The 461,373-nt window shown below is 37.3% G+C and carries 409 protein-coding genes, 2 tRNA genes and 1 pseudogene (1 of these 412 only partly in view); 122 read left to right on the forward strand and 290 right to left on the reverse strand.

What is annotated here, in order from left to right; all coding sequences use genetic code 11:
- The coding region (locus ACM40_RS04930) for an RHS repeat-associated core domain-containing protein (protein ID WP_048501746.1) at positions 1 to 1,506 on the forward strand (1,506 nt) is incomplete at its 5' end.
- A gap of 12 nt (positions 1,507 to 1,518) precedes the next feature.
- Positions 1,519 to 1,872 carry a hypothetical protein gene (locus tag ACM40_RS04935; RefSeq protein ID WP_048501747.1) on the forward strand — a complete coding sequence of 118 codons (354 nt, stop codon included), beginning with the start codon at positions 1,519 to 1,521 and terminating at the stop codon, positions 1,870 to 1,872.
- A 33-nt stretch (positions 1,873 to 1,905) separates the two neighbouring features.
- Here the strand turns inward: ACM40_RS04935 and ACM40_RS04940 are convergent, their stop codons facing one another.
- From ACM40_RS04940 to pckA, 8 genes are all read right to left on the reverse strand, one after another.
- Complete coding sequence (locus ACM40_RS04940; RefSeq protein ID WP_048501748.1) at positions 1,906 to 2,310, reverse strand: hypothetical protein; 405 nt, start codon at positions 2,308 to 2,310, stop codon at positions 1,906 to 1,908.
- Positions 2,311 to 2,483: 173 nt separating this feature from the next.
- On the reverse strand, positions 2,484 to 2,648 hold the full coding sequence (locus tag ACM40_RS20490; RefSeq protein WP_165579275.1) for a hypothetical protein: 165 nt from the start codon (positions 2,646 to 2,648) through the stop codon (positions 2,484 to 2,486).
- Between the two features lie 390 nt (positions 2,649 to 3,038).
- Positions 3,039 to 3,206, reverse strand: coding sequence for a VOC family protein (locus ACM40_RS20730; protein WP_228376139.1), 168 nt, complete (start codon positions 3,204 to 3,206; stop codon positions 3,039 to 3,041).
- 303 nt (positions 3,207 to 3,509) lie between these two features.
- A complete protein-coding gene (locus ACM40_RS04950) occupies positions 3,510 to 4,106 on the reverse strand; it encodes a methyltransferase domain-containing protein (RefSeq protein ID WP_048501749.1) in 597 nt (198 codons plus the stop codon).
- Positions 4,103 to 4,474, reverse strand: a complete 372-nt coding sequence (locus ACM40_RS04955; RefSeq protein ID WP_048501750.1) for a glycine cleavage system protein H — start codon at positions 4,472 to 4,474, stop codon at positions 4,103 to 4,105. Before ACM40_RS04955 ends, ACM40_RS04950 begins: the two co-directional genes overlap by 4 nt.
- A gap of 33 nt (positions 4,475 to 4,507) precedes the next feature.
- Positions 4,508 to 5,605, reverse strand: a complete 1,098-nt coding sequence (gene gcvT, locus ACM40_RS04960) for a glycine cleavage system aminomethyltransferase GcvT (protein ID WP_048501751.1) — start codon at positions 5,603 to 5,605, stop codon at positions 4,508 to 4,510.
- On the reverse strand, positions 5,606 to 5,989 hold the full coding sequence (gene gcvH / locus ACM40_RS04965) for a glycine cleavage system protein GcvH (protein WP_048501752.1): 384 nt from the start codon (positions 5,987 to 5,989) through the stop codon (positions 5,606 to 5,608).
- A gap of 53 nt (positions 5,990 to 6,042) precedes the next feature.
- Positions 6,043 to 7,626: a phosphoenolpyruvate carboxykinase (ATP) gene (gene pckA, locus ACM40_RS04970; protein WP_048501753.1), complete on the reverse strand. Its 1,584-nt coding sequence runs from the start codon at positions 7,624 to 7,626 to the stop codon at positions 6,043 to 6,045.
- Between the two features lie 129 nt (positions 7,627 to 7,755).
- Here pckA and ACM40_RS04975 point away from each other — a divergent pair, with 129 nt between their 5' ends.
- The 3 genes from ACM40_RS04975 to ACM40_RS20495 all read left to right on the forward strand — a co-directional run bounded on the left by ACM40_RS04975 (position 7,756) and on the right by ACM40_RS20495 (position 9,332).
- The gene (locus ACM40_RS04975) at positions 7,756 to 8,439 is read left to right on the forward strand and encodes a Crp/Fnr family transcriptional regulator (RefSeq protein WP_048501754.1); all 684 of its coding nucleotides are present in this window, start codon (positions 7,756 to 7,758) and stop codon (positions 8,437 to 8,439) included.
- A 329-nt stretch (positions 8,440 to 8,768) separates the two neighbouring features.
- Entirely contained in the window at positions 8,769 to 9,053 is a 285-nt protein-coding gene (locus tag ACM40_RS04980; RefSeq protein ID WP_048501755.1) for a hypothetical protein, read from the forward strand.
- A gap of 117 nt (positions 9,054 to 9,170) precedes the next feature.
- Positions 9,171 to 9,332 carry a hypothetical protein gene (locus ACM40_RS20495; RefSeq protein ID WP_165579276.1) on the forward strand — a complete coding sequence of 54 codons (162 nt, stop codon included), beginning with the start codon at positions 9,171 to 9,173 and terminating at the stop codon, positions 9,330 to 9,332.
- A gap of 267 nt (positions 9,333 to 9,599) precedes the next feature.
- Here the strand turns inward: ACM40_RS20495 and ACM40_RS04985 are convergent, their stop codons facing one another.
- The 5 genes from ACM40_RS04985 to ACM40_RS05005 all read right to left on the reverse strand — a co-directional run bounded on the left by ACM40_RS04985 (position 9,600) and on the right by ACM40_RS05005 (position 13,664).
- Positions 9,600 to 10,082, reverse strand: a complete 483-nt coding sequence (locus tag ACM40_RS04985) for a DUF6691 family protein (protein WP_228376140.1) — start codon at positions 10,080 to 10,082, stop codon at positions 9,600 to 9,602.
- Positions 10,083 to 10,094: 12 nt separating this feature from the next.
- The gene (locus ACM40_RS04990; protein WP_048501757.1) at positions 10,095 to 10,658 is read right to left on the reverse strand and encodes a YeeE/YedE family protein; all 564 of its coding nucleotides are present in this window, start codon (positions 10,656 to 10,658) and stop codon (positions 10,095 to 10,097) included.
- A gap of 13 nt (positions 10,659 to 10,671) precedes the next feature.
- Positions 10,672 to 12,090 (reverse strand): MBL fold metallo-hydrolase, encoded by a 1,419-nt coding sequence (locus ACM40_RS04995; RefSeq protein WP_048501758.1) that lies wholly within the window; start codon positions 12,088 to 12,090, stop codon positions 10,672 to 10,674.
- A 74-nt stretch (positions 12,091 to 12,164) separates the two neighbouring features.
- Positions 12,165 to 12,959: a sulfite exporter TauE/SafE family protein gene (locus ACM40_RS05000; RefSeq protein ID WP_048501759.1), complete on the reverse strand. Its 795-nt coding sequence runs from the start codon at positions 12,957 to 12,959 to the stop codon at positions 12,165 to 12,167.
- 72 nt (positions 12,960 to 13,031) lie between these two features.
- Positions 13,032 to 13,664 (reverse strand): Crp/Fnr family transcriptional regulator, encoded by a 633-nt coding sequence (locus tag ACM40_RS05005; RefSeq protein ID WP_048501760.1) that lies wholly within the window; start codon positions 13,662 to 13,664, stop codon positions 13,032 to 13,034.
- A gap of 388 nt (positions 13,665 to 14,052) precedes the next feature.
- Between ACM40_RS05005 and ACM40_RS05010 the strand changes: the two genes are divergently transcribed.
- A complete protein-coding gene (locus ACM40_RS05010) occupies positions 14,053 to 14,895 on the forward strand; it encodes a helix-turn-helix domain-containing protein (RefSeq protein ID WP_165579277.1) in 843 nt (280 codons plus the stop codon).
- 121 nt (positions 14,896 to 15,016) lie between these two features.
- Positions 15,017 to 15,907, forward strand: coding sequence for an alpha/beta hydrolase (locus ACM40_RS05015; RefSeq protein ID WP_048501762.1), 891 nt, complete (start codon positions 15,017 to 15,019; stop codon positions 15,905 to 15,907).
- Positions 15,908 to 16,255: 348 nt separating this feature from the next.
- Here ACM40_RS05015 and ACM40_RS05020 read toward each other — a convergent pair.
- Positions 16,256 to 16,327: transfer RNA gene (locus ACM40_RS05020), tRNA-Arg, on the reverse strand.
- A 264-nt stretch (positions 16,328 to 16,591) separates the two neighbouring features.
- On the opposite strand from ACM40_RS05020, the gene ACM40_RS05025 reads away from it, so the two are divergent.
- Positions 16,592 to 17,686, forward strand: coding sequence for an alpha/beta hydrolase (locus ACM40_RS05025; protein ID WP_048501763.1), 1,095 nt, complete (start codon positions 16,592 to 16,594; stop codon positions 17,684 to 17,686).
- Between the two features lie 182 nt (positions 17,687 to 17,868).
- Here ACM40_RS05025 and ACM40_RS05030 read toward each other — a convergent pair whose 3' ends face one another.
- Together ACM40_RS05030 and ACM40_RS05035 are read right to left on the reverse strand one after the other, a co-directional pair.
- A complete protein-coding gene (locus ACM40_RS05030; RefSeq protein WP_048501764.1) occupies positions 17,869 to 19,638 on the reverse strand; it encodes a TonB-dependent receptor in 1,770 nt (589 codons plus the stop codon).
- Positions 19,639 to 19,718: 80 nt separating this feature from the next.
- Positions 19,719 to 22,682 (reverse strand): tetratricopeptide repeat protein, encoded by a 2,964-nt coding sequence (locus ACM40_RS05035; RefSeq protein WP_048501765.1) that lies wholly within the window; start codon positions 22,680 to 22,682, stop codon positions 19,719 to 19,721.
- Between the two features lie 237 nt (positions 22,683 to 22,919).
- Between ACM40_RS05035 and ACM40_RS05040 the strand changes: the two genes are divergently transcribed.
- From ACM40_RS05040 to ACM40_RS05050, 3 genes are all read left to right on the forward strand, one after another.
- Positions 22,920 to 25,160, forward strand: a complete 2,241-nt coding sequence (locus ACM40_RS05040; RefSeq protein WP_083996793.1) for a CocE/NonD family hydrolase — start codon at positions 22,920 to 22,922, stop codon at positions 25,158 to 25,160.
- Between the two features lie 111 nt (positions 25,161 to 25,271).
- A complete protein-coding gene (locus tag ACM40_RS05045; protein WP_048501766.1) occupies positions 25,272 to 26,948 on the forward strand; it encodes an APC family permease in 1,677 nt (558 codons plus the stop codon).
- Positions 26,949 to 27,093: 145 nt separating this feature from the next.
- Positions 27,094 to 27,447 carry a DUF962 domain-containing protein gene (locus tag ACM40_RS05050; protein WP_048501767.1) on the forward strand — a complete coding sequence of 118 codons (354 nt, stop codon included), beginning with the start codon at positions 27,094 to 27,096 and terminating at the stop codon, positions 27,445 to 27,447.
- A 119-nt stretch (positions 27,448 to 27,566) separates the two neighbouring features.
- Here the strand turns inward: ACM40_RS05050 and ACM40_RS05055 are convergent, their stop codons facing one another.
- On the reverse strand, positions 27,567 to 28,022 hold the full coding sequence (locus ACM40_RS05055; RefSeq protein ID WP_053077093.1) for a lipocalin family protein: 456 nt from the start codon (positions 28,020 to 28,022) through the stop codon (positions 27,567 to 27,569).
- A gap of 151 nt (positions 28,023 to 28,173) precedes the next feature.
- On the reverse strand, positions 28,174 to 30,195 hold the full coding sequence (locus tag ACM40_RS05060) for a hypothetical protein (protein ID WP_048501768.1): 2,022 nt from the start codon (positions 30,193 to 30,195) through the stop codon (positions 28,174 to 28,176).
- A 135-nt stretch (positions 30,196 to 30,330) separates the two neighbouring features.
- Here ACM40_RS05060 and ACM40_RS05065 point away from each other — a divergent pair, with 135 nt between their 5' ends.
- The gene (locus ACM40_RS05065) at positions 30,331 to 30,678 is read left to right on the forward strand and encodes a DUF4377 domain-containing protein (protein WP_048501769.1); all 348 of its coding nucleotides are present in this window, start codon (positions 30,331 to 30,333) and stop codon (positions 30,676 to 30,678) included.
- A 54-nt stretch (positions 30,679 to 30,732) separates the two neighbouring features.
- Here the strand turns inward: ACM40_RS05065 and ACM40_RS05070 are convergent, their stop codons facing one another.
- On the reverse strand, positions 30,733 to 32,088 hold the full coding sequence (locus tag ACM40_RS05070; protein WP_048501770.1) for a deoxyguanosinetriphosphate triphosphohydrolase: 1,356 nt from the start codon (positions 32,086 to 32,088) through the stop codon (positions 30,733 to 30,735).
- Positions 32,089 to 32,158: 70 nt separating this feature from the next.
- Here ACM40_RS05070 and ACM40_RS05075 point away from each other — a divergent pair, with 70 nt between their 5' ends.
- Together ACM40_RS05075 and ACM40_RS05080 are read left to right on the forward strand one after the other, a co-directional pair.
- Complete coding sequence (locus ACM40_RS05075) at positions 32,159 to 32,893, forward strand: DNA-formamidopyrimidine glycosylase family protein (protein WP_048502827.1); 735 nt, start codon at positions 32,159 to 32,161, stop codon at positions 32,891 to 32,893.
- Between the two features lie 141 nt (positions 32,894 to 33,034).
- Complete coding sequence (locus ACM40_RS05080) at positions 33,035 to 33,661, forward strand: class I SAM-dependent methyltransferase (RefSeq protein ID WP_048501771.1); 627 nt, start codon at positions 33,035 to 33,037, stop codon at positions 33,659 to 33,661.
- A 1-nt stretch (position 33,662) separates the two neighbouring features.
- Here ACM40_RS05080 and ACM40_RS05085 read toward each other — a convergent pair whose 3' ends face one another.
- Both ACM40_RS05085 and ACM40_RS05090 read right to left on the reverse strand, forming a co-directional pair.
- Positions 33,663 to 34,388, reverse strand: a complete 726-nt coding sequence (locus ACM40_RS05085) for a LytR/AlgR family response regulator transcription factor (RefSeq protein ID WP_048501772.1) — start codon at positions 34,386 to 34,388, stop codon at positions 33,663 to 33,665.
- Positions 34,385 to 35,461 (reverse strand): sensor histidine kinase, encoded by a 1,077-nt coding sequence (locus ACM40_RS05090; protein WP_048501773.1) that lies wholly within the window; start codon positions 35,459 to 35,461, stop codon positions 34,385 to 34,387. Before ACM40_RS05090 ends, ACM40_RS05085 begins: the two co-directional genes overlap by 4 nt.
- A gap of 149 nt (positions 35,462 to 35,610) precedes the next feature.
- On the opposite strand from ACM40_RS05090, the gene ACM40_RS05095 reads away from it, so the two are divergent.
- Positions 35,611 to 36,084 carry a hypothetical protein gene (locus ACM40_RS05095; RefSeq protein ID WP_228376141.1) on the forward strand — a complete coding sequence of 158 codons (474 nt, stop codon included), beginning with the start codon at positions 35,611 to 35,613 and terminating at the stop codon, positions 36,082 to 36,084.
- A gap of 30 nt (positions 36,085 to 36,114) precedes the next feature.
- Here ACM40_RS05095 and ACM40_RS05100 read toward each other — a convergent pair whose 3' ends face one another.
- Positions 36,115 to 36,450: a DMT family transporter gene (locus ACM40_RS05100; protein ID WP_048501774.1), complete on the reverse strand. Its 336-nt coding sequence runs from the start codon at positions 36,448 to 36,450 to the stop codon at positions 36,115 to 36,117.
- 1,129 nt (positions 36,451 to 37,579) lie between these two features.
- On the opposite strand from ACM40_RS05100, the gene ACM40_RS05105 reads away from it, so the two are divergent.
- Both ACM40_RS05105 and ACM40_RS05110 read left to right on the forward strand, forming a co-directional pair.
- On the forward strand, positions 37,580 to 38,296 hold the full coding sequence (locus ACM40_RS05105) for an AAA family ATPase (RefSeq protein WP_048501775.1): 717 nt from the start codon (positions 37,580 to 37,582) through the stop codon (positions 38,294 to 38,296).
- Between the two features lie 139 nt (positions 38,297 to 38,435).
- Positions 38,436 to 38,843: a DUF4440 domain-containing protein gene (locus ACM40_RS05110; protein WP_131705330.1), complete on the forward strand. Its 408-nt coding sequence runs from the start codon at positions 38,436 to 38,438 to the stop codon at positions 38,841 to 38,843.
- A gap of 268 nt (positions 38,844 to 39,111) precedes the next feature.
- Here the strand turns inward: ACM40_RS05110 and ACM40_RS05115 are convergent, their stop codons facing one another.
- Positions 39,112 to 39,462, reverse strand: coding sequence for a winged helix-turn-helix transcriptional regulator (locus ACM40_RS05115; protein WP_048501776.1), 351 nt, complete (start codon positions 39,460 to 39,462; stop codon positions 39,112 to 39,114).
- Between the two features lie 125 nt (positions 39,463 to 39,587).
- Here ACM40_RS05115 and ACM40_RS05120 point away from each other — a divergent pair, with 125 nt between their 5' ends.
- A complete protein-coding gene (locus ACM40_RS05120; protein WP_048501777.1) occupies positions 39,588 to 40,382 on the forward strand; it encodes an SDR family oxidoreductase in 795 nt (264 codons plus the stop codon).
- 68 nt (positions 40,383 to 40,450) lie between these two features.
- Entirely contained in the window at positions 40,451 to 40,768 is a 318-nt protein-coding gene (locus ACM40_RS05125) for a hypothetical protein (protein WP_048501778.1), read from the forward strand.
- Between the two features lie 411 nt (positions 40,769 to 41,179).
- Here ACM40_RS05125 and gcvP read toward each other — a convergent pair whose 3' ends face one another.
- The 5 genes from gcvP to ACM40_RS05150 form a co-directional block, all read right to left on the reverse strand.
- Positions 41,180 to 44,038, reverse strand: a complete 2,859-nt coding sequence (gcvP, locus tag ACM40_RS05130) for an aminomethyl-transferring glycine dehydrogenase (RefSeq protein ID WP_048501779.1) — start codon at positions 44,036 to 44,038, stop codon at positions 41,180 to 41,182.
- Positions 44,039 to 44,629: 591 nt separating this feature from the next.
- Positions 44,630 to 45,277: a J domain-containing protein gene (locus ACM40_RS05135; RefSeq protein WP_048501780.1), complete on the reverse strand. Its 648-nt coding sequence runs from the start codon at positions 45,275 to 45,277 to the stop codon at positions 44,630 to 44,632.
- 341 nt (positions 45,278 to 45,618) lie between these two features.
- Positions 45,619 to 45,882, reverse strand: a complete 264-nt coding sequence (locus tag ACM40_RS05140; protein WP_048501781.1) for a hypothetical protein — start codon at positions 45,880 to 45,882, stop codon at positions 45,619 to 45,621.
- Between the two features lie 92 nt (positions 45,883 to 45,974).
- Positions 45,975 to 46,319, reverse strand: coding sequence for a hypothetical protein (locus ACM40_RS05145; RefSeq protein WP_048501782.1), 345 nt, complete (start codon positions 46,317 to 46,319; stop codon positions 45,975 to 45,977).
- A gap of 13 nt (positions 46,320 to 46,332) precedes the next feature.
- A complete protein-coding gene (locus tag ACM40_RS05150) occupies positions 46,333 to 46,911 on the reverse strand; it encodes an RNA polymerase sigma factor (protein WP_040994467.1) in 579 nt (192 codons plus the stop codon).
- Positions 46,912 to 47,227: 316 nt separating this feature from the next.
- On the opposite strand from ACM40_RS05150, the gene ACM40_RS05155 reads away from it, so the two are divergent.
- Together ACM40_RS05155 and ACM40_RS05160 are read left to right on the forward strand one after the other, a co-directional pair.
- A complete protein-coding gene (locus ACM40_RS05155; RefSeq protein WP_048501783.1) occupies positions 47,228 to 48,562 on the forward strand; it encodes a sensor histidine kinase in 1,335 nt (444 codons plus the stop codon).
- Entirely contained in the window at positions 48,555 to 49,238 is a 684-nt protein-coding gene (locus ACM40_RS05160) for a response regulator transcription factor (protein WP_165579278.1), read from the forward strand. Before ACM40_RS05155 ends, ACM40_RS05160 begins: the two co-directional genes overlap by 8 nt.
- A 187-nt stretch (positions 49,239 to 49,425) precedes the next feature.
- Here the strand turns inward: ACM40_RS05160 and ACM40_RS05165 are convergent, their stop codons facing one another.
- The 20 genes from ACM40_RS05165 to tpx (ACM40_RS05260) all read right to left on the reverse strand — a co-directional run bounded on the left by ACM40_RS05165 (position 49,426) and on the right by tpx (ACM40_RS05260) (position 64,706).
- A complete protein-coding gene (locus tag ACM40_RS05165) occupies positions 49,426 to 50,664 on the reverse strand; it encodes a retropepsin-like aspartic protease (protein ID WP_048501785.1) in 1,239 nt (412 codons plus the stop codon).
- 148 nt (positions 50,665 to 50,812) lie between these two features.
- Positions 50,813 to 52,816, reverse strand: a complete 2,004-nt coding sequence (locus ACM40_RS05170) for an alpha/beta hydrolase family protein (RefSeq protein ID WP_048501786.1) — start codon at positions 52,814 to 52,816, stop codon at positions 50,813 to 50,815.
- Between the two features lie 132 nt (positions 52,817 to 52,948).
- Positions 52,949 to 53,407 (reverse strand): membrane protein, encoded by a 459-nt coding sequence (locus ACM40_RS05175; RefSeq protein ID WP_048501787.1) that lies wholly within the window; start codon positions 53,405 to 53,407, stop codon positions 52,949 to 52,951.
- A 116-nt stretch (positions 53,408 to 53,523) separates the two neighbouring features.
- Complete coding sequence (locus ACM40_RS05180) at positions 53,524 to 53,967, reverse strand: SRPBCC family protein (RefSeq protein WP_048501788.1); 444 nt, start codon at positions 53,965 to 53,967, stop codon at positions 53,524 to 53,526.
- Positions 53,968 to 53,991: 24 nt separating this feature from the next.
- A complete protein-coding gene (locus tag ACM40_RS05185) occupies positions 53,992 to 54,420 on the reverse strand; it encodes an ATPase (protein WP_048501789.1) in 429 nt (142 codons plus the stop codon).
- 105 nt (positions 54,421 to 54,525) lie between these two features.
- Positions 54,526 to 55,359 (reverse strand): SDR family oxidoreductase, encoded by an 834-nt coding sequence (locus ACM40_RS05190; protein ID WP_048501790.1) that lies wholly within the window; start codon positions 55,357 to 55,359, stop codon positions 54,526 to 54,528.
- A gap of 106 nt (positions 55,360 to 55,465) precedes the next feature.
- Entirely contained in the window at positions 55,466 to 56,320 is an 855-nt protein-coding gene (locus ACM40_RS05195) for a VOC family protein (protein ID WP_048501791.1), read from the reverse strand.
- Between the two features lie 73 nt (positions 56,321 to 56,393).
- Positions 56,394 to 57,260 (reverse strand): VOC family protein, encoded by an 867-nt coding sequence (locus ACM40_RS05200; RefSeq protein WP_048501792.1) that lies wholly within the window; start codon positions 57,258 to 57,260, stop codon positions 56,394 to 56,396.
- Positions 57,261 to 57,341: 81 nt separating this feature from the next.
- Entirely contained in the window at positions 57,342 to 57,581 is a 240-nt protein-coding gene (locus tag ACM40_RS05205) for a DNA-directed RNA polymerase subunit alpha C-terminal domain-containing protein (RefSeq protein WP_048502830.1), read from the reverse strand.
- Positions 57,582 to 57,616: 35 nt separating this feature from the next.
- Positions 57,617 to 58,030: an SRPBCC family protein gene (locus ACM40_RS05210; protein ID WP_048501793.1), complete on the reverse strand. Its 414-nt coding sequence runs from the start codon at positions 58,028 to 58,030 to the stop codon at positions 57,617 to 57,619.
- 74 nt (positions 58,031 to 58,104) lie between these two features.
- A complete protein-coding gene (locus tag ACM40_RS05215; protein WP_048501794.1) occupies positions 58,105 to 58,536 on the reverse strand; it encodes a VOC family protein in 432 nt (143 codons plus the stop codon).
- A gap of 207 nt (positions 58,537 to 58,743) precedes the next feature.
- Positions 58,744 to 59,520: an alpha/beta fold hydrolase gene (locus ACM40_RS05220; protein ID WP_048501795.1), complete on the reverse strand. Its 777-nt coding sequence runs from the start codon at positions 59,518 to 59,520 to the stop codon at positions 58,744 to 58,746.
- Positions 59,521 to 59,523: 3 nt separating this feature from the next.
- Complete coding sequence (locus ACM40_RS05225; RefSeq protein WP_048501796.1) at positions 59,524 to 60,048, reverse strand: hypothetical protein; 525 nt, start codon at positions 60,046 to 60,048, stop codon at positions 59,524 to 59,526.
- Positions 60,049 to 60,119: 71 nt separating this feature from the next.
- Positions 60,120 to 60,581, reverse strand: a complete 462-nt coding sequence (locus ACM40_RS05230; protein ID WP_048501797.1) for a hypothetical protein — start codon at positions 60,579 to 60,581, stop codon at positions 60,120 to 60,122.
- Positions 60,582 to 60,668: 87 nt separating this feature from the next.
- The gene (locus tag ACM40_RS05235; RefSeq protein WP_048501798.1) at positions 60,669 to 61,082 is read right to left on the reverse strand and encodes a VOC family protein; all 414 of its coding nucleotides are present in this window, start codon (positions 61,080 to 61,082) and stop codon (positions 60,669 to 60,671) included.
- A gap of 76 nt (positions 61,083 to 61,158) precedes the next feature.
- Positions 61,159 to 61,749 carry a Crp/Fnr family transcriptional regulator gene (locus tag ACM40_RS05240; protein WP_048501799.1) on the reverse strand — a complete coding sequence of 197 codons (591 nt, stop codon included), beginning with the start codon at positions 61,747 to 61,749 and terminating at the stop codon, positions 61,159 to 61,161.
- 234 nt (positions 61,750 to 61,983) lie between these two features.
- Complete coding sequence (locus ACM40_RS05245) at positions 61,984 to 63,192, reverse strand: DUF763 domain-containing protein (RefSeq protein ID WP_048501800.1); 1,209 nt, start codon at positions 63,190 to 63,192, stop codon at positions 61,984 to 61,986.
- A gap of 138 nt (positions 63,193 to 63,330) precedes the next feature.
- Complete coding sequence (locus ACM40_RS05250; protein WP_048501801.1) at positions 63,331 to 63,735, reverse strand: glyoxalase superfamily protein; 405 nt, start codon at positions 63,733 to 63,735, stop codon at positions 63,331 to 63,333.
- 36 nt (positions 63,736 to 63,771) lie between these two features.
- A complete protein-coding gene (locus ACM40_RS05255; RefSeq protein ID WP_228376142.1) occupies positions 63,772 to 64,119 on the reverse strand; it encodes a VOC family protein in 348 nt (115 codons plus the stop codon).
- Between the two features lie 86 nt (positions 64,120 to 64,205).
- The gene (tpx, locus tag ACM40_RS05260; RefSeq protein ID WP_048501803.1) at positions 64,206 to 64,706 is read right to left on the reverse strand and encodes a thiol peroxidase; all 501 of its coding nucleotides are present in this window, start codon (positions 64,704 to 64,706) and stop codon (positions 64,206 to 64,208) included.
- 162 nt (positions 64,707 to 64,868) lie between these two features.
- Here tpx (ACM40_RS05260) and ACM40_RS05265 point away from each other — a divergent pair, with 162 nt between their 5' ends.
- The 4 genes from ACM40_RS05265 (at position 64,869) to ACM40_RS05275 (ending at position 68,766) form a co-directional block, all read left to right on the forward strand.
- Positions 64,869 to 65,321 carry a T9SS type A sorting domain-containing protein gene (locus ACM40_RS05265; protein WP_048501804.1) on the forward strand — a complete coding sequence of 151 codons (453 nt, stop codon included), beginning with the start codon at positions 64,869 to 64,871 and terminating at the stop codon, positions 65,319 to 65,321.
- Positions 65,322 to 65,331: 10 nt separating this feature from the next.
- Positions 65,332 to 65,631 carry a hypothetical protein gene (locus ACM40_RS05270; RefSeq protein WP_053077096.1) on the forward strand — a complete coding sequence of 100 codons (300 nt, stop codon included), beginning with the start codon at positions 65,332 to 65,334 and terminating at the stop codon, positions 65,629 to 65,631.
- Positions 65,632 to 65,639: 8 nt separating this feature from the next.
- A complete protein-coding gene (locus ACM40_RS20165) occupies positions 65,640 to 66,440 on the forward strand; it encodes a hypothetical protein (protein ID WP_131705331.1) in 801 nt (266 codons plus the stop codon).
- A 106-nt stretch (positions 66,441 to 66,546) separates the two neighbouring features.
- Positions 66,547 to 68,766: an NADP-dependent isocitrate dehydrogenase gene (locus ACM40_RS05275; RefSeq protein WP_048501805.1), complete on the forward strand. Its 2,220-nt coding sequence runs from the start codon at positions 66,547 to 66,549 to the stop codon at positions 68,764 to 68,766.
- A 45-nt stretch (positions 68,767 to 68,811) separates the two neighbouring features.
- On the opposite strand, the gene ACM40_RS20805 is transcribed toward ACM40_RS05275, so the two are convergent.
- A complete protein-coding gene (locus tag ACM40_RS20805; RefSeq protein ID WP_262483708.1) occupies positions 68,812 to 68,940 on the reverse strand; it encodes a hypothetical protein in 129 nt (42 codons plus the stop codon).
- Positions 68,941 to 69,030: 90 nt separating this feature from the next.
- Here ACM40_RS20805 and ACM40_RS05280 point away from each other — a divergent pair, with 90 nt between their 5' ends.
- The 6 genes from ACM40_RS05280 to ACM40_RS05305 all read left to right on the forward strand — a co-directional run bounded on the left by ACM40_RS05280 (position 69,031) and on the right by ACM40_RS05305 (position 73,836).
- Complete coding sequence (locus ACM40_RS05280) at positions 69,031 to 70,011, forward strand: heme-binding domain-containing protein (protein WP_048501806.1); 981 nt, start codon at positions 69,031 to 69,033, stop codon at positions 70,009 to 70,011.
- Positions 70,011 to 70,451: a hypothetical protein gene (locus tag ACM40_RS05285; RefSeq protein WP_048501807.1), complete on the forward strand. Its 441-nt coding sequence runs from the start codon at positions 70,011 to 70,013 to the stop codon at positions 70,449 to 70,451. The genes ACM40_RS05280 and ACM40_RS05285 overlap by 1 nt, the downstream gene beginning before the upstream one ends.
- A gap of 187 nt (positions 70,452 to 70,638) precedes the next feature.
- Positions 70,639 to 71,655 (forward strand): sensor histidine kinase, encoded by a 1,017-nt coding sequence (locus ACM40_RS05290; RefSeq protein WP_048501808.1) that lies wholly within the window; start codon positions 70,639 to 70,641, stop codon positions 71,653 to 71,655.
- Positions 71,636 to 72,397 (forward strand): LytR/AlgR family response regulator transcription factor, encoded by a 762-nt coding sequence (locus tag ACM40_RS05295; RefSeq protein ID WP_048501809.1) that lies wholly within the window; start codon positions 71,636 to 71,638, stop codon positions 72,395 to 72,397. Before ACM40_RS05290 ends, ACM40_RS05295 begins: the two co-directional genes overlap by 20 nt.
- 120 nt (positions 72,398 to 72,517) lie before the next feature.
- Complete coding sequence (locus tag ACM40_RS05300) at positions 72,518 to 73,294, forward strand: DUF1223 domain-containing protein (protein ID WP_048501810.1); 777 nt, start codon at positions 72,518 to 72,520, stop codon at positions 73,292 to 73,294.
- Between the two features lie 149 nt (positions 73,295 to 73,443).
- On the forward strand, positions 73,444 to 73,836 hold the full coding sequence (locus tag ACM40_RS05305) for a DoxX family protein (protein ID WP_048501811.1): 393 nt from the start codon (positions 73,444 to 73,446) through the stop codon (positions 73,834 to 73,836).
- Between the two features lie 303 nt (positions 73,837 to 74,139).
- On the opposite strand, the gene ACM40_RS05315 is transcribed toward ACM40_RS05305, so the two are convergent.
- The 4 genes from ACM40_RS05315 to ACM40_RS05330 all read right to left on the reverse strand — a co-directional run bounded on the left by ACM40_RS05315 (position 74,140) and on the right by ACM40_RS05330 (position 77,744).
- Complete coding sequence (locus ACM40_RS05315) at positions 74,140 to 75,132, reverse strand: MBL fold metallo-hydrolase (protein WP_048501813.1); 993 nt, start codon at positions 75,130 to 75,132, stop codon at positions 74,140 to 74,142.
- 66 nt (positions 75,133 to 75,198) lie between these two features.
- The gene (locus ACM40_RS05320; RefSeq protein ID WP_048501814.1) at positions 75,199 to 76,200 is read right to left on the reverse strand and encodes an aldo/keto reductase; all 1,002 of its coding nucleotides are present in this window, start codon (positions 76,198 to 76,200) and stop codon (positions 75,199 to 75,201) included.
- An 88-nt stretch (positions 76,201 to 76,288) separates the two neighbouring features.
- Positions 76,289 to 77,191 (reverse strand): helix-turn-helix domain-containing protein, encoded by a 903-nt coding sequence (locus ACM40_RS05325; protein ID WP_048501815.1) that lies wholly within the window; start codon positions 77,189 to 77,191, stop codon positions 76,289 to 76,291.
- 109 nt (positions 77,192 to 77,300) lie between these two features.
- Positions 77,301 to 77,744, reverse strand: coding sequence for a hypothetical protein (locus ACM40_RS05330; RefSeq protein WP_048501816.1), 444 nt, complete (start codon positions 77,742 to 77,744; stop codon positions 77,301 to 77,303).
- Between the two features lie 431 nt (positions 77,745 to 78,175).
- Between ACM40_RS05330 and ACM40_RS05335 the strand changes: the two genes are divergently transcribed.
- A complete protein-coding gene (locus ACM40_RS05335; protein ID WP_040994411.1) occupies positions 78,176 to 78,463 on the forward strand; it encodes a GNAT family N-acetyltransferase in 288 nt (95 codons plus the stop codon).
- A 1-nt stretch (position 78,464) separates the two neighbouring features.
- Here the strand turns inward: ACM40_RS05335 and ACM40_RS05340 are convergent, their stop codons facing one another.
- Positions 78,465 to 79,556 (reverse strand): MBL fold metallo-hydrolase, encoded by a 1,092-nt coding sequence (locus ACM40_RS05340; protein ID WP_316932871.1) that lies wholly within the window; start codon positions 79,554 to 79,556, stop codon positions 78,465 to 78,467.
- Positions 79,557 to 79,696: 140 nt separating this feature from the next.
- Here ACM40_RS05340 and ACM40_RS05345 point away from each other — a divergent pair, with 140 nt between their 5' ends.
- Entirely contained in the window at positions 79,697 to 81,250 is a 1,554-nt protein-coding gene (locus ACM40_RS05345) for a S41 family peptidase (protein WP_228376143.1), read from the forward strand.
- Between the two features lie 42 nt (positions 81,251 to 81,292).
- Here ACM40_RS05345 and ACM40_RS05350 read toward each other — a convergent pair whose 3' ends face one another.
- The 5 genes from ACM40_RS05350 to ACM40_RS05370 form a co-directional block, all read right to left on the reverse strand.
- A complete protein-coding gene (locus tag ACM40_RS05350) occupies positions 81,293 to 81,883 on the reverse strand; it encodes a hypothetical protein (RefSeq protein ID WP_048501818.1) in 591 nt (196 codons plus the stop codon).
- Positions 81,884 to 81,900: 17 nt separating this feature from the next.
- On the reverse strand, positions 81,901 to 82,395 hold the full coding sequence (locus ACM40_RS05355) for an RNA polymerase sigma factor (protein ID WP_048501819.1): 495 nt from the start codon (positions 82,393 to 82,395) through the stop codon (positions 81,901 to 81,903).
- A gap of 506 nt (positions 82,396 to 82,901) precedes the next feature.
- Positions 82,902 to 83,717 (reverse strand): hypothetical protein, encoded by an 816-nt coding sequence (locus ACM40_RS05360; RefSeq protein WP_048501820.1) that lies wholly within the window; start codon positions 83,715 to 83,717, stop codon positions 82,902 to 82,904.
- The gene (locus tag ACM40_RS05365; RefSeq protein WP_048501821.1) at positions 83,708 to 84,238 is read right to left on the reverse strand and encodes an RNA polymerase sigma factor; all 531 of its coding nucleotides are present in this window, start codon (positions 84,236 to 84,238) and stop codon (positions 83,708 to 83,710) included. The genes ACM40_RS05360 and ACM40_RS05365 overlap by 10 nt, the downstream gene beginning before the upstream one ends.
- A 155-nt stretch (positions 84,239 to 84,393) precedes the next feature.
- Complete coding sequence (locus ACM40_RS05370) at positions 84,394 to 86,022, reverse strand: NADP-dependent glyceraldehyde-3-phosphate dehydrogenase (RefSeq protein ID WP_048501822.1); 1,629 nt, start codon at positions 86,020 to 86,022, stop codon at positions 84,394 to 84,396.
- Positions 86,023 to 86,199: 177 nt separating this feature from the next.
- Here ACM40_RS05370 and tpx (ACM40_RS05375) point away from each other — a divergent pair, with 177 nt between their 5' ends.
- Positions 86,200 to 86,757, forward strand: a complete 558-nt coding sequence (gene tpx, locus ACM40_RS05375; protein ID WP_083996795.1) for a thiol peroxidase — start codon at positions 86,200 to 86,202, stop codon at positions 86,755 to 86,757.
- A 62-nt stretch (positions 86,758 to 86,819) separates the two neighbouring features.
- Here the strand turns inward: tpx (ACM40_RS05375) and ACM40_RS05380 are convergent, their stop codons facing one another.
- Entirely contained in the window at positions 86,820 to 87,545 is a 726-nt protein-coding gene (locus ACM40_RS05380) for a TonB-dependent receptor plug domain-containing protein (RefSeq protein ID WP_048501823.1), read from the reverse strand.
- Between the two features lie 104 nt (positions 87,546 to 87,649).
- On the opposite strand from ACM40_RS05380, the gene ACM40_RS05385 reads away from it, so the two are divergent.
- The 3 genes from ACM40_RS05385 to ACM40_RS05395 all read left to right on the forward strand — a co-directional run bounded on the left by ACM40_RS05385 (position 87,650) and on the right by ACM40_RS05395 (position 90,016).
- Positions 87,650 to 88,045 carry a hypothetical protein gene (locus tag ACM40_RS05385; RefSeq protein ID WP_131705332.1) on the forward strand — a complete coding sequence of 132 codons (396 nt, stop codon included), beginning with the start codon at positions 87,650 to 87,652 and terminating at the stop codon, positions 88,043 to 88,045.
- A gap of 550 nt (positions 88,046 to 88,595) precedes the next feature.
- Positions 88,596 to 89,078, forward strand: a complete 483-nt coding sequence (locus ACM40_RS05390) for a hypothetical protein (protein WP_048501825.1) — start codon at positions 88,596 to 88,598, stop codon at positions 89,076 to 89,078.
- A 143-nt stretch (positions 89,079 to 89,221) separates the two neighbouring features.
- Positions 89,222 to 90,016, forward strand: coding sequence for a leucine-rich repeat domain-containing protein (locus ACM40_RS05395; protein WP_117614856.1), 795 nt, complete (start codon positions 89,222 to 89,224; stop codon positions 90,014 to 90,016).
- Between the two features lie 125 nt (positions 90,017 to 90,141).
- Here the strand turns inward: ACM40_RS05395 and ACM40_RS05400 are convergent, their stop codons facing one another.
- The 6 genes from ACM40_RS05400 to ACM40_RS05425 form a co-directional block, all read right to left on the reverse strand.
- Complete coding sequence (locus ACM40_RS05400; protein ID WP_048501826.1) at positions 90,142 to 92,127, reverse strand: urocanate hydratase; 1,986 nt, start codon at positions 92,125 to 92,127, stop codon at positions 90,142 to 90,144.
- A gap of 232 nt (positions 92,128 to 92,359) precedes the next feature.
- Complete coding sequence (locus tag ACM40_RS05405) at positions 92,360 to 92,797, reverse strand: endonuclease domain-containing protein (RefSeq protein ID WP_048501827.1); 438 nt, start codon at positions 92,795 to 92,797, stop codon at positions 92,360 to 92,362.
- A gap of 153 nt (positions 92,798 to 92,950) precedes the next feature.
- The gene (locus ACM40_RS05410) at positions 92,951 to 93,241 is read right to left on the reverse strand and encodes a hypothetical protein (RefSeq protein WP_048501828.1); all 291 of its coding nucleotides are present in this window, start codon (positions 93,239 to 93,241) and stop codon (positions 92,951 to 92,953) included.
- A 52-nt stretch (positions 93,242 to 93,293) separates the two neighbouring features.
- A complete protein-coding gene (locus ACM40_RS05415; protein WP_048501829.1) occupies positions 93,294 to 94,277 on the reverse strand; it encodes a 2-hydroxyacid dehydrogenase in 984 nt (327 codons plus the stop codon).
- A gap of 85 nt (positions 94,278 to 94,362) precedes the next feature.
- Complete coding sequence (locus ACM40_RS05420; protein ID WP_048501830.1) at positions 94,363 to 94,626, reverse strand: hypothetical protein; 264 nt, start codon at positions 94,624 to 94,626, stop codon at positions 94,363 to 94,365.
- Between the two features lie 308 nt (positions 94,627 to 94,934).
- Positions 94,935 to 95,585, reverse strand: a complete 651-nt coding sequence (locus ACM40_RS05425; protein ID WP_048502834.1) for a protein-L-isoaspartate(D-aspartate) O-methyltransferase — start codon at positions 95,583 to 95,585, stop codon at positions 94,935 to 94,937.
- A 138-nt stretch (positions 95,586 to 95,723) separates the two neighbouring features.
- Here ACM40_RS05425 and ACM40_RS05430 point away from each other — a divergent pair, with 138 nt between their 5' ends.
- From ACM40_RS05430 to ACM40_RS05460, 7 genes are all read left to right on the forward strand, one after another.
- Positions 95,724 to 96,686, forward strand: a complete 963-nt coding sequence (locus ACM40_RS05430; RefSeq protein WP_048501831.1) for a Gfo/Idh/MocA family protein — start codon at positions 95,724 to 95,726, stop codon at positions 96,684 to 96,686.
- Positions 96,687 to 96,930: 244 nt separating this feature from the next.
- Positions 96,931 to 98,661: a cellulase family glycosylhydrolase gene (locus ACM40_RS05435; RefSeq protein WP_048501832.1), complete on the forward strand. Its 1,731-nt coding sequence runs from the start codon at positions 96,931 to 96,933 to the stop codon at positions 98,659 to 98,661.
- Positions 98,662 to 98,723: 62 nt separating this feature from the next.
- Positions 98,724 to 99,602 (forward strand): CGA/CIA family class A beta-lactamase, encoded by an 879-nt coding sequence (gene bla-A, locus ACM40_RS05440; protein ID WP_048501833.1) that lies wholly within the window; start codon positions 98,724 to 98,726, stop codon positions 99,600 to 99,602.
- Positions 99,603 to 99,671: 69 nt separating this feature from the next.
- Positions 99,672 to 100,082 carry a hypothetical protein gene (locus ACM40_RS05445; protein ID WP_117614862.1) on the forward strand — a complete coding sequence of 137 codons (411 nt, stop codon included), beginning with the start codon at positions 99,672 to 99,674 and terminating at the stop codon, positions 100,080 to 100,082.
- A gap of 13 nt (positions 100,083 to 100,095) precedes the next feature.
- Positions 100,096 to 100,986, forward strand: a complete 891-nt coding sequence (locus ACM40_RS05450) for a 3-hydroxybutyryl-CoA dehydrogenase (RefSeq protein ID WP_185097186.1) — start codon at positions 100,096 to 100,098, stop codon at positions 100,984 to 100,986.
- Positions 100,987 to 100,991: 5 nt separating this feature from the next.
- Entirely contained in the window at positions 100,992 to 102,308 is a 1,317-nt protein-coding gene (locus ACM40_RS05455) for a hypothetical protein (RefSeq protein WP_048501836.1), read from the forward strand.
- Positions 102,309 to 102,346: 38 nt separating this feature from the next.
- The gene (locus tag ACM40_RS05460; RefSeq protein ID WP_007845674.1) at positions 102,347 to 102,586 is read left to right on the forward strand and encodes a hypothetical protein; all 240 of its coding nucleotides are present in this window, start codon (positions 102,347 to 102,349) and stop codon (positions 102,584 to 102,586) included.
- Between the two features lie 48 nt (positions 102,587 to 102,634).
- Here the strand turns inward: ACM40_RS05460 and ACM40_RS05465 are convergent, their stop codons facing one another.
- The 3 genes from ACM40_RS05465 to dnaN all read right to left on the reverse strand — a co-directional run bounded on the left by ACM40_RS05465 (position 102,635) and on the right by dnaN (position 107,234).
- Positions 102,635 to 103,045 (reverse strand): META domain-containing protein, encoded by a 411-nt coding sequence (locus ACM40_RS05465; protein ID WP_048501837.1) that lies wholly within the window; start codon positions 103,043 to 103,045, stop codon positions 102,635 to 102,637.
- A 355-nt stretch (positions 103,046 to 103,400) separates the two neighbouring features.
- Positions 103,401 to 105,803, reverse strand: a complete 2,403-nt coding sequence (pheT, locus tag ACM40_RS05470; protein ID WP_048501838.1) for a phenylalanine--tRNA ligase subunit beta — start codon at positions 105,801 to 105,803, stop codon at positions 103,401 to 103,403.
- 300 nt (positions 105,804 to 106,103) lie between these two features.
- Positions 106,104 to 107,234, reverse strand: a complete 1,131-nt coding sequence (gene dnaN, locus ACM40_RS05475; RefSeq protein ID WP_048501839.1) for a DNA polymerase III subunit beta — start codon at positions 107,232 to 107,234, stop codon at positions 106,104 to 106,106.
- A gap of 255 nt (positions 107,235 to 107,489) precedes the next feature.
- Here dnaN and ACM40_RS05480 point away from each other — a divergent pair, with 255 nt between their 5' ends.
- Positions 107,490 to 107,846: a diacylglycerol kinase family protein gene (locus ACM40_RS05480; RefSeq protein ID WP_048501840.1), complete on the forward strand. Its 357-nt coding sequence runs from the start codon at positions 107,490 to 107,492 to the stop codon at positions 107,844 to 107,846.
- A 29-nt stretch (positions 107,847 to 107,875) separates the two neighbouring features.
- On the opposite strand, the gene ACM40_RS20735 is transcribed toward ACM40_RS05480, so the two are convergent.
- The 6 genes from ACM40_RS20735 to purB all read right to left on the reverse strand — a co-directional run bounded on the left by ACM40_RS20735 (position 107,876) and on the right by purB (position 114,850).
- Positions 107,876 to 108,058 (reverse strand): bacteriocin-like protein, encoded by a 183-nt coding sequence (locus ACM40_RS20735; protein WP_228376144.1) that lies wholly within the window; start codon positions 108,056 to 108,058, stop codon positions 107,876 to 107,878.
- 68 nt (positions 108,059 to 108,126) lie between these two features.
- Positions 108,127 to 108,459, reverse strand: coding sequence for a gamma-glutamylcyclotransferase family protein (locus tag ACM40_RS05485; RefSeq protein WP_048501841.1), 333 nt, complete (start codon positions 108,457 to 108,459; stop codon positions 108,127 to 108,129).
- A complete protein-coding gene (locus tag ACM40_RS05490; protein ID WP_083996796.1) occupies positions 108,459 to 109,085 on the reverse strand; it encodes an SGNH/GDSL hydrolase family protein in 627 nt (208 codons plus the stop codon). Before ACM40_RS05490 ends, ACM40_RS05485 begins: the two co-directional genes overlap by 1 nt.
- Before the next feature lie 45 nt (positions 109,086 to 109,130).
- On the reverse strand, positions 109,131 to 109,547 hold the full coding sequence (locus ACM40_RS05495) for a ribonuclease inhibitor (protein ID WP_048501842.1): 417 nt from the start codon (positions 109,545 to 109,547) through the stop codon (positions 109,131 to 109,133).
- Positions 109,525 to 113,220, reverse strand: coding sequence for a phosphoribosylformylglycinamidine synthase (locus tag ACM40_RS05500; protein ID WP_048501843.1), 3,696 nt, complete (start codon positions 113,218 to 113,220; stop codon positions 109,525 to 109,527). The genes ACM40_RS05495 and ACM40_RS05500 overlap by 23 nt, the downstream gene beginning before the upstream one ends.
- Positions 113,221 to 113,422: 202 nt before the next feature.
- Positions 113,423 to 114,850, reverse strand: coding sequence for an adenylosuccinate lyase (purB, locus tag ACM40_RS05505; protein WP_048501844.1), 1,428 nt, complete (start codon positions 114,848 to 114,850; stop codon positions 113,423 to 113,425).
- Between the two features lie 242 nt (positions 114,851 to 115,092).
- Between purB and ACM40_RS20500 the strand changes: the two genes are divergently transcribed.
- On the forward strand, positions 115,093 to 115,242 hold the full coding sequence (locus ACM40_RS20500; protein ID WP_165579279.1) for a hypothetical protein: 150 nt from the start codon (positions 115,093 to 115,095) through the stop codon (positions 115,240 to 115,242).
- A 90-nt stretch (positions 115,243 to 115,332) separates the two neighbouring features.
- On the opposite strand, the gene ACM40_RS20505 is transcribed toward ACM40_RS20500, so the two are convergent.
- The 8 genes from ACM40_RS20505 to ACM40_RS05540 all read right to left on the reverse strand — a co-directional run bounded on the left by ACM40_RS20505 (position 115,333) and on the right by ACM40_RS05540 (position 125,605).
- Positions 115,333 to 115,473: a bacteriocin-like protein gene (locus ACM40_RS20505; protein ID WP_165579280.1), complete on the reverse strand. Its 141-nt coding sequence runs from the start codon at positions 115,471 to 115,473 to the stop codon at positions 115,333 to 115,335.
- A 47-nt stretch (positions 115,474 to 115,520) separates the two neighbouring features.
- Complete coding sequence (locus tag ACM40_RS05510) at positions 115,521 to 115,925, reverse strand: hypothetical protein (protein ID WP_048501845.1); 405 nt, start codon at positions 115,923 to 115,925, stop codon at positions 115,521 to 115,523.
- A 221-nt stretch (positions 115,926 to 116,146) separates the two neighbouring features.
- A complete protein-coding gene (locus ACM40_RS05515) occupies positions 116,147 to 116,533 on the reverse strand; it encodes a hypothetical protein (RefSeq protein ID WP_048501846.1) in 387 nt (128 codons plus the stop codon).
- Between the two features lie 86 nt (positions 116,534 to 116,619).
- Positions 116,620 to 118,947 carry a beta-glucosidase BglX gene (bglX, locus tag ACM40_RS05520; protein ID WP_048501847.1) on the reverse strand — a complete coding sequence of 776 codons (2,328 nt, stop codon included), beginning with the start codon at positions 118,945 to 118,947 and terminating at the stop codon, positions 116,620 to 116,622.
- Positions 118,948 to 119,059: 112 nt separating this feature from the next.
- Positions 119,060 to 119,767, reverse strand: coding sequence for a prolyl oligopeptidase family serine peptidase (locus ACM40_RS05525; protein WP_048501848.1), 708 nt, complete (start codon positions 119,765 to 119,767; stop codon positions 119,060 to 119,062).
- 115 nt (positions 119,768 to 119,882) lie between these two features.
- Positions 119,883 to 121,274 carry a glucoamylase family protein gene (locus tag ACM40_RS05530; protein ID WP_048501849.1) on the reverse strand — a complete coding sequence of 464 codons (1,392 nt, stop codon included), beginning with the start codon at positions 121,272 to 121,274 and terminating at the stop codon, positions 119,883 to 119,885.
- Between the two features lie 74 nt (positions 121,275 to 121,348).
- Entirely contained in the window at positions 121,349 to 122,764 is a 1,416-nt protein-coding gene (locus ACM40_RS05535) for a RagB/SusD family nutrient uptake outer membrane protein (protein WP_228376145.1), read from the reverse strand.
- 12 nt (positions 122,765 to 122,776) lie between these two features.
- Positions 122,777 to 125,605: a SusC/RagA family TonB-linked outer membrane protein gene (locus tag ACM40_RS05540; RefSeq protein WP_083996797.1), complete on the reverse strand. Its 2,829-nt coding sequence runs from the start codon at positions 125,603 to 125,605 to the stop codon at positions 122,777 to 122,779.
- 344 nt (positions 125,606 to 125,949) lie between these two features.
- On the opposite strand from ACM40_RS05540, the gene ACM40_RS05545 reads away from it, so the two are divergent.
- Both ACM40_RS05545 and ACM40_RS05550 read left to right on the forward strand, forming a co-directional pair.
- Positions 125,950 to 126,621, forward strand: a complete 672-nt coding sequence (locus ACM40_RS05545) for a DUF4197 family protein (protein ID WP_048501851.1) — start codon at positions 125,950 to 125,952, stop codon at positions 126,619 to 126,621.
- Positions 126,622 to 126,662: 41 nt separating this feature from the next.
- Positions 126,663 to 126,968, forward strand: coding sequence for a DUF493 family protein (locus ACM40_RS05550; RefSeq protein ID WP_040994336.1), 306 nt, complete (start codon positions 126,663 to 126,665; stop codon positions 126,966 to 126,968).
- Between the two features lie 38 nt (positions 126,969 to 127,006).
- Here the strand turns inward: ACM40_RS05550 and ACM40_RS05555 are convergent, their stop codons facing one another.
- The 24 genes from ACM40_RS05555 to ACM40_RS05670 all read right to left on the reverse strand — a co-directional run bounded on the left by ACM40_RS05555 (position 127,007) and on the right by ACM40_RS05670 (position 151,062).
- The gene (locus ACM40_RS05555; RefSeq protein WP_048501852.1) at positions 127,007 to 127,357 is read right to left on the reverse strand and encodes an ArsC/Spx/MgsR family protein; all 351 of its coding nucleotides are present in this window, start codon (positions 127,355 to 127,357) and stop codon (positions 127,007 to 127,009) included.
- 87 nt (positions 127,358 to 127,444) lie between these two features.
- Positions 127,445 to 128,059 (reverse strand): deoxynucleoside kinase, encoded by a 615-nt coding sequence (locus ACM40_RS05560; RefSeq protein WP_040994332.1) that lies wholly within the window; start codon positions 128,057 to 128,059, stop codon positions 127,445 to 127,447.
- A gap of 28 nt (positions 128,060 to 128,087) precedes the next feature.
- Positions 128,088 to 129,056 (reverse strand): hypothetical protein, encoded by a 969-nt coding sequence (locus ACM40_RS05565; protein ID WP_048501853.1) that lies wholly within the window; start codon positions 129,054 to 129,056, stop codon positions 128,088 to 128,090.
- On the reverse strand, positions 129,053 to 130,180 hold the full coding sequence (locus ACM40_RS05570) for a serine hydrolase domain-containing protein (RefSeq protein WP_048501854.1): 1,128 nt from the start codon (positions 130,178 to 130,180) through the stop codon (positions 129,053 to 129,055). Before ACM40_RS05570 ends, ACM40_RS05565 begins: the two co-directional genes overlap by 4 nt.
- 109 nt (positions 130,181 to 130,289) lie before the next feature.
- Positions 130,290 to 131,312, reverse strand: coding sequence for a glutaminyl-peptide cyclotransferase (locus ACM40_RS05575; protein ID WP_048501855.1), 1,023 nt, complete (start codon positions 131,310 to 131,312; stop codon positions 130,290 to 130,292).
- A 35-nt stretch (positions 131,313 to 131,347) separates the two neighbouring features.
- A complete protein-coding gene (locus tag ACM40_RS05580) occupies positions 131,348 to 131,731 on the reverse strand; it encodes a bleomycin resistance protein (protein WP_048501856.1) in 384 nt (127 codons plus the stop codon).
- Positions 131,728 to 132,237, reverse strand: a complete 510-nt coding sequence (locus ACM40_RS05585; RefSeq protein WP_048501857.1) for a GNAT family N-acetyltransferase — start codon at positions 132,235 to 132,237, stop codon at positions 131,728 to 131,730. The genes ACM40_RS05580 and ACM40_RS05585 overlap by 4 nt, the downstream gene beginning before the upstream one ends.
- A 5-nt stretch (positions 132,238 to 132,242) precedes the next feature.
- On the reverse strand, positions 132,243 to 132,668 hold the full coding sequence (locus ACM40_RS05590) for an SRPBCC family protein (protein WP_048501858.1): 426 nt from the start codon (positions 132,666 to 132,668) through the stop codon (positions 132,243 to 132,245).
- A gap of 27 nt (positions 132,669 to 132,695) precedes the next feature.
- Positions 132,696 to 133,310 carry a hypothetical protein gene (locus ACM40_RS05595; RefSeq protein WP_048501859.1) on the reverse strand — a complete coding sequence of 205 codons (615 nt, stop codon included), beginning with the start codon at positions 133,308 to 133,310 and terminating at the stop codon, positions 132,696 to 132,698.
- A gap of 17 nt (positions 133,311 to 133,327) precedes the next feature.
- Positions 133,328 to 134,941, reverse strand: a complete 1,614-nt coding sequence (locus ACM40_RS05600; protein ID WP_048501860.1) for a Na+/H+ antiporter — start codon at positions 134,939 to 134,941, stop codon at positions 133,328 to 133,330.
- A gap of 77 nt (positions 134,942 to 135,018) precedes the next feature.
- Positions 135,019 to 136,023, reverse strand: coding sequence for a bestrophin family protein (locus ACM40_RS05605; RefSeq protein WP_048501861.1), 1,005 nt, complete (start codon positions 136,021 to 136,023; stop codon positions 135,019 to 135,021).
- Positions 136,024 to 136,112: 89 nt separating this feature from the next.
- Positions 136,113 to 136,790 carry a DUF2490 domain-containing protein gene (locus ACM40_RS05610; protein WP_048501862.1) on the reverse strand — a complete coding sequence of 226 codons (678 nt, stop codon included), beginning with the start codon at positions 136,788 to 136,790 and terminating at the stop codon, positions 136,113 to 136,115.
- A gap of 109 nt (positions 136,791 to 136,899) precedes the next feature.
- Positions 136,900 to 137,292 (reverse strand): DUF1398 domain-containing protein, encoded by a 393-nt coding sequence (locus tag ACM40_RS05615; protein WP_048501863.1) that lies wholly within the window; start codon positions 137,290 to 137,292, stop codon positions 136,900 to 136,902.
- A 137-nt stretch (positions 137,293 to 137,429) separates the two neighbouring features.
- Positions 137,430 to 137,879 carry a VOC family protein gene (locus ACM40_RS05620; protein WP_048501864.1) on the reverse strand — a complete coding sequence of 150 codons (450 nt, stop codon included), beginning with the start codon at positions 137,877 to 137,879 and terminating at the stop codon, positions 137,430 to 137,432.
- 40 nt (positions 137,880 to 137,919) lie between these two features.
- Positions 137,920 to 138,462, reverse strand: a complete 543-nt coding sequence (locus ACM40_RS05625; protein WP_048502837.1) for an SRPBCC family protein — start codon at positions 138,460 to 138,462, stop codon at positions 137,920 to 137,922.
- Positions 138,463 to 138,472: 10 nt separating this feature from the next.
- The gene (locus tag ACM40_RS05630; RefSeq protein WP_048501865.1) at positions 138,473 to 138,844 is read right to left on the reverse strand and encodes a VOC family protein; all 372 of its coding nucleotides are present in this window, start codon (positions 138,842 to 138,844) and stop codon (positions 138,473 to 138,475) included.
- A 6-nt stretch (positions 138,845 to 138,850) separates the two neighbouring features.
- A complete protein-coding gene (locus ACM40_RS05635) occupies positions 138,851 to 139,246 on the reverse strand; it encodes a hypothetical protein (protein ID WP_048501866.1) in 396 nt (131 codons plus the stop codon).
- Between the two features lie 2 nt (positions 139,247 to 139,248).
- A complete protein-coding gene (locus ACM40_RS05640) occupies positions 139,249 to 139,719 on the reverse strand; it encodes a hypothetical protein (protein WP_048501867.1) in 471 nt (156 codons plus the stop codon).
- A gap of 11 nt (positions 139,720 to 139,730) precedes the next feature.
- Entirely contained in the window at positions 139,731 to 140,186 is a 456-nt protein-coding gene (locus ACM40_RS05645; protein WP_048501868.1) for a DUF1569 domain-containing protein, read from the reverse strand.
- 264 nt (positions 140,187 to 140,450) lie between these two features.
- The gene (locus ACM40_RS05650; RefSeq protein WP_048501869.1) at positions 140,451 to 141,641 is read right to left on the reverse strand and encodes an ABC transporter permease; all 1,191 of its coding nucleotides are present in this window, start codon (positions 141,639 to 141,641) and stop codon (positions 140,451 to 140,453) included.
- 2 nt (positions 141,642 to 141,643) lie between these two features.
- Positions 141,644 to 142,600 carry an HlyD family secretion protein gene (locus tag ACM40_RS05655; RefSeq protein WP_048502838.1) on the reverse strand — a complete coding sequence of 319 codons (957 nt, stop codon included), beginning with the start codon at positions 142,598 to 142,600 and terminating at the stop codon, positions 141,644 to 141,646.
- 17 nt (positions 142,601 to 142,617) lie between these two features.
- The gene (locus tag ACM40_RS05660; protein WP_048501870.1) at positions 142,618 to 144,027 is read right to left on the reverse strand and encodes a TolC family protein; all 1,410 of its coding nucleotides are present in this window, start codon (positions 144,025 to 144,027) and stop codon (positions 142,618 to 142,620) included.
- A gap of 456 nt (positions 144,028 to 144,483) precedes the next feature.
- Positions 144,484 to 144,972 carry a serine protease inhibitor ecotin gene (gene eco, locus ACM40_RS05665; protein WP_048501871.1) on the reverse strand — a complete coding sequence of 163 codons (489 nt, stop codon included), beginning with the start codon at positions 144,970 to 144,972 and terminating at the stop codon, positions 144,484 to 144,486.
- A gap of 213 nt (positions 144,973 to 145,185) precedes the next feature.
- Positions 145,186 to 151,062 carry an alpha-2-macroglobulin family protein gene (locus ACM40_RS05670; protein ID WP_048501872.1) on the reverse strand — a complete coding sequence of 1,959 codons (5,877 nt, stop codon included), beginning with the start codon at positions 151,060 to 151,062 and terminating at the stop codon, positions 145,186 to 145,188.
- 78 nt (positions 151,063 to 151,140) lie between these two features.
- On the opposite strand from ACM40_RS05670, the gene ACM40_RS05675 reads away from it, so the two are divergent.
- The 4 genes from ACM40_RS05675 to ACM40_RS05690 are packed head-to-tail and all read left to right on the forward strand — an operon-like array spanning position 151,141 to position 153,874.
- Positions 151,141 to 151,836, forward strand: coding sequence for a hypothetical protein (locus ACM40_RS05675; RefSeq protein ID WP_316932867.1), 696 nt, complete (start codon positions 151,141 to 151,143; stop codon positions 151,834 to 151,836).
- 3 nt (positions 151,837 to 151,839) lie between these two features.
- Positions 151,840 to 152,943: a DNA replication/repair protein RecF gene (gene recF, locus ACM40_RS05680; RefSeq protein ID WP_048501874.1), complete on the forward strand. Its 1,104-nt coding sequence runs from the start codon at positions 151,840 to 151,842 to the stop codon at positions 152,941 to 152,943.
- Positions 152,944 to 152,963: 20 nt separating this feature from the next.
- Positions 152,964 to 153,581 (forward strand): hypothetical protein, encoded by a 618-nt coding sequence (locus ACM40_RS05685; protein ID WP_131705333.1) that lies wholly within the window; start codon positions 152,964 to 152,966, stop codon positions 153,579 to 153,581.
- Positions 153,578 to 153,874, forward strand: coding sequence for a hypothetical protein (locus ACM40_RS05690; RefSeq protein ID WP_048501876.1), 297 nt, complete (start codon positions 153,578 to 153,580; stop codon positions 153,872 to 153,874). Before ACM40_RS05685 ends, ACM40_RS05690 begins: the two co-directional genes overlap by 4 nt.
- Positions 153,875 to 154,212: 338 nt before the next feature.
- On the opposite strand, the gene ACM40_RS05695 is transcribed toward ACM40_RS05690, so the two are convergent.
- The 3 genes from ACM40_RS05695 to ACM40_RS05705 are packed head-to-tail and all read right to left on the reverse strand — an operon-like array spanning position 154,213 to position 157,989.
- Positions 154,213 to 156,243, reverse strand: a complete 2,031-nt coding sequence (locus ACM40_RS05695; protein WP_048501877.1) for a recombinase — start codon at positions 156,241 to 156,243, stop codon at positions 154,213 to 154,215.
- Positions 156,244 to 156,256: 13 nt separating this feature from the next.
- Positions 156,257 to 156,901, reverse strand: coding sequence for a monofunctional biosynthetic peptidoglycan transglycosylase (mtgA, locus tag ACM40_RS05700; protein WP_048501878.1), 645 nt, complete (start codon positions 156,899 to 156,901; stop codon positions 156,257 to 156,259).
- Between the two features lie 41 nt (positions 156,902 to 156,942).
- Entirely contained in the window at positions 156,943 to 157,989 is a 1,047-nt protein-coding gene (locus ACM40_RS05705) for an ABC transporter substrate-binding protein (RefSeq protein ID WP_048501879.1), read from the reverse strand.
- Positions 157,990 to 158,048: 59 nt separating this feature from the next.
- Here ACM40_RS05705 and ACM40_RS05710 point away from each other — a divergent pair.
- Positions 158,049 to 158,122, forward strand: a tRNA-Arg gene (locus tag ACM40_RS05710).
- 190 nt (positions 158,123 to 158,312) lie between these two features.
- Here ACM40_RS05710 and ACM40_RS05715 read toward each other — a convergent pair.
- The 4 genes from ACM40_RS05715 to ACM40_RS05730 all read right to left on the reverse strand — a co-directional run bounded on the left by ACM40_RS05715 (position 158,313) and on the right by ACM40_RS05730 (position 163,743).
- Entirely contained in the window at positions 158,313 to 158,477 is a 165-nt protein-coding gene (locus ACM40_RS05715; protein ID WP_047388376.1) for a hypothetical protein, read from the reverse strand.
- Positions 158,464 to 159,954, reverse strand: a complete 1,491-nt coding sequence (locus ACM40_RS05720) for a recombinase family protein (RefSeq protein WP_048501880.1) — start codon at positions 159,952 to 159,954, stop codon at positions 158,464 to 158,466. Before ACM40_RS05720 ends, ACM40_RS05715 begins: the two co-directional genes overlap by 14 nt.
- Positions 159,955 to 160,297: 343 nt before the next feature.
- The gene (locus tag ACM40_RS05725; protein ID WP_048501881.1) at positions 160,298 to 162,850 is read right to left on the reverse strand and encodes a DEAD/DEAH box helicase; all 2,553 of its coding nucleotides are present in this window, start codon (positions 162,848 to 162,850) and stop codon (positions 160,298 to 160,300) included.
- The gene (locus tag ACM40_RS05730) at positions 162,850 to 163,743 is read right to left on the reverse strand and encodes a DUF1837 domain-containing protein (protein WP_048501882.1); all 894 of its coding nucleotides are present in this window, start codon (positions 163,741 to 163,743) and stop codon (positions 162,850 to 162,852) included. Before ACM40_RS05730 ends, ACM40_RS05725 begins: the two co-directional genes overlap by 1 nt.
- A gap of 380 nt (positions 163,744 to 164,123) precedes the next feature.
- Between ACM40_RS05730 and ACM40_RS05735 the strand changes: the two genes are divergently transcribed.
- The 4 genes from ACM40_RS05735 (at position 164,124) to ACM40_RS05750 (ending at position 172,876) form a co-directional block, all read left to right on the forward strand.
- A complete protein-coding gene (locus ACM40_RS05735; RefSeq protein ID WP_048501883.1) occupies positions 164,124 to 169,967 on the forward strand; it encodes an ATP-binding protein in 5,844 nt (1,947 codons plus the stop codon).
- A gap of 326 nt (positions 169,968 to 170,293) precedes the next feature.
- The gene (locus ACM40_RS05740) at positions 170,294 to 171,196 is read left to right on the forward strand and encodes a bacteriophage abortive infection AbiH family protein (protein ID WP_048501884.1); all 903 of its coding nucleotides are present in this window, start codon (positions 170,294 to 170,296) and stop codon (positions 171,194 to 171,196) included.
- Positions 171,197 to 171,220: 24 nt separating this feature from the next.
- A complete protein-coding gene (locus ACM40_RS05745) occupies positions 171,221 to 172,159 on the forward strand; it encodes a hypothetical protein (protein ID WP_048501885.1) in 939 nt (312 codons plus the stop codon).
- 21 nt (positions 172,160 to 172,180) lie between these two features.
- Complete coding sequence (locus tag ACM40_RS05750; RefSeq protein ID WP_131705334.1) at positions 172,181 to 172,876, forward strand: hypothetical protein; 696 nt, start codon at positions 172,181 to 172,183, stop codon at positions 172,874 to 172,876.
- Positions 172,877 to 173,019: 143 nt separating this feature from the next.
- Here the strand turns inward: ACM40_RS05750 and ACM40_RS05755 are convergent, their stop codons facing one another.
- Positions 173,020 to 173,946: a hypothetical protein gene (locus ACM40_RS05755; protein ID WP_117614857.1), complete on the reverse strand. Its 927-nt coding sequence runs from the start codon at positions 173,944 to 173,946 to the stop codon at positions 173,020 to 173,022.
- 4 nt (positions 173,947 to 173,950) lie between these two features.
- Positions 173,951 to 176,032 (reverse strand): ABC transporter ATP-binding protein, encoded by a 2,082-nt coding sequence (locus ACM40_RS05760; RefSeq protein ID WP_048501888.1) that lies wholly within the window; start codon positions 176,030 to 176,032, stop codon positions 173,951 to 173,953.
- Between the two features lie 246 nt (positions 176,033 to 176,278).
- Here ACM40_RS05760 and ACM40_RS05765 point away from each other — a divergent pair, with 246 nt between their 5' ends.
- The 3 genes from ACM40_RS05765 to ACM40_RS05775 all read left to right on the forward strand — a co-directional run bounded on the left by ACM40_RS05765 (position 176,279) and on the right by ACM40_RS05775 (position 179,219).
- Positions 176,279 to 176,710, forward strand: coding sequence for a hypothetical protein (locus ACM40_RS05765; RefSeq protein ID WP_048501889.1), 432 nt, complete (start codon positions 176,279 to 176,281; stop codon positions 176,708 to 176,710).
- Positions 176,620 to 178,047: a hypothetical protein gene (locus ACM40_RS05770; protein ID WP_131705335.1), complete on the forward strand. Its 1,428-nt coding sequence runs from the start codon at positions 176,620 to 176,622 to the stop codon at positions 178,045 to 178,047. The genes ACM40_RS05765 and ACM40_RS05770 overlap by 91 nt, the downstream gene beginning before the upstream one ends.
- A gap of 539 nt (positions 178,048 to 178,586) precedes the next feature.
- Entirely contained in the window at positions 178,587 to 179,219 is a 633-nt protein-coding gene (locus tag ACM40_RS05775) for a hypothetical protein (protein WP_048501891.1), read from the forward strand.
- 429 nt (positions 179,220 to 179,648) lie between these two features.
- Here the strand turns inward: ACM40_RS05775 and ACM40_RS05780 are convergent, their stop codons facing one another.
- From ACM40_RS05780 to ACM40_RS05810, 8 genes are all read right to left on the reverse strand, one after another.
- Positions 179,649 to 180,110: a cupin domain-containing protein gene (locus ACM40_RS05780; protein ID WP_048501892.1), complete on the reverse strand. Its 462-nt coding sequence runs from the start codon at positions 180,108 to 180,110 to the stop codon at positions 179,649 to 179,651.
- Positions 180,111 to 180,197: 87 nt separating this feature from the next.
- On the reverse strand, positions 180,198 to 181,298 hold the full coding sequence (locus ACM40_RS05785; protein WP_048502839.1) for an alpha/beta hydrolase: 1,101 nt from the start codon (positions 181,296 to 181,298) through the stop codon (positions 180,198 to 180,200).
- Between the two features lie 19 nt (positions 181,299 to 181,317).
- A complete protein-coding gene (locus tag ACM40_RS05790) occupies positions 181,318 to 182,058 on the reverse strand; it encodes a carboxymuconolactone decarboxylase family protein (protein ID WP_048501893.1) in 741 nt (246 codons plus the stop codon).
- 31 nt (positions 182,059 to 182,089) lie between these two features.
- Positions 182,090 to 182,719, reverse strand: coding sequence for a flavodoxin (locus tag ACM40_RS05795; protein ID WP_048501894.1), 630 nt, complete (start codon positions 182,717 to 182,719; stop codon positions 182,090 to 182,092).
- 78 nt (positions 182,720 to 182,797) lie between these two features.
- Complete coding sequence (locus ACM40_RS05800) at positions 182,798 to 183,787, reverse strand: alpha/beta hydrolase (RefSeq protein ID WP_228376146.1); 990 nt, start codon at positions 183,785 to 183,787, stop codon at positions 182,798 to 182,800.
- A gap of 186 nt (positions 183,788 to 183,973) precedes the next feature.
- A complete protein-coding gene (locus ACM40_RS05805; RefSeq protein ID WP_048501896.1) occupies positions 183,974 to 184,957 on the reverse strand; it encodes an aldo/keto reductase in 984 nt (327 codons plus the stop codon).
- A gap of 12 nt (positions 184,958 to 184,969) precedes the next feature.
- A complete protein-coding gene (locus ACM40_RS20510) occupies positions 184,970 to 185,140 on the reverse strand; it encodes a hypothetical protein (protein WP_007845923.1) in 171 nt (56 codons plus the stop codon).
- Between the two features lie 29 nt (positions 185,141 to 185,169).
- Positions 185,170 to 186,021, reverse strand: coding sequence for an aldo/keto reductase (locus ACM40_RS05810; protein WP_048501897.1), 852 nt, complete (start codon positions 186,019 to 186,021; stop codon positions 185,170 to 185,172).
- Between the two features lie 196 nt (positions 186,022 to 186,217).
- Here ACM40_RS05810 and ACM40_RS05815 point away from each other — a divergent pair, with 196 nt between their 5' ends.
- Complete coding sequence (locus tag ACM40_RS05815) at positions 186,218 to 187,114, forward strand: helix-turn-helix domain-containing protein (protein ID WP_048501898.1); 897 nt, start codon at positions 186,218 to 186,220, stop codon at positions 187,112 to 187,114.
- A 623-nt stretch (positions 187,115 to 187,737) separates the two neighbouring features.
- Here the strand turns inward: ACM40_RS05815 and ACM40_RS05820 are convergent.
- The 3 genes from ACM40_RS05820 to ACM40_RS05830 form a co-directional block, all read right to left on the reverse strand.
- Positions 187,738 to 191,346, reverse strand: coding sequence for a T9SS type A sorting domain-containing protein (locus ACM40_RS05820; RefSeq protein WP_083996798.1), 3,609 nt, complete (start codon positions 191,344 to 191,346; stop codon positions 187,738 to 187,740).
- 769 nt (positions 191,347 to 192,115) lie between these two features.
- Positions 192,116 to 192,799 carry a type 1 glutamine amidotransferase domain-containing protein gene (locus tag ACM40_RS05825; protein ID WP_048501900.1) on the reverse strand — a complete coding sequence of 228 codons (684 nt, stop codon included), beginning with the start codon at positions 192,797 to 192,799 and terminating at the stop codon, positions 192,116 to 192,118.
- 514 nt (positions 192,800 to 193,313) lie between these two features.
- A complete protein-coding gene (locus tag ACM40_RS05830; protein ID WP_048501901.1) occupies positions 193,314 to 194,225 on the reverse strand; it encodes a LysR family transcriptional regulator in 912 nt (303 codons plus the stop codon).
- A gap of 176 nt (positions 194,226 to 194,401) precedes the next feature.
- Here ACM40_RS05830 and ACM40_RS05835 point away from each other — a divergent pair, with 176 nt between their 5' ends.
- From ACM40_RS05835 to ACM40_RS05845, 3 genes are all read left to right on the forward strand, one after another.
- Positions 194,402 to 195,403 carry a polysaccharide deacetylase family protein gene (locus ACM40_RS05835; RefSeq protein ID WP_048501902.1) on the forward strand — a complete coding sequence of 334 codons (1,002 nt, stop codon included), beginning with the start codon at positions 194,402 to 194,404 and terminating at the stop codon, positions 195,401 to 195,403.
- A gap of 17 nt (positions 195,404 to 195,420) precedes the next feature.
- Complete coding sequence (locus tag ACM40_RS05840) at positions 195,421 to 195,801, forward strand: Dabb family protein (RefSeq protein ID WP_048501903.1); 381 nt, start codon at positions 195,421 to 195,423, stop codon at positions 195,799 to 195,801.
- Positions 195,802 to 195,865: 64 nt separating this feature from the next.
- A complete protein-coding gene (locus ACM40_RS05845) occupies positions 195,866 to 197,149 on the forward strand; it encodes a serine hydrolase domain-containing protein (protein ID WP_053077098.1) in 1,284 nt (427 codons plus the stop codon).
- 553 nt (positions 197,150 to 197,702) lie between these two features.
- Here the strand turns inward: ACM40_RS05845 and ACM40_RS05850 are convergent.
- Positions 197,703 to 198,221 (reverse strand): DUF2911 domain-containing protein, encoded by a 519-nt coding sequence (locus ACM40_RS05850; protein ID WP_048501904.1) that lies wholly within the window; start codon positions 198,219 to 198,221, stop codon positions 197,703 to 197,705.
- Between the two features lie 25 nt (positions 198,222 to 198,246).
- Positions 198,247 to 198,861: a hypothetical protein gene (locus ACM40_RS05855; RefSeq protein WP_131705336.1), complete on the reverse strand. Its 615-nt coding sequence runs from the start codon at positions 198,859 to 198,861 to the stop codon at positions 198,247 to 198,249.
- A 1,159-nt stretch (positions 198,862 to 200,020) separates the two neighbouring features.
- On the opposite strand from ACM40_RS05855, the gene ACM40_RS05860 reads away from it, so the two are divergent.
- A complete protein-coding gene (locus ACM40_RS05860; protein WP_048501906.1) occupies positions 200,021 to 200,242 on the forward strand; it encodes a hypothetical protein in 222 nt (73 codons plus the stop codon).
- Between the two features lie 145 nt (positions 200,243 to 200,387).
- On the opposite strand, the gene ACM40_RS05865 is transcribed toward ACM40_RS05860, so the two are convergent.
- From ACM40_RS05865 to ACM40_RS20515, 16 genes are all read right to left on the reverse strand, one after another.
- Positions 200,388 to 202,691: a DUF262 domain-containing protein gene (locus ACM40_RS05865; protein WP_048501907.1), complete on the reverse strand. Its 2,304-nt coding sequence runs from the start codon at positions 202,689 to 202,691 to the stop codon at positions 200,388 to 200,390.
- A gap of 1 nt (position 202,692) precedes the next feature.
- On the reverse strand, positions 202,693 to 203,991 hold the full coding sequence (locus ACM40_RS05870) for a putative phage abortive infection protein (protein WP_048501908.1): 1,299 nt from the start codon (positions 203,989 to 203,991) through the stop codon (positions 202,693 to 202,695).
- Between the two features lie 513 nt (positions 203,992 to 204,504).
- On the reverse strand, positions 204,505 to 205,176 hold the full coding sequence (locus tag ACM40_RS05875) for a hypothetical protein (protein WP_048501909.1): 672 nt from the start codon (positions 205,174 to 205,176) through the stop codon (positions 204,505 to 204,507).
- Positions 205,177 to 205,290: 114 nt separating this feature from the next.
- Positions 205,291 to 205,935, reverse strand: coding sequence for a response regulator transcription factor (locus tag ACM40_RS05880; protein WP_048501910.1), 645 nt, complete (start codon positions 205,933 to 205,935; stop codon positions 205,291 to 205,293).
- Positions 205,935 to 206,672: a sensor histidine kinase gene (locus ACM40_RS05885; protein ID WP_048501911.1), complete on the reverse strand. Its 738-nt coding sequence runs from the start codon at positions 206,670 to 206,672 to the stop codon at positions 205,935 to 205,937. Before ACM40_RS05885 ends, ACM40_RS05880 begins: the two co-directional genes overlap by 1 nt.
- A gap of 702 nt (positions 206,673 to 207,374) precedes the next feature.
- On the reverse strand, positions 207,375 to 208,808 hold the full coding sequence (locus tag ACM40_RS05890) for a hypothetical protein (protein WP_048501912.1): 1,434 nt from the start codon (positions 208,806 to 208,808) through the stop codon (positions 207,375 to 207,377).
- 10 nt (positions 208,809 to 208,818) lie between these two features.
- A complete protein-coding gene (locus tag ACM40_RS05895) occupies positions 208,819 to 211,620 on the reverse strand; it encodes a hypothetical protein (protein WP_228376147.1) in 2,802 nt (933 codons plus the stop codon).
- Between the two features lie 9 nt (positions 211,621 to 211,629).
- Positions 211,630 to 212,430, reverse strand: a complete 801-nt coding sequence (locus tag ACM40_RS05900) for an Fn3-like domain-containing protein (RefSeq protein ID WP_228376148.1) — start codon at positions 212,428 to 212,430, stop codon at positions 211,630 to 211,632.
- Between the two features lie 80 nt (positions 212,431 to 212,510).
- Positions 212,511 to 213,056: a hypothetical protein gene (locus ACM40_RS05905; protein WP_048501914.1), complete on the reverse strand. Its 546-nt coding sequence runs from the start codon at positions 213,054 to 213,056 to the stop codon at positions 212,511 to 212,513.
- A 199-nt stretch (positions 213,057 to 213,255) separates the two neighbouring features.
- Positions 213,256 to 213,801 carry a hypothetical protein gene (locus tag ACM40_RS05910; RefSeq protein WP_048501915.1) on the reverse strand — a complete coding sequence of 182 codons (546 nt, stop codon included), beginning with the start codon at positions 213,799 to 213,801 and terminating at the stop codon, positions 213,256 to 213,258.
- Between the two features lie 642 nt (positions 213,802 to 214,443).
- Positions 214,444 to 214,989, reverse strand: coding sequence for a hypothetical protein (locus ACM40_RS05915; protein ID WP_048501916.1), 546 nt, complete (start codon positions 214,987 to 214,989; stop codon positions 214,444 to 214,446).
- 205 nt (positions 214,990 to 215,194) lie between these two features.
- Positions 215,195 to 215,737, reverse strand: coding sequence for a hypothetical protein (locus tag ACM40_RS05920; protein WP_048501917.1), 543 nt, complete (start codon positions 215,735 to 215,737; stop codon positions 215,195 to 215,197).
- A 389-nt stretch (positions 215,738 to 216,126) separates the two neighbouring features.
- A complete protein-coding gene (gene gwsS, locus ACM40_RS05925) occupies positions 216,127 to 217,227 on the reverse strand; it encodes a grasp-with-spasm system SPASM domain peptide maturase (RefSeq protein ID WP_048501918.1) in 1,101 nt (366 codons plus the stop codon).
- A 114-nt stretch (positions 217,228 to 217,341) separates the two neighbouring features.
- Positions 217,342 to 217,530, reverse strand: coding sequence for a hypothetical protein (locus ACM40_RS05930; RefSeq protein WP_048501919.1), 189 nt, complete (start codon positions 217,528 to 217,530; stop codon positions 217,342 to 217,344).
- The gene (gwsG, locus tag ACM40_RS05935) at positions 217,499 to 218,491 is read right to left on the reverse strand and encodes a grasp-with-spasm system ATP-grasp peptide maturase (RefSeq protein WP_048501920.1); all 993 of its coding nucleotides are present in this window, start codon (positions 218,489 to 218,491) and stop codon (positions 217,499 to 217,501) included. The genes ACM40_RS05930 and gwsG overlap by 32 nt, the downstream gene beginning before the upstream one ends.
- Positions 218,492 to 218,549: 58 nt before the next feature.
- Positions 218,550 to 218,726, reverse strand: coding sequence for a hypothetical protein (locus ACM40_RS20515; protein WP_165579281.1), 177 nt, complete (start codon positions 218,724 to 218,726; stop codon positions 218,550 to 218,552).
- 243 nt (positions 218,727 to 218,969) lie between these two features.
- On the opposite strand from ACM40_RS20515, the gene ACM40_RS05940 reads away from it, so the two are divergent.
- Positions 218,970 to 219,242, forward strand: a complete 273-nt coding sequence (locus ACM40_RS05940; RefSeq protein WP_053077099.1) for a helix-turn-helix transcriptional regulator — start codon at positions 218,970 to 218,972, stop codon at positions 219,240 to 219,242.
- Between the two features lie 18 nt (positions 219,243 to 219,260).
- Here the strand turns inward: ACM40_RS05940 and ACM40_RS05945 are convergent, their stop codons facing one another.
- The 5 genes from ACM40_RS05945 to ACM40_RS05965 all read right to left on the reverse strand — a co-directional run bounded on the left by ACM40_RS05945 (position 219,261) and on the right by ACM40_RS05965 (position 224,118).
- Complete coding sequence (locus ACM40_RS05945; RefSeq protein ID WP_048501921.1) at positions 219,261 to 220,031, reverse strand: alpha/beta hydrolase; 771 nt, start codon at positions 220,029 to 220,031, stop codon at positions 219,261 to 219,263.
- A gap of 7 nt (positions 220,032 to 220,038) precedes the next feature.
- Positions 220,039 to 220,455 carry an organic hydroperoxide resistance protein gene (locus ACM40_RS05950; RefSeq protein WP_048501922.1) on the reverse strand — a complete coding sequence of 139 codons (417 nt, stop codon included), beginning with the start codon at positions 220,453 to 220,455 and terminating at the stop codon, positions 220,039 to 220,041.
- Positions 220,456 to 220,626: 171 nt separating this feature from the next.
- On the reverse strand, positions 220,627 to 221,679 hold the full coding sequence (locus tag ACM40_RS05955) for an alpha/beta fold hydrolase (protein WP_048501923.1): 1,053 nt from the start codon (positions 221,677 to 221,679) through the stop codon (positions 220,627 to 220,629).
- A gap of 376 nt (positions 221,680 to 222,055) precedes the next feature.
- Positions 222,056 to 223,276, reverse strand: coding sequence for a serine hydrolase domain-containing protein (locus tag ACM40_RS05960; protein ID WP_228376149.1), 1,221 nt, complete (start codon positions 223,274 to 223,276; stop codon positions 222,056 to 222,058).
- A 35-nt stretch (positions 223,277 to 223,311) separates the two neighbouring features.
- Positions 223,312 to 224,118 (reverse strand): class I SAM-dependent methyltransferase, encoded by an 807-nt coding sequence (locus tag ACM40_RS05965; protein WP_048501924.1) that lies wholly within the window; start codon positions 224,116 to 224,118, stop codon positions 223,312 to 223,314.
- A gap of 273 nt (positions 224,119 to 224,391) precedes the next feature.
- Between ACM40_RS05965 and ACM40_RS20360 the strand changes: the two genes are divergently transcribed.
- Positions 224,392 to 224,532 carry a bacteriocin-like protein gene (locus tag ACM40_RS20360; protein ID WP_117614858.1) on the forward strand — a complete coding sequence of 47 codons (141 nt, stop codon included), beginning with the start codon at positions 224,392 to 224,394 and terminating at the stop codon, positions 224,530 to 224,532.
- A gap of 150 nt (positions 224,533 to 224,682) precedes the next feature.
- Here the strand turns inward: ACM40_RS20360 and ACM40_RS05970 are convergent, their stop codons facing one another.
- A complete protein-coding gene (locus ACM40_RS05970; RefSeq protein WP_048501925.1) occupies positions 224,683 to 225,300 on the reverse strand; it encodes a hypothetical protein in 618 nt (205 codons plus the stop codon).
- Between the two features lie 233 nt (positions 225,301 to 225,533).
- On the opposite strand from ACM40_RS05970, the gene ACM40_RS05975 reads away from it, so the two are divergent.
- On the forward strand, positions 225,534 to 227,045 hold the full coding sequence (locus ACM40_RS05975; protein ID WP_053077100.1) for a serine hydrolase domain-containing protein: 1,512 nt from the start codon (positions 225,534 to 225,536) through the stop codon (positions 227,043 to 227,045).
- A gap of 65 nt (positions 227,046 to 227,110) precedes the next feature.
- Here ACM40_RS05975 and ACM40_RS05980 read toward each other — a convergent pair whose 3' ends face one another.
- The 8 genes from ACM40_RS05980 to ACM40_RS06015 form a co-directional block, all read right to left on the reverse strand.
- Positions 227,111 to 227,782, reverse strand: coding sequence for a MarR family winged helix-turn-helix transcriptional regulator (locus ACM40_RS05980; RefSeq protein ID WP_048501926.1), 672 nt, complete (start codon positions 227,780 to 227,782; stop codon positions 227,111 to 227,113).
- Positions 227,783 to 227,845: 63 nt separating this feature from the next.
- Positions 227,846 to 229,126 carry a cryptochrome/photolyase family protein gene (locus ACM40_RS05985; protein ID WP_048501927.1) on the reverse strand — a complete coding sequence of 427 codons (1,281 nt, stop codon included), beginning with the start codon at positions 229,124 to 229,126 and terminating at the stop codon, positions 227,846 to 227,848.
- Positions 229,127 to 229,169: 43 nt separating this feature from the next.
- Positions 229,170 to 229,859, reverse strand: coding sequence for a lycopene cyclase domain-containing protein (locus ACM40_RS05990; protein ID WP_048501928.1), 690 nt, complete (start codon positions 229,857 to 229,859; stop codon positions 229,170 to 229,172).
- Complete coding sequence (locus ACM40_RS05995; protein WP_048502845.1) at positions 229,856 to 230,308, reverse strand: sterol desaturase family protein; 453 nt, start codon at positions 230,306 to 230,308, stop codon at positions 229,856 to 229,858. The genes ACM40_RS05990 and ACM40_RS05995 overlap by 4 nt, the downstream gene beginning before the upstream one ends.
- A 1-nt stretch (position 230,309) precedes the next feature.
- Complete coding sequence (locus ACM40_RS06000; protein ID WP_316932868.1) at positions 230,310 to 230,672, reverse strand: SRPBCC family protein; 363 nt, start codon at positions 230,670 to 230,672, stop codon at positions 230,310 to 230,312.
- A gap of 153 nt (positions 230,673 to 230,825) precedes the next feature.
- The gene (locus ACM40_RS06005) at positions 230,826 to 231,662 is read right to left on the reverse strand and encodes a phytoene/squalene synthase family protein (RefSeq protein WP_048501930.1); all 837 of its coding nucleotides are present in this window, start codon (positions 231,660 to 231,662) and stop codon (positions 230,826 to 230,828) included.
- 1 nt (position 231,663) lies between these two features.
- Positions 231,664 to 233,154 (reverse strand): phytoene desaturase family protein, encoded by a 1,491-nt coding sequence (locus ACM40_RS06010; RefSeq protein ID WP_048501931.1) that lies wholly within the window; start codon positions 233,152 to 233,154, stop codon positions 231,664 to 231,666.
- Between the two features lie 43 nt (positions 233,155 to 233,197).
- Positions 233,198 to 233,857, reverse strand: a complete 660-nt coding sequence (locus ACM40_RS06015) for a MarR family winged helix-turn-helix transcriptional regulator (RefSeq protein WP_048501932.1) — start codon at positions 233,855 to 233,857, stop codon at positions 233,198 to 233,200.
- Positions 233,858 to 234,264: 407 nt separating this feature from the next.
- Here ACM40_RS06015 and ACM40_RS06020 point away from each other — a divergent pair, with 407 nt between their 5' ends.
- Complete coding sequence (locus ACM40_RS06020; RefSeq protein WP_048501933.1) at positions 234,265 to 234,732, forward strand: PA2169 family four-helix-bundle protein; 468 nt, start codon at positions 234,265 to 234,267, stop codon at positions 234,730 to 234,732.
- A gap of 96 nt (positions 234,733 to 234,828) precedes the next feature.
- Positions 234,829 to 235,059: a hypothetical protein gene (locus tag ACM40_RS06025; RefSeq protein ID WP_048501934.1), complete on the forward strand. Its 231-nt coding sequence runs from the start codon at positions 234,829 to 234,831 to the stop codon at positions 235,057 to 235,059.
- A gap of 114 nt (positions 235,060 to 235,173) precedes the next feature.
- Here the strand turns inward: ACM40_RS06025 and ACM40_RS06030 are convergent, their stop codons facing one another.
- The 17 genes and pseudogenes from ACM40_RS06030 to ACM40_RS06110 form a co-directional block, all read right to left on the reverse strand.
- Positions 235,174 to 239,079, reverse strand: coding sequence for a response regulator (locus ACM40_RS06030; RefSeq protein WP_048501935.1), 3,906 nt, complete (start codon positions 239,077 to 239,079; stop codon positions 235,174 to 235,176).
- A gap of 880 nt (positions 239,080 to 239,959) precedes the next feature.
- On the reverse strand, positions 239,960 to 240,322 hold the full coding sequence (locus ACM40_RS06040) for a hypothetical protein (RefSeq protein WP_048501937.1): 363 nt from the start codon (positions 240,320 to 240,322) through the stop codon (positions 239,960 to 239,962).
- Between the two features lie 2 nt (positions 240,323 to 240,324).
- Complete coding sequence (locus ACM40_RS06045) at positions 240,325 to 241,131, reverse strand: hypothetical protein (RefSeq protein ID WP_048501938.1); 807 nt, start codon at positions 241,129 to 241,131, stop codon at positions 240,325 to 240,327.
- Between the two features lie 12 nt (positions 241,132 to 241,143).
- A pseudogene (locus ACM40_RS20890) lies at positions 241,144 to 241,236 on the reverse strand (hypothetical protein); the annotation flags it as partial.
- 45 nt (positions 241,237 to 241,281) lie between these two features.
- The gene (locus tag ACM40_RS06050; RefSeq protein WP_048501939.1) at positions 241,282 to 241,656 is read right to left on the reverse strand and encodes a hypothetical protein; all 375 of its coding nucleotides are present in this window, start codon (positions 241,654 to 241,656) and stop codon (positions 241,282 to 241,284) included.
- A gap of 147 nt (positions 241,657 to 241,803) precedes the next feature.
- On the reverse strand, positions 241,804 to 242,067 hold the full coding sequence (locus tag ACM40_RS06055) for a hypothetical protein (protein ID WP_048501940.1): 264 nt from the start codon (positions 242,065 to 242,067) through the stop codon (positions 241,804 to 241,806).
- 170 nt (positions 242,068 to 242,237) lie between these two features.
- Positions 242,238 to 242,708 carry a CPCC family cysteine-rich protein gene (locus ACM40_RS06060; protein WP_228376150.1) on the reverse strand — a complete coding sequence of 157 codons (471 nt, stop codon included), beginning with the start codon at positions 242,706 to 242,708 and terminating at the stop codon, positions 242,238 to 242,240.
- A gap of 4 nt (positions 242,709 to 242,712) precedes the next feature.
- Positions 242,713 to 242,973: a hypothetical protein gene (locus tag ACM40_RS06065; RefSeq protein ID WP_048501942.1), complete on the reverse strand. Its 261-nt coding sequence runs from the start codon at positions 242,971 to 242,973 to the stop codon at positions 242,713 to 242,715.
- A 263-nt stretch (positions 242,974 to 243,236) separates the two neighbouring features.
- Positions 243,237 to 243,653, reverse strand: coding sequence for a hypothetical protein (locus ACM40_RS06070; protein WP_131705337.1), 417 nt, complete (start codon positions 243,651 to 243,653; stop codon positions 243,237 to 243,239).
- Positions 243,654 to 243,660: 7 nt separating this feature from the next.
- Complete coding sequence (locus tag ACM40_RS06075; RefSeq protein WP_048501944.1) at positions 243,661 to 244,758, reverse strand: RHS repeat domain-containing protein; 1,098 nt, start codon at positions 244,756 to 244,758, stop codon at positions 243,661 to 243,663.
- A 223-nt stretch (positions 244,759 to 244,981) separates the two neighbouring features.
- On the reverse strand, positions 244,982 to 245,371 hold the full coding sequence (locus ACM40_RS06080; protein WP_048501945.1) for a hypothetical protein: 390 nt from the start codon (positions 245,369 to 245,371) through the stop codon (positions 244,982 to 244,984).
- The gene (locus ACM40_RS06085; RefSeq protein ID WP_083996799.1) at positions 245,371 to 246,411 is read right to left on the reverse strand and encodes an RHS repeat-associated core domain-containing protein; all 1,041 of its coding nucleotides are present in this window, start codon (positions 246,409 to 246,411) and stop codon (positions 245,371 to 245,373) included. Before ACM40_RS06085 ends, ACM40_RS06080 begins: the two co-directional genes overlap by 1 nt.
- A gap of 74 nt (positions 246,412 to 246,485) precedes the next feature.
- Positions 246,486 to 246,905 carry a hypothetical protein gene (locus ACM40_RS06090; protein WP_048501947.1) on the reverse strand — a complete coding sequence of 140 codons (420 nt, stop codon included), beginning with the start codon at positions 246,903 to 246,905 and terminating at the stop codon, positions 246,486 to 246,488.
- Between the two features lie 4 nt (positions 246,906 to 246,909).
- Positions 246,910 to 247,653: a polymorphic toxin type 47 domain-containing protein gene (locus tag ACM40_RS20365; RefSeq protein ID WP_048501948.1), complete on the reverse strand. Its 744-nt coding sequence runs from the start codon at positions 247,651 to 247,653 to the stop codon at positions 246,910 to 246,912.
- Between the two features lie 213 nt (positions 247,654 to 247,866).
- Complete coding sequence (locus ACM40_RS06100) at positions 247,867 to 248,214, reverse strand: hypothetical protein (protein ID WP_131705338.1); 348 nt, start codon at positions 248,212 to 248,214, stop codon at positions 247,867 to 247,869.
- A 27-nt stretch (positions 248,215 to 248,241) separates the two neighbouring features.
- Positions 248,242 to 258,675, reverse strand: a complete 10,434-nt coding sequence (locus ACM40_RS06105) for an RHS repeat-associated core domain-containing protein (RefSeq protein ID WP_048501950.1) — start codon at positions 258,673 to 258,675, stop codon at positions 248,242 to 248,244.
- 28 nt (positions 258,676 to 258,703) lie between these two features.
- Positions 258,704 to 260,566, reverse strand: coding sequence for a hypothetical protein (locus ACM40_RS06110; protein ID WP_131705339.1), 1,863 nt, complete (start codon positions 260,564 to 260,566; stop codon positions 258,704 to 258,706).
- Between the two features lie 491 nt (positions 260,567 to 261,057).
- Between ACM40_RS06110 and ACM40_RS06115 the strand changes: the two genes are divergently transcribed.
- Positions 261,058 to 261,846 (forward strand): PhzF family phenazine biosynthesis protein, encoded by a 789-nt coding sequence (locus tag ACM40_RS06115; RefSeq protein WP_048501952.1) that lies wholly within the window; start codon positions 261,058 to 261,060, stop codon positions 261,844 to 261,846.
- Positions 261,847 to 261,960: 114 nt separating this feature from the next.
- Here ACM40_RS06115 and ACM40_RS06120 read toward each other — a convergent pair whose 3' ends face one another.
- From ACM40_RS06120 to ACM40_RS06195, 16 genes are all read right to left on the reverse strand, one after another.
- Positions 261,961 to 262,707 carry a M17 family peptidase N-terminal domain-containing protein gene (locus ACM40_RS06120; RefSeq protein ID WP_048501953.1) on the reverse strand — a complete coding sequence of 249 codons (747 nt, stop codon included), beginning with the start codon at positions 262,705 to 262,707 and terminating at the stop codon, positions 261,961 to 261,963.
- 179 nt (positions 262,708 to 262,886) lie between these two features.
- Positions 262,887 to 264,257, reverse strand: coding sequence for an alginate export family protein (locus ACM40_RS06125; protein WP_048501954.1), 1,371 nt, complete (start codon positions 264,255 to 264,257; stop codon positions 262,887 to 262,889).
- Between the two features lies 1 nt (position 264,258).
- Positions 264,259 to 264,684, reverse strand: a complete 426-nt coding sequence (locus tag ACM40_RS06130) for a DoxX family protein (protein WP_083996839.1) — start codon at positions 264,682 to 264,684, stop codon at positions 264,259 to 264,261.
- A 123-nt stretch (positions 264,685 to 264,807) separates the two neighbouring features.
- Complete coding sequence (locus ACM40_RS06135; protein ID WP_048501955.1) at positions 264,808 to 266,580, reverse strand: amidohydrolase; 1,773 nt, start codon at positions 266,578 to 266,580, stop codon at positions 264,808 to 264,810.
- Between the two features lie 67 nt (positions 266,581 to 266,647).
- Positions 266,648 to 267,337 (reverse strand): hydrolase, encoded by a 690-nt coding sequence (locus ACM40_RS06140; RefSeq protein ID WP_048501956.1) that lies wholly within the window; start codon positions 267,335 to 267,337, stop codon positions 266,648 to 266,650.
- Positions 267,338 to 267,848: 511 nt separating this feature from the next.
- Positions 267,849 to 268,559, reverse strand: a complete 711-nt coding sequence (gene pgl, locus ACM40_RS06145) for a 6-phosphogluconolactonase (protein WP_048501957.1) — start codon at positions 268,557 to 268,559, stop codon at positions 267,849 to 267,851.
- Positions 268,560 to 268,574: 15 nt separating this feature from the next.
- On the reverse strand, positions 268,575 to 270,056 hold the full coding sequence (zwf, locus tag ACM40_RS06150; RefSeq protein ID WP_048501958.1) for a glucose-6-phosphate dehydrogenase: 1,482 nt from the start codon (positions 270,054 to 270,056) through the stop codon (positions 268,575 to 268,577).
- A 9-nt stretch (positions 270,057 to 270,065) separates the two neighbouring features.
- Positions 270,066 to 271,484 carry an NADP-dependent phosphogluconate dehydrogenase gene (gene gndA / locus ACM40_RS06155; RefSeq protein ID WP_048501959.1) on the reverse strand — a complete coding sequence of 473 codons (1,419 nt, stop codon included), beginning with the start codon at positions 271,482 to 271,484 and terminating at the stop codon, positions 270,066 to 270,068.
- Positions 271,485 to 271,630: 146 nt separating this feature from the next.
- Positions 271,631 to 272,506, reverse strand: a complete 876-nt coding sequence (locus ACM40_RS06160; protein WP_048501960.1) for a pirin family protein — start codon at positions 272,504 to 272,506, stop codon at positions 271,631 to 271,633.
- 238 nt (positions 272,507 to 272,744) lie between these two features.
- The gene (locus tag ACM40_RS06165) at positions 272,745 to 273,329 is read right to left on the reverse strand and encodes a Crp/Fnr family transcriptional regulator (RefSeq protein WP_048501961.1); all 585 of its coding nucleotides are present in this window, start codon (positions 273,327 to 273,329) and stop codon (positions 272,745 to 272,747) included.
- A gap of 9 nt (positions 273,330 to 273,338) precedes the next feature.
- Positions 273,339 to 273,650, reverse strand: a complete 312-nt coding sequence (locus ACM40_RS06170) for a hypothetical protein (protein ID WP_048501962.1) — start codon at positions 273,648 to 273,650, stop codon at positions 273,339 to 273,341.
- A gap of 174 nt (positions 273,651 to 273,824) precedes the next feature.
- Positions 273,825 to 274,172: a hypothetical protein gene (locus ACM40_RS06175; protein ID WP_048501963.1), complete on the reverse strand. Its 348-nt coding sequence runs from the start codon at positions 274,170 to 274,172 to the stop codon at positions 273,825 to 273,827.
- A 71-nt stretch (positions 274,173 to 274,243) separates the two neighbouring features.
- On the reverse strand, positions 274,244 to 274,864 hold the full coding sequence (locus ACM40_RS06180; protein WP_048501964.1) for an alpha/beta hydrolase: 621 nt from the start codon (positions 274,862 to 274,864) through the stop codon (positions 274,244 to 274,246).
- Positions 274,865 to 274,866: 2 nt separating this feature from the next.
- Positions 274,867 to 275,820 (reverse strand): VOC family protein, encoded by a 954-nt coding sequence (locus ACM40_RS06185; RefSeq protein ID WP_048501965.1) that lies wholly within the window; start codon positions 275,818 to 275,820, stop codon positions 274,867 to 274,869.
- A 59-nt stretch (positions 275,821 to 275,879) separates the two neighbouring features.
- On the reverse strand, positions 275,880 to 276,173 hold the full coding sequence (locus tag ACM40_RS06190) for a GNAT family N-acetyltransferase (RefSeq protein ID WP_048501966.1): 294 nt from the start codon (positions 276,171 to 276,173) through the stop codon (positions 275,880 to 275,882).
- Positions 276,174 to 276,225: 52 nt separating this feature from the next.
- Positions 276,226 to 277,158, reverse strand: coding sequence for a ring-cleaving dioxygenase (locus ACM40_RS06195; protein WP_048501967.1), 933 nt, complete (start codon positions 277,156 to 277,158; stop codon positions 276,226 to 276,228).
- 479 nt (positions 277,159 to 277,637) lie between these two features.
- On the opposite strand from ACM40_RS06195, the gene ACM40_RS06200 reads away from it, so the two are divergent.
- From ACM40_RS06200 to ACM40_RS06210, 3 genes are all read left to right on the forward strand, one after another.
- Positions 277,638 to 278,459, forward strand: coding sequence for an alpha/beta fold hydrolase (locus ACM40_RS06200; RefSeq protein ID WP_048501968.1), 822 nt, complete (start codon positions 277,638 to 277,640; stop codon positions 278,457 to 278,459).
- A gap of 399 nt (positions 278,460 to 278,858) precedes the next feature.
- The gene (locus tag ACM40_RS06205) at positions 278,859 to 279,332 is read left to right on the forward strand and encodes an SRPBCC family protein (protein WP_048501969.1); all 474 of its coding nucleotides are present in this window, start codon (positions 278,859 to 278,861) and stop codon (positions 279,330 to 279,332) included.
- 142 nt (positions 279,333 to 279,474) lie between these two features.
- Positions 279,475 to 281,874 carry a hypothetical protein gene (locus ACM40_RS06210; protein ID WP_048501970.1) on the forward strand — a complete coding sequence of 800 codons (2,400 nt, stop codon included), beginning with the start codon at positions 279,475 to 279,477 and terminating at the stop codon, positions 281,872 to 281,874.
- A 355-nt stretch (positions 281,875 to 282,229) separates the two neighbouring features.
- Here ACM40_RS06210 and ACM40_RS06215 read toward each other — a convergent pair whose 3' ends face one another.
- A complete protein-coding gene (locus ACM40_RS06215) occupies positions 282,230 to 282,907 on the reverse strand; it encodes a hypothetical protein (protein WP_048501971.1) in 678 nt (225 codons plus the stop codon).
- A 351-nt stretch (positions 282,908 to 283,258) separates the two neighbouring features.
- On the opposite strand from ACM40_RS06215, the gene ACM40_RS06220 reads away from it, so the two are divergent.
- Both ACM40_RS06220 and ACM40_RS06225 read left to right on the forward strand, forming a co-directional pair.
- Positions 283,259 to 283,540: a helix-turn-helix domain-containing protein gene (locus ACM40_RS06220; protein ID WP_048501972.1), complete on the forward strand. Its 282-nt coding sequence runs from the start codon at positions 283,259 to 283,261 to the stop codon at positions 283,538 to 283,540.
- A 228-nt stretch (positions 283,541 to 283,768) separates the two neighbouring features.
- Complete coding sequence (locus ACM40_RS06225) at positions 283,769 to 284,872, forward strand: HNH endonuclease (RefSeq protein WP_048501973.1); 1,104 nt, start codon at positions 283,769 to 283,771, stop codon at positions 284,870 to 284,872.
- Positions 284,873 to 285,074: 202 nt separating this feature from the next.
- Here ACM40_RS06225 and ACM40_RS20895 read toward each other — a convergent pair whose 3' ends face one another.
- Positions 285,075 to 285,245, reverse strand: coding sequence for a bacteriocin-like protein (locus ACM40_RS20895; protein ID WP_409515112.1), 171 nt, complete (start codon positions 285,243 to 285,245; stop codon positions 285,075 to 285,077).
- Positions 285,246 to 285,465: 220 nt separating this feature from the next.
- On the opposite strand from ACM40_RS20895, the gene ACM40_RS06230 reads away from it, so the two are divergent.
- On the forward strand, positions 285,466 to 285,927 hold the full coding sequence (locus ACM40_RS06230) for a hypothetical protein (protein ID WP_048501974.1): 462 nt from the start codon (positions 285,466 to 285,468) through the stop codon (positions 285,925 to 285,927).
- A gap of 82 nt (positions 285,928 to 286,009) precedes the next feature.
- Here ACM40_RS06230 and ACM40_RS06235 read toward each other — a convergent pair whose 3' ends face one another.
- The 5 genes from ACM40_RS06235 to ACM40_RS06255 form a co-directional block, all read right to left on the reverse strand.
- Positions 286,010 to 287,515, reverse strand: a complete 1,506-nt coding sequence (locus ACM40_RS06235; RefSeq protein WP_048501975.1) for an adenosine kinase — start codon at positions 287,513 to 287,515, stop codon at positions 286,010 to 286,012.
- Positions 287,516 to 287,702: 187 nt separating this feature from the next.
- Positions 287,703 to 288,884, reverse strand: a complete 1,182-nt coding sequence (locus ACM40_RS06240) for an alpha/beta hydrolase (protein ID WP_048501976.1) — start codon at positions 288,882 to 288,884, stop codon at positions 287,703 to 287,705.
- 4 nt (positions 288,885 to 288,888) lie between these two features.
- Positions 288,889 to 291,546: a TonB-dependent receptor gene (locus ACM40_RS06245; RefSeq protein WP_048501977.1), complete on the reverse strand. Its 2,658-nt coding sequence runs from the start codon at positions 291,544 to 291,546 to the stop codon at positions 288,889 to 288,891.
- An 11-nt stretch (positions 291,547 to 291,557) separates the two neighbouring features.
- A complete protein-coding gene (locus tag ACM40_RS06250; protein WP_048501978.1) occupies positions 291,558 to 292,436 on the reverse strand; it encodes a prolyl oligopeptidase family serine peptidase in 879 nt (292 codons plus the stop codon).
- Position 292,437: 1 nt separating this feature from the next.
- Positions 292,438 to 293,964: a long-chain-fatty-acid--CoA ligase gene (locus ACM40_RS06255; RefSeq protein WP_048501979.1), complete on the reverse strand. Its 1,527-nt coding sequence runs from the start codon at positions 293,962 to 293,964 to the stop codon at positions 292,438 to 292,440.
- Between the two features lie 414 nt (positions 293,965 to 294,378).
- Here ACM40_RS06255 and ACM40_RS06260 point away from each other — a divergent pair, with 414 nt between their 5' ends.
- Positions 294,379 to 295,671 carry a hypothetical protein gene (locus tag ACM40_RS06260; protein WP_083996800.1) on the forward strand — a complete coding sequence of 431 codons (1,293 nt, stop codon included), beginning with the start codon at positions 294,379 to 294,381 and terminating at the stop codon, positions 295,669 to 295,671.
- Between the two features lie 18 nt (positions 295,672 to 295,689).
- Here the strand turns inward: ACM40_RS06260 and ACM40_RS06265 are convergent, their stop codons facing one another.
- The 4 genes from ACM40_RS06265 to ACM40_RS06280 all read right to left on the reverse strand — a co-directional run bounded on the left by ACM40_RS06265 (position 295,690) and on the right by ACM40_RS06280 (position 299,779).
- Positions 295,690 to 296,565 carry a helix-turn-helix transcriptional regulator gene (locus ACM40_RS06265; RefSeq protein WP_048501981.1) on the reverse strand — a complete coding sequence of 292 codons (876 nt, stop codon included), beginning with the start codon at positions 296,563 to 296,565 and terminating at the stop codon, positions 295,690 to 295,692.
- 62 nt (positions 296,566 to 296,627) lie between these two features.
- Positions 296,628 to 297,758, reverse strand: a complete 1,131-nt coding sequence (locus ACM40_RS06270) for an alpha/beta hydrolase-fold protein (protein WP_048501982.1) — start codon at positions 297,756 to 297,758, stop codon at positions 296,628 to 296,630.
- A 29-nt stretch (positions 297,759 to 297,787) separates the two neighbouring features.
- Complete coding sequence (locus tag ACM40_RS06275) at positions 297,788 to 298,783, reverse strand: alpha/beta hydrolase (protein WP_165579283.1); 996 nt, start codon at positions 298,781 to 298,783, stop codon at positions 297,788 to 297,790.
- 138 nt (positions 298,784 to 298,921) lie between these two features.
- Positions 298,922 to 299,779 (reverse strand): AraC family transcriptional regulator, encoded by an 858-nt coding sequence (locus tag ACM40_RS06280; protein ID WP_048501984.1) that lies wholly within the window; start codon positions 299,777 to 299,779, stop codon positions 298,922 to 298,924.
- 77 nt (positions 299,780 to 299,856) lie between these two features.
- Between ACM40_RS06280 and ACM40_RS06285 the strand changes: the two genes are divergently transcribed.
- Positions 299,857 to 300,957, forward strand: coding sequence for an alkene reductase (locus tag ACM40_RS06285; RefSeq protein WP_048501985.1), 1,101 nt, complete (start codon positions 299,857 to 299,859; stop codon positions 300,955 to 300,957).
- 92 nt (positions 300,958 to 301,049) lie between these two features.
- Here the strand turns inward: ACM40_RS06285 and ACM40_RS06290 are convergent, their stop codons facing one another.
- Together ACM40_RS06290 and ACM40_RS20520 are read right to left on the reverse strand one after the other, a co-directional pair.
- Positions 301,050 to 302,093, reverse strand: coding sequence for an acyltransferase family protein (locus tag ACM40_RS06290; RefSeq protein WP_083996803.1), 1,044 nt, complete (start codon positions 302,091 to 302,093; stop codon positions 301,050 to 301,052).
- 17 nt (positions 302,094 to 302,110) lie between these two features.
- On the reverse strand, positions 302,111 to 302,263 hold the full coding sequence (locus tag ACM40_RS20520; protein WP_165579284.1) for a hypothetical protein: 153 nt from the start codon (positions 302,261 to 302,263) through the stop codon (positions 302,111 to 302,113).
- Between the two features lie 91 nt (positions 302,264 to 302,354).
- On the opposite strand from ACM40_RS20520, the gene ACM40_RS06295 reads away from it, so the two are divergent.
- Positions 302,355 to 303,413 carry a sensor histidine kinase gene (locus ACM40_RS06295; protein WP_048501987.1) on the forward strand — a complete coding sequence of 353 codons (1,059 nt, stop codon included), beginning with the start codon at positions 302,355 to 302,357 and terminating at the stop codon, positions 303,411 to 303,413.
- Positions 303,410 to 304,108: a LytR/AlgR family response regulator transcription factor gene (locus ACM40_RS06300; RefSeq protein ID WP_048501988.1), complete on the forward strand. Its 699-nt coding sequence runs from the start codon at positions 303,410 to 303,412 to the stop codon at positions 304,106 to 304,108. Before ACM40_RS06295 ends, ACM40_RS06300 begins: the two co-directional genes overlap by 4 nt.
- Positions 304,109 to 304,135: 27 nt before the next feature.
- Here the strand turns inward: ACM40_RS06300 and ACM40_RS06305 are convergent, their stop codons facing one another.
- Positions 304,136 to 304,636 (reverse strand): GNAT family N-acetyltransferase, encoded by a 501-nt coding sequence (locus tag ACM40_RS06305; RefSeq protein WP_048501989.1) that lies wholly within the window; start codon positions 304,634 to 304,636, stop codon positions 304,136 to 304,138.
- A gap of 298 nt (positions 304,637 to 304,934) precedes the next feature.
- Here ACM40_RS06305 and ACM40_RS06310 point away from each other — a divergent pair, with 298 nt between their 5' ends.
- From ACM40_RS06310 to ACM40_RS06325, 4 genes are all read left to right on the forward strand, one after another.
- Positions 304,935 to 305,504, forward strand: a complete 570-nt coding sequence (locus ACM40_RS06310; protein ID WP_048501990.1) for a hypothetical protein — start codon at positions 304,935 to 304,937, stop codon at positions 305,502 to 305,504.
- A gap of 83 nt (positions 305,505 to 305,587) precedes the next feature.
- Positions 305,588 to 306,289: an ABC transporter ATP-binding protein gene (locus ACM40_RS06315; protein ID WP_048501991.1), complete on the forward strand. Its 702-nt coding sequence runs from the start codon at positions 305,588 to 305,590 to the stop codon at positions 306,287 to 306,289.
- Between the two features lie 9 nt (positions 306,290 to 306,298).
- Positions 306,299 to 307,336 carry a hypothetical protein gene (locus ACM40_RS06320; protein ID WP_048501992.1) on the forward strand — a complete coding sequence of 346 codons (1,038 nt, stop codon included), beginning with the start codon at positions 306,299 to 306,301 and terminating at the stop codon, positions 307,334 to 307,336.
- A 57-nt stretch (positions 307,337 to 307,393) separates the two neighbouring features.
- Positions 307,394 to 307,840 carry a hypothetical protein gene (locus ACM40_RS06325; protein WP_048501993.1) on the forward strand — a complete coding sequence of 149 codons (447 nt, stop codon included), beginning with the start codon at positions 307,394 to 307,396 and terminating at the stop codon, positions 307,838 to 307,840.
- Positions 307,841 to 307,996: 156 nt separating this feature from the next.
- Here the strand turns inward: ACM40_RS06325 and ACM40_RS06330 are convergent, their stop codons facing one another.
- From ACM40_RS06330 to ACM40_RS06385, 11 genes are all read right to left on the reverse strand, one after another.
- Complete coding sequence (locus ACM40_RS06330) at positions 307,997 to 308,797, reverse strand: patatin-like phospholipase family protein (RefSeq protein WP_048501994.1); 801 nt, start codon at positions 308,795 to 308,797, stop codon at positions 307,997 to 307,999.
- A 62-nt stretch (positions 308,798 to 308,859) separates the two neighbouring features.
- Positions 308,860 to 310,800 carry an alpha/beta fold hydrolase gene (locus ACM40_RS06335; protein WP_048501995.1) on the reverse strand — a complete coding sequence of 647 codons (1,941 nt, stop codon included), beginning with the start codon at positions 310,798 to 310,800 and terminating at the stop codon, positions 308,860 to 308,862.
- A gap of 104 nt (positions 310,801 to 310,904) precedes the next feature.
- The gene (gene lpdA / locus ACM40_RS06340) at positions 310,905 to 312,293 is read right to left on the reverse strand and encodes a dihydrolipoyl dehydrogenase (protein WP_040994093.1); all 1,389 of its coding nucleotides are present in this window, start codon (positions 312,291 to 312,293) and stop codon (positions 310,905 to 310,907) included.
- Between the two features lie 226 nt (positions 312,294 to 312,519).
- Entirely contained in the window at positions 312,520 to 312,783 is a 264-nt protein-coding gene (locus tag ACM40_RS06345) for a hypothetical protein (protein WP_048501996.1), read from the reverse strand.
- Between the two features lie 458 nt (positions 312,784 to 313,241).
- Positions 313,242 to 314,141 (reverse strand): TIGR01777 family oxidoreductase, encoded by a 900-nt coding sequence (locus tag ACM40_RS06350; protein ID WP_048501997.1) that lies wholly within the window; start codon positions 314,139 to 314,141, stop codon positions 313,242 to 313,244.
- 37 nt (positions 314,142 to 314,178) lie between these two features.
- Positions 314,179 to 314,655, reverse strand: coding sequence for an SRPBCC family protein (locus ACM40_RS06355; protein ID WP_048501998.1), 477 nt, complete (start codon positions 314,653 to 314,655; stop codon positions 314,179 to 314,181).
- Positions 314,656 to 315,133: 478 nt separating this feature from the next.
- Positions 315,134 to 315,538, reverse strand: coding sequence for a hypothetical protein (locus tag ACM40_RS06365; RefSeq protein ID WP_048502000.1), 405 nt, complete (start codon positions 315,536 to 315,538; stop codon positions 315,134 to 315,136).
- Positions 315,539 to 315,545: 7 nt separating this feature from the next.
- On the reverse strand, positions 315,546 to 315,890 hold the full coding sequence (locus ACM40_RS06370) for a hypothetical protein (RefSeq protein ID WP_048502001.1): 345 nt from the start codon (positions 315,888 to 315,890) through the stop codon (positions 315,546 to 315,548).
- A 77-nt stretch (positions 315,891 to 315,967) separates the two neighbouring features.
- Positions 315,968 to 316,471, reverse strand: coding sequence for a GbsR/MarR family transcriptional regulator (locus tag ACM40_RS06375; RefSeq protein ID WP_048502002.1), 504 nt, complete (start codon positions 316,469 to 316,471; stop codon positions 315,968 to 315,970).
- 113 nt (positions 316,472 to 316,584) lie between these two features.
- The gene (locus ACM40_RS06380) at positions 316,585 to 319,053 is read right to left on the reverse strand and encodes a vWA domain-containing protein (protein WP_048502003.1); all 2,469 of its coding nucleotides are present in this window, start codon (positions 319,051 to 319,053) and stop codon (positions 316,585 to 316,587) included.
- An 11-nt stretch (positions 319,054 to 319,064) separates the two neighbouring features.
- A complete protein-coding gene (locus ACM40_RS06385) occupies positions 319,065 to 319,583 on the reverse strand; it encodes an RNA polymerase sigma factor (protein ID WP_048502004.1) in 519 nt (172 codons plus the stop codon).
- Between the two features lie 285 nt (positions 319,584 to 319,868).
- Here ACM40_RS06385 and ACM40_RS06390 point away from each other — a divergent pair, with 285 nt between their 5' ends.
- Positions 319,869 to 321,071, forward strand: coding sequence for an aminopeptidase C (locus ACM40_RS06390; protein ID WP_048502005.1), 1,203 nt, complete (start codon positions 319,869 to 319,871; stop codon positions 321,069 to 321,071).
- 174 nt (positions 321,072 to 321,245) lie between these two features.
- Complete coding sequence (locus tag ACM40_RS20525; RefSeq protein ID WP_165579285.1) at positions 321,246 to 321,407, forward strand: bacteriocin-like protein; 162 nt, start codon at positions 321,246 to 321,248, stop codon at positions 321,405 to 321,407.
- A gap of 186 nt (positions 321,408 to 321,593) precedes the next feature.
- Here the strand turns inward: ACM40_RS20525 and ACM40_RS06395 are convergent, their stop codons facing one another.
- Complete coding sequence (locus ACM40_RS06395) at positions 321,594 to 322,655, reverse strand: NADH:flavin oxidoreductase (protein WP_048502006.1); 1,062 nt, start codon at positions 322,653 to 322,655, stop codon at positions 321,594 to 321,596.
- Positions 322,656 to 322,779: 124 nt separating this feature from the next.
- Here ACM40_RS06395 and ACM40_RS06400 point away from each other — a divergent pair, with 124 nt between their 5' ends.
- Positions 322,780 to 323,166 carry a winged helix-turn-helix transcriptional regulator gene (locus tag ACM40_RS06400; RefSeq protein WP_048502007.1) on the forward strand — a complete coding sequence of 129 codons (387 nt, stop codon included), beginning with the start codon at positions 322,780 to 322,782 and terminating at the stop codon, positions 323,164 to 323,166.
- Here the strand turns inward: ACM40_RS06400 and ACM40_RS06405 are convergent.
- Positions 323,156 to 323,905: a class I SAM-dependent methyltransferase gene (locus tag ACM40_RS06405; protein ID WP_048502008.1), complete on the reverse strand. Its 750-nt coding sequence runs from the start codon at positions 323,903 to 323,905 to the stop codon at positions 323,156 to 323,158. The two genes, ACM40_RS06400 and ACM40_RS06405, sit on opposite strands and share 11 nt — an antisense overlap.
- Positions 323,906 to 324,005: 100 nt before the next feature.
- A complete protein-coding gene (locus ACM40_RS06410; protein WP_048502009.1) occupies positions 324,006 to 326,438 on the reverse strand; it encodes a transketolase C-terminal domain-containing protein in 2,433 nt (810 codons plus the stop codon).
- A gap of 133 nt (positions 326,439 to 326,571) precedes the next feature.
- Between ACM40_RS06410 and ACM40_RS06415 the strand changes: the two genes are divergently transcribed.
- On the forward strand, positions 326,572 to 326,871 hold the full coding sequence (locus ACM40_RS06415; RefSeq protein WP_228376151.1) for a hypothetical protein: 300 nt from the start codon (positions 326,572 to 326,574) through the stop codon (positions 326,869 to 326,871).
- A 274-nt stretch (positions 326,872 to 327,145) separates the two neighbouring features.
- Complete coding sequence (locus ACM40_RS06420) at positions 327,146 to 327,952, forward strand: hypothetical protein (protein ID WP_048502010.1); 807 nt, start codon at positions 327,146 to 327,148, stop codon at positions 327,950 to 327,952.
- Positions 327,953 to 328,013: 61 nt separating this feature from the next.
- Here ACM40_RS06420 and ACM40_RS06425 read toward each other — a convergent pair whose 3' ends face one another.
- From ACM40_RS06425 to queA, 5 genes are all read right to left on the reverse strand, one after another.
- Positions 328,014 to 328,991, reverse strand: coding sequence for a polyprenyl synthetase family protein (locus ACM40_RS06425; RefSeq protein WP_048502011.1), 978 nt, complete (start codon positions 328,989 to 328,991; stop codon positions 328,014 to 328,016).
- A gap of 73 nt (positions 328,992 to 329,064) precedes the next feature.
- The gene (locus ACM40_RS06430) at positions 329,065 to 329,940 is read right to left on the reverse strand and encodes a hypothetical protein (RefSeq protein ID WP_048502012.1); all 876 of its coding nucleotides are present in this window, start codon (positions 329,938 to 329,940) and stop codon (positions 329,065 to 329,067) included.
- A 165-nt stretch (positions 329,941 to 330,105) separates the two neighbouring features.
- On the reverse strand, positions 330,106 to 331,032 hold the full coding sequence (locus ACM40_RS06435; RefSeq protein ID WP_053077102.1) for a sterol desaturase family protein: 927 nt from the start codon (positions 331,030 to 331,032) through the stop codon (positions 330,106 to 330,108).
- 73 nt (positions 331,033 to 331,105) lie between these two features.
- Complete coding sequence (rlmN, locus tag ACM40_RS06440) at positions 331,106 to 332,140, reverse strand: 23S rRNA (adenine(2503)-C(2))-methyltransferase RlmN (RefSeq protein WP_048502014.1); 1,035 nt, start codon at positions 332,138 to 332,140, stop codon at positions 331,106 to 331,108.
- Between the two features lie 72 nt (positions 332,141 to 332,212).
- Positions 332,213 to 333,262, reverse strand: coding sequence for a tRNA preQ1(34) S-adenosylmethionine ribosyltransferase-isomerase QueA (queA, locus tag ACM40_RS06445; protein ID WP_048502015.1), 1,050 nt, complete (start codon positions 333,260 to 333,262; stop codon positions 332,213 to 332,215).
- A gap of 179 nt (positions 333,263 to 333,441) precedes the next feature.
- Between queA and ACM40_RS06450 the strand changes: the two genes are divergently transcribed.
- The 4 genes from ACM40_RS06450 to ACM40_RS06465 all read left to right on the forward strand — a co-directional run bounded on the left by ACM40_RS06450 (position 333,442) and on the right by ACM40_RS06465 (position 337,795).
- Entirely contained in the window at positions 333,442 to 334,134 is a 693-nt protein-coding gene (locus ACM40_RS06450) for an AIM24 family protein (protein WP_048502016.1), read from the forward strand.
- Positions 334,135 to 334,474: 340 nt separating this feature from the next.
- Complete coding sequence (locus ACM40_RS06455; RefSeq protein ID WP_048502017.1) at positions 334,475 to 335,872, forward strand: Gfo/Idh/MocA family protein; 1,398 nt, start codon at positions 334,475 to 334,477, stop codon at positions 335,870 to 335,872.
- Positions 335,862 to 336,767 carry a sugar phosphate nucleotidyltransferase gene (locus ACM40_RS06460; RefSeq protein WP_048502018.1) on the forward strand — a complete coding sequence of 302 codons (906 nt, stop codon included), beginning with the start codon at positions 335,862 to 335,864 and terminating at the stop codon, positions 336,765 to 336,767. The genes ACM40_RS06455 and ACM40_RS06460 overlap by 11 nt, the downstream gene beginning before the upstream one ends.
- Positions 336,758 to 337,795, forward strand: a complete 1,038-nt coding sequence (locus ACM40_RS06465; protein WP_048502019.1) for a phosphotransferase enzyme family protein — start codon at positions 336,758 to 336,760, stop codon at positions 337,793 to 337,795. Before ACM40_RS06460 ends, ACM40_RS06465 begins: the two co-directional genes overlap by 10 nt.
- A gap of 20 nt (positions 337,796 to 337,815) precedes the next feature.
- On the opposite strand, the gene ACM40_RS06470 is transcribed toward ACM40_RS06465, so the two are convergent.
- The 6 genes from ACM40_RS06470 to ACM40_RS06495 all read right to left on the reverse strand — a co-directional run bounded on the left by ACM40_RS06470 (position 337,816) and on the right by ACM40_RS06495 (position 345,965).
- A complete protein-coding gene (locus ACM40_RS06470) occupies positions 337,816 to 338,307 on the reverse strand; it encodes a DNA-deoxyinosine glycosylase (protein ID WP_048502020.1) in 492 nt (163 codons plus the stop codon).
- A 138-nt stretch (positions 338,308 to 338,445) separates the two neighbouring features.
- Entirely contained in the window at positions 338,446 to 340,440 is a 1,995-nt protein-coding gene (locus ACM40_RS06475; protein WP_048502021.1) for a S9 family peptidase, read from the reverse strand.
- A 279-nt stretch (positions 340,441 to 340,719) separates the two neighbouring features.
- Positions 340,720 to 341,064 (reverse strand): phage holin family protein, encoded by a 345-nt coding sequence (locus tag ACM40_RS06480; protein ID WP_048502022.1) that lies wholly within the window; start codon positions 341,062 to 341,064, stop codon positions 340,720 to 340,722.
- A 111-nt stretch (positions 341,065 to 341,175) separates the two neighbouring features.
- The gene (locus ACM40_RS06485; RefSeq protein ID WP_048502023.1) at positions 341,176 to 341,598 is read right to left on the reverse strand and encodes a PaaI family thioesterase; all 423 of its coding nucleotides are present in this window, start codon (positions 341,596 to 341,598) and stop codon (positions 341,176 to 341,178) included.
- 169 nt (positions 341,599 to 341,767) lie between these two features.
- Complete coding sequence (locus tag ACM40_RS06490) at positions 341,768 to 343,522, reverse strand: T9SS type A sorting domain-containing protein (protein ID WP_048502024.1); 1,755 nt, start codon at positions 343,520 to 343,522, stop codon at positions 341,768 to 341,770.
- 316 nt (positions 343,523 to 343,838) lie between these two features.
- Entirely contained in the window at positions 343,839 to 345,965 is a 2,127-nt protein-coding gene (locus tag ACM40_RS06495) for a type IA DNA topoisomerase (protein WP_048502025.1), read from the reverse strand.
- 706 nt (positions 345,966 to 346,671) lie between these two features.
- Between ACM40_RS06495 and ACM40_RS06500 the strand changes: the two genes are divergently transcribed.
- The 6 genes from ACM40_RS06500 to ACM40_RS06525 all read left to right on the forward strand — a co-directional run bounded on the left by ACM40_RS06500 (position 346,672) and on the right by ACM40_RS06525 (position 354,220).
- Positions 346,672 to 347,685 (forward strand): terpene synthase family protein, encoded by a 1,014-nt coding sequence (locus ACM40_RS06500; RefSeq protein WP_048502026.1) that lies wholly within the window; start codon positions 346,672 to 346,674, stop codon positions 347,683 to 347,685.
- Between the two features lie 397 nt (positions 347,686 to 348,082).
- Positions 348,083 to 349,078, forward strand: coding sequence for an EamA family transporter (locus tag ACM40_RS06505; RefSeq protein WP_048502027.1), 996 nt, complete (start codon positions 348,083 to 348,085; stop codon positions 349,076 to 349,078).
- A 21-nt stretch (positions 349,079 to 349,099) separates the two neighbouring features.
- A complete protein-coding gene (locus tag ACM40_RS06510) occupies positions 349,100 to 350,128 on the forward strand; it encodes a methionine ABC transporter ATP-binding protein (protein ID WP_048502028.1) in 1,029 nt (342 codons plus the stop codon).
- On the forward strand, positions 350,121 to 350,777 hold the full coding sequence (gene metI, locus ACM40_RS06515; protein WP_048502029.1) for a methionine ABC transporter permease MetI: 657 nt from the start codon (positions 350,121 to 350,123) through the stop codon (positions 350,775 to 350,777). The genes ACM40_RS06510 and metI overlap by 8 nt, the downstream gene beginning before the upstream one ends.
- A 56-nt stretch (positions 350,778 to 350,833) precedes the next feature.
- Positions 350,834 to 351,652, forward strand: a complete 819-nt coding sequence (metQ, locus tag ACM40_RS06520) for a methionine ABC transporter substrate-binding lipoprotein MetQ (RefSeq protein WP_083996804.1) — start codon at positions 350,834 to 350,836, stop codon at positions 351,650 to 351,652.
- A 360-nt stretch (positions 351,653 to 352,012) separates the two neighbouring features.
- Positions 352,013 to 354,220 carry a glycoside hydrolase family 3 C-terminal domain-containing protein gene (locus tag ACM40_RS06525; protein ID WP_410492734.1) on the forward strand — a complete coding sequence of 736 codons (2,208 nt, stop codon included), beginning with the start codon at positions 352,013 to 352,015 and terminating at the stop codon, positions 354,218 to 354,220.
- A 59-nt stretch (positions 354,221 to 354,279) separates the two neighbouring features.
- On the opposite strand, the gene ACM40_RS06530 is transcribed toward ACM40_RS06525, so the two are convergent.
- The 3 genes from ACM40_RS06530 to ACM40_RS06540 form a co-directional block, all read right to left on the reverse strand.
- The gene (locus ACM40_RS06530; protein ID WP_131705340.1) at positions 354,280 to 355,563 is read right to left on the reverse strand and encodes a hypothetical protein; all 1,284 of its coding nucleotides are present in this window, start codon (positions 355,561 to 355,563) and stop codon (positions 354,280 to 354,282) included.
- A gap of 281 nt (positions 355,564 to 355,844) precedes the next feature.
- Positions 355,845 to 356,399: a DUF2652 domain-containing protein gene (locus tag ACM40_RS06535; RefSeq protein WP_048502032.1), complete on the reverse strand. Its 555-nt coding sequence runs from the start codon at positions 356,397 to 356,399 to the stop codon at positions 355,845 to 355,847.
- A gap of 202 nt (positions 356,400 to 356,601) precedes the next feature.
- A complete protein-coding gene (locus tag ACM40_RS06540) occupies positions 356,602 to 357,990 on the reverse strand; it encodes an MFS transporter (protein ID WP_048502033.1) in 1,389 nt (462 codons plus the stop codon).
- 142 nt (positions 357,991 to 358,132) lie between these two features.
- On the opposite strand from ACM40_RS06540, the gene ACM40_RS06545 reads away from it, so the two are divergent.
- The gene (locus tag ACM40_RS06545; protein ID WP_048502849.1) at positions 358,133 to 358,603 is read left to right on the forward strand and encodes an Lrp/AsnC family transcriptional regulator; all 471 of its coding nucleotides are present in this window, start codon (positions 358,133 to 358,135) and stop codon (positions 358,601 to 358,603) included.
- 272 nt (positions 358,604 to 358,875) lie between these two features.
- Positions 358,876 to 359,643 (forward strand): methyltransferase domain-containing protein, encoded by a 768-nt coding sequence (locus ACM40_RS06550; RefSeq protein WP_048502850.1) that lies wholly within the window; start codon positions 358,876 to 358,878, stop codon positions 359,641 to 359,643.
- 287 nt (positions 359,644 to 359,930) lie between these two features.
- Here ACM40_RS06550 and ACM40_RS06555 read toward each other — a convergent pair whose 3' ends face one another.
- From ACM40_RS06555 to ACM40_RS06575, 5 genes are all read right to left on the reverse strand, one after another.
- Positions 359,931 to 360,446, reverse strand: a complete 516-nt coding sequence (locus ACM40_RS06555) for a hypothetical protein (RefSeq protein WP_048502034.1) — start codon at positions 360,444 to 360,446, stop codon at positions 359,931 to 359,933.
- A gap of 15 nt (positions 360,447 to 360,461) precedes the next feature.
- Positions 360,462 to 361,514, reverse strand: coding sequence for a hypothetical protein (locus tag ACM40_RS06560; RefSeq protein ID WP_048502035.1), 1,053 nt, complete (start codon positions 361,512 to 361,514; stop codon positions 360,462 to 360,464).
- Between the two features lie 433 nt (positions 361,515 to 361,947).
- Positions 361,948 to 363,177 carry a coiled-coil domain-containing protein gene (locus ACM40_RS06565; RefSeq protein WP_048502036.1) on the reverse strand — a complete coding sequence of 410 codons (1,230 nt, stop codon included), beginning with the start codon at positions 363,175 to 363,177 and terminating at the stop codon, positions 361,948 to 361,950.
- Positions 363,177 to 364,112, reverse strand: a complete 936-nt coding sequence (locus ACM40_RS06570) for a hypothetical protein (RefSeq protein ID WP_048502037.1) — start codon at positions 364,110 to 364,112, stop codon at positions 363,177 to 363,179. The genes ACM40_RS06565 and ACM40_RS06570 overlap by 1 nt, the downstream gene beginning before the upstream one ends.
- A gap of 3 nt (positions 364,113 to 364,115) precedes the next feature.
- On the reverse strand, positions 364,116 to 365,141 hold the full coding sequence (locus ACM40_RS06575; protein ID WP_048502038.1) for a hypothetical protein: 1,026 nt from the start codon (positions 365,139 to 365,141) through the stop codon (positions 364,116 to 364,118).
- A gap of 331 nt (positions 365,142 to 365,472) precedes the next feature.
- Here ACM40_RS06575 and ACM40_RS06580 point away from each other — a divergent pair, with 331 nt between their 5' ends.
- Positions 365,473 to 366,648 (forward strand): T9SS type A sorting domain-containing protein, encoded by a 1,176-nt coding sequence (locus ACM40_RS06580; RefSeq protein WP_083996805.1) that lies wholly within the window; start codon positions 365,473 to 365,475, stop codon positions 366,646 to 366,648.
- An 80-nt stretch (positions 366,649 to 366,728) separates the two neighbouring features.
- Here the strand turns inward: ACM40_RS06580 and ACM40_RS06585 are convergent, their stop codons facing one another.
- The 4 genes from ACM40_RS06585 to ACM40_RS06600 all read right to left on the reverse strand — a co-directional run bounded on the left by ACM40_RS06585 (position 366,729) and on the right by ACM40_RS06600 (position 371,136).
- Positions 366,729 to 368,621 carry a DUF262 domain-containing protein gene (locus ACM40_RS06585; RefSeq protein ID WP_131705341.1) on the reverse strand — a complete coding sequence of 631 codons (1,893 nt, stop codon included), beginning with the start codon at positions 368,619 to 368,621 and terminating at the stop codon, positions 366,729 to 366,731.
- Between the two features lie 188 nt (positions 368,622 to 368,809).
- Positions 368,810 to 369,532 (reverse strand): siderophore-interacting protein, encoded by a 723-nt coding sequence (locus ACM40_RS06590; RefSeq protein WP_048502041.1) that lies wholly within the window; start codon positions 369,530 to 369,532, stop codon positions 368,810 to 368,812.
- A gap of 81 nt (positions 369,533 to 369,613) precedes the next feature.
- Positions 369,614 to 370,486: a helix-turn-helix domain-containing protein gene (locus tag ACM40_RS06595; RefSeq protein WP_048502042.1), complete on the reverse strand. Its 873-nt coding sequence runs from the start codon at positions 370,484 to 370,486 to the stop codon at positions 369,614 to 369,616.
- 14 nt (positions 370,487 to 370,500) lie between these two features.
- Positions 370,501 to 371,136 (reverse strand): LysE family translocator, encoded by a 636-nt coding sequence (locus ACM40_RS06600; protein ID WP_048502043.1) that lies wholly within the window; start codon positions 371,134 to 371,136, stop codon positions 370,501 to 370,503.
- Positions 371,137 to 371,723: 587 nt separating this feature from the next.
- Here ACM40_RS06600 and ACM40_RS06605 point away from each other — a divergent pair.
- The 4 genes from ACM40_RS06605 to ACM40_RS06620 all read left to right on the forward strand — a co-directional run bounded on the left by ACM40_RS06605 (position 371,724) and on the right by ACM40_RS06620 (position 376,937).
- A complete protein-coding gene (locus ACM40_RS06605; RefSeq protein WP_048502044.1) occupies positions 371,724 to 374,054 on the forward strand; it encodes a TonB-dependent receptor in 2,331 nt (776 codons plus the stop codon).
- A gap of 3 nt (positions 374,055 to 374,057) precedes the next feature.
- Entirely contained in the window at positions 374,058 to 374,873 is an 816-nt protein-coding gene (locus tag ACM40_RS06610; RefSeq protein ID WP_048502045.1) for a DUF4249 domain-containing protein, read from the forward strand.
- 283 nt (positions 374,874 to 375,156) lie between these two features.
- Positions 375,157 to 375,816 (forward strand): hypothetical protein, encoded by a 660-nt coding sequence (locus tag ACM40_RS06615; RefSeq protein ID WP_048502046.1) that lies wholly within the window; start codon positions 375,157 to 375,159, stop codon positions 375,814 to 375,816.
- Positions 375,817 to 375,917: 101 nt separating this feature from the next.
- Complete coding sequence (locus tag ACM40_RS06620; RefSeq protein ID WP_048502047.1) at positions 375,918 to 376,937, forward strand: hypothetical protein; 1,020 nt, start codon at positions 375,918 to 375,920, stop codon at positions 376,935 to 376,937.
- A gap of 99 nt (positions 376,938 to 377,036) precedes the next feature.
- Here the strand turns inward: ACM40_RS06620 and ACM40_RS06625 are convergent, their stop codons facing one another.
- From ACM40_RS06625 to ACM40_RS06705, 16 genes are all read right to left on the reverse strand, one after another.
- Entirely contained in the window at positions 377,037 to 378,602 is a 1,566-nt protein-coding gene (locus tag ACM40_RS06625) for an ABC transporter permease/substrate-binding protein (RefSeq protein ID WP_048502048.1), read from the reverse strand.
- The gene (locus tag ACM40_RS06630) at positions 378,599 to 379,519 is read right to left on the reverse strand and encodes an ABC transporter ATP-binding protein (RefSeq protein WP_048502049.1); all 921 of its coding nucleotides are present in this window, start codon (positions 379,517 to 379,519) and stop codon (positions 378,599 to 378,601) included. Before ACM40_RS06630 ends, ACM40_RS06625 begins: the two co-directional genes overlap by 4 nt.
- Before the next feature lie 9 nt (positions 379,520 to 379,528).
- A complete protein-coding gene (gene egtB, locus ACM40_RS06635) occupies positions 379,529 to 380,701 on the reverse strand; it encodes an ergothioneine biosynthesis protein EgtB (protein WP_048502050.1) in 1,173 nt (390 codons plus the stop codon).
- A gap of 86 nt (positions 380,702 to 380,787) precedes the next feature.
- Positions 380,788 to 381,771, reverse strand: a complete 984-nt coding sequence (locus ACM40_RS06640) for an L-histidine N(alpha)-methyltransferase (protein ID WP_048502051.1) — start codon at positions 381,769 to 381,771, stop codon at positions 380,788 to 380,790.
- Positions 381,772 to 382,076: 305 nt separating this feature from the next.
- Entirely contained in the window at positions 382,077 to 383,216 is a 1,140-nt protein-coding gene (locus ACM40_RS06645) for a 1-acyl-sn-glycerol-3-phosphate acyltransferase (RefSeq protein ID WP_048502052.1), read from the reverse strand.
- 409 nt (positions 383,217 to 383,625) lie between these two features.
- Positions 383,626 to 384,171, reverse strand: a complete 546-nt coding sequence (locus tag ACM40_RS06655; protein ID WP_048502054.1) for a hypothetical protein — start codon at positions 384,169 to 384,171, stop codon at positions 383,626 to 383,628.
- A gap of 169 nt (positions 384,172 to 384,340) precedes the next feature.
- Positions 384,341 to 385,867 (reverse strand): T9SS type A sorting domain-containing protein, encoded by a 1,527-nt coding sequence (locus ACM40_RS06660; RefSeq protein WP_048502055.1) that lies wholly within the window; start codon positions 385,865 to 385,867, stop codon positions 384,341 to 384,343.
- A 211-nt stretch (positions 385,868 to 386,078) separates the two neighbouring features.
- Complete coding sequence (locus ACM40_RS06665) at positions 386,079 to 386,633, reverse strand: hypothetical protein (RefSeq protein ID WP_048502056.1); 555 nt, start codon at positions 386,631 to 386,633, stop codon at positions 386,079 to 386,081.
- Positions 386,634 to 386,635: 2 nt separating this feature from the next.
- Complete coding sequence (locus tag ACM40_RS06670; RefSeq protein ID WP_083996806.1) at positions 386,636 to 387,883, reverse strand: condensation domain-containing protein; 1,248 nt, start codon at positions 387,881 to 387,883, stop codon at positions 386,636 to 386,638.
- A complete protein-coding gene (locus ACM40_RS06675) occupies positions 387,880 to 389,151 on the reverse strand; it encodes a condensation domain-containing protein (protein WP_048502058.1) in 1,272 nt (423 codons plus the stop codon). Before ACM40_RS06675 ends, ACM40_RS06670 begins: the two co-directional genes overlap by 4 nt.
- Before the next feature lie 4 nt (positions 389,152 to 389,155).
- Complete coding sequence (locus ACM40_RS06680) at positions 389,156 to 391,561, reverse strand: glycosyltransferase (RefSeq protein WP_048502059.1); 2,406 nt, start codon at positions 391,559 to 391,561, stop codon at positions 389,156 to 389,158.
- Positions 391,554 to 392,348: an alpha/beta fold hydrolase gene (locus ACM40_RS06685; protein WP_048502060.1), complete on the reverse strand. Its 795-nt coding sequence runs from the start codon at positions 392,346 to 392,348 to the stop codon at positions 391,554 to 391,556. Before ACM40_RS06685 ends, ACM40_RS06680 begins: the two co-directional genes overlap by 8 nt.
- A complete protein-coding gene (locus ACM40_RS06690) occupies positions 392,339 to 392,638 on the reverse strand; it encodes an acyl carrier protein (protein ID WP_034728171.1) in 300 nt (99 codons plus the stop codon). The genes ACM40_RS06685 and ACM40_RS06690 overlap by 10 nt, the downstream gene beginning before the upstream one ends.
- Entirely contained in the window at positions 392,626 to 396,858 is a 4,233-nt protein-coding gene (locus ACM40_RS06695) for a type I polyketide synthase (protein WP_048502061.1), read from the reverse strand. Before ACM40_RS06695 ends, ACM40_RS06690 begins: the two co-directional genes overlap by 13 nt.
- 20 nt (positions 396,859 to 396,878) lie before the next feature.
- Positions 396,879 to 403,823, reverse strand: coding sequence for a type I polyketide synthase (locus tag ACM40_RS06700; RefSeq protein ID WP_228376152.1), 6,945 nt, complete (start codon positions 403,821 to 403,823; stop codon positions 396,879 to 396,881).
- Positions 403,824 to 404,394: 571 nt separating this feature from the next.
- Positions 404,395 to 406,770 carry an outer membrane beta-barrel family protein gene (locus ACM40_RS06705; protein WP_048502063.1) on the reverse strand — a complete coding sequence of 792 codons (2,376 nt, stop codon included), beginning with the start codon at positions 406,768 to 406,770 and terminating at the stop codon, positions 404,395 to 404,397.
- Between the two features lie 109 nt (positions 406,771 to 406,879).
- Here ACM40_RS06705 and ACM40_RS06710 point away from each other — a divergent pair, with 109 nt between their 5' ends.
- The gene (locus ACM40_RS06710; RefSeq protein WP_048502064.1) at positions 406,880 to 408,547 is read left to right on the forward strand and encodes a histidine kinase; all 1,668 of its coding nucleotides are present in this window, start codon (positions 406,880 to 406,882) and stop codon (positions 408,545 to 408,547) included.
- Positions 408,544 to 409,242 (forward strand): LytR/AlgR family response regulator transcription factor, encoded by a 699-nt coding sequence (locus ACM40_RS06715; protein ID WP_048502065.1) that lies wholly within the window; start codon positions 408,544 to 408,546, stop codon positions 409,240 to 409,242. Before ACM40_RS06710 ends, ACM40_RS06715 begins: the two co-directional genes overlap by 4 nt.
- A 29-nt stretch (positions 409,243 to 409,271) precedes the next feature.
- On the opposite strand, the gene glsA is transcribed toward ACM40_RS06715, so the two are convergent.
- A complete protein-coding gene (glsA, locus tag ACM40_RS06720; RefSeq protein ID WP_048502851.1) occupies positions 409,272 to 410,285 on the reverse strand; it encodes a glutaminase A in 1,014 nt (337 codons plus the stop codon).
- Positions 410,286 to 410,486: 201 nt separating this feature from the next.
- Between glsA and ACM40_RS20810 the strand changes: the two genes are divergently transcribed.
- The 6 genes from ACM40_RS20810 to ACM40_RS06745 all read left to right on the forward strand — a co-directional run bounded on the left by ACM40_RS20810 (position 410,487) and on the right by ACM40_RS06745 (position 414,589).
- The gene (locus ACM40_RS20810; protein WP_262483710.1) at positions 410,487 to 410,618 is read left to right on the forward strand and encodes a hypothetical protein; all 132 of its coding nucleotides are present in this window, start codon (positions 410,487 to 410,489) and stop codon (positions 410,616 to 410,618) included.
- A gap of 332 nt (positions 410,619 to 410,950) precedes the next feature.
- The gene (locus ACM40_RS06725; protein ID WP_048502066.1) at positions 410,951 to 411,367 is read left to right on the forward strand and encodes a hypothetical protein; all 417 of its coding nucleotides are present in this window, start codon (positions 410,951 to 410,953) and stop codon (positions 411,365 to 411,367) included.
- Positions 411,368 to 411,544: 177 nt separating this feature from the next.
- Complete coding sequence (locus tag ACM40_RS06730) at positions 411,545 to 412,558, forward strand: NAD-dependent epimerase/dehydratase family protein (RefSeq protein WP_048502067.1); 1,014 nt, start codon at positions 411,545 to 411,547, stop codon at positions 412,556 to 412,558.
- Positions 412,559 to 412,591: 33 nt separating this feature from the next.
- Complete coding sequence (locus ACM40_RS06735; RefSeq protein WP_316932869.1) at positions 412,592 to 413,167, forward strand: Crp/Fnr family transcriptional regulator; 576 nt, start codon at positions 412,592 to 412,594, stop codon at positions 413,165 to 413,167.
- Positions 413,168 to 413,330: 163 nt separating this feature from the next.
- Positions 413,331 to 414,029, forward strand: coding sequence for a hypothetical protein (locus ACM40_RS06740; RefSeq protein WP_048502069.1), 699 nt, complete (start codon positions 413,331 to 413,333; stop codon positions 414,027 to 414,029).
- Positions 414,030 to 414,118: 89 nt separating this feature from the next.
- Positions 414,119 to 414,589 carry a cupin domain-containing protein gene (locus ACM40_RS06745; RefSeq protein ID WP_048502070.1) on the forward strand — a complete coding sequence of 157 codons (471 nt, stop codon included), beginning with the start codon at positions 414,119 to 414,121 and terminating at the stop codon, positions 414,587 to 414,589.
- Positions 414,590 to 415,109: 520 nt separating this feature from the next.
- On the opposite strand, the gene ACM40_RS06755 is transcribed toward ACM40_RS06745, so the two are convergent.
- From ACM40_RS06755 to ACM40_RS06830, 15 genes are all read right to left on the reverse strand, one after another.
- Complete coding sequence (locus tag ACM40_RS06755) at positions 415,110 to 415,553, reverse strand: helix-turn-helix domain-containing protein (RefSeq protein ID WP_228376153.1); 444 nt, start codon at positions 415,551 to 415,553, stop codon at positions 415,110 to 415,112.
- Between the two features lie 19 nt (positions 415,554 to 415,572).
- A complete protein-coding gene (locus tag ACM40_RS06760) occupies positions 415,573 to 415,779 on the reverse strand; it encodes a hypothetical protein (RefSeq protein WP_048502072.1) in 207 nt (68 codons plus the stop codon).
- Positions 415,780 to 415,912: 133 nt separating this feature from the next.
- Entirely contained in the window at positions 415,913 to 416,767 is an 855-nt protein-coding gene (locus ACM40_RS06765) for a glycosyltransferase family 2 protein (RefSeq protein ID WP_048502853.1), read from the reverse strand.
- 209 nt (positions 416,768 to 416,976) lie between these two features.
- Positions 416,977 to 418,590 carry a hypothetical protein gene (locus tag ACM40_RS06770; protein WP_048502073.1) on the reverse strand — a complete coding sequence of 538 codons (1,614 nt, stop codon included), beginning with the start codon at positions 418,588 to 418,590 and terminating at the stop codon, positions 416,977 to 416,979.
- A gap of 19 nt (positions 418,591 to 418,609) precedes the next feature.
- Complete coding sequence (locus tag ACM40_RS06775) at positions 418,610 to 419,239, reverse strand: hypothetical protein (protein WP_048502074.1); 630 nt, start codon at positions 419,237 to 419,239, stop codon at positions 418,610 to 418,612.
- A 315-nt stretch (positions 419,240 to 419,554) separates the two neighbouring features.
- Positions 419,555 to 427,258: a PA14 domain-containing protein gene (locus ACM40_RS06780; protein WP_083996807.1), complete on the reverse strand. Its 7,704-nt coding sequence runs from the start codon at positions 427,256 to 427,258 to the stop codon at positions 419,555 to 419,557.
- A gap of 20 nt (positions 427,259 to 427,278) precedes the next feature.
- The gene (locus ACM40_RS06785; RefSeq protein ID WP_048502076.1) at positions 427,279 to 428,037 is read right to left on the reverse strand and encodes a hypothetical protein; all 759 of its coding nucleotides are present in this window, start codon (positions 428,035 to 428,037) and stop codon (positions 427,279 to 427,281) included.
- Positions 428,038 to 428,181: 144 nt separating this feature from the next.
- On the reverse strand, positions 428,182 to 428,730 hold the full coding sequence (locus ACM40_RS06790; RefSeq protein WP_131705342.1) for a hypothetical protein: 549 nt from the start codon (positions 428,728 to 428,730) through the stop codon (positions 428,182 to 428,184).
- 327 nt (positions 428,731 to 429,057) lie between these two features.
- Positions 429,058 to 430,653: a tetratricopeptide repeat protein gene (locus tag ACM40_RS06795; RefSeq protein ID WP_048502078.1), complete on the reverse strand. Its 1,596-nt coding sequence runs from the start codon at positions 430,651 to 430,653 to the stop codon at positions 429,058 to 429,060.
- A gap of 262 nt (positions 430,654 to 430,915) precedes the next feature.
- A complete protein-coding gene (locus ACM40_RS06800) occupies positions 430,916 to 432,424 on the reverse strand; it encodes a tetratricopeptide repeat protein (RefSeq protein ID WP_048502079.1) in 1,509 nt (502 codons plus the stop codon).
- 1,129 nt (positions 432,425 to 433,553) lie between these two features.
- The gene (gene mnmE / locus ACM40_RS06810) at positions 433,554 to 434,939 is read right to left on the reverse strand and encodes a tRNA uridine-5-carboxymethylaminomethyl(34) synthesis GTPase MnmE (protein ID WP_048502081.1); all 1,386 of its coding nucleotides are present in this window, start codon (positions 434,937 to 434,939) and stop codon (positions 433,554 to 433,556) included.
- 382 nt (positions 434,940 to 435,321) lie between these two features.
- Complete coding sequence (locus ACM40_RS06815) at positions 435,322 to 435,900, reverse strand: NAD(P)H-dependent oxidoreductase (protein WP_048502082.1); 579 nt, start codon at positions 435,898 to 435,900, stop codon at positions 435,322 to 435,324.
- Positions 435,897 to 436,919 (reverse strand): saccharopine dehydrogenase, encoded by a 1,023-nt coding sequence (locus ACM40_RS06820; protein WP_048502083.1) that lies wholly within the window; start codon positions 436,917 to 436,919, stop codon positions 435,897 to 435,899. Before ACM40_RS06820 ends, ACM40_RS06815 begins: the two co-directional genes overlap by 4 nt.
- A gap of 101 nt (positions 436,920 to 437,020) precedes the next feature.
- A complete protein-coding gene (locus ACM40_RS06825; RefSeq protein ID WP_048502084.1) occupies positions 437,021 to 437,587 on the reverse strand; it encodes a Crp/Fnr family transcriptional regulator in 567 nt (188 codons plus the stop codon).
- 348 nt (positions 437,588 to 437,935) lie between these two features.
- On the reverse strand, positions 437,936 to 439,705 hold the full coding sequence (locus tag ACM40_RS06830) for an aminopeptidase P family protein (protein ID WP_048502085.1): 1,770 nt from the start codon (positions 439,703 to 439,705) through the stop codon (positions 437,936 to 437,938).
- Positions 439,706 to 439,986: 281 nt separating this feature from the next.
- On the opposite strand from ACM40_RS06830, the gene ACM40_RS06835 reads away from it, so the two are divergent.
- From ACM40_RS06835 to ACM40_RS06845, 3 genes are read left to right on the forward strand one after another with little or no spacing between them, the layout of a single operon-like run.
- On the forward strand, positions 439,987 to 440,424 hold the full coding sequence (locus tag ACM40_RS06835; RefSeq protein ID WP_048502086.1) for a DUF6526 family protein: 438 nt from the start codon (positions 439,987 to 439,989) through the stop codon (positions 440,422 to 440,424).
- Between the two features lie 23 nt (positions 440,425 to 440,447).
- On the forward strand, positions 440,448 to 440,615 hold the full coding sequence (locus ACM40_RS06840) for a hypothetical protein (RefSeq protein WP_048502087.1): 168 nt from the start codon (positions 440,448 to 440,450) through the stop codon (positions 440,613 to 440,615).
- A 9-nt stretch (positions 440,616 to 440,624) separates the two neighbouring features.
- Positions 440,625 to 441,731, forward strand: a complete 1,107-nt coding sequence (locus tag ACM40_RS06845) for a DNA topoisomerase IB (protein ID WP_048502088.1) — start codon at positions 440,625 to 440,627, stop codon at positions 441,729 to 441,731.
- Between the two features lie 41 nt (positions 441,732 to 441,772).
- On the opposite strand, the gene ACM40_RS06850 is transcribed toward ACM40_RS06845, so the two are convergent.
- From ACM40_RS06850 to ACM40_RS06910, 13 genes are all read right to left on the reverse strand, one after another.
- On the reverse strand, positions 441,773 to 442,666 hold the full coding sequence (locus ACM40_RS06850) for a helix-turn-helix domain-containing protein (protein ID WP_048502089.1): 894 nt from the start codon (positions 442,664 to 442,666) through the stop codon (positions 441,773 to 441,775).
- Between the two features lie 189 nt (positions 442,667 to 442,855).
- Entirely contained in the window at positions 442,856 to 445,102 is a 2,247-nt protein-coding gene (locus ACM40_RS06855; protein WP_048502090.1) for a TonB-dependent receptor, read from the reverse strand.
- A gap of 186 nt (positions 445,103 to 445,288) precedes the next feature.
- The gene (locus ACM40_RS06860) at positions 445,289 to 446,179 is read right to left on the reverse strand and encodes an urea transporter (RefSeq protein ID WP_048502091.1); all 891 of its coding nucleotides are present in this window, start codon (positions 446,177 to 446,179) and stop codon (positions 445,289 to 445,291) included.
- Between the two features lie 205 nt (positions 446,180 to 446,384).
- A complete protein-coding gene (locus tag ACM40_RS06865; RefSeq protein ID WP_048502092.1) occupies positions 446,385 to 447,086 on the reverse strand; it encodes a membrane protein in 702 nt (233 codons plus the stop codon).
- A 141-nt stretch (positions 447,087 to 447,227) separates the two neighbouring features.
- Entirely contained in the window at positions 447,228 to 448,016 is a 789-nt protein-coding gene (locus ACM40_RS06870; protein ID WP_048502093.1) for an urease accessory protein UreD, read from the reverse strand.
- Complete coding sequence (gene ureG, locus ACM40_RS06875) at positions 448,017 to 448,655, reverse strand: urease accessory protein UreG (RefSeq protein WP_048502094.1); 639 nt, start codon at positions 448,653 to 448,655, stop codon at positions 448,017 to 448,019.
- Positions 448,656 to 448,702: 47 nt separating this feature from the next.
- Positions 448,703 to 449,392, reverse strand: a complete 690-nt coding sequence (locus ACM40_RS06880; protein ID WP_048502854.1) for an urease accessory protein UreF — start codon at positions 449,390 to 449,392, stop codon at positions 448,703 to 448,705.
- A gap of 1 nt (position 449,393) precedes the next feature.
- Positions 449,394 to 449,903 carry an urease accessory protein UreE gene (gene ureE / locus ACM40_RS06885; RefSeq protein ID WP_048502095.1) on the reverse strand — a complete coding sequence of 170 codons (510 nt, stop codon included), beginning with the start codon at positions 449,901 to 449,903 and terminating at the stop codon, positions 449,394 to 449,396.
- On the reverse strand, positions 449,893 to 450,543 hold the full coding sequence (locus tag ACM40_RS06890; protein WP_048502096.1) for a hypothetical protein: 651 nt from the start codon (positions 450,541 to 450,543) through the stop codon (positions 449,893 to 449,895). The genes ureE and ACM40_RS06890 overlap by 11 nt, the downstream gene beginning before the upstream one ends.
- A gap of 78 nt (positions 450,544 to 450,621) precedes the next feature.
- Positions 450,622 to 452,343 carry an urease subunit alpha gene (ureC, locus tag ACM40_RS06895; protein ID WP_048502097.1) on the reverse strand — a complete coding sequence of 574 codons (1,722 nt, stop codon included), beginning with the start codon at positions 452,341 to 452,343 and terminating at the stop codon, positions 450,622 to 450,624.
- A gap of 1 nt (position 452,344) precedes the next feature.
- Complete coding sequence (gene ureB / locus ACM40_RS06900) at positions 452,345 to 452,713, reverse strand: urease subunit beta (protein ID WP_048502098.1); 369 nt, start codon at positions 452,711 to 452,713, stop codon at positions 452,345 to 452,347.
- Positions 452,714 to 452,727: 14 nt separating this feature from the next.
- A complete protein-coding gene (gene ureA / locus ACM40_RS06905) occupies positions 452,728 to 453,030 on the reverse strand; it encodes an urease subunit gamma (protein WP_047387758.1) in 303 nt (100 codons plus the stop codon).
- A 150-nt stretch (positions 453,031 to 453,180) separates the two neighbouring features.
- Positions 453,181 to 453,543 (reverse strand): hypothetical protein, encoded by a 363-nt coding sequence (locus tag ACM40_RS06910; RefSeq protein WP_131705344.1) that lies wholly within the window; start codon positions 453,541 to 453,543, stop codon positions 453,181 to 453,183.
- Positions 453,544 to 453,960: 417 nt separating this feature from the next.
- On the opposite strand from ACM40_RS06910, the gene pruA reads away from it, so the two are divergent.
- From pruA to ACM40_RS06925, 3 genes are all read left to right on the forward strand, one after another.
- Complete coding sequence (pruA, locus tag ACM40_RS06915) at positions 453,961 to 455,586, forward strand: L-glutamate gamma-semialdehyde dehydrogenase (RefSeq protein ID WP_048502100.1); 1,626 nt, start codon at positions 453,961 to 453,963, stop codon at positions 455,584 to 455,586.
- A gap of 296 nt (positions 455,587 to 455,882) precedes the next feature.
- Entirely contained in the window at positions 455,883 to 456,110 is a 228-nt protein-coding gene (locus ACM40_RS06920; RefSeq protein WP_048502101.1) for a hypothetical protein, read from the forward strand.
- A 185-nt stretch (positions 456,111 to 456,295) separates the two neighbouring features.
- Positions 456,296 to 456,505 (forward strand): hypothetical protein, encoded by a 210-nt coding sequence (locus tag ACM40_RS06925; RefSeq protein WP_048502102.1) that lies wholly within the window; start codon positions 456,296 to 456,298, stop codon positions 456,503 to 456,505.
- A 491-nt stretch (positions 456,506 to 456,996) separates the two neighbouring features.
- Here the strand turns inward: ACM40_RS06925 and ACM40_RS06930 are convergent, their stop codons facing one another.
- The gene (locus ACM40_RS06930; RefSeq protein ID WP_165579286.1) at positions 456,997 to 458,619 is read right to left on the reverse strand and encodes a tetratricopeptide repeat protein; all 1,623 of its coding nucleotides are present in this window, start codon (positions 458,617 to 458,619) and stop codon (positions 456,997 to 456,999) included.
- Between the two features lie 287 nt (positions 458,620 to 458,906).
- On the opposite strand from ACM40_RS06930, the gene ACM40_RS06935 reads away from it, so the two are divergent.
- The gene (locus ACM40_RS06935) at positions 458,907 to 460,067 is read left to right on the forward strand and encodes a thioredoxin family protein (protein ID WP_048502104.1); all 1,161 of its coding nucleotides are present in this window, start codon (positions 458,907 to 458,909) and stop codon (positions 460,065 to 460,067) included.
- Positions 460,068 to 460,121: 54 nt separating this feature from the next.
- Here the strand turns inward: ACM40_RS06935 and ACM40_RS06940 are convergent, their stop codons facing one another.
- Positions 460,122 to 461,373, reverse strand: partial view of a hypothetical protein gene (locus ACM40_RS06940; protein ID WP_048502105.1) — the 3' portion only. It continues 23 nt past the right edge of the window; only the last 1,252 of its 1,275 coding nucleotides appear in the window; its start codon lies off the right edge, out of view; the stop codon is at positions 460,122 to 460,124.

Here is a 461,373-nt window from a genome sequence, read left to right on the forward strand (position 1 = left end):
TACAATTACCTGAACCTTCCTAATACTGTGGATATCGGCCTTGATCCGATAACCACACAGATCAAAACAAAATATGGGGCAGATGGAATCAAACTAAGAAAAGAAAGCACAAAAACAATGATAGGAGTTGCCGGAACAACCTGGACAAAAGAAATCACTGATTATCTTGACGGTTTCCAGTATCTGAATATAACATCTTCAGGTGGCGGGGCATCTGAAGACCTATTCTCTATGGCTCCTATGGATACAAAACGGGCATTAGAAGTGCAGGCATTTACAATTGGTCCTCCTGTTGATATTGATCCCACCCCAATAGATCCGATTGTTCAGAATCCTCATAATCCTGAATTGCAATTCTTTCCAACAGCAGAAGGATTTTACGATTATCAGAGAAAAATGTATATTTACCAGTATAAAGATCATTTAGGAAATGTGAGGGTAAGCTATGGAAAGAATAATACCACAGGGTCTCTTGAAATAACAGATGCCAATGATTATTATCCTTTTGGTATGAATCATCTGAAAACAGGTAATGCTTATTTTGGGGCTGGAAAATACCAAAACTATAAGTATAATGGCAAGGAGTTGCAAGAGTCTGGAATGTATGATTATGGCGCGAGGATGTACATGGCGGATATTGGGAGATGGGGCGTTGTAGATCCGCTGGCAGAGACCTCAAGACGGTGGTCAACATATACTTATGCTTTCAATAACCCAATCAGATTTATTGATCCTGATGGAAGATCAGGAAAAGGTTGGTTTAATAATTCTATGGAACAAATGGAATTTAGAGATGATGTTAAAAGTCAGCAGGATTTAGATGATAAGGGTATAAAGGGAAGCTATGTGGGTGATACATCCCAGAAGGGAAACTTAAATTATGCATCAGACGGATATGTTTATGATGATTCTACAGCTGGTGGAGGAAAAGCTATTGCTGATGGAAGAGTTCATGATGTAGGAGAAGTTACAGTTACAAAAACTAGTTCATGGAATAGCCCTTTAGCAAGATTTTTAGTTCCTGACAGATTTGGATTTACCACTAGTACGTCTGCTGGAGGCGGTTTAGAAGTTGGAGCTACTATGGGACTTGAAGTAATTACAAGAGGAAAAGACGCAGGAATTTATTTTGATCCAGGAAATACCTTTAGTACAGGTGTTTTAATTGGAGCTAGCGGAGAAGTTGATTATAATTTCTTTAGTAGTCGATTTTCTGGTAAAGTTTCTGATATGGATTTAAATTCTGTAGTTGGAACTGAAGCATATGTTAAGGCTTCTGTACTAGAAGGAGTTGGTATTAATGGAGGCGTTGCTGTCAGCTTTGATCCTAAAGCTCCATTAAGCGGAAATAGGTGGTTCACTACCTTTGGAGGAGTTTCTGTAGGAGGAAGTGCTACAGTAGTTTCTGGTGGTGCTGGTGTGACTGTATCAAATACAAGAATTGGATTTGGCTTTGATGGCAAAGTGCGTGTTGCAGATTATTCAGGTGCGATGAAAGTAAAATAAATTTTAATAAATATGGAATTATCTAAGCGTAACATTTTACTTTTTTTCACACTATTATTAGCTATTATTATAGTTTTTTTTATTGCTAAGCATAATCAAACGAAGAAAGCATATTCTAGTGAACTAATTGGGAAAGTTGGATCTTTGAGATATGTAGGACGAGGAAAAGGTTATCTACAAGTGAAATTTGAAGGAGAAAAAGAATTTAATTCTTTATGTATAATATATGTAGGTAGTGAGAATAAGGATGATCTAAAAGTGAGCGACTCAATCTATAAGGCAAAAAACTCTGAGGATTATCAGATTTATCGACAAGACAGCTCAGGAAATTATAATTTTTTTAAAACGTTAAAAAACAAGCCATAATAAAACCGCTACTCCATCGAGTAGCGGTTTTTATTAATTAGGACTTATATAATATCCCACAACTTTAATAGAATCATCTTCTTTATGAAGAGTCAATTTTTCTTGGGTATTTTTGATATCTCGTTTTACATTATAAATTAATATATATTCATTTATAGAATGAGCTCCTTTTATAATATTAGTCTGCTCATATATTAAAGAATCATTTTTAACATTACCAAATTGCGAAAAAGAAGCATCAAACATTTGATTTACTTGTTCTTTTGAAGCCATTTTAAAAAGTTCATCACCACATAACTTAAAAATTTCCTCTCTATTATTTTCTTTTAAAAGAGTATAAAATTTTTGTGATATTTTTTCAGCCTCTTTTATGTCGTGTTCATTAGGACTACAATTTATAAGAAATAGAGAAAGAAATATTAGGATATATTTTTTCATTTTTATGTAAGCATTGTCTTGGTTAAGCAAATGTAGTTATTTTAGCCTTTAAATTAAAAAAAGTATTAAAATCATATAATAAAAAATCTCACAAATAATGGAAATTCAAATATAATATATCTCCCTCGCTACCGCACTATTACATCGTATGGTGAAGTTATAATAAACCATTGCTATTGAGTAGTGGTTTTGTATTGATCCCACTCCAATAGATCCGATTGTTCAAAATCTTCATAATACTGATTTACAATTGTTTCCGACAGCAGAAGGGTTTTACGATTACCAGAGAAAAAACATTTGATGAGCTCACGGATTTTTACGTAAGTCAGGTATTTCATTAGATGAAATTTTCTTGAATTTTGACGCAGGATTTAATGCTTCGAATTTACGTTCAAAAGTTTTACAATTGGGAATAATTGCACAATAAAAGAAATTCCGATGCAGATAAATGACCATTATTGATGAATAACTTTATAAGAAACTTATATCGTAGAAAAAATAAATGCATGGCTTGATAGCTTCAGGTCTATACTTAACAGATTTGACACAACAGTAAAAGGAGAGCTAAAAATGATGATAATTGGAAAGTTTTGATTTCAAATATCCTATAATTGTAAACAAAATCAATTACAAAAAGGTATTGCTAAAAATTGTAGCAATACCCCAAAAAAATATACATAATATTCAGACCTATGTATTTCTGTTTATAAAAAAAATAAATCACTTTATTAAAATATGAATCTAGGTTCATTATTATTCATGCTCCAAAACCCTATCTTATTCTCTTCAATATCAAGAATATGAGTGAATTTTCCAAAATCATATGTTTCAATATCATCAAGAATGTTTACTCCTTCTTTTTTGAGCTGCTCGACCAAAGCTTCCAGATCAGGCAACCGTATAATTGATCATAAATTCTCTTACTAAAGACTCAAAATAACCGGTAGTTTCAGGAGAAGGGTGCCATGTTAAAGAGCCTTTTGGATTGGTATCAGCAATATCTTTCCAGTTGAAAGTTGCACCATATTCATGGCATCAATCCTAAGATGTTTTTTATATCATTCTTTCAATGCTTTTGGATCTTTGTATTAAAAAAATATTCCGTCAATGCCTGTTACTTTTTTCATGTTTTGTTATTATCGCTAGTTGTAATTACAAATTTAATTTTTTCGAAACTGTTATTCCTTTTTTAAGTAAAGTCAGTATACTTTTTTCCAAAAGCTTAAAAATCCGTTACAGGCTGAATCTACCAGATCAAAACTTCTCGGAATTTCGTCCCACTTACTCCAATACGTAACCAAGCGGGTTCCGACAGGAGTTGTTTCTAATTGTTCTTTTACATAACCTGAATAAATATCATATAAATTCTTATCAGGAAGTATCGAATCATCAATCGGATTAGAGGTATCTATATTTTCAAAAAAAGAATTGAAAAAGTAGAAGGCCTCAAAATCGGAAAAATTAATTTCATTGATATTGGAGTTGATAAATTCTACATTGGTGATATTATGTCGATCTGCTATTTTCCTTGATATTTTAGTAAGTGAAGCTCTTTGCTCTACACCATAGAAAAATCCTTTGGTAGAAGCTGCACCTACCAGGCAAAACTTTCCAGCCCCTGCCCCAATATCAAGTACTTTTTTCCCGGACTCTTCTACCAGATATTCTGCCGCCATTTTGGCAACCGTTACTGGAGTCCAGTGTCTTTCCGCTGCCGCTTTTATATTGAGAGGATAAAGTTCATTAAAAACGGCATCCTTTACATCCATATTCTCTCTAAGCTGTTTAAAAATCATTTTATTATTTGTATATAGTCCTCATAAGTTAAAAGCTCATTCGTAGATATGTAGGTAGAAAAAATTAAAAACCAACAGTTATAAGGATCTGTATTAATATGGGAAGGCTTTACAGCTATATTTTGATTAACTTCCATAATTTTTGAGTGACAGGGAGCAACCAACTGAAAAGTTTTATTGATTCCATAAACAATCCCAAAGACAGTTCCTTTTTTTAAGTTTTTTTTCTGCAAATTAAATTCAACAAGGTGAATTTCTCCTATTTCCTTTTGAGCGAAATCTGTAATTCCAACACAAAAATCGTATAATCCGATTTTTCTCAGCCACAAATGGTTTTCCGTATAATAAAGGTTCTTAGGAACAAGCATATGATTATTAATCTGATTTATTTGTAAATGGATCTATTTTTTAATAAATGGAGTTTTAACAATAATAGCTTTGACCGCCTTATTTCTGATATTGATAAAGATTTCATTTCCAATCTTAGAGCTATCAGCTGCAACATAACCCATCCCTATCCCTTTTTTTAGTGTAGGTGAAAGAGTTCCGGAGGTTACCGCTCCAATAATTTGATGGCTACTATCACATATTTCATAACCGTGACGGGGAATTCCTTTATCTTCTATTTCAAAGCCTATCAATTTTTTAGTGACTCCCTTTTCTTTTTGGATGCTTAAAAATCCGCTATACACAAAGTCTTTTGTAAACTTTGTGATCCATCCTAATCCTGCTTCCAAGGGAGAAGTTGTATCATCAATATCATTTCCATAAAGGCAATAGCCCATTTCCAAACGCAGGGTATCCCTTGCCGCCAGTCCGATAGGTTCAATACCTTCATCTTTTCCGGCTTCAAATATGGCTTCCCATAAGTGAGCTGCATATCTGTTCTCTACATAAATTTCAAACCCGGATTCTCCCGTATATCCTGTTGCGGAAACCAAAGCATTTGGAATATGGGCAAATTCACCTATGGTGAATGTGTAATATTCCATATCCTTCAAATTGATATCCGTCAACTTCTGTAAAACGTCTATCGATTTTGGTCCCTGAACAGCTAATAAAGAAACGGAATCCGAAATATTGGTTACCTTCGCTCCAAAAGAGTTATATCTTATGATCCATTCCAGATCTTTTTGGATGTTGGAAGCATTAACCACCAATAGGTAATCATTTTTGTTTATTTTATAAACCAAGAGATCATCAACTATACCTCCGGTATCATTGGGCATACAGCTGTACTGTACTTTTCCGGGATAAAGTTTTGAGATATCATTAGTAGTGATTTTTTGAATAAGTTCCAAAGAGCCTTTCCCCTGTATTGAGATCTCTCCCATATGAGACACATCAAAAACCCCGACATTATTTCTAACCACTTCATGTTCATGTGTTATGCCTTTGTATTGAACAGGCATTTCATAGCCTGCAAATTCTACCATTTTCCCTCCAAGAGTATGATGGATGACATTAAATGCCGTTTTCTTTAGTTTTACAGTTCCCATTTATGATAAGTCTATTAAGGATGCGTATGAACCAGATCTTAACAATCCTTCTGCATCAAAAAGATTTTCCACCTTAATTTTAACCATCCATCCCTCCCCGTAAGGGTCTGAATTGACCAATTCAGGACTGGCTTCCAATTTCGGATTGATTTCCAGTATTTCTCCGGCAAGAGGCAAAAACAGGTCTGATACTGTTTTCACAGCTTCAACTGTCCCAAATACTTCATGTTGCTTTAAATTTTCTCCCAACGTTTCAATTTCAACATAGACAATATCTCCTAATTCATGCTGAGCAAAATCGGTAATTCCGATATAAGCCGTATTGTTTTCTAATCGAACCCACTCGTGATCTTCAGTGTACAGGAGGTTTTCTGGAATGTTCATTCTTACAGTTCTTTTTTTAATTTATATATTTATTCAATGAGTTAATGTCATTTTTAGACTAAGGGTCCTCCTGTTATTGTTTCTTCATCGGCGAAAGACACGAACGATTTAAAGTTTTCTGCAAACTGGGTGGCAAGGTGTAATGCTTTTTCATCATATGCCAACTGGTCATCCCAGGTATTTTTAGGGTTTAGAATTTCGGAAGGAACTCCTTCGCACTCTACGGGCATCTGCAGTCCAAATACGGCATCCTGTACGAAATCTACGTGGTCCAATTTATTTTCAAGTACCGCCGAAATCATAGCCCTGGTATAAGCAAGTTTGATACGTTCCCCGGTACCATAGGCACCAGCAGACCAGCCGGTATTAATAAGCCATACATTGATGTTGTTATCTTTTAACTTCTTTCCTAACAGTTCTGCATATTTTGTAGGATGGAGCGGTAAAAAAGGTTTTCCAAAACACGCCGAAAATGTGGTCTGAGGTTCCGTAATTCCAGCCTCAGTTCCTGCCACCTTAGCAGTATATCCGGAAATAAAATGATACATCGCCTGTACTACTGATAGTTTCGATATCGGAGGAAGAACTCCAAAAGCATCGCAGGTTAAAAAGAAAATATTATTGGGTGTTTTCCCTATGGAAGGATGTACCGCATTCTCAATAAAGTCGATGGGATAAGCAGCTCTTGTGTTTTCTGTTACGGAAACATTATCATAATCTACAATATCGGTTCCGTCAAAAAAGCGCACGTTTTCAAGCAAAGTTCCAGAGTGTATGGCAGAAAATATCTGCGGTTCTTTTTCCTCACTCAGGTTAACACATTTAGCATAACAGCCCCCTTCAAAGTTAAATACACTTTCATGATCCCATCCATGTTCATCATCTCCAATCAGCTGTCTTGACGGATCTGCAGAAAGAGTCGTTTTTCCTGTTCCGGAAAGTCCAAAAAATACAGCGGTATCACCAGTGGTTCCTACATTGGACGAGCAGTGCATGGAAAGTACATTTTTCTCAAAAGGAAGGATATAGTTTAGTACGGTAAAAATTCCTTTTTTGATTTCCCCGGTGTAAGCACTTCCCCCAATAAGGATTATTTTTTTTGTAAAATTGATGATTGTAAAATTATGCTGACGGGTTTTATGGATCTCGGGAACAGCTTTGAAATCCGGAGCATTAAGAACCAACCATTCATGCCGAAATGTTTCCAATTCCTTTGCTTCCGGTCTTAAAAACAGATTATTAACAAATAAATTGGCCCATGGCGTTTCAGTGATAACCTTTATATTCAGTCTGTATTCAGGTTTGGCGCAGGCATAGGCATCTCTGACATAAATATCTCTACCAGAAAGATGGATAATAACATCATCATACAATCTGTCAAAATCTTCCGGTATAAAAGGATGGTTAACCTCTCCCCACCAAATAGAGTCCTTGGTTGTATTATCCTTAACGATAAACTTATCCTTTGGTGAACGGCCTGTAAATTCACCTGTATCACAAGCCAAGGCTCCTGAACTTGTAATAATCCCCTGATTTTGTTTTAAGGTTTGTGAAATCAGCTGTGAGACAGATAAATTCCAATAGACTTCTTTATTGGGTACAATTCCAATATTTTTTAGAGATTCCAAATATTCCATTAATTAGTTCTGGTTTGTTATGCCTACAAAATTAGAAGCTTTATAAAGGAATAGGAAGGATGTAAATCTTTTATAAATGTGATTTAAGTCAAATTTAAGTTAGGGTAAAAATGTGTAAATTAGTAAATCATGATTTCAAAATTTATTTTTAATAATCAATATCTTTTTGAGGAGCTTTCAACATACGATAAAGAAATGCTTCAAAAAGTGATGCAGATTAAAAACTACCGTAAAAACGATGCTATATTTACTGAAGGGACTATTCCTAATGGTATCTTTTATTTGAAAGAAGGAAAGGTAAAAAAATATAAGGTTGACAATGACGGAAGGGAGCAGATTATTTATATCTATAATGCCGGGGAGTTTTTTGGATATTCAGCCATCTTAAGTAATTATTCTTACGGCGATACCACTCAGGTCATTGAAAGTTCTATTATCGCGTTTATCCCAAAAGAAGATTTTTTGCATATTCTTGAAGAATCGAAAGTCTTTTCTAAATTTCTTCTCAAAAGCCTGAGCCATGAGTTTAGTGTAATGGCTAACCTGATGACTATTTTATCCCAACGAACTGTCAGGGAGCGAGCTGCACTTAGCTTATTGATTCTTCATAATAAATACAAATCAAAAAATAATATTGCAGAAAATGTATATATTACATTATCCCGTGTTGACTTAGCCAATATGGTAGGGACAGCAAGGGAAACATTAGCCCGTATCCTGCATGATTTTAGGGAAGAGCAGCTTATTGTGATGGAAGGAAGAAAAATAGAGCTGAAAGATATAGAAAGACTGACACGTATCGCTAATCTTTAACAAAAGATGATAATGTCTTTGGATATTTTGAGGATTTTTTTGATTCATAATGGTTAGGGAATAATTTTATACTGAGAGTTATTTCTCTTCTATAATTATTTCTAGTTTCCATTGCTTAAAGAAATGACGTATATTTAGACATAAGGGGAAAGAATGAACATATTCCCACAATTTATAGCTGGCCTCTACTGATTATCTTGAGGATCTTATAACGGAAATGAAGAGAAAAGGTAGCCGCTATTCCTATCTACTTATGGAATATTATCGGGATTTTTCTGAACTTCATTTACAAGAAAATACTTTTATATTAGATAAAGAAATCAAAACTTATGAATCCCAAATTATTTTTACTGCTTCTGCTGTTTTTACTGGGAAGCTGTGCTACAACACACGATCTATCAAGCTGCATACATTCAACAAATGCCGGGTTTTTACACGGATTTTGGCAAGGCATAATCTCTCCCGTTTCTTTTGTGCTAAGCTTATTTGAAAAAGATATCACCGTCTATGAAGTTGCCAATAATGGTAATTGGTATAATTTCGGGTTTGTACTAGGATGTTATGTCACTTTTAAAGGCAGTAATGAAGGAGCTAAAAAATTTGCTAAGAAATAATCCTTAAGAGTCTGAAATTCATTAAATTCGACTCAATTTATACTGCGTAAACCGAGTCGTTAAAATAAAAATCTATTTGAATTTTATTAAAAAACTCCTTTAAAACTTTTTGAATGCATGAAAAGTATATTTAACAATAAGGATGAAATTCCAACATTAGATCAATTGAAAGAAGCCTTGGGTGATACTTATGACCTATGGCAAAGCCTTGAGAAATTCACTCATCAACATGACCACAATTCAAGGTCAGAATGGTACATGCAGTGGGAAGTGGAATAAGGATTGAGGTCAGAGATCGATTGCATTGTAAAGATATTGAAATAAAGATTGCTTACTGAAATCTTGTTCCAAAGAAAAGACTATAAAGGGATGACGCCCATTACAGGCATTTTGTCTGACCACCAATCAAATAGCCCGCCTGTGCAAGGTTTTTATCATAAATATGCTGAAAACTGTAGATTAAATTTTTAATGTTAAACTTTAAATTTCAGAACTAGGTTAAAGATGTATCACTACTTTTGTTACATTAAGCTTTTTTAAATACTATCAATGTGGCAGCTTGTCTCTGAAATATCCATACACCCAGGTTCCGAAAACAGCACTCAGCAAAGTAATAATAACTGCAAAAGCTCCCATTCCGATCTGTGCAAAAAGAGGTCCCGGACAAGCGCCTGTAATGGCCCAGCCAAATCCGAAGATTAAACCTCCGTAAATTTGTCCTTTGTTAAAAGTTTTAGGAGCAATTGAAATTTTTTCTCCGTAAATGGTTTTTATTTTGAATTTTTTAATCAGCCAGACGGAAATCATCCCAGTCACAACTGCGCTTCCAATCACGCCGTACATATGAAATGACTGCAAACGAAACATTTCCTGGATTCTAAACCAACTGATAATTTCAGCTTTTACAAACACGATTCCGAATAAAATTCCTACCAAAAGGTATTTCAAATTGTGATACCATTTGTGCTGAATTTGACTTTCGTTGGTACAAATGGTATCTTGGTGACGTATATCTGTTTCTTTTATCATTATTAAATACATTTAGAGTGAAAGAATGATGGGCAAAATCACATTTGCCATTAAAAAACCGCCGATCATAAAGCAGATTGTTGCTACTAAAGACGGCCATTGAAGATTGGAAAGTCCCATTATCGCATGTCCGCTGGTGCAACCTCCTGCGTATCGGGTTCCGAATCCTACCAAAAATCCGCCCCCGACCATTGTTATGAAACCTTTTAGGGTTAAAAGATTTTTAAAATTCATTAATTGAACAGGAACGAGGTTGCTGTAATCTGTAATTCCGTAGGCTGCCAATTCGGTTTTAAGGTTTGAATTGACTGTAATTTCTCCGGGATTCATCAGAAAATGGGCAGCAATCATTCCGCCGAAGAAAATTCCGAAGACAAAAAATAAATTCCACAATTCTTTTCTCCAGTCATATTTAAAAAAATCAATATCAGCCGGAATACAGGCTGCGCAGATATGACGCAATGATGAACTGATCCCGAAAGATTTATTGCCTAAAATTAATAGTACGGGAACGGTAAGACCGATGAGCGGACCTGCAACATACCACGGCCAGGGTTCTTTTATTAAATCTAACATTAATTATTTTTGTTTAAATTGAGTTTAACATTTTACTTTGACAAACGAAATCGCTTTTATGAACACCGGTTTGTGTGATTGCATTGAATCCGCCTTCAATTTCGGTAAAATTCCGGTAACCTCTTGCCAGAAGAATGCTCGCCGCCATCATACTTCGATAACCACCTGCACAATGAAGATAAAAATGTTCGGTCGGTTCAATATGATTAATCCACTCATTGACGTAGGCTAAAGGCTTATTGTAGGATTCATCAACGTGCTCTGCCTGATATTCGCTTTCTTTTCTAACATCGATAATTGTAACCTTTTTATTTTTAATTTCATTTTCAAACTGCTGTGCGGAAATTCTGTTTACCGTATCCGTTTCTTTTCCGCTGTTTTTCCAGGCTTTAAAACTGCCTCTCAGAAAACCTAAAACATTGTCAAACCCTACTCTACTCAATCTCGTAACCGTCTCTTCCTCATTATTTTCATCGGTAATTAATAAAATTGGTTGTTTTACATCTACAATCAAAGCTCCGACCCACGGTGCAAAATCGCCGTCTAATCCTATGTTAATGGATTGAGGAACAAAACTTTTTGCAAACTCATCATTATTTCTAACATCAAGAATCAAAGCTCCTGAATGCTCTGCCATTTCCTGAAATTCTTCAGGAGAAAGACTGTGGAGACCCTTAGACAGTACCTCATCAAAACTGTCGTACCCTTGTTTATTCATCGTAACATTCATCCCAAAATAAGCTGGCGGAGGAAGAAGCCCATCTGTAATGGCTTTTATAAAGCTTTCTTTATCTTTTTGGTTGAGCGCATAATTGGTCTTCTTTTGATTTCCTAATGTATCTACTGTTTCTTTCTGCATATTCTTTCCACAGGCAGAACCAGCTCCGTGGGCCGGATAAACGACAACTTCATCGTCCAGAGGCAGAATTTTTTGGTATAAACTATCATAAAGAAGTCCTGCCAGCTCTTCTTGGGTCATATTCGCTGCTTTCTGAGCCAAATCAGGACGACCGACATCTCCCAAAAATAGAGTGTCACCACTAAAAAGTGTTTTTTCCGCCCCATTTTCATCGATTAATAAGAAGGAAGAGCTTTCCATCGTATGTCCAGGAGTATGTAAAACTTTAATCTTGATTTTCCCGATTTCAAAGATTTCTCCGTCTTTAGCAATGATAGCTTTAAACTCAGGATTTGCTGTTGGTCCGTACACGATTGGCGCATTTGTTTTTTTGCTCAGATCGATGTGACCGCTTACAAAATCTGCATGGAAATGGGTTTCAAAAATATATTTTAACTTTACACCATCTTTTTCTAATCTTTCAATATAAGGATAGGTTTCTCTTAGGGGATCAATGATTGCTGCTTCATTCTGAGAAACGATATAATAAGCTCCCTGAGCCAGACATCCTGTATAAATCTGTTCTATTTTCATTTTTATTATTTTATATACTGCAAATTTCTATTTTTCATTTTGCTCCTACAGCCACTTTTGTTACATAAGAATTGTTAAAGAAAAAGTTCCTTAATAATAATATAAATTCCCATCGCCAGAATAAACCATCCGAACGCAGGTTTTAGTTTTTTACCATCAATTTTTTTGGATAATTGTGCTCCAATGAGGATGCCAGTAATGGCAATTGCAGAGACTGTTCCCAAGAAACCCCATTCGATTTTAAGATGATTCATTGATGAAAAAAATCCGATCAGCGAATTCAAAGAAATAATGACTAGAGAAGTTCCGATAGCAACTTTCATAGGCGTTTTTAACAGATTGACTAATGCCGGAATAATCATAAATCCGCCTCCTGCACCTACCAAACCAGTCAGAATACCAACAATTGAGCCTTCTCCTGCGGCCAAAATTATCTTGCTTTTTACTGAATGAACGGTTTCAGTTTTCAATTCTAAACTTTTCTGTATCATTTTATAGGAAGAAACCAACATTAAACCGGCAAAGATCAAGAGTAAAAACATATCTTTGGTAATCACCCAATTGTTGATATGAAATACTTCGTTAGGAATTAAAGGTAAAAGGTAATTCCGTGTCAGAAAAATGGAAATAATGGACGGGATTCCGAAAACGAAAACTGTTTTCAGATCAACCAGACCTTTTTTAAAATAAGAAAAAGAACCAACCAAACTGCTGATTCCGACAATGAAAAGGGAATATTCTGTAGCGAGAAAAGCATCAATACCAAACAAATATACCAGAACAGGAACGGTAAGAATACTGCCGCCGCCACCTATTAACCCTAAAGAAATGCCTATAAAAACCGATGCTACATATCCAAAAATTTCCATTTTTCAACTTTTATGAAGCAAAAATGGATATATCCGGTAATCTGTACCGCTACTTTTGTTACACAACAAAAGTTAAATAGAATCGGAAAGGGTGATCTTGTTTCTTCCCAATTTCAATTGACCGGAATCTTCAAGCTGTTTCAGAAGTCTTGACACGACTACCCTGACTGTTCCCAATTCATTAGCAAGTTGTTCATGGGTAATAATAATGGTTTTGGATTGGGATATTTCAGATTTTTTACCGAGAAGATTCAGTAGTCTTTCATCCACTTTTTTGAAGGCAATAGCATTGATGATATCCAATAATTCTTCAAAACGTTTATGATACAACCTGAAAATATAATCCAGCCATTCCGGGTATTCTTTGATGAATAAAGTAACTTTATCCATGGGTAAAAAAAGAATTTCGGATTCTTCCTCCACTTCGGCTTTTACGATGCTTTTTTCATTGTGCATCCCTCCGAGAAACGACATTATGCAGCTTTCACCTGCTTTGATGTAGTAGAGTAAGATCTCCCGCCCATCTTCTTCCGTCCGGATTACTTTTAACAATCCTTTCATTACAATCGGAATGGAACGTATGGAAGCATTTTCATCCAAAATAACATCTCCTTCCTGATATGTTTTTCTGATCCCGTTCTGGTACAGTTTATTCATTAATTCTTGGGAAGAACTGAATTCGGAAGATAATATGCTATGTCTCATTGTTTGGGAAATATTGAACTAATTTACGGTTATTTGGTGAATTCCTATAGTAGTCCGTAAAGATACCGTGAACTATTTGAGCTTAATTTCAAACTATTTTTACAACTTCTAATACTCCAGTACTGGTGTAGGCAGGAACAGTCCCAAGTATCTTTTTGAATGTACGTATCCAAAGTAAGTTTTATATTACAAATTGCCATGTAATTGCCAGATTTCGCCCTTCACCTGCACAGACTTATCAAAAGCGGTAGCTATGAAGTATTTTCAACAGATAGATAGGGTTAGAAGCAGCTATTTTTACAATATATAGAAGCAACTTATTTTCAGTAATCGATAAAGCTGATAGCACAGTTAATTTATGTTTATTTTTGGACAAAATATTATAGGAGTGAAAACATTTCCAAAAGAAAAAATTTTAAAAGATGACAAGTTAATGTTTGCGAAGTGGAAGACGAATATCGTTTCTACCAAACAACTTATACTGATGCAGGAAAACGCATTTGTTATTGTTACAAAAGGCAAAAAGATTATATTCCATGATGAGAAAATACTGGAGGTAAACAATAATCAAATTTTACTCCTAAAAAAGGGTGTATATACAATGACTGAATATCTTGCAGAAGATGGTTTCTTTGAAGCAATTGTTATCTATTTTAATAAGGCGTTGATTAGGCAGGCAAATTTACTGTTAAACAGTATCCATCAAACCCACTGGCTACCCCCAGAAATGCTAATACTTGATAAAAACAGGATTATGGACAGTTTTGTAACCCAGTATTTTAGTTATATCAAAGAAAACGAAAATACCCGCGCCCTTCTTGAATTGAAAGTAGTGGAACTTATTTACCTCATTATAAAAAGGAATCCAAATTCTAAGGATTTTTTTAATTCTATCGGACAGCAAAGTAGTGATTTGTCGGATTTGATGGAGAAAGTCTATAAGGAAAATTATACCATCGACCAGCTTGCCCGGTTGTCAAATCGCAGTTTATCTGTTTTTAAGCGTGAGTTTAACAGTATTTTCGGTTCTTCCCCTGCCAGATGGATACGGACTCGTAGATTATCGGATGCCCGTGTATTGTTGTCCCACACAGATAAAAGTATTTCTGAAATCGCATTTGCATGTGGTTTTAACACACTTTCCCAATTTGATAAGTCCTTTAGAAAACACTTTCACAAAACCCCTTCATCTATGCGAACCGAGACGACGGACCAAATCGACAAAACATAGAGCCTTTACGGCAATAGTTTTTCTTTGCTTCCCAATAACTTTGCTGGACAATAAATTATACCGCTTCAACTTCCTCAAACCGTAATATGTTTCAAGAAATGGAGTATAAAAAATTAGTCTTATGTACAAGTATAGAACGGAAAAAGTAAATTACCTGAGTGAGCAAGTGAAAATCTGCGCATTGCAGTACATTCCAGAAAAAGACGGAAAATGTCCTGCAATTATAATGGCGCATGGCTTTGGACTTACCAAAGAAGCGTACATTGACAAGTTTGCAGAGAAATTTGCAGAAAACGGTTTTGTCGTCATTCTTTTTGATTACCAGAATTTGGGCGAAAGTGATGGCTATCCACGACAGGAGATCAATCCATTTTCTCAGATTGATGATTACAAAAACAGCATTACATATGCCTGCACACTAGATAAAGTTGATAAGAATAAAATAGGGATCTGGGGAACAAGCTTCTCCGGTGGGCACGTCATAGTGACTGGAGCAACAGATAAACGAGTCAAGTGTATCGTATCACAGGTCCCTACGATTAGTGGCTTCCGTTCAGCACAGAGAAGAATGTCCATCGAAAATGAACCAGCTTATTGGGATATTGTTGCACAAGATAGGCTTAATCGTCTTCGGGGTGAAGAACCTATGATGAGAAAACTTGTAGGCGAAAAGAACGAAAATCCACTTTATCCGACAAATGATGCCTTAGAGTATTATATGGGAGCGTTTAAATTGTCTTCAACTTTCCGCAACGAAGTAACGCTTCGGACTACTGAATATAGTCGCATGTATGAACCAAGTATATATCTGTCTCGCATCAGCTCCCCTATCCTTTTTATCGTTGCGCTACGTGATATTATCACACCTACAGACCTTTGCTTAGATGCCTATGAGAAAGCCTTACAGCCCAAAGAATTGGTCACCATTCCCGACGGACACTTTTCCCCTTATATCCAGCACTTTAATATCGCTTCAAAATCGGCGGTTGATTGGTTCCTAAAATTCCTTTAGGATTTTTAGGTCAGTAATATACTTTTAATGTTGGTAATCCATGACATGATCCAATTGTCCCTCCAACAATAAAAAACTGATAAACAATGGTTTAAAATAAACTCTAAGCTTTATTGTCAATTTTTTTATTATGTACATTAAAATTCGATCAATGTCAGCAAGAGATTGGTTCAAAGAGAATACTGTCGAGATCACATGACAGAATTACTGTAATTTTCGGAATGGGACACGAAATAGGACATATAAATCGTGACCTATTTTGATTTTTTTTAATACCTGAGCTAAAACAAAAAATACTGCAAACATTAATATTTACAGTATTTTAGCTTATTTTGGTTGCTTACTTTGTGACCGCAGAAGGATTCGAACCCTCACTGTCGGAGCCGAAATCCGAAGTTCTATCCATTAAACTATGCAGCCGTTTTCATCAGTAGTAAATAATGATCAATCTCAATACCGTTCCTATGATTCCGAGTGCGAAAATACTGATTTTTTTACAATTTATAAAGTCTGGTAAAAGTTTAATTCCAAAAATCATTGACAGTGCAGCCGCTTCAATACCCTGCAAAAGAAACTGATCATTACAAATAGTTAAAATTCAGTTAATTAAAAAGAAGCTGTAACATTCAAAATGAATTCCGGACCTATAGGAAAACATATTTCAGAATTTACAGACCAAAAATTATGAGAAATAAAATATTATCCGCCTTTTTGTTGTTTTGGACGGCTGTTTCCTTTGCACAGAATACCCCATCCAATGATGAATATGCTAAATCTAAAGAAATCATCAGGGACCTCGACTCTATAGTCTCGCCCAATGGCATCCAGGAAAGCTATCCTGTCACTATAGGAAATATAAAACAGCAGGTATATGTAAGGGGACAGAATAAAGAAAATCCCATTATCCTGTTCGTCCATGGAGGTCCGGCTTCACCTGTCAGTCCTGTCATGTGGATGTTCCAGAGACCTATTGAGGAATATTTTACGGTGGTGAACTATGATCAGAGAGCCGCCGGAAAAACCTATGCTATTAATGACACCGCTAATTTAGGGAATACCATACATATCGACCAATATGTAAAAGATGCTATTGAGCTGGCTGAATACATTGAGAAAAAATACAAAAAGAAAAAAGTGATACTGATGGGGCACAGCTGGGGAACTATTGTTTGCATGAATGCAGCATTGAAAAGACCCGATCTGTTTTATTCATATGTAGGCATCGGGCAGATCATCAACACAAGAGATAATGAGCGTTTGAGTGTAGAGTATGCTTTAAAAGAAGCTACCCGTTTAAAAAATGATGCAGCTATCAAAGAATTGAAATCCATTTCACCCTATCCCGGAAATCAGCCGATAACCAGAGAAAGAATCATCATTGCAAGGAAGTGGCCGCAATATTATGGCGGGCTTACTGCATTCAGAAACAATTCGAGATATTATTTTCAGGCCCCTCTTCTCTTCTCGGAATATTCGGAAAAGGATCTTGATGCCCTTGGTGCAGGAAGTCTTTTTACATTGGGAAAACTGCTGCCCGAATTTTTAAATGTTGATTTTAAAGGGGTAAAAAACTTCCCGATTCCTGTTTTTATGTTTATGGGACGCCACGATTACACCACTCCTTCCGAGCCTACCCACACGTGGCTGCAAAATGTAAAAGCTCCTGCGAAAAAAGGAATCTGGTTTGAGAATTCAGCCCATCTGATTCCCTGGGAAGAGCCTGGAAAAATGCTGGTGACTTTATTGAATGACGTTCTGCCAACTGTCAAAGACAAGTAATGGATAGAAGTATTTAAGCCTTAAAAAGATTTCTTTTTAAACCATTAAGGAGAATGAATTTAAGGTTCTCTCAATACTCTTAACAACTTACTCTATGTTAATAAGTTCAAAATAAAAGTTTGATATAAAAAAGCCTTACATCGAATAATGTAAGGCTTTTATTTTATTGAATATCTTAAAGTTTAGAAGGTAATTTTCACCCCTCCAAGAATCTGTGCACCCAGTACTTTATAACCTTTATACGTCTGGTAATTCGAGTTCAGAAGATTATTTCCGATGGCGAAAATACTGAAGTTTTTATGAAATTTATATTCTGCAGAAAGGTTTAAATCTGCATACCCTCCTACTTTATCATTCCTGTTTTCCGTAGACTGGTACATCAGGTCCGGATTAGCAACTCCTTCAATGGCAAAAGAATTCGTCGTTCTGTCGCTCGCGAAAATCCCTTTGAATCCTAACAGTAGTTTTTTATCCAGCATGGTATATTTCGCTCCGATACTTGCATTAAACAAAGGAACATTATAAATATCCTTGTAATTTTTAAGATCGTATTTTGTAAACTTTAACTCTGCGTCCAAAATCAGGTTCTCCAGAGGGAAATACTGTACACTACCTTTAATATCGCTTACATTTCCATCATCATACACCGCTGAGAATGTATTGGCAAAATTATAGGCGGAACGGTTCAGAGTATAGGTATTATCAAACAGGTTATTGGCCTGGAAAAACATGATATTGTTGATCTTTCCATAGCCTGCAGAGAAGTCATATTTGAAGGTTTCATCAATATCACCTCTCAAACCTGCATAAAAATGATATTTAGTCTCTGTAGGAGTTAAAAACTGGTCAGAAACGATGAATGGGTTCGCCTGCAAAAGATCCCCATATGTATTAAGCTTCAAACCGCCGTCTACTCCTCCGTAGAATTTAAATTCTTTGGCAGCGGCAAACTGGAACTCAGCCTGTGGAAACCAGTAAGTTTTATTATTTTTTACTTCTCCTCCGATTATATCGCTGGAATTTTTAGCATTCAGGAAAGAGAATGTAGATCCCAGCATTAAATAGGAATCCCCTTTTGTGAAAGTCACTTTCGGATCTAAAGTTGTATTGAAGAAATTGGATGAATTTTTATCCCTGATCGCAAATTCCGATTTCACAGCTTCGATTCCTACTCCCAGATCTGCATTTAAATTAATTCCTGATTTCCCGATCTCCACTGCATGCTTCGAAAGGTTCGCCAAAATGGAAACCTGGTTTTCCTGTGCATCGAAATGATCTTTCAGAAAAGAGGATTTTACCCTTACATCATTTAAGATCTCATTCGAATAAAAATCATAGTATCCGTTCACTTTGAACTGATTCACTCTTTGCTTCAAATCTACATCTGCAGCAGGCTCTAAGGCATAAATTCCGTAATACCTGTTATTATCCAGTCCATACTGTGCATTCAGGTTGAATTTCCCTTTTTCGCCGTATGAATTTAAGTAAGCCCCGATTGCTGTAGAACTCTGCTTGGAATCCCAGGCATATTCCTTTTTCAGACCCAAAGTGGAAAGGAAATGGAAATCTGCCCCTACTTCCAGTTTATTTTCAAGGGTTTTGGAAATATTGGCGTCTGCGAGGATTTTTCCGAAGTTCCCCATTCCGAACTGCAGGTAATTATTTTGAGCCGTCCCTTCAAATTTCGGGGTCACATCCTGTCCCTGAATGGTTGAAGTTTTAAAATCCGAAACCGCAGGCACATCCGTAATGGTATATTTTACAGGGTTCTGGGATTTTTCTTCCGGCGGATAATTTTTAATGGTTTCCACAGAAGTCTTCTTCTTCTCGATCTTCTTCACTTCCGGTTCCCGCTTCTTGTTAAGAATCAGTTTTTCCTCCTTGATCTGGGCAAACGCAAACTGCGAAAACCCTAAAAATAATATGGATAAAAATTGAATTTTTCTGTTCATTATTTTTTGTATTTAAGCATTTACATAAAACATATTGATGATTTTTCATGAATACATTCTACATGAATACAGTAGTACATTTACTTTTTAATCTGCTTTTTAACTTCTTTTGCTTCCGCCACGATCTCAGGGAAATCCTTATAGTTCTCAATGATCTGGTCGCAGGTATAACTTGCCTGATAATTATCCTTCAGTCCGATATAGTTCTTAGCCATCAGCACCAGGGCTTTTGCACCCCAATAATCTTCCGAAGCATAATTGTTTGCCAGCTTAAAGATAGTTTCGTTTGAAGATTTGAAAGCCTTTCCTTTATTCTGATAATAAGCTTTGGCATATAAAGCTTCTGCAGCCACAGAGGTGTTGGATGATTTTTCAAGGGAAGTATAGGCAGCCTGTGCATCTTTATCTTTCCCTGAATTCATTAAGCTTCTCGCTTTAATTACCTTCGCTGTTTCAATAACCGCAGCTGAGTTTTTAGAGTTGGCAATAACTGCATTAGCTAATTTTTCAGCTTCAGAGAAGCTTTTCTCACCGGCATATATTTTCATCAGCTCCACATTGGCGTAGTTCTTAATGTTGATATCGGAAGAGTTCCTGATGTTCTCAAGATATTTTTTAGCCTCTGCCGTGTTGCCCTGTGCTGTAAAGATCTGCGCAAGACGGGTCTGTGCATCATCCTGGTAATCGTTCTGTACAGCAGCCACTTCCTGCAGTACAAGAAGCGCTTTTGTAGAGTTGTTGGTCTGATAGTAGCTTTCCCCCAGCTCGTATTTAGCCTGATAAAGCCCTTCCCCTGTAGGATTCTGAGTTAAATATTTTTCGTAGTAAGAAATGGCATTTTTGTAGTCTTTCTTGGTAAAATACTGTTTTCCGGTAGAAAGGTTGATTTCATCAATTTCAGAGGCATCTACATTCACACCTATATTCTTCGCAAAGCTTTCATACCCGGAAACATCACCATTCTTTGTGAAAATTGGTTTTGCCGCCTGAACGATTTTTTCCGCATAAGCCGTATTTTTATACTGTTCTCCTAAAGATTTAAGCTCAGAAAGTGCTTTATCACTTTGGTTCTGGTCGATATAATTTTGTGCCCTGTAAATGGATGCATTGGCAACAAGGTCTTTATCCGAAGAAGTTTTGATCACTTTGGCAAAAGCGTCATTGGAGTTCGCAAAATCATCCTGGGCCGCATATGCCGTTCCCATTTCGTACTGGGCATCGTCGTAATATTCGGAATCAGGGTATTTGGATAAAAGATTTTTTAAATTGTTGATTTTCGCCTGTGTATCTCCTTTAAATCCTAAAGCCATTGCTTTCTGGTATAAAGTATAATCTGTGGCATCTTCGTTTTTATTGTAAATCGCAATCGCTTCATTCAGGTCATTGTTGGCATAATGAATATCTGCCAGACGAAGTTCCGCATCATTTTTGAATTCAGGCTTTGGATTATTCAGGTACTGCTTGAAATAGGTCTGTGCCTGGTCGAATTTTTTAGATTTGAAATAAGCATAACCCAGATCATAAGGCAATTGCTGTTTTTCCGGGAAATTTTCATTAAGCAGCTTTTCATAACGGGCAATGGCAGACGGATAATTCCCTTTCTGGTAATACACCTGACCTAGCCAATACAATGCCCTGTTGTAAAATTCTTTATTGATATTGAACCCTAAGCTTCTCAGGAAATACGTTTCCGCTTCGTCATAATTCCCTTTGTTGAATTCCTCAGTTCCCAGTAGATAGGAAACCTCCTGATCCACCTTATTGATTTCAGGAGTGGAATCCTTAAGTCTGTCGATGGCATTAAGGGTTTCTTTATAATTCCCAGAATATAAGTAAGACTTCACAAGAAGTGATCTCATTTCCGTTGCATTCGCATCATTCTGATTGTTGTTGATATAGCTCTGAATTACTGCAGAAGGGCTCTCAAACGGGTTTCCGATATCATAGCTCAATTTGGCGTATTGTTCGTGCGCCAGTTTTTTAACTTTTGCATCGTAGTCCATCTGGTAAGAAGAACGGAACGCCGAAAGGGCTTCCTGCTTCTTGTCTACAGCCAGATAGGCATTTCCCAACTGGTAGTAAGCATTCTGGGCCAAAGCCGAATTACTGTTGATAAGCTGGTTATAATAAGAAACCGCTTCATCATACTTTTTCAGCTGGGCGGCTACAAACCCCATTTCATAGAGATCATTTTCAGAAGGGTTCTGCTGAACATTCAGGTAATCTTTCAAATGAGGATACGCTGAATTGTAATCATTCTTCATGAAATAACTTTCCCCAATGATCTTATGAACCTCCGCTTTATATGCATCTGAAATATCTTCATTCAGAAGTGCTGTTCCTTCGGTGATAGCCTGGTCGTAATTTTTGTCATTATAGTACATCTGCACATAATAAGGACGCACCAGCTTGGAGAATTTCGGCTGGTCTTTCACAGAGTCGAAATACTGGAAAGCCTTATCGCTCTGCCTGTTTGAATAGTAAAGGTGACCCAGCATATAGGCAATATCTCCTTTCTGGGATTCATCAGCCGTTTTATAAGCTTCTTCCAGCGCATCTGTAGCGCCTTTGGTATCGCCCATCATAAACTTAGCATAGCCTAGTTTCAGAATATACTGTGTATTTTCTTCTTTGGAAAGTTGGTACTGATTTACTTTTTTCAGTGTTTCCAAAGCTTTTTCGAAATCTTTTTTAGCCAGATAATAATCCGCCAGAGGAAGATTAGCCTGGGCAAAATAGGCTGAATTCGGATATTCTTTCATGAAGGCTGTTAACCCTTCTTCCGCATGATTTTTCTGGAGAATTACCCCGATCACATTATCAAAAAACTGCGCTGCTTCTTTTCTCGATTTGGACAGATTCTGGTTATAGAAGTACTGTCTGGCATATTCGAACTGGGAAGCATTGTATATTTTAGTCTGATAAAGATTTTCGGCGAGATTGAACCTGTAATTTTCTTTCTGTGTAAAGTACTGTGACTGTTGCGCTTCGGAAATTCCGAAATAGAGCACGGCAGCTGAGAGAAGGATTTTTTTTGAATTCATTCTTTTTCTGAATAAAAAGATTAGTCTATATAAGTTAACGAAAATATTAAAAACTTATTGTTTAAGCAACTTTTAAAGGTTTAATAACATAAATTAACAATTAATTACATTTCACTCTCTGATGATAAAAAATGATTAATTTAGTCCTTAAAAATTTGAAAAGATTTTAATTTAGAATTCTCAAAAGAACATTTTGACCGAACCCTTTTTCCAAAGCAGCTAAAAACATACCATTACATGAAAATTAGAATACTTTTAGCATTAATTTTTGCTAACCTGGTGCAGGCTCAAAAATTTTACTTCCCTAAAACAGCAGTGACCGACTCTGTCGTTCTGGAAAAAAAAATGCCGCTGCTTGCTTCAAAACTGATGACACAGCCGCAACTGCTGAAATTAAAAAAAACAAGCAGTATTACGTTTTCGGATAATCTTTTCCGACTGCAGATGGTAGCGAAGGATTATAAAAAATCTATTGTTACCTTATCAGAGTACCGGAGCGAATTTGCTGATCATAATATGGCAGGGAACAAATTCATTGCCTATGAATTCTACAGCCTGGCAAAACTAGCTGAGGAAAAAGAAAAAATACCTTTTCATGATGCCCTTGAAAAATCATTTAATAAAAAATATGAAAGTCTTCCTGATCAGTTGATCACTAAAGTAAATACGGCTGTTGATGGAGATGTGATTGCCGCAAGAAAACTTCTTAAAGAGAGTCTGGACAAGCAAAAAGATAAGGACAGTATAGATTACAGCTCTGCTTTAGCTTTATGCAAAAATTATCTGAACTATAAAACCTATTCCAGTCTTAAACCTCAGATCATGCAGCTGGTAGAAGCAAAAGATAAGGAAAAATTCATTATTGAAACAAAAGATTTAAAAACAAAAAACGGAAACACCCTGACCATCACCATCGTCAGAAAAAAAGAAAATACATCCCCTCTTCCTGTTATTCTTACCAATAACATTTATGCCGGACCTTTCGATGCCTATTTCGGGAAAAGAGCCGCCGTTTACAATTATGTTGGCGCTGTTGTCAATACCCGCGGCAAAAGAAACAGTAGTGATGAAAACAACCCTTTTGAGCATGAATCACAGGATATTTATGAAGTCATCGACTGGGTTAGCAAACAGCCATGGAGCAACGGCAAAGTCGGAATGATAGGCGGCAGCTACTTAGGTTTCAGCCAATGGGCGGCAGTAAAGAAACTGCATCCTGCCTTAAAAACAATTGTCCCTCAGGTTGCCGTAGGAATCGGGATAGATTACCCTGCCCAAAATAATATATTCATGAGCTATATGCTACAGTGGATCAACTATGTAACGAACAATAAGCTTACAGATGAAGCGGATTTCAATAATGCCAAGAAATGGGACTCCATCAATACCGCATGGTACAAAAGCGGAAAATCATTCAGGGCTCTGGATACCATAAGCGGGAAGCCTAACAAGATATTTCAAAGGTGGCTGGATCATCCGGGATATGATGAAAACTGGCAGAAAATGGTTCCTTACAAAGAGGATTTTGCCAACATCAACATTCCTATTCTAACGACCACGGGATATTATGATGATGATCAGATTGGGGCACTATCCTATTTTAAGGCCCATCATCAATATAATAAAAATGCCAATCACTATCTGGTCATAGGTCCTTACGATCACGGTGGTGCGCAAAGTTTCGGATTCACTTATGTTGCCGGCCGGCCGATAGACCCTGCGGCAAGGATAAGCATTGATGACCTGGCTTTCTCATGGTTCGATTATATCCTGAAAAACGGTAAAAAACCTGAAATTTTAAAAGACCGGATCAATTTTCAGGTAATGAATACCAATACATGGAAACATGTTCCCACTCTGGAGAACATGCATAATTCAACCATTAAATTCTATCTTCAGGATCGTAAAGATGCTTCGTCAGTTTTTAATCAGCCTGCCAAGAAAAGTTTCACTGAACAAACCGTTGATTTTAAAAACAGGGATCAAAAAGACACTTATCATCAAGTAAGTAAAACAGACAGTGTAAAAACTACGAACTCTGTTTATTTCGAAAGTGAAGTTCTGAATAAAGACCTTATTATCAGTGGAAACCCGGGCGGATTTTTCAATGTTTCCATTAACAAGAAAGATTTCGATACAGATATGTATTTATACCAGATACAGCCTGATGGAAAAACATTTTTGCTATCAACCCATATCGTAAGAGCGAGCTATGCAAAAGACAATGCTGTCCGTCAGTTACTTGAACCTGGTAAAATAGAACAGATTCCTATAAAAAATTCAATATTCATCAGTAAAAAGATAGAAAAAGGAAGCAAACTGGTTTTGTTGGTGGGTGTGAATAAAACCCCAAGCTGGCAGATCAATTATGGAACCGGCAAGGATGTAAGTGATGAAACCATAAAGGATGCCGGTGAGCCACTGAAAATAAAATGGTACAATGACAGTTATGTGGAAATACCTATTTATCAAGAGTAAAGGCATTTAACTTATAAATTTTCGCATTTTTAACTAAATATTAAGAGGACGGATAACATCAAAATAAAAAATCATTACATTTGCTTTTTTTCAAACTCAAATAAATATTGAATGAATCAACTTTTCAGAAGGAAAAACTATTCAGAAACAGATACATCTACCAGCCTACTAAGGGTTCTGGGTGTTTGGGATATTGTTTTTTTTGGTATTGCGGCCATTATTGGAGCAGGAAGTTTCAGCAGCTTAGGTGAAGCGGTTTTCAGGGGTGGCCCCGGAGTTATTCTATTGTATTTAATTTGTGGTTTTGCCTGCGGTTTTACAGCGTTATGCTATGCTGAATTTGCCAGCAGGATTCCTACGGCAGGTTCTGCATACACTTATGCCTACGCCAGTTTCGGGGAACTGATTGCCTGGGTTATCGGATGGGCGCTGATCATGGAATATTCATTCGGGAATATTTACGTAGCCTTTTCCTGGTCAGATTACTTTACCAGCTTCTTAGGACGTCTGGGAATGCATATCCCTGATTATCTTACCTGCAGCTATACGGAAGCAAGAAAAGCCGTTCAATACGGTTCCGAAAACAAAGAACTGTTAAGTGCATGGAATACAGCACCCCTGATCGGCAACCTGAAATTCATCCTTGACCTTCCCGCATTGGTGATCAACGGCCTTATTACATGGCTTTGTTATGTAGGGGTAAAGGAAAGTAAGAATTTTAATAATTCTTTGGTTATCTTAAAATTAGCAGTCATTGTTTTAGTAATTTTAGTAGGCTTTTCTTACATCAATACAGAGAACTGGACACCCATAAATCCGGAAACAAAGGTCGCATCATTCATGCCCAATGGTTTTGCAGGAGTAATGAGTGCTGTTTCAGGGGTTTTCTTTGCTTATATCGGGTTTGATGCATTAAGTGTACTTTCTGAAGAAACCAAAGACCCTCAGAAAACACTTCCGAAAGGAATGATCATCTCTCTTGTGCTTTGTACTGTAATTTATATCGCTTTAACCCTGGTTTTAACAGGAATGGTAGATTACAGGAAGTTTGACGGCATAGGTGACCCGCTTTCATTTATATTTGAAAAATCGAATGCCAATGTAGCCTGGATGGAACTTGTGGTTTCCTTCGTAGCTATTGTTGCTATTACTACTGTATTATTGGTATTCCAGATGGGACAGCCAAGAATCTGGTATGCAATGAGCCGTGACGGGTTAATGCCTGAAAAATTCAAGACGGTACATCCTAAATACAAAACTCCTTCGTTTGCTACCATTATTACAGGTATTGCAGTAGGAGTTCCTATCCTGTTTACAGATAAAACGTTCATTCTGGATTTTACAAGTATCGGAACGATCTTCGCTTTTGTACTGGTTTGTGCAGGTGTATTAATGCTTCCTGCAAAAGAGAAGATTAAAGGCAGATTCCACCTTCCTTATATTAACGGTAAAATTATTTTTCCTGTAATTTTTATTGGAGGACTGATCGGTTTCTATTTCTGGCAGCCGGAGTTTTTTACCAATCTAATGGACTGGAAAGATCCCAAAGAAGGTGAATTCAGAGCTTCTATTTTCGTATTCATCCTGATTAATCTGGTTTTGTGCATTTTTGCTTTTATTAAAAACTTCTCTTTGATTCCTTTAATCGGGCTAAGTTCATGCTTATACCTTCTTACAGGAATGAGCCACGAGAACTGGTTCTGGTTCGGGCTTTGGTTCGCTTTAGGACTAATAATTTATTTCTGCTACGGCTATAGAAACAGCAAGCTCAGAAAAGAAACAGCGTAAGAATATCTACATCAATACATAAAAGGCAAAGTCACAAATCAGCGACTTTGCCTTTTTTCTTTTTTCTCCTTTTCCTTTTCCCTGCTTTCATCAAATCGGCAGAATTATTGCATATCTTACAACAGAACTATTAACTAATATTACCATGTCAGAAAGAATTAAAACTTACAGAGAATTCTATCAGTTCTATCTTACCGAACACAGTAAAACAGGAACAAGAATCTTTCACTTCATCGGAACCCTTTTGGTATTTGTGGTGATCTGGTATGTAATCAGTTCCGGAAAAGAACGTTTTCTATGGTACATTCCGATCTTCGGATACGGTTTTGCCTGGTTCAGCCATGCCATCATCGAAAAAAACAAACCTGCGACTTTTAAATACCCTCTCTGGTCATTAATCTCAGACTTCAGACTGTTCTTTGAACTACTGACCGGTAAACAGAAATTCAGAGGAATAGCTCCGACACCAAAGGAAACAGGAGATTCTGAAAGTATGTAAGCATATTTACTTTAACCACGAAAGTCACAAAAGCTTTTACCACTTGGATTTCTAAATTTAATGCTTAGGTTACAAATGCACCTAAGCTTTAAAAAAAATCAGATATTTCTCACAGTGAATCAATACTTTTTTTCCAGAATATCGTAATGAACGGTATTTATTATTTTCTCTGCTAAAGCATCTCCATCCACCTTGGTATGTTCCGGCCTGTAGGTGGAAAATGTAACGGTTTTGTCTTTATTAAATGCAACGTTCACTTCTTCAAGAATCTGACCTTCAACATAGAACTGAATCCTGTCATCTACTATCCTCCAGAACGAAAGCCTGGGTTCAGAAGGCGTACAGTTTCCGGAGCTTCCTTCCACATAATTATAGATGGCAAAACCATCATCCCTTATGGAATAGTTTCTCATTAAACGACAGTTGTCAAAATCCTTCACTACTTTTTTCTTATTTTCATAAAAGCCGGATTCCTTCAGTTTCCAGAATCCTGTAATATTCTCTTTCTTTAATTGTTGAGCATTGAGAAAGGAACCGACTGCCAACAGCAGGATTCCTGTATATATTTTATTCATTATTGATGCAACTATACTCTTTTTATTTGACGGTATCTGTGAGAAGATTTTTGTTTTTGGCGGCCGGGGGCCGCCAAAAACAAAAATAAAATTTTTAAAAATTAGTTAAAGTAAATTCAATATATATTTCGCAAAATGCTGATTATCAAAATTATTTAAACCTCTTTTTAAAGTTAAACTTTATCATATTCATTAAGCCTGGTTCAATGATATCAATCCCTAATCCAAAATTACTATCTGCTATTGTATGATGATCTTCCCGGAATTTTTCAAAATGATCCTGCGGGATTTCCAGATTGACGAGAGGATTATATTCTATAAAAACCGTAGCTCCGTTTTTAGTGATTTTTTTGCGGCTTTTGTAATCGAAATACGGATTGTTTATAGTACTTTCCTGAACGGTATATTTTTCCTGAGTATCAATTTTTTGATCCGTGTATAGGTTGATTTCATATTTTTCACTGTCGAAATTATGCCAGAAAGGAAGATCTTTATGCATAAAATCCCTTGCACTTGCCTTAATAACATTCCGGTCAAAATACATTAAGAAACGGTTTTTCTGGGGATCTACATAATATGGATTTTCTACTGTAGCCGTATACTGGATCCTGAATTCATTCAGTTTTTTATCATCGCTTACAATATCAATGGTGGCATCTTTAAAAATATTTCTGATATCCGTTCCGTTTCTGTCACCGGAGTAATTAAGCCCATAAAACAGAAAATTGTTCCAACTGTCTACAATTTCCCTTTTGTTGGTAGTCTTAAAATACCTTCTCATCGCATTGGCGCGGTTTCCTTTATACGTTGTGGACAATTTCAACCGGCCTGTCGTATTCTGGACATTAAACTCTACTTTTTCATCAATGCAGTAATATGGAAATTTGTATGATTTTCTTTCCTGCAATACCTGATCAGGTTTCACTCCCAGATAATGCATAAAGTAAATAAATCCGCGGTTTTCTATCAGCCCGAACTCATCCCGGACCGTAGTATCTACAAAATATTCCTGGCCTTTATAATCTATTTTTACGATTACATGATTAAAGCTCAAAAGTGATGGCAGATAATATTTGATATAATAATCCGTATTAAAATTAACAAGCACTACAGAGGAATCAACTCCTATATAATCTAAAATAACTTTCAGTAAAACACATTTGGCCTTGCAGTCGCCCTGCTTGTTCTCATAAGTGACAGAAGGCTCCTGCGGTTTGTGCCCGTTCATTTCATCAGCATTGAAAATATAATAGATATGATTCTGAACATATTCTATGGCAAACTGTAGCTTTTCATCCAAGCCGGCAACTGCATCCAGCTTTTCAGCAAGGTGAGGAGCAAAATCTTTCAGGGAATATTTACTGAAGATTTCTTCATACATGGGAGCAATATAGTTGGACAGATCCTTCCAGCTATTTTCGGTTGCAAAATCTATAAAAGGAAATATCTCACGGCTCGCATCTACATGATTGATGTAATTGACCTCTTCTATAACGAACTCCTCTCCTTTTTTTAAATGATTGATTTCCGGTTCCAAAACATTACCCTGCCCGTCTCTGAAAAAAGTTTTTTTATAAGCAATATCCTGTTCCCGGTCATTGATAAAAGTAAACTTAAAGCTCCCGTATGCCCAGTAATTATCCGGGCTTACCCATACATATTTTGAAAATTCCTTTCGCAGGAAATCACGTTCTGTAAATGTCTTCAACCGCGAATCTTCCAGAATCAGGACATCATAAAGCCTCAGATCCTTAATGGTAATATTAATCTTTTTATTACTGCTTAAAATTCCGCCGCTGCTCTGGTTCTCGCTGTCCAGCACTTTTATTTTGGTGTCCGGAATCTTATCGATCAGAACACCGTCTCTCAAAACACTGATCCTATGAATACTGTAAACTTCATTTTCTTCTACAATGACCTCCGAAACAGAAGCCCGTTCCAGATTTCCCGGCTCATTTAGCGTATAGGCCATACAGACATATTCGCTGTTTTCAGTATTGCTTGTATAATACTTTTTATCGAGAAAATAACAGTAGTCTCTTCCTTCATCAATCTGTTTCCTGGAAAATTCAGAGTCTTTTATTCTATCAATCAGCTCATGATCTTCTATATTTCCGGCCCATGCTTCAGGTTTCTGAATTTTGTAATTTTCAATTTGAATTGGATTATTCATATTATATTTTGGTAAGTATTGCTTGATTAAATTTTTAGAAGTGCTCAAATTAAAAAATAAAAAAATAAAAAGCAATAGAAGAAGTGCGTCAAAAACTTCGGCACAGTAATTGGTCCCAAAATATAAAATAAGTTTATGAAAATTATCGCAACCATTTTAAAAAGCGCTGTTCCTGCAGTAGCCCTATTCGCAATGACACAATGTACTACAATGGCTAATACTGCCGGAGCTGATGAAAAAACACTCATCGTAGGACCGGAAACTGCAGACTGTACAGGAGTAGCTCCCATGAAATGCCTGCAGGTAAAAGAAAAGGCTTCGGAAAACTGGACGAATTTCTATACAAATATCGACGGATTTACCTATGAACCGGGATATGAATATGTTTTAAAAGTAAAAACAGAAAAGATTGCCAATCCGCCCGCTGACGGATCTTCTATAAAATATACACTGATAAAAGAGGTTTCTAAAACCAAGAAATAAAAACAAAAAAACTCCCGGGATTTCCGGGAGTTTTTATTTTATTTTTAATTCAGATTAAACAGTCATTCCAATATCAATTCCTTTTATTTTCCTGTAAAGATCAGTTGCAAAATTATCAGTCATTCCTGAAACAAAGTCTATAACACCAAGCACTTTCTGGTAATCGGTCCCTTCTTCATAAACGAATTGCCTTGGAAGCAGCTTCAGAGCTTTTTTATCATAAGATTTCCTTTCATCTTCAGGTTTCAGGATCGATGGAATAAAATGGTCAAGAAGCTCATACATTACATTATAACCTGCATTTTCGATCTCCACCACGGCTTTATGATTGTAAATCTTTTCAATAGAGAATGATTCAATGTCCTGCAGAGCACGGTTCTCAGACTTATAAATATCCAGAAGCCCATTATTCAGATCACCCTGAAGAATAGCTTCAAAATTCTGTTTGTAAATTTCAAGGGATTTATTGATCAGGGCATTGATTGCTTTTGCTCTCAGATAGGAAATCTTTTCATTTTCATTAGAAATGGAAGCCAACTTATTTTTTACCTTTTCGGTATCATTGCTTTCAGATTTTATCAGTTCAAAAAACAGGTTTTCACAATCTGCAGTGGATACAATCCCCAATCTATGAGCATCTTCCATGTCAATAATATTGTAGCAAATATCGTCTGCCGCCTCTACAAGCCATACAAAAGGATGTCTTTTGAATATATAGGGTTCCTCATTTTCAAGAATGAGATTGGTGCTTTTTGCTATTTCCAGGAAAATATCTTTTTCGTTCTGAAAAAAACCGAATTTCTTTCTGTGGATCACTCCTTTTTTCTTGGCCACTGCTTCACAAGGATATTTGGCAATACTGGCAAGCGTGGAAAAGGTAAGCTGAATTCCGCCATCATCTTTTCCCTGCTGGCGCTGTGCCAGGACTCTTATGGCATTGGCATTTCCTTCAAAATTCACAAGATCTGCCCACTCTTTTTCATTAAATTTAAGCTTCAGATCTTTTTCATTTCTTTCAAAATAACTTGCAATCGCATCTTCTCCCGAATGTCCAAAAGCCGGATTTCCTACATCATGGCACAGACATGCTGCCGCAATTACGTTACCCAGATTATGCAGATAAAAATTTTTAGAATCTTCCGTAAGGTCATTTTTATAGGTATCGAAGATAAATTCGCCTATAATACTTCCCAAACTTCTCCCTACAGACGAAACTTCCAGCGAGTGGGTCAGCCTGTTGTGTACGAAAACACTTCCGGGAAGAGGAAATACCTGGGTTTTATTCTGCAGCCTTCTGAATGCGGAAGAGAAGATAATCCTGTCGAAATCTCTCTGAAAATCAGTCCTTGAAGCTTTGGTATGCGGATTGTTTCCTGTACGCTGATTCGTGAAAATCTGGTTTAAATTCATCATTTTTCAAAATTACTCCAAATTTTATTTTTACGGAATAGTATTTGAACTTTTGTTGAAAAGTAAAGCCATGCCTGAAGGACCATCCATAATTTTAATGAAAGAAAGCCTGCAGCCGTTTGTCGGGAAACAAGTGACAGAAGCTTCAGGAAATGCCAAATTCGAAAAGGAACCGCTGATTGGCCAAACTCTTCGTGAGATCCGGACGTTTGGAAAACAGACGTACCTTGTCTTAGATAATACAGCTATCCGTATTCATCTGCTGATGTTCGGATCCTACAGTGTTGATGAGCAGACAAACCCCGATAAAAGCTTGCGCCTGTCACTTCATTTCAAAACCGGAAGCATATATTTTTACACCTGCTCCGTTAAATTGGCAGATCTTGAATTTTTATCCTCGATAGACTGGGAAGCAGATATCATGAGCGATGCCTGGAGTCCTCAAAAAGCAGAAAAAAAACTGAAATCCAAACCGCAGATGATGGCTTGTGATGCCTTAATGGATCAGGATATCTTTTCCGGAGTGGGAAATATTATCAAAAATGAAGTCCTGTTCAGAATAGGCGTACAGCCTGAAAGCCTGATTGGAAAACTTCCCTCAAAAAAACTGAAAGAGCTGATTGCCGAAGCCCGAAACTACAGTTTTGATTTCCTGGAATGGAAACGGGAATTTGTTTTAAAGAAGCACTGGCTGGTCCATACCAAAACAACCTGCCCTAAATGTGGACAAAAACTTGTCAAAAAACAAACCGGCTTAGGAAAAAGACGAAGTTTTTACTGTGAAAACGATCAAAAGCTTTACTAAAAAAAGAAATCTCTTATTTACAAAATCTATTTTAGCGAATGCTTTCACCATTCGTAGAAATTGCTGGAATCGTTTTATATTTGGTCTTTAAAGCATCTGCTTGATGCATGATGGCAACCACCAACCCATAATTTTACAAAAATGACAGAAAACCCATGGCTGGATAGATGGAATGACAGATACAGCAATGAAGAATTCGCTTACGGAACAGAGCCCAATAATTATTTAAAGGAACAGTTAGAAAAATTAGAACCCGGTACTATCCTGTTTCCTGCAGAAGGCGAAGGCCGGAATGCTGTTTTTGCAGCAACAAAAGGATGGGAAGTTTTCGCTTTTGATATCAGCAATGAAGGCAAAAATAAAGCTTTACAGCTTGCTGATCATCAAAATGTCGCCATTGATTATCAGGTTGGTGAGCTTCAGACTTTGAATTTTCAGGCTGAACAGTTTGATGTTATTGCTCTTATTTATGCACATTTCCCCGCTGATATCAAGTCTCCTATTCATCGGATGCTGGATCAGTACCTGCGTAAAGGAGGAATTATTATTTTTGAGGCATTCAGCAAAAATCACCTTGATTACATTGCTAAAAACGAGAAAGTTGGCGGTCCTAAAGATATCGGATCATTATTTTCAACAGATGAGATCAAAGCTGATTTTCTCAATTACGAGATTATACAGTTGGAAGAAACGGAAATAGAGCTCAATGAAGGTTTATTTCACAATGGAACAGGCTCTGTAATCCGCTTTGTGGGAAGAAAGCTATAGTCTACCCTTCCGAATTCAGAGTTCCGCCGGCATATTTTGTAAAAAAATCGGATCGGTACACTTCACCTATAGGAATTTCAAATTCATCAATATAAATAGTGTGATTGTCAAATGAATCAATAAAATCAAGATTAACCACATACGATTTGCTCACACGGAGAAAGGCTTCACGGGAGATTTTCTGGTGGATGGTTTTGAGGTTCATAGCTGTAATAAGCTTTTGCTGCCGGGTGTGGATGACCACATAATCTTTCAGTCCTTCTATAAATTTAATATCTGAAAAACTAATCTTGTAGAATCTCCGGTCTGCTTTGATGAATAAAAAGTCTGCCGTATTAGATTCTACCGTATTTTTCACTGTGTCTTTAGACAAAAGTTCCGTATAAAGAATAGCTTTTTCTATGGCTTTTTCCAGTCTTTTGGCATCTATCGGCTTCAGCAGGTAGTCTACAGCTTCCAGTTCATAGCTTTTTAAGGCATATTGGGAATAGGCTGTGGTAAAAATAATCAGTGATTTTTTTGGCAGCATTTCGGCAAATTCCAAACCGGTTACCATGGGCATTTCAATATCCAGAAAAATAAGATCTACTTCGTTGGTTTTAAGGAAATCCAGTGCTGAAGGAGCATTGGAAAATTCCCCCAGGATTTCGGCCTTTGAGGTTTCATCGATCAGTGAACGCATTTCTGCTCTTGCCAACGGCTCATCATCTACTATAATACAGTTCATACAGGAATTTTTAAATTGACAGTATATTCTTTTTCTCCGGAAGTGATTTCAAGGCTGAAAGTATTTCCATAGAGAAGCTCAAGTCTTCTTTTAATATTGGCAAGTCCCAGTCCGCTGTAGTTGGCGTTGGATACGGTAAGACTCGGATTCATCGAATTGATACAGGTAAAATGAAGGATTTTGTTTTCAACGCTTATATCTATTTTCACGTAGCATATTTTATTGCTGATATCGAGGCTGTGCTTTACAGCATTTTCAACAAAAGTGGTAAATAAATTAGGCGGGATAAAAGTACTTTTTATTATTCTGCTTTCTGTTGCTGCATTGATATCAAAGGAAAAATTTTCTCTCCGTATTTTTTCAAGGTTAAGGAAATTGGACAAAAAATCGATCTCTGAAATAAGCAGAGTTTTCTCTTCTCCGTTTTCATACAGCTGATATCTTAAAAATTCCGAAAGCTTGACAATAACTGCCGATGCTTTTTCAGGATCCGTTCTTGTGAGAGCCTTCACATTATTGAGCATATTGAAAAGAAAATGCGGATTGATCTGGTTACGAAGCTCATTCAGCTCCATTTGTAAGGTAAGATTATTGAGTTCCGTTATTCTTTTATTATCCGTGATCCATTTTTGTAGCAGCTTTACGGTAGTTGTCGTCATAATAATCGGAATACACATCAATATCCCTTCATATAGGTTTGCTTTTTCGCTTTCCTTCTTAATATTCTCTACCCTGAAATCACCGAAGAAAAATTTAAAGCCGTAGCTTATCATATTGAGCCCGGCAACTCCCATAATGACCAGCAGAATGAGGTAGGTGATATACCTTGTTTTAAAGAAGAACTTTGGCACCAGCACATATATATTGATGTATACCATCGTAATCAGGACAGCATATACAAAAAACAAAACATAGTACTGGTAAAGCCCGGAATACCAATGCCAGAATCTGGCGCTGTACATCAGAAAAAAAAAGAAAACCAGGAATAACAGGTGCCTGCGGACTCTGAACCGGTCTTCAACCAGAAAATCCATGACAAGTGTTTCCTTAAATCTTGACGGTCCGTATTTCATAGTATTCCGTTGGTCTTAATTAAAAGCAAAAATAGAGAATAACACAGGAAATCTTTATACTATTATACAAACCCTGCCATTTTTTATACCAATTTTAACCGGGTTGGATTTTGTATAAAATAAGAGCGGTTTCGTATAAAAAAAATTTCATGTCATGGAATTATGTATTTCTTTGCCCTGAATTTTTAATGCTTATGGAATTAGCCGTTTTTCAGGAACTTACACAAGAAATAACCACAGAATGTTTTTATATGACAGAATCCCAGCAGGAAGAAAAGGTGATACAGATGATCGACCTTCACCATTTCGTGGAATGTTATCAGTCTCAGATCAGTATTTTGAATTACATCCAGCATCCTATCAATATTGTGGAAGAAAATGGTGTTAAAAAAGGAATTTTATTCTATAACCTTAAGCATTCAACCCCATACGACTGGAATATTTTTGAAGAATTTAAAAGGCAGAAACAGCTTAAGGAAGTCTGGTTTGTTTTTGTGGAAGAAGATATTGTTTCCAATACATTCCGCCACAAGGATTTTATTACCGAGAACAGTATTGAGATATTTTATGACAGGATATTCCTGTTTAGTTTTTTCCAATCCACTATCCAGGTTTTAAAATAGGTTCATGAAATATAAAAATGATGTGTGTTATCAATGGGTTCCCATCTTTGAAAACACATTAATAACAATTACCCCGATAACAATCAATAGAATTCCTATGATGGCCGGAAGGTCAGGAACCTGTTTAAAGGCAATGATCCCAATCATGGTTATAAAGACAATACCTACTCCGGACCATATGGCATAGGTTATTCCTACAGGGATATGGCGCAGCGTAAGACTCAGGAAATAAAAAGCGGAAGCATATCCTATCACAGTAACCACAGACGGCCAAAGCTTTGAAAATTCTTCAGATTTCTTAAGAAAAGTAGTCGCTATAATCTCGAATATGATAGCTAAGGCAAGAAATACATAACTGCGTCCCATAAAGCTTATTTTCTGCAAAAATAATGAAAAGCTGTTCTTCCGTCAGAAAACAGACTGCTAAATCAGCACTGTTTTTCATTTTTTATTTGGAGTTAAACATTGAATTCTTATCGTTTCCGAATTTCTAACTGAGTATACGAATAAGAAATATAAATCCTGCAAAATAACCACCTAAATATCCCTATTCAGGGAAAATATTCAAAGTAAAATATTTATAAAAAGAAAAAAACTGCCTCGTTAGAAATTGTGTGACAGTATATGTTTCCAATGTGTCAGTATTTCTATTCTATGTGACAAAATTTTCAAATTCATGTCACAAAACCGGCCAGGTTAAAAAAAATTAAAGATAAAATAAGGCTTCGAAAAATAAGTTTTCTTAACATAATAATTCTTTCATTTTCCAAAATCTGACGTTCAGTTACGAAGCCAAAAGCAGATATTATGCATAGCATTTTTAATTTTTTGTTTTATCAACTCCAATATAGAAGCATTAAAACAGTTATCAACTTTTTAAAATTTTACAGATAAGACAATAAAGATATTAATAATTTCATAAAAACACATTAATTTTTTATAAACAAACAGATGGTAAAAATTAACAATTTAAGAACATAACACACTGATATACATCATAATTATTTGCTTTGGCATGCGATTTGAAAACAGTAATATTGCAATTAGAAAATTGATAAAATAAAGTCAAATAATTAAATAAAACAAAAAATGGTAACTTACATCGGTATCGCAACATGTGTAGTAGTATTCGCTTCTTATTTTGCAACAGTAAAAAGAGAGCAAAGAAACTAAGTTCTATTTAAAGGAAAGCCTATAGAACATCTATATTAATTGTATTGTTTATGTTTTTAATCTGAAAATGTCAGATTACGCTCTTTTACTCATTGGAGTAAAAGAGCCGGAAAACATAACTTCTTAGCTGAATTTCATAGCAAATTTTATATATCCCAATAGTCAAGCCGAACAACAGTTCGGCTTTTCTTGTTAATTGCTGGCGAATTAAAGTTTTGAGCCCGTTCTTATTGAATATATTTAAACGGTTTATGGTTAATCCAAAACTTCATTCAATAAAGCCTTATCTTTGTACAGATAAGAATCACTTTTTAGTTTTAACATGAATCTGTATAATCTCATCATTCAGGATAAGGAGGAAGTAAACCTTAACGATGTATTTCTCGACAGCCATAACAGGGATCAGCTGGTACAACTTATCAAAGAGCATACTTACGTGAAGGAACTGCAGGAATATGGACTTCCGGTCAATAATAAAATCTTACTTCAGGGAAATTCCGGATGTGGAAAAACAATGACCGCCAAAGCTGTAGCCAATGCATTAGGTAAAAATATCCTGATCCTTAATCTCAGTAATATTGTTTCTTCGCGTATTGGAGAGACTTCACAAAATATCAAAATGATCTTCGACAAAGCCGCAAGGGAAAGATCTGTTCTGTTCCTGGATGAGCTGGACCAGATTGGTAAAGCAAGAGGCAGCGACGACAAGGATGTGGGCGAAATGAGAAGACTGGTGAATACCCTGATCCAGCTTATTGATTATTATCCCGAGAACGCACTTCTGATGTGTGCTACCAATCATGCAGAGATTATCGATACTGCTTTGATCAGACGTTTTCAATTAAAAATTAATTATGAAATGCCTTCCCGGGAATTCCTGGATCAATTTTATGACAGCCTATTGTCTAAATTTCCGGAAGACCTGAGGAATATTGAACGTAAATACGGAATTTCTTTTGCAGAAGCGAAAGATTATGCGTTTACGGTGGTGAAGAATGCTATAATAAAGAAACTGGAAGCAAAAATAGTTGAGAATTGATATAAATACATTAATCGCTAAATTATATACATCCGTTTTCCCAGAAACGGATTTTTTCTTTACCATTTAGTAAGTATTGAAGCAAAACCTATTTTGAATTTGAAAATTTATTAATTTTAAAATATTAGAATACATACAAATGGATGATCAATTTTTGCTCAATCAACTAACTAAATCATTTTTTAATTTGTTTTCCAATACGAATGGGAAAAAACCGGGCTTCGAAAGTATTAATGATATTTGTTTAAGTGAAACGATCATCATCAAAAAGGATAAAGGCAATGAAGAAATTTATAACCTTGACAGTTTTATTACTCCAAGAAAAAGAATTTTAACAGACGGAACGCTTACAGAATTTGAAGAATATGAAGTGGAAGAGGAAACAAAAATAGTTAATAATATTGCCCAACGCTCTTCTAAGTACCAAAAGCGTGGATACCTTAATGGTAATTATTTTGAAGGAAACGGTACTAAATTTTTTCAGTACATTAAAACTGCCAATGGCTGGAAAATAAATTCGGTTATTTGGGAAGACGAAAATATTTAGAATAAGACAAAAAGGAATATGGAGCATAAATATGGGATTTCTTTTGCTGAAGCAAAAGACCACACTTTAACCTCGATAAAATCTGCCTTAATCAATAAACTGGAAGCCGAAAAAATAATACAGCCATGAAAGAAGATACCCCTACAGAGTAAGGAAAGCATGTGAAAAGCGGACAGAAATCAATGAAGAAAATATTAATCTAACATAGATTTATCAACTTTAGTTCAAGTCCGTGGCGAATAATGTGAAAACTCACTATTCCAGTTTTTTATTTCTTCAAAATAACCTTTCGCAACCGCTCTTCGTTCTGATCTCCCCAATTCCCCAATGCAGAAATAACAGGGATCAATGTCTTTCCGAAATCTGTAAGATAATATTCTACTTTGGGCGGAAGCTGGGCATAAATAGTTTTTGAAACCAGTTCGTGTTCTTCCAGCTCTTTCAGCTGAATATTCAGCACCCGTCTTGAAGCATCGGGAATTTTGCGCTGCAGTTCACTCGGGCGCTGATAACCTTCATTAATAAACCACAGCAAACGGATCTTCCATTTTCCGTAGAGCACCTCACCGATCAGGTCAAGGCCGCAATTTAAGTTCAAAGGAATTTTTCTTTCATACATACTGTAAAATTAACCCAATGTTCTAAAATTTACAATAGGGGAAAAATTAATCCCTATGCAATTCGATTTTCCCTTATTGCCGGAAATGAAGTTACTTCTGAAATTTGTACCAAAGAATTTAACAAATGAACAGACCATTTAATTTCAACAACGAACTGAAAGACAAAACAGCCCTGGTCACAGGGGGCACCAAAGGAACAGGAAAAGCTATCGCAGAAAGATTATTGAGCGCAGGGGCCAAAGTAATTACCGTTGCAAGAAATCCACCCGAAGAGGAAAACCCGGATCTGCATTTTATTTCTGCAGATCTCAGCACCTCTCAGGGCACTCAAAAAGTGGTGGAAGAAGTTGTACAGAAATTCGGGAAACTGGATATTTTAATCAACAATCTTGGAGGCTCAGAGACCAAAGGCGGCGGCTTCGCCGTTTTGACCGATGAGGACTGGCTGCACTCGCTGCAGACCAATCTTTTATCTCCGGTACGCCTCGACAGAGGTTTTTTACCACACATGATCGAAAGGAAAACCGGTGTCATTATTCATATTGCCTCTATCCAGGCAAGATTACCATTATACGACAGTACATTGCCCTATGCCGCTGCAAAGGCCGGCTTACTGAATTACAGCAAAAGTTTATCCAACGAAGTTGCGCCAAAAGGAGTGCGGGTTTTAACCGTTTCACCAGGCTGGATCATGACCACAGCTTCTACAAGAATGATGGAACGGATCGCTGAAAGCAATAAAAGCACCGTAGAACAGGCTACACAAAGTGTAATGGATGCACTGGGAGGAATTCCTTTCGGAAGACCGGCAAAACCAGAAGAAATAGCTGAGCTTGTAGGATTCCTGGTGTCACCAAGAGCCCATTATCTCACAGGAACCGAATACATCATTGACGGAGGAACAATACCAACCATTTGATAATTGATAATTGATAATTGATAATTGATAATTGATAATTGATAATTGATAATCTAAAACAAAATAAAATGAATTTACCTAACATCATTTCAAAATTAGTAAAAGTACAAATCCAATATGACAGCCATGCCTATGCTAATTGTTTTACCGATACCGCTGTTGTATTTGACGAAGGCAAAACCCACAACGGAAAAGTAGAAATACAAAACTGGATTGATGCCGCCAACAAAGAATATAAAACCGTCATGAAACCTTTAGACTACAACGAAAGAGATAATGTTTTGTCAGCTGAGATTTCAGGCACATTTCCCGGAAGCCCGTTGATTTTGAAATACCATTTTAAATTAAGCGGAGAATTGATTGAATCATTGAAAATTACAACCTAGGACCAATAGTACAATGATCCGTATTTCCCGCATTTTATATTGACACATACCATCTCATATTTACTATTTATCACATACAGAATTATTATTCAAGCAGGCTACTTGGTATCTTTTTTGATCATAAAATATTCAAAACCAAACAAATACAACTTATGATTAAAAAATTATTCTCGAGCTGTCTGTTCATGACAGTAATATTCTTGTCTTCATGTGACAAAGATCACAGTACATCACAGGTAAACGATAGTGAAGTATCAATTAAAACAGTTTCAATGGTAACTTTTGGTACCATGGCTATAGCACTTCTTGTAGCTTACAGCTCCCGAAGAAGATAGCATGATAAAATAGATACAATTAAAAAGCACCCGTTTGATTTACAAACGGGTGCTTTATCTTTACTATAATGATTAATTACATATAAGCTTCAATCGGCTCACAAGTACAAACTAAGTTTCTGTCTCCGTAAGCTTCATCCACTCTTGAAACAGAAGCAAAGAATTTGTGGTCTCTTACCCAGTCCAGCGGATAAGCTGCCTTTTCTCTGCTGTATGGTTTATCCCATGAATCAGAGATTACCAGTTGTTCTGTGTGAGGAGCATTTTTAAGAACGTTGTTCACCTGATCTGCTTCTCCGTTAGCAATCTCATCAATTTCTTTTTTGATGGAGATTAAAGCCTCCGCAAAACGGTCAATTTCAGACTTACTTTCAGACTCTGTAGGCTCTATCATTAATGTTCCTGCTACAGGGAAAGAAACGGTTGGTGCATGGAATCCATAATCCATTAGTCTCTTCGCCACATCAGCCACTTCAATTCCTAAAGATTTGAATTGACGGAAATCCACGATACATTCGTGAGCCACTCTTCCGTTCTCGTTTGAATATAAGATCGGGAAATGTTCTGCCAATACCTCTTTCAGGTAATTCGCATTCATGATGGCATGTCCTGTTGCTTTTTTCAATCCTTCTGTTCCCAACATCTTGATATAAGAGTAAGAAATATTTAAGATCAGTCCTGAACCGTAAGGTGCTGCAGAAATACCTTCAATGGCATCCTTAGAACCGATTTTTATATTTGCATTGGAAGGAAGGAAAGGAACCAGGTGCTTAGCCACACAGATTGGGCCTACTCCAGGGCCTCCGCCACCGTGAGGAATTGCGAAAGTTTTGTGTAAATTCAGGTGACAAACGTCTGCTCCAATGTTTCCAGGACTTGTGAATCCTACCTGAGCGTTCATGTTAGCACCATCCATATATACCTGACCGCCGTGTTCGTGGATCAGGCTCGTAATTTCTTTAATATTGGCATCGAAGAATCCGTAAGTAGACGGATAAGTGATCATTACACAAGATAAGTTCTCGGAATTCTGCTCTGTTTTAGCTTTTAAATCTTCGAAATCGATTTCCCCGTTTTCAAGGTTTTTAACGACAACAATTTTCATTCCTGCCATGGCTGCAGAAGCCGGGTTGGTTCCGTGTGCAGACTGAGGGATCAGTACTACATTTCTATGGCCTTCGCCTCTTGAAATGTGATATTCTCTGATTACCATTAATCCTGCATATTCTCCCTGTGCTCCTGAATTAGGCTGTAGAGAAGTTCCTGCAAAACCTGTGATCTCAGCAAGATCTTTTTCAAGTTCTTTGATCATTTCCTGGTAACCTCCGGCCTGGTCTACCGGTACAAATGGGTGAACAGCTCCCCAATTATCCCACGAAAGTGGCAACATCTGAGTAGCAGCGTTCAGTTTCATTGTACAGGAACCAAGAGAGATCATTGAATGAGTCAATGATAAATCTTTTCTTTCCAAACGTTTGATGTAACGCATCAATTCCGTTTCAGTATGGTATTTGTTGAATACGCTTTCTGTAAGAATCTCGTCTTTTCTTAAATTCTCTTCAGGGATGCTGTATCCTTCTTTGATTTCTAACTTGAAAGTCTGCTTATCTTTAAACTGAGCGAAAGAAGCCATCAGAACATTTAATTTCTCCAGTGTAGTACTTTCATTGATTGCAATGCTTACAACACCTTCTGTGAAATAATTCAGATTGATTTTATGGTCAAGCATCATTCTTGACAATCTTCCTTTTTCATCTTCACTCATTGTGATTTTCACCGTATCGAAGATCGGTTCTTCAACCACCTGATATCCTAATGCTTTAAGACCGTTTTTCAAAGCGTTTGCCTTAAAGTGGATCTGATCAGCAATGTAGTTCAAACCTTTAGGACCGTGATAAACGGCATACATTCCTGCCATTACTGCAAGAAGTACCTGTGCAGTACAGATATTGGAAGTGGCTCTTTCTCTTTTAATGTGCTGCTCTCTGGTCTGAAGCGCCATTCTTAATGCACGTTTTCCGTACATATCCTGAGAAACCCCGATGATTCTTCCCGGAATATCTCTTTTGTAATCTTCTCTGCAGGAGAAAAATGCTGCGTGAGGACCTCCGTAGCCCAATGGAATACCGAATCTCTGTGTAGTTCCAACTGCACAGTCAGCCCCCATGGAAGCCGGTGATTTTAGTTTAACCAAAGCCATCGGATCACAGGCAACAACTACCTGCAGGTCTAATTTTTTATATTCTACAATATCTTCTGTGTAATCCAGAACGATTCCGTTTTTACCCGGATACTGTAATAAAACACCGTAATAAGTTTCGTCAAACTGGTGAGTTTTGTGATCTCCCTCCACGATTTCGATAGCTAAACCTTCTGCTTTGGTTTTTAAAACAGAAACGGTTTGAGGTAAAACAAGATCGGAAACAAAGAATTTGTTTGCATTCGCTTTCTTCTGCTCTTTCGTTCTGTTGTTAAAGAACATATGCATGGCCTCAGCCGCTGCTGTAGATTCATCAAGAAGAGAAGCATTCGCAAGCTCAAAGCCTGTAAGATCACACACTACGGTCTGGAAATTCAGAAGTGCTTCCAGTCTTCCCTGGGCAATTTCCGCCTGATAAGGAGTATACGCCGTGTACCAGCTTGGGTTTTCAAAGATATTTCTCTGAATAGCTGATGGTAAAAGGGTATTGTGATATCCAAAACCAATGTAGCTCGTATAATCAGTATTCTTCGATGCCAAATCTTTCGAATGGTTCAGCATTTCGTATTCTGAAAGCGGTGCCGAGATCTCAAGATCTTTCTCTAAACGGATAGAAGAAGGAATGGTCTGAGAAATTAGTTCTTCAATACTTGAAACGCCCAATTTTTCCAACATCGCCTGTTTATCGGCTTCATTAAGGGAAATGTGACGGCTCACAAACTGTTCTGTATTCATTTTTATTTATTAGATTTTGTTCGTAAAAAAGATTCGTAAAATTACAATTTTTTAAACGATTGTACAAGAGTCCGAAATTGCCGAAACGATAGGGAAAATTGCAGATCCGTTTAATAAGAAACGAAATAAAAGCTATTTATTACATAAAATTTAAAAGCTTAACTTTTTTAGTCTTACGATAAGGATTTGTTAAATTACAATGTCAAAAAACAGATTGGTAAAATTTATTCACCAAAATCTGTTAATTGTATTCAGTCTAAATTTTAGTTTTGCGCTTAGGCTGATTATTGTTTTCAGGTAAAATTTAGAGGCAAAAAAAACTGTGCTCCCATCCTAAAATCAGTTATGAATACCTTATGAACCCACTGATAAACAGGGATGATAAGATTTATGAAATTTTATTAATTATATTTATTCTAAATTAATATATTTGCAACATGAATATGATTATCCCATTTAAAGTACCGCCTTTAACTCCAGCTTACGCCTTCAATAATGAAGACATGTTCTGCGAAAAAAAATCCTGCTGTAAGAAATTCAAGAAAGGGAAAAGATGCAAAAAATGTCCGGGAAGAAAAAAGATGGCTTAAACTAGCCGGAATTCCTGAATAAAAAATACAGTGCCAGGGCCAAAATAATAATCCCCCAGATCAGCATCATGATTTTTGGCTGACCAGACTTATTGATACGTGTTCTCGGCTGAGGCTTAAACATTTCCTCCACACTGTTTTTAAACTGAGCACCATTGTTCTCAAAGACTTCGGTAATAGTAATTCCCTGCACAGCGGTTTTATGAAGCAAAGAATTCGTTGCATGAAGCAATAGCTGGAATTTTCCGTCCTTAAATTCCGTAATCTTAAAGATCCTTTCACCAAAAGGTTTTTCCAGACCGAAAGGAAGTATTTTCACCACATCCGCATTGTTCGTCTGCCAGTTGATTATGATCTCCTCCCCTTTTTTTGCATGGATTTTATTCGCCGTAAACGTTTTAATAGAAGGCGGAATATTATACCTGAAACTTTTCTGATGACTCTCTAAATTCTGATCATAAGTACGTCTCTTTCCCGAATCACTCAGTATTTCATAAGCTTCCTGAATTTCACGGAAACGTCCTGCAAAGAAATCGTCATTATCATTCTTGTCAGGATGATATTTTAAAGACAGCTTTCTATAGGCTTTTTTGATGTCTTCTTCTGAAGCATCCGGAGAAATCCCGAGAAAATAGTAGTAGTCTTTCATTAAACCTTACAAAAATAAGGATTTATTTTTTTTATCATTATTCTGCGGGATAAAATATGGCCTTATTTTGAGGATAAATTCTGCTTCTCAGTATTTCAGCTATAGCATCGGTGGCTTCGAGAACCTCAGCCACCTAAAATCTACAACCAATCGTTTAAATTTATGATACATTGTTCCTATTTCGTAAGGTTGTAATGCTGATGGCTAGGCTCTCGAAGCCACCATTATTTGAGATTGCTTCGCTTAGCTCGCAATGACAGTAGTCTGTACAAAAAAATTCCGGCGCGGGAAGCTCTGCTTCCCGCGCCGGAATTAACAATTTCAATTTAGTTTTTTACTGCTTATGCTTCTGCAGTATTGCTATGATTCTTTCTGCAGAATCCTGAAGCAAATTCTTTTTTGAATTTTCCTTTCAGTTCCTGATACTGCTCATCATTCATTTCTCTGATCTTATCCGCAAGACCGAAAGGTGATTTTTCTTTAATTCCGTATTCGTTAAAAATACCTTTCATAAATCTTTTTCTCTGTGCTATTTTTTTAGCAGCCAATGCTACTCCTACAACAGCTAATGCTCCAAGAGCTCCTTTTAATGCTGAATTTTTCATTTTTTCAAAATTTTAAATTTTACTACTTCTTGTTTTTTTATAGAGACGAATGAATTTTAAATTTACTTTACTACTTCTTAGAAATTTTCAAATTATTCGTTGGTTCTATTGTTCCTGTTAAAGAATCCGCCTGCACATTTTTCTCTCCAGACTTCTTTAAACTTTTCTCTTTCTTCGGGAGACAGATGCTGCATTTTTTCTCTCATCTTTCTTTCCTTAAAATCTCTCATCCCTTTTCCAAAATGGAAACCTCCGAAAAGAATTTTACTTAAAATCAATATTCCCATTGCCTGCCAGTAGGTTATTGATTTCACTCCCAAAATATCGGGAAGCAGACAATTCCAAAGAGACATGACAATCCATGTAACTCCCAGTAAAATCAACGGTGGACATAGAAATAAAAAAATCCAGCCTTTTTTGTGTTTATTATGATTCATAACTTTCTTTTTACTAACTATTTAAATCTTCGTATAATTTTCTCAACCTGTTTCTCAAATGCTTCACAGCATAATTTTTTCTACTGATAATGGTTTTTATATTTTCTCCCTGTTCATCAGCAATCTGCTGGAGGGTTTTATCGTTCAGTTCATTTTCAACATAAACCAGTCTCTGCTTTTCGGGAAGTTCGTCCAGGGCCTCAAAAAGCTTCTTCCATATTTCATCCTGAAACATTTTCACTTCGGGCCCGGCACTCTCGTCCAGCAATAAAATATCTTTGATAGAGAAACTTCCGTCTTCATCTTCATAAACGAAATCTTCAAGATTTTCAGTTTTCTTTTTGCGGTAACGGTCGGTAATTTTATTTGCAGTTACCCTATACAGCCAGCCGCCTACATTCACAATCTCAGAAAGATTGGTCAGACTGCTGAACTGAAACCACACTTCCTGCAGAATATCTTCCGCATCTTCTGTGTTTTTCACTTTCGGACGAATATAAGACATCAGCTTTCCTCCGTACTTTGAAACGGTTTGTGAGATGATACTTGCTTTCTCCTCTTGTGGCATTGTTATTTCTTCGACAACCTCCATATTGCTATGACGAACTGTCTTTTGGTTTTACTTTAATAAATTTAAAATATTTTTCTTACAATTCAATTTTTCTTTATCCATCAACATTTTTACCTTATACAATTAGTACAATTGTATAAGAAATAAAATCTTTGTGTTTTTCCAAACCCCTCTATAACTTCTAACGAAATTGCTTCGCTTTGTTCAAAATGATTTTACTGAAAATTCTCCAAAAGCATTATAATATAGGTTATCAGAATGTTATATAGTGTTAAATAGTGTTATCAAGTCATTTTTTTATTCTATAATATGTTAATTTCGATTACTATATAATCTTATGAAAAAATTGTTCACCAATTTTGGAAAGCTGTTGTTCATTATAACCATTATTGTTGTATTGGCTTTTCAGGGATATTGGATCTGGATCAATTTTCAAAATAAAAGAGAAGAAATTCTAAGCAAGACCAAATCTGAAGCGACTCAGATATTGCTTCAAAATATGCTGAATCAATATGATATAAATGATAAATTAATTAAACAGAAAAATCCCAATGTAAAAGTACATGTAAAATTTGAAGTTTATCTTTCTCAATCAGACTCAAAAAAGATCGTCAACAAACAATTAAAACCGCAGAAAGGAATACTTTATGATGAAAAAAAAATAAGCCGCCTTTTGTATGAGTCATTACTATATAATCTTAAGAAGTCTCTGAAAAGAGAGGTTCAAATACACCTATATGCCGAGAATAAGACAGTAAAAAAAACATATCCTGCTAATCAGAAAATTACAAACCAAAACACAACTGAGCATATCAACTCATTATTGCAAGATAATACGACCTATCGTATCCATATTGTAAATATGACAGAGATTATCATTTATGAAATAAAAGAGATTATTATTTTTTCCATATTCTACATTCTCCTCTTTCTTGTTACTATTTTGCTTCTTTTCAGAAACCTTAATTTAAGTCATAAATTATTAAAAAATAAGGAAGTTTTCACCCGTAATATGACCCATGAATTGAAAATTCCGATTTCTACCATAACGATTGCAGCCGAAGGACTTGAACATTATGATGTTGCTGAAGAACCAGAAAGTGTAAGAAAATATGCCAATACCATCCAGAGAGCAACAGTTCAGCTTTCTTCGCTGGTAGATACCATTCTTCAGTATACAAGAGCTGATAATAACAATGAAGAATTAATTTTAGAACGCATAAATTTAGTATTTTTATTACAGGAAGTGGAGAGCGATCTATCCGGTATTATTTTAAAAAAACATGCTGAAATTACTTTTAAAGATATAGACAGCAATATGACTGTGAAAGGAAATTTCAACCAGCTGAAACAAATATTTTCAAACTTAATTGACAATTCGCTGAAATATTCTGAGAAAGCTCCCCATATTATTATTACTGCTGAAAGACATAATCATATTATACTCATCAGAATAAAAGATAATGGCATCGGCATTCCTGAAAAATATATGGAAGAAGTTTTCACCCCATATTTCAGAATTGTTAATGATGATACCCATGATGTGAAAGGCTTTGGTTTAGGATTAAGTTTTGTAAAAAAATCCCTGAAAAATCAGCATGGCAGTATTAAAGTACTCAGCCAGAAAACAAAAGGTACCGTTATGGAAATTAGAATACCAGCTTATGAATAAACCTCAGATATTATACTTAGAAGACGATACAGATTTAGGCGAAATCACTGCCGATTTACTTTCAAGAAAAGGATTTTCCGTAAAATGGTTAAACAACGGAACCGAAGGGCTCGAGGCGATGAACAATCAGGAATTTGATCTTATTGTTGCTGATATTATGATGCCTAAACTTGACGGATATACCTTCCTTAAACAGATAAGAGAAAGGGGCAATTCCATTCCTTTTATTCTTCTTTCTGCCCGTGTTCTTACAGAAGATGTTCTGCATGGATTCTCCATTGGAGCAGATGATTATATCCGTAAACCTTTTAATCTTGAAGAACTTATAGCGAGAATCAACAGATTGTTGAAGGTACCTGCCGCTATTCAAAATGAGAAAAAAATAATTGCTATTGGAAATTACCAGTATAATCATGCCAGTTATAAATTGATTCACAACGAGTGTTCTGTATCACTTTCTCCAAGGTCAGGAGAGATTCTTTACCGTTTAGCTACCCATAAAGATCATTTTCTTCCCAGAAAAGAAACGTTACTGGAATTATGGGGAGATGATAATTTTTTCACTGGAAGAAGCCTTGATGTTTTTATATCAAAGCTTCGAAGAAATCTTTCAGGGGATCCCCGAATAAGTATTATAAATATCAGAGCTATTGGCTATCGTTTAATAATAGAGTAAAAAAGCTGCTCCGGTTTGCCAGTTGCAGCTTTAAAAATACAAATCTCTTTAGTTTTGAAAGCTTGTGTTATGATATACAGCTTTAGATTCAGAGTATTTTAGAAAAATTTCTGATAACGGCTAAAAAAAAGTAATAAAATAATTGGTATGTTATCAAATTAACCATCACTATTGCTTATAACATATTTCAGGTTCCACTATATATTCTAATCTCTTTAGAAATAAAATCTACTGTCGTTACATGCTGCCTCAAAAATTCATATCCCAGCAATCCATCAATATCAGCCTTATATCCGTCGTTAATCTGATCCAAAGTATTATTCTCGAAGGCAAAAGACATGTCTTTATATTCAAGATCACCTATTTTCAATGTCTTAATCTTTCCCTGCCTTGCATTCACCCCATTTGCAGCTCCTAAAATTAAAGCCTTATTATCATTTTTTATGAAGTTCTTTATTTCTTCGGTATATTTTTCGTAAAGAAGATTTGCAGAAGCTCCTGTATCAAGACCCATTTTATATGTTTTTCCATTTATATCTATACGAAACACCGGCAGATGATGCTCCATTTCAAATGGAATAGTTGCCAGTAGCTTTCCATACTCCTCAGCCTCCTTATTTAACGTTGCAGTAATGATTCTTTTTTTATAATCAAATGTCAGCTTGTAATCTTTAAATACGTCATAACCTATAAGTCCTGTAAATGGATATTTTCCTACATGAGACAAAGGCATAGTCAAAACTTTGGCATCCTTAATTTCAATTCCGTTCCAGTTAAATACATTAATATGAACCTCATTAATATTTTTTATAGCACCTCCCACACCTTTTGCAGCAATACTTTTTTTAGAACTCGCTTCAGGCATATTTTTTACAATTTTTAAGTCTGAGTTTAAAATTAGTGAAGGTGCACCACTATCAAGAATAAATTTTTCTTCTTTTCCGTTAAGTAAAACGTTCACATAGATAATCCCATTATGTATCTGAAAAGGGATTTCAACCCTATCAGGTCGGGAGGTTAATTGGGAAAACTGCTTTTTCATTACCGAAGCTCCTTCCAATACATCAAAATCAATAATTTTTCCCTGATTATTAAATAAAAAACTTTTTTCCATCGCCCCATTAATGGTACTGTAAAAAACTTTAATACGTAGCCCGTCTTTTTCCTCTACTTTCCCTATCACAGAATATGAAAAAGGAGTTGGCAATTGGGCCATTATTTGAGGAATAATCCTATCATTCATTCCTTTTGGAAAATCGGCAATTTTGGTATTAGGATCAAGAAGAGGTTTTAACAAATCATAATTCCGTTCTTTAAAAGCATTAAAAAGAGTCTCTAAAGCCGGTTTATAATCCGCTTCAGACTGTGCTTGAAGAGAAGCCGAAAAAATAATAAAAAGAATAAATGTAAATATTCTATTTTTCATAAATAATTTTTTTTATACTACAAACTTCCGGGATAAATAATTATCAATGAGTTATCACACCGTTATATAATGTTAAATAGTGTTATCCCTACTCTCCAAACAAAAAACGGAAGACTTTCGCCTTCCGTTTTTGTATTATAATTATTTTTTACTTATTGAAGTTCTCTGCGAAGAAGCCCAACATATATTTGTATAGCTCCAACCTGTTCGGTTCTTTTCCGAATCCGTGTCCTTCATCATATTTTACCAGATAGGGAACTTCAAACCCTTTTGCACGCATTGCTTTTACAATCTGGTCGGATTCATTGATGTTAACCCTTGGGTCATTGGCTCCCTGTACTACAAATAAAGGTTTCCTGATTTTATCAATCTGGAAGACAGGGGAAACTTCTTTGGCTATTTTTGCTTCTTCCGGGTTATCTAAGTCGTACCAGATCTGCTTTACCATTTCTTTGTAAGGCTTCCAGTATTCCGGGAAGGAATCGAAGAAAGTAAAAATATTGGATACGCCTACATAATCCACACCACAAGCATAGAGATCAGGAGTCTTGATAAGTCCCATCAGCGTAGCATAACCACCATGGCTTCCTCCATAGATAGCGATCTTATCTTTATCTATCCAGCCTTGCTCAATAGCATATTTTACTCCATCTTCCACATCGTCCATTGCTTTTCTTCCGATCTGCTTATATCCTGATTTCTGGAATTCTTTTCCGTATCCTCCTGAAATTCTGAAGTTCACCTGAAGGGTTGCATATCCTCTGCTTGCGAAGAGCTGGGTTTCAGGATTGAATCCCCATTGATCCCGGATTCCCTGCGGACCTCCGTGTGGATTAACAATCAGAGGTACTTTTTTACCTTCAAGAGCGGCTTTGGGAAGGGTTATATAGCCATGAATCGTGAGTCCGTCCCTGCTTTTGAATTCAATAGGTCTCATTTCCGCCATATCTTCTTCTTTCAGCTGAGGCATCAGGTTGTAAAGAAGGCTTATTTTTTTATTTTTTGTATCATATTCGTAGTAAGCGCCATAGAGCTTATCGCTGCCTACATAAACCAGTAGTTTTTCGTTATTATCATCGGAAGAAACGATGGAAAACTGTTTATCTTTAAATTCGGCTTTCAGCTGATCATCAATTTCTTTATAAAATTTACTTACCGGAACCGTTTCGTTTTTAATACCGTCATAGCTGATATAATCCAGTTCGTAATTCCTGTTTTTACCGGCAACGCTTATAGAGTTTACATCAAAGACCGGATTGGAATACACTTCTCTGATTAATGCATTTTTTTTCAGATCATAGAGTACAATCCTGGATTTATCGCTGTCCAGATTGGTTACCACATAAGCTTCATCCTTGTTTTTAGAATGATCATTAAGCCCTATGATGTAAAAGGTGTCTTTCCAGTCTGTGGATTTCAGGAGGTTAAATTTCCCTGTCTGCAGGTCTTTATAGTAAGTTTTTGTCGTTAATCCGTTTTCAAGAACTGTATATCCTCTGAGGTTTCCGTCCTTATCAAACATGTAATCATCAATAGGACTGTTCACATCTTTATTTTCATACAGCTGGGTCATTTCACCTGTATTGAAATTGATTTTATAAGGCTCAAATATCTGCTTGTTGTTTTTATTCATAGTCACCACAACAAAATCCGTATCTTTTATAAGCTTTACGGTCCCTAATGTAATTCCGTCAAAAGGAGTAAGGTCTTTGAGGTTTTTTCCGTCAATATCAGCTGCATAAAGATGGATATTTTCATTTCCTCCTTTATCCTGGGTAAAGAAAAGACGTTTGTTGCCAAGCCAACCATAACTTTTGATAAGATCATCTTTTTCAACAATAGCTTTGGATACCTTACCTGTTTTGAGCTCTTTTACATAGACATGATTCTTCTTGTCCTTATCTTTTTCCTTATAGGACAGATACTGTCCGTCCGGGGAGATTTTAAACTGTGAAGCGTTAGGTCTTGCAAAATAGTCTTCTACTTTATATTTAAAGTTTCCTTTGTCATAAGAGACCAATTTTTCAAGGTTCGCTTTGGTAGATGGAAGCGTAGGATCGCCCGGCAGCTTGGCCGTTGAAGTCTGTGCATTAATCATAATTGCTGACAGTACGATCTGAGCCGTACCAAAAATTTTAGTGTTAAAGTTCATAATTCATATTTTGGATGGTTAATTTTCTCTGTCACAGATTTTAAAACAATTAAAACCTTATATAATAGGACAGCTCTCCCGCCAAAATGTTACATAAATTACAAAAGTTCGTATACATAATTTAAAAAAAACCTAATTCATATAGATTCCGAAGTACCAGGTCCAGGCTATTAAAATAAGCTGCATGGGAACTCTTTCCCTGTAAAGATAATTCATACCAGGCCCCGTATAATCTGCTTTGAAAATATTGATATTTTTCCTGGACGAATTAATGTTAGCAATAAATACCAAAACATAAAATATAATCAGCAGTATCGCTGTAGTTTCTCTTATGGACGGAATCATCAGGCCTATTCCCGCCGCAATTTCAAGAAGTCCCGTAAAGTATACCCAGAACATTTTGCCGGGAATAAAATCAGGAATCATCATCGCCATCCCTTTCTGGAATTTAAAATGGGAAAATCCTGTGAATATTATAAACACAGCCATTCCCAGATTTCCTGAAAATAAAAAATCAGGTTTTCCCTGAGCGATATAAGTTCCCACTAAAGCAAGAATAAATGTTGCGAAAAGGATCGTTAATAATTTCATGTTTTTATTTATTTACTGGATTAAATCATTTTTACAATACACCTCTTCAATATATAAAAAAACCACACAGGTTTTGAAAGTCTATGTGGTTTTTTTATTATTATTAGAATAACAATTTATTTATTTTCGGCAAGATTTTTCACTATTTCCAGTCCTTTCGTAAATCCTGTGTTCATATGTTCCTCCCAATCTTTTTCGGTCTGCACTTCTGCATGCAGCTTTGTTTTTCCGTCCAGGTCAATAAGGATATATTTTTCGAAACAACCGCTCCATTCCATTACTTCCTTGCTCCTTGTATCTTCGTTTCCTTCCTTATCTACCATTCCCAAATGTTTGAAAATAATTTGATGGGGTTCATCAAGGCTGTCAATGGTTGATACCATTCCTTCACCTTCTCCATTAAGGAAATAGGTTTTCCCTCCAACTTTCCAGTCGGATTTCATTTCAGAGCCTGGACCGAAGAACTGGGTCCATTCAGCATAAGTACCGGGATCCCAAAGAACATCCCAGACTTTCTGCAGCGATGCATTGATTTCTATTTCGTACGATAAGGTTTCCATATTTTAGATTTTGTGGTTGTTTTTTTATAATTGGTTTTCTGAAAGATTTTTTACAATTCCCAAAGCCGTCGGAAATTTTTCCTCAAAAAAATCCTTAAATTCTTCAGGGGTATTGATTTCAATTTTCAATAGGGTTCCTGTAGGGATTTCCTCTAAAATATAGGCTTCTGTAGCTTCTCCCCAATTCTGTTCATTTTCTACCCCATTATAAATCTCTCCGAGGTGCAGGAATTTCATTTCTTTATTGGCTATGTTTTTTTCAACACGGCTGTACATCCCATTATTGTTGGGATCAAAAAATTTGATGATGTTTCCTTCTTCAAAACTGCCCATGTAAAAAGAACCTTCCATAAATGCAGTAGTCCACTGCCTGTAGGTAATATCACTCCAAAGGACGTCCCACACTTTCTCAGAAGCCGCATCAATTTGAATTTCAAAAAATATTTTCTGCATTGTTTTTTTATTTAGATGTTTAGATTTCAGACGTCAGATTTCAGATAAGATTCCAAAGTTTACTTCCTGAGGTTCTGATTTTTACTTTGGTTTCTAAGTTCTTGCTTATCCGCCTACAAAGTCTCCGCCGTTAATATGAATCACTTCGCCGGTAATGTAACTGGCATCTTCAGAGGCAAGGAAAACATAGGCCGGTGCAACTTCTGAGGGTTGTCCTGCCCGCTTCAAAGGGGTATCTTTTCCGAATGTCGAAAGATCATCAAAGGTTTCTTTCACAAGAGGTGTCCATATGGGACCCGGAGCAATTCCGTTGACCAAGATTTTTTTCTCAGCAAGATTAGCCGAAAGGGAACGGATAAATGATAGAATAGCTCCTTTAGTGGCTGCATAGTCAATGAGGTGATCGCTTCCCCTGTATGCTGTAACCGATGTAGTACAAATAATCCGGCCGCCGTCACCGATCAGCGGTAAAAAGTCTCTCGTTAAAGAAATCATGGAAATGATATTGGTATTAAAAGTCTCCACGATCTGTTCATCAGAGATTTTTTCAAGGCTGTTTTTAGAGGTGTGAATTCCTGCATTATTAACCAGGACATCCAGACTATTCCAGGCATTTTTTATTTTCTCCACACATTTTGACCGGAATGCTTTCTTCGTGAGGTCACCTTTGATGAGAATGCATTGTTGCCCTTCTTTCTCAACCAGTTTTTGGGTTTCTCCGGCATCGTCATCACTTTCTTTATAAATAACTGCAACATCGGCTCCTTCTCTTGCAAAGTGAACGGCTACAGCCTGACCTATTCCACTGTCGCCACCGGAGATGACTGCTTTCTTTCCTTTGAGTTTCCGGCTTCCCAGATAATTGTTCCTGATGATTTCAGGAAGAAGACCTTCCTTAGGCACTTTTGATTTGGATTGTGACTTGTTCTGTGTTTTCATAAGCAAATCTTTTATACATCACATCAAACAGCAAGCCGAAACAGGCATAAAGAAACAAGAAAACGGAAAAACAGCGAATTAAAACAACTGCATTTTTATTTTAACTTTATGAATTATAAGCCTCTTCCAGATCTTTTATGATAATATTCTTCATTTTCATAATAGCCTGAATCACTTTGTTCACCTTGTCTTTATCAGGATCACTGATCAGTTTCATCGATTGTCTGGGAAAGATCTGCCAGCTTAGTCCGTATTTATCTTTTACCCAGCCGCAAACTTCCTCACTTCCACCTTCGCTGGAAAGGCTGTTCCAGAAATAGTCTGTTTCTTCCTGACCGTCTGTCATGACCACCATTGAAATCCCCTCATTAAAATCGAACTGGTGATCGTGGGAACTATCCATACAGAACATGCTATAGCCATCAATGGTGAAATGGGCGTGCATTATATGTTCCGGATCTTCACCGGATTCTCCTCCATCTTTATATTTTGAGATATTTCCGATCATTGAATTAGGAAAAGTTTTAGTATAAAACTTCATGGCTTCTGCCGCTTTTCCGTTATTCTGATGGATAAACATAAGGGTTGGCACCAATTTCTGGTCGCTTGATTTTTCACCTAAAAACAACTGCCAGGTTACTCCGTAACGGTCCCTGATCCAGCCATATTTCTTACTCCACGGATAGGAGCCGAGATCCATCATGGCGGTTCCTCCGTCCTTCAGCTGGTCCCAATACTTTTGTACTTCGTCTTCACTATCACAGATCACCATAAAGGACACTGAAGGATTTTTCTCCTTCTCCGGGCCATTAAGAAGCATGATCGTCTGTCCGAAAAGTTCAATATTGATAACAATCTGTGTATCTGCTGTTACTTTGCCGTTGAATATCTTACAGTAAAAATCTGCTGATTTTCCGGCGTCTCCATTAAATAAAATACATGGAAAGATATTATTGTTCATCACTTTTAGATTTTGAAGTTATTATGAAAAATAAAAGAGTAAAAGGCAAATTTACTTTTTAGCCTTTTTGTCATTAAGAATTATAAGCTTCTTCCAGATCCTTTATAACAATTTTCTGCATTTTCATCATGGCCTGAACCACTTTCTGGCTTTTTTCCTGATCGGAATCATTCATCAGCTGGATAAGTCTTTTGGGAACAATTTGCCAGCTCAGTCCATATCTGTCTTTCAGCCAGCCGCACATGCTTTCTCTTCCTCCCTCTGAAATAAGGGTATTCCAAAGATGATCGGTCTCTTCCTGGCTATCCGTCATGATCACAATGGAAATTCCTTCATTAAAATCAAACTGGTGATCGTAAGAATTATCCATGCAGAAGAAACTGTAGCCATCAATGGTAAACTGGGCATGCTGTACGTTTTCAGCCGGTTCAGATATAGAATGACCTTCACCGCCGTCACCATATTTCAAAATATTTCCAATGCCTGAATTGGGAAAAGTTTGGGTATAAAATTCCATCGCTTCTTTTGCTTTTCCGTTATTCTGATGAATGAACATCAGGGTAGGAACAATTCTCTGCGATTCCGGCTTATCTCCCAGGAACAGCTGCCAGGTAACCCCGTATTTATCCTGAACCCATCCGTATTTTTTGCTCCACGAATAGGAATCCAGGGCCATAAGAGCAATTCCTCCTTCTATCAATTGGTCCCAGTATTGCTGAACCTCTTCTTCTGTTTTGCAGATGACCATAAAGGAAACTGACGGGTTCTTTGTAAAATGAGGACCTCCGTTCAGGAGCATTAATTTCTGCCCGAAAAGGTCAATATTCATTACAACGGGAGTATCTGCAGTAATCTTCCCGTCAAAAACCTGACAATAGAATTCTGCGGCCTCTTTTGATTCTGTATCAAACCAGAGACAAGGAAAAATATCGTTATTCATACTATTAATTTTAAGGTGGTACATATAGTTTTTTTGGTCATTGCCGATCCGGGAATGATGAAATTCTCGGATGTATAATGATCAGCTTTTGAAAGAAACGTGATGTTCTTTCATATGACTTTTCAGTTTCTGCATGGTATTCCTTCCGAAACCATGAAGATTCATGATCTCCTGTTCAGAATAATCCGAAAGTTTTTCAAGAGAGTCAATTTTTTCTCTTTCCAAAGCTCTTCTTGCCGGCACTGCAATAATGCCATAAAGGAAATTATTATTTTTAACGACATGATTAACAGCACAAATGGAGCTTAGACATTTTGCCATTATAACCAGATTTATCATGACTGCTAATGTGTATTTTAATGATTTTCAACATACTTGTGAAAATTATTAAGGATAGCATACCAGCCGTCCCGCTGCATTTCCACAGAATTTTGCTTTTCAGGATCGAAAATTTCGATCACTTTGGTCGTGTTTTCGTCCATCTTGTCGAAAATGACTTCCACTTTCCGGCCGTCTTCCATATGGTATTTGATACTGGAATTTGGAATTACCTCATCGTAGATTCCTTCGAAATCGAAACCAAAACTTTTATCTTTTGCCTCCATTCTGGTCTTAAATTTTCCTCCTACCCGCAGATCATTTTCTGAACTGGGACATTCCCAGGATTCATGGGCAAAATTCCACTTCGTGATGTGTTTGGGATCATTGAAATAATTCCAGACTTTTTCTACCGGGGCTAAAATTGTTATGTCTATCTTAATCGGGTCCATAGTTTCTATTTTTAAAATCGTTGTAAAAAGGCAGCCCGGGCTGGACTGCCCTCATTCTTTAGTTAAAGATAAGATTATTTTGCGTATCCTTCGCTATAGTTCACCATCCAATGAACTCCGTATTTGTCCTGGAAGCTTCCGAAATAATCGCCCCAGAACTGGTCTTCAATAGGCATTTCTATATTTCCCCCTTCAGAAAGACCTTTAAAAAGCCTGTCGGCTTCCTCTTTCGATTCCGGGAAAATGGATACATAATTGTTATTTCCCACATTAAGGGTCTGCCCGAATGCAGGAACAATATCTGAAGCCATCAGAAGATCGCCTCCGATGGGTAAAGCTATATGCATCACCCTGTTTTTATCTTCTTCGGATAAATTTTCGGTTCCGGGAGCATTTCCCATTTTGTGAACTTCACCAAGGAATTCTCCTCCGAAAACAGATTTGTAAAAGTTGAAAGCTTCTTCTGCTTTTCCGTCAAAATTTAGGTATGGATTTAATTTAGCCATGATTTCTGATTTTTAAATGTTATTATTAATTATTTTATGTTTTAGTTTAATACTGAGATCGCTAAGTGCTTATATTATCACTGGGTATGTCGCCGAAAAACCATTTCACCTGGCAGAGGCCGTGAAAATTTAATTTGAACCATTAAGAGTGAATTAAGCTGTTAAGAATATTAAGATTTTGTCTAATTACCTTACAGCCTTATACTTTTAATGGTTTAAAAATTTAATGATTTCATTAACTGTCAGATCGATCAGATCAGAATCCTTATTTCCTTCGAAATCTGCCATCATATATGAGCCATGGCCCGCCGGAAGGATCATAAGCTGAGATCCGGGAACCAGTCTCCACATTTCTACAACATGCTCTGGCTTCATCACATCTTTATCTCCACTGATGAAAAATACCGAGGCTTTTATAGATGTTAATATTTTTTCGTCCCAGTCTTCAAATGTCTGCATTCTTTTGCTGTCTTTTTCAAACATGTTCTGCAGCTTTGAAAAATCCGGATTGAGATTAAGGAAATTGATTTTAAGGGGTTCCGGCATTGATTCCAGCGTAGCTTCGTTCATGATTTCGAAAAACCCGTCCATCATCCCACTTCTTTTGTAAAATGAAGAGGCAACAATGATCTTTTCGGTTATTTCAGGGTAAAGATGGGCAATCTGCATCACTGTATTCCCTCCGTTGCTGAATCCCATGAATGAAGCTTTTTCAATGGAAAGTTCTTTTAAAAGAGCAGCAACATCATGAGCATCCTGCTCAAAGGTTTCGGGAATATCGCGGTGATCTGTCATTCCGTGGTTCTGCAGATCAATACCTATCAGCTGAAAACGGTTTTCAAGCCTGGAGATAATTTCTTTAAAATCAAATAGGATTGAGGAACCTCCGCCATGGACAAGCACCAAAGGCTTTCCCGAGCCGTAGATTTCATAGTACATCCGGATTCCGTTGACCAGATGATAGCCTTTTTCTTTAGGTTCCATTCCTTAATATTTCAAATTTTCATCTACATCATACTTCATACCCGGATAGTCCAGAATTTTTCTCATAAGGCCTATCTGTCCGCATAAATAGTCCTCACGGCCTATACACATTCCTGCGAAATTGAGTTTGGTTTCCGGAACAAAAGGAATATTCATTCCGATCTGAAAAATTTCATCCAGTTCTTCATCGGTCGCCTCTAAAAGTTTCTGGTATACTTTTGGCGAAATATCATGAAAGTTTTTCTCCAACTCATCTAAACTGGGATATTTGAAGCTTTCGTCCAAGGCTTTTCCCTGGAAGAAAAGCTCACTGTTAGGATCTTCATCTCTGAGTCCTAAAACCCAGCCCAAGCCATAACGCATATTGACAAAGTTGCCTGCCATCCAGACGATATGGTTGGTTTTTCCTTCAATTCTTTTCAGAGCATCTTCTTCCGAAATACCGTCCAGCGCATTGAGAAAGCTTTGGGAGTGCATTCTGTATGCAGGAATAATAACTTCTAATTTTTTTGATTTTGGTGTGTCCATTGTTTGATTTTTTAGTTGTTTTAAAATGATACCTTTCGGGATATTTAAGGATAAAGCCTATTGTACTGATGCTATTTGATGGCACCCGGTTTTCCTAAAATTCTTCTGAGATAACCCAGCTGTCCGCTGTGGTAAATTTCATGAAGGCAGAAAATAGCAATATCATTAATGGTTTCGGGATTAAAACTTTCCAGACTGATCAGCTTCTGCTCCAGTTTGTCCTGAGATTTTTGCAGGTAAGACTTTAAGTCTTCAAAAGCGATCAATTCGTTTTTTCTTTCCAACGGAATCTCTCCCCTGTTGTAGAATGAAAATTCCTTATTGTCCCAAACCGATTCTTCTCCCAAAGTATTCAGGAATGCATTTCTTATATAGATTAAATGCCCAAGGATCCAGTTCAGGCAGTTGGCTTCACCATTTGGAAAAATCATAGATTCTTCATGGGTAATGCCGTCGATATTCATTGAAATCACTTTGTAATTGCTGAATACCTGAACTTTTACTATTTCAATATCGTTTGATTTTGTTTCCATAGCAGTAGGTTTATTTTGTCCTGTGATTTTGCATTACAGACAGGAAATACATCAGCTTAAATTATTTTCCTTCTGACAGCACAGGTTTTAAGATTCAGCAGGGAATTGGGAAACATCTGTAAAGATTACATTCCACCCATGTCCGTTGATGTCCCAGAAAGAATTTTGATACATCCATCCTTCATCCTGAGGCTCTTCATGCTGGTAGGCTCCGTTTTCCAAAGCCGTATTGACTACCTGGTCCACTTCTTCGCGGCTGTTCAGGCCAATGGCTACAAGCACCTGGGTGGTATCGCCTTTTGGAACCGGTCTTTCAGAAAATGTCTGGAAAAATTCTTCTGTTAAAAACATGACATAAATAGTGTCTTCTTTCATGACAACGCAGATGCCTTTTTCATTGCACATCTCCTCAACGATAGAAAAACCTAATTTAGTCCAAAATTCTCTTGTTTTCTGTACGTCCTTCACCGGAAGGTTCACGTAGATCTGATTGATTTTCATATTATATTATTTAGTGTTAAACTTTTAACCAAAATTACCAAGCCCGTATGAAAATCAACTTGCCATAAGACAAGATTTAATTTTTCTTTGGATGGGATACGATTTCTTTGCGGATACGGCTTAAAGAAGTATCTGTAACGCCCAGATAGGAGGCTACCTGCTTGAGGGGTGCAAACTGTAAAACCTGGGGTTTCTGCTCCAAAAGGTTAAGATAACGTCTGGTAGCGGAAAGGGTAAACATTTCTACAGAACGCTGTTTGTAAACAAAAAGTTCTCTCGACATCCACGCCCTTCCCCATTCTCTGAGATTCGGTATTTTATGGAACAGTTCCTGAAAGGTCTCATAATCGAAGCGCCAGCATTCACAATCTGTAATGCAGATGATGTTTTCCTGGGACGGAACTCTCTGAAAGAGTGATAAAACCTCAATAATGATCTCGTTATCTGCGAAAAAGTGTGTGGTTACCTCATTTCCGTTAAAATCATTCACATAGGAACGGGCAAGGCCTTTTTCCAGGATATAATATTCGTTGGCTGTTTTTCCTTCCTGCAGAATCATATCTCCTTTCTGAAAGGAAACTTTTTCGTGAGCCTGGAATATTTCGTCAAGCTCTTCGTGCATAAAAAACGGAAAGTCGTAGCAGATCTCTAAGGCTTTGCTGGTCATTGAGTTGGTGTCTTTTAAGGTTTTAAAAATATCATTTTTAATTGAATCCGTAATAAATCGAATTAAACAAAATCGATAGATGATATAAATAAAGTTCTATTAACTGTTTACCAGAAGTAGTTTTTAATCTTTCTAAATAATTAAACACAGACCCGCTGTATCTTCATACGCAAGTTTATAATTTTATGGTTATTTGAAGAATTTAAAGAATAAATTAAGCCTTCAAGATATTTATCAGAATAAAGAAAGCTGGATGGGCTTATTTTTAGGTGGCTCTGCATCTCCAAAAACCGTTTTTCCGCCAAAGCGAAACGAATTCTGCCTTTCTTCTTCGATAACCTTCTGGATATCAAAATCAGGAGTAAAATCTTTTTCGGTAGCAGCTACAATCTGATGCAGCTTGTTTAAGGTATTCAGCTTATCGGAGTTTCCGAGTTTGGATTTTTCTATTCCTTTCCTGAGAATATTGATGCTTTCATCATAGGTTTTGGTAGGAACCGGGAAAGGGTGTCCGTCCTTACCTCCATGGGCAAATGAAAATCTGGCCGGATCCGCAAACCTTGAAGGTGCCCCGTGGATCACTTCACTGACTAACGCCAGGGATTGCATAGTCCTCGGACCTACTCCTTCCAGCATTAAGAGATCTTCGAAATTTTGAGGCTGCTGTTCACGGGTAACATACAGAAGGGCTCCCAGACGTTTCAGATCTACATCTGAAGCCTGTACATCATGGTGGGCAGGAAGAATTAACCTTGAAAAGTCTTTCATCACATCAATGGAATCGGTATGCGAAATGTCCAGAATTCCTTTCCTGTTTTCTGAGGCATCAGCATCGGTAAGATTAAGGATTTTCCCTCTTGAAATACCATTGATTCCTGTATGAGGCTCTTCTACAAATGATTTTATATTTTCCGAATGCCAGTGATAGCGTCTTGCTGTGCCATCGGACTCGTGCATTCCCTGCTGCACTACACTCCAGCTTCCATTGTCTGCCAAAATAAAATTATGGAGATAAAGCTGGTAACCATCCTGGATGGCTGTATTATCTACTTTTGCGGAAAGTTTGCTGGCTTTTACCAGTTCATGACCGTTGAGGCCTGTTTGATCCGCAATCTGAAGAAGCTCTGAAGGGGTTTCTTTCGAAAATTTTCCTTTTCCTCCACAAATATACAGCCCTAATGATTTTGAATTTGGATTAATGGAACGTTTCAAAGCTCCCATCACTGATGTGGTAATCCCTGAAGAATGCCAGTCCATGCCCATCACCGCTCCAAAACTCTGAAACCAAAACGGATCTGCCAGTCTTCTGAGAACCTCATCTTTCCCATAATCCATCAGGATGACTTCTATAATGGAAAGTCCGAGCGCAGACATCCTTTCGTAAAGCCACGGCGGGACTTTTCCGTAATGTAATGGCAGATCTGCAGTTCCTGAACGTTTCATTCTACAAAGGTAGTTATCATATTATTATTTTTTGATGATCCGAATCATTAAGTTTTAGCTAAAGCCATAGGGTAATTATTTTTTTAAGAACGGCCTAAAACCCGTTCCTATTGAATCCATTAAAATCTATTGGTTCAACTAATGAATGGAGAAAAATTCCAGGTCTTTATGCTTCTCTTCATCAAATTCTTCATTGAAAATGATTTTATTTCCGAAAGGATCATCTACAGTGAATGATACTGCTCCATAAAATGTTTTCTCCAATCCGGGACGGTTGTATTTATACTTTTTATCCAGCAGCTCTTTATGATATTCAGCAATTCCCTGCCCCCAGATAAATACACGGCTGCCGGGAGTCCCATCGCCATGATGTTCGCTTAAATGAAGGAGAATATTTCCTTTTTTCACTTCCATATAAACGGGGGTATTTTCTTCGAAATGATGCTCCCACACGATCTCAAAACCGAGCCAGTCTATATAGAATTCCACTGTTTTACTGTAATCAAAAATTCTCAATACCGGAATAACCTTTTCTGCTTTCATGGTTAATGGTTTTTATTTCTTATTGCCTATTGCAAACTAAATATGCTGAAGTATATTAATCAGATTTCCAAACGGGTCTTTCACAAAAAACCTTCGTACACCCCAATCTTCATTGGTGATTCCGTAAACGATCTCAAAACCTGCAAGCTTCATTTTCTCACAGAGTTTATCTACATTGTCTACTTCTATTGAAAGTAAAGGAACTTCCGTATTGTTTCCGCCCTGAGCAGCAAAACTGACCTGAACTTTAGCTTCCTGCTCATTTCCAAAAGTTTTGATCCATCCGTGATCCATCAGGATTTTCATACCTAAAATATCCTGATAAAAAAGATCGGCTTTTGAAAGATCTTCTGTTTTTATATTAGCGACAATTCTTTTGATCATTATGGAATTATTTAGAAATTCTTAATGCCTAAAAAGCCTTGCAAAAACATAGGGTCTGCAAGGCTTTCTGCAAAAATTATTGTTTTCTATTTATTCAGGGCATCAATTGCTGCGCTGTAGTCAGGCTCATGGACAATTTCTGAAACCTGTTCTGTGTAAACAACTTTATTGTTCTCGTCCGTCACAATCACTGCACGGCTTAACAATCCTTTCATTGGAGAATCTGTAATTGTCACTTCATAATCGTCACCAAAGCTGCTTCTGAAATCTGAAAGGGTTTCTACATTATTTAAACCTTCCGCTGCACAGAATCTTCCCAATGCAAAAGGAAGATCTTTGGAAACATTGATCACTACAGTATTATCTAGTTTCGAAGCTTCTTCGTTGAATTTTCTTGCAGAAGCGGCACAAATTCCCGTATCAATACTTGGAAAAATATTGAATACTTTCTTTTTACCGTCAAAATCAGAAAGAAGTTTCACATTCAGATTGGAATCTACCAATGCAAAATCTCTTACAGTTGTTCCTACTGAGGGGAGAGTTCCTATTGTATTTACCGGATTTCCTTTAAGTGTAATTGCTGCCATAATTTTATTTTTTAGTTTTTCAAATTTACTCAAAATAGAAGGCTTTACAGATCAATGAAAGGTTAAATAATTCTTAAAGTAAAAATAAAAAAACTTATCTGTTGCCAATAATTTACCTGAAACAAATTTTAATTATATTCGCAATCCAAAAAAATAATAACCATGCGAAAAAAAATTACTTTCCTGCTCTTCGGGGTACCGGTTTTTGGTTTCGCTCAGTCTGTGATCGGCAACATCAATTCCGGGGCAGTTTCTGATACCAATTTCACGCATTCCGTAGGCGAAATCTATGTAATCCCTGCCGATCCCAATCAGGCCAACTCAGGGACTATGGGGATGTTCTACCAGTCTGTTCTGCAGGTTCTGGGTGTTAAAGAACTTGAAAAAGACAATGTCAAGATTTATCCCAACCCTACTACCGATTTTGTTCACATTACTTTAAACTCCAGGACAAAAATTGAAGAGGCTGAAGTGTATGATACTTCGGGAAGACTTGTTTTAACAATAAAACCGGACAATGGGAAACTGGATCTGCGCAGTCTGAATTCCGGGATTTATATGATCTCATTTAAAAATCCCGACATCAAACCTATTAAAATCATTAAAAAACCTTAAAAACATAAACATGAAAAAATTTTACGCTACAATAGGATTATTTATCGCTACACTTCTAAGTGCACAGGTTCCACAGGCTTTCAGCTATCAGACTATTGCTTTTAATACTTCGGGTGCACCCATTGCTAACGGAAATGTTTCTTTAAAAATCAGCATTCTGGAAAACAGTGCTACCGGAACTGTTTTGTATACGGAAACTCATAATAAAACCACCAATGCCAAAGGTCTGGTTAATCTTAATATTGGCCAGGGAACCCCTACTACCGGTAATTTTGGCAGCATTAACTGGGGAACAAAACTAAATTTGTAAAAGTGGAAATGGACCCTCAAGGAGGTTCCAGTTACACCAACGTTGGTGTGAACCAGCTGACGAGTGTTCCTTATGCACAGGTGAGCAAAACTGTTGTAACCGGTGCTGGTCAGGGAATTACTTTAGTTTCTCCGAATGGCACTAATTACACATTAAACGTAAGTGATTCCGGAACATTGAATTTACCAGTAAGTTCAGTATCCACCTCCCAACTACCTGCTAACTTGTATATGTACGGAAGTTATAATAATTTCACTGCAACCTCAGCAGATCTGATGCGAAATGACGGAAGTAAGGTAGGGTATAAATATTTACCTGCGAATTCCCAGATCAAGTTCATTGCTGCGCAGAATGCGAGTGCACAAAACTATGGTTCGGACAGCCAGACTAATTTGGTTCCCAACGGAAGTGTTTATAACATTTCTTCCAACGGATTTTACAAGATAGAAATTACGAACTTTATAGGGAATCCTGTAAGAACATTTAACTTCAGCCCAGGCATCAGTTTAAATACTACTGGTTCCGGTTCTCCGGTAGTTTCTCCGTTAAGCTACAATCCGGCAACAAGCAAGTTTTCTTTTAATCTCACTGGTGTAACCTCCTCAAATTTCACAGGATTTACTATCAGTCTTTCTCCGGGAGGATCTACAGGTACTGAAATTCTGGGAGATAATCTGAATGATGGAAACCTTGATATCAACGGTACCCCTATGCTGATTCCGAATCTCACTTCAGTTCCAAAAAATTTCAAGATTGAGTTTAACATCAATTTTGATGCTACCGGAACTTATACAATTACACAAATATAAACTTAAGAGGCCAATGCCTCTTTTTTTATTTTAAAATACCTTCATAAAACAATCATATTTAGTAAATTTGTGATTCTTAAAAATCAAATAATAAATACACAGTATAATGTCAGACAAATCAAAAATCTACTACACTCTTACGGATGAGGCTCCAATGTTGGCAACACACTCGTTTTTACCTATTGTAAAAGCTTTTACAAAATCCGCAAACATTGAAATTGCTGTCCCGGATATTTCTTTGGCAGGAAGAATTCTAGCCAACTTCCCTGAGTTTTTGAAAGATGACCAAAAGATTGGTGATGCATTGGCAGAATTGGGTCAGTTGGCCACTCAGCCCGATGCAAACATTATCAAATTGCCTAATATTTCAGCTTCAGCTCCTCAGCTTGATGAAGCTATCGCAGAATTACAGTCTAAAGGTTTCGCAGTTCCCAATTATCCTGCAGAGCCGAAGAATGATGAAGAGAAAGCGATTAAAGCTAAATATGCCAAAGTTTTGGGAAGTGCGGTAAACCCTGTGTTAAGAGAAGGAAATTCTGACAGACGTGCTCCGAAAGCTGTTAAAAACTATGCAAAGGCCAATCCTCACAGAATGGGTGACTGGGCTTCTGACAGCAAAACAGATGTTGCACACATGGATGGAGGAGATTTCTACGGAACTGAAACTTCAACTACCGTAGAAAATGCTACAAAATTCAAAATTACATTCAAAGGTAACGACGGTGCTGAAACTTTACTGAAAGATTTCGCAGCTCTTCAGGCCGGAGAAGTAATTGATTCTTCTGTAATGAATTTAAACTCTTTGAAAGCATTCGTTCAAAAAGCGATTGATGAGGCTAAAAGCAGAAACGTACTCCTTTCTGCTCACCTGAAAGCTACCATGATGAAGATCTCTGATCCGATTATTTTCGGGGCTATTGTAGAGACTTATTTCAAAGATGTTTTCACTAAATATGCTGAAACATTCAAGTCTTTAGATGTTAATCCAAATAACGGTCTTGCCGATCTTTTCGAAAAAATTAAAGGAAATGCTCAGGAAGCTGAAATCAAAGCTGATATTGAAACAGCTTTAGCCAACGGACCAAGAGTGGCTATGGTAAATTCTGACAAAGGGATTACCAACTTCCACGTTCCTTCTGACATCATTGTTGATGCTTCTATGGCTGCTTTGGTAAGAGGCGGAGGAAAAATGTGGAACAAGGATGGAAACGAAGAAGATACAGTTTGTATTATTCCGGACCGTTCTTATGCAGGTTTCTACCAGTCTGTAATTGATGATATGAAAGCGCACGGAAAGCTTGACCCTACTACTATGGGCTCTGTTCCGAACGTAGGATTAATGGCTCAGAAAGCCGAAGAATATGGTTCTCACGACAAAACTTTCCAGGCAACAGCAGACGGGACTATTGAAGTTCAGGATGAAGCCGGAAACGTACTTCTTTCCCAGAAAGTAGAAAAAGGAGATATCTTCAGAATGTGCCAGACTAAAGATGCTCCAATCCAGGACTGGGTAAAGCTGGCTGTTAACAGATCCAGACTTTCTGATACCCCTGCTATTTTCTGGTTAGATAAAGATAGAGCACACGACAGAGAGATCATCAAAAAAGTAGAAAAATACCTTAAAGATCATGATACAACAGGTCTGGACATCAGAATCCTTGATGTAAAAGATGCGATGACCGAAACACTGAAAAGAGCAAGAGAAGGAAAAGATACGATTTCTGTTTCAGGAAACGTGTTGAGAGATTATCTTACTGACCTTTTCCCAATCCTTGAACTGGGTACTTCTGCAAAAATGCTTTCTATTGTTCCATTGATGAACGGAGGAGGTTTGTTTGAAACAGGTGCAGGAGGTTCAGCTCCAAAACACATTGAACAGTTCTTGGAAGAAGGTTATCTGAGATGGGATTCTCTAGGGGAATTCCTTGCACTTCAGGCTTCTTTAGAACATTTGGCTCAAACACAGGGAAATACTAAATCTCAGGTTTTAGCTGATGCACTGGATGAAGCTAATGCTAAATTCCTGGCTACCGATAAATCTCCTGCAAGAAAAGTAGGACAGATTGATAACAGAGGCTCTCACTTCTATTTAGCAATGTACTGGGCAGAAGCTTTAGCTAACCAGACAGCAGATGCTGAACTGGCAGCTCATTTTGCTCCGGTTGCAGCAGCATTGAAGGAAAGCGAAGCCGTTATTAATGAAGAACTGATAAGTGCTCAGGGTAAACCTCAAAACATTGACGGTTACTACAAAACCGACACATACAAAACGTATGCAGCAATGAGACCAAGCACGGTATTAAATGAAATTATTGACGGAATTTAATTCCTGAATTGATACAAATGAAAGCTCCTTTTTTAAGGAGCTTTTTTATTTAAATGCTTTTATATATTTCAAAGGTCTTCTGTAGACTCCCAATCGGTCATTTAAGCAATAATTTCCCAGATGTCCTGCAATATTCCGTAGGTTAAGTTTCTTCTTTGCCCTTAAAAATTCCATTTTCACCGTTTGATTTGTCCGGTTCGCCTACCTTTACATTTCAAAATTTCCTTTAAGCCTATACTTTTGAGCCATAAAAATAATATCGTTATGGACTCATCAAAGAAAAAAAGAACAGCAAAGCCAATAGCCATCATATTTCTGGCGGTTATGGCAATATTTGCTGCCTTACAGCTTTTCAACCCACCTCTGGAAGGAAAGCCTGTAGCCAAAAAAATTGAAGCCCCACAGGAAGTGCTTGCCATCCTGGAAAATTCATGCTTTAACTGCCACTCCAATGAACAGAATTTAAGCTGGTATGATAAGGTGGCTCCTATTTCATGGGCTGTGAACAAAGACGTTAAGAGAGCAAAAGAAGTTTTAAACTTTTCGGAATGGAATGTTTCTCCGGCCGAGCACCAAGGGAAGATGTATGCCATTTTAAATATGATGCAAAGCGGAAAAATGCCGCTTCATGAGTATACTCTGCTCCATCCTTCAGCCAAAATAACCCCAAAAGATATCGAAACGATCAGAAAATACACCCTTTCATTATCCGGCCTCAATACGGTTAAAGAAAAAAAAGATCCGCATCAAAATATTGAAATCAGCCAGGGTTCTGTTCCATCCAAATTTCCTGTTTCGCCCAACGGCGTAAAGTATACGGATGATTTTAAAAACTGGAAAGTGATCAGTATGAGCACCCTTTTCGACCACTCCATCAGGGTTATTTATGGAAATGATATGGCGGTAAAAGCTGTTGAAACGGAAAATTTTCACCCCTGGCCGGACGGAAGCGTTATTGTAAAATCAGTTTGGAAGCAGGAACAATTGGCAGACGGAGAAGTGAGAGCCAGGGAATTTATCAATGCTCAATTTATGGTGAAAGACTCTAAAAAATATACAGATACAGAAGGTTGGGGATTTGCCAAATTTTCAGGAAATGATCTTCATCCTACCGGTAAAACAGCCTCATTTGCAAAAGAATCATGCATCGCCTGCCATCGGCAGCTGGCTGAAAAAACAGGATATCTGTTTGATGTCCCAATGAAAGTCAATACTGAAAGATTAATTAAAAACCTTGAGAAATAATGAAAAAAGCACTATTCACCACCTTGTCAATCTGCGCTTTGTTTACTGCCTGTAAAATTGATGAACCGGATAAAGATTTAAAGCGTATTGTTTTTGACCCCGGAGATTTAAAATTTATTTCCACCTCATTAAATACCCAAAAGGAAACTTCATCCGCACTGTATGGCAACCCGCAGGCCCTGGCATCATTATCAAGCGGAAAACCTGACCTGGAAAACAATTCTATTATAAAACTGGTTACCTGGAAGTACCATGACAATCCGCAATACACCGGAGGAACGATTACCGGAGAGTTACTTAGTGTAGAAACACTTCAGGCTGATAATAAGGGGAAAATTTCCTATCAGATCACGAATACATCAGCCACGGCACCTGTGGCATCTGATAAAGAAGAACGGATACGGTATATCATAAGCTACAAGCCTGTCTTGAGACCTTAAAAACTACTGAAGCTGAATTTCTCAGCTTCAGTAGTTTTTGTGAATAATCAATTTTTACCTGTGCAAAGCCAATAGTTAATTTTTCTAAGCGAAAAAAATTCACAGACAAAGCGAATTCACTTTTAAACATTCACCATTATATTTCTAAAAAAGCATTAATTTCACCTTTTAAAACCTCACTGTTTTCATGCAGCAGCAAAAAATAAAAATTTCACCAGCCATCATCTGGATAAGTTCCTTGTTCCTGGGAATTTTATCTTCTGTACCCCAGCTGGCCTCCCATGAGTTCAACTGGAAGGAAGCTGTGGTAAATTCAGCAATAACGGCGGCATTTTCCATCATAATGTGGTATCTCAATATTTATTTCTTAAACCGAAGTGAAGGCAAACGGAGACAGGATATTTCGTATTCAAGGCTGCTGACTGTGCTGGCATTCGGAATGGTGATCATGTTCGGGCTCGCCTGGATTCAGCAGCTCATTCTGTCCCATATCAATTTTGGACCTGTGATGCTGATGGTGGAAGTCCGTGGAATCCTGATCAATCTTGTATGTTATATGTTTCTGACCCTGCTTCAGAATAACTATGCAGGCCAGCAGATTCAGCTGGAGCTGGAAAAAGTGAAAAGTGACAATCTCGGGGCCCAATATGAATTACTGAAACAGCAGGTAAATCCCCATTTTCTTTTCAACAGCCTGAATACTTTAAAATCGATGGCAGAGACCCATGATTCCGAGACGGTAGACTTTATCATTAAACTTTCTGACTTTTACAGATTTACACTTGAAAGCAGAAAACTCGACCTTATCACGGTGCAGGAAGAAATGAAAATCATAGAGGCTTATCTTTTTCTTCAGAAAGCACGTTTTGGCGAAGGAATATCATTTACAAATGAGCTTAAAAATGAAGACCTTAAGACTCTCATCCCTCCTTTTACCCTGCAGCTTCTGGTAGAAAACTGTATCAAGCACAATATTGTATCCCAAAGCAAGCCACTTCATATCAGAATCTACAGCTCTGAAGACAGAATTGTTATTGAGAATCCTATTCAGCGGAAAATTGCAGCAGAAGAATCTTTAGGTGTAGGCCTTGATAATATAAAAATGCGTTTCAGCCATCTGCTGGATCAGGAAATAGAAATATATTCAGACGAAAAAACTTTTCAAATAAAATTACCTTTGATCCATGAATATCATCATCATTGAAGACGAGTTTAGGGCGGCAAAATCCCTCCAGAACCTTATTTTAGATTTAAAACCAGAATCCAGAATCCTAGGAGTTTATGACAGTATTGAGGCCAGTGTTGAAGCTTTATCTGCCAATATACAGCCGGATCTTATTTTTATGGATATCCAGCTTTCTGACGGGTTGTCGTTTGAAATCTTTAAAGCGGTCGAGATTACATGCCCAGTGATTTTCTGTACTGCTTTTGACCAATATATGCTGGATGCCTTCAAAAGCAAAGGAGTGGATTATGTACTGAAACCTTTTTCCCGTGAAGATATTTCCGAAGCCCTGAAAAAAGTCGATGAGTTAAAAAAATTCTTCAGCAAAAATGAATTTCCCGATATTGGATCTCTTTTACAGAAAATAACCCAGCCTGAGGGTAAAAGCAGCTTTCTTGTTTTCAAAAATCAAAAATATACCACGATTGCTACCGAAAGTGTTGCCTATTTCTATATCCATAATGAAATTACCCATCTGGTTACATTTGATAAGGAGCAGTTCCAGCTCTCGCAGTCCCTCGGGCAGGTCGCTGAGCAGGTTTCCGGGAAGCAGTTTTTCAGGATTAACCGCCAGTATCTGGTTAATTTCAAAGCAATCAAAGAAATGGAACATTATTTTCAGCGTAAAATTCTGGTAAAACTGGTGACTGAAACTCCTGAAAAGCTCCTGATCAACAAAGAAAAAACGCATAGTTTCTTTACCTGGCTGGAAGACCGTTAAGGTTAATGTATTTTTTAAGCCTGTATGTTTCCGGGTTCGCCTTGCTTTTTGTCCGGCTGACCCTTTTTTATATTCTTTTGCCTTTAAAATGAATCTACTTTTGAATCAAATTTAAAAGTTATGATTCTAAAAAATCTATTTACCGTAAGTGCTTTTACCACTTTGATGTTTGCTGCTTCTGCATTTATACACAAAGAGGAGATGAAGAAAGCGGAGCCAGCTTTTCCTTCTGAAAACCATGGATTTGCCGTTATGGAACTTTTCACTTCCGAAGGCTGTTCAAGCTGTCCACCTGCTGATGAGCTGATGGGACAGATCGGAAAAGAATACCAGAACCGGCCGGTTTATATTCTTTCATACCACGTAGACTACTGGAACCGCATGGGATGGAAAGACAGGTTCAGCAGCGCAGAAAATTCCCAACGCCAGCAATTGTACAGCCGCCTTCTTCAGTCGCAGACTTACACTCCGCAGCTCGTTGTGAATGGAAAGGAAGAATTTGTGGGTTCTGATAGGAATTCAATAGAAAATGCATTACAAAATGTATTGTCTGATGCTAAAAACAGCTCCATAAGTCTTTCAGCAAACATTTCACACAAAACTATTGATGTAAGTTATAAAACTGCTAAAACTGATCCTCAAAACAAATTACTCATCAGCCTGATTGAAAAGAAATCATCAACCCAGGTGGGAGGAGGTGAAAATGAAGGCCATCACCTTCAGCATTGGCAGATTGTCCATCAGCAAAATTTGGTCTCACTTAAAGACAACCCGGAAGGGTCAACGAATTTTAAACTTCCTGAGAATTTCTCTCCCAGCAACTGGGAAGTCATCGGGTTTGTTCAGAATCTGAAAACAGGAAAAATTTCAGGGGTTTCGAAAACAGCAATTCAATAAATCCTGCTGGAAAATTCAGGACTTAAGTTTTTACAATTCAAAAATACTTTTTATAGCACTAGAATTCAATTTTTTATAAAATGAATGCCTTAGTATTTCTAAACACGATTATTCAACAAACAACAACAAAATTTTAAAATAATAAAACAATGAAAACAAAAACAACAAAAATCATCTACTGGTCAGGAGCAATTTTTATGTCATTATGGTTTGGAGCAAGCGGCTTTTTTGAGCTTACCAAAAATCCTGTGGTTTGGGACATCACACGACAGCTTGGTTATCCGCCTCATTTTATTTATATCCTTGGTGTATTCAAACTGTCCGGAGTCCTGGTGCTTCTCCTGCCCAACCGTTTACTAAGACTAAAAGAATGGGTATTTGCCGGAATGTTTTTCGATATAATCTTTGCTTTCTTTTCCAAAATTGCAGTGCTTGGGTCTGCAGCCACTATTGATGCGGTAGTTGCCTTCATCGTACTTTCTGTAACCTATATCATGTTCAGAAAGCTGTATTCTCCTGACCTTATTTTTGGAGAAGCGTAGCAGGAGCCGGCTTTGAGATGCTTACTTGAAGGTTAGAAATTCCGAATCTCTTACATGCCCTGCTTCCAATTCAGTAAAAATGTGACCACATTTGCAGAGAAAAATTCAGACGATCAGTTTTGATCAACTGATCATAATAAAAATTCTATTTATGTTTCCCCCAATCAGGTAATATTACTTTTTCATTTTCTACGGGTATATTCCTTTGGTTGGGGATTTCAATCAACAAATCCTCCCGGAAATGGGAGGATTTATCATTAAAACTATGTCGTAGAAAATTTAAGTTGAATCCGTTAGTGAATATTAGTTCATAAAAATCTCCGGAATCCATTCAAAAGCCGCATCCTTTTTCTTGGTAAAGCCAAGGCCCGGCCACGGAAGATGATATGCAAAAGCCTTGGTTCTGGTATCTGCCAGCTGATTAAGTAATTTCTTACGGGATTCCGCAGCAATATCCAGATCTGTATCTCCTGAAAATCCCCATTCAGGGTGTGGGAAAAGAATAATATCAGAGTGGATCAGGTCTGCAATATACATCAGCTTCTCAGTGCCTGAAGAAATCATCATGACCGTAAGGCCGGGTGTATGTCCCGGAGCCAGCTGAAAACTGAAATGTTCAAACAAAGGCTTTTTAAAATCATAAAATTTCAGCTTTGGACGGATGGTTTTCAGAATATTCTGAACAGGCGGAATGATCTGGTTAAGGAATTCCGGCTGATTCTTTAAAAAACTGTTTTTAAAATCTTTAATGGATGCCTGCAGCCAGAAATCATATTCAATTTTGGAGATATGGAAATCTGCATTGGGAAAAACCAGATTATTCTGTTTATCTACTATCCCGCCAATGTGATCGGGATGAGCATGGGAAATAAAAACATCTGTAATATCTTTTGGAGAAAATCCGGCTTTCTGTAAGCTTTTCAGGATAAATCCTGTTCTTTCATCTGCAAAGATCCCCATCCCGGCATCCAGTAAAATAAGCCTGTCTTTTGTTTTGACGAGCATTAGGTTCATCGCCATGTCTATAGAGTCGTCGGAACGGAAATTATCCCTTAAAATTGTTTTTAACAGGGAAATATCTGCTCTTGGGGCAAATGTATCGACGCTTTTCTCGTGAATGTATCCGTCCGTAAGAATGAAAAGTTCCAGCTCACCAAATTTTATCTTTTTAAATGCCGAAAGATCTTCCTCAGTATTGGGCGGAAGTATTTTGGCACCTGCAAAAACATCAGAAAAAGGGACAAAGCTTAATGCTCCGGCCATCAGTCCACTTTTTAAAAGTTCTCTTCTGTTCATAATCAAATGTGTATGTTTAAAAACACAGACTCCTGGATGTTATTCAGGAGTCTGTAGGTATATTTTTTAGTTATTCACCAATTTCATCGAGCCTTCTGTATATCTTTCGCCTACGTTAGGATATTTTTTCAAAAGTGCATCAATTGTTTCTAAATCTGACGGTGAAAGATCGATATTCACTGCTTCAATATTCTCCTGAAGATATTTGATGCGTTTAGTTCCCGGAATCGGAATAATATCTCCTCCCTGGTTCAAAACCCAGGCTAAAGCCAGCTGGGTTCCTTTTATCCCTTTGGACGCTGCAAATTCATTGATTTCTCTTGCAAGATTTTTGTTGTTTTCAAGATATTCTGCCTGATATCGCGGCAAGGTTTTTCTAAAATCCTCATCGCCGAAATTCTGTACTTCATTGATGTTGGCAAAAAGTCCTCTCGCCAGAGGAGAATAAGGAACTAATGTGATACCCAATTCCCTGATGGTAGGGAGTATTTCTTTTTCTATGTCTTTAGTAAGGATAGAATATTCTGACTGCAGTGCTGTAATCGGATGAATTTTATTTGCTTTTCTGATAGATTCTGCGGATGCCTCTGACAAACCAAGGTATTTCACTTTCCCTTCTTTAACGAGTTCTGCCATTGCGCCTACCGTTTCTTCCACCGGAACATTTGGATCTACCCTATGGGCATAATAAAGATCAATGGTATCGATTTTAAGTCTCTGAAGACTTAAATCCACTGCCTGCCTGATCCATTCCGGTGAACCGTCAAAATAAGTTCCGGGAGCTCCGCTGTGGCTTGGTTTCCCATCTTTAAACCTGAATCCGAATTTGGTAGCAATAAAGATCTTATCGCGGTTCGGAACCAGAACTTTTGAGATTAATTTCTCGTTCTCTCCGGCAGCATACATATCTGCGGTATCCCAGAAGTTTATTCCTAAATCTAATGCTTTATGCAAAGTATTGATGCTTTCCTGCTCATCTGCCGGGCCATAGGCAAAGCTCATCCCCATACATCCCAAACCTATTGCTGATAACTGCTCTCCTGTGTTTCCTAATTTTCTGAATTTCATAATTGCTGTGATTTTAAATTTGATAAGACAAAATTAGAACAAGAATCGGGTGAACAGAATATAGAATTCAAACTAAGAATTATAAAATTCAAACAACTGTTGTTCTGACTTCATTGGGAGCCAATCCGGTTTGTTTTTTAAAGAAATTGGTAAAATAGGCAGGTTCTTCAAATCCCAATCCATAGGCAATCTCGGAAATATTCCAGTCTGTATGTTTAAGCAAAGCATTGGCCTCCTGAATGATCCTGGAAGCAATCTGCTGGCTTGTCGTTTTCCCGGTCATTTCTTTAACTGCACGGTTTAAAGAATTGACATGGATAGAAAGATTCTGCGCATAGTCATTGGGTGTTTTCAGTTTGAGAAATGCTTCGGGGCTGTCAATCGGAAATTGCCTCTCCAACAGCTCCATAAACAGTGATGCTACCCGGTGAGAAGCATTCTGATAAGGCTCAAAGCTTTCTGCAGGCTGCATTTTCATGGTTTCATGAATCATAAGATGAAGGCAGGCCCGAAGCATATCGTATTTGTGCATATATTCTGTCTGAATTTCGGTCATCATTTTGGTGAAAAGACCGGAAATGATGGCTTGCTGATCTTCGTCAACAAAGAAAACGGGGGTTCCTCCTATTTTAAAAAGCTTCGAATCCATGAGGTTTCCAATACGTGTCCCATTCTGCAGAAACTGGTCTGTAAACAGACAGAACCAGCCTTTTTGATCCTCGTCATCTGCTTCCCAGGAGTAAGGAACCACAGGATTGGAAAATAAAAGTGCCGGGCGGTCTACATGAATCCATTTGTCTGCGTAATGAAGCTTTCCTTTTCCTATGATGAGCGAAATTTTATAATAGTCTCTCCTGCTGTAAGGTGATACTAATGAGCAGCTGTCGCGCGAAAAGACATTAAAATGTCCTATTCCAGACACTGCGACATCTATCTTTTCCTTAGGAGCATACCGTAAATAAAATTCTTTTATTGTTTCTTTAGATTCCATAGTACTAAGTTATAAAATTCAAACAAATAAATAGATATTTCCGATCCACAAAACAAAAACAGCCGGCAAATGCCGGCCATTTAGATTGAATATAGTTGATATTGGAGACTTAATGATGTTTCCCATGTTTCTCATGTTCCTTCTGTTCCTTTTTATATTCCTTTCTGTACTCTTTGTATTGTTTGGAATTATATTTTTTGTAATTGTTTTTATTACGGTTATAAACAGCTACCGGGTTTTGACCTTTATAGTATTTATTTTTAAACTTGGCATATTTTTCTCTTCCAAGAATTCTTTCAATCTCATAGTAACGGTCTTCCCTCCAACGGTCGGGATTGCTTACGTATACCCTGTTCCATGAATCGTAGTCACGATACCTGTCGTTTAAAGAATTCAGCTGATTGGTTTGTGTCGCAGAAAGCAAAAGATCTGCAGCTACTGTCTGCCAGTTGATATCCGCTATACTTCTTCTGTAGTCATTATAATAATCCGATTGTGCATAAGTGAGGCCAAATGTGCCTGCAAGCATTAATGCGATTAATAATTTTTTCATCTTTTAGCTTGTTTTAAAGTTAAACTGCTTTAGGATAGTCAATTAAAATGCCAAGTCCTTTTTTTACATTCCCAATGTTTGTTAAATAAAATATAACTCATTGAAAATCTGAACTAAATAATACACTTAATTTTCTTTCCCGATACGAAAATTATCTTTTCAGAATTATATAATACGATAAATTATTACTTAATTTTTATCAATAAAAATGTCTTAATTTCCATGCATTATTTCACTATATCACCTTGCTTTAAGGCTGAAAAGAGCTTAAAATTTGTTAAGTTCCGGAAAAAGCTCTGTTTTGTATTATTTTAATTTGTAATTTTAAAAGAAGAATTTCAAATCCGGACGGATTATAATGTTGCCAGATTAGTAAATACTTTACAATTGAAATGAAGCAAGTCATTTAACCCAACCAAATCTTAATTATTATGGAAAATATAAAGTTTGAAATATCACCATATCAAGATGAACTGCAGCTGTTAATTGATGGAGAAAAAGCTGGATATATGTCAATAAAGATAGACGGCAGGCTGCTGATTGTTTATTACACCAAAATCAACGAAGAACGTGAAGGCCACGGATATGCCAAAATGCTTCTGGACGAACTGGTCCGTTATTCTGAGGAGAAAGATCTTCTGGTAGACCCTGAATGTGATTTTGTGCGCCAGCAGTTTGAAAATCATCCTGCAAGATATAAAGACATCTGGCATGCCTGAGTTATTCTTCCCACCATTCCCTGAATTGATGGTGTTTGCTGTTCATATCTAAAACTTCCCCAATCATCGGGGTAAGTATATGAAGCCCTTTTTCTTTTGCTAAGCCTGTTATTTTCTGAAGCGGCTCATTCCATGGATGAAGTGCCAGTGCAAATTTTGAGGAATGTACAGGAATAATATTTTCTGCCTTAAGGTCAAGAGCGGCTTGAATTACATCTTCGGGAAGCGCATGGATATATCGCCAGGCCTCATCATATTGTCCGTTCTCCAGAACAGCATAGTCAAAAGGCCCGAATTCACGGCCTATTGCTTCGAAATGGGAATCATAGCCGCTGTCACCACCCAGAAATATCTTTTTTGTAGGAGTTTCCAAAACATATGATGTCCAAAGCGTATTGTTCTGCTTTATCTTTCTTCCTGAAAAATGTCTTGCCGGCGTAAAGGTAAGTTTCAGATTATTTTTCAAAAGAACCTGGGCTCCCCATTCTTCTTCAATTAAACTTTCCTCACGGTAGCCCCATCTTTCCAGATGAGCCCCGACACCTAAAGGTACTATTGCCATTCCTGTCCGATCTTTGATCGACTTTACAGTGGGATAATCCAGATGGTCAAAATGGTCATGGGTAATCACAAGATAATCCAGATCGGGGATATCTTCCGGCTTAAATATATCCGAGCCTTTAAAAGCTTTGTTAAAATACTTAAACGGGGAACCATATTCACTCAGTACAGGATCTACAAGAAAAGAAATGCCATCCGTCTGCAGGTAATAGGATGAATGTCCCAGCCAGATAAAAACGTCCTGATCTTTCCGGATTTTTTTTAAATCTGTATGAATAGAAGGAATAGATTTCAGGGGTTTTAGAAGGGGATGTTTTTTTCCGAGGATAAAATCATAAGTAACTTTTATGGTACTATATCCTTCTGCTACAGGCGGAGTATGGCTGATGTTTTGGAATTTCCCGTTTCTGTAAAGTTTTGATCTTCTGATACGTTCCAGTCGTCTGCCTTCAGGTTTTGTCCCGAAAGCAGGCATATTCATCACTATAAGGTAAACCGCTATCAGAATTCCGGTTAGTAAAATCAAATACATCATCTGCAAAAGAGGCAAAGGTATTTACTTTTGGTTTAACCTAAAAATTGAAGTATTTTTTTAACTTAATTTATAAAGGTTTTTGAATAATTTATTATTTATTTGAGTCAGAATTATGTTAACTTTTTTAACTTAGCCGATTGAAAAAAATTCAAAACACGTTGAAAAATTATTCGATCATACTGCTGGCTGCAGCACTTTCTTCATGCTCATCTGTCAGAAGACATAATGAGCGGAGTACTGCATGCATTGGTACTGAAGAACTTAAAGAAGATATAGATTACGCCTATCTAAAGCTTCAGAAAATGCATCCGCAGCTTTATTGGTATATCTCTAAAAAAGACCTTGACTATAAATTTGACAGTCTTAAACAAACCATCGACCAACCGCTAACCCCGCTCCAGTTTTATTTTAAACTCCAGCCTGTAGTTGCAGACATCCGTGAGGGACATCTTGCATTGAGAATCCCCAGAAAAAAATTTTCCAAGAAGGAAATCAAATCTTTGGAACACAAAAAGGGAATGTTCAGCCGTTTCGAATATTATATAAAAGACAATCATCTGTTTATCGTTCAAAACAAAGATTCTATAAATGATATAAAACCTGGGACTGAAGTAGTATCAATCAACCATATTCCTGTATCCGAATATATAAAGAAATACCGCGCCCTGATCAGCAGTGACGGGTATAATAACACCTTTCAGCCTTATTTTTTAAAGGATGTTTTTTTTAACTTTTATACGGCAGAAAATGGTTTTGCAGACAAAGCCTATCTGGAAACTCTTTACAACGGCAAAAAACAAGTATATATTCTCCACCGGGAATCTAAATCCAAAACTGACCTGGAAAAAGATAAAGAACAGGAAAAACGAACTCCGGAAAAGAAAGTCAATGATTATGTAGCCTTTACTGATTCTTATAACCGAAATTTTAAATTTCTGGATAAAGACAGTACCACAGCTTATTTAAAGATCCAAAGCTTTTCAAGCGATTATTCGGACCGGTTTTATAAAGAAACATTCGAAAAAATAAAAAACGCAGGTTCCAGTTATTTAATTATAGATGTCCGCAACAATTATGGCGGATCTCTACACGAGATCAATAACCTGTACTCTTATCTTGCCCCGGAACCTTATATACTGATAAAGCCTTCACAGCTTACCTCAAGGATTACTCCGCTTAAAACCAACTATTTCAGGAAAAGCTCTCCTTTTCAGTATGCTTTTAAAAGCCTTGCCTATCCCACGTATGTATTTGCACAAACTTTCAGCACTTATAAAAAGGACGGAAAAGTATACTACAAAATGAAAGCAGCCAAACCTACAAAACCTAAAAAGGATGCTTTCCAGGGTAAAGTATTTGTACTGATCAACGGTGGAAGCTTTTCTGCCTCCTCAATTATCACCGCAAAACTGAAATATGACAAAAGAGCGATTCTGGTAGGCGAAGAAACGGGAGGCGCCAATGACGGAACTGTAGCCGGGTTTTATTCTTACCAGAAACTTCCTCACTCAAGGATCAATTTCCCGATAGGACTATTGCTGGTACAACCCAACATTGATTTTCAAAATACAAAAAGAGGTGTTTCTCCGGATGTCACCATTAAAGAAAGTATGCAGGACATTATTAATAAAAAGGATCCGCAACTGGAATGGGTGAAACAAGAAATCGCCAGGGAAAAACAAAACAGATAGTTTATATAGTTTCGGCGGGCTTTCAGCCCGCCGAAACCTTTTTCACCTTTTTAGCTCTTTTAAAAGCTCTTCAATATGCACAATATATCTTCCGTAATAACGGTAAAACCAGAATTTCCCGGATATAAAGAGTGCAAAAAGCCCAATGATGACCGAGCTTATCAGAATCACGGCAATTTTCATTTCGCTCATTGGCTGTGGCCACGGTATGAATTCTATTACAATGATCATTTCGCAGACAATAAAAGGTACAAAACTCAGATAATAGGATAAGTAATACTGTTTGTTAAGATTGACCTGCATAACCAGATCCTTTAAAGAATCATAGGTTTTTAGCATAGGATTGCTGATATCGTTGTAAAGCCTGAAAAACTTACTGAAAAAGAAGATCGTAACAACAAGCATTGATGCTACAAGAACAGTGATGTAGAACTGAAGCTTAAAGGGTCTGCAGAAAGCACATACTATAAATGAGAAAATAAAAACTCCAATCACAAACCAAAATTCCATACGCATATTTTTACGTATCTTTTCCAGCGGAAGGTTGATCTTATTTCTCTGTTCAATACTTATTTCGGGGGTTTTCTGGAAAACATCCTCATTCCATACATTTTTTAATTCATCTATATTCATTGGTACTGATTTAAAAATTATGATTTGTTTAAAATATCTTTCAGTTTATTTTTAGCGCGGTTCATTCTTACCCTTGCATTGCCTTCGGAAATTCCCATCTGCTCTGCAATTTCTTTTCCCGAAAAATCTTCCAGATAATAAAAAATAAAAGCTTTATCGATGGAATTTAACTGCCGGATTGCCTCATACATCTGAGCCAGTTTCTCTTCCTTCCCATAATCATAATCGTCCTGCATAATTTTATATCCTGAGAAATCCTCATTAGAAATAAAGCTTCTTTTTTTCTCTGATTTCAGAAAAATAATAGCGGTATTGAGTGCAATTCTGTACAGCCAGGTAGAAAATTCACTCTGCCCCCTGAAATGGGGATATGCTTTCCAGAGCTGGTAAGTGATTTCCTGAAAAAGATCATCGCGGTCGTCTTTTTCGGACATATACATTTTAGAAATCTTGAAAATGATTCCTTTATGTTTCTCAATTTTGTCTAAAAATTCCTGCTCTGGTAAGTTCATGGTTTCGGGCTCTATAGAGTTAGTTTTAAATGTAAAAAATTGTTACAGATATTTTTATAAAATAAAACTTCTGCCGGACTCCTGATTTTTATTTAAAATTTGATCGACTACAGATGCATTAAAAAACCCAACAGAAATTTCCTGTCGGGTTGGTTGTGTGTTTTTTTAAGCTCTACTCCACATCTGTCTATGAAACAGACTTTTTGTAACGAAATAATTTCTAATTAATAATTACTTACGAAGTATTTTTACTAAAATTGAACAGTCAGTTTAGATTGGCAATCACAAAATAGGAGCCAACATTTTTCTGCTTATAATAGTTAGTAGGATAAAAATGAAAATGTTACACTTTTTTAAGAAAAAATTACATTAAAAAATAAATTTTGATTCTCTTATTTTATTCAGGGCTCATAAAAATCTATTATTCAAGGCATTTACTGCAACAATCTATAGATAATAAAAAACCTGACAATTGCTTGCCAGGTTCTGGTTTATGTTTTTAGTCTTTAATTCAGATCATTTAAAGCTTTTTGAAGAGAATAAATATCAATAAAGTGCAGTTTCACACCAATGACTATGAAAAGGACAAGGACAATTGTTAAAAATGTAATAATAAAGATATATACCGAAACAAACCACAGGACGGTGTTCAGAATATTCCCCTTAAGCCCGAACTTTTTGATAAAAAATTTCTGGGAACGTTCAAACCATGAATTTCCCCGTATTTTCTTGGGTCCTAATTCTACTCCATTCAGTTCATCCACCAGACGTACCACATCTTCTATGTACCTGCCGTACATATAATATATCCAATATTTTATAATAAACCACACCAGCATCAGCGTAATCAAGAAACTCACCCCGAAAATAGCGAGGTTATATTTTATCTCAAAATGGAAATTGATCTGGATAAGGGATAGCAGAAAAGCAAGAGGAATATAAGAGATATAGTAGGAAATATAGATTTCTTTTGATATTAAAAGCTGCGTTTTCAGGTTAAACAGATCATAATTGGTATTAATCCCGCTTTTGCATAATATTTTGTAAAGTTTGAGAAAACGGGAATAGAAGTAGATGATAAAAGCCAGTGTCAGAGCAACTACAAAACCTGATATAATAATGATATTTGTATCCCTCGCAGCAAAGGGAAATCCTATAAGAAGCATAGGCAGGGTGACGAGCATCAGCCAGAATTCCGTTTGCATATTGAGCTTCAGCATCTGCATGGGAGAATGAATTTCCCCTTGCTTTTCCAAAGAAATCTCAGGCAGATCCTGCCTGTTATCCTTATCCCAAAGTTCTTTAAAATTTTCTAACTCCATTTGTTTTGTTTTAAATCCGATTTGTTCTTTTGCTTTTCGATAATTTCCTTCAGTTTTGCTTTAGCCCTGTTCAGTTTTACGCGCGCATTTACTTCAGTTATACCCAACTGGCTGGCTATTTCTTTACCTGAAAAATCTTCCAAAAAGAAAAAAATCAGTGCTTTGTCTATAGGGCTGAGCTGATGGATAGCTTCATACATTAACTTCATATTTCTGTCATCCGCATCATTATAGGACTCCTGCGGAACAACAAGATTCTCTATGCCCTGATTTTGTATAAAACTACGTTTTTTTTCGCTACGGAGAAATACGATGGCTGTATTAAGTGCAGTTCTGTAGAGCCATGTTGAGAAGTCGCTTCTTCTTTGGAAATCGCCGTATGATTTCCAGGCCTGATAAATGATCTCCTGATAGAGATCATTCTGATCATCCCGATCGTCCATATACATTTTAGAGATCTTGAAGATAACACCTTTATGCTTCTCTATTTTCTCTAAAAATTCCTTTTCCATTAAAGACATTCTACAAACTCTATTCGTAAAGAAACATTATTAATAAAATACCACTTTTTTGATATAAAAACTAAAAACTTCACGGCTGAAAATACAAAATCCTCAAAAAATAAAGAAATTTATTGAGGATTATTATTTTATGTTAAATAGAGTTTAAAAAAGGCCTAGAAAATATAATCTGTACTTAAGAAATTAGAGTCATGTTCCCGGACGATTGTATTTAATAATTTCTTATTGGCATCCGTCAGTTTCGCGGCTACCAAAGACCTGATCGAGAATGAGCGAAGCGCATCAAATACAGAAAGAGTACCCTCTGCACTGTCTTTTCTGCCGGTAAAAGGAAATACATCCGGACCCCGCTGTGCCTGACAATTGATGTTCACACGGCTCACAAGATTCACAAACGGATCAATCAGCCTGGAAACTTCCTGCGGATCTTCACTGAAAATACTTACCTGCATCCCATGTGAAGCATTTACCTGATAATCAATAGGCTCCTCAATATCTTCAAACGGAACTACCGGAATTACCGGCCCGAACTGCTCTTCATGATACAGTTTCATGTCGCTGTTTACAGGATAAACCACTGCAGGAAATACAAAAGACTCTTCCGTGAATCCTCCGTTTTCATTTAATACTTTCGCTCCTTTGGCTAAAGCATCCTCAATGCATTCCTTCAGGTAAGGCGGCTTATTTACTTCCGGAAGCGGGGTCACTTTTACATCTTTTTCCCACGGCAGACCCGCTTTCATTGCTGAAACGGCTGCGCTTAGTTTTTCAGTAAACTCTTCTGCAATCTCTTTTTGAACGAAGATAAGCTTCAGTGCCGTACATCGTTGCCCGTTAAAGAATAAAGCTCCCAGAATACATTCACTTACCGCAACATTCAGGTCGGCATTTTTTGTTACAATTGCAGCATTCTTGGCATCAAGACTGAGGATGGCACGTAAACGGTTTACTTTAGGGTGCAGTTTCTTCAACCCATTGGCCACTTTGCTGGACCCGATAAAGGCCAGAACATTCACTTTTCCGCTTTCCATAATCGGAGTGATGATTTCTGAACCTTTTCCATAAAGGGTATTTACAGTTCCTTTCGGGAAGGCTTCTTTAAAGCCATTCAGTAGCGGATAATGAGCCAGAACGCCATGTTTTGGGAGTTTGAACAAAATGGTATTTCCCATAATCAGGGCGGGAATAAGCGTAGTGAAGATTTCATTTAAAGGATAATTAAATGGCCCCATACTCAGAACAACGCCCAGCGGAGCCCTCCTGATCTGTGCAATGGTCCCTTCCGCCTGCTGGAAACGGGAAGATTCCCTGTCGAGGTCCTTTAGGGCATCAATTGTCTGATTGATGTAATCTACAGTTCTATCGAATTCTTTGGTAGAATCTGCCAGGGTTTTCCCAATCTCCCACATCAGCAGTTTAATCACAAGATCGCGCTGCTCAATCATCAGATAAACAAACTTCTGCATACACTGAATGCGCCCTTCTACAGACATTGTTGGCCATTCTCCAAGGCCGTTATCATAAGCTTTCACACAAGCTTCAAGAACATCCATTGCTTCCTTCGGGCCTATATTGGGAATACTCCCCAGAAGTTTTCTTTCCAGACCATTTTCTGTAGGGATACAAACGGGCGAATAGATATTCTGAACCTCCCCTTTCCATTCTACAAGCTCACCATTCAGAAGATAAACATTCTGATGGATTTCGGGAACTTTATATTCTTCGGGAATTTCGTTTTCGCTTTTAAAAATATTCTGAAATAACGCTTTGTTGACTGAATCCATAAATTTTTATTTTTTGATAATTTGAATGTAAATTTTACCTTTTACAGAATAAAGGTAGAGGTTACAGCCGGTAAAAAAAATAGCTAACTGATAGATTTGTTCTATTTAATGGCTGTTTGAATTAAAATTAACAAACCGCTTCTAAAAAAAGAATAATTTTGTTTAAAAATAAAATTCATGGTATCAAGATTAATTTTCAGTGCTGTATTCCTTTTCTCAGTATTCAGTTTCGCCCAGAATACTGTTCTGATGGGAGGAAAGCCTGTGCACACGCATTCCAAATTACCTGCAGTGAATAAACCTGCACCCAAGTTTACCCTTACGGACGTCACGATGAAAGACCAGACTCTGGATTCTTACAAAGGGAAATACGTTATCCTTAATATTTTCCCAAGTGTAGATACAGGGGTTTGTTCGGCATCTGTGCACCATTTCAATGAAGATGCGGGTAATATTCCGAATACAGTGGTTCTTTGTATTTCCAAAGATCTTCCTTTTGCCCAGAAAAGGTTCTGCGGTGCGGAAGGAATCAAGAATGTGGTGATGCTTTCGGATTTCCGTTCAGATTTCGGGAAGACGTATGGTGTGGAAATTACAGATTCTGTAATGAAAGGACTTTTGAGCAGAGCTGTTGTGGTGATTGATCCTTCAGGAAAAATCATTTATGAAGAGCAGGTTGCAGATATTTCGCACGAACCGAATTATGAAGCAGCCATTGCAGCAGTGAAAAAGTAGGCTTTTGGTTTATATCAATTTAATATTCGGGTTCGGCGATCTTCGATCGCCGAACCCGAATATTATTTCTTCACTTTCCATTTCCTTTTCGCAGTCACTATGATCACTCCGTTTTGAGCTTTAGAGCCATACATTGATGTGGCAGCGGCATCTTTCAGAATCCTCATGGTTTTTATGGCATTGGGATCTGCTTCCTGCAAATCTTTTAAACTGATTATTTTCCCGTTCATGACTACCAAAGGTTTCTGATCTTCCCTCAAACTGGAGTTTGCTCCTCCGATTCTTATCGGCTGATTATATGCTGGCATTGGGTTAGTTACTACTCCCTGAAGTTTTGGAAACATTTCTTCCGACTTATTTTCTTTGGCATTCGCTAGGAGGTTTTGTTGTACCACAACAGGCGCTCCCGCCACTATCTGCTGCTGTTTTTGCTTTGGTTTCACCGCGTAAAGCACGACTTCTAATTGTTCTGCTTTTAAAGTATCGTGGGCCACATTTTGTTGCGCGTTTACAGCAACAAATCCGCTGGTAGTAAGAATAAAACCTACTGCAAACTTCACAAGAACTGAATTGAGGGACGAATACTGCAGGTTCCTGTTCAGCTGAGATTCATAAAAGTTTCCGCAGATATCTTCTGACGAACGGGAAAAGACATTGATAATTTCCTCGTCGGAAGCTACTGTAAAATCTCTCACTGTTTTGGAACAAACAGAACAGAATCTTCCTTTTTCTTCCGGGGTCATGATTTCCCAGTTTTCGTGACATGGTTGGGGTATGGTAATTTTCATAAGGATCTTTTATAATAAAGATGCTTTGTTTTGAATAAAGGTTGGAAGCTTTTTAATTACAGTCTCTTTTTTTATATTTGATAGACGGATTAACACCAATGATAATGACAAAAAAATTTGAAGATATTGATTTGAAAATTGAGAAACTGGTTTTTCTTCTCAACGCAGAAGAAGGCAATCCGGGAATATACGAACTAACATGGGAGTTAGGTAGTTTCGATCTGGCCATTGAAGACAAGTATAAGATTGCCAGAATTATCTTAACTGAAATTTTACAAGAAGATCTGGTAATTCTAGAAAAATACAAAGATTTGACATTGAATGAGAGAGTTGAAATAATCAACAAGAAAGAAATAGATAACCTACTCAATAACCCTGTTTCTTGGTATCCATGCAATGAAATACTATCAATAAGTTTGACGGATAAAGGCATCGAATATTTAAATATAGAAATGCCAAAATATAGAGACAGAATTAGTGAGCGACTTGATAATAGATAGAATTTCATGCTGGCGGCATGCACAAGATTCTAATCCATTGTTTTTAACGCAAAGTTTCAATTTCTAAACTGTAGATTTTAAGGTTGCAAAGAAGGAATCAATCTACGATTGATTGATGAAGCGCACGTTTGTCTCCACACCTTCATCAGTGGCGAAGCCTCCCTTTGCATCCCTTAAAATAATAAGCTGCCATTATAAAAACTTTGCGTTAAAAAAACACCATCTCATTCCCACCGTCTACCATGAAACAAAAAAACAGCATTATCCAAGGCTAATAAAAAGCCCCACCCCTATTTTTTTTGTTACCCCCGAAATAAATCTCCGAAGCTCTGCATAAGTTTCCCACAACTTGCAGAAGACTTCCGCAGATCTCCGGAAGTCATAAACAATATTGTTTGTAACCATCGGAGAAGTCGGAGGTTTGTTTTGATAGTGTTTTAGAGTTCCGGAGGGGTTGGGAGGTTGTAAACAGGATGTTTGGAGATTATGGTTTCCCGTAAGTGTGAGTAATTTTATTTTTTTATATTTGATTTGATAAAATATTATATATATGGGAAAATTTTTAGGAATTGATGGAAAATACCATGAAGAAGGAAGTTTTTTAGGAGTTGATGGCAAATATCATCCTGCAGGTTCATTTCTTGGAAGTGATGGTAAATATCATTCCGGAAAATCGACAATAGGGGTTGACGGAAAATATCATGGAAAAGGAAGTTTTTTAGGAGTTGATGGAAAATACCATCCTGCAGGTTCATTTCTTGGAAGTGATGGTAAATATCATCCTCAAGGAGCATTTTTAGGTGCAGATGGAAAATATCATCCACAAGGATGTTTTTTGGGTGCAGATGGGAAATATCATTATGAAGGGTCATTTTTAGGAAGTGATGGACGTTATCATCTACCCGAAAGTTTTCTTGGAAGCGACGGAAAGTATCATCCAAAGGGAAGTTTTCTAGGAGTTAATGGCAGATATGAAGAGCCTATAGGGTTAGCAAAAAAAGAAAAAGAAAATCAAGGAAATGTCATATGTTAATTGATTTAATTATTAAATAATTCATCAATAAAACTCTTTAAAACCTGTCTCGCGGCAGGTTTTCTCATATTCATAAAATACAGATCAATTTTTTTATATTTGATTGACAATTCTGACAGGATCACAAAAAACATATAACTGATATGAATGATAGAATAAAGAAAATTGAAAATAATGTACAGGATAAAAATTCTGTTGCATGGAAAAAAATCTGTGATTACATTGATCAGGTTGCCGAAGATGGAAGAGAAGAATTTTCTCCAGCAGAAGAACTTGGATATGAGCTATTTTCTCAAATTCATACTCTTCCGGAAACGATTTCAAAACTAAAGAAAGTAAAAAAGGTATGGCTGTATGGGAGTCAACTTAAACGCATTCCTCCTGAAATAGGACAAATGGAATCGCTGGAATACTTTGATCCTTATACTTCTTATAGCTTACATTGGTTTCCTTATGAAATTACTAAATGTAAAAATTTAAAAGACAGCCGTGTGAGTACAAGAGCGATTTACGGCAATTTTAAAAACAGGATGGGTTTTCCTGATTTAGCAAACAATCCCATTCGTTACTCAGGCGAAACAATAAAATGCAGCGTTTGCAATAAAATGATGAGCTATGAACAGACAAACCAATTGTGGATTTCACTTCCGGTTGGTACGGATGTATTACCATTATTAGTGAATGTGTGCTCTGAAAAATGTAAAGATACATTACCCAAACCGCCGAAAAATTATATTAATCATGCACATAAAGGAGGTTCAACATTAAAACAACCATCTGATGAAGATGAAAAGTTTGAGTTACAAATGAAAAACTATGAAAATAAGCATACTAATTCTACAACTCCGCATGAAAAACAAATCCTGACAAAAGAAACGGATCCCGATAGTGAACCGCCAAAACTAATAAAATTCATCAGAAAATTATGGGACAGATAAGCCATGATGATAAGATTTTGCAGATTAAGTGAGCAAACACAAAAAATATAAAGCATGGATTATAAATCTGTATCATAAAAAGACAAAACCTGCCTCACGGCAGGTTTTTCTATATCTAAAAAATTTTAAAATAAACTCTCATCCACAAAATTCGGAAGCGTTACTTTCAGATTGGGTTCTACTTCCATAGCTCTTTTAATGGCAAAAACAGCGCCCTCGTTTCTGGCCCAGCTCCTTCTGGAGATTCCGTTGTTTACGTCCCAGAAAAGCATAGATTTCAGTCTTCTGTCTGCTTCTGAGCTACCATCAAGCAGCATCCCGAAACCACCGTTAATGACTTCGCCCCAGCCTACTCCGCCACCGTTATGGATAGATACCCATGTAGCCCCGCGGAAGCTGTCGCCAATCACATTGTGGATCGCCATATCTGCGGTAAATCTTGAACCGTCATAGATATTGGAAGTCTCCCTGTAAGGCGAATCCGTCCCGGAAACATCATGATGGTCCCTTCCGAGAACTACAGGCCCAATCTCTCCGTTCTTTATAGCATTGTTGAATGCTTCGGCAATTTTCATTCTTCCCTCTGCATCCGCATACAGGATTCTCGCCTGCGAACCTACGACAAGTTTGTTTTCCTGAGCTCCTTTGATCCACTGGATATTGTCTTTCATCTGCTGCTGGATCTCTTCCGGAGAGTTTTTCACCATCTCCTCCAAAACAGCACATGCAATATCATCCGTTTTCTGCAGGTCTTCCGGATTTCCGCTGGTACATACCCAACGGAACGGCCCGAAACCGTAATCGAAGCACATAGGCCCCATAATATCCTGAACATAGCTCGGGTATTTGAACTCTCTTCCAAGGCTTGGATTTTCTGCCATTACATCTGCTCCCGCTCTTGAAGCTTCCAGCAAAAAGGCGTTTCCGTAATCGAAGAAATATGTTCCTTTCTGCGTATGCTTATTGATGGCCGCTGCGTGTCTTCTCAACGTTTCCTGAACTTTTTCTTTGAATAATTCAGGTTCCTCAGCCATCATCCTGTTGGATTCCTCGAAAGTTTGTCCAACCGGATAGTATCCTCCCGCCCATGGATTATGAAGGGATGTCTGGTCCGATCCTATATCGATCTTTAAATTCTTTTCGTCAAATTTTTCCCAAACCTCAACAATATTTCCAAGGTAAGCCAGAGAAACGGTTTCTTTATTTTCTTGGGCAGTTTTTACCCTTTCTACCAATTCATCAAGGTTTTCATGAATTTCATTTACCCATTTCTGCTCGTGGCGGATCTTCGTGATCTTAGGATTCACTTCTGCACAAACAGTAACGCAACCTGCTATATTTCCTGCTTTTGGTTGTGCACCGCTCATTCCGCCCAATCCGGAAGTCACAAAAAGACCTCCCTTTGGTTCCTTTTTTATTTTCCTGAAAGCATTGAGAACCGTGATCGTTGTCCCGTGAACAATTCCCTGAGGGCCAATATACATATAACTTCCCGCTGTCATCTGCCCATACTGGGTAACACCCAAAGCATTGAATTTCTCCCAGTCATCCGGCTTGGAATAATTGGGAATCATCATTCCGTTCGTTACCACCACTCTCGGCGCATCTTTATGCGAAGGGAAAAGCCCCATCGGATGTCCGGAATACATGGTAAGGGTTTGTTCATCCGTCATTTCAGACAGGTACTTCATCGTGAGTAGATACTGAGCCCAGTTTGAAAACACAGCCCCATTCCCTCCATACGTAATAAGCTCATGAGGATGCTGTGCCACAGCATAATCCAGGTTATTCTGGATCATCAGCATAATGGCTTTAGCCTGTTCGGATTTTCCCGGATACTCAGAAATTGGCCTGGCCTTCATCTCGTAATCCGGACGGAAACGGTACATATAAATCCTACCGTATTTCTCCAGCTCTTCCTTGAATTCAGGCAATAATTCTGCATGAAACTTAGGATCGAAATAACGCAAAGCATTTTTCAGAGCAAGCTTTTTCTCTTCCTCTCCTAAAATTTCTTTGCGCTTCGGCGCATGGTTGATATTGGTTTCGTAAGGTTTAGGCTGCGGCAGCTGATCAGGAATCCCCTGCTGTATCTGTTCTTGAAATGTCATATTGCTATTGAGTTCAATGTTTAGAGTAAATGTTTGAAGTTTTAAAGATATTCAAATTAGAAAATATAGGCAAGTAAAAGGTGGAAAGGACGAAATGGAGGAAAAGCAAAAGATAAAATGGGTTGATGAGGCAGATTGCTTACAGATGATTTGCAGAGTATCAATGCGGTTGAAACCTTATTTATAATGTGGAGAAAGGTTTCCCCTCCTCCGGAGGGGTGGATTCCGGAATTCAGGGAATTCCGGAAGACGGGGTGGTCCCGAAATGCTCAATAATAAAATACTCCAGATCCTTCATCACAACACCCATATTCTTCCTTACATCAAAATCAGTAATTCTGAAGATAACAAGTCCCAGCGACTCAAGATATTCTTGCCGGATTCCGTCATATACCATCTTTTCATCATGACTTGAACCATCAATTTCAATAATCAATCCCAAAGTTTTTACATAAAAATCTACAATATAGTTTCCGATAATTCTCTGCCGGTCAAAATCTATATTGTGGAAGGTTCTGGCCCTTACCTTTTTCCAGAAAAGAACTTCACCCATAATGCCTGCCTTACGTTTTTCTTTTAGTAGGACTTTTAAGTGTGGATTATAAGGTATATTTTCTACGAAGTTCCTATGGATGGGAACCCCGTTGATATGGGTTAGTATTTCTTTCATTTGTTTTGTGTTTTTTAACCACCCCGTCTTCTCCTTTCAGTCGAATCCCCTCCTCCGGAGGAGGGGAATGATATTCTGCAGAAAACCGGTGTTTTCCAAAAATAAAAAAACCTCACTGAAAATCAGTAAGGTTACTTTATTATCTATTGAAATCTACGTCAGGACATCGTCATTTTCTTCTTCGTGGTCATCATCGTTATCGCTGAGGCTCCAATAATTGTTTTCTTCATCCTCAGATCCAACTTCCTCCATATCATCATCTTCTTCTGTTCCGGGGATATCGAGGCCTTTGTCTATTTTATCATCATCCTCTTCGTTTAATATCGGATTTCCATCGCCATCAAGCGGAATATGAGGTTCCTGGTTAAATATATCTTCATTGGGATTATAATCCATTTCTTCTAACTTTCTGTTCTGTTCATTGGTATTGTTTTCTGGTGTCATGATATTTTATATTTAGGGTTAATCTGTATGGAACAAAAATAATTCCAAGCTGCTACGAATTCTCAGAATATACTTCCGGATTGGCACAATAAGGTATTTTCTCTCCTTTAGAGAAGGCTATAATATTTTCTGCGGCCATCTTTGCCATTCCTGTTCGGGCTTCCATGGTTGCTGAACCGATATGAGGCAATACACAAACGTTGGAAAGTTCCAAAAGCGGGCTTTCTTTAGACATTGGTTCAGGATGGGTAACATCCAGGCCTGCTCCCCAGATTTGTTTTGAAATCAGTGCTTCATACAGGTCTTTTTCGTTTTGGAAACCACCTCTGGCTGTATTAATGAAGATGGCATTATTTTTCATTTTCTCAAAAACAGGACCGTTGAAAAGATCTTTCTGCTCAGGGGTAAAATTGGCATGAATACTTAAGATATCCGATTGCTCAATAAGTTCTTCAAAAGAAACATAATTAGCATTTAACGTTTTCTCAGCTTCCTCATTTGGATGGCGGTTGTGATAGATAATATTCATGTCAAAAGCTGCCCGGGATTTTTTAGCCATTTCAAATCCGATCCGTCCCAGACCTAGTATTCCCAAGGTTTTTCCATACAGTTCCTGTCCTAAGGCATGCATTGGATCAAAATCGCCCCAGTTGCCCTCTTTTACTTTCTGAAAATTATAGCTTGCTCTTCTTGCCACGGACTGCATCAGTAGGAATGCAACATCAGAAGTGGCTTTACTGAGCACATCCGGCGTATTTCCTACCGGAATATGTCTGCGGTTAGCTTCTTTAATATCCACATGGTCAAAACCTACGGAATATAAAGCAATTGTTTTTATGTTGGGACACTGATCAAAAAAATCTTTATCGTATTTAAATTCTCCACCTACACTTAGGATGGCATCATGATTCTGGCAGTAGATCAGCCATTCTTCATGGGAAAGGTTTTCATGTTCCGGAATAAAAACTTCAAGTCCCGCTTCTTTCAGCCTATTAATTCCTGCTTCCGGAATTCTTCTGTTTACAAATACTTTCATGATCTGTTTGATTTCGTGTTTTAAATTTTCAAATAAAAACCTCACTCCTTTTAAAAGTGAGGTTCTCTAACTTAAGTATTAAAAATTATTGATCTTTTTCCGAATGGTCCTGGCTGTTGTCCCATGCTTCTGAAGCCATTTCCTGAATTTCTTCCCATACCTCTTTTGCCGACTTCTGGGCATGAGCCATAAAGCCATGTTTGGTAGGTTCCTGATTCTTAGTTTTCATATCATTCATATAATCCTTTACCTGCTGGGAATAGCTTTCAGTATGATATCCCGGATTATTATGCAGATTTTTCTGAATATTACTAAAATCGTGTGATGATTTAAATCTATTCGTATCCATAATAATAAAAATTTAAGTGATTAGGTCTTAAATTGAATTCAATTATTATTCCGAAGCGGTCTTAATTTTTATTAAAATAAAAAAATCAACTTTTAAATTTTTAAGAGTTGTTGCACTTATGATGAGATAAAAATTAACCATTAAGATTCTTTTAAGTTGTTAAGAATATTAAGTTTTTAGCTTCGCTTATAAAAGCCGTTTGATTTTTCTTAATAATCTTATCTTCTTTACTAATCTTAATGGTTAAAAGTATACTATAAAATCTGTGCGAGAATAGATTTGTAGTTTTATCGCTGGAAAAATATCCGTTAGTGATTGGTATCTCCCAGCATCGGAACAAATTTGTAAGCCCCGAACTCTTCTTTTTCGAACTGGGTAGGAGTTGTTTTTGTAAACCTATATAAAATCTGCTCATCGGTAGGCCCCAGAGGAATTACCATTTTTCCGCCTACATTTAGCTGTTTCAGTAATTCTGTAGGCAGTACAGAAGCTCCACAGGTAACAATAATCTTATCAAAAGGCGCAAAAGTCGGAAGTCCGGCAAAACCATCTCCGAAGCTCTGAAATTTAGGGTTTAAATGCAGTTCACGAAATTTCTTTTTGGAAAAATCAAAAAGGTCTTTCTGTCTTTCTACGGTATAAACCAATGCTTTCATAGCCAACAGAACTGCCGTCTGATACCCACATCCAGTTCCGATTTCCAGTACTTTTTCTCCCGGTTTTACCTGTAGCAGCTCAGACTGTTCTGCTACTGTTGAAGGATGGGAAATAGTCTGGTGTGATAAGATAGGGAATGCCCGGTCTTCATAGGCAAAATCCTCAAAAATACTTTCAATAAAAAGGTGTCTCGGAACTTCACTCATTGCCGAAAGTACATTTTCATCTGAGATTCCTATATTACGTCTTAAATATTCGACCAGGATCTTTCTTTTCCCTTTATGTACAAACGAATCATGCATCATTAGTAAGAAGTAGTTATTAGGTTGTGATAGTAGTTCCTACAAAAGTAAAAAAACTATTCATACCGATCAACCTAAAATAGACAACGTATTTCCTAATACCTAAAATTCTTATCTTTACAAAAATTAAAAAAATCTATGTTAAAAGCAGGTTTGGTAGGTGCCGGACATCTGGGAAAGATTCATTTACGACTTCTTAATCAGTCAGATAAGTACGAACTGGTAGGTTTCCACGATAAAGATACCGAAAACGGGAAAAAAATAGAAGCCGAATTCGGATATAAATATTTTGAAAATTTTGATGAACTTCTTGAGCAGATCGACATGCTGGATATTGTGACACCCACAGTTTACCATTACGATTATGCATTAAAAGCTATTGAAAAAGGACTTCATTTTTTCATTGAAAAGCCGGTCACCCAAACGCTTGAACAGGCAGAAGAAATTCTTCACAAATGTCAGGAAAATGGAATAAAGGCACAGGTTGGGCATGTTGAAAGGTACAACCCTGCTTTTATTGCCACTAAAGAATACATTAAGAACCCCATGTTTATTGAGATCCACAGACTGGCAGAGTTCAATCCGAGAGGAACGGATGTTTCTGTGGTACTGGATCTGATGATTCATGATCTGGATATTTTATTAAGCATGGCAAAATCTAAGGTTAAAACCATTCATGCAAGCGGTGTATGTGTGGTAAGTAAAACCCCGGATATTGCCAATGCCAGAATTGAGTTTGAAAACGGATGTGTGGCGAATCTTACCACTTCCAGAATCTCGATGAAAGCCATGAGAAAGAGCCGTTTTTTCCAGAAGGATGCCTATATTTCTGTAGATTTCCTCGAGAAAAAGGCAGAAGTGATCCGAATGAAAGACGCACCTGAAAATCCTACTCCTTTCGACATGATCATAGAAAATGCCGACGGGGAAAAGAACCAGATTTTATTTGAATATCCGGATATCCAGCCTAACAATGCAATCCTTGATGAATTAAATTCTTTTGCGGATGCCATCACTGACGGTAAAAACGTAGAAGTTTCCCTGGAAGACGGAACAGAAGCTTTGAAAGTTGCACTGGAAATTGTAAAGCTGATTTCTTAAAAAACTATCATACATTATCAATACAGGCTGTCGTAACAATGACAGTCTTTTTTTATTAAGCCTAATGCAGTTTTTTTACTTTTAATATTTTAATACAAAGAATCAGCACCACTTTTCTTATAGTTTAAGAATAATTAATTTTCATTATATAATTTTAATATTTTCTGGATTTTTTAAATATATTTGTCCTTCTTAATATCATAATTCTTTAATTCTTTCCAATAATATAAATAAATAACTTCCTATGAAAAAAGCCATCCTGTTATCCGCGTTTTTATTGTCTCAATTTGGGACATCACAATTATTGAAAACTGAAGGTCAGAAAATTGTTAATGATAAAGGTGAAAATATTCAGCTGAGAGGTTTAGGCCTCGGAGGATGGATGCTTCAGGAAGGATATATGCTGAAAACGGCAGATTTTGCTGGTCCTCAGTATAAAATTAAAGAAAAAATCAGTGAACTGATTGGTGAAGACGGAATGAAAGAGTTCTATAAAGCCTATCTTAAAAATGGCATTACCAGAGAGGATATAGATTTTCTTGCAAAATCCGGGTTTAATTCCGTAAGGCTGCCGATGCATTATAATCTGTACACTCTGCCTATCGAAAAAGAACCAGTAAAAGGGGAAAACACATGGCTGGAAGAGGGTTTTAAAATGACGGATGATCTTCTGAAATGGTGTGCGGCAAATAAAATGTATCTGATCCTGGATCTTCATGCGGCACCCGGCGGACAGGGAAATGACGTTAATATTTCAGATAATGATAAATCCAAACCATCACTGTGGGAAAGCATTGAAAATCAGAAAAAGACGATTGCCTTATGGAAGAAGCTTGCTGAGCGATATAAAGATGAACCGTGGATCGGCGGTTATGACCTGATCAATGAACCCAATATCAACTTCACCGGAAAAAATCCAAATGGCACCGATGAAATGTCGAATGCACCGCTATGGAAACTACAGAAAGATATTACTGCTGCCATCCGTGAGACGGATAAAAAGCATATTATATTTATTGAAGGAAACGGTTGGGGAAATAATTACAACGGACTGATCCCGCTTTGGGATAAAAATTTGGCATTCAGCTTTCATAAATACTGGAATTATAACAATGATGAAACCATCCAGTCTATTCTCGACCTCAGAAAGAAGCACAATATCCCAATCTGGCTCGGGGAAACCGGAGAAAATTCGAACGTATGGTTTACAGAGCTTATCCAGCTTCTCGATAAACATAACATTGGCTATGCATTCTGGCCGATGAAAAAAATAGATAATATTGCAGGAATAACCAATGTAAAGATTACTCCTGAATATGAAAAACTCCTGAATTACTGGAAAAACGGCGGCGAAAAACCCTCTAAAGACTATGCAACAAAAGCGCTGATGCAGATCGCTGAGAATTACAAATTCAATAATGTTGAAATCAAAAATGATGTTATAGATGCCATGTTCAGACAGGTAACCGATGACACTACAAAACCATTCAAAAATCATCAGGCTCCGGGAATGATATTTGCTTCAGACTATGATTTGGGAAGAATGGCTTCAGCCTATCTTGACAAAGATTTTATTAACCTTTGGGTAAGTGATCCGGAGAAAAGATCCGAATGGAATTCCGGACAGCAGATGAGAAATGACGGTGTGGATATTTACCTGTGTCACGACAAAATCACCAACAAATATTACGTAGGAAAAACGGAAACAGGCGAATGGCTCCAGTATACCATTGAAACAAAATCAGACAAAAACTATTCATTCAATATCAGATATTCTAGCAATACCGCCTCGAGTATTAAACTGGAAGATGTTTCAGGAAGAGTATTGGCAACCGTTTCACTTCTTTCTACCGGAGGAACCGAAAACTGGAAAACGGTTTCAGGTAAAAATATCTCTCTGAAGAAAGGAACAAATAAAATCAGGCTTGTTTTTGAAACTGGCAATCCCAACATCAATTATTTTGAGATACAGTAATAATTATCTTAAATTGCAGCTCCCTTTTAGTCTTTAAAAGGGAGTTTTTTAATGGATACATTATGAAAAAAATAGGAATTTTCTTTCTGCTGATTTCTTCACTGGCAGCAGCTCAGAAATCAGCTTTGGAACAAAAAATAAATTCTATTACAGAAGATAAAAAAGCTACGGTAGGAATTTCTGTTCTGGGTTTTGAAAATAATTTCAGGTTAAGCAAAAATGGAGATAAGCCGCTTCCTACTTTAAGTGTTTTTAAATTTCATATTGCCTGTGCTGTTCTGGACCTTGTAGATCAAGGAAAACTTTCACTGGAGCAAAAGCTTTTTTTCAAAAAAGAGGATATGCTGGAAAATACATGGTCTCCAATTCGGGAGAAATATCCCGAAGCCAGTGTTTCTCTTTCATTGGGCGAAGTATTGGATTACACGGTTGCATTAAGTGACAACAATGGGTGTGACCTTCTGCTGAAGCTTATCGGAGGAACACAGACAGTTCAGAAGTTTATGGATTCAAAAGGGGTAAAAGGTTTCCAGATCAAACGTAATGAAGATGATATGCATAAAAACTGGAAGACCCAATATGACAATTTCAGTACTGCCAATTCAGCGGTACAGGTTCTGAAAAAGTTCTATGACGGAAAACTGCTTTCCAAAAAATCTACCGATTATCTGATGCAGATTATGCTAGGAACTAAAACAGGGACGAATAAAATTGTCGAACAGCTGCCTAAAAACACTCCTGTAGCCCATAAAACGGGTGCTTCCGGAAAGTATGATAACGGCCTTACTGTAGCCGAAAATGATATGGGAATTGTCACACTTCCTGATGGGAAACATTACGCAATTGCCATATTTGTAAACAATTCTATTGAAACAGATGAAGTGAACTGCAGAATAGTTTCCGATATTTCCAAGGCAGTCTGGGATGATTTTAATAAGTAAAATATTAAGCTTATTTTTAAAGCTGAAAACCGCCGATATTTTTGTTCTTAACCCGGAAAAACTATGAATATGAAAAAAATAGTATTAGCAACCTTCTTTTTGTGTTCTGCCTTCTTTTTTTCACAAAAAAACATGAGCTATGTACGCATAAGCTATGGTAGCATCTGCTGTGGAACACCCTCCACAAAACCTGTGATGGATTATCTGAAAAAGTTTGAGAAAAGCAATCAGCTGAAAGCTTTTGAAATCCTGGAACAAAGTGGCCTGGGAAGAGAAGGTGAATTTACTTTATACATCGGAACAGACAAACTGGGTAAAAAACAGAAAATGACTTTCAGAAAAGGTCTTCAGTCTGTTATTACCTTACAAAACAAAAATAGAAAACAGGACCGTGACGGTACAGTGGATTACGATCCGGAAGTGACTGTTTATAAGTCTGATCTAACAGGTATTAAAAATTTAACTATCTATAAAAAATAAAAGAAAAAAAATGATCAAAAACATTGTAGTTATTGGAGCTGGAACCATGGGAAATGGTATTGCGCATACTTTTGCACAAAGCGGATTCAAAGTAAATCTGGTAGATGTATCTCAGGATGCGCTGGACAGAGGATTGAAAACAATTACAACTAACCTTGACAGAATAATTGCAAAGGGAAACCTTACAGAAGAACAAAAAGCCGAAACTTTAGGAAACATCACCACGTTTACAGAGCTTAAAGATGCTGCAGGAAGCGCAGACCTTATTGTTGAAGCGGCTACAGAAAATCAGGATCTAAAAGTGAAAATCTTCGGACAAATGGACGAACTGGCTCCTGCCAGCTGTATTCTCGCTACAAACACTTCCTCTATTTCTATTACAAAAATTGCAGCCGCTACCAAAAGAGCTGATAAAGTGATCGGAATGCATTTCATGAATCCTGTACCTATCATGAAGCTGGTAGAAATCATCAAAGGATACTCTACTTCTAAAGAGACTTTCGACGCTATCTATGAGATGAGCAAAACATTAGGCAAAGTTCCTGTGGAAGTAAATGACTATCCAGGTTTCGTGGCCAACAGAATCCTTATGCCAATGATTAACGAGTCCATTGAAACACTTTACAACGGAGTGGCTGGTGTAGAGGAAATCGACACGGTAATGAAGCTTGGAATGGCACACCCGATGGGTCCTCTTCAACTAGCAGATTTTATCGGTCTTGATATTTGTCTTGCCATCCTGAATGTAATGTATGATGGCTTCAAAAATCCTAAATATGCCCCGAATCCACTTCTTGTCAACATGGTAATGGCCGGAAAACTGGGCGTGAAGTCAGGGGAAGGATTCTATGATTATTCTGAAAGCAAAAAAGCTGAAAAAGTTTCAAAAATGTTTTTGAAATAATTTGAATGAAATTTAGAGAGAAAAATATCCAAATAGCAATGGTCATCATCACAGTTATGATGACCATTCTACGTTTTATATTTAATGAAAAAGGAAGGATAAACCCAGATTCTATAAGGTTTATGAGGTTTGCCCATGTTTTGCCTGTGATAGATAATACAACAACTCCAGTTGGATATCCTGCCAGTATCAAATTATTTACCCTTTTCGGGTTTGATGAATTTTGGGGAAGTAAAGCTCTTGGAATTACAGCCTACCTTTTTATCATTTTTTTTTGCTGGAAAAAAGATTTCTACAAACGTGAGGCTATCGCAGTACTAGGTTTATTCAGTTTTGTATCGCTGTTCGCCTATACTATGAGCGAGGCTCTTATTATCCCTTTTGTATTTCTGTTTCTGTATATCGCCTTGCAGATTATTACAGGAAAACTTGAAAAAGGAAAAGCTGTTTTTTATCTTTCTCTTTCGTTAATTGCCCTTTATAATATAAGATACAGTGCATTATTTTTTATTGGAGGAACCGGTCTCTATGGCTTGTTATTTTTCAGAAAAAAATATTCGCCAGTATTTATTATTTCCGGTATTATAGGTCTGGCCTTTGTAGTGGCATATAAGTTTTTATTTATTGATTATTTTAATAAAAACTACATCAATCAGGCGTTATCGATAGGGCTCCATTCAACTTCTAAACTTTTAATAGAACTTATCCGGGGATTATCCACCTCATTCAATCCATTTATTCATATTGCAAATCCTGGGGGAGGTTTCATCAATTACATTATCTATGGTATTGGTGGACTCAATATTTTTCTAATGATCTATCTTTTGGTAAAAAACAAACTCTCCGAAACTGAGTATTTTTTTATTGTAATCAGTATTTCCGGCATTGTATGTTCTTTTTTTATTCAGTATTTTTATTCAGTAATTTCTATTGATTACAGAATAATAGGTCCTTTCATCATTCCGGTGTGGCTGGTTTATTTTAACAGATTATTCCGACTTTTCAATTTTAAAACATATCTTATAACAGTACTAAGCATATTATCTGGATTGGCTTTTACCTGGCTTTCTAAGGGAAACTATCTCGAAAACAGGAAAAAGGTTTCACACTTTTTACAAAGTGAAAATCTGGATAAGGTTCCCATACAGTTTTTTGTTTTGAAAGAAGAAAATTTAGATAAAATACAGATTGCTGAACTTTTAAGTACAGTAAATCCTAATATAACTATAACTTTTAAGCCTGAAGATACGCTCCGCAAAACCACCCTTACTACATATAAAGTTTTGCAAAAAATTAAAATCGACAAGAACAGATATCAATAATTTTATTTATCTTTGATTAAAGTTAAAATATTAAAAAAATGAAATTACCAAAGTTTTTATTAGCAGACAATTCGGAATTTCCTGAAGATTTATTCGTCGTTCATACAGAATATCCAAGATTCATCTTAAATGTAGAGGAAGAAGAAGTTGAATGGTTAGATGATTTGGAAGGAGACGATGAGGAAACTATGGCAGACGAGGCTACAAAAGTGGTAGAAGCTGCATTTAAATGGTGCGATGAAGAGTTGGCTAAGTACGACGAAGAAGAGGAAGAATAATAACTACCTAAACATAAAAAAAGGAACTCAACCGAGTTCCTTTTTATTTTATTCAGCCTTATTGAATTTCAACAGCAGTAAATTGTCTTTGTAAAGTTCCAGCGTAGTTCCTGAAACCACATATTTATTAGCTTTTCCTACCATATCCATAAAATTCTGCTCAACGCTCATATTGTTGCACATCATTTTTGTAGATCCCATTTGTCCGGCAGAAAAATCGCCTGTAGAAGGGTCTATTTTAGCTGTTCCGAAATAGTTGTTGCATCCTCCGTTTCCATTGATCTTTTCACCTTCGATATTAAGGGTAGGAACTTTTCCTTTCACATTATCTGCCAAAGTCCATTTTGTATTGGCCAGTGAAGGCTGGGACTTTCCCACTTTAGAGGCAGAAGCACTCGTCATTGTACCACACGACGCCAGAATAGCAGCCGCACCTATACTTAAAAAAAGATTTTTCATTTTTTTCTTTTTGATTTACTCAAATTTAAGGAAATTATATTATTTAAACGGTTTGTGGAAGATTTTATTACTTTTTTAAGAATACTAATTACTGAATTTTTTATTGATCATAAATATTAAGGTTATTTTTATTTTTTGGCCAAAGCCGGGGATTTGGGATCATTTGAAAGCGGACTAAAGCCCGCTCCTATTCAATTTTACTTGAAAATATTTTTATTTTCCCTCAGATTACACAGATTTTTCTATGCCGGAAATTTTGGATAATGAATTGTAATGATGTAGAATCTTCAGAATCTGGAAGTAAAACAAAAAACGGACTAAAAAGTCCGTTTCTGTGATATATTGTCTTTAAGATTTAAGATCTCAATTCTGCATTATATTCTTTCTGGAATGCTTTAATCAGGGAATCCATTACTTCAGAAATTTCTTTTTCTTCTAATGTCTTCTCTTCGTTCAGAAGCTCAAAGCTCATCGCGTAGGATTTTTTACCTTCCGGAAGATTTTTTCCTTCATATACATCGAACAGGTTGATATTCCTGATAAAAGGAGATTTATTCTTTTTCGCCGTCTGATACAGATCCTGGTAATTGATATTCTTATCAATCAATAAGGCAAGGTCTCTTCTGATTTTATTGAATTTAGGAATATCTTTAAACGTAAGCACCGTCTCAGAACGCAATTTCTGAGCCAGTTCCAGTTCGATTTCAGCATAGAAACACTCCTGATCAATGTCAAAATCCTTTAATAGAACCGGAGCTACTTTCCCGATTCTCACTAAAGTTTTACCACCTGCTTCATAAGCTAGTGCATCAGAGAATCTCTCATCTGTCAAAGCAACTTCTTTATAGTCCACTCCAAGCCTTTCCAATAAAACTTTTACATAAGCTTTAAGGTTATAGAAGCTTACTGCAGATTTAGGCTGTAGCCAGTTTTCAGCAACATCTCTTCCTGTAACAAGAATGGCAAGTTGTTTTCTCTCTTCGTATTTCTCTTTTTTATGGTAAATTTTTCCGAATTCGAAGAATTTGATATCCTGGTTCTTCCGGTTGATATTGTAGACTGCATTCTGAAGAAGTCCTTCCAATAGGGATTTTCTCATGAAAGCAAGATCTCCGCTTAATGGATTGAGTAATTTTACAGCATCAGTTTCGTCCTTTACGAAAGTAAGTGAATTGTTCATCGCTTCATTGAAGCCAAGGCTCTGCAATGTTCTTGCCCAGTTATTTTCAAGTTCATCCTGATCGTTAGCACTTAATTTTACTGGTGTAAAAGATATTTTCTGCGGAGCATCAATCTTATTGTACCCATAAATTCTCAGGATTTCTTCAATAACATCAATTTCTCTGGTTACATCAGCTCTGTAAGCAGGTACAGAGATTTCAAGTCCGTTCTGTATTTCATTTAAAACCTGGATCTCAAGAGATTTTAAGATTTCCTTTACTTTTTCTCTGTGAATTTTTGTTCCCAGAATCTGTTCGATTCTTGAAAACCTGATGATTACGTAATTATCCTCAATTTTCTTTGGATATTCTTCCAACAGATCTCCTACCAGTTTACCACCTGCAATCTCCTGGATCATTTTGATGGCATGGGTAATGGCTGTTCTGGTCATATTAGGATCCACTCCTCTTTCGAACCTGAAGGATGCATCTGTATTTAAACCGTGATATTTAGCACCTTTTCTTACCGCTACCGGATTGAAATAGGCACTTTCAAGGAAAATAGTTTTTGTTTCATCAGAAACTCCTGAATTGGCACCACCGAAAACCCCCGCAATACACATCGGGTTATCTTTTCCGTCTTTAATCATCACTTCAGAACCGTTCAAAGTTCTTTCTACACCGTCCAAAGTTGTGAACTTTGTTCCTTCTTTTACGGTTCCTACCTTCACTTTACTGTCGGTAATCTTATCTGCATCAAAGGCATGAAGAGGCTGTCCGTATCCGTGAAGAATATAATTGGTAATATCTACAATATTGTTGATTGGACTTAAACCGATTGCTTTTAATCTTGCTTTTAACCATGCCGGAGATTCGGCTATTTTCACGTCTTCAATAACAGCTCCGATGTATCTTGGGCACAGTTCTGCATTTTCCACTTCCAGCGTGAAATTATGTGAGCCTTCACCGTTCACCGTTTCAGAAGATACTTTCTCAAATGTTGATTTCTGTTGGTTGGTTGAGAGGAAAGCATGAAGATCTCTGGCAACGCCGTAATGGGACATGGCATCCGTTCTGTTGGGAGTTAAGCCAATTTCGATTACTTCATCGTTAGTCAATTCAAAATAGTCAGCAAAATTCTTTCCTACTTCATATTTGGTTTCATCCAAAACCATAATTCCGCCGTGATCTTCACTAAGGCCAAGTTCATCTTCTGCACAGATCATTCCCTGGGAAACCTCGCTTCTGATCTTTGCTTCCTTGATCTCAAAGAAGTTTCCGGTTTTGTCATAAATTTTAGTTCCAACAACAGCTACAGGAACAATCTGACCGGCTTCAACGTTGGGAGCTCCGCAAACTATATTTAATATTTTACCATTCCCTACATCAACTGTTGTTTTCTTTAATTTGTCTGCATTCGGATGTTTTTCGCAGGTCAATACTTTTCCTACGACAATACCTTCCAGGCTTCCTCTTACACTTTCAAATTTTTCTATCCCCTCTACTTCAAGACCAATATCTGTAAGGAATTCTCCGATCCTTTCCGTTTTCAGTTCCGTTTTGATAAAGTCTTTAAGCCAGTTGTTTGATATTTTCATTTGCTATATTTTGAAAAAAAAATTATTGAATTTCCGTATCGGTTTTCCTGTACGGTTTTTTCCCGTACAAATGTCGTGTTTTTTTAAGAAATAGAGAAATTTAGGGAGGATTTTAAAACAAATAGTTTCTTATCTGTTTCCTATCTATTTTGATGTATTTTTTATATGAGAACAGGCAAACATGTTGTATTATTTTCAGAGTTTCAAGGAATGATCAAAAAAATTTCAAAAATCCTCATATCTCATAAAATAAAAAAGAGACCGAAAATTCAGTCTCTTACAGTTTATGTATTTTAAATATTACAATCCGATTACCGGCATTGATAACATTAAGATATTTTCACTTTCTTCAAGACCATCAAGAGGTTCAATGATTCCCGGTCTGTTAGGTTGAGACATCTTCATGGTGATATCGTCAGATCCAAGAATAGTAAGCATTTCAGTTAAGAACTTAGAGCTGAAACCGATATTAATGTCTTCTCCGTTATAGTCACAAGGGATCTGCATATCCGCTTTGTTGGCATATTCCGTATCTTCTGCATGGAGGTGAAGAATATTGGCAGACAGCTTGAATCTAACCTGATTGGTAGATTTATTAGACATGATGGACGCTCTTTTGATTGCTCCTAAAAGAAGGTTTCTGTTGATCGTAAGTACATTTGGATTTTCTTTCGGAATTACAGCCGTATAGTTCGGGTATTTTCCGTCTATCAGTCTACAGATCCAGATATGTTTTCCAAAAGTAAATTTGGCCATATTCTCATTGAAGTCTATGGTAACATCTTCGTTGGAGCTTGCCAGAATATTTTTGAAGATATTCAAAGGCTTTTTAGGCATAATGAATTCCATTGGTTCGGCATTCATCAGGTCTGTCCTTTTATATACAACCAGTCTGTGGGAATCGGTAGAAACAAAATTGGTTTCATTTTCCCCGAACTGGAACAATACTCCTGTCATTACCGGACGAAGAGAATCGTTGCTGGTAGCAAAAAGAGTATTCGTCAATGCTTCAGATAAAACTCCGGCAGGCATTGTTACGCTTTGAGACGCATCAAATTCCGGCAGCTCAGGATAATCATCGGCATTATCCAATGCTACAGCGAAATTGTCTTTTTCATCTAAAATTTCAAGCTGGCTTCCGGTTCCTTCTGCGTTATCCTTTACAACAAAGGTTAAAGGCTGTTCACCATACGTCTTGATAAAATCCTGAAAAATTTTAGCAGGAACGGCAAATTTACCCGAATCATCAGACTTTACTTCCAGAGAAGTAACAAGAGTAGTCTCGCCATCAGATGCTGTAATGGTAACGTTATTTCCGTCTAATTCAAAAAGATAGTTTTCTAAAATCGGTCTCGACTGAGAACTTGATATTACGCCACTTACAGTTTGCAATGCTTTCTGCAGTTCACCACTTGAAATAATAAATTTCATAGATTTAAAAATAAGTTTCTACAAATATAATAAATAGAAACTATAATGAAAAAAATAATCTTAAGGAGTTTTGAACAAATATCGTTAAGCTGTTTTCAGGCTTGATTTAATACCTGAATTTCCTTCTGATTATTAATTTCTGAATTAAAATCCGATCCCTAGTTTTTCATTTTCGGGTGAATTCAATATAGAAAAACAGTTCCAGAATATCCCGATTCATCAAAATACAAATCCTATCTTTGCTAAAAATGAGCTATGCAAAAACCGCCTATTCACAAAAGTTTCTTAAACGCTTTCCGTGGTATTTTGCTGATGCTGAAAACGGAGAGAAATTTTCAGATTGAGGTTGCTGCTTTTTTAATCAATATCATCCTCATTTTCTATTTCAAGCTTTCGGCAGCTGATACTGTGCTCGTTCTTCTGGCTTCAGCAGGTGTTTTAAGTGCTGAAATTTTCAATACTGGGATCGAAAGGATATGTGATGTCATCCAGCCTGATTTTGACAAAAGAATTGGCTTTATTAAGGATATTTCCGCAGGAGCGGTTCTTCTCATGACAATAGCTTCAGTTATTACCGGAGTTATTGTTTACTGGAAGTATATTTTCCAATAAAAAAGCACTCCCGGAGGAGTGCTTTTACTTTAAGAACAGTATTTATCCCAAGACTCTGAGGTCATACAGCCATCAAATTTTGCACAATATGATATATATGGAGGATTGCTGCAATATCCGTTTTCATCTGTTGGATAAATTATCAAGGACGGGCCTATTCCACCTTTTACGTTTTTCAGTTCCTGTCTTTTTAGTCTTTTTAGATTTTTCATAATGCTTATTGTATTTGTAGGCATAAATCTAAAAAATAAAATTAATATTTCACTACAATAAGATAAATTTACTTTCCAACATAAATAAACCCGGCTTTCCCTGACTTGAAAACCGTTTCAATCCTTTTATAATCGTCCACTTCGTATTCATCAGCCTGTAAAATTTCCTGATCTGTAACTTCAAAAAGGATTCCCTCTATCTCATCTTTGGTATTTCCTGTAAACTCTAAAATTGGATGGTATTGCTGGTTGCTTTTGCGTAAGACTTCAGGATCTGTAATCTCTACCCTGCCCAATTTATACCCTGTAAGAATATCTTTCTCACCATTCAGAATCCGGCCGAATGTTTCAATCTGAACCTTTTCTTTCTGCAAGGTTCCGTAGGAAAACAAATAAGCCATTACAAATATTTTTCTATGATTGGGATTGCCGTTTCAGCCATTATTCCGTAGCCTTTTTCGTTGGGATGTACGCCATCATCAGAAAGCAGGATCTCTTTATCTTCTAAAACAGACGTATAAAAATCAACATAATGCAGTGAGTTTTCAGCAGCAGCATCTTTAAGAATCTGATTATAAATAAGGATTTCTTCACCAGTTCTTAATTTTCCCGCTGCGCTTTCTATCCCGTCTACTTTTTGAGAAACAGGAAGAATATTGACCAGATAAATGTCTTGGGCATATTGTTTTGCGTGACGAACAGCTTCATTGATGTTACTCCTGAACTGATCGGGATTTACCATATGAATTCCGTTTTTTTTGGCGAGATCATTGGCCCCGTAACCTATAAAAACAATATTTCCCTCCGCCGAATTTCTGGCTGCCAGTTCATAAGGCATTCTTTTCAGCAGACCTTCTGTCGTTTCGCCACCGATTCCAAGATTAAAAAGGATCAGCTCATTCTTTCCTTCATGAAACTGCTGTAAAGCATATCTTTTAAGAATATCTACCCATCCACCGAATACTCCGTCATATTCTCCATAAGTGATGCTGTCTCCGAAGAACAGCCCATACATCATTTTTTCCATTAAATAATTGTGTTGCTTGTTTACTGTACTCAATCAGCATTAAAATCAATCCAAAATTAGTACAATATTTTTATGCGATTCTATAATTTCAACTAAAATTCCGAATAAGGTCTGGCCTTTTCCTGAAATCAGTTCATCCAGTTTTTGCTGTATCAATTGGATATTGAACGGTTTTCCCTGCCGGATCTTATTTTCGTAAAAATCACAGGTGGCTTCAAAACCGAGATCTTTTTCTGATTTTTGGGATTCTTTCCAGACAATTTCTAATTCTTCCCCGTTCTCAAATACTCCGAAACCTCCGTACAGAATATCATCGAATCCATCCAGGGTTCCTATTTTCCAATCCGTATCTTTCATTAAAACAGAGGAAACCTCTTCATAAAATCCTGCCAGATTTGAAAAGTGACCGCCATTAATGACGGTCACTTTTCTGTTATTTTTATTTGAAGTATTCCACTCCATTTTTGAATATATTGTGGTAATTCGCGGTCGGTATGTTTTTCATGAGACCTTCTGCAAAACGTTCAGGGTGTCCCATTCTTCCGTAAATCTTTCCGCAAGGGCTGGTAACTCCTTCAATCCCAAATAATGAATTATTTGGGTTGAATGGCATACCATGGGCAATGTTTCCGTCAAGATCAATATATTGGGTGGCAATCTGTCCGTTTTCGTAAAGCTTTTTAATTTCTTCTTCGGAAGCCATGAAACGGCCTTCACCGTGAGAAATCGGAATCGTGAATACCTGGTCTTTCATTCCTTTTAACCAAGGTGACTCATCATTCACAACTTTTACATTCACCATCTGGGAAATATGTCTTCTGATCGCATTGTGAGCAAGTGTCGGAGAGTTTTCATCCAGATCCTTAATTCTTCCGTAAGGTAACAGACCGGATTTAACCAAAGCCTGAAAACCGTTACAGATCCCTATGATCATTCCATCTCTGTCCAGCAATTCGTGAACAGCATTTCTCATCTTTTCGTTTTTCAGAACGTTGACAATGAATTTTGCAGAACCATCCGGTTCGTCACCTGCCGAGAAACCTCCTGAGAAAGCAAGGATCTGAGAAGTTCTGATCTCTTCCACCCATGCATCGATGCTTTCATCCAACAACTGGTGGCTGATGTTTTTCAATGGAAGACTGCTCACCACTGCCCCTTCTTTTGCAAATGCATTTAAAGTGTCATATTCGCAGTTAGTTCCGGGGAATACCGGAGCAAATACTTTCGGCTGAGCGATTCCGTGTTTTTTAATAATGATATTTCTTGGGTTGATTGAGTTGAACTGCTCATCTATCTCAACCGTAAGCCTTTCTTTTTCTTTAGTAGGGAAAAGGTTTTCAAAGGTTCCGGTGTAAGCTGATTCAAGATCCGAAATTGGAGATTCAAGATTATTTATTTTTAAAATTTTTGAATCTTTTACTTCACCGATTTGCTGAAGAGAAATATTGCTAAGCTCTTCTTTTGATTCAATAATTAAGCTGCCGATATTTTTGGACAGTAAAGCATTCTCATCAATAGTTATATCTGCACCCAATCTGTTTCCAAAGCTCATTTTTGCCAAAGCTACAGCTGCACCGCCTTCTTTGATGGTTTTCACAGAAACAATTTTTCCGGTTTTGATATTTTCAAAAATAAATTCGAAAATTCCTTTTAAGCTTTCATAATCCGGAAGCCCGCTTTCCTTAGGAATATGGTTGAAGAAATACAGCTTGTTTCCGGCCTGCTTAAATTCAGGGGAAATAACATTTTTCTTTTCACCGTTTGCACAGGCAAAGGAAATTAAGGTAGGCGGAACATTCAGATCCTGGTAAGTACCACTCATGGAATCTTTCCCTCCGATGGCCGCAAGGCCAAGATTGATCTGTGCATCATAAGCCCCCAAAAGTGAAGCTAAAGGTTTACCCCATTTTTCAGGATTCTGTCCCAGTTTTTCGAAATACTCCTGGAAGCTTAGCCTGATATTTTTATAATCACCACCCATGGCAGCAATTTTAGCAACGCTTTCAACCACTGCATAAGAAGCTCCCAACATTGAGTTCTGCTTTGAAATTCCAGCATCAAATCCCCAGCTTGCAAATGAAACGGTTTCAATATCTTTTGCTCCTAAAATCGGCAGGGTCTGAACACTTCCTTCCATCAGCGTCTGCTGGTATTTTCCTCCAAGAGGCATCGCAACAGTAGTTCCTCCTACAGAAGAGTCGAACATTTCCAGCAATCCTTTTTGGGAAGCTACATTTTTGTCGCTTAATATTTTAATGAAGTTTTCTTTTGTAAAAGGAACTTTTTCTTCTTTTACTTCTTCAAGGTGGGTAATTTTTACTTCCTGGCTTTTAGAACAGCCGTTTGTATCTAAAAATGCCCTTGAAAGATCTACGATTTTATCGCCTTTCCAAAACATCTGCATTCTGCCTGAATCTGTAACTTTTGCCACTTCTACAGCGACAATGTTTTCATCTTCACAGAACTTGATAAACTTTTCTTTGTCTTTCGGATCAACCACCACAGCCATTCTTTCCTGAGACTCTGAAATAGCAAGCTCTGTTCCGTTTAATCCTTCATACTTTAGCGGTAAAACGTCAAGGTTTACTTCTAAGGAATCGGCAATTTCACCAATGGCTACAGAAACACCTCCTGCTCCGAAGTCATTTGATTTCTTGATCAGTTTTGTTACTTCAGGGTTTCTGAAGAGTCTCTGGATTTTACGTTCTTCAACGGCATTTCCTTTCTGAACTTCAGAGCTCATGGTGTGGATGGAAGTCTCATCCTGCTCTTTTGAACTTCCGCTGGCTCCGCCTACTCCGTCACGGCCTGTTGCACCTCCCAAAATGATAATTGAATCACCGTTTTCAGGCTTTTCACGTCTTACCCAGTCTACAGGTACTGCTCCGGTAACAAAACCGACTTCCATTCTCTTGGCTTTATAGCCTTCATCATAGATTTCAGAAACCATTGTAGTCGCCAGACCGATCTGGTTTCCGTAAGAAGAATATCCGTTTGCCGCCTGTTTGGTGATGGTTTTCTGAGGTAACTTCCCCGGTAAGGTTTTATCAACCGGTTCCAGAACATCTGCAGCTCCTGTCAGCCTCATGGCCTGGAAAACAAAAGAACGTCCGGACAATGGATCTCTGATAGCGCCTCCCAAGCATGTTGAAGCACCTCCGAAAGGTTCAATTTCCGTCGGGTGATTATGGGTTTCATTTTTGAATAATAAATACCACGGTTCTTTTTTACCGTCGTATTCAGCTTCGATTTGAATAGTACAGGCATTGATTTCGTCTGAAACCACGAGGTTTTCCAGATTGCCTGTTTTATGGAAATATCTTCCGCATACTGTTGCCAGATCCATTAGGGAAATAGGTTTCAGTTCACGCCCTAAGAATTTTCTTTTTTCGATATAGTCATTGAAAATGGTTTCCAATGTATGTTTGAAAGCTCCTTCAAACTCAATATTTGAAAGCTGTGTTTCAAAGGTGGTGTGACGGCAGTGATCACTCCAGTACGTGTCTAAAACTTTAAGTTCTGTTTCAGTTGGATTTCTCTGTTCAGTTTTAAAATATTCCTGAATAAATTTTAAATCGTCCAGACCTAATGCAAAACCATGATTATTAAAGAATTCTTCAAGCTGAGCATCATCAAAATTGATAAAATTTTCGTGAATTAAAACTTTTGATGGTGTTTCTTCCGCAGGAATGTTCAAAATTGACAAATCTTTTTCCTGGGATTCTACTTTATTGATTAAAAGATCTTTGATTTTTGCAAGATCAGACTCAGAAATTCCTTCAAATTCGATCAGTTTTCCGCTTCTTACTTTTGATTTTTCATTTTCTGTAAGTAAAGCAATACACTGTTGGGCAGAATCTGCGCGTTGGTCGTATTGCCCCGGCAAAAACTCCATTGCGAAAAAAATTCCTTCCGCAGGATTTTCTGTGTGCAAAATATCTGTAACAGGATCTACGAAAGTGCTGTTGACTACTTTTTCGAATTCCCCGTCATTCAACCCGAAAATATCGTAAACGTTATACACCTTTACATTTTGGATTGACGGAACGACCGCTTTTACTTCATCAAAAATTTTTGGACTTTCCACATCGAAAATTCCTCTTTTTTCTACGAAAATTCTTTTGTTTTGAGACATTAGATGTCAGTTTTTTAATATTAGATTTATTTTCTTTTTACTTTTCAGAACCGATATATGATTCTTTATACTTTACAGCTTCAGCGTCAGTTTTTTATCCGAAGTCCCATCCGCATTAGAAGCTCTTTGGGGAGCTGAAATCCAAGTCGAATTATTGAACGTGTTAAAATAAAATATGCAGCCCAAAAGGACTGCATATGCTTTATACTTTAAGATCAGCCTCCAATCCTATCAGGTCTTTATTCTGATCCAGAATCGGCTGGACTTCATTCGCTATGAATTCCTCTGTCTGGATCGGTGCAAAACCAATAAAGTTTTTAGGATCTAAAACTTCTTTTAATTTTGATTTATCAAGTTTTAAAGAATCGTCATTTAGGATTCTTTCAATAAGATCGTTTTCTTTACCTTCTTCTTTCACTTTCTTGGAAGCTTCCATGGAATGAACCCTGATCACTTCGTGAATTTCCTGACGGTCACCACCTGCTTTCACTTCTTCCATGATGATATATTCTGTCGCCATGAAAGGAAGTTCTTCCATAATATGTTTGTTGATCCTGTTCGGATAAACAACGATTCCGTTCATGATATTGTTCCAGATCAAAAGGATAGCATCAACCGCAAGGAACGCTTGAGGAATTGTCAGCCTTTTATTGGCAGAATCGTCCAGTGTTCTTTCAAACCATTGGGTAGAAGCCACCATTGCAGAACTTGTGGTAAGAGACATTACATATTTTGCCAAAGCCCCAATTCTTTCACTTCTCATCGGATTACGCTTATAAGCCATTGCGGATGAACCGATCTGGTTTTTCTCGAATGGCTCTTCAATTTCCTTAAGGTTTTGAAGAAGACGTAAATCGTTGGTGAATTTATGAGCAGACTGGGCAATATTTCCTAATAATGCTACTACTTTAGCATCAATTTTTCTGTCATAAGTCTGACCCGAAACTCCAAAAACTTTTTCGAAACCGAATCTTTTTGAAAGCTCTTTATCTAAGTGTTTTACTTTGGTATAATCACCATTGAAAAGCTCCAGGAAGCTTGCTGCTGTTCCGGTAGTTCCTTTTACCCCTCTGAAACGAAGTGTTTCCAGGAAGAAATCCAGTTCTTCGATGTCAAGGACCAAACTCTGTAACCAAAGTGTTGCTCTTTTACCAACTGTAGTTAGCTGAGCAGGCTGGAAATGGGTGAATCCTAAGGTAGGAAGGTCTTTATACTGAATAGCAAAGTCAGCTAAGTTTTTCATCACGTTAACCAACTTTTTCTTTAAGATTAAAAGTCCGTCACGGATTTGAATAAGGTCTGTATTATCTCCTACAAAAGCCGAAGTCGCTCCCAAATGGATAATTCCTTTTGCTGAAGGCGCCACATCACCATAGGTATGAACGTGAGCCATTACATCATGACGGAATTTCTTTTCGTATTCTGCTGCCTTATCGTAGTCGATATTTTCGGCATTGGCTTTCAGTTCGGCAATCTGCTCGTCTGTGATTTCAAGACCTAAGTCTTTTTCTATTTCAGCAAGGGCAATCCAAAGCTTTCTCCAGGTACGGAATTTGTTGTTATGCGAGAAGTTAAACAACATTTCTTCACTGGAATAGCGCTCTTCCAATGGATTTTTGTAGGAATTCATTCTTTCTTTTACTTTTTAGATGTACAAAAATAAGGATTTTCGGTGAGAGATGAAAATTGTGAATGTCCTTTTCAATTTTGGTTCAGACGGATGATATATTTTATATTTTTAAAGATTAAAATCTGCTTTTGGATGGATTATTTTAAGACGGGGAATTATTTTTTCAACAGTAAGTGATATTATATTGATTTATTTTCTAATTTAGTAAAACATCAAATAAACAATCTAAAACAAAACTTATTATGAAAAATCTGAAAAAGTTATCAAAATCCAGTTTAAAAATGATTTCAGGAGGATGGGTTCCACAACCGGGACAAAGCTGTCCTGCCGGAACGTGCCAGTATTCTGAGAACGGACCATGCAGAATTTACGATGCTAATAAATGCTACTAAAAAAAGCCTGATCAATTCAGACCTTTCTCTATAAATATAGCCGATCAAATGATCGGCTATATTTATTTAAAACAGTAAAAGATCAGTATATTACAGAGCCAGTCCGCATTCTGATCCTACAGGAATACATTTTTTAACAAATGAACACCAGAAATATCCTGGCAGACACATAGGGATGCCTCCCTGAACTGTTTTCAATTCTCGTTTTGTCAATTTTTTCAGATTTTTCATACTATTTAATTTTTTGGTTTTTCCTACTGTAAGCTTTCGAAATGATTTTATGAGTGATAAATCACAACATCATCTTTTTTAATCTGATAACCTGTTTTTTTATAGGGAACCAACACATAGGTTTCCTTAATGTAGCTTCCACTTTTCCACATTTTGTTTTTTCCTTCTCTGACTAGGATAATGCTTTTTGCATTTCCATCCGGAATGAAAATTTCTGCTCTTTTCATGTCTTTACTAAAAATAACAGCCGTCATTGAAGTATAACTTTTGTCTGAGTTCACTTCCTTTAGTTTAATTTTCTGTTCGAAAACCCTTACACAATCGTTTTTGATTTGCGAATATGTATAGCCTGCTGAGCTTCTGCATCCATGAACATCTTTATCACCTCCTTTTTGTTGGGTAAAGGCTAAAGAGCTGAGAAACATTGCGCCCAATAAAATAGTTTTTCTCATATTTTAAATATTAATGGTTTGAGTTTTGAGACAAGGTATTAGTTCATCTAATATATAAAAAACTCCTCATTCGGGAGCCTTTTAAATATACTATTTTAATTCTGTGGTTTCTCTTCGCGACAAATTTTAATCATATTTTAGAATTTATAACCTTTATACTTTACTGTTAAAACAAATAGACCGCCTTAACAGGCGGTCTATTCTATTTATAAAATCCAGATTTACTGGTAAATCACAATATTGTCTTTCTTAAGCTGATATCCGTCTTTCTTGAAAGGAACTAAAACATAGTCATCTTTCTTCCAGATTTTACCTTTTCCTGCTCTTGTAAGGACCAGGCTCTCTCCATCCGTATCCGGAATAAAAACTTCAGCTTTTTTCATATCCTTACTGAAAATAACAGCAGCCATTGAAGTAGAGCTGCCTTTAGGAGCCACTTCTGTCAATTTAATCTTCTGCTCAAAAACTCTTACACAATCTTTTTTAATTTGAGAGTAAGTATACCCCGCCGAACCTATGCATCCATGCGCATCTCTATCTCCGCCCACTGTTTGTGCGAACAGGAAAGACCCCATGAATACTGCGCCAAGTAAAATCGTTTTTTTCATAATTATTATATTAAAGCTACCACTGTGCCATTAAAAATCATGCCAAAGGTGGAAAAAAGCCACTCAAAGAGTGGCTTTGGTTATTATTATTTAGTCCAATTGATCTTTGAGTGTTTAACCTCATCAGAATTGGTTCCTACCATGATATCAAAGTCTCCCGGTTCCCAGTCGAATTTCAATTCTCCATTGTAGAATTTCAAGCTTTCCGGTGTAATGTCGAAGGTTACTTTTTTAGATTCTCCTTTTTTCAGGAATACTTTCTGGAATCCTTTCAGTTCTTTTACCGGTCTGGTAATGCTTCCTACCATATCCCTGATGTACAGCTGTACCACTTCAGCTCCATCATAGTTTCCGGAATTGGTAACGGTTACTGAAGCCTGAATGGTCTGATTTCCTTTCGGATTGGAATTTGAAACAGACAAGTCAGAATAGGTGAATTTAGAATAACTCAAACCATAACCGAACGGATACAAAGGTGTATTACATTCATCCATATAATTGGAACGGAATCTTTCGTATACACATTTATCCACTTTATCCTGACTTAGAGGGCGGCCTGTATTTTTTGCGTTATAATAGATCGGAACCTGTCCTAAGCTTCTTGGGAAGGTCATCGGAAGTTTTCCTGAAGGGTTTACTTTCCCGAACAGAACGTCCGAAATAGCATTTCCAGCTTCTGAACCGGCAAACCATGCGTTCAGGATAGCATCAGGTACATCTTTTACATTAGTCAGAGCCAGCGGGCGGCCAGTGTAAAGAACCATAGCGATTGGCTTTCCAGTTTTTTTCAGTTCATTTAACAAATCAACCTGAGACTGAGGAATGGTAATTTCTGTTCTTGAAGAGGATTCGCCGCTCATTTCTGCAGATTCTCCAATTGCCAGAACGATAACGTCGGCTTTATTGGCTATATCAACTGCTTCTTTCAGCAATTCTTCTTTAGAACGATTATCCCGGTCTGTTTTTTTACCATGAGCCGCATAAATATCTTCTAATTTGGCATCATAATCTATGTTTGCTCCTTTTGCTGAAAGGAATTTCACTTCTTTTCCATAATTAGCCTGAAGTCCCTGCATTAGTGAAACTGAAGCAGCGTGTTTTGTGGCAACGCTCCATGTTCCGGCCATATTCAGGGAGTTGTTCACCAGTGGACCGATCACCGCAACTGTACCAGATTTTTTCAATGGCAACACCTGGTTTTCGTTTTTTAATAAAACCATGGACTGGGCTGCTGCACTTCTTGCTATGTTACGGTTTTCCATATTGTAAACCTCTTTCGCAGCCAGTTTTGCATCTCCGTAGCGGTAAGGGTCATCGAATAATCCAAGGTCATATTTTGCTTCCAGGATTCTTCTTGTCGCCATATCGATCTCAGACTGTGTAACTTTTCCTTCGTCCAGGGATTTTTTAAGAGTGGTTAAAAATCCTTCCCCTACCATATCCATATCGACTCCGGCTTTCAGAGCTAAAGCGGATACCTGCTGAAGGTCACCCATTCCGTGTTCCGTCATTTCGTTGATTCCTGTATAATCGGTCACAACGAAGCCTTTGAAGTTCCACAATTTTCTCAATACATCGGTCTGAAGCCATTTATTTCCGGTTGCCGGAACTCCATCCACTTCATTAAAAGAGGCCATTACAGAGGCTACTCCTGCATCTACAGCCGCTTTATAAGGTGGAAAATATTCATTGAACATTCTCACGTGGCTCATATCTACCGTATTGTAATCACGACCGGCTTCACCAGCTCCATAGAGTGCAAAATGCTTTACGCAGGCTAAAATGGTATTAGCAGCAGAAAGGTCTTTTCCCTGATAGCCATACACCATATTTTTAGAAACTTCACTTCCTAAGTAAGGGTCTTCCCCGGAACCTTCTGAAACTCTTCCCCATCTTGGTTCGCGGGAAATATCCACCATTGGCGAGAAGGTCCAGTTGATCCCATCTGATGAAGCTTCTTTTGCCGCTACTCTTGCAGACTGCTGTACAAGGTTCATATCCCAGGAAGCAGCAAGACCCAACGGAATCGGGAAAGTGGTTTCGTAACCGTGAATGACGTCCATTCCGAAAATCAAAGGAATCTTCAGACGGCTTTTTTCTACGGCCACTTTCTGAACTGCTTTAATTTTTTCGGCTCCTTTTATATTGAATAATCCTCCTACTAATCCCTGTTCCACCTTTTTACCAATGTCTGAGCTCTGAGCCTGCCCTGTAGTAAAATCTCCGGAAGTCGGCAGGTTGAGCTGGCCAATCTTTTCATCCAAGGTCATTTTAGACAAAAGATTTTCTACGAAAGCTTTTTTCTTCGCCTGATACTGAGCGGTCTGATAAGACTGAACCGGCTTGGTTACCATTTCCTGTGCAGAAAACACGGGAGAAAGGGCCAGGGTTGCCATTACAATTAACTTTTTCATAAATCTATCTTCTTAAATTATAGTTCTAATTTTATTTTGCTTGTTTTATAAGGGGTTCTAATTTTTTTACAATTTATGTTTTATAGGATTAATGTCTCTTTTCCGGAGCCATTTAATTTTCTTTTTTCTTAGACAGCATCCATTCATACAGTTTAGGATCAGAATAAGTTGAATCCCAGGAGTTATGGTTATCATTCGGGAAAATAACCAGTTCTGCTGAAGGATTTACCGGATGTAATCTCTGGTAGAAATTAAAGGCATTTTCAGGGAGTACAATATCATCCATTCCACCGTGAAAAATTTTCATATTGAGATCTTTAAACCGGTTGATATTCGCATACATGATCATGTCCGTAGGAGCACACACAGGAACTACCGCCGCAAACATTTCAGGATGTTCCATGGCAAGTTGCAATGTTCCCCAGCCTCCCAGCGAAAGTCCTGTGAGATAAATCCTGGAAGCATCAATTTTATATTTTTGCTGAATCTCTTTGATCAGATTATAAACCGTTACCGTATCCCACCATGAATCTGCAGGACACTGAGGTGCCAAAATAGCTACCGGCTCCTTGATCAGATTTTTGTAGGTAAACGGACTGTGAACCTTAACTGCATCAAGATTATTGCCTCTTTCTCCTGAACCGTGAAGAAATACGATTAAAGGCACATTTCCTTTTACTTTCTGAGGATAATCGAGAATGTAGGATATTTTTTCGGTCCTTTTGATTTCTTTGTTTAATTCTGCTTTTATTTCCTGTGCATTAACCTGTAATGAGAACGGCAAGAGTAAAAGCGGGAGGTGTTTTAATTTTACTTTCATATTATTGTTTAGGTTTTGGCTGAAACCGTTTTGGTATTTGTTTTTATTTAAACGGGCTAACGCCCATTCCTATTGAATTAAAATTCAGTGAGATAAAGATAACGTTAAGATTTGATTATTTGATATTGTATTTGCCAGATTTAAAACTCAATTTCTTAAGTCCCTGCTGAATTTCAGGAGCATTCATAAATAGTTTCCAAAGGAATCCTGTTCTGTAGTTTTCAATCATTGGGGCTATTGTCCCCTGATCTATCGCTAAATATCTTGGAGTAAACCAGTTGTCATAGTTAACCGAAGTAGCATCGTAAGGCCCTGCAGATCCAATGAATTCAGGTTTTTGTGTATAGAGAAATCTAAGGAAGTCCATAGATTCTTTTGGGGTGTAAGGGAAGCTGCTCAATGCGGCAGTAGGTGTGATAACTCCATTGTCATTGGTTGGCATGTGGGCAGTGTAACCTGTACTTCCGTCTTCATTTCTTGTGTAGCCAGCTGTTAATCCCCAGTAATTGGGTCCGTAGCCTTTCCATTGTTTTGGATTTTCGACACAGTATTTATAGTCGATAAGGACTTGATTTTTGTTTAAATCAAAATAATTTTTAACTAATTTATCGGAAAGTCCGGTAGGATCCAGACCGATGTAGGAATATTGTGACCAGAAAAGCGGCCCGCCATATTCTTCGGCATAATTGTGTTTTACGTAGAGAGGAAGTCCGTATTTTGTTTTGTTTGTAAGATAGGTTCCGTTTCTCGTCCAGCCTTTGTAATAGGTTTCTGCATCAATAGGGTGTGTCGGCGATGAAGCAGCTAAAATATAGGTAATCAGACATTCGTTATAACCTTCCAGCGGAAAATTCATCTCCCACTGATACTCCGGTGACCAGTGCCAGTACAGAACTTTTTCGCCTCCTTTAGTATACCAGTTCCACTGAATTCCTTTCCAGAGCTCATCACATTTTGCAGCAAGGGCTTTTTCTTCAGCATTTCCATTTTTAAAGTATTCCCGTACCATTAAAATTCCGGAGGTAAGAAATGCAGTTTCCACAAGATCTCCCCCATTATCCTTTTTGCCAAAAGGAACAGTTTTTCCTGTTTCTCCGTTAATCCAGTGTGACCAGGCACCTTTATGACGATCTGCTTTGGCAAGAAAGTCCATCATATGGGTCAGTCTTTTTACAGCTTCCTGTCTCGGAATAAATCCTCTTTCCACCCCTACCAGCAGGGTTGCCAATCCGAACCCTGAGCCCCCGATTGTTACGACATGCTTGTCATTATCAGGGTAAATATTGTCTTCGTGATACCGCTCTCTTCCCAGCATCGATTTGGGTTCAGCATAATCCCAGAAATATTTTAATGCATCTTTCTGTACCCTGTCCATTAGCTGCTCATCAGTAATATTACTTTTCACAACTTGTTTCTGAACAGTTTCCTGTTTTGAAGTTTGAGAGTTTTTGCAGGAGTATGCAAAGAATAAAGATGTTATGGCAATTGATAATACGGTCCTTTTCATGAAATCTTTTTTACCTTGTTTATACTAAAAGAAGAGGAGAACTTTCATTCTCCTCTAAAGTTTATCGGTTGATTTTAATAGCCCGGGTTTTGTGTCAAAACTCCATTGCTTTGTCCTATTTCTAAAAAAGGAATCGGGAAAAGCTCATTCTTTCCAGCCTTGAATCCGTAAGGAGCCAATACTGTGGCAGCCTGTCCTGTTCTTACAAGGTCTACAAAACGATCGCCTTCCATAGCAAGCTCAACTCTTCGTTCGTGCCAGATAGCTGTTCTTAATGCCCCCTGAGAAGATGCTGTAGTGTTTGGCAACATAGCTCTTGTTCTTACTTTATTAAGATTTATGATAGCCGTTGCTGTATTCCCAAGTTCATTAGCAGCTTCTGCATTGATTAATAAAACTTCGGCAAATCGCAAAATTCTGATATTCTGAACCGATCCGTCATCACAAGCTGTATTCTGCTGGCTTTTAGGAACATAAGCTTTTTGATTATAAGTGTTAACGGAGGTTGGGTTTGCCTTGATAAGATCTCCTTCCGGTGTAACTTCTCCGTTTCTCAGAATGGTTAATTCTTTACGAATATCCCCAGGTTCGAATGCATCTTCTAAGGATTGTGAAGGCGTAAAAAAGCCCCAGCCGAACTGATCTTTTGCTCCCTGCACCTGTGAATACTGACTTCCTTTATACTGTGATGTACAAGCACAATCAACTTCAAAAACCGATTCTGTACCGAACTCTCCTGCCACTCTGAACAAATGGTTGAAATCGGGATCCAATGCGTACCCCATGGCAATCACCTGATTGGAAGTATCATAAGCTTTCTGCCAATCTTTTTTATACAGATAAACTTTTGATAGCATTCCTAAGGCAGCACCTTTGGTTGCTCTACCTAAATTTGCAGCATCATAAGACTGTGGTAAAACCTGTGAAGCTGCCGTTAAATCAGAAATAATAAAGTTATACACTTCATCTGTTGAATTTCTGGGAATATTATAGTTTTGCTGAAGACCGTCAAAAATAGGAACGCCTCCATATATTCTTACTAAGTTAAAGTAGAAATAGGCACGTAGAAATCTGGCTTCAGCCAAGAGTCTATCCTTTAGAGTAGTATTCATTTCAATAGCCGGAACTTTCGAAATGACCTGGTTACAACGGGCAATTGCCTGCCACTGTCCAGCCCAGTATCCTTTAACCCCATCATCACTCGCTGTAAAAGTAAACTGGTCGTAAGCGTTAATAAAAGAAGCATCGCCTGGGTTTGAACCTTTCAGTACATCATCTGCCGGTACTCCGAAAAGATACTGATATGGAAATGCCGAATTTTCCCAACTTCTTAAAAAATTATAAATTGCATTGGTAGCCTGTATGGCATCACTTTCTGTTTTAAAGAATTCTGAAGCATCTGTTCTTCCTTCAACAGGTATATCTAGATAATCACTTTTACAGCTTAAAACTGCAGAAAGCATGAATATGGAAAATACTATTTTTTTCATGATAAAATTAAATTAAAAAGTTACATTTACTCCCACCGTATAGATGGCAGATATTGGATAAATGTTATTATCAATACCCATCTGAACTCTATCCGTATTTAAAATCTCAGGTGAGAAACCATGATATTTGAAGCTCGTCCACGGGTTCTGAGCACTTGCATAAAAACGTAACTTCTGGATTGCTGTACCTAAAACACTTTTTGGAATATTATATCCTATCTGAATATTTCTGATTCTGAAAAAGCTTCCGTTTTCTACATAAAAACTGCTCGGAACAATAACTCCCTGGTCATTGGTAGTCATAGCATATGTATTTGAAGTACCTTCTCCGTGCCATCTGTTATTATAGAAATCTAAGTCCCAGCTTTCGTTTCCGAATCTCTGCTCTCTGTTGTAGTTATAAATTTTATTACCGGATACTCCCTGGAAGTCCATTGCTACATCAAAATCATAGATATTGACATTAAATCCAAATCCATAAGTGAATTTGGGTATCGGGCTACCTAAGAACGTTTTATCATTGGCATCGATGACACCGTTTCCGTCTCTGTCTTCAAACATAAAACCTCCAACGGTTTTCTTCACTGATGAATAAGTAGGAGCAGCATCTACCTGTGCCTGATTCTGGAATACTCCCACAACATTATAGCCATAGTATGAGCCTACGGCCTGCCCTTTCTCAAGTCTTATGATAGGATTACCAAATAAACTTACTCCAGGCTGGTTGTATGAATCTGCATATACACTTGTAATTTTATTATCAAGAGTGGTAATATTACCAAAAACGCTGAACTTGATATGGTCATTTACTCTGGCATCATAACTAACAGAACCTTCAAATCCTTTATTATTGAAAGAATATGCATTGGTTACATAATTATTAGCATTACTTGCTCCAGATGTTGTAGGCTGGTTGATACCGTAAACTACATCTTTAGAATCTTTGTCAAAATAAGTAGCTTCGATTTTTAATTTATTATTAAGCAAAGCCATTTCAAGACCTAAATCACGACCTGTAGTAGTTTCCCAGGTAATAGTTGGATCTACAATTCGAGTAACTGTTTGTGCCGGATTTCCAATCCCACCAAAATAAGCTCCACCTGAAAGAATACTAGTAAGATTATCATAATCTCTGGAAACTTCCGGGTTGCCTAGTTTACCCCAGCTTGCTCTTAATTTCAATAAATTAAACACATTCTGATTGCTCATGAATCCTTCTTTTGAGATCACCCAACCTATGCTTACTGCCGGGAATACTTTATATCTGTCATCAGAAGAGAAACCTGTTGCTCCATCTCTACGTACCGAAGCATTTAAGAGATATTTACCTGCATAATCATAATTAAGTCTTCCAAATGTCGATTCTATCCTTTTTTTGTAAGGAGTAACCGCGCGAGGATCATCTGGTGCACTTATGGTAGTTGCATAAATTTCATTTCCTTTAGAAATATCAAGACTACTATCATCCCCATTAAATACAATATCTCTGGCTTCCAGATAATTTTCACGATAATAATTTTGAGTACGTGAAAAACCGGCAAGTAATTCAATATTATGCTGGCCCAGTTTTTTCTTCCAGGATAATGTGTTATCCCATACATAATCTCTGTTTCTGGAGTCTCTTGTTACCAAAAGAGATCTGTTTGGCAAAGGAATATAGGTTGCTGTAGGGGTAAATTCATACTTGCTGGTATTGGTATTATCAGAAGTATAGCTAACTCTTAATGTAAAGTCTTTAAGGAATTTATATTCAGCCCAAATGTTATTCAGCATACGCTGCTGCCTGGTTTTTGAACGGAATAAATCGAGCATTGCTCTTGGGTTCGTTACACTTACTAAGGTAATGTAATCATAATTATTAGTAGTTGGATCAATCGGATAGAATACCGGCGGAGCATTATAAGCAGTCAATAATGGATTATTTGCATTATTGTTATGAATATCTGCCCAGGTAAAATTATCCCCGATGGTTAAATTATCCGTGATCTTATAGGAAAGGTTAATTCTTGTATTTAATCTTCCAAAATCATTTCCTGAGTTTATACCACGTCCCGCTTCTAAAGTTCCTTCATCTTTCAAATAACCTAAACTTAAGAAATAATTCAATTTGCCCAGATTACCCGAAGCAGAAATATCGGATGAGCTGATAATTGCCGGTGATAGAACTTCATTGAACCAGTTCGTATCCGCTGGAAATTGAGACCTTGATATAAATTTTGTAGGATCTGTTACTCCTTCATTACGAAGCTTTTCATTATATAACTCAACATACTGGTCACCATTAACCATTTTCGGAACGTTGGTTACCTTTTTCACTCCAAGATAAGAGTTGAAATTAAAGGTTGGTTTTTTACCTTTACCTGTTTTTGTTTTAATGATAACTGCTCCATTGGATGCCTTGGCCCCGAAGATGGCTAAACTGGACGGATCCTTCAGGATACTCATGGATTCTATGTCCTGTGGATTCAGGAAGGAAATATCATCTGTGATCATTCCGTCCACAATAAATACTGTTTTCCCGGTTATGGATCCAATACCTCGGATATCTACTCTTGGTGATGCTCCAGGTGCTCCGGAATTAAGAATCTGAACACCGGATACTTTACCTTGGATAGAACTGATAGGGTTTGAATTAGGTCTGTCTGATATGTCCTTGGCGCTAATTGTAGCAATACTTCCGGTCACATTCTCTTTTTTCTGAGATCCATATCCTATCAGAACTACTTCCTCAATTTTCTGTTCTTTCGGAACAGTGTCTTTCGGTGTAGTCTGCGCATTGACGTTCATACCGAAGTATAAAACTGCAATGAGACATGAATACTTTAAATCACGTTGTTTCATATAGTTTCAATTTTATTCGTACAATCTAATTTTATAATGCCTTTAGTGGAGTTATTTAAAATCTCAAAAAAAGACATTAGGTAAAAATAGAAAAAAAATCGAACAATGTTAAGATATCATAAAAATTTAAAAAAACTAAATAAATATTAAATAAAAAACTGAATAATACAATTTCAGGTAATTAAATTATATTATAAATATTAATTTATGATAAAATATCCAATCCATCACCCTGCTCTTTTTGCAAAAAAATCACCAAATAGGCATGGAGAATTTAATATTTTGTTAATACAGTTATAGTATTTACCTTTGGCTCAATATTTGAGAAATTAAGAAAAAGATCAATGAAAAAATACATTATAGCAGCAGCATTATTAATTGGAACCGGTACATTTATTTTTACCAGCGTTCAATCCTGCACTACAGTAGCTACTTCGGACCTGGGTTTGTCTATTATTAAAAGGATTCTAACGAACGGGATCGATAAAGGGATGGGGATCTATAGCAATAAGGAGGCTTTCCTTCAGAATAACATGGTAGATAAGGCCCTTCCAAAGGAACTTAGAGATATCAACTCAACCCTGGAAAAAATCGCCCCTTCTCTGGTAGCTAAAGAACGTGATTTTATTGCCCAGGCAGCGGCCTATACTGTTAACACTTCAAAACCTATACTTCAGGGGGCAGTCAACAGCTTAAATGCTCAGGATGTTACCAGAATTATTCAGGGGACTACAGCCACTCAGATCCTGAAAGAAAAAACTTCCCAGCAGCTTGTAGCAGCAATAGCTCCTAAAGTGGACGAGAAACTGAATGAATATGGAATTGCAAAAACAATCAACACGGCTCTTTCAGGAAACAACCTTCTTGGCAGTCTTCTGGGAGGGAGCAACAGTAACGTGAATGCCGGCGGACTAAGCAGACTTGCTTCTGAGCAGCTGGTAAACGGACTGTTCTACATCATTGAAGATTATGAACATCAGAATTCCAAAGCCCTGCTGGGACCTCTTGGAAAGTAGAAAAATTTTCGCTATATTTATATATAATTTAACAAGGGCAGATGGATATATTACAAGGAAACCAACACGCAAATCCGGAGGAATTTTATGTTTCTCTGAAGGAAAAACTGGAAGGTCACCACGACTTTCCTGAAGATTATTTATTTAAATTTATCATTCCCACAGATGATGCGAAACTTACAGAAATTTATAAGGTTTTTGACGGCATCAAATTCACATTGGGGAACCGGGAAAGCAAAAACGGAAAATACACTGCATGCAACATTAATGCATTTGTTCTGGATGCAGATCAGGTAGTGAATATTTATAAGGAAGTAGCCAAAATAGAAGGCGTTATTCTGTTGTAAGAAAAAAAGAAAGTCAGCTTCGGCTGACTTTTTTTAATTTATTTTTCAATAAAAAATTTCACATTCTCAATAGGTCTTCCCAGCATGGCAACCGATCCTTTAATCAGGATAGGCCTTTGTATCAGAGAAGGGTTCTCAGAAAGGATCTTAATCCATTCTTCTTCAGAATAGTTTTTATCAGCATAATTTTCCGTGTACAGCTTATCTGTTTTACGGATCATATGAAATACGCTCTGATTCAGCTTTTTCAGTACTGTTTTAATCTCCAGAATGCTTAACGGATCTTCGATGATATTGATGATCTCGAAAGGAACACCGTTCTCATCAAGATACTCAAGTACAGCATTTGATTTAGAGCAGTTTCCGTTATGTAAAACCTTAACCATCATAATATAATCATTTATAAAATTAAACTCCTCCCATCAAATTTAGGAAGAAATGAATTCAAAGCTGTCTTAAATTCTGATAAAAATTTGTTAAAAGAGACCGTTCAGCTCTGCTTCGATCTTTTCGAGGATAAATCCGAAATCTTCAGGCTTTTCTACAAAATCAAGATCGTCTACCTCAATCACAAGAAGTTTACCTTCGGTATAGTTGGAGATCCATTTTTCGTATTTCTGGTTCAGCTTTGAAAGATATTCAATGCTGATAGATGCTTCGTATTCCCTTCCTCTTTTATAAATCTTTTTGACAAGATTCGGAACATCAGATTTCAGGTAAATCAACAGATCCGGTGCGGAAACAAAAGATTTCATCAGTCCGAAAACAGAAACATAATTATTGAAATCCCTGTCTGAAAGAAGTTTCATATCGTTCAGATTTTCTGCAAAAATGTGGGCATCTTCATAGATGGTACGGTCCTGGATAATATTTTTGCCGCTTTCCCTGATCTCTTTTACCTGGCGGAATCTACTTCCTAAAAAATAAATCTGCAGCGCAAAGCTCCACTTGCTCATGTCCGCATAAAAATCTTCAAGGTAAGGATTGTGGTCTACATCTTCAAACTGTGCATCCCATCCGTAATGCTTGGCAAGCATCGTGGTCAAAGTGGTTTTTCCGGCTCCAATATTTCCTGTAACTGCAATATGCATTCTCCTAAGTATTTTTTTATTAATTGAACTAAACACCTGTGGACTGAACCGCTGAAGTATCTTCTAACAGCTTCTGTATCGTAGTTTCAGGAGCTTTTTCATCAGATTCTTTCTTTTCTCCGTCAGTTTTTTTCACCTCTTCACCAACGGTTTGTTCGGATGGCGGTTTTGTGTCAGACGGCGCAGTTTCCTGCTTGGTTTCAGGTTCTTGCTGCTGTTTAGTTTCCTTTATTTTTTCCAGGTTGTAAAGATAGAGTTTGTTGGCTTTGATTTCAAAATAAGAAAGGATGTTTTTATCCACAATTTGTGCGTCTTTATCTTCAAAAATCTTTACCATTCCTTTTTCAGGATCATATTTCTGGATCGAATTGTCTGCAACCACCAAAATAACATCATTTTCCCTTCTGAACCTTTTCCCGTTTTCAAGTGGGGCCTCAAAAAGTTTTTCAAATTTCAGCGAGTATACCCTGATATGCTTTCTGGTTAAAATATAGACTTTATTTTCAAATACCAGCAGGTCCATCAGATCATCAAAGCTGATATCAAACGGATAAGAATTTATGGTGGTATCGTTCCTGAAATTGTACTGAATAAGACGCTTTGTACTGTCGTCCAGAAGCCAAAGCTGCTGCAGGTCTTCAGCATAAGCCATTTTAATAAACCCGAACTTCTGCTTGAAATCTATCCTCTGGATTTCATTCATATTCTGGTCCACAAATTTCATTTCCTGGGCATTTTCAGAGAACAAAGGTACGCTTAGGGGATTCTGCACCGACTGTACTTTGTAGGGAACCGTCAGCATCATTTTTCCAAGCTGTTTCCCAAGAGAATCATATTTGGTAAAACTGAAGTCTTTATTTTTATAGATGTACAGATTCCCGTAATCGTCCGCAAGCATGTCTTTAGCTTCCTTCAGTTTCAAAGTATCTAAAGGGAGGGATTTCTGTGCGGAAACGGTACAGAAAAGGAAAAAGAATAATATGTTTAAAAACTTCACTCTGATTTTTTAATGAGGTCAAGATACTGAAAAATAATTTCATCCAAAAGAGCATCAAAGTTAATCGAATTATCTTTAATATTAATTAGAATTGAAATCACCAGCCGATCTTTTGGATATATCTTTAAATTAGACATTCCCCCATAGTAGGCTCCGTTATGGCCGAAAAAATAGTTCCCGTAGTAATCTTTTCTGGTAATAAATCCCAAGCCGTAAGTTTTGTCATAATTTCTTGGGGTCAGTAACTCTTTAAAAGATTCTTTCGATATTATCCTATCTGCATACAGGTAGGAATTGCCTAGCTTTACAAGATCTTCTGATGTGGAAAGATAGCAGCCCGGAGCATAATTAAAACTGCAATCTGTACACGGTACAATTCCTAATTTATCTTTATACCTATAATAAAACCTGGAAGTATCTTCATCAAAATTACCATCATCGGGTACCGTATGATTTAATCCTGCTTTATCTATAACCAGCTCTTTTTTAGTTTTTGTAAGGGGTTCACCGGTCAGTTTTTCGATTAAAACACCCAATAACATATATCCGTAATTACTGTAACTGAAATCCACTCCGGGTTTGGATATAAAATCAGTTTTTTGAAAGGAACTGTAAAAATTACTTCTATGAAGGTCATTTTCCCCGCACATAAAACTCTTCTGATAATCCCTCACCAACCCTGCCCTATGGCTTAGCAGCTGTTCAACTGTTATATCATAATCTTTTACAGGAAGACTGTCCAGATATTTATAAATACTCTCATTGATTTTTAATTTATTTTCCTCCTGAAGCTTTGCCAGAGTAACAGCCGTAATAGTTTTTGAAATACTCCCAATTCTGAATTTTGTTTTGGAAGGAATTACTTCCAGCTTCTTTTCCACATCTGAGTATCCGAATCCTTTTGAATATACCAGCTGATTTTTATGGGAAACAGAAATAGCCAAACCCGGGATATCGTATTTTTTCCTGAATTTTTCAATCAGCTTGTCATTTTTATTATCTAAAACGGAAAAGTCGATTTTTTTCTGTCCAGATGCTGCACTGAAAAAGACAATGACGAGACATGATATTATTTTCAGAATTATCCTTTTAATACCTAAAATATTTTGACTGAATAAGATCATTTAATGATAATAAATTGCTTAATTCTTGCTCTCAGAAAATTGAGGTTATTTTTTGAAATGAAAAATAGCGTCCCTGAAGAACGCTATATATTTTAAATCAATTACTGGATTATTTAATCTGAACTTCATAGATCTTCGACCAGTTTTTACCTGTTACAAGCATGTTTTCGCCCTTAAAAGCAATTCCGTTCAGTACATCATCACTTCCTTTGGTATTCTGTTTGGCAATATCGGTAAAATCGAATGTTCCCACTACTTCTCCTGTTGCCGGGTTGATCTTTAAGACCACTGGTTTCTGCCATACATTGGCATAGATGAATCCGTTGTGATATTCAAGCTCGTTCAGCTGGTCATAGATCTGCGCGCTTCCTGCCACTGCTACATACTTGATCAGCTTTGAAGGATCATTGGCATCAAGGAAATACAAAAGTTTGCTTCCGTCTGATGCAATCAGGTTTTTCCCATCGTAGGTAAGCCCCCATCCTTCGCCCAGTACATTCGGGTAAGGGAATTCTGAAAGAAGTTTCAGCGAGCTTTTATCATAAATATAACCTTTTTTGCTTTGCCATGTCAGCTGATACACTTTATCTCCTACAATGGTGCTGCCCTCAGAAAAGTCTTCCTGAGCCTGTTTTGTAGAAGCCAGAGGGGTTGTGGTTCCCAATGTATATTTCAGGATCTGCGAAGAGCCGTTCTGCCCATCACTTTCATAGATGGTATTGCCTTCGATCTGGAATCCCTGTACAAAATTTTTCGGATCATGAGGATATTCCGCTACGATCTGGTAAGTAAGGTTTTTTTCAGGGTTTTTTGCAAATACATTGATGGTTGCATCCTGATTCAATACTTTCCCTCCTTTTGTTTTGATATTGAAGGTAACGGTATTATCCCCTAATGTAAAGAATTTAGGGTCAACAGTTAAGCTTGAAGTTTCTTTGTCTCCGAAGCTGATGCTGATACTTTCTGCATTCTCCGTCACCTCTTTCGGAAGCTCCAGTTTATCACCGAAGTGATATCCTTTCTCAGTCATTGAATTATTATACTCATTCAGAGTGCTCAGGATTTTTTCATCTTTATTACAAGACGCCAACATCAAAACCACCGCTAAACCTACTATGATATTTTTTTTCATTGAATTTCTAAATATTTCCCCAAAAATAGCAAATTTTATTCCGTATTGCCAATATTATCAACAGGCTGTCCAAATTGAAGTATATAACCGTTGTTATCGTATACTGCAAATTCCCTCATATCCCAGTCAAAAGTCTCAATTTCATAACAGATTTTGGCTTTTGTTTTCAAGTCTTCCCAAAGATCATCAACATCATCAACATTGAAATAAAATGAGCCCGTAAAGCCTATTCCCTCTTTTTTTTCATGGGCATTCGGCTGGGAAAGCATGATCTGTATGTCATCTTTGCGAATTGAGGCCCACTGCCAGTCATCATTTCTTCCCATTAAGGTAAATCCCAGAATCCGGGTATAAAATCCTATGGTCTCGTCTATATTTTCAGTCCAGAGTACGGGACGAAGCGCTGTAAATGTTGTCATCGCTGAAGGGATTGAAATGTATTTTTATTAATTTTCATATTAATGGAAAGCCATAATTCGTTGTCGATGCTGACTTCACTCAGGACATCCGGATCAATTTCAAAACCTACTTTTTTATAGCATTCAATAGCTCCGGTATTCCAGTCGTAGACATTCAGCTCGGCTGTTTCTCTGTCAAACTGGCTGAAACCATATTGCAGAAGATTCTGTACAATTTTTTTTCCGTAACCTTTTCCCCGGTTATTTTCGTCCCAGATCAGGATTCTTCCCAGCAGAAAAGTATTATCTTTCAAAAAAATCTGGGCATGGCCAATCACTTTTTGTTCCGTCTCATCAAAAACCCTGAACATGAATCTGTTTTCGTTTTCCAGATCAATTTCCAGCTGTTCTTTTGTCAGGGGAAAATGATAGGCAGGACCGGCAAACTGAAGAAGCATTCTTTTGTCCTTTATTGTAGAGATCAATTCAAAACTATCTTCTATGGTAAAAGGCAGCAGCTGTATCATATGATTTATTTTTCCAGATAGTTTTTCAAGCTTTGTCCGATAATTCCATTCCAGCCTTCGGTAAAGCTTTTCCTTGAAAAGTTTTCGCCCAAGCTATCAAATCCTTCAATATGATCATGAGTCAATGTTACCAGCGTTCCGGTGTCCTCTTTCTGAAGCTCCCAAGTGACGGTAGTTACAGCATCCGAAAATTCGGGATACGACCAGGTATGTTTTAATTTTTTGTTAGGAACAATTTCCAGAATATGGCACTGGTGATGGTATTTCTTAGCTTCACCCGGCTCATAGAAATTAAATTCTTTTCCAGTTTCCAACACAAAATCCCGGATATCAAAATACCAGGATTTCATTTCGCTTTTATCGGTCAATGCGCTCCAGACTTTTTCTACCTGAGCATTTATTTTGTACTGAACGGTGATTGGTGTATTCATGTTTTCAATTTTTTTAATTAAAAATATTTAAATACTTAAATTCAATTTTTCTAATACATCCTTTTTTTCCATTTTCAAACGTTCAGATAATTCTGAAATCAATTCATCTGAAAATTCTACTTTAACATCGCCTCCACCAAACCTTTCCTGATGCAATTTAAAACTCTTAACAGCTTCTTCCAAAGGCTCAGTATCTATATCAACGATACAACTTTTTATTCCTAAAAAATCTTTCACAAATAAGCTTACTCCTGTTTCAATTGTTTTAAGATCAATTTCTTCGTCAGGATGCCAGATGTCTATGAAACGAGGTTTTACCCCTTTCCCGTTTTTCGGAGCATCATAATTCACTTCCTGAAAATCTTCATCATCTGACTCATCATAGTAGAACCAATAATGGCAAATATGATCAGATATATATTTCTGAACTGCATCAGAAAATTCTTTTTCATCCTCTTTATCCAGCAAATCATTTAAAGCATTTCTCAAATAACATTTTGTATTTAAGCAAACTGCCCCAATTCTCTCACCAGATTCATAAAACAGTTCCAGATCTTCCCATCCCGCTTTATCACAAAGCCCATAAATACCCCACCATAAGTTGGAAGATTCTGTTTTTACAATAATTTTCTTTGCATCCATTTGTTTTAAATTACAACCTATCCATGGGAGAATCCGGTGATCTTCGCTTCATCAAAATCCAGCTGCATTTCAATGGTTCTCATAACATGGTCGTCAAAAATTTTCTCCCTTTTCATCCGATGCAGCTCATTTCTCTGGGCCTGGATGATCTGACGGAGCACATCTTTATTTTCATTGATCGCATTGACGTAATCTCCTGTGGAAGCCATACATTGGGCTTTATCGGCCATCAGCATCATTTCTGTTTCCAGTTTATGCTTCTGATGACGTACTAAAGTATTCTTCTCTGCCAGATCCGAAAAGTCATTTTCCATTTTATGCAGAGCTGTTTCTTTAAGTTTGCGCATCAGGATCACTTCCTGTTTTTCTTCAGGCAATTCACTTCCGGCATCGTCTATTTTCAGCCATTTTAAGATCGGAGTCAGAAGAAGTCCCTGTCCTACCAAGGTGATCAATATGATGACGAAAGTTACGAATAAAATGATATTACGGTGCGGAAAAGCTTCTCCATTGGGTAAAAAAGCAGGAATTGAAAGTGCTGCAGCCAATGAAACCACTCCTCTCATTGCTGCAAAACTGATAATGAAAGGTTCCCGCCAGTCGGGTTTTGGAACTTTTAACCTTAATTCTTTTGAGCAAAGTCTTGGGAAATACATCACTGCATAGCTGTACAATATTCTTGTAAAAATAATAGCACCACCAATCACAACACTATAAAAGATACCTTCTGAAATGGTGTAATCTTTCATCGCAGCAACCACTACAGGAAGCTCCAGTCCGATAAGGATAAATATGATCGTATTCATCAGGAATATCAGGACACTCCATACATTTCCGGACTGTATCCTTGAGGTATGGCTCAGGTAGCAGTGGGAATTATATGACATCAAAAGTCCTCCGGCAACTACCGCCAGCACTCCTGAAAAATGGAAGTGCTCTGCTCCTACATACATGATATACGGAACAATGAGTGTAATGACAGTATCAATATTGGAATTGGAAGGGATAATTCTTAAAAGAGCACCAAACAGAAGCCCTACAGCCACCCCTATAGCTACTCCGCCTACAGCCATCATAAAGAAATCCTGAACAGCATCCCTCCATATAAACTGACCTGAAATAACAGCTGCCAAAGCGAATTTAAATACAATTAAACTGGAAGCATCATTGATGAGACTTTCGCCTTCCAGGATACTGGTAATCTTTTTAGGGATTTTCATATGTTTCAATACGGAAGTAGCTGCTACTGCATCAGGCGGAGAATTCACCCCTCCAAGCAGAAAACCCATAGCAACGGTAAGCCCCGGAATAATAGAAGACGACAGGTAAGCTACTACCACTGAGGTTAAAAATACAAGCCCGAAAGCCATCGAAAAGATCTGCTTTCTCCATTTGTGAAAATCCTGCCATGAAGTGAACCAGGCGGCTTCAAAAAGGATCGGGGGAAGGAAGATCAGGAATACAAGATCCGGTTCTATTTCAATATGCGGCATTCCCGGGATCAGGCTGATCAGAAGACCGGCAATCACAAGGAAGATAGGGTAAGCTACTTTCAGCTTCTGTCCTATCATCACCAATATCATTACAGATAAAAGAACTGCAATGGATATGATAACATAACTGTGAATCATTTTGATTTGTTTTTTAGTTGTTGGGTTGGGTTAAACTTAAAAGGTGTTAACATTCAGATGAACTGAACCTTTTACTTTTAAAGTACAATATTGTTCTTTGGAGTAATGGCTGGCGGAAGATCGGCTTCATCCAGCATATCTCTCATATCAATCTCTATGGTACGGCTGATCTGGGTGATCGGCACATCGTTCGGACTTCCTTCAAAAGGGTTTACCGAAGCTTCACCCACACTGTCCAGGGTATGAAAACACCAGGTCACCATCAGTGAAAACGGAATATTGAACCAGATGGTCCAGCCTTCCAGAATAGTTCCTTCACCTAATTTATCCAGCTCTTTCAATAATCCAAAGGGCACGAAAAGGATAAACAGCAGTAAAAGATAGGTGGTAATCGATGAAAAATTTCTCGGGTAAGGAAAGTTTTTGATCCTTTCTGCCTTTCCCTGATCGTCTGTAAATTTTACCAGCTGCTGATTGATCTGCGTCCACTGAAAATCATTGATATCGCCTCTGGCATAGGCTTCGGACAGCTCTTTACTCTGGCTGGCCATTAACTGTGTTGCCCTGTTTTTTTTACTTAAAATATAATGAAGCTCAGTCTCTGAAAGATACTTTTTAAGCTCATCATCCAATTTGGTCAATCTTTCCGGGATATCATATTTTTCAGCATACTCATCATACTGGGCGGTTCCCATGTTTTCCCAGGCTCTTGGCTCTCTCAGCTGAAAACGAAGTGCGGTAAGCCATGCATAATGACGGAGAAACATTTCTTTTACTTTTCCCGGATCTTTTGCAGAAAGAGAATCTCTCAGCACATACCCGAAACTGCGGCTGTCGTTGATGATAGCTCCATAGATCTGCCTGGCTTCCCAAAGCCTGCTGTAGCTGGCATTGTTTTTAAAACCAACAATAAAAGCAACTGCAGTTCCTAAAATGGCAATGGGCTGCCAGGGAACGGAAAGAAATTTCCAGCCTAAAAAGTACAATACAGTGGGTATTGCCGACAATATGGTTAGAACATAGATACTTCGTCTTGTCCAGGTGGCGAACTCAAGCGCCCCAAATCTTTTCCCTGAATGCATAAGTGTTATTATTTTTGGTCTGTTGATTCTATTATCTAAATTAACAGTTTTTCTTCATCAAGGCATCCATCCGGCAAGGACTGTCAATATTAATTTTTATTAAAAGGGATGTTATTATAAAAGCCTATCTGGATCTGCCCCCGGTTTCTGTTTTCCTGGATCTGGTTCATATAACCGGCTTCCATCCTCATGTTTTTATTGATGACATATCCTAAGGCTCCATATACCCTATTCCTGTCGAAAACCGGGCTGTCAAAATGCAGGAAAATCTCATTATACACTGAAGCATAAAATGATTTCGGAAGCATTTTTTTTGGGGTAATCGGGATATTCAGTCCGATCATATAACGGAATCTCATCCTGAAATCGTCCTGAAGAAAACGTTCTTCCAGGCGGTATCTGTGCTGCAGATTAAAACGTCCGAACTTTTGTTTGGTAATAAACTGCTGGAAAATCCTGTGTTCAATATTCTCCTTTTTTTCACCGTTTACATAAGGTCTGCTTAAAATAAAACCATATCCCAGCAAGACATTATTGTTATTTTCAGTCAGGTCATAACCGATTCCTGTACGGAGCAATAGCTGTTCGAGGTCTCCAATGGCATCAAAATTCCGGTACTGGATTTCGTTGTGCCAGTTCAGCTTTTTACTGATTTTGTTGTTTCCGAAATACATATACCACGCTCCCAGATCGTTTTTCTGCGCTAATGCCGTCACGGAACCCAGAATTAATACTGTAAATGCCAGCTTCGTTAAAATCTTTTTCATCTTATTTCAATTACTATTATCTATCGCACACAACAAAATTAATAATTTAAATCAATAATAGCAAGCAATATTAAATGAGTATTGTTGAAGATTTTTGCTGAATATTTAACTAGCCTGGAATCTGCTCTACCAGAATATCATTTCCTTTTGTGTCGAAATAGGTACAGGTCATGGCATTCAAATCCATCTTCCAGCCATTCACCCCACTGTCTGCACAGTCACTGCAGAATGTAGGGTAATCTGTTCCGCCTTGCTGATGAAGCTTTAGTCTTGTCTTAAACTGTTCAAGGTTCAGGTCTTCTGTAACACTAAGGTTATCATATTTTTTTCCTGAAATTATAGACTGATGATCTGCATCAAAATACTGCGTATTTCCGTCAGCGACATATACTGTATATTTTGATACTCCTAAATTCTTTATCCCCTGGATGTATTCAGGAAAATCTGCCCCGCTTTTCACTTTCTGATGCTCTGCTTTGATTTGTTCGATTGTAAATTTCATCTTTGTTTATTTTTTATAAAAATTCAAGTTTATACCTGAATTCAAATTAAATTTTTTTAGAGTACAAATGAGTCATAAAATAAAAACCGGCAGACATTCCCACCGGTTAATTGTAACTATTTACTGAAATATAAATTCTAAGGATGTTGCTGCATTTTCGCAGGATCGTCATAATTTACCATCCAGTTGATCCCGAATTTATCGGTAAACATTCCGAAATAAGCACCCCAGAAAGTATCTGCCATAGGCATGGTTACCTGTCCGCCGGCAGAAAGACCATTGAATAATTTTTCCGCCTCTTCTTTAGATTCCGCATTTACAGAAATAGAGAAATTGTTTCCTGCCTTGTAGTTGGAAGCCCATTCTCCGCCTGTATCGCTTCCCATTAAAACGGTTTCTTTTGAAATAGGAAGAGAAACATGCATAATCTTGTCTTTATCTTCTTCAGAGATTTCTTTGCCGTCCATTGGAGGCATTTCCCCAAAAGTTCCGATGTAAGGATATTCTCCTCCGAAAACTGATTTATAAAAGTCGAATGCTTCTTTGCAGTTTCCATTAAATGTTAAATAAACGTTTACTGATGCCATGATTGTTTTTTTAATATTAGTTAAGTTTTAATGAGTTTGTTTAAGGTTTTTCAGACAGTTCTTTTAGTCTGGAAAGTCCTTTCTGGTAATCTTTTCCAATAGCATCTTCCATATTCATAAACAGTTTCATTACCGTGAAGGGATAAGGTATCTTTGATGTGAATCCCCAGGTTGCCTTACTTCCGCTGCCTTCGGGAACAATTTTCACATAAGCATTGGCCTCGCTTTCATAGGGTGTTAAAAATTTAATTTCCGTATCGATTCTTTTACCGGCAGCATCTATTTTTTTTACCTGCTGACAGCCTTTTCCGGCTGCATCTTTCTGACTGTCCCAGCAAACTCTTTCACCAGGCTGTCCGGTTGTTCCGGACCAGTCTTTTTTCATTCCGGGATCCAGGTCGTTCCATGGGCTCCACTGGTCCATAGCTTTTAGTGTATTGGTCTGCTGCCATACTTTTTCCACCGGTGCATTGATTGTTATTGATTTTTCGTAGGCGCAATCTCCTGAGACAAAAGCAGCGATAACCATCCATAAAATGAGGATAGAAGCCAGGACAAGGATAATTCTTTTTAAAATTTTCATAATTTGGGTTTTATCTGTGTTGATCAATTAATATCATATTTCCATCCGGGTCTTTCAGGAAAATGTGTTCCGGTCCTGAAGTGGTTTCATCTGCTGTTTTATCAAGCTCCACTCCGTTTTCCTTTAAATGCTTCTGAATATCGCGTACATCATCAAAAGATTCAAGATTCTGGGCATTTTCATCCCATCCCGGATTGAAGGTAAGCATGTTTCCATCGAACATAGCCTGAAACAGACCGATCAGAGTACTACCATTCTTCATGATCAGATAGTTCTGTTCTATATTTCCGCCCATAGCGGAAAACCCGAGTTTCTCGTAAAAACCCTTAGATTTCTGAAGATCTTTTACACTTAAACTGATTGAGAATACTCCTAATTTCATATGTGTTTATTTTTTAAAGGCTAATGTACTTCCTGCAAACACTAATCCCCACACCAAAATCCCTAAGATCCAGAACCAAACCGGAGTAGGCAGAGAAAACATCATATAGATCGTTATAAGCAGGAAAATAACTCCACAAACTGCTGCAGAGGCATGCTTTCCGTTGTTGGCAACTTTTGATGCTATAAATCCTGAAACGAAAGCAGCTAGTGCATATCCGATGATGACAAAGAAAAGTGCCATAAACGGAGCCTGGGCAACATATTCTTTCATTGCCGCCATATCCCCGCTTCCAACTGCTGCAGGAGGTGGATACAGTTGATGCCCTATTTTCTCAACGAGGGTAATGCAGATGATCCCTGCAATGAGCCCCGCAGGAACAGCCAATATACGTCTTAACATGGTTACTGATTTTTTAAACGGGTCTTGAAGTCCAGCGTTCCGTCATAACTTTTCCAGTCACCAATAAACTCTATGTACTGGCCTTCTATTTTTTCAGTTTTCTTATTCCATCGGAAGGTATAGACAAATTTACCTTTAAAAATACCGGAATGTTTTCCTTTGGGTTCTTCCGCCAGTTCATAATCCCCGAATACGATCCCTTTTCTTTTGGCATCTTTGTATTTCGTGATTGTTATTTTACCTTCGTATTTTGCATAGTTGTCATCTACAAGAGAATAGCCGGAAATAAAGTATTCCTGGTCATTTTTTTTATTCTGTTCGGAGATATTGACTTTCAGCTTAAGCTGTTGTCCCTTATCACCTATTGTCCCGGTGTAAGGTTTGCTGTTATTCAGCCAGACATTGGAAATATCCGGCATTTGCCCCCATGCAAAATTGCATGTAAGAATGAGGATCCATAAAAGTTTTTTCATAGTGTGTGATTTTAAACGCCAAATTGGGAAAGGTGATGGTTCAGATGTTTTGCAAACATATTATTCCATTCCTGGGAATTCAGTTTACCAAAAGAAAATGATTCTTTACCATCAAAAGCCTCAGGACCCAACTGTTGTGTTTTCTGGATAAAACCGATCAGCCTTTTCTTTTCTTCCTCAAAGTTTTTTCTTCCGGAAATCAGAAACTGCGGAGCTGTAGGGGAATCTCTCGGATATGCTTTTTCACCAACCACTTTGGGTTTTACAAATGTTTTTAAAATAAATTTTGCAATGGCTCCCGGTTTTTTATGCTTTTCAGGTTCATATACCATTTCATAGGACACGCTGCAATGCGCAAGCATCTGGTCAACCGTCATCTTGCCCCATAAACCGTGGGTATCTTCCACTAATTTATTGATCCTGTCAATATAGTTTTGGGCATCTTTTGCATCAAATACATTTTCCATAATATGTCTAATTATCTGAAAGCAAATATATCAGTTTTTTCTTTTGAATTAAACAGGGCAATGAAAAAAGTGATGACGTGTTTGGAGTGGCGGGTTACGTGTACGAACTGCGAGTTTTGAGTTGTGGGATGCAATTTCAGGATACGCGTTGAACGATCAGTAAAATTTGTTGTTTAAACTGTCCTCAACTCTAATACTCTAATACTCTAATACTCTAATACTCTAATACTCTAATACTCTAATACTCTAATACTCTAATCCCTTCTACTCTACAACTTTCTCTCCTACTTCAGAGGCTTTATTTCTAAAAATAAACCAGAGTTTAATCTTTAAAGCAATCCACCCAATAACAGCATATAGGATAAGCAAGATGCTTAAGTGTCTTAAGTAAGGATAGGTAAGTTCAACAGAGCCTTTCTGGATCAGTAGAATTTTAAAGGCCTGCAGAAAAGGAGTCAGGGGAATAATATTGGCAATAAACTGGACGAAAGCAGGCATGGCGCTTAACGGCCAGGTAAACCCGCTGATAATAAATGCCGGTGACGCAATAACCATTAAAATCTGGGTAGCCTTCAACGCATCCGGGATGAGAATACTGACAAACACACCCAAAAATGATGCAGAACCCACAAATACTGCTGTAAGCAAAATAAAATTGAATACACCTTCCGGCATCGGAACCCTGAAGATCATATGCATAAAGTAATACACACTGACGATAAGTATGGAAAATACCCAGATCGGAATCACCTTGATGAGCATAGTCGGGAAGGCCCATTTTTTCATCTTCGCATATTCTTTCACAAAAGACCCTCTTTCGAATTCGGCGGCAAAACTCACTGCCATTGCAAGGAGAATCACCTGCTGCAGAACTACGGCCAGCATTGCAGGCCACATGAAGATAAGATAGTTTCCTGTAGTGTTGAAAAGGGTGATATAATTTGCTTTAAAGGGTTCATACTGTGTAGCGGCCTTTGTTGCAGGCATCCCAGCTTTCTGTAAGGCTTTGATGGACGCTCCGGCTGAGAATGTTCCTATGGTAAGTTGTAGTGCTTTGGAGGCAAAATTGGCAGTAAGGACGTTTCCGGTATTGATGTACACATTGAGTTCGGGATATTTTTTCTGAAGCATTTCCGCTTCAAACCTGGACGGAATAATAACTACCGCGGCAGCTTCGTGCCGGATAACCTCATCTTTTATACTTAACGGTTCCTGAGCATATTTAATAATGCTGATGCTTTTATTGTCATCCAGCATATCCGTCAGCTGGCTTGACAAAGGGGTATTATCCCTGTCGATTACCAAAACAGGAGTGTTTTCTACTTTTCCGCTTTTATATACAAAACCTAGCAAGGTGGCATAGAATACCGGGGCCAGAAAAAAAACGGTCCTTAAGGTAGAATTGCCGATAAAAAGCTTGAATTCTCGTTTTAAAAGGCGGAAAAATTCTTTCATAATTATTTCAGGATAACATTAGCGTTGACCAATATATTTTTAGCCTTATTCATGTCTGACGGTTTTACTTTGATCTCATAAACCGCATCCTGCAGCTGATAATCAGGGTAGGCAGTGGTAATATCCGCATATCTTGTAAGCTGTTTGATATAAACGATCGTTCCGGTTAGCGTTTCTTTATTGTAAACTACCTGCATATTGACTTCCTGTCCTTTTTTATATTTTGAAATGGCACTTTCGGGAACCGTAAATCTGAAATAGGTACTTTCGGGAATATAACCGTTGAATAAGGCAAAACCAGCCGTAGCCAGCTCACCTGTATTCAGGCTGATGGTTTCTATTTCCATGTCATTGGTGGCAATAATATATCTTTCGGAATAGGCTACATTGGCTTCCTGAAGAGCGCCTTTAGCCTGAGAAGCTTGCCCTGCCGCCATTTCCACTTTTTCGAAGCGCGTTCCTCTTTTTACATCATCCAGTTCAGCCACTACCGCATCATACTGTGCTTTTGCTCCCTGAAGCTTGGCATAAACCTCATCATAGGCCTGCGGGGACATTAAACTGTCGCGGTACATATTGTTGGCTCTTTTAAAAGATTTCTGCGCAAATTCATACTGCTCTTTCAGACCTTTATATTTGGCATTAAGCTGCCTCAGCTGATCTGCCGTAGCTCCGTTCTTAGCCATCTGTTCCTGGGCCGTTGCAGCACTCACTGCGCCCTGGGCCTGTGCAATCTTTGCCGAAACTTCAGGTACATCCAGTAATGCCAGCGTATCTCCTTTTTTCACGGTCTGGCCTTCGGTTACGTATATTTTTAAGATCCTTCCGGTTACCTTGGGTGCAAAAGAAATCACCTCTTTTTTGGTTTTGCCTTCGGAATCATTAAGGTTTTCTTTTTTTTCACTGCAGCTCCCTACTAGAAAAAGAACAGCAAAGACTATGAATATATTTTTATGCATCATTTTAATGGTAAGGATTAGTAAAGTTTAGTAATGTCAAGTTCCTGAGTCGATCTCATGAGCTCTATTCCAGCTCTTCTCTGGTTAAAAAGAGCGTTCTGGTATTCCAGCTCAGCTAATTCCAGGTCGTTTTCAGCATCAATGAGCTGTGAGGATTTGCTCATGCCATATCTGAATTCTTTTTCAGCCTGAACCAGGGCATTTTTAGCAAGCTCTTTTTCTTTGGCTTTTAAAGCAATCTGAGCAGTGGCTATATCATAATTGGTCTGGTTATTTGCCAGATTTAAAGTTAATTTTTTAAGGGCATCTTCTTTTTTGTTCTGAAGGACTTCCTTTCCTACTTTTGCAGTTTCTTCCGCATGTTTTCCTTCTTTTCCGTCAAAGATCTCCCATTTAAAACCAACACCGGCCGTCAATAAGGGAAGAATGTTAATGTTGGTCGGTTTCCAGTCTAGTTTTGCGCCTTCATAGCCCAACGCCGGCACTGCGGGGATTACATTTTCCGAAGTTTTGACACGGCTTCCGTAAAGCCCGATATAATAGGCCGATGCCATCAGCTGTACTTTGGGAATCATCCAGGTTCTCTCAGCTTTAATTTTGTAATCTGCAGCTGTTATTCCATGTTCTAATGCCCGCACCTCAGCTCTTTCTTCTATTCCTTTTTGTGAGGATAAAAGTTCTACCGGCGAAAGTACGGGATCGATCATTCTGAGCCGTTCCTTACTGATTCCTGTCAGGATATAAAGCTGGGTGAGGAGAAGTTCTTTTTTTCCTTCATATTCTACCATTTTAGCATCAAGAGTAGCCTGTGCGAGTTCTATTTTTTTATGGTCATATGGAGTAATCAGGCCGTAACCTAAAGCTTTGTCTGCCGTTTTCCTGTTGATATCGAGTCTTTTTTTGCTTTCATCAAGTACTTTTTTAGACTGATGGATAAGAGCCAGCTGATCATATGCTTTGGAAATATTGGCTACTACGTCATCTTTTGTTTTTTCAAGGAGAATATCTTCGGAGATTTTCTTTTCCTCATTGGCTTTTTTCAGGTACTTTACTTTACCACCAGAATAGAGAAGCATTTTGGCATCTGCTTTGGCAATTCCTGAAAACCCGGAAACATTAAGATTGTTGTTAAAACTTCCCTGGGGAATATTGATAAAAGGGGCCAGATTAATTTCCGGTGACGTCAGCCTTGCGGTTGCATTCAGATATCCAACCTGTCCGCTTACTTCCAGCGTGGGAAGAAAGATGTCTTTCAGCTTATGTTCATCGAGGTCTGTAAGTTTGTTTTGGGTCACCTGCATTTTGAGATCGGAATCCCGGACCATAGCACTGTCTAAAAGTTCTTTAAAGTCCGGCGCAGACTGTGCCCGGCAGAAAGCAGGGAAAGCCAAAAAACTAAACGCAAAAATCAATAAATTGTTTTTCATGGTTTATGTTTATAACAAATATAATGCAAAAATCTGTTAAATCCACGAAGATAATTCATCAATATGGTGAATTTAAATTAAGTTTAAAAAGTGTTTAGTTTTAATCCTCTATTTGTGACAAGGATAACCCATCTGTTTAAGGTTAATTTGAGTATCGTTTTAAATGAAAAAAAATTAAATTATTGTGTATTCATCATTGTTTACGAAATGTATTATACCATAATTTAAACCATTAAGAGTGGTGACGTTTTTAAGGTTAATCAATGATTTTTAAGTAGGACAATGATTAATTATGTTTCCAAAAAGGTCTGCGTCATCTTAATGCTTTAAAGAGAGAGATGAGATTTGATGGCTTAATAGTTAAATACTTTCATATCTTAATGATTTCAATGCTTTATAAAACAACAACTCCCCACAAAATGTGAGGAGTTGTTATTCAAAATTGTATCGTTCCGGTTATCTCTGAACCGCTGATTTCATTTTAGCATCAGGACGTAAAACTCTGTAACGTACTTCAAGATCTTTCGGTACATAGAATACCAAAGGAAGTTTGCTGTTGTATCTTACGATCTCCGGCTTAAGGGTTACAAATTTTTTGGTCTTCTTCTGATCCGGGCACGCCATCAATGTACCTCCCGCTTCACCATTGGATTCTACTTCATAATAATTGTAGCCCCAACCCTGAAGATCCTGGGTTTTTATGTCTCCCATCAGGAAATATTTGTTGCAATCCAGCATTTTTTCAGCCCCTACAAAAAACTCAACTTTTAAATCGTTTTCATTTTTTGCAACAGGCAGCTGAATGTATACCTGCTTGAATCCTTCTTTTGCTTTAGGGAACATTTCAATCTGTAATTTTTCAAATTTTTCTGCTTTCTTTTGAGCGAAAGCATTTACTCCTGCCAACATTACCAATCCTGTAATTAACGTCTTTGAAAATTTCATTTTGTTTTTTTTAAAATTTCTGTTGTACTTTCAAAAACTGTTCCAAAATTAAACAAATGTTTAGTTTCATGAATAATAATTCTCCATCCGGATACTAATCTTCCTCTGAAATCTGTAAATAACAGAAAATTATACAGACCCCATTTAACTGAAAACAGAGCAAAAAAAACTGCAGTAACCTCTTACTGTAGTTTTTTTGTTTTACTTTATAAATTACTCTGAAATCGTCACATTGGTGCCTTTTGTATGCGCATTCATCTGTGGTGCATAGTAATTCTGCATCGTTGTGATACCGTTGGAGAACTTACCGGCCGCATTGGAAACAAGATCATATTCAAAGACATATTTTCCTTTCGGCATGTACTGAATATAGAAATTAGTCGATGCATCCTTAGTAGACTGGTAATAGCCAAGGCTGTTTTTCCACTGGTAGCCGGATAATGCATCCAGCGGTTCAAAACCTGCGGCACGCATATCTTTGAGGTGAATGAATTCCATAGCCCTGTCTGTATTCAGGATCATTCTTACGGTTACTTTATCTCCTACTTTCAACGGTGTGTCGGACGAGATTTTCTGAAGCTCTTCGCCATTTACCGTTTTCACTTTTTTGTAAAGCTCTTTGGTGATGGAGATGTAGTTTTCGGAAGATTTTATTTTATCAAGATCTTCATAATACTGCCAGAACAATCCTCCCTGAACAATTCCCGGGCCTGGTTTGGTAACGGTAACTGTTCCCAGGTTCTTGTCTATAACATCTGTTTTAACTGCTGATTTCACATAGCCGGTAGCCTGAGTTTGCGGTGCCAGTTCTTTTCCGCCCCAAACAATCGTTGCTGTATCGCTTTCAGCACTTGTCCATGATTTCCCTGAATTTAAAATCGTAAAGATTACTTCGGAAGTTCCTCTTGAGCTTCCCCACGAGTTGACTTCTTTCTGGGTAATTAACCAGATCTTCATCTCTTCAATCATTTTCTGGTCATTAGGTTTCAACTTGTTGAATGCTTCCAAAGCACCTGCATGATTCACTACTTTAGATCCGAACCAACCCCAGTCGTTCAGGTTCTGTTTCCAGTAAACGCCCTGAGTTTTTGTATCCGTAGATGTTTCTTTCAGGTAGTTCATTAATTTATCTGAAACATCTTTTAATCCATAATCATTCATCAGTAAAGCAGCACGGTGAAGTCCGAAGAACGTGAAATCTGTGATTTTTGCTGTTTTGGCTTTTTGTTTTACCATGGATTTCAATGATGCTCCTTTTCCTTTTAACGGATATTGGTTTTCCCAGTAGTTTCGGGTATCCAGATAATCTATTGCCCAGTTGGTCCAGACATTTTCTTTCTTCACATCCCAATATTTGTCAATTTCATTATCCACATACTGAACTAATTTTGCTACCAGCTCTTTTTGCTCAGCACTTTGGTAATCTTTTGCACCGTCTTTTAACCACACATTGATTTTTCCTAAGTTTTTAAGAATGTACAATGAGGTTCCGTAAGAACTTGGATAACCCGGGTACCATGAGAATCCTCCGTCAGGGTTCTGAAGCTTTTTAAGATCGTCCCAATCCTGGTTAATTGAATTTTTCATAGTATTGGCATCGAATAACAGAGCCAGTTTCTGCATCTGCTCGCCTTCGTTTTTACTTTCCAATACCCAAGGGGTTTCTTCCAGCAGAAGCTGTTTCAGCTCCTGATTTTTTTCAAGATTTGAATTCAGCAGTCCTTTGTTCTGATACTCTTCAAAAACGGTCTTCATTTTCGGATTAGCCTTGAATACTTCGGAAGCTAAAACATCTGCAAACCATTTGTTGAAGATCACATCAGCAGAACTGTTCTGATCATTTTTCAGACTTGGTAATGCGAACATAATTTCCCAGATCGGATTCGTAGTAAGTTCCAGCGTATTGGAAACATTGGTAATCGTATTGGAATTTGCATTTTTAAGGTTATCCAGAACAAAGGTTTTGGTTTCGCCTTCTTTTACAAATACCGGTACCGCATCTGTCACCAGCATTCTGTTCGGAAGTACGGCAACCGCCTGCTGCTCACCATCGGAATAGGCTCCCGCTTTCGCTACCACCTTTAAAATAATGGAAGAAACGTTATTCGGAACTTTCAGCTTCCAGGTTAATGCGCTGTTTCCTTTTTCATCTATATTAAAATTCTGCGATCCTGCGTTGATCCCAAACTGGGAAGAAATATTTTCATTTGTAAAGGCATCCAGGATCTGAAGCTCTGCGGTACCGCTTAGTTTTTTATCTGTAAGGTTAGATAATTTAGACTGAAGGTTTAGTTCATCCCCTTCTCTCAAGAATCTCGGATAGTTTGGTGTTACAGAGAATTCTTTTTGAGTTACCACCTGTTTTTCCAACACTGCAGCTCTGGCATCTTTGGTGTGGGCCAGGAACATCAGTTTCCATTTCGTTAATGCTTCCGGAGAAGTGAATTCGAAGTTTACATTTCCTTCTGCATCGGTTTTCAGATCGGGATAGAAGAATGCTGTTTCGTTAAGGTTTTGACGTACGGGAACTTTTTCCAGACCTTCTTTTGAAACATCAATTGCAGCTGAGTCAGCTTCTTCGTCCTGAATTCCAGCAGCAACTGCATTTACTTTTTTTGCTTTGTATCCTACTACTGCAACCTCTTCAATATTTGCTTCTCTTGCAACTGCAGAAGGAGCAGGCATTGCTGCATTGCTAACCTGTATTCCCGAAACTCTTCCTCTTAATCCATAACTGTCAAAATCACCATCAAACCAATTAAAATTTGGCAACTCTACATATTTTCCGTTGTAGTACTTTAATCTCTTCTGATAATATTGCTGCTGCAGGTATTGTCTCATATCATAAGACGTCACGATGGAATACGGAATATATAAATTCTGCCAGGCGAAAGTGTTTGCAGCAAACTGATCCAGTGACATATCATACATATTGGCCAGTACTTCTGCGTTTACTTTTTCCTTATCATTTCCTGATACTTTTACCGTCCATTTTTCTTTTGAATTCGGTTCCAGTTTATCTCTGAAGGTAACGGTTTCTATTTTTAAAGGCTGTTCACTGTTTTTTATTTTCAAAGTAACAGATTGAGTCTGCACATCATTGAATGCCGCAATCTGGAATTGGATATTCAATGATGATACACTTTTATCCTTCGGGATATCTACAGTGTATTCAAGAACTCCTTTTTTAAGCTGATGGACTTCCGAAACTGTTTTTCCTGAACCATCCTGAACAAATACATTCACGAGGGCATCCGGAACTGCCGAATATACATATACCTTGGCCTTCTCTCCTCTTGAGAACTCATTTTTCGGTTCAACAACCGTTAGAAAGGTTTTTTGGGAAGGTTTTAAAGATCCTTTATCCCAGATACTGAAATTCTGGGAAGTTTTGATAGTATCTTTTCCTTCAATATTATACAGCTCAAGCTGATAATCACCAGCTTCAAGCTTTCCTAAATCCAGTTCTGCAGATGGTTGCTGAATCTTTTCAGAAACTACTTTTTCTGCTTTCCAGTTTTTGGTTTCATCATTTTTATCGAAAAGGTCATGAGGGAATTTGCTGATAAATTCTTCTTTGGAATATTTGGGAAGGTCCTGAATTTCCTGAGCGAAATTATCCCTGAAAATCCTGTTTGGGGAATTCAGTTTTGACAGTTTAACGCTATATGACTTTTTAAGATCCTGTTCATTATAATTCAGGGTTTCCACTTTCAGCTTCACGTTCTCATCACTGAAGGTATTTTTGATTCCGTCCGCTTTAATATAATGAGAAACGGAAGCTACTTTCAATTGGGTATCTGCAGACTGCGTTTCGCCATTGATATCGGTTACGGAAGCGTTGATTTCATAATTATCAATCTGGATTCCCTCCAGCTTTTCATCTTTTTTAAGATCAAGACGGATGATGAATTCTCCTTTTTCATTGGTTTTAGCTTCGCCAAGGATGGAATTTTCATTGTCGTTATCACGCGGATACCACCAGAAATATCTCCACCTGATGTTGTGCTTTTTAATCTCGTAATTAACGGTCGTATTGCTTAAAGCCACCCCGGAGAACATCATTGCCTTTCCTTTCAGTTCAATGGTCTGTCCGTATTTGTATTCTTCTTTTACAGGGTCGAAGGTGACTTCAAACTTGGGTCTTTTATATTCTTCAACCCTGATGTCTTTCATTCCCTGTGATTCTTCATCGGTTCTTAAGTAAAAAACACCGTTCAGCTGACCTTTCGGAAGAATAAAACTCCCGTGATAGGAACCGAACTCATTCGTTGAAAAGCTCTGAGAAGACACTTCCTGACTGTTAGCATCCAGCAGGGTGATCTTCTGCTTTAAGCCTGAGGTGACAGCTTCGGTTTCTTTATCAATTTTCGTATTGATAACTTTGAAATAAACGGTCTGTCCAGGCCTGTAAATGGCTCTGTCCGTAAAGATCTGAGCTAGGGTACGGGTTTGTTTATTGGGATTGTAGTCTTCTGCATTTCCGCTGTTTCCGTAAACCTGCATAATCTGGAAATCATTGGTTTTCGGCTGGCGGATCAGGAAAGTTCTGTAGTATTCTTTACTGTCTGTGGAAGGGAATTTAAAAACGCCGTTCGCATCCGTTTTACCGTCAATTTTATTTAATGTCTTATTGGTGACAAATTCGTAGAAAGTAAGATTTTCGTCGGATGCAGGCTTCCCGTTTTCACTATTTACAAGCTTCATTACATTGGAAAGCTGGTTTCTATCTGTTTTAGTCTGGTAGATGATTCTGTTCCCTGAAACCAAAAAGTAGAAATTCTGTCTTGTATTGCCATCATTAGCTTCTTCTCCCGTAACGGAATATTCAGCTATATATACGCCCGAGGGAAGAGGTTTAACTTCCAGTGAAGTTTTATGAACCTGATAATCTTTGGAATCTCCAAGCTGGAATGTTTCTTTTCTTACAAGATTTTTCTTAACCTTTCCAAAGGTATTGCTGTAAGAATTCTGTATGTATTGCATTAATGTTGTAAAATCTTCTTTTACTTCATAAATGTTCAGGGAAAATTCCGTCACATTCTTATGGTCTGCTACCAAATGAATGGGGAGATTATTCTGGGTTTGCTGCTCATATTTAATAGTAAGAAACGGATTGGTAATCTGGTTTTCTTTATTTTTTATATTCTCGATGAAGGGAGATTTTGGATATTGTTTTTTTGCCTGATCAGCAATAGCCAAAGCTTCATTTTCTTTCTTTTTAGCTAAAAGCTCACTCATGATATCTTCCATGATGATCACTTTATAATCGCCTTCAGTATTGGTCTTTAAAAGATTTTGCAGTTGTTCGAGCCTGTCTTTGCATTGGTTGTAATTACAGTTTTCCGTCAGCTTTTCTTTCATGAAATAAAGCTTGGGATTTCCACTGTTTTGGGCAATCAGTTCATCAAAAATGGCATTGACCTGTGTTCTGTTCTCAGTTAATTCATTTTTTGTAAAGAGTCCGTTTTCAGAAAGAAAGCTTATCTTTTTTATCGAATACCAGTCATATACAGTCGGGAAATAAGTAATATCCTTTACTTCGGTAAAAATATCTTTATACTTTGCAAGGGAAATTTTCTTCATCGCTTCCTTCTGCTGGTCAAGTTCCTGGTAGTTTTTCTTCAGATAATTTTTAAAATCCAGCTTGCTCCAGGTTTCTATCTGGGAAATATCCTGTGAATTGATATTGGTCCTGCTTTGTATTTCCCATGAATTCTGGTTATAATAATCCATGAAAAACCCATTCAGGAGAACAGCATATATCAGCTTTTCTTCTCCTTTCAGCTGGGCATCCGCCTGCTGGAGCTTTTTAAAAAATTTTGAGACAGAATCATTCTTATCATCATCCTGCGTCTGGTTTACAATACTGAATTCTGCTTTCAGAGAACGGATGAGCTGAATCGCATTATTTTCTTTCATGGCATGGTTTTGTATGTCTAAAATGATGGGAAGATTAGATTTAAAAGCACCTTTCGTACTGTTTTCGGTTACTTTTTTCCACTGGTCGTCGTAGTATTTCTGCGCCGAAACAGCTGAAAAGCTCAGCATTAAAAGCAAAAGCATAAAAATCTTGGAAAATCTTTTCATATATGTTATTTTTGATAAATGAATTTCTTAAAAATACTGAAAAAAACTGTCATTGACAGTCAAATTTATGTCTCAGTTATGGGAACTTTATTTGCAGTATTTTTCATGAAAGAGCAAAACACATTCCGTTTCCCTACCGTACTGCTTATTTTCATCACTTATTTCAGCGGCTACCTTTACACTAAATACCAATATACCAGGCATTTTCTGAAAATACTGGTCCTGAATGCAGTGGCAGGGATTATCTGTGCTTTTCTGATCATTCACAACCATAATGAGATCAGACTTTTGAAATGGTTCATTATTGTAGTTCTGGGACTGCTTTATAACAGTTTTTTCCTGGATGTTTATATCCGGAAGATTCCATTGCTGAAAGTATTTTATGTTGGATTGGTCTGGGCGCTGGTCAACTGCTGGCTTACGCTTCCGGAATTTAGCCTTCCGATATTCATGATCAGTTTCTTCTTTATAACAGCACTGGTCCTGCCTTTCGATATCCGGGATATGGAAAGTGATACGGTACAGACTTTTCCAAAACTGATTGGAGTACAGAATACAAAATACGCTGCCTACCTACTTGTTTTTGTCAGTATGCTCATTGCTGTATTTTATCTTAAACCTGTTTATGATACAGCCTTTTTTTTATCGGGAATCATCACTTTTATTCTGATTTATTTCTCTGAAAATAAAAGAGATGACACTTATTTTTCCTTCTGGGTAGAAACCTGTTCTGCACTTCCTTTTTTATTTTTACTAATAATGGAGTATTTTTGACGAATGATTATCAAAAAGCTTTCCCTTTACAATTTCAAAAACCATTCGGAGAAGAAATTTGAATTCTCCCCGCAGATCAACTGTTTTGTGGGAAACAATGGTGCCGGAAAGACCAATATCCTGGATGCACTGCATTATTTATCCGTAGGAAAAAGCTTTTTAGGCAATACGGATTTTAACAATATCAAAAGAGAAGAAGATTTTTTTACAATTGATGCCGAGATTCTGAACGAAGACAGCGAAGATTTCATTAAAATTTCCCAGCCTAAAGAGGCTAAAAAGATCATTAAAAAGAATGATAAGAGCTATGACAGACTTGCAGACCACATTGGGTATCTGCCAAGCGTGATGATCTCCCCCTATGATTCAAACCTGATCTCGGATTCCGGGGAGAGCAGGAGGAAGTTTCTGGATTCTATGATTTCCCAGACAGATTCAGAATATCTTTTTGACCTGATCCAATATCAGAAAACGGTACAGCAAAGAAATGCACTGTTAAAATATTTCGCTAAAAACAGAACCTGGGATAGAGATTCTCTGGAAATATATGACGCTCCTATAACAAAATTCGGGACCAGTATTTTTGAGAAAAGAAGAAATTTTGTTGAGAAACTGGGACCAATTGTTCAGAATTTTTACAGAATTATTTCCGGAGGAAAAGAGACGGTTTCGGTTTATTATCAGTCTGATTTAAGAGAAGGTTTCGACTCCAATCAGCCTGACAAAGCTTTTCAACAGCTTTTAAAAGAAAGTCTTGAAAGGGACAGAATGCTGACGTATACTTCAAAAGGTATTCACAAAGATGACCTGATTTTTGAAATGGATCATGTGCTGATTAAGAAAATCGGTTCACAGGGACAGCAGAAGTCTTTCCTGATCTCTTTAAAATTAGCACAGATGAGTCTGGTAAAGGAATTAACAAAAAAGACTCCTATTCTTTTGCTGGATGATATTTTTGATAAATTAGACGATATAAGGGTTTCGCAACTGATCGAACTGGTTAACCAGGAAAGTTTCGGACAGATTTTTATTACGGATACGCACCGGGAGCGCACGGAAAGTGTGGTGAAGAAGATTAACGAGGAAAGTATAATTTTTGAATTATGATTAAAAATATCACTTGCCTTATGATTTTGCTGTTATTTTCTTTATCATTCGGACAGAAAAGAAAAGCACCGCCTCCTCCAAATGAGACAGGGAACAGTTTCATTAAAAAAGATTTCAAACCCAAACCGTTTACTCAAAGCATCAAAAACTATCCTTTTAAAAAGACTTCAAAAATAAAATTGATATCTTACAATCTGGATTTTAAGAGAGAACCTGTAGATACACCTCCGCCCCCTGGTGACTCTTTGGCAATATGGAAATACAAAAACAGAAAGAAACCTGTTCGTTTAGAAACTATTCTTGCGACCGAAAATCTGAATGGCATTCAACAGCAAAAGAGTCTAAGTCTTCTGGAGATCCAGCAATTAGTTAATATTATGCATAATACATGCAGCAAATATTTTGCAGGACTGTTTTCAGAATCAGGATGTTATTTTCCCAGAAATGCTGTATTGTTTTATGATGAAAATGATAAAATCTTCGCTTATCTTGAACTATGCTTTGAATGCGACGGAAATAAGCAGGAACCTAAGACTCTGTTCGAGGAAGATTTTTATTGTGAGGATATATACAGACAGCTGGAAATTTTTTTTAATACAGCAGGAATCAAAACCCAATATTTAGAGGAAAAGAAATGAAAAGGAATAAAAAACGTGAATTCCAATCCTCAGAACTTGTAAAATCTTTTGCAAGGATTTATGGTTTTGAGGATAAACTGATTGCTTTTGAAATCAAGGATTTTCTTGAAGACTATTTGGATGAAAGTCTTTTCAGTGAGATCAGAAGCGTCAATATTGAAAACAAATGTATAATCATTAAGATTGATTCTCCTTTACTTAAGCATGATTTTCAGATGCGGAAAAGTTTTTATCTTAAAAAATTTCAGGATCAGTTTGGTGAGGATCAGTTTAATGATATTCGTATTGTATAGATTATTAAAAAATCAACAGAAATACAGAACTTTCAGATTAAATTAATACATTTGGATACTAAACAAATAAATCACGTTACTATGAAAAAGTCAATCAAGAAATTAAACAGAGAGAACCTAAAACAAATTATGGGTTCCGGAGTAAGAATATGCTGTCAAACAGTTTGTGCCACCGGCGAATGTAATTATTACACCACACTTCCGGCTACTTGTCCCATACTGGAGCCTTGTATATAGGCTAATTTAAATTATAACATTGTTAGATAGCTTGAAAACAGGCAGTAAATAATTGAAACGTTCCTTTTAGGAGCGTTTTTTTATACAGATGAAGCTATCTATTAATGTTCCTCAGATTTACCGGAAATCGTACTGCTCATCAGATCATCCGCTTTTTTATCCAACCCTGAACGCAGCGGAAGGAAAAATTTGAACGGATGCTTTACAAAATATTTGAAAATCTCCCTGTAGATTTCGCTCACCTGCCCGAAATTCATTTTTCTTGACCTGAATGCCAAAAACATGGATAAGGTGAAGCTTACCAGGAAATTGAAGAAACCTATCAGGAAAACAGTGAAAAACGAGATCCAGAAAGTATAGGAATCCACTGAAAAATCTTTTCCGTAAAGTCCTAAAGCAAAGTTTCCGGCCGCAAAAGTAATGTGCCTGATATCAAGATCTAATCCGAAAAACAGACCTACCGGAGCCGTTGCCCCTAAAAATACTCCAAACCAGAAGTTGGAAACAATTCCGGGCCAGTTTTTAGCATAATATTTGGATAAACTTTTCGCAAATTTTTTACCAAAAAAACTTCTGATAGAAAGGTTTTTCGCAATCCTTTCCGGAATCTGGTAGAACACGGAGTTGTTCCCGATGTTTCCTGAAATAATTCCTGAAATAAACAGGTAAAATCCTGCAATACTCGCATGCAGTATAGCTTTTGACTTGAACGGATCCAGGTCTTTTAACAGTTTATCTGATCTTTCTACCGCCAAATTTTGAGAGAAAAATACATCCAGCCCATAAATGATCGCCAATGCAATTGGAAAGGAAAGAAGCACATTTCCTACGAATGCAATAAACTGGCTTCTGAAGAGCTTGGATACAAGGTGGGCAAATTCGGTATTGTTACGTTTGCTGTTGCCTTCTTCAGACAAAACTTTAGTCATCGTAGCCGCGGTCATGGCGGGCTGCTTGGTCGCAAGGGTAAAACCCATGAGATAGATCATAACGAACCCCATCGCATAGTTCATTGAATATAAAAATGCATGGGAAAAATCACTTCCGGGAATGTACCCATAAAGCATTTTCAGGACGCAGAGTGCCCCTACAATAATTCCTCCTCCACTCGCTTTATAAAACATGGTCATATATTCCTTCCGGGTAGAAGTAATATAATGGGTACCGGTTTCTGCGGTATGGTTGGTAATAAGATGCGAAAGCAGACGGGTACTGTCGTTGATCAGGTCTGCAATATTGTTTTTATGAGATTTGTAATTGAGTATATTAAAAATCAGCTGCTTGGATTTTATGATAACATCCTCTTCACTATCGATCACCAGAAGTTGTACAATCTCATAGATTCTTTCGGTCTGCTGACGGATTTTAAGCAGTGACTGATTGATTTTACCGGAAATTCCGTATTTGGCAGAGTTTTTAAAAGCAATATTGACAAATTCGTGACAGTGCTCCGTATAAATTTTGATCTGTTTGTAACGGCTGTCTTTGGAATGCAACTGTAGTCCGGGATCTTTTTTAAGATCTTCAGTCAGCGCCTCCAGCTCATTCTGAAGGGCAAGAAACGGGTTATCCAGATTTCTGTACTGAGGGGCCATTCTTACCACCTCTACTTCCATCGCCATCCCTGTTACCCTCCATGAAAGAATATTCATTGAAAAGATCAGCTCTTTTTTGACGTTGGGTTTGGTAATGAAATCCGAAGCACCGAGAATCTTTAAAAACTCGTCAATTTCATTTTCAGGAAGATTGTGCAGGTATTTCAGGTCGGATTTGGGTCTGAAACTCACATTATCAATCATATACCACACCGTTTTTTCATTTTCCACGGGTGGCAGTATTTTGTTAAGGATTCTTTTTTTCAGTTCCGGAAAGAAAGCGTTTTCTGAAAGAATATTAGCCTCGGTAAGGGAAAGGTTGAATGGCCTTTCTTTGAAGATATTATGAATGTAATGTTTAAAATTCTCAGCAAAATCCGGATTATTTCTCAGGAAATTAAGAACGGTTGTAAAATCTGCCCTCTTAATGCTCTCTAAAAACTCGGCAAATGGTTCTAAAGAAATAGTTTCGTTCTTAAAAGAGAAGTATTTTTTAAGAACTGATTCAAAATTTGTGCTGGAATTAAAAAATTTCATTGGGACAAAGATACTATTTCAAACTCACATTCCTCATCTGTCTCATGATCCAATTGTGCTTCTTTCTCAGGTAAGGGGATGGATTTTTAGGATCGTATTTCTTGGGGTTAGGTAATACAGCTGCAATCCAGGCTGCATCCGAAGCACTTAAATCTTTGGAAGATTTTCCAAAATAATACTGTGCCGCCGCTTCTACCCCGAACACGCCCTGCCCCATTTCAATAGAGTTCAGGTATCTTTCCAAAATGATATCCTTACTCCATACTTTTTCAATGATGAAGGTGTACACAGCTTCCAGACCTTTTCTGAACCAGCTTCTTCCCTGCCAAAGGAAAACATTCTTTGCTGTCTGCTGGGAAATGGTACTTCCCCCACGGACCCTTTTCCCTTTTTCGTTATTCTTCATGGCCTTTTCAATAGCTGTATAATCGAACCCGTTATGGTTGAAGAATTTCTGATCTTCAGAGGCAATCACCGCTTTTTTTACATTATTTCCCATTTCATCATAGGAAATATAATCTCTGTGCAGCTTTCCAAATTCAAAAAGTCCCCCGATCTGCGTAATGGTAATAGGCGGATTAAAAAACCTGCCCCAAATAATAAAGAATACATTCAGAACAAGAACAATAAAAATGGCCTGCTTAATTTTTTTCCACATAATTTCTAAAAAGGACTACAAAAATAAACAATTCGCCTGAGTTATTGAAGTTCTTTCATGTAGGTCAGCTGATATTCCGGTAAAAGTTCAGGGTGAAAAATCTTAATGTAGTCTTTCAGGATAAGGTCAGCTCTTACAGCTCCACTTTCGAAGAAATCATTGGCTTTCTGTTTTTCTTTTCCGGCAATGGTATAGATCTTTCCTTTATTGAATACATCCAGTTTTCCATAGAAAGGATTGGTGCCCAGCATTTCCTTTTTTGAAGTGTGATTTCCGGCATTCACCCAATATTGTACTCCCCCTGATTTGGCATATATTTCTTCAAAACTCATCGTAAGAGATTTTTCTTCTTTATTGTCTTTCATGATGTAAGAAGCGTTGGCATCTGCAATATAGTTAGCTACAGAAGTTTTTCCGCCAGGCAGGTACCAGACATCTCCATACATTTCATTGGCCAGCACCACAGGTTTATCTTTTGCCTTTGAAGCCAGCTGTTTAAGGTCATTATAATTTTTCTCAATTTCGGTATATTTTGCTTCAGCTTCCTTTTCTTTACCGAAAAATTCACCAAAAAGTTTGATGTATGCTGTTTTTTCCAGAGGAAGCTGCTCCATATATTCATCCAGGAAAATCACCTGGATCCCATTATTTTTCAGAAGCTGATAAGCATTGTCGAAACTTGCAATATAATTGGTAAAAACAGCATCAGGTTTCATAGAAATAATTTTTTCTATATCGTATTTCTGTTCGCTTCCTACATTCTGAATTTTTCCTTCTTTTAAAAGGTTCTGAATTTTCTCTGAGTAAATATATTCCGGGCTCGAAACCCCGATCACCAGATTTTCTGCTCCCAATTCAGAAATATATCCTGCCATGCTGGCATTTAAAAGGATGATTTTTTTTAAAGGGGTCTGATCAGATTTAAAATTATAAGTGAAATTTCCGGATTTAAGTTCCAAAGTCCCGTCATGTTCTTTGAATTGGGTACGATTTGAAATTTGGGTCCAGTCTGAGGATGAAATTTTTTGTTCTCTTTTACAGGAGATTAGCGCTATAACTGTAAATAAAAGTAAAATTCTCTGTTTCATCTTTCAAAGAACGGAAAAAAGTGCTATATTTGCAAACCCTTAAACAATAAGGAAACAACGGCCTCGTGGCGCAACTGAATAGCGCATCTGATTACGGCTCAGAAGGTTACAGGTTTGAATCCTGTCGAGGTCACTTAAGGAGACAACTATTTGATAGTTGTCTCTCTTTTTTTACACATAAAAATCTCTCTATCAGGCTTTTACAGCCTGACATTTTATAGTTTGAATTTTTTGACGTGAAATCCTTAGTCCACCTGAAACAGACAGTCTAAAAGTGCTCTATCAGAGATTTCATCGGTATTGAAGCGTAGTTTGAAATCCCATTAAGGTTCTAGTATTTTTTCCTCTTTTGGCTTATTGTAACTTTTTGATACTAAATATAGTAATTCTAATATAATTTTAGCTTCTTTCTCATTTACCTGAACTCCATTCTTAGCTAAAAGAATAATCGCTTGTTCAACTGAAACATTCTTATCAATAAAATTCATTTTTCTTATTAGTTTTTCGGTTACTTTTTTTTGATAATATTTTTAAAAATGCTTGCTCCAAGTCCAAAGAAAGATCTCCTGTTTTATAATCAATATCAACTGGTGGAATAAGACTCACAAGACTTTTTTTATCTGAGGTGTCAAACTCGGAAAATTTTCGAAAAACTTCGACTATTTCTTTATCTTCTATTTGATCCTTTTTATCAATAGCTTTTAATTTAAGAAAAATATCACGCGCTTCCTTCTTAAGATGCCTAATGTTAACTTGATTCTCTTTTTTTAATTCATTGTAGTCATCAATTTTTAATACTCCTGCTAAAAACAACTTTCTGCCTCTAGAAAGAACTTGCCCCTCTTCTTTTATTTTTCTCTCAATTAAATTTTGATTGTACAAATAACTTGCTTTCAGTGTCTTTATATTCTGGTCTTGTAAAATACATTTAAATAAGTCAATTGTATTATTTGATAGTATTAATTGCTGAAGCTTATTTTGATAGCAATCATTCAGTAAAATTGCGTTTATCCTTGTTCTACAGCGATCATGACAATGATAATATGGGTATTTTTTTGAGCTTCCTTGTGCAATACTTCCACTGAGTTTTCGATCGCAAACAGGACAAGTCAAAAAACCTCTAAGAAAAAACAGCTCTTTTAAATCATCTTTTTTTGAAGTAGTTTTTCTTTTTGTATTAATAACAGACTGAACTTGATAAAATAACGATTCAGATATTAAAGGTTCATGCAAACCTTTTATCATTTGTTCTTCATTAGATTTAAGTTTGACTGATATAAGCCCACAATAAATTGGATTCCGTAAAATTCTAAAGAAGTGTGACCGTGAACATATCAATCCTTTTTCATTAGCCATTTTCATTATTTCGGAAATCTTATGATCGTTCTGAGCAGCTTGATGAAAAGACCACTTTATAATATCAGCTTCAGGCTCTTTAGGAGCAATAGTTTTTTTACCATCCATTAATGTCAAATTAATAAATCCAATAGGTGCTTTATTAGGATATCTACCCATCAGCTTCGCTCGACGAATACCATTTGCTGTATTTTGAGCCCTTCTGGTATTTTCCGCCTCTGGAACAGCTAAGTATACAGCCAACATAACCGTGCTTTCCGGCACAGAGAAATCAATTGGTTGATCAATAGCCATTGCTGTCGTTTTATATTTTCGCAGCTTTCCAATCATTTCGTAAGCATATTCAACATTACGACTGAATCTGTCCCATTTTATAAATAGTATGTTTTTATCTTCTCCTGATGATTTCTTTTTAATTTCTGAAAACAATTCTTTCCACTCAGGTCGGTTGAAATTTTTGGCAGAATAGTCTTCCCGATAAATTCCTTTGACTTCTATATTGTTATATTTACAATATTTCAATAATCTATCCTCTTGCTCAGGCAGAGAGTAACCTTTTCTTTTTTGTTCATCTGTACTTACGCGGACATATAAATAAGCTGACTTCATATAATTAATGCATTTATTTGATTTACAAATTAATATTTTTAAGTATATGAAATGATAAACAAAAAACAATTTATGCTGTATCAATTAAAAAGGGAAATTCAGTAGAAAAATTGGTATAATTTGGAATTTGGTTACACATTAACAGTAAATCCTAATCATGCAAAGCTAGATCCTAAAGTGAGACAGGTAATATTTCACTTTTTTATAATCTCTGAAACTGTCAACCGTATATTATTCAGCTCTTCATGCAATTCTCAAGATCCGTTCTCCATTAAGGTTTTCGTTATTTAAATGGTAATGAGCATTAATTAGTATTGATTTTAATTGACATTAAACTATCTTTTTATAGTGTTCTTTTAATTTCTTCAAATTCTAGAGATGTTGATCTAAATTCATTTAGTAAAAGTGCTTTATTTACACCAACTAGTTTATTATCTTTCAATATCAAGGACTTTCTATGGTGTCTAAAAATTTTAATTGCAGTATTCCTAGACAACCCGATATTCTGCAAAGCTATCACCTGTGGTATTTGTGTTCCATATTCCAAGAGTGTTGCCCAATTATCTCCGGCTTTGCTCTCTCCTATAATAGCCACCAAAATTTGATAGTAATGATTGAAATACTTTTCTAGAATATAGCGAAGAACATATTCAATGTCATCGATAAGCTTCTCAATTAGAGCATTTATATGCCTTCTATTTGTCTTATCAAATACTTCATACACTCTAAAATCAACTTCTACCTGATATCCATTATCATGATTGTAGTCGATAGATTGACTTATTATCTGGCTTAAAGAAAACCCCTGGACCCATTGGTTCATCAGCACCGCGTAGTATTTTAAACTGTTTACATTTGCCAGCTTCTTTTCTGTTTTATCCCACGAATATAATCTGTGAAAATCGATCAATACTTTAAGGATACTCTCATATTTTATAGCTCCACTGTTAGGTAATATACTTTTTTTTGATTTTGATACAGCTTTGTAAATTCTTTCCTGAATATCAAAATTGATAGTTTGATTGAACTTCAAGATCGACTTTGGAATCTCAAAATTAATAATCCCTTGCTTCGCCAAATCGATGAGCTTTTGCTTATTATCTTCAATTAACTTATCAATTATTGGACTTTTATAATTAGCTGTAGTTTCTAAAGTGTCAACTTTAATTATATTCGCAATATATTTTAATATTTCTTTCTCTACTTCAGAACCAGATTTTATCTCTTCATTTTTAAGTGCCTTTTCGATTTTTTTAAGATTATGATCAATCTTAGTCAGAATGGTAGGCTGCAGTTTAATATCCTTTCTTATCAAAACATCCTTGTCAACCCATTTAAAATCCTCATACTGAACACAGAAAATATTTCCCACTAACTCTCTTGTCAATCTTCCTGCCCTTCCAGAAAGATTCCAAAAATCAATTGGTGACAAAGTTGTTTTCGAACCACTTCTATTATCTATAATAAAAATATTCTGTGTAGGCATATTAACTCCTTCCAGTAATGTTGAAGTACAAAATACATAACGGATCTCTTCCTTTTGGTATAAATCTTCGATCAAATTTCTTATCAACTGGGGCAATTTTCCATAGTGATATGCCACTCCTTTTTCTATAAAATCAACTAAATAATATTCCGGATGGATGTATTCTTTAATATTTTTTATTGCCTGCTCAACAAGTTCACTCTGCTCAATTCTTGGAAGTAACTTTGAAAGCTCAATTGCTTTATTCACCGTATTCCTCTTGGAATAACAATAGATGAGATTATTTTTATCAGCTCCAATAAACTTGATAAATTTTGTAATTGAATAATCCTTGCTATCATCAAGTATGTCCTGCAACTTTAAAACTGAATTATTGGAATAAGACTCAACCTCTTTAGTCTCAAGGTTAACAAAATAAATATTTTGAGATACGGGAGACTCTCCTGTTCTAAATGAATTTTGTATATCCCTATTGAACAGTCTCAAAAATATTTCAGGGTTGGAAACATTTGGGGAAGAAAAATACAATTTAACATTCCCATACTTTTTCTGAACTTTTTCAATAGCCGAATAAGTCGTAACACTACGGGCATCTTTATCATTTGCTAATTTGTGTGCTTCATCAATAAATAAAAAGCCTATTGGAGGATTTGTATCTTGTGACAAATAGCTAAGAAGCCGTTCTGGGGTTAAAACAAAAATATAATTGTATTTTTCTTCAGTTAAAATATCAGATACATTTGAATTAATAAAGATTTTATATTTATAAGTGTCCAGAAGCTCATGAAGTTCATTTTTTAAATCAGAAAAAAATTGATTGATAAGAGCTCTGGTGGGTACAATGATTACGATATTTTCTGGTGGACTGTTCTTTATCACCTTTTTGATAAAAGATTTGATGATAAAAGACTTGCCCATGGAAGTCGGTCCGGAAAAACTAAACTCGGTACTTTTGGACAGCTTATTAAATAACTCAAATTGCGTGTCTGTAAAAATCATTCCGTTTCCATCCGGAGCCTGCTGTATCAATCGTTTAGATTCGGTTTCAATTTCCCTAAAAATTGGGAGAAGTGCAATATTTTTGTTTTTATTTTCCAAATAATTAATCGCCGGAAAATTACCTAGTTTACTAAATATAGCTTTTGATACTGTTCTGTACACTTCGTTATCTTTGTAATCTTGATTCAGAGAGGCAACAATTTGATAAGATCTATTTCTCGCATCAGAATTTTTAGAGTTGGATAAAATGTCTGCAAAACGCAAAGTGTCCCTCAACTCTTTTGTTGTAAATTGAACCCTGTTTGATTTTTTGAACAGGTTTTGCGCAGTTATCAAAGAACATTTATTAAACAAAGCATTGAAGTATTCATCTCGCAAAATATCCTCAGTCAGTTTATCGATAATTTTCATCACTCAACTATTTTTTCAATGATATGTTTTCTTTTATTTTGAAGGTCTGAGAAAGGAATGACATAGATATAAAACTGATACCCTGTATAGTCGCTTTTCTTTAGCTGATGATTTAACGAATTCTTCGCTTTAAGTACTTCTTTCTTGATCTTCTCTCTTATATTTTTGCGGAAGTCTGAATTACTAAGTTTGCTTTCGTCATCTGTAATGGGAATATCAAAGCCCAAAAATATTCCGAAGGAATAATCCAGATATGTATCATCCTCCTTTGCACTCGGAATTATGATCCTTTTTAGCATTTCATAAGTTGTCTGATCATAAGCCTCTTTAACGAGTTCACTATTGATTAGGTCAATTTCAAACTCCAACTTTGATGTGGATTTTAGAAATTTGCTAATTGACCCAAAAGCCTCGTATACACCTTTACTGATATCAGAGTTAAGTTTTGATTCACCAAGAACGATTTGATAGTCTGTATCTGAGAGCTTTAAAAGGTGTACACCATCAGCTCCCTTGACATAATCATTGGAATTGGTTTTTAATTCCAATTTGGTAAGGATTTTTGGAGCATTTAAATGAGATTCAAGTAAACAGTATAATAAAATTTCGCCAAGTTCACCCTCGTTATCAGCATGATGTTTCAGTTTAGCTTTTGCCTTTTTTACAAGATCATTGAATTTATCTGCTTGTTTTAACTCATCAACTTGCTTACGAGAGAGAGCAAAATAACAAAGTTTGTTTCCAAGTTCATTTATAAGCTCGTCATAGCTAAATGCGTTATTTTTGACCTTTAAAGTAAAAAGATTTAATGTATTATTATTTTCAAGCGCTTCATTGCACAAGTCATTATAAAATAAATCTAAAAAATCATCTTTAATATTCTTCTCAATCATTAACAGTTATATGGTATTAGTATGCACTAAGTTAATAAATTAGTACTTACAGTTGATCCTTTATTTAATTTTCGTGCTAAAAATAAACTAAATTTCTATCGAATAACTACTGTTTCCCGTAATAGAATCCATAAAGCTTCACTCAAATCTATAATACAACAGAAAGAAGTAACTAAACATAAGTTATAAGAGAAAACAATTTTAAAAACTTAGATTCTCAAAATAAAAAAATAAAGTAATCACTACCCGAATACTTACAACAACTTTATAAAGCCCGTAATGAAATCTTACGGATTCCCTTTTCTGACATTTAGATTAAATTCTTACCTTGGATAATTCGAAACATAAAATTCCAATTTAAAAAAGTCAATTCCCTAGTAATGAAAATAAATCCCAACAGCTCTATAAGAAGTGGATATAAATATGAAGATTTATTTACCTTAAAATTATGTGTAGATTGGTTATTAGACCCAAAACTATACGAAAGTATTCGGATTCAGTATAAGCCGGAAGATATTGAAATTACGCATTTTGCGATTGATGACATTGTTGCACAAAGGAAAGACGGAGGAATCGAATACTACCAAATCAAGCATAAACAGAACCCAGAAACTGATTTGTGGGATTTTAACCAATTATTTAATAAAGGGCTATCCAAATGGATGAAATCATACTTCGCACTAAAAGAACCAAATATTTTTTGTAGTCTTATAACTAATGGAAATATTGCCCCTGAAATTGAACAATGCCTGCAAAATGGATATTTGAATCCTTATAAAATTTTAGATGTCAATCCAGAATTTCTTGACAATCTGAAATCAATTTATACAGATCTAAACTTAATTAATATATTCTTTAGAGAGTTTTGCTTTCAATTTAATCAACCAAATAAAAAAGATCTGGAAGAAACTCTTCGAGAAATTTTATACAAACAATTAAAGGTTACTAAAGCCGGAGTTGATAGTCTTCTGCTTTTTATAGCGAATGAAGGAGCTGAAAAGCATCCGAAAACATTTACTTTAAGTGATATAAGATTACATCTATCGTGGGATAATCCCAGACCTTTAAATCAAAACTTTGAAATTCCTACAGACTTTGAGTTCTTCAACAAAAATACTCATCAAGATATTCTAAAGGACCTAACCAGTATAGACGGTGGGATTAAGGTATTTATAGGAAAACCTGGTAGTGGAAAAAGCACTTACTTATCTAAATTATATACATTACTTAAGAAAGAGAATACACTTGTATTTCGTCACCATTATCACTTAAACCCGAAGGACAATTCATATGCTGATCGATTAAACTCGGAACGTGTAATTGAAGGCTTAAAAGCTGAATTTAAAAAACAGAAAAATACCGTAATTAAATCGTTAGGTGAACAAAATACTGCGTTTACTCAATTAAAGGAGTTTATAGACCAAATTGCAGATTACTGCAGAAATGAAAATAAATCATTTATTCTAATTATTGATGGATTAGATCATGTAATTCGAGAAGGAAATAGCCAAAGTCAACTTATAGAATTTCTAAATGAAGTTCTATATCCTCAAAAGGGGTATTGGTTAATTTTAGGAACACAAGAAATGGCGACAAACTGTTTTCCTAATATTATTAATCAATATGCACCTCGTAAGCAATGGATTGAAATTAAAGGATTAAAAAGAGATAGTATAAAAAAGATAGCTATTAAAGCTTTTCCTAAAGACCACAAAGCATATGGTACTCATTTTGAGACAATCGTTTCAAAATTATCACAGATTACTAAAGGTAACCCTCTACACTTAAGGTATGTTTTGACTGAAATAAAAAATTTAAAGAAAGGTATTTCGGAATTCGATTTAGACCGTATCCCTCATTATAATACTGAAATTGAAGATTATTATAAGAGCCTATGGCAACAACTTTCTTCGTTAGCAAAGACTATTTCATTTGCGTTAACAAGCCTAGATTTTAAGTTGCAAGAAGAACAACTAATTTCTCTAGCATCTAATTTTTGTCAATACCCTTATGAGATTACAGACAGTTTTGCCCAAATTCGTCATTTATTCCGATTTGAGCTATCTGGCATATCAGTTTATCACAATAGTTTCCTTGTATTCATTCATAAGCAACCAGAGCTCAATGAACAAAAAATATTATTATATAGAATTCTACAAAATTGGTTAAAAGAAAAGTCTCAATATCCACTTTGCTGGTCTGAACTGCCAAAAGTCGAATACTATTTAGGAAATCCAGATATGTTATTGTCTATTGATAACTCTTGGATTGTCAACCAATATCTTGACTGTCATAGTGAAACTATTATTGAAAATATTTTGTATTTAGCAACAAAAGCTGCTTTTGAAACAAATCAATTGGATAAACTTATATACTTCTCAATTGTTGAAAATCTATTTAGTAATAGATACTATAACTTGGATAAAACACTTGGTAATATATGGGCCATATCTTTTAAAACAAATAAAACCATCAATCTACAATATCCCGATTTTAGTGTTTTAACACATTACCAACTTGCTGAGATCGTCATTGCTCTCAAGAAAAAAGGAATAACAAGCGTTATTCCCGAAGAAGCTATAGATCGAATTAATGAATTATTTACTGAAGCTAATCACGAAATTAATGAAATCGCAAAGTCTTGGCTTCAAATAGTTATACATTATGATATTCCAACTAAAAGAATTTTCAAATTTATCAAACAATTCCGAGGCGATAAGCATGCAGCGCACTTTTTTAAATTTTACTTAGAAAAGCTATTTGAACAACTTCAACAACCAATTCGTCATGTTGAGGAAATTTTGAAAACTCAATTACTTGAAGAAGAAAAGGAGGCATTATCTGAGGTACTAATAGCTTATGATTTACAGAATGTAACTGCAACATGGGCACATCATATTGATACTCTGCTTCCAAAAGAAACACTCTTACAATTATTCTACAAGAGCCTTTTTGGTTACACAAATGGTAATATAGTTGAACTAATACCTTTAGACTCTTTTCCCATAAAAGTGCAATATCACTCTAGTGAATCAGAACCAATATTAGACTTACTCAAACATAATTTATTAGGAGCTTTTATTAATGCCTATATCGATTTAGGTGAGTTGCCCAATATAGAAATTATGGATAATGATCCAAACAAAATCTGGGTATCTGAAATGTATATTGCTATTTTAAGTGTTGCAAAATTATTATCTGATAAGACAAAGAATAAGAGCATTATAGATATTCAACATATTTTAAGTCCTATTGAAGATTTAGATATATTGAAATTTCCCAAAAATTATGATATCTACGAATATGGAAGAATTGGGATACCGTATATCATAGATTTTGTACTTTGGATGTCTTATATAATTAATAAAAAGAATAACCATAATCATGAATTACAATATCAAGAATTAAATTACTTGAAAAATAATAAATGGTACAATAAAGCATCCCTGTTTACCCTTATTAATTCTAAACGGATAAAACCGAACAAAATTGCAGTTCAGCAATTTATAACAACTGAATTACAACAAATACAAAATGAGATTATTCCATTTACTGAAAAATGCGACTATATAACAGATTTAGCAATTTTAGCAACTACATCTGACAATAACGAATTAATAAGACCACTTCTTGAGAGAGCCACAGCTAATATTCTGGCCTATTCACACCATAAATATATGCTTCTTCATGATATTTTGGAAAGTATCGAAGTTTGTATTAATGCAGCATCAAATAAAAGTAAAGACTTTTTATTAAAAATTTTTCCGTACATACACAACATCGAAAAGTTAACAGACGGAGATGAAACCAGGCATTTCATAACTGTATTTTGTAAACTCTTAGCCAAAGTGGATCCTAAAATGCTTTACAACATTTATATGTACAATCTGTCTATCAGAGAATATGATAGAGTAGAAAGTACTTTTGATGATATATTACATACGTTGAATTTTGATGATCCCATTTCAAAAGCCATTGGTAAGACCGCAGTCAATAACTTGGAAACCTTGAATGAATTGCAGAAAAGTGATACATCAATAAAAGACATAATAAATAATTTGACAAGTAAGTTTGGAATAAATACAGCTACTCATAAACAATTAAAACAAGAGAAACTTGTAAGTAAAACAAACAAGGACCACAGTCATATTAAGCCAGAGGAGCTTAAAGAATATCTTGTAGTAAAAATGAATTTCATCAATGGTCATATTACATATTCTGAGTTATCATTTCTGAATAGTTGGCTTAACACTAGATTAACAGCCTTTCCACAGGAAGAATATCAAATAATAAAAGTATTAAAGGAAATATTTAACAATAGATTTTCAAATATATCTGCCGAATTATTGGACGCTATCTATCCTATTGCTTACAAATATGATAAAGAATTTGCATTCAACTGTATATGTTGGGCACAGTCTAATGGCAGTGGATGGTCTCCTACCTATATGCGTCGTATGAAAGAATCTCAAAAAAGATGGAAAAATGTATTAAAAGACTATCCGGGGCGAGAACAGGAGTTTTATTCCGAAAGTGTAAAAAATACAGGCTTACATTATGGCCAAGAAAAAAATTATAATGTTCCCATTCCCAAAAGTACACAATTTTATGTTGACTGTGGGGATATTTCAAAAGCTGAGAATATAACAAATTCTTACCTCAATCTTTTACCTGAAATATTTCCAAACGTAGAATTACCCGTCCCAGACTTTTTCCTCAGTCCAGCAGAGATAACGCCTTTTGAAATTTTGTTATCTCGCCTAATGTGGATTAATCCAGTTACCAAGGCTAGCGCAGCTGAAGCAATAGCAGATATATTGGAAAATGATTTTGATGGGCAATATCATGAGCTATTTTTCGACTATCTTTTAGTACAATCTCTTGAAAATAGAGCTTGTGAAGGATTATTAATCCTAATTAAGTCCTTACAAAACATAAACTCTCTCACATTTAAATTTTTAAATCAAAATATATTAAACAATTTACTTTCTGTGCGATGTCTAGCAACTGATTTACTCATGCAAAACATCGCTGAAACCCTAAAATTAAAACTAAATATTACTAATCCATTATATTTTTACACTACTTCAGCAAAAACAGAACTAAATAGAGAAGACTTCCAGCACCTTGTAGGGCGAAATCTTCCTTTATGTTATATAGATTATCTAGATTCTCTTCAACAAAAGGCTGGAAATTTTATTGATGTATGGAACGTTTGGTGTACTTCCTATGAAGAATATTGCCAAGACTTTGATTTAACATATGATAAAAGCATAGATGAAGATTACTCGAACAGTCAGTATAATATCATTACTGGTAGAACAACTGTGTTTGGAGACATTTTAAAATCGACATTTATGAAATTGGTTGATTTTCTCTATAATTATAACTTGATTGATTCCAATGATCTATGGCATTACACTATCAAAAATTTACCAATTGATTATTCCTTGTGGAAAATAAAATTTACGCACTGTCCATCTTGGTGGCCTCAATTAAATATTAAAGATTCTAGAACAATTGAAGAGATTGATGATTATAAAACAGTATTAATAGAATTTCTACAGAAAGATAATGATTCTATTGCGCTTTTTTTTAATGGTAATTTTTCACATGGTGACAATCATTATGATTCAAATGTATATTGCCAACTAAAAGCCTTTGCCTTTGCAACTCCTAAAACCAGTTCATTGCAAATGGAGGCAAAGCAATTATACAAACATATAGCAATGAGTGGTTTTTGGTATCCTGCTAATGCACATTTTCACAATTATGGAAGCTTAGATGGAAAATTGAGATTTCATCAAAATAACCAATCAAATCAGTATATACCACTGATTAGCGAAATAAGGACATTAGCTAATAATATGTGGCAATACTATCGAATGAAAGATAATATAGTATTGCTATCTCCTATTTTCGATCAAGAAACACGGCTTGATTACAGCTCAGGTATACTTACATTTACAAAGGACCAAAATGAGATAGCATCATTTAACGATTTTCTATTAAATTTTAAAGATACTAGCCACTATGGTACACCAACCCCTTATAATAGTTATTTAATTATAGATCGAAAATATTTAAGGAGTTTCTTGAAAAAGAAAAACTTAACTCTATCATTTGTTATAAAACAAAAAATTAGTGTTAAAGACCGCATGAACAGGGATGATTTATATAATTCAACAAACTCTTATAAAATTATACATTTGAATGATTTTTAAAATTTGATAAATCTCTTGGAAGAAACAATACTATTAACTACTAGTAATATCCAAAAACAAGCGGAGTAGCCCGATTTATGTGACCAGGAGATTCAGCTAATAATTGTAAAAATATATAATAATTTTATGCTGGCAAAAACATCAGGACAGTAACAATATGAGAAAGGTTACCCATAAATGCTTTAGGATGAATTTCAAAGCATTGAAAAACTATTTCTATTTTACCTAACAGTATCCAAACCGAGACAATATTTTATAAAATTATAATTATCAAATACATACACCTAAAATACATTCAAGATCTTTTAAATTAAAACTAGTTTTATATGAATAGACTTTATATAATTGGGAATGGATTCGATAGATATCACAATCTTCCCACAGGATATAGTGATTTTCACCAATTTGTTATCAAAAATCATCCAAGTTTAGAGAATACTTTCGAAGAATATTTTAAATTAAGCACGAAATTAAGTGCTGATAATAAAAACCTTTGGGCAGACTTTGAAAACGATTTAAGCACATTTAATTGGAAAGCTTTCTTTGACGACAAAAATCAAATTGATGTACTTGACGATAGTTTTAGACCAAGTTTAATCTATAGTCTTGAAGATGATTTAGAACAAGAAACTGAGATTTTAATCAGCAGTATTAGAGAAGCATTTGAAGATTGGCTAACTGATTTAAGTTTAGAATCAACCAAAAAAAAACTTCATTTTGAAGAAGATTCAATTTTCTTGAACTTCAATTATACATTAACCCTAGAAGAAGTTTATCAAATTCCAAGTGAAAAGATATTACATATACATGGAGATGTTGAGAATAATCAAGGATATTTAATTTTTGGACATAATAAAAACCTAAAAGCAAAACCAAAATTTGATAAATATGGAGAAACGACGCGAACTCCATTTTCTGATTCTGAAGCCAATGCGCAGCAGCCTTTTTACAGATTCCAAAAACCTGTAAGAGATATTATTCGTGACAATGAATGCTTCTTTAAAAATCTACATGACATCAATGAAATAATAATTTTAGGACATTCACTTAATATAATCGATCTCCCATATTTTAAAAAAATTAAAAAATATGTTGCTGACTTATCAAGATGGAAAGCCAGCTTTTATAGTGATGGAGAAAAGGAAAGCCATTTAAAAAGTCTCCAAAAAATCGGAATAGATGAATCTAAAATAGAGTTTTTTAAAATATCTGATTACGATTTACTTTAGCAAACATTCAATTTATCAATTATTATGGAATATAGTTTTAGAGAAAAAAATTACAAGGTTTCCAGATTTAAAACCTTCCTGACAAATCAATTAAAAACGCAACCAATTGAAACAGTTTTTAATCTTCTAATCGAGTTCATAGAGCAAAATGATTTTAAATTTAATGACCTCTTAGCAATTCTAGACAGATACATTGATTATTCAAAAAAAATAGGCCTTGGAAATGAAAACGTGTTTGCTTTTGTTGATAGTAAAATCAAAAAACTATCTGAGCCTAACAACACCGAAATCCTGTTACCTGTATTCACTTTACATCACAAAATTGAATCTAAATATGCATTGAATTCCATTGAAGAAAATCTCGGAAAAATATTTAATAACACAAAAGAGAAAGTGTCAGTATTATTATTAAAGACAGACATACTCTTAGAAAATAAAGAATTTGACAATGCTTTTTCAGTACTTAGAGATTGCTCTAATCAATCTTATAATTTGAACATTTTCGATTCTTTAGAATTGAAAAGAACAATCTACGAAAAGATGGCAATCATCGGTGAATTGGAGAATAAGAGTAATGTTGCAATTAACTATTTTATCTACTATAGTGCTTTCCAAGCAAGTGTAGAATTCTTGCATTTCCCCTATTTAGACACCTATCGGAATTTTAGAATTCCTTATTCGATACTTGAAAATCCTGAACAGGAAATTATTCAAATAAATAAACATTTGAAAGCAAAAAATTTGGACATCCGTTCGTTTAATTCTTTTTTACAAGAACTGTATCACAATGAAATTCCAAAAGCATTTAATCTCGAAAAAATTGATATTGATACTTTTACTATCTCAAATTTATCAATAAAAGATTTGACTTACTACTCTAGTTATCTTTCGACACTTTCCGTTAGAGAATTAGTTTCAACAATAGAAGTATTAATCTTACAGAAGATGAAAGACATTCTGTAGATATACTATAAAATACAATCTATGACAAAAGAAGAATTAAATAATGAGCTTGGCTCGGAAGACTACAAAATTGAACTAGACAGACTCTACATACTGCGAAGTTCAATGATACAATGTTTAATGTTCTGCTATCTCAATTCTGTCAGAGACGGAATAAGTCAGGAAAAAAATTTTTTCTTAAGAATGATTGATGATATCTCTCAAAGTATTGTTTCTATCAATTCTTTGGCGAAGGATGGGATCTCAAATACTTGTTTAAGAGAGTTAAGATACTTAATTGAAGTTGCTATTAAAAGTTGTTTTATTGTGAGAAACTCTAATAAAGATACATTTGTTGAGCAAATTAAAGAATATGAAAAACTATTAAACTCCTCCAATATTAATCAAATAAATACATTAGAGTTTTACTATCTTGATGATTTCAATGAAGATTTTAAAACGGAAGCTAAAAAGCTTTACGGATTTTTATCAAAATACACTCATGCCAGTTCGTACCAGTTAATGGAAAGACTGAACAGAAATATTATTGGCAGAACTATTGGATTTGAAGGTACTAAGGAGCTTAAAGAATTAAACAACACTATAGAAAAAGTTTATTCAGTAGTTATTGTATTAATCTTTCATTCGGTAGCGCAATATGTTCCTGGAGATTTTTTGGTAGAACAAACGGGAAAACGATTGATTGGTATTTTACAAAATCTAAATATATTTCCTTAATTGATGAAAAATTCGATTATAAATTTGAAAGACAATCAATTCTTAAAGAGTTGGCTGATGAGCGGAAGAGAAGAGTTTTATTTTAAGATACTACCCATTTGAATAATTTTGCAAAATATTTTTGTAGCCACCAAAAAATGTATTTACAAAATACCTAATTCATTTAAAATGTCTTTTTTAACTTTACTAAATGGCCTTTTGCTAAAGTCAGCTTCTTTAGAATACGTACCGAATACAATTCGATAAATGTCGTCATAATCAAAATCTAATTTTTCATATTTTTCCACCAATTCAATAAGATATCTTTGCGAGAAACGATGACGGATATCGAATATATCTTTTAATTCTTCTGAGTGCGCACTGAAGATTTCGTTCAACCTAAATACTTCGGAAGAGTTTTCTATCCTTTGATTTAAAACTGCATCAGAACTGGTCGGCATTAATTTAACTCCAAGATGAGCAGAACCACCCAGTATTGCACTTACTGTATATGGCAAATATTGATATTTATAGTCAGAAATAACATCATCAACATAGGGATGAATATTTTCTGATAGTAAAAACTTTTTGGTATGCTTCAAGGTACTGTTACACGTTTTACAGCTTGGAATTAGATTATAAACAGACAAAGCAAGCAGCGGATAATCATCTTGATCAAAAAAATGATCGAATTCGGGTCTTATGAATTTATCATCCTTTCCCGAACCCTTATCTACTGTCAGCGTATAATTTCTATTGCAATAAAGGCAGGTACGAATTTGAAGTTTAGCAGCTAAAGCATAAGCATCATATCTATTATTTCCTTTAGCCGTAAAATATTTATAGTTAAAGATTTTTTTTATTTTAGGCTTCAGCGAATTTTTATATGCTCTGTGCCCTAAAAGCAAATCATTTATATTTTTTAGATCTTCTGGCTTAGAGACAAGTATATCTTCAAGTTTGCTTTCAATAAAATCTTTCAACAATCTGTTCAAATTACTTTCTCTTATCTTACGTAATAAATAAGGTTTTAAACTATCACGATGCTCTTGGATAATGTCGGCTCTTGAAGACAAATCAAAATATATCATACACTTACATTTTATTCAACCTATTTTGGATTTCTTCCAACTCAATTTGTAATAGTTTTTTTGCTAGATCAGTTTTCATTTTTTCAGAATACATCTGAGCAAGCTTACGTTGAATAATTGGCTCATCTATTTTCTCAATAAGAATTCTATGAAGCTCTTGGTCAGCCTTATCATTCTCATCTCTAAGCCAATCGATGGTTTTATTTATTTTACTGTCTGAAAATTCACCAATCAGACCATCACTAATAAAGAATGAATCCGCAAATAAATCAGAAACATTAGCCCCAAACGTTCTCTTTTTACTTGTAGATATTATTGTTTTCTGATCTTCTGCTTTATCCAAAAAAATCACATTTTCAAATAATACATCCGAAAGTGTTAAGGGATCGTGAGTTGAAAAAATTATTTGTAAAGATGGAGCATCCTTTCCCGTACTTTCCCAATTTTTCAGTGCTGCATTATATTTTAATGGTTTTAATTCTGAAAATAAAATGGGTAACACAGTTGTGATAGCTAGAACAAATTTTTTCTTCCACAATGGATGATATCCTAATTCAGGCTCATCTAAAAGTAGCACTAAATGTTCTTTACAAATTTGCTTATGTCGTTTATTTTCTATCACATAAGAATAAAATGAAGAAAATAGGTCTAAAAGTACTTTTTCGCCGTTTGATAATTTTTTATCCGGACTAAAATCAAACAAAACAGCCTCATTCCCACGATTATAACGGCTAAGAATAGTGATTATTTCTTTATAAAGCTCATTAAAATCGGAAAATGTCTTATATTCTTTTTCAAAATCAAATGATATTGATTCCCCTTCTGTGTATAGAGCAGTCATAAAAGAATAAAACTTTTTTATTTTCGTAAAATCTTCTACATTTTTGATAATCCCCCTTTTTACTGGTGCAAATTCAACACTTCCAAAACTATGAAACTTATCCTCCTTAATAATTTTGATTATTTCATCACTATTTTGTAAAGAGACTCTACCAAAGTTACTTATGAAAATATCATGTAGTAAATCACTCTTTTGAATAATATACTGCGTCAAAAGCTGATCTAAACGTTGTTCGAAATTCTCTGCTTTTAAAAAATCATCAAAATTGTAGGGTGCTCCCAAACCATTTTGTACAAAAACAGCCCCCGCCTGCAAATAGCTCAAGATAAGGACTTCAACATCTTTAATTATATTCTTCTGATCATGGATTTTATTGGATTGATCCTGTGGTAGATACTCTGGGATGTCCCAAATCTGTTTTAGTTTTTCTGTAAAGCTATCTGCTTTTAGATATCTTAAATAGTCTTTATACTCATTAATAACATCTTCTTTTCTTCTTGTAATAGTTTCCTCCGGAATGGTTTCAAGCGTTTGTATTGTACGGTTTAACTCATGAACCAGAGTATCTCCTCTATTAGGATTTCCAAAATTTGATAAAACATAAGTTTCCATAAAGTAATCTTTAGTAAAATTATGTGCGCTCAGCGTTAGAACTTTATAATTAGGAAAATCTGGATAAGACTCAATAATTTTTGGTATCAGGCTACTTCCCATCAATAACCCTTGCTGGTGTAAGGATTTCAAGTAATATTGCTGAAGTGAAGAATCAAATTTAGATGATGGATTCACTGGAGATCTTGCTGATTTCAGTTCAAAATCTATTATAGGAGAATAATATAGTATATTTAAAAAGTCCCAATTTGTTACAACTTCAATATTTTCTGGTGCAACGATTTCTTTTTTTGTCTGATTAATAATTTTTGTGATTACTCTACCATTGATAATTTCCTCCCATACAAACAATGATCCTTGCGACAATTGATCAATTGGATAATTGAATTGTCTCATAATCGAACTTTTCCCAGCTCCGTTTTTTCCAACAATTGCTGATACTAAATCAATGTCTTTGCCATAAAAATTTTGAATAAAACTTACATTTTGTCGTATTTCTGATAAAATAATTGAATTCTCATCCTCTAAAAAAATGTAGTCATTATAACCACCTAGCTGCAATAAGGTGCCTATTTCAGTATGGTCGAAAAGGTGTTCGAGAGATTTTTTCGGAATATAAACTGTTGTAATCATAGAGTATTTATAACCTTAAAAAAAGATATGAGAGACTATTTGAAGGTTGGTTATCTTTTTTTCAAATTTACAAATATTCCACTCATTTCGAATAGCCAAATTTGAAATCAAGATACAATTTAGGGTAAATATTGATAAAAAAACTTAATATGTATTTTATTTGCCTTTACGGTTTTCCTTACAATAGAGAAAAGACCGTTTTGTATATTTGAATTCTCACATAAAAATTAATTAAACACACAAGATATGGATCATACATGGTTTGAAATGAAGGATCTAAGAAAAAGAAAATTGGATAATTCCGTATGGGTATCATTAAGATCCCAAAAATCTGTTCAAAATGATATAGCCTTTGGAAAAAATGGCTACAAAGAAGACTTTACGGGTCATGGAACTTTAATGATTTCTGTGGATCAAAGAGAAAGTGCTGAACAATTATCATGGAGTGATGTGGGAATAGGTCATTCAGTAGGGTTAAATTTTGTATATGAAAATTATTCACAGTCTGATTTATATGAAGGTGAGAATGTAAAGGGCATTCATTTAGTATTAGACCAGACTTTCGACAATAATTACGATAATCATGAGTGGCATTTGCATCAGGACCTAGTAATAAATTTGGGTTTAAAGAGAGAGGTGATGTTTGGGTCTGCCCTAGACAGGGTTATACCGAAGTAGCAAAACTGGAAAGAAATGAAGAGAGTGAACCTGTCAATCTGCAAATAAAAAATCAATTTTTAAAAGATTACTTAGCTGCAAGGAATTCTGGCTTGTATGTCACCTCCTTTTTCAGCAGGGATGCAATATTGGAAACTAAGCCCCCACTGCCTTGGGATAAAGATTCCGCACAATCTAAAAATGGTAAAGACATCTGGGAATTTAACATCTTAGAAATACATGAAGGAGGGTTTGCATTTGGAGAAAAAATTGCCATATCCCATGCTAGTAGAACAGATGTTGATGAAAATGATGATGTACCTGATATGACAGCATTTCCTACGAACGAAAATGTGAAATCGGAATATTATGAAAAAAACTTTGCAGGAAAAAAATTATACCGTTTAATAGCGGAACTATGGAAATATGAATGGATCAATCCAGCTGCCAACAGCCCAATTACTTTAGGACATGAGGACAATATAGATTTTTACTATATAGTTGACGTTATCGGTAATAAAGAGACGGGTAATCAATTAAAACAAGGCGGAAAGTGGTTATGGTTCAAACCTGAATTAGCCTCACATATATTATCGATACGTGGGAGTTCTTTAGATTGGTATACAAGGGACACAGGAAAACTTTCCTGTTCACCGTCTTGGAATATACACTTTGGTGTCAATGAGATAGGTTTAATTACTGTTTATGCAAAAGACATCGGGAGGCTACCGTCTTGGCAGCAACAGATTTGGTCATCGCACAACGTTGCTCCTGAAGGTGGAATTGGCAAAGAGTTGTACGCCTCGCAAGTGAAAGCAGAGCCCGCAAGCACACATGCACCAGAACGATTTCTAAAAAGAGTAATTAATGAAATAAATGAAGCATTTGAAAAACAGTTTAATTTAAAGTTTTTTAGAGGACATCACTCTGTCGAAGAAATTATAGCTACAATAAATAGATTCCGAGCAGTTGACGACAAAGGGCTGTTTTCTCTGGCTAAGGATATTGCTAGAATTATAATCGATGATATTGATATAGAATCCCTTCAAAAAATAGCTATTCCCCCAAAGGGTACTAAATGGGGTTCATTAAAAACTCTTGAAAATCTGCTAGCAGTAAAAATTCCAAAAGAAAAAGCAAGAGAAATTACCGCGCCTCTTGTTGGAGTCTATGAACTGAGACATGGAGATGCTCATTTACCAAGTAGTGAGATCAATAATGCCTTTGATTTAATTTCAGTTGATAGGACTTCGCCTTCTGTGATCCAGGGTTATCAAATACTCTTCGCTTGTGTAAATAATTTACATATTATCTTAAACATAATCCAAAACTGGATAGATATTGAAGTTGAAAAATAATAGAGTTAACAATATTTTAATGTACCACTTAAGTAGCTTCGAAACATAGCAGAGATCAAACCAAAACCAAAACAAAAAAAACATAACAATCAATCACATACATTCAAAACCTTTTCTAAATACTCAAAAAATTGGTTCGATTTTCCTACCAGCAAGTCATATTATCCATTTTATGTATTATTTAAGCTCTTTAACCGGAGCTGAAAATATAGATATTAATTTCCCGGCACTCCCACAGGTAGCATTTAAAAAGAGAGAAGAAAAATATGGCTTTACCAAGTCTTAATTTCATGTTATAAAACTGTTATCCATTCATATTCAACGACATTTTAAAAGCTAATTCAGTGATTTAAGAATATACAAATCCTGCAAATTGACTATTTGCAGGATTTGTATACCGATTTCGTAATGACTTATTCTGGAAATCACTAATGCGTAAGAAGGTTCAACAATACTTTTTCTTACTTAGCAAGACAAAAAAACTGAAAATAATAACCGAATCGAACCACTAAAATTTTAAACTTAAATATTTTTATATTATGGACATTAACACTATTGTGACAGCCGCAGGAACACTAGTAACAGTAATTCTTACATCTTTGGCAGCACCCTACATTTTAAATTTTCATCTGAAAAGGAAGTTCCAAAAACTACAGTACATGATCGATGCTTACCCCTTGTTACAAAATCTCCAAACTGACTTTAAGGATAAATTTATCGAGCCAGCCATACAAGAAAATATATTCTTTATAATTTCAGGATTCAGGACAAATTACAAAAGTATTCCTGCCTATAACGAGCTTAAAGATAAACTCGGAAACAATTTCGACTGGCCAATTATAAAAAGTGCAAAAGCACATCTGTCATTTAATGAATTAGGCAAACTCCATGTTAATCTTACTAAGACAACAATATATTTCAAAAAATTTTCGCTCTGTTTTGCAGTACTTTTAGCATTGCTTGGTTTTGCGATCTTGGTTTTCTGTAATTATGCCGAACTGAATATGTTTTCAAAATATCTAGTTCTCTATATTTTGGCCGGTATGGCTTTCCTTCTTGCCTATTTCGTGCTAGGAAGCATAACTTCAATCTTAGATGCAGGCATTATCTCAAAAAGATTGCAAAATTTTGAGAATGCCAACAACAACAACAACAACAACAACAACATGTAAATTCAAAAACCAAAATTGATCTAGATTTTATCATCCTGAAAGTGAATCACAATATTCCAACTCTTTTCTCATCTAATATTTTGATCACCAACCGATATTTTATCAATCGTTAAGATGTAAAACAATTATTCCAGCAAATCAAACTGACTTATAAGACAAAATCTTCCTGAAATGTGTTTGAAGAGCATCTTTTTAAATTTATACGTAAAGACAATATTTATATACTACTTATTTTCAACCACATAACTCTAAAACATTTTCTATATCAGCAAAAAAAGAGTTTGGATAGCGTCCTGCCAAGTTCACCAAAAGCCAAATGGCGCCACTTTAAGACAAGTGGCGCCGTTTTTTTATTCCATTGGATAGTACATTATTTCTAAATAAAAGAGATAAAAATTTCTTAAAATTTAACAATCTTTTCCATCTCCATTACTTATGATACTCTTCTTCTCTCACAGGTTGTAACCATTCTACCGAACCCTTCTTATTATCAGTGACTGCAATCTGAACGAAATATGAATTTTCACTTGCACCGTGCCAATGCTCAACATTTGCAGGACATTTGATAACATCTCCTTTATGTAAAATCTTTTTCGGCTGCCCTTTTTCCTGATAGTATCCTACCCCATCAGTTACAAGGATAATTTGTCCACCGGGATGAAGATGCCATTTAGTTCTCGCTCCGGGTTCAAAAGTTACATTACCCACACCCATATTAAGTGTCTGTTCGTCCTGTCCCAGCATTTGCAGCCAAACGTTGCCTGTAAAATTGTTATTGGTTACTTTTTCCCCTTTAGGAAAAATATTAGTCCTTGCTCTTTCCAATGTGGATTTACTGCAACAGCTTGATACAATTAATATTGATAAAAGTAATGTAACTATTTGTTTCATATTTAAATATTTGATCTTAATTCTTTAATAAGAAGAAGGCTTGTTATAATTTGCCTTGCCACACCTAATATTAAAACTTTCAGCTTTTTATAGATTTTTTTCGAAAAATTCAGTCAGTTTTGTCACTGCTTTTTGAACATATTCAGGTCTCCAATACGTTTGGATATGTGTCGCACCATCAATGATAAATAGTTCCTTACCTTTTGCATTTACTGCTTTTGGAAATGCTTCATCTGTCATATATTTAGTATCTGCTTTGCTGCCTGTCATCATTAATAGAGGCTGATTGATCAGATCCATATTTTCGGCAGCATCCCAGGTCATTAAATCCAATAAATTACTGGTCGGATATAAAAATGTTGAATTGGGATGTGCATTGGTTCTGTAATAATAAATGTATCCTTCGCGATAAAGATCAGTCGTGATTTTTTCAATTTCTTCATCGGTAATGCTTGCCACACCGGAATAAAGAACTTCACCACCCACAGCTTCCTGTGCTCTTGCATCAGAAGCTTGTTTTAAACGTTCCTGAATTGTATTTAATCCTACATTCTGAAATCCGTTTTTTCGTACTTCACCAGAGTTAAACATACTTAAAGTAGCAACCGCTTTAAATCTTTTGTCAGATTGAGTGGCTTTCAAAGTATACCCTCCGCCACCGCAGATACCGAATGCACCGATTCGACTGGTATCAACTCCGGGATATTGGGAAATAAAATCTGCCATTCCGTGAATGTCTTCTGTTCTGTAAACAGGTTTATCGGTGTGACGAGGTTCTCCTCCACTTGCACCCTGATAAGATGCATCCGCAGCAATTGTAATATAACCAGCTTCCGCCAAACGCTGTGCATAAAGACCTGCTGTCTGTTCCTTAACACCTCCATTTGGATGTGCAACAGTGATTGCTGCATATTTTTTTGAAGGATCATAATTGGCAGGGGTGTAAACATTGGCTGCAATATCAATTCCATTCAATTTATATTTTACCGTATGGATATTCACTTTTCCTGATACATTTTCTGTGATCGCATCATCATAAACCAGTCCGAAAGGATTATTATGTTGGATTACTTCAATTTTTCCCATTTTTGGTTTTTTGGTTTGAGTATTATTTTTTGTTTGTGCATTAATATTAAAGCTTGTTGCCATAATTATTAATGCCGTTATTGACATTGTTATCTTTTCCATTTTTTTAATATTTAGCAACTTATTTTGATCTGTTTTTTAAAACCTGATCCAAAACCACTTTTGCTGCATTTGATTTTTCTTTATTAATAGTAGGGCTGATAACAGTAACAAATTCATTCAACTGCTGTGGTGACCATCCAACGTTTAATGAGATGCCTAAATGAGATTGCAACATTGGCTCAGCATCACCAATAGCACTGATTACAGAAATTGTCACCAATTCTCTTTGTGCATAAGTCAAAACATCCCTATCAAAAATATCAGCAAACAGATGTTCCTTTAGAAATGTATCTATTGTCGGTGCAAATGCTGAATAGCCCGAAAGTTTGTCTGGTTGCTTTGCTTGGGTAAGTTGACCAAGAATTTCCTTTCCTCGCTCATACTTATTGTTTTCATTATCAACAATAGAAGCTTCTTTTCCAACAACATCATTAATACCTTTTGCCTTTCTTTCATCAAGAACTTCCATAAAAGTCTGTAAACCTCTTATGCTTCTCGGAAAACCACAATAAGCATAAGTATGTACCAAAATTTCTTTTATTTCATTAATAGTCAGACCGGAATTAAGACCGGAATTTAAGCTCCCTTTTAATTCCTTTAATTTACCTTGTGCTGTAAATGAGGAAATGGCAATGGTACTTTTATCTTTTTCACTTAAATGATTACTTTGTGTTGTCAATTGTTGTGCTTTCATATCGGTTGTAAAAAGTGAAACACCTATTATTTGGATGATTAGAATGAAATACTTCAATTGTTTCATTATTTTACTTTTAAAGATTAATTCAACTGCTTTATTTAGACATTCCGATTCTTGTAAGCCATTCTTTCACTTTCTTTTCTGCCTCAACTTTTTTCTTTCCTTCCATTACGAATAAAATTCCATCACGTTCAATTCCTCCTTTTATGGTAAATCCTTCTAATATTTTACTATTTGGAACTAATTTTTTCACGGTTTCAAAACTGCTTCCGATTCCGTAACCTGCATTGGTATTGAATGGAATAATTGTTTTTCCTTTAAAACTATTCTGGCTCAAAAAACTTTTCATAGGAGGTGGCAACTGCATTCCCCAGGTTGGAAACCCTAAGAAGATCACGTCATATTTTTCAATATCTCTAATCTTTGTTTTAAGCGGAGGTAAAAAATTAGTTTCATTTTCTTTCGCCACCTGATCTACTATTGCTTTGTAATCTTCGGGATAAGAATTCTCTAATTCCAACTCAACTAAGGTTCCACTGACATTTTGATGAATGATGCCGGCAATTGTTTTTGTATTTTTTGTTCGTGATACATAGACAATCAATATATTTTTGTCTTTAGGCATTTCCTTTTTTTCAGCCATTGATATCTGAGCTCTTGAGCAAGATGATAATAGTAGAAGTACCGCACAAAACCATACACTATAATTTTTCAACTTTTCCATATATCAATTATTATTTAACAAAGTTCAGAAAATAGCAGTTTAAAATCGGTAGACAGATTACGGATAATGCAACCAATATTACTTATCCAAACCTTTCTCTTTCAACCATTTTGATAATAATCCTGCAACTTCTACATTATTCAGATCAGACATTAGAAAATGGGTATTTCCTTTGATGCCCAATTCAGGAAGATGGACAATAGTAACATCACCACCGTGACTATTGACAACTTTTGCCCATTGTCTTGCAGTTGCTAAAACATTTCTCCAAAAATTTAGTGATGCTGCATTAGTTTCTTCAGTGGGAATATAATCCCCATAATAAACAACAATTGGGATTTTGGTCAGTTTCATAAATTCGTTCATCGGAACACCCTTTCCTCCTCTGTTCCCTTCAGGCTCTTCTCCTTCCGGAAAGGTGAATCCTCCGGGTTCATAGGCAACGACAGCTTTAATTTTTTCATTCTTAATGGCTGTTTTCCATCCAGGTGAACCTCCTGCCGAATGTGTGAAAAGAATCCCATTTCCGGATTTATCCATAACCGAAGACATTGCATTAACAATCGCTGCTTCATCTACATTTCCTGTATTAGGTGTCATCATACGGAAAAATTGATCCATAGAAATGCTGTCTTTTGGAAACTGAACGCCTTCATTGAATTTGGGGTAAAGACCAATTCGAAATTGGGTAAACCAAGTCTGGTCATCTGGCGTACCGCTAATCTGTCCGGGTTTTGTAGTCTGCCCGGACTCTCCACGACCTGGCTGATCGACAAGATAAACACTATAACCGTTTCTTAAAAATAGATTGGCAAAACCCTCTCTTCCGTCTGCTGTGGTCTGCCAGCTTCGTCTAGACTGTCCATAACCGTGCAGGAAAACCATCGAAAGTTTTTTAGGGTTTACAGGAATTTGGTAAAAAACATCCGCGTGATCTCCGTGCCTTGTTTGCCCTCCTTGAGGCACATTCCATGGTTTTAATGGATCGAAAACGCCTTCACTTTTGATCACCGAACCTCCGGCTGAGAAATTGCCTTGTGATGCAATAGTAATTGGTTTTTGTGCCACCTTATTTTGTGCCCTAACAAAAAAACTGGAGACTAAAATTAAGGTGATTAAGCTTAAATATTTTATTGTTTTATTTATCATTGCTCATTCTTTTAAAGTTAATTATCAATAATTTAGAAAAGAAAATCAATACACTTTTCTTTTGGTAAGAATAAAATATTACACTTGATTGATTTTAGTATATTCTTATTTTCCGACCCTTTCTTTTAAGTGCTGCGGATATCTTTCTCCAACAACTTTAATTACAGAAAGAGCATCTTCGATTTCAGATAAATCCTGAGAACTCAGTTTTAAATCAGCTCCGCCAATATTTTCTTTTAAACGATGTAATTTGGTAGTGCCCGGAATTGGAACAATAAAGCTCTTTTGAGCCAGCAACCAAGCTAAAGCAACCTGAGCAGGAGTAGCTTCTTTCTCCATTGCAATTGATTTTAATAAATCTACTAAGGCCTGGTTTGCCTTTCTGTTTTCTTCAGAGAATCTAGGCACAATATTTCTAAAATCTGAGTCCTCAAATTTTGTTTCTTCATTGATTGCTCCTGTTAAAAAACCTTTACCTAATGGACTGAACGGAACAAATCCGATTCCTAATTCTTCCAATGTAGGAATGATTTCTTTTTCAGGTTCACGGTAAAACAAAGAATATTCACTTTGTAAAGCGGTTACGGATTGTACTGCGTGTGCTCTGCGAATCGTTTCCACGCCAGCTTCCGAAAGACCAAAATGCTTGACCTTGCCTTCAGTAATTAAATCTTTAACAGTTCCCGCAACATCTTCAATCGGGACATTCGGATCAACTCTATGCTGATAAAACAAATCGATATAATCTGTCTGTAGTCTTTTCAAAGAATCTTCTACCACTTTTGTGATTCTTGCAGCGCTGCTGTCTAAGCCCTTTGTAGAATCTCCATCTTCAAATCCGAATTTGGTGGCAATTACAACATCTTTTCTAAAGAGTTTCAATGCTTCTCCAACTAATGCTTCGTTAGTGAATGGGCCATAACATTCAGCTGTATCAAAAAAAGTTACGCCATTTTCAAAAGCGGTTCTTATTAACTGAATCGCTTCCTGTTTTTCGGTTACTTTTCCATAACCAAAACTTAATCCCATACATCCTAATCCTAATGCGGAAATCTCTAATTTGTTATTTCCTAATAATCTTTTTTCCATTTTTACTAAATTTTATTTTGTTTTTAAAGGCGCTTCCACATCGGAAAATTGCTGTACAAAAGGTGATATTCCTTCTGACAATTTATGATCAATTGTATTTGCTTTAAGTATGGAATTGAAAGTTTGCAATGTACTTCCAACGGCTGCTAAACCAGCTGTCTTTATTATATCTCTTCTATTCATTTGATCATATTTTTACTGATGAAATTTGATTAAAAGTCCAATTTTCTTTCACTAAGCCATTTAACCATATTAGGATCTCTATGGTCAAAGAAAAGACTGGAAGTAGTATCTAAAGTGGCGATAGCATTCATATCTTCAGAAGAAAGTTCAAAATCGAAAATGTTGAAATTTTCAGCCATCCTTTCTTTTCTTACCGATTTTGGAATAACGATAACATTTCTGCTTGTTAACCAGTTCAAAATCACCTGAGCTACAGATTTGTTATATTTTTCTGCGATTGTTTTTAAAACTTCATTATTAAAAATATCATTCTTTCCTTCTGCAAAAGGTCCCCAGGATTCTATCTGTACATTATTTTCAATTAAGAATTTTTGTGTTTCAGCCTGTTGATGGAAAGGATGAGTCTCGATTTGATTGATCACCGGTGTAAATCCACTGTTGGCAATTAAATCTGCGATCCTGTCCGGATGAAAATTGGAAACACCTATAGCCCTTACTTTTCCTTGTTTATACAATTCCTGCATTGCTCTCCAAGAACCAAATACATCTCCATAAGGTTGATGAATAAGATATAAATCCAGATAATTCAACTGAAGTTTTTTCAATGATGTTTCAAAAGCTTTTAATGTATTTTCATATCCAGCATCCTGCACCCAAAGCTTTGTTGTTATAAATAAATCTTCTCTTGCAACCTGGCTGGCTTTGATCGCATTACCAACAGCTTGCTCGTTTCCATAAGATGCAGCAGTATCTATTAATCTATATCCAGTGTCGATAGCATCAATAACAGCTTTTTCACATTCCGCAGGATCCGGTACCTGAAATACTCCAAATCCTAAAATTGGCATTTTTAATCCGTTGTTTAATATTACTTTTTTCATTTTTGATTTAATTTAAATTATTGCTTCATAAAGAAGTTAATATTCTTTATTAACTTGTTATTGCAAATTTCCAACCTATTGACAAACATATTGGTAGACAGATTACGGAATTGATAACCAATATTACTGTTCTGACTCTGATTGTAAAAAAGAGGTTATTTTTATCTTTAGATTTGCATTAGAAAATGATACAGCAATGAGCAATTCCATCAATTTTGAGACAGTGGATGATTATAATCAATTTAATAATCACGAAACTTTACATCCTTTGGTAAGTGTGATAGATTTTTCAAAAGCGCATAAAAGGACCGGGTCTAAAATGTACTTTAATCTGTACTGTATTTTTTTAAAAGATGTGAAATGCGGTGACCTCAAGTACGGTCGGGCAACTTATGATTACCAGGAAGGAACGTTGGTTTTTGTTTCTCCGGGACAAATTGTTGATGTAGAAAATAAAATTGACATCTATCAGCCTTTGGGACACGGATTAGTTTTTCATCCGGATTTAATCAAGGGAACTTCTTTAGCTAAAAGTATTTCTGAATACGGTTTCTTCGGATATCAAACCAATGAAGCATTACACCTCTCTAAAAAAGAGCAGCAAATGGTTTTGGAAATGTTCGCTGATATTCAATCTGAATTGAGCCGACCAGTAGATAAACACAGTAAAAAAGTCATCACATCAAATATTGAGCTTTTTCTTAATCATTGTGACCGTTTTTATGACCGTCAGTTTATTACGCGAGAAAATGTGAATAAAGGTATTTTAGAAAAATTTGAAGAATTATTAAACACCTACTTTTCATCTGAGAAACCTAATACCGTAGGGCTTCCATCTGTGGCTTATTGTGCAGATGAATTACATTTTTCAGCCAACTATTTTGGAGATCTGATTAAGAAAGAAACAGGAAAAACTGCACAGGAATATATTCAGAATAAAATTATTGATGTTGCCAAGGAAAGAGTTTTCAACATTGATAAATCTATTGCTCAGATTGCTTACGAATTAGGATTTAAATATCCACAGCATTTTATCAGACTTTTCAAGCAGAGAACGGGTGTCACTCCTAATGAATATAGAAGTTTGAATTAAATATGAGCTCCTATCCTTAAAATTCTATCAAGATCTTCTAGAAATTGGTTCGAGGTTAATACTGTCAAGTACTTAAAAGAGACAACTATTTTAGTTGTCTTTTTTTTTATTTACAAATATCTTCTTATCAAATTTTTACAATCTAATTTTTTGTGTTCGACATTTTTAAACGTAAAATGCTTATTCTGTTTGAAATAAACAGTCTGAAATTGCCACAATAGGTTTATAATCTACAATTATTAAGTGTTCGAAATCTCCTTACGGTTAGATCTTTTTCTCTCTTTTGACTTATTGAAGTTTTTTGCTACTAAGTATAGTAGTTCTAATATAATTTTAGCTTCGTTATCATTTACCTGAACTCCATTTTTGGACAAAATAATAATTGCTTGTTACACTTAGAAATTCTTCAATGTACTATGTACTAGATATAGCTTTATGTAAGACATCGCTTTTACTATTAGATATAAGCAACATAGATCAAATTTAGACATATATTTTGATATGGTACATTGAAAAATATATAGTTTTCTAATTTAAAATAAAAACAGCGTACCATATAAATGTGCACGCTGAATTTTTTCAATTTTAGTAAATCTACTTTAGTAGAAATTAATTTATATTATCTATTTCTTAATAAATTTAACTGATTTCACTATATTGCCAGCCCCAACAACTTTAATTATGTAAACTCCTGATTGTAAGTCAGAAAAATTCAAAACCCCTTTAAAATCATTGATTTCCTTAGTTAGTATAAGCTGACCTGAAATAGTAAAAACCGTAACAGAGATAATTTTTTCATCTGATGAAACAGTCAAGTAATCTTGTACAGGATTGGGGTATACCTTCAGATTACTTGAGATTGATGATATTTCCTGAGATTGTAAATTTCCAGTGACACAAGAGATTGGAAGTAAAATTGTTCTTCCAATATTGGTAGTACCGTTACCTAATTGCCCCTCCGAATTCCACCCTGTTACAGATAAAATTCCATCATTTGCTATAGTATATGTATTATAATCGCTTAATGACACGCTCTTCCTATCGCCAGACGTTCCTATCTGCACAGGATTTCTTCTACGTACTACCGTACCATCTCCTAACGTTCCATTTCCGTTTGCTCCCCAAGCCCACAATGTACCATCATTTTTAATGGCTGCTGATGAAAAACTTGATGTTTCAACAAGTTTCCAGTTTGTGGCTGTCCCCACCGGATAAGGGCTGGCACTTGAACCTAATCCTGTTCCCAATGATGAACCTGAAGTTCCTTCTATTCCCAATTGCGAATGAATATTGCTTCCCCATCCATAAAGGGTTCCATCTGTTTTTATTGCCAATGAATGACTACCTTTGGCAGCAATACTTTTCCAAGTTGTCCCTGTGAGTATCTGTACAGGAGTAGTTTTATTCGTCGTAGAGCCAATTCCTAACTGCCCACTGTAATTTTCACCCCAAGCCCAAATAGTTCCATCTGTTTTTAAAGCTAAAGCATGATTATCTCCCGCGGTGACAGTTTTCCAATTCGTTAGGGTTCCAATCTGTGTAGGAACATTCTTATCATAAGTAGTTCCATTTCCAAACTGACCATAGGTATTACGACCCCAAGCCCATAAAGTTCCATTGGCCTTTACTGCTATAGTAAAATATGATCCTACGGCAACACTTACCCAATCTGTGGCCATTCCTATTTTTACCGGGATTATCTTGTCAATAGTATTACCAGTTCCAAGTTGTCCAAAATTGTTACGCCCCCAGACCCAAAGTGTTCCATCTGTTTTAATCGCTGCAACATGTTGATCTCCGGCAGACATTTTCCAGATGTTTGAAATTTCAACTTGCACTGGAGCCGTTCTATTTATTGTAGTTCCGTCTCCTAATTGGCCAAATTCATTTTTACCCCAAGACCATGTTGTACCATCTGACTTCACGGCTATTGCATAGGTAGAACCGCCAGCAACGACATTCCAGCAGCCGGAATCGGCAAGTGTAGTAAATGTTCCTCCATAAACCCAACGGCTTTGGCTGGAACCACAATGAGATGCCACCCAATAGTAGTAAGTAGTATTCGGTGTTAAGTTTGTTAAATTAGCCGTATTTGATAAAGTAGTACCATCTATACCTCCCACAATCTGATTTGTACTGTAAGCATACATATAACCGTTAGCAGGTGCCGTTGTAGCCCCTGCCCAATTAATGGTAGCAGTTGTAGAAGCGATGTTTGCAACAGAAAGTTGAGTTGGAACACTGCAACTTGACGGACAAACAACAGCAGTGAAAGTATTTTTTTGAACAAGTGTATTATCTCCTAATTGACCACTACTGTTCAGCCCTGAAGCTCTTAAAGAACCTGCAAAATTTACTTCAAGACTGTGATTATTTCCAGCAGACACCAATAAACTGTTTGCAGAAGTACCTACTTGAGTAGGAGTATTTACCGTATTGCCGCTTGTACCGCTACCTAGCTGTCCATAAGCATTGTATCCCCATGACCAAAGAGTTCCATTTGTTTTAATTCCTAATGCGTGACTTGCTCCCGCACTAACGATATTCCAATTTGTAGCTGTTCCAATTTGTACTGGTGAATTACTGTTACTCAAAGTTCCATTTCCTAATTGCCCTGATTGATTCGATCCCCAACCCCAGAGAGTACCATTAGATTTTACAGCTAATGTATAGTAAGATCCTGCAGAAATTTTAAGCCAGTTTGTAGCTGTCCCCACTTGCTTTGGCGAAACATCATATATCGTTTGGACATTTGTTCCATTACCCAACTGCCCAGATGTATTGTTGCCCCACGTCCAAAGAGTTCCATCAGCTTTTATACCTACAGAGTGATCGCTACCTGCAGCAATTTTTACCCAATTTGTTGCTGTTCCTACTTTCCAGGGAATAGGTCTTAGAATATCTGACCCATCTCCCAGCTGCCCATAATCATTATTTCCCCAGGCCCAAAGGGTACCATCTGTTCTAAGTGCTAATGAGTGATTAGATCCTGCACTCACGTCTTTCCAGGTAGTAACCGTACCGATTTGTGTCGGAACAATCCTGTTGGCGTTAGTATAATCTCCTAATTTACTACTTGAGTTATCTCCCCAAGCCCAAAGGGTACCATCGTTTTTAATAGCCAATACATGACTGCTTCCTGCGCTCACGGTCTTCCAATTGCTCGCTGTACCTATTTGAACTGCAGCATTTCTTGCAATTGCTCCTCCATCTCCTAATTGGCTGTAGTTATCATTTCCCCAAGTCCATAAAGTTCCGTCTGTTTTTATTCCTACAGAATAAGAAGATCCGGTACTGATAACGTCCCAGCAACCTCCAATGTTTTGTGGCGTTGCTTTTACTAATCCATTTTGAGAATAACCTATCCAAACAGTACTTGTATTTTGGGTTTTAAGTGTTGTTAAAATATTGTTTGGAAGGTTTGAATTTGAAGAAGTATAAATTATACAATCGCTAAAATTCTGCAATCCACTTCCACCCAGTGCAATCCACTCTCTACCGCTGTTGTCAACATCAAGAGCATTTAAAGTGCTTCCTCCAAGACAAGAATTACTTTGAGTGTAACTACTAAGTAAAGTTCCAGAATTTGTATACGTCAACATACCATCAATACCTTCAACATATACTTTCGTACCTGAGGCATTTAATAGTTTTTTCACATTCTGCCCAATAAATGTAAAGTCAGTTCCATTAAATTTATACAATGTATTGTTATTTGTAACCCAAACTCCGTTGTTGCTGTCAACCTTTAAAGAATTTATGTTTGGAAGTGAAGAATAGGTAGTCCAAGTAGTACCCGTAAATTTAGTAAGTCCCTCTGATGTGATCACCCATAAATTATTGGCACCATCTACTGCGATACCCTTAATTGCATTATTGGGTAGTCCTGAATTTGAGGCAGTATAATTACTCCAAGTCGTTCCGTTCAATAAAATAATCCCGTTGTTTTGCGATGCCATCCATTTTCTTTGTAAACCATCGATTTCTATTTCCAGGATAGCATTGGACATAATACCTGAATTGCTTGTATTATAATTTGTAAATGCAGTTCCATTGAATGTTGAAACACCATTGTTTGTTGATAACCATAGCAAACCGTTATTATCAATTTCAATGTCCCTGACATTATTGCTGCCGATTCCTGAATTTGAGGTATTATAAATCTCAGATGAGTATTGCCCAAAGGCAGTTACAGAAAGGAAAATAAGCAACATTAAGTAAATTTTTCTCATGTTGAATTTATTTTAAAAAGTTTTAAATGTTTAATTGATAGCAACCGCTAAAAAATGTAATTAGGTGCTTTCTTAGAGTAAAAAAGCAAAATTGTATTACAGGAAAAGAAAGAATTATTTTAATGCAGCTGTTTTAATTTAATAAAATTTATTAAGTATTTCATGGAGTATTAGTTTAGTTTATGGATGAATAATAATTATATTATGAATTTTTTTTATTGCTTGCAAAAATATACTTTTTGCGCAAACTACCAAAGACTTAAAGTAATCTATCAAAACAAAATGAATTTTGTAATTCTTTTTTAATTTGGCTCAATCCAATCAAATCATCGATAAAAGTGTTTGAAGATACGCTCGTCAAGGTCACCAACGACAATATGCGCAAATTTAGGATAATTTGCGCATATTCTTTTTCACATAATTCATAATCAATTAGTTAAATTTCATCAAATTAAGACTTTTATTACAAAAGTGTCAATTCAAAAAAACTTAGTTGATTCCAAATACAATACAACAACACTGAAAATCAATTAGCTAATATAAAATTAATGAAAGTTGAAAACTTTACCTTCGATGACCTAACAGGATTTGAACACCAAAAATTTACTAAAAAAACTATATATTTTTAGCTGAATTGTTTCAATTGTTGTTCAAAAACAAACAAGGAAATTTTCTTTAGAAAATGGTTTATTTTCTTTTACGTTTGGTGCCATAATTAATTTTAATGATTAACTGTAATTTATTTGACTTGTATAAGTCCGAAAGAGTATTATTTATCAAGTTCTTTCGCAACAACTTCTGCCATTTCTTTTGAACTGAATGGATTTTGTCCTGTAATCAGGTTCCCATCCACTATAACATTTGAGGTCATGGGGATAAATGCTTTTTTCAGATGTGCATCACGCTCAACAATTGAAGCTTCAAGATTAAAAGGAACTTCTCTTTTTCTTCTTGCGATGGTTTCCTCAAACCAGTCGAATCCTGTCATTGATTTTCCTGTAATCAGATAGGTACCATCAGAAAGCTTCACATTAATCAATCCTCCCACACCGTGGCAGATAGCAGCAACTATTTTTCCACTTTCGTACTGTCTTCTGACGATATTTTGCATCATAACATCATCTGGAAAATCATACATTGTTGCATGACCACCTGCGAGATATACACAATCAAAATCTTCATTTTGAACTTCCAGTAAACTCTTTGAATGATTGAGTTCGCTCATAAAAGCAGGGTTTTCATAGTATGATCTTGAAATTTTATCCAATACAAGAGGCTTTAAACTCTCAGGATCAATAGGTACATCTCCACCTTTAGGACTTGCAATGGTGACCACCCATTTCTTTTCCTTTGCTGTGTGGTAGATATGGGTAAGCTCACTCAACCACAGGCCGGTTTCTAAACCACTTTCATAATGCCCGATATTGGTTACAATCAGAAGGATTTTTTTCATTTTTTATTTCATTTTTTCTATTATTTAAAGTTAATAATAAACGAATGGGTGTAAGTAACCCAATCAAGGAAGATTGTAACCGAATCTCTGCTAAGAAAAATAATTAGAATTACTGCCTAATTTCTTGATTATCTCTCAATATATATTTCATTAAATGGCATCTTGCAACGTTGACCCCAAATTCCTTCATTTCCTTTTCTGATTCCACAGGAGATAACCATATTAACCTCAGCGCCCCGGGGTAATTTCAGCACCTTTTTCAATTGTCCTGAATATCCCTATAGTCCCGGTCAATAACTTTCTGAAACCGCCCAGTATGCCATAGAAGCGCCCATATAATAAAGACATGATCTTGTAATAGTAAAGCTCCCTGTCTTTAGTTCTTTTTTCCTGTTTCTCAACCGGACTGAATAGAAGTACTAATAGGATTATGGTTAGGGATGATCAAAATCTGTAAATTGATTATGGTTTTCCATAGCTACCTCGAATTACACAATCATTGCTGCATTTAAAATTAAGTGATCAGAAATTCCCATTTCTTTTCAAAAAGCTTTTTCAGTTGATCCAGTTCATTATAGTACATAGTATTTTTCCGTGTTCCAAAGTATAGTGTATTTTCCAAGACGTGTTTCCCCTCCCACACTAATTTAATTTTACCAGAATCCAAACCTTCGCAGCAAAGGAAATCAGGTACTATAGAAAAGCCTTCATTATCGCTCAAACAGCGGATAATAGAATTAATATTAGGTACAATATAGTTCGGGCTGAAGTCCGGGTGCTCATTAAAGTTTTTTGACCAGAAATTTTTCAGCTGCTCCATATCACCTGCTGTACTGTACCAGAGTTGTTGCTTTAAGAAATCCCTTGCTGCCGAAAGATTCCCACATCCCAACTGAAATTGCAGTTCTGATATATCCGTTTTATTTCCAGCTATAAGCACAATTCGTTCTTTGGAGAAAGCCTCATAAATAAGGTTCTGCTGATTTCCCTTCTGTGGTGTGACAATCAAATCGAGCAATCCGCTGTCCAGATCAGCCTGCATTTGTGGATATAGTCCAAATTTAATAATAAGATTAAATGGAAGTTGTGCGACATGTTCTTCAAGGGTGTACTGAAAATTCTCAAAGCACATTCCGATGCTTATGGTTATCCGTTCCGGCTGCGAACGTCTATGAAAAAGCTGTTCCGCACTTTCCATCCGCTGCAGAGCCTCCAGTACAAAATTGTAAAGAATTTTAGCTTTTTCGGTGGGAACCATCTTCCGCGGTGATCGGTCAAAGAGCTTATATCCTGCATACGCTTCGAGTGAATTGAGATGCAGGCTGACACCAGGTTGTGATAGGTATAGTTCTTGTGCAGCAGCTGTAAGTGTCCCTGTTTCATATATCGCTCTAAAAGTTCTGAGCCATTCCAGATTCCATTGCATATCTATAAGTATTATAATACAAATATACTATTTAAGCTATTTTAAGAATAGAAAAATGTAACAGAAATTTACAGTGTCAATGTTGATAAATATTTTAGCTTCAGATAATGGATAAATCTTATCTGTCTACCCATTTTACCAACAATACCATCAATAAATTTTAAATACTCATACTCATGAACAGAAGAGATTTTATTACGAAAACTTCATTAGGTGCGTCTGCAATAGCTATTCCCGGGATAGTTGGAGCAGTAGAAAATACATCTGAACCTAAGATCCAAGATTCCACAAAAAGTTTTTGGCCAAATGGAGCCAGGCTTGCCATTTCAATTTCCCTACAGTTTGAAGCCGGCGGTCAACCCATTTCAGGCGCAAGTGGACTTATCCCTGAACCGATCAAAAAAGGATATCCAGACCTGGCAACAAATTCATATTTCGATTATGGCGTACAGGAAGGTATTCCGAGAATGCTTGATTTGTTTGACAAATACGGTGTCAAAGCAACTTCGTTCATGGTCGGAAAAGCGGTGGACAATCATCCAGAACTCGCACGTGAAATTGTCACACGTGGGCATGAACCTGCTGCTCATGGAAAAGAATGGGCATGGCAGTATAATATGTCGAAAGATGAGGAACGCGAATGGATACGCAGCGTGAAGCAGTCCATTGAAAAAGTAACGGGCGTAACCCCTTTAGGATATGACTGCTACTGGATGCGGGGAAGCGTACATACCCTGAGCCTCCTTCAGGAACTGGGCTTTATTTATCACAACAATGATCTGAGCCGCGATGAACCCTACATACAACAGCTTAACGGCAAGCCCTTTGTGACCATGCCCTACACCATACACATGAACGATATCGGCTCATTTGACTTTCCGGGATTTTCTCCCGCTGACTATGAGCAACAGCTAAAAGATGAATTTGACCAGCTTTACGAGGAAGCGGCAACACGCAGACGCATGATGCTAATTAGTTTCCATGACCGTATATCAGGCCATGCCTCACGTATCCGTGTAATCGAACGTTTTTTTAAATATGTAGCTCAACATGACGGAATATGGTATGCCACCAAAGGAGAACTGGCAAAACATGCGCTGGCAACCCCTGATACCACACCAATGGTAAAACGGGATGTTGCTGAAAAAAGCGGGCTGGCCGGTAATACAAATCTCTAATTTTAAAACTTGTCAACATGAAGAATATAATTGTATTGATCATATTTATCGGGAGCTTATTCGCCACGGCAAAAGGACAGAGTCTCCAAAAAACACCAGCTCCAAAAATTGTCCATATCGTCCTTTTCAAATTTAAGAAAAGTACATCTTCTGAGCAGATTAAGGACCTAAAAGATGAAATACTTAAGCAAAAGAACACTGTTGCTGGGCTCTTGGAAATCTCATTCGGACTAGATTTTACAGGAAGAGCTAAAGATTTTAGCTATGCCGAGACCGCAGTATTCAAGGACCGTAAGTCACTGGATGAATTCAATCGATCAGATTATCACAAACAACTGATTATAAAACAAATTAAGCCTATACTTGAAGATATCCTGGTATTGGATTATGAACAATAAATAAAAAGATTTCAACTGATTTTTCATAAAAAAGCCAGTCTGATAGCATACAAAACATTAAAAAATGAAATACACAATAATAACTTTTTTAGTGGCAGCATTCATTGCGCAAACCACTATCGTAAAGGCCCAAAAAAATCGATTTGACGCAGAAAGACTGACAAGAATCGACACTGTGGTCAATAAACATATAGCCGCATCCCACATTCCGGGTGCATCGGTGCTTATTATCAAGAATGGAGAGGTAGTGTACCAAAAGGCATTTGGCTATGCTGATGTGGAAAAAAGAACCCAAATGAAGACTGATGCTATTTTTAGAATTGCCTCCCAATCCAAAGCAATCACAAGCCTTGCTGTAATGATATTATGGGAAAGGGGGAAATTCCAGCTGGATGATCCGATTTCAAAATATATTATGGCATTTAAGGACCCAAAAGTTTTAATTAAGTATAATGCCAAGGATGGAAGCTATACCACAAGACCAGCCAGTAGGGAAATAACTGTAAGAGATCTTTTAAGACATACCTCCGGCATCGCCTATCCCGCCATTTTCAGTGACCCTACGATGTGGAGTCTATATGAAAAGACTGCCATTCCCTCAGGTATTGGAACAATGGCATCGACTGTTGGCGATAAGATGAAATTATTAGCGAGATTACCATTGCAGCATGATCCGGGTGAGCGCTTTACCTACGGGCTCAATATAGATCTGCTCGGATACCTGATTGAGATATGGAGCGGAGAACCTCTGGATCAGTTTTTAATGAAAAATGTCCTGATTCCGATGGAGATGAATGACACTTATTTTCATATTCCTGAAAAGAAACAGGGCCGGCTGGTCAGCCTATACGAGACGACAACGGAGAATAAGCTGATTAAAGTGAATCATCCCATTTATGAAGGTGTCAATGCGGACTTCCCTAAGATGCAAGGAACCTATTTATCGGGTGGCGCGGGTCTAAGTTCCACAGCGGGCGACTTGGCTAAATTTTACTCTCTTTTTCTAAATAAAGGTCTCTACAAGGGAAAAAGGATCATTAGTCCCAGCACAGTTGAACTAATGCTTACCAATCAATTAGGTGATCAGGTCGCTATATCTCCTTTGCCTCCGCAGCCGGAAAACTTTCAGTTCACGCTGGGTGGATTTGCACTGGTTACCGAAAAGAATGCCTACCTCTCTCCAAGAAGTATAGGCTCCTTCGGATGGGGAGGTGCATTCAATACACATGGCTGGGCAGACCCAAAAGAAGGAATCATAGCACTACTCATGACCCAGGAATACCTTTCGCCCTGGTATTCTATTGGTGAGGATTTTCAGACTGCTATTTACCAAGCTATCACAAATTAGCTTTACACAATATCACTATTTGTTTCCTATGGATTCTGAATTTAGTTTAAAGCCAAAAACCGCCCACCTATCATTTTATGGGTAGTCTACTATTTTTAATTTTAATACCCTTGGTTCACAAATGGAAAAAGTTGTATTTAGCAATCAAATGCATTAAATAAATTACATTCACAATTAGAAAAACGTAGACGATTATTAATCAAGAAATTAAAAATCACCACCATAACTTTGTATCCGCAGCGTACAAAAGCAGTATTGATTTTTCAAACTTCAAATTATCTATTAAATACATTAAAATTCGATCAATATCGGCAAGAAATTGGTTCGAAGATAATCCTGTCGAGGTCACTGAAAGAGACAACTATTTATTAGTTGTCTCTTTTTATTCCTAAAAATCTCTTTACCAAACTTTACAATCTGACCTTTTGTGTTCAATATTGTAAGCCTAAATACTTGATCTTTTAAAATAAAACTTCTTAAATAGCCTAATAATAATTTTTGATACAATAAAAAAATCCCGCATTAACGGGATTTTAGTCTATTATACTTTAGTTTACTTTATCTCTACAGGAACTGAGATTTTATCCCAATCCATTGTGAATCCGTTACTGTTTATTTTATAAACTAAATTTTCCTGTCTGGCTGGTAAAGCTTTTGTTTTTACATCAACGCGTAAAGCATCTTTTGCTTCTTCGTATTTAAAAGCACCCCATTGTTTTGGCTCCTTATTAAAAATCGCTGTCCAGGTTCCGGATTCTTTAGGGATTAGGAAAAAGCTGTATTTGCCTGCAGGCAGCGGTTTACCCTGAACGGTAATGTCTTTATCCGTTTCGAAGGTGGTTGCTTCATTGGCACCCGCACGCCAAACTTTATTATAAGCTTCTAAACCGCCCCATATGGTACGCCCTTTTACAGAAGGGCTGCTATAGGCTATTGTAATGGTGGCATCTTTAATTTTTCCTGTGGCAGTAGCCGGAGGGCTGGCAGGTTTTTTAGTTTCCTGCGCAAAGGCATTCAGTGAAATGGTCATGGTTGCAACAAGGACGGCAGCAGATTTAATGATAGTTTTCATAATATTTTTGTTTGTTGTTGTTGGTTTACGAATTTACTGCTTTTGGCTTATAAAACACTAAACCGGTTGCCGAAAATATAAAGACTGTCGCTGCCTCCATCTTATCCTGGATTGGTATCAGCCCTCTCCTTTTCTTTCTCTGAAGGATAAGGTGGGCGGCATCCAGCATTTTGACCGTATGGATGTAGGGCATCACGATGTTGCTTTCCGGCAGGTTTTCATAGACGCCCATTGAGAAATAGACGATTCCGGACATAAAATAATCAAATTCTTTGAGGGTATATTCCCTGAATGCTTTTTTGAAAACCAGCAGAGGATTCCGGTATTCCTTCTCCGAAAGCAGGCCAAGAACTCCCGGGGAAATCTTCTCCTGTCGGGTATCAACCGTCCATTTTTTGTTCTTCAGCATGATGAGATAGCCTGCCCGGATCAACGACCTCATCGACTGATGAAACCGGAAGATCACCGCCGGATCTTCATGGATCCAGCTATTTCTCTTGACTGCATAATTCATAATGTTGCTGAGCCTTTCTTTGGAAGCATCCAGCTCATTGAACTGAAAGAAAGTTTCTATCAGCTGCAATCCGGAGCGCTTACCTGCCCAAAACTGAGGATCAAAATCTGTTTTTATCTTTTTCATGCGTTTGTATCTTTTGTTGTTGAAATTTTGCTTAACCATTAAGATTTTTTAAGCGATTAAGGCACATTAAGATCATACCTGAAGCTATTTATTCAGCGAACTGATTTATCCATCTTTGATGGATCTTAACTTTCTTAAAACCTTTATTTTTCTTAATGGTTTATATTTTTTCATGAGTTGTATTTTTCATTGATAAAATTTTGCTTAAACATTAAGATTTCTTAAGCGATTAAGGCACATTAAGATCATAGCTGAAGCTATTTATTCAGCGAACTGCTTTATCCATCTTTGATGGATCTTAGCTTCCTTAAAACCTTTATTTTTCTTAATGGTTTATATTTTTTCATGAGTTGTATTTTTCATTGAGAAAATTTTGCTTAAACATTAAGATTTTTTAAGCGATTAAGGCACATTAAGATCATAGCTGAAGCTATTCATTCAGCGAACTGCTTTATCCATCTTTGATGGATCTTAACTTTCCTTAAAACCTTCATTTTTCTAAATGGTTTATATTTTTTCATGAGTTGTATTTTTCATTGAGAAAATTTTGCTTAAACATTAAGATTTTTTAAGCGATTAAGACCCATTAAGATCATAGCTGAAGCTATTCATTCAGCGAAATGCTTTACCCATCTTTGATGGATCTTAACTTTCCTTAAAACCTTCATTTTTCTTAATGGTTTATATTTCTCCTTTATTCACGATAAAGTTTTCAGCATATGAGATATGCTGAGTTTTAATAGAAATAAATCTGTGTTCCCGTGAAAGCCCTGAAGCCGCAATGGATTGTACACTCCACTGTATCCTATCATGATACTTTATGTAGTGAAGCAGCTTAGAAAAAGATGATTGTAGAAAAGTAAAACAGCATGAAATAAAAACGGCATGGGACTCTACAATATCTGAACTAGAGGTACTGGTATACCCAACACACAGATAAGAGAGCCCACGCCTAGGTCGTGAGCTTCCTGCTTATCGTCTTGTGTGTTTAAAAATTACCAGTTTTTCTAGTACAAGATTCTAAGCAATAGCTTCTATTTTTCTTTGAAGTATCGCAAAGCTACCTTTTTTGTAGCTTATTGTACAAATATAGAAAAATTTTTGATTATTCGGATTTCAGTCCGATATTTTTATAAGAATATGTAATTTATTTGTTTTTATGACAGAAGCAAATAGAAAAATTGTTGAATTTATAAGGGATGAATGGGTTATTCCTGTGAACAATAACAGCAAATTTGCAGTAGATCATAATATAGATGAAAAGACTGTTCGAAGAATAAGGGATGATGAAAACTATCAAATTGCTCTTCTTACAATAATGCGAATTTGCCATGCTAGAAATATGACTCTTGCCAGCTTTTTCGAGATGGTTAGAATATAGATTTCAATAAAACCTATACACTCCTTAATATATAAATTTGAGCTGAGTTTAAATATTAACCAATCAAGACTATCTGTATTAGATAGTCTTGATTGGTTAATTTCATTAAGATTAGTTATGTAGATGAATTTGTAACAATCATTATTTAAGATCTATATTGTTCTATTATTGAATCCAATTTAGAAGAAAAACGTTCAAAATAATCATTATTAACATTTTCATTGTTTGCATTTTTCAAGAGTATCAACATGTCTCTAATAATATTTTTAATTGTTTTGGAATCTAGTTCTTTTTGCTTTGCATATAGTACTAACCATGTAATATAAAAATCTTGGTAAGATCTTCTAAACGATTTTGAATTTTTAACATTAAAAAAATCATTTATTTCTTCCTTTTTTTGATCAGAGTTAAATAATCCACCAAAATCATCTATTAATTTTTTTGTTTTATCAATACTTTTATTAAATAAATGTTTTTCTTCACTATTTTCATCCAACTTTGTCAGGAAATCTGTTATTGCAGACTTATTTTTAATTCTACAAGTAATCCTATCAATTCTTGGAAATAATCCCAACACTTTATTATATGATTCATTTTTATCTAGGTGATAAATTAAATATGACAAAATTGTTATTAATTCTTCATTTTCCATTCTATCAGTTCTTCCTTCTATTCTTTCCTTGCTATAAAACCATTGTATATTTTCATAGGTAACAGCTTTGATTTTACTTATAATTTCATTATCTACTGTAGAATTCCACATTTCAAAGGAATTATTATTAATCGGATAAGGTTTTTGATTCAATCTAATAAATAAATCTGTTGCCGAAAATTGGTCATTAAGGCTTTGTTCAATAATTATTTCATCTATAATAAAATCCAAAATTTTATCTTGTTCTAATGGTGATAAAGCCGAAAAATTCATTCCATTTTTATTCAATATTTTTAATCCTTTTAATTTAAAATTATTATTTATTGAATAAGTTAAAGCTCCATTTTCATTTACATATGCTCTTCCTAAAAAAGCAATAATAGATAATAATCGTTGTTGTCCATCTATAACTTCTTTAACATTGTCTTTCCTTTTAAATATAAATATTGGGGGTAAATTAATTCCTAAAAGAATACTTTCAATAATAGAAGATGCTTTTAGAACTGATATTTTTTCTTGACGCTGATATGATGGTCGTATAAGGTATTTATAAGACTTAACATCAGATAATATTTCTTCAATTGGTTTAGATACAGGTGAAGGTTTATTGATTCTTAAACTTGCTAATTTTTTTAGAACATCTTGCGCATCACTATCTGTTTGAAGTAAATTCTTTAATTCTTCATTAAATTCAGACTTCCTTATATATATTTCAAAATCGATATTAAATTTATTCTCAAAAAACGTGGCAATATTAGCAAATCTTTCCATTATATTTTTATAATAGTAAGCGCTATCTTCAGAATAAATAAGTTGATGTATTTGTAAATACTTTAGTAATTCATTTTGTATATCATTAGCATCTAGTATAACTCCTTCTTGTTCAGAGATTCTGATTCCCCACAACAATGCTTCATTCAAAAATCTATTTTTATGATCAAACTTATTTTTAATGAAAAAATTATTAATTTTAAAAAGTGTTTCAAGTTGCTTTATGTAGATGGAAAATTCAAAATCTAAATCTTCAATTGTATTGGTGAATGTTTCATATAATATTGACATTATTTCACTTCTTCTCGTTCCTCTGGCATATTGTGAAATAGGAAATTTTGAAAGAATAAATGATCGACGTAAAGCATCTATCATTTTCTCTATTAAATCTGCTGTATTATAGTCGTTTTCAAAGAAACATGTTTTAACATTTAGATAAAAATCGTCCTTTTCTAATTTCCTTTCAAATAATTTAGAAAGATAGTCCGTATCATATTTTGCAGCGTCGACCTCAACTGAAGTCAACGAAGTTATTCCAGTGTTATATCGTCTAAAAATTTCTTTCTTTATTTTGTCCTCTAACTTTTCATCAATTCCAACTATAACTTCAAATTCGAAAATTCTTATATTCGAATTCCAAAATATTTCTTTTACTTCATCACTTAATTTATTATATGTTTGCTTAGCCAAAGCTGGTAATGATAATAACCCTTTTTCAGTCAATGTAAAATCATTCTCAATGAATCTTTTTAAAGTTTCAAATCTTTGTCTTCCATCAATAACTTCAATACTGGTTCCGGACTTAAACAAGATTAGAGGAGGAATTTCAGTACCTAACAGAACACTTTCTATAAAAAAAGTTTGCTTTACATTATCCCAAACATAATTACGTTGATAATATGGTTTGTAATCGATTCGTCTTAAATTACGCTCGCTTAACAATGTCTTAATAGATAAAGTCCTAGGAGTAATTTTTAAACTTCCTTTAAATATATCTATAAAATTTTTTTCTATTAAATTACCCATATTATAAATCTTGTAAATTTTCAACTATAAATAAAAACTCTATTCTCTGATCAGTCTCAATAACAGATATATTTAACTCAGATTCTGTTGGTTTTTGAAACTTTGAAAAATATAATATCGTGTACAAATGTCGGCTAATTATTTTTTTTATTAATTCTTTAGTAATGTCTGTGTGGTTATTAAAATCATTCAAATCAAAAATCAAGGAAAATTTAAAATTATTACTGATTTCTAACTTAACTTCAATATTTAATCCTAGCAATTCGTAGGTAATAGACTTAAAGATATCAGTACTTGATTCAATGCTTGCAAAGTTTTTGAGACCATCAACAATAATATGTTCATTATTCTTTAAAAATTGCTCTAGTTTATATCTCTTTATTCCGACTAATTCACATTCAAACTCATATTTATCTAGTGTATTTAAGTGTTTAAATAACCCATATTTAATAACATAAGATCTAACTTTCAGCCCTAAGCTCGTATGGTAATTGTAGTACAACACAAGGAGTTCATCGTCTGATAATTGTGATCGTATAAGTTTGAAATATTCGCTTTTTTTGTATTCATCTATATTAGCAGAATCTACCAAAACCATTAGTCGATAAAGTGTTTTAAAATATGGAGAAAGTTTATCTTTATTTTCATTATAAACTTCAAGATACTTTTCACAAATTATATTAATAGATTTACCTATACTATCTTCATCTAATTGAGTTCCTTTTAGTTTTTCTGTTAATGTACCAAAATAATTTTTTGATGGGATCAAATGATTTAAAGAATTTTTCAATTCATTAAATATTGATAAATATGAAAAAAAACTAGTATCAAATTGTTGAGCTTTTGCTATTCCTGATTGCTCCTTCATTTCTCTATTCTGTAATTTGTAAAGGTTAGTCTGCTCCATAATTAGTTTTGTTTGTTCTTCATAAACTTTTCTCGTTTCAATAAGTTCTTCTTTTTGATTCTTAAATTCAATAACCTGTTGTTCCAGAGCATCAGTTTGTAATCCTAGATTTTGCTGATTTATATTGATGTCCTTTCTTTGTTCTTTCAATGCAACATAAAATAAAATCACCCCAGCCAAAGAAAATAAACTTCCAATAAAACCTCCAATAAAATCCCCAAACTGTCCCATAATAGCCTCATCGAAATACCATTCAAAGTACCAACTACCAAAAAGAATGTATAAAAGAATTGTAATTGCAATGGTTATTAAACCAAAAATGCTTAATATTTTACCTGTTTTTTCAGAAAAAAATGCCTCTTTTCCATCAGGTTGGTTTATTATATTACTCATATACTTTAATATAAAATGTAAGTGGTTAATTTTTTAAAATATCAAAAGAGTTCAAAGTTTAAATGGTACTTTGAATCAATTGTAAATCAATATAGACACATTCAAAATGTCTACTGGCAATACGAATTTAGAATACTTAGAAGAATCAAATAAGACATACTAAGCTATGTAATGATTATGGAATATTTGCTTGCATTTTTATTTAATTAGGGAATTATGATATATTAGTTTATTACAATATAAATTCTTTTTTATTTTTTAATTATATTCTATTAATAATAAAGTTAAAAAATATGCTCATTCAAGAACGGCGTAATTTAATGTTTTTTATTTATTAATTCAAAAAAATTGCTTTACGGAAATCCTTTTTTTATATACTAATAATTTTAGTATTGTTTCCAAATACTACTCTACTTTCTGAAGTCTCTTGATTTCGGAGCAAGTTTAATTGAAATAATCCTATAACCAACTCAAAGCATCACAACTTTACTCAACAAAAAAAATAAAAACCACCTATGTCTTCCTAATTGCACTCCTCGTAAGAAAGATATAATTAAACATACAAAACGTCGCTGCCGCCCCAAACGTATGCCATAAAAAGTGGGTTCCGAAACTGAACCATTCCCATTTATCAGCGATACGGAAGGTCAGTGCAAAAACAAACGACAATAAAGCAAAGCCTACCCATTTGCCGGCTTTCCATTGGGTATACATCAGGTATCTTAATACTGAGAAAAGCACCAATGAGGCCATGATTGCATAATTGACGTTGATAAAAAGAAAAGTGTTATATGCCAAAATCCAGTTCCTCAAAGCGAACATAAGTGCCAGATATCCCAGAACCATTGCAACCGCATAATACCATCTGGTGCTCTGGGCTATAAAATAAAATCCGGCAGACAGACAGAGTAACATAATGGGCAGCCAATCCATCATGATGAACACCGGCCATTGCCTGAAAGAATGGTAAATAGTTCCCCCAATGGCCCCAATATATAATAAAACCAGGCAATAGGTTAAAAAAGGATATTCTTTGAAATTACCCTTCATTTTAAGGGTCCAGAAAATGGCTATAGCTAAAAATAATACAGCGGTAATTGCATTCAACGGCTCAGGGAATAACTGCGCCATATCGGTTTCTTTATATAATAGGCCTCCGTCCGGAGGTAATAGGGGTATCGGCATTGTATTTTTATATTATATACTGATTACAGCTATGAAGACCCAGAGAAGGAGACAGAAAAGCGCTGAATTGCATAACCTCATTGAATCACAATCAAATTTTTTGTGATAGAATATTTACTGATTATACAGCCTGAGAATCTCCACCAATTCGGGTATGGATCGTATTTTCAGCTTCTCAAACAACCTGTTTTTGTAAGTGCTGATCGTTGATGAATGGAGATTCAGCTGATTAGAGATTTCTTTGAGGGGAAGACCTTCTGCAAGCTTACTGGCAATTTGTAACTCGCGGTCTGATAACGTTTCAATGGGAGAATTTTTGGCAGCACCAGTTAAAGATTCTAAAAAAATCGCTTCTTTTATATTATCACTCACATATCGGCCCTTATTGAGCATCGCCGTTAAAGCAGTTTCAATGACTTCACTGGAGCTTAGTTTGCTTAGATAGCCACCGGCACCCATTTTTAGATAACGCATTCCATACAGCTCTTCGTCCTGCGAAGAAAATATCAGAGTTTTTAATTCAGGTTGGTGAATTTTTATGTAATCTATTGCCTCCTGAACAGTACCATTAGGCATATTAACGTCCATAATGGCCAGATCGAATTCTTCTTTCTGAATTAATTTGTATAGCGATTTATAATCTTCTACTTCTGAAATGACGGCATCGGGTATTAACCGTTTGATTGTTTGTATCAAACCCATCCGGACGATACCATGATCATCTGCCACAACAATACGAATGTTTGCTTTTAAACCCATTATTCTATAAATTTATGTAAAAAAAGGGAAACCGTGGTACCTTTATTTTCAGCGGAAATGATCCGGATGTTTCCATGCAGTAAGGATATAAAATTTTTTACAATTTTCAAACTTAATCCAGCTCCTTTCTCGCCCGCAGTTCCCAGGAATACGGGATTACCATAAGTATAGATCGCAGGTAAATACTTCTCATGTATTCCCGTTCCGAAATCAATTACAGAAATTACAACCTGATCGCCTTCTGTAATTTCCTGCAAATAAATATCCTGCCCCGGAAAGGAATATTTGACCGCATTGTTAAAAATTTTGTCTAAAGCATATTTGAGCAACAGCCGATCGCTGGTAAGAAATGCATTGTGATCTCCTTTAAAATAAAATTTAATGTTTTTTTCTTTTAATCTGGCAGCGTATTTTTCTTCTAAATAGTGAAAGAGATCCATCACCATGATTTTAACGGGCTTAATGTTGAATTCCCCGTATTGTGTTTTTAACCAGGCAATGCTGTCCTGGGTAGTTTGCAGATTCTTCCGGGCATCGCGTTTTACCTGCGGCAACAACTTAAAAAAATCTTCCTCACTTATGGTCTTTTGCTCCAGCCCTTCTATAAGCCATAGAAAGTTTCCAAACAGTTCTTTTGAATCATGAGACAATATCGAGATCAGTCCGTTCTTGAAATTGATTTCGCTTTCCAGTCTTTCGATTTTCAATTGTAGTTCTTCGTTGATAAAATCATTCATAAATTCAGTATCATGGTTTTAGAAGCTGCTTGAATTATTTATTTTGAAAAAAGGCAGAAAAGGTTATATCATTTAAATTCAAATTAAAACATATAGTTCAGACCTTTCTTCCAGGAGCTGGCAAGTTATAAAAAATATCATATTAGTAAAAAGAAAAATTAAACAGGATTTATCCGAAATAATAAATCCCCTATTTTCTTTAACTAAAAACGGATTTATATGGCATAATATTCCGACAGGCTTCCACCTTGGTAAACTGTTTACTGGCATTACCGACAATGGGTAAAAGATGGAACATGGACAATATCAAGAGATAACTGATCAAATGATGTAAGATAAAAAATAACAGCCTGAAGCGTTAATAATTGATAGCCAGACTACAAAAATACATCTGCAAGTACTGAAAATAAAGGGTTTGATGGAGGAAAACTCATCAAAGGAAAAAAGGTTCCGGATAGAGATCCTTTAGGAAATCTTTTGGACAGTTTTGTGTTTTCGGCCAATTGTGGAGATGGAACCAGAGCCATAAAACATTGGTTGAAATGTACTCACAAAACGAAATACGGAAGCTTGAACACAGACTTACTCTTCCATAAAATACTCATGGTACAAAGCTCCATAATCTATCAATACCGTGCTGATCCTGCGATTGATTATTGCTATTAAAGCACTCCATAGGGAAGAGCTATTCAGAAAGTGTTGTTAAATGGCCGTAAAACTATAATAGACATTGATAGAGTAAGTGGTATTTTCCTTCCCTACCAAACTTTGGGCACCTGCAGGTGGTATGGTGTATCTTATGTTCAATCCCCGGTCCAGAACCGGCGCTCCGTTAAAAAGTATTTTTTGAGGAGTTTTGGATAAGGGAGCATTTACAGAACTTCCATCCACACCAATTTGTAATATATTGGAATTGATATTGGTCTGCAGACCGCCTTTCTTGAAGTAATTTTCGTCCGATTTTACATAGAGCTCAAAATTTTCATTATTGGACAGCATAATTTGGTTGGGAATCATTTGTGACTGGCCATCGGTGTAGTGGGCAGCGGTATTAAAATTGAAGTTTACATTACGCCCGGAACTTGGAATGGTAATCTCCGACAGAGGAAGTACCTTCAACTGAACAGCTGTATTTTGCAAGCTGTTTATTGAATTATCTGTACTTCCGGCATTGAAGTTCAATTCAAACGTATAAGTTCCGGCTTCAAAAAAGAAGTTTTTAAAATCTTCTGCAGACACATAAAGCTGAGGAATGAAGCTACTTCTGTTTCCGGCTACAACACTGAAATTAGCAGCGGAAAAATTCTGAAAATCGGCAGATAAGGCTTTGGTCGTGAGTCCAGATCCGTTACTTCCCAATTTAATGCTTCCTATATTTCTGGTTCCCGGAACACCTTTAGAGGAGGTAAACTGAATGTTTGTGGCAGCAGCTTTCGCCCAAAAATTAAAATCAACCGTATGTGCGATTTCCGTATTCCCCAAATCCCAAACCTTAGTGCTTGTATTGCGGTAGTCATTCAAAGAAGAAATTTCTATGTATTTTGTTAAAGAGCTGGTAATCCATCGTATAGATGAAGGAATCACTAAAATTGTTTTAAAATTATGTGGGGTAAAGTCATTATAATTCTGAGTGATATCCATAGAGTAATTTCCGGCCCGGAAGGCATTGGCAGTAAATTGTGCAGCAGGAATTTTAAATGTAAAATTGATATTTCCCCGGTTGAATCCTCCTCCGAGACTGGTTGATGGCGGTTCAAACCATTTTATAGCGCTTGTACTGAACGACTGAAAACCTGGTAAATAACCTGTTAGTCCGGTATATGGCAGCTGCCCGCCCATACTTTCCAACTGCCACAGAAGAGTGGTACCGGGTAAAGTAAGTGAGGAAGAAGAATGAGTAAAATTTGGTCCGGAAACAGAGGTAAATGTAGGAGCTGTTGGAAGTAATCCCAAAAAGGCATAATCCCAGTTCGTTCTGTTGGCGTTCGTCATTACCCTTGTAGGTACTGAGGTAAATTCGCTCCTGTTAAAAATATTATTTTCAGGAACTGACAGGTACACATCCTGAGCTTTCGTGACTGCAGACCCGCAGAACACGGTAAAAATTCCTATTAGAAAAGCCCTCATCGTTTTCATACTTTTAAATTTAAAACTTTTTCACCTTAATGGTGGTGTCTTTCTTCTTATATTCAAAAACCACGGTTTTCGAATAACCTTCTTTTGTCACCTGAATAGTTTGGGTGGGTTGTGTATAGCTGTATTTGTCATTTTCAATATAGAGGTCATATTTTCCTTCTTTCAGGAAAAACTCAAACTCATTTTTCTGGTTAACTACGGCAGTATAGATCGTACCATCCTCACTTTTTGCATACACCACGATTCCTGTCACATCCGTTTCCACAGTATCGTAGGCTTGTTTGATCTCTGTTAGCTTCCCGCTTACCCTGATGTTTTTTACCAAGCCCACTTTGCGGTTAATATTGTTATGTACCATAATGACAGGATCCATCATCAACCGGGCACCCGCACTTTCGTTCACCTTCAGGGTGTAAGTACCTTCAGGAACATTCTGAAAAACTACTTTTCCATTCTTATCCGTCATCGCTACATAATTGTCCAGTTTTATAATTTCATTAGCAAGTACCGGTTCACCTGACTCCAGAAGTCCATTGGAATTTTTATCTTCAAAGAACTGGAAAGCCACTTTATGATTTCCGAGAGTCGTAGCTGCAGTAAAATATTTTTTAATCCCCACTCTGAACTGGTAATAACTGCCACTGCTTGCATATTCAGCCGTAGATTTATAACCGGAAAGATTAAAATAACCTGTGGTGGACCAGGAAGGTGAAATCTTATATTCCAGATTACCGGCAATATTGCTGTTTAAATTCTTATAAAGTTCCGAATAGAAGGTTCCTGCTGAAAAAGATCCCGTCAGATTATGATTAAGCATCTGGAAATTATACGAGGCGTATACATTGTAGTTGGCGAAGTTACGGTCTGCATTGTAATAAGAATTTAAATCAAAGACACTGATTGCGTTCCATTGGGCTGTTCCGTTGAGGGAGAATGACTTGTATCTGTAAGATAAAGTTGCTTTCAGACTGTTGAACCAGTCCGGTTTATTGTTCTCTTTTGAATAAGAATATTCCGCTGTCAGGTTCAATCCGTGGGCACCTAATGTAGTGCTGATATTGGCTTCCAACCGGTATGAAAAAAGTTCCTGCGATATGTAAAAATTAGCTGTTTTTTGCTTTTCAACCTTTGGAGAAAGTAGAAAATTCCACTTCTTTAAAGAAAACTGATAACCTAATCCCAAAGCTTCTGTACTGTTGAAATAATAACGTAAATTAGAGGTATTCCCAGGTTGGATTGGCTCACTCTGGAAACTAAGGAACTCAGGTTCTACCTGCGAATTCTGATATTGTATAAAAGCACGCTGAGAAGCAGAAAATTGACGGCCGATCCGTTGATTTGAGAAAAAGGATCCCCGTTTGATCCCTGCATAACTTTTGGTGGCAAAAGAATTGACAGATTGGATATCCCATTTCCCTATTTTCCCATCGTAATTAGCTCCCATTGAAGCTCCTGCGTTTTCATCTTTGTTCACAAGGCCTTTTTCGTGGCTAAGGCCCACCTCCGTGCGAATGGTATGTTTATCGTTAATTAACAATGATGTTACCGCGTTAGCTACCTGCGTATCTACGTTAAAGCGCGGATCATGGTCGAAGATATAAGACACTTTCCCATTGAAAGATTTAGCATTCCCAAAACCATATTTTGCACCCGCCATGGTAGATCCTTTTGTTTGTTGGAAATAGGTGCCGTACAAGTTATAATTATTTTCCAGCGCAAGAACTTCAATCTGATTATTTTCACCAAATTTGGTAGAAACTTTCCCGCCTCTTCCGAAAACCGGGTAATCGTAATCGTTGCTATTAACATTTCCTACCCTTAATACTGTATTTTTTCTCTCCAGTTCCAGCCAGGTATCATACAGGTTATAACGGCCGTCCAGATAGTAATCCGCACCAATATTGAAGCGTGATTTCAAATTTTCAGTCATCCGGAACGCTGTGTTTCCCCTCAATTGGAGAAAGTTGAAACCTGAACTGTTTTCATTATAGCTAATTTCCGCAAAATTACTTCCGCTCACCGCTTCGTTTCCCCGGGCAATTTGTCTGTTGTGTGACAAAACGACCAGGTAGAGTGTGTTACTTCCCACGATTTTATTATCAAGCAGGTCTGTGACGATCGCATTAATATTAAATTCCGGATAAATTGTATTCTGTTTTCTGACCGCAATTTTGATCTCAACCGTTTGTTTTTCTAATCCTTCCAGAGACACGGTTTGCTGTTTTGGCATCATTTCCAAACCATCAGGAATGGATTGCAAATCAATCTTAACGGTTCGTTTACTATACCCTTGGTTTTCTACAGTCAGCAGAATTGAGGATTCGGGTATAGCAGGGTTAATGAAATTTTCGTAGGTAGCCGTATAAATTGCGATATTTTTGTTCTCTCCTTTAGCAACGAAGAACGAGGCGCTTTCAGTTCTGGTGACCGTTGGGGTGGCGTACGAAACCTGGAATTGAATCTCATTGGACCTCAGTTTCATAAAATCCAGGTTGGCGATCAGTTTCACTGGAAGATTTTTAGACAGACCCGCACCTAAGGTAAAGTCATTATTGGGATAGAAAAGCAATCCCGGATATTTTTCCTGAGGTATGATATTCTGAATGGTAATCTCTTCAGAACTTTTATTCTCAATGACCAGGAAATTAGTAAAAGTAGAACCCTTCTCAACAGCTATACTGTCATTTTCAAAATGAATTTGGATATCCTTCTTTTCCTGCGCAAAGGCCAACGAAAAGTGCAGAAGAACAAATACAAAGAATAAGATTGTTCTTCTCAGGACTGATATCGATATTCCATTCTGTGGTTTCAAGACTTAATTTTAAAATTTAAAGTTTTTTTCTCCTACACGTAAATCATTGGATTCTGCCATTTTAACAATAGCCACGCCGAGGAAGTTCCCTGAAATGTTCTCCGGTAAAGAAAACTGAACAACCTGATTGGTATCCGGAAGCATGGAGATTGAAATTGCAGGCAATTTTATTTCCTGACCACTGTCTTTATTGGTTAGTTCAAATTCAACGGTGGCATCATTGATGGTGTTTCCGTCATTATGGATACTTACTGCGACTTTTCTGTTTCCTGCATTCTCATTATTCACCTCTGAAATATTGGTAATATCCAAACTTTTCACATGGTTTCCAGGTGGAGTATAAAAGATGTGAAGCCCCACCTCAAATAAAGTGATAATACCAATACCATTCTGAATACGTGCCTTATCTGCCTGCTGAGGAAGCTGGGTGAAAAACAACATGCTGTTCGTAACGGCAGATTGTGATGCGTTTGCCGGAATCTGCATGGTTACTACAATCTCCTTTGTACTTTTCGCAGGAACTGTTACAGTGTTTTCTAAGGTGGATACCCAGGAAGCATTGGAAATTTTTGAACTGCCTACTTCAAGATAAACCTTATTTCCGTCTTCTTCTCTAACCCAGTCTTTATAGTTGAGATTAAAAACATAATCCTTATCCGAGCTGTTTTGGAGCGTGACCGTCTTTGTCACTTTTTCTCCTGGATTGCCAGTGAAAAACAAGCGTGTAGGCGACATAGAGATACTTTGTGCCAGAATTGAAGAAGATCCTGTGAGGATAAAGAAAATGAAAAGGTAAATAAACTTGTGCATGGTGTAAATTGTTTAATAATAAAGATTCCCAAAACTACTGAAAACGCAGCAAAAGGAACCTTTACAAGCGAAAAACTTTATTATAAAACAGTTGCCGTATAAGTTACTGTTTGCGTATAAGTTCCGGCTGGTTTACCTAAAATATCAGAAGATGATGATTTTGCCGCCGGAATAGTATAGTCCAGGTTAAGTGTTAATGCACTTCCAAGAGGAGCATTGGCTACTAAGGTTTTTTCTCCTGCAGATAAAACCACATCGGTTTTTGTTCCGCCCATATTTCCGGGAGCTGCTGCAGCTTTGATGGTTAAAACATCTACAGGGATTGAGTTTAAACCATTGACGAAAGTCGGGCCACCTGCTTTTACTTTAACATTAAAGTTCTTCGTGGAAGTAACTTTTAAAGAATTGGCTTTAGTAATCGTCTGATCAGAGTTATAGTCTGCTGCAGTAACATAGTTAAAGGCAACTGTACCACCAATTGCAGCACTTCCTGCGTCGATAGAGATTACATCGTTCAGGGTAATGTTTACGGTTGTGGTTGCGGTTGTATTTTGAGCTTGAATATTATTAGTTCCTAATATCATTGCTCCAAAAGTTAAGGCTGTGATTACGATTTGTTTTGTCATGGTAGTAATATTTAATTTTTATTCTTGTTTAATTGTTCCCTTTGAACATTACAAATCTACAGCGGCGATAAAAGTTTCTTTGTAGTGGAAAAAGGAAGTTCATGTAGTAAAATAACTACAGGATTACGCATTGGGTTTAAATAGAAAAACCCTCAATACTAGAAAGTGCTGAGGGCAGATATAATGATGTGTTTTTTTATTATAAGGCAGTCGCGGTATAAGTTACTGTTTGCGTATAAGTCCCGGCTGGCTTACCTAAAATATCAGAAGATGATGATTTTGCCGCTGGAATGGTGTAGTCCAGATTCAATGTTAATGCACTTCCAAGAGGAGCATTTGTAACTAAATTCTGATCCGTTGCAGATAGAACTACAGCATTTTTTGTCCCGCCCATTGTTCCGGCAGCTGTAGCTGCTTTGATCGTCAGAACATTTACAGGGATTAAGTTGGTTCCATTCATGAAATTAGCACCCCCTGCTTTTACTTTAACATTAAAGTTCTTCGTGGAAGTAACTTTTAAAGAATTGGCTTTAGTAATCGTCTGATCAGAGTTATAATCTGCTGCAGTAACATAGTTAAAGTCAACCGTATTACCAATTGCAGTACTTCCTGCATCGATAGAGATTACGTCGTTCAGAGTAATGTTTACGGTTGTAGTTGCGGTTGTATTTTGAGCTTGAACATTGTTAGTTCCCAATATCATTGCTCCAAAAGTTAAGGCTGTGATTACGATTTGTTTTGTCATGATAGTAATATTTAATTTTTATTCTTGTTTAATTGTTCTCTTTGAACACTACAAATCTACAGCGACGATAAAAGTTTCTTTGTAGTGGAAAAAGGAAGTTCGTGTAGTAAAATCACTACACGGTTTATTCATTTGACTTAAATAGTAAAACCCTCAACACTTTCTAAGCGTTGAGGGTGTATATAAATTCCTGTTATTTCTATTATAAAGCTGTCGTAATATAAATTACCGTTTGCGTATAATTTTTCTTTAGGTTTTCACAAAAAAATATTTATAGGTTGGCAAATGTATTGTCATTGTTATTTAAGTGTATATTAGTAATATAACGCAAATAACTAATACAGTTTAATTTGTTATTGTAATAATGCACCAAGCATTCAGCAAACTACTTTCATAAAAGCAAGTATTAATCGCTTTTTGAGATTTGATAACTTTACGGTTAATAAATTTACTGAATGTTTGGTGTGATGTATTAATTAGATTTAAATGTCCAAAAGCATAGATTCTACCTTACAGATGACAGATACTTATTCCCGGATTTTGAATTTTATCTATATCGGTACAATACATACAAAATCAAAGGCCTCCTGAGGAAGCCTTCGAAACACCAAATCACAAAATATTAATATGAAAAAAATTAACTTATAAAGCTGTTGCAGTATAAGTTACTGTTTGAGTATAAGTTCCGGCCGGTTTACCTAAAATATCAGAAGATGAAGATTTTGCCGCTGGAATAGTGTAGTCCAGATTCAATGTTAATGCACTTCCAAGCGGAGCATTGGATACTAAAGTCTGATCCGTTGCAGATAAAACTACAGCGCTTTTTGTTCCGCCCATTGTTCCGGCAGCTGTAGCTGCTTTTATCGTCAGAACATTTACAGGGATCAAGTTGGTTCCATTCATAAAATTAGCACCCCCTGCTTTTACTTTAACATTAAAGTTCTTCGTTGAAGTAACTTTTAAAGAGTTGGCTTTAGTAATTGTTTGATCAGAGTTATAGTCTGCTGCGGTAACATAGTTAAAATCAACCGTATTACCAATTGCTGTACTTCCTGCATCAATAGAGATTACATCGTTCAGGGTAATGTTTACAGTTGTGGTTGCTGTAGTATTTTGAGCTTGAACATTGTTAGTTCCTAATATGATTGCTCCAATAGTTAAGGCTGAGATTACGATTTGTTTTGTCATGATAGTAATATTTAATTTTTATTCTTAGTTAATTGTTCTCTTTTGAACATTACAAATCTACAGCGGCGATAAAAGTTTCTTTGTAGTGGAAAACGGAAGTTCATGTAGTAAAATCACTACACGGTTTATTCATATGATAAATAGAAAAGCCCTCAATACTTTTTTAGTATTGAGGGCTTTTCTATTTTTAAAAATTGGTATTTACTTACAATGCGGTGGCAGTATAAGTTATCGTTTGCGTATAGGTTCCCTTAGGTTTTCCCAGAAGTATGTTTGACGCTTTTTCAGCTGAAATGTAATAGGCAATATTTAAAGATTGTTTTGCCCCTGGACTTGCATTACTTACTAGGATTTGATTGGTTGTAGATAAGGTGACCTCATTCAGGGTTCCAGTTAAACTTCCGCCCGGTATTGCTTTTACCTGTAATATATCTACTGGAATTACGTTTGCGCCACTTACGAAGTGTGTCCCTTCAGATTTTACTTTTACATCAAAATTTTTGGAGGAAATAATGACTAAACTATTGGGAACGGTCACATTTTTTGCTGAATTATAGTCATTTGTGTTCCCATAATTAAAATCTACAGCTCCTTCTGAAGCAACAGAGCCAATGTCCATTGCAATAACGTCCGACAAAATAATATTTACTGATGTGCTTATCTGCCCTGAATTTTGGGCCATAACCTGTTTGGTTCCTAAGGCGATTGCTCCCAGAGACAACGCAGCGATAAAGATTTGTTTTTTCATGATTAATAAATTTAAAGTGGTGTATAAAATATTGTCATTCAGAACTAATTATAAATCTAATAACATTATCCGATATCACCAAGTTTTTTTTCATTATTAATCACATATTGTTGTAAAATTTACAGATATTTCAAATTAAAATTAATTATTATCACGATATTACACCAAATATAAGCTAATATAGATTTATCGCTAAAATCATAGAATCAGCATATGTACTCCAAGAATAATTAATCAAGTTAACAGTAGCGTGACACTTAAGGAAATTGTTGAATCGTCAGCTAACTGATGTCGGAAAAAAACATAACTTAAATGCTATTTAATCCCTTCAAATATTATCTATATCTTCTAATAAATGATTTGAGTCCTGTTATGTTCACAATTGTGTACTATTTTTCCTTTACCAAATCCTGCATTCCGTAATAATTGATTGCTTTTTCTTTAAGTGGATTGGTACTCCATTCTTCCCATTCACCTGTGTATGGATCATATCCACATTTTAAAGGTTTTGAAATATCTAAACCTTCAAAATTAGTATGAGTTTTTTCTGTATAAGCTCTGCAATCTGTACAGATATAGCGAAATTCACAGTCTTTGCAAACTTCTATGCTATCTTTGGTTAGGTTCCAGTATTTTTTGAAATCAGGATGGGATAATGTTTCTTCCAGGGTAATATCTTTAATATTTCCAAAACTTTGAGGCATGGAAGGGCAGTTTCTAATGTTACCATCAGAATCTATAGAAATTTTTTTGTAGAGACAGGAGTTGTGGTTGTGGGATAAAGTATACGTTTCGAGATTAGAATTAAAATATTTTGAAGAAATCAATCCGCAGCTTTTTTTGTTTATGATTTTATCTTCAACATAAATTATCATTCTATTCAAATATTTATCTTGTTTATTTTCGTTACATCCAAAATAAATCAATCTAAAAATTTTATCATTTGAATTAATAATGTTTTTATTGAGTAATCTATTTTCTGATTTCATTTTATAAGGTAAGATTATTTCAATACCTTTTAAAGTTGTATCAGACAGACTATTCAAAAATCTTAAAAACATATTTAAATCAATGACATCATAACATCTGATTTGTAATTGTTTTACTCTATTTGTATCAATAAATTTTGCAATTTGAACTGAATTTTCAAGAAAAAAAGATTCTTTGCTTACATCAATTATTATACTGGAAATTGGTTCAGCAACCTTATAATTTAAATTTAAAGGAATTAATTCTTCTATGATCTGGGTATCCATAAACCCTATTTCATTGGCCAATAAAAAATTTAAATAATCTTTTAAGTATTTTTCATTTTCTTTTCCATAGCTTTCATAAATTTCTTCAATGGAAAAATTGGGAAATTCTTCAGTAAGTAAAGTATATAAAGAATTTGGAATCAGGTAATAATTATTTCTTTGTACATCACAAATTATACTTTTTGTATGCCCATAATTTACTAAGCAACAAGCAAATCTATTAAAATAAGTCATCTTATATTATCGTCTAAGGGAGTTTGATTTTGAAACATATTCCAATATTTCTTTTCTAAAATTAATTTCCACACAAGAGGTTAGAAATAAAACAAATAATATTATGTTTCACGATTAACTGATAATTTTAGATATAACTATTCTGGAACCTTCAACAACATAACCTCTCGTTTGATACAAATCTGAATTAGAATACATCATTGCCGGAATATCACCCATTTTTTTATCTGATAATTCCTTTTGTATATTCCAGTAAGGAAGAGGAAGTTTTTTATTTTTTAATTTTGTTGTTATTTTCTTCATAATTTTTTAATATATATAATGACATTTGTTCTTCTAAATGATAATTACATGGTTTGGAAACCATTCCAAACTGCCCTACAGGATTTATTTCAAGAAAATAATATTCTTCATCTGTTGAAACCAGCATATCTATCGAGCAGGTTTTCAGATTTAATTCTTTAACTAATTTTTTTAAACTTGATTCTATATGTATTGGTAGTTTATAGGGCACATTTCTGTTACTTTTTTTAAAATTATAATTTCTAAAATCGACCTTGGTTTTATGATCATTCTGAGAAAATATAGCCATAGAATAAAAAACATCGTCTATATAGAATATTCTAAGTTCAAATTTTTTATCTATTTTACTTTGAAGTTTGGTAGGAAAAATATGGCCATCTTTTTTAATTTCACTTACTTCGCTTGTATACATCATATAATGAGAATCATCATCAAAAAGCGTTACAGCATCACTTATAGGCTTTGTAATCAGATTTTTATCTGTTGCTAATTGGTTAATAATCTCTATTTTGTTAGTTATATAGGTGTCTGGGATATTTAGACCATGCTTTTCAGCAAGTTTAAGAGTTTTCAGTTTATTTAAGCTTTCACTGTATTTATTGATCCAAACTGAATTGTCTAAAAACGATTCTAAAAACCTGTATATTGTTCCTAATTCGGATAACAAATGATTTTGCAGGGTTTTATTATTATGAAATTCATCAAAAATTTTAGGTTCAATATTTATAAAATCTTCATCAAAAGTGCGTCTGAACCAAATAGTATTTACAATTTGATTATCTATTTTTTGATTATTAAAATTAAATTCGGAATTGGAAATGTCAATATAAAAGTCTTTATTTAGTAAATCATCACCATTTATTCTAACTATTACTTCATCGTCTTTTTTATGATGATACAACCAGTTTAAAACATCATCTGTTGTATTCTCACCGTAATTTTTACTAAAAATAATTATCATAATGTCAAATCTTAAAAATTAGGCTATTTGTAGTAAAATACAAATAGCCTATTTTAGTTTATCCTGGATTTATATCTGTTTGAACAGTGTCAGTAACATAATATGTTCCGTTATAGGTCCTGTCAGGCCCATAAGTATAAGGATCAAAACCTGTTACCGGACCTTCTGGTCCTCCTCCTTTTACTTTTTGCATTTTAAATTTTTTCAGCTTTAAGCTTTCTAACTTCTTTTTCATAAAAATAATTTTAAAAATTTAATAATAGGTTTCGTCATACAAACCCTGACATGGGTTGATGCTGATCAGCGTTTTATATTTTGTACTGTACACATACAAAAAGACACTTTTCGGTGTCATATTTTTCAAATGTATCAAACATAATTCACACAAAAAAGCAAAAATTATAGCTTTTTATAGCCCTTTATTTTGTGTTGAAAAAAATATTGTATACTTTAGTTTCACCATATTTTTCACAAAACCATGAACAAAAAGTTAATTGCTGTACGAAAATCAAGAAAAATTACGCAGGCAGATATTGCAACTTATCTTAAAATAAGCCAGACTCAATATCAAAAAAGAGAAACAGGAAAAATTAAAATTTCTGACCAGGAATGGAAAGATATTGCCAGGCTGCTGGATGTTTCTGTAGAAGAAATTTTTGAAGAATATCCCAGCCAGTATCTTGTATTACAAAAAAAAATAGAACTCTTAAAACTACAACTGAAAGCACTAAGCCTGGAGAACAATATTTAGAATTTTTGCGCCATTCTATTATTTGCTGGCAGCAATTATTACCTCTGCTACTTCCTGTGGATGGGAAATAAATACAGCATGGCTGGCCCCTTTAATTTCAGTGATTTTTGTACCGGATCTTTTATACATATTTCTTAAGATAACCGGATTAATACTTTTATCAGCCGTTGGTACAATTCCGAACGCAGGTTTTGTATGCCAATCTGCGGTTGTTACCACATCTGTAAATGATGATCCCAGAATCGGTTTTTGGGAATGCGCCATAAATTCAGCCTGCTCATGGCTAAGATCAGCAGCGAATCCCTCATGGAATTTATCCGGATCATAGTACACAAAGCCATTAATGTCAGGAGGTAAAATACCCGCTTCAGGAAGCCCGGGCTGAGAAGAAAACCATGTATCTGTAGTTTCGCCCTTGTCCGGTTGAAAGGCAGTAACATAAACTAATGATGCAACGTTGGCATGCGAACTGGCTTCGGTAATGACGGTGCCGCCCCATGAGTGTCCAACAAGAACAGCCGGACCATCAAGCTTATCTAACGCCCTGCGGACGGTTGCATTATCATCTTTCAGGGAGGTTAATGGAATCTGTGTCACTGTCACGTGATAACCGTGTTTTGTTAAAATATCATATACGCTTTTCCATCCCGAACCATCAACAAATGCCCCATGTACAAGCACTATATTTTTGATTTTTGCATTGGTTTCCTTTTTCTGTGCACTCATTTTGTTAAGGCCAAAAAATACAGCCAGTAAAACTAAAACTGAAAGTTGAATTTTCTTGATCATGATTATATTAGATTATAGTTGTTGAAATATGAATGTTACCTTTAATTGCTTTTGAATAAGGACAGGTCTGATGGGCAAGTGCTACCAGCTGTTCCGCTGTCTCTTTATTGACACCCGGAAGACCGACAAACAACCTTGCCTGTAAAAAATAGGCATCCCCCAACGTTCCTAAATCCACCTCAGCATCTACATAAGTTTCTTTCGGCAGCACTGTAACGAGTTTTTTTGCTGCCAGTCCCAATGCTCCGATATAACAGGCTGACCATCCCGCGGCAAAAAGCTGTTCAGGATTAGTTCCTTTTCCGTTTGATCCCGGAGCGGAAAGCAGGATATCCAGTTTTTCGTCGCTGCTTTTTGAGCTTCCTTCTCTTCCGCCTACCGTGCGGGTTTTAGCTGTGTACAATACGTTTTCGATGTTATTCATTTTTCTGTTATTTTTTATTATTGATCATTTGATATGGCAAAGTTGGCTTAATTCTGAACGCATTACAATGGATAGATTTCCCTTTGAATTGTACATTTTCTCTTAAACTCTTTGCTTTGTATTGATTTTTAATTGGCTGAATTTTGAAAATTACCTGTTAGTTTGAGTCATTTATTTTCTGATCTGAGACATGGAATCTGCTTCAATAATGGCATCTGCAAATGCTTTTGGAGCTTCTTGCGGTAAATTATGCCCTATTCCACCTGTTATCGTGTGATGGGCATATTTCCCTGTGTATTTAGATGCATAACTTTCCGGGGCGGGAAATGCAGCTCCGTTTGCATCGCCTTCCAATGTAACTGTTGGGACTGTAATTTCCGGAGACCGGGCCAGTTTGGATTCAAGCACATCGTATTGCTTTTCCCCTTTGGCCAATCCCAGACGCCAGCGGTAGTTATGGATTACAATATCAACATGGTCAGGGTTATTGAATGCTCCGGCAGAGCGTTGGTAGGTCTCGTCATCAAAAGCCCATTTTGGCGACGCAGTCTTCCAGATCAATTTATTGAATGCTGCTGTGTTGGCTTTATAACCTTTATATCCTCTTTCAGTTGAAAAATAATATTGATACCACCATAAAAACTCAGCATTTGGGGGAAGAGGTTTTTCGTTTGCCTTTGGACTTCCAATGAGATATCCGCTAACAGCAACCAGGGCAGTGCAGCGCTCAGGCCATAATGCTGCAATAATATCCGCTGTTCTCGCTCCCCAGTCAAAACCGCCAATAATTGCCTTATCTATTTTCAGAGCATCCATAAAAGAAATGATATCCAGTGCTACAGCGCTCTGCTGACCGTTGCGTTTTGTATCGGGAGATATAAAAGTGGTAGTTCCGTAACCCCTTAAATAAGGTATTAAAACCCGATACCCCTTTGCAGCAAGTATAGCAGAGGGTTCCTCAAAACTGTGGATATCATATGGCCATCCATGAAGAAGGATCACCGGTTTCCCTGTTTCAGGCCCTACTTCTGCATAACCTACCTCCAGTAGCCCTGCCCTGATCTTTTTTGTGTTCTGGAAAGCTGATCTTACAGCATCATTTTCCAGGCTTTTTTCCCCAGCGGTATAGGTCTGTGCTTTTAAAGATGATAATCCTGTTCCTGTAAAAATAATCAGCAATAAAGTGACAAGCACTCTTTTACTAAAATTTAATGTTGTATTCATGATATTGATCTTTTGTCAGGGTAAAATTATTTAAAAACAGAAACGATGGGAAGATCAAATAGCCTGAACAGGTCATATTGAACCTTGAAAACTGATTTTTGGAGGTTAAATCAGACAGTGATTCATTCGAAAAGGATTCAGCTTTATATGTATGAATTGGTAATCATAAGGATTTAACATTCAGTTATCTTCCTTAAATGAAATGCTATGCACTCAATTTATATTCATGCTATATGTGAAGTTAGAAGCAATTACAAATACTTCAGTCCTAAGTGTTGGCGGAAAATCTTACACAACCATCAATCCATTAATCGATTTATCATTATATTTAATTAAAATAAAAACGGCATCTTTAAAAAGATGCCGTTATATAAACTTACTTGTTAGGTATATTATATGGAATAAAACGATCCCATTCCCACGGTGTAAAGGTATCGCCGATCAATTTTTCCAGCAATTCCTTAAATATTCGCTCACCATTTCCGCTGTTACACATGATGACGATAGCTATTCCTTTTTTAGGGAAACTGATACTGTAATTACGCCAGCAGTCATCATGGCCGCCTTTAAAAAATGCGGTTCCATAAGGGGTATTGATAACGCCCCAACCTAAGCCATATGACAGTTTAATTTTATCATCACGATGGGTGGTTTCGTCGAGCATGGTTGGAAATTCATATAGTGAGCGAATACGAATCTGTGGCTTTAACATTTCCTTAAAAGTTTTATCACTCAGTCCTTCACGACGCAGGACATACGAAATAAAGCGAGAATAATCACTTATGGTAGTAAGCATAGATCCAGCTCCCACAGCCTTCCGCGAACGGACTTTGCCTCCAGCGATTCCATCTTCATCATAACCAATGGCAGAGTTTGCTTCAAATTCAGTTTGCCAAAGATAGCTAGTTCTGTTCATTTTAGCTGGCACAAACAGCTCTTCACGTGCTATCTTTTCGAGATCTTTTCCCAGATATACTTCCTCAATGCGCTGTAGCAGTTTAAAACCTTCACCGGAATAAGCATAGCGGCTTCCAGGCTCAAAATATAATCGGTTCACCAGGGTTGTATCCCGTATTCCGGTCTTAACATTCATCCACCAAACATTCGGTAAACCTGTAGTATGGCTCAAGCACATTCTCGGGGTAATTTTCTTCCAACGTTCATCTTTTTCGAGTTCCTCATAGTTTCCATACTGACTCAGTGGCTTTTTTAAGTAGTCAACCAAGGGCTTATCAAGATCAATGAGACCTTTTTCTGCCAACTTCATATTTATATAGGCGAAAACAGCCTTACTAAAAGAAGCGCCGTACATCACTGTGCTTGTATCCAACGGGATGTTCTTCTCTTTATCTTTGAAACCATAGGCTTTTTGATAAGCTACCCGGTTATTGTTTATTACAGCAAGCTGCAGCCCTTCCACTTTGGCAGCTGTCATCAAGTGTTTAACAGTGCTGTCAATTTGTGAAACGGATAATGAAGACCCATCGAGGCGTTTTATCAAACCGGTTTGTCCTAAAACTGTTATGCTTTTTACGCACATTAGTATTATAATCGCTTTAGCGTAAACGGATTGCTTTTGTAAATTAAGTTTTTTCATGTTTATAAATTTTAAAGATTTATACTTATTAGTTTTTATTTTTTTGCTGCCAACATAATATGGGGGCTGAAACACAGCAGCTCCCGATCTTTTTCCGTTAAGTTAATTATTTCCAGAAGTTTATTTCTTTTTTTCATTTCTGCCCAGCTTTCAAAAAAATTACTGTCCAGCCAGGCGATTCCCTCCACAGGTAATAAATCAAGCTGTTCAAATCCCGCCATTTTAAACTCATCCATTAAGTCAGAGGGTCGATGACAGAAACCTTTCGGAAGCATTAACGGATAATTTTCCGGAGGGAAGTGATCACCGGACCGTAGTTCGCTAATGCACATGGCAAAGAGCTCTTGATCATGGATAAGACCACTTTGTAGAGTCGCTATTGCAGATGCCGAATGAGTTATGGCAAACCCTAAAAGAATACCCTCTTTTTTTAATATTCTTTTAGCTTCTTTAAGTGCTGCCAAACGTTCGTCCAGATGTTGTAAATGATAGAGAGGCCCATGAATAATGACCAGCTCCTGGCTCAAGTCTGCTAAAGGTAATTTACGGGCCTCCCCATGTAGACATGTGAACTGAAAACCTCGCGTTGAGCGTCTTTTTGCCTGTTCAATGTGTTTTTTTACAGGGTCAATTAAGGTTACGTGATGCCCCATTCCCGCCAGCCACTGTGCATAATGGCCGGGGCCACCGCCTACATCTGCAATGTGAGACGATTGATTGAGGTAACGGTTGATCAATATTTTAGTGCGTTCAAATTCTAGCGGACCTAAGCCTATGGAAAGTCTATTTTCTTCTTGCCTTTTAGTGTAAAAGCTATCGATTGAAGGATCTATAAGATTCATATTGTTTCATTAAAGTTAATACAAGTTTTTGTTGACCGGTCCTGGAAAAGACCGGCAATAATGACGTCGAATGCGTCTGATAATATTTAAGAAACAATTTTAATACTGTAAATATAAAAATTTCAAGTGTATGGAAATCTTCATATTACAAAAATTTTGATTACCGGATAGTAATGAAAATAATATATAGTTCCTGAACGTTAAAATTTGTTAACTTCAACTGTTATTTAATAATTCTTTTTGAGATTTGATCTGAACATAAAACATATTAATATGAAAAATTTAAAAAAGCTTAATAAAGCAGAATTAAAAACAATTGTTGGAGGTGCAGATTGTACCAGGCTATGTTTTGTAAATGATAAATTAACATGCGTTCCATATAAGTCATGTGGTGGACCCGGGCTCGAACCATAAAAAATTAAAAATTGTTTTTCAAGCATACATTTCTAAAATATTTTTAATATCAATAAAAAAGGTGTTTGAATAACATCCCGTTGAGGTCACACAAAAAGCGCAAATTTCTAAATTTGCGCTTTTTGTTATTCCTGCTTTTCGCTTGCTTTTTTAACGGCGGCCTACAACAAATTTGTGCAGTTTTACTTTCTCTGTTGAGCCATCTTTTTTAATTTCTACCATCTTACTGAGCATCTGGTCATAATTATTTTTAAAATACTGCTTCTCATAATAATCTGTATTCCCCTCCGAACCTACATATTGGTTATCATAACCCGAATATTGCCATGGAAAATAAACTTCCAGATAGTACTTTCCGGGTTTCATATGGTAAAAAGCAAATTCCCCTGCGCCATTGGACATTGCTTCCAGCCTGTATTTCCATGCCTGCGGACTCAGATAGGCAAATTTTAGCCTTTTAGGATCTTCCTGCTTCCTGAGCTCCAGGAAATCCAGCAGGTATGGGGTAACCGGCATTAGATATACTTTCAGGTTGCTGCCATAAAATGTTTTTGCCCCATCTGCAGGCGGAAGTGTTAAACTTATTCTGCCTTTGATTGTACTATTCCCTTCATCCAATGAAAGCTTGGCCGCGTTTGAATCAAACGGAACAGAAGATTTTAATTTAACAGTATCATTGGTGCTTGTACGGCTGTTTTGTGCATCCACTTTACCTAAAATAAAAAAGGTCAGTAAAAGCAACAGATAGTTTTTAGTCAAGTTTTTCATAAGTGTATTTTTTAATTAACCTAAAATAAAGGTAGACAATTTTTAAATGTCATTTACGGAACAAACAGATTGAATGTCAAACTGATAACATGCTTTAATCTGTTTGACATACTCGTGGACGAAACTCTGAAAAACAACAAACAGGAGAACAGAAACTAAAAAAATCAATCGCTGATGTAATAAAACTTACTTGTAAATCGTCTTTATACTGAAACAGATAACCAGAAATAAAAATGAAAAAAATACATCTCATCCTGCTCATGTCATTATCGTTGAATGTCTTTTCACAAAATGTAAAGGATAAAATAAAATCATTTGAAGATAATCTGCTGAGCTGGGATCAATCGAAAACTAAGAAATGGACCTTAAAAGAGAGAATGGCTTTCTACAATATGAATGCGGTAAGCATTGCAGTTATTAAAGACTATAAAGTAGAATGGACAAAAGCATACGGCTATGCAGATGTTGCTGAAAACAGACCGGCAACCACCCAAACATTGTTTCAGGCTGCATCTATCAGCAAATCTATCAATAGTCTTGGTCTTTTGAAGTTGGTTGAACAGGGAAAATTAGGTTTGGATGACGACATCAATAATTATTTAAAAAGCTGGAAATTCCCATACGATTCGGTTTCAAAAGGAAAAAAAATCTCCATTGCGAATCTTTTAAGTCATAAAGCAGGGTTGTCTGTTCATGGTTTCGGAGGGTATCAAAAGGGAAAAGAGTTGCCTACAATCATACAGGTTCTCAATGGGCAAAAGCCTGCCAACTCTCCGGCAGTACGGTCTGTTTTTGAACCTAATCTTAAATTTCAGTATTCAGGAGGGGGAACTACCATTTCACAATTAATCCTTGAAAATACAATAGGAGAAAGATACGAAGAGTATATGTTGAATAACATTCTTTTGCCTTTAGGGATGAATGAAAGCTCCTATAACCAGCCGCCTTCCCAAGGGAAAGAAAAATTATTGGCAACAGCTTATAACAATGGAAAAGAAGTACAGGGCAAATATCACGTCTATCCTGAAAAAGCGGCAGCCGGTTTATGGACCAACCCAAGTGATCTTGCAAAATATATCATCGAAACACAATTGTCTTTATCAGGAAAATCAAATAAAATTTTGTCCAAAGAAATGTCTGTAAAGAGAATTGAAAATAATTACGGTGTATTTCTGAATGATTTCAAAGGCACAAAATACTTCGGGCACAGCGGTGGAAATGAAGGTTTTGTTTGCTACTATATTGGAAGTGCTGAAGACGGAAATGGTCTGGCTGTAATGACTAACGGAAATAATTTTAAATTAATCGAAGAAATTCTTTTAAGCATTGCCAGTTTGAACCACTGGAAAAACTACCCCATCGAACCTCAAAAAGAATCTATTGGCTTAACCATCAGAAAAGAATGCTTAAAAAACATTGATAAAGGAATTGCTTTGTATAAAGATCTCAAAAAGAATAAGCCTGACGAATACAATTTCTCCAATGAAAATGAGCTGAACGAATTGGGCTATGAGTTCCTAAGAAACGGTCAATCAGATGCTGCACTTAAGATTTTTGATCTAAACGTCAGTCAGTTTCCAAAGTCTGGAAATGTTTATGACAGTCGTGGGGAAGCTTATTTTAATAAAAAAGAATATGCCCTGTCAAAGAGCGATTATCAGAAATCACTGGAACTTGATCCAGCCAATAGCAATGCAAAGGAAATGATTTTGAAAATCAATCAAATTACATCCACCAGCAAATAGTATCAGATATTAATACACTTCAATGTACCCAATATTATTACATTGAAGTGTATCATTCTCAATCTTTAAAATGAATATTCATCATATATGATATTGATCAGCTGATCAGAATGGATATTTCGTGAAAAAATAGGATAATGAAAACTATCCAGCTTATTTAAAATACGGATAAGCTCCATTTTCTCACGATAGTTAAGATTTCCGGCAACGATATTGGTCGCCTGACGGATCTTTTCCATTTGATTTTCCAGGATCATTAATCCTCTTTCGGTAATACGGATTAATTTACTTCGTTTATCCAGATCAGAGTCAGTCTGTTCAATAAGTCCCTGACCTAACAATCTGGCAATAATCAGCATACCCACGGGTTTATCATGGATATTTTTCTTAATCAGAGCCATTTTGGTCATTTCACCAAAAGCCTTCAGATTGATCAGATAAATAAAGTCTTCCTGAGTAGAGAATTCAGAATTTGAGATTGCAGACTTGGAGTAAGTTTTGGCATATCGGTTAAGATGAACAAGCAGTGTACTTATAGCACTTTCCGGGGTTCTTCCATTCTCCTTCCCTTCCCAATAAGGTTCTTCGGGACGTTCTTTCTGATCAGCATTTTCCTTATCGGCAATCCATGCTTTAAAGCCCTGAATATTTCCCGGATACAAATCAGGACGAGCCTGGATTTCGGTTTCAAACTCCTGCATTAGGTCTATAAAATCTTTAATAAGTGTATAGTTCATATCCGTTAAATAGATTACAAAAATACCTAATTCCTGAAAGAATTAAGCAAAATATATTGTCTCTTATTCTGCCAGCGCTTCCTTATAAGCCTTTAATGCTCTCTCTCTGGCTTTTGCATGCTCTACAATGGGCTCAACATCATCTTCAGGAAGCCATTTTCTGATATACTGAGAATCTTTATCAAATTTTCTCGCCTGTTCGTAAGGATTGAAGATCCTGAAATACGGTGCAGCATCACACCCACAGCCTGCAGCCCACTGCCAGTTTCCGTTATTGGCTGACAGGTCATAGTCCAGCAATTTTTCAGCAAAATAGGCTTCTCCCCATCGCCAGTCAATAAGCAGGTGTTTCGTCAGGAAGCTTGCTGTAATCATTCTTACCCTGTTGTGCATGAATCCGGTTTCGTTGAGCTGCCTCATTCCTGCATCTACAATAGGATATCCCGTTCTTCCATCGCACCAGGCCTTAAACTCTTTTTCGTTATTTCTCCAGGCAATATTCTCATATTTCTTTTTAAAACACTGATGAACAACATCTGGAAAATGATACAGAATCTGCATAAAAAACTCCCGCCATATAAGTTCATTAAGCCAGACTTCATTATGTTTAATAGCATATTGTACACATTTCCGGATCGAAATGGTTCCGAAACGAAGTGCAGTCCCAAGATGGGTGGTATGATCCATCGCAGGGAAATCCCGGTACTTTCCGTAAGAATCTATTATATCTCTGCTTAGTTCGGGTTTTGTAAACTCAAAATCCGTTTTCTCGAATCCGATTTCTTTCAGCGAAATGATCTCTGAAGGCCCGTTATAATTTGCAAAATGGGTCCGCTCTATAGTAAACGTTTCTATATTTTTCAGATTTTCCTTCCATTTTTTTGAGTATGGGGTAAAAACAGTATATGGGGAAAGGTCGCTTTTCAGAATATCATTTTTTTCAAATATGGCCTGGTCTTTAAAATCTTTCAGCTGAATATGATGTTTAAGCAGGAAATCAGCTGTCTGACGGTCCCGCTTTATGGCTTGCGGCTCATAATCCCTGTTGCAAAAAACGCTATCTACCTTAAAATCCTGAATTATTTTTTTAAAAGCTTCCATTGGAGAACCATCATAAATATAAAGTCCGCTGTTATGCTTTTTCAGCTCTTTATGGATATGTTGTAAAGCCTGGTGAATATAGTCTACCCTTTTGTCCTTTTTATTCTGAAGCCTGGTAAGTATGTCGGTATCAAAAATAAAAACCGGAATAACCTTTAATCCTGACTGAAGCGCATGATAAAGACCGGCGTTATCTTCCAGCCTGAGATCTCTTCTGAACCAAAAAATATTCACTTTATCCATCGTTCATCCTTTTAAAAAGTTTATTGGCAAAGTAAAAATTGCTCTATTTTTCATTCTTAGTTATTTTTTTAAAGAAATAAATATTGAGTAAAAACTGGCTGTAACCGTAAACGACATCTTCAACAGGAATGGTGCCCATTCTGACGCCTAAAAAATCATCAGGATTATAGTTAACAACAGGCGAAGGAATTAAAGATCCCGTCAGGATTCCGTTCACTGCGAAAAAACCGGGCATCAAAATAAGATATACAAAGCTGGCCTTTCCTATCCATTCTTTTTTAGCCATAAAATGCAGGTAGCCAAGCGTGAGTATGGTTATGATCACAGTAAGCAAAGTATATATTCTGTCATAATTAAGAAGTCCTACAACACTGAGAACAATAACAGCCGTAAATACAATAATATTATTAAAGGCATTGGCCAATCCTAAATCAAAAAATTTCTCTATGCAATAGTAAGTAAAAACACATGCAAAAGGAATACAGTAAAAAAACAGCCATTCTTCAATGGGAAGTCCAGCTATTTTGAATCCTAACGTATAACTAAGATCAAACCACCACACCCCTTTTGCAGTGAACCATACGTCCCAGATAATAAAAGGAATTGCCACAATGGTAGACGACAGCAGAAACTTTCCGAAAAGCCTGTTAAACTGTATTCTCTTGTCAAAAGAAGCTAAAAAGCAGATAATGACTGTAAAAAAGTTGATCAGTATGTAAGTATAAGGCATCATTTTTTATTAAAATACATTTTAAAATATTTAACAGGAACCCACAGAAAACCGAAACATTCTCCCTCTTCTTTCCCGAGATGTTTATGATGCTGTTTATGGGCACGTCTGATGGCAAGGAAATAAGGATTGTTTGTTTTGCTAAAAACCTTTACCCGCTGATGAATAAAAATATCATGTACAAAGAAATAAGCCATTCCGTAAAGACTTATTCCGAGACCGATAAAAAACCAATAGCTGAATTCCTGCTTTACACCAAGGTACAATAAGGCAATAGCCGGACTTGCAAAAATGAAAAAGAACATATCATTTCTTTCAAGCTTCCCGTCATGGCTATGATCATGGTGATCCCGGTGCAAATTCCACAAAAAGCCATGCATAATATACCGGTGGATCAACCATGTAGCTCCTTCCATGGAAATAAATACCCCTAAAACAATCAGAAAATTCATTTTAATTATGCTTTTGGTTAAAAAGATCATTCAAAACCCTGTATCTGAAATCGAAAATACTTTTAAGCTTTTCTTTTACGAATAGCTGATGGGCAATTTTACCTAAAATCCCCATTGGAAGTTCATAATCTACCGTATCTTTCATCAATACTCCATTCTCATTCGGAATAAATTCATGAAAATGGTTCCAGTGCTTATACGGGCCTTTTTTCTGAAAGTCTGTAAAACTTTTATAATCCTCAACCTGGCTGATAACGGTTTTCCATTTCATCGGAATTCCCAGTAAAGGAGAAACTTTGTAGTCTATTTCCATTCCTTTAAAAACAGGCTTGTCCTGAACATCTGAAAGAACTATGAATTTCATACTCTCAGGAGTTATTTCCGATAAATTATGTGGGGATGAAAAAAACTTCCATGCCGTTTCTATAGTACAATTCAGCTGCTGTTCTCTGTGTAATCTGTACATCATTTATTTTTTTATTGATTCATAAACCTTCGAAAGACCGGAATTCAGCTGTTAGAAATAAGCCGATTTGTACCGTATATAGCTTTTGAATGCAACCATAAGCTTCTGCGAATTGGCGATCCTTATCCTCTGCTGTAAAATATGCTGAGAACTTGTTTTCTTTATTTTTTCAAAAAGAGAAAGGTAATATCTGTAGGCCAGGTATACTCCAAAAATGGCGGATCCGGGCAGTTTTTTAATTCCCTGCAATGCTTCGTTAAATTCTTCTTCAATTTCTTTTTCAATCTGGGCCTTTACTTTATTATCAAAGATGGACATATTCAGGGACGGAAAATAGGTCCTGCCCAAAATCTGATAATCATCTTTCAGGTCCCGCAAAAAATTAACTTTCTGAAAAGCAGACCCAAGCTTCATAGCAAATGGTTTAAGCTTTTCGTACTGCTCTTTATTACCTTCTGTAAAGATCTGCAGGCACATCAGGCCTACTACTTCCGCAGATCCGTAGATATACTCATGATACAATTCTGAGTTATAGTCAATTTTATGAAGATCCATTTCCATGCTGTGCAAAAACTGATCGATCAACCTGATATCAATATCGTACTGGCGAACGGTTTCCTGAAATGAATGCAAAATGGGATTGAGTGATATGCCGTCTTCCAGCGCATCATAGGTTTCAGCCTTCAACCTCTTTAAAAGTTTCTCTTTATCGTAACCATGAAAACTATCTACAATTTCATCTGCAAGGCGCACATAACCATAAACAGCATACACAGCAGGTCTGATGGAAGGCTTCAATGCCAGTATTCCCAATGAAAAACTGGTGCTGTATTTTTGCGTAGCGGACTTACTGACTTCGTAAGACAATTCATCAAACAATTTTTTCATATTATTTTATTTTTAGTTTACTCACTTCAATCCCTACAATTTTCCCAGAAATTACGGATGGAGGAACTCCTGGGCCCGGAACAGTCAATTGTCCCGTATAAAAAAGATTCCTGATCTTTCTGTTTTTTATTTTAGGTTTTAAAACTGCTGTTTGTGACAGTGTATTCGATAATCCGTAAGCATTACCCTGGTAAGCATTATAATCTGAAATAAAATCACTTACACAATAGCTCCTTTTATATTCAATTCTGGAAATAAGATCGGTTTCACCGGTATGTTTTTCAATTCTTTCAAGCATCTCCACCAGATATTTTTCTCTTACAGACTCTTCATCGTGTATTCCCGGAGCCAGGGGCAGCAGCAAAAAAAGATTCTCACAATCCGCAGGAGCTACATGGGGATCTGTTTTCGAAGGGCAACATGCATAAAAAAGAGGCTTGGAAGGCCATTTCTTATTCAAATAAATACAGTCTATATGATTGTCCAAATCATTTTCAAAAAAAAGGCTATGATGTTTCAGACGAGGAATTTTTCCTTTGATCCCCAGGTAATAAATAAGACACGAAGGAGCGAAAGTTCTTGTTTTCCAATAAGCATCATTGTAGTTTCTGAGCGACTTGGGAATTAAGGTTTCCGTATGATGATAATCTGATGAGGCAATGACTGCATCAAATTCATAATCTTGACCATCTACGGTTATTGAAGTAACCTTTCCGTTTTCCGTATTGATTTTCTGCACATCATGGTTAAAGTGAAAAGTCACGCCTTGTTTTTCAGCCACTTCTTTCATAGCCAGAACAAGCTGATAGAAACCTCCCATCGGGTATTTTGTTCCCAAAACATACCCTCCATAATTCATAAGGCTGTAAAGGGCGGGGATATGCTGTGGAGATGCGCCAAGAAATATAACCGGAAATTCCATCAGCGATCTGAGTTTCGGGTCAGTAAAATAACCTGAAACATATTTCCTGAAATCACTTAAAAGATTAAGCTTCAAAGCACTGCCTGCTATTTTTAACGAAGCAAATTCAAGCCAGCTATAACAAGGCTTGGTTACAAAATCTTTCATTCCCACTTCATACTTGAATCGGGCAGATTTCATAAATTGATCGTATTTCTTCCCCGCTCCCTTTTCTATTTTTTCAAAGAGCTCGCGGATATCTTCATTTTTCTCAGGCACTGAAACTTTTTCTTTAGAAAAGATCATCTCAAACTGAGGATTTAAAGAAACCAGCGTAAAGAAATCAGATGCTTTAAAACCAAAATCTGCGAAAAAGCTTTCAATAATATCAGGCATCCAGTACCAGCTGGGCCCCATATCGAAAACATAGCCTTCCTCTGTTTTAAATTGTCTTGCGCGTCCGCCCGGCTGGTGATGTTTTTCAAATACATGTACTTCATTCCCGGATTTCGCGGCATAGGCAGCAGCGGAGAGTCCGGAAAACCCAGAACCTATCACCGCAATCCTCTTTCTTAAGCTTCCACTATTCATTCTTATTTATTTAATAGTTCCAGCAGGTACTTTTAGTACTGCATTAATTCAATCTTTTGTACACATTATCCAGCAAATCCCCGGTTTCAAGATTCATACGATAATAATAATCATGAAATTCATCCAGTTTAGACAGTATGGTTATAAGCAGCATTTGTTCAGAATGAGTAAGATTTCCTACTACCACCTTTGAAGCTTTGCGGATTTCATCCATTTGTTCTTCCAATAGGGCAAGCCCTTTCTCTGTTATCTGAATATGCTTTGTTCTTTTGTCTTTTTCATTGATGGTCTGCACCGCCCAGCCATTAAGGATTAAGCGGTTAATAATAAGGATGCCTGCAGACTTCTCGTGTACATTATGTCTTATCAATTCCATTTTTGTCATCGCACCCATCGTTTTCAGACTTATCAGGTAAATGAAATCATCCTGACTTGAAAATCCCGAATTGCTGATGGCCGACCGTGAATAGGATTTTGCATACCTACTAATTCTTATCAGTAAAGTATTGATGATACTTTCGGAACTTCTTCCCGATTCCTTTCCTTCCCAATCCGGATCTTCAGGTTTAGAACCATTCCTACAGGAAGCGTTGAGCCATTCTGTAAAGCCCTGAAGATTATTGCTGTATATCGCTTTCCCTTCATTTTGCTCCATGAATTGCTGAACAAGTTCCACAACTGCTTTTATAAGATCAAAATTCATTTGAATCAAATTAGTATACAAATATACCAATAAAAGAATATAAATATACTTTTAATTTTAATTTTCCGATTTAAAATGGAAGGTGATAAACAACATTTCAAAGAGACATTGACCAGACATAGACATAAAACCCTGACAAACAATAATTTAATTAATTAAAAGTTAATGTAAAAAAAAGAATATAATTTATGCTAATCAATACAAAATTGTTCATTAATAAACTAAATGTATTTTTTTATAAATCAGAGATTAAGGTTTTAAGACAAAGACCTAGATACAATGGAAAAGTAATTAGCACATGTGGAATGTCACATTTAAATTGTGAATTTTATAAAAAAAAGCTAACGCATACCACAAAATAAAATTCGTGGGCATATTTATTGTTTAATTTTTTTAAAATAATTAATATGGAAAATACTAAAACAATTTCAACACTCAATGATTTGCTTCATATAACCAATGACAGAATTAAAGGTTTTGAAAGCGTAGAAGGAAAAGTTTGGGAAAGCTATTCTGATCTGAAAGGAGAATATGATAAAATGATCTCCCAGTCGAAAATAATGAAGAATGAAATTATTAATCTCATTACCGAAAGAGGTGGAAATCCCGATGAAGAAACCTCATCATTGGCAGGCAGCCTGCACCGGACGTGGATCGACATTAAAAATTCTTTACCGGCAAGCAATAATGATAAAGAAACTTTGGGAAATGTAGTTTTTGGTGAAAAGCATGCTATTGAGGCTTATGAAAGCGCTTTAAAAAGTGGTAACCTCTGTTCGGAAAGTTCAAAAGTAATTGCCGAACAGCTGAAACAGCTGCGTACTTCTTATCATCAATTCAACAATATCGAGCACTATAAGAAAAAAGATGAATAATTTATTCATAGCGGGGATATCTATTTCACCAACCAGCTGAACCAGAAGTGTTTGCATTAATGACATCCCAAACCTTAAAAACTTTTAAACAAAACTATGAATAACCTTTATTTTTTCTCAAAATTAGCTTTTGCCATCTTATTTCTGCTTTCAGTTTGCTTTGCACAACAGGAATCCCATAAGAATTACTCACTTTTTAATCCTGTAGCACAGGAGCATATGAGAGAAATGGAAACTGACCGTCCCGATGTTACCGAATCCTCTTACACGGTAGATGCAGGCCATATTCAATTTGAAACGGACTTGGTAAGGCTCATCAATGTGTAGGTGGAAATGGATAAGCTCAAGGAAACAGATCAATCTTCAATGCATATTTAATTCCTGTAAACTTAGAATCAGTTCATCGTCTTCGGCGATCAGAATCAACATAATTTTTGTTTTTTATTTTATTATACCTTTTATTAAATTTAATCCGATTGTTATTTCATCAGTTATTTCCTGCTTTAAGGATGAGAAATCTTTAGTTTCTTCTCCTTTCTTTTCCCAGTATAAAGCGGTTTCTGCCAGCTTTATCAATCCTGCGGTTCCGGCGGTCCCTTTCAGCTTATGAAGGATTTTTTTCAATTCGTCTGTATTTTCTTCGGCAGCGGCATTTTTTATATTGTTTTCGGCCTCAGAAAGCTGTTGGATGACCAGGTTCAGGAACATTTTCCTAAAATCTTCATCATCTTCTCCCATTTGATCATTGAGAAGATTCAGGTCAAGATATTTTTCCGTTTTTATAGCATTTTTGTTTTCCGCTTTATTGCCGGAAATATATTTTGTAAGCATTTCCAGAAGATCTGCCTGCCTTAAGGGTTTCGGAAGAAAATCATTCATTCCGGACATGATACATTTTTCCTTTTCACCTATTATGGTTCCTGCTGTGACTCCAATAATTGGGGTATCCTGATATCCGGGAAGAAGACGGATCTGTTTTGTAGCTTCAATACCATCCATTACAGGCATCTGAACATCCATCAGTATCAACGAAAAATGTTTGCTTTTACATTGTTCCAGAGCTTCCAGTCCATTGCCCGCTTCGGTAAGCTGTGCGTCCGGAATCAGGGATTTGATCATTTTGTTGTTAAGTACCATATTCACAGGGTTATCATCAACAAGCAAAACATGAAGATCAGGTGGAAATAAAGAAACTTCCATTTCCGATTCTGCAGCTACAGATATTTCTTTAACATTATGCTGTACCGCACGTTTCAAAGTTTGATAGAGCTCCTCTGATTTTATAGGCTTTAAAAGGAAATACGAGTTTTCGTCCTGCCGGAAAGAATTGATCACATCATGCTCTTCTGAGGAAGTATGCAGGATAACAAGTGGGGAAGTTTCATTTTTCTGAATGAATAATTGCTTAATTTTTTCAATGGTCTCCAGTCCGGAAATAACCGGCATATGGTAATCCATTAAAATAACATCAAACCGTTCTCCTGACAATAAAATCTGTAAGGCTTCCATTCCGTTGGCTGCCAATTTTGATTCAATTTTTTTATACGCCAGCATGTGCTGAAGAATCACCCTATTCGCCTCATTATCGTCTACAATGAGGACTTTTTCTATTTTCAGTTCTTCATCTTCACCGGTTTCGGAAATTTCATAAGGCACTTCAATATCAAAGAAAAATACAGACCCTTTTCCCAGTGTGCTATTCAGGGAAAGGTGGCTTCCCATATAGCCCAAAATATTATTTGATATCGTAAGTCCCAGCCCGGTTCCGCCGTAGCGTTTGCTGATGGAACTGTTTTCCTGTGTAAAAGCATCAAAAATATGCTGCTGCTTTTCAAGCGGAATGCCTATCCCGGTATCTCTTACTGAAAATCTTAATGTTATATTTTTATCGCTGATATTCAGTTTTTCTACTTTAAGCTCAATTTCACCCTGCTGTGTGAATTTCACTGCATTCCCTAAAAGATTGATCAGAATCTGCTTCAGCCGGGTTTCATCCAGCCAAAGGATTTTCGGCAGTCCCTGCTCGATATTAAGCAGCAGCTCAATATTCTTTTTCTGCGACTGATAAAGAATTACATTGACTACCTGGCTGACCAGGTCATAAACATTGGATTTTTCAATGAGGAGCTCCATTTTACCGGACTCTATCTTGGAAAAGTCCAGAATGTCATTAATGATGGCAAGCAGGTTTTCCCCGGATTCATTAATATAATTCAGATATTGGGTTTGTATTTCATTGAGTGGAGTTTTTAAAAGCAGATCTGAAAATCCTATCACGCCATTCAGAGGGGTACGGATTTCGTGACTCATATTGGCCAGAAATTCTGATTTGGCCTTGCTCGCAATATCTGCCATTTTTTTTGCATTTTTCAGCTCTTCATTGATTTTAACAGCATTGGTGATATTCTGCACAGAGACTATTACGCCTCCTACCACACCATCAGAAAGATACCATGGGCCCACTTCCACATTGTAATGCTGGATTCCTTCTTTATGTAAAACTTCAATGGCAAAATCTTCATTTTTATATACCGTACCCTTTAAAGCGTTCTTGTAAATGGTTTTTCTCTCTTCGGGAACATCCGGAGAAATGGTAAAGATATTCTCACCCACCAACTTCATATTATGCATATTGAATTCTTCTTGCCAGCTGGCACTTACTGAAATATAATTAAGCTCTTTATCAAACATCGCTACAGCAACAGGAACATAGGTGGCGAAAGATTGCATCATTCCTTCTTTCTTTTCAAGCTCCAGATAAATATTTTTAAAGGCATCAATGTCCTGAATAATCCCGAAAACCCTATTGCATACTCCGTTTTCAAACTCCGGAATTCCTTTCACTCTCACCCAGATCGTAACTCCATCATTGCGGACCAGCTGAACCTCTTCATCATAAGGAATACCTTCCGAAACAGCCCTATTGAAAAGGAAATTAATTTTTTGTCCGTCTTCATCTTTGTAAAAACCAATTGCATTTTCAAAATCCGGCTGAAACTCAGGATCTATTTTATGAATTTCTTTTGTTGTCTTTGACCAGAATACAGTATTATTCTTCAGATTGACTTCCCAACCGCCCACCTGGGCAACCGAGCTTGTCTGCTCAAGCATTTTCTTGGCATATACAAGATCTCTTTCAAGGGTTATTCTTTCAGTGACATTCAGGGCTGTACTTACTACATAGGGATTCCCGTCTTTATCAGTTTCTACAAGATTATGGTACATCCAGACCAGTTCTTCGCCTTTTTTTGATTTGAGGATCATCGTCCCGAAGTCTTCTTTATTTTGATTGATCCGCTGAAGATATTGCTCCAGCAAAGGCCAGTTTTGCTCAGGAACCAGGTCTTTCAGATTCAATCCCCCTACTTCTTCTGCAGAATATTGCAGGTTTTCTCTTCCTTTTTCATTCACTTCAAGAATATTCCCTTCCATATCGTGCATGCTCATCAGGCCGATAGCGTTTTCAAAAAAGCTTCTGAAACGGCGTTCTGAACTTTCAAGCTGAAGTCTTTCCTCGATATGCTGGGTAATATTAATCCCGAAACAAAAAATTCCGGAATGATTTTGATTTTGTTTCAGATACCATTCTATAATGATGGGAGCCGCTTCACCAATTTTTGTAGAGGCTGTAAATATCAGTTCTTCATCAGTCTGTAGAAAGTTTTTTAATTTGAGCTGCAAGTCTGCATCCTGCTCTCCCAAAAGCGTCAGGAAATTCTGATGAACAGCCTGATTCTTGGGTAATCCGAAAACTTTTTCAAAGGTTGGGTTTACTTCTTTAAGAATAAATTCATTATCCAGAACACAAATCAGGTTATTGGAAACATCAAAGGTCTGTTGAAAATATTCGGCCTGAATGTTCTTCCTTTTGTTCAGGAAAAACTTTGTCACTGCCTCACCTACTTTTTTAAGGGTGGCAATCTGGTCTTCCGAAATAGTTTTAGGCATATAATCTATTACACAAAGGGTCCCCAATACAAAGCCTTCATCATCGATCAGCGGCACACCTGCGTAGAAGCGAATTCCGCTTTCCAAAATTATTGAATTGCCTGATGACCTGCTGTCCGTCAAAGTATCATTGATTACCACAACATCTCCGCTTGCAATGGAATACTGGCATAGTGTGTTTTCCCGATCTACGGTATCTAAAGAAATTCCAATACAGCTCTGTATCGTCTGAATCTGGCTTTCCATAATCGCAATAAGCGAGCTGGGACAATCTGCAACCAGACACGCAGTTTCTGCAAAAACATCTAATTGAGGATCCTTTGGAAGATTCAGAAGATCAAATAGTTCCAGTTTTTTAACTCTTTCTTTTTCATTATCAGGTACTGGATAATTGTCCATAATATTAATTTACTATTTGTTTTATGTTAAATATAGTCAGAAAATTATTATAAAAATTATTTTTATAAACTTAATTATTTCATAATTAATAGATACAATAATCAATTATGAGTACCAATATTACGATAAATAAGAAAATTATTCGGAATATATATAATAGGCAAATATGAATCATACTAACTTTTAAGTCTAAATATCAGGCATGAGAAAAGACCTAGTTATCCACTTTTAACAAATCAAATAAAAATTGTATTAAAATGGTATCTTATTTATCAAAAACAAAAATGGCGTCGCTTGTTTAAAAGCAACGCCGTATTAAAGATATAAGTATATGGTTCTGATAATGAATTTACACTCAACCAGAAACTTTGTTTAGGATCTCAATAAAAATTCAATTCCATATTTTATCAAAAATAAGTTCTCATACTTTATTAATTAATATCTTCAACTCATCTAATTTTTTAATCAAAATATTAATTGATTCTTCTGGATAAAATAAACTTTGATAGTTTTTTGGAGTAAAATTGTATTCTAATAAGTCCTTAGTATCATTAATATCTATTAAAGAATTCATTTCTTTATATTCATTTTCAAAATAAAATGACCATATCTCTATTATCCCATGTTCCCAAAAAAAATATTTCTATACAAATTTTTGATTCAAAATTGAAATGGAATCTCGTATTACCTAAGATTGAAGGTTTAATCAATTTAATTTCTGATTTAATTTTAGAAGGAAACTTTCTTTCTAACTTAAGCTTAAATTCTAATAATATCTGCTCAACTTTTTCTTTCATTACGCTTTTCTTTGGAATAGAAACTATTCTCTTTTATCATTCTTTATAATCCCTTTCTTTTTTTATTCTGTTGGAGGCTCACTCTATAGGGTATACTTTCTGTATTCTTTTTTTAATTCTTCTATTTTCTCCAAAAGAATATCAAATGACTCTTGTGGATAAATTTTATTTTGATAATCTTTGGGTGTGTAGACGTAAACCATAATCTCTTTTATTTCTTCAATCAGACCCCAATACTTTCTTTTTGAATATAGACAAGTAATATCTATTATTCCATGTTCCCAAAAATATATGATTAAACTAAATTGTGATTCAAAATGCATACGTATTCCTGTTGCTCCCAATATAGAAGGTCCAACTTTAGACAGTTTTGATTCTTCAAATTTATATTTAACTTCCAATTCCATTTTGAGTTGTGATAAAATATTTTTTATTTCTTCTCTCATAATTATTTGGCTTTTAGAATAGGTGAAATGTTTCTAATCATGGGAGCTAATGACCCTCCTTTTTTATCAACAATATATTGTTTTAGGCGCATACTAGGCTCTGTTTTAAATAGACCTTGTCTCCACTCCGGCCTACCACCTTGCATGATATCTTGTGTTCGTACTTCAAATTCTGAATATACCCAGTTTTTAGGTGCTGCTTCCCAATTTTCCGCACCAGCTGCAGCTTCTGAAAGAAAAGTGCGCCCTTCCGCACCAGGTTCCTCTACTAAACGTCCTGTCCTTACCATCTGTTCATAATTTGATCTTGGAGACCAATGCCCAACTCTTTCCCATTGCCATGCTCTATCATAAAACAATATTCCTTTAAATCCTCTAAAAAGGTAAACTCCGCCTTCTGCTTCTATGTACGCCTTCATCATTGAAGCACTAGGATCTACCAGTGCCGGACTTTGAAGCTTTTGAGTAGTAAGAGGATAATACTTGGTCGTATCAAAAGAACTGAGATAAGCAGTGACCTTTCCAGGAGAGGATATTTGAGGGGAATCAGTCCCGTACATCGCACTTGCGGCCATAGGAGTAGGCTTCACAACAAGAGATATTTTCCCACTTTCGGTAACTGTACGATCCTTATTCAGTTCAGTAACTGTTCCTCTATTGTTAATATATGAACCCGATTTCCCTAAACGTGTAAGTGTCTCACCATTTTCTCCCTTAATCTGATCTTCCTGACTGTCATGCCAATAAACATTTCCAAATCTATCTCTGTACCAATCTTTTGGATTTTTCCCTCCAACTCTTTCCCCCATCAATCCCGTTGGATCTGCAAAGTTAACAGGATCATTCCAAACATAGGCATATGGAGACTGTGTAATTTCTGATAATGGATCTACACTTAACCAGAAACTTCGTCTAGGACTATAATAAAATCAACTCAACATATTATCAAAAATAAATTCTTATATTTTATCAATTAATGTCACCAACTCATCTAATTTTTCAATAAAAATATTAATTGATTCTTCTGGATAAAATAAACTTTGATAGTTTTTTGGAGTAAAATTGTATTCTAATAGGTCCTTAGTATCATTAATATCTACTAAAGAATTTATTTCTTTATATTCATTTTCAAAATAAAATGACCATATCTCTATTATCCCATGTTCCCAAAAAAATATTTCTATACAAATTTTTGATTCAAAATTGAAATGGAATCCCGTGCTACCTAAAATTGAAGGTTTCATCGATGTAATTTCTGATTTAATTTTAGAAGGAAACTTGCTTTCTAATTTAAGCTTAAATTCTACTAATATCTGCTCAACTTTTTCTTTCATATTATTTCGTTTTAAGAATTGGTGTAAGATTTCGTATAGGTGGTGTTAATTGACCTCCTTTTTTTAAAACTGCTCTTATTTGGCTTTGCCCGTTCACTGCTGATTCTGGATGTACGGCTTTGAGCCAATCTGTTGTTCCTGCTGGTATTAAGCTATTTGATTGAATTTCCATTTCAGAATAAACCCATCCTTTGGGAGCAGCCGCGCAACTATATGGCCCAGCTGTGGAAAAAACGTCAAGCTCCCTTGTTCAGGCACAACATGACCTGCTTCGGACATTATATTATAGCTTTCTCTTGAAGACCAATGCCCAACTTTTGTATATTGGACTCCTGCATCATAAAACAAGATTCCTTTAAATCCTCTAAAAAGGTAAACTCCGCCTTCTGCTTCTATGTACGCCTTCATCATTGAAGCACTAGGATTTACCAGTGCTGAACTTTGAAGCTTTGAATAATAAGAGGATAATACTTGATCGTATCAAAAGAACTGAGATAAGCAGTGTCCTTTCCAGGAGAGGATATTTGAGGGGAATTATTAAAAATCAAAAAGAGGCTGAAATCTTACAGCCTCTTATATTATTATAAATAGTTATTCTTATAATATTTCACTTCAGATTCTTTGTCTACGAATTTCAAGAATTGGTCTGAAATAGCACCTTTTGACTTAAAATTCTCTTTTGCTTCTTTTAATGTCATATGATTAGCAGAACTAGTTTTCATATCATCTGTATTTCCATCGTCTTCCCAAAAACACACTGGACAGATTTGATAATTGCCTTTTTCAAAAATTGTTTTGAAATTACAGCATGGACACGGATTTAATTCTTTTGTTGATCCAAAAACAGTAATAGGTAATTGATATAACGTTTTAATTTTTTCTTCAACATAAGAAACTTTTACTCCATTATATTTCTCTTTTAAATATTCAAAAATTTCTCCTTGCTCAATTCCTTCATTTTCACTAAACTCTTCTCGTTCTTTTACTGTCATTCTTGAAAACTCATTTAATGACAGTATATTTATTACTATATTTAATTCTATATTTATCATGCCTTTATTTTGTTAAACTAGCCGCCAAGTCAAGAGCATCTTGGAAAGGAGTAGTACTTATATTGGGATTTGCTCTATAAAACGTTCTGATCTCTCTTAAATCCATTCTTCCAACAAGGATTTCTTGTGTATTACTATTAAATTTAACTAAAAATTTACCAACAACTTGTTCTTGGATATGTTCACCTGTTTCACCAGCAAAACTTTTTGCTAGCTTTAAATATTGACTTTGAATAATTTCTCCAAATTCAGCCCCATGTTTCAAAAAATGGGTTGCGAGTTCCCCCTTAGAAAAACCTTTCCAAATGATATTGCAATCATTAAACTATTTTTGTCTCAAAAAAGATAGCAAATCCAAGTTTTTCCTACCAACACATTTGAAACACCTTGTATGATTATCAATATTTTAAGTAGCCTATTTTCAATTTTCTTTTATTCCGACTACCCAAATATCATATCAAACTTTCAATACTTATTCAATCTGTAAAAATATAGCATTGAAAATCAACGCTATATTTTATTACCACGCTACCGAAAAATCTTAGGAAATTCTTTTTTGATATGTTCAGCTAATTTTGGTATATCTTCCAGAGCAAAATCAACATATTTTTTATAAATATCTTCACCAAATTGCTTGATCCAAAAGTTTTTTTTATAAAATTGACCTTCTGATTGGATTTCTTCAAAAATTATAGGAATTAAAATGCAATTTTTACTTTCGGGCTTTTTTCTAATTAGCCATTCTAAATTACCTTCAAATTCATTAGTAATCTTCTCAAGGATAGATATCAATTCTGTTTCATCCGCTAAATAAAATCCAAAGCGAAGAAATGGTGGATGACCATAAATATCATCTAGCGAAAACATTGAAACTTTTGAAGTTCGTAAAGGTGAAATCTTATATAAGGTTTCAAACATTATAGTATTAATATCTATTTCTTCCATTTTAATTTTAATCAATTATTTGTCTTTGTAATTTTATTCCTTTCGGATTCATTTTTTGATAGACTTTAATATAATCTTTAGTTCGTATTGGAGTTCCACTATACATAGGGTCATAAACATAATTCCCTTTAACATATACCTGATGATATGTAAAAGCTTCTTTTTTTCCATATTCTATACCATTCAACCACTTTCCTGAAGATGGTGTAATTTCCAAAACATAGCCACCTTTATACATTCTATTATAACCACTTGCTAATTCGGAACAATCAATATTTGTGTTGGCAGCCCTATAATCTCTCAAGGTTTCAGCAGCAATAGCATCTTCATATGCTGATGGATTTACATTACCGCTTGGTTTTATACCCCTTGGCTTTATCTTACCTGCATTAACAGGGAAAAGTCCTTCAGCAGCTATCATAGCAGAAACCTCTCCTGCCATTCCTAAAACTCCCCAATTATTCTCAGCTTCTTTTATAGCCTGACCAGTACCATATTGCACACCCTCATGATTTAGTTTTAAATTTTTGATAACCTTAGTATAAAGACCGTCATATGTTTCTTTATCCCATCCTCTTACCAAAATCAAACCCTGATAAAACTGACCGATTTCGTTCTGCATACTGGCCATTTGACCTAATGTCATATCATGGCTACCTGCGTAATTAATCATTAATTTGTTCATCAACTTCTCAGCTCCTGAGTTCCCTTTAAATTGTCCACTACCAACACTATTAACTCCAGCTGCTGCAATTCTTATAGCCGCAGTTCTCATATGTTTTGGTAGAGGATCTGGACCATAATTATCACCACCTCCAAAACAATCTTTAATAGTTTTCGGTCCATGTCCCGGGCCTCCCACTCTTTCCCCCATCAATCCCGTTGGATCTGCAAAGTTAACAGGATCATTCCAAACATAGGCATACGGAGACTGCGTAATTTCTGATAATGGGTCTACACTTAGCCAGAAGCTTCGTTTAGGATCGTAATATCTTGCTCCGTAATAGTAGTATCCTGTTGCCATATCAAGCTCTTTGCTGTTGAACCTGTAAGGATTATCGTAGTCCATCGTCGTATTTTCCATCAGCATTTCCCCATACGGCATATACTCGTACCAATTGGTTACATTTCCTTTGATATTCGTTAATATTGAGGCTCATTAAGATGGTAGTAAAAACTCCATCTTTAGGATATTTATAAATACAAATTACCAAAAAGTATTAAACTTTTTTAAAAATATAGCAACGCTAAAAAACTTATATTTCTTAGGAAAGGGAACACAGAAATATATAATCATACAGAAGAGAAATAATATCTTAACCTAAAATCTATTCAACTGTTAAATCAGGAAATATATATTTATTTGTTTCTTTATCATAATAAACATTAATAATGGGAAATTCCATATTATGATTTTCAAAAAACCATTTTCTGAAAGCATAATACATACCTTCAGGTTGATAATCACAAAAATTATACTCTAGTTTCTCTATAGAAAAAATTACAGGAAATATGTCTATATATTGTATTATACTTTTAATACCTTTTTTTAAATAATTAAGCGATATATTATCAATTATATTATCATTTAATTTTAGATATACCTGTGGTGCAATTTTATGTATGTTTACAGAGTTTTCATTTAAATCTAACAATTCTTTTATTTCATAAAATATAGCAATTCCCCAACTTGTTTTTAATATTGTTAATCTATCCATTAATTTTTTAATTTAAATTTATTAAATACATTTTTATCAAAATAGTGTTCATAACCCATGCTTGAACTACGCTTTATATATTGAAATCCATGAGGTTCTCCATTACCAAACAAACTACTATGCTTATTCAGCCATGAATTTGCCAAGTCATCATCTAAAGGAACTTCAAATTTTTTAAATCTATTAAAGCTTCCTTTGCTTATTTTGAACTCCATTATTTCCAAATGTAATTCAGGAAGATTTTTCTTTAGTAAATCGCGATAGGCTTCAGCTTCAGCTCTAGTATCCCAAGTATATAGACCTTCTCCAAAATGAGCAGATGTTGGTGATGTTGGCCATGGTATTCCTCCTGATTTTAATCTTGCAACATCTTCTGCACCTTGCACGGTATAAAAAGTTTTACTAAATGGTATTTCTATTTTCGTAAGAGCATAGGTCGCAACTTGAATTGCTGTATTCGGAGTTTCATATCCCACGGCATGCCCCCATTGATACGAATTCCATTTTCCATAATCAGGAATATTAGCATGTCCGTTACTAACCAAACTTTCCGCTGTCTCTCCCCAAAATTGCCCTGTAAATATTGTGCTAGTAAAAAAATTCTTTATATCGCTTCCCCATGCAAATAAACCATTTTTGACTCCACTCCAAATACCAGTATTTGATACTTCGCTCCAGTGTCCCCCAGCTCCTAATGTAACAGTTGTATTATTAACTGAATTATATTGATTATTAGAATAACCATCTGAATAATCATCATAACCAAGTTTTCTATAATTATCTTTTGTTATTTCCGATCTCCATTCCCAACGATTTCCTTTTCTTCCCCAATCATACGGTTTTCCCAATCTCTCCCCCATCAATCCCGTAGGATCTGCAAAGTTAACAGGATCATTCCAAACATACGCATATGGAGACTGCGTAATTTCTGATAATGGGTCTACACTTAACCAGAAGCTTCGTTTAGGATCGTAATATCTTGCTCCGTAATAATAAAAAAGAGTATAAACATTTTGTCTCAAAAAAGATAACAAATCCACATTTTGGTTGGAATTCCAATCTGTACATTGTTATTTACCTTCAGGCGGGCATTTGATTTATGGCCATAATTAATCTATTCATTCTTGAATAGAATTTCTATAACATACCAATTGACCGAAATTAAATAACTATTTATATCATTTGTTAGAAAATATTCCATCCCATAACATTCTTGCATTAATTTGGAAAAAAGTTTTCCATTCTTTAAAACAAATATTTGGTTTTTGTTATAGTAATCTTGTTCGAAAAAAATAGATACAGTTCCTGAGATATATTTTTCAGAAAAATTAAATTCATATTCATCGGTAGGTAACTTTTCTGAAATATCACTACCTATCGATAAATTACCTATTACTTTAATAGGTTTAAATTTATTAATTGTATCTAGAATAAATTTTTGAGCATTTTCGCCTTCAATTATTGAATATTCTAAAAGCAATTTTTTTGCAGCTGCTTCTAATTCTTTAATCTTATATAAAAAATCGTTTTCCATTTATTTATCTTGTTGCTGGTATATTATCTATAAAAATATGGCCTCTAATTCTATTAGGCCCTCTTCCCATTGTTTGATATCCTATATGGGGTTGATGAGGTCCTTCTCCTAACTTTCCTGTTGACTTTACATTATTAAATGCAGGCATGTCCATATTTACATTAGCTCCTCCTGGCCCTGTATATTCTACAGGTATTGATTTTCCATTTACATCTTTCCCCCATTTTGTCACTTTAAATAATTCCTTTGGTACTCCCGTTCTTTTAAATGCTTCTTCTAGAGCTGCTAAATGTGTAGCTCCCCCCCGCATATCAACATCTTTTATAGGATTAAATTCCCAATTATTTCCAGTTAGCCCTTCTCCTGCTCCGCCTCTACTTAATCTATGAATAATTGCCATTGCCGCCAACCCTTCAAATTCCTCTGCCCCTGCATTTCCCCTAACAATCCTCCTTACAGCAGATTCCGCATCCCGATCCCCTTCAAACATCATGGCTGAACCTTCTTTTCCCTGCATCCCTTCATTCCACATAGATGCAAGACCATTATAAGCAGAGCCCAAAGCATTCTTCATAAATCGGTCTCCATTTTCTAATACATCTGAGTCATATTGTTCTCTTTGCATGTATGGAAACTTAATATTATGCAATCCTAACGTCAGAACAGGTTTTCCGCCATACTCACCTTTATTAAGATACCATGGCAAATCGCTTTGATCTGGTTCAAGAGTAGATGTTATGATCTTCAATATTTTAGATAGCCTATTTTCTTATTTTTTCTACTCTAGCTACCATAATTATCATTCCAAATATCATTTTTAGTTTAAGTTTAAAAATTAGAACATTGATTTTTAATATTCTAATTTATTACCAACACGTCTGTTACATTACCACATTTAAGTATATCATTACATATTTTATTAACAATACATCTGGTATTACTAATCACTACATTGGGACTGCTAATATAGAATGGAAATATCAAAAGGAAACTTGATATTTATAATATCCGAACTCTTCACTTTAGTAAAAGTAATATCTGAGCCAACTAATAGCGATTCCGATTTTGACAAAAAAACATTCTCATATTTATTGTTCATTTCAAAAAGCAAATTTATCATATTCCAATCCTTTCTAGTGATAATTTTTTTATCCATCATGTATTCAATTTGTTTAAATGATTTTTCATCTATTTTTACACAATAATATGTTCTCTCACTATTAGCAGAATTTATTTGAATACAATGAAATATATAAATATCTTTTTCAAGTGAAGTAATTGATGTTATAACTCCATCATACCAATCCATTATAAATAATTTAGTAATTGTCATCTCTTATTTTGTTTTAGGTTTAAATATTTCATTAAATTTTTGAGTAACTTCAGGAGTAACTGGCTTTGGCAATATTACTGTATGATGCCTAGGTTTATTTCCAGTTTGTTCAACCTCGAAAAATGATTCAACAGTAGATTTGAGAGCACTTTTATGCGATAAATCCGAACCTTTAACTTTGTCTTTCAACATTGTTGAAACTCCATGAGGAAAGCCAGCATCTTCCGCTGCTTGTGCTTGTCTTGCTAACGATTCTAGAGTTTCTGCCTCTTGGCCAAATCTAACTAAACTTTTCTCACTAGCCAGTCCTCCCGCTGGTTCCCCTACTTTATGAATAATTGCCATTGCTGCCAACCCTTCAAATTCCTCTGCCCCTGCTTTTCCCCTAACAATCTTTCTTACAGCAGATTCTGCATCCCGATCTCCTTCAAAGACAATAGCTGAACCTTCTTTTCCCTGCATTCCTTCGTTCCACATAGATGCAAGACCATTATAAGCAGAGCCCAAAGCATTCTTCATAAATCGGTCTCCATTTTCCAATACATCTGAGTCATACTGTTCTCTTTGCATGTATGGAAACTTAATATTATGCAATCCTAACGTCAGAACAGGTTTTCCGCCATACTCACCTTTATTAAGATACCATGGCAAATCGCTTTGATCTGGTTCAAGAGTAGATGTTATTGGCCCAACTGAAAAATTACTGTGAGATTTGTGTTTAAAGAACCAATCCCAAACTTTTCTTACCCAGCTTCTTTTCCCGGGTGGGTCATGAGTATCACCTCCCACTCTTTCCCCCATCAATCCTGTTGGATCTGCAAAGTTAACAGGATCATTCCAAACATAGGCATATGGAGACTGTGTAATTTCTGATAATGGATCTACGCTTAGCCAGAAACTTCGTTTAGGATCGTAATATCTTGCTCCGTAATAATAGTACCCTGTTGCCATATCAAGCTCTTTGCTATTGAACCTGTAAGGATTATCGTAGTCCATCGTCGTATTTTCCATCAGCATTTCCCCATACGGCATATACTCGTACCAATTGGTTACATTTCCTTTCATATTCGTTAATATGGAGGCTCCACTAAGGTGGTCAGGATGTATCCAGTACATTTCATTTTCAAGAATTTCCGGCGGGGTATAATTACTCATACATTCATCCGACAAAAACTCAGTCCACCTTTCACAAAACCTCCCATCATTTAAAGCTTGCTCATAATATTCCGTCAGTTTAGTATAACACCTCTCATCCTGGTCCTGTAAAAACGCATAGATCTGCTGCTCCATAAGAAAGGAGCATAATGTTTCATCATGCGTTGAGGATACCGGTGGGGTATAGGTTCCCTGGGAGTCTTCGCCATCTACCCATACTTCATCAGGAAGGCCAGCTGCTTGTATAATGCCATGGATTTCTTCTGCTAATAAAGACGCCTGTTCCTCGTAACCTTCGGAAAGGTTTATTTTAAACCTATGCGTAGGTACCGGGCTTACCCTTGTTGCAATTCTCTGGCTTCCCATATAATAATGCTTGCTCATGGTTTTGTTATTCAGCACCAGGTAGCCGTTGGGATAATAAACAAAAGGTCCCATTTGGGTTGTATTGCTGGGATCATTCCCATTGACGTAAAGATTTTTAGAAACCGCATCATTTTTCAGGATTCTCTCTCCGGCTGCGTCATACACGTAGTAATTGAAATTTTCCTTTTGAGTGACCACAGCTTTCAGGCGGTTTTGGTCATCCCAAAACAGTTCTCTGTATTCTGCTGGAGTATTACCAGACTGTTGCTGATCTTCCACAATAGTGACAAGATTGCCATTGAGATCATAGCGAAATGTTTCCTTTGCAGTGACTGACGGGTCAATAGGAACCATACCACAATCCATAGGAGCCGTAAAATTCTGAAACTTATTGTAAAATATCGAAGATACTGCATTAGGATGATTAGGATCTTCATATTTATAGGTACCTGCATCTCCTTCATTACCCGGAGTCATGCAGGTACCGTTCTGATATGTTTTGAGTTTAAAGTCTTTCACCTCCATGTTTCCAACAGCATTATACCCCATATTTAAATTATAATACTTGGTATTCTTCTTTCCTGTAGCTGTTATCAGGGCTGAACCCAACCTTCCGAAAGAATCGTAGCTGAAAGTCTTATCCGTTGCTATTCCCATATCCATAGACGGATAATTTCCAGCCATGGGTGTAGTGCCATTTATTGCAGAAACATTTCCGTTACCATCAAAAGAATATCTGTTTTTACGAATGTTCATATTTCCATTGTCATACAATAGAGAAAGTTCATTGACTTTCCCCCACGGATCATAATCATACTGGGTTTTGGTTTCGTTTCCTGCAAGGTAAGAAGTCATCTGATCTCTATTGTTGTAGGTCATAGAATAGGCAATATCCGTTAGCTCAGCTTTTCCTGGAAGTTTACTTTGGATTCTGTCCAACAGCCCTGCCATATTATAGCTGTAAGTGACTTCTTCGGTATCCGGATAAAAGATCTTGTTGATTCTGCCATATACATCATGCACAAAAGAAGTTTTGAACATTTTGGGAACATTTTTAGGCGCTACCACAATCCGCATGTTTTCTTTTACATTACCCCATATGTCGTATTTAAAATTTTGGGTACCTGTTCTGTCGGTTTGCTTTATCAGCCTTCCACGTTCTTCAGCAGCTCCTCCTTGCTCACCATACGTAAAATGTACCGAGTGATCAGGGTATTCTACATCTGTTAGCTGGTCAAAATTATATTTATAGTTAATTTTTTTTCCGTTGGATTTTAAAACAGCATTATAGGAGGAGGTCACTTTACCGGTCATATCATATTGAAACCCTGATTCTCCTGCATCCGGCTCTGTTTTCCTGATATTTCTTCCCAATTTATCATAGAAATATTCTGTAGGATAGTTTCCGGCATCCTGCGTGGCTGTAAGCTGGTGGAGACCGTCGTATTTATAGGTCATCCATATATCATTGCTTCCATTGGTCTGTTTGCTAGAGGTTGTTTGCCCTAATGCATCAATATAGGAGATACTGGTATTTCCCAAAGGACTCACTACTCTTGTCGAAAATTGTGTAGTCCCGGATCTGTCTGTTCCAAATTCATAGAACATATTGGTGGTTAGATTTTGCAGCCCATTGTTAGTGGCAACATTAAACTGCGTAGTGCTCACAGGGCGGTCTAGCTCATCATATGTAGTGGTTGAATAAATCTTGGCAGTCTGGTCCTCTACAGTTGTATAGTCATCAAATGTTTTAAGAGAAGTCATGATATCAGTCCCTGTTGTCACCTTATCCCTGAGAATTGTTTTGACAGGTCTTCCCAAATGATCTTTAATCTGGTAAATGTTATTGGCGAAATAGTAGGTCTGGTTTTCTTCTTTAAACAGTTTTTTAGACATAATGCCTTCTCCCCATGCATCGGTAAATAAACTAACGAAGTAATTGGGCCTTGGATCCCTGTCATTCTTGAAAGGTTTTCTTTCCGTAATGGCTACCGGTATAGTCTCTGAAAAATAATAGTACAATCTGATCGTAAAATCTATATCCGCGGGAGCAAGATAGTCAGTAAGCCTTCCGAAAGAGTCATATGTATATTGAGCCGTTGCACCATTAATATCTGTTATGGCAACAGGAACTCCTAAAAGGTAATTATCATCATACTGAGTGGTACTTGTATATCCGTATGCATCTGTGGTAGCCGTCAAATAGGTATGATACACCGGATCATAAACATAATTGTAGACCATGCGCTGTCCGTTTGCAGAAACCGGCTGTGTAACTTTGGTTAAATTACCATAAGTATCATACTCCATATCAAAATCCGCCGTCCCGGAAGCCCCGTTACTGCCTGTTCCCAATATGTCTTTTTTAATTTGTCTTATATTTTGGGCAGCGTCCAGAACCGTTGTGCTTTTCCGCATAACCTCATTATTGTGAGCGGTTATAATAAGTTTTTCCGAAGGTATCCCTACTATATTTTTAGCTCCGGGAGCATGATAGGAGATCTGCGTTTTCACATCATCCGAAGCATAGTCCAATGTTGTTCCCCTGTCTGTGGAACGGATAACATTTCCGTATTTATCATAAGCATCAACTGTATTGTATGTAGTTTTACTATGACTCCCCGATGCCGAAAATTCAGTAAATGTAGATTCTGTTTTATATAAAAGCGGTATAATCCTGCCGATATCCTTGTACTGGGGTTCGGACTGATTTTCTGTAAGCGCATATTCTGAAGAAGAAGGCTGGTCGAAATACCGGTAAGTATATTTCGTCTCACTTCGCTTCCTATTTTGACTGTCCAGCATATAAGAAGAGCGTACAATTCCTTTTTTGTAGAAATACTGCCTTATTTTTGTGTCATTATAATTAACATAAAAGTTATTTTCATTACCTGTATAATCAGTTTCATACTGGGTAACATAAGTTTGGTGCAGAACATACTCATTAAAAACTTTTGTTTTCACAATTCCAAAACCTAAAAACTCTCGCTCTCTTCTGTCCTGTATTCCTTTTTCATATTCAAAACTGAAATATTGAGCAGGCTTTATCCTCTGGGGATCTAAAACATTGCCCAAGTATGGAAGAGTAGTATCAATAGGTTTAAAATTCCATACAGCCATTCTGGAGAGCACGGTCTTTGAAAAAGGCATCTGGTAAGTCCCTCCTATAAGTGTTGCCAAGTTATTTTTTTCGTTGACATTGTAATACTCAAATTCAATCAATCCCTGAAGAGGAGTTTCAATACTAAGCAGTAAATTGGCTTTTGGCAATTGATTTTGATAAAATGTCAGTTCACCGTCATTTCCTGAAACAAGTAAATCCGGATATCCGTCTCCGTCAAAATCCCTGAGATCTACTTCCTGTTTAGACACAGACTTGTCGGTTCCACCTCCTGCTGAAACACAAATTTTCAATCCAAAACAAGCACATAGTGTTCCATATAAATTAAACCCGGATGAATTCTGTTTATTATCCAAGCTAAAATTTTCATTGAAGTTCTCAAGAGGAATAAAGGAAGTCCCACTATTGATCAACATTTCATAGGTATTTCCATTCTTTACGATCTTATCTGCAAGACCGTCCCCATTGATATCTATTAATCCCACTTTTGCTGTAGATGAAGATTTCGAAAGTCCAACACCTCCAGCCCAGCTTCCATTAGCGAAGCTGAAACCACCTCCTCCTGAAACTGCAAAAGAATCCCCTTTCGACACCTCCGAAACATCCCATCCGTAAGACTCTGGTGCAAAACCATTTCCTGTATTGATATAGGTACTTCCATCAGAAATATAATCCGTCAGGCCATCACCATTTATATCAGCCCATACTCCTGTACCCTGTGCCCATGCTTTTCCTACCGTAACATTAAGCCCTATTCCTAATGCGAAAGAAGAAGATCCTGTGTGCAAATCTTTTTCTCCTCCTATGGCAAAGAATGTATTTGCAGTATTACTGAATTTGGCTACGGAAGCAGAAGCTGAAAGCCCAGCACCTAATATGAACCCTTTATTTTTAATTTCTTTTTCATTGATAGAAGTTACTGCCGCTAATTGACCCAAAACATTGGTTTTCTGGTAGTAGCTTCCTGAAATAATATCGGGATAATGATCCCCATTAAAATCCTGGAAATAATCTGATGTTTTTTCAGTAGAGATACCTGCATGCCCACTGATGCCCAGCCAGGGAATTATTGATCCCGCAACATAAGCGTGAAATGCATCAGATTGGGAACGGAGGATTATGCCCCGTGGATTAGGCACTGAAAAAACGGGTGTTGTGACAACAGTAGAACTGCTGGAAGATACTCCCAGTACATAAGGCTGCAGATCATATTCGGACAATTCTGCAGGTTCCATAGGAGATACATAGGCATCTGTTTCTGCATTCAATTGTAAAGGAGTAAAATATCTGTTATTATTCTGCTGAATAATATAATTCGTCATACAGGTGAAGTAATCCGGAGCAGAAGGATTACAAGGAGAAGCCCCTCCAGGAGCTGGGACATTGGCTAATGGATTGGTTGTAAATTCATTTTCACGAATTGCCTGATTAGGATATTTTGAACCATTGTACGTGAATCTGCCCCATCCCTGATATACCAATCCTGTATTGATATTATAATGGTTGTTCTCCGAACGATAGGCAAAATAGTCAGCCTTATGTTCCGTATTTTCTAAGGCAGGATCTCCTATAAATGCAGAATTAATAATATAAGGATTTTCTGAAGACAGCTTTTTTGTAACTACATAATCCGGAGAGCTGATCTCAAAATAAAAAGGAAGCATACAAAGCTCTTCATAACTAATAGGTATAGTTGCAAAAAAAGCACATATGTCTATTTTCGGAATCGGCATAACATTATTAGTAACATTTACCGTATTTTTCGCAGTGTAAACATTTCCGTTATTGTCCTTAATTTTTAATGAAAAAGTAACTCTTGTATTATGTGATTGGCTTAAGTTAATGGAATAATCATTCAATGATGTATTTCCATTAAAATCCGGGAATACATAATAAGCACTTGCCGCCTTGCAACGGGGACATATTGTTTTATCGCCGCAAAAAGGATATTCCCTGTATTTTAAGAAATCCTTAGGCAAAGTATTAATTAGCCTTTCAGAATAAGGATTATACTGTACTAAAGCTTTGACCGCAGTAGTGTCTGTATCCGACATTATCGTAAGAGTAGGCTTCCACTTGATCTTTTCCCATGAAACATTGGTATCGGAAGAAACATCAAAATGCAACAGGGTTATAGTACCGTCGGAAGGGTTCTGATTAAGTAACAAATTGGAAATATCGGAATTGGCAATTTCATTGTTTGCCACTGTAACTGAATTCAAATTATCACCTTTAATTAGTTTTTGGTGATATATCAGTGTAGATGGCGGCATCACACCAGTAGTATCAGATATTGACTGTATCGTTTTATAAATTTTAAAATCAACATCATCCGTAAATATTTCATTATTTAATTTATTCCAAGAAATATTGACTTTACTTTTATCACCTATTACATTTTGCTTTTGACTGGATGGTAAATAATGAACTCTTGCATCAAATCTAAAATAGGCATTATTATTAGCATCCTGCATGCCAAGGTCAGGAACTCCCGGAACAGAAGTGTATACTATATTTGTATATGCTTTAATTCTATCTCCATTCTGATTAGTTTTAGAAGATGCTATTATGAATATTCTCTGCCCTTTTTCAACATGAGTTGTGGTACTGAGAGCCTGAAACTGTCCCTGACTATTTAAAGTAACTGTTGGAGAAATCTGAGAGGAATTAGCAGGATTAAATCCTGAGAGATCTTCATTGGCTTTTGTCAATTCACCCTTTTCAATCCACACATCCACCCCATCCTGAGAGTTTTGAAGCAAAGTTATTTCATTACTTACAGCAATATCTCCTGATACAGGAGCTTCCCACATTCTTACAATATTGGCTAACGAAGATGAGAACTGACTGGTAGTTATAATAGTATCCTGAACCGCATTACTTCCTGCCAGAATAGCATTAGGAGTTTCTTCTGTAACATTTACCGTTCCGGAGGCCGGTTGGGTCATGAACTGGGGAGCACCATTTCTTATCTTATTAAAGAATACATCACCATAATGAATCATATCCAGGAGGCCATCGCCATTAACATCTGAAAAATAAATCGGTGAATTGCTGTTACCAAAAGAATAATTAGCCCCTACAACACCATTCGCAAATGAATATTCCAATCCGAGAGTAGTATTATAGCTATTATGGGTATAGATAGGAGTATCACCGGGAAGTCCGGAAGAAGAATATACCCCGCTAAATCCTGTTCTTATATTCTTTCTGAAGTTGATATTACCATTTGAAGAATAGAATGTTTTATCTAACAATCCGTCTCCATCAATATCTAAAAGCTGATTTTTCCCATATGCCTCATTATCATCATAGCTTGCTGTAATCCCTATAGTCCCCTTTTTGTTAATTCCGACAAAAAAACAAAGCCCACCACCAAAACTTACTGCACCCCGGATATTTTTATTTTTACTATATGTTCCGGAAATAAAACTGGTATTGCCCCCTGAAAAAGAACCTACATCTCCGTTATCTTTTGGAGTGTTGTATACTTTGGTAGGTGTTTTTTCAAAAACACCCATATTGTGTTCATAAAGTAACTTGTGTTTGTTAAATAGAGTACCATTTCCATCTTTTTGAATGATCTCTGTTAAAAGTCTTTTGGAAAACATCCCTACGGTCGTATTATTTAACTCATATTCACGGATATTGATATTCGCTCTTTTAACTCTAATCTTGCTTAATATTTTTGCGTCTGCCAATTTAACTCCCAGTTTATAATTGAAAGTCATATCTCCTCTAATGCCCGCTTCATTTTCAAATTCAATAACAGTATTATTACTGTAAGTAATTCTTGACAGGTATTTATTTTTACCTCCTCCATCGAATGAGTCTGAATAGGTATAGGTTATAGTATTTCCGAAACGATCTGTAACTTTAGACAAAAACCATTTCACCACGCTCCCCGAAGAATTACTTGAAGGATTATTGGTCAATATATCCAGATATTCTTTTTTTGTCCCGCTCCCGTCCAATGTTTCCCAGGTATAATCTGAAGGTGAAGATCCTTTCCTTATGATGGTATAGCCTTCTTTTATTCCATTACGGTAGTAAAACTGCCTGTTTGTTGTTCTTGCCTCGGAATAAGGAAGTTTATTGGGCAGGTAATCATCCTTGAAAACAAGCTGCTCACCTGCAATTAAGTAAATCTCAGTTTCCTGGCTACCAAATGCCAGAACACCCCATCTGGTATCAATATCGATAGTTTCTACTGGAATATCCCAACCTGTTCCTGCCCATCCAAATTTGTTATCACTATTATATACGATAGAAACGTTAGGCTGAAAACCTCCAATTCCTGCAGGTATTTCAATAGGATATTTTACGTTCGTAGTACCTTGTTGATTGGGTGTCGGCGGAGCAATCAGGTTAATTTTAGATCCAGGGTTAGCAATTGGCATATCATTAAATTCCGTCTGTGCACCAGCTCCAGTTTCCGGGCTTTCAGGCTGCTTCACAACACCAGCTATAAAATCAACATTACTTAAAGAAGTATGAAGTACAATATATTTTTTTACCGTATTTACACTATCAATATTTACAGGAGACCATTCTTTTTTAGTATAGTCAAACATAAATGCTGTAATGTCTTTTTCCTGATAGCCCTCAGGAAGCTTATCTTGATCATAAGGCAAATGAAATTCCGCTTCTTTTGAAGCTTTTTTATTGAAACGAAATCCTGCATAATTATTACTCACATTAACGGTGGATAGATCTACCGGAGGTATATCAATTAACCTTAACCCCTTTACAACTCCTAATTCATTCTGTGAAACAACTGTATGCCCTTGAGTTTCATATGTGCTTACCTCCGCCGAAAAAGAATCTTCCACTGTCTTTCCAACAATTATTTCGGGCATGTACTGCGAACCATTGAATTTAACAGTAAAGAACTTTTTATCTAAATTTTTATAGGAAACATATTCAAACTCGTTTCCTTTCAAGTCGATTTTTTCACCCTCAACATCTAAAGATTTGATTCCGGATTCCGGATTTACAAATCCCCGTAAGTACGCAACCTTATTATTGTATATTTTTGCAGTTACAGTATAGGGAGAAGAAGAATTATTTTGTTTTTCTGTAATACGAACGTTCTTGATCGTATAATAATCTCCCTTATTTAAGGCATTGAATAAGATTTTATTATCTCCTTTTTTCAAAAGTTCTGTATTGACTGGTTCAGACACTGAACTCCAGCCTGTTTTTTTGTGTCTGACATAGCCGCCCATCGCAAAACTGCCATTGATACTACGGGTCACAGAATTCGCATCCGAATAACCGTCCACGTCATAACTAAGAATATAAGTTTTATTGGGATCTACGGCCGAAAGCTGAACATCAAATATATTATCGGAAGCATCTGCATCTCTTCTTTGCGGATCCTTATTTCCGATCTCTCCTATATATCCTGAGTTTGTCAGCTTAGAATTAAAATCACCGGACAATGAGCGGATTTTATTTAATTCCGTATTAGATGTATACTTAAACTTTTTATTCCCCGAAAGGGAAAGGTTCGCGGAAGCAGAATCAGTTACACTATTTACTGAAACATTATGAAAAATATCTCGTGATGCTTTATTAATATACTTATACTTATCATTTTTAGTTGGCTTCAGGAAATCGCAGTTAATTTTAAATGGATTAGAATATTGACTTGAACTTTTAACTGTTCTCACCATATTCTGATCTTTATGGATAACTTTATAAAGTGTCCAGCTGCTTAGAGAAAGAATAACAGGGATAAGAACGGGTAATAGTTCAATGGTATTACGGCTGAAAAATGAACGTCGTTTCATATCTTGGATTTTGTGTTTTTATTAGTTATTAGTTGATAAGGAAATTAACTCCTTTTGCTTCTTCAGGAATAAATATTTTAATATTGTAATATCCTACAAAAGCAGGGATGCTCATCGGAATGCTAAAATCAGAAGCTGAATTATACTGACCTTGCTTAACAAGTACTCCTAAACTATTGAATATTTTAATTGTCAATGGCTTAGCAGTTTTTAGCTCTACTTTTATCGTCAGATTCCCATCATGAGAAGGGTTAGGAGATACGGTAATTTTTTTAAACAAAGAAGTACTTTGTAAAGCGTCGTATTCAGTTTGGCTAAGTACAGAAAGTGTTTTTGTTATTTCGCACCCCAGCTTGTTTTTGATAAGCAATTGATAAGTGCCCTGCCCGTTAAGAATGTAGGGAGCAGTATAAGTTACTGCACCCGAAGGAGCTGTAAGAGTATACTGATAAGAAGATGTATTAAGGTCCAATTCTATTGGTGTCCCCGCCCAAACATATTGGCTGTCAATATTCTGGTTAACAATGCCTTCAAGATCAAAAGTCCTTACAATATCTGGGTAACCGTTTCTATGAATACTAAGCTGATAATTATCAGGAGCAAGATTGCTGAATAAAACAGGATTAGAGCTCGCGGAAGCAGTATTCACCACCGTTTGATTGGTAGTTATACTTTTTAAGCTATAGGTAAATGGAAAAATATTTTCCGGGACGGAGATTTTTACGATACCGTTCTGTAGTTCACTACAAGTACTTGTAAGCTGTACAAGTATATCACTTTGTGAATCCTGTAAATTAAAGGTAAAATAATCAATCCCATCAAGATCATTATCCCAAGCAGCATCTTTAAAAACATATAATGAATCATTCAGTTTCTCTCCCAGAATATCTGCAGAAATATCATTTTGATAGTTGCTTTCATTGGTAAAAATCCGCAATTTTATTTTATCATTCTGTTGCAATCCGGTAAGACTAAGATAGAGGTGAGTCTTCATAGGAATTGATCCTGTATTTTTCACCTGTGCTTTCCACATTCTCATCATATCTCTTTTAGGATGTGCAGAGATAAGATCTGCTTCTTTGAAAGTTAAAGCTTGGTTATTATCCCCCCACAAGAGAAAGCTACCTTGACTAATACTGCTATTATTTTGATTATTAATTACTTGTAATTGCCCTAAAGAAATTATAATATGCTTGTCTTCAGCATTTGCAGATTGTTTTTGATACAATCCGAATAAGTCATCCCTACCTATACCGGTAATCCTAAAGTTGTAGTTTTTATTTTTTTTAGAATCCCAAATAATTTGATTTCCAGAAGAAATATAATTTTTCTCAGATATGTCATTAATGGTAATCCCATATTTTATTGAAAGGTAAGTTTCAATTTTTTGCTTGTCTATTACAGATAGGTTCGTGTTAAAAACAAGGATTTCAGGAATTAAAAGGGAATTATCAGTTCTCTTATTTAAAAAGACAATAGGATTAATTTTATGATTATTGTCATTTTTGGTAAAGGTTAATATTTTTGAACCAGCTTGAGGGCGGTTAATTCTTAATGAATCATTAAAGTCATCAATCCCGATACTACTGATAATAGTACTTCCTATTTTACCATAAATTTTCTTTTCATTTCCTCCAAATTGATTACTGACAATAAATAAAGAGGGCTGGTTTAGGCCTGTATCTAATTTTTTAAAAAAAGAGCCGGTTACAGGATCTTTAATTAAATGAAAATTCATTAACTTATTAGTGAGGGTATCACTGGATAAAATACTGTCTTTTACATTATTCTTTCTAAAGGTAAGGCCCGAAACTCCACCGAAAATGGTGGTTTGTGAGAATAGAAAAGAATAACAGCAAAATATAAATATGAACGTATATGCTTTACTCATATTGAATTAGGGTATAAAATAATTATTAGGAGAAGTATTAGTTGGGAACTTACAGATTAGTGTATAATCAGAAAGTGAAATAGGTATTTTTTTTCATAGTGTGTTTTTTAGGTGTTTAAAATATTATATTGTTGTTTTTTATGTTTAGAAAATTTGTGATTATATTTTATATTTTAACATATTTTATGATTTTCAAAAGTATAAAAAAATATTACATCTATTGAAAAAAAAATATTTTTTATCCATAAATAATTAAAAATTAATTTTAAAATTCAAATTTTATTAATGATTAGTTCGTCGAAAAACCAGGAAATACGCCTAAATAAAAGAATCTATTCGCTCAATTTTAACATGGATTTATATATTGACTGATGGATCAATTTCAGATTATGGTGTAAAAAATACAGACAAAATATCTCATCAATACCATTAAACTCAAGGTCTGCCCGGGAAATAAATTATCTTTGTTACAGACTAAATTTTTGTCAATTATGAAGTTAGAATTATATCAAATAGATGCTTTTACAGAAGAGGTTTTCTATGGAAATCCTGCATGTGTTGTTCCATTAAAAAACTGGTTACCCGATGAGATACTTTTAAAAATAGCCCGCGAAAATGCTGTCGCAGAAACAGCTTTCTTTATCGACAATGGCAGTACCATACATCTGAGATGGTTTACCCCGGAAATAGAAATGGACTTGTGCGGGCACGCTACTCTTGCCACAGCTCATTGTCTGGTTTCCATCTTAAATTATCAAAGCAGCAGGATGGTTTTTCAAACCAAAAGCGGTGAATTAACAGTTGAAGTAAAAAATGGGGTTTATTATATGGATTTCCCGTCAAGAATGCCTGAAGCGTCTGCTCTTCCGGACATGATAGCCCAATCCCTCAATATACAGCCTAAGGAAGTCTTCCAATCAAGAGATTATGTTCTGGTATATGAGTCTGAGGAAGATATAAAAAAGATCAGAATTGAAAGATCCGTTTTTGACCTTATCAATCTGGACCCTGGAGGAGTTATTGTAACAGCAGCCGGTACTGACAGTGATTTTGTTTCAAGATATTTTACACCGCAATCATCAATTCTTGAAGATCCGGTAACCGGCTCTGCCCACTGCTCGCTTATTCCATTCTGGTCATCAAGACTAGGAAAAGATAAGCTTTTCGCCCGCCAGCTATCGGAAAGAGGCGGCCAGCTTTATTGTGAAAACAAAAATGAAAGAGTGATTGTGGCAGGTAAAGCCAGAACTTATTCTGAGGGACATTTATGGATAGAATAATGATATTCTGATCAGACTGAAAGCCAAATGGCGCCGTATGTTTAAAAAACGGCGCCATTTTTAATGGTAATCAGTCAAGATTTATATTTCTCGCTGTATTTTAAATTAGAAATCTTATTTCTTTAATTCTGCAATCGCGTCTGAAATTCCACCACCGGCAATTTCAAAGAAAGACGGACCGGCTAAAAGGTATACTTTTTCCAATTTTTTTGTTTTGGACAGATTGTGCTCTTTCAGATAGGTTTCAGAACGGTTTGCACTGACAATACCTTTCACTACATTTCCTGCAACCAAAGCCGTTGGAGAATCTATTCCCGCATCTTTCAAATCGCTTGCAAATGCAAAATTGGTCACCCCCATTCTCATAGCTTCCCGGGTGGCAACTTCTGCTACTGAAGTCATCAGTTCCGGAGTGAATTTGTTTCTGTCGCCTAAACCTATGAGCAATAATTTTTTCGCAGACATAGAACCTGCAGGAGGTGTTATTAAAAGGGTTTCCAGAGAATGTCCTTTAAACTGTCCCGACTGTCTGATTTTTGTAAATTCGCCTTTCAGAGCTTCGTCCAAATGTACCAATCCGTTCAGGTTTGCAGGTAAAGCCTGTGCACTGTGGATATCGTTATCGGTATATTCAAAAACACAGGCAACCTGAAGTTCGGCATTGGCAGATGATGGCCCCTGAACCAAACCTATCATTGAAATTCCGTCCACTGAGCCCCAGTTTTTGGATGTTCCTACGGCTGTTGTTTTTGCTGATGAGTTGGCTGCAGTTGTAGTTGTTTGAGCAAATGCCAGAGTTGAAAATGTTAATCCGGCAATTAATAATGATTTGCCAAGGATATTTGTAATTTTATTTTTCATAATGATTTATTTTTAAGTTAATATTTGTCTAATTATTTATTGTTGTTTTACTGTGTATCAAAGGTAGGTTTAGAAATAAATTTCAGCATTGATGTGGGATAATTAAATACAAAGGGTTCAGACAATTTTACCATTCGATTTTGTATCAGTCGTACCAAATTCGTCTTATCTGTGTTAATCTAAAATTTAAAAACGATTCTTGAATTGATGAATAATCCGTCCTTGTCATCTTCAATAATATCATCTACGAATTCACCGGTTTTGAAATACTGAATTCCAGTATTGAAAGTAAAAAATTTATTGATCTTATAATTAAAGCTTCCTAAAAAAGCAGTTCCTATATATCGTTTTTTGGAATTCATTGAAGTCAGGTTCAGAGAACCACTTGGCCTGTAAACACCGTCCTGGGTAGAATATCTCCAGTTGAAAACCACGTCTGCCTGAACCGTTATTTTACTGCTCAAATCTACCGTTGCATAAGGATGAATATCAATCAGATTCACAGGCCCGATTTGCGGATTGAACCCGAAATACCCACCTTTCGGATAGAGCGGATTGAAAGTTCCCAGTTTCCCGTCACCTTTGTTTCTGTCTCCAGAAATATAATCATTGCGAAGATTGATCGTAGGTTTTCCTTTTACATTTTCAAACAGATAACCTATATCTGCAGAAGCCGTCCATGCACTGATTATTCCTTTATTGAAGTTCCCGAACTGATAAGCAGCTTCAAAGTTATAAATAAAACCGCCGCCATATTTCCAGAATCTTCCGCCTAATGTATGTCTTGTCTCGTCTCCGGTTCCGTCCTCAAAGCGAGAGTCTTTCCGATGAATTCCAAGATAATAGAATTCCAAATTTCCGCTTTTCGGAAGAATCAGGGTGTTGTAACTTCCCCAAAGATTAATAGATTTTGAAAGCTTATTATCAAACGCTCCGGTATTGATTTCGCTCGCCATCATCACAAAAGCATCCGATTTAAAGTTTCCTTTTTGATACATCATTTTTAATCCATCAAAGTATAACCTCAGGTTCGGGCCTTCCCTTACAGAAATCAATCTTCCGCTTCCGTAGTCCAGCTCCTGTCTTCCTGCGCGAACGGTTAGTTTTTCTTTTTCATTTTTAACTGCATCCACGTCTATAAAAAGGTTCTGAACATTCAGATGATCTTCATCTATAGGTCTTGGTCCATTCTTTCTCCCGTTTTCCCACGCACTTCTCAACTGTCCGAAAACCCTTACTCTTGAGCCTAAATGCAAATCTGCATGAACATTGTATCTCTGGATAAAAAACGGGTTGCTTCCTATTCCCAGCCTTCCCCAGTCTTCGTTATTGAATTCCACAAACTCTGCTCTTGCTTCTCCGCCTAATGATAAATAGGTATTGTTGCTTTTTTCGGAAAGGGGAATGTATTTTATGGAATTGTAAAAAGTGTCTGCAGAATCTTTGTACGTGGAATAATTTTCATCAAACCTCATTAGCTTAAATTGTGCAGAAACAATTGTTGGCAGGATGATTTGGACAATCAATAATATCTTAATCAGCTTTTTCATTTTAAATTTTTCTTAAATAATTATCGACTGAATATTTTCCCGGACCCACAAAAAGCAGGAACAAATAACACAGGCTGTACATAAAAGGGGTATCTTTTACCAGTAAAGCATCGTTCCAGTGAAGAATAAAATAGCCTGTGAGAGTTACTGCCAAAATCGGAAGAACTGCTACTCTTGTGAACAATCCGAAGATGACAAAAACAGGAAACACCAGGTTGGCTGCATCTGCAAAAAGACTATTGAATCCTTCGGGCAAGTGTAAAGGATTGGGAATCTGTTCTGCCGTAGCAACGCCTACACCAAGCTTTTTCAGTCCGTGTGCTGTTATTAGTTCAATTGACAATAAAATTCTGAATGCCAATAAGGCAATGTGTATTAATTTTCCTTCAAGGCCGGTATTGGTGATAATCTGAATGAGCTTTTTCATAGTTGTAAGTTTGAAATGACTTGATGATGAATTTTTTTTAAACCACCCCGTCAAAAATTCTTTGAATTTTCGCCACCCCTCCAAAGGAGGGGAATCTTTGTGCGAAGTAGCTTTTAGTTTTAATTATTTCGTTTGATATCCTCCGTAATATTTTACCGGAGACCATTCCGGGATGACAGGCAGTGAAGCCGGAGCAACATTTTTATAGGTATCGTCGCCGTACACCACTTTTCCGTCAACGATGGTTAGTTTTGAAGTAATATCTTTTATTTCTTCTTCACTGACACTGAAATAATCTCTATCCAAAATCGTAAGGTCTGCGAAATATCCTTTTTTGATTTTTCCTTTTTCATTATCTTTTATCAGTTCATATCCTCCGAAAGTGGAAAGGGATAAAGCTGTTTTTCTGTCCAAAACGTTTTCTTTTGCCATTACCTGGGTTCCGCCCAGTGTTTTTCCTGTAGTAATCCAGTATAAGGCAACCCAGGGATTATAACTTGCGACTCTCGTTCCGTCTGTTCCCAATCCCACAGGAATTTCCATCTCCAGCATTTTCTTTACCGGTGGAGAAGCCAGTGCTGCTTTTTTCCCGTAGCGATGGATGAAGCTTTCGCCCTGATACGCCATTCTGTGCTGTATGGCAATTCCGCCGCCTAAAGCTTTGATTCGTTTCATATTATCTTCAGAAACGGTTTCTGCATGGTCGATGAACCAAACCAATCCGTTCAATGGTGTTTCTTGATTCACTTCTTCAATGACATTCAGGAATCTTGTGATGCTTTCATTGTAGGTGGCGTGAATTCTGAACGGCCATCTTTTTTTTACCAGAAGACTTACCACTTCTTTCATATTTTTCTCCATTGTTGCGGGCAGTTCAGGCCTTGGGAAAAGGAAGTTTTCAAAATCGGCACCATCTGAAACCAGGTTCTCCCCTCCTCCATTTACGTGATAATCAATTTCATTATGGCCGTTATGACCGTGGTCATCGATCTCTACCATTCCTGTCCATTTTGTGTAATCGGCAAGTTCGGAACCTTTTTTCTGAGCGAACAAGTAATAAGGTAACCGAACCGTAATTTTTCCATGTTTGTTCAATGCATCCGTTGTTCCGTAATCGTCAGGGAAATTCTGGAAACCTCCGCCCGCATCCATTACAGCAGTCACCCCAAGACGGTTTAATTCGGTCATATACTGCAGTGTGGAATTTTCTTTCTCAGCTTCTGTCAGCTCAGGCAATTTTGCTAAAGTTGAATACAGGATGAAGGCATTCGGCTCTGCAACTAGTAAACCCGTCGGGTCACCGTTGCTGTCTTTTTCAATTAAACCCTGTGCCGGATTGGGTGTGTCACCGTTGATCTTTAATTCTTTTAAACCTGCTTTATTCAGCCAGGCTTTTCCGTAGAGATACATGACGAAGGCCGGAACATCACCTGTCGCTTCGTTGATTTCTGCCAAAGTCGGCAGTCTTTTTTCTTCAAACTGATATTCGTTCCAGCCACCAATTATTCTTACCCATTGCCCTTTTGGTGTTCTCTGAGCCTGCTCTTTCAGCATTTCCAGAGCTCTTTTCAAAGTTTTCACACCGTCCCAGCGAAGCTCGGTATTGTAAAATCTTCCACCGCGGATGACGTGCAAATGACTGTCAAATAATCCGGGAATCACTCTGTTTCCTCTAGCATCAATCATTTTTGTATTGCCACCTTTTAATTTTAAGATTTGGACATTTGTTCCCGTCTGGAGAATTTTATGGTCTTTGATGGCAATTGCCTGAACTTCCTGATTTTTATCATCCATCGTTGTGATTTTTCCGTTGGTCACGATTAAATCGGCTTTCTGGGCATTGAGCAGTCCTGCACCTAAGATGAATGAGAATAGAATTTTATGTAATGGTTTCATAATTTACTTTTTAATGGTTTGAAGAAAAGGCAGGCTGTTTTTTCAACCTGCCATTGTTGAAAGTTGATTAATGCTTAAGCATATCCTGAGCATACTGGATTCCCAATCCATAAGCACCACCATATTTTTTCATTAAATCGTTAACCGGTTTGTAGGTTTCTTTTCTGGACCAGTCTCTCTGTAATTCAAGAACATACTGAACAGCGGTAATAGGATGTATCCCAGCCTGAACCATTCTTGTAACTGCCTGGTCGTGAGCTTCTTTTGAAATATCACCTGAAGCGTCTGTGATAACATATACTTCATACCCTTCATCGATAGCAGATAAAGCAGGGCCTACCACACAAACACTTGTCCAAAGGCCTGCAATAACCAGTTTCTTTTTGTTTTTGCCTGTGATGGCTTTGTGAGCGTTAAGGTCTTCCCAGGTGTTCATTGTGGTTCTGTCCAGATATCCACTTGTTGCTTCAGGATACACTTCAGAAATTTCAGGGAAAACAGGTCCTGCGAAAGATTTTTCTGCAACTGTCGTTACCACTGTCGGAATATTAAAGATTTTTGAACCTCCGGAAACCAAAGCTACATTGTTTCTCAATTCTTCCATGCTGATGCTTTTTGTGGCGAATGCCATCTGCCCTTCGTGGTCAATTAAAACCAAAGCATGGTTAGTTGGATCCAACATTAATTTTCCAGGTTTCTGAGCGAATGCTGTTACTGATAATACTGCTGTTGCGAATGTTAAGATTAACTTTTTCATAATGTTTAATTTTTAAGTGTTGCTTATTAATAATGTTGTTCTAAATTTTAAAATCTTACTTGGTATTTGTTTGATTTTGATATGACAAATTTAGGGCGCTTAGAAGGCCTTCACATTTAACTAGTTTAATAAATTAATTTTTATAAAAAAAAGTTAGACTATTTTTTATAGCATTCTATTTCCAGGTTATTATTATCAATTTTAAAACACAATATAATTAATATAAAATATTAAATAACAATACATTAAAAGTTAATAATAAAAATAATTAACAGTAAAATCCAGACAAAAAAAGAGGCTTGAATTTTTTAATCCAAGCCTATTTTGCATAAATATATCACTCTATAATGAATGAGTGTTTAATTTTTTTATTGTCAAAAAATCATCGGTTTCTGAAGTAATATTTATCTTTTCAGAGGTTAATGTTATGACAAATTTATGATAATCAATTTTACCGGACATTTAACCAGATTAATTAATCAGTCTGGAACGGTAAAACCACTTTATCGCATCAGGCGCCAGCCTCTTTATCAGTAAAAAGCTGAACTCCGTTCCTCTTTTCAATTAACTGAAGCGGATACATCTCGGGATTGTATTCTCCGTTCAAAACTTCATTCAAAGCATGTTTTTTAGAGGTCCCGAATGTAATAATCAGGATATTCTCAGCTTTATTGATAACGGGAGCAGTCAGTGTAATCCTGAACATTTCCTGGGGTTTCAGGTAATAGGCATCCACCCATTTTTCCTTTTCGTGCAGGATTTTTTCACCCGGAAACAAAGAAGCCGTGTGGCCGTCGTCACCCATTCCTAAAAGGATAAAATCGAAAATGCCATCAGCTCCCAAAACATTTCGGATCTGCGCTTCGTATTCTTCAGCATAATCTCCGGGTTCGATTCCGTCTTTATACATCGGGAAAATGTGATCTTTATTAACAGGAACCTTATCAAGAAGCGTTTCGGAAGTCATTTTTGCATTACTTTTTTCATCATCAAGGGAAACCCATCTCTCATCAACCCAAAAGAAATAGACTTTATTCCATTCTATCTTTTCTGCATATTCCTGAGTTGCCAGCAGGCTGAAAATGGCCTTAGGAGAAGAACCACCGCTTAAAGCAACCACAAATTTGTCATGTTTCCGGATAGATTTTTCGGAAAGCTCAACAAAGGTATCTGCCGCTTTTCTATATAAGGTATCCAGATCATCAAATATTGTCATATTCATCTTTACTTTTTTTATTTAAACCCATTGGTGGCCCTGTCTTTCTACCAGCGCATTGCTGTCCTCAGGCCCCCAGCTTCCTGCTTCATAATTTGGGAAAGAAGAATCTTTGGTTTTTTCCCAGGTTTCCTGAATGGTTTTTACCACATCCCAGGCCTCTTCTACCTGATCGGAACGCATAAACAGGGTAAGGTCACCGATAAGTGCTTCTAGTAACAAGGTTTCATAAGCTTCGGGAGTATCAGTCTGACAGGCAAAATTATCAAAAATCATTTCCACAGGCTTTAATTCTAATGAAAGGCCCGGTTTTTTTGACATAAACAGTAACCTGATATCCATTTGCGGCTGGATATTAATAATCAGCCGGTTAGCGGATAAAAGGGATGAACTTTCCGAAAATGTAGAATGCGGAAGGGGCTTAAACTGAATGGTGATATAGGAATGCTTTTCTTTCATTCTCTTACCTGTACGAACGTAGAAAGGAACATTTTCCCATCTTTCGTTATCAAGGTAGAATTTTATAGCGGCAAATGTTTCTGTATTGGAGTCGGGAGCAATTCCTTCTTCCTGGCGATAACCGTTTACCTTCACACCGTTCACTTTACCTCTTCCATACTGGCCTCTTACTGCATAATGATCTACTTTATCAGGCGAAATTCTGCGGATTGACTTTAAAACATCCACTTTACGGTCCCTGATTTCTCCAGACTCCAGTGAAACCGGTGGCTCCATAGCAACCATGCAAAGAATCTGCAAAAGATGGTTCTGGATCATGTCACGTAAAGCACCTGTCTGCTCATAAAAACTTGCTCTGGTCTCTACCCCGACTTCTTCTGCAACGGTAATCTGCACAGATTCTATATGCCTGTGATTCCACAAAGGCTCGAAGATTGAATTTCCGAATCTGAATGCTAAAATATTCTGAACGGTTTCCTTTCCTAAATAGTGATCGATACGGTAAACCTGATCCTCCTTAAAGGCTTGCGAAAGCAGATTATTTAATTCTATAGCAGACTCTTTATTATGACCAAAGGGTTTCTCAATGATAATCCGGTCTTTTTCAGGATCAGAAGCTATAGAGGTATTCTTGATATGATTGGAAATAACGGACACAAAATTCGGTGCAATGGACAGATAGAAGAGCCTGTTTCCTCTTGTCCCGTAAACTTTATCAAAATTTTCTAATTTCTGAGACAGGTTTTTATAGGAATCTTCTTCATCCAGCTGATGCTGAAAATAAGAAATGTGTGCCTGAAAACCAGCCCAATCTTCTGTGGTAACATTCTTCCTTGAAAAGCTTTTCAGATTTTCTTTAATATAATTTCTAAAGTTTTCGTCTGTATTTTCAGCTCTTCCTAAAGCCAGAATATTGAAGCCTTTTGGCATTCTGCCATCAATATATAAATTGTAAAATGCAGGAAAAAGCTTTCTTTTGGCCAGATCTCCTGTTGCACCAAAAATAACAATAGTTGTTGGGTGCAGGATTGTATTGTCGCTCATTTTCCGATTTTAGTTATTTACGTTTTGCCATGAAGTGTGAAAAACTCCCTCTCTATCCACTCTTTGGTAGGTGTGTGCTCCGAAATAATCACGCTGTGCCTGAATAAGGTTCACAGGTAAAGATTCTGTGGTATACGCGTCAAAATATCCTAAAGTGGTTTGAAGTCCTAAACTTGGAATTCTGTTTGACACCGCAAAAGCAGCTGTTTTTCTTAGAGACTTAATTTTAGATTGTACGATTTCAGAAATTTCCTGATTCAATAAAATATTAGATAATTCAGGAGTCTGGGTATAAGCTGAATAGAATTTTTCCAGCAAAACTGACCGGATTATGCATCCACCTCTCCAGATTTTGACCACATCTTTTAACGGAATTTCAAACTGGTATTCTTCAGAAGCTTTTACGAGTAATGCCAAACCTTGCGCATAACTGATTAAAGTAGCCAGGTACAAAGCATCACCCACTTCTTTGATGAATAATTCTGTATTTTCCGGGTTGATTATTTCTTCGTTAGCATATAATTGAGACGCTTTCATTCTCTCCTCTTTATATGCTGATAAAATTCTTGAAGTTACCGCAATATCAATGGTAGGAATAGAAACACCAATTTCCATTGCCTGCTCAGAAGTCCATTTTCCGGTTCCTTTTGCTCCGGCTTTGTCTAAAATTTGATCGACAAGAAAACCGTCTGCCAAATCATCTTTTTGCTTAAAAATATCTTTTGTGATTTCAATCAGGAAAGAATTCATTTCGCCTTCATTCCATTTTTTGAAAACTTCGTATAACTGATCGTTGTTCAGGTTGGCACCTTTTCTCAACAAATCGTAAGCTTCACTGATCAACTGCATGATGGCATATTCGATCCCGTTGTGAACCATTTTCACATAGTTTCCTGCGGAACCTTTACCCATATAAGCCGTGCAGGCTTCGCCGTTAACTTTGGCTGCAATTAATTCCAGCATAGGTTTTATTAAATTGAAAGCTTCAAGATCTCCACCAGGCATAATACTCGGCCCTCTTCTTGCCCCCTGTTCACCTCCGGAAACCCCCATTCCCATAAAATGCAGGTTTTTAGAAGCTAAATCAGCAATACGTCTATCTGTATCTTTGAAATAAGAATTTCCGGCATCTACCACAATATCTTTCGGACTGAGAAGCGGTGTAATATTTTCCAGAACGGCATCTACCGGCTTTCCTGCAGGAACCATTAAAATGATCTTCCTCGGACTTTCCAAAGCGGATACAAAGTCTTCCAGAGAAGCTGTTCCTTTCACCTGGGTTCCCGGAGTTGCCCCATGATGAAGCTCTTTTACTTTTTCCTCATCCAAATCGAATCCTGCTGTAGAAAAACCGTTATCGGCAATATTGTAAAGCAGGTTTCTTCCCATTACTCCGAGCCCAATGACCCCGTAATTATACTTTTCCATTCTTACTTAAGATTTATTTAATTTTTACAGTCGATAAAATTACGGAAATGCATACCAGTAAAAAAAAATATCCGTAATTTCTTTCAATTGTTATTATAGTTTTAATACATAAAAAACTGTCCTTAACTAAATATATTCAAGTTCAATTACATCATCATCGGAACTTCCATTAATAAAATCTCTGTATTTTCTGAAGTTGATTTGATGTTCAGACCGGAAATATCCCAAACTCCGAAGCCGTCTCTTGTTTCCACTTTCTGGTCTTCAATTTCCGCACTTCCTTTCAGAATGAAAGCATAAACTCCGTTTCCTTTTTTCCTGATCTGGTAATGGGTTTCGATATTATTTTCAAAATTACCCAGGTGAAACCATGCATCCTGATGAATCCAAACACCTTCATCATCAGCATTAGGAGAAAGAATCTGCTGAAATCTGTTCTGGCCTTTTGTTTTATCTAAAGTAATCTGGTCATATCTTGGGGTCACATTTCTCTTGTTCGGATATACCCAGATTTGGAGAAATTTCACCAGGCTGTCATTATTTTTATTGAATTCGCTGTGCATGATTCCGGTTCCGGCACTCATCACCTGAATGTCTCCACTCCTGATAATGGCAGAATTTCCCATACTGTCTTTGTGTTCCAGATCGCCTTCCAGCGGAATACTGATGATTTCCATATTATCATGTGGATGTGTCCCAAAGCCTCGTCCAGCTTCCACCTTATCATCATTCAGAACTCTTAAAACTCCGAAATGCATTCTTTCCGGGTTGTGATAATTGGCAAAACTGAACGTATGGTTGCTCACCAGCCAGCCGTGGTCAGCTTTTCCTCTGGAATCTGCCTTGTGAAGTACAGAATTGTCTTTAATTTTTGAATCGGTATTCGGTAAATGGTTATATCCGATAGGTTCTAACGGTTCAATTTCGTCGATCTCGTTTTTCATTGTGTTGCCCAATGAAGCGGAGGCTACAAACATTCCTGTTCCCAATAATCCTTTCTTTAAAAAATCTTTTCTGTCCATATTTGTTTTTGTTTATTCGTTTTGATGGAACAAATTTAAGATGATGGAAAATAGCATGCATTGAACTAGTTTAATAAATTCGTTTTTGTGAAAAAAAATTACATACCAATTCCTGTTCATTAAAGAGATAGATTTTTGTGAAATAAAAAGACGGGATAGTTTACACAGCGTATAAACCACCCGTCAAAAATTCTCCGAATTTTCGCCACCCCTCCGGAGGAGGGGAATTGTAGATGTATTATTTATTTTTATTGGCAAGACGTTTTCTGATCGTACTTACAAATTCTTTTGAAACTCCAAGATAGGAAGCTATATAATATTGCGCCACACGCTGCGGAATGGTAGGATATACTCTGATAAATTCCAAATAGCGGTCTGTTGCAGGCTGAGAAATGGTATTTACCAGACGATTTTGAAGCGTCACCACATAACGTTGAATCAACAATCGGAAGGCTCTCTCAAACTTCGGAACTTTCCGGAGCAATTCTTCCTTTGTTTCCGGGGTGAGCATGTAAATTTCGGTATCTTCCAGGGTTTCGATAAAAATTTTAGAAGGGATTTGATTATTAAATGAAGCAATATCGGTAATCCACCAGTCTTCAACAGCAAACAAAAGGGTTACTTCAAAGCCGTTTTCATCAAGATAATAGGTACGTACACAGCCTTCTTTGATAAAACCCTCGAACTGGCAAATCTCTCCTTCCCGAAGCAAAAGTGTTTTTTTGGGAAACTTCTGAAGGGTCAGCAAATCTTCATAAATTTTTTCTTCTTCCGGGGTTAATGTGACAAATCGCGAGATGTTTTTGATGATATTTTGAAACATAAATTTATTTTACGGCTGCAAATTAGGGAAAAGTGTGTAAACTTCGTTCTTCAGAAGCCCGCTTCCACCGCCGTAATGGTCGATTACCTTGACATCTTTGCCGATATTTTCACAAAAAATTTTGATCTCTTTTTCAAATTCCTCATCCAATCCTGAGCTCAGCAAAACAATATCTATCTCATTTTCTTTAATATAATCCTGACAAACTGTTTCATCACTCTGTATTTCTGCTTGCCAGCCGTCATTATTCTCGATAATTCTTTTTAGTGTTTCAAGAATTTCCTGATTTTTTCCAATGACTAAAAAATTTAATGTTTTCATTTTAATTGTTGTATCAAAGTTATTTTTTTAGGAGCTGATCCCGCTATTATTATACTGGGCAGTCGAAACGCTATATCTTTTGATTCTGTATTGTAAGTACCTGTTACTGGGTTAGATATCAGACGCTAGCGTTAAATTATAATTTGATGCTTAGCTTCACGGTCTTTTATCTTTTTACAAATGAATAAAAATTGAAGTTCTTTCCTTCTTTTCAAGATTTTTCGTTTTGTGACCCTTACCGGAAATGTCTTCTACCAAAAGAATTTCTCCCGTTTGAAACTGCCTGATTTCTCCCAACGAAGTTTCTATCTCGACACCGCCATCCAGTAATACAATATACTGTTTTTGTGGGGCACAATGAAAATCGTAATTATATTCCGCAGAAACTTTTCTGAGCTGTAGCTTTTTAACACTAATATCATCAGATAAAAATCCGATTTCTCCCTGATTGATTAATGGGATTTCGATATCTTCAAAGTGAGAATCGCCGTTAATGTCACTAAATATTCTTGTGATTTTCATCCTGACTTAGATTTTATCTTATGAAGCCACGAATGCACTAATAATTTAATTCGTGTATTCGTGGCCAATAATTATTTAAAAACAATAGAATTCGCCAGTTCTATTTCTTCCTGATTGATAGAATGCCCGAAATTTGCGTATACTTTTTCCGTAACATCCGCATTCATCTCCTTTAAAATATTGGCAGTTGCATACACTCTTTCCACCGGAACGTGGAAATCCGGACTGCTGGTTCCCAGGAAAACCGGAGTTTGGGCAAAATCACCTTTATAATTCTCACGGTTGATTTTTTCACCGATAACTCCACCGATAATTGCTGCCGCTCCACCAAATCTCTGCGCATTTCTTGCCAAAAATTCCAATGTTAAACATGCCCCTTGTGAAAACCCGAAAAAGTAAATATTTTCAGCTTTTATTCCTGCATCCAAAGCAGTTTGAACAGTTTTCCCGACCGTTTCGAGAGCTGACGATAACCAGGGTTCGTTTTGCTCAACGGGAGCCATGAATGAAAAAGGATACCAGGTTCCATTAGTTGCCTGTGGCGCTAATAAAGCGTAATCTTTCACATTCAGATGTTGTGACAGGCTCAAAATATCCTGTGCGCTCCCACCTCTTCCGTGAATCATTATTAAAACTTTTTCAGCTTCGTTCAATGATTTCCCTCCTGTTTTTATATCTAAAATATGGCTCATTTTTATCTGTATTTTTCTGCTGGATAATTAAATTTTGGTAAAACTTCCACCAAATGTTCTCTTTTCTCTTCAAATTGTGACGGCAGACTCAAATGTTCCCCCAAAGATGCCAATTCTTCATCCACATCGAAGCCCGGGCCTGAAGTGGCAATTTCGAATAAAACACCGCCCGGTTCTTTGAAATACACAGATGTGAAGTACTTCCTGTCTTTTACTTCGGTATGCTGCAATCCGAATTTGTTTAATTTTTCAATCATTTCAAGCTGTGTCCCGGCATTCGGGGTGGCAAAAGCAACGTGATGAACTGTTCCTCTTCCTGCCAGACCTTTCAGAGCATTGGGAGTACAAAGCAGATCAACGTATTTCCCGGGTTTATTTTCCGTTCCGAACCTGAATCTGTCTGAGCTTTCAGCTATTAGCTGATGATCCATCTGGGTAGTTAATAAAGCTGCTGTCCTTTCGTAAGCATCCAGCCAGATTTCAACGTGGTGAATTCCTTTGATGGCATAATCTTTCGGGATAAACCCATTGTAATAACCTTTTCTGTCATCTTTATCATTGAAGACCAGTTCGAGACCCAATCCGTCAAAATCTTCCAGATACATAAAAACTTCACCGGAAAACCTCTGCTGAGGCTGCTTAAACGGAATATTAAACTGTTCCAGACGGTTCGTCCAGTAGTCCAAGGCATCGATGGACAGTGAAAAAGCAGTTGTATTCAGCATTCCTTTGCCATGTCTTCCGTTCACCAGACCTTTACCGTAAGGAAAAGTGGTCATAATGGTTCCGGGCGTTCCGAATTCGTCCCCGAAATAAAAATGATAAACATCGGAATAATCAAAATTGACGGTTGTTTTTACCAGCCGAAGCCCTAAAACTCCGGTATAAAAGTCTATATTTTCCTGGGTGTCGCCTGTAACGGCGGTAACGTGGTGAAGTCCTGTGATGAGTGACATAGTTGTTGGGGTTTCGGGTTTAATGTTTCGGGTTTTGGGTTAAAGTTAAGTTGGTCGGATTAATCTTCTTTTAACCAGACATCGTTGTATTCTTCGGGGTGACGTTTGAATTGGGCATGAACGTAAGGACACAGCGGTGCGATCTTCAAACCGTTCTCCCTGGCATATGCTACCAGCTGGTTGAGTAATAATTTGGCAAAACCATTTCCTGCATATTCATCATCAACTTCGGTGTGATAAACGGTTAGCTTGTTACCCATTACCGAAATATCCATTTTGCCGATTTTTTTATCATCTGAGAAAAGCTGAATCTCTCCTCTTACATTTCCTAAAACTACTTTTGTTGTTTCCATTTGCTTATTGTTTATTGCTAAAATATTATTTTTCTAAAAGCTGAGGGATGACCTATGATAACTTCGGTAAGGCTTCTTCTATTCTTTCACGCAATCCTTCGTGCTGTTTTGGCAGCTTTAAGTTTGTTCCTAACTCATTTAAAGGTTCGTCTACTGTGAATCCGGGGTTGTCTGTTGCAATTTCAAATAAAACACCGCCCGGCTCACGGAAATAAAGGGAATAAAAATAATCTCTGTCGATTTTAGGAGTGATGCTTAATCCTGCAGACAGTACTTTTTCACGGAATTCCATTAAAACATTGTCATCTTTTACCCTGAATGCCACGTGATGGTTGGTTCCTGCCGCATTTCTTCCTGCTAAAATCTTATCGTTTTCGATGATATCCACAAGATTGGCTGTTTCAATGGCATCTGTGGCAAAACGGTATCTTTCGCCTTCGTGCTTCTGTAAAGCGTATCCGAAAATATCCGTTAAAACTTTAATGGTAGGATCTGCTTTTTTCAGGGTTAAAGTGATGTTGTGGAATCCTTTTAAAGCATTTTCGTCCTTAATATCATCGGTTGTCCAGACTTTTCTGTCATCCGGTGTTGAAGATTCAATGAACTGTAGCTGCAAGCCATCCGGATCGTTGAATGAAATCAGTTTTTCGCCGAAAATTTCACCTTCTTCAACTGTAACATTGAATTGGGCCAACCTGTTTTTCCAGAATTCCAAGCTTCCTTCTGGAACTGAATATCCAATGTGAGTGGCCAAACCGGAACCGTTAGTTCCCTTACCAATTCCCTCCCATGGAAAGAAAGTCAGGATCGTTCCCGGAGTTCCTTCTTCGTTTCCGAAATAAAAGTGATAGGTTCCCGGATCATCAAAGTTGACAGTTTTCTTTACCAATCTTACACCTAAAACCTGGGTATAAAAATCTAAATTTCTTTTTGCGTTGTCTGCAATTGCTGTAATATGGTGCAGTCCTAATATTCTATTTTCCATTTTTGCTGATTGTTTAATTTTTATATGACAAATGTATGGCGACAGGAAATGCTGCACATTTAACTAGTTTAATAAATTACACTTTGGGCGGTTTTGTTTTTTAAACTCAGAATAATATTGAAGTATCATTTGTGAAATGATATTAGAATAATGGAAGGGTTCCTATATATAATGAATCTCCTTTATCTTTATATAGTATCTATTCAATTTTCATTATAACGAATCTTTCACAACCTTATTTAAAAGACTTTTCGACAAATTCAGAATGAAAAAGTAAAGGCTAAAACAAATAAAGAACAGAAAAGTGAAGACTCTTATTAAGCTTTAGGAGCATAATTCTATATTTTTCATTTTTTTTTCATCAAAATGAACGGAAATTAATCTAGTTTAATTTCTATAAAAGAAATCCTTACTAAATTTGCTAAAGAATTAAGAACAAAACCAAACAAATATTAACAACAACTTAAAAAAAGTAAATTATGAGCACATTAAAACTAAAAGACGGAACAGAAATTTTTTATAAAGATCAGGGAGAAGGACCTGTACTGATGTTTCACCACGGATGGCCATTGTCATCAGACGATTGGGATGCACAGGTAATTTTCTTCCTTCAGAGAGGATACAGAGTGGTAACGCATGACAGAAGAGGCCACGGCCGTTCCAGCCAGAATATTTACAATCATACGATTGAGCAGTACGCTTCTGATGCGGCTGAGCTGGTAGAATTCCTGGATTTGAAGGACGTAGTTCACATTGGCCACTCTACAGGTGGTGGTGAAGTGATCCGTTATGTCAATAAATATTCTAACGGAAGAGCGAAAAAAGCAGTTTTAATCAGTGCTGTTCCGCCAGTAATGGTAAAAAGCGAAAACAATCCTGATGGTGTTCCAATGGAGGTTTTCGACAATATCAGAGACCAAACCCTGAATAACAGAAACCAATTTTATATAGATCTTACAGTTCCTTTCTACGGATACAACAGAGAAGGTGCCGATGTTAAAGAAGGAATCCAGAGAAACTGGTGGAGACAGGGAATGATGGGTGGAATTGTTGCTCATTATGACGGTATCAAAGCCTTTTCTGAAACAGATTTCACGGAAGATCTGAAAGCCGTTGATATCCCGGTTCTTCTACTGCACGGAGAAGATGATCAGATTGTTCCGATTGAAAATTCGGCCATCAAATCTGCAAAATTACTGAAGAACGGTAAGCTGATTACGTATCCGGGGTTCCCTCACGGAATGCCGACTACGGAACACGCAACCATCAATAAAGATCTTTTGGAGTTTATCCAGTTATAACGAACTTATTATAGTATAGAAAAGGTGAATCTTGTGATTCGCCTTTTTTTATTTCCCGCAGATCTCACGGATTTACACAGATGCTTATGCTATACTTTATGGGTAAAATTATGAAGCAATCATTCGTGCAATCTGTGAAATCCGTGGGAAGAAATGAGAAAACCGCTGTTTTTTAAATCCCACAGATCCCACGTATTTACACAGATGTTTGTGCTATACATTATTCAGAGTAAGTATTTGAATTCAATTTTCAAAATAAAATCTTGCCATATGCCAAGAGGTAAAAAAAATTTAAAATATAAATTCGAGTCAATATATCGCCAATTAAACCTTAAGGCAATAATTAAATATTTTGCTTAAAATAGCTTAACATCCTTAAGGAAACTAAAAATAATCTATATGGAAAATTATAATAATACAGTACAACTGGATGCTCATCCGGAAAGCGTATTTGGCGCCCTGACCAATGGCATACCCTTTTGGTGGACAGAGATGTTTGAAGGTTCTTCCAATGAACAGGATAAATCTTTTACTATTCATTTCGGGGAACATATTTTTAAAAAGTTTAAAGTACAGGAACTGATTCCTGGTAAAAAAGCAGTATGGTACGTGGAAGATTCATTGTTGAATATTTCAGGATTAAAAAATCAAAAAGAATGGATCGGCACAACAATTATTTGGGAAATCACTGAGAACAGCGGTGGAACAGAATTACATCTTACCCATCTCGGATTGCATCCCGATACTGAATGTTACGAAATCTGCACAGACGGATGGAAACAATTTACTGCAAGCTTGAAATTATACCTGGAAACAGGCAGAGGCACCCCCTTTCTGAATCAAGAGCAGTCATCAACGGAAGTGGCATCATAGACGTTTAACGTCATATTTACAATATTCTTTTCATTTGTACAAAATCCAACAGAAAATGTTATAAAATAAGAAGCTAAAATATCAACGCTCAAACCCTTTAAATCGTTACATTAGCACCGAATTAAAATGCGTTGAGATTTCTATGAAAAATATGTTCTTCGTATTGCTTATTTCCATGGTACAACCTGTATTGGCACAAACTAAACTGGAAAAAGCAATTACCCGTCTTGAGAATTACGGACAAGAAAAAGTATACCTGCTTACCGATAAATCACAGTATGCAGCTGGTGACAAAATGTGGTTTAAAAGTTTTGTATTTGATGGGTATAACCGTTCTGCATTATCTACCACTCTATTTGTTGAACTGTACAATTCTGATAAAAAATTAATAGATTGGAAAACGGTACTCCTGACCAATGGTGAAGGAAGCGGAGATTTTCAACTGAAAGAAAACCTTCCCGAACAGGTGTATTTTGTAAGAGCTTATACGCCTTACATGACCAATTTTAACGAAGATTTTCAGGTGGTGAAAACCATTCCGGTGTACAATCCCCACTCCACAGAATCATTGGTAATTTCTAAGAACTCTGATTGGTCTGCAAAAGCCTTTCCGGAAGGCGGAACTTTCATTAACGGGGTTCCTTCGAAATTTGCCGTAAGATTATCTAGCAATACTTCCCTGCCGGAAAACTGGTCCGGAAAAGTAATAGATACCCAAAATCCCAATGTCCCTGTTACTACATTTAAATCTTTTGACAGAAATGTCGCCTCTTTTAAAATAACTCCTGCTTCAGGAAAAAAATACCAGGTAATTATTCAGGACAATGCAGGAAAAAACCAGACTATAGATTTGCCACAGGTTGCAGACAGCGGCCTCAATTTACAGGTGTACAGCTCTAAAGAAGGCGTTAAATATACCCTAAAAGGCGTCAACCTGAAACAACAGCTTCAAAATTATAAAATTGTAGGAACCATTAATAATCACCTGGCCTATAAAGCCAATATCAATCAGTTAACCAACGAAGCTACAAGTCTTATTCCTACAAAAATAAGCAATGGAGCCAACGGTATTCTGCAATTAGCCATTTTTGATGAGCAAGACAATCTGGTTGCCAAAAGACTTTGCTTTATAAAACCCGGCAATTTAAAGATTGAGAAAGCAGAAATTGTAGGCCAGAACATAAAACAAACCCCAAGATCTTTTAACAGCATTGATCTTTCCCCGGAGTCTTATTTTAAAAATTATACCGTTCTGGTAAGTGAGGACGACGGTACCCAAAACCCGGAAGAAGAAAATATACTGAGCGCACTTTGGTTAACGGGAGATTTTACTGCAAAAATAGACAGCCCGGCGCAATATTTTTCTCAAAATGCCAATACTGAAGCTTTGGACGCACTCCTTATTTCTGAAAGCTGGCAGAGATTCGACTGGAATGCCTTACTTAGCGGGTCTGTGCCCACCATTAAAACGAATTCCCAACCCTATCTTTCTTACAAGGTAAAGCCCATTAAAAATGGCTCCATGCTGATCAACACCCCTGTAAACTTAGTCTTGAGATTAGGTAAAAATGAACCTTCCATTAATCAATTTATAACAGATCAAAACGGATATGCTTATTTAAATAACATTACCTATGATGAACCTCTCGATGTTTCATTGTTTGTGAATTCAGAAAATAATAAAGAATCCGGCACTGATAATTTATTCGTCACTGTAGAACCATTAGTAAATCCCGTATCATTTAACGGCAATTTCCCGGGGACAAAATATACATTAGTAAAAGCCGGTGAAAATAAAACCGTTTCTCCAACCATTTCCAGGGCTATCAACACTCAGAAAAACACAAAAAAAATCGAGAATGCTGATGTGCAGATTGAAGAAGTAAAACTGGTAGGAAAAAAGCAGGATCCCAAAGAAGAGCTGGACAAACAACTGTCCACAGGAATGTTTAGCTCTATGAATTCCACTATATTCGATTTCGTGAATGAAGACCAGCATGTTGCGGGATCCAATAATATATTCGACTGGCTACAGGGACGGGCGGCCGGTTTAACGTTTCAACGGAATAATTCAGGAGTTAATGTCCCTTATATCCGCAATCAGCAGGCTAAGCTGTATTTAGATGAAATACCTACCGATCCTTCAATGATTGCCAACCTTCCTGTCAGCAATATCGCTATGGTAAAAATTCTTAAAGGAGCCGGATTAATTGGTGATGCAGTACTCATCTATACCATGAAAGGGAATATGAAATCTAAAAGCAATGAAAAAGAAGCGCAGAAAAACAATTCATCTGTCATAAAAGGATATGATAAACCTTCGGAATTTCCTATCGAAATGCTGGATAATGATGATCCTGCAAAGAAAATTGAAAACGATACCCGGGAAACCCTTTACTGGAATCCCAATTTATTCGACAGCGATTATGTTCCTCCAAGAATTAAATTCTTTAATAACGACAGCGCCAAACAGTACAAAGTGCTGATCATAAGCTTTGATGAAGACGACAATCTTCTTTATGATCAGAAAATCTTTAAATAATAACGTTCTCCGGATTCAAAAGCCTTTCAGTTTTTCTGAAAGGCTTTTTGTTTATTTCAATTCAACATTTTAAGCAGTTTATTTTTTATTGTCTTTTTTAAGGTTTTTGGAAAGAATTTTTTGGAATTCTGAATGAGAACCGTCGAGCGGACCGTTTTTTTAACGCAAAGGTTTTATAATACTCTTTTGATTTTAAGGAAAGCAAAGGATAGCGTTTCACCGCTGATGAAGCGGATAGATAAAACGCCTGCTTCATCGAATCAATCCTCGATTGATTCCTTCTTTGCTTCCTAAACTATGCATTATTAAAAATAAGCCTTTGCGTTAATAAAATTCTATTCGTTCGCTGCATGTATTATTTCCCTTTCCTCTCAAGAATAAGGTGGGCTGCATCCAGCATTTTCAGCAGGTGGATGTACGGGCTTACGATATTTCTTTCCGGCAGATGGTCGTAGGCTCCCAGTGAGAAATAAACCATCCCGGACATAAAATAATCGAATTCCTGTATGCTGTACTCTTTGAATGCTTTCCTGAATACCAGCAGCGGATTTTGGTATTCCTTCTCCGAAAGCAGGCCGAGAACCAATGGAGAAGCACTTTCCAGCTGAGTATCTGCGATCCGTTTCTTTTCTTTCAGCATCATGAAGTAGCCTGCACGCACAAACGACCGCATAGACTGGTGAAACTGAAAGATAACGGCCGAATCTTCCTTTATCCATGTATTTCTTTTTACAGCGTAATTCATAATGCTGTTTAGCTGTTTTTTAGAGGATGCCAGATCGTTGAACCGGAAAAACGTTTCCATCAGTTGTAGCCCGGAGCGCTTCCTGCCGCCTTCCCAAAGCCGGGGCTCAAAATGTATTCTTGTTTTTTTCATGCGTTTGTATTTGTAATGAATGATTTTATAATATCTGTTTCTGTGGCCATAAGAAGGAAGTCCGCCTGAACTTCCTTCCCGTACAGGCCAGAAAAAATATGATAATATTTGTGTTCCCGTGAAAGCCCTGAAGCCGCAATGGATTGTACACTCCATTGTACCCTATCATGATACTTTATATGGTGAAGCGGCTTAGAAAAAGATTGTAGAAAACAGAACGGCATGAAAATAAAACGGCATGGGACTCTACAATATCCGCTCTGAGGTACTGGTATACCTTACGTACAGATAAGAGAGCCCACGCCTAGGTCGTGAGCTTCTAGCTTATCATCTCGTACGCTTAAAATTACCAGTTTTCAGAGCGAGATTCTAAGCAATAGCTTCTAATATTCTTTGAAGTATCGCAAAGCTACTTTTATTGTAACTTATTTTGCAAATATAAAATAATTTTTCAAATATGTACTATAGTACATAATATTTTTTGATGTTTTTCATTCACTTTGACTTATGAATGAATCATTAGACGAAATAGAAAGATTTGTTATAAAACGTATAAAAGAAATACGCGAAACAAAAGGTATTACCCAAGAAGAGTTATCTCTTTCGATTGGTAAGAATATTGGATTCATTTCACAAATAGAGGCACCTTCTAAAAAAGCTAAATATAACTTAATTCACTTAAATTTAATTGCAATAGCATTAGGTTGTTCAATTAAGGATTTCATACCTGATGAACCAATTAAAGAAAAGAAATACGATATTAAAGAAATTAAAACAAAAAAATCCTGACGAAAGTTGGGATTTTTTATGTCGAAATTCCGTGAAAATACGGATACAAAAATTTATGATGATTTTTATTTTTGCTTTTTACAGCTTTCCGTAAAAAGCAAATTATATTGATTTATATATTTGTTATAGATTATATTTTTATAAAATCAATTAGAAGCAGTTTTAAGCGACAGTTATAATTTTTAAGAAAGTAAGTTTTACATATTTAACCAAACTACGATATCTATCATGCAATGTTACTCTTGTGAGAATGAATTAACCGAAAAAAATTCAAGTAATGAACATATTTTATTAAATTCTATCGGTGGTAAACTAAAATCAAAAAGTTTATTATGCAAAAAATGTAATTCTGATTTCGGAAAAAATTTTGACAATATATTATCTCAACAACTTTTGTTTTTAAGTACATTTCTAAATGTCGAAAGAGATCGTGGTAGCCATCCTACTTTAAAAGGTGCTAAAACAAAAAATGATGAAGAAATTCATTTATTATCTGGTGGAAAGCCATATTATTCTAAACCTACCGTGGAAGAGATTACAAAAGACAATCAGGTCATAATAAATATAAAAGCAAGAAATGATCGAGAATTAAATCAAATTGCTAAAGGATTAAACAGAAAATATCCACAAATAGCAGTAGATGATATTATAAAAAACGCTGTGCATACATATGCTTATTTAAATGAACCTATTACCGTAAACCAGACTATAGGAGGTGAAAAAGCACTAAATGGGATCACTAAAATTGCATTAAATTATTTTATTTATGTACATACGGTTTTTACCGAAGTAAAGAAGACAATTGAAATACTTAAACATGAAAAAAAGAACTCTTTATGTAAACACTATCATATAGAAAAATTTTATAAAAAGGAACCTAAGGAGATTTGCCACCTGATTCACGTGGAATCCAGTAAAAGGAATAAAAATTTGGTTGCTTATGTAGAATTCTTTAGTTCATTTTCATTCTTAATCATGCTGTCTGATTCTTATGAAGGAAAGCCAATTAGGTCTACATATTGTTATGATGTAAATCACAAAAAAGAATTGAAAAAGGATATAAAAATAAATATAACAACAAAAGACTTTCAAGATCTACCGATAATTTCTCCACGATACTATAATTTGATAACAGAAAAAATGGATAGAATCGTAAAAATAGGAGTTGAAAAGCAACAAAGCAAAGAACTAAAAGAATTAATATCCCGATGCGTTGACGAGGTTTTTATAAAACGTTATGGACATGAAAAGCAAATTACTAAAGAAATGATAACAGAGGTTTCAAATCTTCTGTCAGTAGAATTTATAAAATTCTTTTATATCAAAAAATAAATTTTTATATTAAAACCTCTTACCACTATCGCACGAATCCTTTCGTGTGGTTTTTAATATTATAAATCAAACATCTAAAAACAAAAAAAAACCACCATCTTCAAAACAAACTCACAAAATATTCCATTTAATTCTCAGATTTGCCTTATGCAGTCAAATTAATAATTAATAAAAAACACCCTTTAGTTAGGGTGTTAGTTTTTTAAGAGCCAATTGGAACGCAAGAACATAAGCAGTCGTAAATACCCTGGTCTGGATCGCATACATATATCGATTCACATTTGAGATAGTATTTAGCTGGACACACAATTGGATTACCAGCACCCTTAATTGCTTTTAAATTTTCTCTTGAAAGTTTTTTGAATTTTTTCATGCTTAAATTTTAATTTGTTGAAGGCTAAATATACATAAATTCTTTATTGTGTGAATAATAAATTCCATACTCTCTGCTTCACAAAGTTTTTATTTTCTGCTGGAAAGTAAGGCTTACTTTTTCTATTCTCCAAAATCTCCTCAATAATAGTATCAAAACAAAAACTATCATCTTTCAAAAGAAAACACCAAATATTCCGTTTAATTCTTAAATTTGGCTCATGCGAAAGAATCTTTATTTCATCATTATATTATGTTCCCTTACCAGCTGCTATACTTATCAGGTAAAAAAGCCAGCGGATCCGGCAACCAACAATAAACAGTCTAAAGATAATGCTGCTATGGCTGGTAATAATACTGCCACAATGAAAAATGCAGCAGCCGAATCCCAAAACCCACAGCCAATGGCTACCCCGGTAAATGTTCAGGAGAAACTTGCCGCCGGTAAAAATGTGAAAATAGACGTGGACGGCAGGAGCTACAAAGTAATCGTTGATAAGTGGGAAAGCGACAGCCTGGTAGCCCACCCGGTTCATAATCCTAAAAAAATCTTGAAATTCCATAAGAACCAGATCAATAGTGAGAAAATTGCAGAAAAACGATTTTCACAGCCCATCGCTGATATCATTACGGTTGTGGCTTATGCAGCAATTGGTGTCGGAATCTATCTTCTTGTCCGTTAATTTTTTTAAATTTCCCGGAATATTAAAAACAACCAGCACCATTAATGATGCTGTTTTTATCTATAAAATATATACAGAGATTTTAGTTTAAAGTTGTATTTCCCTTTTGAACAAAATCATTCCACTGCTTGTCCAGATACGAAATGGCTTCCTTTTTCTGGTTTTTATTCAAAGAAGAATAATTAACAGAGTTAAAGACAAGCTTTTTAAGTGCTTTCACATCCAGCTCCCAATACATAAAAGCTACCCAGAAATCATAGCTGAGGCCGTCATAACCATACACTGATGGATCATCGCTGTTAATGGAGCACTGCACACCGTTGCTCAGCAAAACCCTTGCAGGATGGTTCCTCAGGTCGCTTACATAGCCTAAAACCTGGTTACTGATGGGGCTTACCTCAACCAGCTTATCCTGCTTCCTGACCTCTTCCATCGTGGCCGGGAAATAGATCAGGTTAAGGCCATGCCCTATCCGCCGGTTATTCAGTAAAGCAACATCAAGAATATTCTTATTAAAGATAGAATTGCTTTCGCCGGCATGAAGGAAAAGCGGCATTTCTACCCCATATTTTTTAGAAAGTTCATTCAGCTTCATCCAGTCTTTCTGAAAGGAATAAATGCTGTTTCCGGCAGCCTCATCCGCCACAAGATCAAAACCCGAAATCATGTCCGGGAATTCTTTTTTGAGCTCAAAAGCAGTTTCAAGCTGTTTTTCCACACTTTCCGGGTCCAGAAATTTAAAGCTGGAATAAATTAATTTTAAGCTGAATTCCGGATTCGTTTGGCGGACTTGCTTAAGAACGTCCTGTAGATCTGTAATGGAAGTTTTTAAAGGATATTTTCCATGCTGAAAATCGTAAAGCTCATCCAATATAAACCTGATCTCTACATGCTGTACATGATCTTTGGCCAGATCCTGAAAACCCTTCAGATAATATTCTTTGAAGAAAGGACGGTAAGGCAGCAGGAGATTGATGCGTTTGAAACGTTTCTCAAACTCCACCCAGTAATCCGTATAGGTACAGAGCTTATCCCTTTTTAAGGTAAGAAGATCCTGCAGTTGCTTTTCAAAACCGGGGTCCGAAGCCAGTTTCTTATCCAGACTCACAAATCCTTGCGGAACATTTTCTTTTGCAAAAAAAGCAAGCTGACCGAAAATATAGCGGTCATTATCCTTCTGATCGTAAACATAGCATTCCTGATATTTTCTTGCCGCCGAAATTACCCATTTCACATCTGCCAGCCCTCCGCTGTGACTGTGCAGCAATCCACCTTTCGGCATCATCCGGATGATTTTAAACAGGCTGCTGGTTTCAATCAGGGGTTTCAATTCATTAAAAGAGCTGTTGAACAGGGATACTTTTTTGGTTTCTGCTTCGGTAAGGACTTGTTTTCTCAGCTGAAATAATTTTTTATCCAATGCTATTTCCGCATCCGATAATTGTATATCTGCATCAAAAGCAAGAGCTTCATTCTTCTGCTCGGATAATTTCCAGTCCTGAGCATAGGTGGATTGTGCAGCCATTTTATTCTGACCGCCGAAAAAAGGAAATCCAAGGAGCAAAATATAAGTAAGATATCTTTTCATATTAATGTGGGAAGTTTTTGCATAGGTGATGCACTTATCATTAAAACAATTCTGCTGAAAAGTTTTAATAAATCTACAAAGTTAATGCATACCACGCAATTCTATCAAGATATTTCACAAACGGGCTCAAAAAAAGCATTGTAATGATACTATACAATGCTTTTTAAACTGATTATGAATAGAGCTGTCAGTTTTCCAGATGATTATTTTTCAAAAACTCCCCTATTTTGTTCCATTCAATCTGCCCGGCAATGGAATTGGAATTGGCATCAAAAACGTGTTCACCATAAGGAATTTCAACATACGAGACGGGAAGTTTCAATTCTGTGGCTTTTTTCACAAATGTTCTTGTAGCTTCTACATTCACAACGTGGTCTATTTCTCCGGCAATAATAAATGTAGGGGAAATGCCTTTGGAAAGCTGGTCTATTAAATTCAGCTGGGCATAGCGTTGTGGAAATTCGGAAGGTGAACCTCCGAGATATCTTCTTGCTGCGTATTTGAGGTCGATATTCTTTTTCTCATCTATTTTCTGCCAGAGTTCGGATAGGCTGACAGGCGGATAAATCGCAATAACTCCTGCCGGCAACGGAGGCTGTGGAGAATCGTAAGATTTGGCAAAACCCTGCCTCAATCCTAAATCTGCCTGCATCACCAAAGCTGCCCCTGCAGAACCGCCTACCAAAACTATTTTGTCCGGGTCAACATTGAATTTTTTTGAATTTTTCACCACGAATCCCATTGAAGTGACTACAGAATTAACAGCAGATTCCCAGTTGTGCCGGTCTTCTTTTCCTAAAGGATAATCAATGGAGAAAACGGTATACCCATGATCTTTAAACCAATTGGCAGCATAGCCAACCTGGGTCCTGTTTCCCTCGATAAAAGCACCGCCATGCACAAGGATAACGGGGATTGCAGGTACCGGAGATCTTTTTTCCGGCCGGAAAACATCTATATGCTGTTCTTCACCGTAAATAGTAAGATAAGAATAGGTTTCTGAAGGCTTTACCGGGGCTTGCTGGCTTTTTAAACCCTGAGAAAAGGAAACTTTGGTGTTGTATTTTTTAGCAGTAGAAAACAGCACAGCCGTAAAATAAATCTGGGCCAGAAAAAACAGCACTGAAAGAATTAAATTAACCCGAAGTAATTTCCGCCAATACTTTCCATATCTATAGAAAAAGAAACAGATACCTATCAATATCAAGCTCAAAACCACAAACTGGGAATTGAACTGCATGGTAAACGAACTGCTGTAACCGCTCAGATACATCGGCGTTTTCAGATACACTGAAATCATGGAAATAACCAGTAAAACCAGGATAATGAAGAGCAAAACGGCAAAAAACATATTGAAAAACTTTTTCATGATACTAAAATTTATAGGTTACCGTAAGATAAGCGGACGTGGGCGGAATGGCAATGGTGAAGTAAGGTGTATTATTCGCTACTGCTGTATTATATTCTGCCTGGGTAAAGTTTTCGAAGCCGGCAAGCTGCTGCTGAAGCGTTCCCGGCCTCTGATAACTCATCACACCATACTTATTAAACACATTATTTACATTGACCAGCATACTGATATTTTCATTTAGGTTATACCCTATTCCAAGATCAAACTGTGAAAATCCCGGAAGTTTATAAACATTGGTATTGCTTCCTTCTCTTTTACCCATATAGCTCCAGGTTACAAACCCGTATGCCTTCCCGATTTTCAGGTTGGGAGTGACGTGGGCCATAATTTTAGGAGTATAGGCAATCGTAGTTCCCGAATACGAGGAAACGGTATCATCCGAAGGGCCGGCATTTCCCAGATTCCATAAATATCCTTCTTTAACTTTCGGGTCCTGAAGGGTAAGCACAGCTCTGATATTGAAATTATCAGCCGGTTTTATATTGGTTTCCAATTCAATCCCAAAGGTTTCATTTTTATTGTACAGGGACGGTGTGGTATAAAATCCGCCTTTGCCGTCATCGGCCATAAAGCTGTACGGAATATTGCTCAGCAAACTGTAAAAAGGGGTTATGAAGGCATCAAAATAGGTAGTTTTAGTCTTAAATCCCATTTCCACCTGCTGTGTTTTTCTGGATTGCGGGTTTAGCAAATCTATGGTTTCCGGCCTGTTGGCTGCAAAAAACATATCAAGATCCGGAGATTTGCTGCCTTTAGAATATCTGGCATATACGGCTACATTATTATTAAACTTATAATTCACCGCCGCTGAATAGGAAAAGTTTTCCAGCTGCCTGCTATAGGCAACATTGGTAAGTTTCGTTAAAGCATTGTTATTGTACAGGGTAAAGATGTTACTATCCGTCCCTCCGTTTTTATCTGAAAACAGATACGTTCTTGTATTATCCCCTTTGATCCATACTTTTTCATACCGGATTCCCCAATCCAGGGTCAGGTGGTCTGTAATATCCCAGGTATGCCCGAAAAACACGGCTCCCTGCTGCTGTTTGGCTTTAAATTCAATCAAATCTCCTGTACTGCCCGCTGCCTGTGCAAAACCGTCAGCATTAGTCAGCTGGTAAACGCCCGGTTTTGTAAAATCCAAAGTAGTGAAACCCGTTAAGCTTACCGTAAGCATTCTCGGCCTGTTCTCCAGAGTTGTAAGCCCTATCCCGTTAATTCCGGAAAAGCGCCATACATCAGAATAACCGTAATATCCTCCAAATGAGAAATTCATACGGTCCCATTTTTTATTGATGGTCAGCTGATTCATGGATTCTTTCACTTTATTTTCATAAAAATTAAGCGCAGACATTGCAAATGAATTATTCTGGATCGATTGACCCGGAAGCTGGTTTTTAGTGATTTGGTAAACCGGCAGTCCACCGGCTCCCAGGGTAGAATTCACGCTCGCAAGTTCCTGTCCTGTAAGTGCATCTTTAAAGGAGTAAGTCCCGATTCCCAGTCCACCGACTAAGAAATAAGAGGTCATATCATCCAGCGAGGTAAGAAAAGAGTTGCCTACACTGTTCTGTACTACATCATTATCGGAATATTTGCTTGCGAAGAACAATTTCCAGTCATTTCCAAGGTTATGATCCCAGTTCAAACCTACAGAACGGTATTTATTGCTTACCAAACGACCCGAATTATAATCTACATTACCTCCATGAATAAAATCCGGAGAATTGTACTGCAGCTCCGGAATAAGCATAGACGAACTGCTGTTGAACCCTTCTGCCGGTTCGGGAGACGTATAGTTTCTGGTAGGAATCAGCTGGGCATAGCCATTTCTGTCATCCAGATATTTAAGGAAAACCTTAAGACTTCCCTTATTGTATTTTTTTACAATATTTGCTTTTACCTGGCCCCCGTTGTTAAACGGATAGCCTGCATACCGGGCCCCTAAATCATACCGGTAAAAGCCGCCGACGTTAAAAAACCAGTTATTTCCCAAAGGTCCTCCAAAGTCGGCATCTATTCTGTGATACCCTGAGTTATTAGCTCCCTGGATTCCATATTTCGCACGGATTTCCCCTTCGAATTTACTGCCTCCTGTTTTGGAAATATAATTGAAAATTCCTCCCGGTGCGTTGGCAGCCGTAATAGAGGCAGGTCCTCCTCTTACCGCATCAATCTGGGAAATCGTGGCATCTGCTCTCAGGAAAAAGTCCGGGCCATAATTATAATAAGTGGTATTGGTGACAGGCAAACCGTCTTCCTGCATCGATATGTATTCATAAGCGAACGTACCGTCTGCAGAACCAGCACTGATTCCTCTTGAGCTTACATTGTTCCGGATTTCTCCCAATGATGAGTTCACGTATACACCCGGAACGTTTTTCAGCAGATCTGCGGCACTTACAGGGACCTGCTTCTCAATGACCTCGCTTTTCAGAACAGAGATGGCCACAGGAGCATTCATCCTTGTTCTTTTATCGAATACCCCGGTCACGATTACTTCATCGATATCTTTTGCTTTCGCTGTATCAGCTTCTTTTTTCTGGGCCAGCAGATTTGAGGAGGCGGTCAGAAAAAGTATGGCTACAGTTATTTTTGTATTTAAAAATCTAGTCTTCATATGTTGAGCAGTTAATTTGTACCATATTTTTTAAGCCATTCCGCCACGTTGGTGAATACGGTCTGTTCATCTCCGGGTAATTTCGTAATAAGATGTCCCGCTCCGGGAATTACTAACAACTTGTAAGGGGTACCTTTCGCTTTCAGGGCATTTTCCAGGATATAGGCCTGCTGAATGGGAACCACCTCATCTTTATCCCCATGAATGATCATAATGGGAATCTGGTTTACAAATTTTACAGGGCTGGTTTTGGCATAGGCATCAGGAATCTTATCTCCCGGGCTCCAGGCCATTTTGTTTCCTGACATTTTATCCAGGACTTCCAGAAGGTTTGCTGCTTTTACATACTGCAAAGTCGGAACATCTGTAAAGTCTACGGGACCGCACATTTCTATAATTGTCTTGATCTGAGGATTCTTTGTATAGGCATACATCATTGAAACATGCGCTCCCGAGCTTCCCCCGGAAATTGAAAAGCCATTTTTCCTCGTGTTCCATTCTTTGGAGTGGGAAGAAAGATACTTTACAACATTATCAATATCGTCCAGAAGCTCCGGAAGATGGGTGTCCGTGAGATTGGCATACCGATAATTCAGGTTGGCCACTGCAATTCCCTGTGAAAGAAGGTATTCGGATATTTTAGTATCATAGGTTTTGTCGCCCTGCGTCCACGCTCCTCCGTGGATATAAACAAGAAATGCGGTTTTCGGGCTTCTGTCGGCAGGAAGATAAACATCCATCACGTTCCTTTCGTGTGAGCCATATCGTATGTTGCTAAGTTTTTCTTGTTTCTGGTTTACGGAGAGCGTTTGGGTGTTTCCGCTATTTTGGGTTGAGCAGCTTGCTGCCAATAATCCAATGGACAGTACTGCAATTTTAAAATAATTCATTTCAGCTGGTTTTTAAATTTTTTTTAAGTATTTTTCCTGTTGCGCTTAAAGGCAACTCATCAATAAATTCTATAATCCGGGGATATTTGTATTGGGCAATTCTTTCTTTTGTCCATCGCTTTATATCTTCCTCAGAGGCCTGACTTTCTTTTTTCTTTACGACAAAGGCCTTTATTTCTTCACCCAGTTTTTCATCAGCGATTCCGATAATGGCAACCATGGAAATATCGGGATTCCTCATCATCAGTTCCTCTACTTCACGCGGATAGACATTCATTCCGCCTCTGATAATCATTTCCTTTTTACGGTCTACGATAAAGAAAAAACCGTCTTCGTCTTTTACCGCGATATCTCCGGAAAACATCCATCCGTTTTTCAGGACTTCCCGGGTTTCTTTTTCCTTTTTATAATAGGATTTCATTACGTTGGGACCCCGGAAGATGAGTTCGCCTTTTTCCCCTGTCGGGAGCTCGTTACCGTCATCATCCACAATCTTTACCTCAACTCCCCAGATCGGGGTTCCGATGGAACCGGGCTTCCGGCCTATCTGCAGCTGGTTGAAGGTTACCACAGGAGCACCTTCGGACATTCCATATCCTTCGATAATGGGAACATCGAAACGGCTTTCAAATTCATCGATTATTTTTACTGGGAGAGATGCTCCGCCGGAAACACAGATTCTCAGATTTTTAATACTTTTAGTGTTTTCTTCAGTGTTTTTCTCATTCAGAAGAGCCCAGTACATGGAAGGAACACCGGCAAAAATGCGGATATCAAAACGGATAATGAGCTGATAAACTGCCTGGGCATCGAATTTCGGCATCAGGATAAGATGGAGTGATCTCCGGATTCCTGCCAGCATCATCACCGTTAAGCCAAAAATGTGAAATAAAGGTAAAACAACAAGCTGGGCTTCAAATTCGGTAGACGCGATTATGGATGTGCTTGCTTCTGAATTGGTAAAGAGATTAATATGGGAAAGCTCGGCTCCTTTCGGTTTTCCGGTAGTTCCCGAGGTGTAAATGATAACAGCCGTATCTTCTGATGAGGTAATATAGGATTCAAATTTCGTTTCTTCGTTTTTAATTAAATCATCAAAACTCTCCACCTCTTCAGCGAGATTTCCTATACTGATAAAATCTTTGCATGAGCTGCTTTTATCAAAACCTTCTTTTCCGAACTTTCCTACAGGCATTTCCGGGGTTCCTGCAAAGCACAGAAACATTTTACTGTCGGAATCGGTCAATTGGTAAGCAATTTCGTCAGGTTTAAGAAAAATACTAAACGGAACAACAGCTGCCCCGGTTTTTAATATTCCGAAAAAAATAACCGGGAATTGCAGAATATTAGGACATAGCAAAGCTACCTTATCACCATAGCCAATTCCTCTTTTTGTAAAAGCATTGGCCGCCTGGCAAACTTTTTCATGAAAAATTTTATAATTGATTGTGGTTTCTCCGAGGCTTAAGACTGCCTTTTCAGGATTCCTCCTTGCGCTTTCTTCCACTAAAATTGATAAGTTGAGCATAGTTTTGTTCACATTAGGTTAATATTAGTATAGAAAGTGCCTTAGTTAAAGGAAATTTCATATGAACTAATCTTAACTCCAAATTAATCATATGCTGAACAGGTACTGATACGAAAAGGAAATTCCGTGATACGAAAAAGAAATTTTTTCAAGGTGTATAAAAATACAAACCTCTGTAAATAAGCATGCAATCAATATTTACAGCTTTTCATTCAAAAGTGTTTAAGTTTTAAACCACTCTTCAGGACCAGCTTGTCATGTATAGTCTTTAAGAAAATGAAAACTCATATAAAAGGAGCTACAAAAATGAAGGTTCCTGCTTCCAACTCTTTGTAATCAGGCTTTTTTGACTATATTTAAAAGTAAAATCCAAAGGTTATTTGAAGAGGTTTAATTTAAAACAAAACTGCAATAATGAAGATTATTTTACGATTTTTATGCTTAATTCAAGGGCTATTTCTATTCGGACAACAGTCAGAACCTATAAACTCCGATACTATTCCCACTTATTTCGAGGAGATTCAAAATGCAGCTCAAAAAGGGTTTAAATTGTGGAACAAAAATTTATATGGAAGTATCCTTTTGGTTGATCCTAAAACACAGCAGGTTTATAGCAACGAGCCTAATGCAGATAACAGCTTACAACTTCAAAATAAAATCTACACCGGTCAATTACCGGATAGTATGAATATTGCCAACACTTCTGTTCAATGGAGCGGCAAAAACTGGGCAATGATCATGCTTCCTTTACCCGAAAATCACTATGAAAGGGTCAATTTACTGGCTCACGAACTCTTCCACAGGACGCAGCCTTCTCTGGGATTCGTCCAAAGCAATAAGGAAAGTAATCATTTAGACCAGAAAGATGGGAGAATATATCTTCGATTAGAACTGGAGGCTCTGAAAAAAGCCATCAATTCTGACTCAGAGAAAGAAAGGAAAATACATCTAGCTAACGCCTTCATTTTCAGGAAATACAGAAATACTCTTTTTCCAAACTCTGCAACATTTGAAAACCAACTGGAACTTAATGAGGGAATTGCCGAATATACCGGTTTTATTATCAGTGGCAGAAATAATGATCAGGCTAAAAAACATTTAATCAGTTCTATTGATACCTTCTTTTCAAATCCTACCTATGTAAGATCCTTTGCCTATCATACCGTTCCTGTTTATGGATATTTATTGAGCTTGAAGAATAATTTCTGGAATCAGGAGGTTTCAGCCAATACAAATATTACCGACTTTTTTATTAAAAAGTTTGACATTAATATCCCTGTCAATTTGAAAGGTGCTGCTGAAAAAAACTCTAATCGTTATAACGGAATTCAAATTTTGAAAGAAGAGCAGGTCAGGGAAAATAAAATCAAAAAACAAATTATTGAATATCAATCCAAATTTATTGAGCAACCTCACCTGGAGATCAATTTTGAGAAAATGAATGTTTCTTTCGATCCCAGAAATATTTTACCCATTGCTGATAAAGGAATTGTTTATCCTAATATCAGGGTTACTGACAACTGGGGCATCCTTGAAGTAAAGAATGGAGCACTAATGAGCCCTGATTGGAGCAAGATATCTGTAAGCATACCCACAAAAACTGAAGAGCAAAAAGTTGAAGGAGATGGCTGGACACTCCTGTTAAAAGATAGATATACTATAAAGAAAGACGAAAAAACGAATAATTACAGAATCATCAAAAAATAAGAAAATTACCCGGAACTTTTACTGACGTTCTCCGGAAGGAAATTTTCCGAAATGACGGAGATAAAGCTGGGAAAAGTGCCCCCGGTTGTTATACCCGATAAAATCACTGATCTCTCCTACCGACTTTTCGGTTTCCAGAAGCAGGGCTCTGGCTGTTTCCATTCTGATTTTGATAATATACTGATGGATCGGCAATCGGGTATAATCCTTAAACCCTTTTTTCAGATCACTGCTGTTGAGTCCGCAATACCGGCTGATTTCCCTGATGGCAAGACTCTGGAACGCATTGGTATCCACAAAATCTTTGGCCAGCTTTATTTTGTCTTCAAATGCCTTTTTATGCTCAAATGTTTTTTCATCAGACAGGAGGTAGTGAATCCAGTAGCTTAAAAACTCCAGAATCCGGCTTTCAAGAATAATACTGCAGGAAGCATCATCAAACGGGGTATCGAAAATGGTTTTGAGTTTTTCCTGGCTCAGGTAATTGCGCTGTGCATTTTCCAGCTTTTCTTTCAGGAACCCGTTATCTTTTGAAAACATGCTTTTTGGCACAAAAATCCTTACACCATCGATACTGGTAGTATTGTGTTCAAATTTTTTTTCGTCATTAATAAAATTACTGCTGATCTTCCCTTCTTTATTGATCCTGAAATCCATCATGCCATTATCCCCTACTTTATGCGGGGAATGGAAGATGGTTTCTTCATGAAAGTTCCATTTCCCCCTGAAAAAATGAAAATTCTTTCTACTGAAAAGAATCAGCTTCCCGTTTCCCAAGTCCTCCGGCATTTCCAGAACGGTAGAGTTCAGAAAATCTGTATCACAAAATCTGTAATCCTGGATCAGACCCTGTTTAAAACCATCTGATTCCAGATAAGGAAGGAGTAATTCCATAAAACGGTAATTTATTGAGTGTAAGTTAATAAAATTCTAAAACATGACAAATATCATGTTTATTACTTGAAAATCTGTTGCGCAAACTGATACAGGGATCTTCTCCAGGTAAGCCATTCATGACGGGTTTCGGGAGATTTATATAGGATATAGGGATACTTATTCTGATTTAAAAAATTAGTCAGCAGCTGATTAAATTTAAAAAACAGTACATCTTCTTTTTCCCCGATTCCGATAAAGAAGTAAGGTTTTTTCTTCGACTTCAGTAAATTTCCAATAGGAAGTTCTTTAAAAGGGTCTGCTTCAGTTCCTTCATAGATCACAGGACTGAACGCTCCGATAGCTGAAAACATTTCGGGATGACTCACCCCGATAAACATCGCCTGATAGCTGCCCCGGGACAACCCTGCAATAGCCTTTTTACCGGAAGTTTTATATTTTTTTTCAATATAAGGAATCAGTTCTCCGGTAACGACTTTATCCAGGTTTTTGGTAGAAATAACAGTTCTGGGATAATTGTCCGGCATTTTTTCCTGTTCCGGATTCAATGCAACACCATAATCCATTACTACGATCATTTCCTGAGCTTTCTTTTCTGCGAAAAGGTTATCAAGGATATGAAGGATATGGCCTTGCTTTTCCCAGCCTGTGATATCTTCTCCGGTTCCGTGGTACAGGTATAGAACAGGTAATTTCTTAGCACTGTAATTAGGGGGAAGATATACTTTGAATTTCCGCTTACCCTGGGTGACTTGTGAATTTAAGCTGTCATTAATGATTTTCCCGTGCTTTACATTTTTCTCTGAGAAAAAGTCTTCCCCGGACGGAACCTCAATCCCGCTGGTGGGCTGGCTGTAACCAAAATAGAGCTGTGTATTGGGATCATTGGTCCGCTGCCCGTCCACATTGAACCAATAGTAGTGAAATCCTGTTTCCATAGGCGTAGTGGAAATATTCCAAAAGCCATTTTTATCTTTGGAAGCTGACGATTTTATACTTTTCATTCCGTCACCTCCATCTAAGATTACAGTTTTCGCGTCCGGAAAATAGACACGGAATTCTGCTTTTCTCTCTGAATCCATTCTCGGAAATTCTTTTCCCGGTAAGGCTGTTGACGAAGTTTTATAATCCTGGGAAAATACGATGGAAGAGAATAAAACGAAAACTAAAGATATTTTTTTGGAGTACTGCATTATTTGGGTTTTAAAGTATAAGAATCGGATCATTTAAGGAACTGCTTCATCATTCTGATGGTGATATCCGTACTTTCCGGCAGTGGCATTCCGTGGGCATATCCTGCAAAAACATGCAGTTCTATGAAAATGCCCGCTTTTATCAAGCGGTCTGCATAAGCCAGTCCGCTATCACGTAAAGGGTCTGCTCCAGCTACAAAAATTACGGTCGGAGGAAGATTGGAAACATCTTCAATATTTCCGGGCAGCACATATTTCTCTTTTGAATTTCCGTTTTTCCCTATATAAAAGTCTTTTAAAACCGGAAAATCATCGCTCTTAAGACCTGGAGTTCTTTTAAATTCAACAACTGACGGATAGTCCATATTAAAATCGCCCGGAGGAATTTCCAGAACCTGCAAACTGATTTCCGGACCTTTATGATCTCTTGTATATTGTGCCAGACTTCCTGATATCCCAGCTCCGGCGCTTTCCCCGCCTACTGCAATGAGCTTTGGATTTCCACCAAGGTTTCCTGCATTTTTGCTGGCCCACAACAGGGAAGCATAGGCATCATGAAGTGCCGCAGGAAAAGGATATTCAGGAGCGAAACGGTAATCTACATTGATCACGACAGCATTTCCTCTCAAGGCATAATCTGCACATCTCTGATGATCCCATTTTGGGGTTCCATATACAAAACCGCCTCCATGAAACCAAAGAAACATAGGTAGATTTTTCGCATTTCTAGGCTTATAAATGGTTACCGGGATTTCAGGGTCTTTTGGGTTCAAGCCGGGAATTTTAGATTTAATCACATCAACACTGTCTTTATTTTTCAGTTCCGGCCAGGACATTTCTGCCTGGATTTTGCGTTCTTTTTTTACTTCTTCAAGTGTAATATCCTTAATCGGACTATTAATCATAGTTCCAAACTGAGGTAGCAATCTTTTTTCCGCCTCCTGAGGGCTAAGCGAATGATATCGCTGTGCAGCTGATAGGCCCGAAATCAGAAAAAGTATTAAAAATAATACGTGTTTTTTCATAATAATAATATTAATGATGAATTCTATTCTTTCAAATGTAATATTATGCTTACCATTGGATGATACGAAAAAGAAATTTTGTGATACGAAAAGGAAATTTATAATCATCCTTTTTATATTTACAGCAATAAATCTTTTTTAGATCTTAAACTGTTTCCGGAAAGCAGCCGCGGTTATTCCTTTATGTTTCTTGAATTGCCGGCTTAAATGGCTTTCATCAGAAAAGCCAAGGTCGTCTGCAATTTGCCCTATTGAATATTCGCTGTAAATAAGCCTTTGTTCAACAATATTCATTTTATACCGGGTCAGGTAACAATGCAGGCTGCTTCCGGTAAGATTTTTAAAATATTCGCCGATATAATTGGCAGACAGATTAAACTGTTCTGCAAGATGCTTTATTCTTAAGTTCCTGGGACAGTGTATATGCTGATGCAGGTAAACCAGTATTTTATTAATGAGAGGTTCATCCCTGGTTGTATCCGAGATAACCTTCTGAGGATTCACGTTACGGGAAATAATATTTAAAACCAAAATAATCAGATGCTGGAGATTTTCATCAAAATAGGAAGGTTTATTGCTGTACTCTGTGATCATATTTTCGATTAATGAAGTGATCATATTGCAGTCTCTTTCTTCTTTAATCAATATCTGCTCAAAACGGTTGTGATGGGTAAAAATGGCTTCCAGCTGTTTCAGCCATTCTATCACTTTTTCTTTTTCGTGTTTGGTTTTGTACTGTTCGAGGAAGACTTCGGAAAACCGGATGGAACAATAACGGGTACTGGTCGTGCTCTCAAAACCCCGGCAGTCCAGCGGAGTAAATAAAAAAATACTGCCTTTAGTATAGGGAAACCTGTTTTCATTAACAATCCTGGTCCCTTCCCCTTCCATGATCTGTACAATCTCGAAAAACTGATAGATCAGCGGACGTTCATGCCAGTGCTCCATATCGGATACCAATATATCTAAAGGTTTATGTAAATGTTTATTTTTCATTACCCGAAATGTACAAAAAAAACCGTGCGATATTCCTGTTTTTGCTTCCCGGTTCATGTTAATTTTGTCAAAAAAATATGTCACAGAAAAAATTAACTGCCCCGTTTATCAGTGAAAATCTTTCTCTTTCCAGCAGGGTTGTAATGGCCCCGATGAACCGCCGCAGAGCCGTTAAAGGAATCCCGTCACCCTCTATGATTACCTATTATCAGCAAAGATCCGGCGCGGGATTACTGATATCGGATAATATTGCTGTTTCTTCCAATGGCGGTGCTTACATGAATACTCCCGGAATATATAATCAGGAACAAAAACAGGCATGGAAAAAAGTAGTGGAAGGCGTGCATGCAAAGGGTGGAAAGATATTTGCCCAATTGGTACAGGCCGGACGTGTAGGCCATCCGGCTATCCAGAATAATGAGCCATTGGTAGCGCCATCTGCCATAGCTGTGAATGAAACCATCCGTATTCCTGATAACAGCTATCAAAGCATGACAATACCCATTGCCATAAACACTGAAGAAATTCCGGTTTGGGTCAACGTTTTTAAAGAAGCAGCCATACATGCTATGGAAGCAGGATTTGATGGTGTTGAAATTCATGCAGCCCATGGTTTTCTGATCGATCAGTTCATCAATCCTCTCAGTAACACAAGAACAGATGAATATGGCGGAAGTATGGAAAACAGGACAAGATTCCTTTTTGAAGTAATGAAAGCAGTTATTGCAGCTGTTGGAAAAAATAAGGTAGGAATAAGACTTTCGCCTTTCCGCGAAATTTATGATTTAAAAACTTATCCTGAAGAACTGGCAACGCACGAATACGTTCTTGATGAATTACAGAAGATGGATATCCTGTATGTTCATTTTTCTAATGCTGTAAATGACGGAAAGTCTTCAATCCCGGTTAGTTTTTTAGAGAATGCCAGACATCGTTTTAAAAACATAATCATGATTGCAGGCGGATTTACCGTAGAAACCGCGGAAGAAATATTACAAACCGGACTTGTGGATCTGGTCGCTTTTGGTAAACTATATATTTCAAATCCTGACCTGGTGGAACGTATAAAAAATGATTTTCCGCTGGCTGATTGGGATGAAGAAACGTTTTATCATGGCGGAGATGAAGGATATATTGATTATCCTACTATTTCTTTCAGTAAGTGTACAGATTATTAATCCAAGAAATAACAGATGTTGATTTGTAATAAGCTCTGTAATTGTATAAATCCCCGTAACAATGCTTACGGGGATTCTTATTGTTAATTATATTAGGTTCTTTCGTTTAAAATTCTGTATTTAAGTTTTGAAGAAGGGCTTTCAATCATAAAACGGTATAACAGGCTTCCTGCAATACACCCTGCCAGACAGATCAGAAGGCTGATATTGCCTGAACCCTCCACTCCAAGCTGTCCAAGAGCATCCTGGATCATATGGATAATTCCTTTATGGGAAAGGTAAACTGCGTAAGAAAGCGTTGACAGCTGTGAAGTAATATAAGATTTTGATCTGAAAAGAAATGATGACCTGGAAACCGATGCCATCAAAATAATCCCGTAGCTTATTGCTACAAAAGTAAATCCAAAGATAGAAGCCTCTTCAGAAACCTGATCATTGCAGACCCAAAATGAGATTCCCAGCAGAATAATTCCAAGGATAAAAAGCCTGTTTCCATTGTTATGGACTATATTTTTAAAACGGGATGAATACTGCATTAAATAACCAGCTATAACTCCTATTGCAAGACCATCCAGACGGGTATGCGTAGGATAATAAATTTCCATATACCATTCTTTCCAGAAACCTTCGGTATCCAATACCGGAACAATACAGTTTTTCCAAATGATCCATCTGAAAACAAGGGACAATATCATGAGAAGAGCGGCAAAAATAGCGGTATACCTGAAGGCTTTTGTTTTTATCATCACTAAAAGCGCTAAAGGAAGAAAAAGGTAAAACTGCTCTTCAATACATAAAGACCACGCATGCGAAAATGTTCCCCGGGCAATCACATCAAGCCCATAGTTCTGAGTGAAGGTAGCAAATTTCCAGAAAGGAGATAACGCTTCCCGTTCCCTGAAAAAAGGAAATAGAAAATACAGAGCCAAAGTAAAATAATACGGCGGAATGATCCTGAAAAAACGCTTGGTAAAAAATGTCTTTAAACTTATACTCCCACTCTTTTCAATTTCTTTAAACAGCTGTCCTGATATCAAAAAACCACTCAGTACAAAGAAAAGATCAACTCCCGTCCACCCGAATTTTCCTATAGTATCTATCCAGGCAGGATGCTTAAATGCACGGTAATGATACATTAAAACCAATATAATGGCTAAAGCCCGTAAATGGTCAGTCCGTAGAATCTTTCAGAAGTATTGTGGTCAGCAGGCATTCTTTTTTCTGCAAATTTTGTAAAATGGTTCAGACTTTTTGTATGATAGTGACGGATAGCCATTATCGGAATATAAACAGTACAATCTGTCATCTGAATGCCAAATAAAGCCTTTCATCATTCATTTGATTCTTTTCATCAATAAATATATGGGTGTGCCCCTGGATTTTATATTTTTGAGGCTATGAAATTCGGGCCGGAAAATAATCTCAAGCAGAATGTCTACTTTCAACTGTTCTTTTGGACGGCTTTATTTTTGTTTGGAATGGCAAGAAACTATGGAGAGAATGACGACAGTATTTCATCACAGATACTGATCTATAATTTCTGCCACTGGATTTTTCAGGTCGCCGGAGCCAATTTCATCTATTCCGTTCTCATCCGTAACTTTTTTGACCGGAAAAAGTATATCGGATTTTCAATATACCTTGTTCTTAGCCTGTATCTTATATCAGTGATCAACAGGATATTCATTGTTCACTTCGCGGAACCTTTTTTCATCAGTGTCCCTAAAGACAGCTTTTTCAGCATTTTTACCGATATCAGCTATCTTTGGATCCATTATACTTTCCCGATCATCAGCGGAGCCTTTATTTTTATTTCGGTGATGTTTGTGATCCGCTATAAGGAAGAGAAGGAAAACACGGCGAAACTATTGAAAGAAAAGGCTGAATTTGAATTAAAATCCCTGAAATCACAGCTCAACCCACATTTTCTGTTTAATACTTTAAATAATATTTACTCTCTTTCGCTCAGCAACTCAGAGAAGACATCAGAGTCCATCAGTCGGCTTTCGGATATTTTGGATTATATTTTATACAAAGGTCCTAAAAATGAAGTCTCGATATCTGAAGAGCTCAGTGTTATTGAACATTATATTGCACTGGAAAGCCTAAGATATAGTGAAGGTAGACTGAAGATTAGCAGGGTTGCCGTTTTAAATTCAGCCGCTGCCATTCCTCCGCTGCTCTATCTTACACTGGTCGAAAATGCTTTTAAGCATGGTGCCGGAAAAACCACGGGCCAGACTGAAATAAAAATTGATGTTTCCACGGATGGATCTTACTCTGTTTTCAGCATTGAAAATACATACGAAAATAATGAGAATGCCACTCCTGAAGGAATAGGGCTGAATAATGTAGAAAAACAGCTCCGGCTTCATTACGCTAATGATTTTATACTCAAAGTTTCAGAAGAAAATAATATTTTTAAAGTCGAAATAAAAACTCCGGTAGCCTTATGATTAACTGTATCATTGTAGATGACGAACCCCTGGCAGCAGCTCTTCTGGAAAAGCATATTTCTGGAATCGAACATTTAAAGCTTACCGGAAAAGCTGAAAATGCAATGGATGCTTATAAACTCCTGCAGGCAAGGCCTGTAGACCTTATGTTTCTGGATATTCAGATGCCTCATTTAACAGGAATTGATTTTCTGAAATCTCTTCCGAAGAAACCGCTAACGATATTCACGACAGCCTATCGCGATTTTGCCATTGAAGGTTTTGAGCTGGAAGCTGTAGATTACCTTTTGAAACCCATTACTTTTGAACGTTTTTTCAGAGCTGTGGAACGGGTTTTAAGAAACAGAACTGATGCCGGGGAGGACTTTATTATCATCAAAGCAGAAGGAATGAACCGGAAGGTTTTTGTTCAGGAAATTCTCTATTTTGAAAGTCAGGGAAATGATATCAAAATGGTATTGGTGAACAATGAAAGCATTATTTCAAAAAGTACAATTACAGATTTTGAATCTGTTTTATCCGGAAAAGGTTTTGTCAGAATTCACCGTTCATTTATCATTAATTCTCAATTTATTAAAGCTTTTAACAATAATGAGGTTATACTTGGCCCCTATCCTATTCCTGTAGGCAGAAGTTATAAAAGTGAGTTTAATGCTTTAGTAAAAGGAATTTTTAAAAGATCTGTTAATCAATAAGATCGGCCAAGCCTAATCATAATGTATTTAACTTCGTGTAACAATATAATACGCCAGTTCGCCATATTCTCTTACCAGATTATTTATCCTTTTAAAACCTGCTTTTTCCAGTACTTTCTGTGATCCAATATTATCCAGATCAGTTACAGCTACAATTTCATCAGTATTTGTATTTGAAAAACCATACCCTATCAAAGCCCGGCTCACTTTTGTTGCTATACCTTTACCCCAATACTTTTTACTTAAAGTATATCCTATTTCAACTTGCCCGGATACATCGGCAAAGTTCCGGACAAGGCACATCCCGATAAAGTCATTACTCTCTACACCGAATATTCCAAAACGACCAAAAGGACCTTTGAGATAATCTGCCAGAGCTATTTCAAACATTTCTTTATACTGTTCGGGAGAACGATATGGAAGGTATTTTGTAACTTCTTCGTCTTCAAAAAGATTACAGAATAAGTTTTGTTCTTCCACTGAAAATTCGCGGATGATAAAGTTTTGATCTTGGTGCAGAATACGCATATTCAGAAAAAATTATAATGATAAGAAAACAAAGGTACAAATAATGCCTCATCAGCAATGAATGCTTATTCAACTAATCTTAATATTTTGTAAATGATACGGATACAATCTATAATACTCTGCCAATAAATGATTTGACAATCCTCCACATACAATGTTATGCATAATATCAACAGCTTTCCCATCATGGATATTAAAAAAAAGTATTACTTTTGCTTTAACTAACAAGATTGTTTTTAAGAGCTTTTTATTAGTAATTTTAAGACACAAATTTTTAAAACATTAAAATCCCCTCCACATGAGAAAAATAATTCTACTCATTACATGCATGTTCGGTATTTCAGTTTTCTCACAGATCAAAGTGTTGAAAAATGAAAGCTTGGTGGAAATTGGCAAAGATAATTCCGTAGGCTTATATAAAAAAGAAGATAAATTTACCATCAACTATCAGGATCTTAATACCAGTAACCTGAATACTATAAGATCTTTTTCTTTTCAGAATCTGGACAGTGATGTATCCGGGCTATATAAACTGATCATGGACGGCTTTATCTCCACTCCGGATGAAAACATTATTCTGGAACTTCCTAATGATATTATTGAGCTTCATTACGAAAAAAATTACGGGCAGCCTACCGTACAGTTTATCCAATACATCAATAAAAACCGTAAGTATGTTGGAAAATCTCAGTTTTTAAACAGAAAACAGGTAGAGAAAGTGTTTGGCAAAACGAATGGAAAGTCAGCTCTGTATGAAAAACCGGGTACCATCCATCAGATCAACGGTACAAAACCTGCATCAAGTCAGGCATCTACTGCACTACCGGCTTCAGCCACCAACAGCAAAAACAAAAAATCAAAAAAATAATTGTATTATTTTTCAATATTACCAAACTCATTCACCCGAATGAGTTTTTTTATTTTTACTTTTGCAGAAAGACATTACTTATTATGCCGCTTCAGATAATCAATTTAACCAAAAAATTTGGGGAACAGACTGCCTTAGACAACATCAATATTTCTATTGATAAAAATGAGATCATTGGCCTTTTGGGTCCGAACGGAGCCGGAAAATCAACACTGATGAAATCTATTGTCGGGGCATTGAAAATTGATCAGGGCGAAATTATCTTTAACGGAATGAATATCTCCGAACATGAGATCGAAAGCAAGAAAAAAATAGGTTTTCTTCCCGAAAACAACCCGCTGTACCTGGAAATGTATGTGAAAGAGTATCTTCAGTTTGTCGCCAATATCCACAAAATCTCTTCAGCCAGAGTAGATGAAGTAATTGAGCTGGTGGGCATCACCCCTGAAAGATCAAAAAAAATCGGGCAGCTTTCCAAAGGATACAAACAAAGGGTGGGACTTGCCCAGGCTATTATTCATCAGCCTGACCTGCTGATTCTGGATGAGCCAACCAACGGCCTGGATCCTAACCAGATCATTGAGATCAGAAATGTGGTGAAAGAGATCGGGCAACAGAAAACAGTATTGCTTTCTACCCATATTATGCAGGAAGTGGAAGCATTATGCTCCCGTGTTATTCTTATTCACAAAGGAAATATCCTCCAGGACTGCCCTATTGACGAATTCAAAGGCAGATTTGACAGCCTGGAAGAAGCTTTTGCAAGCTATACCGCCGTATCTTAATTAATTTTCATGGAAATCCACATTACTCACGGACAGGGCATTATCAGGGTTCTGTACGATGGCTTTGCCAGCTGCTTAATCATCAGGCGTCCTGTAGCCGTTAACTGGCCGGACTCCCGGGGAAGTGTGGGTGAATATTATGCAGTATCGGAGCTTTCTGAAGACAAGAAAATAATATTGGCCGACCGTCTTAACCGCTCACTTACAGAGGGAACAGAAGCTGAAATTATGGCAGGAATCGAAGATTTCCTTACCCTCTTTGAAAATGGAAGCTATCAGGTGAATCTGGGTAAAATTCCGTTTGATAATTCCAGTTTTCATGTGGCCATATCGATCCCTGATGATAAAAATGCCGGCAACCGAAGATTTTCCGGATGGTTCTACCCTTTCCAGGATTTTAATTACCTGTATACTTTGGAAAATAAAAGTATCAATCCTGAACGAGTACAATATTATATGGAACTCATTAAAAAAGGAAGCCGCCCGAAACCCATTATCTTTTACAGTCTGTACAATCTTGATCCGCAGATGAGCAGTGCTTTCGTACTGGACGGGCACCATAAAATAGAAGCTTATACCCGGCTGAAAATGGATATTCCTGCTGTATTTATCGCAAGGGATAACGAAAGGTACAGTCCTGCATCCGAGCTGATGCACGGAGCCCGTGAGCTTCTCGGTGATATGGAGTTTGAACACCTGTTTCAGAACAACGATGAGAACCTCCCCCATATTGATTTCGTCAATGATGAAATACTGACCAATGCACTGGATACTATGCTGAGAACGTCGGAAAGAATTGATGTTTCCATTATTGAAGTTTTGATCAGGCATCACCAATCAGCTTCAGAAAATGACAGAAAATGGTTGACTCATCGTCTTGAATTTTTAAGGAAAAACATTCATCTTAATACCTTAAATGGAAAAAAAGGCTTAAACTTATATTCGCGTCAATATATTGAAGACTATAAAGCAAATGTCTGGTTCCTGAAAACCCTTACAAGTATTATGGAACTCGATACATGGATCAGTGAAATACCCTTAGAATAAGCATCAAATGGCTTCATATTTGATTGGGTGTAAACCTAACCAATAACCTAATATGCAATGATCAGAAAAATTTTACTGGGAGCCTTTTGTACGGCTCAGTTTTCTTTAGCCTATGCCGTCGAAAAACCATCTCTAATGTCTGGCACAGTTACTGTTTCTAATGATATTCAACCTTTCCAGAAAGTCCCAAAAACAGTAATCATCAAAACAAAGAAGTTCAAAATCAGGATTGATAAACAGCCTAACGGAAAATACCTTTACCAGTCCTGGGCTGCCAATGCCAGGATCACTTCCAAACCAAGCATGATCATCAGTGACGGAGAACTGATCTTGGACGGTACCGGAGGAAATTACTATTTCAACTTTGTGAATAAAGGATATACTTATCAGGTATGGAGAAATTACCTGACGGATTCTGCTTCCAAAGCACCTTACACCCTTACGGTGAATGATGAAAACGGTAATGAAGTGGTACGTCAGGACGGACTTGTCGTTAAACAATAAAAACGGCCAAATCCAAAGCTATAACAGTATTTAAAACTGTAAGAATGATATTCATCCTGCAGATTACAAAATTCCGGATACCTAAATCTGTGAAATTTGTGTCATCTGTGGGATTTTTTAGTTAAAATTTAAACCAATCAATTTAGGAAAGCTAAATTACGTTCCTGCCTGTCTCAGATGGGTATTAAAACGGCTTGTTTCATAACTTTCCTCTGCAGCTTTATAGCCTACATTAAAGATTTCTTCCAGGCGGTCTTTTCTACGCTCGAAAGTTCCGTAGGATGAAAGTTTTTGAGAAGAGATAAACCAGTCGCAATAATCGAATTTTCCTTTTTCTATCCTATAGGAAAGAAGGTCATATGAACGGGAAACAATAGCTTTGATGGATTTCAGGTCTTTGATATCAATATCATGGGGTGGGGAAACAAAAACCCCAATAAGTTTGTCACATTCGTCCCGGATGATGTCTGCGGGAAAGTTATTCAGAACGCCTCCGTCACAGTACATTTCATCCCCGATGATATAAGGTGTTGTAACTCCCGGAATAGAACATGAAGCAATAATAGCATCCACCACTTCAAAGTTTTCATCAAATATTTTCTGGGTTCCGGAAACAAGTTCCGTCGCTACAATTTTCACTTCTTTTTCCAGGTCTCCAAGCTTCATATCCTGAAAAATAGGCTTAAGGTAATTTCTGAAAATAACGGAAGAAACCAGCCCCGGCTGGTTGAAAGTAAAATGTTTCCAGTTGAAGAAATAAACCGAGTTGAAAAACTCCAGAATCTCATCCGGTGTTTTTCCCACTGCATAAAGACATCCCACAATAGATCCTGCGCTGCAGCAGGACAATACATCGATATCTATATTTTTTTCGTTCAAGAATTTTAAAACTCCTGCATGGGCAATCCCTTTGGTACCGCCTCCTGACAAAACCAGTCCTGTTCTCTCAAAATTCATAGAATAAATGTAAGAAAACAGGACGAGAAATTGTGGTTAATTTTATTAATATTATATTAAAATTATTTTAAAAGATATTCCTGCATAAACCGGATCACGGCAAGACGTTGAAAATCCACATTTTCTTTCTTCCTGAACCCGTGGCCTTCATTTTTTGCTTCCAGATACCATACTGTTTTTCCCTGGGCTTTCAGTTTGTCTCTCATCTGAACAGCTTCCGTAACAGGAACTCTTGGGTCATTGGTTCCCTGAATAATGAACATTGGCTTTTTGATCTTGTCAATATTATTCAGAGGGGCAATTTTAGTGAAGAACTCTGCCATTTTAGGAATCCTTTCATCACCATACTCTACCCTTCTCAAATCTCTCCGGTATTCTTCGGTATTTTTAAGAAAAGTATTAAAATCTGAAATTCCCACAATATCTACAGAGCATCTGATCTTATCAGCATATTCGTAGGCTGTCGCTAAGGTCATAAAACCACCGTAGCTTCCACCCATAATCATGATTCTGTCTTTATCCAGCTCAGGCTGCTTGGCGATCCAGTCCAGAAGAGCACCTATATCTTTCACTGAATTCATTCTCAGGTCCCAGTTATCGGCGGCAATAAATGTCTTTCCAAAACCGGCTGAGCCCCTTACGTTTGGATAGATTATAGCCACTCCCATTTCATTGGTAAAATAATTGGAAGATCCCAGAGATGATGCCATAGACTGACCTTCCGGACCTCCGTGAATGTTAATAATTACCGGTCTCTTTCCTGTAAACTTCGATGATGCAGGATAATAAAATCCTGAGATTTTCATATTGTCAAAACTCTTCCATTCTATAAGTTTTGGAACGGACATATCGGCGGGCTGCATTTCACCCTGTTCGCTTTCCGTCCATCTTTCTATATTCCGGGTTGCCATATCCATTTTATAGACATCTGCACCGGAATCTGCCGCTGATCTGGAGAAATAAAGGGATTTCCCGTCGTTGGAAAACTTCACTCCGCCAATCAAGCCGATGGGTAACTGGCTTACCGGCATATATTTCCTGGTTGCTGTGTCAAGAATATACAATTTATTGATTCCACTTTCATTGGTTACAAATGCCAGTGTAGATTTATCTTCAGAAAGATCATAATCTTCTACATTCCATGGAATGGAAGAGGTAAGATATTCTGTTTTTTTTGTTTTTAAATTTAAGACTGCCAGCCTGCTGAATTCATTATTCCGGTCTGTAATGTAAAAAATTTCATCAGGATTTTTGCTGAAAACACCAGCGCTCTGCACAACTCCTTTCTCTTTGCGGTCTGTGATAGGCTCCAGTTTTTTAGTTTCCAGATCATACAGATACAGATAGGAATCGTTGGCTGAAACATATTCTGAGATCAGGAGTTTTTTACCGTCTGCGAAAAGATCGGAGATTCCCCAACCGCCGCCTTTCACTTCAAGAACAGTCTGTGTCTCTTCCGGTTTTAAAGGATTCATATAATAAATATCCCTGTCGCCGCCGTTTCGTTTGGTGGATGAAAAATAGAATCCTAAGCCGTCTTTTTTCCAGATTACCCCGCCGTTCTGGGATCTTCCGCCATCGGTAAGCAGTTTGGATTCCAGCGTTTTCAGGTCGAGCTTAAAAAGCTGCCCGAACTCATTTCCGCCTGTATCTTTTGTATAAATAAGGTATTCTCCTGTTACAGGTTCATAGGATGCATTACTAACAGGCTCATCAAAAAAGGTGATCTGTTTTCTGGCTCCCATAGGTACAGAAATCCTGTGCAGCTGATTGGTGGAAGCAAAACGGGTTACCGCAATGATTTCTTTCCCATTGGGATGAACGTCTGCAATACCTGCATTTCTGCTTTCTGAGTATTTTTTAATAACCTGATTCAGGCTTTTGGGAATAGGCAGGATATTTTCTGCGATAAGATTCTCATTGGGACTTACAAATTCATTTTTTGCCTGGGCGGACAGGAGCCCGGCCAATGAAAGGGCAAAAATAATATAGTGGTTTTTCATTGTTCAATTTTTGCCTGAATTTACAAAAAAACCACAGACAAATGCCTGTGGTTGGTATATAAAGATATTAGATCTTCTTAATTATTGATGTGCCAAGATTGATCTTAGATGTGAATTACTTCACCATAAGCTGCTGCTGCTGCTTCCATAATGGCTTCAGAAACAGTCGGGTGCGGGTGAATCGATTTGATGATCTCATGACCTGTAGTTTCAAGTTTTCTTGCCACTACTGCTTCTGCAACCATATCTGTAACTCCTTCCCCGATCATGTGGCATCCTAACCACTCACCATATTTGGCATCAAAGATAACTTTGATAAATCCGTCTGTATTTCCGTTTGCTGTAGCTTTACCGCTTGCAGAAAGTGGGAATTTACCTACTTTGATCTCGTATCCTTTTTCTTTAGCCTGCTTTTCTGTAAGACCTACAGAGGCTACTTCAGGATGGCAGTATGTACATCCAGGGATATTACCGTAGTCGATTTTCTCAACGTGCAGCCCCTTGATTTTTTCAACGCAAGTGATTCCTTCAGCAGAAGCAACGTGTGCCAAAGCCTGTGTAGGAATAAGATCACCGATTGCGTAGTAGCCCGGAACCGAAGTCTCGTACCATTCGTTTACTAAAACTCTTCCTTTATCTGTCTGGATTCCTACTTCTTCCAATCCGATATTTTCAATATTGGCAGCAATACCTACGGCAGAAAGTAAAATATCAGCTTCAAGGGTAATATTCCCGTTTGCTGTTTTTACCGTTGCTTTTACGCCTTCTCCGCTTGTATCAACGCTTTCTACTGATGCATTGGTCATGATCTCGATTCCTGTTTTCTTAAGGGATTTTTCCAGGTGCTTAGAGATTTCTTCGTCTTCTACAGGAACAATGTTCGGCATGAATTCTACAATAGTAACTTTAGTTCCCATTGTATTATAGAAATCAGCAAATTCTACCCCGATAGCTCCTGAACCTACTACGATCATAGATTTTGGCTGTTCAGGAAGAGATAATGCCTGTCTGTATCCGATTACTTTCTTACCGTCCTGAGGAAGATTAGGAAGTTCTCTTGAACGTGCACCCGTTGCAATAATGATATTTTCTGCTGCATATTCAGTTACTTTACCGTCTTTATCTGTAACAGAAACTTTTTTACCTTTCTGAACTTTAGCTGTCCCAAGAATTACATCGATCTTGTTCTTCTTCATCAGGAATTCAATTCCTTTGCTCATTTTGTTGGCTACACCACGGCTTCTCTGGATTACGTTTGGAAATTCAAAGCTTCCTTCCACTTTATTCAGACCATAGTCTTCAGCATGGTTGATATAATGAAAAACCTGAGCAGATTTCAATAAAGCTTTCGTAGGAATACATCCCCAGTTCAGGCAGATTCCCCCTAAGTTTTCTTTCTCGATAATTGCAGTTTTGAAACCCAATTGTGCTGCTCTGATCGCTGTAACATAACCACCAGGACCACTTCCAATGACAATAATATCGTAATTCATTACTTTAAAAATTTTTATGCGAATTTAAGGAAAAATATTGGATGTTTTATGTTTCTGTGAACTGATCTTACATTGCATCAATAAAGCCGTTTTCATTCAATATCAAACAAAGAAAGAGAATACAGTGTACTCTCTTTCAATAAATTTTATGTAGCATTAAGAACTTCTCAAAGTTCAAGCTCTAAAAAACGGCTTTTACAATTTTAATAACTGCAAAGATTCTATATTATTTCGCCTGTCTAAGCAATCGCTTTTCAGTCGCATATCTTTCATTTAAAGCTTTCATCTGATCTCTTTTCATCTTTTTTGTAGCAAGCGGATGATTCATAATCAGCTTCTTTTCTGTATTGTATTTTTTTTCTAGCTCACGTGATTTAAGGCTGACCAACTCACTTTTGGAAGGGTGTGGTGGAGCCGGTGGTCGTTTCTGGGCATTCACACTCATCGATAAACCTAATAACAATACGGTTGATATAAAAAACTTTTTCATGACATTTTATTTTTTTAGAATGATTAATTAATATTCATTCAGGTTTTGCAGTACATATTACATATATCATACCAGAATTTATTATTTTCACACTGCTCTTCTGTCAACAGGCTTTAGAAAATGATAATCCAATAAGCAAGAAAATCATTCTACCTCAATATTCTGTTTTAAGGGAAGGTTTTAGAGGAATTTTCTGTATGTTCATTTTTTCTACTGTCCAGTTTATATTTTCATCTAAAAACCGGAGCTCTCTAACCGGAATTTTAATTGTTACCCGCTTTGTTTCCCAGGAATTTAAATACTTTAAATGCTTCTGATAGCAGATACATTATGAGCCTGTGAAAAAAAGCTGAAGAAATTAGAAAAGATGAAAGAAAAAAGGTTTTTGTTTTCTGTTTCATGAGCATATGACGTTCGTTTTTGCTAAATTAAAATATCCTGCCACTGATCAGCAAACCTTAATTTTTCGACAAATGCTGCAATGCTTTATCCAGCTCAGGATAAGTAAACTGAAATTCGGCTTTAATCAGTTTTTCGGGATACACATTTCTGCTTTTTAATAAAAGTTCAGTTTCCGTATTCAAAAAGAGAGAAGCTACTTCCAGCTGCCATACCGGAGCATTTAATCCAAAAGGGATTTTGAGGTGTTTTCTCATTTTTTTCATAAGATCTTCATTGGACACAGGATTGGGAGCGGTTACATTGACAGTTCCTGACATATCTTCATGGTTAATGACCCATTCAACAGCTTTACAGAAATCATCAATATGGATCCAGCTAACTTTCTGCTGTCCCCGCCCCTGTTTTCCGCCCAAACCGAATCTTGTGATCATTTGCAGTTTAGGGAAAGCACCGCCATTATTTCCTAAAACAATAGAGGTTCTTAAAGCTACTTTTCTTGTTTGTTCATTATTCATCTTAAAAAATTCTTTTTCCCAGTTTTTGCAGATATTCATGGAAAAATCGTCGCCGATAATGCCGTTTTCTTCTGTATTCAGGTGGGTTTCGGAATGTATATAAATGGTTGCTGAAGAGGCATTCAGCCAGATCTTAGGCTTAGTGATGCATTGGTCGACTGCCTGCTGAAGCACTTTGGTGCTGTCGATTCTGGATTTGTATATTTCTTCCTTATTTTTTTCGTTATACCTGCAGTCTACAGATTTTCCTGTAAGGTTGATGAGTACATCCGTTCCTTCCATGCTGTCCTTCCATTTGCCCAAAGTTCGGGCATCCCAATACATCTCATTGCTGCGTTTTGGCTTTCTTGTGAGAATGTATACCTGAGCTCCTTTTTCTTTAAAATATTTTTCTAGGTTTTCCCCGAGAAATCCGGTTCCGCCAGCCATTATTATTTTCATTGTGTTTTGAATTTAGAATTTTAAAACTATTGTTTTTTCACGCAGATCTGTCCTTCATTTGATATTGAGACTCTGCTGTTAACTTTATTAATTTGTTCCTTTCCAACAGGAATTTCTTCATATAATCTTTCAGGAAGAAGTGGTTAAAAAGTTTTCCTATCCATCCCAGCGGGGATTCAAATTCGAAGATATCGATCATTACCGTACTGCCGTTTTTCTGTTTGAAAATATGCTGATGCTTCATTGATTTAAAAGCTCCTTTAAGCATTATATCCGTGAATTGGGATGGCTTCTCCATGCTGATAATCTTTGTTGTCAAGGTTTGATCCACTCCTAAATGTCTGGCTCTCCAGGTCACGGTTTCATTTTCTTCAATCAGACCGGACGTTCTTCCAGCTATTGCTTTCTCATTGGTTTTTGATGTTGATTTTTGATGCAGATCAATATCTCTGGATAAATCAAAAACTTTATGAATATCTGCTTTGATTGGGGTTTCTAAATATATTGTTGTCATTTTTTAAGTTTTTAGGTTCGAGATGGAGATTAGATATTTATTTTTGATATTGATAGAATTTATAAGTGTCGAAAATATAAACCAGAGCTAAAACTGGGCTATAGAAAAGTCCGAGAAATGGAATCGTTATCAACAGATTATAAGCCTGCGACTTAAAAAGTATAAGTAATAATAGAGAAATCCAAATTGGTAAAATAAATATTCCGTAAATAATGAAAAGTATAGATTTTTCCTCCTTAAAAAATAGCTTGATTATATAGCTTATTAATTGAGAAATTCCTACTATAAAGTGAAATGACAGTCCTCCAATGGAAGAATTATCCATTATAAAGATTGAGATAATTCCTATAATTAAAATCAATAACTGGATATAGAAGTCATATTTTGCAAACGTTTTCATGATCATTAATTTTAAAAGGTTAAAAAATCGCCCCTGGTTCTTTTATTGGAGGATCTGAAGGTCAGATACATCCAGATTTTAAATATCAGTGTCTTCATTTTCGATATGTTTTTCTTTTCTCATGGCATGTTTACGTCCTTTCAGGAATAGTAACAAATTCAAAAGCATCATAACTCCAAGATAAATAGAGAAGCCGCCGATTTTTTTACTTAAAGCAACAACTAATCTTTCTACGGTTTCAATCTGGAAAAATTCAATGATGCAAAGAGCAAAACCAATATTCAGGAGATAGAAGCCAATTTTAAAGAGAGAATTTGTTGCCATTGCGATGTCTTCTTTCTGGTGAAAAATATCAATCATGAATGTTTTTGAATTTTTGAACAAAAACTGGGATACGAATACGGTAAGAGCAATAACAATTGGCAAATAAATCATGTACGCTGAAAAATTGTACGTTGTGGTAGTTAAAACTGCTGTGTCCATAACTGTGTTATTTTAAGGTTAGTTTATTTTTTAAGAAATAAAGGGTGAAAATGTTCATATAATGCAGTACGCAAAGGATTAAAGTTATGCATCCGATACGAGCTGCCGTTACTGAAACAAGTTCTTCTACAGAGTCGACTTTATCCCAAAATGCGAGGTTGACGGCAATATATCCCAGGTTCAGCAGATAGTAGCATCCGAGAAGTATCCTGTTGATTGTAAGACACATTCCTTTATCATGAAGGAGATATTCCAGATAGGACTTTCCGGCATGAAAACATCTTCTACCCACATCTATAGTGATGTAAAAACTCACGGTAAGAAAAATGATATATGACACTATATTGAACATTCTGTATGTATTATATTTTCAGTAATTTTTGAAAATTAAATTCAAATAAAAAAGGATCTGAATCCTCTCCTACTTTTCTATTTCAACAGGTTGGTAATTTTACCTACCAGCCAGTGATCGTCACTTTTAATCGCAAGATCCATAATATTATTGATCTTTCCTGTCACTGTACTGAAATCGTCCATTATCTTTATAAACTCTTTGGCTTCCTCAGAATCTTTATCGTCAATATTTTTCAGCTCTTCCAAAAAAGAAATAACAGGCTCTATTTCTCTTTTTCTGCGTTCTTTCACAATTTGTTTGAACAGGTACCAGATGTCTTTTTCTGCTACGAAGTATTCTTTGCGGTCACCTTTGATAAATTCTTTTCTGACGATTCCCCAGTCTATCAATGCCCGGAGATTCATGTTGGCATTTCCTCTTGAAATTTCCAACTGCTCCATGACCTCATCCGTAGATAAAGGTTTTCCATTTGCCAGAAGCAGTGCATGAACCTGAGCCATGGTACGGTTGATTCCCCAGTTTGTGGCGAATGTTCCCCAGGTTTGTACATATTTTTCTTTTGCTTCTGAAAGTTTCATTGATTTCTCTTTTATTACTGTAACAAATGTAATTATATTTTTTGAATTTTCAATAATTTTTGAAAATAAATTTTAAAATAAAACAGACATTCTTTACAATGTCTGTTTTCATGCTATTTTTGAGCGGATTGATAAGTTTCTATCAATCTAATAAACTCAGATCTGTATCCTTCCTCATCTTTATTTTTACCATCTTTTGCAAGAGTTTCAATACTTTTGAGATTTTTTTTATCTATCAGTTTAGAATCTCTCAACACCAATCCGAACCATGCAACCGATGATGCGAATTTAAAATCCGGGCTTGCGGATTCTATAGATTCATCAGAATTTTTGATAACCTGATTGATCTCAACACTTTTATCTTCATCAGGTTTTTTATATCTGAATTTTACCGTACCCAATTCGTCTCCGAAGTTTTGGGAAGTCGAAGTTGTTGAATATTTTAGTTGAGTTTCCTTTGGTGCAAAAGCTGACTTCACGTTTACAGGGATAATCTCATACAATGCAGTTACCGTATGTCCGCTACCTAATTCTCCGGCATCAATCTTATCGTTAGTGAAATCTTCATTTCTCAGTTTTCTGTTTTCATAACCGATCAGACGGTAGGAACTTACATATTTAGGATTGAATTCTATCTGGATTTTCACATCTTTGGCAATGGCATACATGCTACCGGCAAATTCTTTTCCAAGGAATTTATTGGCTTCCTGCATATTGTCGATATAAGCGTAGTTTCCGTTTCCTTTATCAGCCAAAGTTTCCAACCTGTTATCTTTATAATTGCCCATCCCGTAACCAAGACATGTAAGGAAAATACCGGATTTTCTTTTTTGTTCAATAAGAGTTTCAAGATCTCCAACAGAAGATTCACCCACATTAAAATCTCCGTCTGTCGCTATAATTACCCTGTTATTTCCACCTTTTATAAAGTTTTCCTGAGCAAGCTTATAGGCAAGTTCTATTCCTGCTCCGCCTGCTGTGCTTCCGCCCGCACTAAGTTTATCCAAAGCTTCTGTGATTTTATCTTTTTCTTTTGCCGAAGTTGGGGACAAAACCATTCCAGCACTTCCGGCATACACTACAATTCCTACTTTATCCTGTGGTCTTAATTGATTTAAAAGCAATTTTAAAGAAGACTTCAACAATGGCAATTTATTGTCTTCATTCATAGATCCCGAAACATCAATAAGGAACACCAGATTGGAATTGGGCAAGTTATCTGTCGGGATATTTATTCCCTGAAGGCCTATTTTAAGCAGTTTATGACCAGGATTCCACGGAGCATCGCTATATTCGGTGTTGATTGAAAATGGAACATTATTTTCAGCCTGAGGGTAACTGTATTTGAAATAATTGATCATTTCTTCAATCCTTACCGCATTTTTATCCACAGTCTGCCCGTTATTGATCATTCGCCTGATATTGGAATAGGCAGCATTGTCCACATCAATAGAAAAGGTCGATAATGGCTGGTTTTTTGTCAATTCAAACGAATTCTCTTCAAATTCATCATATTCTTCATGATCAGAAATATTATTCTGCTTGTATTGGCTGATTGTTTTCTGTATTTCTTCCATCCTTTTTCTCTCTTTTCTGGAAAGTCTTTTAGTTTTTACTACAATGACTCCGTTCACTCCCTGGCTTCCATACAGTGCAGATGCAGCAGCTCCTTTTACTACTTCTACGCTTTCAATTTTTTTAGGATTTAAAGCACTGAAATAATCCCGGTCCACTATTTTACCGTTTACGATAATCAATGGAACATTTGTTCCTTTTAAGCTTGCGGAACCTCTTATAGCAACCGGATTATTATTGTTAAAATAACCATTATTTATTGTATTGAAAGTATTTCTGATCTCATCATTTTTCCTTCTCTTAATTCCATAAGCACTTTGTATTTGTAACCCAGATACTTTTCCCTGGAGCTGTTGGGTAGTATTTGATGCAATATAATTGGATTGTATACTCACTGCACTTGAAGTATATTCTGATTTCTTTTTAGGAAGCATTGCGGTTACAACTACTTCTTCAATATTTTGGGTTCTTAAAGTATCTTTCCACTGCCCTCCTCTTTTTTGAGAAACAGATGCAACTGTCTCATCTTTCTTTCTAATCAAATAGTCATCCGTTGAATAACCTGCTTTCCTTGAAGAATAAGTTTCATTGTATTTGTTATCAGCGGTTTTTTTAGCTATTTCAGGTTCATAAGCTAAAACAGGTTCTTTTTGTAAAGATTTTGAAGCTCCAATTTCCTTTTCAATATTGGATTTTACCGTACTGTCAACTGCTTGAACTGTATTCTTTTCAGGGCTGGTTTTCATTCTGTTTTCTGCAATGACAGGTTTTGAAGGGTCAACAGTTTTATTTTTACTGATAAAATAAAATGCCCCCAAGCCAATAACTAAACTTGCCGCAACTCCATATGGGAGCCAAGCGGGAAATATCCTCTTCTTTTCTTCTTTTTTATCTAATTTTTCTTCAACTTTTGCCCAGACTTTATCAAAACCCGGAAAAACAGCCGGCTCTTCTGAAAGCCTAGAGGCCTCATTGAATCTTTTATCTATATCTTGATTATTTTCCATTGTTCTAAAGTTTAAATGTTCTGATTGATCAAAAGTTCCTGTAATTTTTTCCTAGCAAAATTGAGCTGGGATTTCGACGTTCCTTCGCTGATGGAAAGCATGGACGCAATTTCCTTATGCGGGTATCCTTCGATCGCAAACAGATTGAATATGGCCCTGCAGCCTTCAGGAAGAAAGTTCAGGAGGCTCAGAATATCTTTCTCAAACGAAATGCTTTCTGATAAGATGCCGGAAGTTTCCACAAAGCCGTCATCCATAGAAATGAACTGGGTTTTGGTGGCTCTCAACTTTTGAAGACATTCATTAACAGCAATTTTTCTGGCCCATGCTTCAAAAGTATCCAGATTCTGGAGCTGGGTGATCTTGGTGAATATTTTGTAAAAAGTATCGGCCAGTACTTCTTCAATATCTTCATCATTTTTCAGGTAGCGTCTGCAGACTGAGTACAGCTTGCCCGCCATTTTCTCGTATACTTTCCGCTGTGCACTGCGGCTGCTACGCTGGCATTCTAATAGTAATTCTCTTTCCATAGTCAGGCTTTATACTCTTATAGATGCTTAAACTTTCAGATGGGTTGGAAATGGTTTTTGTTTTTTTGTTAAAAGGCTGATAAAGCTAATGGCAAAACAACAAAAAGGCAAAAAAGTCAAGAAGCAAACTGCAATTTTAATTCTTCAGTTCCCAATAGCCATTTAGCTTTTTCGTTCTTTTTGTCCTTTTACTTTTCCCCCTTTTTAACTCTCCAAATTTAACTTTTCCCTCTGTAACAAATCTGTAATATGAACGACTATTCATATAAATAATCTTTTATAGTAATGAAAAATACCAAAATTGCCTCATTACTTTTTGTTTTGTCTGCAGGAAGTATGATGTTTGCCCAAGATGACTTGATCAACAAATTAAAAAACAATCAATCTCAAAATGCTAATTTCCAGTTCACAACGTTAAAAGACGTGGGAGCTACTTCGGTAAAAAACCAAGGTTCATCAGGAACCTGCTGGAGCTACTCAGGAAATTCTTTCCTTGAATCCGAAATGCAGAGAATGGGTAAAAAGCCTGTAGATCTTGCTGAAATCTTTACAGCAAGGAATTCTTATCATGATAAAGCTAAATTATATGTACTGAACAACGGAGCCATCAGCTGGGGCGACGGAGGCGAGCTGCATGACGTTATCAATATGTATAAAAAATACGGTGCTGTTCCACAGGATGTGTATACAGGACTGAAAGCAGGACAAACCCTGAATAACTTTAAAGAAATGCAAGGGAAATTGAAAACCGTTTTAGACAGTCTTGTCCAGGCAGGCTCAAAAGCAAAACTGACTGATAACTGGATGAAGCCGGTAGATGCAATTCTGGATGAATATTTAGGAAAAGTGCCATCCAACTTTACTTATGAAGGGAAAAACTATACTCCCAAAACATTTGCTAAAGAAGTGGTAGGAATCAATCCTGAAGATTATATCGAAATCTCTTCTTATAAAGATTATCCGTATTACCAGAAATTTGTAGTTCCGATTCCCGATAACTGGAGCCACGATTCCGATTGGAATGTTCCGATGAAAGATCTTACGGCTATTATTGATAATGCTGTAAACAAAGGATATTCTGTAGGTTGGGCGACAGACGTTACCGAACCTTATTTCTCTTACAAAAACGGGGTAGCCTACGTTCCTGATATCGACCTTAATACGATAACTGATGAGAACAAACAGTCTTTGTTCACTGAATCTAAAAAAGACAAAACCATCACGGAAGATTTGCGTCAAAAAGGACTTAACAACCTTTCAACAACGGATGACCACGGCATGCACATCGTAGGACTTGCAAAAGACCAAACGGGTAAAGAATATTATATGGTAAAGAATTCCTGGGGAGTTACCAATGATTTCGAGGGATATATTTATGTAACAAGACCTTATGTGGAATATAAGTCTACAGCTATCCTGATTCATAAGAACGCTGTTCCGAAAAGCATCCTGAAGCAGTTAAAGCCTACTAAAAATATTGGTTTGTAATCAATCAGTCACTGTTACTGTCCCTGACGGTAATTTTAGATATTTAAATCTGTTAAAACCGCGCTCCGAAATATTTCGGAGCGCGGTTGTTTTATTATTTTCATATTTTCACCAAAATTATTTCGCTGTTAAGTGAAAATATTTTACTTTTAATTATCAAACAAATTATTATCTATGAAAAATTTAAAAAAATTAACAAAATCAGATTTAAAGAAAATTAACGGTGGAAATGCACCTGAATGTCCTTCGGGAACTACCGCCTGTTATCATCCGCGTAAAAATGGCTTTCCAAGCTATTGGACCTGTGAACCGGACGGAACGATGTGTCAGGATTAAGATCAGATAAAACCCGCTTTCAGAGATTCTGAAAACGGGTTTCTTAAATAATAGATAGGTGAAAATTTAATATTTTAAGTGAATAGTCAATGGTCAAATTTTGCTTCGCAAGTGAATTATAATCATTATTCCCAGAAATTAAAAATTGACAGCAAAGCAAATTCACAATTGACTATCCGCCATATCCTAATACAGTTTTCCCATGCTTTCCGCTGAGAAATCCAGCAGCTCTCCGGTATTGCCTGTTTTTATTTTTTGAGCCCATTGAGGATCCTGCAAAAGGGCACGTCCTACAGCAACAAGGTCAAACTCTTCATTGTCCAGTCTTTTGATCAATTCGTTCAGATCCGTTTTTTCAGTTCCCTGTCCCGCAAAAGCACCCATAACATCTCCTTTCAAACCTACAGAACCAACAGTGATTGTCGGCTGACCTGTGATTTTTTTTGCCCAACCTGCAAAGTTTAAATCTGAACCTTCAAATTCCGGTTCCCAGAAACGACGCTGCGAGCAATGGAAAATATCTACTCCGGCATCTTTTAAAGGTAACAGCCATTCTTCCATTTCTGCCGGATTAGCAGCCAACCTGCTGCTATAGTCCTGCTGCTTCCATTGTGAAAGACGGAGAATAATGGTGAAATCCTCTCCAACTGCTGCTCTTATCGCTTTAATTACATCGATCGCGAAACGGCTTCTTTCTTTGATTGTTTTTCCGCCATACTCATCGGTTCTTGTATTGGTAACCTCCCAAAAGAACTGGTCAATAAGGTATCCGTGTGCTCCGTGAACTTCAACAACATCAAAACCTAAATCTTTGGCCGATTTTGCAGATGCGGCAAACTGTGCAATGGTATCCTGAATATCTTCCAAAGTCATTGTTGAAGCCTTCTCCATTGGCGCCAGCGGATAATCTTCGGACATTCTTGTATCTCCCACATGCCAGATCTGAGGTCCCATTTTACCTCCGTTCTGATGAACTGCATTGATGACATTTTTCCAGCCTGCCAATGCTTCATTACCATAGAAATCAGGAATATTCTGCATATTTTTTGAAGCCGTTCTGTTGATTACAGTTCCTTCGGAAAGGATTAATCCCACTTCTGCAGCGGCTCTTCTGGCATAATATTCTGCAATATTCTGGGTAGGAACTCCATTATCGGACTGGGCTCTGGTCATAGGAGCCATTACAATTCTATTTTTAAGTTCAAGACTTTTATACGTAAATGGTTTAAATAATGATTCTGTACTCATTTTTAAATTGGTATTTTATAATTGTTACACAAAGTAACTAATAATAGTTCGTTTTTGTATCTTTTATCCGAAAAATAGTGGTAACTTCGCAGTAACTTACATTAGTAACATAAAAGTAACGGATATGAAAAAGAATGAAATGATGCAGTACAGCTGCCCTTTAGGCAAAGCAATGTCTGCGTTGGGAAGCAAATGGAAACCTATCATTGTTCTTGTAATAAAGGACCGTAAGCTCCGTTTTGGAGAGCTTGCCGTGAGGATTCACGTGATCTCCAGAAAGGTTTTGACCGATCAGTTAAGAGAAATGGAAAGTGACGGGCTTGTTATCCGTGAGGAGTTTAAAGAGCTGCCTCCAAGAGTGGAATATTCTCTTACGGAAAAAGGACTGGCCCTTTTACCTATATTATATCTTCTGGAAGAATGGGAGGCAACGTATCAGAGTAAGGAATTTCAAGGCGATAAGAATTGTAATTTCCTGAATAAAAAAGCTCATAAAATAGTTAAAGTTTGATGTTTTTATCTTTTATGATCAGCATATTAGCAAAGGGAGTGATTTTTTGATTGGAAACTATTTTTAAATCCGCTTCCGAAATCGCTTTCTTCCATTGGCTTTGGCTTAAAAAATGAAATGCACCAATATTGAAGAAAATAAAATTGGTCGCATCTCTGAACTGTTCAGAGACAATGATTACTCCATCATTCTTTAAAATTCTTTTTGCTTCTTTAAAAAATAAAACTCTTTGGTGATGATCTAAAATTTCATGCAGCGCTGTTAAAGCAAGAATTACATCTTGGGACCGATCTTCAAAAGGCAATTTATCCGGAGAAATCTTTATTTCTTTAGAATTGGGAGGAAATATTTCCTTTGATGTTCCTATGCCTTTTTCATGCTCATGTCTGTTTCCATAAATGTCGCAAACTGTTAAATTCAAGTCTGGATATTTTTCCTCTAATCGCTTTGATAAAGGATCAAAACTGGCATGAACCAAAATTGCATTTTCTATTTTCTCAAAGTCAACAATCTCTTTTAAATTATTTAGCTCATACAAATCTGATTTGTCATAAAGCAGGTAAGAAGCAATGAGAGAACCAATTATATTTAAAATAATAATAACACTTAAAATCCTTAATAGTAAAATAACTGGATTGAAATTTATCCAAAACGACGAAGTATAAAGAAGAACCGAAATGACAATTCCCAATAGAATTTTTTGATAATTAAAAAGAATGACAAGTTGGGTGATTTTCATCTTCTATTTTATGAAATTTGATTCTATCAAAATTACATATTCCTTAATAAAAAAACCGCTTCCCAAAAAGAAAGCGGTTTTTATTTATCTGAAATCCCAATTAAAATATCGCTGGATATTTCTGAGGGTTTGTTTCATTAAACATCGCATAAATTTTCTCAACCATATCGTCTGAAGATGGCTTGCTGAAATAATCTCCGTCACTTGCATAAGCAGGTCGGTGATCGTTCGCAGCAATCGTCAACGGATCTGAGTCCAGGTATCTGAATGCTTTTTGCTTTTCTACAATCTGCTGAAGGATAAACGCTGAAGTTCCGCCTTCCACATCTTCGTCGATCACAACTAATCGGTTGGTCTTCTTCACGCTTTCAGCAATTTCGCTGGTTAAATCGAAAGGAATTAAAGACTGAACATCGATAACTTCTGCAGAGATTCCTAATTTTTCCAATTGCTCTGCTGCATCCATTACAATTCTCCATGTAGAACCGTAGGTTACCAACGTAACATCTTTTCCTTCTTTGGTTACTTCAATTTTTCCTACAGGAACTGTAAATTCACCTAGGTTATCAGGCTGTTTTTCCTTTAATCTGTATCCATTAAGACACTCAACAATGACAGCAGGATCATCACTCTGAAGCATTGTATTGTAGAATCCGGCAGCTTTTGTTAAGTTTCTCGGAACCAACACCAGGATACCTTTTGAAAGGTTCAGAATTCCCGCCATCGGAGAACCAGAATGCCATACGCCCTCCAGCCTGTGACCTCTTGTTCTGATAATTACCGGAGCTTTCTGGCCTCCTTTCGTTCTGTACTGAACTGTTGCCAGGTCGTCGCTCATACCCTGTAAACAGTAAAGGATATAATCCAGATACTGAATTTCAGCAATAGGTCTCAGGCCTCTCATGGCCATCCCGATTCCCTGACCAAGAATGGTAGCTTCACGGATTCCGGTATCTGCAACACGCACATCACCATATTTTTCCTGCATCCCTTCTAATCCCTGGTTAACGTCACCGATATTTCCGGCATCTTCACCAAATACTAAAGTCTGAGGATATTTTTCGAAAATTTTGTCGAAATTATTTCTTACCACTACTCTTCCGTCCACTTCTTCAGAGCTGTCTGAAAAAACAGGCTTGATTTCCTTCACATTTTCAGCCTTCCACTGAGATTGTGAATACAGGTGGGAAGAATAGTTGTCTTTTTCTTTTTCAAAGATTTCATTATACTTCTGCATCAGCTGAGTTCTTTCTGCAGAATTTGTTCCTCTTGTCGCTAATAGTACTTTTCTTGTCAGATGGAAAACATCTTTTTTAGCTTTGGAAACAAGTTTATTGAACTGAGCGATATAGCTCTCGATTTCAGTATCCTGTCCTTTAAGATTTTCAACTAAAGGAAGAACCGACTGAATCAGATCAGTAATGGTCTTCTGGTAGTTTTCCCAGGCATTTTTCTGGCCTGCTTTTACTATTTTTTTTGCTTCTTCATCAATCGCATTTAATTCTTCTGCTGAAGCTATAATTTCTTCTTTTCCTTCAATTTCGATTGAATAGTTCAGGATCCATTCTTTAAATTTCACCAAACCGTCGAAATCCGCCTCCCAGGAAAGACGCTCTTCATTTTTATATCTCTCATGAGACCCTGAAGTAGAATGTCCCTGAGGCTGGGTAACTTCAATAACATGAACCACAACCGGAATACTTTCCGTTCTTGCAAAATGCTCTGCTCTTGCATAAGCATCCAGTAATGAAGGATAATCCCAGGCTTTTACCTGAATGATCTCGCAACCTTGATTTTCACCTTCTTTTCTCTGAAAACCGCTCAACATTTCAGCAATATCAGCTTTTGCTCTCTGATTTCTGGTCGGAACTGAAATTCCGTAGCCATCATCCCAGATAGAAACGATCATTGGAACCTGAAGTGCGCATGCTGCGTTCAACGTTTCCCAGAAGTGTCCTTCTGCTGTAGAAGCATCTCCGATGGTACCGAAAGCAACTTCATTTCCTTCTTTTGAAAACTTTTCAGATCCTTCAAATTTTACACTTTTATAAACTTTGGAAGCCTGAGCCAATCCTAAAAGCCTTGGCATCTGTCCTGCTGTAGGAGAAATATCGGAAGAGATGTTTTTCTGTGCCGTAAGGTCTTTCCAGCTTCCGTCTTCATTTAAACTTCTTGTTGCGAAGTGTCCGTTCATCTGTCTACCTGCTGATGCCGGCTCTCTTTCTACACTTGTATCTGCATACAGTTGTGCGAAAAAGCTTTCAACCGTTAAAGCATCTACCGCTAATGCAAAAGTCTGATCCCTGTAATATCCAGAACGGAAATCTCCATTTCTGAAAACTTTCGCCATTGCCAGCTGAGGAAGTTCCTTACCATCCCCAAAAATTCCGAATTTAGCTTTTCCTGTCAGTACTTCTCTCCTTCCAAGGTAAGACATTTCGCGCGATATCCTTCCTAACCTGTAGTCTTCAAGTATCTGATTTTTAAAATCCTGGAAAGAAATTTGCTGTGTTTCAATATAGGTTGTCTGCATAGCTAGATATAAAAGTTTTTATTCTTCAAGTATGGCGCTAATATACAATTTTTAAACTAATTTTAATTTTCAATAATCTTTTTTAAAAATTTGATAATAAAAAAAATGTGTTTTATATTGTGAAAAATTGTCAATGATGGAAAAAAAGTCACCTCATATCCTGAATGCATCCAGCAATCTTTTGGGTTTTTCCCTGATTATCATCACTTCATTAAAAATCACAAAAATCAGTATGCATACGCATCTGGACGAATTTGCCAGCGTATCGTGCATGCTTTTTGCCTGCAGTTGCTTTTTCTCATTTCTGGCCATCCGGACTAAAAGCGAAAGACGGGAACATAAATATGAGACCATTGCGGATTATCTATTTTTAATCGCTTTATTTTGTATTGTTTTGGCAGTTATTATTGTGACCGTGAAAATAATTGACTAAATCTATTACTCTAATCATCTCATTTGTCAACATACTATTTTTTCCTGTAAATAAATCACCTCTTTGTTCTTGGTTTGGTTAAAATAATGTGGTATTTGAACATATAAATTATTTCAAATAAAAGGGATCTTTTTTTACATTATTAATAATATTTTCTTTTAAAAGCATCAAAAATTATCATATTGTTAATCATAATTTCTATAATGGTATGAAAATTGTTAAATGGATTTGAATATTCAGTAATTTTACTACACAAAAGAGAAAAAATTAAAAGATGAAAAAAATTATTTCGTTATGTGGCGTTTTTTTAACGTCAAGCATTATCTATGCCCAAATAGGTATAAACACCAACAATCCACAAGCCAGTTTTCATATTGATGCTGCAAAAGACAATCCGCTGTCAGGTGCTCCTTCGGTTACACAGCAGGCTAATGATTTTGTTGTGACAAGTGCTGCCAATGTTGGTATTGGGACAACAAGCCCAACGGATAAACTGGATGTGGCTTCAGGAAATGCAAGAATCCGTAACATCAATTCGAATGTGGGAACAGGAGGCACCGACAGAGTTGTGGTGGCTGATGCAAACGGCGTATTAAAAACAATAGACTTTACTGCTTATTCACTATTCCACGCCCGGTTGGCAGCTGACCAGAGTATTTCCGGTGCGGCCACTATCACTACTCTTATGTTTGCAGCACCAATTGCAACTTCACCGTTTTACAGCTATAATGCAAGCACAGGAGTTTTAACTTTCAACCAGGCAGGAAATTATCTGGTGACATTACAGGCAAGTTTTGCAGGTATTGCTGCAGATGCACAGTTACTTTTAGGAATTAGACCGGTTCCTGATGCTACTTATTTAGGAAGGGGCAGTCATTATTCTGCGACTGCAACGCCTACACTTACCTCTACGACAAGAATTGGTGAGCTGATGAATTATACAACACTGCTTATTATACCTACAGCAGGTTATCAGGTTCGTTTCACTGCAGCACCTAACCAATCCTGTACGGTTTTATCGACAGAAATGGGACCTACAGGAAACGGAAACGTTACAAATGTTACAGTACAGAAAATTTAACATTAAAAATAAAACGGGATGCAGCAATACACCCCGTTTTTTATTTTGTTAATTCCGATCCTTAGAATTTTCTTTCAATTACATAATCAAGCATACTGTGCAATGATTTCCTGGCTTCAGAATCCGGAAATTCCTCCAGAATGTCTTTGGCTTTCTGCTGAAAGTCTTTCATCACTTTTATAGCATAATCCATACCTCCGGAACTTTTTACAAATTCTATCAGTTCCTTTACGCGTTTCTGATCATTGTTATAGCGCTTTATAGTATTGAAGTAGTACTTTCTGTCTTTTTCACTGGCATTTTTCAGTGTATAAATCAAAGGAAGGGTCATCTTCTGTTCTTTAATATCTATACCAACTGGTTTTCCGATTACATTTGAGCTTAAGTAATCAAAAAGGTCATCCTTAATCTGAAAAGCCATTCCGGTATATGTACCGAAATTCATCATTTTTTTAGCAAGAGTTTCATCCGCATTATTGGATAAAACCCCAATTTCACAACAGGCAGCAATAAGAGTAGCTGTTTTCTGACGGATAATTTCATAGTAAACGTCTTCTGTAATATCCAGTTTTCTGGCCTTTTCCAGCTGAAGAAGCTCGCCTTCGGACATTTCGCGGATTGTTCTGGAAATCACACCTAAAAGATCGTAATCTTTATGATCTGTAGAAAGGAGTACTGATTTTGATAAAAGATAATCTCCTACCAAAACAGCAATTTTATTCTTCCACAAGGCATTAATGGAAAAGAAATTACGACGTTTGAAACTTTCATCCACTACATCATCATGTACCAGGGTTGCTGTGTGAATAAGCTCGATCATAGAAGCGCCACGGTACGTTTTTTCATTAACCTCACCGATCAGCTTTGCGCACAGGAAAACGAACATAGGACGCATCTGCTTTCCTTTAGTAGTCACAATAAAACGGGTTACTTTATCTAATAAAGGCACTTTGCTCTGCATCGATTCATAAAACTTCTGCTCGAAAAGTTTCATTTCCTCATTGATCGGTCGTTTAATTTCTTCTACGATGTTTGCCAAAATCTGTGAATGAAAGGTAAATACTTATTAATTATCACAAAGATAATTTTTTTCACGCAATTTCAGGATAAAATTAATCTTTGAATTGCTCTCTGGGAATAAAATACAATGCCGGCTGTGCCCTTCCCAATCTCGATTTAAATTTTTCCCCTGAAATATAGATTCCTGCATCACTAACGGCAATTCCTTCAATCTGCCCTATTGCCAGAGCGCTTCCCAGATAATAATGCCTGGGTTTTTCTTTAAAGAAAATTCCGGGTTCCGTTTCTGTGAATATATTAAGAAATACCTCCGTTTTTTTGGTGTATCCTATCAGATAAAGTTTCCGGTCAAAATAAGAAGCATCAGTCACAACAAAATTGGTCTTAAAAGATTCTGTTTTCTCAGCCCTCTGTTTTTCCGGTATATTGGGATCAATAATATAATGGGATGTGAATTTTGATTTCCATTCTTTGGTAAAAAGGTGAAGCTTTCCGTTGAGATAGATCATCGCTTCGGCATCAAAATCATTGTTGGTATATTGGGGAATAAATTCTGTCTGCTCCGGATAATAGAATGTTATTTTTGTAATGGAATCATTTTTGGGCTCATCCTGAAAAGACAGCTTATAAATTTCCAAATCTCTTCTTGTTCCGCCATTATTTCCGAAATCGCCGATATAGAAATTCTTACCGTCATTGGTAAGGGCTTCCCAATCTTTATTTTTAGCATTAATTGTGAATGTATTTTTGATATTTCCGGAAATTTCATCCAGTTCAAAAATTTCAGGAGCATTACCGCTGTCATTGAAGGTATAAAGTTTTCCATTCAGAAGACTTAGTCCTGAATTTTCCCTGATCTTGTCATCTAAATAGGCAACTCTGAATTTTCTTATTTTAAAAAAATCGGTCTGTTGGGAAAATGAGTATTGAAAAATGATAAAAGCGGAAAAAAGGAGGAGTTTTTTCATAGAGTAAAGATAAGGGTTTGCGGATGATTGGAAAAGTTGAGAAGTTTTTTGCTTAGAACCACCCCTTCAAAAATTCTTTGAATTTTTACCACCCCTCCAAGGGAGGGGAATTTGGCCCGACAGATTGTAGGTATTCTAAAAACCGTTGATTCGCAATATGACACTCTATGCGGATTTCATTTTCTGTTTTCCAGCCCGTTTCTTTAGATAATCTTTCTGATACTGCCTTACCGTTTTTCCGGTACCGTCATGTCTCCAGCCAGGAGAATTGAAGATATAATTAATCCTGTCTGAAAACTTCAGTCCCGGTTGCTTAATATCTTTCCAGATCTTTCTCCATTCGTAAAGAAGAACAGTATCCGGTTTATTGTCCGGCATTTTAGGATAGATTCCATATTTGACAGGCACATTGGGATCTTCTTTCTCAAAAGTACCGAAGATCTTATCCCAAATGATGAGACACATTCCCATATTTCTGTCCAGATATTTGATATTACAGGCATGATGTACCCTGTGATGGGAAGGTGTTACCAGGATATATTCCAGGATTCCCATTGTTTTCACAGTCTGTGTATGTACCCAGGTTCCATATACCTGTCCTATCGCATACACAACCATGATATGCCATGGATTAAAGCCTAAAAAAGCCAGAGGGGAAAAATAGAGGTATCTGTAAAGCGGCTGCAGCACCGGACTCCTGAATCCGGTCGTCAGATTGAAGTACTCCGAATTATGATGGGTAATATGAACTGCCCAGAACGCTCTGGAATGGTGATCTACATAATGCAGCACATAATACGCAAAGTCCGTGATCACAAAGCAGATAAGCCAATACCAAATTGTAAAATCCCATATGAAAAGCCTGTGGTTGTAGAAAAAGAACATCACTCCCATCGCGAAGGCCTTCATAATGAGATCCAGGCCAAAGTTCATCAGGGCCAGATAAACGCTTGTCGCAACATCTTTTCCGTTATATAGTTTGGCTTCAGAAACATGACTATAAATCATCTCTGCCAAAATAACGGCAGCATGAAACGGAATAGCCCATGCGTATACATTCTCAAGACCATCCTCGCTCATAAAGAAGTCCATAATAACTTTGCTTTATGTAAAGTTAAGCTTTTAGGAAATTTTTAAGAAAAATTTTAAGGTTTTTAAGGAAATTTTAATCTGCTGTTTTATTGGCAAGCTGTCCGCATGCAGCATCGATATCGCCACCACGGCTTTTTCTGATCATAACAGTAATTCCGGCATTTTCCAGCTGACTTACATAATTTTCTTCCGCCTGCTTATTACACTGGTCATATTTTCCATCTCCGATAGGGTTATACTGGATAAGATTCACCTTGGAAGGAACCTGCTTACAATATTTGATCAGCGCTTTAATGTCCTCATCACCATCATTAATTCCCTTCCATACACAGTACTCAAAAGTGATCACAGAACCTGTTTTCTGATACCAGTACTGAAGAGCTTCCATAATATCTGTCAGTGGAAACTTATCCGAGAAAGGCATAATTTCATTACGCTTGGATTCGATAGCAGAGTGAAGTGAAAGGGCCAACTTTACGCGAAGGTCATCGTCTGCCAGCATTTTGATCATCTTCGGGATTCCGGATGTAGAAACGGTAATTCTTCTTGGTGACATTCCCAAACCTTCCGGCTGGGTAATTTTCCTGATGGCTTCCACTACATTCTTGTAATTCATCATAGGCTCTCCCATTCCCATAAAGACAATATTGGAAAGCGGTCTGTTGAAGTACATTTTGCTCTGGCTGTCGATCAGGGCGACCTGGTCTACGATCTCAGCGACTTCCAGGTTTCTCATTCTCTTAAGTCTTGCCGTTGCACAGAATTCGCAGTTCAGGGAACATCCTACCTGTGAGGAAACACAGGCTGTAGTTCTTGTTTCTGTTGGAATAAGAACAGATTCTACCAATAATCCGTCATGGAGCTTCACTCCGTTTTTGATGGTTCCATCCGTGCTTCTCTGAAGCTGGTCAACAGAAACAGGATTAATGGTATACTCTTCGGAAATTTTTTCACGGAGAGATTTCGAAAGATTGGTCATTTCATCAATCGAATGGAGATTTTTACTCCACAGCCAGTCATAAACCTGCTTCGCACGAAACGGTTTTTCCCCTAAAGTTACAAAGTAATCTTTAAGCTGGTCCAGTGATAAAACTCGGATATCTTTCATTAGTAAGGTTGCAGATGACAGGTTTCAGGTCGCAGATAACTACTACCTGCAACCTTTTACCTGATATCTTTTTTATAAAATTAACATTGCATCACCGTAAGAATAGAATTTATACTTTTCTTTTACGGCTTCTTCATAAGCGTGCATGATGAACTCTTTTCCGGCAAACGCAGCAATCATCATCAATAATGTTGATTTGGGCGTATGGAAGTTAGTGATCATTGAGTTGGCAACTCCAAAATCGTGAGGCGGATAGATGAATTTATTTGTCCATCCATTGAAAGCAGAGATTTTTTTGTTTGAAGAAACAGAAGTTTCCAATGCTCTCATAGTAGTGGTCCCTACTGCACAAACTCTTCTGTGAGCCTCTACCGCTTTATTGATGATTTCAGCATTTTTCTCGTCAATGATGATTTCTTCAGACTCCATTTTGTGCTTGGAAAGATCTTCTACCTCAATCGGGTTGAAAGTTCCCAAACCAACGTGAAGGGTTACTTCAGCAAAATCGATTCCTTTGATCTCTAGTTTTTTCATCAAATGCTTAGAGAAGTGAAGACCGGCAGTAGGCGCAGCAACGGCTCCTTCTACTTTTGCATAAATAGTCTGGTATCTTTCTGCATCTTCCGGCTCTACTGCTCTTTTGATGTATTTTGGAAGCGGAGTTTCTCCCAGTTCTTTCAGTTTTGTTCTGAATTCGTCATAAGAACCATCGAATAAGAATCTTAGTGTTCTTCCTCTTGAAGTTGTGTTATCGATAACTTCAGCAACCAAAGATTCATCTTCAGTAAAGAATAGTTTGTTACCGATTCTGATTTTTCTTGCAGGATCTACAAGAACGTCCCATACTCTGGTTTCCTTATCAAGCTCTCTTAAAAGAAAAACTTCAATTTTAGCACCTGTTTTCTCTTTATTTCCATAAAGACGTGCAGGGAAAACTTTAGTATTATTGAAGATAAATAGATCTTTCTCGTCGAAATAATCCACAACATCCTTAAACAGCTTATGTTCAATGGTTTCTGTTTTTCTGTTAAGAACCATTAATCTGGCTTCGTCTCTGTGTTCGGATGGGTGTTCTGCCAATAATTCCGCAGGAAGATCAAAATTAAAATCTGATGTTTTCATTTTTTTTAAATTACGGTTTAAAAATTATTCAAATTACAAGTGTAATTTTCGGAGTGCAAATATACAACATTGAATACCCCTTTGTCAAGTATTATTTAAAATCAATTTAAAACCGTGATTCTACGGTGATCTGTGATGGGAAAAAAGATTATTTTTGAAGACATTAAAAAATTTACACTATGAGCAAATATTCATTGGAAGCCTTTGTTAACGAAACTAAAGAAAATCCACAGCAGAAGGACTATTTTGAGCTTGAAACGCCGCACATGCTGGAAATTAACCTTAATAACCAGGCGGTATGGACCAAAAGAGGAAGCATGGTAGCTTATGTAGGAGGGATTAATTTTGAAAGACAGGGAATGCTGGCAGGAGGAATCGGCAATCTTTTAAAGAAAGCAATCAGCGGTGAAGGAGCAAAACTGATGAAAGCAGAAGGAACCGGTAAACTTTATGTGGCAGATTCCGGTAAAAAAGTGCGCATCCTGTATCTGAATAATGAATCGGTATGTGTCAACGGAAATGATGTGCTGGCCCATGAGCAGAGTGTAAAAAGTGATATTACCATGCTAAAAAGTATTGCGGGTATGATGGCCGGAGGTCTTTTCCAGGTAAAGCTTTCCGGAACGGGACACATTGCCATAACTACCCACGGTGAACCGCTAACCCTGATGGTAACCCCGGACAGTCCTGTTTTTACAGATCCCAATGCTACAGTAGCATGGTCTGGAAATCTTAGTCCTGATCTGAAAACGAATGTTTCCTTCAAAAGCCTGATCGGAAGAGGAAGCGGAGAAGAGTTTCAGATGAAGTTTTCAGGAAACGGATGGGTACTTATCCAGCCTTATGAAGAAGTATATTTCACGGAAAAATAGATTGATCAGAAGCCTGAAGCTATCTATTAAGCGAGAAGTCTCCTGAAATTTGATAGATTGATCTTAAATAATAAAACTGTAACATTATATTTCTATTAAGATTTAACAATCTATTATTTTACACTTACGCGCTATATTTGATAAATAATTGTAAAACAGCTGTCTTCCTATCGGGATAGCTGTTTTTATTTTGCTATACAATGCATCCCTAATTTCAAAACCTATTATTATCCTCTATCCTTCACCCCTAAACTCTAAAACTCTCCGACTCTGAAGCCGCGTATCCCGTATCCATACCCGCCACCTCGCAACTTTTTAATATATTTAGGAAAAAATTTTAATGGACATCACCTCTTCACGCAGAAACTTTATTAAAACCGCTGCCCTGGCCAGCTTTGGAGCATTGGTTTTACCCAATTCTTTATTTGCCTATTCAAATGATTTTAAATCAGATAAAAAAGTCCGCGTCGGCTTTATCGGTGTAGGACTCCGTGGGCAGGAACATGTAAAACTGCTGGCAAAGCGTAATGACGTAGAGATTGTAGCGTTTGCGGATCCTGATAAAAGAATGCTTGCTGCATCTCAGAAAATATTGAAGGATAATAATAAATCTGCCGCCCAGGAATTTTCAAACGGAGAATACGATTACAGAAATCTTTTGAAACTGAAAACCATAGATGCTGTAGTCATAGCCACTCCGTGGGAATGGCACCTTCCGCAAGGTACTGAGGCAATGAGAGCGAAAAAAATTGTCGGCATGGAAGTTTCCGGAGCCATAAAGCTGCAGGACTGCTGGGAATTTGTAAAGGTATATGAGGAAACAAAAGTTCCTATTTTTATGATGGAGAACGTATGCTACCGCAGGGATATCATGGCTATTATGAATATGGTCCGTAAGGGTATGTTTGGTGAACTGGTTCATGGAAGGGGCGGTTACCAGCATGACTTAAGGGGTGTTCTTTTCAATGACGGGGTTACTCCTTATAACTCAGGTGCCGAATTTGGCGAAAAAGGATTCAGTGAAGCTCATTGGAGAACGGAACACTATGTAAAACGCAACGGTGAGCTTTATCCTACTCATGGATTAGGTCCTGTGGCTGTTATGATGGATATCAACCGTGGAAACCGTTTAACCAGACTTTCATCATTCTCTTCGAAGTCTGTTGGACTGCACAAATATATTACAGAGCATCCTAAAGGAGGCGAAAATCATCCTAATACAAAAGTTAAATTCAACCAGGGAGATATTGTTACTACACAGATTGCCTGTGCGAATGGTGAGACTATTCTTTTAACCCATGACACAAGCTTGCAGCGACCTTATGATCTTGGATTCAGGGTACAGGGAACGGAAGGCTTGTGGCAGGATTTCGGCTGGGGAGATTTCAACCAGGGCCATATTTATTTTGAAAAAACAATGAATCACAGCCACCGCTGGGAAAATACGGAAAAATGGATGAAAGAATTCGACCATCCTATCTGGAAAAAATTTGAAAGTACAGCTGCGGGTGCCGGACACGGAGGGATGGATTTCTTTGTGATGAATACTTTTATTGAATGTATCAAACGAAATATAGAATTCCCGATGGATGTGTATGATCTTGCTTTATGGTATTCTATTACTCCACTCAGCGAAGAATCTATTGCTAAAGGTGGTCAGGCTGTAGACATTCCGGATTTTACCAATGGAAAATGGAAGACCCGTAAACCCGTATTTGGAATGACTGATGAATTCTAAAAAGACATTACTCATATTAGCCGGAGGTTTGGGAAGCCGCTATAAAGGGCTGAAACAGATAGACGGAATCCTGGATAACGGTTCGCCCATCCTTGAATATTCCATCTATGATGCCTTGAGAGCAGGCTTCAGCAAAGTTGTTATTATTGCCAACAGACGTATCCCGGAAAGTTATATTGAAAGATTAAATGCAATATCTCAAAAAGAAGAGTTTGAACTCCATTGGGTCTATCAGGAAAAAGAGGCCTTTCTACCCCTGGGTTATGATTCATCAGAAAGGGAAAAGCCTTGGGGAACAGGTCATGCCGTTCTTTGTGCAAGAAATGTTATACAGGAACCTTTTGTGATGATCAATGCAGATGATTTTTATGGGAAAGAGGTTTATCAGCTAGCATCTGAAGAAATTGATCTTCACATTTCAGAATCAAAGTTTGGAATGGCTGCTTATCCGGTAGAATCTACTTTAAGCGGAAATGGAAATGTTGCAAGAGGAATATGTACCTTAGATGCAGACAATTATCTGATAAAAGTAGAGGAGCAAACTTCTATCCGCAGAAAAGGAGACTCAATTGTTTATACCGGGAAAGGGAATGATATTGAAATAGCTTCAGATACATTGGTATCGATGAATTTTTTCATTTTCCATCCTTCTGTTTTTATCAGTCTGGAAAGTTATTTTTATGATTTTATCCATTCAGGTCCGGAGCTATCGGAGGAGTTTTATGTTCCTTCTGCCATACAGAGAATGATTGATGAAGAAAAAGCAAAGGTGTTGGTGAAAGCCTCACCTTCCCAGTGGATGGGAGTTACTTATGCGGATGATAAAATCAGTATTAAAGATTTTCTGGCATCAGAAATCACAAAAAACAGATACCCTGAAGATCTATGGAATTAAAACAAATCGTGACCGGATTCACCGGAACTGAAAACTGTACGATCTCTCCTATCACCAATGGACTGATCAATACCACCTATCTGGTAGAAGATCATGATTCCGGGGAAAAATTTATTCTGCAGAAAATCAACAGACAGGTTTTTCATTTTCCCGAAATTGTCACCCATAATCACCTGATGATCAACACCATGCTAGAAAGTGGAAATTATCCTTTGCAGCTGGTCAATCTGAAGAAAACTTTATCCGGCAACCTGATAATGCAGGATGACGAGGGAGAGTCGTGGAGAATGCTCGGCTTCATTGAAGGGACGAAGACTTTTTTTAAAATTCCCGATTTAAAAACGGCTTATGAATCAGCAAAGGCTGTCGGAAGCTTTTTAAATACCGTCAATCCCGAAGATCTGCCTGATATCCAGATTCCGATTCCTGATTTTATTAATTTTGAGAAAAGAATTTCAGATTATCAAATTTCTTTACAGAATGCCCATGAAGATCTGCTGAGAAATGCCGAATCAGAAATAGAGTCAATGAATGAGCTGCTTTTTCTTCCTCAAAAATGGATTGAAATGGAAAAAGAAGGCCTTCTGCCTAAAAGAATCATTCACGGAGATCCTAATGTGAGAAATATACTTTTTGATAACCATTCAAGTCCCTTGGCTGTTATTGACCTCGACACGGTAACGGTTTCTACCATTCTGTATGATTTCGGCGACATGGCGAGATCTTACACCAATACACTGGATGAAGATGATGGAAATGCAGCTAATAATTTTAATTCCCACATTTACAGAACTGTAAAAGACGGATTTTTACTGTATTTAAAAGAGAAACTGACTTTTGAAGAGCTCGATAACCTGGACTATGCTGCACAGGTCGTCATTTATATTCAAGCTGTTCGTTTTCTGACGGATTACCTGAATGGAAGCACTTATTACTCTACAAAATATGCTGAACACAATCTGGACAGGACCAGAAATCAGCTGGAGTTGCTGAAAGGGTTGAGAAAATATTTGAAAGATGATTTATAAATAATCTGCGCGAACAAAATTTATTTCAAGAACTCTAAAATTTTCTTCCATTCTTCCAATTTTACATCAAAGGAAACCGTATGAAGCGGGCTTGTGGAAGGCAGCTGAAATACAGGTAATCTGTAGTTTTTTCCTAAAAGCTTCTGCAGGTTTTTGTATGATTTTCCTCCATTACAGAAAATAGCTTTGATATTGGGATGTTCATCTAAAAGCTCAGCAATTTGGTTGGCCTCTTCATTTTTGATTTCAGAATCCAGGCTTCCTTTTCGCTCACAGGAATCGATCACGTCCCAGACTGCTATATGATGTTTTTTTAAAACCTTTTTTCTTTCGGCGTAATCTTCTGTAAATTCTTCATTGAACAGATGAAAAATAATGGTCCAGAATTTATTTTGCGGATGGGCGTAATACTGCTGCTTTTCCAAGGATTTGACTCCGGGAATTGAGCCCAGAATTAAAATTTCAGACTGATCATCAATGATTGGAGGAAACGAGGAAATTCTGTTTTGCATAATTCAAATATATAAAATTGGGCTAAAGCCTTCCTTGCTATTGAAAACAAAAAGCGGGCTAAAGCCCGCTCCTATTAGTATTTTAAGTAATAATTATCAGAAAAACAATTCATTTAACTATTCACTTTTCTTTATTCACTATAAAGTTTCCTTCAGCCAGTCGAAGAATTCTCTCTGCCATACCAGTCCGTTTTGCGGATGAAGTACCCAGTGGTTTTCGTTCGGGAAATAAACCAGTTTAGATTTCAATCCTCTTAATTTAGCTGCCTGGAATGCTTCCTGTCCCTGCTCGTAAGGTACACGGAAATCGATACCTCCCTGAACAATCATGATAGGCTTGTTCCATTTTTCAACAAAATTACTAGGGTTAAAGTCTGTGTAAGCTTTAGGAAGTGGCTTTTCCCATGGCGAGCCAAGATCCCAATTGGCGAACCAAAGTTCTTCTGTGGTAAGATACCATGATTTCATATCGAACAATCCATCATGGGCAATAAATGTTTTGAACCTGTTTTCATGGATTCCGGCTAACATAAATACGCTGTATCCTCCGTAGCTTGCCCCTACTGCTGCTACTCTTTCACCGTCTACATATGGTAATGTTTTTGCGTAATCTGTTGCTGCAAGATAATCTCTCATCGGCTGGCCGCCCCAGTCTTTGGAAATGTCTTCGTTCCATTTTGTTCCCCATCCCGGCATTCCTCTTCTGTTTGGAGCAACGATGATATATCCGTTGGCTGCCATCAGCGCAAAGTTCCATCTTATACTGAAATATTGGGTCAGTGCAGATTGAGGACCTCCCTGACAGTATACCAGTGTAGGGTATTTTTTATTAGGATCAAAGTTCGGCGGATAGTGGAACCATACGCCCATCTCTTTACCATCCGTTGTTTTTACCATTTTCAGTTCGGATTTACCCTGCGCCAGCTTGGCATAAGTATCTTTGTTGGCTTCGGTTACCTGCTTCATTTCACCGTTTTTCAGGTTCACAGAGAATAATTCCGTTGCATGGTTGATGTCCGTTCTTCCTACTAAAAGTGAAGATTTATTGTCGGTAAAAATTTCGTTGACATCAAAATCGCCTTTTGTGATCTGCTGTACTTTCGATGTCTTAGGATCTAAAGAGAAAAGCTGTTTTGTTCCTCTGAATGCTGCTGTAAAATAGATCGATCTGGAATCTCCGCTCCAGAATACATCTCCGGAAACGCTTTCGTCCCATCCGGCTGTAAGATTTGTTGTTTTTCCAGACTTCCAGTCCATGATTTTTATATCATTTTTGTCTGCTTCATATCCGTCTCTGGCCATACTCTGCCAGATCAGAGATTTTCCGTCGGGGCTGAATTTTGGATTAACATCATATCCTTTATTGGATTCTGTAAGATTTTTAGTTGTTCCTGAAGCCATGTCGTAAGCAAAAATATCCGTATTAGTGCTCGTAGAATATTCTTTTCCGCTTTTAGGTTTGGTAACGTATAAAAGCTGAGAAGAATCCGGGCTCCAGATAAAGTCTTCCGCACCACCGAAAGGTCTTTGCGGGGAATCCCATGTTTTACCATCCAGGAGATCTTTTGCAGATTCTGCTTTGTCTGTAGTATTGACTACAAATACGTGGTTGTATTTTCCTTCATTGAAGTAATCCCAGTGTCTGTGGTTCAGGTCCGTATATACCTGGGCTGTGGTTTTAGGAGTATCGCTGTATTTGTCTTTCCCCATTAATTTTTCTACAAGGACCTGTTTGCTGAACGCTATTTTTTTCCCGTCAGGAGAGATGACGATATTATCGACTTCCCCGATGGTATAAAATTCAGACCATGTTTTGCCATTATCTTTTGAAAGAAAGATTTTATCTCCTTCCTGAGCATAAATCCCATTCTTATCCCACTGGATAAGGGCTTTTTTTCCGAAATCTATTTTGGAAGACTGGTTATTGAGTACATTCAGGAAATAGTTCTCATTTTTTGTTTTCTCTGTTTTCAGATCTACCTGTCCCACTTTATAGATCAATGAAGACTGATCCGGTGAAACTGCCTGTACCCCCACTTTTTTCAAAGTCCAAAGGATTTCAGGCGTCATTAACTGTTGTGCATTCATTAAAAGCGGAGCTGCCAGAGCCAGCAGACTGTACTTAAGTTTCATATGTTGATATTCTTTTTTAACGGAAATGGAATCTTGTGGATTTCATACATCCCTTTTTAGTTTAATTCAAAGATTGCCAAAGTTAATATTTAAAATAAAAACGAGCGAAAGAATTAACATTTAAGTTTTGAATTATTCTGAACACACCATATTTTCGAAAATGATAAATATCAACAGTTTATTATTTTACACAATCAGTATTGGAGTCTCTTTTTTAAAAACAATAAAAAAGCCTGCCGTAAAACAGCAGACTTATGTATGAATTTTATTTTCGATCCATTAATCTCCATCAGAGAACATGGAACTGGCCAGCGAAGTCACAAAGGACAGCAGTACACTAAAGATCAGTGCCCACCAGAAGCCGTTGACAACCATGCTGTCTATAAAATAATCTGCAATCAGAATAATCAATGCATTGATTACCAAAGCAAATAAACCTAAAGTAATGATGGTTAATGGCAATCCTAAAAGCCCCAGAATAGGTTTCACAAAAATATTTAATACCCCCAGAACGATGGCAAAAATAATCGCCGAAGAAAATCCTTCGAAATGTACACCCGGAAGCACCTTCGTCAAAAGGTAAGCAACAATTGCTGTAATCAGCAGCCTGATAATTAAGTTCATATTATATTTTTTAATGTTATGGTTTTAACTTTGCAAATCTTATTCCAATCAGGTTTGAAAATTTCTGTAAACTCCTTTATTCAGGGATATTTTTAGTTCCTACAGTTCTATTTATTTGATCCTCATCATGGTTACCAGTGAAGTGGCCACATGACTTTCAGAACCTGTATTTTCATCCAGCACATAGATCTCAGTTCTTACCACAATAATTTTCGCACCTCCTTTTATGACGTAAGACCGCGATATGAGGGCATCTCCAAGGGCAGGACGAAGGTAATTGACCTTCAGTTCCACCGTCACTACATAACAGTCGTCTTTATAGTGGCTTACCGAAGCATAACCGGAAGAAACATCTACCAAAGAAGCAATCATAGCACCGTTGAACATTCCGGCTTTACGGGTCATCATTTCCATTTTAGGAATTTTGATGGAGACAAAATCTGTGTCTACTTCCAAGAGTTCGGCGTTGTAAAATTTCAGTGTTTCGGAGCGGTCAAAGCTGTCTGTGATGAGTTTTCTTTTTTCTGGGGTCATTTTAATAAACTTACTGACAAATGTAATGACAATAGTAAGAAAATCATAATCATCCTTGGGTTATTTTGAATTTTGAAAATAATCGGAATTATTTCAGAAAATAAATCCTGCAGCCTTTCAACTGCAGGATTATCAATATAAAAAAGTCCTAATCATGAAAAAAATTCATTTATTTTTTGATAAATTTCTGAGACTGAGAAGTTCCATCCGTTAATTTTAATACAATAAAATAATTCCCACGCAGTAATCCGGAAATATCTATCTTATCTCCTACTTTATCTGTTGATAAAACTGTTTTCCCCGTAACATCACAGATACTTATCTGAGTAACTTTATTATTGTTTCTCAAATACAGATAATCAGTAGCCGGATTAGGATAAATATTGATATTATTTTTAGTTAAAGCAGTGTTTACAGTTCCCAGATTAGTCTGCGTTAAAGATAAATTATCAAAAAGCATAATGCCGAAAGAACCACTGGAAGCAGGAGTATATACATTAAATCCAAGATAATAAACTCCTGTTACAGCTGGAGTAAAAGTAACTGAAGCCGGTGTAGATGTTCCCACATTAATATCAGGGTAATCCTGGATCAAGTTGGTCATTGAGGAATTTACCGGTGATGATCCATAGCTAATTTTAAAGCTTTCAGGCGAATTGTAATTACTGTAATCAAATGTAAGCGTATAAGTATTTCCTGCCACCAAATTTATACCTCCAGTGTAGAACCATGTATTGGCATTATTCTGATCTGATGTTATAGTATATAATGCATTTGAAGAAAAACCAGCCACCCCTGTAGCATCCGCAACACTCCATATTCCTGCACTTGTTCCCGTCAAATCTTCTGAGGAAGTACAATTAGGAAGAAGACCCTGTGCCGTTGAATCGAAATTTTCTGTATACGGAGTGTTTATTGTACCGCATAAAGTTGTAAAGTTGACAGAAGCAGGGCTCCAATCACTGGTACTGCTGCCGCAATTTGTTCTTACCCATACATAATACGAAGTAGCTGGAGCTAAATTCTGAAGGGTTGTTGAGTTAGTTGGTATTCCTGTAACAGTAGTCGGAGTTGTGTTCGTTGGAGCAGTATTGGATAAACTTCTGTAAATTTCATACGAAGCACTTCCCGGAATCGAATTCCATGAAATATCTGCAGAATTCACAGTTATATTCGATGTATTCAAAATATCCGGAGCAATACAGTTGTTGGCTGCAACATACGAAAAGCCAAACACACATAAAATACCTGTTGCAGATGAAGTTTTTGCTACAGAAATACTCGATATATTTTTCGTTTGATTGACAGAATTTATAGAAAGTGAAATTTCATATAATCTGGGATTATCCGTACTATTTTCAATATTATCTGTAACTCTACTCACTCTTCCAATTCCCCATATTGCATAAGAAGAGCCATAATACCAGTCATTTATTTCCTGATTTGTAAAAGTCTGACTACTACCATCAGAAAAATTAACCACTATGTCTGCATTAGAACTTCCGCTTCCTGTAGTAGCAAGCATATAGATTTTTGAAGCTTTCGGACTTGTATTAAAAGCCAGAGTCCCGGAATCATTATAATTTACCAATCTTAAAGAGTTATTGGATGTATAAGGAGCCAGCTGAAAAGACAATCCCGAAGTATTTGCCGAGTTAATCAATCCATTACCGGGCAGTCCTGATGTCGGGGAAACACCGGAACCATTAACAAAATCTGTGGACATGAATACATAACCGTTAGCCGGATCATCTACACTTTGCGTGGTGGAAGTTGAAGCGGCACCAGTCCCGTTGGCAATAAGATCAGCATCGAAACCATTAACAACATTTAATGACTGATAAGTTTGTGCATTGATTTTACCTCCCATTAAAATCAGTATAACACCTGCAATTACTACTGCTTTATTTTTTTTCGCTTTCATGTGATAGTTTTTATTTTATTCGAACAGTTAGTAACAAAACAATTAAAATGTTACATAGTAAATGTTAATATTATTTAAAAAAATAAAAACTTTTCAATAAAAATAAATTCCGCTATTAAATGAACAATTACGAAAATCTACCACTTTAGTTCCGTTTATTATAAAAATTAGCTTTATGCAGATGAGAATAATCTCTGCGGAAAGGTAAAGATCAGATCACCTATTTTTAATGAGTATGGCAAAATATCCTATTCATATTTAATGGCTGAATAAGATGGGCTCAATCAATAGTATTGAAATTTAGGTATATAATATTTTAGCTAAGTACGATTTGGAAATTCTCATCCATAGAAAGAATTCCTTCCGCCAAGCTTTCAGGGTGTGTAGTAAAGCCTTTTAATTTTGAAGTTTTCCCTTTTAAAACCATATCCATCAATTGCTTTTCCGATAATTTTTTACCGAATATCTCAAACGAAATTTTAAAACCACAATTTTTAAAATCGGAACAGCCGACAGCGGTTTTTCCTTTCATTAAATAATGTTCTTTACATTTCGGACACTTGGTTTCTTCCCAGGACTGAAGTTCTTTTTTAACAGAAGGTTCACGTTTTTTCTTTTCCTTAACGACTTCCACCTTTTCTTCCTCTAAAGAAATGACCTTTCCTTTTCCATCAACTACTTTTTTAGTAAGATCTGTCACCATCTGGATCAGCTCATCTTTAAACTGATTGGCTTCATACTCTCCTTTTTCAATTTTACGCAGCTTTTGTTCCCATTCTCCGGTCAGTTCGGGACTTTTCAGAAGTTCATCCTCAATGGTATCAATTAACTGAATGCCGGTTTGGGTAGCGATAAGATTTTTTCTTTTCTTTTCTATATATTTCCTTTTGAAAAGGGTTTCGATGATGTTGGCGCGGGTGGATGGCCTTCCGATCCCATTGTTTTTAAGCAGTTCACGAAGCTCTTCGTCTTCCACCTGTTTTCCTGCAGTTTCCATAGCTCTCAACAGGGTTGCTTCAGTGTACGGTTTTGGCGGCGTAGTTTTTCCCTGGTGGATCATAGGATCATGAGGACCACTTTCCCCGACTTTAAATTCAGGAATAGTCTGCTCTTCTTCTTTCTCCTTCTCCTTATCAGCAACTTCTTCTTTTGGTTCTTTGGCATAAACCGCTCTCCATCCCGGTTCAAGAACCTGTCTGCCACTGGTTTTAAAAGGAATGGTTCCTACTTTTCCTTCCACCAGTGTATTTGAGATTTTACATTCCGGATAAAAAACGGAAATAAAACGTTTTGCAACAAGGTCATAAATCAGCTTTTCTTCCCTGCTGAGATTTTGGGAAGGCGGAATTTCTGTTGGAATGATCGCGTGGTGATCCGTTACTTTTGTATCATCAAAAACGGCTTTTGACTTTGGAATCGGAGCTTCCAGTAAAGGGGCAATCAGGTCCTGATAAGGATACATCTTCTGAAGGATGCCTGCTATTTTCGGATATAAGCTATCTGACAAGTAAGTTGTATCAACACGCGGATAAGTTACATGCTTTTTTTCGTAGAGACTCTGGATATAATTCAAGGTATTTTCTGCAGAATATCCATATTTTTTATTCGCTTCCACCTGAAGTCCGGTAAGGTCGAAAAGCCTCGGGTTTTTCTCCTTTCCTTCTTTAATTTCGAAAGAAACGATCTCAAAAGGATTTAATTTAAGATATTCGAGTCCTTTTTCTGCCCGGTCTAAGGTTTTCAAACGGTCAATTGCCGCATTGAAAATAACGTCACGGTATTTTGTTTTAAGCTCCCAATACTCTTCGGTGGTAAAAGCATCAATTTCTTTCTGACGCTGAACAAGCATCGCCAGAGTCGGCGTCTGTACTCTTCCGATAGAAAGAACAGCCTTATTTCCGCCAAATTTTTTGGTAAATAGCCTCGTGGCATTGATTCCCAGCAGCCAGTCGCCGATTGCTCTTGCATTTCCGGCCAGATACAGATTTTTGTATTCTTCAGCAGGCTTCAGGTTATCAAAGCCTTCCTTAATGGCTTCTTCGGTAAGAGACGAGATCCATAAACGCTGGACAGGTTTATTGCATTTTGCCTTCTGCAAAACCCATCGCTGGATCAGCTCTCCTTCCTGCCCGGCATCACCACAGTTAATGACCTCATCACATTCCTCCACTAATTTCTCAATCACTTTGAACTGATTTTCAACACCTTTATTTGGAATTAATTTGATCCCAAAACTGCTTGGAATAATCGGAAGTAAGAACAAATTCCAGGATTTATACTGAGGACCGTAATCATGTGGCTCCTTTAAAGTGCAAAGGTGTCCGAACGTCCAGGTCACACAGTATCCGTTGCCCTCCATATAGCCCTGTTTAGGCGTTGTAGCACCCAACACTTTGGCGATATCTCTGGCAACACTTGGCTTTTCGGCAATACAAAGTTTCATGAATTTCGGAATTATTGAAGGGGGACAAAAGTCGGGATTTTTTTTGGATTTTGCTAATTTAGTTAAGAGTTGATGTTTGCTTGGAAGATATAAACACCTGAATTAAAGGGTAATGAATTGATTATATATGGTCAGGCGAAAATTTAATTGCTGACACAATCAATAATTCCAAAAAGCGAAGTCCCTTTTACGATAAAATCTTGTTTTTACTATATTCTTCTGTTTTGCGAAATATATTTAAGTTCACATTTTAATTAATCTTAATTCATAATGTATTATTAAAATATTTATTAATACATTTTGAATACATGCTAAAATATTTCGTATCTTTTCTTCATTATTTCATGATTGTGTTTCTACCAGTTAAGACAATGATACTGATTTGTTCTAGTAGGCTCTAGGCTTTATGTAAACAAGTCTGCATTATAAAAAACAATAACCAAATAAACATAAAATCATGAGTAATGAGAATTTTAATGTTCCTGAACTTCTCCAAAATAAATTTAAGTCCCCATTCCCAACCCTGAAAAATCTCTATGCAGATCGGCTGCAGGAAATTACTGATTTCCACCAAATTTGATCGTTATAATAATACCGAATTTCCAAACGTTTCAGAATTAAAAGAAATGTTGGGGCAGAATTAACTTTGATAACCAAAGAAATACAATTATTAATAATAGAATAACTAAAAATAAAACTAATTAAAATGGAATCTGAAGTTAAACATTTCGAACAACCTTACGCATTAATTTTTGAATACCCATGGCCGGATTTGGTAAATCCTCATTTTGATCAAATGAAAGAAGATTTAGAAAGCTGGCTGGATACTGACTTTACTTTTTTATCTGCTAAAACCCGTGAAAGTTATAAACGTATGGGCCTACACGGGGCCACCGCCAGGATGCTTGCTATAGCACCAACTTATGAGCATGCAAGTGCCTGTAATCGTTTCATGATCTGGATTACCACTTTTGATGATTATTGCGGTTTATGTACTGTTGAAGAGGTAGATGATATACATAAAAGAATAATGGGTATTCTCAAAGGCAATCAGCCACTGCCTGATGCGCATCCTCATGATAAAATAATGGCACAGATCAGGGATGAATATCTTTCAGTTACATCTCCCGAATGGCTGGAAACATTCACTTTTTTTATGGATCGTTATATAAAATACGGAATGCGTGCTGAAGCCCCTTATAAGACAACAGGAACATTTCCTCCACGGAATTATTATATGATATTCCGGGAATACAGCATTGCCATGTATACCTATGAACCCTGGGCTGAACTTGGGCTTGGATTTGTTTTGCCCAAAGAAATTTCCGCTCATCCTGTAATCCAGCGAATTCAGGCATTAACATGTAGAATAATGAGCTGGCAAAATGATGTGTATTCACTGAAAAAGGAAATTGCCAGAAAAGGAGAGGTGATTAATTTGGTACTTATTATACAGCATGAAGAAAATATATCATTAGAGGAAGCGACACAAAAAGTAGTATCTATCCATAATGAAGATGTTGCCGAATTTGTTGCTCTACATGAAAACCTGCCGGATTTTGGTGATTGGGACGATCGGGTATATCAATATATACTTTATCAGGGTATGATGATTCAAGGATTGAATACTTGGTACATAAAAGATACTCTACGTTACCATTCCAGTGATCAGTATGCTGAAAAGGAATACACTCGGCTGAACGATAAAAATAAGTCTTAAGGAAGTATTATTCCTGCAATTGTCTTTCTTTTTGACTCTTTTTATTGTGCCTTATATCTAATGGTGATAGAAAAATCGCATATTCATTTTAAATAACTATTAATCAATATATTATAAATTAAAAAACAAAAAAATATTAAAAAGTCTATAATTTCAGTGGACTAATAAAAATATATGTCCTATATTTGCAACCGTATTCAGGAAATGAAATAAAATGAAACAGGAATTAAAACATCAGTCCGTAAATAAACAGGCCATCAAAACTATGATGATGTGCAACTGTATGCCTATGCATCAGAAATTCCGTGGCTGACCTAAAATTTAATATTACCATATTCTAAAGGCCTTACCACGTTGTAGGGCCTTTTTATTTTAATAATTATATAAAGATATACCAATGAGCACTTCTAAAAACAGCTGGCTGGTGCCGCTCGCATTTATTAATATTTATGTGATCTGGGGAGTTACATTCCTCGCCATTTCTTTTGGTTTAAAAGGATTTCCTCCTTTCATTCTTTCCGGATTCCGGTTTTTAGCAGCAGGACTTCTGATGCTGGGGTGGCTGGTTGCTAAAGGTGAAAAAGCAAATTCTTTAATCAACTGGAAAAAAAATGGGATTACCGGAATACTGATCCTTACCGGAGGAACAGGTCTTGTAGCCTGGGGCGAACAGTACGTATCCGCTTCTGAAGCAGCCATTGCCATTGCAACAGGTCCCTTTTGGTTCATTGCAATCGATAAGAAAAACTGGAAATATTATTTTTCAGATAAATTCATTCCAATCGGATTGATTATTGGATTTGCTGGCTTGATATTATTCCTGAACGGAAGCGTTTCCGGTGCCCATCATGCAGCAGCTGACGGAAAACTTCGGATCTCTGCATTTATTGTACTGGCATTAAGTTCTGTGGCATGGGTTCTGGGCTCTTTATATTCCAAGAAAAACCCGGCTTCACAGTCCACATTTATGAATATTGCCCAGCAGCTTATCATTGCAGGAGTTGCTTCTTTTATTATAGCCTCATTCAGAAGAGAATGGCACGGTTTTTCATTCTCCAATGTTCCTGTATCGGCATGGGCAGGAATATTGTTTCTTGTGTTCTTCGGATCGATAGTCGCTTACTTATCTTATATATGGTTGCTGTCTGTAAAACCGGCAGCACTGGTAAGTACCCATACTTATATTAACCCGATCGTTACGGTATTCGCAGGCTGGATTGTGGCCGGGCAAACCATTAACGGGAGCCAGCTGTACGGCCTGTCTGTGATATTGCTGGGAGTACTTCTTACCAACACAACCAAATATTTCAGGCTTTCGAAACGCTCAAAAGTAAAGATCAGAAGACTGAAAAGGTTTTTCAATAAGACCGTAAGACCGTATCAGCCTATTTAAAATTAAACTATACTATTAAAAATGATAGAAATCAAGAACATTTCAAAAACATTTCATCAGAAAAAACAGTCTTTCAAAGCATTGGATCAGGTAAGCCTGAGCATAGAAAAGGGAGACATTGTAGGGATTATAGGATTTTCCGGTGCAGGAAAAAGTACTCTGATCCGTACCGTCAACCTTCTGGAAAGACCTGACGAAGGCCAGATTATTATCAATGGAAAGGATTTCACTAAGTTAAGCCCAAAACAGCTTGCAGGTGAACGAAAAAAAATCGGGATGATTTTCCAGCATTTTAACCTGCTTTCATCGAGAACGGTTTTTGACAATGTGGCTCTTTCCCTGGAGCTTGATCATGTAAGCAAAGATGAGATTAATAAAAAAGTTAATGAACTGCTGAAAATCGTAGGGTTGGAAAACAAGGCCAATGATTATCCTAAAAGCCTTTCCGGAGGACAGAAACAAAGGGTAGCTATCGCGAGGGCACTGGCCAATGATCCTTACCTGCTTCTCTGTGATGAAGCCACCAGTGCACTGGACCCGGCAACCACACAGTCAATTCTGCAGCTTTTAAGAGATATTAATCAAAGACTCGGCATCACCATCCTGCTGATTACTCACGAGATGGAAGTCATTAAAGCAGTCTGCAACCATGTCGCGGTGATAGACAAAGGAAAACTATTAGCAAAAGGAACATTAAACGAGATTATTTCGGACAGGGAAAATCCGGTAATCCGACAATTTATAAATTCAGATATCATGACCATACCTCAGGAACTTAATAAAAAACTGCAGAAAGAACCGCAAGACGGCTTATTTCCGCTGGTTGAAATAGAACTTAATGAAAATATCAGTGTTGAAAAACTTCTTTCTACACTCTATGACAAGTATAAAATACCTTACAAGCTGCTGAAAGCCGATGTAGAATACCTCGGTGACTCCAATTTCGGGAAACTCCTGCTTCAGCTGCAGGGCGAAACCGAAGACAATCAGAAAGCGATCTATTATTTTAACCAGAATAAAATTCAAAATACAGTAAAAGGATATGCTTAGTGATTCGGTAATTTCTCTTTTGGGAAAAGGGCTATGGGAAACGGTTTATATGACGTTTGTTTCAGGATTTTTTGGATTTGTGCTAGGTCTTCCGGTCGGAATTCTGCTATTTTTAACGAGGAAGGGACAGTTGTTGGAAAATACAGCTTATTATAGAATTACCTCTGTCCTGGTCAATATTTTCCGTTCTATTCCTTTTATTATTTTGATTGTCTGGATGATTCCATTCACAAGAGTGATTATAGGAACTTCAATAGGAATGAATGCAGCCCTGGTTCCGCTGAGCGTGGGAGCGGCTCCATTTATTGCCAGGTTGGTGGAAAACAGTCTTCTTGAAGTTCCGCATGGTTTGATAGAGACCGCAAGAGCTTTGGGAGCATCACCTTTACAGATTATTCAGAAAGTATTGCTTCCGGAAGCACTCCCTTCCCTGATCAACAACGCGGCAATCACCTTAATTACATTAGTAGGCTATTCTGCAATGGGAGGCGCATTGGGTGCAGGTGGTTTAGGACAAATTGGCTATCAGTATGGATATATCGGCTATGATGCTGTGATTATGAATGTAGTTCTGATACTGCTTGTGGTATTGGTATTCATCATACAGTTTGCAGGAGACAGATTAGCGAAGAAATTTGACCACAGGTAAATACAATAACGGTAGCTTCGAGCACCTCAGCCACCTCTTTAACAACAAAAATTCTAATGAAAAAGATAAATATAATAGGCTTTTTAGTAGCCGGACTCTTCATATTCAGTGCATGTTCAGGAAAAAAAGATGATCCGAACCACATTGTAGTCGGAATTACTTACGGGCCGGAAATGGAAATTGCCGTAGCAGCAAAAAAAGTGGCCAAAGAAAAATATAACCTTGATGTGGAGCTTATTCCATTCAATGATTATGTGGTTCCGAATGAAGCTTTAAACAACGGAGATATCGAGGCTAATGCCTTCCAGCATGTTCCCTATCTGAATGAGCAGTCGAGACAGAGAGGATACAAGCTGGCTGTGGTTGGGAATACTTTTGTATATCCTATCGTTGCTTATTCAAAAAAGATCAGAAATATAAGCCAGCTGCAGAACGGAAGCACCATTGTTATCCCGAATGATCCTACCAATGAAGGCCGCTCATTACTTCTTCTTCAGAAAAACGGGCTTTTAAAATTAAAGGAAGGAACCGGCTTGTTACCTAAAGTCACAGACATCACTGAAAATCCAAAACAGTTGAAAATCCTGGAGATTGAAGCCCCACAATTACCGAGAGTACTGGATGACAGAGAAGTGGTTATCGCCATCATCAATAATAATTTTGCTTCACAGGCCGGATTAGATGCAGAAAAACAGGGTGTTTTCAGTGAAGATAAAGACTCACCGTATGTGAATGTAATTGTCGCAACTCATGATAATAAGAATTCTGCAAAAGTCAAAAATTTTGTAAAAGCCTACCAGTCAGAGGCTGTGGTTAAAAAAGCGGAAGAAATTTTTAAAGGCGGTGCAGTGAAGGGATGGGCAGATCATGAGTGATGCGGGGTTCGAGTTCCGGGGTTCAGGTTATAGTTGTACTCGCAACAGAAAGAGCTCAAACAACAACTGGTGGCTTCGAGTGCTTCAGCCATCAGATATTTGTCCTTCATCAATATTATGGAATTATTACCCTAATCTCAGAACTCGGAACTCAAACCCCGGAACCTGAAACCCATACCCGAAACCCTAAAATTTTCCAACAATCAAACTTCTTAAACTTGAAAATTAATTGAATTAATTTTATTTTCTCAATTTGAGATAATAAAATTTTACTTACTTTTGTTGTTAATCAATAAAAGGTATTTTATGTTCAAGAAAACCGCCATTGTAAGTTTATTCACCCTTATTACCGCTTCATATATGGCCCAGACTCATACTCAACCCATTTATTTAGATGAATCAAAACCTGTGGAACAGCGTATTCAGGATGCTCTTTCAAGAATGACGCTTGAAGAAAAAGTGGCTATGTTGCATGCCCAGTCCAAGTTCAGCTCACCCGGCGTTCCAAGACTGGGAATTCCTGAGTTCTGGACAACAGACGGCCCTCACGGGGTACGGCCTGAAGTGATGTGGGACGAATGGGACCAGGCCGGATGGACTAATGACTCGATCATTGCCTACCCTGCCCTCACAGCGCTTTCTGCAACATGGAACAAAAAAATGTCATGGAATTACGGAAAAGCTCTTGGGGAAGAAGCCCGCTACAGAAAAAAAGACATCCTTCTGGGACCGGGCGTTAATATTTACAGAACCCCGCTTAACGGAAGAAACTTTGAATATATGGGGGAAGACCCTTATTTAACGTCAAAAATGGTAGTTCCTTATATCAAAGGAGTTCAATCTAACGGGGTGGCTACTTCTGTGAAACATTTTGCTTTAAACAACCAGGAAATGTTCCGCCATACCAGTAATGTGAATGTAGATGACAGAACGCTTTATGAAATCTATCTTCCACCGTTCAAAGCGGCAGTGACCGAAGGTGATTCATGGACGATCATGGGGGCTTATGATATGTACAAAAACCAATATGCCAGCCAGAATCAATATCTTTTAAATGACATTCTGAAAAAGGAATGGGGTTACAAAGGGGTTGTGGTGTCTGACTGGGGAGCGGTAAACAATACGGAACAGGCCATCCACAACGGACTGGACCTTGAATTTGGCAGCTGGACCAACGGACTTTCTAAAGGAACTAAAAATGCTTATGATAATTATTATCTGGCAAAACCCTATTTAGACCTTATCAAATCCGGAAAAGTCGGTACACAGGAACTTGACGACAAAGTGACGAGACTTCTTCGCCTGGCTTATAAAACCACGATGAACAGGAACAAACCTTTTGGGAATGTTGCTTCTGAAGAACATAAGGCTATAGCCAAAGAGATCGGGGAAGAAGGTATAGTATTGTTGAAAAATCAAAGAAACGTACTTCCTATTGATGCGGATAAAGCTAAAAAAATTGCCGTTATCGGCGAAAATGCCATTAAGATCATGACTGTCGGTGGAGGTTCTTCATCGTTAAAGGTAAAATATGAAACCCTTCCCCTAGACGGAATCAAAAACAGATTTGGAAAACAGGCTGATGTACAATACGCAAGAGGCTATGTAGGCGATATCGGCGGAGAATACAACGGGGTAAAGTCCGGACAGAACCTTAAAGATGACCGTTCTCCAGAAGAATTACTTAACGAGGCTGTAGAACTGGCAAAAAAATCTGATTTCGTTATTTTCGTGGGAGGACTGAATAAATCTGACTTCCAGGACAGTGAAGGTAACGACCGAAAAAGCTACGGGCTTCCTTACAATCAGGACAATTTGATTTCTGCGTTGGCAAAAGCAAATAAAAACCTTGCAGTAGTTCTGGTTTCCGGAAATGCAGTAGCTATGCCATGGATTAAGGAGGTCCCTTCTGTGCTTCAATCCTGGTATCTTGGATCGGAAGCAGGTAATTCTATCGCTTCTGTTTTGGCAGGTGATGCGAATCCTTCCGGAAAGCTTCCGTTTACCTTCCCTGTGAAACTTGAAGATAATTCAGCGCACCGATTGGGAGAATATCCCGGACAGAAAGACGAACTGGCGGCCGGAAAAGGGAAAGACCAGAAAAACCCGATCAATATTACATACAATGAAGGTATTTTTGTAGGATACCGCTGGCATGACACGAAGAAGATAAAACCTTTATTCAGCTTCGGACATGGATTGAGCTACACCACATTTGAATTCGGAAAAGCAGCAGCTGATAAAACAGTGATGTCTCAGGATGATAAGATCACTTTCACCGTAACTGTAAAAAATACAGGGAAGAAAGCAGGTGCTGAAGTGACCCAGCTTTACATCAGCGATATGAAATCTTCCATACCTCGCCCCACAAAAGAATTAAAAGGATTTGAAAAAGTATTTTTAAATCCCGGAGAGCAGAAAGAAGTAACCTTTACCATTGATAAAACGGCATTGAGCTATTTTGATGCTGAAAAACATGATTGGGTAGCTGAACCCGGAGATTTTGAAGCACAGATTGGTAATTCTTCTGATGCGATCAAAACGAAAGTGAAGTTTACGTTGAAGTAATTATTAAAAACAATAAAAAAGCCCAATGATATTGGGCTTTTTTATTTATGGCAATTCAATTAGAAACTTGTAGGAGGTGTTGTTCTAACAATGATATTATTGCTGTTTTTTATAACTCTTAAAATGCCGTCGGCATAATCATTTGTAATTATTCTCTCTTTTCCATCATACATTTTTACTTTGAGCTGAAATGATGTCAGGTCAACTGGAATATCAATCAACTGATCAATATTCCATTTTATAATCCCCGAATTGGCTGCTATGGGCTCATTTTTTTCAATAATTTTATACACCGGACCTTTCACACCACAATTAATATGTCCCGGTCCGTGCCACCATCCTCCAAGGGACAGCTTATTAATCCTGTCACAGCGAGCCTGAATACTAATTCCGTGTTCATTGGAATCTCCCCACATAATATTCTCACATCTTGCTGCTTCCCCACCATAAGAAGTAACAGCAAAGTCTTTTCTTGCCTGCTCTCCGTTTCTAAGATCCCACCTGAAACCTACAAGCGGATTGGCCATTTTCCAAACATTACTATTTGTTGCTCTGAATTCACCGGCATCTACTTCATACATTTTACGTTCTTCAGAATTAAATGTTCTGATTCCATTGATCTCAAAATTACCAAAATTGGAAGGCAAAGAACTGATGAGCAACGTCCTTTTTACATGAGCATAATATGGGATGAAAAGAAAACTGCCATCTTTTGTTTCATGCTCAAGTTCGAGTTTAAAAACCTGGGGTGACTGGATGTCGAAGGTAAGTTCAGAAACAGGAAGTTCAAAACTTGCTTTTGTAGGTCCCTGGATATCAAGATTAATATATTGTCCGTTTTTTAGCTTATACTTTGCTTTTGCCTTATCGAGATTAACTCCACTAATGGTAAATAGAACAGTCTTTTTCAAAGTAGGAAAAATTACTTTCGGACTGTAATCCAATATGAAAGATCTTTTTTTAGATGTAATCAAATTTTCTGTGATCTGGTTAGCTCTTACTGTAAGTTCTTTAGCTGAATCAAGATAACCCTCAACATGTGAGTTAATATCATTTGACAATGCTTCCATTCGTGAAAATGTATCCCGGGATTTAGCATCAAGACTTGTGAAAGCCTTATCAAGCAAATCAGAATTAGTTTCTTTCCAGGCATCAAGAACGGACAATGCTTTCATAGCAGCACTTGCCACCGAATAATCTGCCCGGTCCATTGCCTGGTCAACAGTTTGAGTTAATGTTTTTGACAATTCGTCTAATGCTGCTCTTGTAGTGAGAGCTGTTGCTACCTGTGATCTGTACATTAATGATAAAAATGTAAGAAGAATAAAAATTGTTTTTTTCATGATGATCAGTTTTAGAATTACCATCAAAATTATTCCATAAAAGGATATACAGAAATAACCCTTTTGGGTAATTTTCATCTATAGCTCAAGACCATCCTGGTATAAAAAAGAGACCTAGATTTCCAGCCCCCAAGCTTATAATGTTAGCTTTGGAAGAAGGATGATGCAACTGACTTTCGAGGGTGGAAAAAGTATAAAGTACCCGTTAACTGATAGTATCAGATGATATGATCAACATTGGATTAATTGGGGCCAAAACATTGCAACTCAAATGGATTAAATTAATTGACACTTTCAAAATAATGAATCATCTCTCCCTGTGGAAGATAGTATTCTTGAGTATCGGTCTCTGAATCCCTGTTTCCGCTGTTTTCCAGAAAAGAATTACTGAAAAGGGCATATGAAGGCTGTTCCGCGAAGTCATTTTTAAGCATCTGATGGGCTTCAACGACTGTTTTGCCATAAAGTTTCTTAAAATTCCCGATACTGTACTGTGAAAACTTTCCATAATGTACAATGAATTTAAGTGACATATCGATAGGAATGCTCAGCTCCTTACTCAATTCTTTAATCTTTTGGTTAAAAGCATTCCGCATCTCCCAAAGCATCCTGGAAATACGCTGATAGGAAGGATTATTGTCATACCTGTAAAATAAAATAGCATCTCCTTCAATCTCTGAAATTTCAAAGTACTGATCGTTCATATCAATCAGGATAGATAATAATTGTCTTACAATATATTCTCCGGTATAAAGTTTTGTATTGAACACAAATTCAGTAAACCCGCTGAAATCGGGAATAAGAATGACACCTGCATGGATATTTGTATTCTTCATGATGAGTTCGTTTAAGCTTTCATCATCATAGACGAGGAAGAATTGCTTTTACTTTATGAAGAAAAGGAAAATTAACTTTTCGTTGTATTCACTTTCTATATCTCAACAATTAATTCCTTCATAACTGGCATTCCATAAAATAAAAAGAACCGGCAGAATAATGCCGATCCCCATTCATATAGTTTGTATATTTTAATAAAACTTACGAAACAGCTATTTCCGCATGCCCTATTTTTGAACTTTTAACGATGAAATAAAGAAGCATTCCAAGAGCTAGTAAAGCGTATCCGACCAGAATGATCAGGCTTAAATCTCCTACAGCATATTGAGAAGGAAAAATCTGGCTCATTAAAGTCATGAACGACAGTCCGATCCCTGCTCCTAAAAAGTAACTGGTAGAGCTTAAACTGGAAGCCACTCCATAATGAGAGGGCGCTACATCCTGAATTCCCATTACCGAAAGCGCTGTAAAGCAAAATGTCATTCCGATTCCTGAAATACAGGCTGCTCCCAATAATACAACGGTCAACGGGTGACCTGTATAAACCGCAATCAATAAAGATAAGGCTCCGGCAAGCATAAAACTCCAGCCGAAAACTCCCATCCGGGAAGAACTTAACCTTTTGGAAATATAAGGCAAAACAAATTTTGCCGCCAGTGCAGACATAATACTGAACGGTACCAGCATCAGCCCGGCAGATGCCGCACTGTGTCCCATATCTTTCTGAAGCATTAATGAAATAAGGAATAAAAACCCTATGAAAAAAGCCCCTAATGTGAAGAAAACAGCATTAGAAACTACTAATGATCTGTGTCTGAACATCTGCAAATCGATCAACGGCTGGGAGACAGATTTCAACCTGATCCATACAGCAGCCAGAAGCAAAACAGCAAGTACCAGGGAACCGATAATAACAAGAGGATTTTCTTTTATATGAACCAGCTCGTGCGTCCCGTAAGTAAGACTTAAAAGTCCCAAAACAAGCAAAATTCCTGATACAAGGTCTGTTTTCTGCCCTGCTTTATCTTTTTCGTCTGCAGGCAGATATTGGTAAGCAAAAATCAGGGTGATCAAAAGAATAGGAACATTAATCAGGAAAACCCAGTGCCAGCTTAAGTACGTACTGATAATTCCCCCTACTGAAAGCCCGCTTCCTGAGCCAATAGCAGCAAATGAACTGAAAATCCCAATGGCACGGTTACGTTCCTGCTCACCCCTGAACGTGTTGGTCACAATGGATAAAGCAGAAGGCATGATTAACGCAGCTCCCAATCCCTGAAGAGCACGGAATACAGCTAATGTTTCAAAACTTTGGGAAAGACCGGCTCCTAACGAAGTCAGCATAAAGATCAGAGCTCCGATAAGGAATATTTTCTTGCGCCCGATCTGATCGGAAAGCTTCCCTCCGATAATAAGAAAACCACCGAAAAACAGCACATATAAAGTTTGAAGCCACTGTACAGTTGCAGATCCGATATTGAACTGCTCCTGGATAGAAGGAATCGTTAAATTAATAATGGCAATATCCAAAGCCTCCACAAACGTTCCTACTGATGCTAATATTAATATTAAATTTTTCCTCTTGCCCATGTATTCAAATTTTCTGCAAAATTAATTTTAAAAGAACATATTTGAAAATTATATGTTAAATTTGGAACAAATAAACTATTCAATACCATATAAAAGAACAATTGAACTAATAACAGAATATCAATCTTTAAAAACAGAACAAATGACTACAGACCATTACATTCCGGACGAAAAAGACCTTTCTATCCTGCGATTACTCCAAAAGGATGCTAAAATGAGTGTACGTGATATTTCTGCCAGGATCAATCTAAGCCCTACTCCTACGCATGAACGGATCAAGCGAATGGAAAAACTGGGCATCATTAAGGAATACACCGCCGTGCTGGACCGTAAAAAAGTAAACAAAGGCATGATGGTGATCTGCATGATTGCCCTGAATGTCCATAATAAAAAAACTGCCGGAAAGTTTATAGAGGAAGTTGGGAAACTGAAGGAAGTAGTAGAATTTTATAACATCAGCGGAGATTTTGATTTCATGCTTAAAATCCTTGCTCCGAATATGGATGACTTTCATGAGTTTTTTGTGAATAAGCTTTCTGAAATTGAGGGAATCGGGCAGACGAAAAGTATTTTCGTGATGAACAGCATTAAGGAAAGTTCGCAGATCCTATAGATGTTTGTAGAAAGGAGTTTGTATATTTTGTTATCTCCCGTTGATTGAGTAGATTAAGCAGATGTTTATGTATAATAATGATGAAAATGATTTTTGATTTCAAATATTGATAAGCTTAAAAATTAAATTACACTATCAGTTATCAATATAAATCTGCAAGAAAATCTATTCTTCAATTTTAAAACCAGGATATTTAAGAATATTTTATCATTTTGTTTTCAGTATTTCTTTCCGGAATTACTAAATTGAAACTTCATTCTAACATCACAAATATGCCCTGGAATCCTGACGTTTACAATCAATTTAAAAATATCCGTTTCAAACCTTTTTATGATCTTGCTGAACTGATCACAGAGGAAAAGGAAATGAAAGCGGTAGACCTTGGCTGCGGAACAGGTGAACAGACGGCCATTCTTACTGAAAAATTCCCCAATGCACTGTTTACAGGAATTGATTCTTCTCCTGAAATGCTGGAAAAATCTAAAACCCTGGAAAATGAACGTCTCCATTTCAGACTTGCTACAACTGAAGAAATGCTGAACGCTGACGAAAACTGGGATCTTATTTTCAGCAATGCCGCTTTACAATGGTCGGACAATCATTATGACCTGTTTTCAAAACTCATCTCAAAATTGAAATCCGGTGGACAACTCGCTGTACAAATGCCTTACCAGCCGGGAAATACATTGAACAAAATTCTTTTTGAAATGGCAGAAGAAGAGCCTTTTAAGACGCAGCTTAAAAACTGGAACCGCCCGTCTGCTGTTCTTACCATAGATGAATATGCGCAAATCCTGTTCGATAATGGAATCGGGGATTTAAATCTGTTTCAGAAGGTGTATCCAATTATTGCCGACGATCATGAAACTTTGTTCAACTTTATTTCCGGATCCGCTTTAATTCCTTACCTGGAGAAGCTTGATGAGGAACAGCAGAAAAATTTCACCGTGGAATTTAAAAAACGTATTGAGAAAAATTTCCCCAAACTTCCTGCTATTTATTCCTTCAAAAGAATATTGATGTACGGTAGAAAAAAATAAAAAGCCCTGCTTAGGTTTAATGCAGGGCTTTTTTGACTATGAAGCTGTTTAAACTTTTATATTGATTATTTTTAACCACAAGAGGTTTAACACTTAAGTTTTTTAGAGCCAAACTTTATGTATAAAAGGTACCTAAGTCTTGGGAAAATCCTTGATTTTCATCTTATGTGAACTTTTATTCGGAATCATTTTTAAACTTAATTAGTTGAACTAAAGTGTTTTAAAATGAAAGCTTTTGTGACTTTTGTGGTTGTAAAGTTTAAACAACTTTTATGTTTATACAGTTATTATTTCCAATAATTCCAAACCGTTCCGTCGAAAACAGCAAATGTTTTACTGGCTATATCATAACAGATCATTCCGGGATACGGATTTTTTACAGTGAGATGAGGTGAAGATATTTTAGGGAGAATCATCGCTTTGTCGGATGATTCTAAGACAAGAACACCATCAGCACTCCCTTCCTTAGTTCCTATTACAACTCCTGTTCCGCTTTCATCCGAGTCGTTTAATATAATTGTTGCGGAATTTCCTGTATCACTCAATGCTTTCCAACTATTATTTTCATATACTTTTACTTTGTCATCCGAAGTATCAAAAATAAATGTTCCATTCGCTGTATTTCCAGAAGGAAGACCTTTTGTAGCAGGAAGAATCAGACCTTTTGTATTGGCAGGACTGTTGTTAAAGTCTAATATTGTGTCTTTCCCTTCAATGGTTTCTTTACCTATCGCTACCTGAGCATAGGAAGTGTTAAAAACCAATAGGATCAGAACAGCGCTTATCTTTTTTATATGTTTCATATTTTTACAGTTAGGTTAATCATTACAGCTTCTTTCAATACATTTCCATTGAGTTCCGTTATATAATTTTATACAGCGATCCTGGATATCATACACCAGCATTCCTTCTTTTGGTTCTGAAACGGCATCTCCCGACTGGGGAACCTGATTAACATGCGGTACCCTGGTAATAACAAATCCTTTGGTTCTCGATTCCAATGCCAGGAACCCATTGGGAATATTCTCAGGCCAGCCGGCTGTTTTCTGCTGTACAGTAATTCCCATTTTGGTATAAGTGTCGGGTACACCTGAAGCTCCGGGCTTGGTACAGTATTTATCCAGCTCATGAACGATCTCATCAGCAAAGCCACAAACCTGTTTATCGTCCGGAAGTCCTTCAGGCCATAAAGCCGGGCACACGGCCCTGGTTGCATTTGGACCGCAGAAACTGGCATTTCCAGGGGCAAGACCTGTCACCGTATCCATTGCAATGGCAACAATCTGGCTGTCGTTGCTAAGTATGGAAGCTCCTCCTCCGCTCACCTGCGCTTTGGCAATACAGTAAGCTTTTCCCAAAGGCGCCCCGATATAATTTACAAAAGGATAGGTGACAGACTGCTGGCTGAAGGTCCCGCATATCTCTACAACACTGTATGTTCCCATATCAATGGTAGAAGTTGCTCCGGGAAATGCTCCCATAAATGAAGGATCTTCCTGAGAAACTGATCCTGTAAGAGAAAGATATGCTTTGGTCCCTAATTTCACTTTTGAGTTTTTCTGACTTCCGAAAGATCCAATTATGATCGATCCTTCCGATTTTACGCTGGCCGCATCCCTGATATCCAGATCACCATTTGCTCTGATTCCTTTTACAATAAGTGCCGCTCCTGGCTGGATAATTAAAACTGCACCCTGAGGAATGGTAATATCATTGGTTAAGGTGAGATTTCCGCTAAGACAATAGGTGGTTCCAGGGTTCATTGTCTGACCGGTATAAGCGGTACACTGGGCACCTGCAATACCATAAAAAAGAGCTATTAACAAGAAAATCACTTTCTCATTAATAGCGCCAAAATTTAAATAATTCATACACTTTTATAATAAATTAAGATTTTTTAAACATTTTAAGAGCTAAAATGCGCTTTCCAAAATACAGGACCTATCAACAATTTATATACCAAAATTTTATTTACAGGAGCTATTTAAGCTGATATTATTGGAATTATAAACCTTAATTAACACAGCAACAATAATTTAAACAACTGTTTAAAAAAAATATTTTTTTACTATTTTTTTCTTGAGCTCAAAGAAAACTATTTTAACTGTATCACATTTTTTATAAGACAGTTTCCACTTACATAAATTTAAGACTGCCCGACTTCCCGGTGAACAATAACAAGATCCAGCCGGATTATTTTTCTGGGCAACTGGATTCAATCAACAATTGAATATTTAGAAAATTAAAAAGGTGTGCCAGTAAGCACACCTTTTCTAACGGTTATTTTTTTTACCCATCAACTCTCTAGTCTTCTGGAAATTCTATAATTTTTCCACCATTGAAAAACATTATATAGCATACTGCTCCTGTTGTCAATAATAAAAGGAGGCTCCAAAAGGCAATTTTATACCCATTCAGTTTCGTTTTCCTATGTTCTTCGCTATTTCTTCTGCTAAAGTCTTCAGGGATTCTACCTAAAGCCGGTTTTAGATTTCCCGGATGACCAGGCAACAGTGCATTTACCGAGCTGATAGTCCCGATATCCCTGCTGAGTCTGATCTTATCTGCAAATATCTTTCTGCTTTCCAGATGCTGTTTTCGGATGAATTCTACTTTTCCGTCTGACTTTAAATTTTTAACCAGATCATCTATTTTCGCAGCATATTGATCAAATTCCTGATTGATGGTTACGATACCTCCTTTTGATTCAGTGATTTTTTTTTCGTTTTCCTGATGTTTTCTTTCGTTTTGAGCAATCTGTTTTTCAAGATCGTTAATGATGGCTTTCCTGTCTTCTTTCAGGTTTTCTTTCTCCTGTTCCAGTTCCTGTATACAGCTGTTTATGAGCTTTGATTTTTCCTCATCCGACTTTTGAATTTCACGGTCAAATCCTTTTCCATCTACAATTTTAAAAATCCCTTTCTGCTGGACAAATTCAGCAACTTCACGATTTTCAGTGAAATAGATCATATCATATGTACTCAAAAGCCCTGCTGTCCTGCTCAATAAAGACTGAAGCTGGGTAGAGCTCTTCTCCATATAAACCATCAGGTAATTGCCGGATTGTGCAGTACCGGGGATTTCTACCTGACGGAGATTCAGATTGATTTTATCAAAGTCCTTTGGCTTATCAATAGAAAATTTATCGGAATGATTAATGGCAATAGTGCCGTCCGCAACATTACGATCTTCAAGATGTTGATGGAATTCATCCAAAACATCAATGACAAGACCTTCAGGAGCTATCTTATCCACAAAAATAAGGCTCGATCCTATAAATGTACCGCCACGCTGTGAGTTCTGTTCTTTTGCAAAAGTGTAAACAGTGTAAGAAATCAGAGATGAACTGCCTGCCGGCTCTATCCGCATGCCATAAACCCTGCTACCGGGGAAAAGCTTAATAGCATCTGTTTTTAAATCAAATGTTCTGATATTTTTAGCTATTTCCGCATTACCTCCCAGGAAATAAGACTGCCTGAAACCGTTCGGGTTCCCAAAAGTCCCGAACGCAGAAAAAAAGTAAGTACTGCCCATCAGTTGGTAAAGCTAAATTTTAAACGTTCCCAAAATGTTCCTTCATAATCCAGATCGTAACCGGTAATGCTTCTGTACAACCATTTGGACAGAACTTCCGCTGTAGACAGATTGAGCAGATTCACCCGCTCCTGCCCTATTGAATTCTGGACGCTCCCGATGGTATAATAGGATTTGCTCAGTCCATAGGTATTAATTCTTTGTGAAGTCATTGGCAGGCGATCGGTAATAAAGCCTTCCAGCTCTTCGGCACTTTCTACATCCATCCTTCCCGATTTGTCCCATTTGGAAATCACCAGTACGGCATTTACAGATTTCAGGTTCTTCCCTTTTCTTTCCAGCTCATCCAGAAATTCGTTGATCAGGCTATCTTCTTTATGGGCAGAATCGTAGCTGGTAACAATAATAAAGGTAAGCGGCACATTGGCGTTCAGAAAAGATTCTATACTGCTGTGGTAGCTTCCGCCTCTTCTGATCTCATTATGATTTTCCCCTGAGGTCTCCAGAAAAGTAAGGTCAATAGGAACCACTTTTTTTGACTTATTGTTAGGTTCGAAAACCAGATCCAGGCGGGTTACCTGATCTCTTGTTGATCTGCCCGGTAAAATTCCCTGTCTTATGTTTTCAAAAAAATCAGACAGCAGTACGTTGGCCTCTTTACTGTTGGGCGTTCCAAGTTTTGGTCTCAGTACCCCTGCATGAGATTTCAGATAATAAAGCATAGAGGATAAAATCACAGATTTTCCTGAATCTGCTGTTCCGAAAAAGAATACAAAGTTGCTTTCCTTATTTTTAATATCGTTGGAAATGGTTCTGGCAATGGGAACGAAATCATCCTGTATCTGCTGGTCATGATCAAATGACAGAGGCCTCAGCATTTCTTCCGCTTCCTGATCAAAAGAAAGGGGTTTAAATTTCTCGTTAAAATTTTCCATGGTTTAATTATTAGGAATTAAGGTATTTCCGCTTCTTTTATTATTGAAAACACTTCCCCGGTTGTTTCGGTTGTTATCGGGACTTGTAACCAGCAAGATGATAATCACAATGACAAAGTCCAGCAAAATACACCCTGCAAGCACTACAAACTGGTACATCCCAAAGTGTTTGATGGCATGTTCAAATGCAAAACCAATTTTTCCTACTTCCTGAGTCTGGGAAACGAGAGGCTCAAAATGAATTTTCTCATTGCCCAAAACAGTTTGTGCCCGGCTGCCCAATTTGTTATACTCGGCAAGGGATTCATCGATAACGCCCTGTGACAGGTCATCTTTTTCTTTTTTAGATAAAAGAAGCAAATCCTGAATATTTTTATTCCATTTTAAAGAAGCATTATTCAGGTCTGTCTTCAATGCTCTTTCTTCAGGAGACAGATCAGAGATCATATTATCGATCTGATGCCCCATTCTTTCGGAGAGATCTTCATAATCATTTCCAACGGGAGTAAGCAGATCCACTTTCTGGCCTGTCAGTTTTTCAATATCCCTGATTAATGACTGGGCGCGGGTTCCTATTCCTTTGTTTCCGGGATCTTTGATCTGTTCCATCAGCTGCTTTTTCTTGATCTCGATATTTTGGGTGGTGATTTTATTGTATTTATAGCTCAGCTTGGATTCTACATCGTTTTCGAGAGCCATAAAGCTTTTATTGATATCCCGTAGTTCATCGGTATAAATATCTGTTTTCATAAATCTGGTATACAGCGCATTAAAATTGGCAATGAAACAAAAAGAGGCGATAAATACATAGATTCCGACAAGGCTTCCGGTAGGTTTTCCTTCAAGCTTGGCATTCCGAAGCATCCAGCACAGGAACAAAAGTAAAAGGGATAATACCAGGGCAATAACAAATGATGCAGGGCCGAAGATCTGCTGGAGCCCTAGCCATGTCTGATAAAAGCTTACGCTGATGAGCAGCAGGGCAAGGATTCCCAAAAACAGGTCTGCAGGAGTTATTTTCTTATTCATAATTATTGAGTTTGTTTGTTTTCGTTTTATAGGTCCAAAACTACAAACACCCCTGAAAGAAAAATTACGGAAAACCGTAAACAGAATTTTATCAATTTAAAACGAATTGGTGGTAAATAATTTGAAATCTCTGTACCGAAAAGGGTTTCGGAATAATTAGATCAAACAAATAAAGTATATAGATATTAAAAATAATTCAAAAACACTCCCTTTATCATTGATTTTAAACCAATTACTATCATTTCAAAATCACTTTATCGTGATTAAAATGCATTTTTAACGCAAATATTTCATACTTTAGTGATAACTAAAACCATTAAATTCAAAATTTATGAAAACATCATTATTATCCATGAAAAATGGACTGGCTACTGCTATGGTCCTTTTAACAGGTATTGCAAGTGCCCAGCAGTGGGATATCAATGGAAATGCGGGTATCACCCCGGCCAATTATGCAGGAACAGTGGACCCAATCGCTTTTTATCTGAGAACCAATGGAGCTTCAGCTAATCCAGGACAGGCTATTCTTAACGAAGCCGGTTCGTTTATTGTAGATGCTGTAAATAATTCCAATGTCGCCAAAGTAAAAGGAAGCATTGTTGTCGGAAGCTCCAACATTCTTGGAAGTGGTACCGGAAGTTCTCTGGTTGCCGGCTGGCAAAATGACCTGGCTAATGGCGGAGGTGCCAATATCATTGGTGGACAGGCCAACGCCGTTCTGAATGGAGCAAGCAAATCTGTAGCTCTGGGCTGGAAAAACATCATCAGAAACCATAACCAGTTTGCATTGGGAGTAGGTATTGATCTTAAAGATGTTTATTCCGGCGGATTCGGAATTGATCTTGCCGCTACAGGAAACCGTTCTTTTGTGATAGGCTCCGGGACGGGAGGTGCAAAACTAACGAACAATATTCCATTATCAATTATGTTCGGGTTATCGACTACATCCACGATGCTGATCAAAGATAAAAGTGTCGGTATTCTTACGCTCACTCCTACCGCCAATTTTCATACGGTAGGAACCGTAAGGCATGAAAATCTGCCTACAGGAAGCGGCCGTGCCCTGGTAGTAGATCCAAACGGAAATGTAATGGTTTCCAATACCGCCCTTAACAGAATAGCATCTTCTGATGAAACCATCCTGAAGCTGGAAGACCGCATTAAAAATCTTGAAAATACGGTAGAAGAGCTGAAGCAACTGTTACTGAATAAAGGTGTTTCATCAACCGATATATCGTCAGCTGATGTAGCCAAACTAGCTCAGAATGTTCCCAATCCCACCAAAAACGGAACCAACATCAGCTATTACCTGCCGGAAAATACAAAAACAGCATCTATTGAGGTCTACAATATCTCCGGGCAACTGGTAAGATCTTTCCCGCTCCGCGAAAAAGGGAATGGATCGGTTACGGTTTCAAGTTCGGATCTTCCATCCGGTACGTATGTGTATACCATGATAGCAGACGGAAAGATTACAGGTTCTAAAAAAATGATTATGGAGGATTAAATGCTTGATATATTATTTTCAAAAAAATGAGCAATGGAGATTTCCATTGCTCGTTTTTTTCTTTGATCAGAAATAATCTATCAGATAAAAACAGATTCCTGCTTTTCATAAAATAAAATTTCATGCTTTTCATCATCTGATAAAAGTAATCCCGGAATTTTTTTCTCAAGAAATACCAACAAACCCATTCCCCTTTCAAAAATTTCCTTTTTTGTCCAGTATTTATTCCTACTGATATCAATTTCATTATAGGAACCGGTAGTAAATCTATCTTGTTTAACCTCCCATGAAAGATTTCCCAGAGAGGAATTTTTTCCATTTTTCAAAATGGTAAGGTTACCAAGAGAATTAAGAAATACTTTTTCTGCAAAATATTTTTCATCTTCACTGTCAAAGCAATTGCTTACCTCCTTTACCTGATCCAGCCAATAGGTTGAATATTGCTGTGGAATGATATGCTCGATTGTTGTCACATCATAATCAGACCAGGACACTTTATCGTTTGTTTCTTTAAATCTAAGTTTTAATTCTTCTTCATATTCAAAGAGATAGTATTTTAAAATACCCCATCTGTGAAAACCTTTTGCTCCTTTTACATAAGTATACAAAGACTTGAATGCATTTACAATATTCTGGTTTAGAATTTCACTATTTAAATAATCAGACATTTCTGTGCGAACTTCTAGCAATACTTCATTGAAATCATCATTTTCAGAATATAATTTTCTTGCCCAGCTTGCTGTATTCCTTTCATCCATAATCCAAATTCCAGGAACTCTGTTTCTAAATAATATCTTTTCCAGATCATCCAAAATCTGCAGAAGTATATCCTTATCTTTAATTTTGTATAAGAGAGTAGCAATAAATATTTTAATTTCCTTACTTCTGTTTAAAGTCAGAATCTTATTAATGATCGGGAATGAAGATTTATGAAGCTCATACCAGATCGGAGCGAGATCCGAAAGCTGAAAAATATAATCACTTATCTTTTTGTGGGAAACCTTAGCTTCTTTAGCATCAGACTCATCAAGATCATATTTTTCGGATTTATTACAAAACATTTTAAAGATTTTTTCTTCAGCTAACTTTTCAGAAAAAACAGAATCTTTCGGCCTGCGATACAATGATAAATGCGCTGACAAAAACTCATCTTCATCTAAATAATTATTAGAATCCTTTGCTAAAGAATTATATATTTTTCCCCAGGCAGTATTGATATCTTTCCTAAGTTTATTTCTATCTTCATGGGGTTGCACTAATTTTTCATTCAGATAGATCAGTCTGTTTTTTAACTTCTCTAAAATAGTTAGTGGTTTCCCTCTGTTATTCATTGTTTCAAAGACTGCCTGGACATCTAAGTCTTTTTCAATTTTACGGATATCGAATAATAAAGACGTTGTTATTTTTCTGAAAACAAGATCCCTCTCACTGTAGGTCAGATTTTTAATTTTATCTTCGAAAAATTGTTTAGCAAAAAGTAAATTTTTTGCATATAAATTAATAATAGAATTATCTAATAGTTCAGACTTATCTTCAAAAATATTCTGATATAAAAATTTGTAATTTTTATCACTATCCTGATACCCAAATTTATATACTTTACTATGACCTGACTGGTTGATTTGATAAAGAAATTTCTCAATCCATGTTTCTTTTCTTTTATCTGCATACCCTGTTTCTGACGATTGTATCAATACAAAAAGTAAAATATTCAAAGTCGTCAGCCTTTGCTGACCATCAACAACATAAAAAAAATCATCACTGATCCACTTTTCTGAATCAAGCGCTTTTGTTCTTTCCAAAAAAATAGTTCCTACATAATGTTTTTTAAGTTCACCATCCACTTCCTGAATCTCATCTACATCATCCCATAATTCGTTTAATTGTTTTTCATTCCATGAGTAACCTCTTTGGTAATCCGGTATTCTAAAGAATCCTTCAGAAAATACTCTGTTTAAATTTATTGCTTCCATAGTTATTATATCGGGTTCTATCCATTCACTGCTATCAACTGGCAGCCAGCAAGTATAAGAAAAATCTTTAGTTTTCAATTACGGGAAAACGTAATTTCTCAACAAAGCAACACATAAAGCATATTTATCCTTTGTAATTTCCATGAAAGCTTAAATAGTATCTGCCTTTCGCAAGTAGTAACTCGCTGTTACAACCCCTTTTTCCCTTCCATCCAATACGCCTGCGACCTGATACACTTAGCATCCACCCCCTTTGTTTTAAGGAATTTTATGACTACAGACATCGTATTTCCATTTCCGGTAAGGTAGAAAACCGCTTCGTTATGGTGAACGGCTTGTTTTTCTTCCTTCAAAAAGTCGTTTAAAGCTTCTATAATGTTCTGTATATCATTTTTAGGAGCATGATAACCGTATAATCCAAGCTTTTTCAGGGCTGAAGATTCTTCCAGTTCGTGAAGGCAGGCAAATGAGCCTCCCGTTTCCTCCGCTACCTCTTTGATGGCCAGAGAACTCCCAAGCGAAGTTTCGTCACCCATTGAAAAATGAATTTCTGCATTGGGCTCAAAAAAACGTTTACCTCTGGGCAGTAAAATTTTGGTAACATCACCTTCTGAAAGATGATGAGCAAAACGACTTCCAACAGAATCGGTATTATGGAGATGAAACAACACATCGAAAGTTCCTTCTTGCCTGTTGAAATTGAAAGGTGAATAATTACGGTAATCCCTTTCGTTGACTCTTATTCCAATGGCATAAGCAGGTTCAAAAGAGACATCTCCCAGGTCGGAAGCAAAACGGATAAGCCGAAGATCTTTTGAAATATTTCCGGCATGTACAACAGCACACTCTTTAAATTTCGAGGACATGACATTTTCTAAAGTATCATTGATCCATTTTGGTAAGCTTGGCATAAAAAATTTTAATGCAAAGGAAGCTTCAAAATGAGAATGAACCGATAGCTGTTTCAGGGAATTAATTGGACAATCCGCGGATTATCCTTTATTTCTTTTTTTGTCCCGGAATTCTGACGGCGGGCATCCTTCAGCTTTGGAAAATAAACGGGAAAAATAAGCATAATCACTATACCCAAGATTATAAGAAATTTCTTTTACCGATAGTTGAGTAAAAGATAAAAGCCTTTTGGCTTCAATTAAAACTTCCTGATGAATCCAGTACTGTGCAGATCTTCCTGTAACTTCCCGGATGACATCAGTAAGATAGCCGCGGGAAATATTCAAAGCTGCAGCGTAAGATGATGGACTTTTCATGGTTTTAAAGTCTTTCCTTACGAGTACCCTGAATTTTCTTGCCAACTGAACCGTCCGGCTTTCACCGGATATCCCGGAATTTTTTTCAGCTGAAAAAATCATTGCATACATACCTGTAAAAGCATTTATTAAAGAACGGATGACCAAAAAACCTTCTTTAGTTCCCAGCATTTCTTCCGTACAGGTTGTCTGAAGCATTCCGGCACATGCACTGAGCTTCTCAGTCCAGTTTTTGTCAATAGAAATAGGCTGAATATCCACGAGGGTTTCCTCAAAAACCGATCTTACGGAATCCGGAAGCAATTCTGCTTTCACGGCAATAAACCATCCGGTGACGTTGTCCATAAGAATACCTTCGTGAACTTGTCCCGGTAGCAGAAAGAAAACAGCTTTATCATGTGCTTCTATCATCTTAAAATCAACCATCATTTTGGCCCGTCCACTTTCCAAAAACGTAAAAATATAGTGACTGTCACGGTGAATCCCTTTATCAAACAGATTATCCTCCGTGCTGATGGTCCGCTTTTCAATTCTTTCGACCAAAATGCCATGTCGGGTAATGCCGCTTAAATCATATGTAGGAATAGTCTGCTTCATTACTTGATTTGAGGTTATTTAGCTTTTGAAAAGGCCATTTTTACAGCTAAAAACATTAGAACACTTGCCATAAACCACTTCTGAACCTTCACCCAAAAAGGATTTTCTGCAAAAAATGCAGCAACCCTTGCTGCCGCCAGTACGATGATAAAGTTGATGCTGAAGCTCACAAAAACCTGGATCACTCCCAGTTCCAGGCTCTGAGTCAGTATCGAGCCATATTCAGGTTTAATAAACTGCGGGAAAAAAGACAGGTAAAATACGGCCACTTTCGGATTCAGTACATTTGTCAGAAAGCCAACTGTGAAAAGCTTTCTGGGACTGTCATGGGAACCATTTTTATCTACTTCAAATATATTCTTGCTTTTAGGTTTAACTGCCTGATATGCCAGATACAAAAGATAAACTGTTCCGAGTGTTTTTAATACAGTATAAGCGAGCGGGACAGCCAGCAATACTGCCGTAAGTCCGAATGATACCATAATGATGTGAAAAAGAAAACCGCAAACTATTCCGGCCAGCGAAATCATTCCTGATTTTTTACCCTGTGTTATCGATTTGGAAATCAGATAAATCATGTTCGGACCAGGGCTTATCACCAATACCAGTGCAGCAAGGACAAAAAATAAGAGTTCGTGGAATGGAATCATCTTGTAATCATTTAGTTAAAAATATCTTTTGGAAGCCATTTTTTCGGCTGTAAAGAAAATTACCGACAAATATAGATGTTTCCTATGATTAGTAGGTTTGGTTCCCGATCGATTTTCTCTCATTAAATAATTATTAAAGCTCAATTATTTAATTAACAATAAGATTACAAATAATATAAGGAGGATACAGCTATTTTACTATTTTTGTATTCCCGGAAGAGGGATTTTTCTTTCTTCAAAATAATTACACCCAACTATAAACCAGAAAACGAAATGCAGCTTATTAAATCAACAAGAAAAGTACCTGTGACCAAAATGATGAGGATTCATAAATATCTTTCTGCTGTTAAAAATTTATGCTAAAAATTTTCTTCCGGTTATTTATCTTAGGCAGCTATACCATATTTTTTTTATGCACATCATAATATAGGCGGCTTTTTCCCGTTTGAAAGTAAACTATTAATCATTTTACCTAACAATAAAAGTTTCACCAGCCTAATTTTCTTGGTTCTTCTGATCGGCTTTTTTATTCAATCAACTTAACCATACTATTTGATAGATTTCTACTCCATTAAAATTTAAACTCAATGCAAAAATTGTTTTTTAAAGCTTCCGTCACGGCCGCCGCACTCTGTTTCGGTTCTCTGGCTTTGGCGCAGCAAAAATACTCAGTAAGCGGTACTGTGAAAGATAACACGAATGGCGAATTACTGATCGGAGTTACTGTAAAAGTCAGTGAAGATCCTACGATTTCGGTGGTTGCCAACGAATACGGCTTTTACTCGCTGTCGCTTCCTGAGGGAAATTATACATTGATCGTTTCTTATCCGGGGTACCGCGATTTTGAGCAGGCTATCAAAGTTGAGCAAAATACGAAGATCGACCTTCCACTCAACCAGGAAGATCAGAAAGTAGGAAATATTGATGAAGTAGTTATTTCAGGGGTAAAAAAGAATAAGAATCTTACCACGGCCCAAATGGGAACGGAAACTCTAAGCATCAAAAATATTGAAAAACTTCCGGTTTTATTCGGGGAAAAGGATGTGATGAAAACAATACAGCTTTTGCCGGGAATTAAAAGCAACGGGGAAGGAAGCAGCGGGTTCAGTGTGAGAGGGGGTGCCACAGACCAAAACCTGATTTTATTGGACGAAGCTCCTGTTTATAATGCGTCGCATCTCCTTGGTTTTTTCAGTACGTTCAACAGTGATGCTCTGAAGGATGCGAGTATTATTAAAGGGAACAGCCCTGCCCAGTATGGGGGACGCCTTTCTTCGGTAATGGATGTCAAGATGAAGGATGGGAATAATAAGAGCTACAATGTAAATGGTGGAATCGGGCTGATCAGCAGCAGGCTGAGCGTGGAAGGCCCTATCCAGAAGGAGAAATCCTCATTTATTGTTTCCGGAAGAAGAACGTATGCCGACCTGTTTCTGAAGACAACGGACGATTTTAAAGACAGTAAGCTGTATTTCTATGATCTTAATTTAAAAGCGAATTATCAGATCAATGACAACAACCGTCTTTATTTATCCGGTTATTTTGGCAGAGATGTTTTGGGACTGGGTGATACTTTTTCTACAGACTGGGGAAATACAACGGCAACCCTGCGATGGAACAGCATTATCAACAGCAAACTGTTCTCCAATACTTCGTTTATTTACAGTAACTATAATTATAAAATCAGTCTTCAGAGCAATGACAACACTTTTGGTCTGGATTCGCAGATCGAAGACTGGAATCTTAAGCAGGATTTTACATGGTTTGCGGGAAATAAGCATTCTGTACGTTTCGGACTGCAGTCTATTTACCACACCATTACTCCGAGCAGTGCCTCCGGAACCAGTGTAAGCAGCTTCCCTAGAAATCCAAGAAAATCGTGGGAGAATGCTTTATATATGAATGATGATTTTAAAGTAAATAATAAGCTTACCGTGAATTATGGTTTAAGGCTTTCTACCTTCAGTGTGTTGGGTGGAGACACCTATAATACATACGAAAACGGCGTTATTACAGACACAAGATTTTTGGAAAAGGGGAAATTCGGGAAAACATATGTTAATCTGGAGCCCAGGATCACTGCCAATTACCTAATCAATGAAGTCAGCAGCGTAAAAGCAGGATATTCTCGTAATACACAGAATCTGCACCTTCTGAGCAATAGCAGCAGCGGAAATCCTACAGATCAGTGGATCGGGAGCAGCTACAGTGTAAAGCCGGAAATAGCAGACCAGATCAGTGCCGGATACAGCAGGAATTTCAACAACAATAATTATGAACTGAACGCTGAAATTTACTATAAGTCCATGCAGAACCAGATTGACTTTAAAAATGGAGCGCAGATCGCCTTTGATACAGCAGCAGATGTAGAAAGTGAACTGTTGTATGGTAAAGGAAGAGCTTATGGTTTTGAACTTATCGCCAAAAAGAAAAACGGAAGGCTGACCGGATGGATTTCTTATACTTTGTCTAAAACCGAGAGAAAAATAAACGGTATCAACAATAATGAATGGTATAATGCCAGAATGGACAAAACTCATGATCTTTCAATTGTAGCCACTTATGAACTGAATAAGAAATGGTCACTATCCGGATTATTCCTTTATAGTACCGGAAATGCCGTAACCTTTCCTACCGGCAAATACGAGCTGAACGGGCAGACCATATTCCAGTACAGCAGCAGAAATGCCGACCGTATGCCTGCCTACCACAGAATGGATTTGAGCGCAACCTACGAACCGGAATCTACCAAACGCTTCAAAGGTTCATGGTCATTCGGCATCTATAATCTCTACGGCCGCGAAAATGCCTATACAATTACGTTTGAAGACAATCCGAATAACCCCGGAACGACCCGCGCCATGCAGACTTCATTATTTCGCTGGGTTCCTAACATCACTTATAATTTCAAATTTTAGATCATGAAGAATATTATTTTTATCATATTATCGCTGTTTGTAGTCACTTCCTGTGAAAAAGAGATCGATCTGGATCTAGAAGACAAAAGCGGAACCATTGTCATAGAAGGTAATGTAACCAACCAACCCGGCCCTTATACTGTAAGGATAACTAAATCTGTGGCTTTTACACAAAATAATCAGTATCCTGCGGTTACCGGAGCCCAGGTTATTTTAAGTGACAATACAGGTCAGGCTGAAACATTACAGTACATCGGTGACGGAAAGTACATAACAACGGCTTTTACGGGAGTAACGGGCCGTACCTATACCCTGAAAATACAGGCTGAAGGACAGCAGTATACCGCTCAGAGTACAATGCCCGAGGCTGTAAGTTTTGACGGTCTTACACAGGATTCTTTCACATTCGGGGGTGAGACGACCTATACTCTTTTACCCGTTTTTACTGATCCGCCAGCATTGGGAAACCGTTATCTTTTCAACTTTACCATTAACAATATGACTAAAAAGGTCTTTGAGGTATTTTCAGACAATGTAAATAACGGATTGGTGAACCAAAGACCATTAATTCTCCCTAATGAAGATGATAAGGATGATCCCACCGACCATAAAGTTGCTCCCGGAGATACAGTTTATGTAGAGATGCAGTCTATTGATCATAATATTTTCACCTACTACTCTGCTCTTCTGCAGATTTCAGGAGACGGCGGGCCTGGCGGAGGCGTTACTCCTGCAAACCCTCCAAGCAATATCAATAATGGTGCTTTGGGATATTTCTCGGCACATACGGTACAGAAAAGAAATATTGTGATCCAGTAAATTGTAGTACACTATTTATAAAAAGCTATTCCAATCACCCGGAATAGCTTTTCTTTTTACCATTCCGTCAAAAATTCTTTGAGTTTTCATCCCTTCAAGAGGGAAAACACCACCGACAACGCACAACACATAAACAACTAATAAACAATACGTTAAATTCAATACGTATTTCTACTGAAGAGGATATTTGGTTATTTACACGCTAAAATTCATCTCTTTTTCTTCGTTCCTTTGAGTTGTTCAATAATAAAAAGAATTACAAAACAACCAAAAACAAAAACCCATGGAAACAATTCAAATTACACAGACTGAAGTAGGATTCAAAGATCCGTTCGAACGCGTTATTTTTTCTGAGAAAGCAGGAGGAGAATCTAAAGAATCTTATTCGATTGAAGTATCGGGCGAAGGACAGCTTACTGGATTATCTTATACTGTACCTCCGTTCACTCAGGGAAGAATCACGGCTTCTCTTCAGGTATCTGCCATGTCCAGCCAGGATGTGAAAAACCTAAATGACCTGGCTATGGGTATGCTGGATGCCAGTTATCAAGAGCAGGTAAAAGAGTATGAGAAAACTTCTGCCAGTGCCAATTTATCTGTCTGGACCTGGTTCTTCGGCGGTGGCGGGGCTTCTGCTTCTTATGAAAAAACCAAAGAAACCATGAAATCAAAGGGGCTTACAGAAGAGCAGATCACCAAATTAATGGATGCATTTCTTGAAAAAGCTAAACAGATGTCTACTGTAAATATTGACTTCTATGTTAATAATTCAGCCAATGATTATGCTGTTTCCGGAGATCTGTATCTGTATACTGTTTCAGGAACAATCAAAACTGAAAAAGGGACTGCCCAATACCGTATGCTGGCTGATCAGGCCTCTGCTGGCGGACCACCACCTGCTGGCGGCGGAGCTCCTTCTTCCGGAACCATCAAGCTGAACTAATATTAAGCTGGTGAGAAAATAATTCGGAACGGCTTTGCCGTTCCGAATTTTAACAAATTGATTATTAACTATTTTATTTATCAACTCCAAATAACAAAATCATGAAACTAAGTAAAGAAGACATAATCCTGCATGATAAAATGGCAGAAAAGCTGCCTGAACTTGTTGAAGAATATTTTAAAAGACCGGAAATAACCTCTTTGGGCGTTTCATTAAAGACTGTTAATGATAAATTAATCAACAGTCTCAGCTACACTTTCGGAGTAAAAAAGAAACTTCCTCTTTCACAGGTTAAAAATGCTATTCCTCCTACCCTTTTTGGATTTCCTACAGATATAGTTGAGTTTGAAATTCAGGACAATCACCTGGCTGCACCTGATATGGTGTCAGATGCAACCAGAAATGAAAAAACAGATCCATTGATCGGCGGAATCAGTATCTCAGCAAATGGAGAACTGATGCAGGGCGGAAAGGCAATTGCAGGCAACGGTACACTGGGAGTTATGGTGAATAAAAAAGGGGACAAAAATCCTTATATGATCACTTGCGCCCACGTAGTGGCGGGAACTACTACAAAGCTTGATTCTGATATATGCCAGCAGTCTAAATGGCAGACTACTTTAAACTACTGTCATGACTGTGCAGCACTGAAAGATTATTATAAAGAGAATGTATTCTTTGACAGAAATTCAGTGGTTATAGATGCCTGGCTGGACTGTGCTATTGCAAGAAAAGGATATTTCAGGGATGCTGATATAGGGAAAGTATATGGCGTAGGAAATACCATTACAGGATTTGGAGAGGTCAACGCTGCCCTGATTGGTGAAGAAGTCATGAAAAGTGGGATTACTACTGAAATTACAACAGGTACTATAACAAGTATTACAGAATCTCTAAAGGCTAAGAAATTAGACGGAAGCGAGGTTGTCGCCCATAATGTAGTAACAGTAAGGGGTGATGGCGGATATTTCTCAAGGTCAGGAGATTCCGGATCAGCAGTTTTTAAGACGAATGATTTCACAATGATCGGCGTTCTTTTTGGTTCCGGCGTTACAAACGGATTGGGTTTGGTTTCTCCGATCGATGCCGTTTTAAGCAAATGGCCCGATATTCAACTGTAAAAATATCCATTATTCTATTGTATTGGCTGGATGTAAAATACAAAGCAATACAGAGCTTTTCTGCATTAAGCCAATACTGTTTTATCAACAATCTATATGTCAGTTTGTATTAAAATATTTCTTAAGATCTGAAATACTTCCTATTTTAAGATCCTGAGCCTGTTTTCTGCGCATCATCAGGGCATAGGAATTATTAAAGCCAAGCGGCTTCAACCATTGAATTCCATACTGTTTCCGGAATTCAGAATCCACGTACTGGTAGGTTGCATCAGCACTTTGAGTCACTGTTTTAAGCGTTTCCGGTGTAGGTTTTAAAAGCACTAGAAGCCCGGTTCCTGTATATTCAGGGTAAAAATCGATGGCATTATTCACCAAAGCATCAAAACAGATTTTGGTTCCTCCCAGTCCGGTCTTTGTTTCCGCTTTATAATCGGTATAGCCTTCAATCAGCATTTTATATATTTCTGTGAGAATGTACTGTTCCCCAAAGATTTTTGAACCAATGCGCACCGTTCCGGAATTGCCTTTCCTTGAAGGTTTATAGAGTTTATTTTTAATTAAAAAATCCTTCGCAATCTTTTCCGGGGCCTGTTTCAGATAATCGGATTTATAATTCAGATCGGTCATAATGGAATCATTGAATTTACCAGCCAAAAGGTTCAGCGTTTTTTCCAGATCAGGAAATTTCTGCAGTGTTTTGGTTTTAATGACAGGAGCTGCAAAATAAGGCGGAAATATTTTTTTATCATCATTCAGAACATACAGGTCAAAGGCTTTGATCCTGCCGTCTGTAGAATATCCGCTGATGAGGTCCAGATCTTTTTCATAGGCTGCTTTGTACATAATGGCATCATTTACAACAGCAGGATTTACATTGAGCCCATACACAGAACGCAGGCCAAGGTCTCCATCCTGCCTTCCCATGAATTCGGGAGTAAAGCCAGCCTTAATTTTATTTCCTGAAACAGATTTGAACAGATAAACTGCTCCAACTAGGATTAATACAATGGGAACAATATATTTTAATTTCTGAAACAAACGGTATCCTGATTTTTGTACAACAGCAATACCCTGGTCCAGCAAAACCGCCAGTAATGCTGCCGGAATGGCTCCTGCAAGAATCATATTGGTGTTATTCAGAGAGATTCCCCCGAAAATAAATTCGCCCAGGCCTCCTGCAGCCACAAAAGAAGCTAAAGTAGCCACTCCAACATTGATAACGGCTGCTGTTCTTATCCCTGCAATGATAACGGGCATTGCCAGTGGAAGTTCCACTTTAAAAAGAAGTTGGCTCCTGTTCATTCCCATTGCCTTTGCAGCTTCGATAACGGTTGGATTAACGCCTGTGATTCCTGTATAGGTATTCCGAATAATGGGTAAAAGAGCGTAAATCAGCAATGCAACGATGGCAGGTTTAGCCCCGATTCCAAAAGCAGGAATCATGAAGCCAAGCAAGGCAATACTTGGAATAGTCTGCAGAATTCCGGCTGCGCCCAGAACAGGGCTGGACAGCTTTCTTTTCCTGGCAATCAGGATTCCTAAAGGGACACCGACGATAATGGCCAGAACCAGCGACAAAAAAGTAAGTCCCAGATGCTGTACAACCTGGGTGAGAAGTTTATCCTGCTGTTCTATAATAAACTGCCAAAGGCTTTGCTGTGTCATACAATCTGTAATTTTCTGTAATCATTAAATGCTTTGATCAGATTTTCATAATACGGAGTATTTTTATGATCCGAACTTAATTTTTGCAGGGCATTCCAAACGCTTGTATTTTCATTAAACCCTAATGCCTGGTATATGCTTTCCGAGGTCAGGAAAGCACCCGTATCTTTTAATGTTGCTATCTTATATTCCAGCAAAAGCCTGTTTTCAGCAAAAAAATCCGTGACAAAATCATTTTGGGGACGGTAAAGCATTTCTTTTGGTGTTCCGGTCTGAATAATTTTCCCTTTATCCATTAAACAAATCCGGTGACCCAGCTCAAAAGCTTCCTGCACATCATGGGTGACAAGGATGATCGTCTTATTTTTAAGCTCTTCCAGGGATTTAAATTCAGAATGAATATCAGCTTTGGTGATATTATCCAATGCCCCGAAAGGCTCATCCATCAGCAAAACAGGGGTATTGGCAATCAAAGCCCGGGCAATTCCCACTCTCTGCTGCTGGCCGCCACTGAGTTCATGGGGAAACCTCGAAAGTACGTCTTCGGAAAGATGAAGTTTGTGTAAAAGCTCAAAGGTCCTGTTTTGGATCTTTGTTTTATCCCATTTCAGGAGTTCGGGAACTACGGCAATGTTCTGTTTGATGGTATAATGGGGAAACAGACCGGAATGCTGCATCACAAAGCCTATTCCCATCCGGAGTTCTTCCGGTTTCTGATCGCGGATATTTTTGCCGTCAATAAAAATGTTTCCGGAATCTGCTTCTATCAGGCGGTTGATCATTTTAAGCGTTGTCGTTTTGCCACAACCGCTGGTTCCGAGAAGCACCAGAATTTCCTGATCATTGGCATGAAAGGAAATATGATCAACTGCCGGTTTTCCGTTAAAATTCTTTGAAACTGATTCTACTGTAATCATAGGTGCAAATTATCGGGCTAGCCTGATTCCTGTAAACTGCCATTTCAGGTTGGTCTGAAAGAAATTACGATAGGTATTCCTGCTGTGACCGGGAGGTGTGGCATCCGAAGCACCGCGCAAAACTGTTTGGTTAACCATGAACTTTCCGTTGTACTCTCCTACTGCTCCAGCCTCTTTTTTAAAACCGGGATAAGGCAGGTACGCGGAATTGGTCCATTCCCAGCGGCTTCCCCAATCGAAGTGTTCTGAAGCAACTTCCCATTCAGCTTCGGTAGGCAGGCGCATTCCTTTCCAGGATGCAAAGGCGGAGGCTTCATAAAAATTGATATGACAAACAGCTTCATTCAAATCTATTTCCTGTAAGCCGTTTAAGGTATAATTCATCCATTGACCGTCAATATAATGCCAGTACAGCGGAGATTGGGCGTTATTTTGCTTCACCCAGTCCCAGCCTTCGGCATGCCAGTGCCTGAAATCAGAATACCCTCCTGCATCTATAAATTCCAGATACTCCCTGTTGGTAACCAGCCGCCCTGCGATTTCAAAATCCTGAAGATATACTTTATGCCTGCCAAGCTCATTATCAAAACAAAAACCTTCTCCGTTAAAACCTATTTCATAAACACCTTCAGAAAACTTAATCATTTCAATGTTTCCAGGATTGGTTTTTGGCAAAATCATCTCAGATCGATAAGCCGGAAAAAGAGGATTATGCCCCAGAATGTATTTGATATCAGTAATTAAAAGTTCCTGATGCTGCTGTTCGTGGTTAAGACCCAATTCTAAAAGTGGTTCAACAGCTTCAGTCATAAACTGGCTTTGAAGAAAGATCTTCATATGCTCATCCACATATTTCCGGTACTTATAAATATCCGAAACGGAAGGCCTACTTAAATTTCCCCGGTCGGTACGGATCACTCTTGCCCCAATGGTCTCGTAATAGCTGTTAAAAACGAAGTTGTATTGAGGATCGAAAATTTGATAATCCGGAAAATTAGGTTCCAGGATAAATGTTTCAAAAAACCAGGTCGTGTGGCCGAGGTGCCATTTCGGAGGGCTTACATCAACGATGGGCTGTACCACGTAATCCTCTATTTCCAGGGGAGCACATATTTCTTCGGAATATTTTCGGATATCGGTATATTGTTTTACTAAATCTGATGTTGCTATGTTCGGAGTCATGTTGTTGAGTTTTAGTAATTACGTTATGATTGATTCTTATGTTTTTATTCCCGCCAATTAGGCAGATTGAGCAGATTCTTAATTATTTACTTTACTTCCCAGACGATGTCTACAAACCACTTTTTTGAATCTTTGATTTCTCCTACCCTTTTAAAATCTGATTTTCCTCTCAGCTCTTCTATTTTTTCTGCGGAAAATTTCTGTGAAACCTCCATGTCGATGAGCTCATTTTCTTCAAATGAGATATGGTCTTTCCCTATCGTTACCGTTTGATTCGGCAGGCTTACCAGAAAACTTCTGCAGGCTCCGCTTACAGGATCGTAGGTTTGATAATGCTGAAACTGTTCCAGGTCAAAGTTGGCATCGAGCTCCCTGTTGATACGGGTAAGCAGATTAAGGTTAAAAGCCGCAGTAATTCCGTTTTTATCGTTATAGGCATTTAAAATTGTATGGGGATTTTTTTTAAGATCGAAACCAATCAGCAGCTTATCTCCTGAAGCCAGGTTTTGGTTCAAATCATAAAGGAAATTTTCAGCTTCCACTATATCCATATTGCCGATATTGCTTCCCAGAAACAGGATCACCTTCTTCCTGTCTGATAATGAAGCGGCCTTTTGAAGCATTTCAAAGTACTCTCCTTCCAGGACAACTGTTTTCAGATCCGGTAGCTCCCCGCTTAGTTTTTCATTTAAAATGGAAAGAATATTACCGGAAATATCGATGGGCATATAGGTAAAATCGGTTTTCTTTTCAACGAGGTATTTGAGTAAAAAAGTAGATTTCATAGCATCTCCTGCTCCTAATTCTATCAGGTCAAAAGGTGCATTTTCCGGGATGATGAGGCTGGCGATAACTGCGGTTTTATTTTTGAAGATATCAAGTTCACATTGAGTAAGGTAGTATTCGGGCATGGCCATAATTTCCTGGAAAATGCGGTCGCCTGATTTATCATAAAAATATTTGGAAGATAACCTTTTCGGAATGCTTTTCAAGCCATTCAGGACATCGGAATGAAAACTGCCGGCATGACGGTCCTCAACCATTGCATGTGGTTTTAACTGTAAATTCATATGTTTTAATTTGTGTGGTTTTTAGTTCACTACAACTATCTTGCCGCTCCAACATTAAATTCCATAAAACACCCTTAGTTTCAGCTTAATAAATATATTAATTTTATATGTAGGATAAGAATTTAAAAATGCTATTCGCCCGATCGATATTAACTAACAGGGAGTTTTTTAACGCGAAGAATGATTGATGATTCTTCATATTTAAGAACAGGAAAGGTGGGATCAACTTTTGTTGACCTCATGAAGCGACTGTTTTATTGTTTAAAACTGCGAAAAAAGCAGATTTGTAATACTATAAATGCTTATTAATCTGGTGATTTTTGATCAGATTTGATTTTATTGATCAAAGGATTCGCGTACATGGCAAGAAAATACTCTCTGGAAACCGTATCGGAAGGGTCGATGCGCATTTCGAGCCTGCGTACAAACAGCTGTTTTTCCTGTTCGGTATATGCCGAAGCATAAGTATCGGTATTGTGGAGAAGATCATAAGCGATAAACTTGGTGGGCCAAAGTTTATAGTTCTGTATGATGGAATCGTCAATCATCTGGGCAATCGCCTGCAGCTGCTTATTTTTGTTTTCAAGATGCGCTACATCGTCCAGTTCTCTATCCAGTACGGTTCCCGCATGGATGTGGATTCTTTTCTTTTGCCCCAGTACCCCGCTCAGCATGGTCATAAAATCTTCATCCTTGCCTTTTATGTATTCCTCATCCCTATGCCTGGCCAGAAGCTGAGGCATTTTTAAGGAATCAGTAGGATCGTATTCGTAAGAGATGGATATGGGAACTATTTTGAGTGTTTTAAAATAATCCGTCAAAGAAAGATCGCCCGCAACCATCGCCAGCATCTTTAAAACGCCTTGCTGGGTAGCATCGTTTCCGTCTTTGGTACGGCCTTCCCGCTGGGCAATCCACACGGAACGTTTTTCAACATGTAAAAGCTGCTCAATATATTCAGACATGGTCTGGGAACTTTTCAGCTGCTCACGGATCGAAAGCCCTCTCTGAACCAGAAAGTTACGGTTCAGCTTGGCCAGTACGTGTAAAAATGTTTTCTGAACCAGGTTATCACCAATTGCGGAAGAGGTCATGATAAACTCTTTTTCAAGCAGCACCAGATTCAGCAGCGAAGTATCCAAAACAATGTCCCTGTGGTTGGAAACGAAAAGATAAGGCGTGTTCTGATCAAGTTTTTCAAATCCCGAAGTCGTTAAACCTTCAGAACTCTTCGCCAGGATCTGACGAATCGTGTGGGCAATGAATTGGTGCTGGAAATCGCTTATCGAATGAATATTTTTAAACTGTTCCCTCCAGACCTGCTTATCAACATCCGGAAAGGTGAACCCCATCAGTGCCGTCATCATAGGATCACGGGCGATTCCCCGCAATGCTTCATTTACTTCATGATCATAAAAAGGCCTGATTTCATCGAACTTCGACATGGAATGATTTAAAATTAATACTATTTTGCAAAAGAACAAAAATTTATCGAGGGGACATTACAATGTTTGTTAAAGTATTATGATTGACGTTTAAGTTTAGAGGAATGCCCCGTTCTGATCGTGGTAGCCCATTTTTATCGGCCTAGGAAGCTGTAGCGCTAAAAAAAATAAAAATTGATCCGTTAAAAAAACATTTATGTTTCGACGATTCCTTAAAAAATAGATAAGCAGAGAGTCAAATTCCCACTGTTTGAGTGCGGACCAAACATTGAACCGAAGAAGAAACATTCAATCCGCACGAGTTTTGGGAATTTTAGGAGCAAATTTTATTTTTAGCGAAAGATTCCAAGCCTTGAATTTTTGGTTCCTTTTGTTTCAAGACAAAAGAACAATTGAAAAAAATAATCAATTATTTTACCTTTTCCAGCAGATACAGCTTAGCACCGGAAAAAGCCAGTTTAGGCATCAGGTTTCCTTCCAACACCATTGTTTTATTATTCACATCAATCACGGAAATGTAATTGTTGGAATTGTATTCTATATAGTTTTCTTTTTCTTTTGTAACCGGATTCTTTCCAAATTCCATAGAATATTTTACCCAGTCTTCATCGCCGGAACTGCAGTGTACGGGCTTGAATTTGGATTTTTTAGCCTTGAAAACAATCTGGTCGTAGCTGTCCGTACACTCGGAAGTGAATGAGCTTTCCGGATTCTGATCGTTTGAAAATTCTTCAAAAGAGCCTTTGTAAACTCCTACCACTTTCCAAGTTCCGTCTACACGGTCTTCATCTATTTTCCCTTTGGCTTTGCTCACGGCCCAGCTGATCCCGTTTACGGTTCCTTTTACAGCTTTGTAGCCTACTTTGGCAACTCCTGTCACTACTTTGGTTGCAGTTCTTACCACACAGGAATTTAGAATAAGAACGGCTGAAAGGAGGAATATTACTTTTTTCATTTGTCAGTTTTTTTATCGTAGCGAAGATAGGGTTTTTGAAAAATATCTTTTGAAAATTAGTAGCAAGAATAACATACGATACAGTTAAAATAGGCCTGACTCATCTTAGTCAGGCCTATTATTCATACTTTAAACCACGTAAATTACCCGTATAAAGCACATCAATTCTTTATTTTTTTATAAACTGAACAGCTTTTGAATGCTCAAGTTTCAGCCAATAGCTTCCTTTGCTGAGATCCTGAACCTTAATCCCTTTTCCTGCTATGTAAGAACCTGCCTTAACTTTTTGTCCGGCAGCATTATAAATAACAAAATCCTCATTTTTCACACTTGAAAGGTAAAGAATGTCTGTGACAGGATTTGGAAATAATTTCATTTGCGGGGTCAGGACTACAGACTCGGTGCTTAAGAAATTCATATTATAGTTTACCTTCATATTAAAGAGATCACCATACGTATTCTTCTGAACTGTAAGAATGAAGCCATCGTCTCCATTCAAAAAAACATCTGCAACAGAACTGATATTGGCAGGAACTTTAAACAAGCCACCCGTCCCAAAGGATGCATCACTAACTCCGTTGGTATTATATTTTAATATTGTTGCTGCATATTCAACCGGTGAATCACTTTTGTAATAAGAAGAAAAAATATACACATGATGATCTATTTCCATAATTCTATGCGGAATGTGCACACTCCATTGTCCGAATCCAGATTCCACTTTCCCACCATTTCCAAACGATGTATCTATTGCTCCCGAGCGCAGGTATCTGGAACCTCTTACATAACTATTTGCAGAACTCACATCCACATAATTTGCGGTCAGGATCTTACCGTCTTCCTGGATATTATAGTCATAAATAGTAATATCTCTTGGGACATAAACATAGCCATTATCTCCGAAACTGGCATCGGGTATTCCATTTAAAAAATGACAGGTCCACACATCTGTCTGTGTATAGTTCCCACTATTATTATAATAGAACGACGTGGCAAAGTTGTATATTTTACCATTCTTAATTCTGGTTTGTTTCAGGGTTTGAAATTTATAATCGCGGTCTATCAATATTGAGCTGAAACCATTATTCCCGAAGCTGGTATCGATCGTCCCGTTGGGCAAAATTTTGCAAAGTTTGGTATACGTTTTTGAAGGATTACCAACGGTTGTACTATAAACAACAAAAATTTGATTAGCCTCATCCTTCATTAAATTCCCGTAGGTCAATGTAGTCGGTGTAAAAAGAAAATCAGCAAGCTTAAAACCATTATCTCCGAAAGAAGTATCAATGCTTCCATTTCCTGTAATCTTAACAAGATAAGCTTTCATATTGGCAGAGCAGGAAAGGATAATGGAGTTATCATCCAGCGTCACAGAACCTTGCACTGTAATTTGTCCCGGATTGTTTGGATAAGCTGGAATACTTAAAAGTCCATTGGTTCCAAAAGTTGTGTCCGGTGTTCCATCGTAATTATATTTGGTAATAAAATATGTTTTGGAGGTAAAAGAGCCGGTATCGTAGTAGCCAATATTGACTGTTTTCTGATCAGCAGTATAGAAGGTTTTCATGTTATATTCCCTGTTTTGAGTAGGGGGAATATTGACAAAAAGTTTTCCACTTGTTCCATAATTGGCATCAACCACCTGGCCGGAAACAGAAACAAAACTTAAAAAGAAAAAGAATATAAGTTTTCTCATAATCAGGTTATTATTTTTTGGGCAAAAATAGTTTTTTTTCGCTAAAGTTGAATAACCTGTTCATTAGGGTACAAAGAAAGAAGGCGATACTCAGTAAGGACAGCAAAATTTGTAATCTGTGATTTGTATTAGTGGAAATTTATCCTCAATAAAACAGAAAATTGGTGGCAGAATTTCAAACAAAGCAAGATGATGAAAAAATTCTGTTACACTATGCCTCAACCTCTTGTAGAGTCAATACCGTTACCCTCCTACACATCCACTTCCTCAGCCTCCACACCGGCACATACACAAAAACCACAGACAACATCCCCGCCAGCACCCCAACAAGCACCGCCATCGCCGTAGCATCCAGCTTATAATCTTTTGAGAAATTGTACTGTCCTATAAAGAGCAGGGAGAATACTAATGAACCTGTGATCAGGCCGTGTAAGATGCTTAGTTTGGTCATTAATTTTTTAATATTCAGCTGTTCGTCTACTGTAAACTCTATAGCTTCCTGGCTGGCGGCATCGGTTACCCTTTTGATGATATCAATGGTAAGCACTACGGGAAGGAAGATGGCCATTGGCAGGGTAAGGCGGGCCAGATTTTGTGTTCCTGAAAAGAAATGGGTGTATCCCAGTTCCTGAAAGCTGGCGTAAGCAATAATGAAATTGAAAAATACGTTGGGAAGGACATAATAAATCGTACGCTTAATTAAAAAGCGTTTCAGCGTGGTTTTCTTGAGTTTTTTAGGGGGTGGCGGCTTCAGTTTAAATTTCATAGCTACGAGGTCAGTAGTTCAATGGCTTTGTTTTTAATGGTAACGGCTTCTTCTTTGGGGAGGAAATCCTCATTGGACATCAACGTGAAATCCATTTGCTGGTTGTACATTGTTGCGACCAAAGTGTTTGAATTCAGCCAAGGAAAAGCAACCGTCGGGCTGAAGACCGTTTCCACTTTAAAATGTTTATAATCACTTGGGATATTGATCCTTCCCATATTGGAAAGCGTTATATCATGCCCGCCTTTACTGGATTTCATCATGGAAACCATACGTTCAGCGACCGGATGCATCTGCTCACCCATCCACAGAAGCTCTCTGGCCTCCATTTTTTCTATTTTTTCTACAAGATCTTTTTTGATCCGTCTGGCGTTGTCCAGGACATCCGTGTTTCCTTTTTTTAATGACAATTCAACGGTTGGCGCGAAAGCAAATACATGATCCTGTCTGATCTCCGGAATAAAATGGCGCACATCTACCGGACTGATCACCTTACCTTTTGCCTGCTTTCCCTGAATCTCCTGAAAAGCCTGCATAAATGATGAACAGAGCAAAGCATGTACAGAAACACCATGAGTTTTGGCCTTTCCCGTTACTTGCGCAGTTGTATCTGAATTCAACTTCCAATGGACAGCGTAATTTTTTCCGAGGTTTCTTATCTTACTTTTTCGCTGCATGAGAAAAAATAGCCGGGCCATCATCAGGTAAAAACGGGCTTTGCGCTTCTTTTTTTTCATATTGAAATCCAAAGGCAGAAAATCATCTACAGAACTGAATACCTCATAAGGCTGCAACTCCAGATCAGGATCATCCAGCAAAGCAAGAAGTTCCTTCATCATGGTGACAAGGGAAGTTCCGTCGCAGATACAGTGAGGCAATACCCAGAGAATTTCCGATACATCCTGTCCTTTGATCCAAACCAATTGGGCCAGTGGCTTTTTTTCATCTTTAAACAGCCGGAACCATTCAGTTTCGGATTCCTGCAGCCAGTCTTCATCAGTCTTTCGCTCAACAATACGGAGCGGAATAGGTTCAATATCTTTTTCCTCTATAAAAAACGGATACTTTTTACTGCTGTTATCAATCCTTGTTCTCAGCAAAGGATGTTTTTGCTGGATTTTTTCTAAAGCAGCCTTAAAGTTTTCCTCAGGGATATTTCCCTTGATTTTTGCCGTAAATACACAATTGACAGGTGTTTCAGGATCAACATACATGATCCGTTCCACCATCATTAAATTTCGCCTGATCATAATACTGCTATAGGGTCTAATTGTAATTTCACCGTCTGAATCACCTCATCACGAATGGCTAAGGCTTCAGCATACGGTAAGTATCCTTCACTTCCTACAAATGAAAAATCCATTTCCCCTCTGAATGTTGAAGTTACCATCGTTGTGGTATTCCCCAACGGACCAATCACAGACGGACTGAAAATGGTATCCAGTGTAAATTCTTTATATTGATGAGGAATCTGAATACGTCCCAGATTGGAAAACATACAGTCGTTGGAAGATTTGCCATGCTTTAAAAGCTTGGTGAAATTTTTCAAGGCATCATGAGCAGACTCCATCACCATCATGGTAATGTAAGGATTCAGTTTGGAGGTTTTCTTTTCTACAGACTCCTGCATCATCCACAAATTATCTGAAAAACTCACTTTATCATCGGATGACACTACGATCATCAAACCGAAAGCAAAGATATGATCGTCCTTGATCTGTGGAGCAAAACGCCTGATATCTACCGGACAGGAAACTTTATTAAAAGCCGCCTCTCCCCTTACCTTTTTAAATGCATGAAGCAGCACAGCGCTTAAAAATGTATTGACAGTAACCTCCTGTGACTTGCAATAGGAAATCAGTTCCTTACTCATCTCTTTGTCAAATTTCCAGTGAATCAGATAGTCGTTTTGCCGGTCAATCACTTTTTTACTAACAGGAATACATTTGATAGCCGTTGCCGCCACTCTGCCGATGACCTTCGCTTTCAATTTTTGGTAGCGGCTTGTAAGAATCGCTTCCGGGACCACATCATGAATTCCAAGAATAGGATGTTCTACCCCGATTTCAGCCGATGGATTGTCCAAAATTGTTAAAAATTCATAGAGAAAAGCCATCGCAGAACCCCCATCACATAAACAGTGATGAAAAGAAAAAAGCATATCCGAAACCTCCTCTCCTTTGATCCATACAAACCGGAGAAGGGGTTGCTGTCCAAAATCAAATAAAGTCTGCCACTCCCTTCTAGACTCTTCCTGCCAGTCATCTTCCCCTTTTCTGGAAACGATCCGTATCGGGATTTGCGGATATGTTTCCAGCACTTCAAACCAGGGAATATTGTCTTTATCATAATTGATGAGTGCTCTCAGCCAGGGATGTTTACCCTGAAGCTGATTCAGGGCATTTTGGATATTTTCTTCTTGAAAAGTACCATGCAGCCGAAACGGAATTACTGCATTGAATGGTTCTGTTCCGTCTCCTAAAAGCATACGCTCACCAAATAACAATTTTCGTCGCATAGGCTTATATGGTAATTAAGGTTGATTGATGTTGCTGTACAAAATCTTCCAGAAGCTCTACCGCTCGGTCATTACCGCCGGCATTCAGCAAGTTTGCTTGAACCTCCTTCGCTGCGTTTCTGTAGGCAGAATTTTCCAACAGCTCAAAAACAGTTTCACGAAGAGCCTCAACACGTAACCGTTTGTATCGGATGCTGATTCCACAGCCTGCTTTTTCAATTAATTTCGCAATATGAAAATGGTCATAGGCAATAGGCGTAATGAGCATCGGTAACCCGTTGGTGAAAGTATCATTAACGGTATTGAAACCTCCATGGCAGATCACTGCATCCATATGAGGCATCAATGCAGATTGCGGCACAAAACCATTTACGATGAAATTAGAAGGCCATTCATCAAATATGTCCGGCGGAGTGGCTGCGATAACCGTTACAGGCTGATCTGCAAAAGCGGCAATCACTTTTTCAAAAAAAGCTTTACGGATATCTACCAACAAAGTCCCGAGTGATACAAATATTTTCGGGGTTGTAGACGCTTCCAGTTTCTCCCAGTCAAATGGAGCAGGATTGGGACGTCCTTTTACCGGACCTACAAATCTCATATGGGACGGAACGGTTTCAAAATCTGCAAAAGTCTGTGACGTGAAGACCAGATTCAGCTTATTGGAATGAATAAAAATACCTTCATCATCAATTCCCACTTCTTTCTGAAGGTCTTTGATCAGGTTTTGCTGCCACTCAAATATTTTGGGTGCATTATTAGCCGTATCGCCCATTACATCAGGGGGAACAGGTGTAGTCGTTACACACGGAATATGATGTTTGTGGGCAAAAAGAGCTCCCCCGAAAGTGATGCAGTCATTCACCAGAACATCCGGTTTCCAATTTTCCATCAAACGCTCCAATCCGGGCATCATCATCTTGGCAAACGGAACATAGGTTTCTTCCAGGGCAAGTTTCATTACCTCAGGTCCTGAACACGCCGGCCCGTCATCCTGTCTCTTTAAAATACGCTGAATATCCTCCTGAAAAGGAATGAGGTCTTCTTCAGGATAAAAATAACTTCCTCCTTCCGGAATATGTTTGCTATCCAATGGTGTAATTCCAAACCATTTCACTTCATGTCCACGGGCGATCAGACTGGCTCCCACACTTAAGGTCGGGCTGATATGTCCAAAAAACGGTGGGATCACAAATAAAAATTTAGACCCTGGCTTTATAGTTTCATCAGCAGGGATTAATGCTTTTTCAAGCAAATTAGCTGCAGTGGCTGTACCTCCGGCTTCGGTGAAGGATTCACGAACCTTTTCAGCAGCTTCTTTATATTCTGAATGATGTAAAATTTTCTGAACCGCTTCGTTCAAATGATGGGATTTAAATCTGTTAAAATTAAGACGTTCTCCTGCTCCGGTACGCACAACACGTCCTGCTACATGAGACTGATCATACGCAATCGGGACCACAACTAATGGAAGGCCGTTGGAAAGCGCTTCAGAAACGGTATTGTGACCGCCATGACAAACGACTCCATCCAGATGGGGCAGAAGATCCAGTTGCGGAACCTGATTATAGACCATAAAGTTTTCCGGCCAGCTGTCAAAAAGCAGCGGATCAGAGACTAATACAACCGTCAGATCTTCATCTTTAAAGGCATCTACCACTTTTTGGAAGAACGCTTTTTTATGATCATGATCGAAAGTGGTTCCGATGCTTACCAGGATCTTTTTGTGGGTACTGCTTTTCAATCTGTCCCAGTCAAATTCACAGGAGATGCGGCGTTCCATAAGAACAGGCCCCGTGAACTGATAATTCTCCGGAAGATCCATTTCGCCAAAGAAATATTTTGAAGTTAAAACAAGCGTCAAAAGATCAGAAGAAGCCAATGAACGGTTTTCCGTTACTCCAAGTTCTTTCTGCAATTCAATGATCTTGTTGACTTCCCATTCGTGTACTTTAGGCAGCTCATCCATCATTTTAATGGCAGCCGGAGCGGTAACGGATGTGCTGTAAGGAAGATTCAGCTTTTTGGCAGCAATGGCGGCAGCAAATAACTGATGATCCCCAATCACCATATCGGGTTGGTAGTGTTTCAGCAGGGTAACGATTCCATTGTAGCAATGTCGGTTTAAAGGAATCAATACGTCATCGTAAAGAAACTTGATGCTGTCGATACCGTAGACTACTTTTTTAGAAATAATATCAAGATAGCTCTCGCTTTCTCTTTTCTCCTCGTCGGTCTGGTCATATTGAATGAGTAACAATTCTCCCCCGACAGGAAGTTTTGTACTTAAATTTTTGTCAAGACTGATCCAGGCCACTTCATGTCCTCTTTGCAGTAATTCTGCGCCGATGCTTAAGGTTGGATTGACATGGCCTGTCAATGGTGGAACAACAAATACAAATTTAGCCATGATTTTGTGTTAATGGGTTAGATAATGATTGAGATAAAAAATGAACCATCGATTCTGCAATCTGTACAGGTTCCTGTATCGGGACATTGTGATCCCCGGGAATCAGTTCCAGTTCAGATGAAATGATCTGCGTTTCCAGCCACTCCCCTGTAGGTTTACAGTTCGATTCGGATCCGTAAAGCAAAAGTGTGGGCGTATCCAGTTCTGAGAAATTGGCTTCCCCCAGAAAATGTTTTTCCCTGATCATATCTGCTTTGATGCTGGTTTTTTCAAACAGGAATTCATACATACGGTGGTTTTTCTCCATCTGCCTTTTGCCCATCTGCACTTTGGTGGTGTCTGTAAAGTTGGCCACATAATGCTCGAGGAATTCTTTACTGTATTCATCGATGATGTTGCGGGCCTTTTCGTCCTGAGGATCTGGTGCTTCTATAACGACCAACTGACTGACACGGTCCGGAGCTTTCAATGCTGTTTTCAAAGCGATAAGCCCTCCGAAACTGTATCCGGCCAGATGTACTTTTCTAAGGTTTAAAACATCCATCAAAGCCAGTAAATCGGATGACATACTTTCCAGATCATAGCCATCTGTAAAACGCTCGCTCATGCCGTGGCTTTTCAGATCATACATCACAACGTGGAAATTTTTGGCCAGAATCGGGGCAATATTAAAATAGTAAATGGAGAGGTTGCTGAACATCCCGTGGATAAGCACCACAGTCTGTTCAGCTCCTTTGTTGAGTTCCTGGATATGAACCTGTTTATGGTTTACATTGATTATTGGCATTCGTAGATATAATTGATGATCATACGAAGGTCAAGGTTGATCAGTTCGTCCAGATCCATAGATGACAGCCATCCTGTGAAGTCAATCTGATCTCCGAAATGCGCTTTGATCTTTTCAGAAAAAGAAACGATTTCGATGCTGTCCATTTCCAGATCTTTCGTGAATGAACTGTCCGGAGTGATATCCATTTCCTCTACAAATTCAGCGCCTATCACTTCCGTAATAAAACCTTTTAAAAGAGTGAACAATTCTTCGTGATTCAATTTTAATGTGTTGTTTATAGTGTCCATCCGATAATATATTTTTTATGTTTAATAGTTTTTATTTCAGTTTGATTGATCCATAAATGATCTCCCTCGATATGGGTGATTTCAAAGGCTTTTGGATTTCCTTTCAGTCCGGTTCCCAGAAACTTTCCATACGCTTCTTTCGCTACCCAGAACCTGGTGGTCCATTCCGCCTGATCTCTGTCTTTTAATAAGGTTAATTCATGATCGGTAAATACCAGGTCGTAAAATCCGGAGCTGCGTTCTTCCATGATCTCCATGTCGATTCCCACAGGACTGCCCTGTCGTGCAATACCAACGGCATCTTTTTCTTTATGCGCAAGAGAAATATGGATATCTTCCGTCACATCACCGATCAGATAAGGTTTTCCGACTTCATCCTTCCCTATTTCAAAAGTGATGGGAAAGCAAGGGTGATTTTTCTTTTCACGGAGAAGACTTCGTACTGCATCTTTCACGGCTACGCGGCTCACCATCCATTCTTTCCGCTTGTTGGGAAACAATTGCTGATGATATTGTTTTTCCGTCTGGTTGAAATATCTTTTAAGAATAAAATCCCACGAAGCCACTCTGGTATACGCCTGGTGGAAGAAAAACACCTCAGGTGCTATTTCCTCCGAAAGACGGTTGTACAAAGGCGACATGGAAACATTCCACAGCGGTTCGTCAATTTCCAGTCGGCGGTTTTGCCAGCCTGTAATCGCGCACCATACTTTTCCGTCTCTTTTCAGGATAATATCGGCAATGGCAAATTCTTCATTGAGTTCAGTAAGGATGCAGGTACATTCAAAAAGGCCATCCTGGTCTTCCATATCACCAAAGAATTCAATATCTCTGATTTTCACGGGGAAAGCAATACGGTCTTTGGTCAGGGTAAGCTGCAGCCACAATCCGAATAATTGTCCGGCATTATCCAGTAAGGATCCTTTTCCTCCGTTTCCTTTGATTTTTCCCACAATTCCCTTCGTTCCTACCGCCGAAATCTCAGTAATTCCCTGGTACAGTTCTCCATGAAACATGTGTTTGTCATAGATTTCTTCAGATGTTCTTTCAATAGGCAGAAGATCCCCGATTGCCAGGTTAAAGGCAGGAACAGCTGGTGCAGATGAAGCCAGCAAGACTTCTGCATTCGCAAAGTTCTCAATATCAAGGTAAGCATGGTTATTGGAGCGCCATTCTCCTTTGACTGTTTTTTCAAAAGGTTTGGCCACATTCATCCATTGAAACACACTTACATTCATAATTTTATGAACGCGGGTTCCCGGTATTTCGGCTTGTGCTATTTCTGCTAACTGCTCAAAAATCATGGTCATCGGGATTACCGGTTCCATATCAGAGACATTGGTCCATCCTTTCGGCTGTCTCAATAAACTGTGATCGATGAGGTAAGGATGCGTATCTAAAGTAACATGCAAAAGCTTCGAGAAATTCTTACTGACAGGTATTCTAGAAACCACAGGTCTTGGGATTGTAATTTCCGGGCGGTTTTGAAACAGCGTCAGTACTTCTTCCTGCATCCGGATCATATCGGTGATGTTTTGCTGGAACGCCTGAACCAGAGGATGACCGGTCATAGCCACCGTCGCTAAAACCGTATTTTGTTTTGGCAACTCAAAAGACTGAGCCAGATTTTTAATTTCTTTAAAATCACGGATGATCGGCGAACCTAACTGTAATTTGATTCCCTTTCCTGATGATTTTTTTGATTGATTCTGTACTTCTAAAAAGTCCAATGCTACCGTTTTACCTTCCACGAATAATGCGGCTACCACACGCTGCAGCTGAGCCAGTGCAGATCGTGTGGCTACGCTGGAAGCAATGGTACTGAATGCTTTTCCTTTTAAGGTATCATCGATAAATCCGATCAATCCTCCGGTACCAATCTGAATAAAGAATTTTGCGCCTTCATCATACAGTTTATCCGTCAGTTCACGGAAACGGACTGGCTGCACCAAATGCTCTGCGCTTAGTTTTCTGATCGCATCCTGATCGGCAGGATACGGCTCTAAAGTCGTTGCTGACCACAACGGGATTTTCGTTTGTTGAAACTGCGCTTTTTCCATTCCTGCTAAGATCACATCTAGTTTATCAGCGATAAACGGTGAGTGAAAACCGGATTGGAACGGCAGAATCTGATGAAAGATCTGTTTTGATTTTAACAATGAAACCAATTCATCCAATGCTGCATTACTGCCACAAAGGATCACCTGATTAGGACAGTTGTCATTGGAAATATAAAGATTGGGAATCGCATCGATAAAAGGCTTCACCGCATCAATCCCCGCTCCGATCGCAATAAATCTGGAATCTTTTAATTCAAAGGTTTCCGGATTCAGAACATCAATCAAAGCTTTAACGGAGTTCACTTCTGCCAGTTCTGAAGAATATCCTGCCAGCCATTCTCCCAGGCTGTGTCCCGCATTCATATCTGGAACAATTCCCAGTTTTTTCAGGGCGTTATCAAGGATGCTGCATTTGTTGAAAATTCCCAATGCATCGCTTAGTAAACCTTCCCCTTCTGTTTCGATAGGTTCGGTTAATCCAAAATAACGGCTCACGCTGTCCACTTCACCCTTCGCAAGGCCATCCAGACCCGGAAATACGAAAGCGATTTTGCCTCCATCTTTCAGTAAAGGGGTGTTGGTGTACCAGATATCCTGTTTATTGCGCCATGGATTATTTTTAGCTACAATTTTAGTGGCTTTTTCTATTCTTTCAGGAGTCGGGTCAAATAACGCAATGCGGTAATCCCCTTCTCCTACTTTGTTTTCGTTGTTTTTTAACGCTGAAAGCAATTCTTCATGGGTAGGCCTTGCCAATACTAAAACACGGTCTTTTTTCGGCATGTCATAACCTTCCAAAACAACGTGTGCATTGATCCCTCCAAATCCGAAGGCATTGACAGCCGCTACTTTCGGCAAGCCTGTTTTTGACCAGCTTTTCGGTTCCTGTACCGGAGCAAAACGGGTCTGCTCCATATCTGCAATTGGATTTTCACAATATAATGTAGGTGGTAACGTATCATGATGAAGCGCCAGACAGGTCTTGATTAACCCTGCGATTCCGGCAGCCGGCATGGCATGTCCAATATTGGATTTAACGGATCCTATTCCTGCAGCCTGGGTTGTTTCTTCTTTAGTGAAAAACTGAGCCAGGGTCTGAAGTTCTGTTTTGTCTCCAAGCGGTGTTCCTGTCCCATGGGCCTCCAGATAACCGATTTGTTTTTCATCCAGATCCGCATTGATCCAGGCCTGTTGTAAGGCTTTAAGCTGACCTTTAACGGACGGGCTCATCACGCTGGTTCCATTCCCATCGCTGCTTACTCCAACGCCTTTGATCACTGCATAAATTTTATCCTGATCACGGACTGCATCTTCCAATCGTTTTAACACGACGAAACCACAGCCTTCGCCAATTAATAATCCGTCTGCATCTGTACTGAACGGCTTGATCTGCTGTTGATGAGACAAAGCTCCCAACTGGGCAAAAATACTCCAGAAAGCAGCGTTCTGTCCGGTATGTACACCTCCTGCGATGACCATATCACAACGGCCCCGGTTGAGTTCCTGAACGGCGTGATCTACTGCGATCAAAGCACTGGCACAGGCAGCATCTACTGTGAATGCAGCGCCTCCCAGATTGAACCTGTTTGCCACTAAAGAGGCAACCAGATTGGGAATCAATCCCATGGCTGTATCTGCGGCGAAGCGGCCTTTTCGCTCCTGGAAAGCATGTTTCACCTTTTCGATATCTGCCGAAGACACCTGAGGAAGCAATTCCTGCAACAGCGAAGAAATCTGTTCTCCGGTGCGCACGATTTCAATGGCACGCGTTGCGCCGGGACCGGTATAGTTTCCTTTACCGATAATGATTCCGGTTTTCTCAAGAGATATTCCCTTTTGAAATACGCCGGCATCTTCCAGGGCTTTCTGCACCAGATCGAGGGTTAATAAATGATCCGGCTCGGTACCTTCTACTGCTAACGGAAGAATCCCAAAAGCTGTCGGATCAAATTCATAATCTGAAATAAATCCACCGCGCTGACAGTAAAATCTGTCCATAGGACTTGTAGCATCACTGAAGTGTACAGGATCAATCCTATCAGCCGGAGCCGATTGGGTGGAATCTACCTTATTGACAATATTCTGCCAAAAAATATGGGCATCCTGCGCCCCGGGAAAGACACAGGATAAGCCAATAACAGCAACATCTGTTTTTTTCATAGTTTATCGTATACAGAGGTTTACCAGTTGTTTCCAGACATGATCAATACCTGACTTTCGGTTCCGTATTTGATCTCGTTAAGGAAAATTTCTTTCCCCTGGTCCAATGGAATTAAAGAAATACCGCGGCGTTCATATTCTGTTTCCAGAGTCGATGAAACCATTCCGGCTCCTTTCCATGGGCCCCAGTTGATGGAAATTACTTTTCCTTTTAATTTTTTGTTTAAAGCTTTCGCATAATCATCCAGTACAGAGTTGGCCGCAGCATAATCTGTCTGCCCTTTGTTCCCGTATACTGATGCGATGCTTGAGAAGAGTACTACAAACTGACAGTCGGCACGCAGCTGTTCTGCCAATACACGAAGCGGTTTTACTTTCGTATCAAAGACACGTTCAAATGAGCTGGAGGTCTTCTGTCTGAATAGTTTATCTTCCAAAAGACCTGCCCCATGAATCACTCCGTCTAAACGGCTGTATTTTCCGTAAATATTTTTGATTAAATCAGATAATCCTTCTTCGTCACAAAGATCTAATGATTGGTATACCACCTTATTTCCCAGTTGTTCCATATCTCTGATGGTACGAAGAATCTGGTTGTTTTTGAAAATTCTTACGGTCTCTTTTTCTATTTCGGAAGGAGAAGTGAATTTTCCGGTTTTAATAAGATAGCTTCTTATTTCTTCCTTGGTTTTCATGGCTTCCACTTCTTTAAGGTCTGCTATGACATCCCTCGGATCTGCCGATCTTCCTACCAGAATATAGGTACACGGATATGCTCCGGACATATGCTTCACCAATTCAGCAGTGATTCCCTGTCCTCCCCCGAGTACCAGGACTACAGATTCCTGATCCAGCTGGATATGCGCTTCTTCAAGGCTTGTTGACAATGGAGATGGTATGATCTCTATTTTATGCCTTTGGTCGTGTTTGTAAACGACTTCGGATGGCTTATCTGTGGTTAATATTTCTTTTAAAGCGATCTCTGTAATCTGATCAACTTCCTGTGGTGTGCTCAGACTGATCAGCCTGCAAGAGGTTTGTTCAAATTCTCTCGCCAAACTTTTGAAAAGTCCAGGATAGCCTTTGTAATGACGCAAAAGACGGGTATCAGTCAGTTCCTGAATATGAGCGGGAATGTCTGAAATCAGATACACCCATTTGGCTTTATCAAGATCCAGTTTCTTGATCTGATCTACGTGATCAATGATGCTGTGTTTTACGGTTGAGGAGAACAGATCCAGAATGATGAGTCCGTCAAAATCTTTAAGATCTCTTTCTGTATCCACCAATTCTGCGATAGCGCCATATTTTTCAAGGGTGTTTTTGATCGCCATCGTTTGCGGACTGTTGTCTTGAGTGATGGCAAAACGTTTTCCCTTTATAATTTCTGTATTCTGCTCTGCAGAAACATCGGTTGGAGTCAGGTCAAAACGAAGACGTGACAATAAATTCTGTACCGGTTCAGCATCAGCATCGGTGTTTCCACTCATTTCGCTGATCCATGAAGCCAGTCCTTTTAATGTTTTAATGGCCGCCAGTTTTTCCATCAGATCGTCGGCCTGGTCCATATCCTGCCCGAAACCAATTTTGGTTTTAAGGTCTCCGATAATTTCCATACGCTTAATAGAGTCAATACTCAGGTCTGCTTCCAGATCAAGATCCAATCCAAGCATTTCTTTCGGATAACCTGTTTTTTCACTTACGATATCCAGAATTATATTTTGAAGTTCTTCCAGAGATAAAGCAGATTTGCTTTCTACTTCTGGTGTTGGAGTTCCTGTAGTTCCGTTTGTTTCAGGAGCAGCTGTTGAAGTTCCTGTCAATTCTGTCAACCAGGAAACCAGACCGCTTAATGTTTTGATCGATGCTAATTTTTCCATGACCGTGTCTTCATCGGCATTACCTGATGTAAGCGCTCCCAGCTCACTGCGAAGCGTTCCAATGATTTCTACCCTTTTGATAGAGTCAATACTCAAATCAGCCTCCAGGTCCATTTCCATACCGAGCATTTCGTGAGGATATCCTGTTTTATCGCTAACCACCTGTAGCAACAGGGTTTTAATATCTTTTACTGGAGCCTGTTTTACCGCAACGGCAACAGGTTTTTCTACATGGACCGGCTGTGCAGGAATCGTCACCAAACGATCGTTCACTGTTGCTTGTACCGGTGCAGCATAAACAGGTGCGGGGCTGACTTGTGGATTCTGTCCCAGGAATGAAAGCATCACATCACGCTGTGCCTGAATCAGCTGTTTCATGGTATTTAAATATTCCTGAAGCATACGTTCAGCAGCAGGCTGAGATTCGGCTACAGGGGCCGGTTGGTTATTTGTAAAATTGTTCATGGCAATAGGATTTAATATCGGTAATGCACCATTAGCAGGCAGATTACCTGTGGTTGGATGTGCCGTCTGTCCGTTCACACGCCAGATGGCTGGATTTTTCTTATACAGTTCAGGCTGGTCTATCTGAATCAGTTTGGCATTACGGCCATCGAAAAGTTTTTCAATGCTGAAGCTTCGGCCTGTTCCCAGATATTGTGCCAGCATGGAAAGAAGATGACTCAGTTTATTTCGGTTGCTGTCTTCTACGTACAGAGTCAGCTGATCTTTTTCTAAGCAGGATTTAGTCAGTCCGGAAAGAACTTTTCCGGGGCCTACTTCAATGAATATTCTGGCTCCGTCTTCATACATCGCCTGAAGTTCTTCTACAAATCTCACGGGTTGTACCAAATGGTCCGTCAGTCTTTCCTTGATTTCTGAAGGTGCTGCAGGATAGGTTTCAGCCGTGGTATTTGACCAAACAGGGATCTGCATTTCCTGGAAAGCAATATCTTTTAAAACCTCATTATATAAGCCTTTGGACTTGGCCAATAACGGGCTGTGGAATGCACACGCAACTTCTAATTTCTTTGCAGAGATACGTTCCTGTTTAAGGATTTCCATTAATTTATTGATCGCCGGCGTACTTCCTGCCACTACACATTGGGTCGGAGCATTATAATTAACCGGATAACAGCCTTCTGTTTTGTCTAATACCGGCTGTAACTGTTCTCTTGTTGCGCTTACTGCAATCATGGTTCCAGGATCACCGCCTTCTACTGAATCCAGAATAGCATGAGCTCTTTGAATACTTAGATCAACCAGTTTTTCTTCTTCAAAAACCCCGGCAAAACATAAAGCTGGCAATTCACCATAGCTGTGCCCTGCCACCATATCCGGAACGATGTCAAGTGATTTCAGGAATTGAGCCAAAGCGAGATCTACCATTCCCAAAATAGGTTGTGCCAGGCGGGTATCTTTAATGGTTTCCTTCTGTTGTTTTAAGGCAGTTTCATCAAATGTTGCCGAAGGAAAAACTACTTTCTCCAATTCAGGATATTTATCAATCAGGTTACGCATGGCCGGAAAAGCTACGAACAGATCGCGGGCCATATTGATTCTCTGACTGCCCTGTCCGGGGAACAGGAACGCTACTTTACCATCGCGTCTATTCACGGTAAAAGTGTCTTTACTTTCAATGCCGGATAAAGCCAGTTCGATGTTCATCATCAAATGTTCGGCGGTATCAGCGACAATGCTCAGCTGGATTGGCTTTTCTGAGCCTACCGCTAAGCTGTAAGCCATATCTTTTAATGGAATATCACCGTTAACCTCCAATAAAGATTTGATCTGTGCCAATTGAATTTTTGCGTCCTCGTATGTTTCCCCACAGAATACGAACAATTCTGACGGCCAGGATTGCAATACTGCAGAATCATCTTCTTTAGGATGGTTGGCAATAACCGTATGGAAATTGGTTCCCCCAAATCCAAAAGCACTGATTCCGGCATAACGGTTTTTCTCCCCCCATAATCCGCTTTCTGCATAAAAAGCAAAAGGGCTGGTTTGGGCATTATAATAAGCATTAGGCTGCTGTAAATGAAGTGTCGGTGGTTTTACACCGTGGTATACCGCCAGTGAAGCTTTGATCAGCCCGGCTAATCCTGCTGCACATTTGGTATGCCCGATCTGCGTTTTTACGGAACCTAAATGCGTTTGTCCCGGTATCGCTCCTGAGCGGCTGAATAAATTCGTCAGTGCACTCAGTTCAGTTTTATCTCCTACGACAGTTCCGGTTCCATGAGCTTCCACTAGACCAACTGATGCAGGACTAATCCCTGCTTGGGAATACGCACGTTCTAAAGCGCGTACCTGTCCTATTTTTCTAGGTGCTGTAAGACCCAGTGCTTTTCCGTCACTTGATCCACCTACTCCTTTGATCACAGAATAGATGCGGTCGCCATCACGAACGGCATCTTCATATCTTTTTAAGACAAGAATCGCCACTCCTTCTCCAAGGGCAATACCATCAGCATCTCCGTCAAATGTCGCGCATCTTCCTTTTCTGGAAAGGGCGTGCGTACTGGAAAACATCAGATAATCATTGATTCCGTTATGTAAATCCGCACCACCGGCAAGAACCATATCGGATTTTCCTAATGCGAGTTCCTGACATGCCAGATCAATAGCTGCCAAAGAAGAAGCACACGCCGCATCTACTGTGAAGTTTCTTCCACCAAGATCCAGACGATTGGTAATTCTACCTGCGATCACATTCGCCAGAATACCCGGAAATGAATCTTCCGTGGTATGTGGAAATGCCTGCTTCACCTCTTCATGAAGTTCTCCGAAAACCTGTTTATAGTATCCTCTGAAACTATAGCTGTTGGCCAGATCATTCCCGCCTTCAGCTCCTATAATAACAGAAATATTTTCTCTGTTGATGTGTTTTTCTCCATAGCCTGCATCTTCCATCGCACGTTTGGCTACCAATAAGGTCAACAGCTGTGTCGGCTCAATAGCCGCAAGAGATTGTGGAGGAATTCCGAATGCCAATGGATCGAAATCAATTTTTGGAATAAACCCGCCCCATTTCGAGTGAGACACATCCGGTCCATCTGAATCCGGATGGTAATACAATTCTTTGTTCCAGCGTTCATCAGGAACTTCTGTGACGCTGTCTCTTCCCAGAATGATGTTTCGCCAGTATTCTTCAAGGTTTTTAGCGCCCGGGAAAATACATTCCATCCCGACAATCGCTACATCAAGAGGTTTTTCTGTGGATACCGGCTGTTCCGGTAAAGCGGCCTCTTCAATATATTTATAATTATCAATACTTACGTTCTGATGCAGTGATGCAAGTGAAATCACTCGGTTTTGCATCGTGGCTACCTGGCCAATCATGTACATCCCAAGATCCAGCTGCTCGTTTTTAGGAATATTCACCAATTTATCGCCCTGACGATCAATTCCCTTTGCAGCAATTCTAAGTCGGCCCACATTTAGTTTTTCAAGCTGCTCCCACACTTCTTTTTTATCTGTTCCGGCTGCCAGAAGCTTTTTCTTCTCTTTATTGAAATGCTGAGCAAATGTTGTATTCAAGCAACGTGTCTCGTGTCCGGGTGCTGTTTCCAGCAAGACCGTATCTTTTGCCTGCATCGCCTGCACCTGGAATTCTTCCTGAATAGCCCCGGTACGAACGGCTTCTTCCGTGTACAGATAGGCTGTTCCGATCAGCACTCCAACCTTTACCCCTCTGGCTGCCAACGGAGCTGCCATTATAGAAACGAATGCCGTTGAAAATGCATTATGAATTCCGCCTGCAAAAAATACGCTGATATTTTCAGGATGTTCTTCTTTTAAGATACGTTCAATCTGTTTTTCCCAAAGCACCATGCTTGAAAGCGGACCTACATGACCGCCGCACTCACGGCCTTCAAAGATAAAATTGGTAGCACCTTCTTTCAGGAAAATATCCAGCAATGCAGGAGAAGGAACGTGAAGGAAAGTTGTAATTCCCGCTTTTTCAAATACTTTAGCCTGCGCTGGTCTTCCTCCTGCGATAAGAACTACGGGAGGTTTAGTTTCCAATATATAGGATGTCTGTTCTTCTCTCAATTCCTGAGGGGCAAATCCAAGAATACCTACGCCCCATGTTTTTTCACCGGCCAGTTTTTTGGTTTCCATCACCAAAGCTTTTGCCTGCTCACCTTTCAGTAAAGACAAAGCAACAAAAGGCAAAGCTCCTGCATCCGCTACTGCGTTGGCGAACAACGGAACATCACTGACACGAGTCATTGGTCCCTGTGCGATAGGATAACGTAATCCCAGCTTTTGGGCCATTATATTATTTTCACTGATCACTTCGAGTGCTTTGGCCTGCTTCAGGTGACCATACATAGCTTCTTTGAACCCAAAAACCATTTTTTTCAGGCTTTTGAAATCTTCGTACAGGTCTATTGTCAATGAGATATCCTGTCCCATAGGAATATAGCTATTGTTCAGGTCAAAATCCGTGAAATATTGTCTCAGCTCTTCGGCCGTGACATTTTCAGGTAATGCAGGTGAGTTAGGTCTCACCAACACCCTATGATTGGCTATAATTTTGGTTTCAGTACCGTTCAGTTTGGAGGCTAAATCCTTGATTTCCTGAGGAACTGAACTTTCCGGGAACAATGCCAGCTGACTGTCGAGTACAATTCCGGTTGCTCCTAATGATTTTACTGCGGCAGCGGTGTGAAGCCCTATTCCACCCTGTACCCAAACAGGTAGGGTCTGAATTTCTTTGATCACACGTTGGAACAGCACAAAAGTAGACTCGTAACCTACCAGGCCTCCTGCCTCATTTCCTTTTATAATAATCCCTTCTGCACCCCACTGTTCGGCCAGTCTGGCCTCATCCAAACTGGTTACCTGATAGATAACAGGCAGATCCGGTACAATATTCATAGAAACTCCGGACGGAAGGATCGCGAACCTTACTTTTTCCGGGATTTGGAGGGAAATAAATTTGTCGTTGGGTAGATAAATCCCGTAAGAAGGTATATCTGTCCGGGCAATTTGATCCAGCGCTGTTTGTGCGGCTGCCAAGTCATGGCCTAAGCTTAAAATGGGAAATGCACCCGCTCCGTGCAACTTTTGCATAAGTTTTACATCCGGCTTTTCAAAGGGTGTCAATCCAATAATGGTTAAGTTTTTCATTGCATTCATGATATTGATGATAATTGGGAAATCCACATTACAAAAACACAAGCCTTCCGGCATAATGAGTAATTGTTAAAATATGATGGAATAAAAATAATAAATATATACTATATTTTCAATCATAAATTAAATTTAATAATAAATTATTAACAATAAATTATTATGAATTTAAATAAAATTAAAAAATAGAGTTTGAGTTTTCATTCTCAGAAACGAGACAGCACAATTAAATTAATTCAATTATAAATGTTTATAATTGAATATCATGACACAAATATAAAAATAAAAATATAATAAATCAATAATAAGAGAATTATTTTTCCAATATTAAAAAAATATAACATACCTATAAAAGCGTATGAAATCTACAAAATCCGGGTTTGCTGATCAGGTAAAAAAGAATCAGTAAAGTCAGAATTCCGAAAAAAAAACGTTACCCGAAAGCAACGTTATGAAAATAAACAGATTATAGAATATTTAATTGGATAATCATACAACAGATCATGTATGATCAGTCCCTGTTTCCGCTTTTGGCTTGTCTTACCGTCTGATTATCTTTTTGGTTGAATCTATAAACCAGTGTTAACCGATAGCGTGCGGCATTGGGAATACTGACCTGGCTGATTTCGTAGTCCACTCCTGTAGTTTTGCTGATCGATTTTCTTAATCCAAACCAATTGCTTATATCAAACATAATCGTTGCTTTATCTTTTAAAAAAGTTTTGCTGAGTCCAAAATCAATGCTGTGAAGAGCATCTGTATGCGTCTGGGCTGTAGCATTGGCTCCCCTGAAATTGTAAAGCGTCTGAAAAGCAAGTTTGTTCTTCAATTTCAGCTGGGCACTTACGCGGGCAGTTAAGGTATTCCCGGAATAGTCGAAGCTCTGATCCTTATAACTGCCCCGTTCGGCATAATGAAAAAGATTAAGTTCTGTATTAACCTGCAGCCATTTAACAGGATTATAAAGTACTGACAGCTCAAAACCGTGACGGGTTTCCCTGTTGATATTAACTGGCATCGTAATAAACAACCCCTCCGAATTCCGGAATGTATAATCTTCCATCACTCCGGTATTTCGCTGATAATAGAAGGATGGATTAAAAGTAAGGGTCTTCCAGTTTTTAAGAAAAGCAAGCTCAAATACATTGGCATATGACGGATTTAGATCAGGATTCCCAACATACCGGCTGGTCAGATCAGTCAGTTCATTAAAAGGATAAATCATATTCAGCCTTGGCCTGTTGATTCTTTTGCTGTAGCTTCCCTGTAAAGTTGTCTGCTCATTGAAACGATGGCTTACATTGAATGTTGGAAAAAGACGGTTATAATTTTTCTCATTGGTATAACTGCCCGCGCGGTCTTCAATGCCGATATGGGTAAGCTCACCGCGTAAACCGGCCTGGTAACTTAGAGCTCGGGTCTTTCCGGAAAACTGTACATAAGCGCTACCAATCAGTTCTTTATATAACAGATGGTTATCAATCTGATCAATAATCTCCCAGCCGGCTGAATTCTGCTGTTCTGCAATAAAGTCGCTGTTTACCCTCCGGTCTTCCAATTTCAAACCGAATTCCAGAGTGGCAGTACTGTCCAGTGGCTGCACCATATCTGTTTTAATCATAAAATCCTTACTTGCACCCATTGAACTTGTTTTAATCATGGGCAAATCTACAGCAGCCGGAAATATCTTGCGAGTTGATAAGTTCCAGTCTTTGTCACTATCCCAGAAATCATACTGCATATCTACCGTCAGCTTCTTGCCTGCCTTAGCAAAGTTTTTAGTATAATTGAATTCGAGCTGGTTATAGCTGCGTTTTTCCCATGATTCCCCCTTTCTGGTAAGACTGCTATCAATAGCTTTGCTTTTATTTGAATATAAATAATCAAGCTGGGTCTTGTCATGATCATGGGTTGAATTTTTCAGAAAAGCTGCCGTAATGGTATTATGATCATTAATCTTAAAATCTGCTCCAAAATAAAGCAATTTGGCATCATCATGTCTGTTCTCATCCTGCCGCCGGTCCAAGTCAACCCACGTCCCTGAAAGCCTGGTGGACTGTTTCATCGTATACAGACCTACATAATCCGACAGCCTTATACCATAGGTAGCAAACAAATTGAGTTTATCTGATTTATAATTCAGGCTGGGACTGATACGGGTTTCATTGGGAATACCGCCCACCAGACGCAGCTGGCCACTGAACCCGGCCTTTTTATTTTTTTTAAGTATGATATTGATAATCCCTGCAGAGCCACCCGCATCGAATCTGGAAGATGGATTGGTGATCACCTCCACACGCTCTACCTGATCGGCAGGTACCTGCTCCAAAGCATTGCTCTGGGTCAGTCCCGTTCTGCGGCCGTCAATTAATACCAATACATTAGGGTTCCCCCGTAAGCTGATTTCTCCACCCGGACTCACACTAACAGAAGGAACAACGTTGAGAAGATCCGTTACCGCACCCGACTGCGAAAGGACATCTTTACCAACTTCAAAGACTTTTTTGTCGAGTTTTAAACTGACCGATGAACGCTGCCCTGTTACAGACACTTCCTGTAACAGTTTTGTATCCGGCTCCAAAATAACTGTTCCCATATTAACTACCTCACCTGGCTTAACTTCTACAGACCTGCTGATCGTCTGAAAACCCGCAAGAGCATAACTGACGGTATAATTTCCAGCCGTAACGTCTTCCAGCCTGAATATTCCTTTAGCATCCGAAATACCGGCAGCAATCGACCGATCTCCGTTATCCTTTAATGTTACAGTTGCATAAGATATGGGCATATCCTGTTTTTCATGAATGACTCCGGTAATCTGACCTTTCTGCGCCAATGAATACTGGACAGAAAAGATGATAAAAAAAATGATGGCTATTTGTTTCATGATGTAAAGTTAAATTGCAGAAACAACCATTCATAGAAGAAACATCTGAACAGCTCCACAGACTTTCCAATGACATCCGGTTTTTCAAATTAGCTTGTATATTTACATTATGTATTATTTAATATTTTTATTAACGCTGCTTGACCTGCTGGCCATACCCGTTATCCGCAATGAAGATCCGGTACCGGTTTATAAAACCGGGGACAATATGGCCTGGATCAGTAAAAATTACAATGATAAAGACTGGTCTGAAACCAGGGGCAACACTGCGGATAAAATATTCTGGTCGCGTACCCATGTTGATCTGCGCCCGGTGGAAAACAAACTGCTCCCTCTCGGCCTTCAGATCAATTCTTTCGGAGCTTTTGAAGTGTACTGGGATGGGGTACTGATCGGCAAAAACGGACAGCTTCCGAAAAATGGAAATCCGGAAATACCGGGAACTGAATGCAGTTATTACAGAATTCCGAATCATCTGATCTCTCCTGGTCTTCATACGATTGCCATGCGCAGCTCACAATCCCTTTATCCGGATGTACAGCGTAGTATTGGATTCACAATCAATAATTACGAAACATTACTGACCAACCCGCTGATCACAATGGCCTATATGAATCTGATGGCCGGAGCTTTTCTGATCGCGGCCGTTTATTATTTTTTCCTCTATCTGAACAGCAAAAGAAGACAGAAAGACATCCTTATATTTGCGACCATATGCCTGCTTTTTTTTGCCTTACTGATCATGGAATATCTGAAATTCCATGTGATGCTCCCCTATTCTGAGTTCTTCGTACGCCTCGAAATCATCGGATGGCTGACGTTTGCCAATGCGCTGCTGGTTCCGTGGTATTTTATGATTCAGTTTAACTTCAGATATGGGAAATGGCTGATGGCCGCCCTGTTGTTGACACTGCTTGGGCTCTATTGGTTTAATTACGGACACTATGACCTGACTGCCCGGCTCTACAGCCTGGCCATGCTGATCACTGCCTTCATTGTGGTTCTGAATGGTATTCTTCAAAAGGAAAAAGGCGGTTTTATTGCTCTGACCGCTCTTTTGGCGAGTGCACTGGTCAACAGGCTTGTGGTTTATGATTATGGTTTGTTTATCAGTTTTACCATTATTGTACTCTCCATGCTTTATCTGCATTCTATCCGTACCAGTGTCATTGAGGCGGAGCATCAAAATGCGGTATTACTTTCGTCAAGGCTGCAATTGCAATTGCTTAAAAAGAATATTCAGCCTCATTTTTTAAGGAATACGCTGACTTCGATGATGGATTGGGTAGAAGAATCCCCCAAGGATGGAGCCCGTTTTATACAGGCACTGGCTACAGAATTTGATATTATGAACGAGATCTCTGAACAGACCCTGATCCCTATAACCAAAGAACTGGAGCTATGCCGTCAACACCTGTCAGTCATGGGTTTTCGGAAAGAAATAAATTATATCTGGGAACAAAAAGGAATCGATGAAACACAGCTGATACCGCCAGCGGTTATTCATACTTTGCTGGAGAATGGCATTACACACAGTGAGCCAACGTCTGGAAATACAATTCAATTTGTACTCCATTATTCTTTAATAAAAGATGCTCATCAGTATACTTTTGAAACTATTGCGAAGAACCGGCCGGTGATGACTGACCGTGCAGGCGGAAACGGCTTTAAATATATCAAAGCTAGGCTGACTGAAAGTTATGGTCAAAACTGGAAACTTGTATCGGACCCTACAGAAAACGGCTGGATATCTACCATTCAAATTTTAAAGTCATGAATATAGTAATTATAGAGGATGAGGCCAGAATTGCCCGCCGTTTGCAGCGTATGACCTCGGAGTTTTTTGCTGGTAAGCCTAATGAAATTATCATCTGTGATTCCCTACAAAAGGGGCTTGAACAGGTTTCGGGCCGGATTCCTGACCTTGTGCTTCTGGATCTTAACCTGAATGGAGATAATGGTTTTGAGCTGCTGGAGCAGATGGTAGCTGCTTCTTTTCATACGATCATTGTTTCTGCTAATACTGATAAAGCAATTACCGCTTTTGCGTATGGTGTTCTTGATTTTGTTCCCAAACCCTTTGATCAGGAGAGGCTTTTTAAGGCTTTGACAAGATTCATCAGCCCCGTCTTAAAACCACAGGAAGGCATTAAATACCTAGCTGTAAAAAGGGCCGGACAGGTTCGACTGGTCAATATTTCCGAGGTCATTTACATTAAAGGAGCGGGCATTTATACGGAGCTCCATCTCAATAACGGGCAGAATGAGCTCCACGATAAATCCCTTGAATATCTGCAGCAGCTTCTTCCTGAGAGGTTTGAACGTATTCACAAGTCCTATCTTGTCAATTTTCAGCAGATCGAAAAAATCATTATCAATCCCGGCACACGGTATGGAGCATTGCTTAAAACAGGTGAAATATTGCCTGTAGGACGTTCGAAGTATAAAGATCTGAAGAATAAAATGGTGTGAGGTCTGGTTTGATATGTAAAAACTTATCCTTAAAACAGGCTCAGATCATACTGCTTTGCCAGGTCCAGAATCATATGATAACCGGCTGCAGAATTCCCATGCTGATCCAGGGCCGGGCTGAAAACACCAATTCCCATTTTTCCAGGAACACTCACGGTAATTCCGCCTCCAACGCCTGATTTGCTGGGAAGACCTACGGTTCTTGCATATTCTCCGCTGAATTCGTACATCCCGGCAATGAGCATTTGGGACTGGATCAATCTGGCAAGATCTTCATTTTTATAGGCAGAATCTCCATCGAACCGCACACATTGATTGGCAAAGAAATAGCCGATTTTAGCTAAATCTTCGGCAGTCAGTTCAATGGAGCACTGTTTGAAATAATTGTCCAGCTGATCTTCATTTCCTGAGATCAATCCGTTGTTTTTCATGAGGTAGAACATTCCACGATTACGGTGCCCGGTAGATTTTTCAGATTGATAAACGGATGTATTATAGTCAATTGTCTGATTTTTGGTAATATACCGAACCATATCCAGGATTTTGAGGAATGGCTTTTCCCCGTCTCCGGAAATTAATGAGGTGGTAAGAATGGCCCCGGCATTCATCATAGGATTCAATGGTTTGCCTGTCGTTTCAAGGTTGGAAAAATGATTGAAAGGCTGCTCGGTTCCGAAATAGCCCATTTTATCAAAAACATTGGCCTCCCCTTTCTCTGTGACAGCAATCATTAATGCAATGATCTTGGAGATACTCTGCATGGTAAATTTTTTGTGAACATCCCCTACGTTAAGCACTTTCCCATTTTTCTCTACCACTGAAAAAGCAATGGCCCTAGCATCCATTTTCCCCAATTCAGGAATATAATCGGCTACCTTGCCCTGTGCGTAATAGGTTCTGTTTTTTTCCAGAATACTGCTTAAGGTTTTCTCTGAAATGGTTGATATATCTGCTGTTTTCTGAGCATACATCACAGTATTAAAGGAAAGAAAGGCTGCTATAAAGATTCCTTTTGCAGAAAGTAAGAAACTATTGTTATTCATAAAGGCATTTCCGGCTAGTATTTTATCATCAACCCCGGAAAACAAAGATAAAGTATTTCATCTTCTGACACCAATTCTGTTAAAAATAACACCTAGAATATTTTATCATTTTTTGGTCTACATTCAGTTGGCACGATTCTTCCTTTAACACACTTAAAAAATACAATGAATATGTTAAAAATTATTGGAGTAACTTTTCTTATGGGACTATTTGTAGCTTCCTGCGCTCCCAGATTAAAGTCTAACGGCAATCATGGCCTTCCGCCAGGACAGGTAAAAAAAGTAACAGGTGCAAAATCAGCAAAAAACTACGCACCAGGACATAATAAATAACAACTTACTTATAGCTTTCTAATCAGAAAGCTATTTTTATAATTGATTCTCTCTGTTCGCCATACTACTTCTTAGCTTTAGTACGGCTCCACCATTACTTCGTCAGCTTAATACTTTGAATTCACTCAAAAATCAGCTCTTTAAAGCTTCCATGACTATTGCTTGAATTAATTTTAGCCACAAAAATATGGGGTTTAAAACAAGCTTAATACAATTAGGTATTTCTACTCAACCCAATAATTGGTTATTTGTACTCTAAAACAAATACCATCTTCTTTGTTACTTTGAGATATAAATCATCAACAAAAACTAACCAACCAAATACATTCAACATGGAAACAACAAATGTAAGCGGAACCGCAAATTCATCCGGCCAACTTCAATTGGGCGGAGGTGCTCAGTTCTGGGTTTACCTTTCACCTCAGAACAATACTGCCAAAATGATATCTACATGGCGTGTTACGTTCTCGCAAGGCAATTGGAGCGATTCAATTTCAAGCGACAATCCGACCAAACAAATTCAGACTCCTAATCTTTCAGGAATTTTTGAGATTAAGGTAGAATTATTAAGCGGCTCTACCGGTACATGGAGACAAATTCCTCCGCAGGCCGGAAGCTACAACGAAATAGGCTGCAATTCCAACTGTGCCTCTATGGTAGGGATTGTTACGGACAGCACCAACCCTGCTCCAGGAGCTATTAATGCTCATTTCTGGACTACCTGGGATGCTATGTGCAAAGCAGGATAAACACACTAAGCTATCAATTATTCAATTAAAGAATATAATATAGAAAAAGGATGAAGCTCTCTCATTGCTGAGGCAGCTTCATTTTTTATTTCCTGAAATCATCTGAACATTATCTAACAAAAGTCAAGTGCATTGGCAAACGGTTGCAGGAACTTTGTGTTATTAAAATAAGCAATTATGACACAGAAAAATCTGGCTTTAGTTTCCGGGGCCAACGGACATTTAGGAAATAATCTGGTGAGATTCCTGATCAAAAAAGGAATCCCTGTAAGAGCAAGCGTACGGAATATTAATAATAAAGCTCCATTTACAGGTCTGGATTGTGAGGTGGTACAGGCAGATATCACCGATAAATCATCTTTTATAAAAGCTTTACAGGGAGTGGAAACCTTTTATGCAGTGGGAGCATCCTTCAAGCTCTGGGCACAGGATCCTGAAACAGAAATTTATGATGTGAATATGCAGGGAACAAGAAACACTATTGAAGCGGCTGCAGAAGCTGGGGTGAAACGCATTGTTTATGTAAGCTCTATAGCGGCATTAGATTATACAAAACTCCCTACCAAAGAAAGCTACGGCTACAATCCTGACCGCAGGGATATGTATTACAATTCTAAAAACGACGGTGAAAAACTAGCTTTTGAACTGGCCGGGAAACTGGGAATAGAAATAGTATCCGTCATGCCATCAGCAATGATCGGAAGTGAAGCTTTTCTGCCACTGAATGTTTCTTACGGAGTTTTAAAGCTTATTCTCAACAAAGGAATTCCGGTGGACACTAAAATCACTCTCAACTGGATAGATGTAAAGGATGTAGCGGAAGGCTGCTATCTGGCAGCACAAAACGGCCGCTCCGGAGAGCGATATATTCTTGCCAATGAAAAATGTATGACGATTACAGACACTACTATCTTAGCCAATCAGCTATACCCTGAGCTAAAGATCAGAATACCCGGTTCGGTACCTAAATCTGTTTTATTTATTATTGCGGGGATCATGGAGCTTTCTGCTAAAATAAAGAAAAAGCCACCTGTTTTAACCCGTAAAGATATTGCTATGTTCTCGGGCTTACAGCAAAATTTTGACATTACAAAATCAAGAAAGGAATTAGGATTCAGCCCTAAAAGCCCTGAGCAGGCAGTAAAAGAAGCATTCCGTTATTTAATGGAACATAAAGAGCTATTGAAATAGTTATTGTAAATTTGAATATAATCCCTGTAAGGTATGATGCAGCAGAAATTAATTGATTTTATCCAATCCGGGCATCCTCTTTCCCAAATGGATAAGGATTTGATTTTTCAATATTTTGAACCGGTACTTTTTCCTAAAAACCGCATAATTGAGGAAGAGGGAAAAGTACCGGAATACCTTTATTATATTGTATCAGGTTATTTGCGCCTGTTCCATTATAATGAAAATGGAGATGAGGTGACAACCCATATCAATTGTCCGCCGGGATTTTTTACTTCTTATTTTAATTTCATAAATACTGCAAAATCTAATGAAAATGTTGAATGCATTACCGAATGTGAGCTACTACGGATTACAAAAACAGATCTCGACTCCTTAACTTCAAAAAGTGAGGCCATGAAAAATTTCAGCATAGAAATTTTTCAAAAATCGATTGTTTATAATGAAACCCGATCGACTGAGCTCGCTACTCTTTCCGGAGAAAAACGCTATAGGAAACTCATTGAAAATTATCCGGGAATCTTACACAATGTTCCTATTGCTTATATTGCTTCCTTCCTCGGAATGAAACCTGAAAGCCTGAGCCGCATCCGCCGGAAACTGATATGAAAGTTAATTTCCGGCATAAAATCCAGTACTCCCTGAATATTACCCGTTAAAAAAAGTAGATTAATCGGTATTAATTGTAACATCTAAAAACAAACTTAATTCTGATTGATTTTCTGATGTAATCCTTATTTTTGCAGAGCAATCCTATTTCTCCTTCTAAATTATGAATGATAAATTTCCCGACAGCAATCAAATCTTTAGAGTCCCTACTTTTAGCGAACTGGTTAATACCGATTTCCAGGGTACGATGAATGCGATTTGCTGGCACAGAAATTTAACCGGAGACTTTAAAGAAATTGTTTCTAAGCTTCAGTTGAAAGAGAATATTACAGAAGTTTCGACTGATGATCTTTCAGCGTTGCAGTTATCCCAGGAAGGGAATAAGGCAAGGGAAATTATTTTAAATGATTTAAAGTTATTAACTGATTTCGGAGCATCGCCTTCGCTCAATTTACTTAAAAATTACGAGCGGGATGAGGAGTTTGATTTCATTTCCACCGATGTATATTCGTATCATGTGGATCGATCGCCCATTGGAACCGACACTTTTTTATGTACCTATCATGGGACTGCAAGCGATATCCTGCCTAACAGCCAGGCTGAACAAAAAGTTCTGATCCCGGAAATCCGTGAAAAACTGAAAGAATTACATGGCGGTCCTGAAGCAGAATTTGAAGATTTCCTGAAAGACTGTTTTTTCGACCTGCATTATCAGCCGAAACACGGTGCAAAACCTGTAAATTTAGGATCAGGACACCTTTGGCGCCTGGCAGTTGATCACCCGGCTCAACAGGCTTTACCTTGTGTTCATAGGGCTCCTGTTGAAAATGATGGTGAATATAGACTATTGTTGATTTGTTAAATATGGATTCTTCTATGAATGCTATTTTGCCTGCACTTTTATATAATTTTGATCAATTGATATACATTATAAATTAATACTTAACCTACATGGCTGATACCGTTATATTATCTGAAGGAACAGAATTCGATCACGTTATAAAGGAGGTTTCAAAATACATTCACCTGTATGTAATGGCCTTTGAAAAGGAAGAACGAACCATTACACGCATCGATAAGCGTGAAAATATGTACGGAGGAAACGGAACTGTATACATGATTCAAATGTTCGACCAAAATGAACTGACCAATAATCGTCTGGGTGCCTATATGGTTTTATTGAATAGAGGCGATGAATCGGGGTTCCATACTCACAATGAAAAAAATGAAGAAGAATTATATGTCGTTATTCATGGAACCGGCGAATATCGTGAAAGAACCGGAACCTATGGGCCGGAACGAAAAAAAATACTTCAAAAGGGAGATATTACAGCCATAAGTTCTATAGGTTATCATTCTATTGAGAATACAGGAGATGAGCCTTTAATTATGTTTGTTATTACTACTAATAATCCGTCATAAATTGCGATACACGCATGTCTACTTTTGTAACACAACCTAAATACAAACTGAATATCAATAATTTACAAAATATAAAGATATACAGTAATATATGTCATCATTATTAAATGAAGTTCCCAGCATCAGTTTAATCTTTTAAAATCCCGTTAAATATGATTTAACGGGATTTTGTCTTTTTATTGTACTAAGAAGAGATTTCATTTTAGAACGAATGTTTTCTTCCATTTTGCAATCGTATTTCTACTTAGCTTAAAATGAATTGACAACTCAGTATTATTAAGATTATTCTTCTTTTGATAATTCAGAATATTGATAACTGCAGCCTTATCGTAAGATTTGTGTTTCTGATCAAACTGAAGTTTTTCCTTGTTCCCGACTCCGAAAATGAGGTTATTAAGCCTGATAACATCCAAAACAGAAAGTTGATTTTTTTTAAAAAAGAAATCACATACCTCCAATTTTTCCGGATATTTTCTTGTGACTATATCTTTATATATTTTTACGTAATCAGGTTGTAAATTTATTTTTTGTATTTGTCTATCCATTTGTATAGGGTGGTTTTAGGTATTTTATATTCATCTACGATCTGTTGTTTTGTTTTCTCACCGGAGCTAGCAAGCTCTAAAACAAAATCGATAACCTCTTTTGTATAAATATTTTTTCTAAATTGTGGAAGCTTTGATGTGCCATTAGTGGTATTGTTGTAATTGTTACTTGCCGGGGGTGAATAAAGAATGAGATGTTGGCTATAAATTCTAAAAAAATCATAGTCTAATAATTTACTCCAACGCAGTAAAACTTCCGAATCTATACTTTTACATTGATACATTTGCTTTACCTCATTCTCTGTGCATTTCAAAAAATTACAAATGCGGGGTACCTCAACTCCTAATTCATCCACACGATCCTTTATTAATGAGCCGATATCAACAGTTCTTAAATTAATTTTATTTTGAGTGTTCATGTTTTCTAATATAATTTCATTAATAGCCAATATAAAAGTCTCTTACTCTTTCTTTTTTATCAAAGTATAAATGGATTTTTACAGATATTAATCCAAAACAATATCTTTTCAATACATATTGCCAAACGTCACTGGTATATTTTTGTTCAGACATCTTTCCGCAAAAAACCTCTATTTCGGGTTTAGTTTTGCCCATGACATTTTCTTCCATTTTTATTTCATTCATAATTAAAATTGTTTTAATAGTTTATAATATCTTGATGTAGTACATGTAGAGCTTTAGTTATATTTGTGCTAAAACCTTTTTTATAACAGAAATACATTTATAGCTAAATTAAGTTCCAACCCATATCAAAGGGTTAAGTCTTTTCAAGGGTTTGTATCATTCTTTTTAAAACAAGAATTATTTTTGTTTTTAATCTGACCACAGGATAATTCTGATAATCAATCAATTGAAATATTTCTTCGGAATTATTATAGCTGGTTGGTATATTTTGCTGATTTATTTGTTTAATTCCTCTTCTGTGGATAGTTTCCAGAATTACCTTTGCAAATTCGCTTTTTGCATATTCCTTTTTATCATTCTGAGAAATGCCACCCGAATGGAGTCTGTATTTATATAGTACTTTTTTAATGAGTTCAGTATCTCCATATTCTAAAATTTTGAGATATAGATCCTGATCTACAGCTGCTTTTAGTTCAGGATTTATACCGGAAGTTTTTAAATATATCCTCCTTCTGAAAACAAAAAAATGAAACATCTGGATAGGACAATTAAAGAATAACCGATTATTATTAATTTGCTTGATTTTTTTGAAAACATTCAAAGGATTTAGATCTCTATCACAAAATAATACTTGAGAATAGGTAGCAACAATACCTTCGTCCGAATTCATTTTTTTAAGGGAGCACGCTATAGCATCTGGGAAAAGTGCATCGTCCGGATCCAAAAAAGCACAAAAATCTGTCGTTGCATAGTCCACACATTTTCTTTTTGTAAAGCCGCAACCTTTGTTCTCCGGGTTTTGATACAACCGGAATCTGTCATCACCATCTATAAGCTTTTTGATAATCTCCACAGAATCATCCGTAGAGGCATCATCCACAATAATAGCTTCCCAATCTCCAGATGTCTGACTGATCAAAGAAGCATAGCAATCTTTAAAATATTTCCCGTTATTATAATGGGCTATCAGAACAGAAAAAGTTTTCATAGGTGTCATGTATTTTTAATTGCTAAAAAAAATAGTCGTAGCAGAGATCCTATATTGATATTCTTCAAATCAATCACCTTCTTTTTTTATAGGAGCTAACTAGCCTCATTTCTATCATTTTTTATTTTTTTAAATCTTTCACAAGGCAGAAACTGCCTTGCAAAAGATTAAATATTCTCTCAAATTAAATTATGTTAAACGATTTTTGATTATTGCTTGATAATTGGTGTGCAATAAAGTCCCATATCACCATCCAAAGCTTGAAAATCTGCCCCTTGAGAATAAGAATTAGCATAAATTCTTACCCCTTGCAGATATTGCCCCACAGGACATTTTGCAAAATGCACTTTGTTGTCTTCTCTGATACCAGGTCCTTGGGCATCAACAGCACCAGGGCTAGGTTCCGTAATATAACCTGTATTTAATTTCGTACACTGTACTTTCATATATCCATCCAGGTAAGTGGCTGCATATATTTGTAGACCTGTCATAATACGATTGTCCGGACATACTGCCAGATGGAATACCCCATCAGAACTTATGCTTCTGGTATTGGTCTGGCTATTTAATGCTGACAGTCCAAATTCTCCGTAATAATTAACATCGTTGGTGTTCAGTTCATCAGATCTTAAATCGCCATTCAGAGTAATATTACCATCCAGTCTTTTGGTGGCATAAATTGACAGCGATGTTGCCGCATAGGCTCCTTTATCAGACAGAAGTGCAGTATGCCACTGATTGTCAGTAGAGGTATTTGGACCTGTTACGGTTGCAATAGTTCTTGATTTGTCGTACAATACTACATATTCAATGTAGTTCTCCCTTCCGCCTTCAACCCTTTCCAGTACATTCAGCGTAAAACCATTCTTCGTTTTATCGGCAACCAGTACATTGAGATGATACTCATTAGCATTACTCAGATTCAGGCTTGTTGTTTTTACCGTAGCAAGAACAATATAATCTTCCGTTGCCAATGGCACTTTAAAATCTATCTTCAGATTTGCTGAGCTTATGATATTAACAGGCAGCGTTACAGTAGTATTGGTATTAATCAGGGAAGATCCAAAATCATGACGCCACTGGGTATTGCTACCTCTTACATCATCAATATGAATAAGCCCCGAGGCAATTGGCTGAAGACTTGAAGCTTCAAGATCAGTTCCCGGTATTGTGGATTTTCCGATAAGTGCCTTCAAATCATTCAGTGAAATCTTCTGAATATTTCCGGTACCATCCTCAATTAAAAGATTGGCGCCCGTGTTTGAGCTTGATAAGTTGCCAAACCGAACACTTCCGCTTACATCTAAAACAGCAGCCGGCTTATCTACACCAATTCCAACATTGCTTCCTTTGAAAACAATAGAATCACTGGCTGCCGTAGCAATGCTGCCATCCGTCTTTTTCCACGGATTATCGAACCCCATAGGTTTCCAGGTTCCTCCGTTTGTACTGGTAGATTTATTGTCATAATACCAATACCCCCCGCTTAAGGTGCCTTGCGTTTTACCAACTCCTGCCGTACCACCTTCTTTGGTATTATACACTACAAAACCGTCATATCGGGTAGGATAAGAAGTGGGAGCTCCAATGGGAGTTCCACCAAAAGCAGTAAATGTACTCAGATCTACCCTTGGGTAAATCATTCCCTTAGCGACATTAGTTGTATTATTATTTGCTGCATTTGAGGAGGCATCTAAAAAAGCAGAACTTGTTGCTGATGATGAAGTATTTAACGTAAGATCCGGGAATCTTACTTGTGCTTTGGCATTAAAAACGCCTGCCATTACCAGTAGTATGGCAGTGACTAATTTTTCTATATTCATATTCGTTGTGTTTATTATTTTAAAATTCCGTCAGGTTGATATAAGATCCATCACCCGTACCTCCTATATACATAAGAACTTTAGATCCCTGTGGATCTATAGTCTGTGAATAGGCTATATCTCGGGTTGGCAGAGGTGAAAGTGTTACACCAAAGGACGTTTTATTATTGATATAATAGGTTTTCCCAATAGGAATCCCTGTGGTAGGTAGCGTTAGAGTAAAACCATTAGCACTGGGAGCTAATAAAATAATATCGTCTGTTGATAAGGCCGTATAACTACCTGTCTGTTCTGTGGTTACATTTTTCGCAACGGTGATATAACCTGTAGAGATCTTTTGCCATACAAGACCATCAAAGTAGTAATATCCTGCAGCAGTAATATTAATGGTTTTGGGTGTTGAAGCCCCTACAGCAGAAGTAGCATAGACAATAGCACCTATCTGTGCTGTAGTATATTTGGTATCTCCAGCTTTGATCTGGTCTCCGGTAAGTCTGGGGGCAATAATCCCTTCCGGTGAACTTCCATCTGTTGTTTTGGCGGTGATATCCAACGTCGATTTAGGGGATATGTTATTAATCCCGACCTGTGAATAGGCCATTGTGGCCCCGGCTACTAAGAAAGTAGCAGCATAAAATTTTTTTTTCATTTGTGGTTCTTTTTTTAATATTTCACTTATACATTGATATAAGTGAGATATTTTATAATTTGAGAGAATATATTAAAGTTGATAATCCATAGCCTTCCCGATACGATATTTCTTGTTCTTGATCATCAGGATATCAGCGCCCGATCTCCCTATGGCTAACCATATTATTATAGAAATAGATGTAGAGATTTGATTTGTGTTAAGTTATTATTGATTTCTTTTAAAGCATTATTTACAGGGCAATCTGCCCTGTAAAATAATACTCCGGTTCTCATTTGAAATAAGAACCCATAAAAACACACTGATTCTTCTTTATCATTTCAGTCTCACTCTGCTTGTTGCCGGATTTACCGGTACACAAGGCAGTCCGCATACAGGAGGCTGATAGATGAATGTAATATATCTGGTGAGATTAGCATCCAGGTCAATACTTGCCTCCCACTCTTTGGAAGTAGGGTTCAGCGTCATTTTCACCACCTGCTGGGTTGCCATTGCAGAGGTAAAATCTGCCTGGTCGCTCACCACCACATATACATCATTATTAGCCGGCACTGTATTCAGCTTAGTCGCAGATAAAGTGTTTGTGCTATCCGGGATCGTTACCCACAGTGCAGGAACCGTGTTGGTAGTCGTTACCTTCCACTGTCTGGCTATCCTGTTCACGCACGTATTACCTGCTAAGGTTTTTGGCTTGTTGGCTGTTGACCAGGTCAATAGTCCGTTGTCGTCACCCATTACAATATAGCTTCTGTCCTGCAACCATTTGGATTGGATACCGCTGTTCTCTGCCATGATAGCCCCTTCTATGCTTATTTTCAGCATACTGCCTGTTAGAGCGGAAGTAGACTGATTCTGAGCAAGACAGCCCGATATATCATTCCCTACACCGAATATCCTGTTACTGTAAGGTGCGGTAATATCATAAATGGTTGTAGCTAATGCATTAGTACCATCGTAAGCAGGACTGTAATAGTTGTGTGGCAGTGTCTGGCCGTTTTTAATTGCCAGATAGCTATTCAATACCTGCTGCTCGGCAGTTGATAACGCACGGTTATAACTGAATGCTTCCATGAAGGTATTGTTACCCGGTGTCAGTGTCGTGGTGGCATAATAGGCGCCTACACGCAGACTGTTCGTACTATTAGCTAATAGTGTTACATTATTGGCAGTACCGGTAGCTGTTGTACCATTAACGCTTCCATAGGTTACGCCGTTGTTCTGAACAGTGCTCCAGAAGTTTGGAGCGTTCGCAACTGGGGTTCCGGTATTTGGAACGCCTAAGTTACCAAAGCTTGCAACACCAAAAACACCTGCCAGGTCATAGTTTGAGCGGGAAAGCCCGAATAACCCGGTACTATTGATACCCAATGCCACTCCATAAAGCGTACCTGCATTGTTGGCTGTTATAGCTGTTTCACTTAAAGTGCTGCCTGTTTGCAGGAAAGCTCCTGAAGCCAATGCAAGTGTTTTATTATAGTTGCTTGCAGGTGTACCGGCATTCACGGTTGCTGTACCTGTACCATTACGGGTTAGCAGGTAATTGCCCGTTTCATCTACCATGGTACCGTTGGTTACAGCTATGGTGCCATTGCTTTTATTATCTGCACGGTACCAAGAGGTTAATCCATCTGAATTACCTCCGGGTGCCAGACACGTTGCCACTGTGGCAAATGTGTAATAATCACCATCTGTGAAATCATAGGTCACCGTCCAGTCCGTACCGTTAGGGATCATAGGCACAACCACAGGATTGTTGAAAGATCCTCCGGATGCCGAATTAGCTACGATCAGATAGATAGGATCAGTCGCTGAGTTCTTAGGTACAGGAAGTTTATCCGTAACTGCTGCCGTACTGGTGTTTCCAGGTACCTGCAGATAAACCGTACTTATCGTACCTGTCTCTTTTACGCGCCATACCCTGTTCAGCCTCATCAGGCTGGTGCCGGAGTATACGATACTGTTCACCCCATTCCAGGTAAGGGATTTGTTATTATCACCAAACAGAAGGAAGCTTTTGTCTGCTGTAAAAGAAGCCGTATTGGTAGCATTGGTTGCCGCCATACCATTCACCGCATCATTGGAGATCTTCACCATTGCCCCTACAGCTTCCTGGCTGAAGGATTGCTTTTGCTCCAGCGCACTACAATCATCCCGGCCGATACCAGTAATGCGGTTCCAGTAATTTCCATCCGTGTAAGTTGGCGTACCATTGCTGGCAATATACTGAGTACCCATTGCTGTTTTATCTAATGTAAAACCATATTTGGTGGCCATATAAGAATGGATCTTGCGCATATCCAGGCTGGTAGCTGCGCCTTTGTCATCACTGTAGATCACGAATTCTCCAAGGTAGAAATTAGCCGGACTTCCAGCTCCGCTTAAATTATCATTTCCTATTCTGAAACGACCACTTACATTCTGAACATCTGTATTATTCGTAGTACCGGTACCCACTGTATTTAAGTTGCTGTACAATCTCCACGACCCGGATGTAGAATTCGCGAAGCTATAGATCTCCGGTACCGTCAGTGCCGGATTTCTTGCAAGTATATTCGCAGTACTGTTAGACCAGTAAGCTTTGGTACGTTCCAGAGAAGTTTTAACCGTCCCGGCCCCATTATTATCGTGGAACCAGAATACCTGTCCGGTAGATGATGCCACCTTTCCGCTGAACACACTAGTCATTGCAGTAGTAGAACGGTAATCCGAACTATTGATGTTGGAAGTAGAAGCCAGCACGTCATTAACCCCATCAAACAATACGCCTGTATTGTAATTAAATGTACCCGGCTTGTATAATGGGTTGTAGCTTGCATTGACCTGGTTTACGGAACTGAATGTAGCCCCAAACTTCATATTGTTGATACTTGCTACAGGGTCTCCGTCAGCAGCCACATATTGTGTTTGTGCTGCATCTGTGAATAAGTCATAATCCACATTAAACCAAGTTGTCATATTGGTCGTAACACCTCCCGGCGCTGCATTGATGTAAGCCAGAGTAAAATATTTACCATTGGTCAGCTGTGTAACATTGTCGAAATAGGCTTTACCTTGGTATACACGGGTTACATTTACTATTGCAGCATTGGTATAGTTCCCCTGAATATCAGTAATCAGTAACACCGGCTTATAATTGGCAGCATTGATACTAAGTAATCCGTTCTTCCCTACTTCTACGTTTACTGAGCCCGGTGTACCTGTGCTTTGCACCAGCCATTCTCTGTCCACTTTCACATAACATCCGGCAAGGGTTGCAGGCATTGTATTCGTGTTAGTAGTAAAAACATTGGCATTATGACCAAACATCATAAAGTTCAAATTGTTGGTAAACGTATTGGTATTGACCAGGTTGTTGGCAGCAATTGACCCTCTTCCTATGGAAATAATATCTCCACCATCTGTACTGGTGCTTTGCTTTTGGTTCAAATTACCACAATCATCTCTGCCGATACCTGTGATATCCAGATTGAAATCTGCGTTTAGTGAAGCATTCCAAACGGTGCTTCCGTCACTAGCGATATAATTGGTTGGCGTGGTTTGATCTAAAGTAATCCCCCATTTGATAGCCAGGTAGCTGTTGACTTTTTGACGCTCCAGGGCCGATAGTTCCCAAGGATAATACACAATCTCATTAAGATTGCCTGCATAATTGCGACCACTATAGTCCGGCCCGCTACCTACCTGCAGTTGGTCATTATCATTAAATTGCGTGTTAAATGCCGGTGTTGGCAGTGTAGCTGAGAGCCTGCTTGCTCCATTGGCATAAATTTTACCTAGACCTGCACTGCTCAGCTGGCCCGAAATAATATCGGTGGTATAATTAGCCGAATTATAAAAAGCCGTACCCTCATTCAGGTTATTACTGGCTGTAAACAACTGCAAAGTACCTCCACTCAATCTTGTTATTCCGAAATTCGTACCAGTCCCGTTATCCCGCCCAAAGGCTGAATACATCGTTTCTCCATTAGTGGTATTGTTGTTATTGGATCCTGTTGCAAATATGGATTTCGCCGTTCTGCCATAAGCAAATCCATTCAGATAACCGCTGCGATAAAACCAGTCTTTTGTAAAATAGATAGACGGGTTGTAGTTTCGGATACCCCCTATACCGGTATTGTTAGAGGTTGTATAATAATAAGTAGGATCTCCATTTCCGATTACTGTATTTCCGTTTCCGCTGAGATCGTTCCAGGCAAGAGTATTCAGATTAGCACCATCTGCATTCACAGCAAGTGCATTGTCATCTGATTGGTACCAGGCAGAAAGCCCTACCGCAGCAGCCGGGATTAAAAACATATTATCCGGAATCGCAGTATATGCCCCGCCTGAGTTGGTACTCCATTTCAGGTCAAAGTTGGCAGCACCGCCATTATTAGCTCCTCTTACAATGATATCGTACAAGCCTGCAGGTAATGAAATATCAGTAGCACTTGCAGTCGTTGCATTTGCAGTAATAGTCAAAGGAACAGACATAAGCGTCCCGCTACTATTTTTTATTTCAAAATAAGCCTGGTCATCCCCTGTCAATTGGAAACGATAAGTGCTTAGTGTATTTGTTATATTTAACTTACCGGTAAGCTCAACTCCAAAATTAGTTAAATCACTAGCTCCTCCCTTGGCAGCGGCAAAAGCACTAAAGCTTGCTGTGTTATTAAGATACCCCGTACTGCTTAAAATATCTCCGTTGGCTCCGTCGGTAAATGGGATTGTACCGAGGTTTCTGTTGCTTGTACCATTGGTTCTGTACATTTTGTAAGCCAGTCCGTTCATGTAATCTACACCTGCTATGGTAGCAGCTATGCTGGTTCCGGTAGGCTTGCTCACTCCACCAGGATATCCTATGGTAGATACTACTGTGAACACCACTCCATCATTAAGAACCACATTGTCAAACGTGGCAACACCACCCAAGATATTGGTTGCATAGAAAAATGCAGTGGTACCAGTGGCAAAATTGCCGTCACCATCTGTATCAACAGCCAGGGCTACTTTGTTCCAGTTGGCCGGGATCTTATTGGTCGTATCACCAACAGTTACTTGCAACATATTGGTTACCGCCCCTGTATTCTTTACCTTCCAGCTGCGGACATATCGTGCTGCATTACAGCTTGCGTAAGTGGGTGGAACATTTGCTGTTGTAGCTGAGAACACCCCATTGTCATTGGCAATCATAATAAATTGCTTATTGGCTGCAAAGCTACCCGTGTTGGCAGCATTGGTCGTGGCAAGGGTTGTAAGGCCAAAAGCCACATTATCCGTACCATCCACATACGCTTTGGATTGACGCTGGTTCAAACCGGAGCAGTCATCCCTGCCAATACCGAATACTCCATATTTATAGTTCGCATCGGCTATCCATGGTTTTGTGATCCCATCGCTGGCGAGATAGTCTGTTGATGTACCATCTGCTAACGGAATGCTGTATTTGATTCCCAAATATGAATTGATCTGTGTAATTTGCGTTGCCGATAAGTTTGTATTGTAAACGATCAGTTCCGGGACGTAAAAGTTGTTCCAGTTGGAGCCACCGGCATCAACCACATCGGTTCCAATTCTGAAATTACCCGATAAGGAGAGATTGGCTGAAGTAGGATTAGTAGTTCTTATTACACCATTTGTTCTCAAAATAGCATTCGTGCCATCGGCAGTATTACTATACAGACCCAAATTAGCCATTGTAGGGAAAACAGAACTACCGGTAGCGCCATTGGCTGTACCATTACCGTAAACACCATAAGAACCACCGGATAAACCTACAACACTATTTTCCCAACGGTGATTATCACCTCCTAAAGTAATGATCTCATCCCACTGCTCTCCTGAAGTAAATCCGCCTTTTCCGGTCAATACATAGAACTCGGCATATTTGTTTATGCCATTCATGCCAAGTGGGTTGATGGAACTGGTATAGTAATTATCGCCACCACCAAAATAAACGGAAGGGTTATAATTGAACTTATTATCTACCTTGGTCATCCCACCGCCTGCGCCACGAGACAGATTGTTCTTGTTTGGACTAAAATCCGCCCAGACGCCCACATTACCCAATGCCAGATTAGGATCATCCGCTTTGGTCCACAATGTTAATCCTGTGCTTACACCACCGGGGCTTGTCAGGCTCCATCCGAAAGTAAATACACTGCCATTGGGAAGATTCACACCTTTGAAAGTAGCTACTCCTGCTGCCGTAACCGATGATGCAGACACCACAGTTGCGTTGGTAAAGTTGCCCGTACCGGTGGCATCTATCCATATCGATACATTGGCGGCACTGGCAGGAAACAAGAAAGAACCCGAAGTTGCACTGCCTGCCTGGAGCGTAACATTAGTAACGGCTCCAGTGTTCTGTACTTTCCACATCCGGTTAAGCGTATTCACTACACAAGAGCTTGCCAAAGCTGTAGGCGTTGTTGCAGGTGCAGCGTTGACAGTTAAGGCACCATTATTATCACCCATCAACAAATAATTACCGTCTGCAAGTACGCCATTGTTCAGCGCATTGGTGGTGGTAATACTTGTATCTTTTGATACCACTAAAAAATCATAGCCTGTTGTAGAGGTCATCTGGCTCTGGCTTTGTTTTTGGTTCAGACCTTCTGCTACCAGTTCTCTACCGATCCCAAATACACGGTTTATATATAACCCATTATTGCTGGGTGTAGTTGTAGTAACGTTATATATAGGCGTACCCAAAGTATTTAAATAGTCGTGTGCCAGGGTTATCCCATATTTAATGGCTAAATAGCTATTAACCTGTTGCTCTTGTGTTGTAGAAAGCTTGAACGGATAATAGATTGCTTCCGGAATTCTTGCAGTATTTATGGCACCGGCACCAGGATCAGTCGTTGTTCCAAATCTTAGGTTGTAGCTAGCATTGGAAACTACGTTTGAAAGTGCGTTCACAGAGGTACCGTTCATACCGTTGGCACTTGCAAATAATGGGTTGGTATTGCTTGGTGCCGCAGCACCCAAAACCTGTCCCAATGAACCTGTCAATAATTTAGGTTCATAAGCGGTCCATGCACTTGTTGCTGCTGCACCAGACCCTTGAATAGCTGTCTGTGTACCATTAGAAGTCTTATAAGTTCCAAAATAACTATTAGCAATAGGGGTTTGTCCGGTGGTAGTGGTATTTGTATGCAAAAATAACCAGGCAGTCTGTCCTGTCCCAGATGTATAATTGGCTACGGTAAATATACTTTTTGTAGCCCCCCTGTAACTTAAACCTTTTTGATTGGCACCAACACCAAAAAAATCATCGCCATCAAAAGGCACACCGGGGTTAAAGTTAATTTGGGTATTCACTGACGTACTTGAGCTACCATTGCTGCTCGAAATGTAAGTCATATCACCATTGCCTGCATAATCAGGTGCTTTATTAAGCCAGGCATTTATCTTATCCACTCCAGCTCCACCATAGTTAGCGGTAACAGCAAGATCAGATGCTTTATACCAAGCTGTTAGTTTACTGTTGTCTGTCCGTACAAAACGGCCGTCAACATCTGTCGGCAATGTAAAGCCTGTTGCACCTGCCGGCACAGCAGTGAACTTCAAAGAGGCAGAATTATCACCTCCCAGTTCATAATATTTTACCTTGATTGTGTGATCACCTGTAGTAAGGTTTACTGTAGTGGTAACAGTACTAGTCTGAGCTGAAACTACCAGATTATTATCTATGTATAGCCATATCCTATCATCAGCTGCCACGCTAAACGTATAGTTTCCTGCAGTGGTAATCTCAAGAGTCCCGGTATATTCCATACCGTAATAATCGGCATCTATATTATTGAACTCCGTACCGGTAATCTTGTTGCTGTAGCCGGTATTACCTGGTGTGGCATTAGATGTGCCTGCACCAAAGCCTGTCTGATCACTAAATGTGCCATTGTAATAATCTGCTTTGTATCCCCTGGTGCTTCCTGTAGAAACACCACCGGGATATTGGGCCTGCGTTTTTATTACCCCCGAAAGCAAAAATAACGGCAGTAATAAGTGTATATATTTAAATCTATATCGCATCTTATGTTTTTTTATGGTTATTATGGTCTAGGTAACTTTCTAAGTACCATTACAATATTCATAAAAGAACACGCAGATGCTGTACCTGTAACATCGTAAGTCAGCAGGCCATTATCCGTAATACTCACATTTGCAAATACTGATGTATCATAAGCCGTAATGTAAAAATCAAAATAGCGGGCATCATACACGGGTATGGTTGCGTTCTCCGTAGTTGCATTTTTCACCAAGGGACTGTTACCTGTTCCGGAAAACTGTTTTACATATTCATTATAAATATTTAATGTCTGTCCGTTTTGTATTAAAGTAGTGCTGATACTGATACTAGGTGTGTAGATAAACCTGATAGGATCTACAATACCAATACTTGTGGGAGTAGGATTGGTAAGGCCGTAAGTTGCCGTTAAAGCTCCGCCGCCACTGCCAATAGCCTTCCATAAGTTGGCTCCGGAATCAAAGTAATAGTATCCGATAGCCGTCACATTGGCTCTCGTGGCTAAAGTGTCTCCTCCGGAAACATCTGTAACATAGATAAGGGCTCCTGCCTGATTAGCACCGTAAGTAGCCGTATTACCAGTGAGTTCTGCTCTCGTTAAGCGAGGTGCAAGCAAACCTAAAGTCTGTGCATTGTCTATAGCTCCCGTACCGTCTAAGTTGGCTCGTTTTGCGTTGACATCCATTGTAGCTTTAGGTGAACTGGTATTGATACCGACCTGTCCGAATACGAGAACGTTGAAGAGCAGGGTTATAAATAGTATAAGTTTATTTGTAATTTTCATAACATTGTATGTTTTAAAAGGGTTTTTAATAAAAAAAGAATGTGTTTTTATTTATGATTTGCTGCCTATTGACCTCCCTCATTTTATATTAAAAAACATAGAAAATAAAAGTGTTTCATACGGTATAATATAAATTCATGATGGTTACACATTTGCATTATTCATTGTTAATAAGGATTTTAGATACATTACAGAGGTTGGCGGCGGCCGTGTGGTATGCTTACTAAGAAAACATATTGTTCTATAAATACATTCGTGTTTTATGATTCCATAAACCGAATAATCATTGAACAAAAAAGTATTGTATAAAACCGCATTATTAATAAATACAGTGGATGCGGAACTGATGATACAAACACTGTCATTTCTTGTAGAATTGTAAATATGAGAAGATGACTGTATGGGTACTGATAAAAAATTATTTACAGATAATACTGGCTTATCATTATTTACTTTAACCGGAATTCCTTTATGGGTAACACTTTTCTTCGGCTTTTCATTAGTATGGTTTGCTAATGAATTTAATTTGGGTTTTGTTTCGCTATAATTGATATACAAGGTTGTATCACTGAAGATCTTTTCTACATTTTTAACGATTGTGCCTTCTATAATGTAAACATTACCACCTTCAAAAGGGCTTGCAGATGGCTGAATATCTGGATTGTTCAGGTCATCAACGTTATGAGTTTTCACACCATCTACTATAGATAGATTTATATCACCTTTTATAAAAATCTGCGGGAAACTAAATTTTGGCAAAAGCAATACAATACAGAAAATTAATTTCCTATATCCTACACTTACTGTTTGACAAAAAACAGTAAAGATTGTACGAAATAATTTGTTGTAAAATAGTATTGACACTTTAATTGCTACTAAATAGTTATAGTCTATTTAATGTTAGCAAATTTGGAAATTAGGGAATATAGAAGGTACTCTAATCTACTTATCAGGGATACTTACATCTACGCAAGTGCCTATAATACTATGAATTTTAAATGTATAAAAAGTAAATGATTTTTAAAAAGTCAAATTATTTAGCCAAATACTTATATTTTCCTGTGATGGAATATTCATTTTTTTGCGAATCCTGTATTTTTTAGATTCGATAGATCGTATTGAAGAATTGGTGATCTGAGCTATTTCTTTGGTAGAAAGATTAAGTTTTAATAGAAAGCATACTTCCAACTCGGTGATTACCCAGTTGGGGTAATTGGTTATAATACCTTTAGAAAATATGGGGAATTTCTGTTTAAATCCTTGCATAAAGGCTAGATTATTTTCATAAGCAAGCTGATAAAGCTCCTCCAGTTCTTTTGTTGTAACAATATCAATTTTCTTCTCGGTAGAAATGGTGTGAACATCTTTAAATTGTAAAGCCTTTTTATTTCCATTTTTAAATAAACCTGAAATTCTGCTTTTCAGGCTTTTATTATTTAAATTAACAATAGGGATTGTATTATTGGTTTCTTCACCATCCATATTATAAGATAATGTCTGTTCCTCCTGATACTTTTTGGTAGTCATTTTTTTATCTACCCATATAATGTAGATGATGCAGAGGATAATAACAAAAAATAATCCGGCTAAAAGATAATACCAGACTACCGATGAAGCTGCAAGTTCTTCATTATTGATTTTTTTGAAGTTATTTCTAAGCATTTTCTTTTCTTCAATATTTATACTGTCAGATAGGTTTCTATATTGTTTCAGATAAAAAGCTTCATGCTCATAATCTTTAAGCTTTCCATAAACATCTGAAGTAGGAATATAAATACTCAGTAAAAAGTATGGCATATTATATTTTTTGGCTAGAGAAATAGCTTTCAGAAAATATTCAAGGGCTTCCTCATTTCTATCTTGTTTTTGCCGGATAATACCCATTTCCAAATAAATTGAAACACAGTTTCTTTTATCTCTAACTTCTTTCTGAAAAATCTCTGCATCTTTTAGATAGGTTTCGGCTATATTATATTCTTTTTTTCTAGAATATATACTACCAATATATGTATTCGCGGCAGCTATAAAACCAGACCGGAATATATTTTTTTTGCTTAATTTCTTAGCTTCATTATACATTAGTTTACCATAATATAATTCTGCAACAGTATCTTTTGGTGAAAGGCCGGAAAAACCATAATAAATATTATATTTTACCATCCCTTTTAAATCATTATCGGGAATATTGCTGCTAATTTCCAAAGCTTTATCAAAAAAAAATTTAGCTTGCCCTTTATATCCTAAACGAAACAAAACCATCCCTTTATAATAGAATAAGTAGGCACTACTTTCATAATCTCCAATTTCTTCAGCCAATGGAAGTCCTTCTGCTACTTTATTTAAGCATTCATGATAATTACCACGAGTGTCTTCCAGATAAATATTAGAAAATAAAACCAAAGATTTTACCATTCCTTTTTTATATTGTATTTCTTTGGATTGGTAATAGACTTCTGTAGATAATCTTAACATTTCCTGCTCTCCTAAATCTTCATAAACATTAACATCATTAAGAATAGTTATCAGACTATCTATTTTTTTAATTGAGAAGCTATTTTGAGCATGAATTACATTAAAATTAATAATTAATAAAAAAATAATCGATCTAATCATCATATTGTTGTTTTTCTAAATACATTAATATAAAACAACAGGTATATTGGCGTTTTGTTGTTTTATTATTTACCTTTTGATTGACTAAAATTAAAATAGCTGCGATTTGGGAAAAGATCGCAGATTATAATTAAGCGTTTAAAGAGGTTAAATATGAAGAATAGAGTTTAAAGATAATACTCTGATTTACGTATATATTATACGCAGATATACGCAAATGCCTATACCATTACAATCTTTGAGAATAAAAAAGACGAAAATTTCGCTAAAAAGGTGAGTTATTCAGCCAAACGCTTATATCCTGCTGTGATGGAATCTCCATTTTTTTTCGGATTCTATATTTTTTTGATTCTATAGAACGTATGGAAGAATTGGTGATCTGAGCGATTTCTTTTGTTGAAAAATTCAGTTTTAACAGCAAGCATACTTCTAATTCATTACTCGTCCAATTGGGATAGGTCGTCGTAATATTTTTGTAGAATATTGGAAAATGATATCTGAATTTCTGTATAAAGGCCAGATTATTTTCAAAGGCAAGCTGATAGAGCTCTTCCAGTTCTTTTGCTGTGGGCTCGTTATCTTTTAGATTTACAACTCGTGTAATAGTTTCAGGAGCTTTATTACTGTTATTATCTGATACTATTTCTTGTTTTATTTTAGCAGGTATTTTCTTTTTACGAATGAATAATGCAATAGCAACAGAACAAATTAAAACAAAAAGTCCGGATAAAGTATAATACAATATTTCTGGAAAATATGATTTCTTTTCGCTAATCAGTCTTTTTGCAGTATCTCTAATTGCTTTTTTTTCTGCAGCATTTAAACTGTCTGTTAGAGATTTATTTTTCTTCAAATAGAGTGCTTCATTTTTATAATCTTGGTTTTTAGCATATACTTCTGCAAGACTATAGTAAACAGCAGGCAAATAAGAAGGAGTATTATATTTTTTTATAAAATAAATAGCTTCTAAATTATAATCGATAGCCTCTTTATTTCTGTTTTGCATTTCGCGAATATAGGCCAGGTTGATATAGATAACAACCAGGTACCTTTGATTTTTCATCTTCATCTGTAAAAATTCTGCATTCTTTAAGTACTTCTCTGCTTCATCATATTTTTTTTCTAACAAATACACATTACCTAATCCCAAAACACCTGAAAGAAGAAAACCTGGTTTTTCAGGATCTTTTTCACTTATTTTTTGAGCTTCATCATGAATTAGTTTTGCATACTTTATAGCAGTTTGATTTGATTTGGATCTAAAATAAATGGTGAAATACCCCTTATAAATACTCGCTCTTACTTTATATTTCTTATTATTATCTAAAATTTTATCACTAAGAATCAATGCCTTATCTAATAACTCTATGGCTTGATCTTTATATTGTATATTAGATAAACTCAAACTTTTATAATATAACAGGTACGCCTGGCTTTCATAATCTTCAAGCTCTTCCGCCAATAAAAGTCCTTCTGATATTTTGTCTAAGCCTTCCTGATAATTGCTGCCATTGTTTTGCATATTTAATGTATAAATACGACCAAAAGAAACTAAAGCTTTCAACATACCTTTCTTATAGCCGGCTTCTTTTGACTGGTAGTAAATTTCTGTACATATCAGTAACATTTCTTTTTCTCCTTTATCCTGATATGCATCAACAACATTCACAATTTTAATCAAACTATCTATCTTTTGATTTACATTATGATCCTGAGCTAGAATTATATTAGAGCCAATTATTGAAAATAAAAAAAATACTACAAATATCCTCATATTAGGAATTATTATTAAAATAATAAGACATAAACCCATCACAAATTAAACATTAACTCATTTATGCTTAATTATCTACAAATTTAAATAAATAATGGTAAAAAATAAATGTCACCAAATATTTTATTTTAAAAGAGCACTTAAAGAAGAGATATTTAATATTTAAGAAAAAATCATTTGGTACATAACCATATAGCTAGGTAATTATCATCTCCCATTTTTAATTTCCAGGATATAAAAAGATGCATAAACTAATATAGGATCAATGAAAGAGAGTTATTATTTATTGTATTAAAAGTCAAATAAAAATACAGGATCGCCAAGGAAAAGAAGATTGTTTTCCAAATAAAAATCCCTCTAAACATTACATTTAAGGGTCATTGTATTATTGTAATTAGAATCTATATGCGTTTAAAACACTACCTACTTCCTTTTTATTCAGGTTTACATAAAAGTAATGGAACATTTAGCAAACAATTATTTTGCTCATATCATCCGCATGGCTGGTTACCTTGTTTTCTTCTGTTCAATTTTGACAAATGCTTTAATATTCAATACAATATAAACAGAATGAAAAATACCCAAATAAGCAAGTATTATTGCAGCAAATAGCATGTTATAATTCTTAAAAGCATCAACATAAAATGAAAAAAGAAATATGAGTAAAAAAACAATGCTATTACCAACAAAAATTAGTACACTCTTTTGATATTCAATAAAAAAATATAATCCCTGGCATATTGGAATTAGTAATAGAAAACCGAAATAAAAAAAATAGCCTAAAGAATTAATAAATACTTGAAGTAAAAATGTTGGGCCAAAAACATAAAAATACAAATATCTGTTATTGAAGATGTTAAAAATGTAATTATTTACTATACAATAAATTACTATTGATAATGAAATTATCAGGGGCGTTATAAGATACTTGTAGTAAGCATAAAAATTACTATCATGATCAATATTAGGAAATTTACAGCTTTCATTATGGTTATTATTTAATAAACAAAATTAAATAATTGCTACAGATTAAAAACCAATCAGTAAGAATTTTTTCTTGAAGCTCTTCAAAAGAAAAAGACTAATATTTGAATTTATGCAATATTCATATGGATTCACAGAAGACAGGCTATTTGCCGATACAAAACTTAGAAAAAATATTTCCCAGCACTTCATCATTAGTTACTTCTCCTGAGATTTCACCAAGATGCTCCAAAGCATTTCTTAATTCATAAGCCAGCAGTTCTGTAGAAATCTGGAAAGAAATGGCCTCCTTAACTTTATGAATAGCGTCCAGAGATTTACGGAGGGCTTCAAGATGTCGCTGATTGGTAATAACGACATTATTTTCTTGTGATTTGAGCTGTTCAACGTAGGAAGACAGTTCATTCTTAAGATCCTGGATATTTTGATTTTCTACGGCGGATATCCTGATAAAATCAAAATCCTGGGTAATTTCTTTTCTGAAAATATCTTCTACGGCTTCATATTTTGGAGGAAGCACTTCATCTATTTTTGTGGCACAGATAATCAACTTCAGATCGTCTCTCTGTAAAGATTTTATCATTTCGATATCTTCAGAATAATCTTCCGTAGCAGCATCTGCAAGGTAGACCAAAACATTCGCATTCTCTACTTTTTCTTTAGCTTTTTTTACTCCGATGGCTTCAATTTCATCCTGGGTTTCACGAAGTCCGGCCGTATCAATCAGACGGAATGCGTGGCCTTTGATATGCAGCACCTCTTCAATAGTATCTCTCGTAGTTCCGGCAATGTTGCTTACAATTGCTCTTTCTTCCTTCAACAAAGCATTTAACAGGGTAGATTTTCCGGCGTTGGGTTTACCAATAATGGCAACCGCAGTTCCGTTTTTGATGGCATTTCCATACTGGAAACTTTCGATAAGGGAGTCTAATTTTAATTCAATTTTATCCAGCAATCCGTTAAGAGCCGATCTGTCTGCAAACTCCACATCTTCTTCAGCAAAATCCAGCTCAAGTTCGATCAGGGAAACGAAATTCAGAAGATCAGTTCTTAAAATTGATATCTCGTTGGTAATTCCACCTTTCAGCTGGTTGATGGCTACTTTTCTGGATGCTTCATTTTCAGAAGCAATCACATCTGCAATCGCTTCAGCCTGCGAAAGGTCTATTCTTCCGTTGATAAAAGCACGAAGGGTAAATTCCCCCGCTTTTGCCATTCTCGCCCCGTTTTTGGTCAGCGTTTCCAGAATACGTTTTCCGATATGCGGTGAACCGTGAAAAGCTATTTCCACAGAATTTTCCGTCGTAAAGCTTTTCGGAGCCAGAAAAATAGAAAGCATCACCTCATCAATAGCTTCTTCACCATCCATGAAGTAACCATAGTGAATGGTATGGGACTTTTGCTTTTCCAGTTTCTTGGAAGGAAAACTCCTCTGAACAACCGGTAAAGCATCGTTCCCTGAAACTCTGATAATCCCTAAAGCTCCTACTCCATTGGCCGTAGCCAGTGCGCAAATCGTATCGTTATTCATGATGCAAATTTACGTTTTTTCAGACTAATTTCCGGAAGAGTCTTTTATACAGATTGTCTATAATTCTGATTGAAGGTTTTTGATATACAAGAAAATTTAACCTTATAGAATAAACAATGAAGCAATCTCAATGAGTGATTATTTATATTAAAGTTGAATAAGCTTTACAAAACCACAAAAGTCACAAAGCTTTCATTTTAAAACACTTTAGTTCAGATAAGATGAAAATCAAAGATTTCACAAAACTTAGGTGTACTTATTATGCATAAAGCTTGACTCTAAAAAAACTTAAATTGTTAAACATAAAAGCTTAAAACTTCAAATGATTATTTTTAATACTTAATAGAGATTGCTTCATCAATTTGTCCCTGAAATAACAGTTTTATTTTTGCTTTCTTCCTGATTCTTCTGCTTTCTGAAGCCATTTCGAGCGCTGAATATCTGTAGAATTTCTTATAATTCCCAAATAAGTAATCCGAACCGGTTTTACTCCACAGAATTCCAGTATTGATTTTTTCAGCTGGTTAATACTTGGTCTTCCGTAAAAAAGCCTGTAATACCATCCTGGCTGATCAAGGGTTGTGATGATATGAGCCGTTTTACCTTTCAGCAGCTTGTCCCACCAAACTGAGTTTTCCCTGTAACGGTAAGCGAATCCCGGGAGAAAAAGCCTGTCAATAAAACCTTTCATCAGCGCAGGCATACCTCCCCACCAGACCGGATGAATCCAGACCAAATGATCTGCCCATTGTATCGTTTTCCATGCATTTAAAAGGTCTGGCTCCAGCTCCATTCTTTTCTGGTATCCGAAGTGAAGAACCGGGTCAAAATTCAGCTCAGCTATTATGATTTCTCTGACTTCCGCTCCTGATTTTTCAGCTCCTTTTCTGTAAGCTTCTGCAATTCCGAAATTGAAGGAACTTTTATTGGGGTGCCCATTGATAATGGCTATTTTTTTCATCGCGATGATTTTATATTAATGGTTTCATAGGCCTTAAGCTTCTCCAGAAGTGATGCCGGCTGATGCAGCTGATGACTGAAGTATACATTACTGTCATGAACCTTTTTCAAGAGCTCTTCCGTGTGGAGTACCGCAGAAAGAGCCGTTAATTCCGCCTGTCCTTTTGTACTTTGAAGGCTTAACTTTTCGTTCCCGGTTTTGGTTTTTATAATGATCTCAAATACGCTCTGATCCCCATTTCCACTTGATCCGAAAATCATTTTCCGTTCTTTCAAAGATAAAATATTAAAAAGTCTGACTTTTTGAAATCCTCCCAAAAGCCATGTTATAAATTTTGAATTGTAAGTCATCTTAACACTTACATTGGGTATTTTTTCAATCTGATTAAGAATATATAAATCCGGTACATCAAAATTATAAGCTCCCCTTTTCCCAATCCCGAAAGAAAAATCAAAATCCTCCGAATCTAAAAAATGTTTTATGGGAAACGGCCTGTTATTTTCATACCTGATAAAAGGTTTTGCCACATTTTCAGCCATAAAGTGAGCCGAACTCTCCCCTGCAAGATCTTTTACCGAATAATACACAAAAAGCTTAACCTCCTGGATATCCTGCATGTTGCCTGCCAACGTCTTTACCAGACCGTTGACGATCCCTCCCATCCATCCGGAACTGAATACAATCCTGCTCTGTATAGCTTTATTTTTCGCAATGGCGTAGGCTTTTACAAGGTCGGGGGTTGGCTTCGTAATATCCAGGTAATCTATCTTATTTTCTATAACGAAACGAAGAATATGGTCTTCTTTATCATTTACGGACAGAATGACCAGGTCAATTTCCTTTTCCTTGATCACTCGAAAAGTACGCGGATCCGTCACATCAATTTTAAGATGATTACCTGTTCCTCCTTTTCTGCCACCAATAAAAATATTGACATGCGGGTTTCTTGATTTCAGAATGCGGATGATCGTTTTACCTACAAGGCCGTTACCTCCAACGACCAGAATATTGTGCTCCATATATTTTTTTTACAAAATTATAGAGCTGCTTCACGGTGGTGTAGGACAAATGTCTAAAACGGAAGTATCCAGGGATTTTTAATCCCATTCTATATTCTTCCTTATACGCTAATTTCTTTTCTTATTCTGCTAAGGTGCCTTTGGGTAATCCCTAAATAAGAGGCCAGGTATTGCAGCGGAATTTTCTGAACATAGTCGGGCTGATGGCCAAGCAAAGCCTCATACCGTTGTGCTGCGCTATCTCTTTGGAGCTGAAAAAATCTTTTTTCAAGTTCAAGATATTCCTGTTCTGCAATTATCTTTAAAAATTTGGTCCAGTTCAGATCATCTTTTACCAGATGATCTACAGCATCTTTTTTTAAAACCATCAGATCGGCATCGGTTATAGCCTGCATATTTTCCCTGCTGGGACAATCTGAAATAAAGGAAGAATAGCCCGCCATAAGCTGATCGGGAAACCTGAAACAATAGGTCATATCTTTTCCCGTATCTGAAATATAATAGGAACGAAAAATCCCGGATACAATAAATGCTATTTCCCTGCATCTGTCACCTTCCTGCACAAAAAAATCATTTTTATATACCTTTCTGGCTTCAAAAAGCTGTAAGAAAGCCTGAATCTCAGCTTCTGAGAATATATTGAAGCTTCGGAAATAGTTTTCTATCATATTTTTCAAATTATCACTTGGTATTTCTGGATTCTTCAGCGAAATTAAGCAAATACAAGTTCATTACAAACATTGGGGATCTACATCGTTGAAAAAAATAAAACCACTTCAGAACGAAATGGTTTTACCTGCTTTGAATTTACTAAGTATATGAAGATATGAATGATGTTTTGTTGATACAAAGATATAAGGTCCTGCATAATCTGCTGTCAGGGGAATCCCTACAATTATTTCCGTAAAAATACGGTTGCATTTACAAAAAAGCCCTGCAGATTTCTCTGCAGGGCTTCAAGAATTTATCTAACAATTATAATGTTCAATAGATATCAGGGTAATTTATTACTTAATCTAAAGTGGGCTTACCAGATCCAGGAACCATGTTTTAACATCTCCTTCAAGATATGGTCCTAACTTTTCTTCACAGGTTCTGTGGTAATCGTTCAGCCATTCAACTTCTTTTTCAGAAAGGATTTCTTTCACGATCGTATCTTTAAAGAACGGGCAGAAAGTAAGCGTTTCAAATTCATAGAAGGTTCCGTGGATTGTTTTTTCAGCTTCTTTTACGGCAATCAGGTTTTCGTGACGGATTCCGTACTCCCCTTCCAGATAATATCCCGGTTCATTGGAGCATACCATTCCCGGAAGAAGATCCTGCGGGTTCATATCTTTTCTGATGTTCTGAGGACCTTCGTGAACATTCATAAAGCTTCCCACTCCGTGACCTGTCCCGTGGTTGAAATCTTTCCCTTCCATCCACAAAGGAAGTCTTGCAATAGCATCAAGGTGAACTCCTTTTGTGCCTTTCGGGAATTTCACCATGGATAAACGGATCAGGCCCTGAAGCACTAATGTAGAATTTCTTTTGAAATCTTCAGAAGCAGTTCCTAGGGCTAAAGTTCTTGTAATATCGGTAGTTCCTTCAAGGTATTGCCCTCCTGAATCCACCAGAATGGTTGCTTCATTGGTAACCTCTTTGCTTCCCTCACTTTTGGCGGAATAATGCATAATGGCACCATTGTCTTTGTATCCTACAATACTTCCGAAGCTTTCTCCCACGAAGTTTTCACCTTCCGCACGAAAGTCTCTCAGCTTTTCTCCGATAGTGTATTCGTTCATGCTTTCTTTTCCCGCCTGATGAGTCAGCCAGTAAAGAAATTTCACCATAGCAACACCGTCTCTTACCATTACTGTTCTGAAACCTTCCAGCTCAGTTTCATTTTTCTGGGCTTTCATCAGGTTGCCGGGAACCGGAGCTTTTGTAAAGCGGTTATTTTCTTTCAGGGTTTCAAAAATCATCTGGTTACTGTTGGGAGAAACCAAAATATTTTCGTTTTTGAACGTTTTCAGATAAGTGTAAAACTCTTCATAAGGCATCATTTTCACAAAAGAATCATCCATTTGTTTTCTTGCCTCCACTTCCAGTTTTTCAAGGTCGGTGAAAAGCACTGCATCATTTTTGGTAATCACTACATATCCTAAAAATACAGGGTTACTTTGTACATCACTTCCTCTTAAATTCAGGGTCCATGCTACATCATCAAGGCTTGATACAATATGAACGGTAGTTCCCTGATCTTCCATTTTCTGACGGATTGCTGCCAACTTGTCGGTAACAGATTTTCCGGCTCTTTCTACAGGATGTACAAAAATTGGATTTTTTGAAGGCGTTCCCCGGTCTTTCCAGATCTCTTTTAAAAGCGGAAGATCGATCAGGGTTATATTTTTTGACTGCAATTTCTGTGAAAGCAGTTCCCAATTGGCATTTGAAGTGGCAACGGCATTGACGGCTACTTTTCCTCCCGCAGGAATTTCGGAAATAATCCAGTCTATATAATTGGGAGTTCCTTCCATTCCGTCTTTGAAAAGATCGATTCCTGAACCTTCCAGCTCAAGGGCTGCTTGGGTAAAATACCTTCCATCTGTCCAGAGTCCTGCTTTGTCTTTTGTAATTACCACAAAACCTGCAGAACCTAAAAATCCCGACAGCCAAGCTCTTTCCTGCCATTCTTCAGGCAGATATTCGCTCATATGCGGATCTGCAGAATATATTATAAATGCATCAACATTATTTTTCTGCATTTCTTCACGAAGCGCAGCCACTTTTTCCTTTGAAGTCATTCTTTTCTTTTTTTAAACACGGAAAGTTACAAAAAAATGAGGTTCAGAAATGAAATCCGAAGCGTAATTTCGTTAATAATCTGTTATTTTTTCTTTACAAACACTTTGACACAATTAAATTTTCCAATTGCTGTAAGGTTGAGTTTAAATAAGCTCTTGAACTTTACGATTTAATTAAAATAATCTACAATATTAATCTCAATAACGATTTACATACCACAAAAACAATATTATCATTAAACATATAAAGTTTTGGAAAGATTATTGCTACTATTCACCGTATGAGAGAGCAGAATTACAAAAACCACAGAAAGTTTTATCCGCCGCATCATTTCATTTATCTTCCGATATTAATTGTATTGGAAATTTATGGAATATATAAAATCTGGGATGATATTGAAAATCAGCTGGTCTGGATATTATTTTCTATCGTCATATTTCTGCTTTTCTATCTGGCTTTTATGACGCGACAGCATTATGCGCTTGGACTGCAAAACCGAATGGTAATGCTTGAATTTAAACAACGGTATTTTGAAATTTTCGGGCAAAGATCTGATGAAGTTGCTGATCAATTGAAATTTGACCAGATCGCGGCATTGAGGTTTGCCTATGATGATGAATTCAAAGAGCTTTTGTACAAAGCACTTCACGAAAACATCTCCGGCGATGAAATAAAGCGCTCCATCAAAAACTGGAGAGCCGACAACCAAAGAATTTAATATAACACCAAAATATTTATATCATGAAAAAGTTGACTTTATACAGTATGACTGTATTCACGTTATTAACATTAACAAGCTGTGAAGCAATAGAAACCATTTTCAAGGCTGGAATGTGGTGGGGAATCATCCTGGTCGTTGCAGTTGTAGTAATCCTTTTTCTGATCTTTTCGAGGGGTAAGAACTCTTAACCATTTTTTATGGAGAAGAATACTGACCTGGAAATTATTTCCCACTTAAAGCCTTCAAAAATTGTAAAGATCATGAAGGATCCCGAAGCCTCCGCAAAGGCGGTACATCTTATATATACCACCGATGCGGAAACTGCCGGGATTACCCGTAAGAAAACCGGAAAAAAGTATTCTTATTACAGGGAAGGCGAGAAAATTAAGGATAAGGATGAAATCACCCGCATCAACAAGCTGGTTATTCCTCCTGCATGGGAAAACGTTTGGATTTGCGCCTTGGAAAACGGCCATCTTCAGGCCACAGGTTTTGATGCAAAACGCAGGAAACAATATCGCTACCATCCTCTTTGGAGCGCTTTAAGAAACCACACCAAATTTTACAGAATGCTTCAGTTCGGGTATGCTTTGCCCAATATACGGCTTCAAGTAGAGCAGGATTTGGCCCTGAGGAATTTCGAGAAAAGAAAAATACTGGCATTAATTGTAAGTTTAATGCAGCATACGAATATCCGCATTGGCAACAATGCGTATGAAAAACTATACGGATCTTTCGGATTAACAACTTTAAAAGATAAACACGTAAAAATCAAAGGTCAGAAAATGACTTTTACATTTAAAGGAAAAAAGGGGATCATGCATTCTATTGATCTTAGGAGCAGAAGGCTTTCAAGGCTTGTGCAGAAATGTAAGGATATTCCCGGAAAAGAGCTTTTCCAATATTTTGATGAGGAAGGAAACCGTCATTCTGTAGATTCGGGGATGGTGAATGAGTATATTAAGGAAATAAGCGGGGAAGATTTTACCGCTAAAGATTTCAGAACATGGTCGGGAACGGTAAGTGCTTTGATCGCTTTTAAAGAAATCGGCTACGCTGAAAATAACAGTCAATATAAAAAGAAGGTAAAAGAAGCCCTCGAAATCGTTGCCCAGCACCTGGGAAATACCAGTACGGTCTGCAGGAAATACTATGTGCATCCGCTGGTTATTAATCTATACGAAAACAACACGATCAAAAAATACCTTGACGAGCTGGAACAGATTGAGGAAAACGATGGCAAGGCAGACCTCACCCATGAAGAAAAACTGGTACTGAAAATTCTGGAGAACGAAAAGATGTAACGAAGAATGAAAGGTTACCTCAGCCTTCAGCTTCTCATTTTTCAATTTTCAATCGGAACCTTATTTGTTAAAAAATTGGCTCTGTATTCTTTCGGCGTGATTCCTGCAATTTTTTTGAAAAGCTGGGTGAAATGTGATGCGGTCTGGAAGTTCAGTTCATAGGCAATTTCTGCAATATCCCGGCTTGAATGAAGCAAAGCTTTGCTGTAATTGATGTCGATTTCGTTGATCCATTGCTTGGGTGATTTCTGGGTCACATTTTTCACACATTTATTAAGATAGCTTTCCGTTACTGAAAGTTTGCCTGCATAAAAAGCCACTCTTTTTTCCCCGACATGATATTTAAACAAAAGATCCCGGAACTGAAGCGAAAGTTCCATAGGTCTTGTAGCAGATTTATGATGGTTATCGGAATCTGTATTCAGCATTTTCATGAGAATCAGGTGCAGCATAGTGACAACCACTTCATTTAAGTTAAGATTGTTGAGCCAAAGTTCCTGCTCCATAATCGGAAGGAGTTGGGTAATGGTCCCGTAAGTAAGGCTGTCGAGATTAAGGAAAGGCGTCATAAAGAAAATACTGCTTTTATGTTTGGGTAGTTCCTGTTCGGACAGGATATTATTTTCATAGGCCAGGAAAAACCCTTCAATATCATCGGAAAGTTCCAGGGTGGCAGTAATTGTTCCCTGCTTAATAAAGATTACACCTCCTTTTTCTGCATGATACTCCTTATTTTCAAGATATTGCCGGATATGACCGTTGGTTACAAAAATAATAAAGTTAAAGGTCGTACGGTACGGAATCACCGGAATCAGAATTCCTTTAAGATAATTCTCCAGCCGGTAAAGCTGTATATCGGCATTATTGGCTAATATTTTCTCCGTAATATTCGGGAGGAAAAGCTTTTTATACTGAAAATTGGATAATACTTCCATATCCGATAAATGATTTAATAAAGTTAGACAAAATTTGATTAATCAGGCTAAAAGGTTTGAGGTTGGGAGAGTCTTAGATTGATAGAGTCAATCAAGTTGGAAATATTCTGGTAAATTTTCAAAAGATTTTTTTTCACTATTCTACCATACTTTTATACCCAAACTCTCAAACTCTCCCACGCTCAAACCCTAAAACTTATAATACACTCCTACTTTCACTCCCAACGGGCTTTCCGGCGTATAGGTAAGATCGGTAACGGATTCTGCTTCGCCTTTTAACTGGGTTTCTGTGGCAAACTGAGCTTCGTTCCATTTTACATTAAAAAGATTATTTACCTGAATATTCGCACCCCATTTCTGGCGGCTGTAGGATAGCATAAGATCATTGACGAAATAAGCTTTTGTTCTGATGCTGTTGTCTTCCACAGCAGGTCTTGATCCAAGGTACCTGTACTGAAACCCTACCGAGAATCTCTGCAGAAAATCCCAGTTGACGGATCCTGTACTGGTGACAACAGGAGCCAGCGGAATGTAATCCTTACCTTTTTCTTCCTCAATGAATCTTGCATGGGAATAATTGATATCTGCATTGAAATAGAAATTTTCCACCGGCTGGAAACGGATTCCCAGATCCGCCCCGAAGCGTCTTGATTTTCCGGATGGTTCCACTACCGCATCATCTCCTACGTAAACAAACTCCTGCTGAAGATACATATACCATAAAGCCGGAGTAATGATCAATGATTTAAAAGGATGCAGCCTCACTCCGAGATCTCCGCCAATAGAATATGGAAGTGTTTTCTGATCAGGATTTGGAACAACTACTCTCAGGTCATTGGAGTGGAAGCCCATTCCGGTTTTCAGAAACCACATGACATTATCGTTCTGTGCATAAGAAAAATTAAGTTTCGGGCTTAATCTTGTGGCTTCTTTTGACTGTCCCGAAGGAAGCTGTTCAGGATCCAGAAGATTATGCATATTGAAAATAAAATGATCTGCTCTCAAAGCCGGATTGATGGTCCATTTTCCGGTTTTCCAGATCAGTCCTGAATAAGCATGAAGATTGGTTTCTGTTCCGTTCACGTCAGCTTTTCTGTCCAGCAGAAGATCTCTGTGATAAACATGATTGAGCTGTAGTGTATTGATATCGTCATTTCTTAATCCTACTCCGGAAATCCAGTTCAAAGAGCTGTTTGCGAACGTAAAGCTTTTGGTATATTTTATCTCAGCTCCGTAGATGCTTCTTCCGTCTGTCTGCTGGATTTCGTCACCATGGTCTTTATCATTCAGATAAAAAGTAAAATCCGAATAGAGATTAAAATTATATTTTGAATAAAAAGCCATGGCATCTATCTGTTCCGAAGATGAAATAATGTGCTTAAAGTTCATCTGCAGATTGGTTCTGGAAGTTTTTCCGCCTTCCGTAGGATCAATACTTCCCCATCTGCCGATAATTCCTTCATCTACAGCCCGTTCAGGAATCTGTCCGGAAGCGTTCCAAGAAGAATTAAATGTTGAGAACTGGATGTTGAAATAATCATTATCCGTGATCCACTGGTTGTATTTCCCGAAAATATTAACTCTGTTAAAATTCTGCTTCACATCAAAAGGTCCGTCAGTATAGTTGTATTCTGCGGCTACGTAAGCATTTTTCCTTCCTGTATCGTCATGCAGAATATTGAACATTCCCAGAATTTTTTTTGAATTAAATGAACCGCCTTCCAGTTTGACCATGCTGTTTTTTAATCCGTTATAGGTTTGAAAATCCACATATCCGGCGGTATTAAAATCTCCACGGTCCATATAATAGGCCCCTTTCCCGAAATCAATATTATTTATGGTTTCAGGAATCACAAAATGCAGATCTGAATATCCCTGTCCGTGAGCATGGGAAACAATATTTACCGGCATTCCGTCTACATTGACGCTCACATCTGTACCATGGTCTGCATCAAATCCTCTCAGGAAGAGCTGTTCTGCCTTTCCGCCTCCTGCATGCTGTGCAATGAACAGTCCCGGAACCTTTCTCAGCAGATCCTGAGCGGAATTCACTGGAAATTTGTTAAGGTCCACTTTGGTAATAGCCGTTAAAAACGAACTGTGATTGATGGCTACTTCAGAGATCTGATAGGGTTTGTGCTGCAAAAAGATAACTTTATTTTGATCTTCATCATTTGTTACCACCCATTTAACCTCATCGTATCCCTGACGACTGATGACCAATGTATCGGGAAGACTGGCATCAGGAATGGTAAAAGTTCCGTCTGTTGCTGAATGGGTATGGCTGTTTCCGTGGTTGTATTTTACTAATACATCGGCAATTGGAAATTTATCTTCTGCATCTTTTACTAGCAGTTTTTTTTCTGTTTCCTGGGCGGATATTTTTCCGTTAAAAGCCAGTGCCAGAAATATTACTGCTATTTTAGTTACCTTCATTTTTGATTGAATGTTTATTTTGTTTAGTGTCTGGTAAGAGTCAAGAACCAAGAGACAAGATTTCAGATACCAGATGCTAGATTTTAGATTTTAGATTTTAGATTTTACTATGAATCAAAAAGGCATCTGTATATTGTGTCATATATTTCTTCTATCTTCCTTCCTGCTTTCTTATTTCAAACCCTCCTACTCGGTTTTGTTTGTTTTAAATAATTTTTGAATTAAAAGAGTGATCCATGTTCCCGCAACAAAAGGGAAAGTTAATACACCGCCGAATTCATTCAGAGTGTTATGATCTACCAGAAAATCATCTATAACGACTGTAATAACCACTGCTACCAGTACCCAAAGTCCGTCTTTCTTTTTAAACCCTGAAAAGACAATAGCGGAAAGTACAGCATTGAACCCGAAAAGCCCCATGCGTATCTCTTCAATCGGTTCACCGTTCATGTGGGATATGTAAGACCCTATAATTGCGCTTGCAAAACCATACAGTGCTGCCACCGGCGAACTGATGAAAACAGCTACAAAGAAAATAATCCCTGAAAGTATTCCTCCCTGGAAGATCACTTCTCCAAAAGCATTGGTACAGGTAAGGAAATCATCATAATCTGTGGGAGCTGCAGCTGCTGAGATCATTTCAGAAGGCGGGATCTGTGTAAAATGATGTAATACAAATACACAAACCCATGTAATGATGATGAAAGGAAGCGTAAATACCGGAATCTTTTTCTGAATAAAAAAATGCTGAATCACCGCTGCCAAAGCACCACCTAATATAATCAGCACCCAAATAAGCACTGTTGTCTGGAATACAAATGAAAGGGCAACCCCTACAAGTGCCGCACTGAATCCGTAAAGTCCTGCATTAATTTCAGAAGAATCATATTTAAGCTTCATTGCAGTAAAAGTTCCTGCCATTGTTGAAAGCAATACCGCAACACCGCCCTGCCAGCTTCCTATAAAGATACCGATGAGGAAGAGAAGCCCCGTCCATCTGTTTTCCTGGAGCATAATCTGCCCGATTCCTTTTAAAACATTGTCTATAAAAGGGAATTTTTTAAAAATTTCGTCCATAGTTTTTTTATGTATTCATGTATTGATGTAAAATGTATTAATGCCTTGAAGTAAAGATTTTAGATTTTAGATGCCAGACATCAGATTTCAGATTTCAGATTTTAAGAGCTAACTGGAAAATAAGAAGTTGAAAAATTGCATTTCTTCCATTCTCTATCTTCTTTTTTCACTCTAACTCTAAAATACTCTGGCTCTCCAACCTGGCTTACCATCCCAGAAACACCATCCCAATGCCGCAGACTGTTACCACAGCACCGCTTACCACTCCCATATATCTTTCCAATTTTTCTGTGTTGAATAACGTTGAATAGCCGTAGCGCCCCAGAAGAACCATTCCCAGCATTGTCAGAACAGTTGTTAATGTGAATGAAGTAACCAGCACCGCAATTTCAGACATCGAATGTTTCACTCCTGAGTAGAATAGCAAAGGAATCAGCGGTTCACTGGGACCCATTACGAAGATCATGAAAAGAACCAGAGGAGTTACCTTAATTCTTTTCTGAGGCATCACCATTTCAGTGTGGTTATGTTCATAAACATATACATCATCCCCCATCACATCGAAATGCTTATGAGGTTTGTTTATGATAGCCTGGATCAATCCATACACTAAGTAGATCCCCCCAAATATCAGCAAAGCCCATCCTGAGAAATTTCCTCTGATATCCTGAAACCATGATATTTTATTCAGCTGCCAACCTAAAAACACTCCGATGAAGCCTAAGATTAAAGAGCTTAATACATGCCCGAATCCGCAAACAACAGTTAAGACAGTCGTTTTCATTCTGCTCCATTTTTTGGATTTTGAAAGCACAATAAACGGCAGATAATGATCCGGTCCGGAAGCTGTGTGTATAAAACTTATTGAAATGGCACTTATGAGAAGTGCCCAAACTGTACTGTCCATTCTTCTGTTTTTCTGTTATGCCTAATCTTACTTAGGTTTGGCTAAAGCCATTTATTAATGTTTTTATTTTTTTAGCGGGCTAAAGCCCACTCCTATTGAATTGCATTCTGCCTTAATTCAAAAAGAAATCAAACCGATTATTTATTCTAAAGACCAAAGGATTTCCTGAGCCTGAAGGAAAAAATTATACATCAGTTCACCTCCGTGGCCTAAAGCCCTTACCACAAAACCATTATCTTCCATAGCGGAAACTCCTACTTCCATTGCTTCCTTATGCTGTTCTGCCAGTTCTACAATAGTCTCAACCAAATTATTTTTGTCAATATTGTTTTTTGTACTGTAGAAAATAAGGGTTCCCTGGTGCGTATACTGCTCCAGATTTCCAATACTGCTGATAGGAATCAGATCTGGCTGAATAACAACATTATCCTTGATAACCAGCTTATTTTCATGGTAGATTTCCATCAGATTCTGGAAGCGTTTCAGCTTAAAAACCTCACCGTAATGCTTTCTTCCGCAGGTAATAATTTCACTGATGATGATCTGGCTGTTCTTTCCAACCTGAATATTAGCTTTACTCTGAAAATTGGAATCTTCATGAGGAACCACAGGATGAGGCACATAAGCAAAAGAAGTATTGTCGTCCATCTTTACATTAAGCTCCTGAACAGCTTTATCTTTCATATTGAACAGCCTTTGGTACGACTGGGACTGCAGCTGCAGGGATGAGTCTTTTTCAAGTTCAATATCCAGTTGATAATGATCTCCATCCAGAATTCCAGGGGAAGACGTCATTACCATCTGATAAAGTTTGTTGTCACTTTTCCTCTGCCCTACGGAAACCACCCTGAATGGAAGTGAAACATAGAGGTCTTTCACATAAGATCCTCCATCCTTGAATCCTGCAATGATATGTAAACGGCTGTCCATCTATCTTACCAGGTTCGGTTCTTCAATTTCTTCCAGAAGCGCGTATTTTTTGATCCAGCCGATCACTTTATCCAGACCTTCATCTGTTTTAAGGTTGGTGAAAACAAAAGGATTTCCGTTTCTCATTCTCCTGGCATCTTTTTCCATGACCTCAAGGCTGGCTCCTACGTGTGGGGCAAGATCTATTTTATTAATAATCAACAGATCTGATCTTGTAATACCAGGTCCTCCTTTTCTCGGGATCTTCTCTCCTTCGGCTACATCAATGATAAAAATGGTCACATCCGCTAAGTCGGGACTGAATGTTGCAGATAGATTATCGCCGCCACTTTCGATCAGTACCAGTTCAATATCCGGGAAACGTGCTGCAAGCTCGTCTACTGCTTCCAGATTCATACTTGCATCTTCACGGATCGCGGTGTGCGGGCAGCCTCCTGTTTCTACCCCGATAATTCTGTCATGGGGCAAAAGGCTGTTTTTTGCCATAAATTCGGCATCTTCTTTTGTATAAATATCATTCGTGATCACGCCAAGATCATATTTTCCGAATAATTTTCTGCTTAAGCGTTCCAATAATGCTGTTTTTCCAGAACCAACAGGCCCGGCAACTCCTACTTTTATATATTTTCTGTTTTCCATTTTTTAATTTTATTTATTTTATGAGCAACTTCTCTGCTCTTTATTTTTTAAGACATATACAATCTGGAATACAACCTCTCATGTTGCATGCATCTGATATCAAAGGCTGTATTACATAGGCCAACCATGTCCCTGTCCAGTTCTATTGTTTCATTGGCTGTTTTTTCCATGACCGGATAGAGAGAAAACAGGATATCCTGGCCGTCCAGCTGTCCCAGTGGGACCAGCTTCACCGCATTGGTAATCATTCCGGCTACGGAAGTATGATAAAAACCTAAAAGTGCTTCGTATAAAGGAATTTTCATCAAATAAGCATATACCCCGAATACAATGCAGTAATGTGAATTGGCTTCACGGTTCTGAACTGCTTTTTCAAAGGCTTCCATCAATGGGAAATGCTCTCTTCTTTTAAAGATTTTAATTAGCCTTAATCCCAGTTTCTGGCTGGCCTGCCGGATTTCCTTAGGACATTTTATGGCATTACATTCATTGTCAAGGCTTATCAACAATTCCAAATCATTATTTTCTGCAGCATTATAGGCAAGCTTTACGAAGGCTCCGTCATTGTATTTGATGTTGTACTGAAGCATATTTTCAACAAATTCTTTAGCGGTCTGTAAATTATTGACAATCCTTTGCTGCACATACGTTTCAAGGCCATTGGAATGGGTATACCCGCCTATCGGAAGGGTTGGGTCAGACAAATGAAGCAGACCTGACAGGAAATTTAAATTCATATTATTCATCTTTTGGAGCAGCCATTTTTAAGATTTTAGTAAAAATTGAAGATCCCAAACTTCCGTGCCCGTGAGGTTCCACATTGGATTTAAGAAGGTTAAGCAGTTTTACGGTCTGTTTTTCAGGTTTAAAACCACTTGCCTCAAGCCATCTGAACATCGGCATTTCAAAAGGAAGAAGCACTTTATCGTCCTGAATAAAAAGCGGAATATGCTTGTTTCCGATTTCGTAACAAACAGTTCCCATTTCGAGCAAAGACCCAGGCGACATAACGATGGCTTCCGTTTCCAGCACATTTACTGCAATCACTTTTTCTTCATCTTCAAACAGGATATCTCCTTCACGCAAACGCTGTCCTTCGCGGAGAAACTTGATGGCTACCTCTGTTCCCTGTCTTGTTTTCTTGCGCTGAATTCTTTTTGTGGTTTCAAACCACTCCAAATCCAGAAAATCAATAGATTTTGGTGTAGGATTTTGGACAATATTGCCTATTGCTTCGTTAATTATCATCTTTTTTTGCTTTTTTTCTGAAGTCTAGATTTTTAGAAATTCCCACCCCGAATGTTGAACCGCTGATTCCTGCGACATAAGTTTTCGTCCAGCCTTCCTGTTTTGTTTTTGTCTGAAGCATTGAAAGCTCTGCAAACTTGAATTTCAGGGCCCAGCCTCCACCCAGCACAATCCCGATCAAAGGATAGGCACGAAGGCGGTAACCATTAAAATTTTCCATTGAATCTGCTGTTCCTGATACCTGCTGCCCCCATACATAATGCGCATCCACCTGGGCAATCAGAAGGAAATATTTTCCAAGCGTTAATGACGGGCTGTACCAGATTCCGGCTTCATTCTGTTTATAAACAACATTATGATCCACAGCATTCTGCGAGTAAGCATAGTTTACTCCGATAACATCATTATTATTAATGAAATATCCCAATCCAATCGGCGCACTTGAAACTGTGCTGGAGCTGCTTGAAGGGGTTGTTATTTTAGAGTAATCCAATGAACCGTACACCATAAATTGCCCTTTAGGCCCTTCATCATCATTTTTCAGTCTGCTCCCTCCCAGAAACTGAGCGTTAAGATGTCCTGAAAGCATAGACATTCCGGCTACAGCAAAGGAAAAAACAGTTTTATTTAAGTATTTCATTTAATTTGTTCAATGTTAGTTATATCATTCATTTTCTGAAAAGGCCCGGCCTTTCACCGGGCCTTAAAAAACTCAAGATTAAAACAAGTAATACAACTGTGTTAAAGGAAGTTTTTCCGCAGGTTCGCAGGTAATGTATTCACCGTCAACCGTTACTTTGTAGTTTTCGGGATTTACTTCAATTACAGGTGTTTTATCATTGTGGATCAGGTCCTTTTTAGAAATATTTCTGCAGTTTTTCACTGGCAGGATCGTTTTTTCCAGCTTGTATGATGCTATAGTTCCGTTATCAATGGAGATTTGGGAAACGAAATTCACACAGGTTCCGAATTTTGCCTTTCCATGGGCTCCGAACATATTTCTGTAAATAACGGGCTGTGGTGTAGGAATAGAAGCATTCGGGTCACCCATTTTAGCGGCAATCACAAATCCTCCTTTTACAATCATTTCCGGTTTCACTCCAAATAATGCCGGTTTCCAGATGACAAGATCAGCCAGTTTTCCCTCTTCAAGAGATCCCACATATTCTGAAATACCATGGGCAATAGCCGGATTGATGGTATATTTCGCTACGTATCTTTTGGCTCTGTAATTATCATTTCCACCTTCTTTATCTTCTTCAAGGTTACCTCGCTGCTCTTTCATTTTGCTTGCCGTCTGCCAAGTTCTGGTAATCACTTCGCCGGGTCTTCCCATCGCCTGTGAATCCGAGCTCATAATACTGAAAACACCCATATCATGAAGAATATCTTCTGCAGCAATGGTTTCAGGACGGATACGTGAGTCAGCGAAAGCTACATCTTCAGGGATATTTTTGCTTAAATGATGACATACCATCAGCATGTCAAGATGCTCATCGATTGTATTTACCGTATAAGGACGGGTCGGGTTTGTAGAAGCCGGAAGCACGTTGGGATACATCGCAGCTTTGATGATATCCGGCGCATGGCCTCCACCTGCTCCTTCTGTATGGAACGTATGGATTACTCTTCCGTTGATGGCTCTCATGGTATCTTCCAGGAACCCTCCTTCATTGAGTGTATCGGTGTGGATAGCCACCTGAACATCATATTTATCAGCAACTTTTAATGCTGCATCAATGGTAGCCGGAGTTGCTCCCCAGTCTTCATGGATTTTCACGCCTAAAGCTCCTGCTTCCACCTGCTCTTCAATAGGTGCTTCTGCAGAACAGTTTCCTTTTCCGAAGAAACCGAGATTCATAGGATATTCTTCAGCAGCTTCGAGCATTTTCTGCATATTGAATTTTCCCGGAGTAACGGTGGTTGCATTGGTTCCGTCGTTTGGTCCTGTTCCACCACCAATCATTGTGGTGATTCCGCTGTATAAAGAGGTTTCGATCTGTTGCGGGCAGATATAGTGAATGTGGGTATCGATTCCTCCTGCAGTCACGATATAACCTTTTCCTCCATGAACTTCTGTGGAAGCACCGATAATCATGTTCGGAGAAACGTCGTCCATTGTGTCAGGGTTCCCGGCTTTTCCGATGCCTACAATCTTACCGTCTTTGATTCCGATATCTCCTTTTACGATTCCCCAATGGTCAATGATCACTGCTCCGGTAATGCAGAGATCCAGAACACCTTCATCTCTTTTCGCGGTAACGTTCTGGCCCATTCCGTCACGAACGGTTTTTCCTCCTCCGAATACAGCTTCATCTCCATAATGGGTGAAATCTTTTTCTATTTCAATAATAATTTCAGTGTCCCCCAGCCTGATTTTATCGCCAGCTGTAGGCCCTAATATATTGGCATATTGTTTTCTGTCTACGTTTAAGCTCATCTTAGTGTGTTTTAAAGTTTAATTGTTCAGCTTTTGCAAGGCTTGCTTTTTTCTGGTCTGCAGAATCTGTCTGCCCGTCTACAAGGTTATTGAAGCCCATAGCTTTTTTTGCCCCGCCTATTTCCACCAATTCCACTTCTTTTTCTTCTCCCGGTTCAAAACGGACTGCAGTACTTGCTACGATATTCAATCTTTTTCCAAAGGCTGCTTCCCGATCAAAGCTCATCGCTTTATTCACTTCAAAGAAATGGAAGTGCGATCCTACCTGAATCGGACGATCTCCTGTATTGACAACTTTTATTCTGGCAGTTTCTCTGCCTTCATTGCAGATAATGGTGCCTTCTTTTACAAATATTTCTCCTGGTATCATAATAGAAATAGGTATTAGCGGATTGGGTTATGTACGGTTACCAGTTTGGTTCCGTCCGGAAAAGTTGCTTCAATCTGTACATCGTGGATCATTTCTGATACTCCGGGCATTACATCATCTTTGGTAAGAAGGTTAGCACCTTCCTGCATCAGTTCGGCTACTTTTTTTCCGTCTCTTGCACCTTCAAGCAGAAAATGACTGATGAGTGCAATGGATTCCGGATAGTTAAGTTTAAGACCTCTGGCCTTTCTTTTCAGGGCAAGCTCGCCTGCCAGGAATAGCATGAGCTTTTCCGTTTCTCTAGGTGTTAAATGCATTGTATTTTATTTTAAATTGGATATAGGGGTAACCTTTCTGCTCTATGAAAAAGCAAATAGATATTCTCGAAAATATTGAAAACAGGAAATGAATCTTGCGGATCTGTATTCATATACAAACCACAGGGAATCATTTAAGGTTGGAAAGGGTTAACAGCCTGCAATCTGCAGAGAATGATACAGAATGTATCTGGGTGCCGTAATATGAACGCGGTTTTGAACAGCCGCAGTTTTGGTATCATAAGAATAGCTGGTGAAGAAAAAGTTCAGCCACTGTTGCGTGATAATGGCATAATCAAATTTTACTTTTTCAACATTACCGGTGTCCTGTGCATCCTGATCATCCGAAACATTGTAAATCTCCGGCTGACCCTGCGGGTCTACATGTTTAAAGAAATGTGTTTTTGAGGAGTCACCAAGATACGACTGAGCTTTCCCGTTACCTGCAAAAAGACCTGCACATAAAGCGGTGAAAAACATTGCGAAAAAGAATAATAGAATTCTATTTTTCATATCAGTCATTGATGGGATAAAATTATATAATCCTATAGGTCTCAAGCTATCAAAAAGATCATTTAAAATGTTCAAAATCGAGACAAGTCCAATTTCAACTCAACAACAGGCTTTCGGTAAATCCTTTTTACACAAGCACTTAATAAATTACTTCTAAAGTCTTCTATTATAACAATTATTTCAATGTTTTGATTTATACAATTGTTATAAAGCAGAATGTATTTAAATTCAATTAAAAAAATAAACCCATAAACAGCAAAAACTATCTATTATATATCATCAAAATGGAATTTTTTTGAATATAAAACAGTAATCGGTTTCATTTTTATAAAGATCGGCAGTTTTTTTTCTTTGCGTTAATTATTGTAAATTTGTATACCAACATATTGATTAATTTTTAAAATAATACAACATAATATGTCAAAAGCAATTTCGCAAGTACCATTTGCAGTAAACGAGCCGGTAAATTCTTATGTTCCGGGATCTCCAGAAGTTAAAAGCCTGATCGCAACTTACAAAAAGATGTGGGCCGAGAAGACAGAAATTCCAATGATCATCAATGGAAAAGAAGTAAAAACGGATGAAAAAGTTCAGCTTCAGTCTCCTCAGGATCATGCTCATGATTTCGGATTTTACTATAGGGGTACCATGCAGCATGTAGATGACGCTATCAACGCGGCACTGGCAGCTAAAAAAGAATGGAATGAACTGGGCTGGGAACAGCGTGCAGCTATTTTCTTAAAGGCGGCTGATCTTTTGGCGGGACCTTACAGAGATGTGATCAATGCAGCTACGATGATCGGACAGTCTAAAAACGTACACCAGGCTGAAATTGATTCTGCATGTGAATTTATAGATTTCCTGAGATTCAACGTAGAATTTATGACTGAAATGTATTCTGAGCAGCCGGTTTCTGATGCCGGAATCTGGAACCGCGTAGAGTACAGACCATTGGAAGGGTTCTGTTTTGCAGTAACTCCATTCAACTTTACAGCGATTTCCGGAAACTTACCTACTTGTATGGCAATGCTTGGGAACGTTGTGGTTTGGAAGCCTTCTGACAAGCAGGTTTATTCTGCAAAAGTAATCATGGATGTATTAACTGAAGCAGGTCTTCCTGCCGGTGTCATCAATATGATCTTCACAGATGGAAAAGAAACTGCTGAGAAAGTGTTGGCACACCCTGATTTTGCAGGTCTTCACTTCACAGGCTCTACGAAAGTATTCCAGGGAATGTGGAAAATGATCGGTGATAATATTCATAACTACAGAACTTATCCAAGAATTGTTGGGGAAACAGGCGGAAAAGATTTCGTTATTGCTCACCCTTCTTCTAATATAGAGGCTGTAGCTACTGCTTTGGTAAGAGGTTCTTTTGAATACCAGGGACAGAAATGTTCTGCGGCTTCAAGAGCATATATTCCTAAATCTCTTTGGACTGATGTGAAAAAAGTAATGGAAACTCAGATGCATTCTATTAAAATAGGTTCTCCTGAAGATCCGTCTAACTTTGTGAATGCAGTAATCGACAAAAACTCTTTTGAGAAATGTAAAGGGTATATCGACAGAGCGAATGCTTCCGGTGAAGCTCAAGTGGCAATCGGTGGAAAAGTTGATGATTCTAAAGGATGGTTTGTACACCCAACTGTAATTGAAACGACTAATCCTCATTATGAAAGTATGGTTGAAGAGATATTCGGCCCTATCCTGTCCGTTTACGTTTATGAAGATCAGGATTGGAAAGAAACTTTAAAATTAGTAGACTCTACTTCTCCATATTCATTGACGGGTTCTGTTTTTGCGCAAGACCGTTATGCAATCAATGAGGCCTTCAAAGCTCTTGAAAATGCTTCCGGTAACTTCTATATCAATGACAAGCCGACAGGTGCAGTAGTAGGTCAGCAGCCTTTCGGAGGAGGCAGAGCTTCAGGTACCAATGACAAAGCAGGCTCTAAAATGAATTTACTAAGATGGACCTCTGTAAGAAGCATCAAGGAAACTTTCGTTTCTCCAAAAGATTACAAATACCCTTACTTAGGATAATTAACGATAATAATCTTGTTCATGATGAGTAATCGGCAATGAGCAATGAGCAATTACAAAATCCCCGGAAATGATATTTCCGGGGATTTTTATGAATGATATTAGATGAAAATAATATTGATTTACTTCCCCAAATACAGAACCCAGAACCCAGAACCCAAAACTCAAAACACGGAACACGAAACTCAAATTTGTTCCCTAACACCTTTTAACAAATTTTATCTATGTTTTAATACTTTCCAGTATTAGTTAGGAATAATTATTGAATTTTACTAAATACACCAAAATAATGTATTATGAAAAAGTTTTTGATAGCAGCCATGGGTTTAGGAATAATAGTTGTGAGCTGCGGAACCAAAGAATCTTCCATGTCATCCAGTACTACCGATTCGACGGCAGTAGATACTACCAGAACCGCGACACCGAACAGAACCGTAACTCCAACTGACTCTGTAAAGGTGACTAATCCTGATACGATCAAGATGAAAGTAGATTCAATGGCAACCAAATCTCCGGCAAAATAGATACAGTAAGTTTAATCTCAACATGGAAAATCCACAGATGAAAGCTCTGTGGATTTTTGTTGTGTTAACAATTCAATTTAAATATTGTATAAAATGATAATTTTATCAGAATATATAACTTACAACTAAAAAAGAGCTTAATATTTTTTATATTTGATTATAGATAAACATCAAAATTAACTATTATGAAAAAATTATGGATAGGAGCTATTCTGGGAGTTGTGTTTTTAGGAAGCTGCGCCCAGAACAAAGAAAAAAGAGAAGAATTTAAAGATGAGCACAATAAGGATTCTTTAAGAAATAAAATGGGAGATTCGGCGGTAGCCAATTCCGAGCCGGTTGCAACCGTTCAGGATTCTTCCAAAATAAAAACCGACACTTTAAAAGCAAAATAAAAAGCAAATCCGCAGCTCTGCTGCGGATTTTGCACTTAAAAAAACTTGACTGAAAAAAACCGGGCAATCAACCCCGATTGTATCATCTTATTGCATCAGGCTAAAACTATTGACCTGATCATAAATTCTTTCATGATTCTTCCGGATAAAGCCGCAATCGGCACAGCTGCATGATCATCTTCCAAAAGGCAGTATTGGAAATACATATGCCGATACGACTGCTAAAAGGCTTCATCTCATTAACTAATTAAAGTTTTCATGGTTTGCATAAAATAACTGCAGGTATTTTATACTGTTAGTGTTTTTTTGCATTTAAATCTGAACGCTGTTCTGCTTTACAGAAATCAAAGATTAAAAAGAGTGACACATGTGCAGTATGCCTGTTACTGTAAAACTGGCGCAAAGATATAGATGTGAAGGTCTTAGGTAAAACAATAGGTTAGCCATTTTCATGAAAATGAAAAGACTGAATGCCAAAAAACAGGCTGTTTTTAATTGTTTTCGCGAAAATGAGTATTTTTATCTGACTGGTTTCCAGAGTCCAGATATTTAATATAGGCAGAAGGGGAGAAATCAGTTACCGCTTTAAATACGGAAGCAAACTTACTGTGCGAGGAAAAACCACATTCATCAGCCAGAATACTTATTTTATACTGCCTGTATTTATCATCATTGATAAGTTTGTCTACAATATAATTAATTCTTAAACGGTTAACGTATGTTTTTACATCCGCACTTTTATGCCGGTTGATAACGTAAGACAGGTATTTTGTATTGGTATTAAGTTCTGCAGCCAGAAATGATAAAGACATATTTTTATTGTTATACAGCTCTCCTTTCTCAAACTCTTCAAGAAGTTCCAGAAGCTTCGACTCTGTCTCGGAAGTCATCAGGGATTCGCCTTTCCTTTTGTCGTCCTCTCCTGCCCTGTCATCCACCTCTTCAACAGAGATATTTGAGAAATCGGAAATTTCTGTTTTTAAAGGCAGCGATTGACTTCGGGAACCGATCATCTGCAACTGCGATCTTATAATATTTCTGAATTTTGCCCGCTGTTTCTTCTGCTTTTTTCTAAAGAAAATAAGGATGGCAACCAATGCTGCAAGCAATACAACAATGGCTGTATTTTTAACAATGCTGATCTGGGAACTTTTTTTATTTGGCTTTACTGCTGTTTCAAGATTTTTAATAGCGAACTCACGGTTTCTTGCTGTAAGACTGTCATAGGCTCTCACATATTTTACAGCGTACAGGGAGGCTTTAAAGTTATCCCCGGTTCCTTCATAAAAATCATTGATATTGGAATATACTGCTTTTTTCAGCTTAAGACTCCTCGAACTGTCTGCTATATTTTCAGCTTTTTTAAGGTAGAATTCAGCATCTTTCCAGTTTTTCTGTTTCAGACGGATCCCGCCCAGCCCGTTATAAACCAGCCCCAGGACACAGCATTGGGTTGTGAGCAAAGATTCTGCTTTGCGGTAATGATTTTCAGAAGCTGTATAATCTTTCAGCTTAAGATATATATCCCCAAGAATCTGATAAGAAGCAGCCACTGCCCGTTTATTATCCTGATCATCTTTTCCAAAGAAATCCAATGATTGTTCAATATACTTTACCGCTTCCGGGTAGCTGCTCTGTTCCATTTCATAATAGGCCATTTCCTGGCTCAGCAGTCCCAGTATTTCTCCTTTTTCCTGAGTATCAGTAATCCGTTCTGCTGCTTGCATACCTTGCAGCGTATACTTTTTTGATCTTTCAAAAAGTCCTACCAGCCGGTATTCTTTAGCTAAGAATCCATTGACACGCGATTGCCATTCTGCATCATCAATCTGGTTGAGCAGGGAATACGCATTTTCACCATAACATATCGATTTTTTGAATTCACCTGCCGAATGATACAGTTCTGCAGAGAGTAAAAGACTCTTCACTTTGTCCAGAGGCTTTTGTGCCTTCATATATAATGAATCTGCTGTTTTCAGAACCCTGGGAATATCTTTTGAGTCTACCTGAACAGATGTTCTTTCACAGATCTGGTCAAAATTGTATTTTTTCTGGGCCAGAAGAGGCACAGCAGTAATGAACAAAAACAAAAGTTTCAGCAGACTTCTAGACATAAAAAGGTAAATTATTATTTTTATTTTATAATAATTCATCATTCTCATGGGTTGTCTTTTTGTTTTTACAAAGCTACTAATATTTTATATTTTATTAAAACATTCTTTTATCATTTAATTTTTTTAACTAAAAAATCAAATTTTATTTATTTTAATAACATATCAACAAAGGTTTTCACTTTAAATAGATTTATTACATATTAAAATAAAATAACCGTAACTATTTTCTTCCCATGCCGACATATTGTTAACATAATTATTACATTTGTAATCAATAAAAAGTTTTTATGAAAAAATTAGCAATATTTTCTTCTTTATTTATAGGAGCTCTGGCATTGGCGCAGGGAATTAAATTTGAAGACAGTAATTTCTCATCGATACTGGCAAAAGCCAAAAAGGAGAATAAACTTATATTTGTAGATGCCTATGCATCATGGTGCGGCCCTTGTAAATTGATGGTGAAAAATATTTTTCCACTTCAGACCGTTGGTGATTTTTACAATTCCCATTTCATCAATGCGAAAATAGATATGGAAAAAGGAGAAGGAATAGGTCTTGCTAAAAAATACAACGTGAAAGCATTTCCAACCTATCTTTTCATTAATGGTGACGGAGAAGAAGTACACAGAACTTTAGGCTATGTAGAGGAAAAGGATTTCATCCAGTTTGCCAAAGATGCTGAAGATCCCAGTAAAAGACTTACTGCATTGAAGCAAAAGTTTGAAAACGGAGAAAAGGATCCTGAATTTCTAAAGAACCTTGCAGGCCTTACCATTTACAATGATTCTGAATTTGCAGGCAAAGTACTTGACCGTTATTTCCAACAAAAGACTGTACTGGATCAGGAAGATATACAAATGCTTCTTTCAGGAATACAAAGTACGGAAAGCCCGTTATACAAAACCTTTCAGGCAAGAAAATCTGATATCATCAAAATCCTGCCGGAAGACCGATATGCAAAAGTGGATAAGAGTATACAACTCAATACTGTTCTTAAAAAGTCTTACAATGCAGACACCAAATCATGGAACGACAGCTATTTCCTTACAGAGTCACAAAAATTCATGCCTAAAGACGAAGCTGAAAAAACACTGAAAAGAGCAAAAGCAAACAGAGCTTTAAAGAATAAAGATATTCCGACCTATGAAAAACTGACCCTGGAACTGTATAAAGATTATTCTGCAGCAAGTTCAGAAGAATTGAATTCACTGGCGTGGAACTTTTTTGAAAACGTAAGCAACAAAACCTCTCTGGAAAAAGCAGTAAGCTGGGCCCAGGAATCTGTAAAGAAAGATGAAAATTATGCCAATACAGATACACTGGCCAATCTTTACAACAAAATAGGAGATAAAAAGAATGCCAAGATTTGGGCTGAAAAATCTGTTCAGCTGGCTAAAAGTACAGGTCAGGATTCTACGGATACTGAGAAGTTATTGAAAAGTCTTTAATACAAAAATCGCCAGTTTTTCACTGGCGATTCTTTTTGTAACTATACTGTTCATTTAGTTATTGTATACTAAAACCTGCATTTTGGTAAGCATCGCTTCAGTATCACCATTATATCCTGAATAGCCGGAAGGCACAAAGTTGACGATCTGGTTTCCTGCCCATGCAGAATACTGTACCTTAAAAGTATAAGTTCCTGCACTAAGAGTTACCGCTTTCAGAAAAGTTACCGGGATCGGAAGCCTTACTAAAGCTGTTCCGCTTACCATTGAGGTATAGGCAGACGATATTTTGGTTCCATCCTGTAAAAGATAAAAAGCCCCCTGTGCATCTGTTGCTGTAGTACTGGTTGCATAGCCCAAAATGGTAAACAGAAATGTCTGAGTAACCCCCGCAGGAACAGTTAGGGTTATGGTTACTCCCGGTATATCAGCAACTGTTCCTTGATTAATAGCTAATGCTGTTGTTCCCTGCACATAATTGGCTGAAGAAATAGTTCCGCTAGAGGTATTCAATGTTTTCCAGGTAGGCGCTGCGCCTGCTCCGTTCGATGTGAGAATCTGGCCTGTAGTTCCAGCGCTTCCTGCTGTAGTGGCATTTCCTCCTACGTTGATCTCATTGGTAACCTGTAACGCACCATTCACATGTAAAAGTTTTTGCGGAGTCTGAGTTCCTATTCCTACATTCCCGGTTCCAGTTACTGTCATTCTATTAGCATTGTTGGTAAGCAGGTTGATAGGATTTGCAGAAATCGTATTCAAATTCATGCCTGTACTGTTACCTGATGTAGTAATCTGAGCTGTTGAAGCATTATCCACAAACATACTTAAAGTACCTGATCCCCCAGTCGCCTGAAATGCCCCCCTTGAAGAACCTGCTGCCGATACGATCCCCTGGGTTCCCGTAGTTCCGATTCCTACATTATTTGATCCATTTACAAAATTAAGCGAATTTCCCGCGGTTGTCACTGTTCTATTTCCCGCAAGGGTACCATTAGAGGTATAAATATTAACAGGTGTATTTAGTTTGGTCCAGACCGTACCATCGTAATAATAATATCCTACAGCATCAATATTTGCAGCGGTTCCAGCTTGCGTTCCCGTTGCAATACTGTTAACATAAATTAACGTGGAAACAGGAGTTCCCGTCATACTTTGCGCTCTTTGCCTGTCAACTCTCGGAACCAGTAATCCATCCACGTCAGCAGTGGTACCGGTAGCATTTTTGGCTGTTATATCGAGAGTTGAAGCAGGAATTGGGGTGTTTATCCCCACTTGTGCATAACAGAATAAGGGCAGTAGTAAAGCC

The organism is Chryseobacterium sp. BLS98, from assembly GCF_001045445.1.
GTDB lineage: Bacteria > Bacteroidota > Bacteroidia > Flavobacteriales > Weeksellaceae > Chryseobacterium.

What these genes read in the sequence shown, in the direction of transcription:
- ACM40_RS04935 (WP_048501747.1), top strand. Translation starts at nt 1,519, where the DNA reads ATGGAATTATCTAAGCGTAACATTTTACTTTTTTTCACACTATTATTA.
- ACM40_RS04940 (WP_048501748.1), bottom strand. Translation starts at nt 2,310, where the DNA reads ATGAAAAAATATATCCTAATATTTCTTTCTCTATTTCTTATAAATTGT.
- ACM40_RS20490 (WP_165579275.1), bottom strand. Translation starts at nt 2,648, where the DNA reads ATGAAATACCTGACTTACGTAAAAATCCGTGAGCTCATCAAATGTTTT.
- ACM40_RS04950 (WP_048501749.1), bottom strand. Translation starts at nt 4,106, where the DNA reads ATGATTTTTAAACAGCTTAGAGAGAATATGGATGTAAAGGATGCCGTT.
- ACM40_RS04955 (WP_048501750.1), bottom strand. Translation starts at nt 4,474, where the DNA reads ATGCTTGTTCCTAAGAACCTTTATTATACGGAAAACCATTTGTGGCTG.
- gcvT (WP_048501751.1), bottom strand. Translation starts at nt 5,605, where the DNA reads ATGGGAACTGTAAAACTAAAGAAAACGGCATTTAATGTCATCCATCAT.
- gcvH (WP_048501752.1), bottom strand. Translation starts at nt 5,989, where the DNA reads ATGAACATTCCAGAAAACCTCCTGTACACTGAAGATCACGAGTGGGTT.
- pckA (WP_048501753.1), bottom strand. Translation starts at nt 7,626, where the DNA reads ATGGAATATTTGGAATCTCTAAAAAATATTGGAATTGTACCCAATAAA.
- ACM40_RS04975 (WP_048501754.1), top strand. Translation starts at nt 7,756, where the DNA reads ATGATTTCAAAATTTATTTTTAATAATCAATATCTTTTTGAGGAGCTT.
- ACM40_RS04980 (WP_048501755.1), top strand. Translation starts at nt 8,769, where the DNA reads ATGAATCCCAAATTATTTTTACTGCTTCTGCTGTTTTTACTGGGAAGC.
- ACM40_RS20495 (WP_165579276.1), top strand. Translation starts at nt 9,171, where the DNA reads ATGAAAAGTATATTTAACAATAAGGATGAAATTCCAACATTAGATCAA.
- ACM40_RS04985 (WP_228376140.1), bottom strand. Translation starts at nt 10,082, where the DNA reads ATGATAAAAGAAACAGATATACGTCACCAAGATACCATTTGTACCAAC.
- ACM40_RS04990 (WP_048501757.1), bottom strand. Translation starts at nt 10,658, where the DNA reads ATGTTAGATTTAATAAAAGAACCCTGGCCGTGGTATGTTGCAGGTCCG.
- ACM40_RS04995 (WP_048501758.1), bottom strand. Translation starts at nt 12,090, where the DNA reads ATGAAAATAGAACAGATTTATACAGGATGTCTGGCTCAGGGAGCTTAT.
- ACM40_RS05000 (WP_048501759.1), bottom strand. Translation starts at nt 12,959, where the DNA reads ATGGAAATTTTTGGATATGTAGCATCGGTTTTTATAGGCATTTCTTTA.
- ACM40_RS05005 (WP_048501760.1), bottom strand. Translation starts at nt 13,664, where the DNA reads ATGAGACATAGCATATTATCTTCCGAATTCAGTTCTTCCCAAGAATTA.
- ACM40_RS05015 (WP_048501762.1), top strand. Translation starts at nt 15,017, where the DNA reads ATGTACAAGTATAGAACGGAAAAAGTAAATTACCTGAGTGAGCAAGTG.
- ACM40_RS05025 (WP_048501763.1), top strand. Translation starts at nt 16,592, where the DNA reads ATGAGAAATAAAATATTATCCGCCTTTTTGTTGTTTTGGACGGCTGTT.
- ACM40_RS05030 (WP_048501764.1), bottom strand. Translation starts at nt 19,638, where the DNA reads ATGAACAGAAAAATTCAATTTTTATCCATATTATTTTTAGGGTTTTCG.
- ACM40_RS05035 (WP_048501765.1), bottom strand. Translation starts at nt 22,682, where the DNA reads ATGAATTCAAAAAAAATCCTTCTCTCAGCTGCCGTGCTCTATTTCGGA.
- ACM40_RS05040 (WP_083996793.1), top strand. Translation starts at nt 22,920, where the DNA reads ATGAAAATTAGAATACTTTTAGCATTAATTTTTGCTAACCTGGTGCAG.
- ACM40_RS05045 (WP_048501766.1), top strand. Translation starts at nt 25,272, where the DNA reads ATGAATCAACTTTTCAGAAGGAAAAACTATTCAGAAACAGATACATCT.
- ACM40_RS05050 (WP_048501767.1), top strand. Translation starts at nt 27,094, where the DNA reads ATGTCAGAAAGAATTAAAACTTACAGAGAATTCTATCAGTTCTATCTT.
- ACM40_RS05055 (WP_053077093.1), bottom strand. Translation starts at nt 28,022, where the DNA reads ATGAATAAAATATATACAGGAATCCTGCTGTTGGCAGTCGGTTCCTTT.
- ACM40_RS05060 (WP_048501768.1), bottom strand. Translation starts at nt 30,195, where the DNA reads ATGAATAATCCAATTCAAATTGAAAATTACAAAATTCAGAAACCTGAA.
- ACM40_RS05065 (WP_048501769.1), top strand. Translation starts at nt 30,331, where the DNA reads ATGAAAATTATCGCAACCATTTTAAAAAGCGCTGTTCCTGCAGTAGCC.
- ACM40_RS05070 (WP_048501770.1), bottom strand. Translation starts at nt 32,088, where the DNA reads ATGAATTTAAACCAGATTTTCACGAATCAGCGTACAGGAAACAATCCG.
- ACM40_RS05075 (WP_048502827.1), top strand. Translation starts at nt 32,159, where the DNA reads ATGCCTGAAGGACCATCCATAATTTTAATGAAAGAAAGCCTGCAGCCG.
- ACM40_RS05080 (WP_048501771.1), top strand. Translation starts at nt 33,035, where the DNA reads ATGACAGAAAACCCATGGCTGGATAGATGGAATGACAGATACAGCAAT.
- ACM40_RS05085 (WP_048501772.1), bottom strand. Translation starts at nt 34,388, where the DNA reads ATGAACTGTATTATAGTAGATGATGAGCCGTTGGCAAGAGCAGAAATG.
- ACM40_RS05090 (WP_048501773.1), bottom strand. Translation starts at nt 35,461, where the DNA reads ATGAAATACGGACCGTCAAGATTTAAGGAAACACTTGTCATGGATTTT.
- ACM40_RS05095 (WP_228376141.1), top strand. Translation starts at nt 35,611, where the DNA reads ATGTCATGGAATTATGTATTTCTTTGCCCTGAATTTTTAATGCTTATG.
- ACM40_RS05100 (WP_048501774.1), bottom strand. Translation starts at nt 36,450, where the DNA reads ATGGGACGCAGTTATGTATTTCTTGCCTTAGCTATCATATTCGAGATT.
- ACM40_RS05105 (WP_048501775.1), top strand. Translation starts at nt 37,580, where the DNA reads ATGAATCTGTATAATCTCATCATTCAGGATAAGGAGGAAGTAAACCTT.
- ACM40_RS05110 (WP_131705330.1), top strand. Translation starts at nt 38,436, where the DNA reads ATGGATGATCAATTTTTGCTCAATCAACTAACTAAATCATTTTTTAAT.
- ACM40_RS05115 (WP_048501776.1), bottom strand. Translation starts at nt 39,462, where the DNA reads ATGTATGAAAGAAAAATTCCTTTGAACTTAAATTGCGGCCTTGACCTG.
- ACM40_RS05120 (WP_048501777.1), top strand. Translation starts at nt 39,588, where the DNA reads ATGAACAGACCATTTAATTTCAACAACGAACTGAAAGACAAAACAGCC.
- ACM40_RS05125 (WP_048501778.1), top strand. Translation starts at nt 40,451, where the DNA reads ATGAATTTACCTAACATCATTTCAAAATTAGTAAAAGTACAAATCCAA.
- gcvP (WP_048501779.1), bottom strand. Translation starts at nt 44,038, where the DNA reads ATGAATACAGAACAGTTTGTGAGCCGTCACATTTCCCTTAATGAAGCC.
- ACM40_RS05135 (WP_048501780.1), bottom strand. Translation starts at nt 45,277, where the DNA reads ATGAAAGACTACTACTATTTTCTCGGGATTTCTCCGGATGCTTCAGAA.
- ACM40_RS05140 (WP_048501781.1), bottom strand. Translation starts at nt 45,882, where the DNA reads ATGAAAAATTCAGCATTAAAAGGAGCTCTTGGAGCATTAGCTGTTGTA.
- ACM40_RS05145 (WP_048501782.1), bottom strand. Translation starts at nt 46,319, where the DNA reads ATGAATCATAATAAACACAAAAAAGGCTGGATTTTTTTATTTCTATGT.
- ACM40_RS05150 (WP_040994467.1), bottom strand. Translation starts at nt 46,911, where the DNA reads ATGGAGGTTGTCGAAGAAATAACAATGCCACAAGAGGAGAAAGCAAGT.
- ACM40_RS05155 (WP_048501783.1), top strand. Translation starts at nt 47,228, where the DNA reads ATGAAAAAATTGTTCACCAATTTTGGAAAGCTGTTGTTCATTATAACC.
- ACM40_RS05160 (WP_165579278.1), top strand. Translation starts at nt 48,555, where the DNA reads ATGAATAAACCTCAGATATTATACTTAGAAGACGATACAGATTTAGGC.
- ACM40_RS05165 (WP_048501785.1), bottom strand. Translation starts at nt 50,664, where the DNA reads ATGAAAAATAGAATATTTACATTTATTCTTTTTATTATTTTTTCGGCT.
- ACM40_RS05170 (WP_048501786.1), bottom strand. Translation starts at nt 52,816, where the DNA reads ATGAACTTTAACACTAAAATTTTTGGTACGGCTCAGATCGTACTGTCA.
- ACM40_RS05175 (WP_048501787.1), bottom strand. Translation starts at nt 53,407, where the DNA reads ATGAAATTATTAACGATCCTTTTCGCAACATTTATTCTTGCTTTAGTG.
- ACM40_RS05180 (WP_048501788.1), bottom strand. Translation starts at nt 53,967, where the DNA reads ATGGAAACCTTATCGTACGAAATAGAAATCAATGCATCGCTGCAGAAA.
- ACM40_RS05185 (WP_048501789.1), bottom strand. Translation starts at nt 54,420, where the DNA reads ATGCAGAAAATATTTTTTGAAATTCAAATTGATGCGGCTTCTGAGAAA.
- ACM40_RS05190 (WP_048501790.1), bottom strand. Translation starts at nt 55,359, where the DNA reads ATGAAAACACAGAACAAGTCACAATCCAAATCAAAAGTGCCTAAGGAA.
- ACM40_RS05195 (WP_048501791.1), bottom strand. Translation starts at nt 56,320, where the DNA reads ATGAACAATAATATCTTTCCATGTATTTTATTTAATGGAGACGCCGGA.
- ACM40_RS05200 (WP_048501792.1), bottom strand. Translation starts at nt 57,260, where the DNA reads ATGAATAACGATATTTTTCCTTGTCTCTGGTTTGATACAGAATCAAAA.
- ACM40_RS05205 (WP_048502830.1), bottom strand. Translation starts at nt 57,581, where the DNA reads ATGGCAAAATGTCTAAGCTCCATTTGTGCTGTTAATCATGTCGTTAAA.
- ACM40_RS05210 (WP_048501793.1), bottom strand. Translation starts at nt 58,030, where the DNA reads ATGGACCCGATTAAGATAGACATAACAATTTTAGCCCCGGTAGAAAAA.
- ACM40_RS05215 (WP_048501794.1), bottom strand. Translation starts at nt 58,536, where the DNA reads ATGGCTAAATTAAATCCATACCTAAATTTTGACGGAAAAGCAGAAGAA.
- ACM40_RS05220 (WP_048501795.1), bottom strand. Translation starts at nt 59,520, where the DNA reads ATGGAACCTAAAGAAAAAGGCTATCATCTGGTCAACGGAATCCGGATG.
- ACM40_RS05225 (WP_048501796.1), bottom strand. Translation starts at nt 60,048, where the DNA reads ATGGACACACCAAAATCAAAAAAATTAGAAGTTATTATTCCTGCATAC.
- ACM40_RS05230 (WP_048501797.1), bottom strand. Translation starts at nt 60,581, where the DNA reads ATGGAAACAAAATCAAACGATATTGAAATAGTAAAAGTTCAGGTATTC.
- ACM40_RS05235 (WP_048501798.1), bottom strand. Translation starts at nt 61,082, where the DNA reads ATGAAAATCAATCAGATCTACGTGAACCTTCCGGTGAAGGACGTACAG.
- ACM40_RS05240 (WP_048501799.1), bottom strand. Translation starts at nt 61,749, where the DNA reads ATGACCAGCAAAGCCTTAGAGATCTGCTACGACTTTCCGTTTTTTATG.
- ACM40_RS05245 (WP_048501800.1), bottom strand. Translation starts at nt 63,192, where the DNA reads ATGAAACGTTCAGGAACTGCAGATCTGCCATTACATTACGGAAAAGTC.
- ACM40_RS05250 (WP_048501801.1), bottom strand. Translation starts at nt 63,735, where the DNA reads ATGAAAGCAGAAAAGGTTATTCCGGTATTGAGAATTTTTGATTACAGT.
- ACM40_RS05255 (WP_228376142.1), bottom strand. Translation starts at nt 64,119, where the DNA reads ATGATCAAAAGAATTGTCGCTAATATAAAAACAGAAGATCTTTCAAAA.
- tpx (WP_048501803.1), bottom strand. Translation starts at nt 64,706, where the DNA reads ATGGCAGCAATTACACTTAAAGGAAATCCGGTAAATACAATAGGAACT.
- ACM40_RS05265 (WP_048501804.1), top strand. Translation starts at nt 64,869, where the DNA reads ATGCGAAAAAAAATTACTTTCCTGCTCTTCGGGGTACCGGTTTTTGGT.
- ACM40_RS05270 (WP_053077096.1), top strand. Translation starts at nt 65,332, where the DNA reads ATGAAAAAATTTTACGCTACAATAGGATTATTTATCGCTACACTTCTA.
- ACM40_RS20165 (WP_131705331.1), top strand. Translation starts at nt 65,640, where the DNA reads ATGGACCCTCAAGGAGGTTCCAGTTACACCAACGTTGGTGTGAACCAG.
- ACM40_RS05275 (WP_048501805.1), top strand. Translation starts at nt 66,547, where the DNA reads ATGTCAGACAAATCAAAAATCTACTACACTCTTACGGATGAGGCTCCA.
- ACM40_RS20805 (WP_262483708.1), bottom strand. Translation starts at nt 68,940, where the DNA reads ATGGAATTTTTAAGGGCAAAGAAGAAACTTAACCTACGGAATATTGCA.
- ACM40_RS05280 (WP_048501806.1), top strand. Translation starts at nt 69,031, where the DNA reads ATGGACTCATCAAAGAAAAAAAGAACAGCAAAGCCAATAGCCATCATA.
- ACM40_RS05285 (WP_048501807.1), top strand. Translation starts at nt 70,011, where the DNA reads ATGAAAAAAGCACTATTCACCACCTTGTCAATCTGCGCTTTGTTTACT.
- ACM40_RS05290 (WP_048501808.1), top strand. Translation starts at nt 70,639, where the DNA reads ATGCAGCAGCAAAAAATAAAAATTTCACCAGCCATCATCTGGATAAGT.
- ACM40_RS05295 (WP_048501809.1), top strand. Translation starts at nt 71,636, where the DNA reads ATGAATATCATCATCATTGAAGACGAGTTTAGGGCGGCAAAATCCCTC.
- ACM40_RS05300 (WP_048501810.1), top strand. Translation starts at nt 72,518, where the DNA reads ATGATTCTAAAAAATCTATTTACCGTAAGTGCTTTTACCACTTTGATG.
- ACM40_RS05305 (WP_048501811.1), top strand. Translation starts at nt 73,444, where the DNA reads ATGAAAACAAAAACAACAAAAATCATCTACTGGTCAGGAGCAATTTTT.
- ACM40_RS05315 (WP_048501813.1), bottom strand. Translation starts at nt 75,132, where the DNA reads ATGAACAGAAGAGAACTTTTAAAAAGTGGACTGATGGCCGGAGCATTA.
- ACM40_RS05320 (WP_048501814.1), bottom strand. Translation starts at nt 76,200, where the DNA reads ATGAAATTCAGAAAATTAGGAAACACAGGAGAGCAGTTATCAGCAATA.
- ACM40_RS05325 (WP_048501815.1), bottom strand. Translation starts at nt 77,191, where the DNA reads ATGGAATCTAAAGAAACAATAAAAGAATTTTATTTACGGTATGCTCCT.
- ACM40_RS05330 (WP_048501816.1), bottom strand. Translation starts at nt 77,744, where the DNA reads ATGAAAAAATTATTAATCGCATTAATGCTTGCAGGCACATTTGGCCTC.
- ACM40_RS05335 (WP_040994411.1), top strand. Translation starts at nt 78,176, where the DNA reads ATGGAAAATATAAAGTTTGAAATATCACCATATCAAGATGAACTGCAG.
- ACM40_RS05340 (WP_316932871.1), bottom strand. Translation starts at nt 79,556, where the DNA reads ATGTATTTGATTTTACTAACCGGAATTCTGATAGCGGTTTACCTTATA.
- ACM40_RS05350 (WP_048501818.1), bottom strand. Translation starts at nt 81,883, where the DNA reads ATGAATATAGATGAATTAAAAAATGTATGGAATGAGGATGTTTTCCAG.
- ACM40_RS05355 (WP_048501819.1), bottom strand. Translation starts at nt 82,395, where the DNA reads ATGAACTTACCAGAGCAGGAATTTTTAGACAAAATTGAGAAACATAAA.
- ACM40_RS05360 (WP_048501820.1), bottom strand. Translation starts at nt 83,717, where the DNA reads ATGGAGTTAGAAAATTTTAAAGAACTTTGGGATAAGGATAACAGGCAG.
- ACM40_RS05365 (WP_048501821.1), bottom strand. Translation starts at nt 84,238, where the DNA reads ATGTCTTTAATGGAAAAGGAATTTTTAGAGAAAATAGAGAAGCATAAA.
- ACM40_RS05370 (WP_048501822.1), bottom strand. Translation starts at nt 86,022, where the DNA reads ATGGATTCAGTCAACAAAGCGTTATTTCAGAATATTTTTAAAAGCGAA.
- tpx (WP_083996795.1), top strand. Translation starts at nt 86,200, where the DNA reads ATGGTATCAAGATTAATTTTCAGTGCTGTATTCCTTTTCTCAGTATTC.
- ACM40_RS05380 (WP_048501823.1), bottom strand. Translation starts at nt 87,545, where the DNA reads ATGAAAATTACCATACCCCAACCATGTCACGAAAACTGGGAAATCATG.
- ACM40_RS05385 (WP_131705332.1), top strand. Translation starts at nt 87,650, where the DNA reads ATGACAAAAAAATTTGAAGATATTGATTTGAAAATTGAGAAACTGGTT.
- ACM40_RS05390 (WP_048501825.1), top strand. Translation starts at nt 88,596, where the DNA reads ATGGGAAAATTTTTAGGAATTGATGGAAAATACCATGAAGAAGGAAGT.
- ACM40_RS05395 (WP_117614856.1), top strand. Translation starts at nt 89,222, where the DNA reads ATGAATGATAGAATAAAGAAAATTGAAAATAATGTACAGGATAAAAAT.
- ACM40_RS05400 (WP_048501826.1), bottom strand. Translation starts at nt 92,127, where the DNA reads ATGACATTTCAAGAACAGATACAGCAGGGGATTCCTGATCAGCTGCCG.
- ACM40_RS05405 (WP_048501827.1), bottom strand. Translation starts at nt 92,797, where the DNA reads ATGAAAGAAATACTAACCCATATCAACGGGGTTCCCATCCATAGGAAC.
- ACM40_RS05410 (WP_048501828.1), bottom strand. Translation starts at nt 93,241, where the DNA reads ATGACACCAGAAAACAATACCAATGAACAGAACAGAAAGTTAGAAGAA.
- ACM40_RS05415 (WP_048501829.1), bottom strand. Translation starts at nt 94,277, where the DNA reads ATGAAAGTATTTGTAAACAGAAGAATTCCGGAAGCAGGAATTAATAGG.
- ACM40_RS05420 (WP_048501830.1), bottom strand. Translation starts at nt 94,626, where the DNA reads ATGGATACGAATAGATTTAAATCATCACACGATTTTAGTAATATTCAG.
- ACM40_RS05425 (WP_048502834.1), bottom strand. Translation starts at nt 95,585, where the DNA reads ATGCATGATTCGTTTGTACATAAAGGGAAAAGAAAGATCCTGGTCGAA.
- ACM40_RS05430 (WP_048501831.1), top strand. Translation starts at nt 95,724, where the DNA reads ATGTTAAAAGCAGGTTTGGTAGGTGCCGGACATCTGGGAAAGATTCAT.
- ACM40_RS05435 (WP_048501832.1), top strand. Translation starts at nt 96,931, where the DNA reads ATGAAAAAAGCCATCCTGTTATCCGCGTTTTTATTGTCTCAATTTGGG.
- bla-A (WP_048501833.1), top strand. Translation starts at nt 98,724, where the DNA reads ATGAAAAAAATAGGAATTTTCTTTCTGCTGATTTCTTCACTGGCAGCA.
- ACM40_RS05445 (WP_117614862.1), top strand. Translation starts at nt 99,672, where the DNA reads ATGAAAAAAATAGTATTAGCAACCTTCTTTTTGTGTTCTGCCTTCTTT.
- ACM40_RS05455 (WP_048501836.1), top strand. Translation starts at nt 100,992, where the DNA reads ATGAAATTTAGAGAGAAAAATATCCAAATAGCAATGGTCATCATCACA.
- ACM40_RS05460 (WP_007845674.1), top strand. Translation starts at nt 102,347, where the DNA reads ATGAAATTACCAAAGTTTTTATTAGCAGACAATTCGGAATTTCCTGAA.
- ACM40_RS05465 (WP_048501837.1), bottom strand. Translation starts at nt 103,045, where the DNA reads ATGAAAAATCTTTTTTTAAGTATAGGTGCGGCTGCTATTCTGGCGTCG.
- pheT (WP_048501838.1), bottom strand. Translation starts at nt 105,803, where the DNA reads ATGAAAATATCAAACAACTGGCTTAAAGACTTTATCAAAACGGAACTG.
- dnaN (WP_048501839.1), bottom strand. Translation starts at nt 107,234, where the DNA reads ATGAAATTTATTATTTCAAGTGGTGAACTGCAGAAAGCATTGCAAACT.
- ACM40_RS05480 (WP_048501840.1), top strand. Translation starts at nt 107,490, where the DNA reads ATGCAAAAACCGCCTATTCACAAAAGTTTCTTAAACGCTTTCCGTGGT.
- ACM40_RS20735 (WP_228376144.1), bottom strand. Translation starts at nt 108,058, where the DNA reads ATGAAAAATCTAAAAAGACTAAAAAGACAGGAACTGAAAAACGTAAAA.
- ACM40_RS05485 (WP_048501841.1), bottom strand. Translation starts at nt 108,459, where the DNA reads ATGGCTTATTTGTTTTCCTACGGAACCTTGCAGAAAGAAAAGGTTCAG.
- ACM40_RS05490 (WP_083996796.1), bottom strand. Translation starts at nt 109,085, where the DNA reads ATGGAAAAAATGATGTATGGGCTGTTCTTCGGAGACAGCATCACTTAT.
- ACM40_RS05495 (WP_048501842.1), bottom strand. Translation starts at nt 109,547, where the DNA reads ATGGAGTGGAATACTTCAAATAAAAATAACAGAAAAGTGACCGTCATT.
- ACM40_RS05500 (WP_048501843.1), bottom strand. Translation starts at nt 113,220, where the DNA reads ATGTCTCAAAACAAAAGAATTTTCGTAGAAAAAAGAGGAATTTTCGAT.
- purB (WP_048501844.1), bottom strand. Translation starts at nt 114,850, where the DNA reads ATGAATTCCTACAAAAATCCATTGGAAGAGCGCTATTCCAGTGAAGAA.
- ACM40_RS20500 (WP_165579279.1), top strand. Translation starts at nt 115,093, where the DNA reads ATGAAAAATCTGAAAAAGTTATCAAAATCCAGTTTAAAAATGATTTCA.
- ACM40_RS20505 (WP_165579280.1), bottom strand. Translation starts at nt 115,473, where the DNA reads ATGAAAAATCTGAAAAAATTGACAAAACGAGAATTGAAAACAGTTCAG.
- ACM40_RS05510 (WP_048501845.1), bottom strand. Translation starts at nt 115,925, where the DNA reads ATGAGAAAAACTATTTTATTGGGCGCAATGTTTCTCAGCTCTTTAGCC.
- ACM40_RS05515 (WP_048501846.1), bottom strand. Translation starts at nt 116,533, where the DNA reads ATGAAAAAAACGATTTTACTTGGCGCAGTATTCATGGGGTCTTTCCTG.
- bglX (WP_048501847.1), bottom strand. Translation starts at nt 118,947, where the DNA reads ATGAAAAAGTTAATTGTAATGGCAACCCTGGCCCTTTCTCCCGTGTTT.
- ACM40_RS05525 (WP_048501848.1), bottom strand. Translation starts at nt 119,767, where the DNA reads ATGAAAGTAAAATTAAAACACCTCCCGCTTTTACTCTTGCCGTTCTCA.
- ACM40_RS05530 (WP_048501849.1), bottom strand. Translation starts at nt 121,274, where the DNA reads ATGAAAAGGACCGTATTATCAATTGCCATAACATCTTTATTCTTTGCA.
- ACM40_RS05535 (WP_228376145.1), bottom strand. Translation starts at nt 122,764, where the DNA reads ATGAAAAAAATAGTATTTTCCATATTCATGCTTTCTGCAGTTTTAAGC.
- ACM40_RS05540 (WP_083996797.1), bottom strand. Translation starts at nt 125,605, where the DNA reads ATGAAACAACGTGATTTAAAGTATTCATGTCTCATTGCAGTTTTATAC.
- ACM40_RS05545 (WP_048501851.1), top strand. Translation starts at nt 125,950, where the DNA reads ATGAAAAAATACATTATAGCAGCAGCATTATTAATTGGAACCGGTACA.
- ACM40_RS05550 (WP_040994336.1), top strand. Translation starts at nt 126,663, where the DNA reads ATGGATATATTACAAGGAAACCAACACGCAAATCCGGAGGAATTTTAT.
- ACM40_RS05555 (WP_048501852.1), bottom strand. Translation starts at nt 127,357, where the DNA reads ATGATGGTTAAGGTTTTACATAACGGAAACTGCTCTAAATCAAATGCT.
- ACM40_RS05560 (WP_040994332.1), bottom strand. Translation starts at nt 128,059, where the DNA reads ATGCATATTGCAGTTACAGGAAATATTGGAGCCGGAAAAACCACTTTG.
- ACM40_RS05570 (WP_048501854.1), bottom strand. Translation starts at nt 130,180, where the DNA reads ATGATCTTATTCAGTCAAAATATTTTAGGTATTAAAAGGATAATTCTG.
- ACM40_RS05575 (WP_048501855.1), bottom strand. Translation starts at nt 131,312, where the DNA reads ATGAAAAAAAATATCATAGTAGGTTTAGCGGTGGTTTTGATGTTGGCG.
- ACM40_RS05580 (WP_048501856.1), bottom strand. Translation starts at nt 131,731, where the DNA reads ATGACAACATTTACAGCGCTTCGTCCCGTACTCTGGACTGAAAATATA.
- ACM40_RS05585 (WP_048501857.1), bottom strand. Translation starts at nt 132,237, where the DNA reads ATGATACAGCTGCTGCCTTTTACCATAGAAGATAGTTTTGAATTGATC.
- ACM40_RS05590 (WP_048501858.1), bottom strand. Translation starts at nt 132,668, where the DNA reads ATGAATACACCAATCACCGTTCAGTACAAAATAAATGCTCAGGTAGAA.
- ACM40_RS05595 (WP_048501859.1), bottom strand. Translation starts at nt 133,310, where the DNA reads ATGGATGCAAAGAAAATTATTGTAAAAACAGAATCTTCCAACTTATGG.
- ACM40_RS05600 (WP_048501860.1), bottom strand. Translation starts at nt 134,941, where the DNA reads ATGATTCACAGTTATGTTATCATATCCATTGCAGTTCTTTTATCTGTA.
- ACM40_RS05605 (WP_048501861.1), bottom strand. Translation starts at nt 136,023, where the DNA reads ATGCATTCAGGGAAAAGATTTGGGGCGCTTGAGTTCGCCACCTGGACA.
- ACM40_RS05610 (WP_048501862.1), bottom strand. Translation starts at nt 136,790, where the DNA reads ATGAAAAAGATTTTAACGAAGCTGGCATTTACAGTATTAATTCTGGGT.
- ACM40_RS05615 (WP_048501863.1), bottom strand. Translation starts at nt 137,292, where the DNA reads ATGAAATTTACAATCGAACAAATCAAAGCAGAGCATCAGAAAGTGAAA.
- ACM40_RS05620 (WP_048501864.1), bottom strand. Translation starts at nt 137,879, where the DNA reads ATGGCATCAGTAAACGTTTATTTAACATTTAATGGAAACTGCAAAGAA.
- ACM40_RS05625 (WP_048502837.1), bottom strand. Translation starts at nt 138,462, where the DNA reads ATGAAAATTTTAAAAAGAATTATCCTTGTCCTGGCTTCTATCCTCATT.
- ACM40_RS05630 (WP_048501865.1), bottom strand. Translation starts at nt 138,844, where the DNA reads ATGAAATTAGGAGTATTCTCAATCAGTTTAAGTGTAAAAGATCTTCAG.
- ACM40_RS05635 (WP_048501866.1), bottom strand. Translation starts at nt 139,246, where the DNA reads ATGTTAAGACGTATATTGGCTGTTCCTGCGGGGCTCATTGCAGGGATC.
- ACM40_RS05640 (WP_048501867.1), bottom strand. Translation starts at nt 139,719, where the DNA reads ATGAAAAAACTTTTATGGATCCTCATTCTTACATGCAATTTTGCATGG.
- ACM40_RS05645 (WP_048501868.1), bottom strand. Translation starts at nt 140,186, where the DNA reads ATGGAAAATGTATTTGATGCAAAAGATGCCCAAAACTATATTGACAGG.
- ACM40_RS05650 (WP_048501869.1), bottom strand. Translation starts at nt 141,641, where the DNA reads ATGAAAGAATTTTTCCGCCTTTTAAAACGAGAATTCAAGCTTTTTATC.
- ACM40_RS05655 (WP_048502838.1), bottom strand. Translation starts at nt 142,600, where the DNA reads ATGCATAAAAATATATTCATAGTCTTTGCTGTTCTTTTTCTAGTAGGG.
- ACM40_RS05660 (WP_048501870.1), bottom strand. Translation starts at nt 144,027, where the DNA reads ATGAAAAACAATTTATTGATTTTTGCGTTTAGTTTTTTGGCTTTCCCT.
- eco (WP_048501871.1), bottom strand. Translation starts at nt 144,972, where the DNA reads ATGAAATTTTCAAAGACGTTAATTACAGGATTGGTAATGTTGGCAGGA.
- ACM40_RS05670 (WP_048501872.1), bottom strand. Translation starts at nt 151,062, where the DNA reads ATGAAAAGATTTTCCAAGATTTTTATGCTTTTGCTTTTAATGCTGAGC.
- ACM40_RS05675 (WP_316932867.1), top strand. Translation starts at nt 151,141, where the DNA reads ATGGGAACTTTATTTGCAGTATTTTTCATGAAAGAGCAAAACACATTC.
- recF (WP_048501874.1), top strand. Translation starts at nt 151,840, where the DNA reads ATGATTATCAAAAAGCTTTCCCTTTACAATTTCAAAAACCATTCGGAG.
- ACM40_RS05685 (WP_131705333.1), top strand. Translation starts at nt 152,964, where the DNA reads ATGATTTTGCTGTTATTTTCTTTATCATTCGGACAGAAAAGAAAAGCA.
- ACM40_RS05690 (WP_048501876.1), top strand. Translation starts at nt 153,578, where the DNA reads ATGAAAAGGAATAAAAAACGTGAATTCCAATCCTCAGAACTTGTAAAA.
- ACM40_RS05695 (WP_048501877.1), bottom strand. Translation starts at nt 156,243, where the DNA reads ATGAAATTTTTTAATTCCAGCACAAATTTTGAATCAGTTCTTAAAAAA.
- mtgA (WP_048501878.1), bottom strand. Translation starts at nt 156,901, where the DNA reads ATGTGGAAAAAAATTAAGCAGGCCATTTTTATTGTTCTTGTTCTGAAT.
- ACM40_RS05705 (WP_048501879.1), bottom strand. Translation starts at nt 157,989, where the DNA reads ATGAAACAGAGAATTTTACTTTTATTTACAGTTATAGCGCTAATCTCC.
- ACM40_RS05715 (WP_047388376.1), bottom strand. Translation starts at nt 158,477, where the DNA reads ATGAATTTTATTGATAAGAATGTTTCAGTTGAACAAGCGATTATTCTT.
- ACM40_RS05720 (WP_048501880.1), bottom strand. Translation starts at nt 159,954, where the DNA reads ATGAAGTCAGCTTATTTATATGTCCGCGTAAGTACAGATGAACAAAAA.
- ACM40_RS05725 (WP_048501881.1), bottom strand. Translation starts at nt 162,850, where the DNA reads ATGAAAATTATCGATAAACTGACTGAGGATATTTTGCGAGATGAATAC.
- ACM40_RS05730 (WP_048501882.1), bottom strand. Translation starts at nt 163,743, where the DNA reads ATGATTGAGAAGAATATTAAAGATGATTTTTTAGATTTATTTTATAAT.
- ACM40_RS05735 (WP_048501883.1), top strand. Translation starts at nt 164,124, where the DNA reads ATGAAAATAAATCCCAACAGCTCTATAAGAAGTGGATATAAATATGAA.
- ACM40_RS05740 (WP_048501884.1), top strand. Translation starts at nt 170,294, where the DNA reads ATGAATAGACTTTATATAATTGGGAATGGATTCGATAGATATCACAAT.
- ACM40_RS05745 (WP_048501885.1), top strand. Translation starts at nt 171,221, where the DNA reads ATGGAATATAGTTTTAGAGAAAAAAATTACAAGGTTTCCAGATTTAAA.
- ACM40_RS05750 (WP_131705334.1), top strand. Translation starts at nt 172,181, where the DNA reads ATGACAAAAGAAGAATTAAATAATGAGCTTGGCTCGGAAGACTACAAA.
- ACM40_RS05755 (WP_117614857.1), bottom strand. Translation starts at nt 173,946, where the DNA reads ATGATATATTTTGATTTGTCTTCAAGAGCCGACATTATCCAAGAGCAT.
- ACM40_RS05760 (WP_048501888.1), bottom strand. Translation starts at nt 176,032, where the DNA reads ATGATTACAACAGTTTATATTCCGAAAAAATCTCTCGAACACCTTTTC.
- ACM40_RS05765 (WP_048501889.1), top strand. Translation starts at nt 176,279, where the DNA reads ATGGATCATACATGGTTTGAAATGAAGGATCTAAGAAAAAGAAAATTG.
- ACM40_RS05775 (WP_048501891.1), top strand. Translation starts at nt 178,587, where the DNA reads ATGGACATTAACACTATTGTGACAGCCGCAGGAACACTAGTAACAGTA.
- ACM40_RS05780 (WP_048501892.1), bottom strand. Translation starts at nt 180,110, where the DNA reads ATGAAACAAATAGTTACATTACTTTTATCAATATTAATTGTATCAAGC.
- ACM40_RS05785 (WP_048502839.1), bottom strand. Translation starts at nt 181,298, where the DNA reads ATGGAAAAGATAACAATGTCAATAACGGCATTAATAATTATGGCAACA.
- ACM40_RS05790 (WP_048501893.1), bottom strand. Translation starts at nt 182,058, where the DNA reads ATGAAACAATTGAAGTATTTCATTCTAATCATCCAAATAATAGGTGTT.
- ACM40_RS05795 (WP_048501894.1), bottom strand. Translation starts at nt 182,719, where the DNA reads ATGGAAAAGTTGAAAAATTATAGTGTATGGTTTTGTGCGGTACTTCTA.
- ACM40_RS05805 (WP_048501896.1), bottom strand. Translation starts at nt 184,957, where the DNA reads ATGGAAAAAAGATTATTAGGAAATAACAAATTAGAGATTTCCGCATTA.
- ACM40_RS20510 (WP_007845923.1), bottom strand. Translation starts at nt 185,140, where the DNA reads ATGAATAGAAGAGATATAATAAAGACAGCTGGTTTAGCAGCCGTTGGA.
- ACM40_RS05810 (WP_048501897.1), bottom strand. Translation starts at nt 186,021, where the DNA reads ATGAAAAAAGTAATATTAAACAACGGATTAAAAATGCCAATTTTAGGA.
- ACM40_RS05815 (WP_048501898.1), top strand. Translation starts at nt 186,218, where the DNA reads ATGAGCAATTCCATCAATTTTGAGACAGTGGATGATTATAATCAATTT.
- ACM40_RS05820 (WP_083996798.1), bottom strand. Translation starts at nt 191,346, where the DNA reads ATGAGAAAAATTTACTTAATGTTGCTTATTTTCCTTTCTGTAACTGCC.
- ACM40_RS05825 (WP_048501900.1), bottom strand. Translation starts at nt 192,799, where the DNA reads ATGAAAAAAATCCTTCTGATTGTAACCAATATCGGGCATTATGAAAGT.
- ACM40_RS05830 (WP_048501901.1), bottom strand. Translation starts at nt 194,225, where the DNA reads ATGCAATGGAATCTGGAATGGCTCAGAACTTTTAGAGCGATATATGAA.
- ACM40_RS05835 (WP_048501902.1), top strand. Translation starts at nt 194,402, where the DNA reads ATGAACAGAAGAGATTTTATTACGAAAACTTCATTAGGTGCGTCTGCA.
- ACM40_RS05840 (WP_048501903.1), top strand. Translation starts at nt 195,421, where the DNA reads ATGAAGAATATAATTGTATTGATCATATTTATCGGGAGCTTATTCGCC.
- ACM40_RS05845 (WP_053077098.1), top strand. Translation starts at nt 195,866, where the DNA reads ATGAAATACACAATAATAACTTTTTTAGTGGCAGCATTCATTGCGCAA.
- ACM40_RS05850 (WP_048501904.1), bottom strand. Translation starts at nt 198,221, where the DNA reads ATGAAAACTATCATTAAATCTGCTGCCGTCCTTGTTGCAACCATGACC.
- ACM40_RS05855 (WP_131705336.1), bottom strand. Translation starts at nt 198,861, where the DNA reads ATGAAAAAGATAAAAACAGATTTTGATCCTCAGTTTTGGGCAGGTAAG.
- ACM40_RS05860 (WP_048501906.1), top strand. Translation starts at nt 200,021, where the DNA reads ATGACAGAAGCAAATAGAAAAATTGTTGAATTTATAAGGGATGAATGG.
- ACM40_RS05865 (WP_048501907.1), bottom strand. Translation starts at nt 202,691, where the DNA reads ATGGGTAATTTAATAGAAAAAAATTTTATAGATATATTTAAAGGAAGT.
- ACM40_RS05870 (WP_048501908.1), bottom strand. Translation starts at nt 203,991, where the DNA reads ATGAGTAATATAATAAACCAACCTGATGGAAAAGAGGCATTTTTTTCT.
- ACM40_RS05875 (WP_048501909.1), bottom strand. Translation starts at nt 205,176, where the DNA reads ATGCCGATACCCCTATTACCTCCGGACGGAGGCCTATTATATAAAGAA.
- ACM40_RS05880 (WP_048501910.1), bottom strand. Translation starts at nt 205,935, where the DNA reads ATGGGTTTAAAAGCAAACATTCGTATTGTTGTGGCAGATGATCATGGT.
- ACM40_RS05885 (WP_048501911.1), bottom strand. Translation starts at nt 206,672, where the DNA reads ATGAATGATTTTATCAACGAAGAACTACAATTGAAAATCGAAAGACTG.
- ACM40_RS05890 (WP_048501912.1), bottom strand. Translation starts at nt 208,808, where the DNA reads ATGAAAACGATGAGGGCTTTTCTAATAGGAATTTTTACCGTGTTCTGC.
- ACM40_RS05900 (WP_228376148.1), bottom strand. Translation starts at nt 212,430, where the DNA reads ATGCACAAGTTTATTTACCTTTTCATTTTCTTTATCCTCACAGGATCT.
- ACM40_RS05905 (WP_048501914.1), bottom strand. Translation starts at nt 213,056, where the DNA reads ATGACAAAACAAATCGTAATCACAGCCTTAACTTTTGGAGCAATGATA.
- ACM40_RS05910 (WP_048501915.1), bottom strand. Translation starts at nt 213,801, where the DNA reads ATGACAAAACAAATCGTAATCACAGCCTTAACTTTTGGAGCAATGATA.
- ACM40_RS05915 (WP_048501916.1), bottom strand. Translation starts at nt 214,989, where the DNA reads ATGACAAAACAAATCGTAATCTCAGCCTTAACTATTGGAGCAATCATA.
- ACM40_RS05920 (WP_048501917.1), bottom strand. Translation starts at nt 215,737, where the DNA reads ATGAAAAAACAAATCTTTATCGCTGCGTTGTCTCTGGGAGCAATCGCC.
- gwsS (WP_048501918.1), bottom strand. Translation starts at nt 217,227, where the DNA reads ATGACTTATTTTAATAGATTTGCTTGTTGCTTAGTAAATTATGGGCAT.
- ACM40_RS05930 (WP_048501919.1), bottom strand. Translation starts at nt 217,530, where the DNA reads ATGAAGAAAATAACAACAAAATTAAAAAATAAAAAACTTCCTCTTCCT.
- gwsG (WP_048501920.1), bottom strand. Translation starts at nt 218,491, where the DNA reads ATGATAATTATTTTTAGTAAAAATTACGGTGAGAATACAACAGATGAT.
- ACM40_RS20515 (WP_165579281.1), bottom strand. Translation starts at nt 218,726, where the DNA reads ATGAAAAAGAAGTTAGAAAGCTTAAAGCTGAAAAAATTTAAAATGCAA.
- ACM40_RS05940 (WP_053077099.1), top strand. Translation starts at nt 218,970, where the DNA reads ATGAACAAAAAGTTAATTGCTGTACGAAAATCAAGAAAAATTACGCAG.
- ACM40_RS05945 (WP_048501921.1), bottom strand. Translation starts at nt 220,031, where the DNA reads ATGATCAAGAAAATTCAACTTTCAGTTTTAGTTTTACTGGCTGTATTT.
- ACM40_RS05950 (WP_048501922.1), bottom strand. Translation starts at nt 220,455, where the DNA reads ATGAATAACATCGAAAACGTATTGTACACAGCTAAAACCCGCACGGTA.
- ACM40_RS05955 (WP_048501923.1), bottom strand. Translation starts at nt 221,679, where the DNA reads ATGAATACAACATTAAATTTTAGTAAAAGAGTGCTTGTCACTTTATTG.
- ACM40_RS05960 (WP_228376149.1), bottom strand. Translation starts at nt 223,276, where the DNA reads ATGAAAAAACTTAATTTACAAAAGCAATCCGTTTACGCTAAAGCGATT.
- ACM40_RS05965 (WP_048501924.1), bottom strand. Translation starts at nt 224,118, where the DNA reads ATGAATCTTATAGATCCTTCAATCGATAGCTTTTACACTAAAAGGCAA.
- ACM40_RS20360 (WP_117614858.1), top strand. Translation starts at nt 224,392, where the DNA reads ATGAAAAATTTAAAAAAGCTTAATAAAGCAGAATTAAAAACAATTGTT.
- ACM40_RS05970 (WP_048501925.1), bottom strand. Translation starts at nt 225,300, where the DNA reads ATGAAAAACTTGACTAAAAACTATCTGTTGCTTTTACTGACCTTTTTT.
- ACM40_RS05975 (WP_053077100.1), top strand. Translation starts at nt 225,534, where the DNA reads ATGAAAAAAATACATCTCATCCTGCTCATGTCATTATCGTTGAATGTC.
- ACM40_RS05980 (WP_048501926.1), bottom strand. Translation starts at nt 227,782, where the DNA reads ATGAACTATACACTTATTAAAGATTTTATAGACCTAATGCAGGAGTTT.
- ACM40_RS05985 (WP_048501927.1), bottom strand. Translation starts at nt 229,126, where the DNA reads ATGGATAAAGTGAATATTTTTTGGTTCAGAAGAGATCTCAGGCTGGAA.
- ACM40_RS05990 (WP_048501928.1), bottom strand. Translation starts at nt 229,859, where the DNA reads ATGATGCCTTATACTTACATACTGATCAACTTTTTTACAGTCATTATC.
- ACM40_RS05995 (WP_048502845.1), bottom strand. Translation starts at nt 230,308, where the DNA reads ATGAATTTTCTGATTGTTTTAGGGGTATTTATTTCCATGGAAGGAGCT.
- ACM40_RS06000 (WP_316932868.1), bottom strand. Translation starts at nt 230,672, where the DNA reads ATGAAATTCATAGTTCTTTCAGATGTTCAGGACAAGCCTGTTTTTAAA.
- ACM40_RS06005 (WP_048501930.1), bottom strand. Translation starts at nt 231,662, where the DNA reads ATGAAAAAATTGTTTGATGAATTGTCTTACGAAGTCAGTAAGTCCGCT.
- ACM40_RS06010 (WP_048501931.1), bottom strand. Translation starts at nt 233,154, where the DNA reads ATGAATAGTGGAAGCTTAAGAAAGAGGATTGCGGTGATAGGTTCTGGG.
- ACM40_RS06015 (WP_048501932.1), bottom strand. Translation starts at nt 233,857, where the DNA reads ATGAATTTTGATCTTATAAAAGCAGTTGTGGAACTTGTTCAGCAATTC.
- ACM40_RS06020 (WP_048501933.1), top strand. Translation starts at nt 234,265, where the DNA reads ATGGAAAATACTAAAACAATTTCAACACTCAATGATTTGCTTCATATA.
- ACM40_RS06025 (WP_048501934.1), top strand. Translation starts at nt 234,829, where the DNA reads ATGAATAACCTTTATTTTTTCTCAAAATTAGCTTTTGCCATCTTATTT.
- ACM40_RS06030 (WP_048501935.1), bottom strand. Translation starts at nt 239,079, where the DNA reads ATGGACAATTATCCAGTACCTGATAATGAAAAAGAAAGAGTTAAAAAA.
- ACM40_RS06040 (WP_048501937.1), bottom strand. Translation starts at nt 240,322, where the DNA reads ATGAGAGAAGAAATAAAAAATATTTTATCACAACTCAAAATGGAATTG.
- ACM40_RS06045 (WP_048501938.1), bottom strand. Translation starts at nt 241,131, where the DNA reads ATGGGGGAAAGAGTTGGAGGGAAAAATCCAAAAGATTGGTACAGAGAT.
- ACM40_RS06050 (WP_048501939.1), bottom strand. Translation starts at nt 241,656, where the DNA reads ATGAAAGAAAAAGTTGAGCAGATATTAGTAGAATTTAAGCTTAAATTA.
- ACM40_RS06055 (WP_048501940.1), bottom strand. Translation starts at nt 242,067, where the DNA reads ATGATGAAGGCGTACATAGAAGCAGAAGGCGGAGTTTACCTTTTTAGA.
- ACM40_RS06060 (WP_228376150.1), bottom strand. Translation starts at nt 242,708, where the DNA reads ATGATAAATATAGAATTAAATATAGTAATAAATATACTGTCATTAAAT.
- ACM40_RS06070 (WP_131705337.1), bottom strand. Translation starts at nt 243,653, where the DNA reads ATGGAAGAAATAGATATTAATACTATAATGTTTGAAACCTTATATAAG.
- ACM40_RS06075 (WP_048501944.1), bottom strand. Translation starts at nt 244,758, where the DNA reads ATGCCGTATGGGGAAATGCTGATGGAAAATACGACGATGGACTACGAT.
- ACM40_RS06080 (WP_048501945.1), bottom strand. Translation starts at nt 245,371, where the DNA reads ATGGATAGATTAACAATATTAAAAACAAGTTGGGGAATTGCTATATTT.
- ACM40_RS06090 (WP_048501947.1), bottom strand. Translation starts at nt 246,905, where the DNA reads ATGGAAAACGATTTTTTATATAAGATTAAAGAATTAGAAGCAGCTGCA.
- ACM40_RS06100 (WP_131705338.1), bottom strand. Translation starts at nt 248,214, where the DNA reads ATGGATTGGTATGATGGAGTTATAACATCAATTACTTCACTTGAAAAA.
- ACM40_RS06105 (WP_048501950.1), bottom strand. Translation starts at nt 258,675, where the DNA reads ATGAAACGACGTTCATTTTTCAGCCGTAATACCATTGAACTATTACCC.
- ACM40_RS06110 (WP_131705339.1), bottom strand. Translation starts at nt 260,566, where the DNA reads ATGAGTAAAGCATATACGTTCATATTTATATTTTGCTGTTATTCTTTT.
- ACM40_RS06115 (WP_048501952.1), top strand. Translation starts at nt 261,058, where the DNA reads ATGAAGTTAGAATTATATCAAATAGATGCTTTTACAGAAGAGGTTTTC.
- ACM40_RS06120 (WP_048501953.1), bottom strand. Translation starts at nt 262,707, where the DNA reads ATGAAAAATAAAATTACAAATATCCTTGGCAAATCATTATTAATTGCC.
- ACM40_RS06125 (WP_048501954.1), bottom strand. Translation starts at nt 264,257, where the DNA reads ATGAAAAAGCTGATTAAGATATTATTGATTGTCCAAATCATCCTGCCA.
- ACM40_RS06130 (WP_083996839.1), bottom strand. Translation starts at nt 264,684, where the DNA reads ATGAAAAAGCTCATTCAGATTATCACCAATACCGGCCTTGAAGGAAAA.
- ACM40_RS06135 (WP_048501955.1), bottom strand. Translation starts at nt 266,580, where the DNA reads ATGAAACCATTACATAAAATTCTATTCTCATTCATCTTAGGTGCAGGA.
- ACM40_RS06140 (WP_048501956.1), bottom strand. Translation starts at nt 267,337, where the DNA reads ATGAAAAAGTTAATCTTAACATTCGCAACAGCAGTATTATCAGTAACA.
- pgl (WP_048501957.1), bottom strand. Translation starts at nt 268,559, where the DNA reads ATGAATATGACAATATTTGATGATCTGGATACCTTATATAGAAAAGCG.
- zwf (WP_048501958.1), bottom strand. Translation starts at nt 270,056, where the DNA reads ATGAGCGACAATACAATCCTGCACCCAACAACTATTGTTATTTTTGGT.
- gndA (WP_048501959.1), bottom strand. Translation starts at nt 271,484, where the DNA reads ATGGAAAAGTATAATTACGGGGTCATTGGGCTCGGAGTAATGGGAAGA.
- ACM40_RS06160 (WP_048501960.1), bottom strand. Translation starts at nt 272,506, where the DNA reads ATGGACAGAAAAGATTTTTTAAAGAAAGGATTATTGGGAACAGGAATG.
- ACM40_RS06165 (WP_048501961.1), bottom strand. Translation starts at nt 273,329, where the DNA reads ATGTTTCAAAATATCATCAAAAACATCTCGCGATTTGTCACATTAACC.
- ACM40_RS06170 (WP_048501962.1), bottom strand. Translation starts at nt 273,650, where the DNA reads ATGAAAACATTAAATTTTTTAGTCATTGGAAAAAATCAGGAAATTCTT.
- ACM40_RS06175 (WP_048501963.1), bottom strand. Translation starts at nt 274,172, where the DNA reads ATGAAAATCACAAGAATATTTAGTGACATTAACGGCGATTCTCACTTT.
- ACM40_RS06180 (WP_048501964.1), bottom strand. Translation starts at nt 274,864, where the DNA reads ATGAGCCATATTTTAGATATAAAAACAGGAGGGAAATCATTGAACGAA.
- ACM40_RS06185 (WP_048501965.1), bottom strand. Translation starts at nt 275,820, where the DNA reads ATGTCACTCATCACAGGACTTCACCACGTTACCGCCGTTACAGGCGAC.
- ACM40_RS06190 (WP_048501966.1), bottom strand. Translation starts at nt 276,173, where the DNA reads ATGGAAACAACAAAAGTAGTTTTAGGAAATGTAAGAGGAGAGATTCAG.
- ACM40_RS06195 (WP_048501967.1), bottom strand. Translation starts at nt 277,158, where the DNA reads ATGGAAAATAGAATATTAGGACTGCACCATATTACAGCAATTGCAGAC.
- ACM40_RS06200 (WP_048501968.1), top strand. Translation starts at nt 277,638, where the DNA reads ATGAGCACATTAAAACTAAAAGACGGAACAGAAATTTTTTATAAAGAT.
- ACM40_RS06205 (WP_048501969.1), top strand. Translation starts at nt 278,859, where the DNA reads ATGGAAAATTATAATAATACAGTACAACTGGATGCTCATCCGGAAAGC.
- ACM40_RS06210 (WP_048501970.1), top strand. Translation starts at nt 279,475, where the DNA reads ATGAAAAATATGTTCTTCGTATTGCTTATTTCCATGGTACAACCTGTA.
- ACM40_RS06215 (WP_048501971.1), bottom strand. Translation starts at nt 282,907, where the DNA reads ATGGAGTGTACAATCCATTGCGGCTTCAGGGCTTTCACGGGAACACAA.
- ACM40_RS06220 (WP_048501972.1), top strand. Translation starts at nt 283,259, where the DNA reads ATGAATGAATCATTAGACGAAATAGAAAGATTTGTTATAAAACGTATA.
- ACM40_RS06225 (WP_048501973.1), top strand. Translation starts at nt 283,769, where the DNA reads ATGCAATGTTACTCTTGTGAGAATGAATTAACCGAAAAAAATTCAAGT.
- ACM40_RS20895 (WP_409515112.1), bottom strand. Translation starts at nt 285,245, where the DNA reads ATGAAAAAATTCAAAAAACTTTCAAGAGAAAATTTAAAAGCAATTAAG.
- ACM40_RS06230 (WP_048501974.1), top strand. Translation starts at nt 285,466, where the DNA reads ATGCGAAAGAATCTTTATTTCATCATTATATTATGTTCCCTTACCAGC.
- ACM40_RS06235 (WP_048501975.1), bottom strand. Translation starts at nt 287,515, where the DNA reads ATGAAAAGATATCTTACTTATATTTTGCTCCTTGGATTTCCTTTTTTC.
- ACM40_RS06240 (WP_048501976.1), bottom strand. Translation starts at nt 288,884, where the DNA reads ATGAAAAAGTTTTTCAATATGTTTTTTGCCGTTTTGCTCTTCATTATC.
- ACM40_RS06245 (WP_048501977.1), bottom strand. Translation starts at nt 291,546, where the DNA reads ATGAAGACTAGATTTTTAAATACAAAAATAACTGTAGCCATACTTTTT.
- ACM40_RS06250 (WP_048501978.1), bottom strand. Translation starts at nt 292,436, where the DNA reads ATGAATTATTTTAAAATTGCAGTACTGTCCATTGGATTATTGGCAGCA.
- ACM40_RS06255 (WP_048501979.1), bottom strand. Translation starts at nt 293,964, where the DNA reads ATGCTCAACTTATCAATTTTAGTGGAAGAAAGCGCAAGGAGGAATCCT.
- ACM40_RS06260 (WP_083996800.1), top strand. Translation starts at nt 294,379, where the DNA reads ATGAAGATTATTTTACGATTTTTATGCTTAATTCAAGGGCTATTTCTA.
- ACM40_RS06265 (WP_048501981.1), bottom strand. Translation starts at nt 296,565, where the DNA reads ATGGAATTACTCCTTCCTTATCTGGAATCAGATGGTTTTAAACAGGGT.
- ACM40_RS06270 (WP_048501982.1), bottom strand. Translation starts at nt 297,758, where the DNA reads ATGCAGTACTCCAAAAAAATATCTTTAGTTTTCGTTTTATTCTCTTCC.
- ACM40_RS06275 (WP_165579283.1), bottom strand. Translation starts at nt 298,783, where the DNA reads ATGAAAAAACACGTATTATTTTTAATACTTTTTCTGATTTCGGGCCTA.
- ACM40_RS06280 (WP_048501984.1), bottom strand. Translation starts at nt 299,779, where the DNA reads ATGAAAAATAAACATTTACATAAACCTTTAGATATATTGGTATCCGAT.
- ACM40_RS06285 (WP_048501985.1), top strand. Translation starts at nt 299,857, where the DNA reads ATGTCACAGAAAAAATTAACTGCCCCGTTTATCAGTGAAAATCTTTCT.
- ACM40_RS06290 (WP_083996803.1), bottom strand. Translation starts at nt 302,093, where the DNA reads ATGTATCATTACCGTGCATTTAAGCATCCTGCCTGGATAGATACTATA.
- ACM40_RS20520 (WP_165579284.1), bottom strand. Translation starts at nt 302,263, where the DNA reads ATGACAGATTGTACTGTTTATATTCCGATAATGGCTATCCGTCACTAT.
- ACM40_RS06295 (WP_048501987.1), top strand. Translation starts at nt 302,355, where the DNA reads ATGAAATTCGGGCCGGAAAATAATCTCAAGCAGAATGTCTACTTTCAA.
- ACM40_RS06300 (WP_048501988.1), top strand. Translation starts at nt 303,410, where the DNA reads ATGATTAACTGTATCATTGTAGATGACGAACCCCTGGCAGCAGCTCTT.
- ACM40_RS06305 (WP_048501989.1), bottom strand. Translation starts at nt 304,636, where the DNA reads ATGCGTATTCTGCACCAAGATCAAAACTTTATCATCCGCGAATTTTCA.
- ACM40_RS06310 (WP_048501990.1), top strand. Translation starts at nt 304,935, where the DNA reads ATGAGAAAAATAATTCTACTCATTACATGCATGTTCGGTATTTCAGTT.
- ACM40_RS06315 (WP_048501991.1), top strand. Translation starts at nt 305,588, where the DNA reads ATGCCGCTTCAGATAATCAATTTAACCAAAAAATTTGGGGAACAGACT.
- ACM40_RS06320 (WP_048501992.1), top strand. Translation starts at nt 306,299, where the DNA reads ATGGAAATCCACATTACTCACGGACAGGGCATTATCAGGGTTCTGTAC.
- ACM40_RS06325 (WP_048501993.1), top strand. Translation starts at nt 307,394, where the DNA reads ATGATCAGAAAAATTTTACTGGGAGCCTTTTGTACGGCTCAGTTTTCT.
- ACM40_RS06330 (WP_048501994.1), bottom strand. Translation starts at nt 308,797, where the DNA reads ATGAATTTTGAGAGAACAGGACTGGTTTTGTCAGGAGGCGGTACCAAA.
- ACM40_RS06335 (WP_048501995.1), bottom strand. Translation starts at nt 310,800, where the DNA reads ATGAAAAACCACTATATTATTTTTGCCCTTTCATTGGCCGGGCTCCTG.
- lpdA (WP_040994093.1), bottom strand. Translation starts at nt 312,293, where the DNA reads ATGAATTACGATATTATTGTCATTGGAAGTGGTCCTGGTGGTTATGTT.
- ACM40_RS06345 (WP_048501996.1), bottom strand. Translation starts at nt 312,783, where the DNA reads ATGAAAAAGTTTTTTATATCAACCGTATTGTTATTAGGTTTATCGATG.
- ACM40_RS06350 (WP_048501997.1), bottom strand. Translation starts at nt 314,141, where the DNA reads ATGAAAATAATAATGGCTGGCGGAACCGGATTTCTCGGGGAAAACCTA.
- ACM40_RS06355 (WP_048501998.1), bottom strand. Translation starts at nt 314,655, where the DNA reads ATGACAACAATATATTTAGAAACCCCAATCAAAGCAGATATTCATAAA.
- ACM40_RS06365 (WP_048502000.1), bottom strand. Translation starts at nt 315,538, where the DNA reads ATGGACACAGCAGTTTTAACTACCACAACGTACAATTTTTCAGCGTAC.
- ACM40_RS06370 (WP_048502001.1), bottom strand. Translation starts at nt 315,890, where the DNA reads ATGTTCAATATAGTGTCATATATCATTTTTCTTACCGTGAGTTTTTAC.
- ACM40_RS06375 (WP_048502002.1), bottom strand. Translation starts at nt 316,471, where the DNA reads ATGAAACTTTCAGAAGCAAAAGAAAAATATGTACAAACCTGGGGAACA.
- ACM40_RS06380 (WP_048502003.1), bottom strand. Translation starts at nt 319,053, where the DNA reads ATGGAAAATAATCAAGATATAGATAAAAGATTCAATGAGGCCTCTAGG.
- ACM40_RS06385 (WP_048502004.1), bottom strand. Translation starts at nt 319,583, where the DNA reads ATGGAAAGAGAATTACTATTAGAATGCCAGCGTAGCAGCCGCAGTGCA.
- ACM40_RS06390 (WP_048502005.1), top strand. Translation starts at nt 319,869, where the DNA reads ATGAAAAATACCAAAATTGCCTCATTACTTTTTGTTTTGTCTGCAGGA.
- ACM40_RS20525 (WP_165579285.1), top strand. Translation starts at nt 321,246, where the DNA reads ATGAAAAATTTAAAAAAATTAACAAAATCAGATTTAAAGAAAATTAAC.
- ACM40_RS06395 (WP_048502006.1), bottom strand. Translation starts at nt 322,655, where the DNA reads ATGAGTACAGAATCATTATTTAAACCATTTACGTATAAAAGTCTTGAA.
- ACM40_RS06400 (WP_048502007.1), top strand. Translation starts at nt 322,780, where the DNA reads ATGAAAAAGAATGAAATGATGCAGTACAGCTGCCCTTTAGGCAAAGCA.
- ACM40_RS06405 (WP_048502008.1), bottom strand. Translation starts at nt 323,905, where the DNA reads ATGAAAATCACCCAACTTGTCATTCTTTTTAATTATCAAAAAATTCTA.
- ACM40_RS06410 (WP_048502009.1), bottom strand. Translation starts at nt 326,438, where the DNA reads ATGCAGACAACCTATATTGAAACACAGCAAATTTCTTTCCAGGATTTT.
- ACM40_RS06415 (WP_228376151.1), top strand. Translation starts at nt 326,572, where the DNA reads ATGATGGAAAAAAAGTCACCTCATATCCTGAATGCATCCAGCAATCTT.
- ACM40_RS06420 (WP_048502010.1), top strand. Translation starts at nt 327,146, where the DNA reads ATGAAAAAAATTATTTCGTTATGTGGCGTTTTTTTAACGTCAAGCATT.
- ACM40_RS06430 (WP_048502012.1), bottom strand. Translation starts at nt 329,940, where the DNA reads ATGAAAAAACTCCTCCTTTTTTCCGCTTTTATCATTTTTCAATACTCA.
- ACM40_RS06435 (WP_053077102.1), bottom strand. Translation starts at nt 331,032, where the DNA reads ATGGACTTCTTTATGAGCGAGGATGGTCTTGAGAATGTATACGCATGG.
- rlmN (WP_048502014.1), bottom strand. Translation starts at nt 332,140, where the DNA reads ATGAAAGATATCCGAGTTTTATCACTGGACCAGCTTAAAGATTACTTT.
- queA (WP_048502015.1), bottom strand. Translation starts at nt 333,262, where the DNA reads ATGAAAACATCAGATTTTAATTTTGATCTTCCTGCGGAATTATTGGCA.
- ACM40_RS06450 (WP_048502016.1), top strand. Translation starts at nt 333,442, where the DNA reads ATGAGCAAATATTCATTGGAAGCCTTTGTTAACGAAACTAAAGAAAAT.
- ACM40_RS06455 (WP_048502017.1), top strand. Translation starts at nt 334,475, where the DNA reads ATGGACATCACCTCTTCACGCAGAAACTTTATTAAAACCGCTGCCCTG.
- ACM40_RS06460 (WP_048502018.1), top strand. Translation starts at nt 335,862, where the DNA reads ATGAATTCTAAAAAGACATTACTCATATTAGCCGGAGGTTTGGGAAGC.
- ACM40_RS06465 (WP_048502019.1), top strand. Translation starts at nt 336,758, where the DNA reads ATGGAATTAAAACAAATCGTGACCGGATTCACCGGAACTGAAAACTGT.
- ACM40_RS06470 (WP_048502020.1), bottom strand. Translation starts at nt 338,307, where the DNA reads ATGCAAAACAGAATTTCCTCGTTTCCTCCAATCATTGATGATCAGTCT.
- ACM40_RS06475 (WP_048502021.1), bottom strand. Translation starts at nt 340,440, where the DNA reads ATGAAACTTAAGTACAGTCTGCTGGCTCTGGCAGCTCCGCTTTTAATG.
- ACM40_RS06480 (WP_048502022.1), bottom strand. Translation starts at nt 341,064, where the DNA reads ATGAACTTAATTATCAGGCTGCTGATTACAGCAATTGTTGCTTACCTT.
- ACM40_RS06485 (WP_048502023.1), bottom strand. Translation starts at nt 341,598, where the DNA reads ATGACCCCAGAAAAAAGAAAACTCATCACAGACAGCTTTGACCGCTCC.
- ACM40_RS06490 (WP_048502024.1), bottom strand. Translation starts at nt 343,522, where the DNA reads ATGAAAGCGAAAAAAAATAAAGCAGTAGTAATTGCAGGTGTTATACTG.
- ACM40_RS06495 (WP_048502025.1), bottom strand. Translation starts at nt 345,965, where the DNA reads ATGAAACTTTGTATTGCCGAAAAGCCAAGTGTTGCCAGAGATATCGCC.
- ACM40_RS06500 (WP_048502026.1), top strand. Translation starts at nt 346,672, where the DNA reads ATGGAATCTGAAGTTAAACATTTCGAACAACCTTACGCATTAATTTTT.
- ACM40_RS06505 (WP_048502027.1), top strand. Translation starts at nt 348,083, where the DNA reads ATGAGCACTTCTAAAAACAGCTGGCTGGTGCCGCTCGCATTTATTAAT.
- ACM40_RS06510 (WP_048502028.1), top strand. Translation starts at nt 349,100, where the DNA reads ATGATAGAAATCAAGAACATTTCAAAAACATTTCATCAGAAAAAACAG.
- metI (WP_048502029.1), top strand. Translation starts at nt 350,121, where the DNA reads ATGCTTAGTGATTCGGTAATTTCTCTTTTGGGAAAAGGGCTATGGGAA.
- metQ (WP_083996804.1), top strand. Translation starts at nt 350,834, where the DNA reads ATGAAAAAGATAAATATAATAGGCTTTTTAGTAGCCGGACTCTTCATA.
- ACM40_RS06525 (WP_410492734.1), top strand. Translation starts at nt 352,013, where the DNA reads ATGGCCCAGACTCATACTCAACCCATTTATTTAGATGAATCAAAACCT.
- ACM40_RS06530 (WP_131705340.1), bottom strand. Translation starts at nt 355,563, where the DNA reads ATGAAAAAAACAATTTTTATTCTTCTTACATTTTTATCATTAATGTAC.
- ACM40_RS06535 (WP_048502032.1), bottom strand. Translation starts at nt 356,399, where the DNA reads ATGAAGAATACAAATATCCATGCAGGTGTCATTCTTATTCCCGATTTC.
- ACM40_RS06540 (WP_048502033.1), bottom strand. Translation starts at nt 357,990, where the DNA reads ATGGGCAAGAGGAAAAATTTAATATTAATATTAGCATCAGTAGGAACG.
- ACM40_RS06545 (WP_048502849.1), top strand. Translation starts at nt 358,133, where the DNA reads ATGACTACAGACCATTACATTCCGGACGAAAAAGACCTTTCTATCCTG.
- ACM40_RS06550 (WP_048502850.1), top strand. Translation starts at nt 358,876, where the DNA reads ATGCCCTGGAATCCTGACGTTTACAATCAATTTAAAAATATCCGTTTC.
- ACM40_RS06555 (WP_048502034.1), bottom strand. Translation starts at nt 360,446, where the DNA reads ATGAAACATATAAAAAAGATAAGCGCTGTTCTGATCCTATTGGTTTTT.
- ACM40_RS06560 (WP_048502035.1), bottom strand. Translation starts at nt 361,514, where the DNA reads ATGAATTATTTAAATTTTGGCGCTATTAATGAGAAAGTGATTTTCTTG.
- ACM40_RS06565 (WP_048502036.1), bottom strand. Translation starts at nt 363,177, where the DNA reads ATGGGCAGTACTTACTTTTTTTCTGCGTTCGGGACTTTTGGGAACCCG.
- ACM40_RS06570 (WP_048502037.1), bottom strand. Translation starts at nt 364,112, where the DNA reads ATGGAAAATTTTAACGAGAAATTTAAACCCCTTTCTTTTGATCAGGAA.
- ACM40_RS06575 (WP_048502038.1), bottom strand. Translation starts at nt 365,141, where the DNA reads ATGAATAAGAAAATAACTCCTGCAGACCTGTTTTTGGGAATCCTTGCC.
- ACM40_RS06580 (WP_083996805.1), top strand. Translation starts at nt 365,473, where the DNA reads ATGAAAACATCATTATTATCCATGAAAAATGGACTGGCTACTGCTATG.
- ACM40_RS06585 (WP_131705341.1), bottom strand. Translation starts at nt 368,621, where the DNA reads ATGGAAGCAATAAATTTAAACAGAGTATTTTCTGAAGGATTCTTTAGA.
- ACM40_RS06590 (WP_048502041.1), bottom strand. Translation starts at nt 369,532, where the DNA reads ATGCCAAGCTTACCAAAATGGATCAATGATACTTTAGAAAATGTCATG.
- ACM40_RS06595 (WP_048502042.1), bottom strand. Translation starts at nt 370,486, where the DNA reads ATGAAGCAGACTATTCCTACATATGATTTAAGCGGCATTACCCGACAT.
- ACM40_RS06600 (WP_048502043.1), bottom strand. Translation starts at nt 371,136, where the DNA reads ATGATTCCATTCCACGAACTCTTATTTTTTGTCCTTGCTGCACTGGTA.
- ACM40_RS06605 (WP_048502044.1), top strand. Translation starts at nt 371,724, where the DNA reads ATGCAAAAATTGTTTTTTAAAGCTTCCGTCACGGCCGCCGCACTCTGT.
- ACM40_RS06610 (WP_048502045.1), top strand. Translation starts at nt 374,058, where the DNA reads ATGAAGAATATTATTTTTATCATATTATCGCTGTTTGTAGTCACTTCC.
- ACM40_RS06615 (WP_048502046.1), top strand. Translation starts at nt 375,157, where the DNA reads ATGGAAACAATTCAAATTACACAGACTGAAGTAGGATTCAAAGATCCG.
- ACM40_RS06620 (WP_048502047.1), top strand. Translation starts at nt 375,918, where the DNA reads ATGAAACTAAGTAAAGAAGACATAATCCTGCATGATAAAATGGCAGAA.
- ACM40_RS06625 (WP_048502048.1), bottom strand. Translation starts at nt 378,602, where the DNA reads ATGACACAGCAAAGCCTTTGGCAGTTTATTATAGAACAGCAGGATAAA.
- ACM40_RS06630 (WP_048502049.1), bottom strand. Translation starts at nt 379,519, where the DNA reads ATGATTACAGTAGAATCAGTTTCAAAGAATTTTAACGGAAAACCGGCA.
- egtB (WP_048502050.1), bottom strand. Translation starts at nt 380,701, where the DNA reads ATGACTCCGAACATAGCAACATCAGATTTAGTAAAACAATATACCGAT.
- ACM40_RS06640 (WP_048502051.1), bottom strand. Translation starts at nt 381,771, where the DNA reads ATGAATTTACAGTTAAAACCACATGCAATGGTTGAGGACCGTCATGCC.
- ACM40_RS06645 (WP_048502052.1), bottom strand. Translation starts at nt 383,216, where the DNA reads ATGTCGAAGTTCGATGAAATCAGGCCTTTTTATGATCATGAAGTAAAT.
- ACM40_RS06655 (WP_048502054.1), bottom strand. Translation starts at nt 384,171, where the DNA reads ATGAAAAAAGTAATATTCCTCCTTTCAGCCGTTCTTATTCTAAATTCC.
- ACM40_RS06660 (WP_048502055.1), bottom strand. Translation starts at nt 385,867, where the DNA reads ATGAGAAAACTTATATTCTTTTTCTTTTTAAGTTTTGTTTCTGTTTCC.
- ACM40_RS06665 (WP_048502056.1), bottom strand. Translation starts at nt 386,633, where the DNA reads ATGAAATTTAAACTGAAGCCGCCACCCCCTAAAAAACTCAAGAAAACC.
- ACM40_RS06670 (WP_083996806.1), bottom strand. Translation starts at nt 387,883, where the DNA reads ATGATCAGGCGAAATTTAATGATGGTGGAACGGATCATGTATGTTGAT.
- ACM40_RS06675 (WP_048502058.1), bottom strand. Translation starts at nt 389,151, where the DNA reads ATGCGACGAAAATTGTTATTTGGTGAGCGTATGCTTTTAGGAGACGGA.
- ACM40_RS06680 (WP_048502059.1), bottom strand. Translation starts at nt 391,561, where the DNA reads ATGGCTAAATTTGTATTTGTTGTTCCACCATTGACAGGCCATGTCAAT.
- ACM40_RS06685 (WP_048502060.1), bottom strand. Translation starts at nt 392,348, where the DNA reads ATGCCAATAATCAATGTAAACCATAAACAGGTTCATATCCAGGAACTC.
- ACM40_RS06690 (WP_034728171.1), bottom strand. Translation starts at nt 392,638, where the DNA reads ATGGACACTATAAACAACACATTAAAATTGAATCACGAAGAATTGTTC.
- ACM40_RS06695 (WP_048502061.1), bottom strand. Translation starts at nt 396,858, where the DNA reads ATGAAAAAAACAGATGTTGCTGTTATTGGCTTATCCTGTGTCTTTCCC.
- ACM40_RS06700 (WP_228376152.1), bottom strand. Translation starts at nt 403,823, where the DNA reads ATGCAAAAGTTGCACGGAGCGGGTGCATTTCCCATTTTAAGCTTAGGC.
- ACM40_RS06705 (WP_048502063.1), bottom strand. Translation starts at nt 406,770, where the DNA reads ATGAAACAAATAGCCATCATTTTTTTTATCATCTTTTCTGTCCAGTAT.
- ACM40_RS06710 (WP_048502064.1), top strand. Translation starts at nt 406,880, where the DNA reads ATGTATTATTTAATATTTTTATTAACGCTGCTTGACCTGCTGGCCATA.
- ACM40_RS06715 (WP_048502065.1), top strand. Translation starts at nt 408,544, where the DNA reads ATGAATATAGTAATTATAGAGGATGAGGCCAGAATTGCCCGCCGTTTG.
- glsA (WP_048502851.1), bottom strand. Translation starts at nt 410,285, where the DNA reads ATGAATAACAATAGTTTCTTACTTTCTGCAAAAGGAATCTTTATAGCA.
- ACM40_RS20810 (WP_262483710.1), top strand. Translation starts at nt 410,487, where the DNA reads ATGGGACTATTTGTAGCTTCCTGCGCTCCCAGATTAAAGTCTAACGGC.
- ACM40_RS06725 (WP_048502066.1), top strand. Translation starts at nt 410,951, where the DNA reads ATGGAAACAACAAATGTAAGCGGAACCGCAAATTCATCCGGCCAACTT.
- ACM40_RS06730 (WP_048502067.1), top strand. Translation starts at nt 411,545, where the DNA reads ATGACACAGAAAAATCTGGCTTTAGTTTCCGGGGCCAACGGACATTTA.
- ACM40_RS06735 (WP_316932869.1), top strand. Translation starts at nt 412,592, where the DNA reads ATGATGCAGCAGAAATTAATTGATTTTATCCAATCCGGGCATCCTCTT.
- ACM40_RS06740 (WP_048502069.1), top strand. Translation starts at nt 413,331, where the DNA reads ATGAATGATAAATTTCCCGACAGCAATCAAATCTTTAGAGTCCCTACT.
- ACM40_RS06745 (WP_048502070.1), top strand. Translation starts at nt 414,119, where the DNA reads ATGGCTGATACCGTTATATTATCTGAAGGAACAGAATTCGATCACGTT.
- ACM40_RS06755 (WP_228376153.1), bottom strand. Translation starts at nt 415,553, where the DNA reads ATGAACACTCAAAATAAAATTAATTTAAGAACTGTTGATATCGGCTCA.
- ACM40_RS06760 (WP_048502072.1), bottom strand. Translation starts at nt 415,779, where the DNA reads ATGAATGAAATAAAAATGGAAGAAAATGTCATGGGCAAAACTAAACCC.
- ACM40_RS06765 (WP_048502853.1), bottom strand. Translation starts at nt 416,767, where the DNA reads ATGAAAACTTTTTCTGTTCTGATAGCCCATTATAATAACGGGAAATAT.
- ACM40_RS06770 (WP_048502073.1), bottom strand. Translation starts at nt 418,590, where the DNA reads ATGAATATAGAAAAATTAGTCACTGCCATACTACTGGTAATGGCAGGC.
- ACM40_RS06775 (WP_048502074.1), bottom strand. Translation starts at nt 419,239, where the DNA reads ATGAAAAAAAAATTTTATGCTGCTACTTTCTTAGTAGCCGGGGCCACA.
- ACM40_RS06780 (WP_083996807.1), bottom strand. Translation starts at nt 427,258, where the DNA reads ATGCGATATAGATTTAAATATATACACTTATTACTGCCGTTATTTTTG.
- ACM40_RS06785 (WP_048502076.1), bottom strand. Translation starts at nt 428,037, where the DNA reads ATGAAAATTACAAATAAACTTATACTATTTATAACCCTGCTCTTCAAC.
- ACM40_RS06795 (WP_048502078.1), bottom strand. Translation starts at nt 430,653, where the DNA reads ATGATGATTAGATCGATTATTTTTTTATTAATTATTAATTTTAATGTA.
- ACM40_RS06800 (WP_048502079.1), bottom strand. Translation starts at nt 432,424, where the DNA reads ATGAGGATATTTGTAGTATTTTTTTTATTTTCAATAATTGGCTCTAAT.
- mnmE (WP_048502081.1), bottom strand. Translation starts at nt 434,939, where the DNA reads ATGAATAACGATACGATTTGCGCACTGGCTACGGCCAATGGAGTAGGA.
- ACM40_RS06815 (WP_048502082.1), bottom strand. Translation starts at nt 435,900, where the DNA reads ATGAAAAAAATAGCCATTATCAATGGGCACCCCAATAAAAGTTCCTTC.
- ACM40_RS06820 (WP_048502083.1), bottom strand. Translation starts at nt 436,919, where the DNA reads ATGGAGCACAATATTCTGGTCGTTGGAGGTAACGGCCTTGTAGGTAAA.
- ACM40_RS06825 (WP_048502084.1), bottom strand. Translation starts at nt 437,587, where the DNA reads ATGATAGAAAACTATTTCCGAAGCTTCAATATATTCTCAGAAGCTGAG.
- ACM40_RS06830 (WP_048502085.1), bottom strand. Translation starts at nt 439,705, where the DNA reads ATGACTTCAAAGGAAAAAGTGGCTGCGCTTCGTGAAGAAATGCAGAAA.
- ACM40_RS06835 (WP_048502086.1), top strand. Translation starts at nt 439,987, where the DNA reads ATGAGAGAGCAGAATTACAAAAACCACAGAAAGTTTTATCCGCCGCAT.
- ACM40_RS06840 (WP_048502087.1), top strand. Translation starts at nt 440,448, where the DNA reads ATGAAAAAGTTGACTTTATACAGTATGACTGTATTCACGTTATTAACA.
- ACM40_RS06845 (WP_048502088.1), top strand. Translation starts at nt 440,625, where the DNA reads ATGGAGAAGAATACTGACCTGGAAATTATTTCCCACTTAAAGCCTTCA.
- ACM40_RS06850 (WP_048502089.1), bottom strand. Translation starts at nt 442,666, where the DNA reads ATGGAAGTATTATCCAATTTTCAGTATAAAAAGCTTTTCCTCCCGAAT.
- ACM40_RS06855 (WP_048502090.1), bottom strand. Translation starts at nt 445,102, where the DNA reads ATGAAGGTAACTAAAATAGCAGTAATATTTCTGGCACTGGCTTTTAAC.
- ACM40_RS06860 (WP_048502091.1), bottom strand. Translation starts at nt 446,179, where the DNA reads ATGGACGAAATTTTTAAAAAATTCCCTTTTATAGACAATGTTTTAAAA.
- ACM40_RS06865 (WP_048502092.1), bottom strand. Translation starts at nt 447,086, where the DNA reads ATGGACAGTACAGTTTGGGCACTTCTCATAAGTGCCATTTCAATAAGT.
- ACM40_RS06870 (WP_048502093.1), bottom strand. Translation starts at nt 448,016, where the DNA reads ATGGACAGCCGTTTACATATCATTGCAGGATTCAAGGATGGAGGATCT.
- ureG (WP_048502094.1), bottom strand. Translation starts at nt 448,655, where the DNA reads ATGGAAAACAGAAAATATATAAAAGTAGGAGTTGCCGGGCCTGTTGGT.
- ACM40_RS06880 (WP_048502854.1), bottom strand. Translation starts at nt 449,392, where the DNA reads ATGAATTTAAATTTCCTGTCAGGTCTGCTTCATTTGTCTGACCCAACC.
- ureE (WP_048502095.1), bottom strand. Translation starts at nt 449,903, where the DNA reads ATGATAATTAACGAAGCAATAGGCAATATTGTCCAAAATCCTACACCA.
- ACM40_RS06890 (WP_048502096.1), bottom strand. Translation starts at nt 450,543, where the DNA reads ATGAAATACTTAAATAAAACTGTTTTTTCCTTTGCTGTAGCCGGAATG.
- ureC (WP_048502097.1), bottom strand. Translation starts at nt 452,343, where the DNA reads ATGAGCTTAAACGTAGACAGAAAACAATATGCCAATATATTAGGGCCT.
- ureB (WP_048502098.1), bottom strand. Translation starts at nt 452,713, where the DNA reads ATGATACCAGGAGAAATATTTGTAAAAGAAGGCACCATTATCTGCAAT.
- ureA (WP_047387758.1), bottom strand. Translation starts at nt 453,030, where the DNA reads ATGCATTTAACACCTAGAGAAACGGAAAAGCTCATGCTATTCCTGGCA.
- ACM40_RS06910 (WP_131705344.1), bottom strand. Translation starts at nt 453,543, where the DNA reads ATGAAAAATAGAATTCTATTATTCTTTTTCGCAATGTTTTTCACCGCT.
- pruA (WP_048502100.1), top strand. Translation starts at nt 453,961, where the DNA reads ATGTCAAAAGCAATTTCGCAAGTACCATTTGCAGTAAACGAGCCGGTA.
- ACM40_RS06920 (WP_048502101.1), top strand. Translation starts at nt 455,883, where the DNA reads ATGAAAAAGTTTTTGATAGCAGCCATGGGTTTAGGAATAATAGTTGTG.
- ACM40_RS06925 (WP_048502102.1), top strand. Translation starts at nt 456,296, where the DNA reads ATGAAAAAATTATGGATAGGAGCTATTCTGGGAGTTGTGTTTTTAGGA.
- ACM40_RS06930 (WP_165579286.1), bottom strand. Translation starts at nt 458,619, where the DNA reads ATGTCTAGAAGTCTGCTGAAACTTTTGTTTTTGTTCATTACTGCTGTG.
- ACM40_RS06935 (WP_048502104.1), top strand. Translation starts at nt 458,907, where the DNA reads ATGAAAAAATTAGCAATATTTTCTTCTTTATTTATAGGAGCTCTGGCA.